Below are 439,313 nucleotides of genomic sequence, written 5' to 3'. Positions count from 1 at the left end.
TGCCCCCTTCTCCCCCCGTCGCTCCCTCCCACCCCACCCCCGGTGCGTGGGGTGGGGTTGTGTGGGGCGGCCCGCCGGCGAGACACCACACGGCACCAACGCCCATGGGGCGGACGGGTAGGACCGGCTGGTTCGGGGTGACCGTGGGATTGACCCGGCTCCGTGCCCGTGTGTATTTCTCCCGCCAGTTCGGGCGGCTAGCATCACATTCGTGCTCGGCAGCGCCTATTCCGTCCGCTGCGTAGGCGGCGTGCACAACCGCAATTACTTTTCCGGCTGCGGCCGCATTGGGATCCAAAAACCACCTGAGAGGCGCCATGTACGACGTGATTGTCATAGGTGCCCGTTGTGCGGGTTCGCCGGCGGCCATGCTATTCGCGCAGCAGGGTTATCGCGTCCTGCTCCTGGAGAAAGCGCGGTTCCCGCAGGACACGCTGTCCTCGCACTACATCCACCAGCAGGGAGTGGCGCTGCTCAACCGGTGGGGACTGCTCGACAAGCTCCGCGAGGCGGGCTGCCGGCCGATCGACCACCAGAGCTACGAGGCGTCCGGTGTCCGCATAGACGGCTTCTCCCTGCCGATCGACGGCCTGCGGACCACGTATGCGCCGAGGCGGTACGTGCTCGACCCGATCCTCGCGGACGGTGCCGTGGCGGCCGGCGTGGAGTTCCGGGAGTCCTGCGCGGTCAGCGATCTGGAGTTCGAGGGCGACCGGGTCGTCGGGGTGCGGTACACGACGCCCGGCGGCGCCGAGGCGACGGACCGGGCGCGCCTCGTCGTCGGCGCGGACGGCATGCGGTCGCTGGTGGCCCGCAAGGCCGGCGCGCAGAACGTCATCGAGCACCCGCGGATGACCTGCACCTACTACAGCTACTGGGCCGGGGTTCCCTCGCACTTCGAGCTGTACGAGCGGCCGGGGCGCTGGATCGGTGTCCTCCCCACCAACGACGACCTCACCCTGCTCATGGCCTACTTCCCGCAGGAGGACTACGCCGAGGTTCGCAAGGCGGTGGAACCTGCCTACCTCGATGCCTTCCGCACGACGGCGCCCGAGTTGTACGAGCGGATGTCGGCGGGCACGCGCGTGGAGCAGCTGTACGGCACGGGGCACCAGGAGAACTACTTCCGCAAGGCCTTCGGGCCCGGGTGGGTGCTGGTCGGTGACGCGGTGAACCACAAGGACTCCATCACCGCCCGCGGCATCACCGAAGCCTTCGTCCAGGCCCAGACGCTCACCGAGCACATCGGGGATCAGCTGCACGACGACGCCGCGCTCGAGGCGGCACTGAGGCGCTACGAGGACGACCTGAGCGACGAAGCCCTCAACCACTACCAGGGCGCGCTCAACGTGGCCGAGCTCAAGCCCGAGGGGCGGGTCGAGATGCTGCGGAAACTGGTCGGCCACCAGGAGCAGATCGACCGGTACTTCTCGACGCTGTCGGGGGCGTGCTCCATCGACGACTTCTACAACGACGAACTCTTGACCCTGCTCGATCAGAGCTGAGCGACGACCTGCTCACTGGTTCCGCCGATTTGGAGACACAATGATCCCGTTGTCGTTCGCGCAGCGTCGGCTGTGGTTCGTGGACCGGTTCGAAGGCCCTTCGCCGACCTACAACGGCGCTTTCGCCCTGCGGCTGACCGGTGAGCTGAACGTGGGTGCGCTCGAGTCGGCGTTCCACGACGTCATCGACAGGCACGAGGTCCTCCGCACGGTGATCGTCGAGGACGACGACGGCGTCCCGCACCAGCAGGTGCTGCCGTCCGGTCGGAACCCGTTCGGCCTGTCGCTCGTCGAGATCACGGAGGACAAGCGGGCGGCCGCGGTCGACGAGGTGGCCAAGGAGACCTTCGACCTGGCCGCCGACGTGCCGATCCGCGCCAGGCTGGTGCGGACCGGACCGCGGAAGCACACCCTGGTGCTCGTGGTGCACCACATCGCCCTGGACGGGGAATCCCTCGGGCCGCTGCTCCGCGATCTGACCGCGGCGTACGCGGCCCGCAGGGAGGGCAGGGCCCCGGTGTGGGTGCCGCTCCCGGTGCAGTACGCGGACTACACGCTGTGGCAGCAGGACATGCTCGGCGACGAGTCCGATCCGGACAGCCTGACGGCCAGGCAACTGGCTTACTGGCGCGAGGCCTTGGCCGACATGGCGCAGCCGCTGGCCCTGCCGACGGACCGCTCGCGCCCGAGGACGATGAGCTCCCGCGGCGATCTGGTCACGTTCTCGATCGACGCAGACCTGCTCGGGGCCGTGGAGAAGCTGGCCGCGGAACAGGACATCACGGTGTCGATGGTCATGCACTCGGCGCTGGCCGTGCTCCTGCACCACCTCGGGTGCGGTGATGACGTGCCCATCGGCGCACCGATCGCGGGCCGCACCGATGAGGAGTTGCGGGACCTCGTCGGGTTCTTCGTCAACACCTGGGTGCTGCGCGTCGACCTCTCCGGGAACCCGACCTTCCGCCGGCTGCTCCAGCGGGTGCGGGACCGGGCCCTCGCCGCGTACGACAACCAGGACATACCGTTCGAGCGGTTGGTGGAGCTGCTGAGCCCGGACCGGTCCACCGCCTACCACCCGTTCTTCCAGGTGATGCTCGCCTGGCAGGAGTCCCCGGGGGATCTGGAATTCGCCGGCCTCGATGTCGAGTCCGAGACGCTCGAGACCCGAACGGCCAAGTTCGACCTGTTCTTCAACATGATCCCGAACGGCTCGGGTGGGGCGGGAGTCCGTCTGGAGTACGCCACCGACCTGTTCGACAGGGACACGGCCGAGGGCATCGCGAACCGGTTCGTGCGCGTGCTGAGCCGGCTCGTGGCCGCCTCGGAGCGCAGCATCGGCGGCATCGACGTGCTCGACGCAGTCGAGCGGGACCGGTTGCTCACCCGGTTCAACGACACCGCCGCAGCGGCGTCCGAGCTGACGGTCCCGGAGCTGTTCGAAAGCCAGGTGGCCAGGACCCCGGACGCCCCGGCGATCGTGTGCGATGACCGGACGCTGACCTACCGGGAGCTCGACGACCGGGCGAACGGCGTCGCGTGGGAGCTGGTCCGGCGTGGTGCCGGGCCGGAAGACCTGGTGGTCCTGGCGTTGCCGCGCACGGAGGACCTGGTGGTCGGCCTGCTGGGGATCCTCAAGTCCGGTGCCGGGTACCTGCCGATGGACCCGCAGTATCTCGGCGGGCGGGCACAGGGTGTGCTGTCAGAAGCACGCCCGCGTTTCGCGGTCACCGACACCGAGACGTCGCAGGACCTGCCGCAGAACGACATGGCGAGCATCCTCCTCGACCGGCGCGCGGAATGGGACTCGCCCGAGGGGGCGCTGGACGACGCGGGCCGGATCTCGCCGCTGGGCCCGGACAACCTGGCGTACGTGATGTACACCTCCGGCTCCACGGGCAAGCCGAAGGGTGCGGCGATCACCCACCGCAACGTCGTCAACGGCGTGCAGGAGCTGGTGCGCGTCCTCGACGCGCCGCCCGGGTGGCGGATGCTGGCCGGCACCTCGGTGAACTTCGACGTCTCGGTCTTCGAGCTGCTGTCCACCCTGTCCACCGGCGGCACGGCCGAGGTGGTGCCGAACGCGCTTGCGCTCGGCGAGCGGGACAGCTGGGACGGCCACGTGATCAGCGCGGTTCCCTCGGTGCTCGGGGAACTGGTGGGTCACCTGGAGAGGGCGACCGACGTGCGTACGGTCGTGTTCGCGGGCGACGTGCTCCCGGCCGGACTGGTGCGGCAGGTGCGCGAGGCCCTGCCCGGGGTGCAGGTCGTGAACTCCTACGGGCAGAGCGAGAGCTTCTACGCCACCACGTTCTCCCTCGCGCCGTCCGAGGAGTGGGCGGAGAGCGACGTCGCGCCGATCGGTACCCCGCTGGGGAACATGCGTGCCTACGTGCTCGGTCCGGGACTCGCCCCGGTGCCGCAGGGCGTGATCGGTGAGTTGTACGTGGTGGGGACCTGCCTGGGCCGCGGCTACCACGGCCGCCCGGGCATGACCGCCGAGCGGTTCGTGGCGAACCCGTTCGGCCCCGCGGGCGAGCGGATGTACCGCACGGGCGACCTGGCCCGCTGGAACGCGCATGGCCAACTGGAGTGCGTCGGCAGGGCCGACGGCCAGGTGAAGGTGCGCGGCTTCCGCATCGAGACGGCCGAGGTCGAAGCGGCGATCACGCTGCACCCCGGGATCAGCCAGGCGGTGGTGATCAGCCGGGAGGTGCCCTCGGGCGGGCGGCGGCTCGTCGCGTACGTGGTGCACACCGGCGAGGGCGCCGTCGGCGACGATGGCGCCGGTGGTATCGGCGATGTCGATGTGCTGGCCGGTGCTTCGTCCGCCGAGCTGCGCAAGTTCGTCGCGGCACGGCTGCCCGACTACATGGTGCCGTCGGCCTTCGTGGTCCTCGGCCGGATGCCGCTCGGGCCGACCGGCAAGCTGGACCGCTCGGCGCTGCCCGAACCGGAGTTCGTGGGCGAGGCCTACCGGGAGCCGCGCACCGAGGCCGAGAAGATCATCACCGCGGCGTACGCGGACGTGCTCGGGGTGGATCGGGTCGGTGTCGACGACGACTTCTTCGCGGTGGGCGGGGACAGCCTGCGGTCGATCCAGGTGGTGGCGCGAGCCCGGGCCCGGGGTCTGGAGCTCACCACGCGGGAGATCTTCGAGGGCCGCACGGCGGCCCGGCTGGCCGAGGTGGCCTCCGCCCGCCGGGACCGGGTGCCCGCGCTCGCGGAGGACGAGGGCGGCGGCGTCGGCCCGATGCCGTTGCAGCCGGTGGCACGGCATGTGTTCGAGCACGGCGGTGGGACGAACCGGTTCGCCATGGCGATGGCTCTGGAGCTGCCCGCGGGCATCGACGCGAGCGGGCTGGCCGCGACGCTGGACGCCGTGCTCGACCGGCACGACCTCCTGCGCGCGCAGCTGGTACGCGGCGACGAGCTCTCCCTCGTCGTGCGTCCGGCCGGCACCGTGCGGGCGGCCGACCTGATCCGCCGGGTTGCCTGCGACGGCCGGTGGGACGAGCCGTCCTCGCTGGAGGCGGCGAAGGCGGAGCTGGACGACTCGGTCGGGCGACTCGACCCGGAAGCCGGGACCATGGCGGACTTCGTCTGGTTCGCCGCGGAGTCCGGCGCGGGCAGGCTGCTCGTGGTGCTGCACCACCTGGTGGTGGACGGTGTCTCCTGGCGCATCCTCATGTCGGACTTCGCCGAGGCGTGGCAGCAGGTCCGGTCCGGCCGGACGCCCGAGCTGCCCGCGGTCGGGACGTCGGCCCGCCGCTGGGCGTCGGCGCTGCAGACCGCGGCGCTCACCCCTGAGCGGGAAGCGGAACTGCCGTACTGGCGGGACATGCTCGCCGCGCCGAACCCCCCGCTGGGCACGCGGGCGTTCGACCCGGCTGTGGATGTGATGTCCACGGTCGACACCGTGGTGGTGCAACTGCCCGCCGAGGTCACCGAGGCGGTGCTGACCAAGCTTCCCGCGGCGTTCAAGGGGACCGGGACCGACGTGCTGCTCGCCGCGCTCGCCCTGGCGGTGAACCGGTGGCACGGTGCGGACCGCTCGACCCTGGTCCGGATGGAGGGGCACGGCCGCGAGGAGGACGTCGTCCCCGGGGCCGATCTCTCCCGGACCGTCGGATGGTTCACCAGCATGCACCCGGCCCGGATCGACGTGCGCGGGGTGGACCTGGCCGACGTGCTGGCGGGCGGCCCCGCGGCCGGGAAGGCGATCAAGCTGGTCAAGGAGCAGCTGCGCGGGATCCCGGACAAGGGCGTGGGGTACGGGCTGCTGCGCTACCTGAACCCGGAGACCGCCACGCAGCTCGCCGAGCACCCGGTGCCGCAGATCGGGTTCAACTACCTCGGCCGGATCTCCGGCGCCGACGTGCCCGAGCACCTGCGCGCGGACGGGTGGGGACCGGCGTCCTGGTCCACCGAGCTGTTCCCGGCACCCGACCCGGACCTGCCCGCGCTGTCCGCGCTGGAGGTCAACTCGGTCGCCACGGACACCGCCGACGGCACCCGGTTGCAGGCCGCCTTCATGTTCCCCACCGGGGTGCTGTCCCGTGAGCGGATCTCCGAACTGGCCGAGCTCTGGGTCGAGGTGCTGCGCGGCATGGCCGCGCACGCCGCACGCCCGGAGACCGGCGGGCTCACGCCCTCGGATGCCCCGCTGGTCTCGGTGCGGCAGGACGAGATCGAGACCTGGGAGGAGCGCTACGGCCGGCTGGCCGAGGTATGGCCCCAGGCCCCGGGGCAGTCCGGCATCCAGTTCCAGGCGGCGTTCGCCGACGGATCCTTCGACGTCTACCACATGCAGTTCGTGCTGCATCTGTCCGGGCACGTGGACCCGGCGCGCATGCGGACGGCCGGGCAGGCGCTCCTCGACCGGTATCCGAACCTGCGCTCCGCGTTCCTCACCGGGGCCGACGGCGATTCGGTGCAGGTCGTGGCGGAGCACGTCGCCCTGCCCTGGCGGCACGTCGATCTGACCGGTCAGGGCGAAGCCGAGCAGGACGCGGCGCTCGACCAGGTTCTCGCCGAGGACCGGGCCGACCAACTCGATCCCGCCCGGCCGCCGTTGTTCCGCCTGGCCCTGCTCACCCGCGGGCCGCAGCAGGCGAAACTCATCATCACGGCGCACCACACCCTGTTCGACGGCTGGTCGTCGCCGTTGGTGATCACGGATCTGATCCGGCTGTACTCCGGGACCCACGAACTCGGCCCGGTCCGAAGCTACGGCGACTATCTGGCCTGGCTGTCCACGCAGGACCGGGAGGCGTCGGCCGCCCGGTGGAAGGCCGAGCTCGCCGGATTCGACCAGCCAACCCTCCTGGCCCCGAGGACCGGGCTCAAGGATGCTGCGTCCGCCCTCGGGCGGGTCGAGGTACCGCTGTCGATCGACAAGGGGCGTGAACTCGCCCGGCGCGCCGCGAAACTCGGTGTCACGCTGAACACGCTCCTGCAGGGCGCGTGGGGGATCCTGCTCGCGAAGCTGACCGGGCAGCAGGACGTCGTGTTCGGCGCCGCCGTCAACGGTCGCCCGGCGGACGTGCCCGGTTCCGACGAGATGGTCGGTCTGTTCATCAACACCCTGCCGACCAGGGTGTTCTGCCGACCTGACCACAGCGTGGCCGACGTCATCACCGAGCTCCAGGGCCGGCAGACCGCTCTGCTCGACCACCACTACTACGGGCTGGCCGACATCCAGCGCGGCGTCGGGCTGCCCGCCCTGTTCGACACGATCGTCGTGTTCGAGAACTACCCGGTCGACCGCGAGGGCATCGTCGACGCGAACGTCGCGGCGGGGCTCACGATCGACGCCATCCGGCCCTTCGCGGGCTCGCACTACCCGCTCACCCTCAACGCCTCCGACCCCTACCTGCGGCTTTCCCTCGACTTCCACGACAACCTCTACGACCGCGACGCGGCCGAGGTGCTCGCCGCCCGGCTCGTCCGGGTGCTGGACCAGGTGCTCGAGGACCCGACGACGCCCTTCGGCGCCATGGAGGTGCTGTCGGCGGGGGAGCGGGACTGGCTGGTACGGCGGGTCAACGACACCGCGCAGCCGGTGGCGGCGGACACCTTGCCGGGTGCGTTCGAGGCTCAGGTGGAGCGTGATCCCGATCGTGTGGCCCTGATCGGGGAGCAGGTCAGCCTGACGTACGGGGAGTTCAACCGGCGCGCCAACCGGTTGGCGCATTGGCTGGTCGAGCAGGGCGCGGGTCCCGAGCGACTGGTCGCGGTGCGGATCCCCCGGTCCGTGGATCTGATGGTGGCGCTCTACGCGGTGGTCAAGGCGGGTGCGGCCTATCTGCCGGTGGATACCGACCTGCCCGAGGACCGGGTGCGACAGGTGCTGGAGAGTGCGGAGCCACTGCTGGTGCTCGGCGAGGCGCTTCCGGATGTGTCCGGGTACCCGGAGGAGAACCCGCAGCGCGTGCTGTCGCCGGAGAACGCCGCGTACGTCATCTACACCTCCGGCTCCACCGGGAGGCCCAAGGGGGTGCAGGTCTCGCACCGGTCGATCATGAACCGGCTGGTGTGGGGTCTGGCGCACTTCGAGGTGGGTGCCGCGGACCGGGTGCTGCTGAGTACGTCGGCGAGTTTCGACGTGTCGGTGCCGGAGCTGTTCGCCCCCTTGCAGGTGGGTGCGGCTGTGGCGATCGCGCGTCCGGACGGGCGCCGGGATCCGGCGTATCTGGCGGAGTTGATCCGGCGGGAGCGGGTGACCGGCGCGGATTTCGTGCCGTCGCTGCTGGAGGTGTTCGTCGCCGAGCCCGCGGCGAAGGAGTGCACGAGTCTGCGGTGGATCGAGGTCGCGGGAGAGGCGTTCCCGGCCGCGCTGGCCAACAAGGTTGTCGAGCTGCTCCCGGGCTGCGGGGTCCACAACCTCTACGGGCCCACCGAGGCGGCGGTGGAGGTCACCGCGTGGCAGCACGTGCCGGGTGCGGACCGGGTGCCGATCGGCGCGCCGGTGTGGAACACCCAGGTGTACGTGCTGGACGCCGCGCTGCGTCCCGTCGTGCCCGGGGTGGCCGGTGAGCTGTACCTGGCCGGCACCGGGCTCGCCAGGGGCTACCTCGGGCAGCTGGACCTGACCGCGAACCGCTTCGTCGCCTGCCCCTACGGTGCACCGGGAACCCGGATGTACCGCACCGGGGACCTGGTGCGGTGGAACCAGGACGGTCAGGTCGAGTACATCGGCCGGACCGACTTCCAGGTCAAGATCCGCGGCTTCCGCATCGAGCTGGGCGAGGTGGAGTCGGCGCTGATCGCGCACCCGGATGTCGAGGCCGCGGTGGCCGTGGTGCGCGAGGACCGTGCCGGCGACCAGCGGCTGATCGCCTACGTGGTGCCGGGCGGCCGGGCGGACCCGGCCGGGCTGGACGTCGGGGCGGTCACGGAGCTGCTCCAAGGGCACCTGCCGGAGTACATGGTCCCCTCGGCGATCGTGCCGCTCGCCGAGTTCCCCATGACCACGAGCGGGAAGCTCGACCGCAAGGCTCTCCCCGCGCCCGGCCACACCGAAGCCGCGGCCGGACGAGGACCGCGCAACCACAACGAGGAAGTGCTCTGCCGGCTGTTCGCCGAGCTGCTCGGCGTGGAGGAGGTCGGCATCGACGTCGACTTCTTCGCACACGGTGGGCATTCGCTGCTGGCCACCCGGCTGATCGGCCGCGTACGCGGCGAGCTCAACGTCGACGTGAAGGTCACGTCAGTGTTCCGCAATCCGACCGTCGCCCAGCTCGCGGAGCAGATCGAGAAGCTGGCCACGTCGAAACGCCCCCAGCTGCGACAGATGACCGTACAGGAGACGCGCCGATGATCCCGTTGTCCTTCGCCCAGCTGCGGATGTGGTTCCTCCACCGCCTGGAAGGCCCGTCCGCGACCTACAACGTCCCGTTCGTGCTGCGCCTGGAAGGTCAGCTGGACACAGCCGTCCTGGCTGCGGCGGTGACGGACGTCGCAGACCGGCACGAGAGCCTGCGCACCCTGGTCGTCGAGAACGCGGACGGCACGCCGGAGCAGCGGATCCTGCCTCCGGAGGAGGCGGCCCACCCCTTCCGGGTGATCGACGTGGCCGCGGACGCGGTGGACGCCGCGCTCAACGAGGCCGTGTGCGTGGCGTTCCACCTGGACACGGAGCTTCCCCTGCGGACGACCGTGTTCCGGATCGCTCCGCAGGAGCACGTCCTGGTGTTCGTGTTCCACCACATAGCCGCGGACGGGGCGTCGATGGCGCCGTTCCTGCGGGATCTGATGACGGCGTACGCGGCTCGCCACCAGGGCAGGGCGCCGGAGTGGACGCCGCTTGCGGTGCAGTACAAGGACTACACGCTGTGGCAGCGACAGCTACTGGGTGACGAAGCCGACCCGGAGAGCGTCGCTACGGCGCAACTCGCCTACTGGCAGCAAGAGTTGGCAGCGGTGCCGCAGCCGCTGCAACTGCCGCTGGACAGGCCGCGGCCGACGGCGGCCAGCTACCGTGGCGGCGACGTCCCGTTCGAGCTGTCACCTGAGCTGCTGTCCGGGTTGCAGAAGCTGGCCATGGACCGCGGTGCCACGGCACCGATGGTGGCTCAGGCCGTGCTGGCGGTGCTGCTGAACAAGCTGGGCGCAGGGGAGGACGTGGCGATCGGCTGCCCGATGGAGGGGCGCGCCGATGAGCAACTCGACGATCTGATCGGGTTCTTCGTCAACACCTGGGTGCTGCGCGCCGATCTGTCGGGGAACCCCTCGTTCGGCGATCTGCTGGAGCAGGTGCGGGACCGGGCCCTCGCCGCGTACGACAACCAGGACATACCGTTCGAGCGGCTGGTGGAGCTGCTCAACCCCGACCGCTCCACCGCGTACCAGCCGTTGTTCCAGACGGCGCTGGGCTGGCAGTTCGTGTGGCCGGAGATCGAGATGCCGGGTCTGCGGGTCACCTCCGTCCCGGCAGGCACCGGCACCGCGAAGTTCGACCTGTTCTTCAACATCGTCCCGAACGCGTCCGGGGGCGCGTACGGGCTGCTGGAGTACGCGACGGACCTGTTCGACCACACCACGGCCGTCCACATCGTCGACCGGTTCGTGCGCATCCTGGAGCAGGTGCTCGAGGACCCGACGGTGCCGGTCGGTGCCATCGAGGTGCTGTCGGCGAAGGAGCGGGACCGGTTGGTGCGGGGTGTCAACGACACGGCGGTGGCGGTGCCGGAGCGGACTGTCGACGCGCTCTTTGCCGACCGGGCCGCTGCGACGCCGGATGCGGTGGCGGTGGTGTGCCGGGATGCGGCGTTGACGTACCGGGAGGTGGAGGAGCGCGCGAATCGGCTGGCGCGCGTGTTGATCGAGCGGGGCGTGGGGCCGGAGTCGCTGGTCGCGGTGGCGGTGTCCCGATCGGTGGAGTGGGTTGCGGCGATCCTGGCGGTGTTGAAGGCGGGTGGGGCCTACCTGCCGGTGGATCCGGCCTATCCGGCGGAGCGTGTGGCGTTCATGGTGGCGGATTCCGGGGCGCTGCTGGTGATCGGCGACGCGGTCTCGGCGGGGCAACTGCCGGAGCTGTCCGCGCCCGTGATGCGCCTGGACCATCCGGACGTGGCCGCGGCGCTGGACGGTGCCGGCCCGGGCCCCGTGACCGACGCCGACCGGCGAGGCCCGGTGGCGGTGGCGAACACGGCGTACGTGATCTACACCTCGGGTTCGACCGGGACGCCGAAGGGGGTGGCGGTCACTCACGCGGGGGTGGCCAGCATGGTTGCCTCACAGGTGGAGCGGCTGGAGGTGACGCCGGCCAGCCGGGTACTGCAGTTCGCCTCGCCGAGCTTCGACGCCTCGGTGTGGGAGTCGTGCATGGCGCTGTTGACCGGGGCGAGGCTGGTGCTGGCCGGCACGGATGAGCTGGCCGCGGGCAAGCCGCTGGTCGAGACGATCGCCGCGCACGGGGTGACGCATGCGACGTTGCCGCCGGCGGTGCTGGCGGCTCTGCCGGCAGGGTCGTTGCCGAGTGTGGAGTCGCTGGTGGTCGCCGGTGAGGCGACCTCACCGGAGTTGGTGGCCCAGTGGTCGGCCGGGCGGCGGATGATCAACGCCTACGGCCCGACGGAGACCACGGTGTGCGCCACCATGAGCACGCCGCTGGCGGGTGACGGCCGTACTCCGATCGGGCGGCCGATCGCCAACGCCCAGGTGTACGTGCTGGACGCGGCGCTGCGTCCGGTCGCGCCCGGGGTCGCCGGTGAGCTGTACCTGGCCGGTGCCGGGCTGGCACGGGGCTACCTCGGGCGGACCGACCTGACCGCGAACCGGTTCGTCGCCTGCCCCTACGGTGCTCCGGGAACCCGGATGTACCGCACCGGGGATCTGGCGCGGTGGAACCAGGACGGCCAACTCGAGTACCTCGGGCGAACCGACTTCCAGATCAAGATCCGGGGATTCCGGATCGAGCTGGGTGAGATCGAGCACGCGCTGGCGAGGCATCCCGGTGTGGCGCGGGCGGCGGTCGTGGTGCGTGAGAATCAGCAGGGCGACAAGCAACTTGTGGGGTACGTGGTGCCCGAGCAGGATGCCGCGGTGGCCGATGCCGGCGCTCAGGTGGATGACTGGCGCCACCTCTATGACGGCAGTTACGCCGATCCCGGCGACGAGGGGCTGGGCGAGGACTTCCGGGGCTGGAACTCCAGTTACACCGGTGAGCCGATCCCGCGTGAGCAGATGCTGGAGTGGCAGGACGCGGCGGTGGCACAGGTGTTGCGGTTCGCCCCGCGGCGGGTGCTGGAAATCGGTGTGGGTTCCGGTCTGCTGCTGGCGAAGATCGTCGGCGAAGTCGAGGAGTACTGGGGCACCGACATCTCGGCCACGGTGGTGGACCGGGTCCGGGCGCAGGCCGAACAGGCCGGATACGGCGACCGGGTCCGGTTGAGCGCCCAAGCGGCCGACAACGTGTCCGGACTGCCTCGTGGCCGGTTCGACACCGTAGTGCTCAACTCGGTGGTGCAGTACTTCCCGAACGCCGAATACCTGGCCCAGGTGCTGCGCCAGGTGATGGAACTCCTCGTGCCGGGCGGCCGCGTCATCGTCGGTGACGTCCGCAACGCCACGACACGCAGCCTCATGCAGACCGCGGTGCAGCGTGCGGCACACCCGCACGCCTCGCACGAAGAGCTGCGGTCGCTGGTCAAGAGGGAGCTGCTGGCCGAGCGGGAACTGGTCGTCGCCCCGGAGTGGTTCACCGAGTGGGCAGGAGACGCTTCCGTCCCGGTCGACATCCGGTTGAAGCCCGGGCAGGCGCACAACGAACTGACCCGGCATCGCTACGAGGTCGTTCTGCACAAGCAGCCGGCCGACGTACTCGACCTGGCCGGCGTGCCGTCGGTGCCGTGGGGTGGGCAGCTGGACGACCTGGCCGGCCTGGGCCGCTGTGCGGACCGGGAGGGCGGCCCGGTGCGGGTGACCAGGATACCCAATGCGCGTCTGGCCGAGGAGGCCGCCGAGACTGTCGCGGCAGGTCTCCTCGACCCGGCGTCCCTGCCCGGCAGACCGGTCGATCCGCAGGAACTGCTGCGGTGGGCACGTGAGCACGGTCGGGACGCGGTTGTCACCTGGTCGGGCGAGGACGCGCGCCGCTTCGACGTGGTGGTGCTGCCCGAGCAGCCGACCGGGCGGCGGAACGTCTCGGGCTCGTTCGCTCCCAGCGGTGCCGGCGGGAGGGTCCGGGCGAACACCCCCGCGCTGGCCAGGTCGATCGGTGCGTTGCTCGGTGAGCTGCCCGAGTACCTGCGTGGGCGTCTGCCCGACTACATGGTCCCTCCTGCGCTCGTGCCGCTCTCGGAGCTGCCGCTGACTGCGAACGGGAAACTGAACCACCGGGCGCTGCCTTCGCCGGACTACGCGCAGGTATCGACCGGTCGGGCACCGCGCAATCAGCACGAGGAGACCTTCAGCGCGCTGTTCGCCGAAGTGCTCGGCGTGGAGAGAGTCGGCATCGACAACGACTTCTTCGCCAGCGGCGGGGACAGCATCCGCTCCATCCAGGTCGTCGCGCGGGCCAGGACGCGTGGCATAGAGGTCAGCACGCGGGAGATCTTCGAGCACCGCACGGTCGCTCGGCTCGCGGAACTGGTCGAAGGACGCGAGGAGGAACGCCTCACCCTGGCGGAGCTGCCGGGTGGCGGCGTGGGACGGGCTCCGCTGCTGCCGACGGCGGATCACGTGCTCGGGCTCGGCGGTGGCATCGGCCGGTTGTCGATGTCCGGGATGCTGACCCTGCCCGGGGGCATCGACCGGGCGGGGCTGGTGGCGACCTTGCAGGCCGTGCTGGACCGGCACGATGTGCTGCGTTCCCGGCTCGACCGGGCGCAGCCGGGCCTGTGGATCGAGCCGCCCGGCAGCACGGACGCCGGCGCGCTGCTGCGGGAAGTCCCCTACGGCGACGCCGATGTGAACGCCGAGCTGGATGCGGCCGTGGAGCGGCTGGACCCGGACGCGGGTGTCATGGCGCAGTTCGTGTGGCTCACCTCCGACACGGGCGCCGGCCGGTTGCTGATCGTGCTGCACCACCTGGTCGTCGACGGGGTGTCGTGGCGGATCCTGGTTCCGGACCTGGTCTCGGCCTGGCAGCGGGTCCGCGACGGCCGCCCCCCGGAACAGGCTGAGGCAGGTACCTCGTTGCGGCGGTGGGCGCACGCCCTGGCCGAGGAGGCGGCCAAGCCGGAGCGGATGGCGGAACTGCCCGTGTGGCAGCAGATCCTGCGCGAGGACGAGCCGGTACTCGGAGCACGGGAGCTGGACCCGGCGCGGGATGTCGCCGCCACCGTGGACACGGTGCGCATCCACGTGCCGGCAGACGTCACCGCGACCGTGCTGAACACGGTGCCCGCCATCTTCCGGGGCGGTGTCGACGACGGGCTGCTGGCCGCTCTGGCGCTGGCGCTGGCCCGCTGGCGTCGGACGCGGGGCGTGCCCGCCTCCTCGGCGCTGGTCCGGCTGGAAGGGCACGGCCGGGAAGAGCAGGTGGTGCCCGGCGCGGATCTGTCGCGCACGATCGGGTGGTTCACCGCGATGTATCCGGTGCGGCTGGACCTGGCCGACGTCGACGTGGCGGACGCGTTCGCCGGTGGTCCGGCCGCCGGTCGGGCGATCAAGGCAGTCAAGGAGCAGTTGCGGGCGGTTCCGGGCAGCGGTATCGGCTTCGGCCTGCTGCGCCATCTCAACCCGGAGACCGCCGCCGCGCTGGCCGCGGACCGGGAACCGCAGATCGGGTTCAACTACCTCGGCCGGACTTCCACTGCGGACATCCCTGAGGAACTGCGTGGCCTGGGCTGGGCACCGGACACCACACACCAGGACCTGATCGCCGCACCCGACGCGGACATGCCGGTGCTGTCGGCGCTGGAGATCAACGCGGTGGCCAACAGGACCCCCGAGGGTGATGAGCTGCTGACCGCCTACTTCGGCTTCCCGACCGGTGTGCTCTCCCACGAGGAGGTGACCGAGCTGGCCGGGCTGTGGGTCCAGGCGCTGACCGCCCTGGCCCGGCACGCCGCGACGTCCGAGGCCGGCGGAATGACCCCGACGGACGCGCCTCTGGTCGACGTGAGCCAGAAGGAGATCGACACCTGGGAGGCCCGGTTCGGCCACCTGGCCGAGGTGTGGCCGGCGACCCCGGCGCAGTCCGGGATCCTCTTCCATTCGATGCTGGCCGGATCCTCGTTCGACCCCTACCACGTGCAGCTGGCGTTCCACCTCTCGGGTGAGGTCGACCCGGAGCGGATGCGCCGGGCCGGGCAGGCGCTGCTGGAGCGCCACGCAAGCCTGCGTGCGGCGTTCGTCGACCGGACCGACGGCGATCTCGTGCAGGTGGTGCCGTCCAAGGGGGTGACCCTGCCCTGGCAGCATCTCGACCTGACGGCAGTCGGCGAGGCGGAGCGGACCGAGACGTTCGAGCGGTTCCTCACCCAGGACCAGGCCGCCCACTTCGACGTGGACACCCCACCGCTGATCCGGCTGGCACTCGTCGCGCTCGAGCCCGGTCGGTCCGAACTCGTGATGTCCGTCCATCACGCGGTGTCCGACGGCTGGTCCACGCCCTTGCTGATGCAGGATCTGCTGCTGCTCTACGCATCCGACGGCGACGGGGCCGGTCTGCCCAGCACGCGGAGCTACGGTGAGTTCCTCACCTGGTACGCACGGCAGGACCAGGACGAGGCGGCACGGGCGTGGGCAGCCGAGCTCGACGGGGTGGAGGAGCCGACCCTCCTCGCGCCGGGATCCGCGGGCGACGACGGCCTCGACCAGATCGAGGTCACCCTCCCGCTCGACGTGTCCAGCGAACTCAACCGGAGCGCATCCGAGTTGGGCGTCACCATCAACACCCTGGTCCAGGGCGCCTGGGCGCTGCTGCTCGGCCAGCTCACCGGTCGCCAGGACCTGGTGTTCGGCGCCACCGTCTCCGGGCGCCCTGCCGAGGTGACGGGCGTCGAGTCGATGGTCGGGATGTTCATCAACACCCTGCCCGTACGCGTCGCGTACGCGCCCGGCGACACCCTCGCCGAGGTCGTCACCCGGCTCCAGAACCGGCAGGCCGGCCTTCTGGAGCACCACCACTCCAGCCTCACGCAGATCCAGCAGTCCGTCGGCCTGCAGACCCTCTTCGACACACTGGTCGTCTTCGAGTCCTACCCGGTCGACCGGGAGGGCATCAGCGCCGCCACCGAGGCCGCGGACGGAATCGCCTTCACCGGCCTGCGCCCCTCCAACGGCACCCACTACCCGCTGGCCCTGATGGCGGCGGCCGAGCCGAACCTCCAGTTCCTCCTCCAGTACACGCAGGGTGTCTTCGACCGGGACACCGTGGAGGCGTACGCGGCCCGATTCGTGCGCATCCTGGAACAGCTGGCGGCCACCCCCGATCTGAAGATCGCGCAGCTCGATGTCCTGGAGCCGGCCGAACGCGACCGACTCCTCGTCGAGCTCAACGACACGGCCGTCCCGACTCCGGACGTCACGATCCCCGGGCTCGTCGAGGCACAGGCGGCGCGCACCCCGGACGAGGTCGCCGTGATCGCCGAGGGCGAGTCGCTCACGTACCGCGAGGTGAACGCCCGGGCCGACCGCCTGGCGCGCGAACTGGCCGACCGCGGCGTGGGCCCGGAGTCGGTGGTCGCGGTGTCGCTGCCGCGGTCGGCGGACCTGGTGGTCGCACTGCTCGCGGTCCTGAAGGCGGGCGGCGCGTATCTGCCGGTCGACCCCAGGTACCCCAGCCACCGCCTCGAGGCCATCTTCGAGGAGGCGCGGCCGCACCTCGTCCTGACGGACTCCGCGACGGTCGCGGTGCTGCCGGAGCACGACGCCCCGGATGTCCTCCTCGACGCACTCGATCTGTCCGGAGACGCCGCGGTCCTTGAACGTCCGCTCCACGCACAGCAGTTGGCATACGTGATGTACACCTCTGGCTCCACGGGCAAGCCCAAGGGCGTCGCCATCACCCACGCGAACGTGGTCAACGGCGTGCTGCGGCTCGCCCCCCGCGTGGGCATGGAGCCGGGCAAGCGGCTCCTTGCGGGCACGTCGGTCAACTTCGACGTCTCGGCGTTCGAGATCTTCACGACCCTCGCCACCGGCGGCGTCGTCGAAGTCGTCCAGGATGTCCTGGTCCTGGGCGACCGGAAGGGCTGGAGCGGCAGCGTCATCTCCACCGTGCCGTCCGCCTTCGCCGAACTCGTCGACGAGATCTCCGACCGCACCGGTGTGGAGACGGTCGTCTTCGCCGGCGAGGCCCTGCCCTCGTCGCTCGTCGAGAAGACGCGGAACGCCTTCCCGGGTGTACGGGTCGTCAACGCCTACGGGCAGAGCGAGTCGTTCTATGCCACCACCTTCACCGTCGGCGGCGATACGCAGGGCTGGACGGGCAGCGCGCCCATCGGCACCCCGCTCGGCAACATGCGGACCTACGTCCTCGGTCCAGGCCTGACTCCGGTGCCGCCGGGCGCGATCGGCGAGCTGTACGTCGGCGGGAACGTGGGCCGCGGCTACCACGGCCGCGCCGCACCGACCGCCGAGCGCTTCGTCGCCGACCCGTTCGGCCCGTCCGGCGCGCGTATGTACCGCACCGGTGACCTGGCCCGCGTCAACGGCGACGGCCAGCTGGAGTACGTGGGCCGCGGGGACACACAGGTCAAGGTGCGCGGCTTCCGCATCGAGCCCGCCGAGGTCGAGGCCGCGCTCACCGCGCACCCCGGCGTCGCGCAGGCCGCCGTCATCGCCCGCGACGGGCGCGGCGGCAGCACCGGCAAGCAACTGGTCGCGTACGTCGTGGCCGCCGTCGCCGACGACAGCACGACGACCGACGACCCCTCCGGGCCGGAGACGACGGAGCTGCACGCATTCGTCTCGGAGCGGCTGCCGGACTTCATGGTGCCGTCCGCCTTCGTGGTCCTCGACCGGCTGCCACTCGCCCCGAACGGCAAGCTGGACAGGGCCGCGCTGCCCGAGCCGGAGTACACCGGCGCCGCCTACCGGGCTCCCCGCACCGCCCGCGAGGAGACCCTGGCCGCGCTGTTCGCCGAGGTGCTCGGCGTGGACCGGGTCGGCATCGACGACGGCTTCTTCGATCTCGGCGGGCACTCCCTGCTCGCCACCCGGCTGATCAGCCGCGCCCGCGCCGAGATGGGGAGAGAGATACCCATCCGCAAGATCTTCGACCTGCCGACAGTGGCCGCGCTCGCCGCGTGGGCGGAGGAGTCGGCTGCTCCCCGTCGCCCCGGCCTGCGCAAGATGTTCGTAGAGGAGTAAAAGCAATGATTCCGCTGTCATTCGCACAACGCCGCATGTGGATTCTGCACCGGATGGAGGGCGGGTCGGAGAACTGGAACATGCCGGCGGCTTTCCGGCTGACCGGATCCCTGGACCAGGCCGCCCTCGCCGCGGCGATCCGCGACGTGGTCGACCGGCACGAGATCCTGCGCACCGTCTACGTGACGAACGACGACGGTGAGCTCCACCAGCGGATCCTTCCGGCAGCGGAGGCCTCGCCGGAGGTGCCGGTGGTGGAGGTGGCGCCCGAGGACGTGTCCCGCACGGTCGAGGAGGCCATCGCGTACCGGTTCGACCTGGCGGCCGAACTTCCGCTGCAGGTACGCCTGTTGCGCTGCTCACCCCGGGAACACGTCCTGGTCCTGGTCATCCACCACATTGCCGCGGACGGCAGCTCCGGTGCGCCGCTGGTACGGGACCTGGCCGCGGCCTACACCGCCCGCCGGGAGGGCCGGGCGCCGGCATGGGAGCCGCTGCCCGTGCAGTACAAGGACTACACGATGTGGCAGCGCGAGGTGCTCGGCGACCTTGCGGACCCGGACAGTCTGGCCGCGACGCAGGTCGCGTACTGGCGCAAGGAACTGGCCGGGGTGCCGCAGCCTCTGAACCTGCCGCTGGACCGCCCGCGGCCCGTGGAGGCGAGCGGGCGCGGCGCCTCGGTCGGCTTCGTCGTGGAGCAGGAGGTGGCGGCCGGTCTGCAGAAGCTGGCCGACGAGCGCGGGTCGACCATGTCGATGGTCCTGCACGCCGCGCTGGCGGTGCTGCTGCGCAAGCTCGGCGGCGGGGAGGACGTGACGATCGGCAGCTCGATCGCCGGGCGGACCGACGAAGCGCTGGCGGATCTGATCGGGTTCTTCGTCAACACCCAGGTGCTGCGGGTGGACCTCTGCGGTGACCCGTCGTTCACCGATCTGCTCGCACAGGTGCGGAACAAGGCGCTGGCGGCCTACGAGCATCAGGACGTCCCGTTCGACACGCTGGTCGAGGCGATCAACCCCGAACGCTCCGCGGCCTACCAGCCGCTGTTCCAGGTGATGCTCGGCCTGCAGAACTACGAGAGGCCGGACCTCGAACTCGCCGGGCTCACCTTGGAGGTCGAGCAGGCAACGCCGTCGACCTCCAAGGTCGACCTGTTCTTCAACATGGCCGTGGACGACTCGGGGGCGCTGCGGGGCGACATCCTGTACGCGACCGACCTGTTCGACCGGGAGACGGTCGAAGCCATCGGCGCTCGGTTCGTGCGTGTTCTGGAGCAGTCGGTCGCCGATCCGGACGGGTGCGTCGGGGATGTCGACGTGCTGAGTGCGGGGGAGCGGCAGCGGCTGTTGGTGGAGGTGAACGACACCGTCGAGCCGACCCTGGAGCGGGGGCTGGTCGCGGCGGTGCGCAGCCAGGTACTGGCGACACCGGAGGCACTCGCCGTCATCGGCGAGGAGGAGTCGCTCACCTATCGGGAGTTGGACGCGCGGTCGAGCAGGCTGGCGCACTGGCTGGCCGACCGCGGTGTGCGGGCGGAGTCGCGGGTCGCCGTGTGCCTGCCCCGGACGGTGAATCTGGTGGTGGCGCTGCTGGCGGTACTGAAGGCCGGTGGAGCCTACGTTCCGATTGATCCGGACCACCCTCGTTCCCGGATCGACTACATCCTTGAGCATGCGGATCCGGTGCTGGTGCTCGACGCCGATGCACTGGCCGGCGCGGATTGGTCGGGGTATCCGGATGCGGCGCCGGAGGTGGTCGTCCGGCCGGAGAACGCCCAGTACGTGATCTACACATCGGGGTCGACGGGGAAGCCCAAGGGGGTGACGATCCCACGCGGCGCGGTGGCGAATTATCTGGCCACGACGCAGCGGCGGTTCCCGTTGTCGTCCGCGGACCGGATGCTGTTCAGCACGACAGTGGCGTTCGACATGGCGAACACCGAGTTGTACCTCCCGTTCATTGCCGGCGCGAGCATGGTGGTGGCGGGGAAGGACACCGTCACCGATCCGTCGGCCGTCGTGGCGTTGATGCGCCGCCACGAGGTCACTGCGGTGCAGGCCACGCCCGCGTTCTGGCAGATGCTGCTGATGCACGAGCCGAACGCCGCGGAGGGTCTGCGGATCATCGTCGGCGCGGAAGCCGTGCCGGTACGGCTGGCCGAGACATTGGCGGCTCAGGCCGCCGAGGTGTTCAACATGTACGGCCCGACCGAGACGACGACGTGGTGCACCGAGGCGCGCGTGAAGGCGGGGGAGGGTGCGCCGATCGGGTTGCCGGTCGGGAACACCCAGGTGTACGTGCTCGACTCGCGGTTGTGCCCGGTTCCGAGCGGGGTGCAGGGCGAGCTGTACATCGCCGGTGCCGGGATGGCCCGCGGGTACCAGGGGCGGCCGGAGCTGACCGCGGAGCGGTTCGTGGCGTGCCCGTTCGGCCCTGCCGGAGCGAGGATGTACCGCACCGGGGACCTGGTGCGCTGGGACAGGAACGGTCAACTGGAGTACATCGAGCGAACCGATTTCCAGGTCAAGATCCGGGGATTCCGGATCGAGCTGGGGGAGATCGAGCATGTGCTGACCGGACATCCTGGCGTGGCGCAGGCGGCGGCCGTGGTGCGTGAGAACCAGGACGGCGACAAGCGCATCGTGGGCTATGTGATGCCCGAGCCCGGTGCCGCGGACGCTGATGAGGGTGTTCAGGCGCTGCTCGCCGAGCTGCCCGAGTACCTGCGTGGGCGCCTCCCGGACTACATGGTGCCCTCGGCGGTGATTCCGCTGTCGGAGATCCCGTTGACCCCGAACGGGAAGCTCGACCGCGGTGCACTGCCGTCCGAGGACACGAACACCGCGGTCAGCCGGGAGCCGCGCAACTCCCACGAAGAGAGGGTGTGTGCGCTCTTCGGCGAGTTGCTCGGCCTCGAGAGGGTCGGTATCGACGACGACTTCTTCGCGCTCGGCGGGCACTCGCTCCTGGCCACCCGGCTCAGCGCCCGCATCAGCAGCGAGTTCGACATCGACATGCCCCTCAGGACGATCATCAAGTACCCCACGGTGGCCGAGCTGGCCTCGCTGGTGCTCATCGGCGGCCTTCCCATGGACAACCCCGACCCGTTCGCGGTCGTACTGCCGTTGAACAGCGATCCCGGTACGGGCAAACCGCCGGTGTGGTTCTTCCACGGCGGGGGCGGGCTGGGCTGGGCGTACTTCAGCTTCGTGCTGGATGTGCAGGACCGGCCGGCCTACGCCCTGCAGACCCGCGGCTCCGACGGCGTGGACACGCTGGCGGGGTCGGTGGAGGAGATGGTCGAGGACTACGTCACCGAGATGCTGAAGATCCAGCCGGAAGGGCCCTTCCACCTGATCGGCTGGTCCTACGGCGGCACTGTCGTGCAGGCCGTCGCGGAGGCGCTCGACCGGCGTGGGCACGAGATCGCTTTCGTGGCCATCCTGGACTCCCAGCCGGGGGGGCACGGGTTCACGGAGATTCATGCCGGCAAGACGCTGTCGGACTACCGGGCGGAACTCGAGGAATTCTTCGGCCAGTACATAGGCACCGAAAACCGGCAACACTTCCTGGACACCATGTCGAAGGTTCTGGCCAACAACACGAACCTCATGATGGATTTCGAATCGCCGGTCTACCGCGGCGATGTGCTGTTCTTCAGCGCGACGCTTCAGGACGATTCGTACGCGCAACTGTGGCGGCCGTACGTTCTCGGTTCCATCGAGGTGCACGACGTGCACGCCACGCACCACGAAATGAACATGCCCGGACCCGTGGCCGAAGTCATGGAGGTCATCAACCGCAAGCTGGCGGAATAAACGGACAACGAATTCCCGGAACCGGTTCACATGAACCATCGAATGGATGATTGGGGTTGGTACGGGTGAAGGAACCCAGCATGTCCGCAGAACACGGAGACCGGACCACGCTGCTGTGCGTGCCGTTCGCGGGAGCAGGCGCTTCGTTCTTCCACCCGTGGCGGGCGCTGTCCGCCGACCGGTGGCGCGTGGTTGCGGTCGAGCTGCCCGGCAAGGAGCGGCGGATCCTGGAGACGCCGTACCGGAATGTTGTCGAGGCGGCCAAGAACGAGGTCGACGACATCGTCGCGGCCCTCGGCGAAGGGGCACGGACCGTGCTGTTCGGGCACAGCCTGGGCGCTGTGCTCGCGTACGAACTGGCGCACCTGCTGAGCACGCGCGGTGTGCACGTCGAGCGGCTGGTCGTCAGTGGTTCGCCGGGGCCGTGGACACAGCGGGAGAGGAGGGCGACGGGTCTCCCGGACGACGAGTTCCTCGCCCGGGTCGAGGAGTTCGCGGGGTTCAGGCACGAGGCTCTCGATCACCCGGAGATGCGTGAGCTGATTCTCCCCGTACTGCAGGCCGACTGCGAGATGCACGAGAACTACGTCCCGAGCACCGACGAACCGGTGTCGGTGCCGATCTGCTCGCTGCGGGGCAGCTCCGACGGCCTGGTCACCGCGGAAGAGGCTCAGCAGTGGCGGGACGCGACCACGAGTGAATTCAGCTATGCGGAGTTCCCGGGCGATCACATGTACCTGGTCGATCTCGGCCGGGAGGTGCTCGACGTGATAGCGGCGGAGTCCGCCCGCGGTCGCTAGGTCTTTCAGATCACCGGATCGCTGGTCCGGGTGTGTCGTGGACTGATGCGCAGTGGCGCGGACCGAGCCGTTGGCTTCAGAGGATGCGCAGCGATGTAATCAGCGCATCCGTGTGGGTCGTGCATTCGTCTCCCGCAGGCGGGACGCATGCACACGCAAAATCCGCACGCACAGTGACGTGAGGCGAAGCGTGAAAAACCCACTCCGTCACGGGCCGTCGCGAAAGATCGCGGTCACCGGAATTTCAGGAAACCCGTCAAGCCCGGAAGCCATTGCTTCTGCGTCGGCCGACGCACAGCCCTCACCGCGAAGACGCCTCGAAGTCGCAGAGAAACGGAGACGCATGATGTCGATCGGCCCCAACGCCGTGGCCGTCGCCGACCAGCCACCGCTCCTGAGCTATGAAGGGGTGCGCGAGGCCCGGCACCGTATCGCCGGCCGTGTGGTGCAGACGCCCGTCGTACGCAGCGAGGAACTGGAGCGTGTGGCCGGCGTCCGGCTGTGGCTGAAGGCGGAGAACCTCCAGCGCGGAGGCTCTTTCAAGATACGCGGCGCGCTCCTCGCCATGGATCGGCTGACGGGGTCCGGCAGCCTTGGTGTGGTCGCGCAGTCCACCGGCAACCACGGCATAGCCGTGGCCCTGGCCGCCGCCCAGTACCGGCTTCCGGCCGTGCTCGTGCTGCCCACCGACGCCGCTCCGACCAAGGTGCGGCGTATCCGTGAAACCGGCGCCGAGGTGCTCCAGGCCGGAACCACACTGGCCGAGCGGATCGCAGTGGTCGAGGAGCTCAGGTACACCCGCGGCTACGACGAGATCGACCCCTACCAGAACCCGGACGTGGTGGTCGGCCAGGGAACCGCCACCGCGGACCTGCTTCACCAGGTGGAGGCGGCCGACGGCCGCCTGGATGCGGTGGTGGTGCCGGTCGGGGGCGGCAGCGCGGTGGCCGGCGCCTGCCTGGCCACCGCGGGCCAAGGCGTCGACGTCTACGGTGCCGAGCCCAGCGCGGTACCGGCCCTGACCGCGGCGCTGCGCGCCGGGGGGCCTGTCACCGTGGACGCGAAGCCCACGATGGCCGACGGGCTGCGCCCCGACCGTATCGGCCAACTGCCCTACGACCTGGTCCACGACGCGGTCGCCGAGGTCTTCACGATCGATGAGAGCGCCATCGCCGAGGCGATGCACCAGGTCCTCGTTCACGCCCGACTGCTGGTCGAGCCTGCCGCCGCCACCGCTCTGGCCGGCGCCCTGCGTCTCGCCGCCGACGGCCGCGCCCGGGACATCGGCGTACTGATCTCGGGCGGCAACGTCGAGACGAGCCTCGTGGCGTCCCTTCTGAATCACCAGGTTTCCTGAATCCGCCGCCGACCGGGACCAGCGATCGAAAGCCCGGAACCGAAGCCGGCTTCAGAACATCTCTGCTCGAACCGATCCCGCACCGCGGGCCGAAATCGGTACACACACAGAAGGGTTGAGCATGACTGGGTCGGCGGAATTCGACGGGGAGTGGATACACCGCTTCCATCCCATCGACAGCAGTGAATTCCGGATCGTCTGCTTTCCGCACGCCGGGGGTTCGGCGAGCTACTACTATGCGCTGTCGGAAGCTCTCTCACCGGAACTGGACCTGCTCGCCATCCAGTATCCGGGACGGCAGGACCGGCGTGCCGAGGGTTGCGTCGACAACCTGGCCGAACTCGCCGACCTCACCTACGCGGCACTGCGTCGCTCCGAGGACGGTCGGCCCACTGTCTTCTTCGGCCACAGCATGGGCTCAGTCCTCGCCTTCGAGGTGGCCCGCCGCTACCAGGACGACACGGGCACCCCGCCCGCCTGGCTGTTCGCCTCCGGCTACCCCGCGCCCTCCCGACTGCGCGGCGGAACGGTTCACCGCCGTGACGACGCCGGCATCATCGACGAACTGCGCTCCGTCGACGGCACCGACCCGGTCTGGCTGGAGAACAAACATCTGAGGAACTCCATCCTCTACGCCGTCCGTGGCGACTACACGGCCATCGAGACCCACCCCCGGGTCACCGATGTCCGGCTCGACTGCCCCATCACCATGCTGACCGGCACCGACGACCCGCACACCACTGTCGCCGAGGCCGAAGCCTGGCAGGAGCACACCACCGGCGAGTTCTCCCTGCACGTCTTCGAGGGCGGCCACTTCTACCTCGACCAGCACAGCCAGGAGATCACCGAGATCATCTCCGGCACCGTCCGAGGCGTCTGCGCCGCCGTCCGGGGGACAGTCCGCTAGGTCCTGTTGCTTCGGCAACGTCAGGGTGGGCCAACTTGACGGCCTGTGGCGGCTGTTGGGAAGCCGGTGGCCGGCGGTGTCGGCCCAGCGCGCCCGGTGGACTGTGGCGCGGACGGCGTCGGTCATGACCGCGGGCCGCGCGAACTGTCCAGGGCCGAAACCCTGCCCCGGGGCAGGGTTCGGGGCTGCGTCGCAGAAGCTTGGCGAACCACCGAGACCGGTTGGCGCCACCGGACGGGAAGTCACGGGGAACCGCGGAGCCCGGCGGGCGCGGAACCGGCGACTTCGCCAGAGCTGCGAAGCCGCAGGTCACCCTAGCGATCGCCCCACCTCGTTCTTCATGCTCCAGCCGAACAGCCTGATCTTTCTGGTTCGGGCCGGCCGGGGAAGCCCCAACGTTCCTACGGGGGGAACCCCCAGCACTGCTCTGAGGACAGCGCAGGGGCACCTCGGGGGGAAAGCCGGATGGTCCGATCCCCTCTCCGTTGGTGGGATGGTCACCGACCACCGGATCCGGGGCAAATGCAGCTGCGGGCCACTGCCTGAGCGGTCCCTGGGCGCGCAGGCAACCTGAACAGAAGAGGGATCATCATGCATGTGTTAACAAGGGGTCGGCGGGGCCTGCTCGTGCTGACCGGCCCAGCCACAGCCCTCCTCGCCGTATCGACCGGACTGACGGCGGCGGCGAACCCGCAGCAGGCCGATCCGCTCCAACAGCAGGTGGACGCGATCCACGACACCGGGGTTGTCGGTGTGCAGGCCGAGGTGACGTCACCGGACACACGTGACAGCGCGCGCGCCGGGACGGCCGCATTGAACACCAGGAGGCCGATGCCTCGGAACGGCAGGTTCCGGATCGGCAGCGCCACCAAGACCTTCACCGCCACGGTCGTGCTGCAGCTCGTCGGCAAGGGGCGAATGTCGCTGGAGGACACCGTCGAGCAGTGGCTGCCGGGAGTGGTCCAGGGTCACGGCAACGACGGCAGGGAGATCACCGTGCGGCAGCTGCTGCAGCACACCAGCGGCATCCATGATGTCGGGCCGGAGATACTCGCCTTGAAAAGCGCGGACGGCTATCGAGCCGAGCGGTTCCGCACCTACACATCCGAGGAATTGGTGGGGCTGGCGATGCAGCACTCTCCCCACTTCACCCCGGGGCATGGCTGGTCGTACTCCAACACCAATTACATTCTCGCCGCGATGATCATCAACAAGGTCACCGGACGGAGTTGGGCGCGGGAGGTGAAGGACCGGATCATCCGCCCGCTGGACCTGAGGGACACCAGTACGCCCGGCGTCCTTCCGTCCATCTCGGGCCCTCACGCTCAGGGCTACGCCGCGTTCGGCACAGACACCGGCATCGACGTCACGGAGCTCAATTCGAGTATGGCCGTCGGCTCCGGCTCGATCATCAGTACTGCGCACGACCTGAACCGGTTCTACGCCGCGCTGCTCGGCGGCCGTCTGTTGGCTCCGGCTCAGCTCGACGAGATGACGACCACGGAGCCCGCGCCCGAGCTGGGCGTGAGGTACGGACTCGGTCTGGCCGAGATCCCGTTGTCCTGCGGTGGCAGCTACTTCGGTCACCGGGGTGAACTGCTCGGCTATATCGCCTGGGGCGGCGCCACCCGAGAGGGGGCCCGGACCGCAGCGGTGTACGTCACCAGTGAGGGCGGCCAGGACACCCAGCAGGCCATGACCACACTCGTGGACCAGGAACTGTGCCGGCCCCGTTCCTGAGCAGCGTTTCGCATCTCCGGCACTGCACTGCACGACGGCCAGGCCCTGCTCCCGCTGATGCGCGGCATCCCGCCGACCCGCTCCCGCTACGGGCCAAGGCGCCGCCGCCCGGCCGAGCACCTGCTCGCCTTCCTCGGCATCGCGGGCACCCTCGTCCGCTACCACCGCTGCACCGACGGAGACGACGTCCTAGAGGGCGTTCGGCGTGGACAGCCGGCCCTCCCGCGCGGTGAAGGCCGCCAGATCCTGGAGAATGGCCTGGGCCACCTCGCGCTCCCGGGTCTGAAGGTAGAAGTGGCCGCCGTCGAAGAGCCTGAGCGTCCATCGCCCCGTCGTGTAGCCGGCCCACTTCCCGAGGTTGTCGCGCGACACGCCCGTGTCCGTCGTCCCGCAGTAACTGCTGATGGGACACCTGACTTTGTGGCCCGCGCGGTCCCGGTAGGTCTCGACGGCTCTGAAGTCGGCACGCACGGAGGGGAGAACGGTGGCCAGGAGGTCCTTGTCGGCCAGCAGTGCGGGTGGTGTGCCCGCGAGTTCGGCCAGGTGTCCGGTGAGGCCCGCGTCGTCCATGGTGTGGACACCCCTGTCGGACGGGACGGACGGGGCGGCCCGACCCGAGACGAGCAGCCCCAGGAGGGCGAGGTCCCCGTATCGTTCGAGCCGCAGCGCCACCTCGTAGGCGAGGAGGGACCCCATGCTGTGACCGAAGAGGGCCAACGGCCGGTTTCGCCAGGGCAACAGGGCTCGCGCGGCCTGATCCGCCATCTGCCGGAGATCGCCCAGGGCCGGCTCGGCCAGCCGGTCGTGCCTGCCCGGGTACTGGACGATCAGTACCTCGGCCGCGGCGGACAGCTCCGCGGAGAGGGGAAGGTGGGCCGACGCAGAGCCCCCGGCGTGGGGGAAGCAGACCAGAACGGGGCCGTCGGTCCGGGGTTCGTGGAACTGCCGGATCCAGGCGCTGTGCACGGTGTTGTGACGGCGGGTGACTGCCATCGTTGCTCCCTCGAGTTTCCATGCAGCCGCCCGCCGACGGAGCAGCCCGCAGACCGCGCTGCCCTCACGTCGCTCCGTGCCTCATTCCCGGAGTTCGAGCGTGCAGCACTTGACGCTGCCCCCGGCCTTCAGCAGCTCGGTCAGATCGGCGCCGACGGGGTCGTAGCCGGCCTCGCGCAACTGCACCGCGAGGCCGGCGGCCCCCCGGGGCAGGACGACGTTGCGGCCGTCCGACAGTGCGTTGAGGCCGAACACGGCAGCGTCGGCCTCCTCGGCGAGGATAGCGTCCGGGAACCGCTCGGACAGCACTGCCCGGCTCTGTGGGGAGAACGCCCCCGGGTAGTACATGACCTCGTTGTCCCCGAGTACCGCCAGCGCCGTATCGAGGTGGTAGAACCGCGGATCGACGAGGGTCAGGCTGATCACGGGGCGCCCGAAGAACTCGCGGACCTCGTCGTGGGCCCGCGGGTCGGAGCGGAAGCCGGTGCCGGCCAGGATCTCCCCACCCGTGCAGAGGAAGTCGCCCTCGCCCTCGTTGACGTGCTCAGCCTGCTGGACCGTGGACCAGCCGCCTCGGCCGAACCACTCCAGGTAGGAGGCGGACTCGTCCCTGCGCTGGGGGTGCCGGAAGCGCGCGACGAGCACCTTGCCGTCCAGGACGATGGCGCCGTTCGCGGCGAAGACCATGTCGGGAAGTCCCGGTACGGGCTCGATCAGCCGTACATCGTGGCCCAGACCGACGAAGGTGTCGAACAGCCTTTTCCACTGGGCCAGTCCGGTCTGTGGCGAGGTGGGGCGGTCCGGGTCCATCCACGGATTGATCGAGTATGTGACGTCGAAATACATGGGGTTGCACATCAGATAACTTCGGGGCGATGCCTTCCGCTGTCCCTGCGCCGTCCGTTCCGACTGTATGTGCGGCACGTTGACTCCCTTCTGCTGGTGAAACCTCGAGAATTCCGGAACCGATTCCGGAACATTTACGGGGTGAGGACGAAATGACGTAGCGACACCGGAGTCGATGCCCGTGCGGTTCACGACAATCCGCGGAGGCCGTCCGGTGACGCGAAAAGGCTCCGGGGGGCGTCTGGCATCTCGACGCCCGGCGTGAACCCGGTGCTGTTTCGGCGAAACAACGGCGGGATTTCACGGCAGGGCGGGGGATGGACGAGGCCCTCAAACGAAGTCAAGTACTGACGGCGAAAGCCAGTTCCGGCCGGTTGCCCTTCGGGGCGTGGGAGTTCGCCGGACACCAGCTCCCGGGCCCCGGTGAATCCCTTGTCCTGATGGCTGGGGGACCGGTCGGCCTACGGGAAGGACCATTACCGCGACGGGTACGAACGGGGAGCCCGCGCCGCCGGACTGCAGTACCGGACGCTGCGGAACTACGCGTGGGTGTCCCGCCGGTTCGAGCCCGGGCCGCAGGTATTCCCTGAGTTTCCGGCATCGGGCCGAGCTCGCGTGCCTTCCCGTCGAGTAGCAGGAGCACTGACTCGACCGGGCCGAGCAACGCGGCTGGAGCACCGAGCAGTTACGCAAGGAGATGCACCCGGCGCGGAGTCGGGCGAGGTGCCACCGTGCCGTCCGCGTGGCGCTCGCTCCACGGCGAGGGCTTCGCCGGCCGGGCGTCCGGGGTGCAGGCCCCGAATGGCCCGGCGCGGGCGGCGTGTCAGGCCGGCGCTCCGGGCAGTCGGCCCATCAGCTCGGCGACGGCTTGCTGCCGGCCGCACCCCTGTTCGCCGAACGACCGGCGGACCCGTTCGCGAACCTCCGCCGGCTGCTCCTGGCTGAGTTTGAACATGCCCTCGGCCCCGGTGACCGTGACCCTGAACGCGCCGACGCCGGGAACGATTTTACGGAAGTAGTCGACCGACTCGGTCTGGTCCCAGCCGGCCCCGAAGTGCTCTTCGAAGAGGCGGGCCGTCGCGCGCACGACGTCGAGCGTCTCCTCCAGCGAGTCGATCGTCTGCACCACGCCCCGCACGTGCACCGAGGTGAAGTTCCAGGTGGGAGCGGCCGGTGTCACGGCGTACACCGACGGCGAGACGTAGGCGTGCGGTCCGGTGAAGGACAGGAGGATCACATCGCCCGAGCGCAGCGCTTTCCACTGGGGGTTGGCCCGGTTCATGTGCCCGAGCAGGGTGGTGCCGGTCAGGCCGCCGTGCAGCTCCGCGGCTTCGGGATCCGGAATCACGGGAAGGTGCGTGGCGAACGGCCCGGCCTCGGAGCTGCCGTTGATCACTGCCAGTGCCAGCGGATTGTCGCGGACGAGGTCGGCCATCCACGAACCGTCCGGTTCGCGGTATTGGCTAGGAACATACACCTGAAATCACACCCTCGGTGAGAGATAATCCTGGTGGGGTCCAAGAGTGTCGCAGGCTAGCCGCGCATTGCGGGGAATAGCCAGAGAGCGCAGACATTCGCATTACTGTCCTGCCGGCGGGACAACCGGTGCCCGGCAGGGTGTCCGCACCGGAATCTCTTGCACTGGGTTTCCCCGGCCCTTTACCTTGGCGTCGCGATGGCCTCCGGATGCACTGTCGAAATCGGCAGCCGCCTTCCGGCAGCGCACTATGCTGCCGCCGTCGACGACCACGCAGGTGTCCCTCCCGTACGTGGAGTGGACGGCCTCCCATCCCGGTTCAGGTCGGGACAGCCCATAGAGGCCGATGACAACGCGGCGTGAGCCGACGGCCGGACGACACGCACGGAGCGCCTGCGGGTGGCGTCAGCATGCAGACTCGCTGGTCCGCTCTCAACCCCGCCCGGCCGGCGAGCGCCGGACACCACCGGCACCGTGTGAGCAGAAGAGAGTCACGAGACACTCGTCCGGCCATTCAGAGGATTTGTCTCGCCGGCGGGACAGCGCAAAGGGCCCGGTGGCCGTGATGGTCCGGCGACGGGGCCGGCAATGGCGTGGGCGGGCAATCCCGTTCGGCGGAGAAAGGAAAGGCTGGCAATGGAATCGTGGCCGCGGGTCCACCAGCGAGGTGGACAGGATGAGGCGTCAGAACCACAAGCCGCGCCTTCGAGTGCGCCGGTGTCCCTCGTGCAGGAAGTAGCGGCGCTGTGGGGGGAACACCTCGACGGTCGCGAAGTGGGGCCGGATGACGGCTTCTTCGCGCTCGGCGGCAATTCGCTGATCGGGATCAAGATCATCGACCGGGTGTCCCAGGACTTCGGCGTCGAGCTGTCCGTGCGCGCCTTCTACCTGGCGCAGACCCCGGCCCGGGTCGCCGAGCTGATCGAGCAGGGGAGGGCACGGCCGTGAGGCTGACGCCGGGTACCGGGAGCGACGTCGACCTCGACCGTGTCGACCTGTTCGACCTGGATCTCTACACCTCGGGCGATCCGCACGCGATCTGGGACGTGATGCGGGCGAAGGCGCCCCTGCACCACCAGGTCCTGCCGGACGGCCGGGAGTTCTGGTCGGTGACCCGCTTCGACGACGTCTGCCGCGTGCTCGGCGACCACCGGGAGTTCACCTCGGAGCGCGGCACGGTGGTCACCCACCTCGGGGAGGACGACGTCGCGGCGGGCAAGCTGATGACGTCCACCGACCCACCGCGGCACACCCAGGTCCGCAGGGCGATCGGCTCCAGGCTCACCGCGCGGGCGGTGGCGTCCTGGGAGGACCGGATCCGGCAGGCGATCGTGCGTTTCCTCGAACCGGCGCTGGACGGTGGCACCTTTGACCTGGCCGAGCAGGCGCTGCGCCTGCCGGCGATCGTCACGGGCCCGCTGCTGGGGATCCCGGAGCGGGACTGGGACGAGCTCGTGCAGCTGACCGCGATGGTGACGGCCCCCTCGGACCCGCACTTCCAGCTCGGCAGCGAAGCCGCGACGCTGGCCATCTCCCACCACGAGCTCGTCACCTACGTCACCGAGTGGGTCAAACGCCGGCGGTCGGCCGGAGGTGAGGACGGGAGTCTGCTCGATCACCTCATGAGCGTCCGCGCGGGAGACGCGCCGCTGACCGACGAGGAGATCGCCCTCGACGGCTACAGCATTCTTCTGGGCGCCAACGTGACGACGCCGCACACCGTCTCGGGCACGGTGCTCGCGCTCATCGAGCGGCCCGAGCAGTTCGAGAAGGCGCAGGCCGACCCGCTGCTGGTGGCGAACCTGGTCGAGGAAGGGCTGCGCTGGACATCGGCCGCTTGTAACTTCATGCGGTACACGGTGAGCGACACCGAGATCGGCGGGGGCACGATCCCGGCCGGTGGGGCGGTCGTCGCGTGGATCGGGTCGGCCAACCGGGACGAGTCCCAGTTCACCGATCCGCACGAGTTCGACATCACGCGGAGCGGCGCGAAGCGCCAGGTCGCGTTCGGGTTCGGGTCGCACTTCTGCATCGGGGCACCGCTGGCCCGGCTGACCCTGCGCATCTTCTTCGAAGAACTGCTCCAGCGGTTCGGATCGATCGACCTCGACGGCGAACCGCAGCACCTGCGGTCGTACTTCATCGCCGGGATGACCCACCTCCCCATCGTCGCCAAGAATCGAATGACGCCATGACATCCGGCTCCACCACCGCCAGGTCGCCGTGGTTCGTCCGGCCGCAGTCCACCGAACATCCCGCCCGGATCTTCTGCTTCCCCTTCTCCGGGTCCGGGGCTTCGGCCTTCAGCGCCTGGCCGGCCGCGATCGACGACGTCGAGGTCTGCCCGGTGCAGTTCCCCGGCCGCGAGAACCGGTTGGCCCATCCCCACTACGGCACCTACGAGGACCTCGCGGCCGGCCTGGTCGCACCACTGGTGCCGCTACTCGACCGGCCGTTCGCGTTCTTCGGGCACTGTGCGGGTGCGCTGCCCGCGTTCGAGACCGTGGTCCGGCTCGCCGAACAGGGTCTGCCCCAGCCGGAATGCTTCTTCGTGTCGGGCCAGCCGGCACCGCACGACGCCGCGCGCGACCGGATGCTCAGCATGACCGAGTCCGAAATGCGCGGGGAGTTGGAGTCGTTCATCCGCGGCCGGGGGATCGAGCCGCGGCCGGACATGATCGAAATGGGCATGGCCGTGCTGCTCCGTGATCTCGCCGCCGCGCGTGAGTACCGGCGGGTGGAGCCGGTCGCGGTGCCATGCCCCATCGTCGTACTGCATTGGCGGGACGACCCCGAGGTGAGCCTCGACCAGCTCGAGGGGTGGCGTCAGTACTCGGATTCGGTCGACATCCGGGTTGTCGACGGCGGTCACTACGACTTCATGCACGCGCCGGACGAGCTGCGGAAGTTGTTGACCTCTTGGCGGTGAAAGCAGTGCAGCCCGTAAGCGCCGTACACCGAGGGAACCGGAAGGGATTCGTATGAGTCGCGCAGCCACCGGTATTGCCGTCGTCGGGATGTCGTGCCGCTTCCCCGGTGTGCACAACCTGGGGGAGTTCTGGGGCTTGCTGCTCGAGGGGAGGTCGACCGTCGGAACGTTTCCCGAGCAGCGGGACATCGACCCGAAGTACCCGTCCCACCCGGACGCCGCCACCGTGAACTCGGGTTCGTTCTTCGACTCCATCGACGGGTTCGACGCGGAGTTCTTCGGTACGGGGCCGGCGGAGGCGGCAGCCATGGACCCGGTGCAGCGGCTGGGGTTGGAGCTCGCCTGGGAGGCCGTCGAAGACGCCCGCGTTCCGGCCTCCGCGCTCGCGGGCCGCGAGATCGATGTCGTGGTCGGCGCCGCGCCTTCCGGGTACGAGCAGCTGCGCAAGCTGTCCGGCAGCGATCAGGATGACCACTACGCGGCGCTCGGCTCGAGCGCCGCGTTGATCGCGAACCGGATTTCGAGCCTGTTCGACGTCCGCGGCATGAGTCTCTGCGCGGACTCCGGCCAGTCCTCCTCCCTCGTGTCGTTGGCACTGGCGTGCGAACGGATACGGAGCGGCGCGGTCGACATGGCGCTCGCGGGTGGCGTGAACCTGATCGCCGATCCGGAAGAGGGACTCGGCCTGGCGAATCTCGGGGCCCTGTCACCCGACGGCCTCTGCTTCACCTTCGACGAACGGGCCAGCGGTTTCGTCCGGGGAGAGGGCGGGGCTTTCGTCCTGCTGAAGCGGCTCGACCTCGCCGTCGCCGACGGTGATCACATCTACGCGGTGGTCCGTGGCTGGAGTGTCGGCAGCGGTGGTGCGTCCTCCCGGATGCCGGATCCCAGCCCCGGTGCGCAGGCGGCAGCCGTGCTGTCCGCCCTCGAACGTTCAGGTGTTCCGTTCGACGCTGTCGACTACGTCGAGGCGCACGGCACCGGCACCCGAGTCGGCGATCCGGCTGAGATATCAGGTCTGCGCGAGGTGTTCCGGGAGACCGGCCGGAGCCGCCCGCTGGTGATCGGCTCGGTGAAGACGAACGTCGGGCACCTGGAGCCGGCCGCGGGAATCGTCGGCTTCATGAAGGCGGCGCTGTGCGTGGACCGCGCTCACCTGGTTCCGAACCTGAACTTCCGGTCTCCGAACCCCGCCATTTCGGACTTCCAGGAGGACTTCGAAGTCCTCCGAGCCGCGCGGCCCTGGCCGGGCGCGCCCGGCCGGCCGCGGCGGGCAGGGGTGTCGGCGTTCGGTCTGGGCGGCACCAACGCGCATGTGATCCTCGAACAGGCACCCGAGGAGCGGACGGAACCCCGTACCGAGGGTGAGGACTCGGCCTCCGCGGGCGTCTCCGGGGTGGTGCCGTGGGTGCTGTCGGCGCGGACAGAGCCGGCACTGCGGGAGCAGGCAGCGCGGTTGCGGGATCTCGTGGCCGCGGACGCGTCGCTGTCGGCGACCGGCGTGGGGCATTCGCTGGTGTCGACGCGGTCGTCGTTCGAGCACCGGGCCGTGGTGCTGAGCGGTGGCCGTGAGGAGGCGCTGGCCGGTCTCGACCTGGTGGCGGCGGGCGGTGATGCGGCGCGCGCGGTTCGCGGGGTGGCCGCGGGGCCGGTGGGCCCGGTCGTCTTCGTATTCCCCGGCCAGGGGTCGCAGTGGCTGGGCATGGGGAGGCAGCTGTACGCGGAGTCGGAGGTCTTCGCGCGCGCGATCGATGAGTGCGCGCGAGCTCTGGCGCCGTGGCTGGACTGGTCACTGGTGGACCTGGTGACCGGTGCGGAGTCTGCGCCGTCGCTGGAGCGCGGGGATGCTGTGGTTCAGCCGGCGTTGTTCGCGATGATGGTGTCCTTGGCGCAGGTGTGGCAGTCGCTGGGAGTGGTCCCCGACGCGGTGGTGGGGCACTCGCAGGGAGAGATTGCCGCGGCGTGCGCGTCGGGTGCGCTCTCCCTCGAGGACGCGGCGCGGGTGGTCGCCCTGCGCAGCCGGGCATTGACCGATCTGGCCGGCGCGGGCGGGCTGAATGCGGTGGCCGCGCCCCCCGCATGGGTCGAGGACCGGTTGGGGCCGTGGTCCGGGCGCCTCTCCGTGGCCGCGGTCAACGGGCCGGCTTCCGTGGTGATCTCCGGGGATCTCGAGGCATTGGACCAGTTCGCCGCGATGGCGGCCGGTGACGGTGTCCGGGTGCGCCGGGTCAGAATCGAGTACGCGTCGCACTCCCACCAGGTCGAACGCATCCGTGATCGTGTGCTCGAGGCCGCCGCGGGTGTTTCGCCGAGGGAATCGGCCGTGGAGTTCCACTCCACGGTCACCGGGGGGTTGCTCGACACGCGCCTGCTCGACAGCTCGTACTGGTACGACAACCTGCGCTCGACGGTGCGTTTCGGTGAGGTCGTCGAACACCTGATGCGTGAGCGCGGTGGTGTGTTCGTGGAAGTCAGTCCGCATCCGGTGCTCGCCGTGGCCATGGAGGAGACTGCCGATGCGCTGACGGCCTCGCCGGTCGTGGTCGGCACCCTGCACAAGGACGACGGGAGCGCGAGCAAGGTCCTGGCGTCGCTGGCCGAACTGCACGTGCGTGGTGTGCCGGTGAACTGGGAAGCGGTGTTCGCCGCGGACCGGCCGCGCCGGATCGGCCTGCCGACCTACGCGTTCCAGCGGCAGCGGTACTGGCTGACAGCGCCCGAGGACACCGGCACCACGAACACGGGCTCCTGCGAGCACGCGAGCGGACCGGGCACCAGCACCCGGGCGGCGGACCTGGGTTCGGAACTGTCGGTCCGCGATCTCGTGTGCGCCGAGACGGCAGCGGTGCTGAGCGCGAAGGCCGCGCATCTGACGGGCGCCGATCTCGCGGCACGGTCTTCCGAGACCTTCAAGGATCTGGGTTTCGACTCCTCGATGGCCGTGCGGCTCCGCAACCGGCTCACCAAGGCCGCCGGTGTCCGGCTTCCGGCCACCGTCGCGTTCACCTACCCCACCCCGCACACGCTCGGTCGCCACATCTTCTCCCTCCTCGAGCCGGAGGTGCCCGATGCCCCGGAAACGGTGGCGAAAACGAGTTCGGAAAGCCGCAGCGATGACGAATTGTACGAATTGATCGACCGCGGATACGTGTAGCACCACCTGTTCGTCTAACCAATCGTTGGGGAGTTCCTGGTGGAGGATGTCGACAAGCTCCGGTCCTACTTGCGACGTGCCGTCGACGATGCTCAGGCGCTGCGCGAGCGGGTGCGTGAGCTGGAGGAGTCCGCTCGCGAGCCCATCGCAGTCGTGGGTGTGGGATGTCGCTTCCCGGGTGGGGTGACGTCCCCCGAAGGGCTGTGGGACGTGGTGTCCGGCGGTGTGGACGCGATGGGCGACTTCCCGCGGGACCGCGGGTGGGACGTGGAGGCGCTGTACGACCCGGATCCCGAGGCGCACGGGAGGACGTACACGCGCTCGGGCGGATTCCTGCCCGATCTCGCGGAGTTCGACGCGGCGTTCTTCGGGATCAGCCCGCGCGAGGCGCTGGCGATGGATCCGCAGCAGCGGTTGATGCTGGAGACGTCGTGGGAGGCGCTGGAACGGGCGGGTATCGACCCGGCCGGATTGCGGGGTTCGGCGACCGCGGTGTTCACCGGGATCTACGGGGTCGACTACGGCCCGCGGCTGGGCGGCGGGGCAGCCGGCGAGGTGGAGGGATTCGCCATCGCGGGGACGTACACCAGTGTGGCCTCGGGCCGGGTGGCCTACGTGCTGGGCCTGGAGGGACCGGCGGTGTCGACCGACACCGCGTGTTCGTCGTCGCTGGTCGCCGTCCACCAGGCCGTGCACTCCCTGCGCTCCGGGGAGTGCACGTTGGCGCTGGCCGGTGGGGTGGCGGCGATGCCGACGCCGGGGATGTTCGTGGAGGTCGCCCGGCAGCGGGGTCTGTCGGCCGACGGGCGGTGCAAGTCGTTCTCGGAGGCGGCCGACGGAACCGGCTGGGGCGAGGGCGCGGGCGTGCTGGTGCTGGAGCGGTTGTCGGACGCGCGGCGCAACGGACGTCGGATCCGGGCGGTGATCCGGGGCTCGGCGATCAACCAGGACGGGGCGTCCAACGGGTTGACCGCGCCGAACGAACTGGCGCAGCGGCGGGTCATCCGAGCAGCCCTGGCCGATGCCGGGCTGTCGCTCGGCGAGGTGGACGCGGTGGAGGCGCACGGGACCGGCACGAAGCTGGGTGACCCCATCGAGGCGGAGGCGCTGCTGGCCACCTACGGGCAGGACCGGGACCCCGGCAGCCCGCTGTGGCTGGGCTCGCTGAAGTCGAACATCGGCCACACGCAGGCGGCCGCGGGCGTCGGCGGGATCATCAAGATGATCATGGCGATGCGCCACGGTGTGCTGCCCAGGACGCTGCACGTGGACCGCCCGACCCCGCACGTCGACTGGTCGGCCGGGGCGGTGGAACTGCTGACCGAGGCCCGGGAGTGGCCCAGCACACCCGGGCGCCCCCGGCGCGCGGGCGTGTCGTCCTTCGGGGTCAGCGGCACGAACGCGCACCTCATTCTCGAGGAGGCACCCGAGGCGGAGGAGGCCGTGGCTCGTCCGGCCGTGGACTCCTCCACCGGTCCGGTGTCCACCGGTGTCCCCGGGGCGGTGCCGTGGGTGCTGTCGGGGCGGTCGGCCGAGGCGCTGCGGGAGCAGGCACTGCGGCTGCGGGACAGGGTGGCCGCGGACCCGGACCTGCCGGTCACGGGCGTGGGGTATGCGCTGGTGGCGACGCGATCGCTGTTCGAGCACCGACAGGTGGTGATCGGTGCGGACCGTGACGAGCTGCTCGCCGGCCTGGCCGCCGTGGCCGGGGGGGCCAGGAATCCCACCGGTGTGGTTTCCGGCGTCGCGAAGCCCGTGGGCAGGACGGTGTTCGTGTTCCCCGGCCAGGGGTGGCAGTGGGTGGGGATGGGGCGGGAGCTGTGGGAGTCGAGCCCGGTCTTCGCCGAGCAGATGCGCGCGTGCGCGGAGGCGCTGGAGCCGTGGGTGTCCTGGTCGTTGATCGACACCGTGTGCGGGGGGCCGGAGGCGGCGGACCTGGATCGGATCGACGTCGTCCAGCCCGTGCTGTTCGCGGTGATGGTGTCGCTGGCGCGGGTGTGGCGTTCGCTGGGGGTGACACCGGACGCGGTGATCGGCCACTCCCAGGGCGAGATCGCCGCGGCCTGCGCGGCGGGCGCCCTGACACTCCCGGACGCGGCCAAGATCGTGGCCCTGCGGTCCCGGCTGCTGGCCACGTCCACCCAGGACGGCGGCATGGCCGGGATCGTGGCGGCCGAGGACCGGGTGCGCGAGTTGCTGGGGCCGTGGGAGTCCCGGGTCGCGATCGCCGCGGTCAACGGACCGTACTCGACGACCGTCTCGGGTGAGGCCTCGGCGGTCAGGGAGCTGGTCGCGCACTGCGCATCCCAGGGCGTTCGCGCGCGCTGGATCCCGGCGAGCGTTCCCGGGCACTCGCCGCTGATGGACCAGTTCGAGGACCGGCTCCGGGACGAGCTGGGCCCGATCACACCCGTGTCCTCGCCGGTGGCGTTCTACTCGACGGTGACAGGTGGGCTGATCGACACCACGGAGCTGGACGCGGCCTACTGGTTCCGCAACATGCGGGAACCGGTCCAGTTCGAAGCGACCATGAGGCGCCTCCTCGAACAGGGGCACGGCGCGTTCATCGAGGTCAGCCCCCACCCGCTGCTCACGATCAACATCCAGGAGATGCTCGACGCCACCCCCGGGGCCGACGGCGTGGTGGTGGGTTCGCTGCGCCGCGGCGACGGCGGGCTCGCCCGGTTGTACCGGTCGGTGGCCGAGGCCTTCGTGGCGGGCGTCGCGGTGTCGTGGGAGGCGGTGTTCCCGGGCGGGGACGGCCGGTGGGTCGAGTTGCCCACGTACGCCTTCCAGCGCCGGCGCTACTGGCTGCACACGCCCAACGAGACCACCTCCGGGAGCACGTCGGACCACCCGCTGCTCGATGCCGTGATCGATCTGCCCGATGACGGGGAGCGCGGCGGAGTGGTGGGCAGCGGGCGCCTGTCGCTGGAGCGCCACCCGTGGCTCGCCGACCACGTCGTCCACGGCGCCGTCGTGGTGCCGGGAGCCGTGCTGGTGGAGCTGGCGGTGTGGGCCGCACGCAAGGTGGGGTGCGACGTCGTCGACGAACTCACGCTGGATACACCGCTGGTGCTGTCCCGGACAGCCGGTCGCGAGATCCGCGTCGTGGTCGACGGCAAGCGGGTGATCAGCGTGCACTCACGGGGTGAGGGCGAACCCGAGTGGACGCGGAACGCCGTCGGGGCCGTCGGGTCCGACACCCGGGGAACCCGTACGGAGGAGGACCTTGTCGCGTGGCCTCCCGCGGGCGCGGTCGGCGTGCCCTTCGAGGACGAGTACGTCAGGTTGTCCGCCCTCGGGTTCGCCCACGGGCCCCTGTTCCGCGGGCTGAAGGAGGTGTGGCGCCGCGACGACACCCTGTTCGCGGAGGTGGAGCTGCCCGCGCTCGACGGTCCGGATCCGGGCCGGTTCCGGATCCACCCGGCGCTGCTCCACGCCGCGCTGCTCCCGATCGGCCTGGGGCCGATCGCCGACGACTCCCGGTCCGAGGGGCGGCTGCCGTACCGCTGGACGGGGATCCGCGTGAACTCCGCCGAGCCGACCGTGCTGCGCGTCCGTCTCGCTCCCGCGGGGGAGAACGCGCTGTCCGTGGCCGTCGCGGACCGGAACGGAGCACCTGTCGGCGGCGTCGAGACGCTGACCCTGCGGCCCGTGGACGTCGGGAAACTGACCGAGCTGAGCTTCGACCACCGGGACTCGCTGTTCCAGGTGGACTGGGTCCCTCTCCCGGTCCCGCCCGGGGCGGGACCGGGCCGGTACGCGGTGCTGGGAGCGCCCGACGCGGTCACCACATCCCTGGGACAGGGCGGAGCGGTCTTCGCCGACCTCGGCACACTCGCCGCCTCCGGCCAGGCGATTCCCCCTGTCGTCATCGCCGCCGTCGATCGGGCGGACGCGGGCGTCGGCGACACCCCCGCCGTCGTCGAGCGGAACCTCCACCGTGTGCTGCGGTGGACGCAGGGCTGGCTTTCCGACGAACGGTTCTCCGACTCGCGCCTGGTCCTCGTGACGCGGGAGGCGATCCGCGACGACCGGACTCCCCGCACCGATCCCGCGGCAGCCGCGATCTGGGGATTCGTGCGCACCGCGCAGACCGAGAACCCGGGCCGGTTCATGCTCGTGGACACGGACGACCATCCCGGTTCGTGGGCGGGCATCCCGGCGGCCGCCGCAACCGGAGATCCCCAGCTCAAGATCCGGGCCGGCATCGTGACCACCCCACAACTGGCCCACGTCCCCGGCGCGTCCGCCGGTCGCGGCTCCCTCGGCGAGGTGGAGGACGGTCCCGGTCTCGGGTCCGGGACGGTGCTGATCACGGGGGGTACCAGCGGCCTGGGGGCGATGCTGGCCCGGCACCTCGTGGAACGGCACGGGGTGCGCCGGCTGGTGCTGACCAGCAGGCGAGGGCCGGCGGCTCCGGCGGCTGCAGGGCTGCGGGAGGAGCTGACCGCGGCAGGGGCGCAGGCCGAGATCGTGGCGTGCGATGTCACGAACCGTCGGTCCGTCGCCGAGCTGGTCGCCGCGGTGGGGGACGAGCACCCGCTGACGGCGGTGATCCACTGCGCGGCCACCCTGGACGACGGGGTCGTCGAGGCGCTGACCGAGGACCGTGTGGACGCGGTGCTTGCGCCGAAGGCGCACGGCGCCTGGCACCTGCACGAGCTGACCAGACACCTGGACCTGTCCGCGTTCGTGCTGTTCTCCTCGATCGCGAGTGTGCTCGGGACGGCGGGGCAGGCCAACTACGCGGCGGCCAACGCATTCCTCAACGGGCTGGCGGAGGCCCGCCGCGCCGAGGGGCTGGCTGCCAGCGCGCTGTGCTGGGGCTACTGGGCGGAACGCAGTGAGCTGGGCGCCGACCTCGGTGAGGCGGACATCGTGCGCCTGCAACGGCAGGGCGTGCAGCCGATGGCGTCGCACGAGGGGCTCGCGCTCTTCGACGCGGCGATCTCGCGGGACGAGCCGGTCCTGGTGCCGGCACGTCTGAACCTCTCGGCGCTGGGCGCGCGGCAGGCCGGCCGAGCGGGTTCGCCGCTCCTGCGCGGTCTGATCGGGACGCCTGCCGGCTCCGGCGGACCGGGGAGCCGGGAGGTCACCGACGTCGGAATCGCGCAGCAGGTCAGATCGCTGCCGCGGGCCGACGCGGAGGCGTTGCTGCTCGATGCCGTTCGGTCGCAGACCGCGATCGTCCTCGGCCACCCCGACACCGGGCGGGTCGGTCCCGCTGTGGCGTTCAAGGACCTCGGGATCGACTCGCTCATGGCGCTGGAGCTGCGGAACAAGCTGGCGGCGGTGACGGGGCTGAAGCTGCCCGCCACGCTCGCGTTCGACTACCCGAACCCGAGCACCCTCGCGGAGTTCCTGAACGCGGGCATCACTCCCGACTCCGGTCGTGACCCGGAACCTCCGGCCGACCGCCTGACCAAGGAGATCGAGGGACTGGGCGCCCGGCTGGAGGACGCGTTCCTCGAACTCGCGGACGAGGACAAGGCCACCATTTCCACGCTGCTCGGCGAGCTGCAGGGCCGGGTGCGTTCGATGGTGGGCGATGGATCACCGGTTGGCATCGTCGACCAGATCAGTTCGGCGTCAGCGGGAGAGCTTCTCTCGCTGCTGGACAAAGAGCTCGGCTAGGAGACACCGATGACGGACGACAACAACGCCGATGTTCTTGACTACCTCAAGCGGACATCGATCGAGCTGATCGAAACACGTAAGCGTTTGAACAAGCTGACGGACGCTGCTGCCGAGCCCATCGCGGTCGTGGGCGTCGCCTGCCGTTTCCCGGGCGGGGTGGCGTCCCCGGAGGAGCTGTGGGAGCTGGTGCGGGCGGGCGGGGACGCGGTGTCGGACTTCCCGGACGATCGCCACTGGGACCTGGAGGGTCTGTACGACCCGGATCCGGACCGGCCCAATTCCTGCTACTCGCGCTCCGGCGGGTTCCTGCACGACGCGGGTGACTTCGACGCCGAGTTCTTCGGGATCAACCCGCGCGAGGCGCTGGCCGCCGACCCGCAGCACCGGTTGCTGCTCGAGACCTCGTGGGAGTCCTTGGAACGAGCCGGTATCGACCCGCAGACCCTGCACGGCAGCGACACCGGTGTCTTCGCCGGTCTGGCGTACTTCGGGTACGGGAACCACTCCTTCACCCCCGAGACCATCTCGGGCTACGGGCAGACCGGTTCCCTGTTGAGTGTGGCGTCCGGGCGCGTGGCGTACGCGCTGGGCCTGGAGGGCCCGGCGGTGTCGACCGACACCGCGTGCTCGTCGTCGCTGGTGGCGGTGCACCAGGCGGTGCAGTCGCTGCGACAGGGCGAGTGCACGCTGGCCCTGGCCGGGGGCGTCACCGTCATGGGGACGACGCAGGTGTTCCGGGAGATGTCGCGGAACCGGGGCCTGGCGGTGGACGGCCGGTGCAAGGCATTCGCCGACGCGGCGGACGGCACCGGCTTCTCCGAGGGCGTCGGGCTCCTGGTCCTTGAGCGGTTGTCGGACGCGCGGCGCAACGGGCGTCGGATCCGGGCGGTGATCCGGGGCTCGGCGATCAACCAGGACGGGGCGTCCAACGGGTTGACCGCGCCGAACGGGCCGGCGCAGCAGCGGGTGATCCGGGCGGCGTTGGCGAACGCTCGGGTGCAGGCGAGCGACGTGGACGTGATGGAGGCCCATGGGACCGGTACGACACTGGGCGATCCGATCGAGGCGCAGGCGGTCCTGGCCACCTACGGGCAGGACCGGGACTCCGGCAGCCCGCTGTGGCTCGGGTCGTTGAAGTCGAACATCGGCCACGCGCAGGCGGCCGCGGGCGTCGGCGGGATCATCAAGATGATCATGGCGATGCGCCACGGGGTGATGCCCAGGACGTTGCACGTGGACCGGCCGACGACGCATGTGGACTGGTCGGCCGGGGCGGTGGAGCTGCTGACCGAGGCCAGGGAGTGGCCGAGCGCCCCGGGGCGGCCACGCCGGGCGGGCGTGTCCGCCTTCGGGGCCAGCGGCACCAACGCGCACCTGATCCTGGAGGAGGCGCCCGAGGACGAGCCGGTGCCCGACACTGCCGATCAAGTGGCGGGCAGCGCAGTCGGGCTGGTGCCCTGGGTCGTGTCGGCGCGGTCGGAGGGCGCGCTGCGGGCACAGGCGGAGAAGCTGCGCGACTTCGCCGCCGCCGATGCGGACCTGGATGTCGTCGACGTCGGGTGGTCGTTGGTGTCCGGCCGGACGCGGTTCGGGCATCGTGCGGTGGTGCTGGGCCGTGATCGGGACGAGTTGCTGAGCGGTCTGGCGTCGGTGAGTGACGGCGCGGAGTCGGCCGGGGTGGTGCGCGGTGTCGCCGGGGACCTCGGTGGAACGGTCTTCATGTTCCCGGGGCAGGGATCGCAGTGGGTCGGTGTGGCGCGGCAGTTGTACGACGCCTTCCCCGTCTTCGCGCAGAGCCTCGACGAGGTCTGCGCACGCTTCGACACACATCTGCCCTACGCGTTGAAGCCCCTGCTCCTCTCCGACGCGCCCGAGGAAGCCCGGGCCCGGCGAACCGACGTCGCGCAGCCGGCGTTGTTCGCCCTGCAGGTCAGCCTGTACCGGCTCCTGGTGCATCACTGCGGACAGCCGAACCATCTGATCGGTCACTCGGTCGGCGAGATCGCCGCCGCCCACGTGTCCGGCGCCATCGACCTGGACGACGCGACCAGGCTCGTGGCCGCCCGCGGGCGGGTCATGCAGACGGTCACCGAGCGGGGCGCCATGCTGTCGGTGCGCGCCTCGGAGGACGAGGTGACCGCTCGGCTCGGCCTGTACGACCGCGTCGGTATCGCCGCCGTCAACGGCCCGGAATCGGTGGTGGTCTCGGGCAACCGCGACGAGGTCGTCGAACTCCGGGAACGGCTCGTCGCCGACGGCACGTCGGCGAAGCTGCTCGAAGTCGACCACGCGTTCCACTCCCCGCTCATGGACCCGATCCTGGACGAGTTCGCGGGATCGATCGGCGAGCTCACCGCGGGCCGCATGTCGATCCCGGTCGTCTCCTCCAGGCTGGGCCGCGAGGCCACGCTCGAGGAGTTGACGTCCGTCGCGCACTGGGTGGACCACGTCCGCGATCCCGTCCGCTTCTTCACCGCGGTGGAGTGCGCCCGTGCGGCCGGTGCGAACGTCTTCCTCGAAGTGGGGCCGGGGTCGACCCTCGCGAGCATCACCAAAGAGGCGTTCGCCGCCGTGGGCGTGGACGACGCGGTGGTCCTGTCGTCGTCGCGGCGGAACCGCGGGGCGGTGGAGACGCTGGTCGGCTCGTTGGCCCAGCTCCACGTACGGGGTGGGGCCGTGGACTGGGGTGCCCTGTTCGGGGCGCGCCGGTCTGTGGACCTTCCGACCTACGCGTTCCAGCGACAGCGGTACTGGCTGGACTTCCTGGCCGGGACGGGTACGGCGGACGTGGCCTCGGCCGGTCTTTCGGCTCCGGAGCACCCGCTGCTGGGCGCCGTGGTCGACCACCCCGGCACCGACGAGGTGGTGTTCACCGACCTGTGGTCGCTGCGGACCCACGGCTGGCTCGCCGATCACGCCGTGTTCGGCGAGGTGGTCGTACCGGCGACGGCCTACCTGGACCTGGCGCTGTCGGTGGGCGACTTCGTCGGGTGTGCCGCGATCGAGGAACTCTCCTTGGAAGTTCCCCTGATCCTTCCCGGCTCGGGCGACGTGCAGGTACGGGTCGTCGTCGGTGCGGCGGACGAGAGGGGACACCGCTCCCTGGACGTGTACGCGCGTCCCGGCGAAGACGGCCGGACGATGGGCGGCTGGACCCGCCACGCGACGGGGAGCCTGTCACCGGACGCACCGCGGGCGACCGCGGGGCGCAATGACGCGCCATCACTTGCTGTGTGGCCACCGGTCGGGGCGAGGCGGCTCGACATCGGCGGTCTCTACGACTCCTTCGCGGACGCGGGTTTCGACTACGGTCCGGCATTTCGCGGGCTGCGAGAAGTGTGGCAGCGGGGTGATGACCTCTTCGCGACGGCCACGCTGCCGACGACCGCCGACGGTTCGGACGACGGCGGGTTCGCCCTGCATCCGGCACTGATCGACTCCGTACTGCACGCGGTGGTGGCCGGCGGTGTCCTCGAGGTGACGGGCGACCAGGGGTGGATGCCCTTCTCGTGGTCCGGGGTGGAACAGGTCGCTGAGTGCGGCTCGACCGTGAAGATCCGGGTCTTCCCGGCCGGCGACGGCGTCGTGTCGGTTGCGGTCGCCGACGAGCACGGCCGCGAGATCGCTCGCATCGGGGCGTTGACGTTCCGGCCGGCGAGTGCCGAGCAGGTGCGCGCGGTCGGCGGCGGGCACGAGCGCTCGCTGTTCGAACTGGAATGGCGACCTGTCCAGCAGAGCAAGCGGGAAAACCACCCTGGGCACTGGGGCGTTCTCGGTGCGAAGAACGGCCTGGCCTCTCGACTCTCCGACGTGGGTGACGAGAGTGCCGTGTTCCACGAGTCCATGGGCGATGTCCTCCTGGGGGAGGCACCCCAGTACATCGTCCTGTGCCTGGACGACTTCGTCGCCACCGACTCCGATCTGTTCGCCGTGGTCGGCGGCGCGGACACGCTCGTGCTGGACCGGGTCCAGCAATTCCTCGCCGAGGAGCGGCTCGCCGGATCCACGCTGGTGGTTCTCACCCGCCTGGCCTTCGACACCGGTCGAGGGGAGAGCGTCGAAAGCCTCCCCGGCGCTTCCGTGTGGGGCTTGATCCGGTCGGCGCAGACAGAGCACCCCGGCAGGTTCCGGCTGGTGGACGTCGACGACGAGGAAACATCCTGGGCGCGCCTCCCGGACGCGCTCGCCCTCGGTGAGGATCAACTGGCCCTGCGCGACGGTGCGTACCTCGTTCCCCGCATGACGCCGACCTCACCCGCGAACAACCGGATCGAGCCCCCGGCGGTCGGCGCTCACCGGCTGGGCATCCCGAGCAAGGGGACGCTGGAGAACCTGACATGGGTTCCCTGCCCCGAGGTGGAAGAGCCCCTCACGAGCGGGCAGGTTCGCCTCTCCGTCCACGCCGCGGGGCTCAACTTCCGAGACGTCACGATCGCCCTGGGGCTGGTGGACAGGACAGCCATCGATGCGGGGATCGGCAGTGAGGGCGCCGGAACCGTGCTGGAGGTGGCGGACGACGTGACACGTCTTTCGCCGGGCGACCGGGTGATGGGCATCTTCTCCGGCGCCTTCGGACGCGTGGCCGTGGCGGATCACCGCATGCTCATGCCCATCCCCGACGGGTGGAGCTACGCCGAGGCGGCGTCCGTGCCGGGCGCTTACCTCACCGCCTACTACGCCCTTTTCCACGTGAAGAAGCTCGAGAAGGGGCAACGGATTCTCATCCACGCCGCGGCAGGCGGTGTCGGGATGGCCGCCGTTCAACTGGCGAAGCACGTCGGTGCAGAGATATACGGCACCGCGAGCCCGGCCAAGTGGCCCACCCTGCGAGGCCTGGGACTGGATGACGAGCACCTGGCATCGTCGCGGGATCTGGAGTTCGCGGAAAGGTTCCTGGATTCCTCGGGCGGTCGCGGTGTGGATGTCGTTCTGAACTCCCTCGCGCACAAGTTCGTCGACGCCTCGCTGACGCTGCTCCCCGACGGCGGGGGCTTCATCGAGATGGGGAAGACGGATATCCGCGATCCCCAGCAGGTGGCAGCCGATCACCCCGGAGTCGACTACCAGGCCTTCGACCTCTACGAGGCAGGCCCGGACCTGATCAACGAGATGTTCCGCGCTGTCATGGAACTGTTCGCCGACGGACGGGTGCGCCCGAACCCGATCTCCGTCCGGAACATCCGCGACGCGCGCACAGCATTCCGTGAGATGAGCCAGGGCCGTCACATCGGGAAGCTGGTCTTCGAGATGGGCGACGGCTTCGGCGGTGGGACCGTGCTGGTCACCGGCGGGACCGGGGGAGTGGGTGCGCTGGTGGCGCGGCACCTGGTCATCGAACACGGTGTGCGGAGCCTGGTGCTGGCGAGCCGTCGGGGCATGGCGGCCGACGGGGCTCCCGAGCTGGTCTCGGACCTGGAAGGGGCAGGGGCGCTCGTCAGGGTCGTGGAATGCGATGTCGCGGACCGCGATGCCGTGGCGGAGGTGCTCGCGGACATGCCCCCCGCGTACCCGCTGACGGCGGTCATGCACGCGGCGGGTGTGCTGGCGGACGGCACTGTCGAGTCGCTGACCGCAACGAGCCTCGACCGCGTGTTGCGCGCCAAGGCCGGCGGTGCGGTCAACCTGCACGAGCTGACCAGGGAACACACCCTGACGGCGTTCATCCTGTTCTCCGCCCTTGCGGGCACGCTCGGCACCGGAGGGCAGGCCAACTATGCAGCGGCGAACGGGTTCCTGGACGGTCTGGCGGCGCAGCGCAGGGCGTCCGGTCTGGTCGGCACCTCGCTGTGCTGGGGCTGGTGGGAGCAGAGCAGCGGCATGACCGAGGACCTGGACGAGGCCGACCTCTCGCGGGTCCGGCGGCTGGGCGTCGCCGCGATGCCGACACCGGAGGCGCTGGCCCTGTTCGACTCGGCCTGCGCGATCAACAAGCCCGTGCTCATCCCGGCTCGGCTGGACGTCTCCGCACTGCGGAACAAGGCCGGTGACGAGCTGCCGCTCCTCCTGCGCGGCCTCGTCGACGGCGGTCGTCCACTCCGCACCAGGGCGAGCACGACCAGGGACGGCGGTCCCCCCGGCCTGCCCGCCAGGCTGGCCACCCTGTCGGAGGGCGAGGGCGAGACAGCCGTCCTTGACTGGGTCCGCGACCAGGTCGCCATCGTGCTCGGACACCCGTCCAGCGCGGCCGTCGACGCCGACCAGGCGTTCACCAAGATCGGATTCGACTCGCTGACCTCGGTCGAACTGTGCAACCGCCTGGCTTCCTCGACCGGACTGCGCCTGGCATCCACCCTGGTCTTCAGCTACCCGACACCCCGCGAGCTGGGACAACACCTGTCCGGCCTGCTGCGTCCGGCAGCGCGGACAAGCTCGGCCGAGGACGCGGAGATCCGAGAAGTGCTGCGGAATGTCTCGATCGACAGCCTGCGGAGCGCGGGCGTCCTGGAGCTGGTTCTGGCGTGCGCCAACCCGCCCCGGTCGGACGCCGACGTGCAGGTGACGGACGCGGACACCGGTTCGGACGAACTGGCGGACATGGACCTGGAAGCACTGGTCGACCTGGTTCTGGATGAGAAGGGTAAGTGACATGGACAACTCCGCGGATCGCACAGCGGACGGCGCGGACCGGGTCCAGCGGGCGCTCCGCACGCTGTTGGAGGAACGTGACCGCCTCCGGCAGGAGAACGACGCCCTGAAAGCCGGCCGCGTCGAGCCGATCGCCGTGGTGGCGATGTCGTGCCGCTACCCAGGAGGTGTGGCGTCGCCCGAGGAACTGTGGGACATGGTCCGCGGCGGCGTGGACGCCGTGGACGAGTTCCCGGCGGACCGCGGGTGGCGGGATGTGTACGACCCGGATCCCGACAAGGTCGGCAGCTCGTACGTGCGTCACGGAGGATTCCTGACGGACGTCGCCGACTTCGACGCGGACTTCTTCGGCATCAGCCCGCGTGAGGCGTTGGCGATCGATCCGCAGCAGCGCCTGTTGCTGCAGACGTCGTGGGAGGCCTTCGAGCGGGCAGGCATCGTTCCCGCCGGTGTGCGCGGGACCGACGTCGGCGTCTTCACCGGGGTGAGCTCGACCGAGTACGGCTGGCGCTTCCTGGAGGGGAGCAACAACGAGCTGGAGGGCTACCTGATGCACGGGAGCGCGCTGAGCGTCGCGTCCGGCCGGGTGGCGTACGAGCTGGGGCTGACCGGGCCGACGGTGTCAGTGGACACGGCGTGTTCGTCGTCGCTGGTGGCCCTGCACCTGGCGGTGCAGTCGCTGCGTGCGGGGGAGTGCTCGCTCGCACTGGCAAGCGGGGCGTTGGTGATGTCGACGCCCGCGATCTTCGTGGAGTTCTCCCGGCAGGGCGGTCTGTCGGCCGATGGCCGGTGCAAGTCCTTCGCGGACGGTGCCGATGGGACCGGCTGGGCCGAGGGGGTGGGTGTGCTGCTCCTTGAGCGGTTGTCCGACGCCCGCCGCAACGGCCACCCGGTGCTCGCTGTCGTCCGCGGTACCGCGGTGAACCAGGACGGGGCCAGCAACGGGTTGACCGCTCCCAACGGCCGCGCCCAGGAGAAGGTGATCCGGCAGGCACTGGCGAACGCGGGGGTCGCGGCCTCCGAGGTGGACGCGGTCGAGGCCCACGGCACCGGCACCGTGCTGGGGGACCCCATCGAGGCAGGCGCACTGCTGGCGACCTACGGGCAGGAACGGGCCGAGGGCAGGCCGCTCTGGCTGGGGTCCATGAAGTCGAACATCGGCCACGCCCAGGCCGCCGCCGGGGTCGCCGGGGTCATCAAGATGGTGATGGCCATGCGCAACGGCTTCCTGCCGAAGACCTTGCACGTGGACACGCCCTCCCAGCACGTGGACTGGTCGTCCGGTACGGTCGAACTGCTGGTGGAGGGACGGGAGTGGACCCGGGCGGACGGTCCGCGGCGGGCCGGGGTGTCGTCGTTCGGAGTCAGCGGCACCAACACGCATGTGATCCTGGAAGAGGAACCGCCGCTGGAGCGGACGGACGAGCGCGGTCCGGGCTCCGGCGTTGTCGGCGGGCTCGTGCCGTGGGTGGTGTCGGGCAGGAGCGCGGCGGCCGTGGAGCGGCAGGCGGGCAAGCTGCGCGACTTCGCCGCTGCCGATCCGGGTGTGGATGTCGCAGACGTCGGTTGGTCGTTGGTGTCGAGCCGTTCGCGGTTCGAGCACCGTGCGGTGGTGCTGGGGCGCGGTCGGGACGAGTTGCTGAGCGGTCTGGAGTCACTGAGGGACGGCGCGGAGTCCGCCGAGGTGGTGCGCGGTGTCGCCGGGAACCTCGGTGGTGTTGTCTTCATGTTTCCCGGGCAGGGGTCGCAGTGGGCCGGTATGGGCCGGCAGTTCTACGACACCTTCCCCGTCTTCGCACAGAGCCTCGACGCGTGCGCGGCCGCCCTGTCCGAGTGGGTCGACTGGTCGCTGCTCGATGTGGTGCGCGGCGTGGAGGGGGCGCCGGCACTGGACCGGGTGGATGTGGTTCAGCCGGCGCTGTTCTCCGTGATGGTGTCCACTGCCGCCCTGTGGCGGTCCTGGGGTGTGGAACCGGCCGCGGTGGTGGGACACAGCCAGGGCGAGATAGCCGCCGCCTACGTATGCGGTGCGTTGTCGTTGAGGGACGCCACCAAGATCGTGGCGCTCCGCAGCAAGGCCCTGGTGGATCTGATCGGTCACGGCGGGATGGCATCGGTCGCGGAGTCCGCGGATGTCGTGGCGGAACGTCTCGCTCCGTGGAACGACCGGGTGAGCGTCGCCGTTGTCAACGGACCCCGCTCCGTGGTGGTGTCCGGGGAACCGGACGCACTCGACGAGTTCGTCGAGAAAATGAAGGCCGAAGGTGTCCAGGCCCGGAGAATATCGGTTGACTACGCCTCCCATTCACACCAGGTGACCCGGGTCCGTGGCCAGGTGATCGAACCGTTGACCGACGTGAGCCCGAAAACGTCGACTCTGCCCTTCTACTCGACCCTGTACGGCGAAGTCATCGATACCGCAGAGCTGAACGGCGAGTACTGGTACAAGAATCTGCGCGAGAAGGTTCGCTTCGAATCGTCCGTCCGGCGGTTGGTCGACGACGGATTCCGGGTCTTCATCGAGATGAGCCCGCACCCCGTTCTGACTGTCCCGGTGCAGGAGATGGTCGAGGAAGTGGACGACGCGGTGGTCCTGTCGTCGTCCCGCCGGGATCGCAGGGAAGTGGAGGCCGTGGTCGGCTCGCTGGCCCAACTGCACGTCCGGGGCGGGTCCGTGGACTGGGACGCCCTGTTCGGGACGCGTCGGCGGTTGGACCTTCCGACGTACGCGTTCCAGCGGCAGCGGTACTGGCTGAATTCCTCGCACACAGCGGTGGCGGCGGAGGCGCCCTCGACAGAGCTGCCCGCAGACGAAAATCACGTCGTCCCCCTGTCGGAGAGGATCGCCACCCTCCCCGCCGGTGACGCGGAGGCAGTCGTGCTGGACCACGTCCTCGAGAAGGTCGCCGTCGTGCTCGGACATGCCTCCGGTGAGAGCATCGACCCCGACCAGGAGTTCAAGGACATCGGATTCGACTCGCTGCTGTCGGTGGAGCTGAGCAAGCGCCTGGCAGCGTCGACCGGACTCAAGCTGAGGGCGAATCTGGTGCTGCGGCACCCGTCGGCGAGACTGATCGCCGGGCACATCATGTCCTCGATGCCCCCACGCGATCCGCAGTGATCTCACCCCTTCCTCGGTGCCTTTCCCACCCGTGGGGTCGTCCCGCCGGCGGGACACCGCAAGCTCGACCGCGGCCTGTCCCGCCCGGCACCTCGGTGTCTTGATCGGCTGATTCACTTCCGTGAGGGTGGAGGTGATCTGTGAATTCCTCCTGTTCCCGGGCCTGTTTGTTGAGGGGTTGATCCGTGTGGGTTCCTTCGGTGCGTCGTCTGCGCACAAAGGGTTGTGGCTGGCGCAGAAAATGTCTCCCGATGCGCTGAACCACGCGCTGACCATGTGGGATGTGGACGGTGAGCTGGATGCGGCGGTCATGGAATCCGCGTTCCTGCATGTGATGGGCGAGGCGGAAGTGCTGCGCGTCAACTTCGTCGACGACGGCAGCGGACTGCGGCTCGTGCCCCGGGAACTGGGGGACTGGCGGCCGTTCTTCCTGGATCTCGGCGCCGAGGCCGATCCCGAGCAGGCGGCGCGCGAAGCGCTGGCCGACATGGTGCGGCAGCCGTTCGACCTGGAGCGGGATCTGCTGTTCCGGCTGGGTGTGGTCAGACTCGGGGCGGCCCGCTCTCTCGTGGTGCTCGCCTACCACCACCTCATATCGGACGGGTACGGCGCGGGTGGCCTGCTGTCCCGACGCCTCGCCGAGGTGTACACGGCGCTGGTGCGGGGGGCTGAGGTAGCGGAGTTGACGCACCCGTGGGATGCCGAGTCGTTCGCGAACGAGGGGACGGAATACCTCGCCTCCCAGAAGTTCACCGACGACACGGAGTTCTGGCGCGACTACCTGAAGGATGCGCCCGCACCCGCACAGGCTCCGCGCGTCGTCCTGTCCGACTCGATGCGGTCCGCGCTCCTGGAACCGATGAGCAGTGCCGACCGCTGGTCGGAGGTGGCCGACGCCATCGGCATGGTGAGCCGGACGCTGACCGTTCCGCGTGCCGAGGCGGACGCGTGGACCGAGGCCGCGAAGTCCATGGGTGTGTGGATGTCGTCGCTGGTGACCGCGGCCGCGGCGGTGTTCTTCCGGCACCGCTGCGATCGTCCGGAGTTCCTCCTCTCGCTGGCCGTGGGCAATCGGGTCGGGGTGGCGAGCAGGACGCCCGGTCTGGCGGTGAACGTGGTGCCGGTGCGCGTGGGGGTTCCGCTCAGTGCGACCTTCACCGAGATCGCCGACGCGGTGGTCGACGAGACGTACGAGATCTTCGGTCACACCGACTGCCACTACTCGGACATCCAGCGCGCGAGCGGAACCGTCCTGAGCGGTCGCGGCAGTTTCGGTGCCGTCATGAACGTCGTCGAGTTCGTGGAGCAACTCCACTTCGCCGACCACCCGGCGCGCTACTTCCCCGCGACGACCGGGGTCTTCGACGAACTGTCGATCGGCGTCTGCACCGACGGGAGCGCCGACAGCGACTTGTTCGTCCGGCTCGACGCCCCGGCGGGCCTGTACTCCCGCGCGGAGCTGCGCTTCATCGGCGCGGAGCTGATCGAGTACATCCGTGCCGTGGTAGCCGCCCATGAGCAGCCGGTCGGTGCGCTGGACGTGGTGAGCGGTGTCGAGCGGGACCGGGTGCTGACGGCGCCGAACGACACACGGGTGCCGGTGCCGGAGTTGACGGTTCCGGAGTTGTTCGCCCGCCAGGTGGAGCGGGCTCCCGACGCCGTCGCGGTGGTGTCCGGGGACTCGGCGGTCTCGTACCGGGAGCTGGATGAGCGGTCGAGCCGCCTGGCCGAGGCGTTGCGACGTCGGCAGGTCGGACCCGAGACGGTCGTGGCGGTGGCGCTGCCTCGATCGGTGGATCTGGTCGTCGCCCTGCTGGGAGTGGTGAAGGCGGGCGGAGCCTACCTGCCGATCGACCCGGCCTTCCCGGTGGAGCGGATCAGGCCGGTGGTCAGCGATTCCTCGGTGCGCGCACTGCTCACCGACGCGGTGACAGCCGGAGCGCTCTCCGCCGCTCTGGACGTGCCGGCGATTCTGTTCGACGACCTCCGGTCGGACGCCGACGACGACAGCGACGGGGTGCGGGAGGTTCCGTTCCCGTCGCATCAGGACAACCTGCTGGCCGTGATGTACGGCTCTGGATCGACCGGTGCGGCTACGGGCGTCGCTGTGACACACCGGAACATGGAGCGGTTCGTCATGGACCGCCACTGGCGGGAAGGCGGCCACAGCACCGTTCTGTGGCACGCGCCGCACACCTCCGATGCGCTCGCCCTCGAAGTCTGGGTGCCTCTGCTGAACGGCGGCCGGGTGGTCGTGGCTCCTCCGGGGGAGCTGGACGTCGATGCGCTGCCCGAGCTGCGAGCAGCGAACCAGATCTCCACGGTGTGGCTGCCCGCGGGCCTGTTCTCGGCGATCGCGGCAGAACGTCCCGAGTGCGTTGCCGGGTTGCGCGAGGTGTGGACCGGTGGAGACCGCGTGTCCGAGGCCGCGGTCCGACGGGTGCGGGAGGCCTGCCCCGAGCTGACGATCGTCAACGGTCACGGTCCGACGGAAGCGACCGTGTTCGCCGCGTCCCACCGCCTGGCTGCGGACGAACCGGTGCACCACGCAGGCGTGTTCGGCCGCCCGATGGACAACACCGCCCTCTATGCGCTGGGGCCCGGGTTGGCGCCGGTCCCCGTCGGTGTGACCGGAGAGCTGTATGTGGCCGGGCCCGGCGTGACGCGTGGCTATCCCGGGCGACCCGGGCAGACCGCGGAGCGGTTCGTGCCGTGTCCGTTCGGTCCGGCCGGCGCTCTCATGTACCGGACCGGTGACCGGGTGCGGTGGGGTGCCGGTGGCCGGCTCGAGTACGTGGGCCGGGCCGACGCCCAGGCGCACGTACGTGGTGTCCGGGTCGAGTCGGCCGAGGTCGAAGAGGTGCTGTCCGAGCACCCCGGGCTGGCACAGTCCGTGGTGGTGGCCGGTAAGGACGACTCCGGGCAGCAGCGGCTGGTGGCCTATGTGGTCCCGGTGGGCAGTCGGGTCGCCGACGGCGCAGGCACCCTTGACCTCCGGGCCGGCCTGTCGGGTGAGGAGCTGGGCCGGTTCGCCGCGGGGCGGCTGCCGGAGTTCATGGTGCCGTCGGCGTTCGTGGTGCTGGAACGTCTGCCGGTGACGGCCAACGGGAGGGTGGACCGGGCGTCGCTGCCGGAGCCCGAGTTCGGTGACGGGACGTACCGGGCACCGCGCAACCGCACCGAGCGGGTTCTGGCCGAGGCGTTCGCCGACGTGCTCGGGCTGGACCGGGTGGGCATCGACGAGGACTTCTTCGACATCGGTGGCAACTCGCTGCGGGCGATCAGGCTGGTCGGCCTGATCAGGGCGGAGCTGAACCAAGAGGTGTCCATCCGCACGTTGTTCGCGGCGCGCACCATCACCGGTTTGTCGGACATGTGGAAGGACCTCGCCCAGTCGAGCAGGCCGGCCCTGCGCAAGAGGACGAAGGACGGCGAAGTCCTCTGAGCGTCGTCCGTCGCTCAGCCGCGGTGTCTGCGGGGTAGGACTGCCCGGATGGCGTCGAGGCCTTCGCCGCAGAGCTGTTCGCCGAAGTGGGTTCGGGGGATCGGGAGTTCCTGGGCGCCCATGGTCCAGGTTTCGCGGATTCGGGTTGCTGGGGAGACGAGGACCGCGTCGATGGTGGGGGGTGTCGGGCGAGCCGGCGGCCTGCGGCGGAGGCTCACGGCGGTCTCGCCCGGCCGGGGGCGATGGTGGTCGGGGACGCCGTCCAGCCAGGCTGCCAGGTGGCGTACTCGGGGTCGTCATCCCGCCGGGTTAGGGGTGGGGGCGGATGCTGCTCTGGGCAACCGCAAGAACTCCCGCCGGGCGGCCGCGGAGGGACTGGGCCGCGGGCGTGGAATGCAGCACCGAGAACTCCCGGCGCAGGCCGTCGAGCACCGCCGATCGGGCCTGGTCGGCCTGCGGCGACGCCAGTGGGCGGTACTTCAGCACCATCGCGCCCACCGGCGGACGTGCTGGGCCACCACGTCGCTGCTCGTACACGACACCTCGCCCAGGCCCGGGCGCCCGGTCCGCCACCGCTACGGCCGGCCACTCCGGGGCACCTGAACCGGGCACCGGCTCCGTCGTGCCGTTCGGCAGGAGGTACACCGAGCGTCCTCCCCGGCGTCGGCTGCCGAGGCGCTCGGGGTGGGGCCAGGAGAAGAAGGGCTCCGGAGATCGTCATTCCATTCCGCGGTCGTCCCGGGATTCTGAATGACGGGCAGGCAGGGGCGAACGGGCCGTCAGCCGACGATCCGTTGTTCACCGGCAGAGCCAGGGGAATCCGGCCCGTCAGGTCGGCCATTCCACATTCCGTCTGCCTCGTGACAATGAGGGGAAACGGAACGTCGGGTCTCCATCCCCTTCGGTGTCTCCGTTCGGCTGTGGCAGCGCGGCAAGCACAAGCCGGCAGGTGGCACGGGGGAGACCTTACGTGTGTATTCGTGTCCCGCCGGCGGGACGCGAATGAACGGCCCCACGGATGCGCCGACAGATCCTTGCGCGTCGGCCGAGTCCGGCGGTCTTGAATGGTTCATCGTGCCGGTCTACGTTGGCGGCGCGGCCGATGGAAATTCAAGCCCGCCCGGACGTGGGTACTTCCTGGAGCGGAAGATTGCCGGTCGAAGATGCGAATAGCGCATCGCACAGCCATGCCAGCGGGAGAATCTTCTATGAGTGATCGTGAACACGAGATCTACGATGTGGTCGGCATTGGGTTCGGTCCGTCAAACCTGTCGCTCGCCATCGCCCTGGAAGAGTACCGGGCGAATGGTCTGGAGAATGAGGTCAGCGCACTCTTCTTGGAGCGCCAGTCCTCCTTCGGCTGGCACCGCAACATGCTGTTGCCGTCGGCGACCATGCAGATATCCTTTGTCAAGGACCTGGTCACCTTCCGCAATCCGACGTCGAGTTTCAGCTTCATCTCGTTCCTGCACGCGTCGGGGCGGCTCCCGCAGTTCGTCAACAACCAGGACTTCTTCCCCACGCGCCAGGAGTTCCACCAGTACCTCGAGTGGGCGCAGGCACGGGTGGCCGATCGCGTCGAGTACGGCTCGGAAGTGACGTCGATCCGGCTGCCGCAGGGCGCCCTTCCGGAGCAGTCGGACCGTCTGCGGCTGGAGGTGGCGGATGCCACGGGCCGGGTCAGCCGCGTGGTCGAGGCACGGAACGTGGTGATCTCGACGGGCCTGGTCCCGAGCATGCCCGAGGGTACCGAGAGTGACGAACGGGTATGGCACAGCTCCGAGTTCCTGGAGAAGTACCGCCGGATGAACCCCGGGGAACTGCGTCGGGTGGCGGTGGTCGGTGCGGGCCAGAGCGCCGCCGAGATCACCAGGTTTCTGTACGACGAGCTTCCGCACGCCCAGGTGGTGTCGGTCATCCCGTCCTACGGCTACTCCGTCGCGGACGACACCCCCTTCGCCAATCAGATCTTCGACCCCGGGGCCGTCGACCACTACTACTTCGGCACCGAGCAGACGCGGGAGGCGTTCTGGCGGTACCACCGCAACACGAACTACTCGGTCGTCGACGACGAGGTGATCCGGGATCTGTACCGCCGGGCGTACGACGACGACGTACGAGGTGTCAGACGCCTTGAGTTCCTCAATCTGACGAGGGTCACCGGTGTGAAGCGCGCCGGCGCCGAGACCCGCGTCTCACTGCAGGTGGGGCCGGACGGCGAGGTGCGCGAACTCGACTTCGACGCACTCGTCTGCGCGACCGGGTACAACACGATGAAGCCCACGAAACTGCTCGGCGATCTCGACCGTCACTGCCTGCGCGACGAGGCGGGCAACTACCAGGTGGAACGGGACTACGGCGTCGTCACAGCCCCTGAAATGCGGTGCGGCATCTACCTTCAGGGTGGAACCGAGCACACCCACGGCCTGACCTCCTCGCTGCTGTCGAACATCGCTGTACGAAGCGGCGAGATCGCCGACTCGATCGTCGCCCGGCGTACGGGGCATAACACCGAGCGCGCAATCCCCGCGGAGGTCGGAGGCGCCATCCGCTGAACGCCCGCAGGACAAAAGGCGGGACCGGTGCTGTGCCCGTGACATCCGGTCCCGCCCGCGTTTGCTCCCTGTCCGCACCCCCCGCCGACGGCCAGGGTCCCGGAGCCGGTTGACGGCCGTCAGGCGTCGCGATTCCGACTTCCTGGACGTGCACGGACTTTCCCGGGACGTTCGAGGTCCGGAGCCCGTCGAGTATCGTCGTGCACTGCACGGACAATTCCTTCGGGTCCGACTCCGCCTCGTCGGGACCGTCCGAGCGGAGATCTCCGGTGTGAAGAAGTAGCGATCGACCGGAGATTTGGAGCAAGGCTCGGCCGGGCGGGCCCATATTCCGGGCATCGGAGGGCGCGGCGCCGGACAATTCCATGATCGCGAAGAATATCCGGTAGGCCGGGATACGCCTAGGTATTTTCACCGATCGCACTGATCGCTCCATGTGTCCGGCGTGCGGAAAGGGGATTCTGGGATGAGAAGTCCGACGGAGGAGCAGTGGGTACGCCGCTTCCGTGATGACGACAGATGTGGGACGAAACTGGTCTGCTTCCCCCATGCCGGCGGCTGGGCGAACGCATACCGCACCTGGCCTCAGGGACTGCCTTCGGATATCGGCGTGCTCGCCGTCCAGTACCCGGGCCGGGACGACCGGCTCGGCGATCCGTTCCCGTCCGGGCTGGAAGCCCTCGCGGATGACATAGCCGACGCGCTGGGCGAGCTGACGCGGCATCGGCTGGTGCTGTTCGGTCACAGCATGGGGGCTTCGGTGGCGCATGAGGTGGCGCTGCGCTTCCAGGAACGCGGGTGTCCGCCGGCCGCCTTGTGCGTGTCCGGCAGACGTCCGCCGCACGCGCTGAACGGCCAGCGGCAACTCTTCGGCACGGACGAGGAGATCGTCGCGGATGTCCTGCGCTTCGACCGGAGCCGTGCCCCGGTCTTTGCGGACCCTGACCTGCGGGAGGTCCTGCTCCCTGCGATCCGCGCGGACTACCGGTCGGTGGACGACTATCGCGGTGGCCGCCGGCCTCCGCTCGACTGCCCCGTGTACGGCTACACCGGTAACGACGATTCCGAGGTGACCCCGGAGCAGATGCGCGGTTGGGCGGACATGACGCACGACGCCTTCCGGCTCCGGGTGCTGCCCGGTGGGCATTTCTACCTCAGAGCCGAGGAGGCCGCGCTACTGGCGGACATGAGGGATGTGCTGGGCCGCATCAAGTACCGTTCGGAGGCTGCTTCATGAGGCGTGCGACAGACCAGATCCTCTCTTGTCGGGCCGCTCCCGGTACAGCCTGAGCTCGTGAGTGCGCAGGGTCCGCTTCACCGATTGCGACGGGCAGCGCTGTCTCGGCCTCACCTCCCAATTCGTCTTCACCACCCTTGGCCCCGGCGACCGAAGGTGACGGCCGCCGTCGTCGAACAGGCGCAGCGGCTGTAACCGTGACGCCCCGGTTCTGGAACCGCACGCGGTCGGAGGCGGCACGGCTTGTCGCCGAACGGGCGGCCCGGACACCTGAACCGGGTCCCCTTCACGGACGGACGCGGCCGCCGTTCGTGAGCGCCCGGCCAACTGCCGACGTGCGCCGCCGCGGTGGCGACGCCGGCGGTGATGGCGCAGGAGGGCATCGTCGTGGCACGGTCCATGGCCCTTCATCGCGGTGAACCACATTTTGCGTGGGTCCGCCGCGCACGATCACCGGAGGGCGAGGCGAAGGCGGTGCTGTCCCACCTGGACGATGTCCTCGAAGAGGCCGCCACGTGGTGAGTTCCCGACCTGCTCAACGGCGCGCGGACCGGGTGCGCTGATGCCCGTCCGCGCGTACGCAGCACGGACGGGTGTTCTCGGGCAGTCCCTCGGGGTACGTGGCGAACCTCTGTTCTCGAGCGGTCTGCCGGCGACGACACCCTGGCCACTGCCCCCGGGCGCGTTGCGATCGCCCTTCTCGGCTACGTCGGGGCACTGGCTCAGTACAATCCGCTCGTGGACAGACTCGGGCGGGAGTTCGCGGCGCTCGCTCGGATCGACAGTGAGGATGTCGGTGCGCCGGTAGCGCGACTGGAGCCGGCGATCCGACTCACGTTGTCCGACGCGCCGGTAGCCGCTGCGGACGAAATCAACCGAGACCTCGCCCCAGGCTCCGTCGACGTTCGTTTCCGTGGACGCGAACCGCACGTCGTCGTGATGCCACCGTCGCACGTCGAACGCCGAGGAAGGTGCCGCAGCACGCATCAACGTGCGCATGTCCGAGCACCGACCGAAGGTGGCCATCGAGCAAGCCGCAGGCCGCGAAGGGGCGTTCGTCGGCCGCGAGGTGGGGACAGGCGGCCTCCGCCGTGGTGCAGCAGGACCGCGCTCCCTGCACCGCCGATCGGCGCGGCAAACGACGCCGGCACCGCTGCACCGCCTGGGTGCGCTGAACCGACCCGACCGCTCTCTCACGTGTCCCGACGCGCAGGGACGCCCATCAGAAGGGACAGCCATGCCTGTTTTTGATACCCCTAAACCGATCTCTGTGACGATCGAGATCAGTGTCGGCGACGTGCGGGTCACCGCCGAGGACCGGACCGACACCGTCGTCGAGGTACGGCCGACCGACGAGACCGACGCCTCGGACGTGAAGGCCGCCCAGCAGGCGAGCGTCGCATACGCCGACGGCGTACTGGTGATCAAGACCCCGAAGCCCCAGGCAATGGACTTCTCCCGGAAGACCCGCTCGGTGGATGTGTCGGTCGTACTACCCATCGGCTCGCACGTGCGCGGCGAAGCATCAGTGGGAGACCTGCGCTGCTCCGGCCGCCTCGGAGAGTGCACGTACAAGACATCCATCGGGCACGTCCAACTCGACCACATCGGTCCGTTGCGTCTGAAAACGTCGGGCGGTCATGTCACCGTGGGCCGAGTCGACGGCGACGCCGAGGTCAGCACCGGTACGGGGCGGATCCGTATCGGAGAAATCGACGGCGCGGCCGTGGTCAAGAACTCCAACGGCAACACCGAGATCAGCAAGGTAAACGGCGAGGTCCGCGTCCGCAGCGCCAACGGCGACATCTCCGTCGACCACGCATGGGGTCTCAAGACCGACGCCAAGACCTCCAACGGCAGCATCCGTGTCGGGGAAGTGACCCGCGGCACGGTCGTGCTCAAGACCGCGACCGGTGACCTGGAGATCGGCATCGGTGTGGGCCGCCCGGCGAGGCTGGACCTGACCACTGGATATGGACGGGTGCACAACATGCTGGAGCGTGTCGCCGAGTCGCCCGAGGAATCGATGTCGTCGGAGGAGTCCATCGATGTGAAGGCGCGGACCTCCTACGGAGACATCACGATCCACCGCAGCTGATGAACAGCTCCCTTTGGCGGGGGCGACGGGCACGACCGCACGCTCAGGACGAAGCGGCCCTTGGGCGGGGTGTTCCCGGCGGTTGACCGGCAGGAGTTGGTGGGTGCGGAGCTCGCTACGACGCTGCCCGCGTCCGGCCACGCCTCCGCGGTGCGGTTGCCGGCCGGACGGCTTCGGGTGCAGCGCGAGTTCCGGCCGGCGATGTCCGCGGGTCCGGGCCCGGCGGGCGGCCGAGGATGCCCCAGGGCGGCGTACGCCGACGTGGTGTCGGAGTACGCCGCCCTGGGGCGGGACGAGCTGCGGGAGGCGGCCCGCGCCCTCATGGCGGTTACGTCGGGTCGTTGTTGAACTTCGAGGTCGACCAGAAGTAGCCGAGTACCGCGAGACCCAGGCACCAGGCGACCGCGAGCCAGCCGTTGTGGCCGATCTCGCTGCCGAGGAGCAGCCCGCGCAGCGTCTCGATGGCCGGGGTGAACGGCTGGTACTCGGCGATCGGCTGGAACCAGCCCGGCATCGTGTCGACCGGGATGAAGGCGCTGGACAGGAGCGGCAGCAGGATCAACGGCATCGCGTTGTTGCTGGCGGCCTCGGCGTTGGGGCTGCTGAGACCCATGCCGACCGCGATCCAGGTGAGTGCCATGGCGAAGAGCACGAGCAGCCCGAACGCCGCCAGCCATTCCAGGACGTTGGCGTCCGTGGACCTGAAGCCGATGGCCACGCCGACGGCGCCCACGAGGACGACGCTCATGATCGACTGCAGCACGCTGCCGACGACGTGCCCGACGAGCACCGAACCGCGGTGGATCGCCATGGTGCGGAAGCGGGCGATGATGCCCTCGGTCATGTCGTTGGAGACCGACACGGCGGTCCCGATGACGGTGCTGCCGATGGTCATCAGCAGGAGGCCCGGGACGATATACGCGATGTAGTCGGAGCGGTCGGCGCCGCCGATGCCCGCGCTCATCACGTCGCCGAAGATGTAGACGAAGAGCAGCAGCAGCATGATCGGCGTGAGCAGCAGGTTCAGGGTGAGGGACGGATAGCGCCGCGCGTGCAGGAGGTTGCGGCGCAGCATCGTGTTCGAGTCGCGGACGGCGAGGGAGAGGGCACTCATCGGACGTTCTCCTTGGACTGGTTGGGGACGGTGGTTCCGCCGGTCAGGGCGAAGAAGACGTCGTCGAGGTCGGGGGTGTGCACGGTGAGCTCGTCGGCCTCGATGTCGGCCGAGTCCAGCCAGTCGAGGATGGAGCGCAGCTCGCGCTGGCTGCCGCCACTGGGGATCTGCAGCGACAGTGCCTCGTCGTCCCTGGTCGCCTCGCGCAGCGCGGTGGCGGCGGACTGGTAGGCGGCCGGGTCGGAGAACCGCAGCCGCACGTGCCCGCCCGGGACGAGTCGCTTCAGCTCGTCGGCGCTGCCCTCGGCGGCGATCTTTCCGTCGCTCAGCACCGCGATGCGGTCGGCGAGTTCGTCGGCCTCCTCCAGGTACTGGGTGGTGAGGAAGACGGTGACGCCGTCGGAGACGAGCTCGCGGATGATGGCCCACATGTTGTGGCGGCTGCGCGGGTCGAGGCCGGTGGTGGGCTCGTCGAGGAAGATGATCCGCGGGTTGCCGACCAGGGTCATGGCGAGATCGAGGCGGCGCTTCATGCCGCCGGAGTAGGTGGAGGCGGGCTTCTTCGCGGCTTCCACCAGGTCGAAGCGCGCCAGCAGTTCGGCGGTGGTGCGGAGGCCCTCGCTCCGGGAGAGGTGGTGCAGGTCCGCCATGAGGAGCATGTTCTCCTCGCCGGTGATCAGGCCGTCGACGGCGGAGAACTGCCCGGTGACGCCGATCGCGGCACGGACCGCCTGCGGGTCGGCGGCCAGGTCGTGGCCGCCGACGCGGATCTCGCCGGAGCCGGCGCCGGCGGAGATGAGCGTGGAGAGGATCTTGACGACGGTGGTCTTGCCGGCGCCGTTCGGCCCGAGCAGCGCGAAGACGGTGCCTGCCGGGATGCGCAGGTCGATCCCGTCGAGGACGAGCTTGTCGCCGTAGGACTTGCGCAGACCGACGGCGGAGACGGCGACGGACGGCTCCTGGCCGTTACCGCTCCTGGATGTGGGCATGACAGACGAAGGCATGGGGCCCTCCCGATCGTTGGCTGGAGTGGGGTGAAAGGTGGACTCTCAGGCGCGAGCGCGGTGCACTTCGATGTTGCCCCAGCGGGTCCGGGCGCGGACCTCGACGGTGTCCTCGGACTTCTCCGGGCTCTCGGACTCGGCCAGCGAGTTGCGCACCTGCCCGGCGCGGGAGCTGACGTCGAGCCAGGCGGCGGTGCCCTCGCGGATGCCGACGTCGATGGCACCGTAGTTGGTTTCCAACTGGACAGTGCCGCGGGCGACTTCGGCGACGCGCAGGGTGCCGTGGGCGGTGGTGGCGGCGACCGAGCTCTCGGCGCGCTCGATGATGATGTCGCCGTTGGCGCCGCTGACCCGCAGGTCGCCGGTCGCGGTGCCGACGGTCGTGGTGCCGTGCGAGTTCTTGAGGACGGCGGGGCCGTCGACCGTGCCGACGCGCACGCTGCCGGAGCTGGTGGTGATGTCGGCCGTGCCCTCGATCCGGTCGACGGTGATCGAGCCATGGGACGCGGTCAGGTGCAGCGGGCCGGTTGTGTCGAGGCGGACGTCGCCCGACGAGGTCTTCACACGGACCTCGCCGAGGCGACCTTCGCCGCGCACCTCGGCCCACCCGCCGGTCACCTCCACCTGGGAGCCCGCGGGCAGTTCGACGTCGATGTCGACGGCGCCGGAACGCCCGAAGAGGTTGGGCTTGGGCGTCCTGATGTGCAGCTTGCCGTCCGAGTAGGTGACTTCGGTCTGCTCGGCGGCCCGCACGTCCTGGTCCTTCCCCGGATCGCGGGGAGCTACGTCCACGACGGTGTCGGCGCGGTCGGCCGCGGCGAACTGGACGGATCCCGCGTCCACGTGGGCGTTGACGGAGATCGGCTGGGGAGTGTCGAAAGAAGGCATGGCTGTCCCGTCCTCTTGGGTGTTCGTAGCGTCCCCGCCGGAGGGACGTGGTGTGGGTGACGTCGTATCCGAGGGCCTGGTTAACGCACCCAGCCCGTGAAGCTCTGGCCGGTGGTCCTGGTCTTCTCGGGGGTACGGGGGGTGATGGGGCCGCCTATGTCGACCGCGGCCGAAACGACGCGTACGAGCCATGCGTTGACCGACAGGCCCTCGCTGCCCGCCGCTTCCTCGGCGCGGGTCTTGAGGTGGGCGGGCAGGCGCAGATTGACGCGGGCGGTGCCGCCCTCGTCCGTATGGGCGGGGACCGGGGCCGGTGCGGGCGCCGGTGCGTCGAGGGGGTCGGTCCGGTCCTCGTGCTGCGGAAGCACCACCACGAAGTCGGGGTCGAGGCCGCGCAGCCGTACGTCGACCGAGCCGGGGGCGAGTTCACGGGTGATCTCGTCCATGGCGGCGGACAGCACATTGAGCAGGGTCAGGCGGGTGGCCGACTCCAGCGGCGCGGTCAGCCGCTCGGCGAGATCGCGGGCTTCGTCACCCCCGGTTTCGGCGGCCACCGCCAGTTCCCTGCGGAGTGTGTTGACGTACGGCGTGAGGTCCATGACGCAATAGTGGCACCATCATGGCGCCATTGGCAAGCCCAAAGGCGCAGCGCGTGGCGCGGGGTGGGGTCTGGGGTGATGGATGGGTCCGTCGTTGCAGGTCAGGGCCAGGTGAAGGGGGTCTGGGTTACGGTGCCAAGTTGCTGCGGGGTGGTGTCGAGCGGCGTCATGCGGGGCCGGACAGGGTGTCTTCCCACTGTTCGGGATCACCTGCTTGGCGTTCATGGCTGTACCGATGCGCCAAGGCCGTGCGGGCAGGGCCCGGCGCCATCGCAGTGCCTGCGCAGAGCCCGCGTGGTACTGCGACGTCGATCCGCATCGGGTACTCCCGTACGTCGACTGTCCGCCAGGAGCCGACGAGCCGGCTCGAGGCCCTCCGGAAGCGGACTGCCACAAGATCTACCGGGAGCAGATCAGCACCCGGATCAAGGAGGGCCCGAACCGGGCTGCGCTCGTGCTCGCCCGCCGGTTCGAGGAAGCCGCGCCCGACACCCCGGTCACCTTCACCGTCCACGAGCTCAAGCGCCTGACCCGCAAAGCCGCCGAGCTGCTCTCCGTCGGCCTCCAGCTCGAACTCCTCATCGGCCTGCTGAACGGCATCCACGGCCCCAACGGCACGGGCCATGCTCTTCGCCGTGCCGGCCGCTGCCGGGCAGGTCGAAGGCAACGACATCCGGGAGGAGACCCTGGGGGCCAGGTCGCCGCCGCGAAGAGGGGCAGCCACGGCGGCCGCCCCAAGGTCATCGACGACGACTCGCTCACCCTGGCGCCGAAGAACAAGGGTGTCCCCGTCCCCGAGATCGCGAAGAGGCTCACCATCAGGAAGGGCATGAACGCGCGAAGAAATCACAGCGCAGTAGGCGCCCCTTACCGGCTCCGGTCGCGGGGGCGAGCGGCTTGGTGACTTCGTCGATGGCGTTTGCGGAGGGTCTGGAGTAGCGGCGGACGTTCTCCGGCTACTTGTGCCTCGGCCTCGCCGTCGGCCGGGCCGTTTTCCCTCTCACCGGGCTCGGTGGCGGTGCCCGGTCGCGACGGCTACCGCACCCAGCCGTTGAACTGCTGCTTGCCACGAGGGGCTCGCCTGCTGGTGGTCAACGCTGCTGCGGCGGCTCGGAACATCCACACGTTGACCGAGATGCCCTGCCTGGACGCCGCCTCCTCGATCTGTTCCTTCATCGCCTGCGGAGGCCGGAAGTTGATCCGAGCCGTGGCGCCGCTCGTGGCGCCACTGAGTGGTCCGGGCGACCAGTCGCTCGCCGCGTCACCGGTCTCATCCATGGCGTCATCGGCGGGGCCTTCGCCGCCCGAGGGCGGAGTCACCACAAAACTGGGATCCATCCCCCGCAGGCGCAGGTCCACCGAGCCAGGTGCCAGGTCCCGGGTGATCTCGTCGGCTGCGGCCGACAGAACCTTGAGCAACGTGAGCCGGACAGCCGACTCCAGCGGAGCAACGAGTCGTTCGGCAACCGCGCGGGTCTCGGCATCTCCTGCCGCAGAGGCTGTCACCAACTCGTCGCGCAGCGCCTCGACGTACTCCCGTAGTTCCATGGAACCATCATGGCACGCTGCTTGCGCCGCGCGGCGCCTGCTCGGTACACCCTTCACGCGCGACCCCTTTGTCCAGGTGAAACGCGTGATGCTTCGATCGGTCGGCTGTAGCTTTTCGCACGTCATCGGACCGCTGGACGCTGGATGCAGGTGGTATCGAGGATGGCGTCGCCATAGGGTCCCTATGTGGCGTCATGATGGCGCCAGGTCGTATGCACATGCAGAGTGCAGCCGGTGAATACCACCGCAGCGCACAGATCAACCGTCGTCACTCGATGCAGGAGCGGGGAGGGGCCGACCGCATTCGGCCACGGTCCTCGACCTGTTCTCCCGCCGTCCCCCGGCGCAGGCGCGGTGCCCGGCTGCGAGCGGATTCATTTCGCGCCGGAACGCTTCACCACGATGTCGCCGATCACGGTCCGAGCCTGGACGCACACGACCTCGTCGGCCTGCTCGTACGCCTCCAGGAGCGAGAGGGAGGTGTAGACGGTGCCCGTGGCGGAGTCGAGGGACAGGCGGGCACTGCTGGTCTCGGCCACACCGACCCGGATGCTGCCGAAGGTGGTGGCGGCGACCACGGATCCTCGCACCACTTCCCCGACGTCGATGTCGCCCTGGGTCGTCCGAGCCTCTACGTCGGTGTGCGCCTGACTGATCCTGATGGCCCCCTTCTCGGCGTGCACGCGGGCGACACCGCGCACCTCTCCCACGGTGGCATCGCTCTCGCCCTTCGCGCTGATCGTGGTTCTGCCCTCGATCAGCCCCAGGCGGATGTCGCAACGGTCCGCCGTGACCTCGACGGTGCCGACCGCATGGTCGACCGTGATGTCACCGAGGGCGGCGGCCAGTTGCAGGCTGCCGGTACGGTGGAGCCTGATGTGCCCCAGGCCCGTGCTGAGCCGGCACTCGCCCAGCTCTCCCACTCCGAGGAAGTCTGCTGCCACACCCCGGCCGTGCAGGCTCGATCCGGTCGGCACAGCTATCACCACGTCGACCGCGCCGCCGCTCCCGCCCGGCTCCGGGACGTTCACGAGCAGCCGGCCGTCGGCGTAGTCGATGTGCAGCTGTTCGGCGGTCCGCACGTCGTCCTGGTCGTCGCTGTCGCGCGGATGCGCCTCGACCATCGTCTCGGCGCGGTCACTCGCGACGATCCGGACCTGACCGAACACCAGGCTGAGCACTACCCGGACAGGTGAGGGCGTGTCGAACGTCGGCATGGCGGGCCGCCTTCGGGATGTCTGCGGCCGCCGGTCTGGTCCAGACGGCAGCCCGAACGACGCAGGTCCACGCTTCGTCGTGGGGGCTCGTCTCCGGCCCCGGGACGCGAGCCGCCGGGGCACGGGCCCCTGGCGCCGCGGAACGCAGCGGATCCTGGCCCGCCCTCACCACGTCGGACACCTCGCTCCTGGCCGTGCGCGCGTCGCGTCGGATCACGCGCCCTGTGCCTGTCTGCCACTTGTCGCCCACCGTGCGAGCTCCTTCCGGCACTGGCCGGGAGAGAACCGGTGGGGGCACCCCGCTGTCGGGGTGCAATTCTCCGCTGACGCCATGTGGTGCCACATTAGCGCCATAACGGGATGTCTGCGCAGGAGGGTCCTGGAAGTCCACCTGGCAGCGAGCGGAATCGGTCACGGACGCTCGGGCTTCGCCCTCGGGGTCGAGGCGGACGTGCCCATCCGCGATGACCGGTCGGTTCGTGCACTTCCGTGGGTGGGGGAGGTCCGGTCACGAGCCCCCACCGGGGCGGCCCGAGGAGCGTCGCCCCCGGTGAGGACCGACAGGGGGCGGTCCAGCGGCGGGCCGGACGCGTACCGATGGGTAACGGCGGCCCGGCAGTCGTTCGCCCGCGGAATGCGTGCGCGGCCCGGTTCACGGAAAGCGGACAGGCCCCTGGGGCGTCATCGAGCGATGAGATGACGCCAAAGTCAGGTCGGCTGGCGTTCCGTCGTCCCCGAGTGCCGGCGACGGATGTCGCGGCTCCGGCCCGTCCCGGGGCTCGCTGCACCGGCCGGCGTCGACTCGGGGCAACGTACGGAACCGACGTCGAAGAAGCGGTGCCGGACACGTGCCTGGTCGGTCCCGAGGACATCCGCGACCGGCGCGCGCACAGTATCGCTTCCCGCGGGGCACGGGTGGTCCTTCAGCCGCCCCCGTCGGGAACCTTTCCGGGACGCACGGACCTCTGTCCTTCGACTCTCCGAGGGTTGTCGACATCGAGGTACTCGAGCAGGACGGAGCTGCTGGACCTGAACCCGTCCGCGGTCCGGGCGGACTGCCGGGCCGACAGGACCCGTCGATACACGCCCGCCCGCCGCTGGGCTGCCGCCTATCGGTCCTCATGGGGGAGGGGGAGGGTGACATGACGGTTCCGGTGGCGCCATTCCTGCACGACACGGCTCCAAGAGGGCGTCACCGAGGGCCCGGTGCCTCGACCGCCCTCGCGATTGGTGGGGAGCACCGATGCCTTCCAGCCAACGTAAAGCTGTGGCCGACCCATCGATCCGCCTGCTACGTCGAGGCATGGTCACAGGTCACAGCCATGGTATCGAGAAGGAGTCGGACGCTCGATGTCTCAGTGTCGCCTATCGCGCGCCAGGATGGCGCGGGTCGGCGGTAGACATGGCGCCACATGATGTCATCATGGCGCTATGAATGCTCTTCCGATCGTCCGGCTCGCAGACCGGTGGGGTGTCCCGGAGCAACCCTTCTGGCATCTCGAGAACCGGCCCGCCGGGCCGGCCGCGTACGAGGAGGAACGCGGAGAGGCGGCACCGGGGGGTGCGGAACATCCACGGATACCCCCGAACCCCCGGCCTCCTTCCCGCTCCGGGAGAGTCCCGCACCGACCCCGACCGGCGCTTCACGGCGGACTCCGTCGCCCCTTCGCCGCAGGTGTCCGGAGAGCGGATCCTGTCGCTCGGCACCCGGGCCGTGCACCGAGCAAGGGGTGCTGCGACCCAGGCAGCGGCCGCCTCGGGGCCCGCCACCCACCGACCGCACCGTGCACCCGCCGGACGCCTGGCCCGGGAAGGAATCGCGTGACAGCAAGTCTCTGTGGCATGGGGTCCTCCCCGCTTCGGCCGCGGCGCTGCTGCTCCTCGCGTACGCCGCGGAGGTCCGGCCCGCCGCGCTGCCCGGCGTTCTTCTGACGGTCCTCGTGTGCACCGCGCCGGTGCTCGCCGGCCGCGCCCGCGCCGACGTTTCCCGACCCCCTCGGCCGCTGCACCGCGGCCCCTCGCGCGGCCCGGACCGGTCCGCCCTGACCCGGGCCGACGCTGTCCGTCGCGCCCCGGTCCTTTCGACACACCTCGTCTTCGGCACGCAGCAACAGGAGTTGGATCACCTTGGCTACCTTGCTCTACAAAATCGGCCGCTTCGCCTTCCGGCGACGAGGTCTCACCGTCCTGCTGTGGTTCCTGGTCTTCGGCGGGGTGGGTGCTGCCGCCTCGTCCGCGCCGCCCCCGCCCGCCGACACCTTCTCCATGCCGGGCACGGAATCCCAGAAGGCCTTCGACCTGCTGAAGGAGAAGTTCCCGGCCGCGAGCGCCGACGGCGCCTCGGCCCGGGTCGTGGTCCGCGCACCGGGATCCGAGAAGATCTCGGATCCCAAGGCCAAGAAGGACGTGGCCGCGCTCGTAGCCGGCCTCTCGAAGGCCCCGCAGGTCGTCAGGGTCTCCGACCCTTTCACCGCGGGCGCCGTCAGCGAGGACGGCACCACGGCCTACACGATCGTCACCTACAAGGTCGCCGCCATGGAGGTGTCCGACAAGGCGCACGACGCCCTGCTCGAGGCAGTCGAGGATGCCCGCGCGGACGGACTCAGGGTCGAGATGGGGGGTGACGCGGTCCCCCTGGAGCAGGCGCTGGACGGCACCGCCGAGATCATCGGCGTCGGAGTCTCCGCCCTGATCCTCCTGGTGACCTTCGGTTCGCTGGTGGCGGCAGGCATGCCGCTGCTCACCGCCGTCATCGGCGTCGGTATCGGCATCTCCGCGATCGGCGCCCTCGGCAGCACGCTCGGCCTGTCCTCGACCACGACCACCCTGGCCATGATGATCGGCCTGGCCGTGGGGATCGACTACGCCCTGTTCATCGTCTCCCGCTACCGCGCCGAGATGGCCGAGGGCCGGGAGCGGGACGAGGCCGCCGGCCGGGCCGTCGGCACCGCGGGGTCCGCCGTGGTCTTCGCCGGTCTCACCGTCATCGTCGCCCTCGCCGGTCTTGCCGTCGTCAACGTCCCGATGCTGACCAAGATGGGCCTGACCGCGGCGGGCACCGTCGCGATCGCGGTCCTGGTCGCCGTAACCCTCGTGCCGGCGCTGCTCGGCTTCGCCCCGTTCAAGGTGCTGCCCCGGAGGGACCGCCGGCGAATCGCAGGCAAGTCGCTGTCCAAGCGCCAGCGCCGCAGGGCCGAGAAGAGGTTCGCCCGGCAGCGGCCGAACCTGGGTGCCCGGTGGGCGGGCTTCGTCCTGCGCCGTCCTGTCGTCGTGTTGCTGCTCGGCGTGGTCAGCCTCGGCGCCGTCGCCGTGCCCGCAACCCGGCTGGAGCTCGGCCTGCCCGGCGAGGGCACCATGGCCGCCGAGACCACCCAGCGCAAGGCGTACGACATGCTGTCGGAGTCCTTCGGCCCCGGCTTCAACGGCCCCCTGCTGGTCACCATCGAGGCCGATGACGCCAAGTCCGTGGGAACGGTCGTCGCTGCCAAGCTCTCCGACGAGCCCGGCGTCGCCCAGGTGGGCTCGCCGACCGCCAACGAGGCGGGCGACACCGCGATCCTCAACGTCGTACCGGACACGGGACCGACGGAGGGCAAGACGGAACAACTGGTCAAGAATCTGCGCGGCGACCTCGCCGGCGTCGGGCGCGCCGATGACGCCGAGGTCCTGGTGAGTGGGCAGACGGCCATGTTCATCGACTTCTCCAAGACCCTCAACGACGCGCTGCTGCCCTACCTCGCCCTCGTGGTCGGTCTCGCCTTCCTGCTGCTGATCCTCGTGTTCCGGTCGCTCCTCGTGCCGCTGAAAGCCGCTCTCGGTTTCCTGCTGTCGGTCTCCGCGGCGCTCGGCGCCGTGGTGGCGATCTTCCAGTGGGGGTGGTTCGCCGACCTCATGGGGGTCGACCAGCCGGGCCCGATCATGAGCACGTTGCCGATCTTCATGATCGGTGTGGTCTTCGGCCTCGCCATGGACTACGAGGTGTTCCTGGTGACCCGGATGCGCGAGGCCTACGTCCACGGGGAGTCGGCCCACCAGGCGGTCGTCACCGGCTTCCGGCACGGCGGCCGCGTGGTCACTGCGGCCGCGCTCATCATGGCGAGTGTCTTCTCCGGATTCATCATGGAGGACAACGACTTCGTACGGATGATCGGCCTCGGCCTGGCCCTCGCGGTCCTCTTCGACGCGCTCGTCGTCCGCATGGCCATCATCCCGGCGCTCTTCGCCATCCTCGGCGACCGCGCGTGGTGGCTGCCGAAGTGGCTCGACCGAGTGCTGCCCAACATGGATGTCGAAGGCGAAAAGCTGTCGCGCCGACTCGCGGCCCCACGCGGCCGGCGCACCGCGCACACACCCGAGTACAGTCGCCGCTGACGCGCGCCGTGGGGGCCGGTCCGATCGCGGAACCGCCCCCACGGGAAGTCGCGCGCCGCGTCGCCAAGGGCTGTCCCGTAATCCCTGGCGGGCGCACGACGACAGCTAGGGCACCTCGCCGCGTTGTCGGAACGCCCGAATACATCCAGTATGCGGAGAGGACTCCGCCTTGCGATGCACCGCATCTGACACCGTGCACTGATCCACCAGGGATTACGGGACAGCCCTCAGGGCATCCGCTGTGCCGTGATGCGGAACGGCTCAGCGGTGAGTCCGTGCAGGCGGCGGTAGGTGTAGGCGGCCGAGACGAGGGCCATGTGGTGGTACCAGCCGGGGAACGAGCGCCCCTCGAAGTCCAGCAGTCCGAAGTCCTGCTCCATGGAACCGATCGCGTCCATCGTCCCGGTGTGCATCGCGGCGATCGAGCCGACCTCCGCGAGGGTGTGGTGGGCGAGGCTGGTGAGCCACAGTGGGCCCGGTTTGCGGGCGGGGCCCACTTCGGTGAAGAGCCGGTAGGGAGGTCCGGGGGAGCGGCCGTGGGAGCTGCCCGGCAGACGAACGAGCGACGTCTGGAGGTGTGTGATGCGCTGCTGCCCGTGGGGCAGGAGGACGCCGGCTGTCTCCAGGCTCTGCGCGGAGACCAGGGTTCTTGTGCTCACCGGTGCCGGGGAACTTTCGCCGGCGGGCAGCACCGCCAGGTGCGGCGGCACCGCGACGACGAAGTCGCGGCGGCGCTTGGCGAGTCCCTGCACCAGGTACCCCACGTCGGGTTCGTCGCTCATGTCGACGAGGACGACGGAGGACGTGCAGTCCGTGCGGGCCGACAGCCGGTCCACGAGTCGGAGCGTGCGCGCCCACAGAGGCCGGTACCGCTCGGAGTCCGGTATCCGTGCGTCCCTGCGCCGTTCGGGGTTCTGGGTCCAGGTCGTCGACAGGTGCAGGCACCAGTCGACGGGAACCTGAGCGGTGTCCACGCACAGGAAGGAGCCAAGTCCCAGCTGGCAGTTGAGGGTACGACCCGAGGACAGGTCGAAGTAGCGGTGGACACCTACCGACCGGTCACCGCGCTTGGGCAGGACCGCCCGGGCGATGGACCACACGGGCGCGGGCCGATGGTCGGACACCCAGTGGGTGAGTTCCTCCATGACCTCGTCGAAGTCCCACGGGCTGAGGCTGACGAACTGGCGCAGCGACTGAACGACGGACGGATCGCGGGAGATCGCGGTGGCGAGTCGGCGCAGCGACTTCTTGCCCGACGTGTCGAGCAGCCCTTTCAGATAGGCGTGTGCCCACCTGCGTTGATCGGTCCGGCGTAAGCTCTTGAAAATCGTTTGGCTGAAATGAGCCAGAGGTAATTCCGAACTGAAGGCGCACGTCGTGTCTCGTGAAGACCACGAAGTGTCCGCTTGGGCCGCATTCATGCCGCAATAACTCCCCCGGCGTTACTGAGCGTTGTGGGGCGAGAGTCTAGGCGGCGCTCCAGTGTGGCGCCACTGTCTGAGGTCGGCTGACTTGATTGGGCGCCTTGAGTGGCACATGGTCTCGGGGGCGCTCGGCAGCAGGATGACGGCTGAATTCCGCTCTTGCCTTCATGGGTTGGGCCGCTCGTCCATTTCGTCGGCGGCGGGGTGTGGACTTCGCGGTGGTGGAGCCATGACCTGCAAGGATGCGGAGTACGTGCGCCCTGTCGGGGTGGTGGCGGGGAGGGGTAGGAGTGGCGTTCGGGGCGGGTGGTGACGTGTAGCGGCGGCTGATCCAGGGTGTCCGACGCCCCATAGGTATATTCAAATCACGCCAGGTAGTGGACTAGACCACTGCGTCAGAGAAGCGTTCGAACTCCGCAAAGTAGTGCTCGATGGCGCCAAGATCCTTGAACTCACATCGATGTCGGGATCTACTCGGGAGCGCGGCAGTTGGTCATCCCGACCTCAACGGGAAGTGCACAATTCCCGGGTTATTCAGGTCGGCAGTACTTGTCTGTGGGCGGTGGCCACTGCTTTTCTGCATGCGTGTGCTTTCTGGCATGCGTGTGCTCTTTGGCATGTCTGCAAAAACGGGGTGAACGCTTTCCTTGTTCGATGGGGAGCCACCGCGAACCCGCTCGGTCGATACGCGGCGTTTACACGGAGGCGTGATGACGAATCAGGTCGAGGACTGCAAAGACTCCAAGTCGCTCATGTTCGGCAGGACCGCAGAGTCCGTTTCCAGGACTCGAAGATCCGCCGGCGGTGCGGAGTCGCGGCGCGATCAAGTACTCACCACGAAGGTGGGACTGCACATACCCACAGGACTCGCCTTCGAGGAGTGGGAACGTGCGGGGCATCAGCTCTCCGGGCTGCTCAACTCGTCGTCCTGGTGGCTCGGGGACTGGCTCGTCTACGGCAAGGACCACTATGCCGACCGCTATGAGCGCGGCATCTGCGCGGCCGGGCTCCAGTACCAGACGCTGCGCAATTACGCCTGGGTCTCCCGGCGCTTCGAACTGGATCGGCGGCGGCCCGCGCTCAGCTTCCAGCACCATGCCGAGCTGGCGTCGCTCAGTGTCGATGAGCAGGAGACCTGGCTCGATCGTGCCGAACGGATGAAGTGGAGCACCAAGCAACTGCGCAACGCCATCCGGGCCCAGCGCGAGGACGCTCCGAAGCAGACGGACGCCGTGGCGGCGACGAGCCGGCTCGCCGTGCCCGACAACCGGCTCCAGTGGTGGCATATGGCGGCGGCCCAAGCCGGGACCGAGTTGGGGGAGTGGGTGATGGCCACGCTCGACGCCGCCGCCGATCAGTTATTGAAGGAGACCGACCGGCAACTGCCCCTCGCATGACCGGCGGGGGTGACCGTCCGGGACGGTGAAAGTCACAGGGTCCGCACGCGCCAAGGGGTGCGGACCCGGGGTCACGTGAAAACCTTTACGGCAGACGGCTCATGCGATCAGCCGCTTGTGCGTGCCGGGTGCATTCGCGCCCGGCGAACGACTGCACCACCCGCTCGCGAATCTCGGGGCCCTGTCGGCTGAGCTCGAGCATTCCCTCGCGCCGGCCCTGTGTCCGGCTGAGCTCAAACATTCCCTCAGCCCTGGTCACCCGGATACAAAAGGCGCCCACGCCGGGCCACCTTGCGAAAATGGTCGACGGATTCGCTCATGTCTCAACTGCCGTCCATTTCTTACTCGAAGACCTGCACCGTTGCCTGCACGACGCCCGGTGTTTCCTGCGTCGACTCGATCTTCTCCACGACTCCGTGCACGGGGGTGAAGTTCCACGTCTCGGGGCGGCAGGTGTAACGCCCCGGACGGTGGGCGAGACGTGCGCATGCGGACCGGTGAACGTCCGTCAGCGGGAGTCCCGTTGTCGGCCCATCAGCGCCGGCGGATTCACGCGGCGCATCAGATCGACCATCCGTGAAACGTCCGGTTCTCGGTCGCGGCTGGGGACGAACATACAGCATTCATCCGTGCAGTATGAAGCGAACATGACATTGCCGTGTCGAGGCTGTGAGGCGTGCCAATGATGCGGCGAAAAGTTGACGGTGCCGCTGTACTGTCCTGTCGGCAGGACAACGGGGACCTCCATCGCGAACCGGTTCGTCGCCCCCGGCCCAATGAAGGGAAGATCGGGAGCGGAAAGAGGAATGCCGATCGCATCGATTCCAGGCCGTGATGAGTTTCCGTGCGTCAGCGGGTATGTGGAATGACTCCGGTCAACCCTCGGAGGAACTCCTGGACATCGGGCAGGCGGTCGACTTGTCGGACGCAGCGATATGCGAGCCGCCGATACCGGTGGCGGTAGCGAGTTGTCCGAGGCCACCCTCGGGTTCGGTAGCCGGTACACCCGATATCCGCGGACCGGCGCTTGCGGAGCGGTACCCGTCGTCCACGTCGTGGAGAACCCCAGCATCCGGTCTTCGCCATACGCCGCTTCGGCCCGTACCGCCGTGGGTCGTTGTCGGTTCCGGCCTGCCCAACAGCGCCGCGATCCGACTTCTACGCATGCCCGCGGAGCTGTTGTACCTGCTCTCGTACCGAACAACCGCCGGACACTGCACCACTTGCTGTGGTCCCCCGGCGAACTCGGTCGCGCCCGGGCTCGGGCGATGTGGAGATCAGCGGTGACCTCTTCCAGGCACTCGACCCCCTCGCGGGGCTGCTCCGGGAGCGGGAGGAGGAAGACGACCGCTCGGCGACCGTGCGAGCAGCGACCCGGCTGCGCACCCCTGGGACCGTGCGCGCCCTCCGCGACGGAGTGGCTTCGACCGGCCTCGACCTGGGCTGCAGGAAGCGTGCCCTGTGCCCAGGGCCTGTCAGGCGTGGTCCGCCGTTACCAGGACGACCTTGCCCACTACGGTGCCGGATTCGGCGAGCCGTACCGCCTCGCCGACCTGGGCGAGGGGGATGCGGGCGGCCACCTGGGGTGTGAGCGCCCCGTCGGCGAGGAGTGCGAAGACCTGCGTCAGGTCCGCGCGGAGTTTCAGGCGGAAGGTGTCGAGCCTGTGCTTGCCGGCCCAGATGTTGTAGAAGTGGGCACTCTTGCCGTTGGGCAGCGCGTTCCAGAGCATCAGGCGGGCGAGCAGTTTGAGGACGGGGGCCTTGGAGGAGCCGATGGCGTCGCGGGTCGAGGCGGTGCCGTAGGAGACGAGGGTGCCCTTGGGGGCGAGCAGGCGGAAGGAGTTCACGATGCCTTCGCCTCCCACGTGGTCGAACACCGCGTCATACCCCTGCGGAGCCAGAGCGCGCAGCTGCTCGTTCAGACCGGCGGCCCGGTAGTCGACCGGGGTCGCCCCGAGCCCGCGGACTGCGTCGTGGTGCTTGGCCGAGGCGGTGCCGACGACCTGGGCGCCGGCGATGCGGGCGAGTTGTACGAGGGTGGAGCCGACGCCCCCGTTCGCGCCGAGCACAAGGACGGTGTTTCCCGTTCGGACTTTGGCCAGGCGGTGGAGCATCTGCCAGGCGGTGATGCCGTTGACCACGAAGGTCTCGGCGTCGGCGGAGTCGACCGACTCGGGTACCTCGATCAGGTCACCGGCGTCGATGGTGACGTGGCTGGCCCAGGCGCCGGTCTTGGTGAGGACCGCGAAGCGCCGCCCGAGCAGGTCGCCGGACACGCCCGCACCCACCTCGACGGCTCGCCCGATCAGGTCGTAGCCCGGCACGAAAGGGAAGGGCGGCTGGTCGTAGTACTTGCCGCGCCGCATCTGCTGTTCGGCGAAGGAGACTCCGGCCGCCTCCATGGCCAGCACCACCTGCCCGGGGCCGACCGGGAGGGCAGGCCGAGTGCGCAACTGGATGCCGTCGGGCTCCACGACGCCCGGCAGTACGGCTTCGGTGACGGTGTGCGCCGCGAGCGGGAAGGCCTTCACGCTCCTGGTCGCCTTACGGGTGACGCAGCCTACGAGGTTCTTCATGGGATTCTCCGTCAACGCTGATGAGTGGTGGTGCAAGCGGGGTTGCGTGGGGTGCCGGGCCGGGTCAGAGGGTGAGGTCGGGGATCCAGGAGCCGTGGATCATCGCGGGTACGCGGCGGGGGAGGTGAATCGTGGCGACCGGGGGCACGGTGAGGTCGGAGGCGTCCAGGACGAGCATCGTGGAGGCGTCGGCGTTGAGGTCGCTGACGACGGTGAGGAGGTAGCCGGAATCCTCGGCGGTCGTTCCTTCCGCCTGCACGAAGACGGCTTCGCTGGGCAGTTGCCCGGTGGCGAAGGGCAGCAGCTGACGGCTGCCGGTGGTGCGGTCGTACTTGACCAGCGTGTGGTTGCCGATGCCGAGGTCGTCGGGGAAGGACAGGGCGTACTGGTAGCGGTGCTCACGGCCGGTGAAGTCGTCGTTGATGGTGGGGAATTCCACCGTCAGGTCGTCGGTCTGCTCCTCCTTGACCACACCGGCCGCCAGGTCGAGGGTCCAGCGGCGGCTGCGGGATCCGGAGTTCGGTTCGGCGCCGCGGTCCGGGGCGCCGACCCACCAGTTCCAGGAGCGCTGCCAGCCCTCGCGGCCCACGGTGGGGCCTTCGACGACGATCCGCCCGAAGGCGTCCTCGTAAGCGTTGGCGAAGTGCATGCCGTACCCCTGGCCGATCTCGAACCAGCGGATCTGCGCCGCACCGCCCATCCCGCGTGGCATGACGCCGATCCGTGAGGCCTGCGCGTCGCTCCAGCTGTAGGGGATGCCCGAGTGCTCGGCGGGATCGAAAGTGACCGAGCCCTCCAGGAAGATCACGTAGTGCTCGGTGATCGCGAAGTCGTGCTTCAGCGCGGCGCTCGCACCGGGAACCTCCTGGCTGTCCAGCACCTGCCCATCCGGGGAGGCCACGTGGTGAATCAGGAACGGCGGGAACGGAGAAGAGGCGAAGAAGTGCAGTTCGCCGTTGGACGGGTCCGCCTTGGGGTGGGCGGTCATGGCGGAGGTGAGCTTGCCGCCGAAGTCGTAGGCGCCCACCGTCTCCAGGTCGGCCGTCAGCTCGAAGGGCAGCGCCGCCTCCGACAGCGCCAGCAACCGCCCGGCGTGCTCGATGACGTGCGTGCCGGCCGTACTTACCGTCAGATCGGGTCCCCGGTCCGTCATGTACGGGGCGCCGTCCAGGGCGGGGGTGTGGACCCATCGGTTGCGGTACCACTCGGCGCTGCCCTCGTTCAGCCGGATTCCGTGCACCATGCCGCTGCCCTTGAACCAGTGGCTCGGCGTGATGCCGGGCTTCGGGTTGTGGCTGTTGCGGATCAGGCGGCCGTTCAGCTCGGGGGGCAGGTTGCCCTCCACGATCAGTTCGGTGGCGGTGATCTCGTCGGCGACGGGGGCGTAGTGACCGGTCAGGTAGGGCTTGCTGGCCATGATGAACCTCAATCTCGGAAAGGGAGTCGGATAGTGTGGTTGAACACTCACTACGAGGTCAAAGAACGGGCGGCCGCTGGGTCTGCAGACTCGCGGCCGCCTGGCGAGGTGTGCGTCAGTAGTGCATGATTCCGGCCGTCAAGGTCCGGGTCCACGGTGCGGAGATCGCCTCGGCGTCGATGGAGACCAGCAGGTGGCAGAGCATGCCAACGGCGAAGAACTGCTGTACCTGCTCCTCGCTGCCTCCCGACGCGCTCCGGACGTACTCGACCGTGCGGGCGTACCCGGCCCGCACCGCTTCCCTGACCGCAGGCTCGGAAACCGCGGCCGCCTGGGCGTGCAGCTGAACCAGCATGAGGTCGTTGTCACTGATCAGACGGGCGTAGGCGTCACCCATCGAGGCGAGCACGGCCTCGGGCGAGCTGCTCTCGGCCTTCGCGGCTCCGCCTTCAAGGGCGGCGCGAACTCGGACGAAGCAGTACTCGACGACTGCGGTGAACAGGGCTTCCTTGTTCGGGAAAAGGCGGTAGACGTAGGCCTGGGAGATGCCGGCGGCCTTGGCCACCTCCGTGGTGGTGGTCCCGAAGTACCCCCGGGCCGCGAAGGCTCCGATGGCGGTGCGCAGCACCGTTTCCCGGCGCTCTTCGGCTGTGGACAGCTGGCGTCGTTCCATCTTCATGTGAGTACTCAACCACTCACTGATTGGTGGTGTCAAGCGCGCCCAGGCAGGGGGCTTGGCGGTCCCGCCGGCGGGAGCACCCGCTGCGACAGTCGGGTCGGAGCCGGACTCTTGTGCAGGGGTGCAGGGGTGCAGGGGCGCAGGGGTGCAGAGGCCGCCGGCATCGCGTGGACCGCGGCGGCTTGGGCGTGGCAGTGACGGTCGCGAAGGGGCAGGCTCCACTGCTCCGGGTCGGATGTCTGGAGGTCGGGCCGGGCTCTCCAGGTGTCGGCGGAGATGTTGCTCAGTTCTGCGGACGGGCCTCCACGGTTTCCTGTGCCGCCCCTCCTCGCTGCGGACGGTCACGGCGCCGCTTCGAAGATCCCGAGGTGGAGACCGGTGGCCGGCTCGCTGGGCAGAACGCCGCGGCTTCCGCCGTTGTCGCGACCGGCTTCCTCCGGGGCGACCCCGTCCTGATGGCCCACCTCGCACGCAATCTCGACGCCAACGCCCTGCGCACGCAGAGGCGGCACCGTGTCCGCCGCTGGTGGCAGTCTCACGGTCGCCACCACCGGACACCGGCCCGGAGATTCTGCAGAGCCGTATTGCCGCCTTTTCGAGCCCTTCCGCCGTGCCGCGCCCCGCCGCCATTTACCGGGGGAGGGTGCGGGCCTGGGGCTGTCCGATCTCACCTCCATCGCCAGGGCCCACGGTGCGGTCATCACCGCCACCACCAATCCCGGCGGCGGGCTCGTCGCCGCGGGGGCTTCCGGGGCCAGGGTTGATCGGGCGGCCGCGTCCGGCTCTGCGCAGTCCCTGGCAACTCCCCGCCCCGGGGCGCCGCAACGAGAGCAACGCGAGCCGGACGTAGCTGCAGCAGTCGAAGGGCGGTTGACGTTGCACGCATATGAGTGGTTGACTACTCACAGATGGAAAGGCGGCCGCAGGGTCACCTCGCCCTCTGAAGCTCATTCGCTTCCCTTGTCGAATTCGGCTCAACAGCCGTCGATATCGCATGCGGGCTCGTGAATGAGTGAGTAACCACACTATAGCCGTTACGTGTCGGCATAATCTCTCAATCCTTTGGGGAAACCATCATGCTTTCCTTCGCCACCACCGTCCTCGCCGCACTGCCCCTGGCCTTCGGGGGCGGAGGACTCGCCCCGGTCGGCATCGACGAGAAGGCTCCGGTGATCACCCGGGACGACATCGTCATCCACGCGCCGCTGGACCGCGTGTGGCGCATCCAGACCGACGTCGAGGACTGGCCCGCCTGGCAGCCGGGCGTCAGCTCCGCGCTCAAGCAGACCCCGGGACCGCTGCGTCCGGGCTCCTCGTGGGTGTGGTCCACCGAGGGCCTGGAGAACATCACCTCGACGGTCAAGCAGGTCCAGCCCAAGCGCCGCATCGTATGGGGCGGGCCGGCCCAGGGCATCACCGCCGTCCACGTGTGGACCTTCACCCAGGTCAAGGACGGCGTCCACGTCCACACCGAGGAATCCTGGACCGGCGACCCCGTCACCGCCAACACCGCCTACCTCCAGGAGGCACTGGACGCATCCCTGGACCACTGGCTGCACAACCTCAAGCAGCAGGCCGAGAAGGGACATCTCAAGCCCCGGAGCGACAAGCGCCGCTGACCGGCAGGCGGGCCCGGGCCCCTTGCTCCAGCTCCAGCCGCCCGAAGCGGTGTGCCGGCGTTCGTCATGTCACCGGATGCCGCCGGTGATTTCCGCGGCGCTCTCGAAGTGGCGGGCAGGTGCTGGATGGCATTCCGGCCCGCGCCCGCCGATGCGACAGCCCCTGCCCCTGGTGAAGCGGCCCGGTGCTGCAGCGAGCCCCTTCGAGCAGCAATGGGCGGCTGAGGACCCGTTGTCCGAGCGCCGACCGGGATGAGCGTCTGTCAGACAGGCGCCCACGACGCACGCAGTGGGACTGCACCTTCCTGGCGTTGACGGTGCCTGCCGGAGTCAATCCCAACCCCTCGCCCCCAGGCCGTTGTGGCGGTCCCCGTTCCGCCGTGCTGCCCTCATGACCGCTCGCAGGCCGACACCCGCCGCCGTCCAGCCCGCCGCCGTCCGGCCCCCCGCCCTGGACGGTGGCGGGCCCTGGACGGTGCCCCGCCCTGACCAGCAACCGACCAGCAGCCCGAAAGGCATCATGTCCATCCCGACGCCCGCACTCCGCCCTCACCGCCCAGGGCCCGTCCTCTCCCTGCTGGCCGGTGCGCAGTTCCTCGTCGTACTCAACACCTCGATCGTGAACGTCGCCCTGCCCGCAATCGGCCAGGACCTCGATCTGACACCGACCGGCCTGGCCTGGATCGTCAACGCCTACCTCATCGCCTTCGGGGCCCTGCTGCCGGTCGGCGGCCGCCTCGCCGACCTTCTCGGCCACCGCACCGCCTTCCTGACCGGCCTTCTCGTCTTCGCCGGCGGCTCCCTCGCCGCGAGCATTCCCTCGGGCGCCGGGCTGCTCATCGCAGCCCGCACGGTCCAGGGAATCGGCGCAGCCTTGCTGTCACCGGCCGGTCTGGCGATCCTGCTGGCCCATTGGCCTCCGGGGCCCGGCCGCGCCAAGGGCCTGGGTGTCTGGGGAGCAGCATCTGCGGCGGGCGGAGCCGCAGGAGTCCTGCTCAGCGGAGTGCTGACCAGCGCCCTGGGGTGGTGGGCCATCTTTGCCATCAGCGTCCTCGTCGCCCTCCCCGGCCTCGCGGCCGCCCTTCTCCTTCTGGCCCGACGCAGGCAGGAGCGCACTGCCCGACTGGATGTGCCCGGCGCGCTCACCGTGACGGCCGGCCTCACCCTCCTCGTCTATGGCTTGGGGGCCCGAGGTGCGACCCCGTTGCCCGACTTCGTTGTCCCGGCCACCGGAGTGCTGCTGCTCCTGGCGCTGATGCCGATCGAGCGACGCGCGAAGGACCCCCTCCTGCCCCCGGTTCTTCTGCACAACCGCTCGGTTGTGACCGGCAACCTGCTCATGCTGCTGCTCGGAGCGGTGTGGGTCGCCACGTTCTTCTTCCTCCCGCTCTACCAGCAAAAGGTCCTCGGCTACTCGCCCCTCGAAGCCGGCCTCACGCAACTGCCGCTCGCCACAGCCCTCATGTCGGCCTCCTGGGGCGCGGGGTGGCTGCGGGGCACGCTCCTGCCCGGTCTGCTCGTGCTTGCCGCCGGTCTGCTCTGGCTCGCCCGGCTACCGGTCGACGGAGCCTTTCTCACCGACCTGCTCGGTCCCTCCGTGCTGATCGGCGCCGGCCTCGGCCTCGCCTTCGTACCCCTGACCGCATGGGGCATCGCACAGGTGGAGCCCCGGCACGCAGGCATCGCGGGCGGACTGATCAACACCTCCCGGCAGGTCGGCGGCGCCCTCGGGCTCGCGATGCTCACCACCCTCGCGGACCCTTCTGCCGGCCGCGCCGCACCCACTGTCCCGGCGTACGGCTACCGCCGTGCCCTCCTGGCAGCGGCCCTCATCGCCCTACTCGCCGCCGCCGGAGCCGGAATCCACCTGCTGCGCGCCCGCAGCCGTGCAGCGGCAGCGAAACCGGCGCACCCCGTCTCCCCTTCACCCGCCCCGTAGGAAGACTCGCTCCTGGCATGGCTGAACGCGCTGAAGTCCACCGCGGGAAGCCTGAACTGAACCCTGGACGACCATGCCGCGGGACCCGGGAAGGCGCCTCCACCCCCTCATAACTCCCATGCGCCGCCTGCAGGTTCGCCGCAGGGACCCTGCCTCCCGACCGGCCGGGGCCCTGACCACCAGACGCGGGCAGGGCCCCGCTCCCTGCTCCGGGACACCACCTCTCTCGTGCACACCTGACCCAGAAAGGCCTGACGGCCATGACCACCACCGCACCCGCCCCTGCTCCTGCACCACTCCTCACACTCCCGGACCGCCTGGGCGTCGTCGGACTCCTGACACTGGCACTCTGCGAACCCCTCGCTCACCTGGTGCTGGGAGGTCAGCCGAACCCCGGCATGGCCACGCTCGCCGTCCTCCCCCTCACGGCAGCCCTCCTCGTGCGGCGCCGCCTGCGCTGGGCGCCCATCGCTTCCTTCCTCGCGGTCGTCGCGATCGTCGCCACCCGGACGGCCGGGCTCTCCTTCGATCTGACGAGACCGGGGAACCCGCTGTTCTTCGCCGTCGCACTGCTCGAACTCGCCGCAGCGGGCGCGGTGATCGGGCCGATCGCAGCCGCACTGCTCAAGCGCCACACCCCTGTCGTCGCCGGCGGTCTCGCCCTTGCCGCGGCCCTCGCACTGAGTGCGGGTGTCGTCCTGATCTCCCCCCAGAGCGAGGACAACGGTTCGCTCACCCAGGAGCAGATCGCTGCACTGCCGACCGTCGACATGGTCAATTACCGCTTCGAACCCTCCATCCTTCGGGTGGCCCCCGGCCGGCCGGTCGCTTTCACCTTCACCAACGACACCGACGACGCCCACGCCTTCGCCGTCGACAAGCTGGGCATCCACACAGAGGTGCCCAGCGGCCGCACCCGCACCGTCGTGGTCGAGGCGCCCCCCGGCCGGTACGACGTGCACTGCTCGGTCGGCAGTCACCAGGCCGACGGCATGAAGGGACAACTGGTCATCACCGGCGGGGAAACGGCCGTCGTCCGGGATGCCGCGAATGCCGATTCCGCCGGTTTCTCCGACGCCCACAGTCACGATGACTGAGCACCTGTCACGGCGCTCGCTGATCGTCGGAGGAGTCGTCGCCACCGCCGGCGCGCTCATCCCCCTTGTCCGCACCCTCACCCCCGCAGATGCGCTCGCCGACGGACCATCGCTTCCCGAGCTTGCCGAACTCGACCTGCGTACACCCGCAGGCAAACCCGGAACCAGGACCGGCACCCTCACCGCGGGTACGGCAGACGCGGGCCGGCTGGCCTACAACCGCACCGAACCCGGGCCTCTGCTCCGCCTCCGCGAAGGCGATCGGGTCCGGCTGGCTTTCCGTAACTCCCTCGATGCTCCCACCAGCCTGCACGTGCACGGCATCCCCATGACACCCGCCACCGACGCCCCTTTGACTCACCTCATGCCCGGCGATTCCGACGTCCGCGAGTTCACCCTTCCCCCAGGGTCGGCCGGCACGTACTGGTACCACCCACATGCTCACGGCGACGTCGAGCGACAGCTCCTGGCCGGCCTCGCAGGACCCGTCGTCGTCACCGGCCCGGTCGACGACCAGCCCGCACTGCGGGACGCCGACGACCGCCTGCTGACGGCTTCGGCTCGGACCTGCGGGGTGGAGACGGAGCTGTTCGGCGATGCCTTCGGTGCGCATGACGGTCTGGTCGTGCGGGCGGCCGGGCCCCCGACGACAGGACACGGCCCTGAGGTCACGGCCGGCTGAGTCCCTGGACGGGCAGCTCGCTACTCGGCAGGCTCGGCAGTCAGCGCGGTGGCGACATGTCGGAAGCCGAGTCGGGCATAGATCCGGGCGACGTCATCGTCGCCTGCCGACAAGAAGACGGTTTCCACGCCACGCGACCGGGCGTCGGCCACCAGCGCCGCAGTGACCGCGAGACCAAGACCGCGACGGCGTGCGGTGGGCAGCGTCCCGACACCGACGATCTCGCTGACCGCTCCGACCGGCTGATGCTGGCCCGCGCACAGAGCCGTCCCGCCTTCCACCGCTGCGGCAAGCGACGTCAGGCCCGCCACGATCCGCGTCACCGTGCTTTTCACCGACCCGTCGTCTGCTCGGGCGCGCACGGCTTCCGCAAGTTCGGTGACTCCGGCCGAGCCGACACCGGTGCCGGGCTCCGCGAAGGCAAGATGCGGCACAGCCAGTGCGCTCGCCAGCGCCGGATCGTCCGGATCCATGATCCGCACCGACGATCCGCCGGACAGCTCATCCGTAGCGGGCACCGGCGCCCCCGGGTCGAGGACCATCAAGGGGTGCTCGTGCACCACAAGTCCCGAGCCCTCGATCGCGGCCCGGAGCGTGGGCGTGGTCTCGGCTATCCACTCGAAACTTTCCGGGATCCCGAGTTCCCGCTGCCGGGAGCGGACCCGGGTCACATCTGCGGCACTCACCGCACCTGACCATCCCCGAGCTGGACGTGCGTAGAACGGCCACCCCTGGCCTTCCCGCACGAACAGAGTCAGCGGCCCGAAGTCCTCGGCCCGGGCACCATGGCGCGGCACAGCGTCGTAGTACCGCTCAAGTCGGTCCAGTAGTACGCGTTCAGGGCGATCATCAAGATCCACAGAAGTCACGCTGGGCATCCAAGCATCAGGTCGCCGACCGATGCCACCCCATTTACGCCTCGGTTGGCACCCTCCGCTGGCACCCTCCGCGCCGACGATCAAGCGCAGACAGCACTATCGCGAACTGAGCCGTCAGCCGATCAGTTGGCGGGCGGGGGCGGCCGGTGAGGTCGTCGAACACCACGTGGGCGGCCTCGGCCGGGATCGCGGGCTCCATCGCTGCGGCGTGTTGCCGGCGAGTCCGGCCCCCGGAGTGCGCGGCGCTGCAATGCCAACAGTTTTCCGCTCCGCGGCCATGGGCAGGGGATGAGTGAGTGCCTACGAAAGGACCGACATGAGTGCCGGAGAGAAGGCCAAGGCCAAGACCGAGCAGATTGTCGGGAAGGCCGTGAGGAAGGCGGCCCACGCGGTGGGCAACGAGACCACCGCAGCCAAGGGAGCCGCACTGGAGGCCCGGGGCAAGGCCCGGGACACCAAGGAGAGGTCGAAGGACAGCTTCAGGCGCTGACCACGCCCCGTCGCGGGCGGAGCCGGTGCGAAGCCCGTGCAGGTTGGTGTGTCCGGCGGTGTGCAGCCCGGGCCGGCGCCGCAACAGCTCGCCCTCCCAGCACACGCATCGCGTCGCACCGGTCCCGCTCCGCCGCGCACGCGTGCGCTCGGTACCCCCGGCTGCGGAGCGTGTCGGGCTGGTCGTCGTCGTAGTCGGACGGGGACTTCGCGGTGTCCGCGGTGTCGAGGTCGGCGTAACGGTGCTGCTCGGAGCGGGTGTCCCGGCGGAGCGACGTCATCGCGTACCCCATCACTGGTCAAGGTTGACTGTCTCTCTGGCCAGAGCACGAAAATCTATGACGACCAGAGTAGACATTGGGTGCTGGTGTGGTTATGGTTTCTCTCGTAGCCGAGATCGGCAAGGCCCGGCAGAGATGAACTGGCGGGCAGCGGTACACGCAGTTGCAGTGCGCAGGACGGTGCGGTGGTGGAGTTCTGAAGCCAGGGTTGTCGTAGGACGGCGACGGGGCTGACGACCGGACCGGGTGGCCCGTAGTGATCAGGGGCCGCCATGAGCAATACCGCAGTGCCGTAAGTGCAGTTCGCAGTTCCAGCAGTGCATTGTCAGTGGTTCCTCGGTAAAGGCGTCGGCTGCGGGCGCGCGTGCCGGGAGGTTCGGCAGTGGGGTTCCAAGCCAGAGCAGAGGCAGGACGGGCGACGGGGCTGGCTGCCGAAGAGTGGCGCTGTCGCAGGCCGCTGGGTAGTTCGCATCACCAGCAGTACGCAGTTCCGGCTTGGCAAGTAATTGGTTCAGAGGGAAGAACGGAGGGGTTCAGCGCCATCAGGATCGCCCGGGCGGAAGTCTTGGACCCGGGTACCGCAGGACATCGATAGTGAGGTGGTCTCCGGTCAAGCAACCGCGATCCCCGTACCCCCGACAGCATCTTGGTCGGGTCTGCGGAAACAGAGGGCCGGTGCAGTATCAGGGCCGGCAGATGGTGTAGCAGTTCCTTCGGGGCCCCGGTGCCAATGGCACCGGGGCCCCTCCACGCGTTCCACAGAGAGGTGCAATGACAGCAAACGACTCGTTCGGCCGTCTCGAAGACGACGACTACCCCGCCTACACGATGGGCCGGGCCGCCGACATGCTCGGCACCACCCAGGGCTTCCTCCGCGCCATCGGCGAAGCCCGCCTGATCACACCGCTCCGTTCCGCCGGCGGCCACCGCCGCTACTCCCGCTACCAGCTGCGCATCGCCGCCCGCGCCCGGGAACTCGTCGACCAGGGCACCCCCGTCGAGGCCGCCTGCCGCATCGTCATCCTCGAAGACCAGCTCGAAGAAGCCCAGCGCATCAACGCCGAATACCGCCGGACCGCCGGACCGTCCGGTCCGCCCGTGTCCTGAGACGGTGCACCCGGGTTCCGGTGGGTGCCGCACAGGTCGGTTGCGACGCGCGGGCCGTGTTCGGCGACGGGGTATGCGGTCGGGCGGAGTCCGGTCCGCTGCCATGGTTCGGACGTTCATGTTCGTTCACGTCTTCGGCACGCGCGTTCTGATGTGCTGTGCCCCAGGAATCAGGGGCTTCGGCTTCATGGAGCAGGGCGGTCGCGGCGCTGACGTGTTCGTGGACGGCGCCCGCTCTTCCTGAAGACGTTGCGCTCCAAGTGGATTAATAGCTATGGCCGCGAGGTGAAGGTTTAACGCGTCGTGCCGGGAGTGTTTTTATCGCAGCGAGCAGAATGGAATTCCGTAACCCACGCCGGTCACTATGACATGCTACTGTCGATCGTAGTTGCAGTCTTGGTTCCCGAACTTCAAGCGCCTCCGACGGTGTTTTCAGCCGCTGGAAGCGTTTTTGTATTTCCGGTCATTTCCGGGAGGGGCATCATCGCGGCGACCCCGGTATCCGTGCATTGCGGGTTCCCGTGTACTGCCCCGAAGGAGATATGACATGGCATCTGGCACCGTGAAGTGGTTCAACGCGGCAAAGGGTTTCGGCTTCATCGAACAGGACGGCGGCGGGGCCGACGTGTTCGCCCACTTCTCGAACATCGCCGCCCAGGGCTTCCGTGAATTGCTCGAAGGTCAGAAGGTCACCTTCGACATCGCGCCCGGCCAGAAGGGCCCGACGGCCGAGAACATCGTTCCTGCCTGACAACGAAGCGCACTTTGCAGCGGGGGCCCGCACCTCCCGCTGCGAGTATTTCCCGTAGTGGACTCACACGGTGGGAATATCATCGTGCGCAGGCAGCTGTCCAGGGATAGGGGCCTCTGTCAAAGTTGCACTCGCATTAAGTCCTGGATTTCACGTCCGATGGCGCCATTCTTTTTTATCGCCTGTACCCGTACCGAATCGACTGCAGGTCGTATTTGCTTTCGGATTTTATACGGCTCGTTCTTGCGATCCCTGGGAGGGAATTCCGTGATACGTGCCCTGTCAAGGAAGGTTCTGAATGAGCCCCGCACCGACGAACGACCACTCTTCCCGCAGCCGGGCCGGCGGCCCCGCTTTCGGCTCCGGCGCCGGTTCGGGCCGGGGCAGCCGCTTCGGATCGCCCGCCCCGAGTGATGGGAAACTGGCGGGCATGGATATCCGTCGCAGGAACAACATCACCGTCACCGGCCGTGCGGACGGGCCGGTGCTCCTCCTGGCGCACGGCTTCGGCTGCGACCAGAACATGTGGCGTCTGATAGTCCCCATGCTGGCCGAGGACTTCCGGTTGGTGCTCTTCGACTACGTGGGTTCCGGCCGCTCGGACCCTTCGGCCTGGAGCGAGCAGCGCTACAGCTCGTTGGAGGGCTACGCCTCGGATGTGCTGGATGTCTGCGAGGAGCTGGACCTGCGGGATGTGATCTTCGTGGGGCATTCGGTCAGTGCCATGGTCGGGGTGCTCGCAGCGGCCGAGGCACCCCAGCGGTTCTCCCGGCTGGTGATGGTGGCTCCGTCACCCTGCTACATCGACGAGGACGGGTACCGGGGCGGGTTCAGCGCGGACGATATCGGTGAGTTGTTGGAGTCACTGGAGTCGAACTACCTGGGCTGGTCGGCGGCGATGGCCCCGGTGATCATGGGTAACGCGGACCGGCCGGAACTCGGTCAGGAGCTGACTACCTCGTTCTGCGCGACCGACCCGGACATGGCCCGGGTTTTCGCCCGCACGACGTTCTTGTCGGACAGTCGCGAAGATCTCAAGACGGTCGCGGTGCCGACGCTGGTGCTGGAATGCAAGCAGGACGTGATCGCTCCCCGCGAGGTCGGTGCCTACGTCAACAGCGCGATTTTGGGCAGTCGCCTGGTCACGCTGGAGGCGACGGGGCACTGTCCGCAACTCAGCGCACCGCAGGCCACCGCGGAGGCGATCACCGGCTTCGTCGAAGCGGCCCGATGATGTGCCGTACCGATCAAAGTCCGGACGGGGAGCACGATGTGGACGCCACGGGCGTGGCCTTCACCGCTCTGCTGGAGGACAGCGCAGAGGAGCTTTACGAGCAGGCTCCGTGCGGCTACCTGTCGACACTGATGGACGGCACCATCGCGAAGATCAACACCACCTTGCTGGAGTGGCTGGGTCTTTCGCGGCGGCAGGTGGTAGGCCGGATGCGGTTCGCCGATCTGCTCACCGTGGGCGGCAAGCTCTACCACGAGACGCACTTCGCCCCGCTGTTGCAGATGAACGGCGAGGTCAGCGGCATCGCTCTGGACATCAAAGCCACTGACGGGCAGCGGATGCCGGTGCTCGTCACATCGAGGGTGAAGACCAGCGACGACGGTGAACCGATGCTCGTCCGCACCACAGTCTTCGACGCCCGCGACCGCCGTGCCTACGAGACCGAGCTGCTGCGCGGACGCCAGGCGGCCGAAGAAGCGCGCCGCCAGGCTGAGGCCGATCGCGAACGGCTCCAGGAAGCTCTCGCCGTCCTCCAGCAGAGCCTGCTGCCCGCCGAACTGCCCACGGTTCCGGGCCTGGAAGCCGGCTCCTACTACCACACCGCCTCTCCGGATCTTCTCGGCGGAGACTTCTATGACCTGTTCCCCCTCGGTGCGGGCCGGTGGGCGTTCTTCCTCGGCGACGTGTGCGGCAAAGGCCCCCAGGCCGCCGCGGTCACCTCGCTGACCCGCTACACGCTGCGGGCGGCCGCCCTGCACGACCCGGACCCCGTCCATGTGCTGACTACCCTGAACACCGTGCTGCACGAGCGGTACACCAGCGGCGAAACCCGCTACTGCACCGCCATATTCGGTGTCCTGCGCCCGAGCAGCGACCACGTCAGCGTGCACCTGGCCTCCGGCGGCCACCCCTCCGCACTGATCCAACGCGCCGACGGCACCGCGCACTACCTGCCCACCCCGGGGGGCATGCTCATCGGCGTCCTGCCCCAGGCACAGTTCACACCCGCCCGCACCCAGCTGTTTCCCGGCGACACCCTGCTGCTCTATACGGACGGCCTGACCGAAGCCCGCACCGGGCCCAAGCGCGAGCTCTTCGGCGATGATGCCCTGCGCGCCTTCACCGCCCAGCAGCCCGCCACGGGGCCCCAGGCGCTGATCACCGCCCTGACCGGTCTGCTCGCCGGCTTCGGCGACGGACTCGACGACGACACCGCGCTGCTCGCCCTCGGCGCGCCCGCCCCGCTTCCCGCCCCCGCGAGTGAACACCTGGCATGAGCCCGCTGACGATCACTGCGCGAGGCGCAGCCACCGGTCCCGTACTGGAGATCACCGGTGACCTCGACCATGCGTCGGCACCCGCACTTCGTCAGGCCGTGGACCGTCTCACCCTGGTTACCGGGCACCTGCTGGTCCTGGACCTGGGCGGCCTGGAATTCTGCGACTCCAGCGGCATCACCGCTCTGCTGGCGGCACGCAATGTGGCTACGGAACAGAGCGCCGACATGGCCCTGGCCGCAGTCCCCGCCAACACCGCCCGGATCCTGCGCGTCATCGGCCTGGACCGAGTCTTCACCCTCCATCCCGACACATCAACAGCCACCAACCCCAGCTCCACAGCGTCCAGGACGGCCGCCCCCGTCCGTGTATCTGCGGGAGAAAGTCGGCCAGGTCAGGTCCGCGCCGACCAGGACCTCGCCACCGATCGGTAATGGCCGACCCGGATCCGTTCGGGCCACGGCCCCAGGATCTGGCGGCGCCCGCCGGTGATCCGGTCCTGCGGGGCAAATCCGTCGACCACGGCGCGTTGACGACGGAGTACCACCGGAGTGCCGCGCCCAGCTCGACGACTGGACTGTGCGCATTGTGGCGCGGGGTCAGCTGCTGTCCGGTGCGGCTCTCCTGCACGCGTGGCCTCCCCGTCGGGAGCGCGCCGCCCCGCGCCGGCCCGGTCAAGCGCGACACGTTGCGGCCGGGGCGGAATCGCCCGCGTGTCCGCTCACCGGGGCCCACAGGCAGCGGGATCACCGCTCCGCCCGGCTGCGAGCCTCCGCCGGTCGGCGCGCGATGTGCCGCTGCCCGGCGGTACGGCAACAGTCTCCGTCGCTCGGCTGACGGCCGAAGGCGGGTGCCGGTGGGCTGGGCCCGTATGCCAGGGCCGGCGCCACGTGTGCCCGGCCGGCCACAGTCGGTTAACGCCCCCCAGAAGGTGTACAGCAAGCCGAGGGCAGTGCTCGGCTCCGGTGGCCACGGGGGGCTTCGGCTGCGGCGCCGCTGAGGCCGGTCGCCGTTGCGCCGGACGGGTGTCGGCCGGGCTGCCGTGTCCGTGGCCCCTTGGGCAGCTGCCCCTCGACCGCGTCGAGCAGGGACGACAGGGGTGCCGGATAGTGGACGCAGGGGGATTTCCGAGACTGCGGAGCTGCAATGGACCGCTACCCTCCCATCGCCGAACACGGCCTGGTGGGCGACCTGCAAACCGCCGCGCTCGTCTCGTCGCAGGGCGTCGTCGACTGGTTCGCCGCTCCCCGGTTCGATTCACCCAGCATCTTCGCCGCCTTGCTCGACCACGACGGCGGCGGATACATGCGATTGGCCCCCGAGCACCCCGATGGGACCTGCAAGCAGCTCTATTACCCCGACACCGCCATCCTGGTGACCCGCTTCATGTCGCCGGACGGGGTGGGCGAGGTGGTCGACTTCATGCCTCCGGACCGGACCCGCACCGCCACCGACCGGCACACCCTGATCCGCGTGGTCCGTACCGTGCGCGGGACTGTCGATTTCACCCTCGAGTGCAGGCCGCGCTTCGATTACGGCCGGGCCGAGCATGAACTCGAGCTCGGCGAGAACGGCGCTGTGTTCCGGGCCCCGGGGATCGACGGTCACCTGCAGTCCACGTTCCCACTGGAGCGGGACGGCCAGGACGTGCGCGGAAAAGTGACGCTGAGTGCCGGCGAGTCCGGCGGCGCCGTGTTCAGCGTCTGCGCGTCCGGCGGTGAGGCGCCCACACCCCCCACGGTCGACCGGCTCACCGAACAGATCGGGGAAGTCGGCACGTTCTGGCAGCAGTGGCTGCGCCAGTCCCGCTACCGGGGACGCTGGCCGGAGCTGGTGCACCGCTCGGCCATCACCCTCAAGCTCCTCACCTACGCCCCCACGGGCGCCCTGATCGCGGCGGCCACCATGGGCCTGCCCGAGCAGGTCGGCGGAGAGCGCAACTGGGACTACCGTTTCACCTGGGTACGCGACGGCTCGCTGTCCGTGCGCGCCATGCTGGACCTGGGCTTCGTCGAGGAGGCCACCGCCTTCGTCCACTGGCTGGTGGACAGACTGCGTGAGCGCGAGGGCAAGGAGGGGGAGCCGCTCCAGACGATGTACCGGGTCGACGGCGATCCCGACCTGCCGGAGGAGACGCTCGATCACTTCGAGGGCTATCGCGGCTCCTTCCCCGTCCGCGTCGGCAACGGCGCCGCAGACCAACTCCAGCTGGACATCTACGGCGAGGCGCTCTACGCGCTGTCCCAGGGGCGCGAGATCGCCCAGCAGGCCAGCTTCGAGGGGTGGCAGACGCTCGCCCGGACGCTGGACTGGCTCGCCGACGCCTGGGACCGGCCGGACGAGGGCATCTGGGAGACCCGCGGTGGCCGCAAGGACTTCACCTACAGTCGCGTGATGGCGTGGGTCGCCTTCGACCACGGGCTGCGTCTGGCCGAGTACTTCCGCAGGCCCGCCGACCTGGATCGGTGGCGCAACGCGAGGGACGCCGTATTCGAGCAGGTCATGGAGCGCGGCTGGAGCGAGAGGGAGAAAGCGTTCATCCAGCACTACGACGGTGACGTCCTGGACGCCTCGCTGCTGCTCATGCCCAGGGTCGAGTTCATCGCTCCCCGAGCCGCGGCCTGGCTCTCGACGCTTGACGCGATGGACCGCAAACTCGTCTCCGACAGCCTTGTCTACCGCTACGACCCGGAGGCATCGCCGGACGGTCTGCGCGGCTCGGAGGGCACGTTCAGTCTGTGCACTTTTCTCTACGTCGATGCGCTGGCCCGGGCGGGGCGGCTGTCCCAGGCCAGGTACGCCTTCGAGAAGATGCATACCTACGCCAACCACGTCGGGCTGTTCGCCGAGGAGGTCGGTCCGAGTGGGGAGCAACTGGGCAACTTTCCCCAGGCGTTCACCCACCTGTCACTGATCACGGCGGCCATCACCCTCGACGAGGCGCTCGACGCGGAGCGGGGGCGCTGAGCCATGGTCACGGATGCAGGTCCGGCAGACCCGGCACGGCTGACCGCGGCCGAGTTCGACGTGCTGTACCGGCGCCTGGTATCGCGCGCCGACCGGTCCAGGGGCGACCGGGGTGCCCTGGACGAACTCACTCCTGCCCGGGTGCTGGCCGCCACCCGCGAGGTGCGGGCCGGACGGACGATCACGCTCGCCGCACCGGTGGAGACATCGCCCGGTCCGGACAATCCGGAGCCCGCGAGGCACTGGATGAGCGGGCAGCCGGAGGAAGACGTTTCGGGCGGTCTCCACTTCGCCCTGGACAGCTTCGTCATGAACGTGCACGGCGACGCCGACAGCCACATCGACGCCCTGTGCCACGTGATCTACGACGGTACGCTGCACGGCGGCGTGGCCGCGAGCAGCGTCACATCGGGCGGCGCGAAGGCGCTCTCCGTCGAGGCGGCTCGCGACGGGATCGTCGGACGCGGCGTGCTGCTGGACATCCCGCGGCTGCGCGGCGTGCCGTGGCTCGAACCGGGTGATCACGTGACCGCCGACGACCTCATAGCGGCCGAGGCCGCCCACCGCGTCCACGTCTCGGAGGGTGACCTCCTGTTCGTCCGGGTCGGCCACCGCCGGCGCCGCGCCGAACTGGGCGCATGGCAGGCCGCGAACGCGCGCGCGGGGCTCCATCCGTCCGCGCTGGAATTCCTGGCGGAGCGGCGCGTCGCGGTACTCGGCGGCGACGGGAACAACGACACCGCTCCGAGTTCCACCGAGGGCGTCGACTTCCCCGTGCATGTGCTGGCGGTCCACGCCATGGGCCTTCATCTGCTGGACTATCTGCAGTTCGAGGACCTGGTCCCGGTCTGCGAGGCGGAGGGGCGCTGGTCCTTCCTCTGCGTGATCGCCCCACTGAGGCTGCCGGACGCCACCGGCTCACCGGTCAACCCGATCGCCATCCTCTGAGGTCTCAGGTCTCGGATCCACGTCAGGACGTACGGGACAGCACCATGTTCTCCACCGGTTGCCGCCCGGATCGCGCAGCGGGCGGGCGCGGATCAGCCGCAGCGAACCGGACGGCGCTCGGATCGGCGGGAACTGCGACCGGAGGAGCCCGGACCGGCCGTCGACGCGGAAGCCGACCCGCGGGTCCTCATCGACGAGGCGGCGACGCCGTGCGGGCGATTCGGTGATTGCGCACCTGTTCGGCTCCCGTCGTGTCGCCCCTCCCGAGGCCGACCGATAGCTTCGATTACGGCACTGAATATCCCGATAAGGCGGATGCGTGTCCGGCACGGTGCAGCCAAAGCCCCTCCGGGCACTACGGCCAGGGCACCAAAGACTCCTAGAACGGGATCTCCGCATGGCCGACGATCACCACTACGACGTCATCATCATCGGTACGGGAGCGGGCGGCGGCACACTCGCCCACCGGCTGGCCCCCACCGGCAAGCGGATCCTGATCCTGGAGCGCGGCGACTACCTGCCCCGGGAGCGGGACAACTGGGACTCCACCGCCGTCTTCGTCAAGGGCAAGTACCGCGCTCCCGAGTTCTGGTACGACAAGCACGGCGACGAGTTCCCCCCGGAGGTCAACTACTACGTCGGGGGCAACACCAAGTTCTACGGTGCCGCGCTCTTCCGGCTCCGGCCCGAGGACTTCGGCGAGCTGCGCCACCACGACGGCATCTCACCGGCCTGGCCGATCCGCTACGAGGACCTGGAGCCGTTCTACACGCAGGCCGAGCAGCTGTACCTGGTGCACGGGCGGCATGGTGAGGACCCCACGGAGGGCCCGGCCAGCGGTCCGTATCCTCACCCGCCGGTGCAGCACGAGCCGCGCATCCAGCAGCTCAGCGACGACCTGGAGAAGAAGGGGCTCCACCCCTTTCACCTGCCCATCGGCGTGAATCTGACCCAGGACGACAACGGCTCGGCCACCCATTCCAGCGTCTGTATCCGCTGTGACCGGGTGGACGGCTTCCCCTGCCTGATGGGCGCCAAGTCCGACGCGCAGGTGATCTGTGTCGATCCGGCGCTGAAGCACGACGACGTCACGATGGTGACGGGTGCCCATGTGCGGCGTCTGGAGACCGACCCCACCGGGCGCACCGTCACCAGGGTGGTGGCCGAGTTCGAGGACGGATCCACCGGGGGATTCGGCGCCGACATCGTGGTGGTCGCCTGCGGTGCGGTCAACTCCGCCGCTCTGCTGCTGCGTTCGGCGAACGACAAGCACCCTGGCGGCCTTGCCAACAGTTCGGATGTGGTGGGACGCCACTACATGCGTCACAACAACCTGGCCCTGATGGCGGTTTCGAAAGAACCGAACCCCACCAGGTTCCAGAAGACATTGGCACTGCACGACTGGTATCTGGGCTCGGACGACTGGGACTTCCCGCTCGGCGGCATCCAGATGCTCGGAAAGTCGGACGCCGACCAGATCCACGGCGAGGCGCCGCGGTGGGCAGGCGCGGTATCACCGGACATGCCGTTCGAGATGCTCGCGCACCATGCCGTCGACTTCTGGCTGTGCGGGGAGGACCTTCCGCTGCCCGAGAGCCGGGTCACCCTCGATGAGAACGGCGGCATCCACCTGGCTCTCGACGAGAAGAACAACATCGCGGGACTGAAGCGCCTCCAGCACAAGCTGCAGGGGATGCTGGGCCACCTGGGCATGCACGAGCACCATCTGCTGTCGCACAGCATCTATCTGCACAAGGGCATGCCGATCGGGGCGACCGCGCACCAGGCCGGCACCGTCCGGTTCGGGGACGACCCGAAGAGCTCCGCACTGGACGTCAACTGCAAGGCCCACGACCTGGACAACCTCTACGTCGTGGACACGAGCTTCTTCCCCAGCATCGGCGCGGTCAACCCGTCCCTGACGGCCATCGCCAACGCCCTGCGGGTCGGCGACCACATCGCCGCCCGGCTGCGCTGACGGGGTATCGCAGGCAGTGACGGATCGAGTGCAGCGCCACCACAGATTGTCCCCGGGTGTCGGTTCGTTGCGGTTTCGGTGCGGCGTCAGCCGTCTCCATGTCCTGGATATCCCCGTCCGTCCTTACCTCCGGCGTAATCGACGCTCCGTCACCACCCCGGCAGGCTGTCACCATGACGCTCACCTCCACCGCGGACGCCACCCGCGCCACCGTTCAGAAATTCCTCGCCCTCCGCCTCGCCGGGGACGCCGAGGGACTCACCGCGCTCTTCGCCGACGACGTCGACTGGATGCTCGCCGAGAACCCCGCAGTCCCCTGGATCCGACCCCGCTCCACCGCCGCAGAATGTGCCGCCCAGTCCCAGGAGTTGATGGAGCACACCGTGTCCGAGGACGCCCGCGCGTCCGTCGATACCTTTCTCGTCGACGGCGCCGATGCCGTACTGATGGGGCACCTCTCGGGGACCGTCCGCGCGACGGGCAAGTCCTTCGCGGGGCCCTTCGCGCTGCGGCTCACCGTCGAGGGCGGCCGGATCACCCGGCACCACCTGTACGAGAACAGCCTCTCGATCGCGGAGGCGTGCGCTCCCTGACGACGCCTCGTCGGCAGCGCCCTCAGGGAGCGCACGGTGTCAGCGCCATCGCCATCGCCATCGCTCCGCAGCAGTACACGGACAAGACGTTGTCCGATGTTGTCCATGCCATCCCGCTGGTGACGCTGGAGAGCCACCTCGGCTCGGGCACTCCCGTCGTCACCTCGGACTCCGCCGCAGGAGCCCGTATGGCCGTCGAGCACCTCCTGGCCCATGGACACTCCACCGTCTGGCACATCGCGGGGCCGGACGGCTGGCTCGCCGCCGAGCAGCGCGTACTCGGCTGGCGCCAGGCCCTGGAGGCAGCGGGCGCGTCCGTACCCGGCCCTCTCACCGGTGACTGGAGCGCGAGTTCCGGCTACGCCCTCGGCCGGCAGCCGGCCTCCCGGCCGGAGGTCACCGCTGTGTTCGCCTCCAACGACCACATGGCGCTGGGAGTACTGCGAGCCCTGCACGAGGCGGGACGCCGGGTGCCCGAAGACGTCAGCGTCATCGGCTACGACGACATCCCCGAAGCCCCGTACCTCGAACCTCCCTTGACCACTGTCCACAATGACTTCGCAGAGACCGGCAGACGCGCGCTCCACCTGTTGTTGCGGCAGCTCCAGGGGGATGTGGAGAGCGATGTCCGTTCTCTCGTCCCGGTCGAGCTGATCGTGCGGGCCAGCGCGGGACCTGCGCCCCAGCGAGCAGACACCTGAGGTTCTCCCGGCGACGCCGATCGCCGGCGCGGACGTCCGGCATCGACTGTCCGGTCGCCGGCACTGCCGAAAGGCGGCCCGGCACGCCCTGGAGTTCAATGAAGGTCGGGAGCCGGCACGGGCGTGCGCGCGCGACAGGCCCGTCGGCGGCCCGGCAGGCAGGGGGCGTGACGGGCCGACCACAGGAGTGATCATCGAGTGAGCGGAAGCGACCGGCCCCCCGGTGCCGTCCCCGAGCCACCGGAGGACACCGCTGTGCTCGTGCTCGACGTTTCGGGCGAGGTGCTGGGCTGCACTGCCGATGCGGCGGGTCTGATCGGGATGCCCGCGGAGGAACTGAGGGGCACGAACATCGCCGGACTGTTCACCGACCTGCCCGACTGGCAGGAGCTTCGGGAACGGGTGCCGGAGAACTCACTCACCTCCGTGCGTGCCGCCCTGCTGTGCCGGTCGGCGCAGCCACTGGCGGTGCGGCTCGACCTGCTGCCCGTGGAGGCCTCGGCCGAGCCGCGCTTTCTGCTGCGGCTCATGCCGGTGACCGTCGCGGACCGGCGCGACGAGGACGACGCGCTGCTGCGGGCCATGTTCGCCCAGAGCGGGGTGGGGATCGTCATCCACGATGCCGATCTGCGGCTGACCAGAGTCAACCGCCTCTCGGTCGAGCCCGGCCCGTCACCCTTCGAGGGCCGGATGACAAGCCTCCTGGGACGGCGTCTGAGCGCCCTGCTCGTCACCGAAGACAGCGCCCTCATCGAGGACCGGCTCCGCCGGGTCATCGAGACCGGCGAACCGCTGATCGACTTCGTGGGTCGCGCCAGGCTCGCCCGGAGCCCCGAGCGTGAGCGGACCGTCTGCCTCTCCGCCCTGCCCCTTCGCGGCAGGGACGGAACGATGCACGGCGTCGCCGTCACGTTCACCGACGTGACTGAGCGGGAGAGCTCGCGGCGTCGCTCCGCCCTGGTCGCAGCCGCCGCCACCCGGCTCGGCCGCTCGCTCGACGTCCGGCGCAACGCGGAGACGCTGATGGACCTGTTGGTCCCCGAATTCGCCGATCTGGCCGCGGTGGACCTGACGGAGACGGTGCTGGTGGGAGAGGAGCCCGGAGATTTCGCGACCGGGGCGCCCCTGCTCCGGGTCGCCGTGGCCGCTCGGGAGGGCCGCTGGCCTCCCGAGCTGTATCCCCTCGACTCGGTCATCCGGGTCCAGGACACCGAGAGCGCATTGCTGCGCACGGGTGCGGCGCGCTTCTCCCGCGACATCTCCGAGCTCAGGGCCCGGATCGGGGACGACGAGCAACGCAGACGGCTCCTGCTGCCTCCGGGCGCTGCTTCGTTCATGGTGGTGCCCGTGTGCGCCAGGGGCCGGGTGCTGGGCGCGGTTGCCCTGTGGCGGACGGCCGACCGTGCCCCCTTCGACGAGCAGGACGTCTCGCCGGCCGAGGACATCGGTTCCCGCGCGGGCCTGGCCGTCGACAACGCCCGCCGCTACACCCGGGAGCGCCGCACGGCCGAGGCACTGCAGCGCAGCCTGCTGCCGCAGCCGGTGCTGTCCCTGACCGGCGCGGAGACCGCCGGGTTCTATGTGCCCGGCCGGACGGCCGCCGGCACCGGCGGGAGCTGGTTCGACGTCATCACCCTGTCTTCCACCCAGGTGGCTTTCGTCGTCGGCACCGTGCCCGGCCATGGGCTGAACGCCGCCGCCGCGATGGGGCAGCTGCAGACCGCCGTACGCACACTCGCCGACCTGGACCCCACCCCCGACCAACTGCTGAACCATCTCGACGACCTGGTCGTGCGGCTCGCGGAGCACCAGGAGCCCGGCGCGACGAACGGCACCGTACGGGGTGCCACCTGCCTCTACGCGGTGTACGACCCGGTGAGCGGCCGCTGCTCGATGGCGAGCGCCGGGCACCCGCCGCCGCTGCTGGCCCGTGTGGACGGCAGCGCCGCCGATACCGTCAAGTTCGACGCCGGTCCGGCCCTTGGGTCCGGCGGTGCTCCTTTCGAGCCCGTGGAGCTGGAGGCGGCGCCGGGCGACGTGTTCGTGTTCGCGGCGGGATCGCTGGCCGAGGGGAACGCACAGGAGCTGGTCGCCTGGAGCCTCTCGCGTCTGGCGGGTCCGAGCGCGCAGGGATCCGTACCGGTGCAGGACGTGGGGCAGAGCATCCTCGCCCCCTTCCTCGCACAGCCGCCGGACGACGACGCGGCTCTGCTGGTGGCCCGGGTGCGGTCCTCACCGGTGGGGTCGGTGGCCGCATGGGAGTATCCGGCCGACGTCCAGCGGGTGGCCGATGCCCGGAGAGAGGCCGCGGCGCAGCTGATCCTGTGGGGACTGGACGAGCTGGTGTTCACCACCGAACTGATCGTCAGTGAACTCGTCACCAACGCCATGCGGTACGCGGGCGGTCCGGTGCTGCTGCGTCTGATCAGAAACCAGTGGCTGATCTGCGAGGTGTCCGATCCCAGCCATACACAGCCCCATCTGCGCAGGGCCCGCCTGACCGACGAGGGTGGCCGCGGGCTGTTCCTCGTCGCGCAGCTCACGCACCGCTGGGGCGGCCGCTACACCGACTCCGGCAAGACGATCTGGACCGAACAGCTCATCGAGGGCCCGCCGCCGGCCTGACAGGGACCTCGCGTTTTTGGAGCGACGGGCTCGCGTGTCCCGGGCAGGGGGCCCGGGGCCGCCGGAGTTCATGGTGCCGTCATACGCACCCCTTGCCGCCTCCTCGAACATTCGTTCATGATCTGCGGCATGCCAGCAGACATCCGTGCGGACGGCGAACCGGGTCCGCGCCTGCCACGCCGGGTGCGTATCGGATACGGGCTCGGCTCGCTGTGCACCGGCACCTTCGCCACTGTTCCGGGCCTGATCCTGCTCTACTACCTCACCAACGTCCTCGCCGTACCCGCGGCCGTCGCGGGGGCGGCGGTCTTCCTGCCGAAGGCCTGGGACGTCCTGATCAACCCGCTGGTCGGAGCGGTGTCCGACCGCAGCGGGCTGCGCGGCGGTCCACGCCGTCCGTTCCTGCTCATCGGCGCCTGCACCCTCCCACCGCTCTTCGCGCTGATCTTCGCCGCGCCCCCACTGCGGGGAGCGGCCGCGGCCGGATACGTGGCGGTGCTGTTCCTGCTGGCGGCCACCGCGTACGCCGTCTTCCAGGTGCCGTACGTGACGATGCCCGCCGAGATGACCGAGGACCCGGCCGAACGCGGCCGGGTCCTGGGCTGGCGGGTGGGCTTCCTCGGCGTGGCGATCCTGCTGTCCGGCGCGCTCGCCCCGGCGATCGCCCACGCCGACGGTGACAGTCCCGCGAGCTACCGGACGATGGGGATCGCCGTCGCCGTCCTCCTCGCCCTGGGCATGTTCGGCGCCTGGGTCGCCACCCGGTGGGCCCCGGAGGTGACCCGGAGCGAGGCCGAGCCCTCGCTCCGGGCACAGTTGGCCGCCGCCCGCTCCCACCGGCCGTTCCTGTTCCTGGCCGGCATGTGGACCCTGCAGGCCCTCGCCATCGGCGTGATGCTCGCGGGAGTCCAGTACTTCGCCACGTACACCCTCGGCTCGCCCACCGCGGTCACCCCGTTGTTCGCCTGTCTGATCGGACCGCTCGTCCTCGTCATGCCGCTGTGGAACCGGCTGGCCCGCCTGCGCGGAGTGAAGGAGGCCCAGTGGTGCGCGTCCCTGCTCTTCCTCGCCGGTGCCGTGCTCCTCGCCTTCACCCCGGCAGCCGGACCGGCCCTCGGCTACGGGGCGGTCGTGGTCATCGGTGTCGCCTACGCAGGGCTCCAGTTGCTCCCGCTGACCATGCTCGCCGACACCCTCGCCGCCGATGTCGCCCGTACCGGCAAGCGGCGGGCCGCGACCTTCACCGGGCTGTGGACGGCCGCCGAGACCCTGGCCTTCGCACTGGGAGCAGGGGTGTTCGCGCTGGTCCTGACGGTGACGGGGTTCCGCTCCTCCGACGCCGACCACCGGGTGGCCCAGCCCGAGGCCGCCCTGACCGGCATCACCGCGGGCATGAGCGTGCTGCCCGCCGTACTCGCCGGGGCGAGTCTGTGGCTGCTGCACCGCTACCGGGAGGACCGGACCGAATCCGCACCGCCGCAGTCCGTACCTCCGCAGTCCCTACCTCAGCAGGAAGAGACCGACCGTGTCGACTGAACCCACCCGTGCCCTTCCCGCCGGCCGTTCCGCGGCCGAGGTGCTCGCCGAGCTGCGTGTCCTGCGGGAAGCCGACGCACCCACCCGGGGCGGGCGCACCTTCGCCTACGTCTACGACGCGGGCCTGGACGGCCTCGACGAGCTGGCTGCCGCCGCGTACACGGCGTACGCGACCGTCAACGGGCTCGACCCGACCGTCTTCCCGAGCGTGGCACGGCTGGAGAACGACCTGGTGGGGGCCGTCGCGACGCTGCTGGGCGCACCGGGCGCCCAGGGCACGTTCACCAGCGGCGGGACGGAGAGCATCATGCTCGCCGTCAAAACGGCCCGGGACCACGCGCGTTCGGTACGAGGAATCGCGGCGCCGCAACTGGTCCTCCCGTCCACCGCCCATGCCGCCTTCCACAAGGCCGCCCACTACCTGGGCCTGGAAACGGTCGTCGTTCCCGTCGACCCGGTCACCTTCCGCGCCGACGCCGCCGCCGTGGCCGCGGCACTCACCGACCGCACCGCGCTCGTGGTCGCCTCGACACCCTCGTACGCGCACGGAGTGATCGACCCGGTGGCCGAGATCGCCGACGCCGCCGCCCGGCGCGGAGTGCTCTGCCACGTCGACGCCTGCATCGGCGGCTGGCTCCTTCCCTACCTGCGGCGCGCCGGACGCGAGGTACAGCCGTTCGATCTGTCGGTTCCCGGGGTCACCTCGCTCTCCGTCGACCTGCACAAGTACGCCTACGCCGACAAGGGCGCCTCCGTCGTCCTCTACCGGGACGCCGAACTGCGCCGGTACCAGTACTTCGCCCATGCGGGCTGGCCCGGTTACCCGGTCGTCAACCCGACGGTCCAGGGCACGAAGTCCGGTGGTCTGCTGGCCCAGGCGTGGGCGGTCCTCCAGCATGTCGGTGAGGACGGCTACACCGCGCTGGCCGGCCGGGTCGCCGAGGCTTCCGACCGGCTGCTGGCGGGCCTGCGCGAGACCGGCGGTGTACGGGTGCTGGGGGAACCGGCCGCCGGACTCGTCGCGTTCACCGTCCACGGCGGGCCGACGGGCGGTGAACCCGACCTGAGCCTGCTGCTCCACCTCGCCGACGAGATGCGCGACCGCGGCTGGTACCTGCAGCCCCAGCTCTCCTTCGACGGCCTGCCGCCCAATCTCCACCTCACCCTGACGCCGGCCACCGTCGGGCAGGTGGACGCGCTGCTCGATGACCTCGTGGCCGCACTCCGGGCGGCCCGGGCGCTGCCTCCGGTGACCGTGGACCCGGGGCTCGCCGAGCTCGCCGCGGGACTCGACCCGGCGGCGCTCGGGCCGGACGAGATCGCGGCCGTCCTGGCCTTCGCGGGGCTCGGCGGCGGCTCGGAGCTCCCGGACAGGATGGCCCCCGTTCTGGTGCTGCTCGACGCGCTTCCGGAGCCGCTCAAGGAACGGCTCCTCACGGAGTTCATCGGCTCGGTGTTCCATGTCCTGTGAGGAGCGGTACCCCTGTCCGGTCCGATGCGCGGCGCCCAGGCCGACTGCCTGGACGCGCGCCGCCGCTGATCAGCCGCAGCCGGGATCCGAACCCGGTGCCGGGGCGGGGCTCAGGGGCTGAGCGACCGCCAGATTCTCTCCGGCAGGATGCGCGCGGCCTGATCGAGGTCGGTGTCGTCGACGCCGGACAGCCAGCGGCGTGCGGTCGCGACGACAGGTCCCATGACCAGCGCCTCGACCAGGGGCACCGGCAGAGGGGCGAGTTCACCCGCTTCGACGTGCTGCCGCACCCAGGCGGCCAGTGGTGACAGCCTGGCCTCCTGGGCGTCACGGAGCTGTCTGGCCTGTGCCATCCCGAGCCGGTCGGCGTAGGAGGAGTGCAGGAGCCGGGCGGCGTCCGGGTGCTCCTGGATGAAGTCCAGATAGGCCCGCACGAGGGCGCGGACGCCGGTCCGGGCCGTGCGGGAACGCTCCACGGCTGCGGCCAGCTCGGTCAGGAGACGGCCGAGCCAGCGCAACAGCAGAGCATTCATGAGGCCGTCGACACTGCCGAAGTGGTGGTAGAGACTGCCGAGACTGACACCGCTCGCCTTGGTGAGGGCGCTGACGGTGATGCCGTGCTCGCCGGACTCGGCGTACACCTGGAGGGCGGCGTCCAGGAGACGGTCGGCAGTTTCCTCGCCGCGTTGTTGCTTGGGACTCATGGTGACCACCAGCGTAAACCCCCCGCGGTCACGTCCACGCCGATCAGAATTGGAATAGTTTTCTAGAAAGATCTTCCAATTCGGAGGATCGATGGTCCACACTGGTCCCCGTGCTCGGGCCTGTGTCGGCCCGTGCGGACCGGGGGAGCGCACGGACCGGCACGGGCCCGGCCGGTGAACGGGGAGAGCGTGGACGGGGAAGACGGGTTCGACCTCGCGGGCAGCGGTGCGGAGCCGCTGCGCGCACAGGACCCACGGCGGATCGGACCGATCCCTCTGGTGGGCCGGATCGGGGCCGGCGGCATGGGGCGGGTGTACCTCGGCGTCACGGGTGGCCGGTATGCCGCCGTCAAGCAGATGCTGGCGTCCGTCGTCGCCGAGGACGAAGGGTTCGTACGCCGCTTCGGGCAGGAGATGGACAACCTCGCACGGTTACCGGCCGAGGCGACCGCGCCTCTGCTCGCGAGCGACCGCACCGCCGAGCCGCCGTGGTTCGCCACCGCGTACGTGCCCGGGATCACCCTGGCCGAGGCCGTCGAACCTCAGGGCGGTCCTTCCCCGAGCTCTCCGCCGAGTTCGAGCGGGGGAGGGGCCATCCCGGCAGACGCGCTGTGGCTGTTGCTGCGGGAGGTGGCCGAGGGGCTGAAGCCGGTGCACGCGCTGGACATGGTGCACCGGGATCTGAAGCCGTCGAACGTCATGCTGACGCTCGACGGGGTCACCCTCATCGACTTCGGAATCGCCCGCGCCGCCGAGCAGAGCCAACTGACCCGGACCGGCCTGATCGTCGGCACACCCGCGTACATGTCGCCCGAACAGGCCACGGGCGCGAGGCGGCTGACTCCTGCCTCCGACGTGTTCGCACTGGGCCTGCTGGTGGGCTACGCGGCGAGCGGCCGCTGGCCGTTCGGGGACGGGGCCGAGGGCAGCCCGCTCTACCGCATCGTGCACGACGAGCCCGATCTGGCGCCGGTGCGCGAGCGCGACGCCCGGCTCGCCGAGGTCGTGGCGTCCTGCCTGGACAAGGACCCGGAGGGCCGCCCGACCGTCGCCGAGCTGGCCGAACTCGCCACGCAGCAGGGCTCGTCGGCCCCTGGCGGCTGGCCTGCGGCCGTCATGGACCAGCTGGTCCAACGCGCCGCCTTCGCCGCGAGGGTACCGAAGGGCATCGAGTCGTACGGTCCTGTCGCACCCGGGACCGTGCCGGCCCCGTCCGAGGGCGCGGGGGACACGTCGGGCACGGCAGGCGCGGGCGACTCGGAGGACGCACCTCACGCCGCACCCGACGCCCGGCCCCCGCGGCGTGAGCGCCGTCGTACCCGCATCCTGCTGGCCGTCGTGCCCGTCGTCGTGACCACCGTGGGGACGACACTCGCCATCCAGAACCTGCCGTACGCCACCGGCCCGGACCACGCGGCAGGCTCGACACCGTCCGTCTCGGTCACCGCGCCGGCCGACCCCACGCAGTCGTCCGGCGCGAGCGCCTCGGCCATGCCGACGTCTGTGAAGCCGAAGAAGCCGGAGGGGAAGGGCACGTCGTCGCCGGACGCCGGTGCGGGCAGCGGGGGTTCGGGAGGCGGGGCGCAGGACACGGCCGGAGGGGGCGACGGGCCCGGTGGTTCAGGTAGTTCCGGTAACTCCGGCAGTTCCAGCCCGGGCGGCGGTGGGTCGTCCGGCTCGGGTACGTCCGTTTCGAGCACGGGCGGTGGAGCCCCGGTGACGCCGCCCTCGTCGGGCGCCTTCCGATTGAAGAACGCCGACAACGGCTCGTGTCTGATCCAGGTGTACGGAGCCGCGGATGACGGCAACTGCACGGACCCGAGCGCCTCGTGGACCACCGTGAGCGCGGAGAACAACAGTTTCAAGGTCGTCAACGAACAGTCCCGCGCATGTCTCGTCGCCAACATGCTCGGTCAGGCCGTGTTCGTGGGTGACTGCACCCAGGGCGCCGCGCGCCTCTGGCGCTGGGGCTCGGGCGGCACCTTGAAGAGTGTCCCCAACGGCGGCTGCCTCGACCTGGCCTACGGCGGTGGTGTGGCGACGACGACGTGCGCGTCCGGGAAGGCGTCCCAGAACTGGCGGAAGTCGTAGCCCCCGCACTCCGTCGGCCGCAGCAGAACCGTCTCGTAGGCCGGCCGACGCTGAGGGGCAACTCGACGTAGGACACGAGCGCCCCGGAACCGGACTCAGCCGGCACGGGGCGCACGCCTGCGATGTCAGGCCGGGGCGGTGTACGAGACGAAACCTGTCCACTCGGTGGGGGCATCGGACAGGAAGGACTACAGCTTGCGTCCCACTGCCACGTAGCCCGCGCTGACGATGTCATCCTGGCCGGGGATCGGCTCACCGAGCTCGGGATGCCACGCTTCGGCAGCCACGATGCCGGGCTCGACGATCTCGAGTCCGTCGAAGAACGCGGCGAACTGGGCGCGGTTGCGCGGTGCCAGCGTGAGGGTGTTGGCCTTGTACATCTCGTCGACCTTGCGTGCCGCCTCCGGGTGGAAGTCGGCGGTGAGGTGTGAGATCACCACATAGCTGCCCGGCGCCAGCACGTCGGTCAGCCGGCTCACCAGCTCGTAGGCGCCGCCCTCATCACTCACGAAATGAAGCAGTGAGATCAACGAAAGCGCGACCGGCCGGCTGAGGTCCAGTGTCCTGCCGGAGTGTTCGAGGATGGAATCGACGTCCCGTGCGTCGGCCTGCACGTAGTCGATGGTGCCCTCCGGCGTGCCGCTCAGCAGGGCTTCGGCGTGCGCCAGCACGATCGGGTCGTTGTCGCAGTAGACGACTCGCGTGGCGGGTGCGGCCTGCTGGGCCACCTGGTGAAGGTTGGGCTCGGTGGGTATCCCCGTACCGATGTCGAGGAACTGCCGGATGCCCTGGTCCGACAGCCAGCGGGTGGCACGGTGCATGAAGGCCCGGTTCACCTTCGCCATCACCGGCACGCTGGGTTCGACGGCAAGCATCTGCCGGCCCATCGCCTCGTCCACCGGGTAGTTGTCCTTGCCGCCGAGGAACCAGTCGTACATCCGCGCGGGATGTGGCTTGCTGGTGTCGATGTGCAGTGCGGTGCCGTTGTTCTCCGGTCGGGACATTGCGAACTCCAGGGGGCGTGAAGCTTTGGATAATCAGTTCGCCCCAAGAATAGGGAACTTGAGCGCCGGGGAGCGCCGTCGCAGGCCGGCAGGCCCATCGGCCGTACTCCCGGCGGCCTCCCGCCGCAGAGGGCCGGCGATCACCGCGTCGGCTTCGTGCGGGAAGGCTGCAACACGTTCTTCATGCCCTGTGCATGGTCCGGGGGACGGACCTCACGCGATGATCGGCAGCACCTCGGGGGGAGGTCTCCGCCCGTCCCGCAGAGCTCTCGGAGGAGCTTCACCGATGTCCGGCCGCCGTCGCTTCATCGCCGGTTCCCCTGCCACCCTGGCACCGGCGGCCGCACCGTCGCCGGTTCCGGGTCAGCCGCGCTCGCCGCGGCTCCGGCTCCGGTGCGGCAGCCGACGGGTGCGGCGGGCTGCCGCAGGCAGAGTGACGCCGGTGCGACGCGGGCCTCGGCGTGGGGCGACGACCGGCTGCTGTTCACCTCGACAACCGCACGACGACCAGCAGGATGGAATGGAGCCACCACCATGCCCTCGACCACCGGGCGTTCCGGCGTACGGCGTCTCGCAGCACCCGCAGCTCTGCTCGCCGCAGCGCTCCTGATGTCCGGCACACCGGCCACGGCCGGCACCGCGGTCCCGGCTGCCGTCGCCACGTCGGTACCACCGGCCCATCCGTACGCGGGTCCGCCCGGAACCGCCACCATGCACGGTGACACCGGCTCCTCCGACACCACCCCCCTCGCCGGCCCCGGCGCCGGAAGCCTCTCCGGCAAGCTGAACGGGCTGCTGTCCGCCTGCCCCACCGTCCTCATCGGGTCCGACGACTACCCCGTAGCGCTGTGCACGCCGATTCTGGGCCAGGTGCCCACCGTCCATCTCCTCGATCCGCACACCGGCGCCTCCCTCACCTCGCTCAAACTGACCAAGGGCTCGCTGCTCGGCGGCGTCTACGCCTACATCGACCACGAGGACCGGCTCGTCGTCGTCGACGGCAGTCGCTCCCTGCTGCGGATCGGACACCGTCGGGACGCGGCCGGCTTCTGGCGTCTGGCCGTCGACAGCAGCCTCCCGCTCGGCTCGGCCGTGCCGGGGAACGATGCCGTCACCGGGCTTTCGCCGGACTGGCAGGGGCGTGTCTGGTTCGCCACGGGTGGCGGTGTGGTCGGCACCGCGGACGACAGGACCGGGACGGTGAGGTCCGTGGCGCTCCCCGCCGGCGAGCGGATCGCCAACAGCATCTCGACCGCACCGCAGGGCACCGCCGTGACCACCACCCACGCCACCTACCTGCTCACGGCGTCCACCGACGGCACTCCGCAGATCTCCTGGCGGCAGGCGTACGACCGGGGCCAGGCCCGTAAGCCCGGCCTGCTGAGCTGGGGCAGCGGTTCCACGCCCACCTTCTTCGGACCCACCGACGGTACGGACTACCTGACGATGGTCGACAACGCCGACACGTCGGTCCGGCTGAAGGTCTACCGCACGTCGAGCGGCGAAACCGTCTGCTCGGTCCCGGTGCTGCTCGCATCGAGCGGCCCCGGCAGCGAGAACTCCCCTGTCGGCGCGGACCGCAGCGTCTTCGTCGCCGGCACCTACGGCTATCCCTACCCCGCCGTGCCCGAGGGCGCGGGCGACAGCGTGCCCGCATCGGCACCCTTCGCAGGCGGACTGAGCAGGGTGGACGTCCGGGCCGACGGCAGCGGCTGCGACCTGGTCTGGGACAACGAGCTGCGCTCCGCCGCCGTACCGAAACTCTCCACCGCGGACGGGAAACTGCATACAGTGCTGCGGGACCCGGTCATTCCCGGAACCAAGGGGACCAGCCTGCTCGACCCCTACCGCTATGCGCAGATCGACCCGGCCACGGGAGAGGTCCTGCGCAGCAGACTGATCGGTGTCGGCGCCCTGTACGACACCCTGCAGATGGCCGGCACCGTCGCGCCGGACGGCGCCTACCTGCAGGGCACGGTCACCGGCATCCTGCGGATCACCGCAGGCTGAGGGAACGCTGAAGCGTCAGGGCCCGGTCCCGCCGGACCGGGCCCTGCGCGATCGGGTCGCCGCGTCAGCGGCTCAGGGTGAACGCCTGGGCCGGGGTTCCGGTGCACGCCTGCTGAGACAACGCGGCACCGTTGGCGGCGGAAGAGCCGTTCACGGTCAGGCACTTGCCGCTGTGGCGCGCGATGAAGCGGTACCGGCCGCCGTCCGGGCCGACGGGTTCGGGCCGCCACTGCTGGTTGGTGCCCCCTTCGTAGGACCAGAGGTGGACCTTGGTGCCGTCAGCGGTGGCCCCGGTGCCGCCGTCGACATCCCAGACCTTGGCGTTGTGCTGGTTGACGACCTGGTGGTTTCCGTCGCCGGTCGGCCGGAACTGCCAGCTCTGGTTGGCGCCGGTGCCGCAAGCCCACTGCTGGAGCCCGGTGCCGTTGGCGAAGCCCCAGTCGGCGGCGTCGAGGCATGCGCCGCTGGTGCTCCTGACCTGGTACCAGGCGCTCGGGTCGATGGAGCCGACGGGCGGTTCGGTTGTCCCGCCGTTGCCGTTCCACACGAAGGTGGCGACGGCGCCGGCCGGGAGGGTGTAGGCGAGGGACTTGCCGTTGTCCGTCACGGAGAAGCGCTGGGCGCCGGCCGCGGTGTTGACGACGTAGGCGGCGCGGGTGCCGTCGGGGTTCTGGAAGGCGACGTTCTGGACGCCTCCGGCGCCCTGGCTGGTGGAGCCGATGCGGGTGGCGCCGGGCTTGATGAACTTGGTGACATGGCCGAGGACGTAGTACTCGGCGTTGCGGCTGACGGTGCCGTTCGCGATGTCGACGACGCCGTTGCACCGGTTGGTGCAGTGTCCCTGGTGGGGGCCGCCGTTCTGGTCGAGGGCGAGGTTCCAGTTGACGACCGTCTCGCCGCCGTTGCGCATGTTCTGCACGACGAGGTTCTCCGCGTGCCACTGGAGGGTGTCGCGGAAGGTCGTGCCCGGGTCGGCGCTCTCGGTCCCGGAGCACTCGGTGAAGAAGACACGCTTGCCCGCGTCGACCACCTGCTGCTGTGCCGCGGGCGCGCCGCCGTAGCAGTGGAAGGCCGCGCCGATCACACGGCCGATGCCCTGGGTGGCGTTGAAGACCTCGACCGGGTAGTTCGGGTGGTCCCAGTTGTGGTCATAGGCCAGGAGGTTGGTGGGCAGGCCGGCCGAGGTGAGGGTGCGGTCGAGCACCTTGAAGAAGTCGGCCTGCTGCGACGACGTCATGCTCATGGACGGGTAACTCGTGGCGAACTCGGGCTCGTTCTGCACGGTCAGGTCCGTCAGGGTGATGCCCTCCTGGCCGTACGCCCTGATCGAGTCGACCAGGTAGTCGGCGTACGCCTGGTAGTGCTCGGTCCTGAGGCTGCCGCCGTTGAGGGAGTTGCCGGTCTTCATCCACGCGGGCGGGGACCAGGGCGAGCCCATGAAGCGGATGGAGGAGTTGATCGCGGTGGCCTGCTTGAGGACCGGGATGATCTCGCTCCTGTCCCGGTCGATGGAGAAGGCGCCGGGGGTGTCCTCGTAGGTGTAGAAGTCGCCGGTGGCGTTGAAGTCGGTGCTGCCGAGCGGCTGGCGCAGGTAGTTGAGCCCGATGCCGTCACCGTTGGCGGAGAACAGTGACGTCATCAGCTCGGCGCGCTTGGCCTGCGGAAGGCTCTGGATGAGGCGGGCGGATGCTCCGGTGACGGAGGCGCCCGCGCCGGTGAACTTCTGGCCCTTGCTGTCGCCGTCGATCCGTATGTCGACGGACTGGGGTGGGTCGGTGAAGGGGACACTGCCCTGGGCGGCCAGCTTCTTGCTGCCGTCGGCCGTGGTGACCCACACCTGGGCGGTCGGGTCGGCGGCCTGCGCTGTGCCGGTGCCGGTGAGGCCGAGTCCTGCTGCGGCCAGAACGAGGGCGGCGCCTGCGGCACGTGCCCGCGGGCGGAGGGGGCTGCGAGGTGGCATGGTGCGGCTCTCCTTCGGTCGGTACCTGACGGGGTGGTGCGGCCGGCCGTCGCACCCCGGCGCCGGTCGCGGGGGTGAGCGGACCGGTCCCGCCGGAGCGGCTCCCGGTCGGCAGGTGCGAGGGTGCGCGTAAGGAGGCCATGAGCGTCCTTCCCGCCATGACGTCGGCCTTTCGTGGGGGTGACGGCGACATAGAAGCACACTCACTAAGTGGTTAGTAAGTACTCTGTCGGGGCTTTCCTCAAGGCGTGAAGATCGCTGCGAGGCCGGCGGCCGGGCTTAGGCTGTGCCGGTGAGCAACCAGCCAGTGGGCGGACCGGCGCGTCCGGCGAAGCCCCGTATTCCGCGCAGTCCGGAAGCCCGGCAGCGGCAGCGGGACATCCTGCACATCGCGACGGACACCTTCGCCGCGCGTGGCTACAACAACGCCTCACTCGCAGAGATCGCGGACCGGGCCGGCCTGACCCAGGCAGGCGTGCTGCACTACTTCCGTTCCAAGGCGCTCCTGCTCACCAGCGTCCTCGAACTGCGCGACCAGACGGACATCGAGCAGCTCGGGGCCGACCGGCCCCACGGCCTGGAGTTCCTGCACCATCTGGTCGACACCGCGCTGCGCAATGCCGAACGGGAAGGGATCGTCCGGCTCTACGCCGTACTGTCGGCCGAATCCGTCACCGACGACCACCCGGCGCAGGCCTACTTCCGCGACCGCTACAGCGGACTGCGCGTGTTCGTCGCCGACGCCCTGCGCGAGGCGTGCGACCTTCCCGAACGCGACGCGGCAAAGGCCGAGAACGCGGCGAACGCCATCATCGCTGTCATGGACGGCCTCCAGGTGCAGTGGCTTCTCGCACCCGACGCCGTGAACATGACGGCCTCGACCGAGCTCGTGGTCACCTCACTGCTGACGGCTCTCGCGCCAGGCAGGTTCGGCCCCGCCGCCGGAAGCGCGTAGCCCTGTCCCTGCGTGAACGGGCTGGGCGCTCCCGCATCGCCGCGTCGGCTGCTGGAGTGCCCAACGGGCCACTGGGCAACGCACGGCAGTGCACGCTGATCGCTGATGGCCGGCAACGTTGCCGACAGTATGGGCCGGTGGTATTGCGCCACCGGCCCGCTGAGCCTCCTGCGTGCGGGAAAGCAGCCGAGCTGCGCGGTGGCCGCGAAGCGCCGCATCCAGGAGCCGTCGTCACGTGTGTGCCGAGACGTGAGTTCACCACGTCGCGTGGTGGAGCAGGCTGGTGAGGGCGCAGCAGAAGACGGTTCACGGCCGGCGACGGGGGAGAAACCGGCCATGAACCGTCAGGGGGAGACATCAGCCGCTGCTGCGCGTTCCGACCTCGTCGATGGCCGGGCTCGGCGCCTCGACCACGGGCCGGGGCGCGGGAGCTCCCGGCTTCCTCAGGGTGAAGGCGAGGAGGCCGCCGATGATCGAGGCCGCGCCGCCTGCCCACATCGCGGTGCGCAGTCCGCCGGCGACGTCCGCGACCGCCGGGGCGTCCCCGGAAAGGCCGGCGGTCGCCAGGGCGACAAGCAGCGCAAGGCCCGCGGCGCCGCCGATCTGCTGAGACGTGGAGGCGAGTGCGGAGGCGATTCCCGCTTCCTGCGGGGCGACCCCGGAAGCGGCGCAGACGAACATGGCCGGGAAGGTGACGCCGCCGCCGACTCCCCAGATGATCAGGCCGGGGGCGAGGGCCCAGAAGGACGCGCCCGTGGACATGGAGATGGCCAGTACGACCATTCCGACGCCGTTGACGAACATGCCGGCGAAGAGCGTGGCCCGCGGGCCCCACGTGCCGAGCAGCGCGCCGGCCAGCTTCAGCGAGGCGACCATCGAGATGATCGTCAGCGGTACGAAGGCGAGCCCGGCTTCCAGTGCGTCGTACCTAAGCACGCCCTGCAGGTAGTTGGTGAAAATGTAGTACGAGCCGCCGAGGGCGCTCTGGAAGACCAGAATGATCAGAATCGCCGTTACCAGGCTGCGATTGCTGAACAGACCCATGGGGACCAGCGGGCTCCTGGTCCGGTTCTCGACCAGGATGAGGACCGCGAGGATCACGACACCGGCGACGATCGAGCCCGCGCCGCGCACGGAGTCCCAGCCGGCCTCCGGTCCGCTGACCAGGCCGAGCACGAGCAGTGAGGATCCGGCGGTCGCGAGGATGGCGCCGAAGACGTCGAAGCCGCCCCGGTCGCCGGTCGCGCGTTCGTCGGCTGCGAGGGTGCCTGTTGCTACGGCGGCTGCGACGAGTGCCAGCGGGACGAGGACGAACAGCACCCATTCCCAGCCCCATGCCTCGGTGAGTACACCGCCGAGCAGCGCGCCGGCAGCCAGACCACCGCTGCCACAGGCGCCCCAGACGGCGAGAGCCTTGGTGCGCTCGGGGCCTTCGGCGAAGCGGGTGTTGATCAGGGTGAGGGTGGCGGGCGTGAGCAGCGCTGCGCCGAAGCCCTGGATCGCACGAGCGGTGACCAGGAGTTCAGGGCTCTTGGCGAAGCCTCCGAGGAGGCAGGAGAGGCCGAAGATCACGAGGCCGAGGACGAACATACGGCGGGCGCCGAGGCGGTCGACCACCCGGCCGCCGAAGAGCAGGAATCCACCGAAGGCCACGGCGTAGGCGCTGACCACCCACTGCAGGGACTGGGGGGTGAAGCCGAGTGCACCGCCGATCTCCGGAAGCGCAACGAACACGATGTTGTAGTCGACGGCGACGATGAACTGGGCTAACGCCAGCAGGGCGAGCAGGGACCCGGTCCGTCGCTGGGTCCGGGTGACGGTATCAACCACGACTTGGCTTCCTTGATCACTTGGGTGACTGGGCACGAGCGGGTGGGCAGCCCGGGGGTTTCGGAGGACCTGGGCAGGACCCCGATGATCCGAGCTCGATGAAGCTCTCCGAACGCCTCCATGTTGCTACACGGCGTTCAATGTCTGCACGGCGTACTGTGACTCAACGCTGTTAGGCTGTCAAACATGGGAGAAGAGACGCAGAGCCGGAGAGCCCGTCTGAGGACGGAGACCACGTCCGAGATCAAGACGATTGCCCTCAAGCACATGGCGGTCGGCGGCCCGGCCTCCATCTCGCTGCGGGCCATCGCCCGTGAGATGGGCATGACGGCAGGTGCCATCTACAGCTACTTCACCAGCCGCGACGACCTCATCACCGCGCTCACGGCCGATGTCTACGAATCGCTGGCGAACGTGCTCGAGGCGGCGCACGAGGGGGTGCCGTCGGGCAGTGCCACCGAAAAGGTGCTCGCCCACGCGCATGCCTACCGGACGTGGGCCATCGCCCACCCCGAGGAGTTCCGCCTCGTCTACGGGGATCCGGTGCCCGGCTACACGCCCCCCGAGGCCGGCGCCGCGCAGGAGGCGGAGCACCGGCTGTGCGCGGTGCTCCTCGGTCTGGTCGCGGCCGCATGGCCCCGGGCGGCCGCGACCCGGGCAGGCTGCGACTACGAGTGGTCCGACTTCCGGCCCGGCCTGGTCGCCATGGCCCGGGAGTCCTTCCCGGACCTGCCGCCCGCGGCTGTAGCGCTCTGCCTGCGCGTGTGGAGCCGGATGCACGGGCTCCTCGCGCTGGAGGTCTACGGACACCTGCGCCACCAGGTCGTGGATCCCGCGAAGTTGTACGAGACCGACATGCGCGACCTGATCCGCACGCTGGGGCTCGCGTCGCCGGAGGAAAATCCGGTGACCGCCTGACGGCGGGGCGGTGCCCTCGGGCGCCGACCGGCTCCTCGGATCAGGTCGACCGACTTCTTCCGCTCCTGGCTTGTGTACACCGGGATGCCCTCGGGCCCGGTGGCCGCGACGGGGGAGACGTGCGGGTCGAGACCGGAGCCGGAGGAGGTGACGGCGTCCGCCGGGTACGTCCGCGCGGCCCGGCCGGTAGCCGTGTTGTCGCCGGCAACAGCCTTGTCGGAGTCCTTCACCCACCGGCTGAGCTCCTCGTTGTCCCCGGCCCGGTTGGTGGCGCCGGAGAGGATCAGCGAGCACCGCGTATGGACGCTGTTGGAGCCCAGGCCGCCCGAGGGGCATGGCTGGAACCTCTTCAGGTCCGGCCGGACGGCCTCGGCGGCTTTGTCCGGATCACCTCCTGCAGGTTGTAGGTCTGCCCGATCGGCTCCGAACCCACCACCTTGCCCCCGGAGGTGACCTCGGAACCGTCGGCCTTGCGGTGCCCTGGCGCCGTCCGGTCTCCTGTGGTTGATTCGGCCCATCGGCGGCGAGGGGGCAGGTGTGGTCGCGCAGTATTTCGGGGACTACGTGGTGGAGCGGGAGCTCGGCAGCGGCGGAATGGGGTCGGTCTATCTCGGCCGCTCCCCGTCCGGACGGGCCGTCGCCATCAAGGTCATCAGGGCCGAGTACGCCGAGGCCCCGCAGTTCCGTGCCCGGTTCCACAAGGAAATCGAAGCGGCCCGCCGGGTCGGCGGGTTCCACACCGCGGCCGTGGTCGACGCCGACCCCGACGCGCCCCGGCCGTGGATGGCGAGCGCCTACATCAAGGGGCCGACACTCGCGGAGGAAGTGGCCGGGCGAGGCCCGCTGGACGAGGCCCGGCTGCGCTCGCTGGGTGCCGCGCTGGCCGAGGCCCTCAAGGCGATCCATGCCTGCGACCTGGTGCACCGGGACCTGAAGCCCGGCAACATCGTGCTGGCCGAGGACGGCCCGCGCGTACTGGACTTCGGGATCGCCCAAGCACTGCAGGACACCCGCCTGACCGATCCCGGCATGGTGATCGGCACCTACGGGTTCATGGCACCGGAGCAGGCCACGGGCGGCCGGATCGGCCCGCGGTGCGATGTGTTCGCGCTGGGGGCCGTACTGGTCGCGGCGGCGGGCGGAGACGCCTTCGGCCCGGGACAGCCGGCCCAGTTGCTGTACCGGGTCGTGCACGCGGACCCCCGTCTCCGAAGTGCCTCCGGCCCTGCGGCCACTGGTCCTCGCCTGCCTGCGCAAGGACCCTGAACTACGGTCTACGCCGACGCAGTTGATGCACGAGATCGTTGCGCACGGTGCCGAAGGCGATCGTGGTGCCCCCGTCACGCCGGCCCCGTTCCACGAGCGGACGACCGCTGCCGCCGATCCCGTACCGGCGCCACCCGCACACCCCGTCAACGCCCCCGCACCCGCGCGCCCGCCCACCCGCCCGGCACCCGACTCCCGCGGACGCGCCCGAGGCGGGCAGGCTCAGCAGCCGGTTCCCGTCGCCATGTACCGGCGCACCCGCGCCGGGCGGGTCACCCTGGTGCTCTGGAACCTTCTGGCGACTCTCCTGCTGGTGCTGGCCGTTGTCGTCAGCGCCCAGTGGCTGCACACCGAGGTCCTCACCGTTCTGAGCCTGATCGCGGCTGTCCTGCAGGTGCTGCGCACCCTGGGCACGACGGGCGACCGCAACGGCTTCGATCTCGACAACGACGGCATCACCATGGCCTACACGGGCCGCCAGTTCACCCTGCTCTGGGCGGACATCAAGGGCATCGAGGTCGACGGAGCGGGCGGACGCACCTGGATCACCGTCAGACAGCATCCCCATGCACTCCCGATCCGCGCGTGGCTGCTGCCACGCTGGATCCGGCGGGAGCCGGACAACGGGTTCCGCTTCCGGACCGACTGGACGCGCCCGGTCAGCGACACGGCCGAGCTGAACAGCGCCCTTCGCGCGCACTCGGCCCGTCGCGCCATCCCCTTCTCAGGGACCCGTCCCGGCGGCTAGGGGAGGGCACCGCCGGGTACCTACCGGATCCGTACCGCCCGCCACGTCCAGCCGGAGGAGCGTGAGCGCCGACGCGTGCCCCGCTTGCGGTCGAAGGTCCGGGGCGGCATGGTTCCTGGGTGTGGCCACTCTGCTGATCGTGCATCACACACCCTCGCCGAACTGTCAGGCGCTGTTCGAAGCCGTCGTCTCCGGTGCGACAACGGAGGAGATCGAAGGGGTCAGGGTCGAACGGCGCGCGGCGCTCTCCGCCACCGCGTCCGACGTGCTCTCCGCCGATGGTTACCTGCTCGGCACCCCGGCGAACCTCGGCTACATGTCCGGTGCGCTCAAGCACTTCTTCGACCAGGTCTACTACCCGTGCCTGGATTCGACGCGCGGCCGGCCCTTCGGCTACTACGTGCACGGCGGCAGTGACGTCACCGGCGCCCTGCGGGGCATGGAGTCGATCACGACCGGTCTGGGCTGGCGCCGTGCGGCCGACGCCGTGACGGTGACGGGCGAGCCGGGCAAGGCCGACATCGAGGCGTGCTGGGAACTGGGAGCGACCGTTGCCGCCGGCCTGATGGGCTGAGGTGGGCGACGTCCCTCTCAGACGGTGCCGAGTTCGGATATGAGGTCCGGGTCACGCATGCCGGGCAGGACATACCCTTCCCCCTCGTCCCACGGGACGTCGAGGTCGTCCATGTGCACGTGCCACTCGGAGTGCCCGAGAGCACGGCGCAGCTCGGTCAAGGAGTCGAGCACATGGGCGATCACCGGCAACAACCGGCCCGGATCGCGCGGCATCTTGGTGGAGCCGACGAGAAGGTACTCCGGCTCGTCGTTGCGGTCCGCGTACACGAACAGGCTCTCCTCGTCGTCGTACGGGAAGGAGCCCAGGTGCGCGGCGACGATGCGCTCGACGGCGGCCGTCTCGGATCCGGTCAATGGATCTGCGCGGCGCGCGTCGTAGTACAGGCTGACGCTCATGGCGCGAGAATAGGACAGGGGTCCGACAACGCCGTGCGGCTGTCCCGCCCACGCGGTCAGCTCCGTGGTCCGAGCACGAGCGCGTAGTCCCGCTGCGGCGCCGAACGCAACCGGCAGTGCGGGCAACCCATTCGGCCTTCGCCGAGCCGGCCCGTGATCCGGTGGGGACCGATGTGAGGGGGGTCCCCCGTGCGCAATGACTCGAATCGTCCGTCCATCCACGCTTCGGCCCCCGGCAGGTGCGGTCCGCTGCACCGGACCTGGGGCTGTGTCAGTACCGACCGGTTCCCGCACAGGATGGGACATCAGCACCGGGCAGTCACGGATCACAGCCGCACGACGGTCACCTCGGTGGCCTTGATGCCCGTCCACACCGCCACTCCCTCGGCGAGCCCGAGCTCGGCCGCTGCCTGTGGGGTGATCTCCGCGACGAGGTCGGGTGCGTGCTGCGAAGTGATCAGGAGCCGCAGTCGGCTGCCGCCGGACGTGATTTCCCGGATGGTGCCCTGCCAGACGTTACGGGGGCTGCCGCTCGGCCTGTCGCGGTGTACGGATACGGCCTCGGGGCCGATGACCGCGAGTGCGGGTGTGCCTGCGGGCAGAGGGTCCGCAGTGACGAGGTGGCCCCCGTCGGAGAGCTGGAGGCCCTCGGCGGTGGCCGTGCCGGGCCAGGCGTTGCGGCCGAGCATCCGGGCGACCCAGGGGGAGCGGGGATGCCGGGTGACCTCGTGGGGCGGTGCGTCCTGCAGGGCGCGGCCCTCGTCGAGTACGAGGACCCGGTCGGCCAACGAGACGGCCTCGACGGGATCGTGCGTGACGATCAGGCAGACACCGCCGAAGGTGGCGAGGTGGGTGCGCAGGGTGTGCCGTACCTGCGCACGGGTGGTCTGGTCCAGCGCGGCGAGGGGTTCGTCCAGGAGCAGGAGCCGGGGGCGGGCTGCCAGCGCCCGGGCCAGGGCGATGCGCTGGGCCTGCCCGCCGGAGACCTGTGACGGTTTGCGGGCGGCGAGGTGGCCCACGCCGAGACGATCGAGCCACTGCTGGGCGCTGCGCCTGGCCTCGGTCCGAGGCATGCCGGCCGAGCGCAGGCCGTACGCCGTGTTGGCCAGCGCCGACAGGTGGGGGAAGAGGGCGCCGTCCTGGGGGACCCAGGCGACGCCGCGCTTGTGCGGGGGCAGGCTGCCCGCGTCGGTGTCCCCGAGGCGCAGTTCCGCGTGGGCGCGTGGGGTGAGGCCGAGCAGGGCGCGCAGCAGGGTTGTCTTGCCCGCACCGTTGGGTCCGACGACGGCGATGGTGGTGCCCGGCGCCGCTTCGAGGGTGAGCTCGTTGAAACCGGTGACCTCGGCCCGCAGCGGCCACCTCTCCTCGGGGGCGGGCCAAGCGGCTTCTGTCCGGGGCGGCTGCGCGTCGGCAGGTGCCGTGTCCGCATCCCGCTCCGGTCGGGGCGGGGCTGTCGCGGCGCGAGGGGCGCCGGTCCAGCGGCCGCGCAGCGCGACGAGGACCGCCATGGCGATGGCGAGCAGGAGCAGCGATACGGAAGTGGCCGCCTCGGGGGAGTCCTGGAGAAGCAGATACACCTGGAGGGGCAGGGTCTGGGTGGTGCCCGGGAGGTTGCCGGCGAAGGTGATGGTCGCGCCGAACTCGCCCAGGGCCCGCGCCCAGGTCAGAGCGGCGCCCGCGGCAAGCCCCGGGGCGACCATGGGCAGGGTGACGGTGAAGAAGACCCGCACGGGCGAGGCGCCCAGAGACGCGGCTGTCTCCTCGTAGCGCGGGTGCAGGCCGCCCAGTGCCCCCTCCAGGCTGATGATCAGGAACGGCATCGCGACGAACGTCGCGGCGAGGACCGCGCCGGAGGTGTGGAAGGGCAGCGTGATGCCGAAGGTGTCCTCCAGCCAGGGGCCGAGGAGACCACGTCGGCCGAACGCGAGAAGCAGGGCGACACCGCCGACGGTCGGCGGCAGCACCATGGGCAGGAGCACGAGGGAACGGACGAAGGCCTTGCCGGGGAAGTCGACGCGGGCCAGCAGCCAGGCCAGCGGCACGCCCAGCAGGAGGGAGAGCCCGAGTGCCCAGGCGGAGACGAGCAGCGACAGCCGCAGCGCCTGTGTGGTGCCGGGGCTGGTCAGATGGGAGCCCAGTTCGCTCCAGGACGTGCGTACGAGGATGCCGGCCAGCGGCAGCATCAGGAACACGACGGCGAGCAGCGCGGGAACTGCCAGGGCGAGGGGTGTACGGGCGCCCGGTGGACGGCTGCTGAGCTGCTTCATCGCGTTCCCTGGGCTTGACGTGCCGGCCGGCTACGGCCGCTGGAAGCCCGCGTCCTGGAAGATCTTCTGTGCCTCGGGAGTGGACAGCCAGGAGACGAACGCGGCTGCGGCCTTGCTGTTCTTCGAAGTCTTCAGCGCCGCGGCCGGGTAGGAGGCGATCGCGTTCTGCGTGTCGGGAATCTCGATCGCGTCGACCTTGTCGGTGGCCGAGGCGGCATCCGTCCGGTAGACGAGGCCGGCGTCGGCCTCGCCGAGCCCGACCTTGCTCAGGACGGCGCGGACGTTGGGCTCCTGGGAGACCGGCTTCACGTCGATCTTCTGTGCCGCCAGGATCTGCCTGCTGTAGCGGCCGACGGGGACTTCGGGTGCGGCGAGGACGACCTTGAGCCGGGTGTCGGCGAGGTCCCCGAGGTTCTCGATCCCCTCGGGGTTGCCCTCGCCGGTGGCGATGACGAGGCGGTTCCTGGCAACCACCGTCGCGGTACCCGTGTCCGCCTTCAGGCCGTCCATCGTCCTGGTGTCGGCGGTGACCAGGGCATCGGCGGGCGCGCCCTGCTCGACCTGGGCGGCGAGCTCCTGCGAGCCGGCGAAGGAGAACGTCACCTCGGTCCCGGGGTGCTCCTTCTCGTACGCGGCACCGGCGGTTTTGAAGACGTCGGTGAGCGAGGAGGCGGCGAGCACGGTCAGTTCGGTCTTCGCGGCACCGGAGTCGTTCTGCTCCTCGTCGCTGCCGCATGCGGCCGTCGCGGCGAGCAGTGCCGCGGTCAGGACCGCGGCACTGGCACGGCGTCCTGTGAAGGGGAGGGACATGAGGGTGGGACTCCTTCGGAGGTGGCGGCGGCCTGCCCGGCTGCCGGCCGCCGGTCAGGTGCGGTCGATGTGTACGCTGGTCGATTTCACCCGGGCAGTGGCCTGCATGCCGACCTCAAGTCCCAGCTCCTCCACGGCTTCTCGGGTGAGGAGCGAGACGAGCCGGTGCGGGCCGGCCTGGATGTCGACCTGAGCCGCGACGTCGCCGAGCTTGACCGCGGTGACGATGCCGGGGAAGGCGTTCCGGGCCGAGGTGTAGGGGACCTCTTCCTCGGTGGTTCCGGCCTGGGCGACCTCGATCGAGAACGCGGCCAGATCGCGGCCGTCGATGAGGCGTCGGCCGCCTTCGTCGCGATGGGTGGCGACCCTGCCGGCATCCGCCCAGCGGCGCGCGGTGTCCGGGCTGACGCCGAGCAGACGCGCCGCCTGTCCGATGGTGTAGGACTGCATGTGCCACACCCTAGGTTCGCTGAGCTCGTATTTACAACCTTTTGGGTGAAGCTACATGGCAGATGCGTTCCTCCTTGGAGGAATGGTGTTCCCGTCGGGACGTGTGGGGTGCGGCTGTCAGCAGGACCAGGGCAGCGCCCGGTCCGGTGCTCAGTGCGGCCGCCAGGTGAGCTTGCCGCCGCCCACCCATCGCACCGTGGCGGGGTCATCGAGGTCATGGACCGTGATCCCGGCCGCGACGGCGAGGAAGAGCACGTCCGTCATGGCCGTCGCCCTGCCGACGATTTCCCCGTTGATCTCCACGATGCGGAAGGGCGGATCTCCTGGCTGAACGGCCAGGACCGTGATCGGCGGGTTCGAGGGGTGAGGGTTCGGGCTTTCGGTCATGCACAGATCTGTTCCACGCGGACGCCCGTGATATGCCCCTGAACAGAACTAATGAGCTGTATGCCCGATTTAGTCGTTTTTAGGGATTGATCCCGTCATTCATAAGGGCCATTTCGTGCGGCCTGTGAACTTTCGGCACAGAACAAATCGCCCTTATCGGACTCCGTGACCAGGGTCACCTCCCGCGCCGGCGACGTCGTGAGGCGTCGGCCGGTTCCCTTCTGCGCCAAGAAAATTGGCTGCGCGGTGTGGGGTCGATTACACGAATTTCCGTGAATCGATCTTGTAAATGAATTGTGATCACCAATTCGGGGCTTGTTCCTTTCGGTATTTCTCGCTTACGGTCACCCTCAATCCGGATGGAACGCCGAATCCTGCCGCCGTCCGGGAACCCGACCACTCACGTACGGCAGGAGCGGGGGACCCAGGTAAGCGCCGATCCGGTATCCGGATCGGCTCGGGGTGAAGTCGCATTCACGTGCGGCCGGGCATCTCCAGCCCGAACCCGACAGCTCACTTCGCAGGCGGCGGAGAGGAATTCACCATGCCCGAAAAGGGTAAGCACCGTCGTTCCAGGACCAGTTCGCTGACCCGCGGCATCATCGCCGTGAGCACGGGCGGAGTCGCCCTGGCCCTCCCCGTGATCGGTGCGACCGGAGCCTTCGCGGCACCGGCACAGTCGGTCGCCGTCGAAAAGGCGTCGACGTCGACTGCCGCGTCCGGAAAGGGAATTGCCGCGCAGAAGTCCGCGCCTGTCACCTATTCCGTGATCTTGGGCGATTCTCTTTCCAAGATCGCACGCGGACATTCCGTGAGCGGTGGCTGGCAGGAGCTGTACAAGGACAATCGCGCGGCTGTCGGTGACAACCCCGACCTGATTCGCCCCGGTCTGAAGCTGACCATTGGCGCCAAGGCCGGGAACAAGGCGGCGGACAAGGCCGCAACGGCGAGCAAGGCCGATTCCAAGGCCTCCGGCGCCTCGGACCGTGCCGAGAAGAGCGCCGACCGCGCGGACCGTTCGGAGCGCACGAGCACGCCGGTCGCCGCGAAGGGCGCACCCGCCGCCGCTCCTGCGGCCCAGCCGGCCACGTACACGAACGACCTCGACGGCTGGATCAAGGAGTCGCTGGCGGTCATGGCCGAGCACGGCATCCCCGGCAGCTACGACGGCATCCACCGCAACGTCATGCGTGAGTCCTCGGGCAACCCGATGGCCATCAACAACTGGGACTCGAACGCCGTCGCAGGTATCCCGTCCAAGGGTCTTCTGCAGGTCATCGACCCGACCTTCCAGGCCTACCACGTGGCCGGTACGTCGACGGACAGCTACGACCCGGTCGCCAACATCACGGCCGCGTGCAACTACGCCGCCGACCGGTACGGCTCGATCGACAACGTCTTCGGGGCCTACTGACGCACGGCTGTGTGACAGCGGAGCAACGTCGACGGGTGGTGCGGGTTCGGACGAACCCGCACCACCCGTCGTCCGTTTCCGGCCTCCTGCGCCGGTCCTGCGACTTCAGGTGGTGCAGCACCGCGAGGACCCGACGGCTGTACTCCGTGGTGCTCGGCAGCTCCAGCTTGTCGAACACGGAGCCGCTGCTTCTCGACCGAACTCAGCGACAGGTGCAGCTGCTGCGCGATGGCCGCGTTGGTGCGGCCCTGTGCCAGCTCCAGCTCCTGCAGGACCGTGCGCTCCCGGGGCGTCAGCCCGGCCGGCGGATCGCTGTGGGTACTGCGGAGCACCAACTGCCGTACGACTTCGGGGTCGAGCTCGTCCGGGACCACCCAGGATGTCCACGAGATCGGCCGCCCAGCCGGCAACACCGTCCGCGGGTTCCCGGGGAAGGGCAAGCAGTACGTGATCCATGAGCGGTCTCCCGGCCGACGGCATGAGACGCGCGGGGTCCGCCACGCCTCTCCGGAAACGCCAGGGAGCGCAGCGCTGCGCCGGTACGAGGGTTGCCGTCGTGCTCGGTGCGATTCACCGCACAGGGCGCCCTGCGGGTTCCCGCAGGGTGGAGACGGAGTGCCGGGCCGTCGGGCCGGGGACCGGGCGGACCGCCGCAGCGCCGTTCGACGGGCACGCGGGGAAGACCTATGAGCTGACGGGCCCGCGCCCCGTACGCCCCGGGAACGCGCCGAGGTGCTCGGCGAGTCGGTCCGCTTTCATCGAGCAGACCCGTGACGAGGCACAACCGCAGATGCTGTTGTTCATGCCGGAGTCCGTGGTCGCCACCACGTCGGCCGTCCTCGGTGAGCCCACCCCTGCCGAGCAGCGGATCGGCCCGACATCGAGCAGGTCCTCGGCCTCGCGCCCCGTGGCTTCGCCGACCGGGTACGAGCGCGATGTCGCCGCCTTCCGGCAGTGCGCCTCGGCGCCGGGTGAACCGCGGTGACTGGTCTCGTACAGCTTCGTCGTCCATACTGCCCGCCGTGGAGCAGCGCATAGATTCGAACACCAAGCCCGAGTTCGCCGCGGGAACAGACCCGGCGTACATCCCCGGCCTGACGGCCCCTGCCCCCGCGCGGACGGAGGGGGAAGCGGAGAAGGCGCCGGAGGAGTCCGACGTGCTCGAGGAGAGCGCCGCCGAGGACGATTCCGCGGCTGTCGCCGATGAGGCGGCGGCGCCGCAGGACACGCAGCCGAAGCCTGACGACGCGGAGGTACGGGAGGAGTCCGACGAGGCGCCGGAAGAGACGGAGGCGTCGGAAGAGGCGGATGGCCCGGTCTTCGAGGTCAGCGACCGGCGCGGATCCATCAGGGTGGCCCGCGAGGGTGTCCGGTTCCGGCTGGACGACCAGGAGGCGGAGTTCGACTGGGCGGAGATCGGTGCGGTCGAGGTCAAGACCGCCCGCTTCGGGCGCCGGTTCACCGTCACGGTCCATCTGTCGAGCCGCAGGTGGTTCAACGCCGAGGTCGAGGCCGCTGCCAGGAGCAGTCTCAAGGAGTGGACGGCGGAACTCGACGCTGCCCTGGACACCTACTTCGAAGAGGCCTGACCGCGGCCTTCGGGCCGTGCACCGGGCGGATCACTCGCCCGGCGCGCGGTCCGTTGTCGTGCGGAACGGGCTTCGGCGGCCCCGCCGAGGACTACTGACGGGGTCAGGCGGCGGGGTAGGCCGGGGCCGGGGCCGAGGCCGCCGGCCGCCGCACGGGCGATCGCCAGGCGCTGGACCCGGACCAGCTCGGCCGGCTGCGAACTCTGCGGCAGGACGCCGCCATTCCGGCCGGCCGGCTGTCCCGGTCCCTACAGGGACACGACCGGGCTGCGCGTCCGCTGCTGCTCGCTTGCGTCCGGGCCGGCTAGGGAGGACCGGGCCCAGGTGCAAGAAATCTTTGCGTGCTTGTTCAATTCTGCTGACTACATGGGGAATTCATGCATGAACAAGCATGGTGATGGTGGATCAAGAGGCCGTCGACCAACTGTTTTCGGCCATGCTCAGCGGGTAGTCGGCTCAATCGGGTTCTGTTGCAACCTGGTGGGTATCTGCCGTGAGGCGCGAAGCCGAAGGGGGGTATTCCTTGGAAAGAGCGGAAAGTCCTCCGTGTGTCAGGGGCCGGGTGACCCCGGACGGTCACCGCAGTGCGATGTACCGCAGGACGGAGGGGCGGTTTTGCGTCATTGAACCCTCGAGTTGGCCGAGTTCGAACGCGCGGCCGGATCGCTGTCGGCATAATCGCCCCATGTCGATCACGGGTGGGGACGTCGTTGGCCTCGGCGCGGGCTTGTACGCCTGGCTGCCGCCGAAGCGGGGCTGGGGGCTGGCCAACTGCGGTCTGCTCGTGTCTCCGCGCGGGGCGCTCTGGATCGACACCCCGTACGACCCGGTGCTGGCCGGACAGTTCCTGGCGGAGAGCGAGAAGCGGCTGCCCGACGGGGTGACCATCGACCGTGTGATCGTCACGCACGCCAATGGCGACCACTTCTGGGGCGCCGGTGTGCTTCCGGACGCGGAGATCATCGCGACGCGCGAGGCGCGGGAGCACATCCACTACGAGCCCACCCCGAAGCAGCAGCACGCACTCGTGGCAGGCAGCGATCCGGCCACGCCCCTCGGCGCGTACCTCGGCCGCCACTTCGGTGAGTTCGACTGGTCGGCCACCGAACCCGTGCAGCCGACGACGTACTTCACCGGGGAGCTCGAACTGACTCTGGGGGAGTACGCCGTCCAGGTGTCGGCCCTGCCGCCCGCCCACACCACCGGCGACCTGATCGTCCATCTGCCCGCGCAGAGAACCGTGTTCAGCGGTGACGTCATCTTCTCCTCCACCCCGGAGCAGCCGGGCGATCACCCGGTCCACTGGGCCGGTCCCCTGAGCAATGTGATCGCTGCCTGCGAGCAGGTGCTGGCCACCGGAGCCGAGGTGATCGTGCCCGGCCACGGGCCGGTGCTCGATCGGGCCGGCGTGCGGGAGCACATCGGCTATCTCTCCTACGTACGCGAGCGCGCCCACGCCTTCCACACGGCGGGAGTGCCCGCAACCGAGGCCGCACGCCGCGTGATCGGCGAAGGCCGCTACCCCGTACTGGGCCTGCCCGAGCGGCTGGTGGTGACCATCGGGAGTGAGTACCGGCACCTGGACGGCTCCGAACTGCCCGGCGTCCTGCAGGTGATGTCCGATGTGGCGGCGCTCGCTCACGAGATCGCGCGGGGAACATCCGGCGGCGAGCCGGAGTGACCGTGTGCCGGAGCGACAGCCAGGAGTCCCGCCGCCCCGCGGCGCGCGCCCTTTGCCCGACAAGAGAGACACGGTGACGCTGTGGTGGCATGGATCGTGGCGCTGGTAGCCGTCATCACGGCGGTAACGGCCGGCGTACGGGCTCATCAGGCGGGCCGCGACGCCTACGGGGCTTTTGCGCGCGCCGAACTGGCCGACCGTCAGGCAAGGGCGGCCGAGGCCCGCACACTGGCCCTCACCGAGGAGATTCGCCAGCTGGCCGAGAAACGGATACCCGCCGCGGCGACCGCCCTCTCCCACTCGACCGCAGCGGTCCCCGGACTGCGGGAGGCGGCCGGGATCGAGGGCGACGCCGCGCGTCTGCTGACCGAGGCCGTACAGGCCGCGCGTACCGCGGTCATGGAGGAGCGAGGGCGCGTCGACGCGGCCGCCCGGTCGGCCATGAGGGGCACGTCCGCCAAGATCCAGTCGCTGCTCAACCAGTCGCAGCACCTGCTGCAGGAGCTCCAGCACGAGTACGACGATCCGCGGATCCTGCAGCTCGACTTCCGTAACGAACTGGCGCTGCGCCGCACCCAGGCCACCGCCGTGCTCTGCGACGCCTGGCCGGGGCTCGCCCGGCAGAACTCCTCGCTCGTCGAGGTCGTTCTCGGCGCCCAGTCCCGGGTCCCGGGCTACGAGCGGATCAAGGTCGCCAACCATCTGCGCCAGGAGCGGCTCGCGCTGGTCGCCCGGGCCGCCGAACCCCTCGCGATCGCACTCGCGGAACTGCTGGCCAACGCGACGGCGTACTCGCACCCGGACACCGAGGTGCCTGTGACGGTCCAGCAGACGGCGGGGCGGGGCGCCCTGGTCCTCGTCGACGACGCCGGAATCGGCATGGACGACGACGCGCTGAAACGGGCCCGCGCACTGCTGGCAGGGCCCTCGGAGGTGCTGCTGACCGAGCTGGGGGATCCGCCGCAGACCGGATTCGCCGTGGTGGGACGGCTCGTAGCGCGGTACGGCTTCAGCTGCCACATCGAGTCGTCGCCGTACGGGGGCATGCGCACGATGCTGCGCATTCCTGCCCATCTGCTGACCGTGATCGACGACGACCGCACCCTGTCCGTGCTCGCGCCGAAGCCGGTGCACGCGCGGGCGGTCGCGGCCGGTGCGGGTGCCGGTGACACGGCCGGCAGCACGGACCGCAGCCCGGCAAGCGACGAGGCCGGCACCGAGGACGATTCCGCCACCCCCGCGGCCTTTCCGGACGAGCGCCCCTCCGAGCTGCCCAGTCGGCGCCGTAGGAACCGCCGGACGTCTTCCCCGGACCCTGCCACGGCCGCACCGGACGCGGCGGACGAGCCCGTGCTCCGTACGCCCGAACAGGCAGGAGCATCCTGGACCGCGCTCCAGCAGGGCACCGTCAGCGGCAGGAAAGCGCCGGCAGCCGCAGAACCCACCGGAGCCGCAGAACCTTCCGCAGCCCCGGCACGCTCAGCATCCTCATCGGACGACCAAGGAGACGACGAGACGTGAGCACCACTCCCACCACCGGTGATCTCGCCTGGGTGCTGACCCCGCTGCTGGAACTGCCCGGCGTCCAGCACGCCGTGGTCGCCACCGGCGACGGGCTCGTCGAGGGCGCTTCGCCCGGCCTGGACCGTGCGTCCGCCGAGCGCGTCGCCGCGATGACGGCCACCATGCACGCGGCCGCCCGTGCCTTCACCACCGCCTTCACCGAGGCGGAGTCCCCACGGCTGGCGCAGACGGTCGTGGAGTCCGAACTGGGCTTCGCCATCGTCGTACCCGCGGGCAGGAACACCACCCTCGCCCTGTTCGCGGCCCCCGACGCACACCTGGGCAACATCGCTTACCAGATGCAGGTCCAGGTAACCGCGCTGACCCGGGCGATGCACGCCCCCACCCGCCTGCCGGACGCTGCCACCCGGCCATGACCCCCGGCCCAGGACGCCGCCTGATTCCCGCGTATCTGGTCACCGGTGGCCGCTCCACGCCCACCGGTCCCGCTCTCGACCGGCTCGCCGTGCTCGTCCGTACGGATGCGGCTCTGCCGCCGGGCACCGGTTCCGAGCAGCGCAGACTGTGCGAACTCCTGGAGCCGGGAGCTCTCACCGTCATCGAGTGCGCCGCACATCTGGACCTTCCGGCCAGCGCCACGGTCTTCCTGGCCACGGACCTGGTGGCCACCGGACATCTGCACGCTCGACCACCGATCCCCAGCGCCGGTGAGATCGACCGTTCGCTCGTCGAGAGGCTGCTCGTTGGACTCCGTTCCCTCCACTGACCGGGGCGGCATCGGCTACCTGCCGAGTGCTGCCGAGACCCTGATGAAACTTGTCGTCACGGGTCCCTTCGGCGTGGGCAAGACAACCCTGATCCGTACCCTGTCGGAGATTCCGACCCTGCACACGGAAGAGGCGATGACGCAGTCCAGCACCGGGCTGGACGACACCGCCGGGCTTCCGGACAAGACCACGACCACGGTCGCCATCGACTTCGGACGGCTGACCGTCCAGGACGATCTGGTGCTCTACATGTTCGGCACCCCGGGCCAGGAGCGCTTCTTCCCTCTCTGGGAGGACATCGCGCGCGGCGCCCTCGGTGCCCTCGTGATGGTGGACACCCGCCGTCTCAAGGACTCCTTCGCCGTCATGGACATGGTGGAGGAGCAGGGGCTGCCGTACGCCGTGGCCGTGAACTGTTTCCCCGACGCCCCCGTCCACACCGACGAGGTCCTGCGCCAGCATCTCGACCTCGCACCGGGCACCCCGCTCGTACAGTGCGACGCCCGCGAACGACGCGGCAGCATCAACGCCCTGATCGCCCTCGCCGAACATGCGCTGACCTGCCTGCCCCAGTCCCAGGACCCGTCATGACCGCGTACACACCGGGCACAGTGCCCGCAGCCCGCACCTCTCCCTACGAGCCGCTCGAGCTGTACGGACCGGGCTTCGCCGCCGATCCGCACGGCCACTACCGTGAACTGCGCGCCCAGGGGCCGCTGGCCCGGGTCCGTATCGCTCCCGGAATCGACGCCCTGCTGGTCACGGACTACCAGGCCGCCGTCGACCTGCTGCGCGACACCGACACGTTCACCAAGGACCCGCGCGCCTGGCAGGCAGGTGTGCCGGCCGACTCGCCGGTCCTGCCCGTGCTCGGCTACCGGCCCACCGCGCTCTTCTCCGACGGCTCCGTCCATGCCCGGTACCGCGACGCGATCAACGACACCCTCGCCCTGATCGAGCCGCATCTGCTGAGGACGGAGGTGGCCCGGGTCGCCCAACAGCTCATCGGCGCCTTCTCGGCCACCGGCAGCGGTGATCTCATCGCCCAGTACGCCAGACCTCTCCCCCTGCACATCTTCACCGCCTCTTTCGGGGTGCCGCCGAAGGACAGCGAGAGGATCGTCCACGGCATCGCCGCAATGATGAACTCCGCCGAGGGTGCGGCAGCGGCGTACGCCGACCTCGTCGGCGTCGTGACCGGCCTCGTGGCCGACCGGCGTGCGCGGCCGGGGCACGACCTCACGTCGTATCTGCTCGCGCATCCGGCAGCCCTGGACGACAACGAAGCAGTGCGACAGATCACACTGATCATGAGCGCCGGCCACGATCCGACGACCAATCTGATCGGCAACGCACTGCTCCACATGCTCGGCGACACCGGGCACACCGGATCCCTGCGCGGCGGTGCGACGACCGCCCAGGAAGCGATCAACGAAGTGCTGTGGCGGGACCCGCCGATGGCCAACCTGGGGGCCCACTACCCGCGGCACGACACCGAGTTCCACGGTGTTCCGCTCCGCGCGGGGCAACTGGTCATGGTCTCCTTCGCAGCCGCCAACACGCAGTCACTGCCTGCTCTTTCGGATGTCGCTGTGCGTTCTGGAACGGGTGCCCATCTCGCCTGGTCGACGGGGCCGCACCGGTGCCCGGCGAAGCAGCCCGCGCTACTGATGGCGATGACCGCGATCGAGCAGCTCACCAGCCAGCTCTGCGACCTCGAACTGGCTGTCGATGCCACCGAGCTGATCTGGCGACCGGGTCCCTTCCACCGTGCGCCGGCTCATCTCCCGGTCCGTTTCACCCCTCTCGACACCCTCCCCGAGGCGGACACCCGTACGGCGCAGGACGGTGTCGATCACGCCGCGACCCGTGTCGGTGGTACGCCGAACGGGTGAGGGGCGAGAGAATTGCCCGATGAACAGCGAGCGCAGCCGGCGCACAGCCAACCGGCTTACGGACGGGGTGGTTCTGTGAGCAGGTACGACAGGTACGACAGATACGACGCCACCGACGAACAGTGGGAAGGGCTCGCCCAGGTCGTACCGCTGAGGGGGCGTAACGAATGGCCCTCCCGGGTCGACCACCGTTCGGTCCCGGACCAGCGGGACTCGGTCGAGCAGCGTCGGCTGGTCGTACTGAGGGTCCAGGTGTTCGCGGACGCGCGCGAGGTGGCCGAGTACCTGGTGGCGCAGATTCCGGTGCTCCTCGATCTGACCGGCGCCGAGACCGACGTGGCCAAGCGGATTCTGGACTTCAGCAGCGGCGTGGTCTTCGGACTGGGCAGCGGGATGCACCGCGTCGACCGCAACGTCTTTCTGCTCGCGCCCGTCGGCATGGAGGTCGAGGGCGTCACCGCGGCGGGCGTCCCTCAAACGTAGGAAGGTCGTGCGGGCGGAACGGTTCGCCGGTCGGCGGCGTGCGTACGGTCCGTTCATGACTGTGATCTCCACGGGGGCCACCACCCCGACGCGGACCGGTGTGCCGGCCCGTCCCGCCCGCCCCTTCGTCAGCGAACTGAGGCTTGCCGCCTTCGCCTCGTACCGCCGTGCAGTGATTCCCCTCGGCCCGGTCACCCTGCTGACCGGGGCGAGCGGCAGCGGGAAGACGACTGCCCTGCGCGCGTACGAGGCACTGGCGCGGCTCGCTTCCGGCGACCCGCTGGAGGAGGTCTTCCCGGACCCAGGGGCCTGGGTGCCCGAACGGGCCGGGGCGGATGCGCAGGGACGGCGGGGATTCAGGCTCGGGTGCACCGTGGAGGGCCCGGCCGGTCCGGTGAGACTGGACCTCGCCGTCCAGGCCGAGCCCACCCTCCGCATGGTCGGCGAGCGGCTCATGGACGGCGGCGAGACGCTGCTGACCACGGCTCTGCGGGATCCGGGGCGCTCCACCGTCCAGGCGGCCTGGCACACCGCGGGCGTGGTCCCCGTGACGCGGGCCCCGTTCCCCGACGACCGGCTCGGTACGGCGCTGCTGCCGCTGCGGGTCGCGGGAACCACGGACGGGCAGTTACGGGTACTGGCCGCCGCCGAGCAGGTGGTGGTGGCACTGCGGTCGGCCTTCGCCTGCGACCCGCAGCCGCATCGGATGCGTGCGGCGGTGCCGGTCGGGGAAGGGCGGCTGAGGTCCTGCTGCGACAACCTCGCCGAGGTGCTCCACCGCACACACACCCAGTGCGCTCAACGGCATGCCCGGCTGGTCGCCACCGCGGACACCGGGTGTGCGGGACCGGTGACGGGACTGACCGTCGAACGTCTCGCGGGCGGAGCCGTGCAGGCGAGGGCGGAGCGCGGAGCCGGGTACAGCACGCCCGTGGGCCGTCTCGGCGACGGTGAGCTCAGGTATCTGGCATTCGCCCTCGTGCTGCTGACCGGTCCTCATGTGCTGGTGGTGGATCCGGCGGCGGAGGTGCCGTCGGCCATGCAGGCGCTCACGGTCCTGGCCGACGGGCTCGACCGGAGCCTGGATGCGCGGCAGACGCGTGAGCTGCTGGCGCTGGCGGCCTCGATCTGCGCGGACGGGCACATCCGGCTGCTGGGCACCGTCACGGAAGCAACCGCGGCACCGGCCCGTGGGACGGTGGGTGTGACAGTGGTAGACCTGGCACCGTGACGGAACTCGATGTAGCTGAACTGCAGCGCCGACTGGTCGACTTCGCGGCGGCACGGGCCTGGCAGCAGTACCACACCCCGAAGAACCTGGCGGTCGCGCTGAGCGTCGAGGCCTCCGAACTCGTCGAGATCTTCCAGTGGCTCACACCGGAGCAGTCGGCGCGGGTGATGGAGGATCCCGGTACGGCGCACCGGGTCGCGGACGAGGTCGCGGACGTTCTGGCCTATCTGCTGCAGTTCTGCGAAGTGCTCGGTGTCGACCCGCTGGCGGCGTTGGCGGCCAAGATCGACCGGAACGAGCTGCGCTTCCCGGCGCCGAAACCCACTGAACTCCACGATCGTCACTCTTCGGAGTGATCGACTTGTTCACAGTCGACTTCCTGTCCACAGATTTCCGATTTCCTCTAGCTTTCCGGTGCCGTTCACTTCACTGTGGGTAATGAAAGAGGTGAGCGGGTTTTCGCAACGACGGGGGAATCACATGGAAGCGGAGCGGCTTATCGAGGCCGGACGGCGAGCTCTGGCGGCGAGCCGGGGGACACCGGCCATCATGGCGGAGGCCTGGCAGGCGCAGGCTCTCGCCCGGACGGTGGGCGGACAGCTGGTGCGCTGCGGACCGGCGGAGTTACGGACCGAGGCGCGCGGGCTCAGCGAGATCGGCGGACGGGGCGCCGCGGTGCTCGACCACCCGATGGTCCCGGCCGGGGCTGCACGGGCGGCGCAGCTCTCCGAAGTGGCCGATGTGTCAGCGACCTTGAGCGCACTCGGGCTGTTGCTCGGCGATGTGGGCATCGCGTTGGTCGGCGTTGCCTGCGACACGGAGGAGGACGGGCTCTATTGGCAGTGCATCGAGGCGATAGATGCCGTCGACGAGTCGATCGACCATGTGTACGGAATGCTCAGACGGCTCGCCGAACAGGAGCAGGAGCGGGAACAGGCGCAGGGCCGGGAGCGTGACGGTCCGTACGGAGTGATCCGCGGGCCGGCCGGCTTCGTGGCCGGCCAGTCGTGAGCCGGACCCGAAGGTGCAGGATGGAGGTATGGATCTTCGAATCTTCACCGAGCCCCAGCAAGGGGCCGACTACGACACCCTGCTCACTGTCGCCAAGGCCGCCGAGGACCTCGGCTTCGACGCCTTCTACCGCTCGGACCACTATCTGCGCATGGGTTCCGGGGACGGGCTGCCCGGACCGACCGACGCCTGGATCACCCTGGCAGGTCTGGCCCGCGAAACGAAGCGGATCCGGCTCGGCACGCTGATGACGGCAGGCACCTTCCGGCTGCCCGGAGTGCTGGCCATCCAGGTGGCGCAGGTCGACCAGATGTCCGGCGGCCGGGTCGAGCTGGGCCTGGGCGCGGGCTGGTTCGAGGCGGAGCACAAGGCGTACGGCATTCCGTACCCGAAGGAGAAGTTCGGCCGGCTGGAGGAGCAGCTGGCGATCGTCACCGGTCTGTGGGGGACCGAGGTCGGCAAGACCTTCAACTACGACGGCACGTACTACCAGCTCACCGACTCACCTGCGCTTCCCAAGCCGGCCCAGGCGAAGGTGCCGGTCCTGATCGGCGGGCACGGTGCGGTCCGCACCCCGAGGCTGGCCGCACAGTACGCGGACGAGTTCAACATCCCCTTCGCGTCGATCGAGGACAGTGAGAAGCAGTTCGGCCGCGTCAGGGCGGCGGCCACGGCGGCCGGCCGTGCCCCGGACGACCTGGTGTACTCCAACGCCCTGGTGGTCTGCGCCGGGAAGAACGACGCGGAGGTGGCGCGACGGGCGTCCGCGATCGGCAGGGACGTCGAGGACCTCAAGGCGAACGGCCTGGCGGGCTCGCCCGACCAGGTGGTCGACAAGATCGGCCAGTACGCCGCGATCGGAGCATCCCGCATCTATCTGCAGATCCTTGACCTGCACGACCTGGAACATCTGGAACTGATCTCGTCGCAGGTCCAGGCCCAGCTGAGCTGAGAGGAAGGAGTAGCTGTGCAATCCGCCCGGACTTCCCACGAGCCGCCCGGCCGTACGCTCGGCGACGCGCTCGCCGACAGCACTGTTCTGCTGGACGGAGGTCTCTCCAACCAGCTGGCGGCGCAGGGGTGCGATCTGTCCGACACGCTGTGGTCGGCCCGGCTCCTGGCCGATGCACCCCAGCAGATCGAGGCCGCCCACGCGGCCTATGTGCGGGCGGGTGCACAGGTGCTCATCACCGCCAGCTATCAGGCGACGTTCGAAGGGTTCGGGCGTCGCGGGATCGGGCGGGACCGGGCCGCGGAGCTGATGGCCGGCAGCGTGGAGCTGGCACGCCGGGCCGGGGCCGGGACCCGGCGGGAGGTCTGGGTCGCCGCCTCGGTCGGACCGTACGGGGCGATGCTCGCGGACGGCAGCGAGTACCGGGGCCGCTACGGGCTGAGCGTCCGCGAGCTGGAGCGCTTCCACCGCCCCAGGGTGGAGACACTGGCTGCGGCGGGCCCAGATGTGCTGGCTCTGGAGACGGTACCGGACATCGACGAGGCCGAGGCGATGCTGCGGGCGGTTCATGAGTGCCCCGTTCCCGTCTGGCTCTCCTACAGCGTGGCGGGTGACCGGACCAGGGCGGGTCAGCCGCTCGAGGAGGCGTTCGGGCTCGCCGCGGGCAACGACCGGGTGGTGGCCGTCGGGGTCAACTGCTGCGATCCGGCAGACGCGGACCGTGCGGTGGAGGTGGCGGCGGCCGTGACCGGGAAGCCTGTCGTCGTCTACCCGAACAGCGGCGAGGAGTGGGATGCCGCAGGCCGGAGGTGGACCGGGGAAGGCACCTTCGACCCGGGGCGGGTGCGGGACTGGCAGCGGGCCGGCGCCCGGCTGATCGGGGGCTGCTGCCGGGTCGGCCCGTCCGAGATCGCCGAGCTGGCCGCTCTGCAAGGACTGATCAGACCCTGAAAATGCCTGGTAGGGGATGGGGTGCAGGGCCATACTCGGACGGGTGTTCCTGACTATCAGCACGACCGGCACCCCTGAGCGTCCCGCCACCGATCTCGGCTTTCTGCTGCACAAGCATCCCGAGAAGGCGCAGACGTTCTCCACCTCGCACGGCACCGCGCATGTCTTCTACCCCGAGGCATCCTTGGAGCGCTGCACGGCCGCGCTCCTGCTGGAGGTGGATCCGGTGGCGCTGGTGCGGCGCGGCAAGGGCAAGGGCCGGGGTGGCGCCCCCGACGCGGCGCTCGCGCAGTACGTCAACGACCGGCCGTACGCGGCGTCGTCCCTGCTCTCGGTAGCCATGACGACGGTGTTCAAGTCCGCGCTGAACGGGGTGTGCCGCGCCATGCCCGAGCGGGTCCAGGAGTCCCTGCCGCTGCGCATCGAAGTGCCCGCGCTGCCGGCACGGGGCGGCGTCGAACTGGTGCACAAGCTCTTCGGGCCGCTCGGCTGGAGGAGCGTGGAGGCCGTGGCCGTACCGCTGGACGAGAAGTTCCCGGAGTGGGGCGACTCGCGCTACGTCCGGCTCGTGCTGGAGGGGGAGTTGCGGCTCGCGGACGCGCTGCGCCAGCTCTATGTGCTGTTGCCGGTGCTCGACGACGCCAAGCACTACTGGGTCGCGCCCGACGAGGTGGACAAGCTGTTGCGGGCGGGCGAGGGCTGGCTGGCCGAGCACCCCGAGCAGCGGCTGATCACCAGCCGCTATCTCTCCCGCCGCTGGGGCCTGACCCGGCAGGCGATGGAACGGCTCGAACTGGTACGGCTCGCCGAGTCGGACGACCTGGAGGTGGAGAGCGTCGACAACGCCGTGGACGAGACCACCGACACCGAGGAGAAGCCGGTGCCGCTCGCCGAGCAGCGCCGTGCGGCGATCCTGGAGGCACTGCGCGCCGCCGGGGCGAGCCGAGTGCTTGACCTGGGCTGTGGACAGGGCCAGTTGGTGCAGGCGCTGCTCAAGGACGTGCGTTTCACGGAGATCGTCGGGGTCGATGTGTCGATGCGTGCCCTGACGATCGCCTCACGCAGGCTGAAGCTGGACCGGATGGGGGAGCGGCAGGCCGGGCGGGTCACGCTCCGGCAGGGCGCACTCACGTACACCGACAAGCAGCTGAAGGGGTATGACGCGGCGGTGCTCAGCGAGGTGATCGAGCACCTCGACCTGCCGCGGCTGCCGGCGCTGGAGTACGCGGTGTTCGGTTCGGCGCGGCCGCAGACCGTGCTCGTGACCACGCCGAACGTCGAGTACAACGTTCGCTGGGAGACGCTCCCGGCCGGACATGTGCGCCACGGCGACCACCGTTTCGAATGGACCAGGGAGGAATTCCGGGACTGGGCGCGGCAGGTGGCCGAGCGCCACGGCTACGGCGTCGCGTTCGTACCTGTGGGGCCGGACGACCCCGAAGTGGGGCCGCCCACACAGATGGCCGTGTTCACGATGTCCGTGGCGAACGAATCGGCCGACGAGAAGACGGACGAGATGACGAAGGAGGCGAAGGCCGCATGACCAGTACCTCTCGCACGCTGCCGGTGACCGACCTCTCTCTCGTCGTGCTCATCGGCGCCAGCGGATCGGGCAAGTCCACCTTCGCCCGCAAGCACTTCAAGCCCACCGAGATCGTCTCCTCGGACTTCTGCCGTGGCCTCGTCGCCGACGACGAGAACGACCAGAGCGCGAGCCGTGACGCCTTCGACGTCCTGCACTACATCGCGGGCAAGCGCCTCGCCGCCGGGCGGCTCACCGTCGTCGACGCCACCAACGTGCAGTCCGAGAGCCGCAAGCAGCTCGTGCAGCTGGCCAGGGAGTACGACGTGCTGCCCATCGCCATCGTGCTCGACCTGCCGGAGGAGGTCTGCCTCGCGCGCAACGCGACCCGCCCCGACCGCGCGGACATGCCCCGCCATGTCGTCCAGCGCCACCGACGCGAGCTGCGCCGCTCGCTGCGCGGGCTGGAGCGCGAGGGCTTCCGCAAGGTGCATGTCCTGCGTACCGAGGAGGAGGCCGAGAGCGCCGAGGTCGTCCTGGAGCGCCGCTACAACGACCTCCGTCACCTCACGGGTCCCTTCGACATCATCGGCGACATCCACGGTTGCAGCTCCGAGCTGGAGTCCCTGCTCGGCAAGCTCGGATACACCGACGGCGCGCACCCCGACGGGCGCACTGCGGTGTTCGTCGGCGACCTCGTCGACCGCGGTCCTGACAGCCCCGGCGTGCTGCGCCGCGTCATGTCCATGGTGTCGGCGGGCAACGCCCTGTGCGTCCCGGGCAACCACGAGAACAAGCTCGGCCGCTACCTCAAGGGAAGGCAGGTCCAGGTCAGATACGGCCTCGCCGAGACCATCGAGCAGCTGGAGCGGGAGGACGCCGAGGACCCGGAATTCCGGGAGCGGGTCAAGGAATTCATCGACGGGCTGGTCAGCCACTACGTCCTGGACGGCGGCAAGCTGGTCGTCTGCCACGCGGGCCTGCCCGAGAAGTACCACGGGCGCACCTCGGGGCGGGTCCGTTCGCATGCGTTGTACGGGGACACGACCGGCGAGACCGACGAGTTCGGCCTGCCCGTGCGCTACCCGTGGGCAGAGGACTACCGCGGCCGTGCGGCCGTGGTCTACGGCCACACCCCGGTGCCCACCACCTCCTGGGTCAACAACACCCTGTGCCTGGACACCGGAGCGGTCTTCGGCGGGAAGATGACCGCGCTGCGCTGGCCGGAGCGCGAGATCGTCGACGTACCGGCCGAGCAGGTCTGGTACGAGCCGGTGAAGCCGCTGACCACCGAGGCGCCCGGAGGCAGGGAGGGGCGCCCGCTCGACCTCGCCGATGTGCAGGGCCGCCGCATCGTGGAGACCCGGCACATAGGCCGTATCGCGGTGCGCGAGGAGAACGCGGCGGCGGCCCTCGAGGTGATGAGCCGGTTCGCCGTCGACCCGAGACTGCTGGCCTACCTCCCGCCGACGATGGCCCCGACCGCGACCTCCCACAAGGAGGGCTTCCTCGAGCATCCGGCCGAGGCCTTCGCGCAGTACCGGGCGGACGGCGTCACCAAGGTCGTCTGCGAGGAGAAGCACATGGGCTCGCGTGCGGTTGCCCTGGTCTGCCGCGACGCGGACACGGCCCGTGAGCGCTTCGGCGTCGGGGGCACCTCCCACGCCTTCGGCTCCGGGGGAGGCCCCACCGGGGCGCTGCACACCCGCACCGGCCGGCCGTTCCTGGACGACGTGGCGCTCACCGAGGTGATCCTCGGCAGGCTGCGCACGGCCGTCACCGCCGCCGGGCTCTGGGAGGAGTGGCACACGGACTGGGTTCTGCTGGACGCCGAGCTGATGCCCTGGTCCCTCAAGGCGGCCGGGCTGCTGCGCTCGCAGTATGCGGCGGTGGGCGCCGCATCGGGTGCGGTCCTTCCCGTGGCGGGCGACGCCCTGGCCGCGGCGGCTGCCCGCGGTGTGGACGTCGGGGCTCTTGCCGGACGCCAGCAGGAGCGGGCCGCGGACGCCGCGGCCTTCACCGAGGCCTACCGCCGCTACTGCTGGAGCACCGAGGGGCTCGACGGTGTCCGCCTCGCACCGTTCCAGATCCTTGCCGTGCAGGGCCGCTCGCTGGCCTCCGTACCGCACGACGAGCAGCTGGCGTGGCTGGACCGGCTGGTCGAGCACGACCCGACCGGGCTGCTCCAGGTCACCCGGCGCCTCGTCGTCGACACCGGCGACGAGGACTCCGTGCGCTCCGGCACCGACTGGTGGCTGGAGATGACGGGGCGCGGCGGCGAAGGCATGGTCGTCAAGCCGCTCGGCGCGCTCGTACGGGACGGGAAGGAGCGGCTCGTCCAGCCGGGCATCAAGGTCCGTGGCCGGGAGTACCTGCGGATCATCTACGGCCCCGAGTACACGCGTCCGGAGAATCTGGACCGGCTGCGTTCGCGGTTCCTCGGCCACAAGCGGTCGCTGGCCCTGCGGGAGTACGCCCTCGGCCTGGAGGCACTGGACCGGCTGGCCGACGGAGAGCCCCTGTGGAGGATCCACGAGGCGGTCTTCGCGGTACTGGCCCTGGAGTCCGAGCCGGTCGACCCCCGGCTGTAGCTCCCGGGCACGACCGGGAAACGGTTGGCGATTCGCAGGGTGAACGGTGCTCCGCGCGGTGAGGATGGAGGCATGGGATTCCATGTCGATTCCGAGGCCGGGCGGCTGCGCCGCGTCATCCTGCACCGCCCCGATCTGGAGCTGAAGCGGCTCACCCCCAGCAACAAGGACGCGCTCCTGTTCGACGACGTGCTGTGGGTGCGCCGCGCCAGGGAGGAGCACGACGGCTTCGCCGATGTGCTGCGCGACCGTGGCGTGGAGGTCCACTTCTTCGGTGATCTGCTCCGTGAGTCCCTCGACATCCCGGTGGCGCGGCGGCTCGTGCTCGACCGGGTTTTCGAGGAGAAGGAGTACGGGCCCCTCGCCACCGAGCATCTGCGCGCCGCATTCGAGGAGCTGTCCGCCGCCGAGCTGACCGAGGCGCTGGTCGGCGGGATGACCAAGCGGGAGTTCCTGGAGCGGCACGCCGAGCCGACGTCCGTCCGCTTCCATGTCATGGACCTGGACGACTTCCTCCTCAACCCCCTGCCCAACCACCTCTTCACCCGCGACACCTCGGCATGGATCTACGACGGGGTGTCCATCAACGCGATGCGCTGGCCGGCCAGGCAGCGCGAGACCGTGCACTTCGAGGCCATCTACCGGCACCATCCGCTGTTCACCGGCCCGGAGGCAGGCGTCTTCCACCACTGGTCCGAGGGACAGCACGACTACCCGTCCACCATCGAGGGCGGCGACGTCCTCGTGATCGGCCGGGGCGCCGTCCTGATCGGGATGAGCGAGCGCACCACTCCGCAGGCCGTGGAGATGCTCGCCAGGGGTCTCTTCGACGCCGGGTCGGCCCGGACGATCGTGGCGCTCGACATGCCCAAGCGTCGCGCGTTCATGCACCTCGACACGGTGATGACGATGATCGACGGGGACACGTTCACTCAGTACGCCGGGCTGGGGATGCTCCGTTCCTACACGATCGAGCCGGGCAGCGGCCCCCGTGAGCTGAAGGTCACCGACCATCCGCCCGAGCACATGCACCGGGCCATCGCCGCCGCGCTGGGCCTGGACACGATCCGGGTGCTGACCGCCACCCAGGACGTCCATGCGGCCCAGCGTGAGCAGTGGGACGACGGCTGCAATGTGCTGGCCGTGGAACCCGGGGTCGTCGTCGCGTACGAGCGCAATGCCACCACCAACACCCATCTGCGCAAGGAGGGCATCGAGGTCATCGAGATCCGCGGCAGTGAGCTGGGGCGCGGCAGGGGCGGTCCGCGCTGCATGAGCTGTCCGGTGGTGCGCGACCCGGTGTGAGCCGCCCGGAGGCGCGCGCGACCCCTGTGAGACCCCACCGCTCTGTATATCAATGCGGAGTCTCGTATAGACTTCCAGGGTTCTGTACACGTGCCCTCAGCCCGACCCGGGAGCAGTCACCATGGCCATAGACCTCGCAGGCCGCCACTTCATCAAGGAGCTGGATTTCACGGCCGAGGAGTTCCGCGGCCTGATCGCCCTGGCTGCCGAGCTCAAGGCCGCCAAGAAGGCGGGCGAGGAGGTGCAGCGGCTGCGTGGGAAGAACATTGCGCTGATCTTCGAGAAGACCTCGACCCGCACCCGTTGCGCCTTCGAGGTGGCCGCCGCCGACCAGGGCGCCTCTACGACGTACCTCGATCCCTCCGGCTCCCAGATGGGCCACAAGGAGTCGGTCAAGGACACTGCTCGAGTGCTCGGCCGGATGTTCGACGGCATCGAGTTCCGCGGCGACAGTCAGGAGTCGGTCGAGGAGCTGGCGGCGCATGGCGGTGTCCCTGTCTTCAACGGGCTCACCGACGACTGGCACCCCACCCAGATGCTCGCCGACATCCTCACGATGACCGAGCACAGCGAGAAGCCGCTGGAGCAGCTGTGCTTCGCCTACCTCGGTGACGCCCGCTTCAACATGGGCAACTCCTACCTGATCACCGGCGCCCTGCTCGGTATGGACGTCCGGATCGTCGCGCCCGAGGCCTACTGGCCCGCCCGGGAGATCGTGGAGCAGGCCAACAAGCTCGCGGAGTCCAGCGGTGCGCGCATCACCCTCACCGAGGACGTCGCCGAAGGTGTCCGTGGCGCCGACTTCGTCGCCACCGATGTCTGGGTCTCCATGGGTGAGCCCAAGGAGGTCTGGGACGAGCGGATCGCAGCGCTCGCGCCGTACTCCGTGACCATGGACGTCCTGCGGGCCAGCGGCAACGACGGCGTCAAGTTCCTGCACTGTCTCCCGGCCTACCACGACCTCGGTACGAAGGTGGCCAGGGAGATCCACGAGCGCCACGGCCTCACCGCGCTGGAGGTCACCGAGGAGGTCTTCGAGTCCGGGCACTCCGTCGTCTTCGACGAGGCCGAGAACCGGATGCACACGATCAAGGCCGTCCTCGTGGCCACCCTGGCCGGCCAGGGGTGGAACGCATGAGCATGCACCCGATTGGGTGAACATGCGTGGTAGCGCCTACGATGGTGCTACTTGGTGGGGTTCGGGCTCGCACGCTCGAACCCCATTTCTGTGGGCTTGGACCGAGCTCTCCCCACAGGCTCTCCGGTCCTCCCCGCAGGCTCCCGGGTCCTTCCCGCAGGCTCCCGGCCCCCCCTCGCAGGCGCCCCACGCTTCACGCTCCACGAGAGAAGAGAACGTCCCCCCATGAGTGCCGTCCCCTCCCCCCGGACACCCCTGAGCCCGCCACGATCGAGCCGGGCGCGTATCAAGAGCCCCGACCTGCTGGTCGCCGAGTCCGGTGCCGACCTGGAGGGGCACGGCCTCCGGCGCACCATGGGGCTGTTCCAGCTCGTGTGCTTCGGGGTCGGTGCGATCGTCGGCACAGGGATCTTCGTCGGCCTGTCCGACAGCGTCGCCGAAGCGGGCCCCGCGGTGGTGGTCTCCTTCGTCCTTGCCGCGATCACCTGCATCTTCACCGCCTTCTCCTTCGCCGAGCTCGGTGGCGCCATCCCGGTCTCCGGCAGCTCGTACTCGTTCGCCTACGCCGCGCTGGGGGAGCGCACCGCGTTCCTCGTGGGCTGGTGCCTGCTGCTGGAGTACGGCGTCTCGGTCTCGGCGGTCGCGGTCGGCTGGAGCCAGTACGTCAACGAGCTGCTGAACAGCATCTTCGGCTGGGAACTGCCGGCCGCCCTCTCCTCGGGGCCCGCGGACGGGGGAGTGGTCAACCTGCCGGCGGTCGTCGTGATCATGATGGCCGCCACCCTGCTGGTGCGCGGCATCAGGGAGAGCGCGGGGGCCACGGCCGCGATGGCGGTTCTCAAGCTCGGCATCCTGGTCGCGTTCTGCGTGATCGCCTTCACCGCGTTCGAGGACGGAAACCTCTCCCCGTTCGCTCCCGAAGGCGTGGCCGGGGTCACCGCCGGTGCGTCGCTGGCGTTCTTCTCGTACATCGGCTTCGACGCCATCACCACCGCGGGCGAGGAGGTCAAGAACCCCCGGCGGAACATCCCGATCGCGATCATGATCTGCATCGGCCTCGTCACGCTGCTCTACTGCGCGGTCGCCCTCGGGGCCATCGGCGCCCTGGGTGCGGACGCCGTGTCCGACAAGCCGGCCGCGCTCTCGCTGGTCGTCGACCAGGTCACAGGCTCCACGGTCGGCGGCGGGATCATCGCCTTCGGAGCGGTCGTCGCGATCGCGTCGGTCGTGCTCGCGGTGATGTACGGGCAGACCCGGATCCTGCTGTCGATGTCCCGTGACGGGCTGATCCCCCGGGTCTTCGAGCGCGTCTCGCCCCGGACGCACACGCCGGTGGCCAACACCTGGATCGTGGCGGCTCTCTTCGCGGTTCCGGCGGCCTTCTCGTCGCTCGACGTCGTGGTGAACCTGACGACGATCGGCACCCTGGCCGTCATGGCGGTGGTGAACGTCGCGGTGATTGCGCTGCGTCGGCGCAATCCGGAGCTGAAGCGCTCCTTCCGGGTGCCGCTCTACCCGCTCAGTCCGGTCCTGGGCGTCGCTTTCTGCCTGTATCTGATGTACGGGACGGGCTGGTCGACCTGGGTGCAGTTCGTGGTCTTCCTGGCGGTCGGCGCCCTCGTGTACGCGGGCTACGGCCGCAGCCGGTCGAGGCTGGTCAGGCCCGAGGGGCCGGCGGCGGTACCGACGGAAGGGTGAACCAGACCGCCTTGCCGTGCTCGGTGGCGCGGTGACCGCAGGCGGAGCTGAGGGTGCGGATCAGGAGCAGTCCGCGGCCGTGCTCCTGCCAGGGGTCCGGCTCGCTGCCGGGCGGGGGGCGCGACAGGTCGCCGGGCGGCCCGGGGTCGCGGTCGTGGACCTCCACCTGGCAGCCGGTCGCCATGAGCTCCACGACCAGCTCGATGGGCCCCGCGCCGTCGGTGTGCTCCACGGCGTTGGCGACCAGTTCCGCCGTGAGGAGCTCGGCGGTGTCGCTGTCCGCCGGTGCGTCGATGTCCGCCAGCGCCGTACGGATGAGGGCACGGGCGATCGGCACGGCAGCAGTGGAGTGCGGCAGTGCGACGCGCCAGGAGGCGGGCACGGGGGCGGGGGCGTCGGGCGGCAAGGCGGGTTTCCGTTCGGGAGCGGGACATCCTGCACCGGACTTCCCTGCCGGAAGGCTTTACCGGAGGGCTGTACCGGGACGTCTGTACGGAGAGGTTCTGCACCGAAAGTTCGGTACCAGGACTTCCTGGGTTCAACCTTACGAAGTGCACCGCCTCAGACATAGGGGCGGTCGACCGGCACAAAAGGGACCTTCGCCACATCGGTCCGACGGATCGCTTATCGCGTACTCATGACGGAAGTCATGTATGAGTGATAACTTCGAAGCGGATCACAGCAGCCCGACGGCTGAAGGGGACCCCCTCCATGAGCCCGTTCACCGGTTCCGTCCCGCATACGGAGCGATGGCAGCACCTGCGGCTGACGAGGCAGGACGGGGTGGCGACCGTCACCCTGGCCCGGCCGGAGAAGCTCAACGCACTCACCTTCGGCGCCTATGCCGACCTGCGCGACCTCCTTGCCGAGCTCTCTCGCGAACGCTCCGTGCGCGCGCTCGTGCTCGCAGGCGAGGGACGCGGATTCTGCTCCGGCGGCGATGTCGACGAGATCATCGGTGCCACGCTCGCCATGGACACCGCGCAGCTCCTCGACTTCAACCGGATGACCGGGCAGGTCGTACGGGCCCTGCGGGAGTGCCCCTTCCCCGTCATCGCCGCCGTGCACGGGGTCGCCGCCGGGGCCGGGGCGGTTCTCGCCCTCGCCGCCGACTTCCGCGTCGCCGATCCCTCCGCCCGCTTCGCTTTCCTTTTCACCAAGGTGGGTCTCTCCGGCGGCGACATGGGGGCCGCCTACCTCCTTCCGCGCGTCGTCGGCCTCGGCCACGCCACCCGGCTCCTGATGCTCGGTGAACCCGTCCGCGCACCCGAGGCCGAGCGCATCGGAATGATCAGTGAGATGGCCGAGGAGGGCAGGGCCGACGAACGGGCCGCGGAGCTCGCCCGCCGGCTCGCGGACGGCCCCGCACTCGCCCTCGCCCAGACCAAAGCACTGCTCACCGCCGAGCTCGACATGCCGCTCGCCGCCTCCGTCGAACTGGACGCCGCCACCCAGGCCCTCCTCATGAACGGCGACGACTACGCCGAGTTCCATGCCGCCTTCACGGAGAAGCGGCCGCCGAAGTGGCAGGGCCGGTAGCGCGATGCCCTCCTCCGCTCCGGGTGTTCCGGGCACTCATGGCACGTCGGGCACGGGACGGATCGCGGTCATCGGCGGCGGACCCGGCGGGCTCTACGCCGCGGTCCTCCTCAAGCGGCTCGACCCCCGGCGCGAAATCACCGTCTGGGAGCGCAACGCACCCGACGACACATTCGGCTTCGGTGTGGTCCTCTCCGACGAGACGCTCGGCGGCATCGAGCACGCCGACCCCGTCGTGTACCGGGCGCTGCGGGACGAGTTCGTCCGCTGGGACACCATCGACATCGTCCACCGGGGCGCCACCCAGACCTCGGGCGGCCACGGTTTCGCCGCGCTGGGCCGCCGCCGGCTCCTGCAGATCCTGCATGCGCGCTGCGCGTCCCTGGGCGTACGCCTCCGCTTCGGGACCGAGGCCCCGCCCGCCGCCGAGCTCGCTGCCCGCCACGACCTCGTCATCGCCGCCGACGGCGTGCACAGCGCCACCCGCGAGGCCCACGCCGGCCACTTCGGCCCGCGGATCTCCACCCACCGCAACCGGTACATCTGGCTCGCCGCCGACTTCGCGTTCGACGCCTTCCGCTTCGAGATCGCCGAGACCGAGTACGGCGTGATGCAGCTGCATGCCTACCCCTTCTCCCGTCCGACGCCCGACCACCACCCCTCGACGAGGCCCTTGGGGCCGCCGAACGATTCCGGCGCCTCCACCGTCATCGTCGAGATGCGCGAAGAGGTCTGGCGGGCCGCCGGCCTCGACACCTGCGACGCCGCCGAGTCGACCGAACGCTGCGCCAAGGTCTTCGCCGAAGCCCTCGGCGGCCGGCCGCTGCGCTCCAACAACTCCTCCTGGCTCACCTTCGCCACCGTCACCAACACCCGCTGGGCCCACGGAAACACGGTCCTCATCGGCGACGCCGCGCACACCGCGCACTTCTCCATCGGCTCCGGCACCAAACTCGCCGTCGAGGACGCCCTCGCGCTGGCCGCCTGCATCGAGGAACAGCCCGACCTGCCCACTGCCCTCGCCGCGTACGAGGCCGAGCGCCGCCCGGTCGTCCTGTCCACCCAGCGCGCTGCGGCGGCCAGCCTGCGCTGGTTCGAGGAACTCCCGCTGTACGTGGACCAGCCGCCCCGGCGGTTCGCCTTCAACCTCCTCACCCGCAGCCGTCGCGTGACCCACGGCAACCTGCGGCTGCGCGACTCCGACTTCACCGGAGCCGTCGAGGAGGAGTTCGGCTGCCCGTCCGGCACCCCGCCGATGTTCACCCCGCTACGGCTGCGCGGCCTCGAACTCCGTAACCGCGTCGTCGTCTCACCCATGGACATGTACGTCGCCGTGGACGGCTTGCCCGGAGACTTCCACCTCGTCCACCTGGGCGCCCGCGCACTCGGCGGCGCCGGGCTCACCATGACCGAGATGGTGTGCGTGAGTCCCGAAGGCCGCATCACCCCCGGCTGCACCGGCCTGTGGACCGATGAACAGGCCGCTGCCTGGAGCAGGATCACCCGTTTCGTCCACGACGCCGCCCCCGGCGCCGCGATAGGCGTCCAGCTCGGGCACTCCGGCCGCAAGGGCTCCACGAAACTGATGTGGGACGGCATCGACCAGCCGCTGGACGAGGGAGGCTGGCCGGTGAGCGCCGCCTCCCCGATCCCGTACGCACCGGGAGTCGGCCAGATCCCGCGCGCCCTGGACCGGGCCGGGCTCGACACGGTCCGTACCCAGTTCACCGACGCGGCCCGGCGGGCCGTCCGCTGCGGATTCGACCTCCTCGAACTGCACTGCGCGCACGGCTATCTGCTCTCCGGCTTCCTCTCCCCCCTCACCAACCGGCGCACCGACGCCTACGGGGGGCCGCTGGAGAACCGCCTCCGCTTCCCCCTGGAGGTCTTCGACGCGGTCCGCGAAGTGTGGCCCGAGGACCGGCCCATGACCGTCCGGATCTCCGCCACCGACTGGGCGGAGGGCGGCACGAGCGCCGAGGACGCCCTCGGGATCGCCCGCGCCTTCGCGGCTCACGGCGCGGACGCCATCGACGTCTCCACCGGCCAGGTCGTCCCCGGTGAACGCCCCGAGTACGGCCGCTCCTACCAGACCCCGTACGCCGACAGGATCCGCAACTCCTTGGACGTCCCCGTCATCGCGGTCGGCGCCATCTCCTCCTGGGACGACGTCAATTCGCTGCTCCTCGCCGGCCGCGCCGACCTCTGTGCCCTGGCCCGCCCGCATCTGTACGACCCGCACTGGACCCTGCACGCGGCGGCCGAGCAGGGGTACGGCGGACCGGGCGCGCCCTGGCCCCTTCCGTACCGTGCGGGCAGCCGCACCCCGCCGACGGGCCGCACCGACGCACCCCGGCCCCGGCTCACCCTGGGCTGAGCGTCAGGCATTCGTGGCAGCGGCAGGGCAGGGGATGAGGTCCGCCGCCCCACGAGGTGGTGCGGTACTCGGCCGCGAGCCGTTCGAGCAGGGCGGCCAGCTCCGCGGCGTCCTCCCGGCTCTTCCAGCAGCCGCCCGCGCCGGCCTCGTCGCAGAGCCGCAGCACGGTCGGGCTGTGGACCGGTACGGCGCGGAAGGTGTGCAGGTTGCGCGTCGCCATGTCGATGGTGATGTACGTGCCCGTGTGGCGCCCGCGTCCGATCGTGGTCAGCTGCTCGTGGCCCATCCCCGGGTAGGTCGCGATCACATGCACCTTCGAGCCGCCCCGGTAGGACTTGGTGCCCGGCCGCAGCTCCTGCCCACCGTCCCCGTACCGCCGCCATCGCACCACATTCGCGGCGACCAGCCAGGCCTGCTCCGGCGGCGCCGGTGGGTCCCCGTCCGTCGTACCGACGTCATCAGTGAAGGTCCAGGTCATGCCTCATCCTGCCGGGTCAGCAGCCTTTGGGGCACCCGGATTTCATCCGGTCGCGGGTTCTGCCCCCACGAACTGCGATCCGGCGTCCCGCAGTTGTGTGTGCAGGCGCCCGAACACCTCGGCCGAGCGGCCGCCGGGCCAGTCCTTGGGCAGCAGTTCCTCGGGCAGTCCGGGATCCGCGTACGGCAGCCGCCGCCAGGAATCCAGGGCGAGGAGATAGTCCCTGTAGGCATCCTCCGGATCCGGCGCGCTCCCGCCGGACCGTGCCTCCCAGCCCTGCAGCACGGGTTCCTGCTGCTCCAGGAAGTCCAGATGGAGCCGGGCGACGGCGTCCAGGTCCCACCAGCGCGCCACCGACTCCTTCGTCGCGGCGAAACCGAGGTGTTCGCCGCGGAACAGCTCCACGTAAGGGGCGAGTTCCAGCCGCTCCAGGGTGTGCCGCGTCTCCTCGTACAGTCCGGCGGGCGCGATCCACACCCCCGGGGCGGCAGAGCCGAAGCCGAGGTGGCCGAGGCGGGAGCGCAGCAGGTGCCGCTTGTGGCGTTCGGCCTCCGGTACGGAGAAGACGGCGAGCACCCAGCCCTCCTGGAGCCCGGGCGCCGGATGCCGGTAGATCCGCCGGTCGCCGTCGTCCAGCAGCTGACGGGCATCGGGCGACAGGGCGTACCCGGCCGCCCCGTCCGCCGTACGGGCGGGGACGAGCAGCTCGCGGCGCTTGAGCCGGGAGACGGAGGAGCGTACGGACGGGGCGTCGACGCCGACGGCGTGCAGCAGCCGGATCAGCTCGGACACCGCCAGCGGGGCGTTGCCGGGAGAGCGACCGTAGGCGCCGTAGAGGGTGACGATCAGGGAACGGGGAGTGTGCTCGGCCACGAGATCACTCTAGAGCGATGTGGCCGTGCGGGTCCGGGGAGGTGCGCAGAAGGAAGCGCTGGAGTTTGCCGGTCGCGGTACGCGGGAGGGAGGGCAGGAACTCGATGACCCGGGGGCATTTGTGCGGCGCCAGCTCCGACTTCATGTAGGCCCGCAGGGAGTCGGCGGACTGCTCGGCACCCTCGCGGAGCACCACGTAGGCCGCCACGATCTGACCGCGCAGTTCGTCCGCACGGCCCACCACGGCGGCCTCCACGACGTCGGGGTGGCGCAGGAGGGCTTCCTCGACCTCGGGGCCCGCGATGTTGTAGCCGGAGGAGATGATCATGTCGTCGGCGCGGGCGACGTAGCGGAAGTAGCCGTCCGGCTCGCGGACGTAGGTGTCGCCGGTGATGTTCCAGCCGTGGCGTACGTACTGGCTCTGGCGCTCGTCGGCGAGGTAGCGGCAGCCGACCGGTCCGCGCACCGCCAGCAGGCCGGGTTCGCCGTCGGGCAGTTCCTCGCCGTCGCCGTCGACCACCCGTGCCTGCCAGCCCGGCACGGGTGTGCCCGTGGTGCCGGGGCGGATCGCGTCGTCGGCCGCGGAGATGAAGATGTGCAGCAGCTCGGTGGCCCCGATGCCGTTGATGATGCGCAGACCCGTCCGTTCGTGCCAGGACCGCCAGGTGGCTGCGGGCAGGTTCTCCCCGGCCGAGACGCAGCGCCGCAGTGCGGAGAGGTCGTGGCCGTCGAGCTCGTCGAGCATCACGCGGTAGGCGGTCGGTGCGGTGAACAGGACCGAGACCCGGTGGGCGGCCAGCGCGGGCAGGAGCTGTTTGGGGCCGGCCTGCTCCAGCAGCAGGGACGAGGCCCCCGCCCGGAGCGGAAAGATCACCAGACCACCGAGCCCGAAGGTGAATCCGAGCGGGGGGCTGCCCGTGAACACGTCGTCCGGGCCGGGCCGCAGGATGTGGTGGGCGAAGGTGTCGGCGATGGCCAGCACATCGCGGTGAACGTGCATACAGCCCTTGGGCCGTCCGGTGGTCCCCGAGGTGAACGCGATGAGCGCGACGTCGTCGGCGGCGGTGTCCACCGCCGGGTAGGGCCCCGGCCGGGCCGCCGCGAGCTCCGTCAGGTCGTCGGGGGACTCTCCGCCGTACGCCGTGATCCGCAGCCCCGGCACCTGCGCCTTCACCAGATCGTCGACCGACCTGATGTCGCACAGGGCGTGACCGACCCTGGCGAGCGAGCAGACCGTGGCGAGCTCCTTGGGCCGTTGCTGGGCCAGTACGGTCACGGCGACCGCGCCCGCCTTCATCACGGCGAGCCAGCAGGCGGCGAGCCACGGGGTGGTCGGGCCGCGCAGCAGCACCCGGTTGCCGGGGACGACGCCCAAGTCGTCGGTCAGTACATGGGCGATCCGGTCCACCCGGTCCCGCAGCTCGCCGTAGCTCCAGACGCCGCCCCCGGGGCTGCGGAAGGCGGGACGGTCGTCCCCGAAGCGCTCCGCGGTCCGGTCGAGCAGCTCGTACCCGCAGTTCAGCCGGTCCGGATAGTGCAGCTCGGGAAGGTCGAAGACCAGCTCGGGCCACTGTCCGGCGGGCGGGAGATGGTCGCGCGCGAACGTATCGGCGTGCGCGCTCGCGGTACCTGACGGCTTCATGAAGCATCGCCCCCTTGTCGCCCTTGGAGCGTATCGTTTGAGTGACGGCAGTCAACAGTCCGCGATAGGTCCGCGATGAGTCGTGACAAGAGAGGCGCCGGTATGACGGCATTCTCCCTCGATCCCGGTCAAACCGCCTGGTGCGACGAGCTGTACACCCTCGCGGGGGAACAGCTGCGCCCGCTGGCGGTGAAGGGCGCCCCCGGCCGCGTCAACCGCCCGCTGGTCGCTGCACTCGGCGAGCTGGGGCTCCTCGGCCGGATGCTCGGATCCGGCGCGCTGGACCTCTGCCTGCTGCGCGAATCCCTGGCCCGCGGCTGTACCGAGGCGGAGACCGCGCTCGCCCTGCAGGGCCTCGGCACATGTCCCATCGCCCAGGCGGGCACCCGGGCCCAGCGTGAGCGCTGGCTCCCGGAGGTGAGTGCGGGCCGCGCCGTCGCCGCCTTCGCACTCAGCGAGCCGGGCGCCGGGTCCGACGCGGCCGCTCTCGCCCTCGATGCCCGGCGTACCCCGGACGGCTGGCGGCTGACCGGGGAGAAGTGCTGGATCTCCAACGCCCCGGAGGCCGACTTCTACACCGTCTTCGCCCGGACGACCGAGGGCGCCGGCGCCCGCGGCGTCACCGCGTTCCTCCTCCCCGCCGACCGCCCCGGCCTCACCGGAACGGCCCTGGACATGCTCTCCCCGCACCCCATCGGCACCCTGGACTTCGACGGCGTACCCGTCACCGCCGACGATGTGCTCGGGGAACCCGACCGGGGCTTCCGGGTCGCCATGAACACCCTGAACCTCTTCAGGCCGAGCGTCGGCGCGTTCGCCGTCGGCATGGCGCGCGCCGCGTTGGACGCCACCCTGGAGCACACGGCGCACCGCACCGCGTTCGGCGGCCCGCTCAAGGAACTCCAGGCGGTCTCACACCAGGTCGCCGACATGGCCACCCGCACCGAGGCCGCCCGGCTCCTGGTGTACGCGGCCGCCGCGGCGTACGACGCGGGTGAGCCCGGAGTTCCCGGGCGGGCCGCCATGGCGAAGCTGTACGCCACCGAGACCGCGCAGTTCGTCGTCGACGCGGCCGTCCAGTTGCACGGCGCACGCGCCCTGCGCCGCGGCCATCTGCTCGAGCATCTCTACCGGGAGGTCCGCGCGCCCCGCATCTACGAGGGTGCCACCGAGGTGCAGCGCACCATCATCGCCAAGGAGCTGTACGCGACACAGGAGACGCCCGCATGAACCCGATCACCCGGATCAACCCCACCGAGCTCGCCCCGGCCACCGGTTTCTCGCATGCCGTCGCGGTCACCGGCGGCCGGCTCGTCTTCCTGGCCGGCCAGACCGCCCTGGACGGCGACGGAAAGGTCGTCGGATCCACCCTGCCCGAGCAGTTCGAGACGGCGCTCAGTAATCTGCTCACCGCTCTGCGCGCGGCGGGCGGCTCCCCGGCCGCCCTGGCCCGGGTCACCGTGTACGCCACCGATGTCGCCGACTACCGCTCCCACGCCCCCGAACTGGGCAGGATCTGGCGCAGGCTGGCAGGGCGCGAGTACCCGGCCATGGCTGTCATCGGAGCGGCCAGGCTCTGGGACGAACAGGCACTGGTCGAGCTGGACGGCATCGCGGTGCTGGACTGAGACGGCACCGGGAAACGGAGCTGGGACAGCCGGACGGACCGGCTGCCCCAGCTGCGTCGTGCGGTGGCTCAGTACGGCTTGACCAGTACGTGTGCGGCGCCCGGGATGCCGACCTTGAGGAGCTCGTCCTCCTCGGGGGTCGTCGCGCTGCCCGTCTCCTGCTTCAGAATCGCGCGCGACAGGTTCTGCACGAACATGGCGCGCGGGCGGCGGCGGGCCTCCCAGGCCGCGAGCGCCGCGGACACGTCGTCCTCGACGTCCAGCGACTCGGCCAGCACCAGTGCGTCCTCCACCGCCATGGCCGCACCCTGCGCGAGATGCGGGGTGCTCGCATGCGCGGCGTCACCGGCGATGACGACCCGGCCGACGTGCCAGGGCTCCTCCACCGTGACCTGCGAGATCCGCGAATACACGACGGCGTCCGGGTCCGTGACATGTGTGAGCGCCTCGGCGACCGGCCCGGAGAACGCGGCCAGCCGCTCCGCGAGCTGCTCGTGGGCACGCGCGGGATCCGGCCGGAAGTCAGCGGCCTCGGCGAACACCGCGCCCAGATACATGAGTTCGTCCGTGATCGGAGTGAGCAGAGCCTTCGCGGCCTCGTTGCCCGTGCTCATCACGACGCCCTGGACCTCGGGCTGACGCGGCACGGTGACCCGCCAGTTGGCGAAGCCGGTGTACTCGGGCGCGAAGCGGTCGCCGTACAGCCGGGTCCGCAGCGGCGAGCCGATGCCGTCGAAGCCGACGACGAGGTCCCAGCGGCCCGTCGAGCCGTCGGACAGGGTCACCTCGACGCCGGAACCGTCGTCGGCCAGCTCGCCGATCGTCGTACCGAAGCGGATCGCGACCCCGGCAGCCGCGGCTGCATCGCCGAGCACCCTGGCCAGAGCGGGGCGCGGGATGCCGTTGTTGGACGGGGAGTCGCCCATCCGGGGCTGCGGGATCTTGGCGAGCGTGGCGCCGGCCGGGTCGCAGATGGTCAGCACCTCCCACTCGAAGCCGGCCGCGATGCAGGCGTCGAGCACGCCAATCTCACGCATGACGTGAAGGGCGTTGGACGGCTGGATGATGCCGACGCCCAGTGCGTCCAGTTCGTCGCGGAGCTCGGCGACCTCGACCGTGTGACCGCGCCGGGCGAGCGCGACCGCGAGCGTCAGCCCGCCGATGCCGCCGCCATGTATCAGTACACGCAGGGGTGTTGCCATCTCAGGGTCTCTCCAGAGCGAGAAGAATGAAGACAGAGGGGAAAGGGGGAGGGATCAGCCGACCGCTGAGGGCAGGCTCATCAGGTGGTCGACCAGCGCGAGCAGCACATCGCGGCCGAACGGCCGTTCACGGACGTCGCCGATCAGCAGCGGGACATGCGGATCCAGGTCGAGGGCGGCCCGGATCTCCCCCGTGGTGCGGGTGTTGTGCCCGTGGAAGCAGTTGATCGCGACCACGAACGGGATGTCCCGGCTCTCGAAGAAGTCGATCGAGGCGAAACTGGTCTCGAGCCGGCGGGTGTCGGCGATCACGACTCCGCCGAGCGCACCGTTGACCAGGTCGTTCCACATGAACCAGAAACGTTCCTGACCGGGTGTGCCGAACAGATAGACCACGAGCTCCTGGCTGACCGTGATGCGGCCGAAGTCCAGGGCCACCGTGGTGGTGTCCTTCTGGCCGACACCGGCCAGGTCGTCCACGCCGACGCTCGCCTTGGTGAGGTACTCCTCCGTGCGCAGCGGTGCGACCTCACTGACGGCACCCACCAGAGTGGTCTTGCCTACGCCGAAACCACCGGCTATGAGGATCTTGACGGCGGAAGGCGCCGTCTGACTGGTTGTCATCTTGGGTCAGAGTCTCCGGAGTCCGTCACGTACGGCGGCCAGCAGGCCCATGTCTGCCCCGCCGGACGCCCGCGCCACCATCAGCGGGGCGCGGGCGAGCAGCAGGCCCTGGGTGACCAGGTCGGCCAGCAGGATCTTGGTGACCGAGACCGGCAGATCGAGGTCCGCGGAGACCTCGGCGACCGCGGCCGGCCGGCGGCAGCGGTCAAGGATCATGCGGTGTTCGGGCTGGAGCCTGCCCGGTCGCAGGGGCGCACCGTGCTCGTCCACCGGTTCGTCGGCGGTTCTGAGCACCGTGATGAGGCTGAAGTCGTCCCGCTCGGGAGCGGTTCGGCCCCGGGTGATGGTGTACGGGCGCACCATCGTGCCCGCTCCGTCCTCCTCGGACTCCTCCTCGTCCCAGTTGGGGGTCACGCCCGCTGCCCGTCCCCGGTACCGAAGGCGTCGAAGTCGCCGCGCACCGGCGCGGTGAGCTTCTGGCCGACCTGCTGGACGAGGTTGTGCATCGCCAGTGACATCACCTCGGCGTCGACCTCCTGGGAGGCGACGACGGCGAGGTGGGTCCCCTGGCCCGCGGTGATGATGAAGAGCCAGAGGTCCGCGAGTTCGACGATCACCTGATGCACGGTGCCGCCGTCGAACAGCTGGCCGACGCCCCGGGCGAGGCTCTGCTGGCCGGTGCAGATGGCGGCGAGCCGCTCGGCGTCGGCTCGGTCGATGCTGCGTGAATGGCTCACCACCAGCCCGTCGTCGGACAGCAGCACGGCGTTCCGTGTCTCGGCCACCGAGTCCACCAAACCGTCGAGCAGCCAGTCCAGATCCTGGAGGGTGGCCGTTGTGCGTGTCATGACCGGTCTTCTCTCGTGGGGAGGATGGATGCGGGAGGGCCGGGCTGCCTCGGCGGCTCTTCGGCCGCGCGTGCTGCGCGTGACCTCCGCTGGAAGGCCCCGATGGCGGCCCCGGCCCTACGGGGGACCGGTCGCAGCAACGGGTTCTCGTCCCAGCGCGGGGGCTTGGGTGCGGCGGTCCGGGCACCGGGGCCGACGCGGAGCTCGTCCACCAGGCTGGCCTGGCGGACCCGGCGCGGGAGCGGGGGTTCCCCGCTCGCCCCGGTGAGCGCCGGCCGCTCGGCCGGACCGGCGGTGGCGTCCTGCTGCTGCGGCTGGACGGGGTGCTCCGGTGCGCCGGGCGCCAGGGGTGCGGCGGGCAGCGCAGGGTAGGGCTGCGGGTACGGCGCCAGCTCGGGTGTCGAGTACGCGTCCTCGGCGACCGGGTAGGTGGGGCTGGAGTGACCGGGCACGGGGTACTGGCCCGCGGCGGTCATGTACGGCTGCTCCTGAGCGGCGTACGGGGCGTCGACGCGGGTGTACGGGCCGTCGGCCGTGGTGCAGGGCCGGTCGGCCTCGGCGTACGGGTCGGCCGCCGCGTTCGGCTGGTCGGCCGCGGTGTACGGCCGGCCGGGGTCGCTGTATGCGGTGTCGCCGGTGGTGTACGGCTGGTCCGCGCCGGCGTAGAGGGTGTCGCCGGTGTCGTACGGGGTGCCGGTCCCGGCGTACGGGCTCCCGGCGGGTGCGTCGTAGGGCTGCTCGGACGGCGGGAAGGGCTGTCCGGCCGCCGGGTACGGGTCCTCGGAGCCCACGTACGGCTGTTCCTGCGGCGGGTACGGGCCTTCCGGCCGGTCGCCCGCTCCGTACGGTTCCGGCTGCTCGGCCTCTTCCTGCCGGGCCGTGCGGCCGGTCCGGCCCGCTCGGTCGGCCAGCGCCGTGACCCCGGCCATCGCCTGCCCCTGTACCCGGGTCGGCAGTGCTCCCGGAACCGCCGCGGCGACCGGGGAGGGGGCTGCGTCGGGCGCGGCAGCCGATGGCACACCCACCGGGCGCGAGCCCGGCTCGGGGACCGTCAGCTCGTCGGGCACCAGGACGACCACGCGGGTACCACCGAAGGCGGACGGCCGGAACTCGACCCTCAGCCCGTGCTGGTCGGCGAGGCGCGCGATCACATAGAGACCCAGCCGGATGTCGTCGGCGTGCGCCAGCACGTCCATCCGGGGTGGACGGCTCATCAGCTCGTTCGCCTCGGCCAGCTGCTCCTCGTCCATGCCCAGTCCGCGGTCCTCGACCTCGATGGCCAGACCGCGGCTCACCGCTGCCGCGCGGACCTCGACCGGACTCGGCGGCCGGGAGAAGCTCAGCGCGTTCTCGATCAGCTCCGCCAGCACATGGGAGACCGGGCCGACGGCCCGCTCGGCCAGCCACGGGGTGCCGTCGATGTCCAGCACCACACGGCGGTAGTCCTGTACCTCGCCCTGCGCGGATCGCATGACGTCCAGCAGCGGTACGGGCTTGCGCCAGCGCCGGTGCGGCGAACCGCCGGCGAGGATCACCAGATTCTCCTCGTACCGGCGCAGACGAGCGGTGAGGTGGTCCAGGTCGAAGAGGCCGTTGAGCACCTCGGGGTCCTCGTGCTTGCGCTCCAGCTCGTCCAGCTTCTTCAGCTGCTGGCCGATCAGCTGCTGCGTACGGCGGGCGATGCGCTGCAGCAGCCGCTCGAAGCCGCGGTGCTGGTCGGCCTGTCTGACTGCGGCCTGCAGGGCGCTGGTGCGGGCCTGGTTGAGTGCGCTGCCGAGCCGGGTCAGTTCGTCGCCGCCCTCGGCCTGCGTCTCGATCGCGCGGGCCTCGGCCTCGACATCGATCTTCTCGCCCTGGCCCAGCCGTTCGACGACATCGGGCAGCGCCCGCTCCAGTTCCTCGGCCCGCTCCTGGAGGCCGCCGATGCGCCGACGGAGGTTACGGGTGAGGCGCCAGGTGGTCAGGATGACCGCGACCACGGCGAGCAGGCCGATCACCGTGGTGAGCACCATCTTGAGCAGCAGGGACAGGACGCTGTCCTTGCCGTTCTCGACGACCACCGCGGTGCGTTGCTCCATCAGATCCCTCAGCTGCGGCGTGAGGTCGTCCATCGCCTGGCGCCAGGTCTTCTGCTCGGCCTTCATCGCGACGAATCCGGTCCTGTCCGGCGATGCCGGGCGCAGGACCGACTCCTCGACCTCCGTCTTGGCCGCCCAGGCGGATCCGCCGGTGATCTCCTGCCACTGTGCCCGTTCGTCCTCGGGCAGGTAGGGGAGCACCTTGTTGCCGGCCTGGAAGGACTGGGCGGAGACGGCCTCCCGGACCAGCTGGACGTCTTCGCCGCTCAGCTTGCCGGTGGGCCAGCCACGGGCCAGGATCGCGTCCGAACGGGAGATCATCTCCTTGGTCCAGAAGAGGTCCACGAGCGTCTGGGACAGCGTGGTCACCTTGCCGTTGTCCACGTGGCTGAGCGCCGAGAACAGTTTGAGGTCAACGGCGATCAGGTCGGTGTAGTACGCGTAGACGATCTTCTGCTGCTCGTCGTCGCCCTCATCGACCAGGGAGCGCTGGGCGGGCAGCTGGGTGATCGCCTCGCGGGCCCTGCCGACCGCGTCCCGCACCTCGGCCGGGGCGTCGTCGGCGTTCACGTCCGAAAGGGACTGGAAGGTCTTGATCGCGTCGTCCGTGAGCTTGCGCTGCTGCTTCAGCGCTGTGGCGGAGGCACCGGGGCGGGCCAGCGCCTCTGCGCTGAGCCGACGCTCCTCCTGCAGGTTGTAGTACACGATGTTGGACGGTTGGCCCGCTTGCTCGGCCAGCAGTCCCTGGGCTGCCTGGCGTTGAAAGTCGAGCAGTGTCTGGCCACTGGTGACTGCCCAGAGGGCTGCCAGTGCGACACCGGGGACGATGGCCAGTACAAGTAGGGCTGTCCGCAACGACATTGGGGTCGAGTCGGTCCGCCGTGACGCGCGCGTGCGCAGGGGATGCTCCTTGACGGTGATGCCAGCCGGTGACTGGTCAATTGCGTTGAGAACATGGACACATGGATATTAGCCACATTGCAAAAATGAAGAGAAAGTGGGCTCACATGTGCAACACGGCGCGCCCACATGATCCTCACTTGTGTCCGCCGAAGCGGCGGGATGTCGGCATTGCTCGAGTAGCGGCGCACATGCTCCGGGGTGACCCTTGAGGGGTGCGTATACATTCCGATGCCCGCGACGGAAGGTCAGCGGTGACCAGCGAACCGCCTCCGTATCCTGCGGCCAGGTCGTACGACGGTGAAGGCATCACCGTGAGCTACGACGCTCACCGCTGTCTGCACGCCGCCGAATGTGTGCGTGGGCTGCCCGATGTCTTCCAGGTCGGGCGCAAGCCGTGGATCATGCCCGAAGGCACCCCGGCCGACGAGGTGGCGGATGTCATCCACCGCTGCCCCAGCGGAGCCCTGCAGTACCACCGCACCGACGGGCTGCCGGACGAGGTCCCCGACGTGCCGACGCATGTCTCCCTGCACAGCGACGGGGTGCTCCATGTGCGAGGAGACCTGGAAGTGGCCACCCCGGAGGGCCCCCGGCAGGAGACCCGGGTGATGCTGTGCGGCTGCGGGCGGACCGGGAACACGCCGTTCTGCGACCACAGCGGAGTGTGCGCCGACCACGTCTGAGTGCGGCCGGGGCCGTGCGGCGCGCCGGACGGGTGAATGCGGTCGGGGGATATATCTGTATTCGGTGCCCTTTGCTCCGGACCCTTCCTCGTGATCGCGCTCATCGTCTGCCACTTCGTCCTGGCTGCCTGCGCGGGCCCGCTGGTGCGCAGGCTCGGCAGGCGTGCGTTCGTGGTGCTCGCACTGCCCCCCGCCGCCGCGACGGTCTGGGCGGCCACCGAGTGGGACACCGTGGCCGCCGGACAGACGGTCGACCGGTCCTGGGAGTGGATCCCGGCCTACGGCGTCTTTGTCGACCTGCGCCTGGACGCACTGGCCGAGCTGATGGTGCTGCTCGCTGCCGGAGTCGGCATGCTCGTCCTGCTGTACTGCGCCTCGTACTTCACCGACGACACCCCGCAACTGGGAGCCTGCGCGGGGAACCTGCTGGCCTTCGCCGGTGCCATGCTCGCCCTCGTCCTCGCCGACGACCTGATCACCCTCTACGTGTTCTGGGAACTGACCACGGTCTTCTCCTATCTGCTGATCGGCCACGGCAGCGAGCACAAACAGAACCGCCGCTCGGCACTCCAGGCACTCACCGTCACCACCCTGGGCGGCCTCGCCATGCTGGTCGGCTTCCTGATCCTCGGTCAGGCGGCGGGCACGTACCGGATCTCCGCGATCGTCGCCGATCCACCGGAGACGACCCTCGCCGTATCGGTGGCCGTCGTCCTGGTCCTGTGCGGGGCGCTGTCGAAGTCCGCGATCTGGCCGTTCAGCCTGTGGCTGCCGAACGCCATGGCCGCCCCCACTCCCGTCAGCGCCTATCTGCACGCGGCGGCCATGGTCAAGGCCGGTGTCTACCTGGTGGCGCGGCTCGCCCCCGCCTTCGCCGACGTCCCCGTCTGGCGGCCCGTCGTTCTCGTGCTCGGCGCCGCGACCATGCTGCTCGGCGGCTGGCGTGCACTGCGCCTCAACGACCTGAAACTCGTCCTCGCCTACGGCACCGTCAGCCAGCTCGGTTTCCTCACCGTCCTCGCCGGTGCCGGCAACTGGGACGCCGCACTCGCCACCGCCGTGATGATCCTGGGCCACGCCCTGTTCAAGGCCGCGCTGTTCCTCGTCATCGGCATCGTCGACCGTGCGACGGGCACCCGTGATCTGCGCAGACTCTCCGGGGTCGGCCGCTCGCTGCCGTACGTCTGCACGGTCGCCGTGCTCGCCGCCGCCTCCATGGCCGCCCTGCCGCCGCTCCTCGGCTTCGCTGCCAAGGAGGCCGCCTTCTACGCGTTGTTGCACGGAGATGCCTCGGACCGCTGGGTGCTGGCCGCCACCGTCGTCGGTTCGGTGCTGACCGTCGCGTACACCCTCCGCTTCGTGTGGGGCGCGTTCTGCCGCAAGCCCGGCGTCGCGGACACCCCCGCGCGCCGCGTCGGCGCCGCCTTCCTGGCCCCGCCCGCGCTGCTCGCCGTGGCCGGCCTGGTCCTCGGCCCCGGCGTGGGGTGGACGGACCGGCTGTTCGGTGCGTACGCCGACGCCTTCCCGGCCCCCGCCCACCCCTACCACCTCGCGCTCTGGCACGGCTTCGGAACGGTCATGCTCCTGTCCGCCCTCACCTGGGCGGGCGGCGCCGTGCTCTTCGCGGGGCGCACCGCTGTCACCCGGATCTCCCGGCGGATCGCCTGGCCGACCGCCGACAGCGTCTTCGGCCATCTGCTGCTCGGCCTGGAACGTCTCGCCCTGCAGATCACCGGCTTCGTCCAGCGCGGCTCCCTCTCCGTCTACCTGGCCACCACACTGCTCGTCATGCTGGCCGGCCAGCTCGCGGTCCTGTTCACCGACCGTCCCTGGGAGGGGGCGGTCGCCCCGCGGCTGTGGGACGCGCCGCTGCAGGGCGCGCTGGCCGTGCTGACCTGCGCGGCCGCCCTCTTCTGTCTGACCGTCAGCCGCCGTATGAAGGCCGTGGTGCTGGCGGGACTGACCGGATACGGAGCCGCCCTGCTCTTCGTCGTCCAGGGCGCCCCCGATCTGGCGCTCACCCAGTTCTGCGTCGAAACCGTGTCGATGATCGTGTTCGTGCTGGTGCTGCGCCGGATGCCCGTGCACTTCCAGGAGTCGGTCAGCACCTGGCGGCGGGCCGTGCGCATTCCCGTGGCGCTCGGCGCCGCAGCGACCCTCGGCGTGGTCGTCTGGGTGTCCGGCGCCGCGCGCGTCGCCGAGCCGGCGGGCGCCGCGATGGTCGAGGAGGTCGCTCACCACGGCCTCAAGGACGTCGTGGCCACCATCCTGGTCGATCTGCGGGCCTGGGACACGATGGGGGAGTCCGCCGTGCTGGCAGCGGCCGCGATCGGGGTGACCAGCCTCATCTATCTGCACCGCCGCAGCGAAGCACCCCTGACCAGAGGGGAACTGAGGGGCAGGACGGCCTGGTCGCTGAACGCGCCGCCACGGTTGACGGGGCTGCCCCAGGGGGACGACACCGCACCCGAACGCAGCTGGCTGGCCGCCGGTTCGACGCTTGCGCCCGAGCACCGCTCCGTCGTCTTCGAGGTGGTGGCGAGGCTGCTCTTCCACCCGATCCTGGTGCTCTCGCTGTACCTGCTGTTCTGCGCGGAGAGCCTGCCGGGCGGCGGATTCGTCGGCGGCCTCGTCGCGGGACTCGGCTTCATCACCCGCTACTTGGCCGGAGGAAGGTTCGAACTCGCCGAGGCCGCCCCCCTGCAGCCCGGCCTCTTCACCGGCCTCGGCCTGTTCCTCTCCACCGGAGTCGGCCTGTTCGGCCTCGCGGAGGGCACGGTGCTGCACGCCTGGACGTACCACGGACATCTGCCCGTGTTCGGCGACTTCCACCTGGGCACGCCCGTCATCTTCGACTTCGGGGTCTATCTCCTGGTCCTGGGCGTGGTCCTGGACATCGTCCGGGCGCTGGGCGCGAAGGTCGACCGGCAGATCGAACGGGCGGCGGGCGCACTCACCCCCGTACCGGGCACCGGGACGGAGGGCCGGGGCGTATGACGGTCAGCGTCTCGCTCCTCGCCACCGCCGTGGTGCTCTGCGCGGTCGGCGGCATCCTCATGCTCACCCGGCCCCTCACCCGCATTCTGCTCGGCGCGGTGATCGCGGGCAACGGCATCAACCTCCTGGTCCTCTCCGCGACCGGCTCGGCGGGCGCGGCACCGCTGCTCTACGGCGTGCCGCTGCGACAGGTCACCGACCCGCTGCCCCAGGCCATCGCACTCACCGCCATCGTCATCACTCTCGCCACGACGGCGTTCCTGCTGGCCATGGCCTACCGCAGCCATCAGCTGACCGGCACGGACGAGGTCCACGACGACCTGGAGGACCGGCGCATCGTGCTGCGTGCCGAAGTGCTGGGGGAGTGGGCCGAGCTGCGCGAGGAGTACCGGGCGGAGGCCGGCCGTACGCCGGAGGAACGTGCCCGATACCGCGAGGAGCGCCACCGCCTGCGCGCCCGGCTGCGTGCCGACCGCGCGCTGCAGGCCCGGGGCCGGGACGCCACCGGCGATCTGTGGCACGACGTGCTGGGAGCCGATCCGGAGGACTACGTGAGCACCGACCCCGAATCCGCCCACCCCGAATCGGGCGGTCCGGATCCGACCGGTCCGGATCCGACCGGTCCCGGTCCGACCGGTCCCGAATCGGGCGGTCGCGGTCCCGAATCGGCCGGCCCCGACCGAGGAGCCGCCGGATGAACGCGCTCGTCCCGCTGCCCGTGCTGCTGCCGCTCTGCGCCACCGGACTGAGCCTCGCCTTCGGTACCCGGCTCGCCCACTTCCAGCGCTTCATCAGCGTCGCCGTGCTGACCGCCGTCCTCTGCCTCTCCGTCGCCCTCATGATCGTGGCCGACCGCGAGGGGCCCCTCTCCGTGCACCTCGGCGACTTCGCTCCGCCGCTCGGCGTCACCCTGGTCGCCGACCGGCTGTCCGGACTGATGCTGACCGTCTCCTCGGCCATCACCCTGACCGTCCTGGTCTACTCGCTCGGCCAGGGCATGGCCGACCGGGACAAGGAGACTCCGGTCGCCGTCTTCCACCCGGCCTACCTCATCCTCGTGGCCGGGGTGTCCTGCACCTTCCTGGCGGGTGACCTCGTCAATCTCTACGTCGGCTTCGAGATCATGCTGGTCGCCAGCTTCGTGCTGCTCACCCTCGGCGGCACCGGGCCGCGGATCAGGGCGGGCTCCACGTACGTGATCATCTCACTGTTCTCCTCGATGCTGTTCCTGACCGCCATCGCCATGGCGTACGCGGCGGCCGGCACCGCCAACTTCGCCCAGCTGGCGATCCGGCTGCCCGAACTCCCGCTCGGCGTACAGACCCTGCTCCAGGCGATGCTGCTCACCGTCTTCGCCATCAAGGCCGCGGTGTTCCCCCTCGCCGCCTGGCTCCCCGACTCCTACCCGACAGCGCCCGCGCCCGTCACCGCCGTCTTCGCGGGCCTGCTGACCAAGGTCGGGATCTACTGCATGCTGCGTACGGAGACACTGCTCTTCCCAGGAAACCGGCTCGGCGATCTCCTGATGGCCGCAGCGCTCGCCTCGATGGCCGTGGGCATCCTCGGGGCGGTCGCCCAGACCGACCTGAAGCGTCTGATCTCCTTCACCCTCATCAGCCACATCGGCTACATGGTCTTCGGGATCGGCCTTGCCACCCGCGACGCGTACGGCGGGGCGATCTTCTACGTCGCCCACCACATCACCGTCCAGACCACGCTCTTCCTCGTCGCGGGGCTCATCGAACGCCGGGGCGGCACCAACGAGCTCACCCGGCTCGGCGGACTGGCCAGAGCGGCGCCGGTGCTCGCGGTCCTCTTCTTCGTACCGGCCATGAACCTCGCCGGAATTCCCCCGCTGTCCGGCTTCATCGGCAAGCTCGGACTGATGCGCGCCGGTGTCGCCGAGGGCAGCGTCTGGGCCTGGATCCTGGTCGTCGGATCGACGGTGACCAGTCTGCTCACCCTGTATGTGATGGCCAAGGTCTGGAACCTGGCCTTCTGGCGCACCGAACCACCGGGTCAGACCGCCTACGGCACCGTCCTGGAGTCCGCCGACGAAACCGACGACGACGACGTCGACCCGGGCCCCGACCGGATCTTCGGCACCGGCGACGAACCGGTCGGGGGCACTCCACTGCCGGCGGGGCAGGCCGTTGCCGCCAGTCTGCACGGACGGGCCGTCATCACGACGACCCGGCCGCCCGCAGCGATGACCGCCGCCACCGCGGGGGCAGTCGCACTCGGCCTCGCCTTCACCGTGCTGGCCGGTCCGCTCACGGCCTTCACCGACCGCGCGGCCGACGAACTCGTCGAACGGTCCCCCTACGTCGAGGAGGTGCTCGGCCGGTGAAACGCCTGATCACCCTGTCCTACCAGGACCCCGAACTGCCCCCCTTCAGCTGCGAGTTCGCCGGCCGCCGCCGACGCATCCTCGACCTGCCGCTGATCGCCTGGCTCACCCTCATCTGGGTGATGCTGTGGTCCACCCTGACCTGGGCCAATGTCGTCACCGGAGCGGTCGTCGCGGTGGTCGTCTGCCTGGCGTTCCCGCTGTCGAGGGTCGACCTGGGCCTGCGCCTGCACCCCTGGGGCATCCTCCTGCTCGCCGGATATCTGCTCTACGACATGTACACCTCGGGCGTGAAGGTCACCCGGCAGATCTTCGCCGGCCGTCCGCACCGGCCCGCCGTCATCGGCGTACCGCTGCGCTGCCGCAGCGATCTGATGCTCGCCGCGACCGCCGTCGCCGTCTCCAACGTTCCGGGCGGCTCGATCGTCGAGGTGCGCAGGGCCACCGCCACGGTGTTCCTGCATGTGCTCGACGCGGACAGGCCGGCGGCGCTGGACGCGGCCCGGCGCTCCGTCTGGCGGCTGGAGGAGCTGACGGTACGGGCCTTCGGCACCCGCGACGAGATCGCCAGGGTGGCGCAGCCGCCTCCCACGACCACGCAGTCCGGCGACGGGAAGGACGGGTCATGAGCGGTATCGAGACCGCCGACCGTGTTCTGCTGACCGCCGCCCTGGTGGTCCTCGTCGTCGCGGGGGCGCTGCTGCTCGTCCGGATCCGGCGCGGCCCCTCCATGCTGGACCGGGCGATCGCCCTCGACGTCTGCGCCGCCCTGATCATCGCGGGCCTCGGCGCCAAGTCTGCGCTCGCCCGGGACCCGTTCTACTTCCCGATCATGCTGGTGCTCGCGTTCCTCGGCTTCACCGGATCCGTGGGCATCGCCCGCTTCATCGCCGTGCGCGACCGGCCGCCGTCGCACCGGACCCCCACAGTCAAGGAGGAGCAGGAGTGAACGTCTGGCTGCAGATCACCGACACGGCCGGTGCGGTCCTGCTGTTCATCGGCGCGGTGATCTGCCTGCTCGGTGTGATCGGCATGCTGAAGCTGCCCGACGTGCTGTCGCGCAGCCACGCCGCGACCAAGCCGCAGACCCTCGGCCTGCTGCTGGTGCTGGCCGGTGTCGCACTGCGGCTGCGCAGCGGGATGGACCTGGCGACGCTCGCCCTCATCGCCTTCTTCCAGTTGATGACCGGCCCGGTGGCATCACATCTGGTGGCCCGTTCCGCGTACCGGACCGGTCAGATCGAGCACGGTGAGCTGCTCTTCGACGAACTGGACGAGCAGCTCACCGAGCGGGAGCCGGGCCCCGAACGGGGAACCGGGAGGAGCTGACCGCGTCTCACGCCCCCGGCAGCCGGTCCAGGAACCCGCTGACCGAGCTGATCCTGCCGTCCTCCGCCAGTGTGATCACATCGAATCCGGCGGCGGGCGCCGAGCCGTCGGCCCGGGAGACCAGGTCCCAGGTGAAGCGGACCAGGCCATGGTGTGCGTCCGGCGTCCCGGTGGGTACGAAGTCGAAGCCGGGGAACTGTGCCTGCGCACCGCTGATCGCCGCGGTCAGCCCGTCGTGGCCGCGTACATCGGCCATCGGGTCGGTGTACGTGGCGTCCTCGGTGAAGGCGGCGGACACCGCCTTCTCGAGCTCCTCGGTGCTGCCGGCGTTCCAGGCGGCGAAGTAGCGCTGGACGGCGTCGTCGTGAACGGTCACGGTGTGTCCCTTCCCAGGGTGCTGAGGCTGCCGTTCCGCGGTCCGGAGCGGCAGGAACAGCTTGTCCCGGGGCGGCCGGAGCGTCGATTACCTGCCGGGTCATGCCGCTGGTACGAATGCCGGGCGCCCGGGGTCCCTGCGTGCCATGATGCAGCGGGGAACAGGCCGGACGCTGGGGGGCGTATGGAAAGCACGGGTACGGTGCTGCGCGAATTGCGCGGCGCACAGAAGTCGTCCAAGGGTGTCTCGCTCTACTCGCGATACGTGAACCGGCCTGCCGGGCGCCTGCTGGCGGCGGGCGCGTACCGAACGGGACTGACGCCCAATCAGGTCACCTTGATCAGCGCGGCGTTCACGTTCACCGCCCTTGCGGCGGTGGCGCTCGCCGAGCCGTCGTGGTGGCTCGGGATCGCCGTGTACGCGGGCCTGGCCGTCGGCTTCGCCTTCGACTCGGCCGACGGGCAGCTTGCCCGGCTGACCGGCCGGGGCGGCCCGGACGGGGAGTGGCTCGACCATGTCGTGGACTGCGCGAAAATGATCCTCGTCCACACCGCCGTACTGATCTCCTTCTACCGCTTCGCCGAACTGCCCGCCGACGTCTGGCTCCTGCTGCCGCTCGGCTTCCTGTTCGTCGCCGTGCTCACCTTCTGCGCCGGGCTCCTGCGGGAGCAGCTGGGCAAGGCGGCCACCCGCACCGCACCGGCGGCCACAGGCGCCACGGCTCCGGTGTCCCGGGTGCGGGCCGTGGCGCTGCTCCCCGCGGACTACGGGGTGTTCTGCCTGGTCTTCCTGCTGCTCGGCGCACCCGCGGTCTTCCGGGCCGGTTACGCCGTACTCGCAGCCGTGCACGCGCTGTTCCTGGTGGCGTTCCTGGCCAAGTGGTTCAGGGAGCTGAAAGCGCTCCGGGCCGGCTGACGAGGACGTCGAGGGCGCGGCGCAACTGGGTGCTGGACGTGTGCACGGTGTACGGGAAGTAGACGACCTCCACCCCGACTTCGGCGAAGTCGCGCTCCAGGCGCTTCCCCTTCTCCGTGCCGCGCCAGTCGTCGCCCTTGAAGATGACGTCGAACCGGACCTGCTGCCAGGTCTCGACCTTGTCGGGGACGGTCTCCACGAACGCCGCGTCCACGTAGCGCACGCTGCGGACGATCTCCAGCCGCTCGGTCAGCGGGATCACCGGCTTGTGGCCCTTGGCGAGTGCGGCCATCTCGTCCGAGACGACCCCGGCGACCAAGTAGTCGCACTGACTGCGGGCATGCCGCAGGATGTTGAGGTGGCCGACGTGGAACAGGTCGTACACCCCCGGCGCATAGCCGACTCTGTGCTGCACCATCCGTTCTCTCCCCCCACGGTGGAACTGGTTCAACGACCTTACTGTGAAGAACACTTGTGCATCGCGTGAACGGATAAGCTCAAGGGAGGCTGTTCCGGGGGGAAGGCGATCGTCCGAATGTCCGCTGATGAGAACTACAGACCGTTCGAGAACCGCCGGCTTCTGGTGGTCTCCACCAACTACGCACCGGAGCTGACAGGCATCGGTCCGTACGCCACCCAGCTCGCCGAACACTGGGCGGCGTCCGGCGCCCTTACCCATGTCCTGACCGGTATGCCGCACTACCCCGCGTGGCGCGTCGACGAGCAGTACCGCGGCAGGTGGCGCGGGCAGGAGAACCGGGAGGGCGTGACCGTCCACCGGCGGCGGCACTACATACCGCCCCGGCAGAGCGCCCTGCGAAGAGCGTGGTTCGAGGCATCCGTGCTCATCCACGGGACCCTGGCGCCACCACCGGGACGCCCCGACGCGGTGATCTCCCAGATGCCGAGCCTCGCAGGCGGCGTCATGGGGGCGCGTATCGCACGCCGCCACGGAGTCCCCCACATACCCGTCGTCCAGGACCTCATGGGCGCTGCCGCGGCACAGAGCGGCATTCGGGGCGGCGGTAGGGCCGCCGCCGTCGCCGCGGCGGCCGAGCGCTACGCCCTGCGGGACGCGGCCGTCGTCGGTGTCATCCACGAGAGCTTCGTCCCCGGGGTCCTGGCCCTCGGCGTCGACCCCGCACGCATCCGGGTGGTGCCCAACTGGACCCATGTGGAACGCCCTTCGGCGGACCGGACCGTCACCAGAGCCCGGCTCGGCTGGCGCGAGGGGACCCAGGTGCTGCTGCACTCCGGGAACATGGGCCTCAAGCAGGGCCTCGACGTCCTGATCGACCTGGCCCGGCTGGCCCCCGACATCCGCGTCGTGCTCATGGGTGACGGGAACCAGCGCGAGGCACTGCGCGAACGCGCCGGCGGCCTGGCGAACATCGACTTCCTGCCGCCGGCCGGAGCGGACGACTTCACCGATGTGCTCGCCGCCGCCGACGTCCTCGCGGTCACCCAGCGCGCGTCCGTGCTCGACATGAGCGTGCCGTCCAAACTCACCTCGTACTTCGTCTCGGGGCGGCCCGTCGTCGCCTCCGTGGCCGACGAGGGCGGCACCGCCGACGAGGTGCGCCGCTCGGGCGCCGGGGTTCTCGTGGCACCCGAGGACCCGGGCGCGCTCCTCGACGCCGTACGGAAACTCGGCGGTGACCCGGAAGCCGCGGACGCGCTCGGCGCGCACGGTCCGGACTACGTCGCACAGCACCTGAGCAGGGAAGCGGGCCTCGCACGCTTCGACGCGCTGCTCACCGAGGTCCTCGGGGACGCACGAGCCGGAGACGCGCGAGCCGGGGACACACAAGGAGGAGCACGCCGATGACACATTCGATCCGGCCCGTGGACGACCACGACGAACCGGCGCTGCTGCGCGACCAGTTCCGCCAGCTCCTGCGCTACCGGGCCCTGCTCGCCGCGGGTGTCGTGGTGGGCCTGTTCGGGGGCGGGTTCCTCGCCCTGAGCGGCGACTACACCTACACCGCCAGCGGCGAGGTCCAGGTGCGCTCCGCGACCGCCGACCCCTTCGCCACCGGCGCTTCCGCCGACAAGGGCATCAACATCGGCTCGGAGCGGCAGACCGCGGTCAGCGACACCGTGGGGGAGCTGGCCGCCGGCACCCTGCTCAAGAAGGGGGACGACGTCTCGGCCAGGAAGCTGCTCACCGGCCTCCAGGTCACCAACCCGCCCAACACGCTCACCCTCCGCTTCTCCTACACCGGGGCCACACCCGAGCAGGCCCGCTCCCGCGCCGAAGCCCTGGCCAATGCCTACCTGTCGCACCGCAAGGCGCGCACCCAGGAGAGCATCGACAACATGGCGAACGGCTACCGCGCCCAGCTCCAACCACTGGAGGAGAAGCGCGACCTCCTGGAGGAGCGGACCGGGGTCGACGCCGACGACGTCAGCAGCGCCCGCGCCAACATCATCGTCTCCATCTCCGAGCTGAGCCGGAAGATCTCCGAACTCAAGGCGCTCGACACCACCCCCGGCTACCTCAACAAGAAGCCCGTAGCCCCCACCGAGCCGGCCGGAGCGGGTCTGCCGCTGCTCCTGGGGCTCGGCGCTGTCGTCGGTCTCGCCCTCGGGCTGCTGCTTTCCTGGGTGCGGCTCGTCTTCGACCCCGCCGTACGCTCCCCGCGCGAGCTCGTGCGCTCCCTCGGGGCCCCGCTGCTCGGCACCCTGCCCAGGGAGCGCGCCGCCGCGGGCACCCTGCTCGCGATCGGGCGCAGCGGTTCGCGGCTGGCCGAGGAGTACCGTGCGGTCGCCTTCCGGCTCGCCTACGACCCGTCCTTCGCGGAGCGGCGCCGGCTCCTGGTCACCGCGCCGCGCGGGGACAACGCTGCGGCGGCCGCCGCAGCGGTCAACCTGGCCGCCGCCTTCGCCGAGATGGGCCGTGATGTCCTGCTCGTCGAGGCCGATCTGCGTACCCCGTCGCTGGCCGGGGACCTGGGACCGGCGGCCCACGAGGTGCGGCCGCCGAGCTGGGCCGCCGACGAGCAGGACCGCAGCTGGCCCGCGGGCGGCAGGTCCAACGTGGACGTCCCCGGCTCCGGCGCCTTCGCCCTGGTGGCCGGGGCGACCGCGGACAACGTGCCGCGCGCCCTGACCTCCGCGTCCGTCGGGCGCATCGTCGCCGAGGCGGACCGCCCCGGCGCCGTCGTCATCGTCCTGGCCCCGCCGGTGCTCTCCTACGCCGACGCCGTCGCTCTCGTGGACCGGGTCGAGGGCGTCATGATCGTCTGCGACCCGCGTGAGGTGCACCGCAGCGACCTGGAGCGCATCCGCGAGATCATCGGGGCCTCCGGCGGCCAGGTGCTCGGAGCCCTGCTCCACCCCGGCCGCGGCCGGCTGCGCCGCGCGGAACGCCGGCCGAAGTCGGCCCGGCGCCACAGCGGCGGGGGACCCCAGGGCCCGGCCGTCGACGAGGACGCTCCGGAGGTCACCGGGGACCCCGCCGAGACGATGGGCCTGCGCTCCTTCACCCTGCCGGGGGCGCGCCGGTGAGAGCCCGTACCGCGATCCTCTGCTCGGTCGCGGACCAGGGCGTGGCCGCGCTCACCAACATCCTGGTGCTCGTGGCCGCCGCCCGGCTCTCCACCGTGGCCGACTTCGCCCGCTTCTCCGCCGTCTACCTCGTCTTCACGGTGCTGCTGGGCGTCTTTGGGGCTTACAGCGGACAGCCCCTGGTCCTGCGGCGCGGCGACGGCGAGGAGACCCGGGGGGCCTGCCGCTCGGCCGTCGCGTTCACCGTGGCCGCCTCGGCCGCGCTCGGGACGCCGCTGGCCGCCGTCTGTCTGCTCGTCCCGGGGGACACCGCACGCGCCCTGACGATGCTCGGCCTCGTCCTGCCGGTCGTGCTCGGCCAGGACGCCCTGCGGTACGCCTTCTCCGCCCTTCAGCAGCCCCATCTCGCCCTGAGCGCGGACGTGGTGAGGCTGGCGTGCGTGCTGGGCGCCCTGTCCGCCCAGGAGTACGGGGCGAGCCCCGCCCGGCTGATCGTGGTCTGGGGGACGTCCGCCCTGCCGGCCCTCCTGTTGTCCGCCGTGCTGCTGCACAGCAGGACCGCCGGGGCCGTGACGCGGTTGCGTCCGATGCTCGGGCGCGGCCACCTCGGGAAGCGCTTCGTCGTCGAGTTCGGTGTCGGCAACGCGACCGGCCAGCTCTCCGTCCTCGGTCTCGGTGCCGTCGGCAACCCGCTGCTGGTCGGCGCGCTGCGCGGGGCGACGACCCTGTTCGGGCCGCTGAACGTGCTGTTCACCTCCGCCACCTCCTTCGGTCCCCCGCTGCTCGGCCGCGTCGGCGACGAGAGACGCCGGGTGCGGGCCACCGCGGGACTCGCGGCCGTCCTCGCCGCCACCGCCGCCCTCTGGGCCACCGCCCTTGCCCTGCTCCCCGAGGAGGCGGGGCGTGAGCTGCTCGGCGACACCTGGCCGACGGCCGCCGCCCTCCTCCCGGCGACCGGCAGCCAGTACGCGGCGATGGCCGTGGGCACCTGCGGACTGCTCGCCCTGCGCATGCTCGACCCGCGTACGACGCTAAGCATCCAGGTGGTCTTCTCGCTCACCGCCGTGGCGTTCATGGCGGGGGGCTACGCCCTCGGAGGCGTCCCGGGGGCCGCCTGGGGGCTGTGCCTCGGCTCGCTCTGCAAGGCCGCCGCCACCTGGACCAGGGTGGCCCGGATCCGACGCGGGAAGTCGGCGCCCGACGAGGCCGTCACCGCCGACGCGCTGCCCTCTGCTCCTTGAACGTGCTGATCAGCAACAGACACAGCGCGGCGATGGCCAGCTTCCCCGCCGCCTGCAGGAGCGGGCCGCGCAGCAGGATGAAGGTGTATCCGGCGATCAGCGGCGCGGCGATGGCCAGCACACTCCCGGGGCCGGGCCCCGCCCGGGTGACGGCCAGCGCGTACCGGCGGTCGGTGCGCGCCACCGCGTAACCGATCAGTGCGAGCCCGCCGATCACCCCGGAGGCGCCGAAGTCGACCCAGAACTCGGTCCACAGCGGGGCCGAGAGGTTGGTCATCCGCAGCCCCATCCACTGCCCGACCCGGACCCCGGTGTCCTCCGGCTTCCCGCTCCACACCGCGCGCGGCACGAAGAACAGGGCGGAGCCCGTCAGCTGGCGGCCGTAGGTGTGGCCCCGTGTGTCGACCCACGAGATGCTGTTGGCGAACATCACCATCTGGTCGTAGTCCTTGGTCACCAGCGGCTCGAAGACCGAGGCCGACTGCGCGGGCCGCTGTCCTTCGTCGTCGTACCGGAACTTGTCGGCGTACGGGAACACCACCAGTGCCCCCACCACCCCCGTCGCCAGCACGATGCGGTAGATCGCCGCACTGCTCGGGAACGCGGTGAACACGAAGGCCATCAGCACCGTCAGGAACCAGTAACGGGCGTTGGAGACAGGGTTGTTCACCACAAGGTTCAGCGCTACCAGCGCCACCCACACCAGCACCGTCGACGGGGAGCGCCGGGCCCGGTAGGAGGTTGCCAGACGGCGGGTGTAGAAGAGCAGCGCCAGCAGCGCCGGCACCTGGCCGAAGCCCTTGACGAACGCCGAGCCGACATTGGACCCTTCCGAGACCACCCCGCTCGCCGCGACGGTCTCGTTGATCTCCTGCCGGCTGGAGAAGAAGACCGAGGGCCCGCCCAGCTTCACCACGTAGAACGCGCTCGCCGCGAACGCCAGCAGCACCAGCAGTCGCAACCGCAGCGGATGCGCCACGGCCGGTCCTGCGCCCGGGCTCCGCGTGGAGGGCGTACGGCGCCGCAGCGGGCGCCGCGAGGCCAGCAGCGCCCCCAGGTCGAAGGCGGCACACCCCACCAGGACCATCGCGATGGCCGTGACCAGGTCCTGGCTCGGTCCCACCATCGGCGTCGGTGTCTGCCCGATCACCACCTGGGCGAACGGCGCCACGCCCATCGCGATGTACACGAACATCCAGAAGACGCCCTGGAGCAGCCGCCGCCGGGTGGAGAGGATCATCGTCGCCAGCCGGGCCCCCGCATAGCAGGTCAGCACCAACTGGAGCCAGTACGCGGTGTCCCGGACACCGCTGCCGGGCTGGGCGGCGATCACCGCGGGCAGGAAGCACACCAGGCCGAGGATGAGCGGCACGGACAGGGCCCGCGACAGCATCGACCAGGCGATCGGCTGCTCGGGCGGCTCCGGGACGCCGCCCCGGCCCCGTGCCCACTCCGGACGCGCGACCCCGCGGGCGACCTGCTCCTGCGCCGATGTGTGCACCGACGTCATGCGCCCCCCCGGGATCAGTGAACCGCTGAACACTCTAACGAATCAGCCCACGTGAGGAGACACGATGACTACTCTGTGAAGTATTGGCCGCAGTTGAGGGGAACTCTGGTGAAAATCCTGCACGTTGTCACGCTCCACACTCCGGACCATGCCTTCGGCGGGCCGACCCGGGTGGCGTTCAACCTCTCCAAGGTCCAGCGGGCGAACGGCGACGACGCACGCGTCATGGCCCTCGGCGACGGCTTCCCCGACGGTGAACTGCCCAGCCACGTGGAAGGAGTTCCCGTCCACCTCTTCCAAGCACGCCACCTGCTCCCGATGTTCGAGGTCAGTGGCATCACCTCCGCCGCGCTGCTGCGCACCGCACGCCGCATGATGCGCGGCGCCGACCTCGTCCACGTCCATCTGATGCGGGACCTGGTGACCCTGCCGGCGGCGCTCCTCGCACTCGCGACCCGCACACCCCTGGTCGTCCAGACCCACGGCATGATCGACCCCACCGAGAAGAAGGTCGCCCAGCTCACCGACGTCCTCGGGGTCCGCAAGGTGCTGCGCGAGGCCGACGCCGTCCTGCACCTCACCGAGATGGAGCGGGTCGACGTGAACGCCGTCGCAGCTCCGGTTCAGCTCACCCGTACCGTACGGCTGGTCAACGGTGTCCGCCCGCAGGAGCGCAAGCCCGCCCGCGACCCCGGCCGCCCGCCGACCGTGCTGTACCTCGCCCGCATCCAGGAGCGCAAGCGGCCCGAGGACTTCATCGCCGCGATGCCGCACGTCCTCGCCCACCACCCGGACGCCCGCTTCGTGCTGGCCGGCCCGGACACCGGCGCGCTGGCCGGCACCCTCGCCCTCGCCCGGAAGCTGGGTGTCACGGACTCCCTCGACCATGTGGGCCCGCTGGAGCACGACGCGGTCCTCACCGCCGGGCGCGAGGCCGATGTGTATGTGCTGCCGGCGATCGAGGAGCCGTTCCCGGTCTCGGTCCTGGAGGCGATGTCGGTCGGCACCCCGGTCGTCATCACCCGCACCTGCGGGCAGGGCCCCGATGTGTCGGGGGCCGGTGCGGGCCGGGTCATCGACAGCCGGGTCGGAGAGGACGCGGCCAACGCCCGTAAGGTCGCCGACGCGATCCTGGAGCTGCTGGAGCCGGAGGCCGCCGAGCAGGCGGGCAAGGCCGCCTGGCAGCTGGTCAACGACCAGTTCACCATCGAGGCCGTCACCGCCACCCTCCGGCGGACCTACGAGGACGTGGTCCGCCGGAGGCGAGGGTGAGGGCTCGGCCCGTCAACGTACAGGCGCCTCGCGGGACTTGAGCGCGATCTGCCAGCGGTAGAAACTCATGGCCAGGGCGAAGTCCAGCCCGGCCCGCCCGTCCAGGAACCCCCGCCGGTAGACGTACATGTAGGCGAAGGAGACCAGCGGCTTGAACGGCGCCTTGTGGAAGAGCTGCCCCTGACGGGACTTCACCTTCCTTACCTGTTCCTTGACATCGGGGTGGTGCTCCAGCCACGCCTCCCAGTCCGAGTAGCGGTTGTGCCGCTCGAACCAGGCGGTGACGGGGTCGAGGTCCTGGTGCTCGATGGGGTTGCTCAGCGCCTCAGCCGTCGCGGCGACCGGCTGGTAGTGCCCCTCGACCTCCCCGATGCCGGGCGCCGCGAGATCGCCGACCTCCGGGTAGTGGCACCGGGTCCGGTCGGTCAGCGACCGCTTGCGGATCGTGTACCCGTGCCGCAGCCGCTTCCCCGAGAACCAGTACCCCAGCGGTATGTCGTACGCCGCGGGCTTCGGGGCGTCGGGATCGGCGAATATCTGCCGCAGCTCCGCCAGCAGACCGGGGCTGAGCCGCTCGTCGCCGTCCAGCACCAGGATCCAGTCCAGATCGGTGCGGACGTGTTCCAGGCACCACTGCTTCTTGCGCGGATGGCCCCCGTCCCAGGTGTACGCGACCACCTCGGCCCCGCACTCCTCGGCGATCTTCGCCGTGTCGTCCGTGCTGTGGGAGTCCACGACGACGACCGCCTCGAAGTGGCCGAGCACCGACTTCACCGCCTCGGCGATGTTCAGGCCCTCGTTCTTCGTGGGGATCGCCACGGCGATGGGCAGCTTGCTCAACTCTTGTCTCCTTCGGGCAGCCAGGCGTAGCAGCCTGTGGAGGTGAACGTGCGGGCAGCCGCCGGGACGGTGATCTCCACCCGTCCGCCGGTGTCCGAGGAACCGGAGCCCAGCACCTTGCCGTTCGCCCCGGTCAGCTGCCAGCTGCAGTCCTTGGTGGGGGATGCGGCCCGGTAGCGGCCGGGCCGGAGCTTCGCGCCCTGGTGCGTGCCGTCGGCGTAGCCGAGCGCGGCCTCGTCCACCAGGTCCTGGTGCTGCGGGCACAGATGGGCGACGGCAGGCTTCGCGTCGGCGACCTCGCCGGTGACGATCGCGCCGACGGCGATGTCCCGGTCGGCCTTGACCAGGTAGCGGAGCCTGTCGCAGGTCTCCTGACCGGTCTGGAGCACCGCGGCGGGGTCCATCCCCTTGGGGACACGGTCGGTCAGGTACTCCTTCTGCTTCTTGGTGAACGAGCCGGTGGCCGGAGTGATCCCGTCGGCGGGCACCTTCGGCGGTTCGCTCGTCCGTGCGGCCCCCGGCCCGGCCGGGGAGGCGGACGGCCCGGCCACGGAGGGTGCGGGCGGGGCCGCCGCGGGCGGCTTGGTGCCCGCGGCGGCCCCCTTGCTCCCGTCGGCGGACGAGCCGCAGGCGGCCAGCGCCGCCGTCGCGATGACGACGACGGCGCCGGCCAGGAACGGATACCTCATCAACCCGTCCTCAGGGCGTAGTGGGCGCTGACCTGCGAAGCGGCCAGCGCGGTCGGGTACACGGCGGTCTCGTCGATCTGCCCGGCGAAGAAGTTGCTGGTCGGGCGGTTGGGCCAGTTGTTCAGGTTGTCCCCGCCGACCCGCCAGTAGCCGGGGTAGTTCTCGTTGGTGGTGTAGAGGAAGTTGGACGCGCGCAGCTGCCCGTCGACGTACAGGGCCATCCCGCCGGGGCCCTGGGTGGCGACGACGTGGTGCCAGGCGCCGTTGTTGTAGGAGCCGGGCGTCGTGATGGTGCGGGTGCTGCCGTTGTGGATGCCGAAGACCAGCCGCCCGTCATTGGTCATGTACACGTGCTTGTCGTAGCGGGAGCTGTTCTGCATCGTCAGATTGCCGAACCCGATGATCTTGCCGCCCCGGACCGTGGTGGTCTTGATCCAGGTCTCCACGGAGAACCGGGTGGGCTGCGGATGGAGCTTGTTGCTGTACGCGTACTCGTCGGAACCGTTGAACCCGATCGCGGTCGAGGCACCGGCGACGGCGGCCGGGGTCTGACGGTAGGCGGGTGCGTTGCGCAGGAAGCCGCTGTTCAGCCCGCCCGTGGTGTCGGCGGCGAAGGTGGACGTGCCCTCGTCGTAGCGCCAGTAGAGCGAGGCGCCGTCGGCCAGCACACGCGCCGGATAGCTCTCCGCCGTCGCCGCCACGGTCGCGGACTGCGCCGGGGACTTGGCGCTCGTGTTGGTGCCGTCGCTCGCTGTGATGCGGTAGGAGTGGGTCTCACCCACCGCCACGTCGGTGTCGGTCCACTTCAGCTGGGGCCGGTCCCAGAAGAGCGAGTACCCGGTCGTCGTGTGTACGGGTGTGCTCGCCCCGTCCTTGTAGATCCGGTAGGTGAGCTCACCGTCGTCCGTGTCGAAGCTGGTCTGCCAGGTGACGTCGATCTGTCCCGGAGCGAGCGTGGAGAGGCTGACGTTGGGCACCCACGGCGCCCCGGTGTCCGGGCCGTCGGCGAACCGGGTCAGCCCCTGCTGCGCGGAGCCGTTGACGGTGGTGAACTCCCCGCCCACCCACAGGTAGTGGCGGCCGCCCTTGTCGGTCTGGGCCATCACCCGCGGCCCGACGGGCTCGCCGATGCCGTCGTTGGTGTCCGGGAACCAGGGCAGCAGCTCCGGATCGTCGACGGACTGGGCGAGCAGATGCCTGCGCGGCTGGTCGGGGAACCCGCCCATGCTGGCGCAGTCATGGGCGTGGCTTCCGCTGTACAGCACGCCCGAGTGCACCAGGACTGCCTGGGTGGCTCCCAGGCAGGTGTCCCGCCACCGCTGCTGGAAGTCGTCCAGGTCGATGGCGATACGGCCGTCGAGAACACCGCCCCCGGTGCCCTCGTTGGCGGTGTACAGGCCGGTCGCGTCCGTCGTGAGGTCCTGCACCGTGGAGGTGTTGGGGATGAAGCCGGGGTAACTCTTGGTGAGTGCCCCCGTGGTGGCGTCCACGACGGCCAGTGCGTGCGACGTGGTGCCGTTGACGGTGAAGAAGTCACCTCCGAGCACCACGTGCTGTCCGTCGGGAGTCACCTGGACGGCGCGGGCGACCTCGTCGGCGTCGGCCGCCCACGGCAGCAGGTCGGCGTCCGTGGTGACGGCGGCGAAACTGTTCCTGGTCTGCCCGCCCACACTGGTGAAGTCACCGCCCAGGTAGACGGTGTCCGCGGTGACGTCCAGGGCCCGTACGGTCGCCGAGACGGCGATTTTGAAGTCCTGGCGCGGAGTGCAGGTCGCGGTGTCGATGGCGGCGACATTGCTGACGCCCTCCCCGTTCACCGCCCCGAACTGGCCGCCCGCGTACAGGGTCTGCCCGTCCGGCGACAGCGCCAGCGCGCGAACGGTGGCCGTGCCCGACGAGAGCGTGAACGACAGGCTGCACCCCGTCGGTGCGCCGGTCGCCGCGTCGAAGGCGGCGAAGTTGACCGCGGGCTGCTCGGAGGTGCCGGCCGCGGCGTCGGGCGGCCGGATGGTGGAGAAGGTGCCGCCGGCGTACACGACGCCGTCGGTCGCGGCCATCGACCAGACGATGCCGTTGGTCTGCCAGGTGGTGAGGTCGTCCGCGGTGAGAGACACCGGAGGTGTCAGTGCCGCCGTCGGGGATGCCCCGGCCGCCGCGGCGGTCAGGGCGCCGGCGAACAGGCAGAGAGCGGTGGAGACGGCCCGCACACGGCCGCGTCCCCCGGGTCTGTGCCCCGTGCTTGCGTTCATCATTCAGCTCCGAAGGTGAGAACGAGCTGCGGCCGGTAGGCCGCGGTTCCTGCCTCGCTCGACCAGACGCGGAGACTGTCCGTCCCGCTGCTGGTGAGGGCGAGTGAGTAGACGGAGCCCAGGGCCCCGCCCAGTGCGGACGCGTTCAGCTCCACCGTGTCGTCGGTGGAGACCGAGGTCGCGCCGGTGATGGTCCCCAGCACGGTCGCGGCGAGCGCCGGCCGGGTGTTGTAGGTGACCGTCGACTCGGTCCACGTGCCGGTGACCGGCACGACGCTGTGGCTGTCCAGGGATCCCGCCGTCGAGTCCGACGACGTGCGGAAGGCGAGGCGGGCGCTCTTGAGCACCTGGCCGGACGGGGTCGGCGGAACGGTGAACCGCAGATAGCTCAGATAGGCCGTGGTGCCCCGGGAGGCGAGCTGGCTGTCGTTGTAGTTCGTGTTCGCCGACACGCTGTTGACGTACGCGTCCTCGTCCGGTGTGACGCTCAGCGTGGTGTCGCCGGGGCCGGGCGGGGTGTCCGCAAGCGCGTGGTGCGCGGCGACCTGGGCGGCGGTGAGCGCCGTCGGATAGACCGCGGTCTCGTCGACCTGTCCGGCGAAGTAGGTGCTCGTGGGCCGGTTCGGCCAGGCGTTGTTCATGGCGTCCCCGCCCACCCGCCAGTACCCGTTGTACGAGCGGTTGCCGGTGTCCGCGTTCGTGCCGACGGCAGCCCCGTCCACGTACAGGACCATGCCGGACGGCCCCTGGGTCGCGACGGCGTGGTGCCAGGAGCCGTCGTTGTACGTGTCCGCCGTGGTGATGGTGGGCCGGGTGCTGCTGTTGCCGGACTGGACGCCGAACGCGAGGCGCCCGTTGTCCGTCAGGTACAGCAGCTTGTCGGAGATGCTGCTGGTGTGGCCCTGCGCGGTACCGATGTTGCTGCCGTAGCCGATGATCCGTCCGCCTGTCGTCGAGGTCGTCCGGAACCACGTCTCGATCGAGTACGGCGTGGGCGAGGCGTACCGGTGCAGGCGGTCGCTGTAGACGTACTCGTCGACGCCGTTGAGGGAGAGCGCCGCCGAGCCGGCCACCGCGGACGGCGTGGAGCGGTACGCGGGGGCGTTCGTGTACACCCCCGAGTTGTCGTCCGCAGAGGCGTCCGCCGCGAAGGCACCGCCCGCCTCGTCGTAGCGCCAGTACAGGCCGGCGCCGTCGGCGAGCACCTTCTCCTGGTACGGGGAGGCGGAGGCGGCGGCCGTCACCGAGGCGGCGGCGGACAGCCCGCTGGTGTTGGTCCCGTCGCTCGCCGTGATCCGGTACGAGTACGTCCGGCCCGCCACCACGTTCGTGTCGGTGAAGGTCAGCTGCGGCCGGCTGTAGAAGAGCGAGGAGCCGGTCGCGGTGTGTACGGGAGTGGCGCCGCCGTCGCGGTAGACCCGGTAGGTCAGCAGACTGTCGTCCAGGTCCAGGCTCGAGCGCCAGCGGACCTTCACCTCGCCGGCCCGCGGTGCGGACACGCTCACGGCCGGAGCGGCGGGCGCACCCGTGTCGGGGGTGTTGGCGAACCGCGTCAGCGCCTGCTGTGACACCCCGTTGACCGTGGTGAACTCGCCGCCCACCCAGAGGAAGTCGCGGCCGCCGCGCGAGGCGACGGTCAGGGCCCGGGGCCCGACCGGCTCCCCGATGCCGTCGTTGGTGTCCGGGAGCCAGCCCAGCAGCGCCGGGTCGTCGACGGACTGGGCGGTGAGGTGTTTGCGGACCTGGTTGGGGAAGCCGCCCATGGACGAGCAGTCATGGACGTGGCTGCCCGCGTACAGGACACCCTGGTAGACCCGCAGCGCCTGGGTCGCACCCTGGCAGGTGTCCCGCCAGCGCTGGTCGAAGTCGTCGAGGCCCATGGCGAGCCTGCCGTCGAACGACGAACCCCCGGCCCCCTCGCCCGCGACGTACCAGCCGTCGGAGGCGGCGTCCGTGACGATGTCCTTGATCACCGCGGACGACGGGATGAAGTTGCCGGTGTAGGCGCGGGTCAGCGCACCCGACGATGCGCTCGTCACCGCGAGCGCGTGCGACGCGGCGCCGCCGACGGTGAAGAATTCGCCGCCGATGAGCACACTCGCCCCGTCGGGGGTCACCTTCAGCGTCCGGCCGGGCTCGTCCGCGTCGGGGTTCCACGCGGTCAGGGCGCCCGTGGAGGTGACCGCGCCGAAGAAGCGCCGCGTCTGGCCGTTGACCGTCTGGAAGTCACCGCCCGCGTAGACGGTGCCGTTCGCGGCGACGTCCAGGGCCCGCACGGTCGCGCCGAAGTCGGGCGAGAAGCCCGGACGGAGCTGACAGGTCGCGGTGTTGATCGCGACCAGGCCGTTCGCGGCCGTCCCGTTGACGGCGCTGAAGTAACCACCCGCGTACAGCGTGGACCTGTCCGCGGAGACCGCGAGGGCCCGGACCGTGGCCGTGCCGCTGCTGCGGGTGAAGGAGAGCGAACAGCCGGTGGGCGCACCCGTGGCCGCGTCGAACGCGGCGAAGTTCACGGCGGGCATCGTGTTGCTGCCCGCGGGGGAGCCGGCCGGGCGGACCCCGGAGAAGGTGCCACCCGCGTAGACCACGCCGTTCGCCTCGGCGAGCGACCAGACGATGCCGTTGGTCTGGTAGGTGGAGAGGTGGTCGGCCGTGAAGCCGACGGGCGGGGTCAGCGCGGCTGCCGGGGGAGCGGTGACCGCGGTGAGGGCGCCCGCACCGAGGGCGAGAACCGCCGCGAACACGGCGCCCCGGGTGCGTCTGAGGCGTCCTGGCCGTCTCATCGGTCCACCCGCACGGCCGCTCCCGTGAGCTGGTCGCTCAGCAGCCGGATGTCCGCGTCCACCATGATCCTGGCCAGCTCCTGAGACGTCACCTCGGGCTTCCAGCCGAGCAGCTCCTCGGCCTTGGACGCGTCACCGATCAGTGCGTCGACCTCACTGGGACGCTCGTACTTCGGGTCGTAGCGCACGTACTCGGCCCAGTCGAGGCCCGCGTGCTCGAAGGCGTACTCGAGGAACTGCCGGACGCTGGCCCCCACGCCGGTGGCCACCACGTAGTCGTCCGGGGTGTCGCACTGCAGCATCCGCCACATCGCCTCCACGTACTCGGGGGCGTACCCCCAGTCCCGGACGGCGTCGAGATTGCCCAGATGCAGCCGGTCCTGCAGCCCGGCCTTGATGCGGGCCACCCCGCGGGTGATCTTGCGGGTCACGAAGGTCTCGCCGCGGCGTGGGGACTCGTGGTTGAACAGGATCCCGTTGACGGCGAACATGTCGTACGCCTCGCGGTAGTTGACCGTCGCCCAGTACCCGTACACCTTGGCCACGCTGTACGGGCTGCGCGGGTGGAAGGGCGTTCTCTCGTTCTGCGGGGGCGGGCTGGCGCCGAACATCTCCGACGACGACGCCTGGTAGATCCGGGTGTCGATCCCGCTGGCGCGGACCGCCTCCAGAAGCCGGATGGTGCCGAGACCCGTGACGTCCCCGGTGTACAGGGGCGCGTCGAAGGAGACCCGGACATGCGACTGCGCACCCAGGTTGTAGACCTCGTCGGGACGGATGTCACGCAGCAGGTTCACCAGGGCGACGCCGTCGGAGAGATCGGCGTGGTGGAGCACGAATGAACGATTCGCTTCCTCGGGCCCCTGGTAGATGTGGTCTATTCGCTCCGTGTTGAAGCTCGAGGACCGGCGTATCAGGCCGTGGACCGTGTACCCCTTCTCGAGCAACAGCTCCGCCAGGTACGAACCGTCCTGCCCTGTCACACCGGTGATGAGTGCGGACTTTGCCATGACTCCCCCCTTCTGTGGTCGCCCGATGGGCGGTTGGTTCACCGAAATATCTGCATCTGAGCGCATTGCGGTAAAAGCTCACCCGGACGCGGCGCTGCTGGCACAATCCGAGCCATGACGACCGATATCCCCGGCCCTCCCCAGGAATCCGTCCGCCCCCTCCTACGCCCAGGCGCCCGCATATTCGTCGCGGGCCACCGCGGCCTCGTCGGCTCGGCGCTGGTGCGCCGCCTCGCCGCCGACGGCCACGAGGTGATCACCCGTGACCGCGGCGACCTCGATCTGCGTGACGCGGCACCGACCGAGGCGTTCCTGCGCGACGCCCGTCCGGACGTCGTCGTACTGGCCGCCGCCAAAGTGGGCGGGATCATGGCCAACAGCACCTGGCCGGTGCAGTTCCTGGAGGACAACCTGCGCATCCAGCTCAGCGTGATCGCCGGGGCGCACGCCGCCGGGACGAAGCGGCTGCTCTTCCTCGGCTCGTCCTGCATCTATCCCAAACACGCCCCGCAGCCGATCCGTGAGGACTCCCTGCTCACCGGCCCGCTGGAGCCGACCAACGAGGCCTACGCGCTGGCCAAGATCGCCGGAATCGTGCAGATCCAGTCCTACCGCCGGCAGTACGGCGCCTCGTTCATCAGCGCCATGCCCACCAACCTCTACGGACCCGGCGACAACTTCGCCCTGGAGACCTCGCACGTCCTGCCCGCCCTGATCCGCCGGTTCCACGAGGCGAAGAGGGACGGTGCGCCCGAGGTCACCCTGTGGGGATCCGGCACCCCCCGCCGTGAATTCCTGCACGTCGACGATCTCGCCGCGGCCTGTGTGCGGCTGCTGGAGTCCTACGACGGGGACGAGCCGGTCAACATCGGCTGCGGCGAGGACCTGACCATCAGGGAACTCGCCGAGACCGTACGGGAGGTGACGGAGTACCAGGGCAGCATCGGCTGGGACACCTCGAAGCCGGACGGTACCCCTCGCAAGCTCCTCGATGTGTCCCGCCTCTCCTCCCTCGGCTTCAAGCCGCAGATCCCCCTGCGTGACGGCATCGCCCGCACCTACGCATGGTGGCTCGGGCAGGGCTGACCGCCCCGCCGGGCGTCCATGGGCTCCTCGCATGCGTTCCCCCATCGTTCTCAGTACGCCCCGCGGCCGTCGGTGACGGCGCGGACCGTACGGGCGAGGAGCCCCATGTCCGTGACCACCGACCAGTTGTCGACGTACCAGAGGTCCAGCGACACGCTCTCCTGCCACGAGAGGTCCGAGCGTCCGCTGACCTGCCACAGGCCGGTCAGCCCGGGCTTGACCGCGAGCCGGCGCCGCTCGCGCTCGTCGTAGCGCGACACCTCCTCGGGCAGCGGCGGCCGCGGACCTACCAGGGACATGTCACCCCTCAGCACATTGAGGAGCTGGGGGAGTTCGTCGATGGAGGTCCGGCGCAGCGCCTGGCCGATCCGGGTCACCCGTGGATCGCGGCGCATCTTGAACATCGGACCTTCGCTCTCGTTCGCCCCGGCGAGCTGCGCCTTACGGGTCTCCGCATCCGCCACCATCGTGCGGAACTTCCACATGGTGAAAGGTCTGTTGTGCCGTCCATGGCGGATCTGGCGGTGGAAGACCGGGCCGGGTGACGAGAACCGGACCGCCAGCGCGACCACGAAGAGCAGCGGGGCCAGCACCAGCAGCCCGAGCGCGGCGCCGCTCCGGTCCAGCACGGTCTTGAGCCACGGCTGCGGACCGTGCCGCAGCGGCGGCGCGATGTGCAGCAGGGTCAGTCCGGCGGCGTCGGAGGGCCGCACGCGGCTCGCCGAGACGCCCGACAGCTCCGAGAGCACGCAGAGTGCGAGCCCGCTGTCGTGCAGGCCCCACGACAGCGGGCGAAGCCTCTCGTCGCCGAACTGCGGCCCGGGCACCACGAGTACGAGGTCCGCATCATGGGCGAAGGCGCCGCCGAGCACCGTGGACACGTCGTCGTCGGCCGGCTCGGGAGCGAGCCGGCCCGGTACCGGTGTGTCGCAGTTCAGCTGCGCCGGTCCCACCGGCACGGCGGCCGCCACCGTGTACAGGTGATCCGTACGGGAGTTGAGCAGGGTCACCGCCCGGTCCACCTCTTCGGCCCCGCCGACCACCAGCACCCGGCGTGACGCCTGCCGGTGCCACGTGGAGCCGGGCCTGCCCCGCAGTCCTGTGACGAGCACGGTGGTGGTGAGACCGGGCACGAGCGCCAGGACTGCGGTCGCCGGGTCGAGTGATCCGCCCGCCGCCGCACACAGCACGGCGAGCAGTCCGACGAGCACCAGCCAGTCGCCGACGGCGCCGGACGCCCCACCGGAGTCCGCCGGCACCCGGCCTGCGTACCGGCCGCGCGCCAGGCGCACCCCGGTCCATACGAACGTGGTCAGGGCGCCGATGATCAGTGGTCGCGGCTGATCGGCGGCGCTCAGCACGAGCCAGGCGGGAACGCCGAGCCCCAGTGCGTCGGTCAGGACCAGGAACGGCAGATGCCGGCCCGTCTTCTTCTTCGTCCGCGGTCGGTCCGCGTCGTCGCGCTGTGCGGTTGGAGCTCTCCACAACTGTTCGAGAGCCGCTGTCCGATTCCGGGACGCCGCGGTACGCGGCCGTTGTGCGCCCGCCAGTCCTACCGGCCCGGATATGTCTGTTTCAGGTATTTCGACATGCCCCATGAACCCCCCAGCCACAGTTGCATCCCCACAAACGGGGCGCATCCGCCGATCCCATGGACTGACGGATGCGCCCTCGCTCGGTGCACGATATCCACACACGTGCCATTTCGCTGGAGTTCTCGTGAAGTTCAGACACCGGTGGAGCGTCTGGCTCCGCGGCATTCCGGGGCGGATCTCGGGGTCTGTGCGCAGTTGTTCGGGTCTGATCGCTTTGGGTAAGCGCTTACGCCCTGCTGTGGATCAGGTCGTGTACTCGGAGTTCAGCCGGACATAACCTTCCGTCAGATCGCAGCCGTAAACGGTGAATTCACTGGTGCCGATGCCCAGACCGACACCGATCACGACCTCCTCGCCCCGCATGTGCTCGGCGACCGCGGCCCGGAGTTCGCTGTCACCGGGACCTCCGGTGCGCTGCGGGTAGACGTCGGTCCCGCCGAAGCGGACGGTGACGTTCTCCGGGAGGATGTCGGTGTCGTCCGTGCACTTCCCGATCGCCATCGTCACCCGCCCCCAGTTGGGGTCGCTGCCGTGCACGGCTGTCTTGACCAAGGGGGAGTTGACCACGCTCTTGCCCACCCGCTTGGCCTGGGCGATGTCCCGCGCCCCGCTGACCCGCACCTCGATGAGCTTGCTCGCGCCCTCGCCGTCACTGGCGATGTTCTTCACAAGTGCGAGCGCCACCTCGTACAGCGCCTCCTCGAACTCCGCCGGATCGACCTCGCCGGCCAGTCCGTTGGCGAAGAGCACCGCGGTGTCACTGGTGGACGTGTCCGTGTCGATGGACACCGCGTTGAACGTACGGTCCATGACGCTCCGGAAGATCCGGTCCTGCTCCGACTGCTCCAGCCGGGCGTCCGTGGCGAAGAACGTCAGCAGGGTGGCCATGTCCGGCTCCAGCATCCCGACACCCTTGGCGATGCCCACCAGTGTCGCCGAACCGCACCGCACCCGGAACTCCTTGGGCCGGGTGTCCGTGGTCATGATGGCCCGGGCCGCCCGGTCGAACCCGCCGTCGGGGAACGGCCAGGAGAGCGTCTTGATGTGAGCGCGGATCTGCTCCATCGGATACAGCAGGCCGATCACCCCGGTGGAGGCGATCAGCAGTTCGTCCGCCGGGAGCCCTGTAGCCGCGGCCACCGAGTCGCGCACCTCGCGGGCGTTCCGGTCACCCTCGGAGCCGGTGGCGACGTTCGCGTTGCGTGCCAGTACGACGACACCGCGCGCCCGGCCGTCGGCGGCGGCGGCCCGGCTGAGCACCACGCTGGGCCCCGAGAACCGGGACTTGGTGAACACTGCGCTGATCCGAGCCGGGACGGTCGAGGCCAGCACGGTGAAGTCGTCCCGCCCGTCGTCCGACAGCCCCACCGGGGCGGTGTGCACCGCGAAGCCCTCGGGGTCCCGGGACGTCTTTTCAGCCATAGTCGCCTTCTCTCTTATGCGCTCTCTCGTATACCTATCCATTTACCATACGAGAGCGGTCCGCTGCGGACCTGGCGCCCAGGTCACTGGCGGGAGGCCGCGCGCAGGTGGGTCACGCCGCGGGTGGACAGACCGTCTGCCGAGCCGGGCAGCAGCCAGGTGGAGCCGCGGCCCTTGTCGTCCCCCGGTGCAGAGACCGCCAGGTCGGCTCGGCCGTCGCCGTTCATGTCCATGAGGCGTACGGCAGCCCCGAATTGTTGTCCTCGTCCGGAACGGCGTGGACATCGCGCGGGTCGAGCTGGTGGGTGCCCCTGCCGGTCAGGCCGTCCGGCCCGCCCCGGACGAGGAATACCTGCTCCGCGCTTTTCCCGGGGTGCGCCCATGACCGGGGCGCACCGGCCACGACGTCCTCGTAGCCGTCACCGTTGACGTCCCCGGCGGCGAGCAATTCCCGGATGGTGCAGTCCTGCGAGCCGGAGCCGCCACCGAGGTTCGTCCCGGGCACACGGGCGGCGCTCGACAGCCCGTGCCCGGAACCCCACAGGACAACGGACTCGTCGACGCTCCGGAGGCAACGCCGCGCCCCGAGCCGGGCTGGACGGACGTGGCCCGTTCCGCGACGCCCGGCACACCGGCGCTCAACTACGGCCCGGGCGGCCCGACACCCGCGCGCACGCCGGGGAGTACGTGTCTGCCGCCCAACTCCAGGACCGTGAAGCGCGTCCGACCGCCTGGCTCGACCAGGACCAGGAACTCTCGTGTGGATCACGCCGGGCTGAACTCAGGTCCGCTGTGATCGGTCCGGCAGCGGCTTCTGAGTGAACGTCCGCAGTGGCCTGGCGCGCCCCGGCGCCTGCACGTGACCCGAGGGTGACAATTCCGGCCGTGTGCGCCGTTCCGGCGTGAAGCACGTACGCAGAGAGGGTTCCTGTGTCCACCGAGGAGAACAAGAGGCTGGTTCGCCGCTTCTACCAGGAGATCGACGAGGGCAACCTGGATGCCATGGACGAACTCGTGGCCGAGGACTACAAGGACCACTCGCCGCCACCGTTTCCGGGGCTGGCCTCCGGTCGCGAGGGGCTCAAGCAGGCGTTCCGCCTGTTCTGGGACGCCACACCCGGAACCCACGAGATCGAGGACCAGATCGCGGAGGACGACAAGGTCGTGACTCGGCTGACGGCTCGTGGAGTGCACGAGAGGGACCTCCCGGGCATCCCTGCCACCGGTAAGTCGCTCACGATGACGGGGACGGTCATCCATCGCATCGAGAACGGCAAGCTCGCCGAAAAGTGGTCGGACAAGGACCTCCTCGGCTTCCTTCAGCAACTGGGTGTCATCCCGATGCCGGGCGAGGCATCGGGATAGCCGAGGCTGCACTGCGATCCGAGCGGGCCCGGCAGGGCGGATCGTCAGCCCCGCTGGACTGCGGCGAGGCCCTTCTGCAGGTCCTCGGTGTTCATCACCGGCTGGATCTCGATCTTCGCGCCGAGTCCCTCGAAGAGCGGCTCCGCGATGGTGGGCAGCTGTGAGCTGTCCTGCATGTCGAAGACAAACGTGCAGCTTCGCCCGCCCTCGCTGGGGCCGAAGTAGGCCGCCTCCGGCTTGAGCTGTTCGGCCATCGACTGCATGATCTTCTGCAGGGTGCCGTTCCTGACCGCTTCGTTCGAGATCTGTGTGTCCAAGTGCGCTCGCAGCATGACCCTCATGGCACTGCTCCCTCCGTCGACGGGGACCGGCGCGGTTCCGTCCGCGCTCGTCGACACCCGGTGACGTTCGGCTCAGCATTTCTTCGAGTGGGCGGGGCGGCAACATCTCGTCCTCCATCCGTGCCGCTGTGAACCGCCCGGGTTCGGCAAAGGTCTCAGATCGTGCTGGTGACGGCTCCGGTCCAGCCCTGGCTCCTGGCCGTCTGTCCCCTCGAGTCGGCCGAGTTCGACCGCTGCACCGTGTCGGGATACCGCACACGGTGCAGCGGATCGGGACCCAGCAGCCGCTCCGTCTCGAGTTCAGCCCGGTCCGCGGCGATCGAGTGCAGCACGAACCTGGTTGAGCCCCTCCGCTCTCCAGTGGTCCCGGTCAGGCATGTGGTCGTCCCGGCGCCAGCGCCAGGCCGAGAACATCGCCCAGTTCAGGGCGCGGCACCGGTGAATCAGGTCGTGGTCAGCCCCCGCGTAGTGCTTTCCCACTTCTTCGGGCGCATGACCGAGGTCGAACTCGATCGGCCCACGGCAGGACGTGGCGAGGTCTACGAAAAGCGGCCCTCTCCTCGTGTTCAGGAGGTTGCCCGGATGCGGCTCGCCGTGCAACAACTGGTCGCCCGCTCTGTCGATGCTGATCGCGGCGCTCAGTCCACCGAGTGTGCTGCTGAGGAGTTCCCGGTCGGAACCGGGTAGTTCGGGGGACCGCTCCCGGTCGTTCACCTCTCTCAGTGCCACAGCGACTCGATCGGTGAAATGCGGTGCGTCCAGATCGATCTGGCGCAGGGCGGCATGGTGCCGCAGGAGCACGTCTGCGTAGTCGGCCGGCGCGATCTCCGGTCCCACAGGTTCGTAGTAGGTCCAGAGCGAGACGGCGAAGGCGTCACGGAGGTAGATCCGGTGCTCGACCCGAGGGTCGAGCTCGGCCACCGGAGCATCGACGTCGGTGAGACGGCGAGCAACCTCTACTTCGAACGCGGAATCAGCCAGATGCCCCGAAGGCGCGACCCGAGCCAGAACATCGCAAGGGACCAGGCGCAGCGCGACGCGGTCGGAGTTGTGGATGACGATCGCATCGTCGACCTGAAGGCCCAGCTCCGAAGCGGTCGTCCGCCCTGCCTCAACTGCGCGGCGGAGTTCTGATGGCTCCATACCGTTCTCCCTCATGGTTGAGTACACATGGTTGAGTACACATACACGTCTGGGGATATCAGCGAGGCCCCGATGTCTTCGTGAGCATCATTCGGCGCCCGGACCCGGACCCGGACCCGGCGACAAGCATCGCGAACACGTGCCCGGACACGTAACAGAGCCCTACCGGTCGAGGCGGTCGAGGAAGAGGGCGGCCGCGAGCAGCGGTTCGCTGCCGCCCGCCCGCAGCTGGTGCCGTCGCAGGTCCCCTTCCAGTACGGCGAGGGCCTCGCGTCCCGCATCGGTGCCGGTGCCGCCGGCTTCGAGGACGGCACGGGCACCTGCCTGCACCAGCCGCAGCCCCGCGGGTCCCGCCGTGTACAGCGGGCCCGTGTCCTGGAGCGTGCTCATGATGCCGATCAGCGCGTCGAGGCGTGCGTCGTTTCCCTTGGTGCGCAGGGTACTCAACGCCCGTCTGGCATGCGGGAATCCGGCCCTTGCCTCCCCCTTGGCGCCCGCTGCCCCGTATTTTGCGGCGACGCTGGAGCCGACCGTCGGGCGGCGCGGGGCGCCCCGGTCGGGCAGCGCAGCAAGGGTCTTGGCGGTTCCCGGGATGTCGTGCGGCTCCAGGGCGGCTGCCGCGACCAGCAGCCCGAGCGTCCATACGGCACCGCGGTGCACGGCGGTGCCGCAGGCCGCGAGCCGCGCGGACCGTTCGGTGGCACGACCGATCGCCCCCAGCTCCATGCGTAGTTCGCGACTGGGCGTGCCGCTGCGGCGGGCTGAGGCGGCCATCGCGGCGAGGCCGGGGTGGAGCGCCTTGGCCGCCCAACGGGCCGTGGCCAGGTCCATGCGGCCGGGACCGGTGCCGGGTCCCCGGCCGTCCCTCAGGCCCGGCTTCGGGGTGATCTCCACCGCCTCGACCAGGGCGCTGACGGCCGCCCCGGCAAGGTCGTTACGAGGCATTGCTCGGAGCGCCGCTCGGAGCGCCGGTCGGCGGAGGACCGCTCGGCGGTTCACCGCCGCCGCCGTTTCCGCCGCCGGCCCCGGTGTTCTCCGCGTCAGGGTCGATGCCGACCGTGAGCGTGCCGACGTATCCCTTGGTGGGGTCACCGGTGATCGTCATCAGTCCGTCCTTGGCACCGCCCCCGCCGTAGACCATGTCGTCGTCGAGCCTGGTGGGTGTACCGGTGTGCTGTGAGTACGGGGAGAGCCGGTGGACCACGTCACCGTAGGCGTCTTCGAAGAACAGCTGACCGGTGTAGTTGACCTTGCCGCCCTCGTAGGTGCCGTCCTCCTTCCGGCCACCTGTGTGCACCTTGAGGTGGATGTGGGTGACACGCGGGGTGTACCAGCCGGGATAGACGGTGGTGAACTCCACGACCCCGTCGTCGCCCGCGATCTGGTAACCGCGCAGATACGTCTTGTCGTCCGCGCCGCTGGTGTCCTCGCTCTCGGCGGGAGCTTCGCCTCCCGGGCTGGCTGTGGTGTAGCCGGAGTAGTAGCCCCAGGCGTCGCAATGCCAGATCTCCACCGCGGCTCCGGAGACCGGATCGCAGGACTCGGTGGTGTCCTGCACGGTCAGCCTGACCGTGAGCTTCACGCCCTTCTTGCCGTCGGTGATGTCCTTCCGCACCAGGGCGTTGTCCAGGTAGTACGGACCCTCGGTGACGCTGGACATGAGGACGCACTGCCCGGACCCGGACGAGGTGCTCCCCGTGTCGGAGGTCGATCCGTCCGAGCTGCCGCAGCCCGCGAGGGCCAGCCCTGCCGCACCGGCCGCCGCACCTCCGATGACCAGGACTTTTCGCCTGTCGATCCTGTTGTCGCGCATACCGCGCACACTAGGTGCGCCGGCACGGAATGGGCTGTCCGCCAGCTGTGACAGGGCTGTGCCCACTCAAGGTGGCCCTGCCCACGGGGCTGCGCCCGCCCGGCCGGGCGGAAACGGGCGGGCCCACGGAGCGGGCAGCATGTCGCGGACACAGACTCGGTTTGACCTGTGCCGGTGCAGTAGCTGAAGGCAGGAATCGCCTGGACGATGCCTTAGGCCCCCATCGGAGAGTTCGTTCTCTTGTCGACCGGGTGCCATGGACCTACGGACGCTCGCGCCGGCGTCGTCCGGCCGCCCCACTGCGACCTGGTCCCATCGTGGCGGAAGCAGGGCCGCGGAGGGGCGGCGCCCGTCAGGCAGGCCGCAGCTCGAACCAGTCGAAGGCCGCGCTGCCGCGGGTGGCATACATGCCGATGACGCGGCCGGTGAAGCCGCCTGCGACCTCGGTGGTGAGGTAGCGGCCGTCGAGTTCGGCCAGGACCTCGAAGGCGCCGTCGGCCGTCTCGTACCCGAGGCGGAGGGTGTCGGGGCCGCCTACGCGCAGTCCGGGCGGGGCAGGGGCCTCCGGATTTGTGTCGCGGACGGTGACCGTGGGCGGCAGGACGTCCTTGGTGGTGACGTCGATCCGCAGGGTCACGGGGCCGGGCGGCAGGCTCTGTTCGGCGACGGTGTGGCGCAGCGGGCCGATCCTGGCGACGGCGCGGACCGTGCCGTCGCCCGTCTCCACCTGGTAGTGGTGAGCCTCGTCCAGACGTACCGCGAGCCCGGCACAACCGCCGTCGTCGACGGCGACCAGCGTGCGCGCGCTGCAGTCCGGATCGCGCTGGCGCCGCCCCACGAAGAGCGCGCCGGGCTTGTCGAGGCTGTCCGCGCGGGCGTGCAGGACCAGGTGGTCCGGCCGCTCGTCGAGGCGGACGGCCGCCGGGTCGTGCCGTCGGAGCGTCACCCAGCAGGGTGCGAGGGTGCTGGAGTCGAAGTCGTCCCGGTCCGGCTCGTGCGGCCAGGGATGCGGCGACAGCTCCGGAGCAGGCGCGCGCAGCTCCAGCGGACCCGGCAGCGGCCACTCGTCCTCCCAGCGCACCGGCACCAGAAACGTCTCCCGGCCCAGACCGTGGTACATCGGCGTGTCACCGCGGGGCCGGGTGCCCAGCAGCACCATCCACCACGTGCCGTCGTGCGCCTGCACCAGATCGCCGTGGCCGGTGTTCTGCACCGGGTGGCCGGTACTGCGGTGGGACAGCACGGGGTTGGCAGGGTGCGGTTCGAACGGCCCTGCCGGCGTGCGGGCCCGGGCCACCGACAATGCGTGCCCGCGTTCCGTGCCGCCCTCCGACAGCAGCAGGTACCACCAGTCGCCGATCCGGTACAGGTGCGGCCCCTCGGGATACTGCAGCCCGCTTCCCGACCACATCGCCACCGGCTCGCTCAGCAGCTCGCCCGTCATCGGGTCGATGCGCACCCCGCGGATACCTTCCGAGGAGAACACGCACCAGCAGTTGCCCTCCTCGTCCCAGGCCAGGTCGGGGTCGATGCCCGGTATACCGACCGGCACCGGGTCCGACCACGGTCCCGCGGGGTCCTGTGCGGTCACCAGGACGTTGCCCGCGCCGGCGACCACGGTCGTGATCATCCAGAACCGCCCGCCGTGGTACCGGAGCGTGGGCGCGTAGACCCCTGTCGAGGACGGGGCGGTGTCGGGCAGGTCCAACTGCGAGGGCCGGTCCAGCGCGTGCCCGATCAGCCTCCAGTGCACCAAGTCGCGGCTGTGCCACAGCGGCACCCCGGGTACGTACTCGAAGCTGGACGTCGCCACGTAGTAGTCGTCACCGGCCCGGCAGATGCTCGGGTCCGGGCTGAAGCCGGGTATCACGGGATTGTCGAAGAACGTCATGTCAGTCCTGAGGAGTGTGGTCGGGCAGGGAAGTTCCCTGTGGGGTCATGAAGTCCGGCTGCGCGCCAGTCAGGGGACGCACGAATGCCAACGGCTGCGCACGGCGGGTGGTGTTTCCCACCAGTTGATCGCGGACGCGGCGAGCGCATCATCGTCGTCACCCCGCAGAGCGTGCTGGAGCAGTTCCAGCACGAGCTGCGGATCCGGTTCTGCATCCCCCTCGTACGCCTGGACTCCCTCGGCATCCAGCGGATCCAGCGCGAGATCCCGGCGGGGCGGAACCCGTTCACGCACTACAGGCGCGTCATCATCTCCGTCGACATCCTCAAGAACATCGGTCAGTTCCGCCACCACCTGGAGTGTGGAGTGCGTCCCTCTCGCCCTTCCGGCTGCTCACGCCCAGGATTTGTACGATCGCTTTCAAGCGCTGCGGCTTGCCCGGCCGCCGTGAGAGGTTGTGATTCGGGGTGGCTAATGGGCCGGCTCAGGAAATTTTCGTTGAGTCGGGCAGGGCACGGGGCACGACGGGCTTGTTCTGGCAGTCGAGCGTGTTGGTCATGACGCGGGCTGAGTGGAGGAGGAGCGTGAGGTGGTCTCGAACGTTCACGCCGGCGGTGAGTGTGTCGGTCAGTTCGCCCGCAAGCGGAACTTCGCGCTCCTGCCCTGACGGGGTGCCCGGGATTTTACACTGCACGTAGACCTGGTATCTGGCTTCCCTGTATTCATCGGCCCCGTAAACGAGTTTCACGTCCGAGTTGACCTGCGTCAGATGAGGCTTCAAAACGATTCCTGTCTCGATTTCTTTGTCGAAAGCAGTATCGAAAGGGAAGGGGGAAGGTTTGTAGGTGAGGCCGATCCGCATCCCCGTGGAGATGTCGGTTCGGATCATGCACATATTCGACTCGGCGTACGGTGTCGGCTTACTCGCGGGAGTCCATTTTCTGACTTGATCATGGTGGCTGGTTCGGGCGTCGGCCAAAGAGGCCGGGCTCTTGAAACGCAGCTCTTCGGATCCTTCGACCCCACGGTCTATCTGTTTCAGTCCGGACGCGCCGAACATTGCCTGGCATGCTCTGCGCTGCGCGGCCGCCGCATCCGTATCTGTTTCACCCGTCGTTTCCGAGCATGCGCTCACTCCGAGAGCCAAGGAGCACATCAGGAGGAGGCGGGCAGGTGCAAGTGTCCTCATACGTCACCAGCCCCGGGCGTCGTCGGTGTCGGTGAGCTTTCCGCCCCTGTTGTACGCGTCATCGGCTTTGTCCCTCAGCTCGCGGACCTCGCCGCTCTCCATACCGTGTGCCTCCACGTAGTTGAGGAGGGGCCCCATCGCGTTCTGCCGCCCCTCAGCCTTGGCCTTGTCGATGCCCTGGGCCGCTTCGTCATGGTTCTCGAACTCGTGGTCCTTGAGCCATTGCATGGTTTCGTTACCGAATTGCGTGGTTGCGCCGCCGCCGATGGTCTCGATGGCCAGAGGAACAGCAACCACGGCTACCGCTCCAGCAGGAACTATCGCCGCCGTTGTGACACCCACCGCAGCGCCGATCGTGGCCTCGGCGGCGAAGTCACGCCAAGCGCCCTGTTGTTCCAGTTTCAGGTTACGTGCGGTCTTTTCGTCCCCGAATTCCTTGCCTATGGCCTCGATGCGCGCTTCGTCCAGCATGCCGTGCATCTTGGCACTGTGCAGGCCGGCCGCGACGGCGGAGTCGGTGTCGTTGCCCTGGGCCGTCATGAGGCTCGCCCCATAGACCTGTTGGGCCACGGAGAGAGTCGCGTGCGAATCCTCGTCGGCTCCCAGGGCCCGCATGAACTGCATGCTGCTCGTCTCACCGAAATCGCGCAGGCGATGGGCGTCCTTCCCGAACAACCCGTCCCGGTCAACAAGATCGCCACTACCGCCCGTGTTGTCCATGGTGTAGTTCAAGCTGTCGATGTGCCCTGCCGCCATGGTGGCCAGACTTTCGCGGATTCCGTCCTGCTTCTCGATCGTGTCGGCGGTCTTGTAGTGGTCGACCACCTTCTCCATGAGTTCGGTCCGCTCGTCGCGAGCCGCGTTCTGTGCCTCGGAGCCCAGCTCAGGGATCGATGGAGGCGAGGCGTCGTACGGGCGCCCGAGGGTCGCCGACTCCAGGGCGTGCCCGAGGTTCGTGTAGCCGGTCGTCTTGCCGTCGCCGTCGAGCGGCCAGGTACGGGCGTCTTTACTGTCCTTGTCGACCAGGTAATCCCAGTTGCTCACGGTGTCCAGATCATCCTTGGCGCCTTGGCCGGACGAGCCGTTGAAGAAGTCGAGGGAAGCTTCGGGGTTGTGTCCCAGCGCCTCCATGAAGCCGGCGATCGGGTCGTTGTCCGGCTTGTTGGTGTTCGGAGGGTAATCGAGCTGAGCCGCGTGGCCCGGGTTGTCCCAGAGCCAGTCCGGGCCCGCTCGCTTGTTGCTGCGTTCGAACTCGATCAGACTCTCGCCGTAGTCGCCGAGGAAGGCTCCGTCCCACTTCCCCTTGGTCATCAGACTGCTCATGACCTGGTATCCGTACGGGGCACTCATGATCCCCGGATGCTTGATCCGGTCATCACCTGCGGCGATGATCCCGTCCTTCCACTGCTGCATCGCGGGCGAGTCGACGTGTGACGCGGTGGCCAGCGTCAGGCCGAGGTTGTCCTGCACCTGGGAAAGGATCTTCGCGCGGTCGCCGGTCGGGGTGTCACCGTGGCCTGGATCGGCAAGGCTGCGCCAGAACTGGAGCGTTCCCTCCGGCCCCAGTTTCGTCGCGAAACGTTCGGCGAAAGCCGGGTTGTCCCGTTGGTACGCGGCGACCTCGTTGAAGTGCTTCAGCTGCGCGTCGGTCATACCGTCGGCCTTTGCCGCGAGTTTCAGCATCGCGTCCGCGTCCTCGATGCCCTGCTTGCGATCCGCGTCCTCCAGCCCCTTGTAGCCGGAATCGCTGAAGTTGTACTTCCCCGCCGCGTGCTTACGCAGGGCACGTGCGGCGATCCTGTCGACCTCGTCCGCCGCCGACAGGATGCGGCCCACCTCGGCGGCAGCCGCGTCAACCTCGTCCTGGGTCGCAGGCTCGATCTTTGCCGTGCCGGCCGCCGCGCCGGACGGCACGGAGCTGACCGCCCCACCATTCTCATTGATGTGCACGTTGCGCTTCGCCCACCGGTCGATGGTGGTCTGAAGGTCTTCCTTGTGCTTTTTGAGATCGGCGTGGGAGTCCTGCAGAACCTTGTGCACGCTGCGGGCCTCGGTCACCACATCGGTGAACTCCGCCGCGGTCTTGGTGACGAACTGCCGTGTGACACTGGCGTTCTGTCCTTCCCAATCGGCATTCTCCGCCTGCACTCTGAGTTCCGAGGCGTTCACGTCACCGGTTCCCGCGGAGCCTTCGCCCGTGGCCAGGGACTGGAGCTTGGAGACCATCTGCCCCCAGTCGGCTACCGCCGACTGCAACTTCCCGAGGCGCAGATTGAGCAGTTCCGAGACCTTTGGCATGCTGCTTCCCCGTCTACTTCCAGTAGTCCTGTATGCGCGACTCGGTCATGGGCGCGTCCTTTGCATCCCGCATTGCGGTCGCGATCTGCACTTCGTCCTTGGCATGCTGCGCTCGCGAGTAGTCAAGATGGTTGGAGATGTGAGCGCAGGCTTCCTTGAGCGTCCCGACCTTGGTGTTCCATGCGTCGTGGAGCTCGGTGAGCGCGGAGCCCATGTCCAGGCCGTCGTTGAAGAGCTCGATGGAAGCGTCGAAGGTGTTCTGGCGCGCATGATCCGCGTCTACGCGCAGCCCCTCCCGCAACGTGTAGGCCAGATTGCCGAGCTTTCCCAGCTGGTCGTCGTGGACAACCAGATCTTTCTGGCCGCCCCCACCCCCGCCCCCGGAGGCGGCTGCCTGGTTCAGTTGCATGTGTGCCGCGCGGCTCGCCGCAACCTCGGCCTTCGCCAGTTCCCACTCGTCCCATGCCATGCGTCAGCAAACTCCCCCGTGCGCGATCAGAAAGTCCGTGCGCATGCCAACGTATCAAGGAGCCCTTCAGGGCTGGGGGCGCTGGGCGGCCGTTGGTGGGCGGTACGCACTGATGGCGCTCCTGCTGAAACGGGTCCACAATCAAGATCACACTGAGCCGGCAGGAGAGCGGGGCTTTGGCTCTCGTCAACCGCCCTTGCACCCTCAGCTCAGTCCCTGCAAGGCGTACCGAGTTCGAGCGACCGGCTCAGCACACCTCTGCGCCGCCGTCGACGCGTTCGCTCCGGGCCCGGTACGCCTGCCCACCGTACGGCCCGCTGATCTGGAGACCCGCGCAGGGCCGGGCCACCGTGGCTCTCATGACAACCCCCGCCGGCCCCACGGCGTCCAGCGACCGAGCACTGCGTGAAGCGCGCACGTCGTTCTCCCAGCGGTTCAGCTCCACCCCGCGCGGAGCGCGGCTCGCCCGTGGCCGCCCTGGTCGTCGCCGAGCCGGCGGCCAACGCCGTCACGCTCGGCACTCGGCGTCCTGGAGGGCACGGAGTACGACGATCTCGACGGCAACACCGACGAACTGGCCGGCTACCGCTCCGTGCTGCACGGCCTGCGCCCCACCCTGCGCTCCGCGCGGAGCTGGGAGGAGGAGCTGGACCTGGTGGCCGACCAGGTGCTCGCCTGGCACGACGTCCCCCGCGAATCGGTGGCGATCTGCGTCCCCACGAACGACATGGTCACCCAGGTCGCCTACCGGCTGAAGCAACGGGGTATCGAGCCGACCGAGATCACCCCGGAAGGCCCGAAGAAGCCCGAGGGAGCACACATCGGTACCATGCACCGCCTCAAGGGCCTGAGGTACCAGCGCGCATGATCATCGCGGGCGTCTCCGAGTGCCTGGTTCCCTGGGTATCGGTGGACCAGTGGGAGCGCACCGACCGCTCTCGCCGCAAGCGTGAACTGCAGCGCGCACGCTCGCTGCTCTTCGTCGCGGTGACCCGCGCGCGGGACGCTCTGGCGATCTCGTGGAACGGAGAACCGAGCCGCTTTCTGAAGCCCCTGCAATCGGCAGCCACCGACCGGAACCAGTGACCGCACGCTCACGACAGGCGCGTGATTGCCCGTCAAGCTCCGTTGTCAGTGCCTACCCCTAGATTGGAAACATCACTTGGGGAGCCTCGGAGAAGGAGCAAAGACATGTCCGCCAACAAGATCCAGCACAAGGTTAATCACGTCGCGCTGGTAGTGGACTGTTCGGGTTCCATGCATCAGCATCAGGGTCAGCTCATCCGCGTCGTGGACGAGTTCGTGGCGGGCCTGAAAGCCGAGTCGGACAACCTCGGCCATGAGACCCGGATAAGCCTCTATTCCTTCGACCACAGGGTGGAGAACCTGGTCTGGGACATGGACGTGAAGCATCTGCCGTCCATGCGGGGCCTGTACAAGGTCAACAATGGTGCTACGGCCCTCATCGAGGCCTCCCTGAAGTCCCTGGACGACCTGGGCCACATCTGGGAGGAGTACGGAGAGCACAGCTTCCTGCAGATCGTGGTGACGGACGGCGAGGAGAACGCCTCCGGAGGCGACAGGCGGCACGACGGCGACATGACCATCCTCGGCCCCTGGCTCGACAGGATCGCGGCGAAGATGGGCAGGCTTCCGGGCCACTGGACTTCGGCGATCCTCGTTCCGAACTCCCTGGCGAAGCGAACCGCTCAGAACTACGGTTTCCCGGCCGGAAACATAGCTATCTGGGACGCGGATTCCCAAGAGGGCGTCGAGGAGGCGATCGGCACCGTGCGCGCTGCTGCCACCAGCTTCCTCCGGGGTCGCGAGCAGGGCGTGCGCGGCACGAAAAACCTGTTCGCCGTCGGCCAGGACATATCGGTCGACGAGGTGCGGGCGAACCTCGAGCCGGTCTCGGTCGACAAGTATCGACTCCTGAAGGTCGACAGGGAGGTCGAGATCCGCCCCTTCGTCGACTCGCATCCGGGCGTGACGTACGAACGCGGATCGTGTTACTACCAGTTGGGCACCCGGGTTCAGGTTCAGCCCGACAAGGAAGTCATCGTGGTCGAGAAGGACACCGACCGCGCATATACGGGCGACGCGGCGCGCAGCCTTCTGTTCGGCACGGGTATACACGGGACCGTCTCCGTGAAGGCGGGGAACAATCCCCAGTTGGAGGTATACGTGCAGAGTCGTTCGGTGAACAGGAAGCTCAAGCCGAATACACGTCTGCTCATCATGCTCTGAAGGGGTGAGCCGCTGGGGTGTTCTCCTCCACCGAGTCCGTGAAGCCGTGCCCCTTCCCGGCCTCCCGGCAGGCCGGCACCGCCGGCGCCCTGGACTTCACCGAACGGTCGCTCTGGCCGCATAGGTTCGCCGGGTTGGGCGATCAAGGCCATGATGACGAGCGGTCAGCCTCCCGATCAAATCCTTTGCCCGCTGTGAACATCGGCGCATTCGCATCGCCGGCACGGCAGTAGAGTGAAAAGGTGACCTCTCTGCCGGAAGGCCCGCTGCCACTGATCAGCGAAGACGACCGCGACATGGCCGTGCAGCGCCTGCAGGAGGCGTACGCGGAAGGGCACATTCCGCACGAAGATCTGGACGAACGCCTCCATAAGGCGCTCACTGCCAGGACGCACAGCGAGCTCGTGCCGGCTCTGGCCTCGCTCCCGGAGGAGAAGGCGGGCACCACGTCCACGATTGCCGCCGCGAGTGGACGGATCAAACGGCGTGGCGCATGGCGGGTACCTCGAATTCTCAAGGTCGAGTCCGCATTCGGACGCGTGCACCTGGACCTGTCCCGGGCGGTCATCGAGCATCCGGTGGTCGACATCGAGTTGCAACTCGGCACCGGCAGGGCCAAGATCACGCTACCTCGCGACGCCATCGTCGACATCGAGGATCTGCGCACAGGATGGAAGGACTCGTTCTACAAGCCCCGGCGCAGCTCCCGCCCCGGCGGGCCGAGGATCCGGATCTTCGGAACCATGGGATTCGGACGTTTGAAGATCCGCCACGCGCGGCGTTGAGGTTCCACCCGGCACCAGGACCATCTGTCCGGCACTTCCGCGTGGGTTCGTCGTATTGAGTTCAGGTCGCGGCTGCGAGCAGGCATCTGCCCGGCGCAGATAGGGGTGCCGGATCCGGGTCTGCGAGATGTGGTGCGCTCGGCCACCGCCTCCAGCGATCGGCTCGGACCTCACCGCACCTACAACCGTCAAGATCACCGACCCGGCGAGCCTGTGCGGGCGCAGCACCAGCGGTAGCGTCCGTCCGAGGCGACCCACCCCGCCGATTGCATCGGTGAGGCAGCGTACGGGCACCTCGGGTCAACGCGAACTGCTGAGGAGCAGTGGCAGCGTGGGGCGTCGCCGCGGTCGGTGGCAGTTGCAGCCCGGGAACGGTTCCGGGGCGTATGCGTACCTACGGCTCCGTGCCCGTCGGGGGTGGCGTTACGGACGGTTCGATGATCGACCGGAGGTATATCCGAGTCGTGCCTGGATTGAACTCGTGAGCGAAGAGATCGACGCAGCGCTGAAGGTACTTCCCCTCAGGGGTGGTGAGTTCATCAGGACAGACACCGCCCCTTGTCAGTCCCTGGACGAGAGTCTCCGGCTCCACCAGCCCCAGGTGAGCAAAGCGGGCAGCGGGGCGGTAATCCTTCTTCTCAGGACTCGAGTTCGGAATCAATTGAGTGCCGTCCGGCACGAGTCGGTTCGTGTACGTCTCTGCTTCCCGGCTCGGCAGGACAAAGGACAGGAGCCCCGTGTCGTAGCGCTGCCCTACCTTGTAGCCCGCACGCCGGTCGGATGCGGCCTCCGGGATGCGGATTCCCATGTGGCCGCTCATCCAGACCGGAGTCGCTCCGTCCTCCCAGCAGCAGTTCATCTCCTGCTCCGACAATTCCGACTCCGCGCGGTCGGCCACCCACCACAGCACGCCGACTACCGCGCCGCCGCCGACGCAGAACACCAGAGCGACGATGCCGAGTGCGACCGACAATCGAAGGGGAGGCTTGGGCTGTCTACCTGCAACGTCGTTACCGGGACTGTTCATGGATGCGCTCCTCTCTCCCGTCCCGCTGTTCACGACCGGGATCCGTGCGATCCGACCTGCTTGGAAAGGGCCGACCGGAGTCGCAATCGGACGGGCCGGGCCCGTGTGGTGGTTGGTGTGCCCTGCCCGAGTCCCTCGACGGCGATGGTCGGAGCCCGTCCATACAGTTCTCCGTATGACTTCCGAGATCATGAAGAAACTTGATCCCTACGGTCGGTCCGTCCCTTCCCAACCGCGCCGAGAACACTCCCGCACATTCACGAGGTGAGGAGCTGGGCAGCGTGTGGTGGGGAGGAGGGCATGAGGCGTGCGCCGGCGAGTCATTGTAGACAGGCGGTTGTCCCTGGGTGTGGAACCACGATCCCGCCCGCCGCGTCGGAGGATGCGGTCCTGTTGGCCGGCTGGGACGCTTCCGAAGCCGATGGTTGCCCGGCATGCACATTCAATGGGTGATTCGACGGGGCGATCGTGCCGCACGGGATCTCAGCCGGGTGAAGGTGAGCGCGGACGCCATCTGATCAGACGCCCGAAGAAGCCCGAGGGAGTACACATCGGCACCGGCACCATGAACCCCTTCAAGGGGCTGGAATACCGGCACCGTTCGGGAAGGAGCCACGGCCCTGTAGAACCCGGAAACGGCCGTCCGGGCTACTTCACGGTGACGAGCATGCCGGGCCTTCCGAGCTGAACCCAGCGGTGACCATCCGGGATCGTCGGTGACGCAGCCCCGCGTTCCTGCCCGTGCGCCGCTCGTCGACCGGGCGCTCCTCGATAGGGTTCCGTCCGGGTCCTGACCGCAGGGGATGGGAACAACGAGCGTTGTTTCAGGCGGAGTTGCAACCGATCATGCCAGGCGCGACAGTACCCGGAACGGCGACCGGAAACCGAGTGAGTGGAGTGCCAGTCATGCGTGGAGGCAGCATCGCCGTGGTCGGCGGCAGCATAGCGGGGTGTGCCGCGGCCCTGGCCGCGTCGCGCGGCGGAGCCGAGAAGATCACTGTCTTCGAGCGCGCCGACGCCCAACTCCGCGACAGGGGAGTGGGAATCGCCCTTCACAGCGACCGGTACGACGAGCTGAGGGACGCCGGGTACGTGGCCCCCGAGATGCCCTGGGCGCCACTGACCCGGCGCGTGTGGACAGAGCGCGACGGCGAGGTGGACCACGGCCGGGCCATCGGCGAGCAGCTGTTCCCCTTCCGCGCCTACAACTGGGGCTCCCTGTGGAGCGAACTGCGCCGCCGGGTCCCCGATGAGGTCTTCTACCGGCCCGGCACGGTGGTCACCGGCGTGGAGCCGGACGCCGACGGCGTGACGCTGCGGCTCGCGGACGGATACCAGGAGCACTTCGACGTCGTGATCGGGGCAGACGGGTACCGCTCCGTCGTCCGCGAGGCCATGTTTCCCGGCGCAGACGCGACGTACGCCGGTTACATCGGCTGGCGCGGTACGTCGTCGGACGTCGCGGACCTCCCCTCGGACGGCCAGGACGCGCACAACATCGTCTTCCCCGGCGGTCACTGCATGATCTACCGCATCCCGGACGGCGTCGGCGGGCACCTGCTCAACTGGGTGCTCTACACGCCGCCCCCGCAGAGCGACGGCCTCCACCCCGACCTGCGGACCCCGACCTCCCTGCCGCCGGGCCGGCTCAACTCGGAACTCACCGCGCACCTGCGCGCCCTGGTCACCGACAACTTCCCGCCGTACTGGGCGGCCAGGGTGCTCCGTACCCCCGCCGAGTCCACCTTCATCCAGCCCATCTACGACCTCGAGGTGCCGCACTACACCTCGGGTCGGATGGTGCTCGTCGGCGACGCCGCCAGCGTCGCCCGGCCGCACATCGGCGGCGGGAGCGTGAAGGCGCTCCAGGATGCCACCGCCCTGGAGGCCGCCTGGGTGGCCGGGGACAGCTGGAAGGAGATCCTCGAGAGGTACGACGCCCAACGCAGCGGAGTCGGAGCAGGCATGGTCGCGCTCGCCCGCAGGATGGGCAGCGCACAGGTCGAGAACACGCCCGACTGGTCCGCCATGGGCCAGCCGGAGTTCGACGTGTGGTGGCAGGACCAGAACAAGGGCTCCGACCGGCGCAGCGGCTTCGGCGGCCACAGCATCAAGGCCGGGTAGGCCCGGAACGCGACGAGGGCGGTGACCGTGTGCCGGTCACCGCCCTCGCGTCCGTACCGCTCCCGTCTCAGGCTGCCGTCGGCGAGAGTTCGAGTGCGGCGTGCAGCGCGGTGGCATCGGCGCGGGCTTCCGCGCCGTCCAGTCGCAGCGTCAGCCGCCCCGAGGTGAGGACCGTGAGCGTACGGGCGCACTCGGCTGCCTGGGCCGGGCTGGGGGACACCAGCAGTACGGCGATGCCCTCGTCCGCCAGCGTGGTGACCAGCTCGTGGACCTGCTGGACGAGCACGGGCGCGAGGCCCTCGGTCGGCTCGTCGAGCAGCAGCACGCTCGGCGAGCCGAGCAGCGCGCGGGCCAGTGCCAGCATCTGCTGTTCGCCTCCGGACAGAGCCGAACCCCGGTTGCCCCGGCGCTCGCCCAGCCGGGGCAGCAGGTCCAGGACGCGCGCGGGGGTCCACACGCTGGGGCGCGTGGTGTCGCCGCGGCGCGGCGGACGGTAGGACAGCCGCAGGTGTTCGGCGACGGTGAGCCCGGCGAACACGCGGCGGCCCTGCGGTACGAGGCCGATCCCGGCGCGGGCGATCCGGTGTGCGGGCTGCCCCGTCACGTCCCTGCCGTCGAGGCGTACGGTGCCGGCGCCGGGACGTATCAGTCCGGCGACGGTGTGGACGAGGGTGGTCTTGCCGGCGCCGTTGTGGCCGACGACGGCGTGGACCGTGCCGGCGGGCACCGACAGGTCGAGGTCGTGGAGGACGGTGCCACCGTGGTAGCCCGCGGTCAGGCCGGTGAGTTCGAGCATCGGGGGCCCGGTCATCCTCTCGCTTCGGTGGTGGACGGATCGGTGGTGGACTGATCGGTGGTGGACGGGGCGGCGGTGGACGCGACGATGTTCGAGGTGCCGGCGTTCGGGACGTCGCCGGTGGTCCTGTCCGCCGTCGAGCCGGTGCTGTGGTAAGCGTCGCGGACCTCGGGGTGCGCGAGCGCCTCCTGGGTCGGGCCGGTGACGAGGACATGCCCGGCCGCCAACACGGTGACTGTCGTCGCGAGTTGTGCGACGACCTCGACATGGTGCTCGACCAGGATGATCGCGACGCTCTCCGGCAACCCGCCGAGGATGCCGAGCAGCCGGCCGATGTCGCCGTCGGTCAGCCCGGCGGCCGGCTCGTCCAGGAGCAGCAGGCGCGGGTTGCCCGCCAGTGCGGCTGCCAGGTCGAGCATGCGGCGCTGTCCGTGGGAGAGCGTGGAGGCCGGCCGATGGGCGAGGTCCGCGAGGCCGACGGCCTCCAGATGACCGCACGCGGACTCGGTGTGCTGCCGGTAGCGGGACGGGCTGCGCCAAGCGCCGCGGCGCTTCGGGTGGTGCGGCCAGCCGGCCAGTACGACGTTGTCCAGCACCGTCAACTCGGATATGACCGAAGGCTGTTGGAAACTGCGGGCGATACCCATACGGCTGCGTCTGGCGGTGGCCGTACGGGTGATGTCCGTGCCGCCCAGGGCGATCGTGCCGTGGTCGGGCCGGTCGGTACCCGCGATGAGGTTGAGCAGGGTGGTCTTGCCGGCGCCGTTGGGGCCGATGACGGCGTGCCGGGCGCCTGCGGGGAGCCGCAGACTGACGTCGTCGACGGCGGTGAGACTGCCGTACCTGCGGGTGAGACGGCTGAGGTCCAGTACCGGAGGTGCCGATGCGGCGGTCGGTGCGGGCGTCATGGGGAGACCTTCCCGGCGTGGGTCGGGGTGGGTGCGGTCGGGAGCTGACGTTCGGGCCGTGGCCCGTCGGGCGCCGGCCCGCTCCGGCCGGACCCGCGCAGGCCGGCCAGACCGCGAGGCAGCAGGTACACGGCGGCGACGAACAGCGCGCCGAGCAGCAGTGGCCCGTGACCGGGCCATGAACCGGCGACCCAGTCCCGGGTGATGACGATGAGCCCGGCCCCCATCAGGGCGCCGATCACGGACGTCGTACCGCCGATGACGGCCGCCAGCAGCGCGAACGCGGCGATCTCGAAGCCGACGTCGGCGGGGGAGAGGTACTGCTGGACGGTGACCATGAGCGAGCCGCCGACGCCGGCCAGCGCGCCGGCGCAGATGTGCGCCACCAGCAGATAGCGCCCCACAGAGTGCCCCGAGGCGCGCATCCGCGCCTCGGCGCCCCGGGTGCCGGTCAGCAGCTTCCCGGCCGGGGAGCGCAGCACGAGCAGGGTGACGGCGACGGCGATGACGGCGACGACGAGCGCGTAGGTGTAGAGCTCGCTCTCCTCGAGCATCCCCTCCCCGCCCCACAGTGCCTGCGTGGCCGGGAAGCCGACGAGGCCGTCGGCACCGCCGGTGACCGACTTGAACTGGTTGATGACCGCCCCGGTCAGCTCACCGATGGCGAGCGTGATCATCAGCACGGTGGTGCCACGGGCCCGGATCACGGCAGGCCCCGTCACTACGGAGAAGACAGCGGCTGCGAACGCGGAGAGGACGATCTGGACCGGGCCCATGGTCCACCCGGCGTCCGCGAGATTCGCGGTGGCGTACGCACCGACGGCGAACGGTGCGGTCTGCCCGAGGGTGGGCAGTCCGGCGTAGCCGGTGAGGATGGTGACACCGACCGCGAGCAGCCCCAGAGCCAGGGCGGAACCGGCCAGCGAGATGCTGTACGGGCCGAGCATCCCCGGCAGCGCGATCAGTACCACGAGCAGCACGAGCAACGGGGCGGCCTGCCGCCACGCGGCCCCGCGCGGAAGCCACCCGCGACCCGAGAGGGAATCCTTGCCCTGGCCCTTGCCCTCGCCGGGCGAGACCATCGCACCGACCGAACCGCCGAGCTCCGCCGCGGACTTCGCGTCGTCCGCCTCACCCGCCGGTCCGGCGTCCGCTACCGGTCCGGGTGCCGTAGCGGTCCGGCCCGCCCCCGCCGCCCCGCGCGGCCGCCGCTGCAGTTGCGCGGCGAGGCGGCGGCGGAGCCGGGCCACCGGGTCCGGGGAGGGGTCCTCCGGGCCCGGCGCGGTCGCCGGTTCCGCGAAGCGGGAGCGGAGCACCAGCACCGCAGCCATCGCGGCGAAGAGCAGGTACGGCGTCAGGTCCGGCACCACCGAGATGCCCAGCGTCTGCACCTCGCCCACGGCGACCGCCGCGAGGAACGTCGCCCACAGCGAGCGCAGCCCGCCGAGCACGACCACCACGAGGGACAGCATCAGCACGTTCTCGGACGTACCGGGCCCGGGACCGATGATCGGTGCCCCGAGCACGCCCGCCGCACCGGCCAGCGCACCCGCCGCCGCAAGCACGCCGGTGTGCACCGCCCGGGGGCTGTGGCCGGTGGTCGCGAGCATCTGCGGATCGTCGGTGGCGGCCCGGACCGCCGCACCCATGCGGGTCCGGGTCAGCACCCACGTGCCGAATGCCGCGAGCAGCACGGCCATCACGATGAAGCCGAGCCGGTACGCGGGGTACCGGTGGCCCAGCAGCATCACCGAGGTGTCGAGCGCCTCGGGGACACGTACCGGAAGCTCGTCCGCCCCGAAGAACTGGATGAGCAGATCACCGCCGACCAGGGCGAGCCCGAACGTCAGCAGTGCTTGCGCGAGATGCCCACGCCGGGCGAGCGGAGCCGTCGCGGCGGACAGCCCCGCCCCGGCGGCGCACGCCGCCGCGGTTCCGGCGGCCAGCCCGAGGGCGAGGCCGCCCCAGGTCCCGTCACTCAGCTCGGCCCCCGTGTAGGCACCGATCGCGTACAGCGTGCCGTGCGACAGATTCAGCACGCCCGCGGTGCCGAAGGCGAGACTCAGACCGGCGGCGACCACGAACAGCAGCAGCCCGTAGGCCACCCCGTCCACCGTCGGTATGAGGTGGGCATCAAGGATTTCCATGTCAGCCGCCGAGCGTCGCCAGGTCCTGGACCATGACGTTGGCCAGCTGAGCACCGTCCGGCCGTACCTGGCGCAGGTACCAGGTCTGCACCGGAGAGTGCGCCTTGTCGCCGAACTCCCAGGCGCCGCGCGGGCTGTCGATCTGGCCCAGGCCGGCAATGGCCTTGTTGATGGTCTTCGGCGTCACGTCACCGCCCTTCACCGCATCGGCGATCGCCTTGTCCAGCACGGCCGCCGCGTCGTACGACGCCATCGCGTACGTGGTGGGCTGCGTGTCGTGCTCGGCCGTCCAGTCGGCGGCGAACTTACGGTTGGCCTCGTTGTCGAGGTCGGCCGCGTAGTTCAGGACCGAGTAGATGTCCTTCGCCGCGGGGCCCTGCGCCTGGAGCACACTGCCCTCGGTGACGAAGGCCGTGTACAGCGGCAGATCGGCGATGTCGGACTGGGCGTACTGCTTGGCGAAGTCGATCGCGGCCTTGCCGGCGTAGAAGCAGTACACCGCCTTGGCGTCCGTCTTGGCGATCTTGGCGAAGTACGGCATGAAGTTGGTGGTCTTCGGGAACGGCGTCCAGGTGGTCTTGCCGCCGGGGTTGGCGAGCTTCCCCTTGACCCGCTTGAACTCATCGGTGAAACCGCGCAGTTCGTCGTAGCCGCCCTGGTAGTCGGGGCCGATCGCGTAGACCGGTCCGTCGACCTTCTCCTTGACGTACGGGGCGATGGCCTTCCCCGGCTCGTCGGACAGGAAGCTCGTCGTCCACACGTACTCGAGGTTCTTGACGGGCGGCCGGCCGTTCGACCCCAGGAAGGGGATCTTGGCCTGGTTGACCAGGGGCAGCACCGCGTTGACCGAGCCGCCGCTGACGAGGCCCGTCAGCACGTCGACCTTGTCCTTCTTGACCAGTTTGGTGGCCGCGGGAACGGCGGTCGGCGGACCGTCGCCCTCGTCCGCCACGATGAGCTCGACCTTGCGTCCGCCCAGCTTGTTGCCGTGGGTGTTCAGGTACAGCTCGAAGCCGGCCCGCAGCTCGGTGCCGACCGGCTCGTAGGTGCCGGACAGGGAGGCCACCAGGCCGACCTTCACCGTGTCGTCGTCGGAGCCGCTCTCGCTGCTGCATCCGGTGACGGCTGCCAGACCGAGGGCGAGGACGGCAGCGCCGACCGGCCGGAGTCCGCGGCGGGGGGGAATGGATATGTCGAAGAACATGAGGGCTCTCATCGGGAGTATCGGGCAGGACGGGCGGCACTGCTGTGAGCGGGCTCGGCTTGCGGGGTAGCGCCGGTCGTAAGGGTCGTGCGGGTGGTGCGGGTTTGCGGTCGTACGGGAACGGCAGGCCCGGTGATCAGCGCGACGGCGGGATGCTCGCGTCGCGGACCTGGGGAGACAGCGAGTCACCGACCTGGTTGATCAGTTCGGACATCATGTAACTGACCTCACCGATGTCCGCGTCCCTGGTGGTGGTCACCAGCAGCGAGGCGCCGCTGGAGACGGCCATCGAGAACATGTAGCCGCCCTCCATCGCGGTGAGGCTGTGCTCGACGGGGTCGGTGTTCGTCAACTGGGCAGCCGCGGACAGCAGATTGACGACGCCGGAGGCGATGGCGGCCAGCCGCTCGGCATCGTCACGCTCCACACCGGTGTAAGCCAGCGCGAGTCCGTCCACGGACACGGCTATCGCCTGGGTGACTTCCGGGATGCGTCCGGCGAAACCGCTCAGGATCCAGCTCAGGTCGGTGGGAGAGGTCATTTCTTGGTCCGTTCGGTGTCGTCGTCGGTGGCGGAGCGCCCACGGTGGTTCGTGCTCCTGTTGATCCCCTGGGCGTAGGCCGCCAGGACGTCGGAGACGTGCCGGGAGTCCCGGCGGCGGGGCGACGGCCTCGGCGCGGCGGCGCCGGAACGCTGCTCGGTGCCGTCCCGTCTGCCCAAGGTGGGCCACTGCTGGGGCGTGTTGCGCTGCCGCAGGGGCAGCCCCGAGGAGCTGACTCCGGCGATGCGCGAAACCGGCTCGTCGTGGACGGGATGCGGGGCGGGCGTGGTCGCGCGCTCCCGCTCACGCGGATCGGCGCCGGATCCGCCACCGTGGGATCCGTGGTCTCCGGGCGGCGTGGCGTTGCCGCCACCCTGGTTCGCGCCCGGTGTCCCGCCGGGCCGGCCCGGCGCGTAGTCGCCGCCGACGGGAGCGCTGTGCGTGCCGGCGCCGGCACCCGCACCGACGGGGGCGCCGCTGCGGTCGCGCCACCCGCCCACTCCGGTCGGCCGCCTGCGACCGGGCTGTCCCGTCGGTGTGATCGGACGCGGCGCCTCGTAGCGCACACCGTTGCCACGGCTGTCGTTGCCACGCTCCTCGCCGAGCATGCCCTGGGGCGGCGGTGCGGCCTCTTCCGGGGCCACGGCGAGCACCTTTGCGGGCAGGGTGACCTCGGCGATGGTGCCGGGGCCGGACGAGTCGCGCAGTTCGACAACGATGCCGTGGCGTGCGGCGAGCCGTGCCACCACGCGCAGACCCATGGACCGTACGTCTCCGATGCCGGCCTGCGGTTCGAGCAGCGCGGCGTTGTGGACGGCGCGGCGTTCCGCGGGGATGCCCACTCCCTCGTCGACGATCTGCACGACGGCCCGGTCCCACAGCCGCCATACGGCGACTCCGACCTGCTTGTCGGGAGGCGAGAACCGGGTCGCGTTGTCGAGGAGTTCCGCCAGGATGTGCGCCACGTCGTGCACGGCGCGGGCGGTGACGCCGATACCCGATTCGACGACACCGAGAGACACGCGGTCGAAGCGCTCGATCTGCTGCGCCGCGGCGACGATGACGGTGGAGCAGCCGACGTCGGCCGTGCGCACCCGGGCGTGCCCGTAACCACCCAGCACCAGAAGGTTGTTGGTGTTGCGCTCCATGCGGACGGCGAGGTGGTCGAGGGCGAACAGGGTCTGCATTCGTACGGGGTCGGCCTCGTCACGCTGCACCGTGTCCAGTTCGGACACCATGACAGCAGTCAACTGCGCGCCCCTGCGGGCGACACCGACCAGTGTCTCGGCGAACTGCTCGTGAATGTGCGCCTGTTGAGCTGCGAGACGGACGGCCTCGTGGTGGACGGCGTTGAACGCCTCACCGACCTCGCCGATCTCGTCCTCGCCCGTGGTCCGGACCGGGTTGCCTGTCCGCCGGGCCACCTGTTCGGGCGTCGCGCCGCTCAGCGCACCGGGCTGGGACAGTTCACTCATCACGGCGGGTAGCCCGGTGTGGGCGACCTCGTGCGCGGCGTTGCGCAGATCGCGCAGCCGCCGGATCATGACGCGACCCAGGCGGATGGCGACGACGACGGCTCCGACCAGGGTCAGCACCACCAGGGCGACCTCGGCCCCGGCTATCCACATGAGCGTGGTCCGTGCGTCGGAGACCATCACGAAGACGGACTCGTCGATCCTTTTTTCCACCGAACGCAGAAGCGTCTGACGGTCGTCGGAAGCCTTCTGCCACTCCTTCGGGGTGACAGCGATGTCCTTGCTCGTTCCCGTACGCCCGATCTCGTCCTCGAGTCGTCGGGCCTCCAGCGCCTTCGCGCCGGAGAGGGTGCGCTCCAGCCAGGTCCGCCATTGGCCGGGACCGAGGTCGAACAGGACGCCGATCGACTCCGTGTAGCCCAGTCGGCCGGCGTCGAACATCCGCTGCGAGGCGGTCGTGAAGCCGCCCGCGGCCTGCGCCCTCATCACCGTGACCTGCTGCTGGGCCGTGTACTCGGCTGCCTCGGACAGGGCGGCGGCGGCGCGGATCCGGTCCGCGATGTCGGCGTCGACTCCGTCTGCCTGCGCGATGCCGACGCGGTAGCTGTTGAGGTCGGCGATCACGATGCGGTAGCCGAAGGCGAGCGCGGAGATGGTGCTGCTGCCCGAGCGCACCTGGGCTCGTAGGGCGGGCATCTCGTCGATGAAGCGCTCGATACGGTCCAGGGCGCCCTGTGCACTGCTGGGCACCTCGGACAGGTGCTCGATCCGGCCGCGGAATCCGGCGATGCTCGCATCGGTCGAGTCGGAACGTAATCGGAACGCGTCCGCATCTCCCTGTTTGGAGACCAGCGCGGTGGCTGCCGCCCGCTCGCGCTGTAACTGGTGGGTCAACTCTCCTGCGCTGGTCGCGGCATCGACCATCGCGGTCAGCCGGTTGGCCTGGAGCGCCTGGTTGGTGGCAGGTGCGAGGGCGAGAACCGAGAAGGTGACGGCCACGGTGAGAGGCGCGGTGACGAGGAGGACGAGGCGACGATTGATTTTCACTGCGCGGCTCCATCGTCGGAACCGGTGCTGAGTATCGGTGACACGCAGATACCTGTTAACGGGTTGTGGGGGGTTGGCGGGGGCGTCGGCACATCGTCCGCACCCTTGTCGATGGGGCGGACGGGGCAGACGGGGCAAGTGGGGCCCCAGTGGCGCGCCATGATCCTATGCCGTAGTACGCAGCTACGGACGGGTACATCATCGAAAGTTGTGCGCACCCAACAGTGCAGGAGAAGCCCAACTCGGTCACAACTGCCCAAATAACAAGCCCTCTTGGGCCCGGGTGGAGTGTCCGACGTGGTCCGGTGAACCGCGCCCGGCCGGCGGTCCGGCACACCATGCGCTCTGTTGCGGGGGCGACCGGAGCCGGTAGGGGCATCCGGTCGCAGCCGGTTCGAGACCTCTGCATCCGTTCAGAGCCTGGCATGTTCCACGCCGCAGGAGGGGGGCGTGACGTGGTGGCACTGCCCGTCAGGAATGTGCCGATCCGCCGCCACCCCGCCGCGACAAGCAGCGCGCTGACGTGCCGCCTGCGGTCGGGCTCCGCAGCTACCATCCGGTCCAGAGCAGATGGTTGACCACCAGGGCCACGACTGCCTGTGCGGCCAGCCAGCTACGTCGGCGCGGTGCGGGCAGGAGAGCGGTGGCGGGGAGCAGCCAGAGGAGGAAGGGCTGCCAGATCCGTTCCGTCTCCGCCTTGCTCATCCCGGACAGGTCGGCTGCCAGCAACGCGAGGAACGCCGCCGACACGAACAGGATCAGGCTCTGCGGCGAACCCGGCTTCCCGGTTCGCAGGGTGCGTACGGCTCCGGGGGCACCCGCCGCGGTCCGGCGCAGGCCCGCGAGCGTCGCCGGTCCGACGGCGATGGCGGTGCAGGCGAGGTTGGCCCAGACCCAGTAGGAGTACGGCCGGAAGCCCCCCGCCCCCTGGTAGTAGCGCTCGACGAGCAGGTGGTAGGCATCCCACCAGTTGAAGCCCGCGAGTGTGAAGGCGACCGGCACCACCAGAGCCCCCAGTGCGCAAGGGGCGAGCGGCCGGGCGGTGCGGGTGAGGGCGAGGACGGCGAGGAGCAGGACGGCGATCAGCGTCAGACCGTAACTGAGGTAGCAGACCAGGCCGTACAGCAGACCTGCACCCAGCGCGGCGGCTTCGGGGCCATGGACCGTGCGGGTCGCGGCCAGGGCCAGCAGGGTGATGGACCAGGCGGCCACGGCGGTGAAGTAGCCGTCGGCCGAGGTGCCGGCCCAGACAGCGACCGGTGCGAGGACGATGAACGGTGCGGCGCGGCGGGCGGTGTGCTCGTCCGCCAGGGCACGGATGCAGATCAGGGCGGCCACCGCCGCGGAGGTACCGGTCACGATGCACCAGACCCCGGCCCAGGCGCCGCCGCCGAGCCCGATGCGGTCCAGCAGGACGAAGGTGAGGGTGGCGCCCGGCGGGTGCCCGGCGACATGGGCGGGCCAGTTGCCCGGCGGTCCGACCAGGATGTGGTCGTTGAAGCTGTGCAGAGCGGCGCCGATGTCGTCGAAGCGGCCGATGACTCCCAGGTACTCGTGCTTGGTGGTGAGACGACCGGCGATGCCGCGGCCCCACCCGTCGATCAGCGCGAGTGAGAAGACCCAGGCGAGCGACGCGGCGTAGCAGCTGAGGAGCAGTGTTCGCCAGCGCAGCCGGTCGGCGAGGACGGGGCCGTAGGCGACGACGGCTGCGGCGACGGCGGGTGCGGCCGCTGTGCCGGGGCCGGCGTGCGGGTACCAGGTCGCCAGCAGCGGTGGCCAGCGGACGTAGAGGGTGTGGTCGGCGTTCTCGACGGCCCGGCCGACGAGCGCCGCGGCGGTGACCAGTACGACGCCCGCGCCGGCGGCCGCCAGGTCGCGGCGGTGCCCGGAGCGCTGTGCAGCCATCGGCTCGGTGATGTGGTCGGTGCGGTCCTCGGTTTTCACGCAGGCACCGTACGCACGGCGGGGCGGCGGTGGCGGCTGCCGGCCGGGCGCGTCACCGAACCGTCAGATGACGGACCGCTTCGACGGGCTCGTGCGCAGGACGGCCCGGGGGCCGGGCCCGTACGTTCCGAGGGGTGACGTCATCGATTCGTCAGGAGTCGCACCCGCCCCGCCCCGGTGCCCCGGGCATAGCGTCGGGACATGGGCGACCGCCGTCGGAACAGTCCGACACCTCCCGCTTCCCTTTCCCGGCTCTCCTCCGGCCCTGCCGCGGCGATCCTCGAACGGCTCCCCTCCGCGCCCGGGTTCTGGCGCAGTCCCGTGCGGGGGGTCCGGTTCACCGCGGTGCTCGGCCTCGTCCTGCTCGTCGGGATCACGCTGCTCTTCGTGACGGGCCTGTTGTCGTACGCCGCCTACAATCCCGGTCTGAACCCGGTCAACGACACGACGCCGGACAAGGGGCTGCTGGGTTTCTACCTCTTCGCCTGGCCGACCGGTCCGCATTGGCTGTACCGGCTGACGCAGGGGCTCCACGTCACCGGGGGGATCGTGCTCGTCCCGGTCCTGCTGGCGAAGCTCTGGTCGGTGGTTCCCAGACTCTTCGCGCTGCCGCCGGCCCGCTCCCTCGGGCACGCACTGGAGCGGATCTCCCTGCTGCTGCTGGTGGGCGGGGCGCTGTTCGAGTTCCTCACCGGGCTGCTCAACATCCAGCTGGAGTATCTGTTTCCGGGTTCCTTCTACCCGCTGCACTTCTACGGGGCGTGGGTGTTCTTCGCCGCGTTCCTCGCCCATGCGGTGCTGCGGGTGCCGCAGGCCGTTCGGGTACTGCGGTCGGGCGGACTGAGCGGGACGGTTCAGGGAGACCGGCTGGAGTCTCCCGCTCCCGCCGCGCCGACGCTGTCCCGGCGCGGCGCGCTGGCCATGGTGGGCGCAGGCTCACTGGTCCTGCTGGTCACGTCGGCCGGGCGGAGCTTCGACGGACCGTTGAGGCGTCTCGCGGTGCTCACCCCGCGCGGCGCCGCCGAGCCGGGCTCCGGACCCAACGGCTTCCAGATCAACAAGACGGCCGCCGCGGTCGGTGTGACCACGACCGATACGGGGGAGGGCTGGTGGCTTACCGTCAGCGGGCCGGCCGGGGACCTCCGGTTCACCCGGGAGCAGCTGCTGGCCATGGACCAGCACAGCGCGGCACTTCCGATCGCGTGTGTGGAGGGCTGGTCCACCTCGGACCAGTGGTGGCGCGGCGTACGACTGCGGGATCTGGCGGCGCTCGCCGGATACCCGGACCAGCCACCGGGGGTGCTGGTGGAATCGGTTCAGCGCAGCGGGCCGTTCCGCCGGGCGGCGCTCCGCGACAACCAGGTGCGCGACCCGCGTTCGCTGCTGGCGATGCAGGTCAACGGCGAGACCTTGTCACCCGATCACGGATACCCGGCGCGGATCATCGTCCCGGCCGCTCCCGGGGTACTCAACACCAAATGGGTGGCCCGGCTGACCTTTGGAGAACTGTGAACGGAGTGGACCCCCGCAGCCTCCTGAAGCGTTGGTACGGGGAGGGCCCCCTGCACCTCGTCCTGATGGCCGCTTCCTTCGCCCTGGCCGGATATGCGGGTGTGCGGCTGCTGGCGGGGGACACGCTCGGCGTCATCGTGTGGTTCGTCGGCGCGGCCCTCGTGCACGACCTGGTGCTGGTTCCGCTCTACGCGTCGGCGGACCTGCTGCTGCGCCGGTCTCTGCGCCCGCGTTCCGGCTCGGTGAACTACGTCCGGGTGCCGGCTTTCCTCTCCGGACTGCTGCTGCTCGTGTGGTTCCCGCTGATCACCCGGCCGGAGCGCTACGAGCCGGCAAGCGGGTTGTCCCCCGATGTGTTCCTGGGGAACTGGCTGCTGGTCACGGCCGCACTGTTCTTGGTGTCGGGGCTCCGGCTGGTGGTCAGGACGGTCCGGCTGCGTCGCAGGGAGACGAAGGCGCGGCCGTCCGCGTCCCACTGATCGACGGAATGCAGCCCGTGGGGGCGGGCGTATCTCAGAAGCGCAGGTGTGCCGAGCCGGGCCCACGGGAATGAGGCGGCCGGTCCGGAGCCGGAGGGGCGTCCGTCGTCCAGATGCACCCGGACCCGTTCGTCGATGTCCTGCGGCGTGGTCTCGGCGATGAGGAGTCCGCCGGGGGCGAGCAGGTCCGCCGTGCGGCACAGGAGGTGACGCGGATCGCCCCCGATGCCGATATTGCCGTCGACGAGCAGAACGGTGCCCCAACGCCCCTCGCCCGGCAGCGTTTCGAAGACGGACCGGTGCAGGGCAGAACCTCCGAGCCGCACGGTGCGGTCGACCGCGGCCTCGCTGACGTCGATGCCGAGTGCCCGGTGGCCGCGGGCCGCCAGTGCGGCGACCAGCCGCCCGGGCCCGCACCCGATGTCCAGGACGGGGCCCTCGCAGCGGCGCAGCGCCGACAGATCCGCGGCGTCCGCGCCGGCGCACCAGCGTTCGACGTCCAGGGGCAGCAGCCAGCCGTCCGTACGGCGAAGGAAGAGTGGCCCGTGTCCGTTGCGCAGGGCGTTGGCGTACGGGTCGGTGCTCCATGAGGTGACGTCCGGGTGCGGCGGGCTCATCACACCGCGGTCCGGACCTGTGCGGCTCATCGGAATGCCGCCCCGGTCAGCCGCGCGAGCTCGGCTGCGAACCGCCCGTGCGGTGCGAGGACGGCGACGGCCACGGCGTCGGCCGCCGTATCCACGTCCCGCAGCCGGGGAAGATCGCGAACGGTCAGTCCGGCATCGACCAGCCGGTGCCGCTGCACGGCACCGGTCTCGGGCACGGACATCGGTACACCGCGCAGGAGTTCGGGGTCGGGTTCGGCCAGGCCCAGCGCCCAGAACCCGCCGTCCTCGGCAGGGCCGAACCAGGCGTCGCAGCCGTCCCAGGCGCCGGGGGAGAGCACGGGAGCCAGATCGGCCGCAGTGACCTGGGGGGTGTCCATGCCGATCAGGAGCGTCGGCCCCGTGCAGGCGCCGAACGCGGAGGCGAGCCGTTCGTCGAGACCTCCTGCGCTCTGTGCCACCACCTCGATGCCGGGCGGCAGCCATGGTCCGGGCGCCCCGTCCAGGACGACCGCGCGCCGCACGGCGGGCAGCGCGCTGATGCAGCGCAGGGTGTCGCCGAGCGCAGCCTCGGCGAGTCGCGCGGCCTCGCCGGGGGAGAAGGGCGGAGTGAGCCGGGTCTTGACCCGGCCGGGCAGAGGCTCCTTGGCGATGACCAGCAGGGTCGTCGCCCCGGCCGGGGCCGGGCGGGTAGCGCCGGGCTCAGGTGAGCTCATCGAGAGGCCCCGGCCCGGACCGGTGGCTCACCCAGCACGGCGCGCATGTCGCGCACCGCGTGCCAGGTGCCCAGCCATGTTCCGGTGACCTTCGACTTTCCCGTCCGCGCAAGGTACGGGACATCCGTCTCGGTGACCCGCAATCCCGCGTCGGCCGCGCGCACCACCATCTGCAGCGGGTACCCGCTGCGCCGGTCGGTGAGATCGAGCGCCAGCAGATCGGCCCGGCGCGCGGCCCGCATCGGCCCGAGGTCGTGCAGCCGCAGCCCCGTGCGACGCCGCAACATGCGGGCCAGTACCGCATTGCCCACCCGCGCGTGCAGCGGCCAGGCGCCGCGCTCCTCGGGACGGCGGCGGCCGAGCAGCAGGTCGCTCTCACCGTCGGCGACCCGGCGGACGAAGCCGGTCAGCAGCCCGGGATCCAGCGAGCCGTCGCAGTCGCAGAAGCAGACGAACTCCGCCTCGGAGGCGAGAAGCCCGGCCTGACAGGCCGCGCCGAAGCCGCGCCGCGGTTCATGCACCACGGTCGCGCCGAGCGACCGGGCCAGATCCGCCGAGCCGTCGGTGGAGCCGTTGTCCACGACAATCGCCCGCCAGCCACGAGGGACGGAGGCCAGCACCCCGGGCAGTGCGGCGGCCTCGTCCAGACAGGGCAGGACGATGTCGGCGCGGGGGCCGGAAGTATCGGAAGGAAGGATCACCCGGATCACCCTACGGAGCGAAAACCGGCAATTCGGGTTCCGGATTCTTACGAAATATGGACGTCGTCAGGCGGCGGCACAGGGGCGCCCCCGGTTCACCGCTGCGGGTGCCAAGGTGATGACATGCAGACGACTCCGGACACACCGCCGCCCGTCCTCGCAGGCGGAGTGCCTCCGGCCCGCCGCCCCGGGCAGCCGGCCCGTCCGCAACCCGGACGCGGCCACCCGGGAGCGGGAGTTCCCCGGTCCGGGGAGGCTCCGGCGGAGGAGAAGCCGTTGCCGGCACCCGGTACGAGCCCCGGCGCCCCCGCCCGCGGCCACGTACTCGTCGTGGACGACGACCCCACCGTCGCGGAGGTGGTCACCGGATACCTGACCGGTGCCGGATACGACGTGGCTCGAGCGGCGAACGGCCCGGCCGCGCTCGAGCAATGCGCCGTCCGTCGCCCGGACCTGGCCGTCCTGGATCTGATGCTGCCCGGGATGGACGGATTCGAGGTCTGCCGCCGCATGCGGGCACACGGACCGGTGCCGGTCATCATGCTGACCGCGCGCGGCGACGAGGACGACCGCATCCTCGGTCTGGAGACGGGTGCGGACGACTATGTGACCAAGCCCTTCAGCCCCCGCGAACTCGTCCTGCGCGTCGACGCCGTGCTGCGCCGCGCCATGGCGGCGGCAACACCCGTCGGCCGCTCGGCACTGCTCGAGGGCGCGGGTCTCGTCCTCGACCCCGCGGCCAGACACGCGACACGGGAGGGCCGTGCACTGGCCCTCACCCTGCGGGAGTTCGACCTGCTCGCGTTTCTCCTGCGCCACCCGGGCCGGGTGTTCACCCGGGAGGAGCTGATGCGCGAGGTCTGGGGCTGGGACTTCGGGGACCTGTCGACAGTGACCGTCCACGTCCGCCGTCTGCGCGGGAAGATCGAGGCCGATCCGGCCCGCCCGGAGCTGATCCGTACGGTCTGGGGCGTCGGCTACCGCCTGGACCTTCCCCCCGGCCCGGCCGCTGACACCACCGCCCCCATCGTTTCCGGCTCCGGAACGCCGTCATGACCGACATCCTCCTCATCGCGCTCTTCGCCTTCCTGGGCGCCGCCGCGGCCGGACTGATCGGCGCACTCGTACTGCGGCTGTCCCGGCATCGTTCGCTCGTCGTCTCGCTGAGCGTCGTGGCCGCCGTGGCCGTCACCGCGATGCTCGCCGGGACACTGGCCGTCGCCTGGGCGATGTTCCTGTCCCCGCACGACCTGACGGTGGTCACGACGGTCGTCGCCATGGCAGCCGTCGTCTCCCTCGTCACCGCGATGCTGCTCGGCCGCTGGGTGGCAGCGAGGAGCCGCGATCTGACCCTGGCCGCCCGCTCCTTCGGCGACGGCGGCACCTTCGCGGCCCCCGAGGCTCCGGCCACCGCCGAACTCGCCGCCCTCACCCGCGAACTGGCCTCCACCAGCGCCAAGCTCGACAGTTCACGCGAGCGGGAGCGCGCCCTGGAGACCTCGCGGCGTGAGCTCGTCGCCTGGATCTCGCACGACCTGCGCACCCCGCTCGCCGGTCTGCGCGCCATGTCCGAGGCTCTGGAGGACGGAATGGCCGTCGATTCGCGGCGCTATCTGCGGCAGATACGCACCGAGGTGGAGCGGATGAACGACATGGTCGGCGACCTCTTCGAGCTCTCGCGCATCCACGCCGGCTCGCTCACCCTTAGCCCCACCCGGATCTCCGTCTACGACCTGGTGGGCGACGCGCTCGCCGGTGCGGACCCGCTGGCCCGCGAGCACGGCGTGCGGCTGGTCGGCGACCGGATCGAGGCGGTACCCGTCGAGGTCGACGGCAAGGAGATGAGCCGGGTCCTGGGCAACCTCCTGATCAACGCGATCCGCCGTACCCCCGCCGACGGCACCGTCGCCGTGGCCGCGCACCGCGCGGGCGGCGGGGTGGTCCTCTCGGTGACCGACGGCTGCGGCGGCATCCCGGAGGAGGACCTGCCCCGGGTCTTCGACACCGGCTGGCGCGGCACCCATGCCCGTACGCCGCCGGCCGGCGCGGGACTCGGACTCGCTATCGTGCGAGGGATCGTCGAGGCACACTCCGGCCGGGCGGAGGTCCGCAACGTCACCGGCGGCTGCTGCTTCGAGGTGACCCTGCCGCCGGCGTGAGCCTCAGGAGACCGGACCCGCGGCCGCCTAGGAGACCGGACCCGCGGCCGCCTCCCGCAGCGGCGCCGCCGCGAATTGCGCCATTCCCTCGGCGAAACCCACTTCCGGCTTCCAGCCCAGTTCGTCCCGCAGCCGTCGCGAGTCCGCTGTGACATGGCGTACGTCTCCGAGCCGGTACTCACCGGTGATCAACGGCGCCGGGCCCCCGTGGGCCGAGGCGAGGGCTGCGGCCATCTGGCCGATGGTGTGCGGCTGTCCGCTGCCGGTGTTGTACGCGGCGAAGCTGCCGGGCCCGCGCTGCGCGACCGCCTCCAGCGCCACCGCGTTCGCGGCGGCCACGTCCCGCACATGGATGAAGTCCCTCCGCTGGCCGCCGTCCTCGAAGACGCGGGGCGACTCCTCCCGGGCCAGGGCCGAACGGAAGAAGGAGGCGACACCGGCGTACGGGGTGTCGCGCGGCATCCCCGGTCCGTACACGTTGTGATAGCGCAGCGACATCGCATGTCCGCCCGTCGCGCGCGCCCAGGCCGCGGCGAGGTGTTCCTGGGCGAGCTTGGTCGCCGCGTACACATTGCGTGGGTCGGCGGGAGCGTCTTCCGTGACCAGCCCGGACTCCAACGCGGCACCGCAGTCCGGACAGTGCGGTTCGAACCGGCCCGCTGTCAGGTCGGCCTCCGCCCGTGGCCCCGGCCGGACCCCGCCATGACGGGGACAGGAGTAGCGGCCCTCCCCGTAGACCACCATCGATCCGGCGAGCACCAGATTCCGGACCCCCGCCGCGGCCATCGCAGCCAGCAGCACGGCTGTTCCCAGGTCGTTGCATCCCACATACTCCGGGGCGTCGGCGAAGTCCTTCCCCAGGCCGACCATCGCCGCCTGGTGGCACACCGCGTCGATGCCCAGCAGCGCACGGTCCACAGCCGCGCGGTCCCGTACGTCCGCCACGATCAGCCCGCCGTCAAGGCCGTCGCCGCCGGGCGGGGCCGCGTGGCCGCCGTGCACGGAGGGGAGCAGAGCGTCGAACACCACCGCCTCGTGCCCGGCCGACACGAGGGTTCGCACGATCTCCGAACCGATGAACCCGGCGCCGCCGGTGACCAGTACACGCATGAGCCCACGTTAAGCCGCCCGGAGCCGAGTCGTCCGCCTCCGAGCCGGCACGTCACGAGACCGTAAGGGGCTGACCCGCGATTGATCGGGGTGTGCCGGCCCGAGGCTCGGCCGATGGGTGACTCCGAAGGTCGTCGTGCGGCCTTGCACGGCCCCGTCCGCCCCGCTCGACAAGGGCCTGTGGCACTCGTCGGACGCCACCGTCATGCGGGCACGCGCTGCTCGTGGAGGAGCTCGCGCGGCATCCAGGACGGCTGCCGGGCCATGCCGTGTACCAGCCGCACGATCGGCAGGCGGGGGAACGGCTGAGGGATCTGCTGGACGTGCCCGGGATGATCGGTGTGAAGCTGCATCCCGACGTGCACGAGGCCGAGTTGGATTCGCCCGCGTACGCTCCGGCCTTCGAGATCGCCGCCGAGCGCCGCGTGGCGGTGCTGTCCCACAGCCGGTACGGATCGCCTGGTCCGACCCGGCGGGCTTCGCGGCGGTCGTGCCGCGTCACCCCGACTGCCGATCCTGACGGGGCACGCGGGCCTGTGGCCCGAGGGAGCCAGGCACCCCGTTCAGTGCGGTGACGGTTTCGGGTCCAGGGCGTTGCCGACCGTGCAGCCGCCCTCTCCGGGCATCCGCTGGATCCGGGGCGGCACCCACACCTCGGTGGCGCCGGGGCCCACGCGGGCAAGAAGACAGTCCCGCGGGTCGAAGCCGTTGCCCTTTACCGACAGGAGAACGCCGACCCGGCCGCCGTCCGCCTTCACCTCGGTACGGATCGCCGGATGCAGATCCAGGGCGGCGAGCCTACGGCGCACCTCGGCCTCGTCCACCCGGCCGCCCTCCGGCACCCGGGGAAGTGTCGCGCGGAGCTCCTCGTACGGCAGCCGGGGCGGTTCGGGTGGCGGGGCGAAGGCGAGCGGCGGGCCATCGGGACAGTCCACGTCACGGGGATCCTCACGCCACTCCGACTTGGGCGACACCCGCACCGCGAAACAGCGCCGCACGGCGACCTCCTCAGGGTCGAGCCATCCGTTTAACGCCGAGCCGGACGTGCGGACGACCACGTCGATGCCGTCCCCGTCGTGGGTCGAGGTACCCGTCATCCGCAGTACCTCCACCCCGTCGATGCCGGAGGCGGAGCGCCCGACCTCCTCCGCCGTGCGCGGACGCTGGCTGTAGAGCCGCTCGCCCGCCTTCCTGGCGACCTCCCGTGCGGCGTCCGTCGCCTCGTCCTCGGAGGACTGCACCACCCCGCAGCCGGCGGTGAACAGCAACAGCGGGGCGAGCAGCAGCAGTCGGCGCATGTGTCCACCCTTCCGGCCGCCGCGCGCGGCGGACAACCGCTCGCGTACTCAGACCGGCGTAGGTGATCGTACTCAGCCGGTGCGGCGATCAGACGTGGGCGCACCCCGTGAGGTTCCGCGACGGATCAGCCCGGCGTCACCGCACCCTCTATTGCTCACCCGTCCCTTCTCGCCATGGAACTCCGATCCCCAGCAAGGAAGACCCGCACCGCGCCAGAGCAGCACAGTGTCTACGTGCAGGCAATCACAGGCAGGGTGCCGAACGCCTGAGCGGCCAGGATCCGGCGAATCGTCCTCACTCCCCGTTCGTGCGCAGTTCCCAGGGCTGCAGCCCGAGGACTTGCGCAAGGTGCCCCTGCATCTCGACGGCGGACGGCAGTGGGCGCCACCATGTGGTCACCTCGGCGATCTTGCCGTCCGCGTCGAGCGGGCGTAGTCCATCCCGTTGACCACGGTGTCTTCGATCTGCAGCCGGAAGGGTGCGGCGTGGTGGGTCTCGCCGCTGAGGATCTCCTTGTAGGTGAGGTCCGCCAGTCTGTGGCCAGTCTGTTCGGCTTCCACTACAGACTCGCGACCGATGAGCGACTCATCGCCGAGCGGCTGTTCAGCACCACGTTCTCGGCGAACAAGCAGGCGAGGACGTCCTTGGTTGTCCGGCTCTTGGGTGGTCACAACCGACCGGTGCGCGCGATCATCTGGCCGGCGAAGTCAAGCATCTGGTCAAGGCCGCGGAACAGTGCGAAGGCGTCCACGAACGCCTCGTCCGCACCGGACTCGGCGATGCGCTTGAGCTTGTCGGCCAGCGAATCAACGGACGTGCCCGGTTCGAGGTTGATACGTATGGCCTTCTTCAGCGCGTCGGGATCGCGGCCCACCTCCTGCGCCGCCTGGCGCGCGAGCGACCACAATTGGTCGGCGACCTCGTCCGGCAGAAAATCGACCCCGAGCCAGCCGGTGGCGCTGCGGCCGACCCGGCGCATCGCGGCCTCGCTGGCGCCGCCGATCCAGATGGGCGGCCCGCCCGCTTGCACCGGGCGCAGGTCGGCGTGGACCGGCGGCATCGAGAAGAACTCGCTGTCCCAGGACACCGGGTTGGCCGTCCACCACCTGTGCAGGAACGCCAGCAGGTCATCGAGCATCCGCCCGCGCCGGCGCCAGTCCGCGCTGCGGGAGATGTCGTGCTCGTCCTTCACCCACCCGAGTCCCACGCCGACCTCGAGACGGCCGTCGCTGAGCACGTCGAGCGTGGTCAGCATCCGGGCCAGGTGCGGCGGCTCGTAGTAGAAGGTGCTGAGCGTGCTGGCATTCAGCCGCACCCGGCTGGTCGCCGTCGCGGCGACGGTCCACAGCAGCACCGGGTCGAGGTAACGCTTCATCTGCGGCGGGTACGGCTGCTCCTTGCCCGGATAGATGCTGTGCATATCGACCGGCTGGACCAGGCGATCGCCAACCCACAGCGTGTCGTAGCCAAGATCCTCGATCCCGCGGCAGAAAGCGCTCAGGCCAGCTGCGCTGCTGATAGCGGGCCCAATTATGGGAAGTGCGAAACCAAGCTTCATTGACGATTCCTTTCGGTGATCCGTCAACCGTTTGCTCAGACGGGAAGTTCGGTGATGCTGAGGGCGAAGTCCAAGTTCCCCACCCCGCGGTTGGCGAGGCCCACCGTGATTACGCCCGCTCCTTCCAGCCAGTGCGCCATTTTCAGGCCGCCGACGTCCAGCGGGCGCAGCCCGAGGCTCTCGATGAACGCTTCCACGCTTGCCTTGGCCTGCGCATTGTCGCCAGCGATGAAGACGTCGGGCCGACCCTTCTCCAGGACATGGCGGAAGATGGTGTTGAACGCCTTCACCACGCTGGCGCCGGCCGGGGCCGCCTTGGCGACTTCCTGCGCGATCGAGGTCTCCTCGCGGTGGGCCAGCCCGTCGAACGTGGAGTTGAAGGGATTGCTGATGTCGACGATGACCTTGCCCGCGAGAGCCTCTCCGTACTGGGCGACGACCGGCACGACACCGTCGTACAGCAGGGCCATGATGACGATGTCCCCGGCCGGGGCGGTGCCCCATTCTCCCGTCGTGGCGCCGCCGCCGAGAGCCTTGGCCAGGTCAGCGGCCTTGGACTGATCGCGGCCCACGACCTCGACGGTGTTGCCGCCCGCTATCGCCCGCGCTCCGATGGTGCGGGCCATGTTTCCGGTGCCGATGATGCTGATGTTGCTCATGAGGTGTCCTGCCCTGGTTGTGGTTGTTCGGTTTGGATGGCGGTGGTGCCGCCGTCGGCGACGAGTTCCATGCCGTTGACGTAGCTGGAGTCGTCGGAGGCGAGGAAGAGGGCGGCGGTGGCGATTTCGTCGGGGCGGCCCATCTGGCCGCGGGGGATGAGGGACTCGAACTGGCGCTTGGTGGCCTCGTCGAAGAGTTCTTCCTGCTTGGCGTTGGCGACCTGGCCGGGGGTCAGGACGTTGACGCGGATGCGGCGGTTCTTGAGCTCGTTGAGCCAGACGCGGGCCCATGCCTGCTGGACGGCCTTGCTGCCGGAGTGGACGCTCCAGCCGGGGAAGGCGCCGAGGGAGGCGTTGGAGCCGGTCATGAGGATGGAGCCGCCGTCGTTGAGGAGCGGGAGGGCCTTCTGGACGGTGAACAGGGTGCCGCGGGCGTTGAGGTAGAACGCGGCGTCGAAGTGGGCCTCGGTGATTTCGCCGAGCGGGGCGGGCTTGCCCCCGCCTGCGCTGGCCCACTGCACGTCGAGGCTTCCCTTCTCCCGCTCGACGGTGTCGTACAGGCGGTCCAGGTCGGCAGCGTCGCCCTGGACGCCGGTGATGAAGACGTGCGCTCCCTCGTCGACGAACAGCTTCGTGCGACCGGCGCCATGCCGGTGGTGGCGCCGGTGATGACCGCTACGTTGCCGTCAAGCTTTCCTGTAGTCGCTCCCTTGGGTCGGTGGTGCCGTGTGTACCTGGGGCGATGGTGTTATGTATACCGCCCTGTGTGCTTACGATACGGGGCGGACGGCTGGGACGCAAACTATGTACACCGGTCGTTACCAAGCTGGGGTACCATGGACTCATGACGGAGTTGGGGAAAGGCCCCACGGGCCGCCGCCGCGGCCGGGGCGCCCGCGAGCGCATCCTCGGAGCGTCCCGGCACCTGTTCCGTGAGCAGGGCATCAACCGCACCGGCATGGACCAGCTTTGCGCGGCGGCCGAGGTGTCCAAGCGCACGGCCTACCAGCACTTCACCGGCAAGGACGAACTCGTCGCCGAGTACCTGCGCCGGTTCGACCCCTCCGTTCTGTCCGGCGTGTTCGACCGCACCGACCTCACGCCCCGCGAACGGCTCCTCGCCGCCTTCGACGTCCCCACCACCACCCCGCTGTGCCCCTACATCGCCGCCGCCGTCGAACTCCACGACCCCCAGCACCCCGCATCCCAGTACGCACGCGACTACAAGAAAGCCGTCGCCGCGCGGCTCGCCGACACCGCCCGCGAAGCCGGCGCCGCCGACCCTGAACAGCTCGGCGAGCAGCTCGCGCTGCTCATCGACGGCGCCGCGGCCCGCACCCGGGTCCTCAACGCCGACGCCTTCCCCACCGCCGCCGCCATCGCCGCTGTCCTCATCGACAACGCCATCACCGCCACAGCCGGCGATGACCGGCGACGGGAGGAAATGTCAAGTTGACTTGGCACTCCGCGGCCGGGCTGGACGCGCTGCCGGTCGCGCGGCTGCACCCGCTGGTACGCGGCACCAGCCGCCCGGCAAGTGGCCCGGGCCTACTGGCTTTTACGGAACTGGCCGCCCGCCTGCTGAAGGCCGCAGCAGAAGCCGCCGGGGAGACCGGCGACCCCGAGGACCCGCCGACGTGGTCGGCCTGGAATGCCTGGAACCGGTCCATCGCCTGCCGCTGCACCTCGGCCGGCGCGGGCAGCAGGCCTCGGCGGTAGAGCACCTCGGCGCTGGGCGTGATGATCGTCCCGCCCTTGACCATCGGGTCCACTTCGGTGAGGCGCTCCAGGGAGGTCACCCGCGCGCCTCCGAGCCGGAGCTCGCAGGCCGGCATCAGTCCGACCGGGCCGCCTCCGGCCACCACTACCTCATAGTCCATAACGCCGACTAGGACCGAGGCCACAAGGCGCCGCGGTGTCAAGGGACCGGCCCCGCGAGGAGATTGGGGCCAGCACAGTTGGCGCTGAGGACGATCAAGGAACGAGGCTCGTCGGCTGCTGTCGCCGGGAGCGAGCAGGCTCGTGTCGTCCGCACCGGCGCCCGTGGCATGAGCGGAATGAAGACCCAGTCGATGACCCGCGAGCAGGCCCCGCGCGCACATCACGGAAGACGGAATCACGGCTTGCCCGTACTGTCAGCCCGACAGAGAGCTCGGAGTGCTTCGAGTCGCGGACTGCAAGAACCTGGAGACATGAGCGACGCCCCGATCATCGTGCATCGGGCGGCCGGAAAGGGTGGCCGTCGGGTGACGATCCGCGCTCGGATCGCGGGGCTCGCCCGCAGTGACGAGGACGTGGTCGAGTTCCTGCGCCGCGCCGGCCTGCCGGACGCCGGTGACGTTCTGGACGATCCACGATGGGTGGAATGGCAGGGTGGCCACCCGCACGACTACGGCGCGACGTAGTGCAGCACCCGTGCTGGCGTGCACGCCTTCCAAGTCTGTTGATGTTGGACAGGCGGGTGTCCCGGCTCGTTCACCTGCGTTCGCCTCCGGTCGACTGCTGACCGGGTGATGGCTCTCGGCCGCTCTTGAAACGACCCCGGACGGGGCTGCTGAGGTTCGGCGTTGACCAGCACCGTTCGTGCCGGTCGGTGTCAGGCGCTGATGTCAGGAATCGGACTGCCCTTGACGTGCGTCCGTATGGTGGCACCGGCATCGACCACCTCGGAATCGGCCGCGGGGGCGTCTTCTGTCTCCACACAAAGAACTTTGCCGGCGCGTGCATCTGGGTGGGAGACGGAGCCGTGAAGGTGAACGGTGGTCCAGGCCGGACGTATCTGCGCAACAGCAGACACGAGGCTCGCCGGGCGTCCGGAGTTCTGTCCGCGGCCTGTCGTTTCGCTGTGGAGCTGAGACCAGTGCTGATCCTCGTGTCACCCGGCGCGATCACGATGGCGTTGTCATCTGCTGACGTGCAAGTGATCAAAGAGCGGGAAGTCGCTTCGTTCGAGCAGAGTGGCCGGGTTCTCCGTTCGTCAGAGATCGAATCCGTGCATGCAGTGGTGCGGGACCGGCGAACTTGGCTCGGCGTCTGATCATTCGTACAGATCTGTTCCGGGCCGTCGATACGGTGGTGTCATGAAGCTCGCTTCTGCGGATGCTCGCTCTCGGTTCGTTGCGTCGCCTGTCGCGCGCCTGGCGACTGCCGATGCCACCGGCCTACCGCATGCAGTTCCGGTGACCTTCGTGGTAAGTGGTGACGTTCTGTACTTTGCAATCGATCACAAACCCAAGACCACGTGGAACCTGCGCCGCCTACGGAACATTCGCGAGAACCCCAGGGTGTCCGTGCTCGTAGATCACTACGCTGCGGACTGGTCGACCCTCTGGTGGGTCAGAGCCGATGGGTGTGCGGAGATCTGGGAGGACGAGCAGGACCGTCTTCGGCCTCTTGAGCTTCTACAGGGCAAGTACGAGCAGTACCGTGAACGGCCCCCCGAAGGACCCGTCGTGGCCATTCATATCGAGCAGTGGAGCGGGTGGGCGTTCGCTGAGTAGGTCCGTCACCAAGGGCTGTCACCAGGCCGGACGCGGTCGCCGGGGACAAGACGTACTCGTCCTGCGGCAACCGCGCCCACCTGCGCAGGCGCGGCATCAAGGCCGTCATCCCGGAGAAACGGGACCAGGCCGCCAACCGGAAGACGAAGGGCCGCAAAGGGGGGGCGCCCTGTCGACCACGACGCCGAGTCTTACAAGGAGAGGAACACCGTCGAGCGCCTGATCCACAGCTCAAGGCATAGCGGGGCATCGCGACCCGCTACGACAAGACACCGGAAAGCTACCTCGCCGGGCTTCGGCTGCGTGCCTCGATGATCTGGATCAAAGACCTCACCCGAACCAGAGCCGGGAGCCGCGCAGATCATCGAGGGGCGTAGTCGGCCGGGATCTCAGTTGCGGGCTCTGGGCGGCAGCTGCATTCCCGGATGTCGGGGATTCGGTGGCCCGCTGCCGCCCGGGGAGTGGGATTGTGTGCCGCGTGCGCGGTGTCGGCCCGCGGGGTCAGACGAGGGCGGCGACCAGCAGGGCGAAGGCGGCGATGATGACGGCGACGCGGACGTAGTGGAGGCGGTCCCAGCGGTTCATCTGCTGCTTCCAGTCGGCGGGCCGGTTGTCAGGGGTCCACGTCTTGCCCCGGTTGTTGATCGGGACGAGCAGCAGGATCGACATGATCACGCTGAGGATCAGCAGCGCGCCTGCGGTGACGACGAGGCCGGTGCCGTGGTGGTGCCATCCGGCGATGGCCCAGACCGCGACGAGGATGAGCGAGGTGATGTACCAGACCGGCATCACGGCGCCGAGCATCCGGCCCCCGTGGGCGCGGCCGAGTTGGCCGTTGTCGCCGGGGAGTGCGTCGAGGATCGGGTTGATGACGAAGGCGACGGAGAACTCCACCCCCACCATCACGCCGACGCAAACGGTGGTGAACACCTCGAGTGCGTTGAGCATGGTGACCCCTCCTGGTATCTAGTGTTGCTAGCTGATGAGGCAACGCTAGTACTGCTGCCGCTCACTTGTCTAGCGGTGCTAGGATCGAACCATGTCGGTACAGGAACGCAAGCAGCGTGAACGGGTGGAGCGCGAGCGCCTCATCGTGGCGACAGCCCGCGAACTCGCCGAGCAGCAGGGCTGGGACGCGGTCACCACCCGCCGGCTCGCCGAGCGCATCGAATACAGCCAGCCCGTCCTCTACAGCCACTTCCGCGGCAAGCGCGAGATCATCGGCGCCGTCGCCCTCGAAGGCGCTGCCGAGATGGCCGCGGCGCTGCGGGCCGCGACCTCCGCCGCGGACGGACCTCGCACCCGGGTCACCGCCCTCGCCCGCACCTACCTCGAATTCGCCGCACGCAACCCGGCGGTCTACGACGCCATGTTCGAGCTCGACGGCGGCCTGGCCTTCGCGAACGAGGACACCCCACAACCTCTGAAGGACGCGTTCGCCGCCCTGCTGGAAAGCCTCGGCGAGGTCGCCGGGGACGGCGTCCACCCGGGACTGTTCACCGAGGTGTTCTGGGCGGCCCTGCACGGGCTGGCCACCCTGACCCGAACGGGACGACTGCCGCCGGAGGACACCGAGCCGAGGGTGGAGCTGCTGGTGGACCGGCTCGCCATGCTCTGACACACCATCCCGGCGGGCACGCAGCCGGGGCCCTCGGGCCCCGCCGCTGGCTGCCTGCGGCATCGCTTCCGGTCACTCGCGCGGCGCAGCCGCAGATCGCCGGGTCCCGTACCCCAGACGGGCACCCGCCCCGCAAGCTGCGATGCTCACTGATCACGACCCGATACGCGCCCGAGTTGCTCTGCCCGGGAACGTTCACCGGGTCGGGGAGTGGGCGCTCGTGACGGTGCGGACCCATCCAGGTGGAGAACGTGGTCTGTTCCGGCCGGTGCTGCGCTACTCGCCGGTGACACCGTCGGCGAGTTCGCGGACCACGTCGAGCTGGCCGACGTGGCGGGTGTACTCCTGCAGCATGTGGAACAGGATCCAGATCAGGGCCGGGTGGTGGTCAGGAGGGTTGAAGCCGCCACCGCTGCGTGCGGGTTGCTGCAGTTCGGCGCCCGCCACGATCCTGCGGGATCGTGCGCACTCGTCCAGGAAGAGGGCTCGGATCTCTTCTGTCGATTCCTCGGCTCCGACCTGCCATTTTCCTGTGTCAGGGTCTTCATCGCCCCAGATGGGATCCACTTGTTCGGCGGCGAACCCCCAGCGGAACCATCGCCGTTCCGCGAACGCGAGGTGCTTGAGCAGGGCGAGCGGGGCCCAGCCGGACGGGAGCCTGCTGCTGCGCAGGTCCTCCTCGGACATGCCGTCGAGCTTGCGCAGCAGCGCGGCACGGTAGTAGTCGAGGTAGGCGAGCACCAGCGCGCGGGGGTCGGTCAAGTTGTCCGGCGGCTCTACCGCGGGCTCAGGAGCAGCAGTCATGCGCCGGACGGTAGCGGCGGGTGGCCTCTGCGGACCACCCGATATCGCCGGGACAGCAGGCCTCCTACGGCGCCGCGATCTTCACAGGTTGTCTCAGGCCGCCTCGGCGAGGGGGCGTCCTCCCCAGCGGATGCCCTTCTGGCTGCGGATGCGGGCGCGCTTGCGGCGTCGGGCGGCCAGCATGTCGGGGTGGCAGCGCCGGGCCTCGCGGCCGATGCGGATCAACCGGCCGTCGACACGTCGCAGGTAGGCGGCGGCGCGACGTGAGTGGCTGTTCGCAAGGCGCTCGCGTTGCTGACGGCCTCCTTGTCAGCGAGCAGGGGCGAGGCGTGTTCGTGCGACCGCGCCCCAACGTCCAGATGCTCACGACGGGAGCGAACTTCCGCGAGCGAAGGCAGACCGGTGTCAGCAACTTCAACGCCGAGGCGGAGGCGCAAGGTGCTGCACGCGCTACAGCACTTCTACGCTTCCGTTGTGTTGGAGGCCGGGGAGAACGTCAAGGCCCTGCGGAGCAACTCGGCCACAACGATCCGGGCCTCACCTTGCGGACCTGCACCCACCTCGTGCCGAACAGTCAGGCGGGCCGTCGACAGTGTCTTCCGTGAGACACCGACGACGGCCCACAGACGGCCCAGGAGGAAGGAAAGGCTTCCTGACCTGCGGCTGAATCAAATGTTCCGGAACTCCTCTACGACGTCTCTGACCTGCGCAAACGAACCCGTCGAAAGATCATCTTGCACGGTCGTTGCACAAGCCGAACAGTGCAGGAGTCACGCGGCCCTCGTGTAGGCGCTCCGGACCGCGACGCGGATCTTGGAACCGGCTCCCACGATCCGGTGCACGTACTTACGCAGAGTAAACGCAGGATCGGCGTGTCCGAGCCGATCCGCGAGTGTGTACACGTCTACCCCGCCGTTGATCATCATCTACGCGTACAGGTGTCGGAGGGCGTGCATCATCATGTCGCGGGACTTCTCCCAGCGCCGTCCCTTCGCGTTGGGGTCTAGGGGCTTGATGAGGCCGGGCGCCGCCAGAGCAGGCTTCCAGCGGTAGGAGTTGAACCAGTTCGACTGAATGGCGGCGCAACGACCATGACGCCGGCGTCCTCGAGAATCTCGGTGCCTTCGGCGCCGGAAGCGGAGGTTTGGGCTCCCTCCAGGTGGTGACGCCGCGGCAGAGACCATTGTCCCGGATGAGCGGGCGCAGGGGCGAAGGCGGGATGTCGCTTGGCGCAGGGTTCCAGGGAGCTGTAGACCGTGGCGGTGGTGAGCCAGGCATCTTCGGCGGGGAGCTTACGTCGCCCCTGAGGGAACGGAGTCAGTCCTTGTCGGCTGCAGCAACAAGAGTGGCCACTCGGAGCGCATGATCGGACGCCCCCTCCTGCGCAACGGAAAACAGGACGGGCTCACCCAGGTCTTCACGGAACGGGAACCCTGCAAGAAAAATCCTGAATGTGCACGCTGGTTGGACTTTCATTTCGAGAACCTTGAAAAGGTCACCCACGTGGCCGACTACTACAAGCCGGACGGTAAAACCACGAATGTGGAACACACTGCCTACGTCAAGTATTTGACTGGGCTTCATGGTAAGTAGTGGTGGGGTAGGATGGCGGGCGTGAACTTTTCTGTGACGCCGGTGCAGCTAATTCGGGCCTACGGGTTGGAGAACGTCGCGTACTTCCCGCAGGGGGCGGCCGAGGAATGCGATGCGCGTTCGGCCGGCCTCCTGAGTGCGGTGGGGCTTCCTCATTCAGAAGTATTTGTTTCCCGGGCAGACGTTGCAGACCCCTATCCGGCAGACCTTGACGCGATCACTCTGGGCAGCCGATTCGACCACTACGGCATGGACTGCCCGGCGGAGAGTCGGTCCTGGTGGATGCTCGGCTATCTGTTCACCTCCTTGGTGGCCATGGACCCGAATTCAGCGAAGGTTTATGCGTTCCCGGAAGGGTCCACCGGATATGTTGAACTGCATCGAGACGTGGAGTCCCTGGTGTATGCGCTCCTCGAATTCCGCAAACTTGAAGTAGACCATGACAACGACGTTGACCCCGAGGAGCTGTCAGCGCGCTTCAAGCAGGTGGTAGGTGCCTTCGACCCCACTCCATTCGCGGACGAGGAATCGCAATGGAACCTGTCGCTGGAGGAACTGGAACACGGCATGTGGTGAGACCGAATCGCAGGTTGAGCCACCGGCCGAGGTTGACCTCGATTATTCAGCGGGGCCGTTGGCCGCCTGAGGCGGTGCTCTCGCCCTTGAGGTCTTCGCGTGTCGGTGCGGCTGCGTCGGGCTCCACCGGCCCAGACACTGCCGGGTCTCCTCCTTCCTGGTCCTCACCGGGATGCGTTTGCCTTCACGGCCACCACACTGCGGAACTGGGGCGTTGCTCAGGTGGTCGTTGTGTCGATGAGGGCTAGCACGTCCGTGGTGGGCCGGACGTCGCCGAAGGAGCGGTACACCGTGCGCAGGGTGGCGTTGTGTTCCTGGTCGCGGCCGGTGGAGTTGGCGTCGGCGACCATGACGACCCGGTAGCCGAGTGTCCAGGCGTCGCGGGTGCGTTGTGTTCCTGGTCGCGGCCGGTGGAGTTGGCGTCGGCGACCATGACGACCCGGTAGCCGAGTGTCCAGGCGTCGCGGGCCGAGCTCTCGCAGCACACGTTCGTGACCGTGCCGGTGATCAGAACGGTGTTGATCCCGCGCTCCTGGAGTAGCCCGGGGAGCGGGCTGCGGCCGGGGAAGAAGGCGCTGGGCGCGGTCTTTTCCGCCAGTAGGTCGTCGGCACCGGTGGTGAATTCGTGCCACAGCCGGTCCTGGAGAGGCCCGGTGCCGCCGGAGTTGCGGAACATCTCGGCTGCCTCGGGGCCGTGGAATTCGTCGCCGATCGGGGTCCGTTCGGGGCGTGCGGGCAGGACCCAGGCGACCGTTCCGCCGGCGAGGCGCAGGCGGTCGGCGAGCCGTTGGATGTTCGGGACGATGCCGCGGGTGTAAGGGTTGGCATCGACGAAGAACGGCACCATGTCGATCACCACGAGTGCGGTGCGGACCGGGTCGAGACTTGTGTACGCGAAACGTCGGCCCCGGCGTTCCTCATGACGTCGGTAGACCTCGTCCTCGATGTGCCAGGCATGGGTGAGGGCCTCGGTGTCCGGCATGGCGGTGCTCCTGTCAGGTATGGCCGGGGTGGAGTCTGATGTCACCGGTGAGTTCGGTGACGGGCTGGAGGGCGGCCGTGGGGATGTCTAGTTGCCGGCGAGCCTGGTGGACGGCGGCGAGATGGTCGGCAGCAGGCGGCCCCCGGTCAAAGAGATGCACGGCCTGTTCGGGGTCGCCAGGATGCGGGTGTAGGTGTGGCCTGTGGCCGGGTCGGGCCGTGCGGGATCGATGCCGGTGAGTCTCGCGGCGTGGCGCAGGTATGCGCGCCGTCCTGGGGGGTCGGTGACGTGTCCGAGGAGCAAGGTGCTTCCGAGTCGGGCTGCTGCCTCCTCTTCGGCAGGAGGGCGCTTCCGGTCTCGGGGTCGAGGAGGATGAGGACGCGCTTCCCCGACCCGCTCCAGCGGCACCCAGACCCCCGACGTCCAGATCAGTTACCAACGGGCCACCGCCACCCCCTCAAAGACCAGCCCCGCTGTTGTCACCACCAAGACGATCAAGGATGACGGCAATTACGCCTCCTCGGTCACCATCTACGACGGCCTGCTCCGCCCGGTCCAGACCCAGAACGAGGCCCACGGCCCCGGCCGCATCATCACCGACACCTCCTACGACGACCACGGCCGGACCAGCATCGTCACCAGCGGCTACCTCGCCGCAGACCAGCCGACCGCAACGCTGTCCTGGTGAGCAAGTTCAAGCCATTGGCAATGGTGGCGGCCGATAACCCTGGCGCCTTCTTGGGTACGGATGAAGCGCACGCTGAAGGCGAGCTCGACGCGAATGACCTTGAGAAGGTAGAGCAAGTTCTTGCTGAATCGGGGTACATCACGATTCCGGAAGAACTTCTTACAAGAAGCTATGGCGGGCCCACTCTCCTGCGTTTCCACGGTTCTGGGGAGCCGAGTTGGTGGGACCGGTTCTTCGGTTCTGATGAGTCTCAAGTATCGGGTTCCGTAGAGCTCGTAACACGATCTTGCTGAAACAGCCTGGTTGGCCGTGACCGGTGTGATGATTCGGCCGTTCGTGAGGGTGTGAGCACCCGACCGTGGATCGTGGACGACGGCTTGTGGACACTGATCGAGCCGCTGCTGCCTCCGTGGCCGGAGCGGTCGCCGGGGCCGAGGCCAGTATCCGACCGGCTCTGTCTTCAGGGGATCCTGTTCGTCCTCTAAAACGACATAGCCTGGCAACTCCTGCCGTTGGAGCTGGGGTTCGGCTCTGGGCAGACCTGCTGGCGGCGGTTGGACCGGTGGCAGAAGGCAGGTGTCTTCGACCGGCTGCACAGGATCCTGCTCGCCGAACTGAACGCGGCCGGCGAGCTCGACTGGTCACGGGCGTGCGTGGATGGTTCCCACATCCGCGCCAAAAAGGGGGACCCGACACCGGCCCGTCGCCGGTCGACCGGCGGAAGACGGGCAGCAAACATCACCTGATCTGCGACGGACGTGGCACCCCGCTGAAGGGCCAACGTCAACCAGACCCTCGCCCTGGTCGACGGCATCCCACCCGTCGCGGGCCGTCCCGGCAGGCCCCGTCGCAGGCCCGACGCCCTGCTCGGTGACAAGGGCTACGACTCCAACCCCAACCGCGACGAGCTTCGCCGCCGCAGGATCCTGCCCGTCATCTCCCGCAAGGGATCACCCAACATCAAGGGCCTGGGCAAGCTCCGCTACGTCGTCGAGCAAACCTTCGCCCTGCTCCACCACTTCAACGCCTCGCCGTCCGATGGGAACGCCGCACCGAACTCCACGACGCTTTCGTCTCCCTCGCCTGCAGCCTCATCTGCTTCAGACGCTTCAAGAAGGCCCGATCATGATCGTGTTACGAGCTCGTACGACACTGATCGTGGGGGCGGGGCCAAGGGCCTCACCCGTCTCACCATCGACACCTACGGGGACCGCGGCAACGCCAGAGACCGGCGGCCATTGACCCGGTCAAGGCCGGTGTCGGCATCGACGACACCGCCACCGGACTGACACACATCGGCGCGCGGGAGTACGACCAGGCCGACGGCCGCTTCATCAGCGCAGATCCGCTGCTGGCGCGGCGCCCGTCTACGGCAAGAGGACCCGCGCCCACGTGGTGCGGGTCCTCTTCTGCGTGGCTTGGTGGTCAGCCGGAGGACTCTGATGCGCGGCCGGACCCCAGGCTGCGTCGCGAGGCTGGAGACGTCGGGCAGACGGCGGTTCACTTCGTCGACCAGACGTGGTCGGCGTGACGCGATCGGCATCGGACGTTGCGAGGCCGCTTCGGCGATAACCCTCCGTGAAGACTGACGGATATTCAGGCCTCTACTGACGTATCGTCAGTTATTCAAGATCATCTTGCATGTGCGTTGCACAAGGTGCTGAAAAGCAACAGTGATCAGTGGAGGGCGTTGAAGGCAGGTATCGGCAGGTCAGCTGGCATGTTGAGGTGCCGTGCCCCTTGCCCCCAAGGGGCGCGACACCGTGCCGGTCAGATGTCGCGGAAGATCTCGATCTGAGCCCCGACCGAGTTGAGCCGTTCCGCCAGCTCCTCGTACCCCCGGTTGATCACGTACACATTGCGCAGTACGGACGTTCCCTCTGCCGCCATCATCGCCAGCAGCACCACCACCGCGGGCCGCAGTGCCGGCGGGCACATCATTTCTGCGGCGCGCCAGCGGGTCGGGCCCTCGACCAGGACCCGGTGCGGGTCCAGGAGTTGCAGTCGGCCGCCGAGCCGGTTGAGGTCCGTGAGGTAGATCGCGCGGTTGTCGTAGACCCAGTCGTGGATCAGGGTCTTGCCGTGCGCGGCGGCGGCGATCGCCGCGAAGAACGGCACGTTGTCGATGTTCAGTCCGGGGAAGGGCATGGGGTGGATCTTGTCGATGGGCGCCTCCAGCTTGGAGGGCCGGACCGTCAGGTCCACCAGCCGGGTGCGGCCGTTGTCGGCGGCGTACTCCGTCGTGCGGTCGCAGTCGACGCCCATCTCCTCCAGGACCGCGAGCTCGATCTCCAGGAACTCGATCGGGACCCGGCGGATCGTCAGCTCGGACTCCGTCACCACGGCGGCGGCCAGCAGGCTCATCGCCTCGACCGGGTCCTCGGAGGGGGAGTAGTCGACGTCCACGTCGATCTCCGGCACACCGTGCACGGTGAGGGTAGTCGTACCGACCCCGTCGACCTTCACGCCGAGCGCCTCCAGGAAGAAGCACAGGTCCTGGACCATGTAGTTGGAGGAGGCGTTACGGATGACGGTCGTGCCCTCGTGCCGGGCGGCGGCCAGGAGCGCGTTCTCGGTCACGGTGTCGCCGCGCTCGGTCAGCACGATGGGGCGGTCGGGCCTGACCTTGTGGTCGACCTGCGCGTGGTAGAGGCCGTCGGTTGCCGCGATGTCCAGGCCGAAGCGGCGCAGCGCGATCATGTGCGGCTCGATCGTCCGCGTACCGAGGTCGCAGCCGCCCGCGTACGGCAGCGTGAACCGGTCGGTGCGGTGCAGCAGCGGGCCGAGGAACATGATGATCGAACGGGTCCGGCGTGCGGCGTCCGCGTCGATGGCTTCCAGGTCGAGCTGAGCGGGCGGGAGGATCTCCAGGTCGACGCCGTCGTTGATCCAGCGGGTGCGCACACCGATGGAGTTGAGTACCTCCAGGAGTCGGAAGACCTCCTCGATGCGCGCCACCCGGCGCAGTACCGTGCGGCCCCTGTTGAGCAGCGAGGCGCAGAGCAGTGCGACGCAGGCGTTCTTGCTCGTCTTGACGTCGATGGAACCGGAGAGCCGGCGTCCGCCGACCACCCGCAGGTGCATGGGCCCGGCGTACCCGAGCGACACGATCTCGCTGTCGAGGGCTTCGCCGATGCGGGCGATCATCTCAAGGCTGATGTTCTGGTTGCCGCGCTCGATGCGGTTGACGGCACTCTGGCTGGTGGCGAGTGCCTCGGCAAGCTGCGTCTGTGTCCAGCCACGGTGCTGGCGGGCGTCACGGATGAGCTTGCCGATACGTGCGAGGTAGTCGTCTTCCATGGCTGCACGCTATCTCACATATGAGATGAAGATTGTGCGGGGGTGTGGGGTTGGAGTGGACGTCGGGTGCCGGACGGGTGCCCGAACGGTGCCGGACGGGTGCGCCGAAAGCCGCCGGACGGGTGCGCCGAATGTCCTCGGACGGGTGTGCGAAAGAACGCCGGACCGCAGGCGGACGCCCGTCTTCACGGTCGTTCGCGCCATACGGTCCGGCGCGCGGGGCTCGGCCGAACGGGTGAGCGGTCAGCCGTGGCGGCGACGCGTGGTCTTCCGCCAGCCGAAGGGGCCCGGCAGGTCCATCGACGTGGTGCGCCGGCCGGTGCTGCTGGTGGTGCGCTTCGGGCCGTGTCGGCCGCCGGTCGTGACGGACCACGATCGACGGTTGATGTTCAGCCGGACGCCCGGAAGGATCCGGAAGCTCTTGCGGAATGTGAGCGGCATCTGCGCCTCCTCTGTCAGGAGTACGGGTATCCCGAAGTCGCCCATCCATGCGCGGGATCGTGGGCGCGTCCGGTCGGGAGCGCCTCGCCGTGCCGCGGCGGCCTCGTGGTGGGGCCGAGGGTCAGCGCGGCCCCAGGGTGAACATGGCGACCAGGAACAGGGTCAGCAGTGCCCAGCCGAGCACGCCGATCTTCCGGCGCTGCGGGTTGCGTCCCTGGTGCCGTGTACTGGTCTCGTGCGGAGTGTCTCCCATGGCGGATCAGCCTACGGTCCGGCGTCCGGGCGGAGCCAGGTCCTGTCCCACCGCTCACGGGGCGCGGACGTAGCGACCCCCTTGTGGGCGAGCAGCCGTCCGGCTGTCGGTGCCGATGGCTTCCGGGCCTGTGACCGAGTACGTCAACCGGCCATCGAGCCGTTCGGTCGGCCGCGTCCGTGACCTTCTGGCGGACCGCTCCGTCCCTGTACTTCATCGGCAACAGACCTATGAGGCAAGCGTGTTGAGGACGATCCCTGGCGCAGACTCTGCTTGCGATCGACGAGAGCAGCCGCACACGGTCGGCCACGGGGAACATCATTCGTACTCCTGCCGGCAAGTACCGCGAGAGCCCCAGGGGCTGGAAGTCCTACGCCGTCGGGGTTGCGGTGGTCGCCGCGCTTCTCGCGTCCACTGCGTGCGAGCCGGACGCGGTCGACGTTTCGGACGAGGCCAAGCCCTCGGACCGGCCGAGCGCGACGAGCTGGGCGGATCCGGGTGGGACAGCCTCGCCGAAGCCGGGCGGCACTTCGGGCGACACCGGCGGGAACGGCGGCAGCGGCACCATCGCCACCTGTGCCGAAGACGGCCTCGCGGTCTCCGCCGTGAAGGAGCCCGCGGACAGCAAGGAGGCCAGCTCCTCATCACCGTCCAGAAGGCCGGCGGCGAGAAGTGCAACCTCTACCACCACCCCCACGTGAAGCTCGGCGCCGACGCCCAGACCATGGTCCCCGTGATCGAGGACAGCGATCCGGACCCGGGGGCGCCCGTCACCATCGCTCCGGGCGAGGAGGCCCACGCCGCTCTGCTCGTCAGCGGTCTGCTCCCTGGGGCCGTGTGAGCGCTGCTCCTGGCCGGTTGAGCGTTGTCGATCGAGGGGTCGCTGCGACTCTTCCAGGCAGGTGACACATGGGTGCGATGGTTGGTGCCCGGGGTGCTGTCGGTGGTTCGGCTCCGGCAGTTGAGGGCTCACCCGCCTCCGTCAGGTCTGCGAGCACGGGGCGGAGGCGGGTAGCGAGTGGCTGCTCCGCAGATTCCGGGCGTGTCTCACCGCTACACGCCTGGCGCCCGGTACTGGACTCGCTCGGCCCTGCGCAGGGCATCGATCGTGTCATCGACGGTCAGGAGAACGGTCGTCTCGAACGAGTCGAGCGCGCCGCCTCCACTGATCGCCAGGGCGACTGCGGCCATGGACACGTTGTCCGGAGCTTCCCACAGGTTGTAGCCGTCGTGCGCGCCAAAGGCGTACCAGAAGCCATGGAGCTTCCCGCCGACGGACTCGATGTATGCCTGAGCGGCCTTTGCGCGGTCCTCGGGGTGGCCGATCAGTCTCGCCCAGGTTTCCGGTGTGTAGCTGAATCTCGAGAGATAGAGCGGCATGGTGTCTCTCTTTCGTTCATCAGGGGATGCCCCCGCTGAGCGGAGAAAGCGCCGGAGCGGCCCGCGCGTCCCCCGAACAGCCGGGGACGATGACCGGCGTGGCCCACGGTCGAGGGGCGAGTGGGCAGCCAGGCGGCACGCAGGGGGCTCAGGGCTTTGGGTAGGAGCTGCGATGGGCGGGAGATCGGGGCCCGTGGCTCGCACCATGGTTCACGTACGCAGTCGCCCCGGATCATCGCTGAGCTGGCTGCCCTCCTCCACGGGGACATCACCGGAACCCGGTGGCCTCGGTAGGTGCCGACCTGCCGCGTGCACCCGCCCTCTTCGAGTAATGGGTCCTCGGCGCGATCGGCCTCCACCGAAGGCTGACGGCGGCGCTCATGGAAAGCTGTTGGCATGGATATGTTCACGGCCCGGCTGGACAGCGCTTGGGCGTGGTGGTCTGCCGCCATCGAGGAATCGCAGGAGGGGCACTGGGTCCGTGATGGCCTGGAACGGCTGGTGATGGCGGACATCGAGGCTGCCACCAACGCCCTGCATGGCGGCCGACCGGCGCCGTTCACCGAGGACTCGTGGCACGTGCGTATCGGGCGGATCGCCAACTGGGCCGGTGTGCTCCGGCTGGCCGCCCGGGCAGGCGGGTGGGAACTCCAACCCGTCGTCGGGCACAGCCCGACACACCCTGCGGGCATGGCCGAGCTGCTGTCCGGCATTTATGCGGTCGGCGAGCAGGGAGAGATCTGGATGAAGCAGCTCCTGAAGGGTGAGCTGCCACCAGCGGACGAGATCGCGAAGGCCGAGGGCTTCCTCACGGGGCCAGGATCCATCGAGGACCTTGAACTGTTCTTCTACGACTGAGAAGTCGCCTCTCCTTCGTCAGCGCCGCATCCGGACAAGGCGGCGAGGTGCAGTGCGCCTTGGTAGGCGAGGGCGAGCTTGTCTGTTCGCATGCCCCGGGCCGCGCCACTGCTTGAGCCGTTCGATGCATCGCTCGACAGAGTTGTGCTGCCTATGGGCGTGGGCATCGAAACAGGGCGGGCGACCTCCCGCGCGGCCTCGCCGCAAGCGGTGTTCGACCTGGTCGGCGGGCTGCGGAGGTACGGCACGGATGCCGCGTCGGCGGAGATGTCTGCGGATCGCGCGAGAGGAGTACGCGCGATCCGCGAGGGCGGCCCGCCGGTCGGGTTCCCGGCCGCCCATGCCCTTGCGCGGAACTCGCAGCCTTGCGATGACCGCCTCGACGGCCGGTGCGTCACCGGCCTGATCTGCAGTGACATGAAGGGCCAAGGGCCGTGCACGGCTGTCGCCGGCCAGGTGAACCGTCGTGCTCAGGCCACCGCGGGAGCGTCCGAGCGCATGGTCGGCGGGCTCGCCCCTGCCGGGCGGCCCCTGCTCAGTGCTCCGGAAGCGTGCCGGTGAGCCCGGCACATGGTGGAGTCCACCGAGACGGTCCGGCCCACCTCGTCGGCGGCGTCCCCGGTCCGGCACCCTCGACCGGTGCGCGACGGGCCCTTGTTCCCGGTCACGTCCAGTTCGGCAGGTCCGTGCCCCACTGGGTCGGCGCACGGTTCCAGTTCGCCGGGGCGCCGTCGTAGTGCACCGGGGGAAGGGGATGGCGCAGCAGACCGTAGGGCGATGCGGTCTCGGTGAGCCAGGACCCGGGGTCGTAGCTGTCGGCTTCGCCGTGTGCGGGGGCGGGGCGGATGTCGTGCAGCAGCCAGGAGGCCGTGCCTGCCAGGGAGAGGCGAAGATGACGGCCGCCCCCTGTGGCGTGGCGATCGCTCAGGGCACGCAGGACGGCGGCGGAGAGCAGGTAACCGGTTGCGTGGTCCAGGGCCTGCGCGGGCAGTACACCGGGGCGGCCGTCGGCCGTGGCCTCGATCGCGGCGATCCCGGTACCGGCTTGGACGAGGCTGTCGAAGCCGCGGCGCTCGGCCCAGGGGCCGGACCAGCCCCAGGCGCACAGTTGGGCGACGACCAGGCCGGGATGCCTGGCCAGGAGCGCGTCGGGGGCCAGCCCGTGCCGGTCCAGGGCGCCGGGGCGGTAGCCGGTGACCACGACGTCCGCCTGGCTGAGAAGTTCCTCGAAGGCGTGCCGGTCGCCGGGGCCGGCGAGGTCCAGGAGCGTGGAGCGTTTGCCCATGCCGGTGTCGGCGTGGGCATCAGCGTCCTCGGGGAGCCGGGGGGTGTCCACGCGCAGTACGTCGGCGCCCAGCAGGGCCAGTGTGCGGGTGGCGACGGGGCCGGCGATGACGCGGGTCAGGTCCAGGACCCGCACTCCTTGCGCCGGCACGGATGCGGGCGCCGGCAGTCGGGGGCTGCTCCTTCCCACGCGCCGCGTCTCGACCAGGGCGGGACCGGCCGCAGCGGGCGCGGAAGCCACAGCCACGGCCAGTCCGCCTGCGGCGTAGACGGTCTCCTGGATCTCGCGGGCCGGACGTGATGCCAGCTCCTTCGAGAGCACGCCCACCAGTGCCTGGTCCTGTCCCGTATCCGCGATGCCCAGTGCACCGAGCAGCCGGGCGCGGTGGTGCGGGTAGTTGGCGTGGGTGCGCACCCATCCGTCGGCCGCCTGCCAGAACCCGGACAGCGGGGCGAAGGATGTCGGGGTCCGGCCGTCGATCCGCAAGTGGCGTTCACTGACGAACGCGGTGGCCACGGCCGCCTCGCTCACCCGCACCGCGGGCACCGGCGCGCGGTTGCGCAGCGCCAGTAGTTCCGCCGCCGCCAGCGAAGACACTGCCACGGCGGCCCGTGCCAGTTCCCTCACCGGCAGACGGGACGGCAGGACAGCGCCCGCCCCCTCGAATGACACGCTCTGAACGAGTGCGTGCCGACCCCCCAGGGCCGCCCAGGCGTGTGCGGTGGCCGCATCCTCCGTGTACGTCATCCGCTCATTGTGCGACACCGTCAGGAGTGCCCCGCCGAGGGGGGCCTCGGCCCGCTGACCTGCGCAATCAGTCGTCGGATTCGTCGAACCCTGACAGATCTCATGGAACTCCGACGGCTGATCGCCGGGTCGGGCCGATGAGTTTGAGGAGGTGGCGGGGTCGGCATGAATGGGAAGCGGCCGCGGACAAGGGAGAGCCGGGATGGGCAGGGCAGTCATGGATGCGGTCCCGCCGGACGGTTTCATCGCCGAAGAGCTGAGTGCCGGCCCCTGTCGCGACTGCGGGAAGACAAGGACGGAGCGTCGCTTCCGATGAACCGGCAAAAGTTCGCCGACATAGGTGAAGGTTCGACGGGACGGGACAAGGACGCCCGGGCATGACCGCGCGGCGGCGATGTACTAGAGTTATCTCGACATCGAGATATCTGCCGAGGCGCACCGCAGTCGCCGCCGGTAAGGGTTACCTAACTAATCCTTACCTTAGCGGATGGTGGGGGCCGTAGGCGGCGCCGGCCGCACATGAGGCGCGGCGCGGTTGAACGCGCACATTGAAGAAGGAGACTGTCGTGTCGGCGAACAGCTTCGACGCCCGCAGCACGCTGCGCGTGGGCGACGAGTCGTACGAGATCTTCAAGCTGGACAAGGTCGAGGGCTCCGCGCGCCTCCCTTACAGCCTGAAGGTGCTGCTGGAGAACCTGCTCCGCACCGAGGACGGCGCGAACATCACCGCCGACCACATCCGGGCGCTCGGCGGATGGGACTCGCAGGCCCAGCCCAGCCAGGAGATCCAGTTCACGCCGGCCCGCGTGATCATGCAGGACTTCACCGGAGTTCCGTGTGTCGTGGACCTCGCGACCATGCGTGAGGCCGTGAAGGAGCTCGGCGGCGACCCTGCGAAGATCAACCCGCTGGCCCCGGCCGAGCTGGTCATCGACCACTCCGTCATCGCCGACAAGTTCGGCACCAACGACGCGTTCGCACAGAACGTCGAGCTGGAGTACGGCCGCAACAAGGAGCGCTACCAGTTCCTGCGCTGGGGCCAGACCGCCTTCGACGAGTTCAAGGTCGTCCCCCCGGGCACCGGCATCGTCCACCAGGTCAACATCGAGCACCTGGCCCGCACGGTCATGGTCCGCGGTGGCCAGGCGTACCCCGACACCCTCGTCGGAACCGACTCGCACACCACCATGGTCAACGGCCTCGGTGTGCTGGGCTGGGGCGTCGGCGGCATCGAGGCAGAGGCTGCGATGCTCGGCCAGCCGGTCTCCATGCTCATCCCGCGCGTCGTCGGCTTCAAGCTGACCGGCGAGCTCCCGGCCGGCACCACCGCCACCGACCTCGTGCTGACCATCACCGAGATGCTCCGCAAGCACGGCGTCGTCGGCAAGTTCGTCGAGTTCTACGGTGAGGGCGTCGCCGCCACCTCCCTCGCGAACCGCGCCACCATCGGCAACATGTCGCCGGAGTTCGGCTCCACCGCCGCGATCTTCCCGATCGACGACGAGACACTGAAGTACCTGCGCCTGACCGGCCGCGACGCGCAGCAGGTCGCGCTCGTCGAGGCGTACGCCAAGGAGCAGGGCCTCTGGCTGGACCCGGCTGCCGAGCCGGACTTCTCCGAGAAGCTGGAGCTCGACCTCTCCACGGTCGTCCCCTCCATCGCCGGCCCGAAGCGCCCGCAGGACCGCATCATCCTCGCGAACGCCAAGGCGCAGTTCGCCCAGGACGTACGCAACTACGTCGCGGACGACGAGGAGGCGGGCAAGGAGTCCTTCCCGGCCTCCGACTCCCCGGCCACCACCAACGGCGTCCCGTCGAACCCGGTCACGGTCACGGCCCCCGACGGCACGACGTACGAGCTCGACCACGGCGCCGTCACCGTCGCCGCGATCACCTCCTGCACCAACACCTCGAACCCGTACGTCATGGTCGCCGCGGCGCTCGTGGCGAAGAAGGCGGTCGAGAAGGGCCTGACCCGCAAGCCGTGGGTCAAGACCACCCTCGCCCCGGGCTCCAAGGTCGTCACCGACTACTTCGACAAGGCGGGCCTGACCCCGTACCTCGACAAGGTCGGCTTCAACCTCGTCGGCTACGGCTGCACCACCTGCATCGGCAACTCCGGCCCGCTGCCGGAAGAGGTCTCCAAGGCGGTCAACGAGCACGACCTGGCCGTCACCTCGGTGCTCTCCGGCAACCGTAACTTCGAGGGCCGGATCAACCCCGACGTCAAGATGAACTACCTGGCGTCCCCGCCGCTGGTCGTCGCGTACGCCCTCGCCGGTTCGATGAAGGTCGACATCACCAAGGACGCGCTCGGCGTCGACCAGGACGGCAAGCCCGTCTACCTCCAGGACATCTGGCCCTCCGAGGCCGAGGTGAACGACGTCGTCGCCAACTCCATCGGCGAGGACATGTTCAACAAGTCCTACCAGGACGTCTTCGCGGGCGACGCCCAGTGGCAGGCGCTGTCGATTCCCACCGGCAACACCTTCGAGTGGGACTCCGAGTCCACCTACGTGCGCAAGCCCCCGTACTTCGAGGGCATGACGATGGAGACGACCCCGGTCGAGGACATCACCGGCGCCCGTGTCCTGGCCAAGCTCGGCGACTCGGTCACCACCGACCACATCTCCCCGGCCGGTGCGATCAAGGCCGACACCCCGGCCGGCAAGTACCTCACGGAGCACGGCATCGAGCGCCGCGACTTCAACTCCTACGGCTCGCGCCGTGGTAACCACGAGGTCATGATCCGCGGCACGTTCGCCAACATCCGCCTGCGCAACCAGATCGCGCCGGGCACCGAGGGCGGCTTCACCCGCGACTTCACGCAGGCTGCTGCTGCTGGCGATGCCCCCGTGTCGTTCATCTACGACGCCTCGCAGAACTACCAGGCCGCGGGCACCCCGCTCGCGATCCTGGCGGGCAAGGAGTACGGCTCCGGCTCGTCCCGCGACTGGGCCGCCAAGGGCACCGCGCTCCTCGGCGTCAAGGCCGTCATCGCCGAGTCCTACGAGCGCATCCACCGCTCGAACCTCATCGGCATGGGCGTCCTCCCGCTCCAGTTCCCGGAGGGCCACACCGCGGAGTCCCTCGGCCTGACCGGCGAGGAGAGCTTCTCCTTCACCGGTGTGACCGAGCTGAACAACGGCACCACGCCGCGCACGGTCAAGGTCACCACCGACACCGGTGTGGAGTTCGACGGCGTCGTCCGCATCGACACCCCCGGCGAGGCGGACTACTACCGCAACGGCGGCATCCTGCAGTACGTGCTCCGCAGCCTGATCCGCAAGTAAGGGCTCCGGAAACCGGTGAGGGCCGCACCCCCGGGGTGCGGCCCTTCGCCGTTAGGCTCACGAACCTGATGAAGAACAACCTGACCTCGCCGGCGGCCAAGGCCGGACACGAGTCCGTGCGGCGCCACAACCTCAGTCTCGTGCTCCGGACCGTACGCACGGAGGGCGAGGTCACCCGGGCCCGGGTGGCGAGCCTCGTCGGGCTCACCAGGGCCGCTGTCTCCTCGCTCGTCGAGGAACTGCTCGCACTGGACTGCCTGAGCGAGTCCGGGAAGACCTCCAGCGGGGCAGCCGGGCGCCCCGGCACCGTACTGAAGCTGTCCCGGACCGGTCCGGCGGGCCTCGGCGTGGAGATCAACATCGACTACGTGTCGGTGTGCGCCGTCGACCTCACCGGCACCGACCGGGTCCGCGTCACCGAGCACACCGATCACCGGGGCGTCCCGGCCGCCGACGTGCTCGCGCACGCGGCCCGGCTCACCAACCGGGTCATCGGCTCCACCCGCGAGCAGGAACTGCGCGTCGTCGGCGTCGAGCTGGCCCTGCCCGGCCTCGTCTCCGGCGGCGTGGTCCGCCAGGCTCCGAACCTGGGCTGGAACAGGGTCGCGGCCGAGGGCATCTTCGGGCAGGCACTCAGCACGCTGCGCCCCGCCGGGCGGGCCCTGGCGGTCGGCTCCGACAACGAGGCCAACCTCGCGGCCCTGGCCGAGCTCTGGTTCGGCGGGCTCGGCGGCGTACGCACCTTCCTCTATCTCACCGGTGAGATCGGCGTCGGCGGCGCGCTCGTGCTGAACGGCGAGATGCTGCGCGGCGCCCACGGGTTCGCGGGCGAGATCGGGCACGTGGTCGTCGATCCGCAGGGCCCGCTCTGCCGCTGCGGCGCGCGGGGCTGTCTGGAGCAGTACGCGGGCCGGGCGGCTCTGCTGGAGGCGGCCGGGATCGACCCGGACACGGGGATCCGGGGGATCGGTGAACTGGAGCAGCGGGCCGCGGCCGGGGAGGCACGGGCTGTGGAGGCGCTGCGGACAGCGGGGGACCGGATGGGTGTGGTGCTGGCCGGCGCGGTCAACCTCTTCGACCCGGAGGCGGTCGTCCTCGGCGGGATCTACCGGAACCTGATGCCATGGCTGGAGGAGTCCGCGGACGCCCAGCTCACCGCGCGGGTGGTGTCGGGGCGGTGGCACGAGGAAGGCAGCCGGCTGCGGGCCTCGTCGGTCTCCGGTGACGCGGCGCGGGGCGCGGCGGCCCGGGTGGTGCACGACGTGCTGGCGAACCCGGCGGCGTACGCGGTGCGATGACCGCGCACGCCCCCGGGGCCGATGATCAGGCCTTGTGCGCCGCGATCAGCTGCTGATACCAGCGGTAGCTGTCCTTCGGGGTGCGCTCCAGGGTGTCGTAGTCGACCCGGATGATCCCGAACCGCTTCGCAAAGCCGAGCGCCCACTCGAAGTTGTCCAGCAACGACCAGACGTAGTAGCCCTGTACGTCGACACCGGCGTCCATGGCCGCCCGCAGCGCGGTCAGGTGGTCGTGCAGGTACTCCACCCGGTCCGCGTCGTGGACGGAACCGTCCGCCTCGACGCTGTCGAACTCCGCCGAGCCGTTCTCCGTGATGTGCACCGGCGGCAGCGCGTCACCGTACGTCTGCTTCAGCACGGTCAGCAGATCGGTGAAGGACTCAGGGACGACCGGCCAGTTCATCGCCGTCCTGCGGACGTCCGGATAGCTTCCCTCCGCGTACCGGTTGTCCGTGGCCACGCGCAGCGCCGGGTCCGCCTCGCGGTGCGGGGCCGCGGCGATCACGATCGGCCGGTAGTAGTTGATGCCCAGGAAGTCCATCGGCTGCGCGATCAGCTCCAGGTCGCCCTCGCGGCGGAAGTCCTGACCGGTGATCAGTTCGCCCCAGGTCTCCTCCTCGGTGGCCGGGTAACGGCCCGCGAGGAGCGGTTCGGTCCACACCAGGTTGTGCTGGGTGTCCGCCCGGACGACTGCCGCGAGGTCGGCGTTCGACTCGGTGGACGGGACGTTGCGGTCCAGGTTGAGCGTGATGCCCGCCTCGCGGACCCCCGCCGCACGCAGCGCGGTCATCGCGTGGCCGTGGCCGACCAGCAGGTGGTGGGCGGCGGCGAGCGCCCCGCGCCCCTCCTGCGCGCCCGGCGCGTGCCGGCCCACCGAGTAGCCGAGGAAGGCGCTGCACCACGGCTCGTTGAGGGTGATCCAGCGCGGCACCCGGTCGCCCAGGTGCTCGGCCATGATCGCGGTGTACTCGCCGAACCGCTCGGCCGTCTCCCGTACCCGCCAGCCGCCCCGGTCCTCCAGGGCCTGGGGGAGGTCCCAGTGGTAGAGGGTGGCGGCCGGCTCGATGCCCGCCTCCAGGAGCGAGTCCACGAGCCGGGAGTAGAAGTCCAGCCCCTTGGGGTTCACCGTGCCGCTGCCCTCGGCCTGGATGCGGGACCAGGCGATCGAGAAGCGGTAGGAATCGACGCCCAGCTCGCGCAGCAGCGTGACGTCCTGCGGGTAGCGGTGGTAGTGGTCGCAGGCCACATCGCCCGTGTCGCCGCCGTCCGTCCGGCCCGGGGTATGGCTGTAGGTGTCCCAGATGGACGGGCCGCGGCCGTCCTCCCGTACGGCGCCTTCGATCTGGTACGAGGCCGTGGCCGCACCGAAGACGAAACCGGGCGGGAAGACCGGGAAGTCACTCATGGAAACCCTTACTTGACCGAGCCGCCGGTGATTCCGGCGGCGATGTACTTCTGGGACAGGACGAGGAGGACCGCCGCCGGCACCGCGGAGAGCACGGACGAGGCCATGACCGAGCCCCAGTCGCCGACATGGGCCCCGATGTACTGGTAGATACCGAGCGTGATCGGCTTGACGTCGTCCGTCGTGTTCAGCGTCAGCGCGAACATGAAGTCGCTCCACGCGTACAGGAACGAGAACAGCCCGGCAGTGATCAGGGAGTTGCGGCTCATGGGCAGGACGACCCGGACGAACGTACGGATGCGGCCCGCGCCGTCGACCTCGGCGGCCTCGATGACCTCGCGGGGGATGGACACCATGAACGAGCGCATCAGAACGATCGCGAACGGGATGCCCAGCGAGGCGTCCGCCAGCATCAGCCCGAAGTAGGAGTTGACCAGGCCGAGGTCCACGTACGCGCTGTACAGGGCGTTGGCGATGACGATGCCCGGCACCATCTGCGTGATGAGCGTGCCGAAGACGATCGTCCTGCTGCCGCGCAGCTCGAACCGGGAGAGCCCGTACGCGGCGGGCGCCGAGATCGCCAGACAGATGGCCACGGCGCCGAGCGCGACGGCCAGCGAGGTGAGCAGGTTGGCGCCCTGGTCGGTGAGGGCCGAGGCGAAGCCGGAGAGGTCCACGCCTGTCGGGACCGGGGCGACGTCGACAAGACCGGCGTCCGGCTGCAGCGCGGTGTTGATCATCCAGTACAGCGGGAACAGCATGACGCCGAGGACGACGACGCCGAACAGGGTCGCACCCCAGCGGCGCTTCGGCCGACGGGCGGCGGGAGCCGGGGAGGCGGGGTTCCGGTTGAGGGGCGCCATGCCGTTCACTTCCCCTCGTTGCGGTTGGCCCGCAGATAGAACAGCGCGAAGAGGGCGGAGATCAGGATCAGGATGTTGCCGACCACGGCACCGGCACCGAAGTCCATCCGGACGAAGGAGTTCTGGTACGTGAGCGTGCCGAGCGTCTGGGTGGAGTCGGCGGGGCCGCCGTCGGTGAGGGCGAGGACCAGGTCGAGGATCTTGACCGTCGACATGAAGCCGAGTACCAGCACCACGGTGATGACGGGCCTGAGCGTCGGCAGCGTGACCGAGCGGAACGTACGCCAGGCGGAAGCACCGTCGAGCGAGGCGGCCTCGTGCAGCTCCTTGGGGACCTCCTGGAGGCCGCCGTAGAGGATCACCATGTTGAACGGGATACCGATCCAGATGTTCACCAGGATCACCGAGATCAGCGCCATGCCGGTGCTGGTCAGCCAGGGGGTGTCACCGCTGAAGCCGAGGGTGCCCAGGAACGAGTTGAGGACACCGGTGTCCTGGTCGAAGATGCGCCGCCAGACGATGCCGGAGACGACCATGGGGACCAGCCACGGCAGCAGGATCAGCGAGCGCAGGATCCCGTTGAGCGGGAAGCGGCGGCTGAAGAAGACCGCGAGGCCCAGACCGATGCAGAACTGGCCGACGAGCGATCCGACGGTGAAGAGGATCGTCTGCCACAGAGCCTTGCCGAACAGCCCGTCGTTGAAGACGTTGCTCCAGTTGTCCGTGCCGTTGAACGGCGCTTCGCCGGTGAAGAACGTGGACGGCGAGTAGTCCTGGAAGCTCATCACGATGTTGCGGACGAGCGGGTAGCCGAAGAACAGCGCCATGAACATCACGGCGGGGGCGATGAACCCCCACTGGGCGAGCTGCCTGCGGCGCACCGCGCGCCGCGGGCTCACGGACTCCTCGGCGGCAGCGACAGCGGCAGGTGCAGCGGCACCGGCGGCGCCTGCGGCCGTCGGACCGGCCGGCTGCTCGGCGGCGGAGGCCCTGGTGGATGACATGGTGCGTAACCTCAGCTCCCGCTCGTGACGCGCTGCTGGGCGCGCCTCAGCGCGGCTTCGCTGGACTCGCCGGTGAGGGCGGACTGGAAGGCGCTCTGCAGGGCGAGCGACACGGACGACCACTGCGCACCGACCTCGGCGGTACGCGAACGGGCCGTCGCGACCTGTCCGGCCAGGGCCGCCAGCTCCGGGGCCTTCGTGCGCCAGACATCGGCGGCCTTGGTGTTCGCCGGGACCATCCAGCTGTTCAGGGCGTAGGTGATCTGCTCCTGCTCGCCCGCCATGCAGTCGATGATCCTGGCGGCTGTCTTCTCCCGCTTGCTGTCACCGGTGTTGGGCACTGTCAGCACACCGCCGCCCAGAGGACCGACCGAATCGTCGCCCGCCTCGGGGACCGGGATCTCGGCGATGCCCCAGTTGAGCCCCTTTTTGGAGTTCAGGGCCTCGACCTGCCACGGGCCGTTGATCATCATGGCGGCGTTGCCGGCCATGAACTGGTCGTTGACGTCGGCCTGGGTCCAGTTGACCGTGGACTTGGAGAGCGAGCCGTCCTTCAGCAGGTTCTTCCAGTAGTCGAGCGCACCGGCGACCTCGGGGCTGTCGAGCTTCGTCTCGTCACCGCCGTTGGACCACATGAACGGGGTGAACTGGAAGACGCCGTCCTCCGCGCCGCCCGCGCTCAGCGCGAGGCCGTAGCGCTTGCCCTGTGTCAGCTTCCTGGCCGTCGACTGCATCTCGGCCCACGTGGTGGGCACGTTCAGTCCGGCCTGGTCGAGGATGTCCTTGTTGTAGAACAGCGCCAGGGTGTTCACGGTGCGTGCGGCCCCGTAGTACTTCCCGTCGAACGAACCGAAGTCGACGATCCCTTCGGGGACGGCCGTCGTGGTCAGTCCGAGATCCTTCAGCGGGATCAGCCCGCCGGCCTCGGCGAAGGTCGGCATCTCGGAGGCATCCAGCTGGAGGACGTCCGGCAGCGACTTCGAGGAGGCCATGCGCAGTGCCTTCGTCATCAGCTGGGCGGCCGGCACGCTCTGCTGCTCGATCGTGACCCCGAGCTGCTTGCTGCAGCGCGCGAGGGTGTCGCCGTCCCAGCGGTGGTACGACTCGTCGGTCGAGGAGTTCATGACGGTGTAGACGTCGTCGTCCCGCTGCTGACCGCACCCGGACAGAACAGCGCCGGCGAGGATCGCGGAGACGACGGTGAGGGGAACGAGGATCCGCCTGGTGCGGCGTAGGTCCGTTCCGTCCCGAAAAGGTTCTGTCACGGTGGTGCCCTTGCGGTGAGGGGGTGGCCGAACCATGGGAACGCTCCCACGCCGTGATCGTCAAGACCGTGCGCGGAATTCGGCGAGGCCGCACGCGAAAGGGCGGGTGTCCGGCGGCGGGCCGCCGGACACCCGGTGCGTCAGCGGACGCCGAGCAGGTGCTCCATCGCGAGCTGGTCCAGGGCCTCGAAGGCCATCGACCGCTCGGCGGCGGCGTCGACGTCGAAGTCCTCGAACGCGGAGCGGTCCGCGAGAAGGCTCTTGAGTCCGTCGGCGGCGGTGGGCTGTGCCAGCTCGTCCAGGCGGGAGGCGGTCAGGGCCTCCTGCACGGCCGGGTCGGCGCGGAAGGCCGCGGCACGCTCCTTGAGGATCAGGTAGTTGCGCATGCAGTTCTTCGCGGACTCCCAGACGCCGTCGATGCCGTCGGTGCGCACCGGCTTGAAGTCGAAGTGGAGCGGGCCCGCGTAGTCGGAGTTCTCCAGCAGGTCGACGAGCCAGAACGCCTGGCGGAGGTCGCCGGCGCCGAAGCGGAGGTCCTGGTCGTACTTGATGCCGGACTGGCCGTTGAGGTCGATGTGGAAGAGCTTGCCCGCCCACAGTGCCTGGGCGATGCCGTGCGGGAAGTTCAGGCCGGCCATCTGCTCGTGGCCGGTCTCCGGGTTGACGCCGACCAGCTCGGGGCGCTCCAGGCGCTCGATGAAGGCCAGGGCGTGTCCGATGGTCGGGAGCAGGATGTCGCCGCGGGGCTCGTTCGGCTTCGGCTCGATCGCGAAGCGGAGGTTGTAGCCCTGCTCGGTGACGTAGTCGCCCAGGAGGTCGAAGGCCTCCTTCATGCGGTCCAGTGCCACCCGCACGTCCTTGGCCGCGCCGGACTCGGCACCCTCGCGGCCACCCCAGGCGACGTATGTCTCGGCGCCCAGCTCGACGGCGAGGTCGATGTTGCGGATCACCTTGCGCAGCGCGTAACGGCGCACGTCGCGGTCGTTGGAGGTGAAGCCGCCGTCCTTGAACACGGGGTGTGTGAAGAGGTTGGTGGTGGCCATCGGGACCTTGAGCCCGGTGCGCTCCAGTGCCTCCTTGAAGCGCGCGATGTGGGCGGCGCGCTCGCTGTCGGAGGAGCCGAACGGGATGAGGTCGTCGTCGTGGAACGTCACACCGTGGGCGCCGAGCTCGGCCAGGCGCTCGACCGACTCGACCGGGTCGAGCGCGGGGCGGGTGGCGTCACCGAACGGGTCGTTGCCCCGCCAGCCGACAGTCCAGAGACCGAAGGTGAACCTGTCCGCGGCGGTGGGGGTGAAACGTTCCGACATTGATCAGCCTCTTGTCGACGAAGGCGCGGGCGGCGGATCTGCCGACCGACAATTTGTTTGCTTGCAGTACTAATACTCCATCCTATCGTTGGTTTCCAGACCGTTTCCGTGACGTGTCGGTCACGTGGTGCCAGCATGCCGGATCTGCAGCCTTCGTCGTGCTCCCGCTTTTCGGGCATTCCGGGTGCTCCTGTGGCGCGTGAGCCCTCCTGCCGTCATTTGTTTTGCGTACGATCAAAATAGGAAGGACCCGATACGGCGCGCTCGCCGCAGCCCTGACGTCCCGCACTTTTTCGCCCGCCGGAACCGGCGGCTCCACCCTCACGGCGGCCGTCCCCGGCCTCACGGGCGCACCTGCGGCGACGTACGAAGTGGTCCGCAAGGGCGGCGAGGTCCGGGTCGCGACGAACACGGACCAGCCGTACACGGTCACGGTCGTAGGCTGACCCTTTGAGCCGGCCCCGGCGCGGGGCCGGCTCCTCGTGGCGAAGGTGGAGTGCATGGGCGAGCTGATCCTGATCCGGCACGGCGAGACCGAGTGGTCCCGGTCCGGACAGCACACGAGCCGTACCGACCTGCCGCTCACGGACCTCGGTGAACGCCAGGCCCGCGCGCTGGTCCCCGTCCTGGCCGGCCGGCACATCGGCCTCACCCTCGTCAGCCCGCTGATCCGCGCCCGGCGTACCGCCGAACTGGCGGGCCTGCGCACGCCCCGGGTCACGCCTGATCTGCACGAGTGGGACTACGGGGCGTACGAGGGCGTGACCACGGTCGAGATCCATCGCACCCGCCCCGGCTGGAACCTCTGGACCGACGGCGTCGCACCGGACCCCGAAGGGCACCCGGGGGAGACTCCGGCAGAGGTGGGCGCCCGCGCGGACCGGGTCCTGGCCGAGGTCCGGGCAGCGGCCTCACGCCTCCACGACGACGACATCGCACTGGTGGCGCACTCGCACTTCCTGCGGGTCCTGACGGCCCGCTACCTGCAGCTGACCCCGGCGAGCGGCGCCCTGTTCCAGCTCGCGACGGGCGCGGTCTCCCGCCTCGGCACGGAGCACGGTCTGCCGGTCATCGCCGCGCTGAACGTCGCACTGCCGGAGAGCCTGTACGGGGCGGCGCGCGCCTGAAGCAGGCCCTGTGCTCATGCAGCCACCCCAGGTGGTGCGCTGCCGCCTCCGGACGCGCTCCGCCAGGTCCCCGCCCCGCAAGCGGCCGAGGTAGACGTCGCCAGGCGTGCGGACGGTTCACGCAGATCCTTCACCGCCTCGATATCGGACCCACCGCCGGACGGGCCGCGACAGCCTGCCGGCTGAAACGACCCATCAGCCGTGAGCCCTCAGCCGTAGATCGGGAAGGATGCCTGGAACGCCAGGCGCTCGTCGGTCCCGTCGCCGATGCGGGCGAGAACCCCGTCGAGCGCGATGCACTCCTCCCATGCCGCCCGGCCAGTTGGATCTTGTCGGCGAGGCTCACCAAGAGGTCCTCCAAACCGACGTGCGACTTCGCCCACGACGCATGAGTTGCGGCACAGCGGGCCAGCTTCGGGCTGACGCCGTGGCCAAGCAGAAGAGTCTGCCCCACCTCCTCATGCGCCGACCCCGGCCCGGAGAGCTCAGAGACGTGCACCGTCTTTCCCACGTCGTGCGTCGCCGCCCCGAAGAGCACTGCCTCACGGTCGAAGACCACTGCGGGGTAACTCTGCTCTACCCAGTCGACCAGCTGGTGTGCGACATCATGGACAGCCCGCAGGTGAGCCGCCGGCCGCGGTGGACTTCCCAGTTCCGACAGAAGCTCTGCGACGCGATCCGGCAGAGGGAGCAGAGGCGAGTCGACAGTGCCGCCCATAGCCCTCGACAAGAGAATGCTGGTCATTACCGCGTCAGGGTACTGACCGCAGCCTCCCTCGGCGAGACCGGCGAGGGCGAGGACCATCGGCGACGCACTGCCGTACGAGCAGGACCGCCGCGTCGAACTGGGGCTGTTTCCCGATCGGGACGCGGCCCACGCCTCGGAAGACGAGGAAGACGAACGGGAGTGGGCGGCATTCGATATGGCTCCGACTCTCGCCCAGGCCATCGGCCTCAGCCCCTTGACCGCCGGCTCCGGCGTCCCGGTGCGCGGAACAGCGCTACGGTCCTCACCGCGTACGGAACTGCCAACGGGGTAACGCCAGATGTCTGCCGCTTCTGACGAACCATGTCGTAGCGGCGGACGAGGAAGCCCGTCGGCGGGCTGTCGATCTCGCAGAGCTACTCGTCACTTCGCGGCACCCTCGGGAGTACTGGGCCGTGTAGCCTGCGTGCCCGGCACCGGGGCCGCCCCATCCAGCCCCGGTCCAGTGATGGCCGGTCCCCCTCGGCCACCCTTTCCGCCACCTGCAACGGAGCCGGCTTGTCCATCGACATCACCGCCCTGACCGACCCTCAGCAGACCTCCTCCGCCCGCCGCCTCGCCTGGCTCGCCGCCGACCCTGACGGCCACCCTGTCGGGTCCGCCTTCCTGCGCCTGTTCACCAAGGACGGTCAGCGGCACCTTGCCGAACTGGACGTCCAGGTCCACCCGGCCGAACGGCGCCGACGGGCAGGCACCCTCCTGCTCGACGCGGCGGTCGCCGCCGCCCGCCATGACGGCCGACGAGTCGTCATATCCCAGGCCGAAGCCGGCACTCCCGGCGCGGGCTTCCTCGCCGGCAGCGGTTTCCGTGCGGTACTGGCCCTGACTTATGCCCGGCTGCCGCTGGCCGACGCGGATCTTCCCGCGCTCACCCTCAGCGCCGAAAACCCGCACCCCGGTTACCAGTTGACGGCATGGGAGGGGACGGTGCCCGACGAACTCGCCGACACCTACGTGGCATCGCGCCATGCCATGGACGACATGCCGATGGGCGCCGTCGACTACGGCACGGTCACCTGGGACCTCGACCGGTTGCGCGCGGCGGCCTCGGCGATTGCCCAACGCGGAGACATCTTGCACACCGTGGCGGCCATCGGTCAGGTGGACGGCTCCATCGCGGGCTTCACCGAACTCGTGGTCCCCGGCAGCGGCACGGGCGACGCTCAGCACTACGGCACGGCGGTGCTACCCGAGCACCGGGGCCACGGGCTCGCCCGCCGGATGAAGGCCGCCTCGATCCTCCAGGCCCGCGAACGCCACCCTCACCTCGGCGGCCTGCTGACCGACACCGCCGACAACAACCCGTACATGCGCCGTGTCAACGACCAACTCGGCTACCTGCCGACGCACACGGCCCACGAGTACCAGCTCGACCTGTAGTCGCACCGGAATTCCGGTCTGTGCCACGGCGGGGGCTTCGGACCGCCCCGCCGGATGTGGACCTCGGCACCCTAGTGCTCCGACCGCATGGGTTCACCGGATTGAGGCGGGCCAGTCGGCAGGCAGCGTGTAGCGCCAGCCCGGCCGCCAGGCGGGCGGTGCTTGGAGCAGTTCGTCCAGCGGTGTTCCGGCGAGCAGATGCTCCAGTGCCCATCGGTTGGCCGAGTGCGCGATCACGAGGATTCTGCTGCCGTCCCATCCGGTGGCGATGTCGTGGAGGAAGGCGCGGGTGGCCGTGGCGACCTGGCGGTAGCTCTGGCCTCCGGGAAACGGTTCGGCGATGTGCTGGGCTCGTTGGGCGGCGATGAGGGAGAGCGGGTGTCCGTTGAGCTCGCCGTAGTTGCACTCACGCAGTCGGATGTCCTGGCGAATCGGGGGCCGGCCGTCGGGGAACGCGATCCGGGCTGTCTGGACGGCTCGGTGAAGGTCGGAGGCGAACACTGCTGCGAAGCCGTCGCCAGGTCGGCGCTCCCCCAGCTCCTGGGCCTGGCGGCGGCCCAGGTCCGAGAGTCGGCCCGGGAGCCAGCCGGTGGCGATGCCGGCCTCGTTGTCGGTGGTGGTGGCGTGTGTCTCGTAGACGATCTCTACTGCCATCAGGGCTCCTGAATGTCCTTGACAGGCCAGGCTGCACGGGCGAGTGGGCGGCCTCCCCACCATGCCACCGCCGACCCGGTGAACCTAGGCGGCCAGAGCACTAGCTGCTCCGCCCCCGGCCCACCTGGACGACGGCGGCTGGATGAGCTGTGCTGCGACTGCAGTCGTACCTCTGCTGTCCGCCAGGCCGCGCAGAACCGGTTCTGCCCGGCGCCTCTACGCAGGGATGAGGACGGTCAGCCATTCCGCTTCTCGTGGCCGGTACCCGTAGCGATCCCTCAGCCCCGACACGATCGCCGGGACGTGGCCGGCTCCGTAGACGACGGCCACCCGGATCGGCTCGTCGCCGCGTTCCGCGTGGATCTCGCCGAGCGCGTCGAGCAACCGCCGGTCGCGCCGATCGGTCAGCGCGTGCTCCAGAGGATTGTCGGCCATCATCTCCGCCCGCAGCGTCGACGGCAGATCCTCGACCACCAGGTCTTCATCGAGGAAGGCGCGCGGACCGCGCAGCGCGAACACCAGGCCCATCACGGGAGCCATGACCATGAACAGCACGTACATCCCCCGCGGCAGCGCCTTCAGGTCCTCGATGGCCTCCGCCGCGGTCACATCCGGGTGGATGACCTGTACGGTCCCGGGAAGCAGCAGCTCCTCGCGCTGCTCCTGCAAGCCGTTGCGCCGCCGGCGTGGGGCGAACCGGTAAGCGAGCGTGAGGGCACTCACTCCGGCCGATCTCCCTCGGATTCCTTCCATGACTATGAGGTCGCATTCCCTGAGCCGGAGGCGGACCTGGGAGTAGAACGTCGGTGAAGCCACGTGCAGCATCGGGAAGATCATGAATTCGAGTGGCGTCCCCGCCCGCCTCATGGTGATCACAGCAGATCGGACGGCGTACCCGGTCACCTCGATGATCTGCATGATTCCCCCGCGACCTTGCCCGGTTTTTTCCACCCGTACCAGGACACGAGCCCGCCCAGGTCCGTGGTTCCCTCCCGGCGCAAGCTGCCGCCGGGCTGCACAGGCATGCCTGCGCCGACAGAGGGCGCGGGGTCGTTGAGTCCCGGTTGTACTCGCGTGTCCTTGGAGGTGCCACCCTCGGCGACCTGGTGCGCTGGACCAGGGCCCGCGAGTTCTGGCAGGCGCACGCGCAGGAGGGCGGACAGCCTCCGACCAGGAAGTGGAACTTCGCGCGGGTGCGCACCTAGACCCGGGCCGGGATGTGACGCCAGCATCGAGGGGTGGACAACTCCAACGAGCCGCACCTCTCGCACAAGACCCACCTTCCCTATCCCTACGACCAGGACCTTTCCCACGTCCTGCGATACCTCAGCCGGATCACGGCCACCGGCCGGAAGAAGCTTGCGAACAGTCTGAGCACCGCCGGCTACCTGGCTGCGGGCATGAGGCTGATCCAGCAGCACTTGGGGCCCGACGCGGTACGGGGCGCTGCCACCGCCGGGAACAGGCACTCCCTCGAACGCCCTCTGCTGGGATTCCTCTCCCAGCGGGCGGTCGCGGCGGCGGTTGCCGAAAACCCGTCCCCGTTCCCTCGTCGGGGCGGTGTGCCGAGGCTGCGGACCACATGGCGGTCGCAGGCGGACTTCGTCGCCGACCTCATCAACTTCGCTGTGTGGCCGACGAACTACCACCCCGGCTACCTGGAGCAGCGGGTGGTCACCACCAGGAGACTCGTGACAGGCGAGGACTTCGTGCGGGCCGTCCACGACACGGCCTACCAGCACACCTCGGAGAGCGCCCGCGTGCCGTCCGTTCGGCTCAGCCTCGCCCTGATGGTGCTCTCCGACGGCGACGACGCGGTCCAGCGGGCCCTCGCCGAGACGTACCGGGGATACCTCTCCTCCTGGAAACAGGTGTACGCCGAGGTCCTGAAGGCACGGGGCCTGCGGCTACGGGCGGGGCTCGGCCTCGACGACCTCGCGAATGCCCTGTCCGCCGCCACGGACGGCGTGATCCTGCGCTCCATCGGCGACCCGCGCGCCGAGGTCGTCGACCAGGAACGGGAGCGCTCCCTCATGGGCACGGTCGCTCTCGCAGTGATCCACGGGTTCCTCGAGCCGGCCGAGGCCTCGGACGGCCTCACCCTGGAGCAGGCCGTCAACGCGAGGCTGGGCCGTTCCCTGCCCTCCGGGGCGACGAAGAGTGACTCACAGTCAGAGAGGAACCCGTGACCTCCATCGACCGCACCCCGGCGGAACCCGGAACCGGTGCCCGTGCTCCCGGACGGCTCGCGGCCGTCACCGGCCTGTTGTCCGTCATCGCCGCAGTCATCCTGGCGCTCACCGGCCACGCCGAAGCCGCTGCGGCCGCCGGAGTCGCCGGTGGTGCTGTCGCCGGAGGCATCCACGTGACGGTGAACATCCACCGGCGGCCTCCCGGTCAGGAGTGACGGGCAGGGCCCGTCAGAGGGTGCCGTTCCTGAGGGCGCCGACGAACGAGGCCCAGCGCGCGGTGGCGAAGACGAGGGCCGGGCCGTCGGGGGTCTTGCTGTCGCGGACGGGGACATGGCCGGGGAAGCCGTCGGCCACTTCGACGCACTCGCCGCCGTCGCCATTGCTGTAGGACGACTTGCGCCAGGCAGCTGTGCTCAGGTCTGGTGTGGTGCTCATGGCGTCACGAACTCCTTCGCCGCCGAGACGATCCGGTCCAGGGACGCCTCCGGCGACAGCGCGGCAGCCCTGGCCAGATCGTATGCGGAGTGGAACTGCTCCACCAGCAGTGGCTCTTCGACGAGTTGGCCGTTGTAGGAGCTCTCCGTGTATACGACAGCGGGAGCGTCGGTGAACTGCATCAGTGTCATCGACGCGTGCAGGAAGGGATGTGCCCCGGCGGAGAACGGGAGCACCTGCGTGACGACACGAGGGCGGGAGGCAGTCTGCTCGGCGAGGTGGGTGAGTTGCTCAGCCATCACCGCGTTCCCACCCACTGGCACAAGCAGAGCAGCTTCGTGAATCACCACCCAGAGTACCGGCGCAGTGGGCGAGTCGAGGAGACAAGCACGCTCCATCCGCGTTCGGACATGTCCCTCGATGACTTCCGTTTCGGCGAACGGGTGAGCGGACCGGGTGAGCGCCCGTGCGTAGGCCTCGGTCTGCAGAAGGCCCAGGACAACCATCGACGTGTAACTTCCGATGGACGAGGCCTGCAACTGGAGTTCCGCCGCGTCCGCGAAGTACCCCGCCACCTTCGACGTCCGCGCCAGCAGGCACAGCCGCTGCAGGTGCTCGCCGCTCCCCAGCAACTCGTCCAGTGCGCGCGACAGTTCCAACTGGGGCCGTCGTTCCGCTGCTTCGAACAGGCCGATGTACGTACCGGAACAGAACACCCGCTCGCCCAACTGGTTCTGCGACAGCCCCGCCGCCTCCCGCAGACGGCGCAACTCCGCGCCGTAGAAGGTGCGTGGGTTTGCGTACGGGTCGAGCTCCTTGGGTTGCGGCATGTCACGGAACGTAGTGGCTACCCCGCCCCCGTATGCGTGGATCCGCTGCCGGTCGCCCGGACGGGTAGTCAGAAGCCATGCTGCGCCCGGCGTTTACACGGTTTCGGTGGAGCGCTAGCCTCCCGCAGTATGTACGAGTGGGAGCGCTCCCAATGTCGCATCGCCCCCCACCCACGGGCCCCCCGCAGCGAAGGGACGTACCTCGTGATTCACCTGATCAGACACCGATTACTCGAAGGCACCAGGCGAAGAGCAGTGTTCCTCACCCTGCTCGCACTCCTCACGACCATCCCCGCCCTCGGGCTCGTCGTGGGCGCCGGGGAGAAGGCCGAGGCGCACGGCACGCCCATGAAGCCCGCCAGCCGCACCTTCCTGTGCTGGCAGGACGCGCTGTCCGACACCGGCGAGATCAAGCCCGTCAACCCTGCGTGCAAAGCCGCCGCGCAGCAGAGCGGGACCACGCCCTTCTACAACTGGTTCTCCGTGCTGCGCTCCGACGGCGCGGGCCGTACCCGGGGCTTCGTGCCCGACGGGCAGCTGTGCAGTGGTGGCAACACCAACTTCACCGGCTTCAACCAGGCGCGCGACGACTGGCCGCTGACCCACCTCACCGAGGGCTCGACCATCGACTTCTCGTACAACGCCTGGGCCGCGCACCCGGGTTGGTTCTACGTCTACATCACCAAGGACGGCTTCGACCCGAAGCAGACGCTCACCTGGGACGACTTGGAGGAGGCGCCCTTCCTCTCCGTCGACCACCCGCCGCTGAACGGCACTCCGGGGACCGTCGAGGCCGACTACAAGTGGAGCGGTGCCCTGCCCGACGGCAAGGACGGCCGCCACATCATCTACATGGTGTGGCAGCGCTCCGACAGCCAGGAGACCTTCTACTCCTGCTCCGACGTGGTCTTCGACGGCGGGAACGGCGAGGTGACCGGAGTCAAGGAAGGCTCCACCACGCCGACCGAACCCCCGCCCGGAGCCTGCAGCGCCACCCGTAGCACCACCGGCAGTTGGAGCGGCGGCTACCAGTCCCAGGTGACCGTCACCAACTCCGGCACGGTGCCCATGCTCGGCTGGATGGTGGACTGGACGCAGCCCGCCGGGCAGAGCGTGGCCAGTCTCTGGAGCGGTGCGATGGCGACGCAGGGGCAGGAGGTGATGGTCCACAACGCGGAGTGGAACGGTTCGCTGGACCCCGGTGAATCGACGACCTTCGGGTACGTCAGCGCGGGCGGAGCCCCGGATCCGGCCCTGGAGCTCGGCTGCGTCGTGGGATGAACGAAGCGGCCGGTACCTCGGGGCGAGGTACCGGCCGTTGCCCGCAGGCGGACTATGCCGCCGCCTTCCTGAGAGAGGTGAGGTGGGCGAAGACGACGACATTGGCCGAGTAGCCGCCCGTCTTCTTGTCGAAGCGCCCGCCGCACGTCAGCAGCCTGAGCTCGGGGCGCTTCGTCGTCCCGTACACCTTGTCGTCGGGGAACTCGTTCTTCGTGTACGTCTTCACGTCGTCGACGGTGAACACCGCGGTCCGCCGGTCCGCGCGGACGACTTTGACGGGGTCGCCGCGGCGCAGTGCGTTCAGGTTGAGAAAGATCGCGGGGCCCGTCTTCGTGTCCCGGTGGCCGACGATCAGAGCCGTTCCCGCCTCTCCGGGTGACGGGCCGTCCTGGTACCACCCGGCGACCTTGGGTCTGCTCAGCGGTGGGGCGCCCAGCCGGCCCTTCCTGTCGAGGCCCAGACCCACCAGCGGGGCCTCGATGAAGATGGCGGGGATGGCGAGCTTCACCGCCCGGGAGGGCGACAGCGGCGGGTGTGACGCCGGCACGGTCACCGCCGGTTTCTGCGGTGCTCTTCGGAACGCCGGCCCGCCGCCCGCGGCATCGGTGCCGCGGGCGGCGGTGACCGACTGCGGGTCGTCGGACGAGTCTCCGCTCGCCCAGACGACGCCGGTCACCAGCGAGGCGGTCACACAGAGCGTCATGGTGAGACGCGCGGCGCGAGTCGGCCCTCGTCGTCGCCGGTAGGGGGCGTTATGCCTCGCCACGGGTTCGGCGGCGTGCCTGCCGGCGGACGAGGACCAGACCGGCGAGCCCGGCCGCACCGGCCGCCAGTGCCGTGGTCGTCCCGAGGTTCGAGTCGTTCTCCGAGCCGACGGTCTCCATGGTCGGGACGCCGCCGCCGCCCGCGGGCACCGCGCCGGACGGCTTGCTGTACTCCTTGCTGCTGCTCGATTCGCCGCTGGCCGACGCGCTGCCGCCCGACTCGCTGCTGCTCGATTCGCCTCTGCCCGACTCGCCTCTGCCCGACTCGCCGTTGCCCGACTCGCCGTTGCCCGACCAGGAGGAGCCCTCTTCCTCCTCCTTGTTCTTGTGCTTCCACTCGTTCTTGCTGCCGTAGTGGCCCTCCTTCTTGGAGCAGTCGACCTTGAAGGTCTTGCTCTTCGGGCCCGGGGCGTTCCAGGTGAGCACGTAGATGCCCTCCGGCAGCTGGAACCCGGGTGCCTCGCCGATGCCCTGTGCCAGCGCGACGGTTCCGGTCAGCGTGAGCCCCGGGGGGATCACGGAGGGCTGAGTGGTGATCGTCCAGACGACGGCGGGAAGTTCACCGAAGTTGGACGCGACGACCTTGAACGCGCAGACCTCGAGGCCGTCAGGGGATGTGGTGGGGGAAGGACTGTGTGACGGCCGCTCGACCGGCTGGACGTCCAGCTCGCCGCCGATGGCGTGCGCCGCAGGTGCGCCGGCGAGGGTGAGACCTGCGGCGGCGACGGCGGCGGCGACCGCGGTGCCTGTACGGGCACCGCGCGAGCGGAGGGAAGCGGAGGTGGGCATGCGGGCTCCTTCAAGCCGAGATGATTATCGTACTGATCACCTGATCGCCCAAGAGATGTCATGAATCATCGGGAATGCCACGCGAAACACCGTAAAGAATTGAAAAGCACCCTGACTGGCCGACAGGGCGAGAGCCCCGGTCATCGCACACAAGCGGACGGGCCACCCGCACACGCGGGTGGCCCGTCCTCGTACCGCACCCGGCCGGGGCCGGGATCCGCTCAGCCCAGCAGCTCGATCTCCGCCAGCGTCGCCGCCGCCGTGCTCACCAGCCGGTACTTCGCGTACGAGCCCGGCGCGGCCACCGAGAACACCCGGGTCTGCTTGTCCCAGACGAACGTCTGGCCGGACCGCTTGTCGAGGTCCTTCCAGGTGGTGCCGTCCGAGGAGCCCTGGAGCACCCAGCCCGTCGGCGCCTTCGCCGCCGCGGAGGACGTCAGCGTGTACTGCAGCGCCTTCGTGGCCGAGGTGACCGGCAGGTCGGCCGACTCGACCGCGGCCGAGGTGGCCGAGGAGTTGTCGTACAGGGCGCCGTCGCCCTTGAGCACGTCGCCCTTCGGGGCGGGAACCTTGTCGTCCTGGGTGATGGAGACCGGTGCCGCGTTCTTGCCCGTGCCCCACGCCGAGGGCTTGGAGCCCATGTCGAACTCCAGCACGCCGCCCTTGGCCAGCAGGTCGTGCGGCAGCGAAGTGGACGTCCACTTCTTGCCGTTGACCTTCAGGCCCTGGACGTAGATGTTCTTCGCGCTGTTCTTCGGAGCCTTGACCACCAGGTCGCGGCCGTTCTCCAGGTGCACGGTCGTCTTCGTGAAGAGCGGCGAGCCGATCGCGTACTCGCCACTCCCCATGACCAGCGGGTAGAACCCGAGCGAGGAGAAGAGGAACCAGGCCGACTGCTCGCCGTTGTCCTCGTCGCCGTGGTAGCCCTGACCGATCTCGCTGCCCGTGTACAGGCGGCCGAGGACCTCGCGGACCTTCTCCTGGGTCTTCCAGGGCTGCGAGGCCGCGTCGTACATGTACGTGGCATGGTGCGCGACCTGGTTGCTGTGACCGTACTGGCCCATCCGCACGTCACGAGCCTCGGTCATCTCGTGGATGACGCCGCCGTACGAACCGACGAACTCGGGTCCGGCGGTCTCGGGGGTCGAGAAGTAGGAGTCGAGCTTCTTGGCGAGACCGTCACGGCCGCCGTACAGGTTGGCCAGGCCGCGGCTGTCCTGCGGGGCGGTGAAGGCGTAGCCCCAGCCGTTGGTCTCCGTGTAGTCGTAGCCCCAGACCCGCGGGTCGAACTGGTCCGAGGGCAGGCGCCAGTCGCCGTTGGCCTTCCTGCCCTGGAAGAAGCCGGCCTTGTCGTCGAAGAGCTTGACGTAGTTCTGCGCGCGGTTGAGGAAGTACTCCGACTCCTCCTTGTAGCGCTCGTTCTTCGTCTTCTTGTAGAGGGCCTGGCCCATCTGCGCGATGCCGTAGTCGTTGAGGTAGCCCTCCAGCGACCAGGAGAGGCCCTCGTGCGTCGTCGTGTCGGCGTAACCGGTGAAGACCGAGGTCTCCATACCCTTGCGGCCGACACCGGAGGACGGCGGGGTCACCGTGGCGTTCTTGACGGCAGCGTCGTAGGCGGCTTCCGCGTCGAAGTCCACGCCCTTGATGTATGCGTCGGCGAAGGCCACGTCCGAGCTCGTGCCGGTCATGAGGTCGGAGTACCCGGGGGAGGACCAGCGGGAGATCCAGCCGCCGTCCTTGTACTGCTGGACGAAGCCGTCGACCATCTTGCCGGCCTGCTTCGGGGTGAGGAAGGAGTACGCCGGCCAGGTCGTCCGGTAGGTGTCCCAGAAGCCGTTGTTGACGTACACCTCGCCCTTGACGATCTTCGCGCCGGTGTGCGTCGGGGTGTCCGTGCCGGTCTGCGGCGAGAACGGGCTCGCGTAGGTGCTCTTCCCGTCGACCTGCTCGAAGCCGGAGTTCGGGTAGAGGTACAGCCGGTACAGGCTCGAGTAGAGCGTGGTCAGCTGGTCGGCGTTGGCGCCCTCGACCTCGACCTTGCCGAGGATCTTGTCCCAGGCCTTCTGCGCGTCCTTCTCGACGCGGTCGAAGGAGGTGGACGCGGGAAGCTCCATGGCGAGGTTCTTCTTCGCCTGGTCGACGCTGATCAGCGAGGTGGCCAGGCGCAGGTTGACCGTGCGGTCCTTGCCCGCGTCGAAGCGGAAGAACCCGGTCACATCGTCACCGCCGCCGCCCTTCAGCTTGCCGCTGTCGGTGACCGGCGCGTCGAAGTCGCCGTACACGAAGAGCCGGGTGGCACCGGTGGAGCCGCCGCTCCTCACATCCGAGAAACCGGTGAAGATACCGGTCTTCGCGTCGAGGGTGAGGCCGCCGTCGTTGGAGACGTTGTCGAAGACCATGCTGGCGTCGTCGGACGGGTAGGTGAAGCGCATCCGCGCCGCATGGTCCGTGGGCGTCATCTCGGCCTTGAGACCGTTCTCGAACGTCACCCCGTAGTAATGGGGCTTCGCCGTCTCGTTCTCGTGGCGGAAGGGCAGTCCGCGCGCCGTGCGGGAGGCGTCCGGGGTGCCGGACGCCGCCGACGGCATCATCTGGAAGGTCTGGCGGTCGCCCATCCAGGGGCTCGGCTCATGGCTGGCGCTGAAGGCCTGCAGCGTCGGCAGGTTGTCCGCGTTGTTGCCGCGCGCGTAGTCGTACAGCCAGCTCGTGGTGCCGGCGTTGGTGACCGGCGTCCAGAAGTTGAAGCCATGCGGGACCGCGGTCGCGGGGAAGTTGTTGCCGCGCGAGAAGCCGCCGCTCGAGTTGGTGCCGCGCACCGTCGACGCGTAGTCCGAGAGGTGCGCCTTGCGCTTCTCCGGGGCCTTCGGGGCGATCTTGATGTCGTCGAGCCAGCCCTGGAACTTCGAGGCGCCCTTCGGGGAGTCGTACGCGACCAGGATCCGGTCGACGGTCTTGCCGGCCGCGACCGTGCCGATGCGTGAGGCGACCTTGTTCCACTGGTTCACGTACAGCCGCTTGGCGTCGGCCTGGCCCTGCGGGGTCAGCAGCCCGCCGTGGCTGTCGGTGGCCTTCAGCTCGCTCAGATAGCTGCCGTCGGTGAAGGCGAGGTCCACCGCGACATGGGTGGCCGGGTAGTTGAGATCCGTCTGGCCCATCTGGGGGTAGACCAGGTACGAGAGCTCGGTGTCCTTGGTGACGGCCGTGTCGACGTCGAAGACCTTGTTGTACGAGTAGGCGCGGCCGTCCGGCTTGTGCGTGCCGGCGTAGCGCAGGGCCTTCTTACCGGTGAATCCCGCACCCGACTTGGCGGTGGGGGAGCCGGAGGGGCCGCGGTCGGTCTGGCTGCGCATGTCGCCGGGCACCGGGGCAGAGGTGTCGCCGTTCGAGAACTGAACGTCGGCGAGCTGGATCGCGTCCGAGGCGCCGTTGTTCTTCGTGATCTCCAGCCGGAAGTGCTGGTAGGCCGTATCCGTCGTGAAATCGTACGACTTGGTCTGGAAACGCTCGGAGAAGGTCTGGCCGGTCCGGGTGTCCAGGTCCGTCCATGTCTTGCCGTCGGCGGAACCCTTCAGCGTCCAGTCCTTGGGGTCACGCTCGTCGTGGTCATTGGCCGAAGTGAGCGCATATGTCACTACCTTGACGGGTTCGACGAGGTCGAACTCGACCCAGCCCGAAGGTGCGAAGGCCAGCCACTTGGTGCCGGACTCGACGTCGGCCAGGTTCTCCTTCCCCTCGCCGCCCCCGGCGTTCTCGCTGCTGGCCCGCACGTCCGTGACCTGATCGGTGACATTGCCCGGTATTCCGGCGGAGAATCCGCCATCGATACCTGATGCCCTTTTCTTTCCGTCAGATCCTTCTTCGACGGTATTACGCCAGTCCGGCTGCTTTTCGTCGTCCTCGAAGGAGGAGCTGAACGAACGGTCCCCGGAAGGCTTTTGGGACGGTCCGGCCGGTTGTGCGAAGGCCGCGGTGGGGGCCGCCGCGACGAGGACGAGAGAAGCCGCGATGACCGCGGCCGAGTGGCTGTGTCTCTTGCGAGGGCCTTGCTGAAGACCGCGTAGGGGCTGCATACGGAGCCGTTCCTCCCGGGGGGCGTGCTTGGACAACGTTGTCATGACGGGACTCGGGTACCAGTAGGGAGCCAAGTGGTCGGATGTGTCAAGGGTGTTGCGAGGGGTTGGCCTGCCGAATCGACCGTAATCCGGAAATGTTGGTTCCGGTACGAGGGCTCGGGGTGCCGAAGTATCCGCGAGGTCTCAACTCGGGAAAGACTGCCGCTCAAACCTGCTTTCGATCTTGCTCACTTGGCGGGAAGTGGACTATACCTGTCGGCGTCTGCACAGCCGTTTCACACGGTCCGCGGGCACGGGGGAGGGATACGGCTGTGGGGTGCGAGAGCGTTCCGCTGTACGGTCTTCCGAAAACGCCCCCACTGCATCAGGAAATCCGGCAATCTGCACGACCCAAGCGCAACTGAACGCGGTGGCGGGGCCCTTCGCCTGAGGCGATATCGACGGGTGACCGGTACACCGCCTGAGTCCTGGAGAAGGCGAGGACTTGAGCATGGGATCCACCTCCGCCCACAAGAATGAGGGCCTTGGCCGTCGCGATGTGATCAAGCGTTCTGCCGCACTCGGCCTGATCGCTGTTCCCACGATGAGCTTCCTGTCGGCCTGTGCGAGTGGCGACAGCGGCGGCGACGACAAGGTCGAAAAGGGCACGAAGAGCGCGAAGAATCCGCTCGGTGTCAATGAGACCGCCGCCCTCGAAGTCGTCATCTTCAACGGTGGCTTCGGCGAGCAGTACGCCATCGACGCGGAGAAGAAGTACAACGCGGCCTTCCCCAAGGCCCCGAAGGTCAAGCACTCCGCGACCCAGAAGATCCAGTCGCAGCTCCAGCCGCGCTTCAACGGCGGCACCCCCCCGGACCTGATCGACAACTCCGGTGCCGAGCAGATGGACATGGGTGTCCTGGTCGGCAAGAAGCAGCTGCTCGACCTGACGCCCCTGATGGACGCGCCGTCGTACGACGACCCGGCCAAGAAGGTCCGCGACACGCTGCGCCCCGGTGTTCTGGAGATGGGCCAGTTCGACGGCGACCCCGTCTGGATCATGTACTACGCGTACACGGTCTACGGCGTCTGGTACTCCCAGACCAACCTCGAGAAGCTCGACGCGACGTACCCGGAGAACTGGGACGACATGCTCGCGCTGTGCGCGAAGGCGAAGAAGAAGGGCATCGCCGGCTGGACGTACCCCGGCAAGTACCCGTACTACCTGCCGTTCTCCCTCTACCCCTTCATCGGCAAGATCGGCGGCCGCGAGGTCCTCGACAAGATCGACAATTTGGAGCCGAACGCCTGGAAGGACCCGGCCGTCAAGGCCGCCTTCGAGGCGTACTACGAGCTCTTCCAGAAGGGCTACATCCTCAAGGGCACGCCCGGTCTGACCCACATCCAGTCGCAGACCGAGTGGACCAAGGGCAAGGCGCTCTTCATCCCGAACGGTTCGTGGGTGGAGAACGAGGCCGCACCGACCACGCCCAAGGACTTCAAGATGATGGTCGGGGCGCCGTCCAGCCTCGACGCGTCCGACAAGCTGCCCTACGGCACCATCTGGGCCTCCGGCGGCGAGCCGTTCATCGTCCCGTCCAAGGCGAAGAACCCCGAGGGCGCCATGGAGCAGCTGCGCATCATGCTCTCCGAGGAGTCCTCCAGGAACTTCACCACGCAGGTCAAGTCCCTCAGCGCCTTCAACGGCGGCACCGACGGTCTGACCCTGTCCACTGCCATGCAGTCCGGCGTCGACGTGCTGAAGAAGGCCGGCGACAACGTGGTGAACCCGCGGCTGCAGGACTGGTACGTGAAGCTGCAGAAGGAGCAGATCGGTATCGCCGGCATCGGCGAGATGATGGCGGGCCGCGCCACCCCGGCGGAGACCATCAAGAAGATCCAGGCCTTCGCGGACGCGGCGGCCAAGGACCAGGCCATCAAGCACTACCAGCACCAGTGAGCAACCGTCACCAGCGGCGGCACCCGCTCAGAGATCGGGGTCGGTAAACGATGCAGCACGGCAAGTACCGGTTCATCGTGGGGTTCCTGACAGCCCCACTGGCGTTGTACGCCATCTTCGTCATCTGGCCCTTCGCCCAGTCCATCTACTACTCGTTCACGGACTGGACCGGACTGAGCCCGGACTTCCGGATGGTCGGCCTCGACAACTACAGTCGGATGCTCGACGACGACATCTTCTGGAAGTCGCTGCAGCACAGTGTGCTGCTCGTGCTGCTGCTGCCGCTGGTGACGCTGGGCCTCGCGCTCTTTTTCGCCTTCATGCTCAATGTCGGTGGTCGTCGGCGCAAAGGCGCCGCGATCGCCGGCGTGCGAGGTTCCTCGTTCTACAAGATCGCCTATTTCTTCCCCCAGGTCCTGTCGATCGTGATCGTGGCCCTGCTCTTCCAGTTCGCGTTCAACCCGACATCCGGAATGCTGAATTCGACGCTGAAGGCGGTCGGCCTGAACAGCCTTCAGCCGGATTGGCTCGGCGACCCGGATCTCGCGCTGTACTGCGTGATGGTGGTGCTGATCTGGTCGACGGTCGGATTCTTCGTCGTCCTCTTCTCCGCCGGAATGGCATCCATCCCGAAGGACTTCTACGAGGCCGCGCTGCTCGACGGCGCCAGCCGCATCACGACGTTCTTCAGGATCACGCTGCCGCTGCTCTGGGACACGGTGCAGTCCGGCTGGGTCTACATGGGCATCCTGGCGCTCGGCGTGGAGGCGTTCACCGCGGTACAGGTCATGACGGTGGGCCCGGGCGGTCCCGACTACTCCACCACCGTTCTGCCGCTGTACGTCTACCAGACGGCCTTCCGTGACGCCCAGGCCGGATACGCGACCACGATCGGCGTCGGGCTGCTCATCGTCACCATGATCTTCGCGGGCATCGTGATGCGGCTGGGCCGGCGCGAGCGGCTGGAATTCTGATGCCGCGCGCCACGGGGTACGACGCCCGGGTCACCGGCACCACACAGATCAGTTCGGTCCCGGTGGCCGGCTCGACAGTTGTACGAGGTGAGCACACGTGAAGGTCACTGAGACTCCTCCCGCCGTTCCGGCTCAGCGCTCGCCGGTGGCGAAGACGGATGTGCCGGACGGGCCGGTGAAGAGCAGCGAGGGCAGGGTCCTCAACGTCTTCTCGCACGGCGTGCTGATCATCTGGGCCGTGCTCGTCGTCATGCCGCTGCTCTGGGCGGTGATGGCGTCCTTCAAGACGGACGACTCGATTCTGTCGACGCCGTGGGCACTGCCCGACAAGCTCCACTTCGAGAACTGGTCGCGGGCCTGGACCCAGGCTCATATGAGCGACTACTTCTTGAACACCATCCTGGTGGTGGGCGGTTCGCTGATCGGTACCCTGCTGCTCGGTTCGATGGCGGCGTACGTGCTGGCGCGGTTCGACTTCCCCGGGAACCGCTTCATCTACTTCCTCTTCATCGGCGGGATGAGCTTCCCGATCATCCTGGCGCTGGTCCCGCTGTTCTTCGTCATGAACAACATGGGCCTGCTGAACTCGGTGCACGGGCTGATCCTCGTCTACATCGCGTACTCGCTGCCGTTCACGGTCTTCTTCCTCACCTCGTTCTTCCGGACGCTGCCGACGTCGATCGCGGAAGCGGCCATGCTCGACGGGGCCTCGCACACCCGGACGTTCTTCCAGGTGATGCTGCCGATGGCGAAGCCCGGCCTGATCAGCGTCGGTATCTTCAACTTCCTCGGCCAGTGGAACCAGTACATGCTGCCGACCGTGCTCAACACGGACCCGGACGGCAAGGTGCTCTCGCAGGGCCTGGTCGAACTGGCCACCAGCCAGGGGTACAAGGGGGACTGGTCGGGGCTCTTCGCCGGCCTCGTGATGGCGATGCTGCCCGTGCTCGCCGCCTACATCGTCTTCCAGCGTCAGGTCGTCGCGGGTCTGACCGCGGGAGCGCTGAAGTAGGAGCCGTACACAACAACTGTCACCACGAGCGAACAGGCTTCGCACGGACGAACCGCCCACTGGCCCTCCGCCGGCGGGCGGTTCGTCCGTTTCTGTCCGTGTTTGTAGCGATCGATATGTGGAGGCACCATGCTCATCGGAGGCTCCCACTGCTCAAGGTCTTGACGGGGGGCACCCCAAAACGCTCAGCTTAGGGTTCACATGTTAGAGAAACCGGCAGGAGTGAAAGAGTCGATGGAGACTCCGGGGTCGCAGACATCTCTGCATCGGGCCAACCTTGAGCGGGTCGTGCGTGCCGTCCGGATGGCCGGTTCGCTCACCCAGGCGGAGATCGCCAGGAGTACCGGCCTCTCCGCGGCCACGGTCTCCAATATCGTTCGCGAGCTGAAAGAGGGCGGCACGGTCGAGGTGACCCCCACCTCGGCGGGCGGACGCCGTGCCCGAAGCGTCTCCCTCAGTGGGGACGCGGGCATTGTCATCGGGGTAGATTTCGGACATACGCACCTTCGTGTGGCCATCGGTAACCTCGCCCACCAGGTGCTGGCCGAGGAATCCGAGCCGCTGGACGTGGACGCCTCGTCGGCGGAGGGCTTCGGCCGGGCGGAACAGCTGGTCAACCGCCTGATCGAGACCACCGGGATAAGCCCCGGGAAGGTGATCGGCGTGGGCCTGGGTGTACCGGGACCGATCGATGTCGAGTCCGGCACGCTGGGCTCCACCTCGATCCTGCCGGGCTGGACAGGTATCAATCCCAGTCAGGAGCTCTCCGGCCGCCTCGGCGTGCCCGTGTACGTCGACAACGATGCCAACCTCGGGGCGCTGGGAGAACTCGTCTGGGGCAGCGGCAGGGGGGTCAAGGACCTTGCCTACATCAAGGTCGCGAGCGGTGTCGGCGCCGGTCTGGTGATCGACGGGAACATCTACCGCGGGCCCGGCGGCACGGCCGGCGAGATCGGGCACATCACGCTCGACGAATCGGGCCCCGTATGCCGTTGCGGCAACCGCGGCTGCCTGGAGACCTTCACCGCCGCCCGGTACGTCCTGCCCCTGCTGCAGCCCAGCCACGGGCCCGAGCTCACCATGGAGCGGGTGGTCCAGCTGGCCCGTGAGGGCGATCCGGGGTGCCGCAGGGTGATCGGGGACGTCGGGCGGCACATCGGCAGCGGTGTGGCCAACCTCTGTAACCTGCTCAACCCCAGCCGGGTGGTGCTCGGTGGATCTCTCGCCGAGGCGGGGGAGTTGGTGCTCGGACCCATCCGTGACTCGGTCTCCCGGTACGCGATCCCCAGTGCGGCACGACAGCTCTCGGTGCTGCCCGGAGCGCTCGGCGGCCGGGCCGAAGTGCTGGGAGCGCTGGCCCTCGTACTCAGCGAGATGGGCGATTCAACCCTTTTGGAGAGCACACTCCCTGCCGCGACTCCTGCCTTCACTTAGATAACGAATGGCACCGTTGTCATCTCGTTAAGGATTTACTCCTTGACGCTGGCGTCGCGGCCGAGTTGACTCCAAGCCACCTCGGCCGCAACGTCGCGGCCTCGTCAGGGAGGTTCGAAATGAACACGCGTATGCGTCGTGCCGCCGTTGCCGTTGCCGCCACCACGATGGCCGTCTCGCTTGCTGCTTGCGGGAGTGCCAAGGAGTCGGGCGACAAGACCACGGACACCGGCTCCGGCAAGAAGGGCGACGATCTCAAGATCGGTCTGCTCCTTCCCGAGAGCGAGACGGCTCGTTACGAGAAGTTCGACAAGCCGATCATCGAGAAGAAGGTCAGCGAGCTGACCGGTGGCAAGGGCGAGGTTGTCTACGCCAACGCCAAGCAGGACGCCACGCTGCAGGCGCAGCAGGTCGACACCATGATCACGAACAAGGTCGACGCGCTCATCGTCGACGCCGTCGACGCCAAGGCCATCGAGAACAGCGTCAAGAAGGCCAAGGACGCGGGCATCCCGATCGTCGCCTTCGACCGCCTCGCCGAGGGCCCGATCGACGCCTACACCTCCTTCGACAACGAAGAGGTCGGCCACGTGCAGGGCAAGGCCCTGCTGGAGGCCCTGGGCGGCACCGCGAAGCCGACCATCGTGATGATGAACGGTGCCATCACCGACCCGAACGCAGCGCTCTTCAAGAAGGGTGCGAAGGCCGAGCTCGACGGCAAGGTCACGTACGGCAAGGAGTACGACACCAAGGAGTGGAAGCCGACCAACGCCAACGCCAACATGGAGGCGGCGATCACGGCTCTCGGCAAGGACAAGATCGCCGGCGTCTACTCCGCGAACGACGGCATGGCGGGCGGCATCATCACCGCCCTCAAGGCCGCCGGTCTCTCCAAGCTCCCGCCGGTCACCGGTCAGGACGCCGAACTCGCCGGTGTGCAGCGCATCGTCACCGGTGAGCAGTTCATGAGCGTCTACAAGCCGTACCCGCAGGAGGGCGTCGTCGCCGCGGAGATGGCCGTCGCGCTGGCCAAGGGCGAGAAGCTCGACTCGATCGCCACGTCGAAGATCGACAGCGCCAGCACGAAGGGCATTCCCACCGTCCTCGTCCCGGTCGTCTCGCTCACCAAGGCGAACATCAAGGACACCGTCCTCAAGGACGGCATCTACACGATCGACGAGATCTGCACGGCCAAGTACAAGGCCGCCTGCGACGCCGCCGGTCTGAAGTAGGCCCCACCGCGAGACCGCCCGCAGGGCGGTTCCGCGCGGTCTGCCCCGAAGCCTGTCCGGCGCCCTGCCCACCAACTGTCCCGCTACCGGGCGGGGCGCCGGACGGAACGCTTCTTCTGTTCTTGCTTCTGCTCGACCACCGCGCCTTCCCCCAGGCGCGGCATCCCCGCCGGTCAGGCGGCGAAGGAGATGGTTCACGTGTCCGCTACGCCCGTGTTGGCGTTGCGAGGGGTCTCCAAGCGATTCGGTGCCGTCCAGGCGCTCACCGATGTAGAGCTTGAGGTCCACTCCGGCGAGGTGGTCGCCCTGGTGGGCGACAACGGCGCCGGTAAATCAACGCTGGTCAAGACGATCGCCGGAGTCCACCCCATCGATGACGGAGTCATCGAGTGGGAAGGCCGGCCGGTCAAGATCGACAAGCCGAACGACGCACAGACGCTGGGCATCGCGACCGTCTACCAGGACCTCGCGCTCTGCGACAACATCGATGTCGTCGGCAACCTCTACCTCGGCCGGGAGATCCGTAAGTTCGGAGTTCTCAACGAGGTCGAGATGGAGCGCCGCTCCCGCGAGCTCCTCAGCACGCTGTCGATCCGTATCCCCAGCGTCCGCATCCCGATCGCCTCGCTCTCCGGCGGTCAGCGCCAGACCGTCGCCATCGCCCGTTCGATGCTCGGCGAGCCCAAGCTCGTCATCCTCGACGAGCCCACCGCCGCCCTCGGCGTCGAGCAGACCGCGCAGGTCCTCGACCTCGTCGAGCGGCTGCGCGAGCGTGGCCACGCGGTCATCCTCATCAGCCACAACATGGCCGATGTGAAGGCCGTCGCCGACAAGGTCGCCGTGCTCCGGCTCGGCCGGAACAACGGGGTCTTCGATGTGAAGACCACCTCGCAGGAAGAGATCATCTCCGCCATCACGGGCGCCACGGAAAACGCCGTGACCCGTCGTGCGGCGCGCAACGCGGAGGTCCAGAAGTGAAGACCGACAAGACGTCCACCGTGGTCAACCCGGAGGCCGCCAAGGGCGCGGACACCGCGGTCGACCCCCGGCTGCTCGTACGCGAGCAGGGCTTCGGCGGATACCTCACCGAGTTCAAGCGCAAGATGCGCGGTGGAGACCTCGGCTCCATCCCCGTGGTCCTCGGCCTGATCATCATCTGCGTGATCTTCCAGAGCCTGAACTCCGAGTTCCTCTCCGCGAAGAACATCAGCGACATCGCCGTGACGATGGTGGCCACCGGCATGATGGCCGTCGGCATCATCTTCGTGCTGCTGCTCGGTGAGATCGACCTCTCGGTCGGCTCGGTCAGCGGTGTCTCCGGCGCTGTCGTCGCCGTACTCAGTGTGACCAACGGAATGAACGAGTGGCTGGCCGTCCTGGTCGCCATCGTCAGCGGTGCGGTCATCGGAGCCGTCCACGGCTTCTTCTTCGCGAGGATCGGCGCACCCGCGTTCGCCGTCACTCTCGCCGGCCTGCTGTTCTGGCTGGGCTTCATGCTCCAGCTCCTCGGTGACACGGGCACGATCAACCTGGACGGCGACGGTGTCGTCGGCAAGCTGACCACGTACTACTTCACGGACGTCGCAGCCGCCTACGGTCTTGCCGCTCTCGCCGTGATCGGGTTCTTCCTGTCCGCGTTCCTGGACAGCCGCCGCCGCGATGCCGCCGGCATACCGGCCCGGCCGCTCACCGACATCGTGGTGCGCACCGCGGTGCTCGCGGTGTTCGCCTTCGCCGCGGCCTTCATGTTCAACCAGTACCGGGGCCTGCCGCTGGCGCTGGTCCTCTTCCTGATCGTCCTGGTGGGTTCGGACTTCGTCCTGCGCCGCACCTCCTACGGCCGGAAGATATTCGCACTCGGCGGCAGCGTCGAGGCGTCCCGCCGCGCGGGCATCAACGTCACGGCGATCCGTATCTCGGTCTTCTCGATCGCCGGTACCTTCGCGGCGATCGGCGGCCTGTTCTGGGCCTCCAAGATCGCGGCGGCGAACCAGGGCTCCGGCACCGGTGACCTGCTGATGAACGTCATCGCCGCAGCCGTCATCGGCGGCACCAGCCTCTTCGGTGGCCGCGGCCGCACGTGGAACGCGCTGCTCGGTGTCATGGTGATCGTCTCGATCCAGTACGGCCTGTCGCTGGAAGGCATCGCCACGCCGGTCCAGTACATGATCACCGGTGGTGTGCTTCTCGCCACGGTCGTCATCGACTCCGTCACCCGCAAGACCCAGAAGACCGCGGGCCGCGCCTGACCGCGGTTCCGCACACGTGCCCGGCATCCTTCGAGGTGCCGGGCACGTGCGCGTACTTCTGTCCTGCCACGGCACGGCGCGGAACGCGCCCGTGGCAGGAAGCGGAACGCACCCGCGGCGTCACGCGGAATGCGCCGCCCGATGACGGATGCCGCCGACGGAACATTAGACTCATCGGATCGGCACGCTCGACCAGCTCAAACGCAAGGAGGCACGGGTGGACCTGCTGACCCGCATCGGGGGACCGCGCGACCTGGACCGGCTCAGCCTCGAGCAGCTGGACCGGCTCGCCGAGGAGATCCGAACCTTCCTCGTCGACGCAGTGTCCAAGACAGGCGGCCACCTCGGCCCGAACCTGGGCGTGGTCGAGCTGACCATCGCTCTGCACCGGGTGTTCGAGTCCCCGCAGGACAAGATCCTCTTCGACACCGGCCACCAGAGCTATGTGCACAAGCTGCTCACCGGCCGGCAGGACTTCTCGAAGCTCAAGAGCAAGGGCGGTCTCTCCGGATACCCGTCCCGCGCCGAGTCCGAGCACGACGTCATCGAGAACTCGCACGCCTCGACCGTCCTCGGCTGGGCCGACGGCCTCGCCAAGGCCAACGAGGTGCTGAAGAAGAACGACCACGTCGTCGCGGTCATCGGTGACGGCGCGCTCACCGGCGGTATGGCCTGGGAGGCGCTGAACAACATCGCCGCCGCCAAGGACCGCCCCCTCGTCATCGTCGTCAACGACAACGAGCGCTCCTACGCCCCGACCATCGGCGGTCTCGCGAACCACCTCGCCACCCTGCGTACGACCGACGGGTACGAGCGGTTCCTGGCCCGCGGCAAGGATCTCCTGGAGCGCACGCCGGTCGTCGGCAAGCCGCTGTACGAGACCCTGCACGGCGCCAAGAAGGGCCTCAAGGACTTCATCGCCCCGCAGGGCATGTTCGAGGACCTCGGCCTGAAGTACGTCGGCCCGATCGACGGCCACGACATCGAGGCCCTGGAATCCGCGCTGACGCGTGCCAAGCGCTTCGGCGGCCCGGTCATCGTCCACTGCCTCACCGAGAAGGGCCGCGGCTACACCCCCGCCCTCCAGGACGAGGCCGACCGATTCCACGCCGTCGGCAAGATCCACCCCGACACCGGCCTGCCCATCGCCACCTCCGGCCTCGACTGGACCTCGGTCTTCGGCGAGGAAATGGTCAAGCTCGGCCATGAGCGCGAGGACATCGTCGCGATCACGGCGGCGATGCTCCAGCCCGTCGGCCTCGGCAAGTTCGAGGAGGCCTTCCCGGACCGGATCTACGACGTCGGAATCGCCGAGCAGCACGGCGCGGTCTCCGCGGCCGGCCTCGCCACCGGCGGACTCCACCCCGTCTTCGCGGTCTACGCGACCTTCCTCAACCGCGCCTTCGACCAGGTCCTGATGGACGTCGCCCTGCACAAGTGCGGTGTGACGTTCGTCCTGGACCGGGCCGGAGTCACCGGTACGGACGGCGCCTCGCACAACGGCATGTGGGACATGTCGATCCTGCAGTGCGTGCCGACCCTGCGGATCGCCGCCCCGCGCGACGCCGACCAGGTCCGCGCCCAGCTGCGCGAGGCCGTCGACGTCGACGACGCACCGACCGTGGTCCGCTTCTCCAAGGGTGCGGTCGGCCCGGCGGTCCATGCCGTCGGCACGGTCGGCGGCATGGACGTGCTGCGGCGGGCGGACACGGACGCGCCCGATGTCCTGCTGGTCTCCGTAGGCGCGCTCGCCCCGATGTGCCTGGAGATCGCCGGGCTGCTGGACGCCCAGGGCATCTCCACGACCGTGATCGACCCGCGCTGGGTCAAGCCGGTCGACGAGGCACTCGCCCCGCTCGCGGCACAGCACCGCGTCGTGGTCACCGTCGAGGACAACAGCAGGGCCGGCGGCGTCGGTTCCGCCATCGCCCAGACGCTGCGGGACGCCGGGGTGGACCTGCCCCTGCGCGACTTCGGTATCCCGCCGGTCTTCCTCGACCATGCCTCCCGCAAGGAGGTCATGGCCGAGATCGGCCTGACCGCACCGGACATCGCCCGTCAGGTCACCGGACTGGTCGCCAAGCTGGACGGCCGGTACGAGAGCCGCGCCGTGGAGCCCGTGCGCGACTGACCCGCGCCGGCCGGTTCTGCGACTGCGCCCCCTCGTTCCGCAAGGAATCGAGGGGGCGCAGTCATGTGATTGCCGGGAAATCAAGGGGGCACAGTGGCGTGGCCACCGTCACCGGCGGGTGTGCAAGCGTGTGCCCCAGTACTCCGTTCGGCCGAGAGAACTTCCCTCTCCCGTGCCCCATCGGGTGAATCGCCCCCTCCCGCCTCCCCTCAGCCGCGCGCCGTCTCGATCATGACCGTGATTCGGGTAACGCGAGGACGCGGCGACGGACGAACACGGAGGCAGACCGGTGAACACACTGTTTCGGACGAAGACGGTCGAACAGTCGATCAGGGACACGGAGGAACCGGAGCACGCGCTCAAGAAATCCCTCTCCGCGCTGGACCTCACGGTCTTCGGAGTGGGTGTCATCATCGGCACCGGAATCTTCGTCCTCACGGGCAAGGTTGCCAAGGAGACGGCGGGCCCCGCGACCGCTCTCGCGTTCGTGGCCGCCGGTGTCGTCTGCGCCCTGGCCGCACTCTGCTACGCCGAATTCGCCTCCACCGTTCCCGTGGCGGGATCCGCGTACACCTTCGCGTACGCCTCCCTCGGCGAACTCGTCGCCTGGATCATCGGCTGGGACCTGGTGCTCGAATTCGCCCTGGGCACGGCGGTGGTGGCGGTCGGCTGGTCCGGCTACGTCCGCTCGCTCATGGACAACGTCAACTGGACGATGCCCGAGGCGCTCTCCGGTCCGGACGTGGCGGAGGGATTCGGCTTCGACATCCTGGCCTTCGTCCTGGTCCTGATCCTGACCGTCATCCTCGTGCTCGGGATGAAGCTCTCGGCCCGGGTGACGACGGTCGTGGTCGCCATCAAGCTGGCCGTGGTCGGCATCGTGATCGTCGCGGGCCTGTTCTTCATCAAGTCGGCCAACTACTCGCCGTTCATCCCCGAGGCCCGGCCCCAGCCCTCCGGTTCGGGCCTGGACGCCCCGCTGATCCAGCTGATCTTCGGCTACGAACCGACGAACTTCGGAGTCATGGGTATCTTCACCGCTGCCTCCGTCGTCTTCTTCGCCTTCATCGGCTTCGACGTCGTGGCCACCGCGGCCGAGGAGACCAAGATCCCCCAGCGGGACATGCCGCGCGGCATCCTGGCCTCGCTCCTCATCTGCACCCTGCTCTACGTCGCCGTGTCGATCGTGGTCACCGGCATGCAGCACTACTCCGAACTCTCCGTCAGCGCCCCGCTCGCGGACGCCTTCAAAGCCGTCGGCCACCCCTTCTACGCGGGAGTCATCAGCTTCGGCGCAGCAATCGGCCTGACCACGGTCTGCATGATCCTGCTCCTCGGCCAGACCCGGGTGTTCTTCGCGATGAGCCGCGACGGGCTGCTCCCGCGCTTCTTCTCCGTGACGCACCCGCGATTCGGCACCCCGTACCGCCCGACCATCCTGCTCGGCGTGATCATCGCGATCGTGGCGGGCTTCACGAGCATCAACGAGCTGGCGACCCTGGTGAACATCGGCACGCTCTTCGCGTTCGTGGTCGTCGCCCTCGGCGTCATCGTCCTGCGCCGCACCCGCCCCGATCTGCACCGCGCCTTCCGGACCCCGTGGGTGCCGGTGCTCCCGATCGTCTCGGTGGCGGCCTCGGTCTGGCTGATGCTGAATCTGCCGGCGGAGACGTGGCTGCGGTTCGGGATCTGGATGGTGCTCGGCGTGGTCATCTACTTCGCGTACGGACGCAGCCACAGCAGGGTGTCGAACCCGCCCAGGGTGTAACGGCGTCAGCCCGCTGCTACGGCGGCAGCGGCCGTAGCGTACGGGGACCTGTACACGGGTCCCCGTACGCTGCAACCGCTGCCGCCCCGGGCCTCCCCGAAGATGTCGCGGGATCAGCCGCCGGTCGCGGGGGACTTCTTGGCGGACTCCGGAATCGTGGCGTCCTCACGGATCGCCTTCCAGAGGGTGCCGGCCTCCGGCTCCGCGGCCACCACCCGGTTCGGGTCCTGCTTGTCGTAGGCCACCGGCAGCATGATGGTCTCCATGGAACCGGGGTCGACCCCGTTCATCGACCGGGCGAAGTCGCTGAGCGAGGTCAGGGAGGCGAGCTCCTTGTCCGTGGTGAGCGACTTGGTGGCCGAGTTGGCGATCTTGTACGCGGTCGTCGGACTGCCGAGCAGGTCCTGCGACTTGATCTCGGTCAGCAGCGCGAGCAGGAACTGCTGCTGAAGCCCGATCCGTCCGAGGTCGCTGCCGTCGCCGATGCCGTGCCGGGTGCGGACGTAGGCGAGGGACTCGGTGCCGTTGAGCTTGTGCGAACCGGCGGTCAGATCGAGCCCGGACGCCTTGTCCCGGATCGGCTCCTCGACCTCGACGGTGACGCCGCCTATCGCGTCCACCAGATCCTTGAACCCGGCGAAGTTGATCTCCAGGTAGTGGTCGATCCGGACCCCGGACATCTTCTCCACGGTCTTGACCACACAGGCCGGACCGACCTGGGAGTACACGGAGTTGAACATCACGCGCTCGGCGGAGGGCATCTTCGACCCGTCGGCCTTGCTGCACGTCGGCCGGGTCACCAGGGTGTCGCGCGGAATGGACACGGCGACGGCCTCGGTCCGCCCCTCGGGTATGTGCACCACCATCGCGGTGTCGGACCGGGCGCCGCTGACGCTGCCGCCCCCGCCCAGTTCCTTGTTCTCCGCCCCGGCCCGCGAGTCGGAGCCGAGGACGAGCAGGTTCTGACCGGCGGTGGGGAGCTTCTCGGGACGGTCCTTCTCGTCGAGCGCCTTGTTGATGTCGACGCCCTTGATGTTGCCGTCGAGGCTGCTGTACATCCAGTACGCGGTGCCGCCGCCCGCGAGCAGGAGGACGAGCAGCACTCCGAGCGTGATCTTGAGGCCGCGGCGCCGCTTGCGCGGCTTGGGTGCGCGTCTGGACCGGGTTTCGTCAGATGTCCGCGATCCGGTGCCAGTGGTCTGATCTGTCATGGGCTCGTCTGGTTCTTCCGTCGGGACGCGCTCGGCGCGTGCGAGAGGAGAGGAAAGGGAGGGCGGGCCGTTCCGGTCCGTGTATGCCGAAGTCGTCCCTGTGCCGCGCTTCGTCCAGGCGCCGTTCGCGCCTCGAAGTCGCATTCTGTGATAGGAAGCACTCTGAAATCGACCCCTGTCGAGTATTATTGTGACACCAGTTGACGCTGTGAAAGCAAAACCGGTCACTCGACAGAGAAACCACGGGACTCCGCCCATCGCCGTTCGGCACCGGAGGAAGTACTCGGTGAAGAACGGGCGGGGAACAATGGCTTTGCGTTCAGGACGCAGGCGTGCCGGTCATCCTGCCGGGGGGGTCTCTTCCGGACCTGTCGGGCAGTCCGCCGCCGCACCGCGAGCCGCCGCGCCGCGCACGACCGGATGGCTCGTGCCGGACGGCGAAGGCCGTCTCACCGCGTACGCCGCCGGCAGGACCGGCGGCATCGTGCGCTGGACCGAGGCCGCGGCGCAGTCCGGCGGCTGGGCACGCCCCGAACTCCTGCTCGCCGACGCCGGGATACTCCCGTACCTCTCCGTCGCGCGGAGTCCCCAGGGCTACGTCGACCTCTTCGCGATGCGACGCAAGGGCAAGGGCCCTCAGGCGCCCGTCGAGATCGTCTTCGCGTCCCAGTACCAGGCGGGCCGTCCGATGACCGGATGGCACTCGCTCGGCAACCCGCACGCCGACGCCGCGCAGGCGGCGGCCGTCGGCGCTCCGGTGGCGGTCGTCGACGGGAGCGACGTGGTCCACGTCTTCGTCCGCAGCGCGACCGGCGGGGTGTTCACCCGTCGGCGCGGCCGCGAAGGCACCTGGGGCAAGTGGACGGCTCTGCCGTGCAAGCGGGTGCGGGACGGCATCTCCGCCGTCGTGACCCCGTCCGGCCGCGTCGAAGTCTTCATACCCGCCGACAAGGGCGTGTACGTATGGCGCCAGGAGAAGCCGGGCGGCTCTCTGGACCGCGCGCCCAACCTGGTCTTCATCGCCCGCCCGGAGACCGCGTCGGGCACCGAGTCCTACGAGGACAGGATCACCCACTTCTGGCGTGACGACGCCACCGGCGAGGTCGTCGCCTACCGGTTGCCCGTACCCGGCGGTGAGGACGTCGCCCCCGCTCCGCTGGCCGGCCGGTCGGGTCGTGGGCCCCTCGCCCTGTCCCGTTGCCTCGTGGACGGCTACGACTGCACCGTGCTGGCCCAGACCGAGGAGACGGGCACCCTCGGAGTGACCGCCTATCCGACCGAGATGGAATCCGCAGGTGCCTGGTGGGCCGACACCCGCGAACCCTGTGACGGCGTGCCCGCACTCGCCCGTGACCGGGCCGGCCGGCTGGTCGTGGCGGTGATCGGCCCGGACGGCGGGATGAGCGCGACCAGGCAGCGGACGGATCAGCAGGGGATGGCGCTGGAAGCCTGGCTCCGGTTCTGAGACCGCACCCACGCGCCACGCGGAGTAGTCGGGGCGGTCCGGGCCGGCCGACGGCTGGGTCATGGCCATGTGTCCCCCTACTCCGCCTTCTCGGAGACGCGGACCGAGAGTTCGGTGCCCGCGGTGTAGTACGGCTTGACCAGGACGTCAGGACCGTCGTCGGCCGGCACCACCGCGTTGGGGTAGGCGAAGACACCCTTCACGTCCACCACGTCGGTGAGGAAGCGGCCCAGCCGCGCGACCACCGGGTCGTACCGCCGGCCCACCCACAGGTCCCACAGCTCGTGCCGGCCGATGAGCTGTTCGGCCAGGTCCGACGCGGGAAGCGCGAAGGAGAAGTCGGCGGCGCCCGAGGAGCTGCCGGAGAGCCAGAAGCTGTGCCCCTCGCCCTCGCCCCCGCGCCGGCGCATCAGCAGCAACGGCTCCGCGTCACCGAAGTCGCAGCCGTACAGGACGCCCCGCAGATGGATGACTCCCTCACTGACCCAGACCTCGGTGGCCTCGGCGTGACGTTCCCGCGTCCATGTGCGCAGCACCAGGTGGCCGCTCTCGGACACGTAGGGGAGCTGGACCACGGTGCAGTCGGGGCCGGTCGCCACCGGACCGAAGCCGCGCAGGTCGAGGATCCCCGGCTGGACCTTCGCGGGTTTGCCCTCACCGCTGTCCAGATGGACGTCCCAGCGGCCCTCGGTGAGTACCTCGGGCCCCGGCGGGACGACCGCCGTGTAGAGGTGCGGTCCCAGGCCGTCGGCGGGCAGCAGAGGGAGCCGGACAGGCCGCTCGCCGCGCGCCGCCTTGCGTCTGCGCAGCACCAGGTGCAGATCCTCGCGGCCTTCTCGTACCCCCGCCAGGCGCAGGCCGATCAGACCGTCGGGCTCCACCGCGCACCCCACCGAGACCTCGGCGGCGGGACGGGACTCCCGGCGGGCCTGCCGGGACATCCTGATCACCTTCTCGAACCGTCTCGCCGCCGCCTCCGGACCGTAGCGGCGGGAGTCCTGGATCGCCTGACGGCCCATCTCCGCGCGGGTGGCCTCGTCCTCGACCAGACGCAGCAGCGCGGCGCCGAACGCGTCGACGTCGTCGACGGGCGTGAGCAGGCCGTTGACCTCGTGGCGGACGATCTCCGGGGGCCCGCCTGGGCAGTCGGTGGAGACGACGGGGAGGCCGCACCGCATGGCCTCCGCCAGCGCGAGCCCGAAGGACTCGCGGTCCGACGTGCCGGCGGCTATGGCGGAAGCCGCCCACTGCGCTTCCAGCCGGGGTTCCTCCATCATCAGGAAGACGTGGTTGTACAGGTCGAGATCGGCGACGAGCGCACGGAGCGAGCCGTACTCGGGGCCGGTGCCGAAGATCCGCAGCTGCCAGTCGGGATGATGCGCGGACACCTGCGCGAAGGCCTGGATCAACAGGTCGAATCGCTTCTCGGGGACGAGCCGTCCGGCCGCCATCACGATCCGGGACCGTCCGTCGGCCGGACGCACCCTCGGGTCGGGTACGCAGTCGGGGTGGGCGTACACCGCGACACCGCCCGGCAGACCCGCTTCCGTGATGGCCGTGGCCTCGGCGCCGCTCGGTACGATCACGGCGTCCAGCCGACCCAGCCCCGCCCACGCGCGGCTCTGCTCCTGGGCGGACAGCACGGTGCTCAGCAGATGCAGCTGGCCCAGCCGCAGCGCCCTCGGACGGCCCCAGCGCGAAACGTAGGCCGCCAGCTCGAGGCTGGTGCCCACCACCACCTGGGCCTGGGTCTCGCCGAGGTACTCCTCCACCTTCTCGTCGGTCAGCTGGCTGTAGCGCCAGGACATCTCCTGCGTGCGCGGGATGACCCTGGACGGGGTGAGCCTGCGGATGTCCTGCTTGTCGGGGCGACGGCCCTCGCGGAGGTCCAGCAGGGAGATGTTCCGTACGCCGTGTGCGTGCGCGATGGCCGGACGGTCGAGCCAGCGGAACACCGAGACGACCCGGACCTCGTGCGTGTCGGCCAGGGCGCCCGCGAGGTTGAGGACGGCACGGGTCGCTCCGTCCGCCGCGAACGCGTTCTGAACCAGAAAATCGATCTTCACCGCGGTGCCGGCTTCTCGTAAGGGCTGGGAAGAGGGAAGTACGCCTCGAAGAACGGATGGATCAGGGCCTCCTGATCAGCCACGTCGTCCTCGGTGCTGAAGGAGTCGTTCACACAGAAGACGGCCGCGTCCCGCCGCTTGAGCAGCCGGTCGAGCTTCTTGGAGAGCTGGACCATCGAAAGGTGCAGATAGGCGTACGGGATGGTGTCGGGCACCCCGCGCTCCGTGAAGTACGCGTAGTACGGATACATGCAGGTGCCGACATCGATGTCGGTCCTGCTGCGGAATCGGGCGGCAGCGGTCGCCCGGAACACCTCCGCGAATTCCCGTTCCATCTCCTCCAGCACACTGCGCCGCAGCGGCACGGGCGTGTGCTTCATCGCGTCGATGATGGTGCGGCCGAACCGCCCCTCCAGCAGCGCGCGGACGTTCTTGCGGGCCACCTCGTGCGGAAGGTCGTCCGGGCGTATCGGGCCCATCGGGATGCGGACCGTGTCCGGGTAGTACTTGGACGCCCCGTTCGGCAGGAAGAACTCGTGCGGAGTGATCGGCCTGCCCACGAACACGTCGTCGTTGAAGTGGATGAAGTGCTCGGAGAGTCCGGGAACGCGGTGCAACTGTGCGCTGATGGCATGCGAGTTGAAGACGGGGAGACGGTCCGTCTCCCGGAAGATCTCCCGGTGCGACACCACGGTGATGCCCTCGGCGGCCTCATCGAGCCAGTGCGGCACCTGGTCGTCGGTGACCAGGAAGATGTGGCGGACCCACGGGGCGTACATGTGCAGGGAACGCATCGAGTAGAGGAGTTCGTCGCGGTTGATGTAGCGCCCGGCGCTCGCGGACTCCTCGTGGAAGACGTCGCCCGAAGCCTCGGCCCTGCGTCGCTGCCAGGCCGGGTCGTCGCTGTCCACCCAGGTGTAGACGACGTCGATGGGAAAGGTGATCTCGTCCGGCCCGGTGCAGACGAATTCCCGGCGGGTCGGCAGACCGGTCGCCTCCGGTTTGCGGCTCCAACGCCGCTGCTTGGGCACGGGTTCCGTCCGAAGCGGCGGTGCCAGCCGGGAGAAGCGGTGCGGAGAGACGAGCGTCATCTCGCCCTCCACAGGGAGGAAGCTCGCGCCCCGGTTGATCCGGGGCGGCAGCAGGCGCCCCTCCTCCTCACGCCAGAACTCGATGTCGCAGCCGTACTCGGTGCCGTACACCAGCTCACCCGACGGGTCGGCCTGGAACCAGATGGCGCGCAGTACGTCCACGGTCTCCAGGCCCTGCCAGGAGGACTCCCGGGCGCCCGGGTGCAGCAGCTCGCTGGTGCGCTGGACGGGGACCCGGCGCTGGATGTACCCGGGGCTCCGGCCGAACAGCGACCGCAGGGTCTGGGCGACCCTGCCGCGGTGGGTGTCCCGTACGCCGACCGCCGACGACGTGTCCTCGGTTCCGGGCACCACGAAGTGCTCCACGCCGGCCTGGGTCAGCGCGGTGGACACCAGCTGAAGGTGCTGGGCGCGCACCGCGAGAGGGGTGAGGCCCGGCTGGACGTGAGCCAGTCGGCGGTGCATGCCGACGGGAATCTCGTGCATGCCGGCGGGCAGGGCCCGACTCGGCCGTTCAGCCGTTGCGTTGATCGGATGGATCACCGAATACTCCAGAACATCAGTGCGCCGTCGAGACGCCGGAAGAACTCCGCAGACCCGGGTGGCCCCTTCCGGGCCACCCGGGTGATCCGGTCAGACGGAAGCCACCGGCCGACCGGGCCCCACGGGGACCCCGGTCTGCTTCGCGGCGGCTTCGAGAACGGCTTCGGCCACGGCCACGGTGCCGGTGGCCTGTTCGAGCGTGACGATGTCGGCCTCCTTGCCGAGCACGGCGTCCCGGAAGGTCTCGTGCTCGACCAGCAGCGGTTCGCGCTTGACGATCGCGTACCGCGTGACGTCGCCCTCGGACACACCGCGGAACTGGCGCAGACCCTCCCACTCGGTGGGCTGCGAGCCGTTGGCGTAGAACCACAGGTCCGCGGTGAGGGTGTCGGCCACGAAGCAGCCGTGCTCACCGGTCACGATGGTGACCCGCTCCTTCAGCGGGGACAGCCAGTTGACCAGATGGCTGGTGACGGCTCCGGAGGCCAGGTGCCCCACGAACGCCACGAGGTCCTCATGGACCCGGCCGCTGCGCGAGACCGTCGCCGAGGCGACCGACTCGTAGTGGCTGTTGGTGAGCCACGCGGTCAGGTCGATGTCGTGGGTGGCCAGGTCGTAGACCACCCCGACGTCCGCGATCCGGGCCGGGAAGGGACCCTGACGTCGCGTCACCACCTGGTAGACCTCGCCCAGTTCACCCAGGTCGAGGCGGGCGCGCAGCTCGCGGAGGGCGGGGTTGTACCGTTCGATGTGCCCGACACCGGCCACCAGACCGGCTTCGGCGAAGGCGCGGGTGATGATCCCGGCCGACTTCACCGACGGAGCGATCGGCTTCTCGATCAGAGCGTGCACCCCGTGGGCCGCCAGCTCCAGCGCGACCTCTTCGTGCAGGGCGGTGGGGCAGGCGACGACGGCGTAGTCGATGCCCTCGGCCAGCAGCTGCTCGACACTGCGGAACACCGCTACGGAACCGGGCGCGCCGTCCTCGGCAGCGACCGGGTCGGCGACGCCCACCAACTCGACGCCTTCGAGACCGTGCAGCACCCGGGCGTGGTTGCGGCCCATCGACCCGAGACCGATCAGCCCCGCCCGCAGAGACTTCTCCCGGCTCATGCGCGCCCCTCCACGACCTCGTTGACGGTGGCCGTCAGGCGGTCGAGCTCCTGGGGGGTGAGCATCGGGTGCACGGGTATGGAGAGCGCCTGGGCCGCTGCCAGCTCCGTCTCGGCCAGGTCCCCGCCGACGTAGCCGAGGGCCTTCTCGTCGCTCTGGAACGGCTTGAGGCGGTGCACCGGGGTGGGGTAGTAGACGGCGTTGCCGATGCCCCGCTCCTGCAGCTCCCGGGAGACCGTGTCCCGGTCCTTGCCGGACGCGGAGTCCACCCGGATCGTGTACTGGTGGTAGACGTGGAGGGCGCCTTCGGCGACGGGCGGCGTGACGACGCCGCTCAGGCCCGCGTCGAGCACGGCGGCGTTGGCGCGGCGGCGGTCCGTCCAGGCGTCGAGGCTGCGCAGCTGGACGCGGCCGATCGCTGCCGACACATCGGTCATCCGGACGTTGAAGCCCACGATCTCGTTGGCGTAGCGCTGCTCCATGCCCTGGTTGCGCAGCAGCCGCAGCGTGCGTGCGAGAGCGGCGTCGCCTGTGGTGATCATGCCGCCCTCGAGGCTGTGCATGTTCTTGGTCGGGTAGAAGCTGAAGCAGGCAGCAGCACCGAAGGCACCCACCGGTGTGCCGTCCAGGGCGGCGGCATGGGCCTGGGCGGCATCCTCGACGACGGCGAGTCCGTGCCGCTCGGCCACCGCGGTGAGCTCCGCCATCGCGGCCGGGTGGCCGTACAGGTGCACCGGCATGATCGCCGCGGTGCGCGGAGTGACGGCGGCCTCGGTGGCGCGCGGGGAGAGACAGAAGCTGTCGCGCTCGATGTCGGCGAACACCGGGGTCGCACCCACGAGCCGGACCGCGTTGGCGGTGGCGGCGAAGGTGAAGGACGGGACGATAACCTCGTCGCCGGGGCCGATCCCGAGTGCCATCAGCGAGAGGTGCAGGGCGCTGGTGCCCGAGTTGACGGCGACGCAGTGCCGGCCGTCGACGAACTTCGAGAACTCCTCCTCGAAGCCGGCGACCTCCGGTCCCTGAACGACCATGCCGCTGCGCAGCACACGTACCGCGGCCTCGATCTCGTCCTCTCCGATCACCGGGGCTGCGGCACGTATCACCTGGGGGTCACTAGTCATTGGTTCCACTTCACAGAGTTCGGGATGTCGAAAGCAGGCTCCGGCCGGGTGACGTCCACCAGGTGGGAGGAGCGCTGCGGGTTGTCCGGCCCGGGCCGTTCGTAGGGACTGGGCACGGGGAAGTAGGTCTCCAGGAACGTCCTGAGCATCGCGGTGCGGGCTTCCGCCGTATCCGGGTCGTCCACCGTGTCGTTGATGCAGAACGTGTGGTAATCGCGCTGGGCGAGAAGCCTGTTGAGATGCCTGCCGGTGTTGGGGGCGGCCAGGTCCAGGTACGTGTAGCGGATCCTGCCCGGGACCGAACGGCTCGTCTGCTGCCCGTAGTAGTGGTGCAACGACGAGGTGATCGACAGGTCGGTCGGGCTGCGGAAGTGCGAGTGCTGCGTCTGCCGGTGCTCTGCGGGGTAGCGCTCCTCGATCTCCTGGAGGATGTCGCGGCGCAGCGAGTGCGGTACGTGCTTCATCTTCCTGGTCAGCACCCGGTCGAACGTCCCCGCGATGACGACGCGGTTGTTCTTCGCGGCGATCTCCGAGGGCGGGTCCTCGGCGGAGGGCGGGGTCATCGGGACGAGTGCGTTGGAGGGGAAGTACTTCGAGAGCCCGTTGGCGTGGAAGAACTCCTCGGGAGTCACGCTGCGGCCGAGGAAGACGTCGTCGTTGAAGTACAGGAAGTGGTCGGAGAGCCCCGGGATGTGGTGCAGCTGGCTCTCGATGGCGTGGGAGTTGAACGTGGGCAGGGCCGAGTCGTCGGTGAAGATCTCGCTGTGGGGGACCACCTTGAGCCGCGGGTGGGCGGTGTGGAGCCATGCCGGCACCTGCCCGTCCGTGACCAGGTAGATGGTGCGCAGCCAGGGTGCGAACTGGTGCAGGGAGCGCAGCGAGTAGCGCAGCTCGTCGCGGCTGGTGAAGCGGGCGGCGCTCACCGCCTGTTCGTGGTAGTCGGTCCGGCCGAGCGCGGTGGCCCGGCGGCGGATCCACTCGGGATCCGCGCCGTCGACCCATGTGTAGACCGCGTCGACGGGGAAATTGACCTCGTCGGGAAGGGACAGGGTGAATTCGGACCGTGTCCCGACCTGCGGCGGTGCGTCCACCAGGCCGCTGACGGGACCGGTGAAATGACTGACCGGCACGCGGACCGGGTTCTCGGCGGCGACCACGGCGGTCGCGGTGAGGTTGGGTACGGGGGCGATGAGCAGCCCGTTGTCCTCGTTCCAGTACTCGATGACGCACGCGTGATTGGGCCCGAGCGTCCACCGCCCCATGGGATCGGTGAGGAGCCACCAGATCCGCAGAATCGATTCGTCCGAGGTCTGGGGCCAGGAGGCGCGCTGATCGGCGTGCAGCGGCTTGCCGCCGGCCGCGCCGCCCGCCAGGAGCGCACCCGCCGAGAGCGCGCTCACCCGCAGCGCCCTTTCGGCGCGCTGCCGCTCGCCCGCCGGGATCGCCACGGCGGTCATGGTGACGGAATTGCCGCGCACGCAGAAATAGGGAATGCCGTGACGCTCCAGCACGTCGGTCACGCGCAGGAGGTTGGTGGCACGGGCGATGGACGGTGTCAGACCTTCCGTCACCTCGGCGGCGCGTACCCCTCGCGCATACCAGACCAGCTTCACGCCCGGCCGGCGGGCGTCGCGGCGCAGCCGCTTGCTCAGCCGAATGCTCACCTGCTTGCGCAGGGCGCGCCACGTGGTGCCGAGCCCGGACAGGCCGTGCTGGAGGATCAGCCGGTTGCGGGCCGGCAGGAGCCGTACCAGAAATTGCCTCAGGGAGTGCGGCAGCATGCGCCGATAAAGGCGCAGCAAGGTAGAGGCTTCCGGGTTGCCCATGTGCTCGTCTACTCCGTGTTCCCCCGCTCGGCCTCACGGCGAGCAACCATCACGCGTCATGGCAACAGTTCGTCGGTCTCGGCAGGCGGAGCGCGGAGGTGGGGATCCGCCGGAAGGTCAGCCAAGTGAAGCAAACGTGTCGCAGGGGTGAAGAATATCAAGATTCTAAGGTTGAGTCCGCAATTAAATGGTTCCGATTCGGCTACATCCGCGACGTTTTCGTGCATGCGAAAGCGGGCCGTACGGTGACCCGTACGACCCGCTGCCCGCTGCTCATGCGGATTCGGTGCAGATGTGTGCGGCGCTGCCTCAGGCCGGAACGCTCGCCACGCCCTGCGCCAGGAACTTCTTGCCCGTGACCCGCTCGGAGACGCCCTCGCGGTCCAGGTACGGCGTGATGCCGCCCAGGTGGAAGGGCCAGCCCGCGCCGGTGATCAGGCAGAGGTCGATGTCCTGGGCCTCGGCGACGACGCCCTCGTCCAGCATCAGACCGATCTCCTGCGCCACCGCGTCCAGGACGCGGTCGCGGACCTGCTCCTCGGACAGGACGGTGTCGCCCTGCTTGAGGAGGGCGGCGACCTCCGGGTCCAGCTCCGGCTTGCCGGAGTCGTAGACGTAGAAGCCGCGCTTGCCGGCCTTGACCACCGCGGCCAGGTTCTCGGAGACGGTGAAGCGCTCCGGGAAGGCGCGGTTCAGGGTCTCGGAGACGTGCAGACCGATCGCCGGGCCGACCAGCTCCAGGAGCACCAGCGGGGACATCGGCAGGCCGAGGGGCTCGATGGCCTTCTCCGCGGTCTCCACCGAGGTGCCCTCGTCGATGACGTTCTGGATCTCGCCCATGAAGCGGGTGAGGATGCGGTTGACGACGAACGCCGGGGCGTCCTTCACCAGGACCGCGGTCTTCTTCAGCTTGCGGGCGACGCCGAAGGCCGTGGCCAGCGAGGCGTCGTCGGTCTGCTCGCCGCGGACGATCTCCAGGAGCGGGAGGATCGCGACCGGGTTGAAGAAGTGGAAGCCGACGACCCGCTCGGGGTTCTTCAGCTTCGACGCCATCTCGGTGACCGAGAGGGACGAGGTGTTGGTGGCGAGGATCGCGTGCGCCGGGGCGACCGCCTCGACCTCCGCGAACACCTGCTGCTTGACGCCGATCTCCTCGAAGACCGCCTCGATGATGAAGTCGGCGTCGGAGAAGCCCTCGGCCTTGTCCAGCACACCGGAGACCAGGCCCTTGTAGCGGTTGGCCTTGTCCTGGTTGATGCGGCGCTTGCCGAGCAGCTTGTCGATCTCGGCGTGGACGTAGCCCACACCCTTGTCGACGCGTGCCTGGTCGATGTCCGTCAGGACGACCGGGACCTCGAGGCGGCGCAGGAAGAGAAGGGCGAGCTGGCTGGCCATCAGGCCCGCGCCCACCACGCCGACCTTCGTGACCGGACGGGCCAGGGCCTTGTCCGGGGCACCGGCCGGGCGCTTGGCGCGCTTCTGGACCAGGTTGAAGGAGTAGATCCCGGAGCGCAGCTCGCCGCCCATGATCAGGTCCGCGAGGGCCTTGTCCTCGGCGTCGAAGCCGGCGCTCAGGTCGCCGTCCTTGGCCGCGGCGATGATCTCCAGCGCGCGGTACGCGGCCGGGGCCGCACCGTGCACCTTGGAGTCGGCGATGGCCCTGCCGCGGGCGACGGCCTGGTCCCAGGCCTCCCCGCGGTCGATCTCCGGGCGCTCCACCGCGAGCGAGCCGTTCAGCACGGACGCGGTCCAGATCAGCGACTGCTCCAGGAAGTCCGCGCCCTCGAAGAGTGCGTCGGCGATCCCGAGCTCGAAGACCTGCTTGCCCTTGAGCTGACGGTTCTGGTTCAGCGAGTTCTCGATGATCACCGTGACCGCGCGGTCGGCGCCGATCAGGTTGGGAAGCAGCGCGCAGCCGCCCCAGCCGGGGACCAGGCCGAGGAAGACCTCGGGCAGCGAGAACGCGGGCAGCGCCTTGGAGACGGTGCGGTACGAGCAGTGCAGACCGACCTCGACACCGCCGCCCATGGCCGCGCCGTTGTAGTACGCGAACGTCGGGACCGCGAGGCCGGACAGCCGGCGGAAGACGTCGTGGCCGCCCTTGCCGATGGCCAGCGCGTCCTTGTGCTCCTTGAGCAGCTCGACACCCTTGAGGTCGGCGCCGACCGCGAAGATGAACGGCTTGCCGGTGATGCCGATACCGGTGATGGTGCCCTCGGCAGCCTCCTTCTCGACCTGGTCGATGGCGGCGTTCAGGTTCGCCAGCGACTGCGGTCCGAAGGTGGTCGGCTTGGTGTGGTCCAGGCCGTTGTCCAGCGTGATGAGGGCGAAGCTGCCCGCACCGGCCGGAAGGTCGAGGTGGCGTACGTGCGCCTGCGTGACGACTTCACCGGGGAACAGCTCTGCTGCACCCTTCAGAAGCTCAGTGGTGGAGCTCACTTGTTGCCTCCGTCGAAGTTCGGGTTCTCCCAGACGACCGTCGCGCCCATGCCGAAGCCGACGCACATGGTCGTCAGGCCGTAGCGGACCTCCGGCTGCTCCTCGAACTGGCGGGCCAGCTGAGTCATCAGCCGGACGCCGGAGGAGGCCAGCGGGTGGCCGTAGGCGATCGCGCCGCCGTACTGGTTGACGCGCGCGTCGTCGTCGGCGATGCCGTAGTGCTCGAGGAAGGCGAGCACCTGCACGGCGAAGGCCTCGTTGATCTCGAAGAGGCCGATGTCGGAGATGGAGAGGCCCGCCTTGGACAGGGCCTTCTCGGTCGCCGGGATCGGGCCGTAGCCCATGACCTCCGGCTCGACGCCCGCGAAGGCGTACGACACGAGGCGCATCTTGACCGGGAGGCCCAGCTCACGGGCGACGTCCTCGGCCGCGAGCAGCGAGGCGGTGGCGCCGTCGTTGAGACCTGCGGCGTTACCGGCCGTCACGCGGCCGTGGGCGCGGAACGGGGTCTTCAGACCGGCCAGGGACTCCATCGTGGTGCCCGGACGCATCGGCTCGTCGGCGGTGACCAGGCCCCAGCCCGTCTCCCCGGCCTCAGCGTTGGTGCGGCGCACGGAAACCGGCACCAGGTCCTGCTGGATCTTGCCGTTGGCGTACGCCTTGGCGGCCTTCTCCTGCGAGCGGACCGCGTACTCGTCGGCGCGCTGCTTGGTGATCGTGGGGTACCTGTCGTGCAGGTTCTCCGCGGTCATGCCCATGAACAGGGCGGACTCGTCGACCAGCTTCTCCGATACGAAGCGTGGGTTGGGGTCCACGCCCTCGCCCATCGGGTGGCGGCCCATGTGCTCGACGCCACCGGCGACGACGACGTCGTACGCGCCGAACGCGATGGAGCCCGCCGTCGCGGTGACGGCGGTCAGGGCGCCCGCACACATGCGGTCGATCGAGTAACCGGGAACCGACTGCGGCAGACCGGCCAGGATTCCGGCGGTGCGGCCGAGGGTGAGGCCCTGGTCGCCGATCTGGGTGGTCGCGGCGATGGCGACCTCGTCGATCTTGGCGGGGTCCAGGTCCGGGTTGCGGCGCAGCAGCTCCCGGATGGCCTTCACGACGAGATCGTCGGCGCGGGTCTCGTGGTAGATGCCCTTCGGGCCCGCTTTGCCGAACGGGGTGCGGACGCCGTCGACGAAGACGACGTCCCGGATGGTACGAGGCACGGTGGCTCTCCTCCAGGGTGCGGGATGGCACTGCTGCGGGGCACGCCAGGAGCGCGCCGCCTCCCTCATGCTACTTGCGGGTAACCAGACTGCCCACCCCTCACGGCCGGAGCGGCGAAGGTCACATGCCGGAAGTGACCGGCCCACGGGCGGCAGCGGCTGCGAGGGGAACTGCACGGCCGCGATCCGGGCCCGGGAACGTGGCGCGATTTCGCTCCTCGCGACAGGGGATCCGACCGCCTCTGCGACTGTACGGCCGCCGAGGCCACCGAGCAGAACACCCCCGGCCCGTAGGCCAGGGGTGTTCAGGAGTGCAAGGGGTGAGGGGTCAGGCGCTCGCGCTCAGGGCCCGCAGCAGCAGCGGACCGACCTGCTCGATCTGCCAGTGCCTCGCGCCGTGCCCGGCGAGGGCGCTCTCGACCGCGTCCGGGGTCAGGCTCCGGGGCGGCTCCCAGCAGACCCGGCGCACGGTGTCCGGGGTGATCAGGTTCTCCTGGGGCATGTGCAGCCGCTCGGCGAGCTCCGACACCGCGGTGCGGGCCGCGGAAAGCCGGGCTGCGGCGGCCGGGTCCTTGTCCGCCCAGGAGCGGGGCGGCGGCGGTCCCGCCGGCTGCTGGCCGGGCTGCGGGAGCTCCGAGTCGGGCAGTACCCTGGCCCGGTCGACGGCCGCCTGCCACTGCTCCAGCTGACGGCGGCCCATGCGGTGGCCGAAGCCGGGCAGCGCGGTGAGGGCCTGCACATCGACCGGCAGGGCGAGGGCCGCCTCGATGATCGCGGCGTCGCCGAGCACCTTGCCGGGGGAGATGTCACGGCGCTGGGCGACCTGGTCGCGGGCCGTCCACAGCTCCCGTACGACCGCGATCTGACGGCGGCGGCGCACCTTGTGCATGCCGGAGGTCCGGCGCCAGGGGTCCTTGCGCGGGGGTGCGGGCGGCGCCGAGGCGATCGCGTCGAACTCCTCCCGCGCCCACTCCAGCTTGCCCTGCCGGTCGAGCTCCTCCTCCAGGGCATCGCGCAGGTCGACCAGCAGCTCGACATCGAGTGCGGCGTAGCGCAGCCACGGGTCGGGCAGCGGCCGGGTGGACCAGTCGACCGCGGAGTGGCCCTTCTCCAGCGCGTAACCGAGCACGTTCTCGACTATGGCGCCGAGGCCGACCCGCGGGAATCCCGCCAGCCGTCCGGCGAGCTCGGTATCGAAGAGCGAGGTGGGGATCATGCCTATGTCGCGCAGACAGGGCAGGTCCTGGGTGGCGGCGTGCAGGATCCACTCGGTGTCGGTGAGGATCTCGCCCAGGCCCGACAGGTCCGGGCAGCCGACCGGGTCGATCAGCGCGCTTCCCGCGCCCTCGCGGCGCAGCTGCACGAGGTAGGCGCGCTGCCCGTAGCGATAGCCGGACGCACGCTCGGCGTCGACGGCGACGGGGCCGGTGCCCGCGGCGAAGGCCGCGATGACCTCGGCCAGCGCATCGTCGGTCGCCACCACCGGGGGAATGCCCTCGCGCGGTTCGAGCAAGGGGATCGGCGCCGGGGCGACGTCGTCCGGGGGGGCGCCCCCGGTGGTTCGCAGTGAGGTGTCTGCTGCGGTCTCTTGGGCGTCGGTCACATGCCAAGGGTATCTGTGTATGTACAGCGCCCGTCGACGGAACCTTCCGTCGACGGGCGCTGATGCACGTAAACCGGCCTGGTGCGCACCTGCGCGCGCACCGCGGGCCGGGGTCAGTGGATGATGCCCGTCCGCAGGGCCACGGCGACCATTCCTGCCCGGTCTCCGGTGCCGAGTTTGCGGGCGATGCGGGCGAGGTGGCTCTTGACGGTGAGGGCGGAGAGCCCCATGGAGACGCCGATGGCCTTGTTGGACTGGCCTTCGGCGACCAGGCGGAGTACCTCCACCTCACGGCCGGACAGTTCGCGGTAGCCGCCCGGGTGGCTCGGGGAACCGGGGGGCCGACGGTGCATTCGGGCGGCATTGGCGCCGATCGGGGCGACGCCGGGGCGGGTGGGGTGACCGATGTTGGTGCGGGTGCCGGTGACGACGTAGCCCTTCACGCCGCCCGCCAGGGCGTTGCGAACGGCGCCGATGTCATCGGCGGCGGAGAGGGCGAGACCGTTCGGCCAGCCGGCGGCTCGGGTCTCGGACAGCAGGGTCAGCCCGGAACCGTCGGGCAGGTGGACGTCGGCAACGCAGATGTCGCGGGGGTTGCTGACGCGGGGGCGGGCCTCCGCGATGGACGACGCCTCGATGACGTCACGTACTCCGAGTGCCCACAGATGGCGGGTGACGGTGGAACGGACGCGCGGGTCGGCCACGACGACCATGGCCGTCGGCTTGTTCGGGCGGTAGGCGACCAGGCTTGCGGGCTGCTCGAGGAGAACGGACACCAGGCCTCCTGGGGAGTGGCGGGACGGGGCCGGCTCGGGGATGAAGCCGGGGCGAACCGTGCTTGAAGGGTCATTGACCTCTTCGGCAGCAGACCCGTCCTCCTTTAGGGGAAGATCACGATTTGATGAGTAACAATTCGGGCAAATAGGACGCGCGATCGATTGTACGAAAAGAGAGCCGGCCGCTGAGCGACCGGCTCTCCGTGAGGTGACGCAGTGCTACGAAACCTGGGGACCCCGCCGCTGAGGCAGGCTCACCACCGCCGCGTCGGATGTGCCCGACGGTGGCAGGCCGGCGATCTGGCAGAGCAGGTCCCCCCATGCGACCAGGTGTGCAGCCACATCCGGTACCCCGCCGCGCCCCTCGCGCGGCGTCCATGAGGCCCGGATCTCGATCTGGGTCGCCGGACGGCGCTCGGACAGCGCGCCGAAGTAGTGCGATCCGGCGCGTGTCACCGTGCCGCCTGCCTCGCCGTACGACAGGCCGCGCGCCTCCAGCGCGCCCGTCAGCCAGGACCAGCACACCTCGGGCAGCAGCGGATCGGCTGCCATCTCCGGTTCCAGTTCGGCCCGTACGAGCGTCACCAGACGGAATGTGCCCTGCCAGGCATCGTGCCCGGACGGATCGTGCAGCAGTACGAGGCGGCCGTCGGCCAGATCGTCCTCTCCGTCGACGACCGCGGCCTCCAGGGCGTACGCATGCGGGGCGAGCCGCTGGGGCGGTCGTGTCGGCTCGACCTCCAGTTCGGGGCGGAGGCGCACGGAGCGGAGCGCGTCGACAGCCGACCGGAACGCGGGCGGGACGGAATCACTCTCCGCACTCTTCGCGGTGTCAGCGCCATCGGAATGATCGGAGAATTGTCCCTGAGCCGGAGCCATGCGGGGAAGAGTAGGCGGAACCGGAGCCTCGCGCAGGGAGGGACACCCGGCCGGGGCAGCTCCGTACCGCTTCATGCGAAGATTCTGGTGTGAGTGCCAACGAAGGCCCCTCGGGCCTGCAGACGACATCCGCCACCCATGAGTCGGCGTTCCTCAAGGCGTGCAGGCGCGAGCCCGTACCGCACACGCCGGTCTGGTTCATGCGCCAGGCGGGGCGTTCGCTGCCCGAGTACCTGAAGGTCCGTGAGGGCATCGCGATGCTCGACTCCTGCATGATGCCGGAGCTGGTCACGGAGATCACGCTGCAGCCCGTGCGCCGTCACAAGGTCGACGCCGCGATCTACTTCAGCGACATCGTCGTACCGCTCAAGGCCATCGGCATCGACCTCGACATCAAGCCCGGCATCGGCCCGGTGATCGCCGAGCCCGTCCGCACCCGCGCCGATCTCGCCCGGTTGCGCGACCTCACCCCCGAGGACGTCTCGTACGTCACCGAGGCCATCGGCATGCTCACGGCCGAGCTGGGTCCCACGCCGTTGATCGGATTCGCCGGTGCGCCGTTCACTCTCGCGAGCTACCTCGTGGAGGGTGGCCCGTCGCGGAACCACGAGCGCACCAAGGCCATGATGTACGGCGACCCGGAGCTCTGGGCCGACCTGCTCGACCGGCTCGCGGAAATCACGGGTGCGTTCCTGAAGGTCCAGATCGAGGCGGGCGCCTCGGCGGTCCAGCTCTTCGACTCCTGGGTCGGCGCGCTGGCCCCCGCCGACTACCGCCGTTCCGTGATGCCGGCCTCCGCGAAGGTGTTCGACGCCGTCGCCGGGTACGGCGTCCCCCGCATCCACTTCGGTGTCGGCACCGGCGAGCTGCTCGGCCTGATGGGCGAGGCGGGCGCGGACGTCGTGGGCGTCGACTGGCGGGTGCCGATGGACGAGGGCGCGCGGCGGGTCGGCCCCGGCAAGGCACTTCAGGGCAACCTCGACCCGGCGGTGCTGTTCGCGCCGACGGCGACGGTGGAGGCGAAGACCCGTGAGGTGCTCGACGCCGCCGCCGGTCTCGAGGGCCATGTCTTCAACCTCGGCCACGGGGTCATGCCGACGACCGACCCTGACGCGCTGACGCGGGTCGTGGAGTACGTGCACGAGCAGACGGCGCGCTGAGGCCTCCCGGTCCGGTCACGCCCCGTCCGACAGGCCCGCCCGCACCGCCGTCACCGCTTTGCGGGCCGCCACCAGAACCGGGTCCCAGACCGGTGAGAACGGCGGGGCGTAGCCGAGGTCGAGCGCTGTCATGGCTTCCACCGTCATGCCGGCCGTCAGCGCCACCGCCGCGACGTCCACACGCTTGGCCGCCCCGTCGCGGCCCACGATCTGCACACCCAGGAGCCGGCCGGTGCGGTACTCCGCCAGCATCTTCACCGTCATCGGCTGCGCTCCCGGGTAGTAACCCGCCCGTCCGGTCGACTCGATGGTCGCCGTGACATAGCGCAGTCCGACCGCGCGCGCGTCCTTCTCCCGCAGCCCGGTCCGGGCGATCTCCAGGTCGCAGACCTTGCTCACCGCCGTCCCGACGACTCCGGGGAACGTGCCGTAGCCGCCGCCCACGTTGGAGCCGATGATCTGACCGTGCTTGTTGGCATGGGTGCCCAGGGCGATGTGCCGGGTGCGGTGGGCCACCAGATCGAGCACCTCGACGCAGTCGCCGCCCGCCCAGATGTTGTCGTGGCCCACGACCCGCATGGACAGATCCGTCAACAGCCCCCCGTGCGGGCCGAGCGGCAGGCCGACGGAGCGGGCAAGGGTGGTCTCCGGCTCGACGCCGATGCCGAGCACCACCACGTCGGCGGGGTAGGTGTCGTCGTCCGTGGCGACCGCCGTGACACGGCCGTCCGGGCCGGTGAGGATCCGGGTGACCGCGGCTCCGTTGACGGTCGTGATGCCCAGGCCGTCCATCGCGTCGTGGACGAGGCGTCCCATGTCCGGGTCGAGCGTGGCCATGGGCTGTGCGCCGCGGTTGAGCACCGTCACCTCAAAACCGCGCTTCAGCATCGCCTCGGCCATCTCGACGCCGATGTACCCCGCGCCGACCACGACCGCCCGGCGCCCCGGCGCCCGGTCCAGCGAGTCCAGGAGCGCCTGTCCGTCGTCCAGGGTCTGCACCCCGTGCACTCCGGGAGCGTCCATGCCCGGGAGCTCGGGGCGGACCGGGCGGGCCCCGGTCGCGATCACCAGCTTGTCGAAGCCCGTCCAGTACGTCTCGCCGCTCTCGCGGTCCATGGCCCGCACCCGCCGGCCGGTGACGTCGATCTCCGTCACCTCGGTGCGGATGCGCAGATCGATCGAGCGGGCCCGGTGCTCCTCGGGCGTACGGGCGATGAGGTCATCGCGCTTGCCGACGTCGCCGCCGACCCAGTACGGGATGCCGCAGGCGGAGTACGAGGTGAAGTGGCCGCGCTCGAAGGCGACGATGCTCAGTTCGTCCGGCCCCTTGAGCCTGCGGGCCTGCGACGCGGCGGACATGCCCGCCGCGTCGCCCCCGATGACCACAAGTCGCTCCGCTGCCATGCCGGGTCCCTTCGCCGCAGTGTCAGGGAGCCCACGCTACGGCGCTCAAGGGGCCGGTGGGACCTCCCCTCCGGCAGCGGCCGCGGGTGACGCCGGCGGGGCCTGTGCGGGGGCCTGGGCGGGCGTACGGCGGCGCGGCAGGCGACCGCGCAGAAGCCGCCACAGGAGCCACAGTACGGCCGCAGCGGCCAGGAACGGCGCGGTGGCGCCGATCGCCACCGCGATCCACCGCAGCATCGTCACGAAGGCGTCCCACCCGCCGCCCAGCGCGTCCAGGAAGCCGGTGTCCTCCTCCTCGGGATCCTTGTCGCGCCCGTACGGCTCGCTGAGTTCGAGCGTGATGGTCGCCAGTGAGGTGCGGTCCTTCAGGGAGGCCTGCTGAGCGAGCAGCGACTCCAGGGCGGCCTGGCGGTTGCTCAGTTCACCCTCCAGGGTCACCACATCGGTGAGTCTGGTGGCCTTGTCCATCAGGGCGCGGACCCGGGTGACACTCGCCCGCTGGGTGGCGATCCGGCTCTCGACGTCGACGACCTGTCCGGTGACGTCCTTCGCGTTCGAGGTACGGGACAACAGCTTCCCGGACCCCGCGAGTTTGCGCAGGACCGCGTCGTACTGGTCCTGCGGGACACGCAGCACGAGATGTGACACGTCGTGCGTGTCGTCGAGCCGTTCCGTGGTCTCGTCCGCGACGAGTCCGCCGGCGCTCTCCGCGGCGCTGCGGGCGGCGGCGACCGCCTTCGGCACGCTCTTCACCTCGACGTCGAGCGTGGCCGTGCGGATGACGTGCACGGCGACCGCGCTGCCCGGCTTCGGCGCCGAGGAAGAGCCGTCCGCGGACTTCTCTCCCGCCGCGTCCGCCTGCCCGGCCCCCTCCGCGCCCGGTGCCGCAGCCTTCTGGTCGGCTGCGGCGCCCTTGCTCTGCGCCTCGATGTCACTGTCGCCGGCACCGCATGCACCGGTGCCGAGCAGCACCACGAGCAGTCCGGCGGCCAGAGCGGCGCGCGAGCGTCGCCGGACGGGGTGGGTGGGTGGATGACTGTCGGTGTGGCGGTCGATATGCATAACGCGTCCCCCCAGGGCCGTTGTTGATGGTGCCGGTTCGACGTACGAGGGCCATGTGGGGGTTGCCCTTCCGCGGTTTCGAAGCGGTCACGGTCGGGACTCGGTACGGGTTTGAGAGAGTGGTCCCATGCAGCGTTCTCTTCAGCGCGACCACACGCGTACGGGTCATGTCGTCGTCATCGGTGGCGGCATCGCCGGACTGGCTGCCGCGCACCGGCTGCTCTCCACCGGTCTGCGGGTCACCGTCCTGGAGGCGACGGAGCGGCTCGGCGGCAAACTGATGACCGGCGAGGTCGCGGGCACCCGGGTCGACCTCGGTGCCGAGTCGATGCTCGCGCGGCGCCCCGAAGCGGTCGAGCTCGCCACCGCCGTCGGCCTCGGCGACCGGCTCCAGCCGCCCGCCACCGCCACCGCGTCGGTCTGGACGCGTGACGCCCTGCGGCCCATGCCCAAGGGGCACGTGATGGGGGTGCCCGGCGACCCGGCGGCCCTCGGCGGCGTGATCTCGCCCGAGGGACTGGCCAGGATCGCCCAGGAGCGCGACCTCACCCCGACCGCCGTCGGCGACGACGTCGCGGTCGGTGCCTACGTCGCCGACCGGCTCGGCCGCGAGGTCGTCGACCGGCTCGTGGAGCCGCTGCTCGGCGGGGTGTACGCGGGCGACGCCTACCGGATCTCGATGCGCGCCGCCGTACCGCAGTTGTTCGAGGTGGTGAAGGAGGGCGGCTCGCTCCTCGACGGCGTGCTCCGCATTCAGGAGCGGGCCGCCGCACGGCAGCAGACCGGACCGGTCTTCCAGGGCATCGACGGCGGCATCGGTACCCTGCCGGACGCCGTGGCCGATGCCGTACGGGCCGGAGGTGCGGAGATCCTCACCGCCACCCCCGTACTCGGGCTGACGCGGAGCGCACAGGGCTGGGACATACGCACGGACACCCGGGTGATCGCCGCCGACGGCATCGTGCTGGCCACCCCCGCCTGGTCCGCCTCCACGCTGCTCGCCGCCGAGTGCCCGGCCGCCTCCGTCGACCTGGCCGCCGTCGAGTACGCGTCCATGGCGCTGGTCACCATGGCCTTCCGGCGCTCCGACATCGCCGGGACCGAAGCCCTGCGGGGGCGCTCAGGCTTCCTCGTACCGCCCGTCGACGGGCGCACGATCAAGGCATCGACCTTCTCCAGCAACAAGTGGCAGTGGGTCGCCGATGCCGCCCCCGGTCTCTTCGTGCTGCGTACCTCCGTCGGCCGCTACGGCGAGGAGGACCACCTGCACCGCGAGGACTCCGAGCTCGTCGACGTGTCGCGGAGCGACCTCGCTGCCGCGACCGGGCTCACGGCGCGGCCCGTCGACACCGAGGTCACCCGGTGGATCGGCGGCCTGCCGCAGTACCCCGTCGGGCATCTGAGCAGGGTCGCCCGGATCCGCGACGAGGTCGCCAAGCTGCCGGGGCTGCGGGTGTGCGGCGCGGTGTACGACGGGGTCGGGATCCCCGCCTGCATCGCGAGCGCCCGGCGGGCGGCGGACGAGATCGTCCAGGACCTGACGGGGGAGACCGCCGGGGAGATCACGGGGGAGATCATCGACACGCCGCCCCCGGTTCAGGGCACTCGGAGCGAGGCGGGACAATAGCCGTATGAGTGCGCCAGAGAAGCTTCCGAACGCCGGTAAGAAGGCCAAGGACCTCAACGAGGTCATCCGCTACACCCTGTGGTCCGTCTTCAAGCTGCGAGATGTGCTCCCCGCCGACCGCGCCGGTTACGCCGACGAGGTCCAGGAGCTGTTCGACCAGCTCGAAGCCAAGGACATCACGGTCCGCGGTACGTACGACGTGTCCGGTCTGCGCGCCGACGCCGATCTGATGATCTGGTGGCACGCCGAGACCGCCGACGAGCTTCAGGGGGCGTACAACCTCTTCCGGCGCACCAAGCTGGGACGGGCCCTGGAGCCGGTCTGGTCGAACATGGCGCTGCACCGCCCTGCCGAGTTCAACAAGTCGCACGTGCCGGCGTTCCTCGCCGACGAGACGCCGCGCAACTACGTCAGCGTGTACCCCTTCGTGCGCAGCTACGACTGGTACCTGCTGCCGGACGAGGACCGCCGCCGCATGCTCTCGGACCACGGCAAGATGGCCCGCGGCTACCCCGATGTGCGAGCCAACACCGTCGCCTCGTTCTCGCTCGGCGACTACGAGTGGGTCCTCGCCTTCGAGGCCGACGAGCTGTACCGCATCGTCGACCTCATGCGTCACCTCCGGGCCTCCGAGGCGCGGTTGCACGTTCGCGAAGAGGTTCCGTTCTATACCGGACGCAGGAAGTCCGTCGCAGACCTGGTGGCCGGTCTCGCATAGCCAGCGTTTCCGATCACCCGACCCGGAAGATCAGTTGGCGGGCAACGGCGTGCAAGACGCCGCCCGCCGTTCCAGCGACACCGGGTCCGGTCCCGGGGTCACATCGGCCTCGGACCGGCGAACTGCGGTGGTCTGCGGGGGAGTCAGCCATACCTCCCCGCAGGCTGCCGCTCCTTGCCGTGTGCGGCCGATGTGTCCCGGGCCGAACAGACACCGCATGGGCGCACGGACTGCTGACAGAAGTCCGCAGCCGTGCCGGGCGGTGACCCGGGCGCTCAATGGCCCGAATACGCCGTGCGACCGCTGCGCAGGGCCGCCCGCAGCCCCGGGTCCTCCACGGCCCCCACACCCCGTACGGCCACCGCCGCCAGCAGATCGCGGTCGGCTCCGTGCTCCGGGGCCGGCAGTGAGTCCAGCCATCGCTGCCCGGAGGGCGAGGCCCACGGGCTGTACGGGTGGTTCTCGACGCGGGCTATGGCCAGGCAGCCCAGCGTGAGGGCGAGCGGCAGCCCGAACCAGGCCACCACGGGACCCGCGTACCCGGGGTCCTGACCGGGCACCAGCGCGGCGGCAGCGGCCAGCACCACCACCAGCACGGCCGCACCCCGCACGGACCGCACAGCCGATGCCAGGGTCGTCCGGGTCCCGTGCGGTACGGCAAGGCCCGCCGCGACGAGGCGGTCGGCGAGGGCGCGTACGGCGTCGGTAGCCGCGGCAGCGGCCCGTATCGGGGCTATCCGGGACTGCCCCTCCGGACCGATCGCTCGGATGACCGTGCGCTCGACCTCGTCCCGGCCCTCCGGATCGACGACCGTCGCCCAGCCCGTGTGGGCGAGCAGCAGCCGGCGCCGCAGATGCATGGAGACCAGCGCCAGATCGGCGACCCGGTGCGGGCCGCCGGCCAGGAAGGCCGTCTCGTACAGGTTGAGTTCGTGAAGGGCGGGTTCGCGCGCGGCCTCGGCCGGCCGCTGGGCCGCACCTGCGGTGACGAGGCAGAGCCGGATGCAGGAGATGGCCGCCGCGCCCCACGCGACCAGGAGAAACAAGACCCAGAGCATGGCGGAGTTCTATGCGAGGCGGGCAGGCGAGCGCCATGGGCTGTTCACGATATGGACGAACTATGGTCACGGGCAGTCAGCGGTGGCCGAAATCGTGCGTTCAGGAGCTACTGCTGCTGCAGCTCGATCCGCTGCTGCCGCCGCAGCTGGATCCGCTGCTCGATCCGCCGCAGCCTGACCCGCTGCTCGATCCGCCGCCGCAGCTCGATCCGGAACTGCAGGAGGATCCTGACCCGTGGCCGCCACCGCCGCTGGAACTTCCGCACCCCCCGCCGCCGGGGCTCGCCCCGGCACACCACATCACCGGCACGAGCGCGGCGCTCGTGGCACCGGAGTCCGCCGAGGGCGAGGCCGGCAGGGAGGACGACGAGGAGCGCCCGGCGGGCCGGTGGCGCGCGGCTGCCAGCAACTGCGCCCGGAGCGCGGGGTCGGGGAGTGCGCCCAGCCCCCGCGTGGCCACCAGATGGGCCGGTTCGCCCACATAGGGGTGGGCGGCCGTGTAGCCGTCGGTGGCCCGGCGCCCCGCCCGGGTGATCCGGGCCTTGGCCGAGGCGGCCGTGAGGCCGCCGACCAGCGTCCCGGCCAGGAGTGCCGGCAGCACCTTCACGATGAACGGGAACGGCACGTCCGCGTAGCCCTCGAGCAGGGCGTACTGAACGAAGGTCAGCAGCAGGCTGACGGGGCCGGCCACCACGCACACCGTCACCTGGGTGAGCGCCCACCGGCGGCGCGTCCGGTTCTCCTCCGGCTCGACCAGCAGCCCCCGCGCCGCGAGTCCGTCGCCGATCTCCTGCACCGCCGGATGCCGCATCACGGCCTGCCGCAACGTGTGCAGGGCTCCGCTCGGGGCGGCGGCCAGCTCCTGGAGCACGGCACGCTCCACCGCGTCGCGGGCCTCCGCGCGCTGTACGGCGACGATGCCTGGGCCGCCGATGGCCAGGCGCCCGTCCGTATGCAGGGCGGTGAGGGCGGTGTCCACGACCCTGGCCGGGCCGCCGTTGAGGAAAGCGGCCTCGGAGAGATCGTGCAGTGACGCGTGGGGGTCGCCGCCGAGACGGCCGGCCTTGCGGGTCGAGACGATCAGGAGCGTCGAGGTGACCGCCACCGCGAGGGTCAGCAGCAGGGCAAGAGCGTTCATCGGGGTCACCTTCCCAGGAGTGCGGTACGGGCTGCCCGGACCAGACGGGTGCTGCGGCGCGGCGGACGGGCGGCCGTGCGGTCCTGCCACCAGTGGGTCAGCCTGAGACGCGCTGCGTCGTCGGCGGGGCGGCCCGCGACGAGCAGCTGCTCGGCGAAGGCCAGGGCGTCACGACGGTAACCGGCGGACATGGGCCGGGTCCTGGCGTACGCGAGGAACGCGCTCCGGTAGCCGTCGCCGAGGATCTCCGGGAGCTCCGGTGCCACCTTGGCGACGACCCCGGCCCGCTTGGCAGCCAGGGCGCGGCTCTGCACCCCGAGCCGCCGGTGGTCGAAGCCCTCCGGCGCGGGCGTACCCGCGACCAGTGACGAGAGCAGTGCGGTCTGGGCGACGGCGGTGCGGTCGCGGGCACCGGCGGCCCGTCCGGCCGGCTCCTGGGACCGGGCCGTCGGCTGTCGCACGGGTGCCGGAACGCCGGCCGCTTCGGCCAGCGTGGCGCGGATCGCGGCCAGTTCGCCCGCCAGTTCCGCAGCCGGCGGGAAGTCGTCGTCGCGCTCCAGCAGCACGCCCGGCGGATCGACCCGGGAGCGGAGCTCGGCCAGCACGTCCAGGACGGACTGCGTCACGGGATGGGCGTGGGTGTCGTGCCAGACCCCGTCCTTCTCGATGCCGCCCGCCACATGGACGTACGCGATGGCCTCGACCGGCAGTTCGTCGAGTGCCGTCGCCGGGTCCTCGCCCCGGTTGACGTGATTGGTGTGCAGATTGGCGACGTCGATCAGCAGCCGCACGCCGGTGCGCTCGACCAGTTCCGCGAGGAACTGCCCCTCGGTCAGCTCCTCGTCCGGCCAGGAGATCAGCGCGGCGATGTTCTCCAGAGCCAGGGGCACGGGCAGCGAGTCCTGGGCGATCCGCACGTTCTCGCACAGCACCTCCAGTGCGTCCCAGGTCCGCGGCACGGGCAGCAGGTGCCCCGCTTCCAGCCCCGGTGACGCGGTGAGCGGCCCCCCGGCCCGTACGAACGCGATGTGCTCCGTCACCAGCGGCGTGCCCAGCAGCGTGGCCCGCGCCGCCAGGTCGGCGAGGCGGCCCGCGTCGGGGCGGTCGGCACCCCCGAGGCCCAGCGAGACACCGTGCGGGACGACGGTGACGCCGCGCTCCCTGAGGCGGGCGAGAGACGCGGGGAGGTGGTCGGTGCAGATGTTCTCCGCAACCGCCTCGACCCAGTCGATCCCGGGCAGCGCTTCGATGGCGTCCTCGATCTCAGGCCGCCAGCCGATTCCTGTTCCCAGCTTCATCCGTCCCCCTCCTCGGTCCTTCGCTTCGTGCAGGGGTCATGGCCCCGCCACACGGCGGTGAATCCGAAAAGGGGGACGTTCAGAGCTTGATTTGAGGTTCCCGGAGCTACGGCTGCGGCAGCGGCTCCATCGTGGGCGGCACCGGGCGCGAGGTGAACGACTGGTCCCCGGTCGGCGTCACCGGCACCGGGACCTGCGGGACGTTGCCCGACACGGGCGGGCCCGAGGGGCTGGCCGTCGACGCGCCCGCCGCCTCGCGGGCCAGACCGTCGAAGTCGACGAACCCGGTGCGCTCCAGCATGGTGATGTGGTCCAGGACGGTCTGGTTCGCGTCCGAGGCCAACTGTCTGATCAGCGAGTTGCGCGTGGTGTGCCGGACCTGGGCTATCAGCGCGAAGACCTTGCCGTGCGCGTTGCGCAGCAGATTGGCGAACTTGCGCTCGTACTCCTGGCCGCTCGCCGCAGTCAGCTCGCGCAGCCAGCCCTGCTGGATCTCCGACGGCTGGTTCGGCAGCTCCACACCGAGCTTGGCGGCCACGTCCCGCGCCCGCCGGTCCAGATCCGTGTGCCCGACCACCAGGTGGTCGCCCGCCTCCTTCATGGCCTCACTCGGTGCGCGTTCGATGGCCTGCTGCCCTGCCGGAAGTTCCCACAGCCCGGCGAGGCGCACCTTGACCAGGAAGTCCCGGTCGGTCGCGGAGAGGGGGCCCCACTGGGTGGCGACGCTGGACGCGTTCAGATTGGCTTCGCCGGTCCCCGAGCGGTCGGCGTACGACCAGACGGGATAGGCGAGCGCGCCGAGTGTGGCGACAAGTGCCGCGATGATGAGGGCCGTTCCGTTGATGCGTCGCAACAAGAGTGTCTCCCGGGCCGATACGTGGCAGCTCTGAACCAACCGCCAAGTGACTCGTCATTCAACCTACTCGTCGGTAATGGCGGTGCGGCAGTACCCGGAGGTACGTATTTCGGCGCAGGGATGTTCAGCAGGAGGGCGGGCGATCTTCAGCGGCGCAGTGCCGGATGGTCCGCGACCACCGTGCAGGACCCCGGCGCGATCTCGGTGAACCCGGCATCGCGCACCACCGGCAGTCCGCTCACGGTGAGTTCGCGCCAGCGGTCCGGGGCAGGGGTCGCCACGGAAAGAGGGAAACCAGCCTCCCGCCACGCCTTGCGCTCGGTGTCCGACAGCTCCCACCAGGCGAGCTGCGCGCCGTGCCCGGCCTGGGCCATCGTCTTGCCCGCCGACATGCCGAGCTCCGGATTCAGCCAGAGCACCGGGCCGGCACCGTCGGGCGCGGCCGGCGGCTCCGGATCGTCGAGGTCCGTGCCCGACACCTGGAGCTTGGCCAGCTCTTTCGGCCAGCCGTCCAGCGGCACCGGCGGGAACACCCGCACCTCGGCCTGCTCGCCCGTGACCGTGATCCCGGGCAGCGCGGACGCCTTGCGCCACTCCGCACCGCGTGCGCGCCGCACCACCTTGCGGATCCGGGCGTCCTGCCAGTCCCGCATGAGCTGCGCCCACTCGCCCTCACCGAGCGAGCGTTCGTCGGAGAGCATCGTGAGCACCGCACGGGCGGCGGTCCGCAGCGCGTCGGTGCGTGCCGGGGGGTCCGTCTTCTCGATGTGCACCACCAGCGGCAGCACGAACTGAGGTGCCTCGTCGCGGACCGTCGGCTCGGTGCGGAAGGGGCTGTCCGCAGGATCTGCGGGAAGGGGCTCGGGGAGGTCGTCGCTGCTCACGGAGTCCAGTCTGCCAGGCCCCCGCATACCGGCTCTTGGCGGAACGCAGGGCTCCGGGTGAGGATGCCGGGCATGAAGAGCGACCTCTTTTCCAGCGAGCACATGGCCCAGCAGGCCACCGCCCCCGGCATGTCCCTCCAGAACGCCAAGTCCATCAAGTACGCCGTCAACGGTGAGATGCACGCACGTCAGGGATCGATGATCGCCTTCCGTGGCAGTCTCCAGTTCGAACGCAAGAGCCAGGGCATCGGCGGCATGCTCAAGCGCGCGGTCACCGGCGAGGGGCTGGCGCTCATGGCGGTCCGCGGTCAGGGCGAGGCGTGGTTCGCCCACGAGGCGGCCAACTGCTTCATCGTGGAGATGGAGCAGGGGGACGTCCTGACCATCAACGGCCGCAACGTCCTCTGTTTCGACGCGAGCCTCTCGTACGAGATCAAGACCGTGAAGGGTGCCGGAATGACCGGCGGCGGCCTCTTCAACAGCGTCTTCAGCGGCTACGGCAAGCTCGGCCTGATATGTGACGGCCAGCCCATCGTGATACCCGTCACAGCCCAGCAGCCGGTGTACGTCGACACGGACGCGGTCGTCGGCTGGAGCGCCCAGCTCTCCACCTCGCTGCACCGCTCGCAGAGCTTCGGCTCGATGGTGCGCGGCGGTTCGGGCGAGGCCGTCCAGCTGATGCTTCAGGGTGAGGGGTTCGTGATCGTACGGCCCAGCGAGCTCAAGCAGGAGAAGGCGTCGGCCAACTGAACCTGAGCGGGGTGGGCCGCCGGTACGGCTTCCGCGGACCCTGGGTGCTGCGCGGGGTCGATCTGGTGCTGCCCGCGCGGAGTCTGCTCCGCATCGAGGGGGCCAACGGAACGGGCAAATCGACCTTGTTGCGGATGTTCGCCGGCATCGACGCGCCGTCCGAGGGACGGATCACGGGCAGGCCCCGTACCGCGTACGTTCCCGAGCGCTTCCCGGCCGCCCTGCCGTTCACCGCGGCCGGATACCTCGTCCACCTCGGCCGCATCCACGGACTGCGGACCGCCGAGGCGAAGGCGCGGGCCCAGGAGTGGCTGACGCGCTTCGGGGCGGCGGGGCACGCCCGTACACCGCTCGCGGAGCTCTCCAAGGGCACCAGCCAGAAGGTCGCTGTCGCCCAGGCGCTCCTGGCCGAACCGGACCTGCTCGTCCTGGACGAGGCGTGGACCGGCCTGGACACCGAGGCCCGCGACGAACTGGACCGGGCCGTCGCCGCGCGGGTCCTGGCCGGGGCCACCGTCGTCTTCGTCGACCACGATCCGCGCCGGATGGCATCGAGTGTCGACGCCGCGTACCGGCTGGAGGGACACACCCGCGCCCCGGCAGAGCTTCCGGCACTTCCGCTCGAACACCCCGGCCCCCGTGTCCGGATCGACGCGACGGGTCCGGCGGGTGGTGCCCTCCCGCCGGGGCTCCAGGGCGCGCTCGCCGTGGAACAGGCCGGCGGTGAGGACACGGGACGGGTCAGCCTCACCGTCGCTGCGGCGCACTCGGACGCGGCGCTGAGCGTCCTTCTCACGGCCCGCCCGCCCTGGCACATCACCGGGGTCGCGCCGGTCCCGCTCACGGACCGGGCTGTCGCACGGGACCGGTCCTCGGTGCCGGCCGCGCACCTGGATTCGGCCGTGGACCCGGACCTGGTCCCATCCGTCGCGTCGTCGCGGGAGCCCGCGCCCGGTCGCGTAGCGGCCATCCCGGGTCCTCGCCCCGCACACCGGGGAGCCACGACCGCTCTGATGCGCTATCAGGCCGCGCTGCTGGTGCGCTCGCAGCGCTGGCTCGCGCCCGTCCTCCTCTACGCGGCCTTCCTCGGCGTCGGTGTGCGGGCCGGACAGCCCCTGCTGGACTCGCTCGGTTACGCGGCCGCCGCACTGCTTCCCGTCGCCGCGTGGTTCGTCCGGCTCTGCGTCACCCAGGAGCCGCCCGCCGCCCGGACGGTCGCGGCCGCTGCCGCCGGGCAGTCGCGGGTCCACTGTGCCGCGCTGCTCACCGCCCTCGGATCCGCACTCGCCCTGGGCGTCGTGGCCGTCGCGGTGGTGCTGCTCATCAGCAAGCCGGTCAGCACCGACAACACTGTCGACATACCGATTCTGCCCGCCGCATGCGCCGGACTGTTCGCCGCCGTCTGCTGCGCCCTGCTGGGAGCGTCGGTCGGAGCGCTCTGTTCCCGGCCGCTGCTGCGCCGCCGCGGCTGGTCGCTGGCGGCCACCGTGCTCGGCGCGCTGCTCGCCCTGGTGACCAGCGGCTCACCCGCGAGGTATGCCGTGACGAGCCTGGTCTCCGGTTCGTCGGCCGGGACGGTCCTGGTCCCCGTCCTGCCGCTGGCAGGGGCCGCTGTCATCGCCGGAGCGGTGGCCGCCGTAACCTCTCGGCTCACTTCTCTGCGCGGGTGAGTACGCTCGCCTGCATGGACGATGCGTACTGCGAGACGCCCGCGCCGGCCTCCGTACCCGTCGACACGGGCCCGCCGTACGCCGAGTGCGTGCTGTGCCGGAAGCCGACCGAGTACCCGGAGGCGACGAAGGGCAGCACCCTCTGCCCGGTCTGCGCATGGCAGGAGGCGGGGCGCACCGCCTGCTCGGGCTGACGTGGGCTCTCGGAGGCCGGCGGGTGACCGCCGCGGTCACCCGACAGCCTCTGTGCCCCGCATCAGCTCGGAGACCTTGACGAAGCGGTACCCCCGCGCGCGCAGTTCGGGGACCACGCGCCGTACGGCCTCGTCGGTGACGGGCGCCGCGCTGCGCGTGCAGTGCATGACGACCAGCGAGCCCGGCTTCACGCCCGCCAGTACCTGCTCGGCCACCGCATCCGCGTCCGTGGCGAACGCGTCGCCGCTGACGACGTCCCACTGGACCGCAGTCACTCCGGTGGATGCCAGGGCCTTCAGCGACGCGTCGTCGTAGCAGCCTCCGGGAAAGCGGAAGTACGGCACGACATTGCGTGCCCCCGTATCCCGGATCGCGGTGAAGGCCCGCTCCACCTCGCCGCGCATGGCGTCCTTCGCGACGGTCGGCAGTCCGTAGCAGGGGGAGGAGAAGGCGTAGTGGCTGTACGAGTGGTTGGCGACCTCGAACAGGGGGTCGGTGCCGATCGAGCGGGCCTGGGCCGGGTACTCCTGGGCCCACCGGCCGGTCATGAAGACCGTCGACGGCACCTTCAGCCGGCGGAGCAGCGTGATCAGACCCGGGTTGTCGAAGTGTTCGCCCGCTGCGGCGCGCGGACCCTGATCCGCCGTCATGTCCGCGTCGAAGGTGAGCGCCACGACCTTGTCGGCCTTGTCGCCGGAGCCGCCCGAGCGGCGTTCGAAGACGGGAGTCAGCCCGGCCGGCCCCGGAGTCATCGTGGGCGGCGTCGTCTGTGTGTCCTGCTCTGCGCCCTGAGCCCGTGCCGTGTGGCTCGGGCTCGGGCTCGGAGCGGCCGGGGGCGCGAGGGTCCGGGTGCGGGCGCCCTCCGGGTTCCCGCAGCCGGTGAGCACCGCGCCCAGAATCGCCAGCGTGGTCATCGTACGAACAGATTTGATCACTGGAGGACGCTAGCTGATGGGCGGTCAGCTTCCCCGCGCGGCACTCCGCCCGGCGTTCCGGCCCCGGCCGCGGCGAACCGGGGCCGGGGCAGCAGACGCCGCCCCGGCCCCGGTCCCGCTACCGGCCGCTCAGCGCCAGGGACCCGTCACCGCGAACGTCGTCCCCGGCGTATAGCAGTTCACGAACATCGTCCCGCCGTCCGGAGAGAACGTGACCCCGGCGAATTCGCCCCACTCCGGCTCCTCGGCCGTCCCGATGTTCTGCCGCCCCCGCGCCATCGGATAGACCTCGCCCCGCCGCGTCACCCCGAGGACGTGCTGCGCGCCCCCGCCGTCCTCGCACACCATCAGCCCGCCGTCGGCGGCGAGGCAGATGTTGTCCGGGGACTCGCCGGGCAGCTGGATGTCCGAGTCCGGGCCGAAGACGACCACCAGCGTGAGCCGGCGCCGCTTCGGTTCGTACCGCCAGACCTGGCCGAAGTGGTCGGCCGCCGACCCCTGCGAGCTGTGCGCGAAGCTGGAGACGAAGTAGACGGACGAGCCGCCCCAGTAACAGCCCTCCAGCTTCTGGGCGTGCGTGATGCCCTTCGGCCCGAAGTCCTGCAGCCGGATCGGAGTCCCGACGGCCTGTGGATCGGGGACGGGTACCCACTCGATCCGGTCGAAGCTCGCTCCGGTCTCCTGGACGACGGACAGATCGGGTACCCCGGGCACCCGCATGGCTTCGAGTGCGCCCCCGGCCCGCAGTGAGCCCGTACCGCCGAGCGGCTTCTCCGGGAGGAAGCGATAGAAGAGCCCGAACGGCTTCTCGAACGCGTCCTCGGTCTCGTACACGATCCCGTTCTTCGGATCGACGGCGATCGCCTCGTGCTGGAAGCGGCCCATCGCGGTCAGCGGTACGGCGCCGGTGCGGCGCGGATCGGCGCCGTCCACCTCGAAGATGAATCCGTGGTCCTTCGTATAGCCGTTGGTGCCGGCCTTGTCCTCGGTCTCCTCGCAGGTCAGCCACGTGTTCCACGGAGTGGGGCCGCCCGCGCAGTTGACCGCCGTACCGGCAATGGCAACCCGCTCGCCGAGGACGTGTCCCCGGCTGTCGAGCTCCAGGGCCGTACAGCCGCCCTTGCCCATCGGGTCGTAGGTGAGGCCCTCGACGGTCGGCACACCGATTCTTCCGGTGGGCCGGTTCTCGTGGTTGCGCACGAGGTGGACCCGGCCGCGGCGGCCTGCGAAGGCGGCCATGCCGTCGTGATTGCTCGGGACCTGGCCCTCGCCGGAGCGGAGGGGGTCGCCCTCCCGGGAGAGGACCCGGTAGCGGAAACCTTTCGGCAGGTCGAGCAGTCCGTCGGGGTCCGGCACAAGGGGCCCGTAGTCGCCGTGGCCGCGGGCGGCGGCAGTGCCGGCGAAGAGTTCGGTGAAGGCCCCGGCGAAGGCGATCGAGGCGGCGGTCGCGCCGGTGCCTGCCAGGACCTGTCGTCGTGTTGCGCGTCGTTGTGCTTCTGATGACATGAGGCAACTCCCTGTTGGCGGACAGGTGAAGTGACCCGCATGTGTGTACCACGCGTACTGTCGCGCGGGAACCATGCGGGCCACTGTGCCTCAATGTGACCCAGGGGTGGATAGGGCCCCGGGGGCAGGTGGGATCAGGCCAGCGAAGCGCTGAGCGTGATCGTCGTGCCCGTCAGCGCCTGGCTGACCGGGCAGTTCGCCTTGGCGTCCTCGGCTGCTTTCACGAAACCTGCCTCGTCCAGACCCGGAACCTCGCCCTCCACGGTGAGGTGGATACCGGTGATGCCGGTACCGGGCTGGAAAGTGACCTCCGCCTGGGTGTTCAGCTTGGTCGGCGGGGTGCCCGCCGTGGCCAGGCCGTTGGACAGGGCCATCGAGAAGCAGCTGGAGTGCGCGGCGGCGATGAGCTCCTCCGGACTGGTCTTGCCGTTCGCCTTCTCCGCGCGGGACGGCCAGGAGACCGGGTACTCCCCGATCCCGGAGGAGTCGAGGGTGACAACGCCCTTGCCCTCGAGCAGGTTGCCTTCCCAGACCGTGTGCGCCTGACGCGTGGTAGCCATGCTGGATCCCTTCAAACGGTGTGCGCGGTGATACGGGACGTACGGGGTCCGTGACGCTCCTCGTACGTGGTACGCCCCCGAACCTACTGCGCCACCAGTCCCTTTGCGTCGCGCGCCAGCGCTGTCAGCCGGGAGATCGCCCGGAAGTACTTCTTCCGGTACCCGCCGTTCAGCATCTCGTCGCTGAACAGCCGGTCGAACGGACGACCGGAGGCGAGCACCGGGACCTCGCGGTCGTAGAGCCGGTCCGCGAGGACCACCAGACGCAGCGCGGTCGACTGGTCGGGCACCGGCTGCACATCGGTGAGGCAGACCGCCGTGATGCCGTCGGTCAGTGCGCCGTAGCGGCTCGGATGGACCCGGGCGAGATGGTCGAGCAGGGCGGGGAAGTCGTCCAGGGCGGCGCCCGGAGTGGCGTAGGCGGCCTGGGTGACCTGCTCGTCGGAGTACGGCGGCGGGGCCTCGGGCAGCCCGCGGTGACGGTAGTCCTCGCCGTCGATCCGCAGCGGCCGGAAGTGGGAGGACAGCCCCTGGATCTCGCGGAGGAAGTCGGCGGAGGCGAAACGGCCCTCGCCGAGCTTGCCGGGCAGGGTGTTCGAGGTGGCGGCCAGCGCGACACCCGCCTCGACGAGCCTGCTGAGCAGGGACGACACCAGAACCGTGTCGCCCGGGTCGTCCAGTTCGAATTCGTCGATGCACAGGAGCCGGTGGCCGCTCAGGGTCTGCACGGTCTGCTGGAAACCCAGCGCACCGACCAGATTCGTCAGTTCGACGAATGTGCCGAAGGCCTTGAGCGAGGGGGCGGCGGGAGTGGCGTGCCAGAGGGAGGCCAGCAGATGGGTCTTGCCGACGCCGTAGCCGCCGTCGAGATAGACACCCCGCGGTCCGGTGGGCGGGGCGGGTTTCTTGCTGAACCACTTGCGCCTGCCCACGCCGGTGGCATGCGCGCCGCCGAGCCCGCCGGCGAACTCGCCGAGAACCTTGACGGCCTCGGTCTGGCTCGGCTGACCGGGGTCGGGTACGTACGTATCGAAGCGCACCGCGTCGAAGCGCGGCGGGGGCACCATCTCCGCGACCAGACGGTCGGCGGGGACGCGTGGCTCGAGGGCGCACAGGGACTGCGGGGCCGTTTCGGCTATGGGGCTCTGCCCCGGCACGGCGGTGGAGGACGACACAACTCTCCACCTTAAGGGCCGTGCCAGACTGCAGGGCATGCGACGCCTGCTCCCTGTGACGGACCTGACAATCGCGGACCCGGCAAAGGCGGCCGGGAGGACATCCGCAGCCAGCGATCGCGAGTGGACACTCGACGAGCTGGCCGATGCCTATGCGTACCCCGGGAACGGCCGTCCGTGGCTTCGCGCCAACATGGTCTCCACCCTGGACGGAGCCGCCCAGCACGAGGGCCGCTCCCAGGGCATCTCCAGCGCGACGGACATGCGGATCTTCGGCACGCTGCGCGGGCTGGCCGATGTGATCGTCGTCGGCGCGGAAACAGTGCGGCTGGAGGGCTACCGGCCCGCCCGGGCCCGCGACGCCTTCGCCGCCCGGCGTGCGGCGGCCGGGCAGGGCCCCGCCCCCGCGATCGCCGTCGTGAGCGGGAGCCTGGACCTGGACTTCTCGCTCCCGCTCTTCGTCTCGCCCCTGGTCCCCACCCTGGTGATCACCGGGGCAGCGGCACCGTCCGACCGGATCCATGCGGCCCGGGACGCGGGCGCCGATGTACTGATCGCCGGGGACGGCGCCGCCGTCGAGCCGGCGTGGGCGGTGGCGGAGCTGGCCGCGCGCGGCCTCACCCGGCAGCTCACGGAGGGCGGACCGCGGCTGCTCGGCCAGTTCGTGGCGGCCGGGGTGCTGGACGAGCTCTGTCTGACCGTGTCCCCGATGCTCACCGCGGGCGATGCGCAGCGGATCGCGGGGGGCCCCGGGGTGGCCGTGCCGGAACGTTTCTCCCTCACATCCCTGCTGGAAGAGGCAGGATTCCTCTTCACCCGGTACGGGAAGATCTGACACTTAGCGGAATATGCCGTTCCGGTTAGCTCCAGGTGGGCACACTTATTCCTGCAGACCCCGTGCAATTGCGGGGAAGGATGGTTTCAGCAGCAGCGGTCGGCCACGGCCGATGAGATGAAACGGAAGGGCGCCTGCCGTGTTCACAAGCGTTTTGATGATCGAGAAGCCCCTCACTCCCGAGGACGTGGAGTTCGTCACCACCCTCCACGGCGAGGAGCAGATCTCGTTCGTCGTACTGATGCAGCCACGCGGTGACCAGGCCGACGTCCTGCTCCGGGCGATCGACGACGTGGCGCTCGGCGAACTGAGAGAAGCGGTCCGCGAGGGCGAGGAGCCGGAAGGCAGGGCGGCGCAGGAGCCCGCGGCGGTGGCGCTGGAGTACTCGCTCCAGGAGCTGCGCAAGGCAGGGTCGGAGGCCGTCGGACAGGTGATCGAGGACCATCCTCTGGACAAGCTGAAGACCGTGGTCGAGGACTCCGGGGCCGACGAGGTCATCGTGCTGACCGCACCGCACTACGTGGAGGAGTTCTTCCACCGCGACTGGGCGTCCCGGGCCCGTCACAAGGTCGGCGTACCGGTGCTCAAGCTCTTCGCGCACAGCGAATAGGCTGGGCGGACCACATCCACGTCGCACCCTCGGGAGACACACGCATGGCACCCGGTATTCCTGCCGCCCTGGAACGGCCGCACTTCATCGGCATCGGCGGCGCCGGAATGTCGGGCATCGCGAAGATCCTCGCCCAGCGAGGAGCGAAGGTGGCAGGCAGCGACTCCAGGGAGTCCGCCACCGCCGAGGCCCTGCGGGCGCTGGGGGTCACCGTCCACATCGGGCACGCCGCCGGTCACCTGGCGGACGACGCGTCCTGCGTGGTCGTCTCCAGCGCCATCCGCGCGGACAACCCCGAGCTGGTCCGCGCCGCCGAGCTGTCCGTCCCCGTCGTGCACCGCTCCGACGCGCTCGCCGCCCTGATGGAGGGCCTGCGCGCCATCGCGGTCGCCGGTACGCACGGCAAGACCACCACCACGTCGATGCTCGCCGTCGCCCTGTCCGAGCTGGCCCTCGACCCCTCGTACGCCATCGGCGGCGACCTGGAGGGTCCGGGCACGAACGCCGCGCACGGCGGCGGCGACATCTTCGTCGCCGAGGCGGACGAGAGCGACCGCAGTTTCCAGAAGTACGACCCCCAGGTCGCGATCGTCCTCAACGTCGAGCTGGACCACCACGCGAACTACGCGTCGATGGAGGAGATCTACGACTCCTTCGAGACGTTCGTCGGCAAGATCGTCCCCGGTGGCACCCTGGTCGTCTCCGCCGACCAGCAGGGCGCGGTGGAGCTGGTCCAGCGGGTCCGCGACATCTCCTTGCTCAACGTCGTCACCTACGGCGCGTCCGCGACCGCCGACGTGCGGGTCCACAAGGTCACCCCGCGTGGGCTGACCAGCGAGGTCACCGTCGTCCTGGGGGGCAAGTACCTCACCTTCACGGTGTCCGTGCCCGGCAGCCACTACGCCCACAACGCGGTCGCGGCCCTCGCCGCCGGTGTCGCCCTCGGTATCCCGGCGCACAACCTGGCCTCCGCCATCGGCAAGTACACCGGCGTCAAGCGCCGCCTCCAGCTCAAGGGTGAGGCCGCCGGGGTCCAGGTCATCGACTCCTACGCGCACCACCCCACCGAGATGACCGCCGACCTGGAAGCCATGCGCGGCGCGGCCTCCGAGGCCCGTCTCCTGGTCGTCTTCCAGCCCCACCTCTTCTCCCGTACCCAGGAGCTCGGCACCGAGATGGGCCAGGCCCTCGCCCTCGCCGACGCCTCGGTGGTCCTGGACATCTACCCGGCCCGCGAGGACCCGATCCCGGGCATCACCAGCACCCTGATCGTCGACGCCGCGAAGACGGCCGGTGCCGACGTCACGGCCGTCCACGACAAGGCGACGGTCCCCGCCGTCATCGCGGGAATGGCGAAGCCGGGCGATCTGGTTCTCACCATGGGAGCGGGCGACGTCACCGACCTCGGCCCGCAGATCCTGGACCACCTGTCGAGCTGAGGGAGCCACCGTGTCGTACGACGTCGAGAAGCCGGACGAGCAATGGCGGGCGGAGCTGAGCCCCGCCGAGTACGCGGTGCTGCGCAAGGCAGGCACCGAGCCCGCGTTCGTGGGTGAGTACACCGACACCAGGACCGCAGGTGTCTACTCCTGCCGCGCCTGCGGTGCGGAGCTGTTCCGCTCCGACACCAAATTCGAGTCGCACTGCGGCTGGCCGTCCTTCTACGACCCGAAGGACACCGACGCGGTCGAGCTGATCCAGGACACCAGCATGGGCATGGCCCGTACCGAGGTGCGCTGCGCCCGTTGCGGCTCGCACCTGGGCCACGTCTTCGAGGGCGAGGGCTATGCCACGCCCACGGACCAGCGTTACTGCATCAACTCGATCTCGCTGACCCTGGCGCCGGACGAGGCCTGAGCACGCGGACGGGGCGGCGCCGTGGTCAGTCCTCCTCGGACCCCGCAGGCGCCGCAGCCGGTCCTCCTCGGACCCCGCAGGCGCCTCGGTCAGTTCTCCTCGGACTCCGCTTGCCCCTCGGGGCGCAGCAGCGGATGCGCGACGCCGGGGAACACCCGGGCGCGCACGACTTCCTCAGCGGCTCCGCCCTGGATCACCGTCTCCGCGACGCCCCACGGCCGGCCGGCCAGCCGCACGGTCAGGGTGTACGAGGACGAGCAGCCGGTGCACTCGTAGCGGTCGGCCCAGATCTCCACGTCCGTGACGCTGCCCGGATACCGCTTCACATGCCGGTGCCGGGCATGACAGTGATCGCACGTCTCGCCCGGCTCGCAGGTACCGCCGCACGGACAGGGCACATCCAGCGACTCTGCGGGCTGCCAGCGCTGGATGAGCCTGGCCTCGCTGGTCGCACCCATGTCCTTCATCGCCTTCAGATTGCGCGCGGCGACGTTGTACGACTCGCCGGTCGCGGCCATCCGGTCCCGGATGACGTCCTTGCGCCCGCGGTTCGTCGTCATGTGTTCCTCCTGGGTGTACGCAGCCCGCCAGGAGGCCCACGAAATCGTCCTCCCTACGGTACCTGTCGCTCCGCTCCCGCTGTCCCGCCCCCAGCCCGCAGTCTGCCGGGACCCCGTGCACGCAGAGCGCGACAGTGTGTCCGGTTATCGAACCGAACAGCCATTCTTTGGCGTCGGGTGCACGGCGGCGCGCCGTCTTCGAGTCAATTCGGCTTGTTTCTCCTGCGGGCTCCGACTTTTGTGTGAAGTGATAGTGAACTGAATCTTCATATGCTGATAGGGGAATCCTCTGACCACGTGAAATCATTTATGGCCGATCCGGACGGGCCGCATCGCCGGATGACTGAATCACTCCCTTGACCGGTTCTCGGCGGGCGATACACACTCGCATGAGGCACTCATGCATCAGGAGCCACGAGCGCACACGGATGCGGATGGCCCTGCGAGACCGATATCGCACGGGGTGAACGACGGGGGATACGCGCGGGGGGGATTGTGTGTGCGGATTCGGCGCATGCACGCAATTCCTTCACGTCTCCTCTCCTCTCATCTCTTGGTGCGCGAAGGGAATGGAGGGGGAATGCCGACGCACATGGGCTATCCCGGTGTTTACATCGAAGAACTTCCCAGCAGCATCCGTACGATCGCCTCGGTCACCACCTCGGTGACCGCGTTCGTGGGGCACACACGCCGGGGTCCGCTCAACCAACCGGTACGGGTCACCAGCTTCGCCGACTTCGAGCGCCGCTTCGGCGGACTCACCTCGCAGAGCGCCCTCAGCTATGCCGTGCACCAGTTCTTCGGCAACGGCGGCACCCTCGCGGTGATCGTCCGTGTGGCCAAGGCCGGCACCGGCGAGGAGGCCTGCGTCACGCTCCACTCCACCGAGGGCCACAGCGAGTGCCCGGCGTTGGAGGTACACGCCAGGGAGCCCGGGGTCTGGGGCTCGGGCCTGCGGGTGGCCGTCGACCACGACACCCCGGATCCGGACAGGACGTTCAATCTCCAGATCATCGACGCGCGTGGCGGAGCCCGGGAGTCCTTCACCGGCCTGTCGATGAGCGCCGGCCACGGCCGCTTCGTCGAGACAGTGGTCAACGCGGGTTCCAGCCTCGTCCGGGTGAAGGCTCTCGATGAGGACCGGCCCGACCCGTCCGGCACGGTCTCCAAGCCCTTCGCGGCGGAACTGTCCGACCTGAAGGTCGAGTTGAAAGTCAAGATCGGCGATGTGGAGCGTGAGTTCACGCTCTTCGAGCCCGACCGGGACGGGGAGCCGCCGAGCAACGTCATCGAGCTGGCCCTTCTGCTGGAGCGCAAGCTGCGCGCGCTGCCCGACGCCCCGGGTAAGCACGCCTTCGCCGGGGCCGAGGTCGCCGCCTTCGGCAGGCGGCTCCAGGTCGTCGCCGGGTCCGTCGACCCGGACGACGTCGTCCGCTTCATCGGGGAGTGCGCCAATGACCTGGGACTCGAGGCCTCGGTCAACCCGCCCGTGTTCCCGCTGGAGGGCGGCAAGGACGGCGATCCGCCCGGGCCCCGCGACCTCATCGGGAGCGAGGCGCGCAAGACCGGCGTCCAGGCCCTGCGCGACGTGGACGACGTCAACCTGCTCGTCCTGCCGGAGCTCTCGGCGTACGAGTCCACCGAGGACATGGTCACCGTCCTGTCCGCGGCCGAGCAGCTCTGCCAGGAGCGGCGGATCTTCCTGCTCGTCGACTCTCCCTCGGCGTGGGGCAACGTCGACGCCGCGCGGGCCGGGATCGGCGCCTTCGAACCCGTACGCAGCAGTCATGCGGCGCTGTACTTCCCGCATCTGCAGCTGACGGACCCGCTGACCGGACGGCTGCGTTCCTTCCCGCCGTCGGGCGCCATCGCCGGTGTGATCGCCCGTACGGACGGCGAGCGCGGTGTGTGGAAGGCGCCGGCCGGGACCGAGGCGCGCCTCGCCGGGGTCCGGTCGCTGACGGTCAAGCTGACCGACCGGGAGAACGGGCTGCTCAATCCGCTGGGTGTGAACTGCCTGCGTACCTTCCCCGTGGTGGGGCCGCTGGTCTGGGGCGCCCGCACACTCGAGGGCGCGGACGCGCTCGACAGCGAGTGGAAGTACGTACCGGTGCGCCGGCTCGCGCTGCATGTCGAGGAGAGCCTCTTCCGCGGTCTGCAGTGGGTCGTCTTCGAACCCAACGACGAGCAGCTCTGGCAGCAGATCCGGCTCAAGGCATCGGCCTACCTCAACGACCTCTTCCGGCAGGGCGCTTTCAAGGGCGGCACACCGCGCGAGGCGTACTTCGTGAAGTGCGACAAGGACACCACCACGGACGCCGACATCGCGCGTGGAGTCGTCAACGTCGTGATCGGTATCGCGCCGGTCAAGCCTGCGGAGTTCGTGATCGTCAAGATCCAGCAGTTCGCCGGACAGTTCGACCTCTCGTAACCAAGGAAAAGGAACACGAAGGAAACCGATGGCTGAGTTCCAGATCAACGCCCATCGCTTCGACCCCTACAAGAATTTCAAGTTCCTGGTCCTCTGGGACGGTCGAACGGTCGCGGGCATCAGCAAGATCAGTCCCCTGAAGCGCACCACCGAGGTGGTCAAGCACCGCCACGGCGGTGACCCGAGTTCACCGCGCAAGTCGCCGGGCCGCTCCGAGTTCGAGGGCGTCACGCTCGAACGTGGTGTCACCCACGATCCCGAGTTCGACCGCTGGGCCAACAAGGTCTGGCAGGTCGGCGCCGGGCTCGGCTCGGAGGTCTCGCTCCGTGACTTCCGCAAGGACATCATCATCCAGGTACTCAACGAGGCCGGGCAGGTAGCCGTCTCGCACAAGCTCTACCGGGCCTGGGTCAGCGAATACCAGGTCATGGGCGAGCTCGATGCGAACGCCAACGCCGTCGCCATCCAGAGTGTGAAGCTGGAGTGCGAGGGCTGGGAGCGGGACTACGAGATTCCGGAACCGGTCGAGCCGTCCTTCACCCACCCGGCCTGAACGTCCTCGTGACCCCTGGGACAGCCCCCGTGGGGCCCGCCGAGCTGCTGGCCGCCTGGGAGACCGGGCTTGCTCTGGACGCGGCGCAGAGGTCGCTGCTGCTGCACCGGGCGGCCCGCCCGGGGGCCGGTGCCGACGAGCTGCTGTCGGTGCCGGTCGGCGAGCGGGAAGCCGATCTGTTCGCGCTGCGCCGGTCGCTGTTCGGCGAGCGGCTGCAGGTGCGGGTCGAGTGCGGTGCCTGCGGCGAGGCCATGGAGTTCGACCTCGACGCCGGTGCTCTGGGCGCACGTCCGGCGGTCGGGGACAGGCTGCTGCGGGTGGCGGAGGACGGCTGGGTGGTGGAGTTCCGGCTGCCCACCGTCGCCGGCCTCGCGGCGGCCGGCGGGGCTTCCTCTCCCGCCGAGGCCCGTCGGCTGCTCGTGACGGGCTGCACCGTGCGGGCTCTGCGGGACGGGGAGCCCGTCGCCGCGGAGCAGCTGGCCGCTCTGCTGCCCGAACGGGTGGAGCGGCTCATCGCCGAGAAGGCCGCCGAGGCGGACCCGACGGCCGAGGTGACGCTGAACGTGGCGTGCCCCGAATGCGGTGAGGCCACCCGGGCCGAGCTGGACATCACCTTCTACCTGTGGACCGAACTGGACACCTGGGCAAGGGACCTGCTCCTCGATGTCCATCTGCTCGCCACCGCCTACGGGTGGAGCGAGCCGGAAATTCTGGCGCTGAGCCCCATTCGGCGTCGCTACTACCTGGAGCTGTGCACCGATGCCTGACTACTTCGACCGGCTGCTCGCCCGGTACACGCCGGTGGCCGCGGCCACCGGCGACACCGGCGCGCGCGTGCGGGTGCGGCCACGGCTGTCCGGCCCGTTCGAGCGGGCCGAGGCACTGCGGCACGGGCCGCCCGAGCCGGACGAACCGGCCGCGCTGGTCCCCTCCGCTCCCCGGGTCACCCCGGACCCGCACCTCCCGGTCCGGGGTGACCGGGAGGTGCGCACGGAGCGGCACACCGTGGTGCGCACCGAGCAGGCACCGCAGCCCGGCGAGCCGGAGCAGCCGGTCCGGCCGGCAGCAGCGGTCCCGGCACCGCTGCTGCGGCCCCCGGCGACTCCTTCGCCGAAGACCCGGCCCCATGGGGCGGAAGGCGCACGTGCGGCACGCCGGGTGCGGTCGTCCGCTCCGGACGACCCGACGTCGGCGCCCGCCACGGCAGTTGCCCCGGCACAGGTGGCCGCCGCACCGGCACCCGCGGCAGGGCTCCCCGTGCCGCGCGCTTTCGACTCCGCCGCTGCGCGCGGTGCGGCGCTCGCCTCGGTGGGACGGCGCGCGCCGCGCCCGGCCGAGCGCGTCGTACATGTGCAGATCGGCCGGCTGGAGGTCAGTGCGACGCCGCCCGGCGCGAACGGTTCACCGGCCGGGCGCCCCGCACAGACGGCCGGCCGGCCGGCCCCCGTACTGACGCTGGACGACTACCTGTCGCGCGGCGGGAAGAGGGACTGACGACATGAGCAACGCACTCGCCGTCGCCACGGTCACCCAGGCGCTCGCCCTGCTGATCGAGAGCAACCTGGGGCCCGAGATGGACATCGCGGTCAAGGTGGAGACCCGTAAGCCACCGTCGGAGCCGCCGAGCGAGCCGACCATCACGGTGTTCCTCTATCAGGTGGCCCCGAACGCGGCGATGCGCAACAACGACCTGCCGACGCGCGCCGCCGACGGCACGCTGCGCAACCGGGCGGCCGCGCCGCTGGACCTGCACTACGTGATCAGCGCGTACGGGGAGGAGACGGAGCTGGTCGGGCAGCGGCTGCTGGGCTGCGTGATACGGACGCTGCACGAGATTCCGGTGCTGCCGAGGGAACTGATCGAACTGGCGGCTGAGCGACCGCATCTGGCGGGCAGTGACCTGGCGGACTCGCTGCAGAAGGTGCGCTTCACGCCGACGGTCATGGACGTCGACGAGACGTCCAAGCTCTGGGGAATGCTGCACCAGACCCCGTACACCCTGTCGGTGGCCTACCAGGCATCGCTGGTCGTGATCGAGGGCCGCGAGAAGCCGGTCCCGGCGAAGCCGGTGGAGCAACGCACGGTACGGGTGGTCCCGTTCGGGGCGCCGGGGGCACCGGTGCCGCCGGGGGCGGATGGGGCCTCTGCGGCTCCCGTGACTCCCGTCGCTCCTGCGGAGGAGACGGGAGAGGACTCGTCCCGTCCGCCCACGACCAGGAAGGCTGCGGCGACGAAGACTGCGGTGGCGAAGGCCCCCGCAAAAGCCGTCGCCAAGGGTCCCGCCAAAGCCCCCGCCAAGTCCACCGGGGCCGCCGCCCGGCGAACGGCTCCGCCTCGTCCGCGCAGGACGGCCGAGAGCGATACGCCGACGCCGGACGACAAGGGCTGAGCCGAAGTGCGGAACACGGGGGGTGAGGACATGGGCACGTACGAAGGCGCCGGTCACAGCGGGAGCCGCGACGCAGCAGCGCAGGGACGGGCGCTTCTGGCGGCCGTCCACGCCGTGCTCGCCCGCGTCGACGCCCACGCCGGGCGCGCGACACGCGGCTCGGGCCCGGCCGCGGCAGCCGGTACGGCAGGAGGCACACAGCCCGCACAGGGCGGCGCCCCCGCTTCTCCGTCCGAAAGCACACCCGCCGCCGACTCCCCAACCGGCACCGGCGCCCTCCTGGCCGCGCCCCCCGGCCCTGCCGCCCTCGACGCCCTCGTCGCCTGCTTCGGCCTCAGCCCGTTCGAGCGCGAGATCGTCCTGCTCGCCGCAGCGGCCGAGCTGGAGCCCACCACGGCCGCCCGCTGCGCCGCGGCCTGCGGGGATCCGGAGCGTACGTACCCCACCTTCTCGCTCGCCCTGGCCGCGCTCGGCGATCCGCACTGGAGCGCCCTCACCCCCGTCGCCGCGTTGCGGCGCTGGCGCATCGTCGAGCTCGACGACGAGACCCGGCTGACGACGTCCAGGCTCCGGCTCGACGAGCGGATCCTGCACTTCCTGGTCGGCTCGCCCTACCTGGACGCACGGCTGCACGGGCTGCTGCGCCGGACCACCGTGCCGGACTCGCTGCCCACCTCCTACGACCTGGCGGCGAGCCGGGTCGCGGCCGGCTGGGCGGGGGCGGGGCGCGGCGCGCCGCTCCGGGTCGAGCTGGTCGGCGGCGATCTCCGTACCCGCGCGGACATCGCCGCGGTGGCGGCCCACCGCTCGGGGCTCGGCCTCTACGAGATGTCGGCCGCCGACCTTCCGACCGCCCCGGCCTCACGCGACCTGCTCGCCCGTCTGTGGCAACGCGAGGCGATCCTGCTGCCGGCGGCGCTGCTGGTGGAGGTCGGTGACATGGACCGCGAACAGGCCACCGCCACTGATGCGTTCGTCGAGAGTGCGGCCGTGCCGCTGGTCGTGTCGAGTCCCGATCCGCGGCAGACGGCCCGCCCCCGCGGTGAGCGCGTCACCGTTCCGCCGCTGGATGCGGACGAGCAACTCGAGGTGTGGACCGATGCGTTCGCCGAGGTGCCGGACGTGTCGGAGAGCGATCTGCGCGACCTCGTCGCCCAGTTCTCGCTGCCGCCGCATCTGGTCCGCTCGGCCGGCGCGGCCGTGGTCCGGGACCTGCCCGGCGAGGACGAGCTGGACGCGACAGGACTGGCCTGGCAGGCGGGTCTCACCGAGGCCCGGATGGGCATGGACGAGCTGGGCCGCCGCATCGAGCCGCAGGCGGCCTGGGGCGATCTGGTGCTGGCGGAGCGGCAGTTGCGGGTCCTGCGCGAGATCACCGCGCATGTGCGGCAACGGCCGACCGTGTACCAGGAGTGGGGTTTCGCCGGGACGCTGCGCCGGGGGCTGGGTGTCACCGCGCTCTTCGCGGGCGGCTCCGGCACCGGCAAGACGCTGGCCGCCGAGGTGATGGCGAAGGAGCTGGGCCTGGATCTGTTCGTCATCGATCTCTCCCAGGTGGTCAGCAAGTACATCGGTGAGACCGAGAAGAACCTGCGCAAGGTCTTCGACGCGGCCGAGCAGGGCGGGGCACTGCTGTTGTTCGACGAGGCCGACGCTCTCTTCGGCAAGCGCAGTGAGGTCAAGGACAGCCACGACCGGTACGCCAACCTCGAAGTCAGCTATCTGCTGATGCGGATGGAGGCGTACCGGGGGCTCGCGATCCTCACGACGAACATGAAACAGGCGCTGGACACGGCGTTCATGCGCCGTATCCGCTTCGTCGTCGACTTCCCCTTCCCCGGCGAGAGCGAGCGGGCCGAGATCTGGCGCCGGGTGCTGCCCGCACGTGCCCCGATGAAGGGCGTCGATCCGGAGCTGCTGGCCCGGCTGACCGTGGCGGGCGGGTCCATCCGCAACATCGCGCTGTCGGGTGCGTTCCTCGCGGCGGAGGAGGGCGACCGGCTCCAGATGCGCCACATGCTGGAGGCCGCCCGTACCGAGTACCTGAAGCTCGACCGTTCCCTGACACCGTCGGAGGTGCACGGATGGGTCTGAACGAGCAGCAGCGCACGGTACGGGTGGACATCGGCGAGCTGGTGCTCGACGGGTTCGGCCGGGTGGACCCGGAGCGCGTATCGGAGGCGTTCCGAGCGGAGTTGGGGCGGCTCGTACGGGAACGGGGCGTCCCGCTGGCGGCGGACGGCGGGCAGGCGCTGGACGCCCTGGCAGGGCTGCCTCCGCTGCCCGCGACGGTATCGGCGCGGCGCCTGGGCCAGGAGCTTGCGCGCGCGGTGCACACGGGCCTGTCCGGCGGGGGTGAGGTGACACGATGAGCACGTCCCGCTCGCAGGAGACGCGGTCGGACCAGTCCGACAGGCGGCGCAAGCGCAAGGAACGCGCCGCGTCCCGGGCGCCCGAACCGAAGAACATCGTCAGCGGTGCGGGCCAGCCGCTCGACCTGAGTGTGCGGCGCGAGCTGGAGGAGCAGCTGGGGCACGACTTCGGCCGGGTGCGGTTGCACACCGACCCGGACGCGGGCGCGCTCACCGAGATGCTCGGCGCGGACGCGGTCGCGGTCGGACAGGACATCTTCTTCCGCGAGGGGACCTACCGTCCCGGCACGCCGGACGGTCAGCGGCTGCTTGCCCACGAGTTGCTGCACACGGTGCAGAACCCGCACGGTCTCGGCGCGCTGCGGGCCGGGCGCGACCTGGGCGCGGTGAGCATGCCGCAGCAGGCGATGGAGCGCGAGGCGGAGTCGGCGGCGCAGGATCTCGTACGTTCCGAAGAGCCCGCGCAGGAGATCGCTCCGGGCCGGTCCACACCCGGCTGGCTGCGGTACGCGACAGTGGAGGCGGACCGGCTGCGTGCCGAGCACATGGACCCGGAGACCGTCGTCGACCGCCTGGTCAACGGTGTGCTGCGCTCGTTGCGCGGCGATCCGGCGGACGCCTCGGGGAGGGTACGGGTCCAGCTGGCGCGGATGCCCGTGGAGCTCCAGGACACGGTCCTCGACGTGCTGGAGACGCGGCTGCCCACCCCGGCCCACGACCGGCTCATCGACCTGATCGACGAAGTGGACCAGGCGCCGCTGCCGTTGGAGGCGTCGGTCTCGCTCACCCCGCACGTGGTCCCCGACGCGATCGAGGAGATCACCTGGCAGCAGGAGTCCGACGAGGAGGCGTGGCGCGCCCGGCTCGACGGCGCGGAGGAGCTGGAGAACGAGCGGATGCGGCAGGCGCAGCGGCGCAAGGCCGAGGATCCGGGGGCGGACAGCGGCGCGTCCGAAGGGGCGCAGGAGCCCGAGGCAGGTGCGGGCGGTGCCGCGCCGTCGGGTGCTCCGCCGCAGGCGGAGCAGGGCAAGCCGGAGTCGGCCGGGGCGCAACCGCTCCAGGTGGAAGGGAAGTCCACCGGCGCCGAGCAGGGCCCCGGCGGGGCCGGGGACAAGGGCGCGGCGGGCGACGGGAAGGGCGAGGGGCAGCAGGCCGAGCCGCAGCAGGCACGGACCCCGGCGCAGTCGCAACCGGCCGCGGGGAAGCGCAAGGAGGCGTCGGCCCGGCCGGCCGGAGCCGAGCGGCCGACGCCAGTGGACAAGAGCGCGGCGGAGCGCGACGACACCCGTCGCTCCGTCCGGCAGGACGCGCCTCCCGAGTCCGACCAGGACCCGGACGACGAGCCGTTGGGCGTCGACGAGGGCGGCGAGGCCGAGGCGCTCGCCGAGCTGGAGGCACTCGTCGCAGAGGCGGAGCAGGACGCGGCCGAGCCCGCGCCGGCGCCCCGGCAGGACGCGTCGGGTCTAGGTGACCTCGAAAAAACCACGGTGAACGCGTCCGCTCCGGGCCCGGAACGGGGCGCGGTCGGCTCGCCGCCCGCCACGCCCGTGCCCGCCGCGGACACGGAGGTGTTGGCGGCGGCGCTCGAGGCGGAGAGCGAGGATCTCGACGCTGAGGGGGACTCCGCGTCGGAGGGCCCCCTCGACCAGGAGGCGGGTCCCGAGCCGGACAGCGACGCGGAGAGCCGCCCCGGGGCGGCGCGTGATGCCTCGTCGGGCGAGGCGGATCCCGAAGCGGAGGCCGAGGACCGCGATCTGGCGTCCGAGACACGTCGGGCGAACGAACGCTCCGGGGAGGAGCAGGGCGGCGGCGAGGGTACGTCCCCCGGTGACGGTGCCGTCCCGGGCAAGCTGGCCAAGGCCGCCGAGGATGCACGGGGGCAGGCGACCCCCTCGCCGGGCGGAGGGAGTTCGGGCGGCACGGGCGCACCCGCGAAGCCCGCGGTCGCCGCTCCGTCGGCGACGGCTGCCGCCCCGGCTTTGGCCCCCGCTGCCGCTCCCGGGGCGGGCGGCGACACCGGCGTCGTACCACCGGCGGCGGAGGTCGCTTCTGCCGTTCCCCGGACGGAGGCGCCGCCGAAGCACGAGCCCGTACGGTCCGACGACAGCAGGCCCGTCACTGCCAAGGCGGCACCCCGGGCGAGGGGCGGCGGGAGCTCAGGCGGTGGCGGCGGTGGCAGGGCCGCCGCGAAGCCGAAGAAGGCGGCACCGGCGCCGAACGTCGCGGGTGCCACCCCTGAGGCCGGGCTCGCGTCCGCGTCGGGCCTCCAGCCCCATCTGGCGTTGACCACGCTGAAGGGCGTCAACGCCGCGGTCGGCCGCTCGGTCTCCGGGGAGCGAGGGAGTCTGAAGGGTGCGCCGCCCACGATGGAGCGCCCCGTCGGTTCGCCCACGACCGTACGGGGCGGTCCGAAACCGTCGGCTCCGGGCACGTACACCTCGCAGAGCGTCGGGAGGACGGAGGCGGCGCAGGGCACCACTCCGGAGATCAAGGGTGAGAAGGCGCCGAGCGGCGAACTCCCCGGTGCGGACACGGAGGAACCGGGCTGGTGGGACATCGGCAAGGCGCTGCTGATGGGGCTCGGCAAGAAGCTCCTCTCCAAGCTCCTGCCCCTCGACAAGCTCACCGGTTCGATCGACAAGGTGCCGAGCACGGACAAGGGGTTGCAGGGCGCCAAGGTCGGAGACGCGCCCGAACTGCCACTCAAGGACGACTCCGACCCGGAGCGGACCGACAAGCAGGCGAAGCAGCTCGACGACAGGAGCGCCGAGCTGCACACCTCGGGGCGGGAGGACGCGGCCCGCCCGATGGGCGAGGACCAGATCTACCCGGATGTACCGAGGGAGACCCTGACCGCGCGCATCGGCGGCGGCAAGCGGCAGCGCGGCGGGGAGGGCGGCCCGGCAGGCACCCCCGGAGCGGGCCTGCCGCAGGAGGCCGTGTCGGCGGTCGCAGAGCACGAACAGGGCCCGCAGATCAAGCAGGCCTTCGGGCAGGCGCGGCAGAAGATGACGGGTGCGCGCCAGGAGAAGGAGACCAAGGCCACACAGGACCGCCGCCAGTACCAGCGGGACGTCAGGCAGGAGGTCGACACCAACACCAAGGAACAGACGAACGCGCGCAACCAGGGCCGCACCGACATAGCCGGCTCCCGCACCGGTTGGCGCAAGGAGCAGGACGAGAAGCTCACCGAGGTGGACGGAAAGAAGGGGAAGCAGCTCACCAAGGCCCGCAAGGACATCAAGGAGAAGCAGGACAAGACCGACCAGGACGTCGATCAGCGGACCAAGGACGACCAGAAGAAGATCGACGACGGGCGGACCGGGGCCGAGAAGGAAGCCACGCAGAAGCGCGACGACGGGAAGAAGGACTCCCGGAACTGGTTCGAGAAGGGCCTCGACTGGATCAAGGACCAGTTCACCAAGTTGAAGAAGGCCATCAAGGACGTCTTCGAGAAGGCCCGCAACCTGGTCAAGGGAGTCATCGAGGACTTCAAGAAGCAGGTCTTCGCCTTCATCGACGAGGCCCGCAAGTGGGTCATCCAGCAGATCAACGACTTCGCCGACGCCCTCATCCGCCTCGGTGACGAACTGCTGAAGGACTATCCCGCGCTGCGGGACAAGTGGCGCAAGTCCATCAACGGTCTGCGTGACGCGGCGGTCAAGAAGGTCAACCAGGCTGCGGACAAGCTCAAGGCGATCGCGGGCAAGCTGATCGACGCGTTCGGCGACATGCTTCTGGCCGGCCTGGACCTCATGGAGAAGGGAATGCTGGCCGCGGTCGAAGTTGCGGAGACCGTGACGGTCAAGGCGATGGAGCTCGGCGCGGCGATCCTCAAGGGCCTGGGGGAGTGGGCGGCGATCGCGACGGACATTCTCAGCGACCCGGGCGGCTGGATCGGCAAGGCGAAGGACGCGGCGGTCACCGGAGCCAAGGAGCACCTCTTCACGGAGATCAAGGCCGCGGTGAAGGAGTGGTTCAACCAGAAGGTGCAGCAGCTCATCGGCATCCCGATGGAGATGTTCAACCGGCTGGTCAAGGGCGGCACGTCCAAGGAAGAGATGGCCAAGATGGCCTGGGACGAGGCGCTCCCCCAACTCCCCCTGATCATCGGCGAGCTGATCGTCACGAAGGTGGTCGCCAAGCTGATCCCCGGTGCGGGCTGGGTCATGGCGATCATCGACGCGCTGAAGACGGCGTACGACGCGCTGGGCTCGATCCTGCGCGCGTTCGGGATGTTCATGACCTTCCTCAAAGCGGTCAAGAGCGGAAGCGGCGCCCTGCCGTTCGCGAAGGCGGTGGCCTCGGGTGTGGTCGCGCTCCTGGAGCTGATCTACCAGTGGCTGGTGAGCGGCGTGGGCAAGTACCTGGGCAAGGTGGCGAAGGTACTGCGCGGCAAGGCGGCGAAGCTAGGCAAGAAGGGGCCGGACTCCGACAAGGGGCCCGACAAGGGCACCGCCCCGAAGAAGGACGCACCCCACCAGGACGTTCCGGCCCCGAAGGCAACCCAGCCACCGAAGCAGAACCGTCCGGACCCCGTGCCCACCCCCGGACGTAAGCCCGAGACGAAGCCCACGACGCCCAAGGACAAGCGGGACGACGACGACCGCCGCAGGGACGGCCGCCACGCGAACGCGGCTGTCCGTGGCCTGCACCCGAAGCCGGGCAGGGGCCGCCCCGACCCGGGGCGCCCGGGAGACCGGGGCCCGGACGCCAAGCGCCCAGGCACGAAGAAGCCCGACGACAAACGCCCGGACCTGCGCAAGCCCCCCAAGGACGGCAAGCGCCCCGGCAAGGACGCCCCCGGCCAGAAGCGCAAGCCCACGCCCGACCGGAGGCCAAGGAAGCGGAGCGCACCGAGCCGCGTCGGCAACGCGGTGAGGAACGCCCTGGCGAAGGTACGCAACGCCCTGCGGCGTCTCGGGGCCAAGGCCAGGAACCTGCGCAACAGGCTGAAGAGCTTCGCGCGCCGCTTGAAGGACTTGTGGCGTAGGAGCAAGGACCGGCTGAGGCAGGGGCGTGACCGTCGACGGGACAGGCAACGGGGGCAGAACCAAAATCGCGATCACACCCGCGAACCCAACATGCCGCAGGCGCCATTCGAAGATCAACACGAGGAAATGCACACCCTCATGTATCGCGGACGCGGCAGAGGTGCCGATCTCGTGGTGCGCAGCAACCCTGTAGAGATAAAGAAATATCTCAATGGCTGGAACGAGCAGATCGATGACATGGAGGAATCCAGAGAAAAGGAGGGCCAGAGGGCGGCTCACCGGAACGCCGAAAAGGCCTTCGCCGTCGTAAGGGGAGCGCAGCAACACCTACCACCAGCACGTCCGGCCGGGCGCAGGCCACCTTCCCCGGCGTCGGCAACAGATGCGCAGCGAAACGCGTACGAGATGCTCGGGATCCAGCTTCGTCGACTTGCCCGCACGCTTGAAATGCGTCGAGTGGGGGATGAACCACCGCTACTGCCGACACTCATTCCGAAGTTTGTGGACGGAGTGCGCGGCTCCGGCTTCAAGGCGACCGGAATCAACAAAGATATCCCACACGGAGAGGAGGCTAATATCCTCGATTCGACAGTAGATGGCATTCCGATAGGGTGGGGGCCGCGCACGAGAAACAGAAAACCGCGATGGGGGCGCACACATCTCTTGACCGCGCAGCTCTCCGGAACGGCCAGGGGATCCAATCTCGTCCCCACCACGACGACGCTCAACACCCGATTCCTCAATGAGGTTGAGAAGCATGCCAAGGGGGCCGTGAAGGGTGTACCTCAGAAGGAGAAGATGATTTGGTACCAAGTCAATGTCGCATTCCACTCCAACGACAGCAGCGATCCCGACTACGGATTCCCTGAATCCCTAGGAATGGAATGGGGCGGCTATGAGGTGAAGAATGAGAGGTGGCGAGAGAAGCCATCCTCGAATTCATACCACAGAAACGGTCTACTTCTCCCCGAAGTGAACAGCACTGACGGCAACTTCAGTATCAATGATCGGAGCGCCTCATCGATCAGTAAGGCGTTGGGAGTATCCGTCGCATTCGCGGATGTCGTACATCAACTCTCCCCGTACAGCAGTATGAGGACCTTTATCATGCGCATGAAGAACCACATGCTCTCGCTCTCCCCCCAGGCAGTGGCAGAGTTCAACAGAAATCTGCAGATCGTCGAATCGCAGAGCAACAGGATTCGCTTCACCTGAGAAAGGAAGACATCCCGTGCCTCGATTCACGGAGTACGAACAAAGGCATCTCGACTCTCTCGATCAGCTCGAAAATTCCCCTGGCGTGCAGGTGTTTCATTCGAACAGCGGACCTTTCGAGGAATCGGTGGGCGATGCACCCGCGACGTTCGCGAAAATTTTCACGTGGGAAGGCGTGCACCTCGACCCAGAACTCCAGCGATGTTTTCTGAGATTCGATAAGATCGAAGTTCACTGGGCCATACAGAACCCCGATTTTCACATGTTCGGGCGGTTCTCCCTGCACCATCTCGCCGCCGCGATTCTCACCACCGGAGCGGAGGTGGAGGATGAATACCTCACGGAGGAGGAGCTTCGAATCGCCTCCGAGCTGAGAATTTTCGACAATCCTGATTCCAGTGACGATGGTGAATTTGCGGCACTGCGCATTCCCTTCGGTGTGACGTCGCCCGAGGTGTGGTACCACAACCCGTCCTTCGGACTTTTTGAGATGGATCTGGACTACTGCGGTTACCTCGATGCACTCCTGGTGACGAAAGGGGTGTACGGCTGGCAGTTCCTCTTCGCCGACGTCAATCTTCGGGAGCCGCTTTTCACTGGAGTCGTACAAAGTCTCAAAAGAGCATTCAAAGTATTCCCGAGGGTTTTCCCGGATCATGATTACGGCCCCCTTGAAAAAAGAATGACGGAGCGCTTCAGGTAACACCGGCATGTGGCGACCGAATCAGATCTCGCTCACCTCAGGGAGGCCCACCCGTGACTCGCTACGCAGACATCCCCAAGCCCATCCGCTCCGGCATAGTCGTCGTCGACCCCGAACGCGGAACCCCTCAGCGCATCATCGTTCTCCAGTTCAACCCGGACACGCTGGAACGCAGCCTCGCACCCCAATCGGCCGGCGGTAGTGGGGACTCCGGCGGAGGGGGCAGCGGGTCCGGGGACCGAAACGAGGCCCTACGGCTCAAGGGCCCCGCCCAGGAGACCTGGAAGTTCACCGCCGAGATCGATGCCACCGATCAGTTCGAGGTGGCCGCCCCCGACGGGATCCACCCCGAGCTGGCCACCCTCGAAATGCTCGTGCACCCGACCACGGCCCAGCTGCGCGAGGCCAGTCGCCTCTCCAAGAAGGGGACCATCGAGATCAGCCCGATCGAGATGCCGCTCACCCTCTTCACCTGGGGCAGCAAGCGCGTCATGCCCGTGCGGCTCACCGAACTGTCCATCAACGAGTCCGCGTTCGACGTGAACCTGAATCCGATCCGGGCGAGCCTCAGCATCGGCATGAAGGTGCTCAGCGTCAGTGATCTGCCCGCCGGGCACCGCGGGGCCGATCTGTACATGGCGCATCTCGCACAGAAGGAGCAGCTCGCCAGGGCCGCGCGCAGTGGTGGGCTCGCCTCGCTCGGGCTGGCCGGGGGCAACACCGTCATGGGGAGGGGCTGAAGGACATGGCCGAGATCGAACCGTACGAGAACGCGCTGGACGCCGTACCCGGCGCCCACCCCTACCCCCGCTCCAGCCGCTACCACGACGCCGAGATCGGCGTGCACCGGATGGCCGACGGGACCGAAGTGCGGTACGCCAAGCGCCGGTTACTGCCACCGCTGGACGCAACAGCACAGGAGAGCGCCCCGCACACCGTCAGCAACGGCGACCGGCCGGACCTGCTGGCGCAGCGGTACTTCGGGGACCCCGGGCAGTGGTGGCAGATCGCCGACGCCAATCCGGTGCTCGACCCGCAGGAGCTGACCGACGAGGCGGGCCGCACCATCGCCGTCCCGCATGCCGGGGGCTTCCCCGGGCCGGGGGCGCGTTATGTCTGACCAGCCCGTGGGGGCCGGCCCCATCCACATCACCCTGCAGACGGGGCCGCGGCTGACCCGGCCCGTGCCGCCCGAGGTCGTGGAGGCGCTGCTGTCCGCCCAGATCACCGCGACCGCGGGCGAACGCAGCGGGTTCCAGATCGCGTTCGACCTCACCAAGCAGGGTGCACTGTCACGGCGGCTGTTACCCGAGGGGTTCTTCGACCCGAAGACCCGGGTGATTCTCTCCGTGAGTGTCAAGGGAACGCCCCAGGTGCTGCTCGACGGGCTCATCGTGCGGCAGGAGGTCGGTGCGAGCAATCAGCCGGGGCACTCCACCCTCACGGTGACCGGTGAGGATCTCACCCTCCTCATGGACCTGGAGGAGCGCACCGACCGGTACCCGAACCTCCGGCCCTCCGGACGTGTCGCCCGCATCCTCGCCAAGTACGCCGACTACGGCATCGAGCCCCGCGTATTCCAGGAACAGATCGAACAGCCGCCACGTGAGCAGCTGAGGGTCGACTACCAGTCCGGCACCGACCTGAGTTACGTGAACGAGCTGGCCCGGGCCAACGGGTACACCTTCTTTCTCGAACCGGGCCCCCGCCCCGGTCACTCCACCGCCGTCTGGGGGCCGGAGGCCAGGCTCGGGCAGCGGCAGCACGCGCTCAACGTGAACATGGACGTCAACTCGACCGTGGACCAGCTGACGTTCGCGTACGACGGGACCGCCCGCGAGGAGCCGCAGGCCCGGGTGCAGGACCCCGCCACCCGCGACAGCCGGCTGCTGCCGCAGCCCGACATCGGGCCGCTGCGCCCGCCGTTGGGCCGCCGTGCCACGCCCGCGCTCAAGCGCCGCACGCTGTCCGGCACGGCGAAGAAGGAGTCGGCGCAGGCGCAGGCGGAGCTGCTGGCGCGGGCCGCTCTGTCCGCCGATGCCATCTCGGGGTCCGGGTCCCTGGACGTGAACCGGCACGGGTACATCCTGCGGCCGCGCGAGCTGGTCGGGGTCCGTGGCGCGGGGGTGACCTACGACGGCGACTACTTCGTCAAGTCCGTCACCCACAACATCAGGCCCGGCTCGTACCAGCAGAACTTCACGCTCTCGCGCGAGGGCCTCATCGCCCGCAGCGGCACCGTACGACCGTAACGGCCGCGACAGCGGAAGCGGAAAAGGACCAGGAGAACTTCGCATGGCTGCAGGACCGAACAACCGCCTTCTCGGCAAGTTCCGGGGGCGGGTGGTGGGCAATGACGACCCGCTGAAGATCGGGCGGGTCACGGTCAAGGTGCCGGACGTCCTGGGTGACGAGACGTCCACCTGGGCCATGCCCTGCCTGCCGTTCACGGGCCCGCAGTCGGGGCAGTACGTGGTCCCGGCCGAGGGGGCCGGGGTGTGGGTGGAGTTCGAGCAGGGCGATGTCAGTTTTCCTATCTGGACGGGCTGTTGGTACGGCGACGTGTCCGAGCTGCCGCCCGACGCACTCACCGGCGGTCCTGCCCACCAGAACGTGGTGATCCAGACCTCCGACCGGCACAAGTTCGTCATGGGCGACGTGCCGGACGGCGGCAACGGCATCCGCCTCCAGGCCGCGACCGGGGCGTACATCCAGGTCGACGAGAAGGGCGTGACCATCGCCAACGGCCTGGGCGCCTCGATCGTGCTGGCCGGCGGGGAGGTCGACATCAACGACGGCCGGTTGATCGTGGCCAAGAAGCAGTAACAGACAACGGGGAGAGAACTCTTGTCCACCAGCTCAGGGACCATCGTCAGCGCCGCCGCGACACTCCACTGCCCGCACGGCGGCCGGGCCTCCGCCACCTCCACGCACACGGCCGTGCGCCTTGACGGGCTGCCCGTGCACACCGCCTCCGACACCTTCGTGGTGACCGGGTGCCCGCACACCGTCGACGGGGTGCCGCATCCGTGCACCACCGTCCGGTGGAGCCCGCAGCCCGGCGGCGTGCTCATCGACGGTGCGCCCGTCCTGCTGCACACGAGTGCGGCGCGCTGCTTCAGCGCGGCACTCGTGCAGCAGGGGCAACCGGTCGTCGACGCGGCCCAGCAGGGGGCGACATGCCGGTGAGGACCGTACGCAGCGACCTCGCGTTCCCGTTCCGCAGCGACCGGCGCGGGCGGACCGCTCACGCGCAGCACGACGAGCATGTGCGGGATCTGGTCGAGCAGTTGCTGTTCACCAGCCCCGGCGAACGGCTGATGCGGCCCGACTTCGGCTGCGGGCTGCTGGACCTGGTGTTCACGCCGAACAGCCCCGAACTGGCTTCGGCCCTCGAGCTGTCGGTGCAGGCCTCGCTGCAGCGCTGGCTGGGCGAGCTGATCGATGTGGAGTCCCTGGACGTGGTGAGCGAGGAGAACGTGGTCCGGGTGTATCTGTGCTACGTGGTGCGCTCCACCGGGAGTCGGCGCGACGAGGTGTTCGAAGGGAGTGGGCCCGCATGAGCAGCATGGGCAAGGAGTCGGTCTGCCGGACGGACGGCAGGCGGGGCAAGGTGCGCGCGGCGCGGCTCGACGGCGTGGACGCGGTGGAGGCCGGGGACGACGGGCTGACTCTGACGGTCACCTTCCTCGGCAAGGCGCCGCACGGCCTGTGCCCGGAGAACATCCGGATCGACGGCGGACGCCGGATCACGGGTATCGAGGCGGTCGAGGTGACCGTGGAGCGGGAGGAGGACCCGGAGCTGGACGACCGGCTGCTCGTGACGGTCGACCGCACCGGGGACACCTCGCGCTACCTGCTGTCGGTGGTGGACACCGATCCGTACGGGCGCCCGGGTACGGAGCCCTTCCCCGGCTTCGACCAGCGCTACTTCCGGGCGGAGTTCGAGTTCCGGCCGGACTGCCCCACGCCCTTCGACTGCGCCGACGATCCGGCTGCCCATGACCCCGGCCCCCGGACCGAGGCGCCCGTCATCGACTACACGGCGCGTGACTACGACTCCGTACGCCGCCTCGTCCTGGACCGCCTCGCGCTGACCACGCCCGGCTGGGTCGAGCGCAACCCCGCCGACCTCGGCATCACTCTCGTGGAGCTGCTGGCACACACCGCCGACCGGATCAGCTACCACCAGGACGCGGTGGCCACCGAGGCGTATCTGGACACCGCCCGCAGGCGGGTGTCGGTACGCCGGCACGTGCGGCTGATCGACTATCCGATGCACGACGGATGCAATGCGCGGGCCCTGGTCACCGTCGAGGTGACGAAGCGGCTGACGCTGCTGCCGGGTACGTTCCGCTTCGCCTCGGTCGACGTCCGCACACTGGGGCCGCGCGACCGGCCCGAGATCGGCACCGTCGTCGAGGACCGCGATCTGGCCGTGCTGGCCGAGCGCGGCTCGGTGGAGGTGTTCGAGCCGGTGGTGGCCGCCGAGCCGGCCGAGCTGCGTCCCGCGCACAACACCATCCGCTTCTGGACCTGGGGCGACGAGGTGTGCGCCCTGCCGAAGGGTGCGGTGTCGGCGACGCTTCGGGACGAATGGACGGACAAGAAATGCACGGTGCGGGTGCTGGATCTGGCGCCCGGCGATCTGCTGCTGTTCGAGGAGGTACGCGGGGCGCGTTCGGGTACGCCGGGCGACGCGGACCCCGCGCACCGGCAGGCCGTACGGCTCACCTCGGTCACCCCGGGCCTGGACAAGCTGACCGACCAGCCGGTGCTGGAGATCACCTGGGCCCGCCAGGACGCGCTCGCCTTCCCCGTGTGCCTGTCGACGCGCGGTGCTCCGGACTGTGAACCGGTGGCGGACGTGAGCGTCGCGCGGGGGAACGTGGTGCTCGTCGATCACGGCAGGTCGCTGACGTTCGGCGGGGCTCTGCCGGAGACGGTGGCCGTGCCCCCGGAGCCCGCGGTGCTCGGGTCCTGCGAGCCGTCCGGCTTCGGGTGCGGGGACTTCGATGCGGGCAACGCGACGGCCAGGCTCCTCGGCGAACGACTGGAACAGACGCGGAGCGGACGGCTGCTCACCGCCGAGCAGGTCAGGGAGCTGTCCGAGAGGGTCGGCGACGATCAGGTGACGCGCGCCGGACTCGGGCTGGAGCTCGCGGGCCGGCGCCGCGAGAAGGTCGTTCCGGGTACGGCGTACGAGCAGGCCGAGGCGCTGGCGACGCTGCTCGCGCAGGTTGTCTACCCGGGCATCCGGCCCCGGTTCCGGCCGGTCCTCCAGCGCTCGCCCGTTGTCCAGGCGGCCCCGTTCCCGCTACCGGAACACGTCTCGGCCGGGCAGGCCGACCGCCTGGCCGCCGTGCCCGGGCGGGTGCGGGAGCGGCTGGTGGAGCTGTGGCGCAGCGCCCGTGACCGCGACGGGCTGGCGGAGGCGGAGATCGACGAGCTGACCGTGGTCTTCGGTCTGCGGGCGCTGGAGCACCTGGAGCTGCACCGCCACCCGGTACGGGCGCTGCGCGAGCTGCTGCACCGCAGCGAGCGGCTGCTGGCGCCGAAGCTGCGCAGGCTCGACGTGCTGACGGCCCGGGCCCGGGCGGGTGCGGTGCTCGACGCGGGCATCGCCTGGGAGATCGCGCACAGTTGGGGCCCCGGCTACGCGGCCGGGCTGCATCCCGACGAGCCGGTGCTGCGCGGGCCGGCAGCCGCCCTGGTCCAGGATCCGCGGGCCGCGCTGCCCGCGGTGACGGGCGTGGACGGCGACGAGGTGTGGACCGCACGGCGGGATCTGCTCGCAAGCGGACACCGGGACCGGCACGTCGTCGGTGAGCTGGAGGACGACGGGCGGATCGCGTTGCGGTTCGGCGACGGGCGGCACGCTGCCCGGCCGAGGCCCGGCGCCCGGCTGGAACTGCACTACCGGCTCGGCGGCGGCACGGCGGGCAACGTCGGTGCGGAGGCCGTCAACCATCTGGTGCTGCGCCGCGACCCGGACGCCGAGGACACCGGGGAGGCGCCGCCGGTCGCCGGGGTACGCAACCCGCTGCCCGCCGTCGGGGGCGCGGAACCCGAACCACTCGATCAGGTGCGGCAGTTGGCGCCGCTCGACCTGAAGCGCACCACGCAGCGTGCGGTGACCGCCGAGGACTACGCGGCACTGGCCTCCGGACTGCCGGGCGTGCAGCGGGCGGCGGCGGAGATCCGCTGGACGGGCAGTGTGCAGGAGGCCCATGTAGCCGTCGACGCGCTGGGGGCCGGGGAACCGGAGCCCGAGCTGCTCGACTCGGTCGCGTACGCGCTGGAGAGCTACCGGCGGATCGGACACGACCTGGTGGTCGGCCCGGCGAACGGCGTAGCGCTGGACATCGCGCTGTCGGTGTGTGCGGCACCCGGCCATCAGCACGGGCAGATCCTGGCCGAGCTGTACCGGCTGCTGGGCAGCGGGCGGCTGCACGACGGACGGCTCGGCTTCTTCCATCCCGATGCCCTGGTGTTCGGCGAACCGGTGCGGCTCAGCCGGCTGGTCGCCGCCGCGGCCGCGGTGCAGGGGGTGGAGCGCGTGACGGTGACCCGGCTGCGCCGGCTCTTCGACGACGCGGGCGTGGACGACGGGGACGACACAGCTCTGGAGGCAGGCGTGCTGCGGATCGGCCCGCTGGAGATCGCACGCTGCGACAACGACCCGGACCGCCCCGACAACGGGCGGCTGACCATCGAACTCGCCGGAGGTACCCGATGAGCGGCGCGGGCAACTGCGGCTGCGGCTGTGGTGGACACGACGAGACCCGGGCCCCCGGGGCCCTGTACAACCCGCCGGGGCGCACGGCTCTCGACTACCGGGTCGGGGACCACGGCTCGTTCCTGGCGGCCATGGTGGACCGGCTCGCCTCCCCGGCCCATCCGGCGCTGCGGGGGCTGACGGTCCGTACTCCGGACGATCCGGCGATCGGGCTTCTGGACTCCTGGGCCGTCGTCGGTGACCTGCTCACCTTCCACTCCGAGCGGATCGTGGACGAGGCGTATCTGCGCACCGCGAACGAGTACCGTTCGCTGGCGCTTCTCGGCCGCCTCGTGGGGCACCGGCCGAGGCCGGGTATCGCGGCCTACACGCATCTCGCCTACACCCTGGACAGGGACCCGCGCGGCGTGGATGTGGAGGTGGTCATTCCACGCGGGGCACGCAGCAACAGTGTTCCGTTCACCTCCGAGGAGGAGTCGCAGGTCTTCGAGACGGACACCGGCCTCGTGGCCCGCGCGGCGTGGAACGAGCCGGCGGTGCGCAAGCGCAGGCCCTCGCTGCTGACCGAGCAGGATCTGACCCGGCGCTCCGAGATCCAGGTGTCGGGCACCACGACCGGTCTGCGGACCGGGGACCGGCTGCTGTTCGTCTTCAAGGGGCAGGGCAGCGGCGGTATTCCGGGGCAGCGACTGCTCCGTACCGTCGCCCGGCTCCGCGTCGACCGTGAGGACGAGGTGACGGGGATCGGGCTCCAGCAGTCCGCCCCGCCGACCCTGGGCGAGTTGCTGGCCCTGCTGCGCGAGTGGATCACCGAGGACGAGCGGGCGGTCGAGGACGGCGAACCCACGCCCGACAACCCCAATCCGCGGCCGGTCAGCAGGTTCATCGCCGACTTCGACGCCCAGGTGCTCGCCCCGCTGCGGGCCGATCTGGACACAGTCACCTCGCCCGCCCGTCTCGCGGCAAGGCTGGCGGAGCCGCACGAACGGCTGGCCGAGGCGCAGGCCGTCGCCCGTGGGCACGCCGACGTCATCGCCTGGTTCGAGCAGTTGGAGGCAGTCGTCGGCGAAGTAATCGCACAGGCAGCCGACTTGGAGCCGTCCCGGCCGCCCGCCGAGGCGCTGCGGGCTGCCGCGCCGGCCGGTTCCGCGGCGCTGCAGGCGCTCGGCGCGGTGCTTCCCGCACTGCGCAGCGAGGTCGTACGCCCCGGTTCCCGCAACGGGTCCGGGTCCCTCGCGGCGGACGCCGGTGCGGACCGGCTGTCGGCTCCGGGCGCCGATCTGGGGGCGCGGCTGCTGGCGGCGCTCGACCCGCGGGTGGCCGACGGGATGTATCCGGCATGGCGGCAGTCCGCCCCCACCGCGACGCCGCTCCTGCACGAGGTGCAGGCGATGCGGGTGACGGCGGCGCCGTTCGGCGCGATGGCCCCGCTGCAACCGGTGCAGGACGACCGGGGACGGGTGATCAGGCAGGCCGACTGGCCGCTGACCGGCTCGGCGCTGACGACGATGCGGGTGGTGTTCGACACGGCGGGCAAGGTCCCGGTGCGTGCCGAGTTCCAGCACACCGAGACGGGTTCGTCCGTCCAGCACTCGGAGAATCTGCCGTCGGAGGCCACGTTCGATCTCGGGCCGGGCAGGGTCGCGGTCATGACCCGGACGGCTCAGGACCACGATCTGAGCTGGCTGAACAGGCGGCCCGCCGACTCGCAGGAGCCCGGTGTCACCGCCCAGTTGCTCGATGGTCTGCCCGGGCGGACGCTGTTCGTGTCCCGGCCGGCGGACGACGGCCGGGTCCATGTCGCCGTGCACAACGGTGAGCCGCAGAGCTGGCGTCTGGCGCCCGGTGATCACCAGCAGATCCGTCACGAGGGCTACGAGCTGACTGTGCGGTACACGGTCGGCAGCGAACCGGCGAACGTGGTGATCGGCATCGCCACGGTGCCGGAGCCCGCGAACCGGCAGGTGATCGCTCTCGATTCGGTGCACGACTCGATCACGGCAGGCAGCTGGGTCGCGATCGAGCGCCCCCGCAAGGGCGCCGAGGGACCGGACGGCATTCCGGGCGACGCGGCGCTCAGGTTCGTCACCACCAGGGTCACCTCCCTGCGCACCGCCGTGTACACCGACTTCGGCATCACCGGCCGCGGTACGGAGCTGACTCTGGCCGACCCCTGGCTGGACGAGCACGATGTGCTGCTCTCCACGATCCGTGACGCGACCGTGCACGCGGGCGGGCAGGCGCTGCACCTCGCCGACGAACCGCTCGGCGAGGACGTGCACGGCAACGAGCTGGAACTCGCCGAGCTGTACGACGGGTTGCAGCCGGGACGGCAGCTGATCGTGTCCGGGGAACGCACGGACGTCCCCGCCGCACAGGCCACCGAGCTGGTGACGATCGCGGGTGTCGAGCAGGAGCTCGATCCGCTGCTGCCCGGTGACCACGTGCACACGAAGCTGACCCTGACGACGGACCTGGTCCACCGCTACCGGCGGGCCACCGTACGCGTACGGGGCAACGTCGTGGCGGCCACCCACGGCGAGAGCAGGGAGGAGCCGATCGGCAACGGGGACGCGGACCTGACCAACCAGACGTTCGCGCTCTGGCAGGCACCGCTGACCTGGCTGCCCGCCGACAACCCACTGGGCGCGACCCCGGCCCTCGAGGTACGGGTGGACGGGCTGCTGTGGCACGGGGTGGACAGCCTCGCCGGGCGCGGCCCGCGCGAGCGGGTCTACGTCTGCGGCGAGGCGGGCGGCCGCACAACGGTGACCTTCGGCGACGGGGTGCACGGCGCCCGGCTGCCCACCGGCCACGAGAACGTACGGGCCCGCTACCGCTTCGGCACCGGCCGGGCCGCCAACGTCCGGGCCGAACGCATCACCCAGGCGGTCACCCGTCCGCTGGGCGTCACCGGGGTCACCAATCCGCAGCCGGCGACGGGCGGCGCGGACGCGGACGGCCCCGGCCAGACCCGGTCCGCGATTCCGCTCGCCGTGTCCGCTCTCGACCGGCTCGTCTCTCTCGCGGACTACGAGGACTTCGCCCGCTCCCGGGCCGGGATCGGCCGGGCGGTGGCCCGCGAGATCTTCGACGGCAGGCGGCGGATGCTGCATGTGACGGTCGCCGGCGTCCAGGACCTCCCCGTCGCCGAGGACTCCGATGTGCTCACCGCACTGCGCTCCTCGCTCGCCCGCTACGGCGACTCCCGGCTGCCCGTACGGGTGCAGGTGCGCGAACTGATGCTGCTGCTCCTCGCGGCCAAGGTGAAGGTGGCCCGCGACCACAGCTGGCAGATCGTCGAACCAAGGGTGCGCCACGCCCTGCTGACCCGCTTCGGCAGCTCCCGGCGCGAGCTCGGCAGCCCTGCACATCTGTCGGACGTGCTGGCGACGGCCCACTCCGTGCCCGGCGTCGACCATGTGGATGTGGACGTCTTCGGCGGAGTGCCGGCCTCCCTCACCCCCGACGGTCTGCCCGGTCTCGCGGACGCGCTCGCCGAGCCGCGGGCGACGGTCCCGGCGCGGCTCGCCGCGTACGACGAGGACGTGCACCGGGTGACCGATGCGCAGGGCGAGACACTCACCTCGATCGCCGCCCGGTATGGCATCGCGCTCGGCGAACTGCTGCGCCTCAACCCGGACATCACCGACACCAGGCCGCTGGACAAGGGCCGTGCGGTGTTCGTCTTCCGCGGGATCCGGCCCGCCCAGCTCGCCCTGCTGTCACCGGATGTCCCGGACACGTTGATTCTCACGGAGGTCACCGCATGAACACCCAGGAAGGGAGCGTCGCATGAGCAGGGAACCGGACGGGCTCGCGGAGCTGCTCCCGCAATGGCACCGGCTGCGGGACGCGGAGGGCGGGGAGCCGCTGCGGGCACTGCTCGCGGTGATCGCCGAGCAGGTCGACCGGGTACGCGACGGAGTCGACCAGAGCTACGAGGACCTGTTCGTGGAGACGGCCGCGCCCTGGGTGCTGCCGTACCTCGGAGACCTCGTGGGCTACCGGCCGCTGCCCGGGTACGAGCGGGTCCGGTCGGCGGGGCTCGGCGACGCGGACGGCAAGGACGCCCGCTCCCGGCTCGCCGAGGCGCTCGCACCGCGCCGCGATGTCGCGGCCACGATCGCCAACCGCCGCCGCAAGGGCACCCTCGCGCTGCTGGAGGAGCTGGCCCAGGAGGTCGCCGGATGGCCGTCCAGGGCAGTGGAGTTCTCCCGGCTGGTCTCCCACCACCAGCCGGTCAGGCTGTACGGGACGGGGGCGGCGGCCACCGACGTACGCAGACTGGGGCGCGGCAGGCTGGTCGACGTACGCGAGGGTGCGCAACTCGACCTGGCAGGCGGACCGTTCGACACGGCGGCCCGGTCCGTGGACGTACGCAGGGCCGGTTCGCTGCGGCGCCGGGGCGGATATTCACCCGCCGGGGTCGGGCTGTTCGTGTGGCGGCTGAAGCCGTACCGGGTGAGCCGGGCACCGGCGTACTGCATCGACCGCGCACGCAGCCTGTACACGTTCTCGATCCTGGGCAACGACAGCGGGCTGGTGACGCGCCCCGTGCCGGAACCGTCGGCCACGCACATCGCGACCGTCGACAACGTGCCCGCGTCCATCAGCAGGCGACAGCTCGCGGACCGGCTCGCCGACTACTACGGGCCGGGCAAGAGCTTCACGGTCTGGCGTGACGGTCAGGACGAGCCGGTGCCGATGTCGGACATCGTCGTGGCGGACCTGTCGGGCTGGCGCTACCGCCCCAAGCTCGGTCAGGTGGCCGTCGACCCGGTGCTGGGCCGGATCGCCTTCGGGTCCCGTTCGGCGCCCCGGCAGGGGGTCTGGGTCACCTACCACTACGCCTTCGGCGACGACACCGGCGGCGGCGAGTACGCGCGCGAGCGGGTCACCTCACCCGCCGCCCGGATCTACCGGGTGGGCCCCGGCCGGGCGCACCAGCGGATCATGGACGCGTACGAGCAGTGGCGCACCGACCGGCGGGCGGGGCACTGCGGTGCCGAGGGCATCATCGAGATCACGCACAGTGGCGCGTACCAGGAGCAGCTCGACTTCGATCTGGGCCGAGGCGACCGGCTGGAGCTGCGTGCGGCCGAGGGCTGCCGCCCGGTCATCCGGCTGCTCGACTGGTACAGCAACCGCCCCGACGCGCTCAACATCAGGGCGCAGGAAGGCGGACAGGGGGCCGGGCCGGCGGATCACGAGGGCGATGCTCCCCGGATCGTGCTGGACGGTCTGCTGATCACCGGGCGCGGGCTCCATGTCAGCGGACCCGTCGGCTCGGTCGCACTGCGGCACTGCACCCTGGTGCCCGGCTGGTCGCTGGAGGCGGACTGCGATCCGCACTCGCCCGAGGAGCCCAGCCTGGTCCTGGACCGGACCACCGCCTGCGTGTCCATCGAGCGCAGCATCCTCGGCACCATCGAGGTGATCGGCGAGGAGGTGAGCCACGACCCACTGCCCATCCATATCCGCGACAGCATCCTGGACGCCACCGGACACGACCGGCCGGCGCTCTCCGCCCCGGACTGCCGTCACGCGCACGCCGTGCTGCACGCGCACCGCACCACCGTCATCGGCGAGGTCCACACCCACGCTGTGCAGATCGCCGAGAACAGCATCTTCACCGGGCAGCTGCGGGTGGCCCGGCGCGGCATCGGCTGCCTGCGGTTCTCGTACGTGCCGCCCGGCTCCCGTACTCCGCGCCGCCACCGCTGCCAACCGGACCTCGTGGGCTCCGGCCGTGCGGAACAGGTACGTCCCCTGCTGAGCAGTGAGCAGTACGGCACCCCCGCGTACGGGCGGCTCGCCGACGGCGGACCGTGGCAGATCCGGCGGGGCGCCGACGACGGCTCCGAGATGGGGGTCTTCCACCACCTGTACGAACCGCAGCGCGAGGACAGCCTGCAAGCCCGGCTCGCCGAGTACACCCCTGCCGGTACGGACGCCGGGATCTTCCCCGTCACCTGACACGGCCGCCCGACCCGATTCTCTTTCGACCGACGGACTTCTGACGGACTTCCAAGGGGGACCCCTTCCCATGCACGCAGATCTCTCCCGCGACACCTTCCGGCCGGACCGGCACTACGCGGCGGTCCTCACCCAGCAGGGCCGGGTCCAGCTGGACGCGGACGCCAACGAACAGGCCGCGATCCAGCTGCACCGCGCCCGGACCACCGCAGCCGACCTGATCGGGCAGCACGGCGGCCCGCGCGGCGCGACCGGATTCGAGGTGGGGTTCCTGGGCGGCAGCCGGGAACTGGACGACCTCTCCGTCGGCGCCGGCCGCTACTACGTCGACGGGATCCTGCTGGACGCGAACCGCCCCGAGCCCGGCGTCCCCGTCGAGGAGGACCTTGCCCACGACGCGCAGACCCCGACGACCTGGACCTACTGGGACCAGCCGGACGGCCACCGGGACCCGGAACGTCCCGGCGACCGGCTGCCCACCCAGTTCCCGTACCTCGCCTACCTCAAGGTGTGGGAGCGCGCGGTGACCGCGGCCGAGGACCCGCTGCTGCGCGAGGTGGCGCTCGGGTCGGCGATGCCCGACACGGCGGCCCGGCTCAAGACCGTCTGGCAGGTGCTGCCGCTGCCCGGCGCGCAGCTCGAACTGGAGGACGGGGCGACCAAGGACCGGATCCGCCCGGCGTTCGCGCGGTGGGCGGCGGCGCAGGCGCCCACCGCGCGCATGGCGGCGCGCAGCGAGCGCCCCGAGCACGCGGACGAGGACCCCTGCCTGGTGGAGCCGGACTCCCGGTACCGGGGCCCGGAGAACCAGCTGTACCGCGTGGAGATCCACGAGGGCGGCGAGGCGAAGGACGCGACCTTCAAGTGGTCGCGGGAGAACGGTTCCGTGACGTTTCCGGTCGACGAACTCGACGGAACCTGGGTGGAGTTGGCGTCGCTCGGTAGCGACGACAAGCTCGGACTCAGCGTCGGCGACCAGGTGGAGTTCGTGGACACCGCCTACACGAGCCGGGGGGAGCCGCTGCCGCTGCTGCGGATCGAGGAGGTCGACCTGCCGGGGCGGCGGGTGCGGCTCTCGGGCGAGCTGGATCCTTCGGTCGGACGCCGCCCCGAACTCCACCCGTTCCTGCGGCGCTGGGACCACCGGTCCGGCTCCCGGCACTCCGGCAGCGGCCGTACGAAGCAGGCTGCCGCGAAGCTTCGGGGCGGCGCGGTCCGGATCGAGGAAGGCGGCTGGCTGCCGCTGGAGGACGGTGTGCTCGTGTACTTCGAGCCGGGCAGGACGTATCGCGCCGGTGACTTCTGGACCGTTCCTGCCCGCACCGCGACGGGCAGTGTCGAGTGGCCGGCGGACGCGGCCCGCCGGCCACTGCTGCAGTCCCCGAAGGGGACCGAGGTCCACTACGCACCCCTGGCCTGGGTGCTGTCGGAGGGGTCCGTCGCGGATCTGCGTATGACGTTCGCCCCGCTGGCGGCCGTCATTCCCGCGGCCAGCGAGGCGGAGCTGGCCGCCGAGGCCGAAGCCGAGGCGGAGGCCGTGGCCGCGGAGGCCAAGGCGGCGAAGACTGCCGGGGCCGCCGGTTCGGGCAGGCGCACCGCGGGGCAGGACGACGAGGGACAGCCCGAGAACTGACGCATCACCTGGGTAAAGGAGCACCACGATGGCAACGCCTCTGTCCGCCGACAGACTGCTCAAGGCCCTCCGGGACGAAGGTCTGCACGTCGTCGAGCACCGGAGCTGGCGCACGCACAACCGCAACCACAAGGGCTCGTGGGGGCCCGTCCACGGGGTGATGATCCATCACACCGTGACCTCGGGCACCCAGAGCTCCGTCGACCTCTGCTACGACGGCCATTCGAGCCTGCCGGGTCCGCTGTGCCACGGGGTGATCGCCAAGGACGGCTCGGTCCACCTGGTCGGCCACGGCCGCGCCAACCACGCCGGACTGGGCGACGACGACGTCCTGCGCGCGGTGATCAACGAAACGGCGCTGCCCGCCGACAACGAGGCCAACACGGATGGCAACCGCTCCTTCTACGGCTTCGAGTGCGTCAATCTCGGCGACGGCAAGGACCCGTGGCCGGGCGCACAACTGGAGGCCATCGAGAAGGCGGCGGCCGCGATCTGCCGGGCGCACAGCTGGAACTACCGCTCGGTGATCGGCCATAAGGAGTGGCAGCCGGGGAAGATCGACCCGCGCGGGTTCACGATGGACTCGATGCGCAGCCGGATCAAGGCACGCCTCGGCGGTCAGCCGGACGGCCCGTCGAAGCCGCCCGCGCCGAAGCCCCCGGCGACGTACGAGCCGTTCCCCGGAGCCGCGTACTTCCGGGCCGGCCGGCGCAGCGCCGTCATCACTGCGATGGGAAAGAGACTGGTGGCCGAGGGCTGCGGAAAGTACGAGGTCGGCCCGGGCCCGGCCTGGTCGGAGGCGGACCGCAAGTCGTACGCCGCATGGCAGCGCAAGCTGGGCTTCTCGGGGAGCGGCGCGGACGGCGTCCCGGGCAAGTCGAGCTGGGACAAGCTCAAGGTGCCCAACGTCTGAGCCGCCGGGTCCGGTACCACCGGTACCGGACGGCCGACGCCGGCCCGGGTCAGCCCCGGCGCACCCGCCCCACGATCCGTTTGCCCAGGCGCCCGATCGAGCGGGACGGCCGGTTCCAGGTGCGGAAGGCGTCGAGCGTGCGGCTGTTGCCTTCGCGCTCGACGGCCTGCTCCACCGCTGTGACGCCCTCGGGGGACAGGGAGCGCACCGCCGGGCGCAGCACCTCGTCGAGCAGGGCGGTGCGGGTCCTGGTCCAGGAGTCGCCCGCGTGCGGGTGGGCGGTCCATACGGTGAAACAGCCCGCCACGTAGACGGGTTCGGCCCGCAGCCGGGTCAGGACCTCGTCGCGGCGGGCGACCCTGCCGTAGGCCGCGATCAGGTCCTCGTCCCCGCTGTGCACGAACGCGTACAGCTCCGCCTCCGGCCGGTCCGGGGCGAGCAACCGCCGGGCCAGGGCGCCATAGGCGTGCTCCAGCACCAGGGGCTCCACCGGTTCGGCGAGGGCGCGCAACGCCCGGGCCCGCTCCGCCCAGCCGGGCTCGGCCGCCCCGGAGCGGACATCGCGGACGAAGTCCAGCAGCAGCAGCGAGGCGCGCACCCGGGCACCGATCTCCTGCGGGAAGCTGCGCAGCAGGTCGTGGGCGAGTTCCGGGGCGTCCTCGTCGTCGAAGGACGCGGCGAGTGCGGCGGAGACGAGATGCGCCCAGGTGCCGGCCGTCCGGTGCGCGTCCGACGTGGTCTCGCCCAGCAGCGAACGCGCCTCGCCCGCCGTAGGGGTGTCCTCGCCCCACACCAGGCCCACGGCGGTCCGCAGCACCAGCGGCTCGGCGAACGGGGACATGCCCGCGGCCCGCAGCACCGTGTGCAGCACCATCACCCGGTCCGCGCCGCGGGCCTTGGCACCGGGAGCCTCGGCGCACATCCGCAGATGCGGCAGCGCCTGCGTTCCGGTGAACGGCAGGGCGACCCGGATCAGCAGCCGCTCCGTCCCCGCGGGGTCGTCCGGCGCCAGCCGGTCCAGCTCGCCCAGCAGCGCCGTACGGACGTCGAACTGCTCGTCCAGCAGGTCGAGCAGCGCGGGACATGCGCCGGTCTCCGGGTCATCCAGCAGCGCACGGGCCAGCCGGCGTACGACACCGGGCAGCAGCTCCGCACAGTCCACGCCGAGCAGCCGCACGATCCGCAGCACCTGCACGGTCCGCGCGACACCCCGGGGAACTCCGGCGGCGAGCTCGGCCAGCAGGTCGTCGCCGAGCTCCGCGACCAGCGCGGCAACGGCACGCTCCCCGGCCGGCTCGGCGAATGCCGAACGCGCGGGTGGCTCGAGGGCGACATCGGCGCCCCGTACCGCCTCCGTCACCAGCAGTGCGGCCAGGGGTGCCGTGACAGCAGCGGGGGAGCGGCCGTCGAGCGCCGTCAGCAGCCTTAGTGCGGAGGCGCATTCGGCGGCCGTTCGGTCGTCGGCGGGCGCGGTCAGCGCGTCGGTCAGCTGCCGGGTCTGCTTCTCGTCCAGCGCGTAGGGCCGCCCGGCGGCCCAATCTGCCGCTGCGGCACGCTCGTTGGATCCGAGCGCGATGCCGGCGCCCAGTGCTGTCACGGCGAGCGGCCCGGCGGCGAAGGGCTCGCCCGGCAGTTCTGCCGCGTCCCGGAAGAGCTCGGGTGCCCGGCTGCGCCAGATACGTGCAGCGGTCCCGGCCCAGGCGTCGTCGACCGGCACCGCGGGGCGCGGACCGGTCCCGGCGTGCACACGGAAGCGGGGGTCGCCCGCGTCGGGGGCGTCCTGCGGCAGCACGCCGATGACCTGGTGCGACGCGCGGTCCGGATGCCGGGTGTAGGTGGTGAAGGTCAGCCGTTCGGCATGCTCCCGGGGCAGCACGGCGGCGGCCAGCGCGACCCACCGGGCCACGTCCGCGCTGTGGCGCTCCACGAGGACGACCGGCGGCGCGGAGGGATCCTCGCTCACCCGGCGCAGGTCGGCGAGGACGGCCGCGAGCCAGGGGCTCCGGGACACGGCGAAGTCGCCCAGCCCCTCGCGGGAGAGGCCTCCCGAGACGGAGGTGGAGGTGGAGCGCGCGGTGAGCGGATCGGGCAGCGTACGGTCCGGCGTCGCGGCCAGCCAGCCAGCGGCCCCCCACGCGGTGACCGGGAGCGCACCGCCCGGCAGCGGTGTACCGGCCGGCAGGTGAACGCCGTGTGCGTGGAACACTCCGGCGCCGACAGCCACGGAACGGCCGAGCAGATGGCTGCCGTCGGACAGTGCGCTGAAACTGAACGCGACCGGCAGCGCACGCAGTTCGGCATCCGTGAGGCGCCCGGAGGCCCCGGAGATGTGGGGGGTGCTGGGGGTGCCCGGGTGGCCCGGCGTCCCTGCCGGAGGCTCGTACCCGAGGAGCTGCCCGGCCTCCGCGCGGACCGGTCCGGGTATCGCGGGATCGACGGCGGTGAACCGGCCGCCGGGCTCCCCGACCCCGGCCGCGGCGGAGGTGTAGTGCAGCTGCGCGAGGCTCATGTGCGTCGGTCCTTTTTCAGTGCCACGTCCGTCCGGGCCCACCGCGGTCACAACTCCGCGAAGGAGCGGTCCGTAGTCGCGTGGGCGACGCTATCAAGGCCCGGCCCATCAGCTCTCGTTGTCTGGCAGGAGAGCAGCGCGCGGGCGCTGCGCGGAGCGGAGGAACCGCTGTCCGGAGTATCCGGAACGCCGTCGACATGGCCGGATCCCGTATCCCGCACCACCCGTCCCGGACGATGGCGGCGGTTTAGGTTGGACGCATGACCGATGTACTGCTTTCCGCAGGAGTGGTGGAGTACGAGGACACGGGTGGCGACGGACCCGTGGTGGTTCTGCTGCACGGTGTCGCGATGAACGGCTCGCTCTGGCGGCACGTCGTCGGCGAGCTGCGCGGCGACTTCCGGTGCATCGTGCCCACGCTGCCCCTGGGATCCCACCGCAGGCCCATGCGCCCGGACGCCGATCTGACGGTCCCGGGGGTCGCCCGGCTGGTGGCGGAGTTCCTGGACGCCCTGGACCTGAGTGACGTCACGCTGGTGATGAACGACTGGGGCGGTGCGCAGGCCCTCGTGGCGGACGGGCGGGACCAGCGGATCGGCAAGCTGGTGATCACGTCCTGCGAGGCCTTCGACAACTTCCCGCCAGGCCTGCCCGGCCGCAATCTGTATGCCTCGGCGAAGATGCCGGGCGGCATCGAGCTCGCCTTCGCACTGCTCAAACTGAAGCCGATGCGCCGGCTGCCCGTGACGTGGGGGTGGATGAGCAAGCGGCCCATCCCGCACGAGGTGCTGGACGGGTGGTTCCAGCCCCTGTGGACCTCCACCGAGATCCGCCGGGACCTCCGGGCGTACGTTCTCGGGGTACCGCCCAAGGACGAACTCCTGCGATGGGCGGAAGGGCTGCGCGCGTTCGACCGTCCCGCGCTCGTCGTCTGGGCGACGGAGGACAAGGTCATGCCGCTCGAGCACGGACGCAGACTCGCCGAGCTGCTGCCGCAGGGTGAGCTCGTGGAGATCGCCGACAGCTACACCCTGATTCCGGAGGACCAGCCGCAGCAGCTGAGCGCGGCGATCAGGGCGTTCCTGCTGAGGACCGCCGGGGACTGAGCCCGCAGACCCGTCGGTACCCGGCCCCGCCCGTCGCGGGACGGTCCGCGCGGGACCTGCCGTGTCACACCCTTCGTACGTCCACGCCCACCGCTCGCAGCGCCTCGACCTCGTCATCGGGCGCCGCCGCGTCGGTCACGACCGTGTGCAGTGCGGAGGCGGGGGTGACCAGGGCCAGGGCGGTGCGGGAGAGCTTGGGGGCGTCGGCCACGGCGATGACCCGTCGGGCCGACGCGATTGCCGCGCGCTTGACCGCCGTGTCCTCAAGGTCGTAGGCGGTCAGCCCGTCGGCAGCGGTCAGGCCGCAGCAGCCGAGGACCGCGGTGTCGAAGCGGAGCGAGGCCAGGGACGCCTCGGTCAGCGGGCCGGTCAGCGCGAGCTCGCCGGGGCGCGGCCGGCCTCCGGGCAGCAGCAACGTCAACCGGTCCGCTCCGGTAAGGGCGTTGGCGGCGTGCAGGGACAGCGGCATGACGGTCAGCCGGCGGTGCGCGAGGGCGTGGGCCACCTCCAGGCACGTGGTGCCGCTGTCGATGACGACCGACTCGCCGTCCGCGATCAGAGAGGCGACCTCCGCCGCGATGCGCCGCTTCGTCTCCAGGCCTTCCTGTGCCCGTAGGGCGAACGGAGGCTCCTCGCCCCGCAGCACCAGGCTTCTGGCCCCGCCCCGGTAACGCTCCAGGACGCCCTGGCCGGCGAGGGTCTCCAGATCGCGGCGGATGGTCATCTCCGAGGCGCCCGTAAGCTCGGCCAGCTCCGCCACGGTCTTCCGGCCCGCCCCGAGTACCGCGTGCGTGATCTGCTTCAGTCGGTCTGCGCTCGCCATGAACAAAGTGAACACCAACGATGTGCGTAAAACAAACTTACAAACAGAAAATCTGTTTGTTAGGTTGGCGCGCATGGAAAGACTTCTGCGGGTCGGCCGACTGGCCACCTTCGTGTACTTCACCCTCTGCGGCTTCATCCTGGGGATGTGGATCGTCCACATCCCCACCATCGAGCACCGGGTGGGTATCAGCCATGCCGTCCTCGGCTGGCTCCTCCTGCTGCTCGGCGGTGGAGCGTTCGCGGGGATGCAGCTGATCGGTCCGCTCAGTGACCGCTTCGGCGCCCGCAAGGTCGTCCCGGTCAGCGCCGTGCTGTCCTGCGCCGCTCTCGTCCTGCCGGGCCTGGCCACCGACGCCTGGACCCTCGGTGCCTCACTCTTCGTGCTGGGCTGCGTCACGGGATGCCTGGATGTGGCCATGAACGCCCATGCGGTGCAGGTCGAGCGGGGTTACGGACGGCCCGTGATGTCCGCCTTCCACGCCATGTTCTCCATCGGCGGGGTCTTTGCGGCACTGGTCGGCGCCTTCACCCTCGGCCGGGACTGGAGTCCGGCCACCACGCTCGCCGCGATGGGTCTGCTCAGCCTCGTCATCACCCTGGCTGCGATGCCGGCGCTGCTGCCCCCGGACGCAGCCCCGGCAAAGGCGGATGACGCCCCGAAGTCCGACAGGCGCCCCGTGCCGCGCCGGATCTGGATCATGGCGGCACTCGCGCTCATGCTCATGCTCTCCGAAGGGGTGGCCGGCGACTGGAGTGCCCTGCACCTGAAGGACGTCCTGGACGCCTCCCCGTCGACCGCGGCCTTCGCGTACGGGGCCTTCGCCACCGCCATGACCATCGGCCGCCTGCTCGCCGACCGGGTCTCCGCACGCTTCGGACCGGTTGCCATCCTCCGCTACGGCTCCGGCCTGGCCGCCGCAGGACTTGTCCTGGCCGCGCTCTCGCCCACGATTCCCCTGGCCCTGATCGGCTGGACGCTCTTCGGTATCGGCCTGTCCGGCACCATCCCGCAACTCTTCAGCGCCGCCGGCCACATCGACCCGGCCGCCGCCGGCACCAACGTCTCGCGCGTGGCGGGCCTCGGCTACATCGGCATCCTGGCGGGCCCCGCGGTGATCGGGCCGATGACCCACTTCATGCCGCTGAACCTCACCTTTTTCCTGCCGGTGGCCTTCTGCGTCATCGCCTGCTTCACGGCCCCGATCCTCATGACCGAGTCCGCGAAAACTGCCGAGGGCATGAGCAAGGAGCCCGCCCCTCAGGACGCCTGAGGATTCCTGCCGCCCGTGCCTGCGTAAATCGTGATCAAGGGATCGTTGACGGCGTCAGTGAGTCCGGGGACGAGCCCGGAAAGGACCTCCGCGCCGCCGAACCGGCGGCGGCGGTCGAGCTCCTGCAAGGCTCCCGCAACGCGCCGCTGCGCCTGCTCCTCGCCCATCGGGCCGCGGCTTACGTACTGACCGTCGCACTCTGCTTCGGCGTCAACTACGCCTTGGGTTCGAGCGGAACCCTGCGGTTCAGTCTGTGGGGCCGGCTGTTCTGGATCCCCGTGCCGGCCGCGGACGCCAAGCTCCGTCGGGCCAGGACACTGGGACGGGAACGCGTCATCGCCCGCATCCGGGAGCGTCATGAGCGGCTGGACGCCGCCGCCAGACGGGGTGGGAGGTGCGGAGGTGGGGCCGGTTCGTACACCCCCTGACCGCGGGGCCGCACGCGACCGGCCCCGCTCGTACGAGGACAGCGGCCCGGGCCGGGTGCGGGGGCACCTTTTCACGCGCCGCCGCACCCGGCCGGACCGACCGGGCGTCAGTCCTCCGCGGCGACCGGTCCGGTGCTGCGGCGCAGGCCGAACCCGGCCAGCAGCGCGCCCACGGCGCACAGGACCGCGGTGACCGTCACGGCGGTGTGCATACCGTTCATGAACGCGTTGCCACTGCCCTCGATCACGGCTGCCTTCAGCTGCGCCGGCATGTCGGCCGTAACGGGCGAAACACCCATGGACACCGCGTCCTTGGCCTCTTCGAAGCCCGTTGCCGCCTCGGCCGGGACACCGGCGGAGGTCAGCTCGCCGGTCAGGGTGGACCCCACCTTCCCACTGATCAGGGAGACCAGCACGGACGTGCCGAACGCACCGCCGATCTGCAGCGAGGTGGCCTGCAGTCCGCCCGCCACACCGCCGTCCTTCCTCGGCGCGTTGCCGACGATGGCGTCGGAGGAAGCGGACATCACGATGCCGACGCCCAGGCCGATGGCGAGGAACGGCGGCCACAGAGCAGCGTACGAGGAACCTGCGTCCCAGGTCAGCATCCACAGGGAGGCCGCGGCCTGGAGGGCCATGCCGACCGGCATGGTGAGCCGCGGGCCGAAGCGCTGGGTCAGGGCGGCGCCGAGCGGTGCCGCCACCACGGTGGCCAGGCTGAACGGCAGGGTGCGGACACCGGACTCGACCGGGGTGAAGCCGCGTACGTTCTGCAGGTACAGCATCACGAAGAAGATGACACCGAGCATCACGAAGAAGTTGATCGCGGTGACGAGCGTGCCGATGGTCAGCGAACGGTTGCGGAAGAGGCGCATCGGCAGCAGCGGGTGCTCGCGGCGGGTCTCGTACCGGCAGAAGACGGCCAGCAGGGCCAGGCCCGCGGCGATCGACCCCAGCGTTCCGCCGGAGGTCCAGCCCCAGGTCTCCCCCTTGACCACGCCGAAGATCAGGGCGACCAGGCCGACGGCGAGCAGGATCACGCCGGGTACGTCGAAGCGGTGGTTCCCCGTGGAGTCCTTGCTCTCAGGAAGGACGAACAGGCTGAAGGCCAGCGCGACGACGCCGATGGGGGCGTTGATGTAGAAGACCGACTCCCAGGTGACGTGTTCGATGAGCAGACCGCCGACGATCGGGCCGAGCGCGGTGGAGCAGGACGCCACCATGGCCCACAGGCCCACGGCCGTACCGAACTTCTGGGGCGGGAAGACCGCGCGCAGGAGGCCGAGGGTGTTGGGGATCAGCAGGGCGGCGAAGAGGCCCTGAACCGCACGGAAGGTGATGACGCCCTCGATCGAACCGGAGAGGGCGATCGCGACCGAGGCCAGCGTGAAGCCGAGGGTGCCCACGAGGTAGACCGTGTGCCGCCCGAAGCGGTCACCGAGCTTGCCGCCCAGGATCAGCAGGGCGGCCATGGCGATCAGGTAGGCGTTGGTGACCCACTGCAGGTCGGCGGTGGACGCGCTGAGGTCCCGGCCTATCTCGGGGTTGGCGATCGCGACGACGGAGCTGTCGAGGTTGACCATGAAGAGGCCGATGGCGACCGCGATCAGCGTCAGCCAGGGGTTGGCGCGCCGGCCCTTCGGGACGTCCGGTGGAGCCTCTGCGGGCAGGGGAGACGTGTCCACGGTGGTGGAGGACATGGAAATGCCTTGTCTGTGTACGTAGTTCGGGGTGTGAAGGAGACGCGTCACGTGGGCGCCCGGCCGCCGTGACGAAACCGGCAGCGGTCAGGTCCGGGTCCTCGCGAGGACCCGGACCTTCGGCCGGACCAGGAGTGGGTGTCAGCCGGCGGAGGTGCGCAGACGCAGGTTCAGTGACGTCAGCGCGCCCAGAGCCGCACCGAGCGCATCGAGCTCGCCCTCGGTGAGGGTGTGCAGAGCGTGCGCCACATGACCTTCCTTGAGCAGCCGTGCCTCGGCGAGCCGCTCCCGGGCCGTGGCCGTCGGGTACAGATGGGCGACCCGCTTGTCGGCCGCGTCCCGCTTGCGCTCCAGGAGTCCCAGCTCGGTGAGCTGGGAGACGAGGGCACTGACGTTGTTCGGCTTCATCAGCAGCGCCTCGGCCGTCTCGCGGACGGTGATGCCCTCACGGTCCTCGACGAGAAAGAGCAGCACGAGCTGACCCTCCGGGAGCCGGGGATGAGGGAACTCGCGGCCGACATGCCGCTCAAGGCTCCGTTGCAGCGCGGGCAGGACCGACACGAGCGCGGAGGCTACGCGGTCGACGTCCTGGGAGGGCGCGCTGGAGTCGGGCATGTCCGCAGCTTAGGTACTCCAGAATACCTATGTCAACGTACATAAATATTCTGCAGTACCCGGTCGGCATCCATGACGCAGAACCTGCGGTCGTTGCCGCGTCGGGCGCCGACCGGGGCGGGTGATGCGGGGCTCTGCGCCGTGGTGGTATATCTGCAGTTGAGAGCCCCGGCGCACGGTGAAGGCGGTCGAGAGAAGGACCATGGACAAGCCCACGCACTTGATCGAGTTCGAGACCATGCTGCTCGGGCGGCACCTCCAGCTGAGCGCGCCCCGGCTGAGGCGGGACAGTCAGTACCTGGATCGCAGTGCGTACACCCTGCTCAGCCGCATCCGGATGGAGGGCCCGATGTCCATCGGGCAGCTCAGCGAAGCCTTCGGACTGGATGCCTCCACCCTCAACCGGCAGACCGCCGCCATGCTGCGGGCCGGCCTCGTCGAGCGCATCCCCGACCCCGACGGGGGCATCGCGCGCAAGTTCCGTATCACCGACGGGGGCGAGCGCAGCCTCGACGCGGAACGGGCCGAGAACATCCGCGGCCTGGAGAAGGTCATGGCCGGGTGGGATCCGGAAGAGGTCGCCGTGTTCGCCGCCTATCTCAAGCGGCTCAACATCGACATCGAGAACCTCGACGGACGCCCCTGGCCCCGCCCCTGACTGGGCCCGATCCAAGTGGAGTGACCGGCCTGTCTGTCACATCGTGTCCCGCTGTCCCGAAGGTGCAGCAGTTGGCCGGTTCCCCCTGTGAGGCGTACCGCCGCTCCTATGATCGAAGCGCATCCGGGAGATGGGGGTCAGGGACTCGTGGCGGACCTCGGGACAGTACGCAGATACAGCATTCCGGTTCTGGTGCCCCTCCTGCTCGCGGCTCCGTGCTCCGCAGGCGGCGGCAGCACGGACGCGAAGAGAACGGGTGGTACCGCACTGGGCGGCCCGCACGCGTACGTCCGGCAGCAGGCGCAGAGCCCGCCGTTCACCGTGGCCGCGCCAGGCGAGGGAGCCCGAGGGCGTACCCACGACGAGATCTCCGACCCGGTGCTCCAGGGGCTGACCACCGCGCTGGTACGGATCGGGTCCGCCGTCGAGAAGCAGAGCTGAGGACATCCGATGGACCAGCTTCGGCCCACAGACCCCGCACGCATCGGTGCGCACCGGCTGCTCGGACGCCTCGGCGCAGGTGGCATGGGGGTGGTCTACCTCGGCCGTACGGACGCGGGAGCGACCGCCGCCATCAAGGTGATTCTCCCGGAGTACGCCGGGGACGACGAGTTCCGGGCCCGGTTCCGCCGCGAGGTCGAGGCCGCCCGCAAGGTGCACAGCCCATGGGCCGTTGCGGTCATCGGTGCCGAGACCGAGGGTGAACGCCCCTGGCTGGCCACCGTGTTCGTACCGGGCCCCTCACTCGCGGAGGCGGTCACCCGCTGCGGCCCGCTGCCCACCCGGAGCGTGCGGGTGCTCGGGCGGCTGCTCTCCCGTGCCCTGGCCGCCGTACATACGGCCGGACTTGTCCACCGCGACGTCAAACCCGGCAACGTCCTGCTCACCGTCGACGGGCCGCAGCTCATCGACTTCGGCATCGCCCGCGCCGGCGACGCCCCCGCGAGCACCGCCACCGACCTCGTCGTCGGCACCCCCGGCTTCCTGTCACCGGAGCAGGCCTCCGCGGACGGTACGGCGCCGGGGCCCGCGAGTGACGTGTTCTCCCTCGGCTGCCTCCTGGCATACGCCGCGACCGGCCGGCCGCCCTTCGGCAGCGGAGCCGTGGACGCCCTGCTGTACCGCGCCGTGCACGACGAACCCGACCTCAGCGGGATCGGCGACACCGAACTGTGCGCCCTGGTCGCCGACTGCCTGGCCAAGAACCCCGCCGACCGGCCGACAGCGCAGCAGCTCGACGAGCGCATCGTCGAGGACGCCCCGCACGGGTCGATCGAATGGCTGCCCGAGGCCGTCGTACGGCTGGTAGCGGACCGGTCCGCCGCGATGCTCGCCCTGCCCGACATCGAGCCCACACTCGCAGAGGAGCCGGTACCCGCACCACCGGGCAGACGCCGGTTCCTCCGGCTGGCAGCCGGAGGCGCGGTCGTCGTGGCCGCCGGCGGTGCCTTCGCCGTCCGGGAGGCGCTGCGCGAGTGACCGGCCGGCGGCGCGGCTGAGCCCGGCCCCGACCGGGGCGAGCCCGGTCGGACCGCGGTGCGTAGACGCTCAGGGCGGCGTCGGCCTTCCTCGAGGCGGCCCCGTCCCACGCCGTTCCGGCCTCGCAGCTCGGACCCTGCGCCCCGGTGTGAAACATCGGTGTGAAGCGGAGCTGCGGCGGCGCTTAAGAAATCCTCGATGGACCTGGGGCCCCGGTGTACGGCACTGTCTTGGTGACGGCAGTGGGCGGCGCATCGCGGTGTTCGTGGGACGGACGCACGCGTTTCGCCCTGTCCCGTCCGCCGTACCCCATGCACCCCGGGCCGCAGGCCGCCTTCGGCATGCCCCCGGCCCGGGGTATTCACCAGGTACCAGGTACAGGGAGCCGCAGCCGTGAAGGCACTCGTGAAGCAGAAGGCCGAGCCGGGACTCTGGCTGATGGACGTACCGGAGCCGGAGATCGGCCCCGGGGATGTCCTGATCAAGGTCCTGCGCACCGGAATCTGCGGCACCGACCTGCACATCCGGAACTACGACGGCTGGGCGCAGCAGGCCGTGCGCACCCCGCTCGTCCTGGGCCACGAGTTCGTCGGCGAGGTGGCGGAGCTCGGCTCCGACGTCGTCGACATCACGATCGGTGACCTGGTCAGCGGCGAGGGCCACCTGGTCTGCGGAAAGTGCCGCAACTGTCTCGCCGGACGGCGCCACCTGTGCCGATCCACCCTCGGGCTCGGCGTCGGCCGGGACGGGGCGTTCGCCGAGTACCTGTCGCTGCCCGCCTCCAACGTGTGGGTGCACCGGGACAAGGTCGACCTCGACATCGCCGCGATCTTCGACCCGTTCGGCAACGCCGTGCACACCGCGCTGTCGTTCCCGCTGGTCGGCGAGGACGTGCTGATCACCGGCGCGGGCCCCATCGGCATCATGGCCGCCGCCGTCGCCCGCCACGCGGGTGCCCGCAGCGTCGTCATCACCGACGTCAGCGAGGCCCGCCTCGAACTGGCCAGGAAGGTCGGCGTCAGCCTCGCCCTCAATGTCGGCAAGGAGACCATCGCCGACGGCCAGCGCCACCTCGGACTGCGCGAGGGCTTCGACATCGGTCTGGAGATGTCCGGCCGCCCCGAAGCGATGCAGGACATGATCGCGAACATGACGCACGGCGGCCGCATCGCCATGCTCGGTCTGCCCGCCACCGATTTCCCCGTCGACTGGTCCCGCATCGTCACCTCGATGCTCACCATCAAGGGCATCTACGGCCGTGAGATGTACGAGACGTGGTACGCCATGTCCGTGCTGCTGGAGGGCGGACTCGACCTCGCCCCGGTGATCACCGGACGGTACGGCTACCGCGACTTCGAAGCCGCCTTCGACGACGCCGCGAGCGGTCTCGGCGGCAAGGTCCTGCTCGACTGGGCAGCCTGACCCGACCCGTACCTCGTTACCCCGGCCCGTACCCACCTGGGAGACACCCTTCATGTTCGACTCCGTACGCGACGACATGCGCCTCACCCTCGACGAGATCAGGGACGCCGGACTCCAGAAGCCCGAGCGCGTGATCGGCACCCCGCAGTCCGCCACCGTCGGCGTCACCTCCGGCGGGCGCCCCGGCGCGGTCCTCAACTTCTGCGCCAACAACTACCTGGGCCTCGCCGACCACCCCGAGGTCGTCGCCGCCGCCCACGAGGCACTGGACCGCTGGGGCTACGGGCTCGCGTCGGTCCGCTTCATCTGCGGCACCCAGGAGGTCCACAAGGAGCTGGAGCAGCGCCTTTCGGCCTTCCTCGGCCAGGAGGACACGATCCTCTACTCCTCCTGCTTCGACGCCAACGGCGGTGTCTTCGAGACCCTCCTCGGCCCCGAGGACGCGGTGATCTCCGACGCCCTCAACCACGCCTCCATCATCGACGGCATCCGCCTCTCCAAGGCCAAGCGCTACCGCTACGCCAACCGGGACATGGCCGACCTGGAGCAGCAGCTCAAGGAGGCCTCAGGGGCCCGCCGGCGCCTCGTCGTCACCGACGGTGTGTTCTCCATGGACGGGTACGTCGCCCCGCTCAAGGAGATCTGCGACCTGGCCGACCGCTACGACGCCATGGTCATGGTCGACGACTCCCACGCCGTCGGTTTCGTCGGCCCCGGCGGCCGCGGCACCCCCGAACTGCACGGCGTCATGGACCGCGTCGACATCATCACCGGCACGCTCGGCAAGGCACTGGGCGGCGCGTCCGGCGGCTACGTCGCGGCGCGCGCCGAGATCGTCGCCCTGCTGCGCCAGCGCTCGCGCCCGTACCTCTTCTCCAACTCGCTCGCCCCTGTCATCGCCGCCGCCTCCCTCAAGGTCATCGACCTGCTGGAGTCCGCCGGCGACCTGCGCGAGCGACTCAACGCCAACACCGCGCTCTTCCGGTCCCGGATGACCGAGGAGGGCTTCGACATCCTGCCCGGCGACCACGCCATCGCCCCCGTGATGATCGGGGACGCGGCGAAGGCAGGCCGGATGGCGGAGCTGCTCCTGGAGCGCGGTGTGTACGTGATCGGGTTCTCGTACCCGGTCGTCCCGCAGGGAGCCGCGCGCATCCGCGTCCAGCTCTCCGCCGCCCACTCCACCGACGACGTCAACCGCGTGGTGGACGCGTTCACCGACGCGCGGGCCGCGCTGGGGGAGTAGTCGCCCGTCTCCCCCGACCTGGGACAATGACCGCATGATCGATGCACGGCGGCTGCGCATTCTGCGTGCGGTGGCAGACCACCGCACGGTGACCGCGGCAGCCGCCGCGCTCTACCTCACGCCCTCCGCGGTCTCCCAGCAGCTCGCCGCCCTGGAGCAGGAGACCGGCCACCGGCTGGTCGAACGCGGTGCGCGGGGTGCCAGGCTCACCGCCGCCGGTGAGATCCTGCTGACCCACGCCAACGCGGTCCTCGCCCAGCTCGAGCGGGCCGAGGCGGAACTCGCCGCCTACAGCACAGGCGTGGCGGGTACGGTCACGGTCGCCGCGTTCGCCACGGGCATCGGCCTCGTCCTGGCCCCCGCCATCGCCGAGCTGACCCGCACCGCCCCCGGCATCCGGGTCCGCGTGCAGGACGCCGAGGGTGACGCGAGCGTGCCGATGGTGCTGGACCGGCAGGTCGACGTGGCGGTCGCCGTCGAGTACCGGGGCGCGCCCGGTGACGACGACCGGCGTCTCACCCGGGTGCCGCTCTACTCCGAGCCCTTCGACGCGGTGCTTCCGGTCGGCCACCGCCTCGCCGGGCAGGAGCACGTCGCCGTCGCCGACCTCGCCAAGGACCCGTGGATCGGCCCGTACCCCGGCAACCCCTGCCATGACGTGGTGGTCCTGGCCTGCGAGTACGCCGGGTTCGAGCCCCAGCTGGAGCACTCGTCGGACGACTTCCACGCGGTGGTCGCCCTGGCCGGGGCGGGCGCCGGGGTGGCACTGGTGCCCCGCTCGGCGCTGCGCGGCATGGACCTGGGCGGTGTCGTCGTACGGCCCGTGGAGGGCAGCGCCCCGACACGACGGGTCTTCGCCGCCGTGCGGCAGGGGGCCGAGGGACATCCGCTGATCAGGCCGGTCCTGGACGCGCTGGGGTCGGCGGCGGGGCTGGCGTAGCCGGCGGCCGTGCACGGACCGTGGCAGCTCGCGCATCCCCGGCCCGGCTCAGGCGGGCTGCAGCAGGTCCCACCGGTTGCCGTACAGGTCCTCGAAGACCGCGACCGAGCCGTATACCTCGTGGCGCGGTTCCTCCAGGAAGCGGACCCCGGCGGCCCGCATCCGCTCGTGGTCGCCGGCGAAGTCCTCGGTGTGCAGGAAGAGGCCGACCCGGCCGCCCGCCTGCGCCCCGACGGCTGCCAGCTGGGCGTCGCCCTTCGCGCGCGCCAGCAGCAGCCCCGTGCCCTGGGTGCCGCGCGGACGCACGACGACCCAGCGCGAGCCGTCGCCCCGGTCCGTGTCCTCCACGAGCTCGAATCCGAGAGCGTCCGTGTAGAAGGAGAGAGCCTCGTCGTAGTCGCGGACGACCAGGGTGACCAGGGCGATGTGGGACATGGGGGGCCTCGGGTTCCTCGAGTGGACGGACATTCACGTCTGGACGGCAATGCGCGCCGGTTATACGTAACACTAACGCCGTCCCGCTGCGTCCGGGGACAATGCCCGGCATGGTCACGAGCGACTTCACCGAGCTGACGGTCCGCGCCCGCCGCCTCGCCGCCTCCGGCCGGCGCCACATCCTCGGCATCGCGGGACCGCCCGGAGCCGGGAAGTCCACCCTGGCCGCCCGGCTCGTCGAGGCGCTCGAAGGACACGCCGTCCTCGTCCCGATGGACGGTTTCCATCTGGCCGGTGCCGAGCTGGAGCGCCTCGGCCGTGCCGACCGCAAGGGAGCCCCCGACACCTTCGACGCCGCCGGATACGCGGCCCTGCTCCGGCGGCTGCGCCTCCCCGAAGGGCCGGGCCCGGTGTACGCACCGGCGTTCGACCGGAGTCTGGAGGAGCCGATCGCCGGGGCGGTGGCCGTCCCCCAGGACATCCCGCTGGTGGTGACCGAGGGCAACTACCTTCTCCTGGCCGAAGGGCCCTGGGCGCCGGTGCGCGGGCTGCTCGACGAGGTGTGGTTCGTCGACGTCGAGCCCGGGCTGCGGACGCGCAGGCTCGTCGACCGGCACGTGCGGTTCGGCAAGCCGCGCCCGTACGCGGAGCGCTGGGTCGCCCGGTCCGACGAACCCAACGCCCGGCTGGTGGAGCGGTGCCGGGACCGCGCCGACCTGGTCGTGCGGCTGCCGGACACGCCCTGACACCTCCGGGCTCCTCGCCCGGAGGAGCCCGGCCGGCCGGATGTCACCAGCCGGTGCCGAACCGCGTCATCGGCTCGATCAGTTCGCGCTCCTCGTACGCGAGATGGGACAGCAGCGCGTCCGCGAGCAGGTCGACGGCGGCCTGCAGGCCGTCCCCGCCCGTACCGTCCCCGATGAAGGCGACGAGCGCGCGGTCGAGCCTGTCGATGACTCCCCGCACGGCGTGATGCTCATCGGTCAGCCGGTCGAGCACCGGTGCCAGGAGCGGCTCGGACCGGCGCAGGTGCGGGAAGAGGTCCTGGTCCTCCCGTGTGTGGTGCAGGGTGGTCACCTGGCAGTAGGAGGCGCAGTACGCGCCGAGCGCCCAGCTGTTCCGGCGCACGCTCAGCTTCTGGATCCCGGACCTGGCCCCACCGGGATCCGCACCGGTCTCCAGCACCTGCCGTACTGCGTGGCGGAGTTGGTCCAGGTCCGAGCGGAGCTGGTCGTGGGCGGCGACGAGATTGCGGGCCGGCTCCTGGGCGCTGCGTGCATACCGTCGATCCGGGTCGACGGCGGGCCCGGTGGGGCGGGTCGACTCGTCCCACAGCCGTTCGGCCGACCGGCGCACGCGGTCGTCGGGCGTCGCACGGACGGACAGGTGTTCCGGCAGCGATCCTCCGCGCCCGTGCGGCAGGTCGCTGCCTGCCTCCTCCGCAGGGGGGCACGGACGGTCGCCGGACGCCGTGTCACCGCTCCGGCGTGCCGCGGACACCAGTTCCCGGGTGGCGGGCGCCACCTCGGCGGCGAACAGTTCGAGCAGGCGCGGCTGTCGGACGGGCAGCAGGAAGGCGCTCGTCCCGTGCTCCAGTGCCAGTGCGGCGAGCTGCTCGGGCCAGGCCCCGGGCGGCCCCTCCGGGAAGCCGCCGGGTCCCGGCGAGAGGTTGTAGAGGCGGCGCACCGCTTCCGGGGGCCTGCCCGCACGGACGGCCGCCTCGTCGATGATCCGGTGTCCTGCCGCGAGTTGCCCCGGCGGCACGTGCGGCACGCTGGGCAGCCAGCCGTCCGCGACGGACCCGGTCAGGTCCAGCATCCGGGGGCCGATCGCGCCGATCCAGATTCCGACGGGGTGTGCGGGAGCGGGGCCGGAGGGCGCGCCGTCGAGCCTGTAGTGCTCGCCGTCGACATGGACGCGACCGCCCTGAGTCCACAGCGCCCGGATGACCTCGACGGCCTCGCGGGTCGCCCGCACCGCCTCGCCCGGGGTGCGTCGCGGCCCGCCGTCGGCGGCGATGGAGTCCCAGTAGGCCCCCGCTCCGATCCCCAGCTCCACCCGGCCGCCGCTGAGCCGGTCCAGGCCGGCCGCGGCGCGGGCCAGTACGGCGGGCGGCCGCAGCGGCAGACTGGCGACGTTGGGGAAGACCCGTACCCGGGAGGTGGACGCGGCGATGAAGGAGAGCACCGTCCAGGCGTCGAGCAGACCGGGCCGGTACGGATGGTCCGGGACGCTCACCAGATCCAGACCGGCCCGGTCGGCGGCCTGTGCCGAGGCCACCGCGTCCTCGGCCTGTCCGGCTGACGGCATCAGCACGGTGCCGAAGAGGAGGGTGTGTCCGTAGTCGGGCATGTGGGCCAACTCCTAGGCGGTGGAGGGGTCTTCGTCGGGGGCGGTCATGGGTGGGGTGGCCGTGCGCCACAGTGCTCCGGGGCCGGCGAGCGCCGCGAGGGCGGCCACGGCCAGGGCGACCGCCGACATCACGAAGGCGGTGGTGTAGCCGGACTCGGCGGGCAGCCGGGTGCCCGGGACCGTCCGGGCCGCCACGAGAGAGGCCGCGATCTGCGCGCCGAGCGAACCGCCGACGGTGCGCATGACGGTGTTGATGCCGGTCGCCTCTCCGGTCCGGTTCCGGTCGACCGCGCTGACGACCAGGTTGGCCAGGGCCGCGAAGGCGAACCCGACACCGGTGCCGAGCACCGCGGAGCCGGCGTACATCGCCCACTCGCTGTCGTGGGCCGTGGCGTAGACGACGAAGCCGGCCACCCCGATCAGGCAGGCGAGCACCAGCGGCAGCTTCCAGCCCGCGGCGGCCCCGATCCGTCCGGCGAGCGGGCCGGCGATCAGCATGGCCACGGCCATCGGGACCATGAACAGTCCGGACTCGGTGACGGAGGCCCCGAAGCCGTACCCGGCCTCGGTGGGGGTCTGGGCGAGCAGCGGCACGAGGGTGAACGCGCCGTACATGCCGAAACCGATGACGAGCGCCGTGATGTGGCTGGACAGGACAGCGGGACGGCGCAGCAGCTCGATGTCGATCAGGGGCTCGCGGACCTTCTTCTCGACGTACGTGAAGACCACGAGGAGCACGACGGCCGCCGCGAAGAGGGCGATGATGCCGCCCGACGTCCAACCCCAGGACCTGCCCTGGCTGATGGCGATCAGCAGGGCCACGATGCCGGCGCTCAGCAGCACCACGCCGCCCCAGTCGATGCGGCCCGGGGAGCGGACCGGGGGCTCCTGGACGAACGCGGCCACGGCCGCGATGCCCGCCAGGATCACGATCAGACCGGTCCAGAAGATCCAGTGCCAGTTCAGGGCATCCACCAGGGGGCCGGGGATGACGAGCCCGACGCCGAAGCCGATGCCGAAGGTCGACGAGATCAGGCCGATCGCCAGAGGCACGCGCTCACGCGGGAACTGGTCGCGCACGATCCCGAAAGCCAGGGGGAAGGCGGCCGAGCCGACGCCCTGGACGGCGCGGGCCGCGATCAGCAGCCCGAGCGAGTCGGACAGGGCGGCCAGCAGAGTGCCGGCGGCGAAGACGGTGAGGCTCGCGAGGAGCACCCGCCGCTTGCCGAACATGTCGCCCACCCGGCCGAGTAGCGCGGTGGCCACCGAAGCGGTGAGCAGGAAGGAGCTGAGAACCCAGGAGACGGTGGTCGCGGAGGTGTTGAACTCGCGCTGGAGGCCGGGGAGCGCCGGGACGACCATCGTCTGCATCAGCGAGAAGGACAGCACGGCGAGGAGGAGGGCCGCGAAAGGTGCCGCGGTGCGGCGTCGCGGGTCCGCCGCCGGCGGCTGGGCAGGGGGGCGGGCAGAGCGTCGAATTAATAGCACCACGGAATCATTACATGACGTCATCCTTACGTCCAGTCACTGACCGGATAGCATGCGTGGATGAGCGAATCCCCCGAGTGCGGGCCCGACAGCGCAGTCCCTCCCGAGGCCACGGAGCGGGGCCCCCGCCCGCCGGGCCTGCTGGCACTGCCCTCGTACCTCGCCAGCCATGTGGGGCGCATCGGTCACGACGCACTGGTCGCGTCCGTGGGCGAGTACGACCTGCGGCTGCCCCACTTCGCCACGCTAACCGCCCTCGCGGACTTCGGGCCGCTGCCGCAGCACGTACTGGCGGAACGGCTGGGATTCCAGCGCAGCCACCTGGGGGGCTACCTCGACCTCGTCGAGGAGCGCGGCTTCGTGTACCGGGCCCGGGACAAGGCGGACCGGCGGCGGCAGGTGGTCGGTCTGACGGAGGAAGGGGCCGCGCTCCAGCGCCGGTTGCTCAGGGTGGCCGAGGAGTCCCAGGAGGCGTTCCTGGCGTGTCTCTCACCCGCCGAACGCGAGACGCTGACCGCGCTGCTCCGGCGCATGCTGGACGCCGACGACCGGGTGGGCGGCCCGACGGCAGGCGCCCGGACGAAGTAGACCGCCCGCTCGTACGGCCCCGCGCCGCGTTCCGAATGCGTTCGCATCCACCGGCACGTACGGGCAGGATGCTGTGTGCCGCGTCGCCCCGCCAGGAGGTTTGTCATGTCCATCCCCGACCAGCCCGTACCCTTCACCGCCGACGACTACCGGGCCCGGATGACCCGAGCGGCGGAGTCCGCCGACGCCGCAGGCCTCGCGGGCGTCCTCGTGGCGCCGGGCCCCGACCTGGTCCACCTCACCGGATACCGGCCGACCGCCGCCACCGAACGCCTCACCCTGCTCGTCATCAGGGCGGGCCACGACCCCGTCCTCGTCGTCCCGGCCCTGGAGGCCGCGGACGCCGAGCGTGCCGTCGGCGCCCCCGTCCTCACCCTGCGGGACTGGACCGACGCCGCGGACCCGTACGCCCTGACCGCCGAACTGCTCGACGGCAAGGGCCGGTTCGGGGTCAGTGACAACGCCTGGGCGCTGCATCTGCTCGCGCTGCAACAGCTCCTTCCCGCCACCTCGTACGCCTCCCTCACCGCCGCCCTGCCGATGCTGCGTGCGGTCAAGGACGCGGCCGAGCTGGAGCGTCTCGCGGCTGCGGGGGCCGCAGCCGACGCCACGTACGAACAGATCCTGAAGGTCCGCTTCTCCGGCCGGAAGGAGACCGACGTCGCCGCGGATCTGTCCGCTCTCCTCGTGGAGTACGGCCATGCGCAGGTCGATTTCACCGTGGTCGGCTCCGGTCCGAACGGCGCCAACCCGCACCACGAGGCCGGAGACCGCACCATCGAGCAGGGTGACATGGTCGTCCTCGACTTCGGCGGCCTCAAGCACGGCTACGGCTCCGACACCTCCCGTACGGTGCACGTCGGCCCACCCACCGCGGAGGAGCAGCGGGTGCATGACGTCGTTCGGGAGGCGCAGGAGGCGGGCTTCGGCGCGGTGCGGCCCGGGGTCGCCTGCCAGGAGGTCGACCGGGCGGCGCGTGCCGTCATCACCGAATTCGGCTACGGCGAGCGCTTCATCCACCGCACCGGCCACGGCATCGGCGTCACCACCCATGAGCCGCCCTACATGATCGAGGGCGAGGAGCAGCCGCTGGTACCCGGCATGTGCTTCTCGGTGGAGCCCGGTATCTATCTGCCGGGCCGCTTCGGAGTCCGGATCGAGGACATCGTCACCGTCACCGAGAACGGCGGCCGGCGGCTGAACACCACTCCGCGCGAGCTGGCGATCGTCGACTGATCAGTCCCGCAACTCACGGTCACGGAAGCGGTGCAGCACGTCGTACGGGTAGGGCAGCGGACGCGCACTGGCCTCGTCCAGTCGCTCCGTCTGATCTGGCGTCAGTTCCCAGTCCGCGGCGCCCAGGTTGTCGGTCAGCTGCTCGACCGTGCGTGCCCCGACGATCGGTGCGCTCACGCCCGGGCGGCCGAGGAATCGCTGCTTCATCGGGTCCCCTTCGCTTCTTCCCGTCGCTCGGTGCTGACGCTACGAGTTGAAGTGCACCCGAATGCAAGGGACGTGTTCAGTCGTCCGCCAGTACCACGCACGATTCCGGCGGCAGATGCAGCAGCCCGTCGCCAGCCGGCGCTTCGACCGGCTGCCAGGCGGCCAGTACCCTGCCCCCGCCGGTGCGGTGACGGCCGCCGCCCAGCGCGATGGTGGCCGGCTTCGCGGAGAGATTGACCGCGATCCGCAGATCGCCCCTGCGGAACGCCAGCCAGCGCGCCTCCTCGTCGAACGCCGTCCTGACGGAGGCCAGATCGGGGTCGGAGAGGTCGGGCATGGCCCGGCGCAGCGCGATCAGTTCGCGGTACCAGGCCTGGAGGCGGGCGTGCGGCTCACGCTCGGGTTCGCTCCAGTCGAGGCAGGAACGGGCCCGGGTGCGCGGGTCCTGCGGGTCCGGGATGTCCTCCTCCGCCCAGCCGTGCGCGGCGAACTCACGCCGCCTGCCCTCGCGTACGGCTTGGGCGAGCGCCGGGTCGGTGTGGTCGGTGAAGAACTGCCATGGAGTGCGGGCACCCCACTCCTCGCCCATGAAGAGCATCGGGGTGAAGGGGCCGGTGAGCACAAGGGCCGCAGCGCAGGCCTGGAGCCCGGGGGAGAGGGTGGCGGCGAGCCGGTCGCCGAGGGCCCGGTTGCCGATCTGGTCGTGGGTCTGGGCGTAGCCGACGAAGCGGTGGGCGGGGGCGCGGGTGACGTCGACGGGACGGCCGTGCGTACGGCCCCGGAAGCTCGAGTACGTACCGTTGTGGAAGAACGCGCTGGTCACAGTCTTGGCGAGGGCGGCCAGCGGGGCGGTGGCGAAGTCGGCGTAGTAGCCCTGGGACTCCCCGGTGAACGCGGTGTGCAGGCAGTGATGGAAGTCGTCGTTCCACTGGGCGTGCAGCCCGAGACCGCCCTCCTCGCGCGGTGTGGTCGTGCGCGGATCGCAGAGGTCGGACTCCGCGATCAGGGAGAGCGGACGGCCGAGCTCGGCGGCCAGGGCGTCTACGGCCCCGGACAGCTCCTCCAGGAAGGTGAGCGCCCGGCCGTCGGCCAGCGCGTGGACGGCGTCCAGCCGCAGCCCGTCCAGCCGGTAGTCCCGCAGCCAGGCGAGCGCGCTGCCCAGCAGATACGAGCGGACCTCGTCCGAGCCCGGAGCGTCGAGGTTGACGGCCGAGCCCCAGGGCGTGTGGTGGGTATCGGTGAAGTACGGGCCGAAGGCCGGGAGATGGTTGCCCGACGGGCCGAGGTGGTTATGGACCACGTCCAGGACGACCGCGAGACCCAGCCCGTGCGCCGTGTCGACAAAGCGCTTCAGACCGGCCGGGCCGCCGTACGGTTCGTGCACAGCCCACAGCGACACCCCCTCGTACCCCCATCCGTGGGTGCCGGGGAAGGGGCAGACGGGCATCAGTGACACATGGGTGATGCCGAGCGCCACGAGATGTCCCAGCCTCCCGGCCGCGGCGTCGAAGGTGCCCGCGTCCGTGAACGTACCGACATGCAGCTCGTACAGGACGGCGCCCGGCAGCCCCCGTCCCGCCCAGCCGCTGCGCCAGGCGTACGCCTCGTGGTCGACGACCGCGCTCTCGCCGTCGGGCCCGTCCGGCTGGCGGCGCGAACGCGGATCGGGGAGCACGGGGCCGTCGTCGAGCACGAAGCCGTAGCGGTCACCGTCGGCCGCCCCGGCCTCGGCCGTCCACCAGCCTTCCCGCAGCGGATCGCGCTCCATCGGCTGCCGCCCGCCGGTCGTCCGCAGCACGGCCGACTCGGCCTCAGGAGCCCACACCTCGAACTGCATTCACCACTCCTCGTCCATGAACCGGATGCCCCGCAACGGGCCCCATGATCGGCGGAAGTCACACTCGGTGCCCCGGGAGAGTGGAGCGAGCCCACCACTGGCGATCAGGGTCTGGTCCTGATCATTGCCCTACCGGGTTCTGCTCATACGTCGAGAGGCCGAGGGCTTCGGCCAAGCGGCGTCACACGCCGCTCACGATCGCGACTGTCAGGCGCCGGTGATGTCCCGGGAGACCGTCATGAGCTGCCCGGTCGTCGCCTTGTCCAGGTCGATGGGCATGCGGCGGTCGAAGTCCCCGGGCTTGTCCCAGTACGTCGCGGCGGGCCAGTCCTGGCGCAGGCAGGCTTCCACGACGTTGTGCGCCGACGTCTCCAAGGAGTCGAAGAACACCGGGCCCGCCGCCTTGGCCATCGTGCGGACGTACCAGGGCGTCATGCGCAGGATGTCGGTCCTGGCGGCGCCTGCGTTGACCACCCCGGCGAGCAGAGAGGGCTCGGTGTCGGCCAGGTGGGCGGCGTAGTGGTGGTTGGCCACCTGGACCGGCAGCCGCATGCGCGTGAAGTCGAAGGGCTCGAGGCGGGGGAACACCGAGAGGTCCACCGGGGTGGACAGCGGCACCTTCGCCGTCATCATCACAACCCGGGGGCGCTCGGCGCGCCGCAGGGCGGGCAGCATCAGTTGCGTGAGGTGGTAGCGGCTGAGGTAGTTGACGGTGAAGAACGGGTGGAGGCCGTCGGTTGTGCGGATGTCCTTGGAGGTGAACACGCCGGTCGAGTGCAGGACCGCGTCAAAGCGGTCGTGCACGGCCAGCACCTGCTGGGCAGCGTCGCGCACCCCGGCGTGGGTGGACAGGTCGACGGCGTGGAACGAGGCGCGGTCACGCGCGTCGGCGAGGGATGCGAGCGCCTTCTCCCCCTTGCGTGCGTCACGGCCGAGCAGGGTGACCCGGTGGCCGCGGGCGAGGAATTCGCGCGCGGCCTGCAGACCGATGCCGCTGTTGCCGCCGCTGATGAGAATGGACTGCATGGGGATCTTCCGTCCGTGGGCAGGCTCAGCGGTCGATGACGTGCTCGGCCCGGTCGCGCCGGGTGTGCAGGTCCCAGTAGTCCTGGGCGATCGCGTCCGGGGAGCGGTGCGGGACGCCGTCGGGGGCCGTCTCGCCGATCAGTACGTTGATGGCGACGTTCGCGGTATGAACGCCCTTCTCACCGAGGGTCTGGTGGAGGTTGAGGGCCCAGTTCCGCAGTCCGGCCTGGGCGATGTTGACGGTGGCCAGCTGCGGGTAGGGGTTGATCGCGCCGCCGCCGGTGGTGAACAGCAGCGTGCCTGCGCCGGCCTCCAGCATGGCGGGCAGGACGGTCCGGGTGGCAGTGACGGCCCCGTAGACGAAGCCGTCGATCTGCGGACGCAGCGCCTCGACCGTGACCTCCTGCGGGGAGGCGAACACCAGGCCTGCGTGCGGCGAGAACTCCAGGACGTCGATCCGGCCGAAGCGCGCGGCGGCCGCCTCGAGCGCGGCGATGAGCCGGGGGTGGTCGGCCGTGTCGGCCGCGAAGCCGGCCGCCGTGATTCCGGCGTCGGCCAGCTGCTTCGCCAGGCCGTCGAGGTTGTCCTGGCTGCGGGATATCAGGGCGACGTCGAAACCGTGGCCGCCGAAGACCTTGGCGATCGACAGGCCCAGGCCGGGGCCTGCGCCGACGATGGCAATGGTGGGCATGGGGAATCTCCTTCGTGCGAGAGGTGGGTGCCCGGCACGCGGCCGGGGTGAGGTGGGGCGGGCGCCGGGATCAGCCCTTTGGGGAAGGAGGGGATCCGTCTGCGGGTTCCCAGTCGGGGCAGGGCGCCTCGAGCGCCCGCAGCAGCCGCTGGGAGACGCCTCCCAGCTGGCGCTGCTGCGCCTTGGTGAGCGGATCGAACACAAGGCGGCGCACCTCGTCGACATGGCTCGGGGCGGCCGCGGCGACCTTCTCGAAACCGGCGTCGGTGAGAGTGGCCAGGGTGTAGCGGCCGTCGGCCGGATCCGGATGCCGCCGCACCCAGCCGCGCTTCTCCTGACGGCCGACCACGTTGGACAGCCGGGAGAGAGTGCTGCCGGTGAACTGGGCCACATCGCTCATCCGCAGCGTGCGTTCCGGCGCCATGGACAGCGCGGACAGCACCAGGTAATCGAAGTGGCTGATGCCCGCATCCCGCTGCATCCGCGTCTCCAGGGCTGCCGGCAGCAGGGTCAGCACGTAGGCGAACGCGTACCACTGCTGCTGCTCGTCGGCATCGAGCCAGCGCGGCTCCTGAGGCTCCGGGGATTCTTCCATGACCCCACCGTAGCTTCAAGCATGAAGTCAGGCAAGCTGCCGATCACTTTTAGCATGAAGTGAAAAGGTGCTGGCTTCACTCCACGCTTGAAGTGCGAACGACATGCGGTGTCTGCGGGGGCAGAGGATGTCGAAGGCGGGCTCGAGCAGCCCCGGCTGTTCCGGCAGACCGAAGCCGCTCAGCGCAGTACGGCCGCCAGCAGGTCGCCGCCCAGCGCCGTCAGATCGGGCAGATTGAGGGTGTAACGGACGTAGCGACCGTGCCGCCGGGCCGTGATCAGGCCCGCGCGGCGCAGGACAGCGAGGTGGCGGGAAACCTCCGGGGGCGAAAGTTCCCAGGCGTGGCCCAGCTCACCGGTGGTGTGCGGGCCGCGGGCCAGGGTGCGCAGCAGTCGCAGCCGTACCGGATGTGCGAGTGCCTCCAGCCGTAGCGTGACCGTTTCCAGCGATACCGGCTCCGACGGGCTCGGCCCGGCCACGGGGTACTGCACCACCGGCTGCCACCCGGGCGCGTGGACCGCCACCAGGTGCGGGCGGCCGAAGACACTGGGGATGAAGGTGACACCGGTGCCGTGGGCGGAGGTCGCCTTGTCCTGCAGCTTGTCCACGATGATGCAGTCGCCGTCCGGTGCCAGGGTGACTGCGCCGGAGACCGATGCCAGTGCCGCCCCGATGCCCTGGCGCCTCAGCAGATCGTTCTTCAGGCGCAGGTCGGTGGCGAGCTGCACGGCGACGCCCGCCCAAGCGGCACCGAAGAAGGCCTCGTCGCACTGTTCGAGGGTGTGGCGCACCCGCGCCCGCACAGCGGCCGGATCTGCGAGCAGCCGTTCCGCGAAGGCCTCTTGCCGCGCGCCGCGGGCCTGGGCCAGGTCCAGGGCGCGCTCGCGCGCAGTCGCGTCGGTGAGCGGCGACGGCGCGGCGAAGTGGACCCGGTTGCTGCCGCACGTGGTCACGAGCGCGGCGGTCACATACGTTTCGTCGTCGATCCGGTCCACGTCGTCCAACTCCTCGGCGAGGGTCGGCCGGGGCCGGGCGGGAAGCAGGAAGTCGGCTTGTGAGGAACGCCAGAGGAACTCCGCCTCCCGCAACCGCTCGGCCGGCTCCGGCCGCAGCCCGGCCCAGACGTCCCCGGCCCAGTCGGCGAGCTGCGGATGATGCCCGGGTTCGGCCAGCACGTGCAGCATCGCGGTCAGTTCGGCCAGCGGGGAGGCGGCGAACCGCAGTCGCTCGGACGGCAGGCCGCTGATGTCGATCCTCAACGTCACCCCCTCATCATCACCGACCGATAACCGGCGACGGCGTCGGTTGACGGAGTCCGTCAACCGACGTAGCCGGCCCGGCGGCCGAACGCACCGTTGACGCCATGGCAACCACCACCAAGATGCAGCCCCGCGCCCTCGTCCGCGCCTCCGGAGGCCCTCGCTATGCCGTCGCCCTGGCCGTGGACGCGCTCGGCACCGGTCTTCTGCGGCCCTTTCTGCTGCTCTACGGGGTGACGGTGCTGAGGTTGTCCGCCCCGGACACCGGCATCGCCATGACGGTCGGCGTCGTCGTGGGTCTGGTGTGCATGCCCGCGGTGGGCCGATGGCTGGACCGGGGCGCACGCAGCACGGTCGTGGCAGCGTCGATGCTGGTGCGGGTGCTGGGCGTGGTGCTGCTGCTGGCCACCCCGGCGGGGCACGTCTGGCTGTTCGCGACGGCGGCGCTCCTCCTCGGCATCGGCAACCAGGCGTTCCCGGCCGCCCACGCAGCTCTCGTGGCCACGGTCGCCCACGGCCGGGAACGCGACACCGCTCTCGCGGCAGGCCGCGCCCTGCGCAACGCCGGCATGGGTGCGGGCGCGCTCCTTGCCACCGCAAGCCTGGCGGGTGGCGCCACCGCATTGCAGGCGCTGGCAGCCGTCACGGGGCTCGCCTGTCTCGCTGCGGCGGCCTTGGCGTGGTCGGTCCACGTACACGCGTATCCGGCCGCTACCCCGGCCAAGGTCGGTGACGACGGGCCCGTACCCCGGATGCGCGCGCTGCTGGCTGCCAACGTCATCTACGCCTTCTGCCTCAACGTCCCCGAAATCGCGCTTCCTCTGGTCCTGGTGACGCAGCTGCACGCATCCCCGGTGTGGTCGGCAGCAATCTTCGTGGCCAACACGGTGCTGGTGGTCACCCTGCAGGTTCCGGTCACTGTCCTGATGTCCCGTTTCTCCCGGCGGGCCGTGCTGGCTCTCGCCGGCGTGGTACTCACCGCGTCCTACCTCGGCTTCCTCGCGGCCACCTCATCGGGACACGGCTGGGGCGCCCCGGCCGTCGCCACGGTGTCCGTGGTCTGCACCATCGGCGAGATCATCTATGCCGGCAGCGCCACCGCGCTCGTCACCGTCCTCGCCCCGGCCCATGTCCTGGGTCGCACCCTCGCCCGCTTCGAGCTCTCCACGGGCTTCGGCCTCGCCGCCTCCCCGGCCGTCATCACCGCTCTCGCACCCCACGGCTCGGTCGCCCTCTGGGGCAGCCTCGCCGCTGGGACGCTCCTCTCCGCCGGCGCCGTTGCCACCGAGAAGGATCAAGGAACGCGGCTCGGCGGTTGCTGCCCGCCGGGCGCGAGCAGGCCTGTGAGCCCGGCAATCGCCTCTGACGGCGGTTCGAAGTAGCGGCGGATGTTTCCGATCAGCCGGCTGCCGTCAACGCCGCGCGGGCGGCGGTGAGGATCTCCTCGGAGAGCGGGGAGCCCTTGGTGGCCCGGGCCAGGACGAGTGCGCCGAGCATGGTGCACAGCCGGGTGATGCCGTCCCGGTCGTCGGTGGCGAGCCACTCGGCGAAGTCGCCCACTCCCTCGGTGTAGACGCGGTGGGCCTCGCGGTCTCCGGGTTCGCGCGCCATGTCGGTGGCGAGCGCGGCGACGGGGCACCCGTCTGCCGCGCTGTCGCGGTGCTCGACGGAGAGATAGGTGTCGATCAGTGCCTGCTGAGCGGTGTCGCGCTGTCCGGCGTGCTGCTCGAGTCCGTCTTCGTGGAGCCGGGTGAGCTCGTCGAAGGCGTGCACGGTGGCTTCGTCGATGAGCGCCTCTTTGGAGGCGAACTGCTTGTAGAAACCGCCGTGCGTCAGGCCGGACGCCTTCATGAGATCGGCGACGCTGACGTGGGTGCCCTGCTCCCGGAACAGCCGGGAGGCGGTTTCCACGACCCGCCTGCGGTTCTCCTCCGCCTGCGCCTGCGATACGCGGCCCATGAGCCACCTCCCGATTGGATGTCGATTGGCATCTATTCTAGACCGGTGTTTAGATTGTGGTCATAATCTAATTCGCGGGGCGCTCGTCGCCCGCAACGCTGGGAGCAGACATGGAACTGAAGGACGCGATCGCGGTAGTCACCGGCGCCAACCGTGGGCTCGGGCGGCATCTGGCCGCCCAGCTCGTGGAGCGCGGAGCGAAGGTGTACGCGGCGGCCCGCCGTCCCGAGACGGTGGACCTGCCGGGCGTCATCCCGCTGCGGTTGGACGTGACGGACGAGGAGTCGATCCGGGCCGCGGCCCGCACCGCATCCGACGCGACGCTGCTGGTGAACAACGCCGGCATCTCCACCGCCACGCCGCTGATCGCGGGCGGCCTGGACGCCGTGCGCCTGGAGATGGAGACGAACTTCTTCGGTCCGCTCGTAGTGACACGGGCTTTCACCCCCGTCATCGAGGGCAACGGCGGTGGCGCCGTGCTCAACGTCCTGTCCGTCCTGTCCTGGCTGCACCCCGCCGGCCTCGGGTCCTACGCCGCGGCCAAAGCCGCAGCATGGGCGCTGACCGACGCGGCCCGGGAGGAACTGGCCCCCCGCGGCATCACCGTCTCGGCGCTGCACGTCGGATACATGGACACCGACATGGCCGTGAGCGTTCCCGCCGATCAGAAGGCCGACCCCGCCGACGTCGCCGCACAGGCCCTGTACGGCGTCGAGACGGGGCTGGCCGAGATCCTCGCCGACGAGACCACCCGGTACGTCAGGCAGAGTCTGGCCGCTTCGCCGAATGCGGCGTGAGGCGCGCACCGCCGCCTTCCCCTGTCGATTCCTGAGTAAGGACACCTGATGCGTTACACCACCTTCGGATTCCGGACCGGACTGCGTGTGTCCGAGTACGCGCTCGGCACGGCGAACTTGGCACCGGCTGGGGTGCCGGCGCCGAGCCGGACGAGGCGCGCCGCGTCTTCGACCGATTCGCCGAAGCGGGCGGCACCTTCATCGATACCGCGGACGCCTACCAGTTCGGCGAGTCGGAGGAGCTGACGGGGAAGTTCGTCTCCGCCGACCGGGACCACTTCGTCCTGGCCACCAAGTTCGCCCTCGGGGCGGCGCCGCAGCCGAGCGTCTCCAGGACGGGCAACAGCCGCAAGAACATGGTCGCGTCGGTGGAGGCCAGCCTGAAGCGCCTGGGCACCGACTACATCGACCTGCTCTGGGTGCACTTTCCCGACGGACTCACCCCCATGGAAGAGATCCTGCGCGGGCTCGACGACCTGGTGAGGTCAGGCAAGATCCACCACGCCGCCCTGTCCAACTTCCCCGCCTGGCGTGTCTCCCGCGCAGTGACGCTCGCGGACCTCAAGAACTGGGCGCCCGTGGTGGGCATTCAGAACGAGTACAGCCTCGTCGAGCGGACCGCCGACCGCGAGCTGCTGCCGATGGCCGAGAGCCTCGGACTCGGCGCCGCGCTGTGGTCCCCGCTCGGCGGCGGACTGCTCACCGGAAAGTACCGGCGCAGCGCCGAGGGGCGCCTCAGCGACCTGGGGGCGGTCATCCACACGGAGAGCACCGGCCGGAAGACCGCCGTCGTCGATGCCGTCCTGGCCGTCGCCGAGGAGATCGGCGCGCCCCCTGCCCAGGTGTCGGTGGCCTGGGTGCGGGAGCGTGCCGCCCGGTCCGCGACCTCGCTCGTCCCGATCATCGGGCCGCGCACCCTCAGCCAGCTCGACCACTACCTGGGCGCTCTCGACGTCCGGTTGACCCCCGAGCAGTTCGCCCGCCTGTCGGAAGTCGGCGCGGTGCCTCTCGGAGTTCCTCACGAGGTGATCGCCGGGTCCCTGGGTGCCGTCCAGGGAGGCGACTCCAGCCGGGTCATCGCCCCGGCCGCCCCGGTGGGCTGACGTCCGAAAGCGGTGCGGCCGGTTCCCGGTAGCGGCGCCGCTCCTGAGGCCCGCGGCAGATGACGCGTCGGTCATGTCGCCCGTTGCGTCGGCGAGGGGCTCCAGGAGACCGAAGCACACACCACAAAGTGGCTCGTACCGGGAGAAGCCCAGGATGAGCAGAGATCCCGTCCCTTCGCGGACGAGAAACGGAGACGACGATGAAGGCCTTCATGATCGAGCGGTACGGCGACAAGGCCGGCGTGCGCGCCGGCGAGATGCCCGACCCGCAGGTGGGTGCCGACGACCTCCTGGTCCGGATCCACGCGGCGAGCATCAACCCGCTCGACCTCAAGATCCGTGACGGGGCCTTCAAGGCGTTCCTTCCGTACCGTCTCCCGCTCGTCCTGGGCAACGACTTCGCCGGGGTCGTGGTCCAGGTGGGATCGGCCGTCACGCGGTTCGCGGTGGGCGACGAGGTCTACGCGCGGCCCGACAAGGACCGCATCGGCACGTTCGCCGAACTCATCGCCGTCCACCAGGACGACGTGGCGGTCAAACCGGCCACGCTCACCATGGAGGAGGCTGCGTCCCTTCCCCTGGTCGCCCTGACCTCGTGGCAGGCGCTGGTCGAGCGGGCACAGGTGCAGCCAGGCCAGAAGATCCTCATCCACGGGGGCTCCGGCGGCGTCGGCACCATCGCCGTCCAGCTGGCCAAGCAGCTGGGCGCGCACGTGGCCACCACCGCGAGCACGGCCAAGGCCGACCTGGTGAAGGAGCTCGGGGCGGACATCGTCGTCGACTACAGGAAGCAGGATTTCGAGACGGTCCTGCACGGCTACGACGTCGTCCTGGACACCCTCGGCGGCGAGACGCTCGAGAAGTCCCTGCACGTACTCAAGCCCGGCGGAAAGGTCATCAGCGTCGCAGGCCCTCCCGACGCCGCCTTCGCCCGCGAGCTGGGCCTGAACGTGATCCTCCGACTGGTGATGAGCGCGCTGAGCTTCCGGACCCGGCGCCGCGCCGAGCGCCGCAACGTGACGTACTCGTTCCTGTTCATGAAGGCCGGCGGCGACCAGCTGCGCGAACTCACGTCGCTCATCGACGCCGGGAAGATCCGTCCCGTCGTCGACCGTGTCTTCCCGTTCGAGGAGACCCGGGAGGCCATGGAGTACGTCGAGAAGGGCCGTGCGAAGGCCGGCAAGGTCGTCGTCGCGATGAGGTGAGGACAGGCCCTCGCCGGACGGCCGGTGAAGACCGCCCGAGTCGGCGAGGAGACCCCGCACCCCCAAGGTCCGGCACCACCACTCTGCCCTTTCACCTGCTCCGTGGGCACGTCCCGCCGGCGAGACAGGCAACGCTCACCTCATCGGCGCAGGTGTGCTCCACATCGGCCTCACAGACTTCCCGCGTCCGCTCACCTCGTTCCGCAGAACAGGTCCGCGAGGCCCGGGCGGCGCGTTCAGCCGGTTCTCCCTCGGCGAGCCGGGGGAGAACTCCGGGCGGTGACCGGGCAATTCGCCCGGGATGCCGCTGCCGGGCGCCTGCCCGCACCAGGTGGTGCGGGCAGGCGTTCTGGTGTCGCGATCGGGGAGGGGACGTTTCGTGGCCTGCGTTTCAGCGCGAGCGGGAAGGCGAGTCGTCGCAGTACTCGGCGTCCAGGATGGGGAGGAGGGTCTCTGCTCCCCAGTTGCTGTTGTAGTTGAACGCGAGCTGGTGGCGGCCGTCCTCGGTGGTGGCGGCCAGGGTGAGCCAGCCCACCGCGCCTCCGTCGTGGTACCACAGGGTGGTGCCGCAGCCCATCGTGAACCGTTCGATGCCGAGCCCGTAGGACGAGCCCGGGAAATCGGGGTTGTCGACGGTCGTCTTCATCGCCTTCAGCTGCCGCGGTGGCAGCAGTTTGCCGCGCATCAAAGCCCTGTAGAACCGGTTCAGATCGGCTGCGCTGGAGATGATGTCGCTGTTGCCCCAGCCCTGTGATCCGTTCATCTCGGTGACGTCGTCGATCCGGTCCGGGGCCGACCGGAACAGCTTGGAGTAGCCGCGGCTGCTCGGCCGGGGCAGCTGGACGCTGTCGCCGGGATTGGACGTCGCCTTGAGCCCCAGGGGCTCGATGATGCGGTCGCGCACCTCGTCCTCGTACGGCCTGCCACCGATCTTCTCGATGATCAGCGCGGCCAGGACGTCGTTGGTGCTGGAGAACGCGTGCCTGGCACCGGGCTTGAACAGCGGCTCGTGGGAGAGGGCCACGTTCACGCGCATCTCGGGCGTCAGGGTGTCGTACCGGTGCTGGAGGTAGGCGTCGCCCTCCATGTACGTCCCGCCGTACTCCGTGTCGGCGAGGTAGTCGAACAGGCCACTGGTGTGGTTGAGAAGCTGCCGTACGGTGACCTCGCGGCCGTCGTTGCCGTTGCCCCTCACCAAGCCGGGCAGATGGTGCTCCACGGCGTCGTCGAGACCGAGTCTCTTTTCTGCCTCCATCTGGAGCAGGACGGTTGCCACGAATGTATTGGTGATGCTGCCGACGCGGAACCGGTCGTTCTTGCCGCGCGGCGCACCCGTCTTCAGGTCGCCCACGCCCGATGCCGACTTCCAGACTCCGTCGGCATCCCGTGCGTGGGCGGTGATGCCCGGGACGCCGGCCGTCACGGCCGCGTCCATCGCGCTCCGCGTCGCCTGGTGGCCGACCGCCGCGGGCGCCGTGTCCCGCGACGCCTGGGCGGGACCCGTGAAGGCGGTGGCGGCCATCGCGACCGCCGCCAGACCGACCACGCCGGACCTTGAGCTCTTCCGTATCGTCATTCCGCGCTCCTGGGAGTCGTCTGTGGTCGGCTGTATGCCGTACGCGTGCCTGCGTCGGCGGCAACGTACGTCCCCCGTGTTGCGTGCGGGGCGCTTGTGCAGCAAGACCGCGGACGACGACGGAGTGGTTGACAGTCCGGAGTGCGCCGAGGGTCGCGCCCCAAGGGCCGGTTCCCGCCGAGGTCGCACGGAAGACGCTCATCACCCGCCCCCGGAGGTGCGGTGACGACGGCTGGGCGCAGTGTGCTCGAACCGCAGCGAGGCCTCGCCCGGAACCTGTTGGTCGTCTTCGGGCGCGACCGGCGCTGTTCGGCGGCCGGCGGCGTCCGTATCGGCTATGAGTGGAGCGAGGGGACAGAGGTTTCCGCACGCCCTCGACCGCCGGCCGGCGGCCATGAGTGGGGTGGCAGTAGCCGCGACACCCCGGACAGTGATACACAAGATCCCCCTTACGGCTGCTGGAGGCCGAGATGACCGTGCCGACGTTCCCACCCGGTTTCCTCTGGGGAGCCTCTGCCTCCGCTTTCCAGACCGAAGGGGCGTTCGACACCGACGGCAAGGGGCCCTCGGGCTGGGACGCCTTCGCGGCTCAGCCCGGCCGGATCAAGGACGGCACCGACACCACCCGTGGCACCGGCTTCCACGAGCACTACCGCGAGGACGTCGCCCTGCTCGCCGGACTCGGCGCGGACGCCTTCCGCTTCTCCATCAGCTGGCCCCGTGTCGTGCCGGGCGGCAGCGGCGCGCTCAATCCCGCCGGACTGGACTTCTACGACCGGCTCGTCGACGAACTCTGCGCCCACGGCATCACCCCCGCCCCGACCCTCTACCACTGGGACACCCCGCTCCCGCTGGACGAGGCCGGTGGCTGGCTCAACCGGGACACCGCCTACCGCTTCGCCGAGTACGCGGGCATCGTCGCGGAGCGCCTCGCCGACCGCGTACCCATGTGGATCACCATCAACGAGCCGGCGGAGGTGACGATGCTCGGTTACGCACTGGGTGAGCACGCACCCGGCCGCACCCTCCTCTTCGACGCGCTGCCCGCCGCCCACCACCAACTGCTGGCCCACGGACTGGCCGTACGGGCGCTGCGCGCCGCGGGCGCCGACAACATCGGCATCGCCCTCTCGCACACGCCCGTGTGGACCGCGGGGGAGTCGGAGGAGGACCGCATGGGTGCGGAGCTCTACGACACCCTCACCAACTGGCTGTTCGCCGACCCGGTCCTCACCGGCCGCTACCCCGACGAGGGCTTCGCCGCCCTGATGCCGGGCCCGGTCGAGGACGACCTCAAGGTGATCTCGACGCCACTCGACTGGTACGGGGTGAACTACTACAACCCCACCCTCGTCGGTGCCCCGAAGCCAGAGGCCCTGGACTCCTTCTCCGGCTACACAATGCCCTCCGAACTCCCCTTCGGAATCAGGGAGATCGAGGGATACGACACGACCGACTTCGGCTGGCCCGTCGTCCCCGAAGGGCTCGCGGAGACGCTCGGTCAGCTGCAGAGCCGCTTCGGCGACCGGCTGCCGCCCGTCTACATCACGGAGAACGGCTGCGCGGTCGACGAGCCCGTCGCCGACGCCCGGCGCATCGCCTTCCTGGAAGGACACCTGGGGGCGCTGCGTACGGCCATCGATGCGGGCGTCGACGTGCGCGGCTACTTCACCTGGTCACTGACCGACAACGTGGAGTGGACCGAGGGCGCCAGCAAGCGGTTCGGTCTGGTCCACATCGACTACGAGACGTTGCGGCGCACCCCCAAGCAGTCGTACGCCTGGTACCGCGACGTGATCAGCGCCCAGCGCGCCGCCGGGACGGGCTGACGCCCCGGCAGCCACGGGGGAGCTCACACCCGGGCCGGCCACCGCATCGTGCAGGAGCGCATCCACCTGGGCGCAGGGCGACCCAGGTCCACTCGGGGCGGTATTCACCGCCGTCGTGAACAGTGAAGCGGTGGCCGAACGCGGCGCGGCCGACGAGGCAGGGATCCTGCGGTGAATCGAAAAGGTGTGCGTCGCTCCGGGTGAGCGCGCGCATGACCGGATCCGTCACGGACGTTGGCCGGGACTCCGGACGAGAAGCGTGGCGCTCCCGGTCGGACCGAGTCCGACACCGCCGTGCGGTCGGAAGGGGAGCGCGGGAAAGAAGCTGTACGCATCCGTCTCGCCTCCTTCCGCGTCCGGGGCCCGGGTTCCGCGCCGACCGTACGGCCACGGCCACGGCCGTCCACCGGCTTTGCGGTCAGTCCCACACCATGTCGAAGGCGCGCTCGAAGTTGACGTAGCCCAGGCGCTCGAACGACTTCGCCATCGGGACGTTCCCGAGGTCGGTCCGTGCCCTGATGCGCTCCACGTCCTGCGCGGCGAGCACCCGGGTGCCCTCGGCCAGGATGTCGTCGATGTATCCGTGCCCGCGGTGCGCCGGCAGCACCCCGATGTACGCGATCATGGGGTGGTAGTTGTTGCGGGCGGGAATGACGAAGCCGACCGGCTCGCCGCCCGGCAGCTCCGCGATACGCCACCACGCGCGGGGCGTCCCGAGACCCGCGAACTCGTCGTCGTAGTGCTTCTCCGCAGCATCGCGGGCACTCAGTCCGGACGCCAGGTCCGCCTGGCCGTGCGCGTCCAGAGTGCCTGCCATCACCGGGGTCATCAGGGCGAGGAGGTCCTTGCGTCCGGTGACCGGGCGGAACACCAGCCGGCCTGTGTCCTCGGGCACGGGCGTGCCCGCCCGCCACTCCAGACGCAGCCGCTCGACCAGCATCCGGGCGCCGCTCGCCTCCATGACCCGTATCCGGGCCTCGACGACGTCGCGCGCCGCCAGGTCCTCGCGCCAGTCCGGCGGGATGTACCGGCCGTACTCGGGTCGGTCGGCCCCGGCGGGTACGACCGCGGCGGTCGCCGTCTCCAGCAGCTCCAGCCCGATCGCACCGCGCTCCGGCTCCGGCAGGGTGTCGTCCAGGTCGAAGAAGTCCAGGAGCAGGGGGGTGCCCCCGTCCTGGCCCGTCCACCAGGCGATCCGGGCCACGAGGCGGTCGCCGCGCAGGGCCACCCACATCCACTCGGGGCAGCGGCGGCCCGTGGCGAGGTCGTCGGCGAGCTCGTGGTCGAGGACGTACGGAAGACGGCAGAAAAGACCGAGCTCGTCCGCTCCGGTGAGCGGACGGATGGTCAGTTCCGGTGGTGCAGGGGTCACGAAGGCTCCTGAGGCGCGGTCGACGCCGCCCATGGACGGCAGCGGGCGACACTAACAACATCTGTGCGGTCGGTGTGCGGGGATTATCCGGCTGCCCCGCAGGTCAGAAGGGCCGGAACCGGGCTCCTTCTGGACACCCCGGGCCTCTCGGCCCGACAATCAGTACTGTGACGTCTTCCTTCGAGCCCTACACGTACCCCGCGCGGCTGTCCGACGCCCAGCGCGACCGTGTCCTCGGTGTGCTCAGAGACGGCGCGGCGCAGGGGAAGCTGTCCCACGACACGTTCCTGCGACGCATGGAACTGGCCCTGACAGCCCGGCGCTCCGAGGAGCTGGCGGCGCTCACCTCCGACCTGGAGACCCGCGGGCGCTGGTCCCGCAGGCTCTTCCGCGCGGTGGGCGGTGTCTCCGCCTTTCCCGCGGGGGTGCGCAGGGCCTGGCAGTCCGAGCGGCTGCCCAAACTGCTGCTGCCCGTGCCGGGACCGCACCCGCTGCGCATCGGCCGCGACCCGGGCAACGGACTGCGGCTCAGCCACGAAACGGTGTCGCGGCTGCACGCCGAACTGACCGCGCACGGCAGCCGGTGGATCCTGCGCGATCTCGGCTCGACGAACGGCACCTGCGTCAACGGCCAGCGGGTCATCGGCTCGGCCGCGGTACGCGACGGCGACCAGGTGAGCTTCGGCCGGATGACCTTCCGGCTCTCCGCACCCCTGCCCGGACCCCCGGCCTGAGGGGCGGCGCGGTCACCTCCAGGGGGCGAGCCGGCTCACCCGTGGTCCGTGGACTCTCCCCGTACAGCCTTCACGAGCAGCGCCACCGGCCGATCGGCGAACAGTTCGCCCACCGCGACCACGGTGCCCGTGAACTCCCGGCCCGGGGACAGGAGGTCGTGCCACGGGCCCTCGTCGGGCAGCGTCAGCGCCGTATCGCTCCAGCCGCCCTCCTCCGCGAGTCTCAGCGAAAGCCTGGTCACCGCCGTGACGGCCTCGCCCGACCGGCAGAACGCCAGGCAGTGGGCGGCTGCCGGCCCGCGCGCCGCCAGTGGGGCGTACGTGCCCGACTCGCCGAAGAGTCCGGGCCGTTCCCGTCGTAGCCGCAACGCCGCCACGGTCAGATCGGCCTTCTCGTCGGGCTCATCGGCGGGAGGCCGGCTGAACGGCCGGCGGTTGTCCGGGTCGACCAGAGCGATGTACTCGCGCTCCGTGCCCTGGTACAGATCGGGCACGCCCGGCATCGTCAGATGCACCAGCGCGGCGCCCAGCACATTGGCCCGCACCAAGGGGGCGAGCGTGTCGGCGAACCGCGTCATCATCTCCCGTGCCTGGCCCGTGTCGGCGCCCGGGCCCGCCGCGACGAAGTCGCTCACCGCACGCTCGTACGCCGGATCCGGCTCGGTCCAGCTGGTGAACAGGCCCGCCTCCCGTACGGACTTCAGCAGCGCAGGCTCCAGCCGGCCCGCCATCTCCCCGGCCGGCAGGCCCGCGCAGCCGTACGCCGACTGCCAGGCCTGCCAGGCCAGCTGAGGATCCGGCGCGGACACGGTCGTCGCCCGGGCCAGCTGCGCCACCAGCGAGGCCCATCGTTCGGGGCACTCCGAGAGAACCGCGATCCGGGCCCGTACGTCCCCGCTGCGCTTGGTGTCGTGCGTGGTCAGCACCGTGCCGGTGGCCGGCCAGTCGCGGGACAGCCGGGCGCAGAAGGCGTGGAACTCCTGCGGGCTCACCGCCGGACGGCCGGGATCGCCGCCCACCTCGGTCGCCGAGATCAGCGGAACGTAGCGGTAGAAGGCGGTGTCCTCCACCGACTTGGCGTGCAGCGCGGACGCCGTCTGTGCGAACCGGGCACAGAAGTCCGTGTGCTCCGGCCCGTCACCGAGCCGGCCCAGCGCCAGATCCCGCACCACGTCGACGGCCGCCGCCTCCTGCGGTACGGAGAACACCGCCTTGGCGTCCTGTACCGCCTCGGCCGGCAGCGCCGACTCCGCGACCTCCGTGAGCGGGCCGCCCGCCGTGACGTACGGACGGTAGACGGGGACCCGGACGAGCAGCTCGCGCACCGCCGTCTGCAGGGCCCACGGGGCATGGTCCACGAGTGCGGGGTCCCCGGCGCACGCCTGCACAGCGAGGCGGGTCAGCCACTCCGTCTCCGCGGCCAGCTCATGGGTGACCACGCGGTACGCCGCCCGGCGGACGGTGGCGGTCCAGTAGCCGCCCCGGTCACCGGGCGGACCCGCGAAGTCCCGGTAGCGGCCGAGCAGGTCCGCCGCGCCCATCGGGTCGGTGAACAGACCGTCGATCCGGTGCAGCGCGTCGTAACCGGTCGTCCCCGCGACCGCCCAGCCGGCGGGCAGGGGTTCGGAGCCGGTGAGGATCTTCTCGACCACCGTCCACCGCCCGCCGGTGGCCTCGCCGAGCCGCTCCAGGTACGCGGCGGGGTCGGCGAGCCCGTCCGGATGGTCGATGCGCAGACCGTCGACGACGCCCTCACCGACCAGCTCGAGGACCTTGCCGTGGGTGGCGGTGAAGACCTCGGGGTGTTCGACACGGACGCCGATCAGCTCGGAGATGGTGAAGAACCGGCGGTAGTTGAGCTCCGTACGAGCCAGCCGCCACCAGCCGAGCCGGTAGTGCTGGGCGGCAAGGAGCTCCGGCAGGGGCAGGTCCGCCGTGCCCTCGCGCAGCGGGAACTCCTGGTCGCCGTAGCGGAGCACCGGTGAGCCGTCGTCCCGGACGCCGACCTCGAGGAGGCCGGCCTCCTCGCCGATCCGCCCCGCGAGAACGGGCAGCAGTACCTTGCCGCCGCCCGCAGCCCAGTCGATGTCGAACCAGTGGGCGTACGGGGACAGCGGTCCCTCGCGCAGTACCTCCCACAGCTGCCGGTTGTGCCTGGGCGCGGCGGCCATGTGATTGGGCACGATGTCGACGATCAGCCCGAGGCCGTGTGCGCGTGCTGTGGCGGCCAGCTGCCGCAGCCCCTCCTCGCCGCCGAGCTCGGCCCGCACCCGGCCGTGGTCGACGACGTCGTAGCCGTGTCCGGATCCGGGCACGGCCTCCAGGACGGGGGACAGGTGCAGATGGGAGACGCCGAGCGCGGCGATATACGGCACGGCTTGTCCGGCGGCGGCGAACGGGAAGTCCGGTTGGAGCTGGAGCCGGTACGTGGCGGTGGGCGTCATGGACACGTACGTACCCACCCTGACGGCTTCTGTGTCACTCGACCACGTACCAGGGCTCCACCGGCGGTGCCCGATTCACCCCGGGCGCACCTTTGGCCTACGCCGGGCGCTTGAGTACCGTCAGGCTGCGCCCGACGAGCGTCACCCGGTCACCCGCGGACACCTTGGGACCCGCACCCGGCGCCACTCCGTCCGGGATCGCCGTGTCCACGACGACCTGCCACTGCCTCCCGTGGTTCATCGGTACGGCGAATTCCAGGGTGTCGGCGCCCGCGTTGAACATCAGCAGGAACGAGTCGTCGGAGATCCGCTCGCCGCGCGGCCCCGGCTCCGAGATCGCATGACCGTTCAGGAAGACCGTCATGGCCTTGGCGTGTGCGGCCTGCCAGTCCCGCTGGGTCATCTCCTCACCCCTGGGTGTGAACCAGGCGATGTCGGAGAGCTCGTCGTGCGTGCCCTCCACCGGGCGGCCGTGGAAGAAGCGCCTGCGCCGGAAGACCGGGTGGTCACGGCGCAGCCAGACCATGGCCCGGGTGAACTCCAGCAGACTGGTGTCCGTGCCGTCCGCGCCGTCCCCGTCTCCGTCCTGCGTGACGTCGGGATCGGGCCAGTGGACCCACGAGAGCTCGTTGTCCTGGCAGTACGCGTTGTTGTTGCCCCGCTGCGTACGGGCGAACTCGTCGCCGTGGCTCAGCATCGGGACGCCCTGGGAGAGCATCAGCGTGGCGATGAAGTTGCGCATCTGACGGCTGCGCAGCTCCTGGATCTCCTTGTCCTCGGTCTCGCCCTCCGCACCGCAGTTCCACGAGCGGTTGTGGCTCTCGCCGTCCCGATTGCCCTCGCCGTTCGCGTCGTTGCGCTTGTCGTTGTACGAGACCAGGTCGTGCAGCGTGAACCCGTCGTGGCAGGTGGTGAAGTTGATCGAGGCCAGGGGGCGTCTGCCGTCGTCCTGGTACAGGTCCGAGGAACCGGTGAGCCGCCCCGCGAACTCCGCGAGCGTCCGGGGCTCGCCACGCCACAGATCCCGCACCGTGTCGCGGTACTTGCCGTTCCACTCGGTCCACAGCGGCGGGAAGTTGCCCACCTGGTAGCCACCCTCGCCCACGTCCCACGGCTCGGCGATCAGCTTCACCTGGCTGACCACCGGATCCTGCTGCACCAGGTCGAAGAACGACGAGAGCCGGTCCACCTCGTGGAACTGCCGCGCCAGTGTCGCGGCGAGATCGAAGCGGAAGCCGTCCACATGCATCTCGGTCACCCAGTACCGCAGGGAGTCCATGATCAGCTGCAGTACGTGCGGCGACCGCATCAGCAGGGAGTTCCCGGTGCCCGTGGTGTCCATGTAGTACCGCTGGTCCTCCGCCAGCCGGTAGTACGAGGCGTTGTCCAGACCCCGGAACGAGAGCGTCGGCCCCAGGTGGTTGCCTTCGGCGGTGTGGTTGTAGACGACGTCGAGAATCACCTCGATGCCGGCCTGGTGAAGCGCCCGCACGGCCTGTTTGAACTCGAGTACCTGCTCTCCGCGGTCGCCCCAGGAGGCGTACGCGTTGTGCGGGGCGAAGAACCCGATGGTGTTGTAGCCCCAGTAGTTGGCGAGACCCGCGTCGGCGAGACGGTGGTCCTGGACGAACTGGTGCACCGGCATCAGCTCGATCGCCGTGACACCGAGCTCCGTGAGGTGGGCGATGATCTCCGGGTGGGCGAGCCCGGCGTAGGTGCCGCGCAGCTCCTCGGGCAGGCCCGGGTGCAGCATCGTCAGGCCCTTCACATGGGCCTCGTAGATCACCGTGCGGTGGTAGTCGGTGCGGGGGCGGCGGTCGTCGCCCCAGTCGAAGTACGGGTTCACGACGACGGAGCTCATGGTGTGCGGCGCGGAGTCCAGGTCGTTGCGCGCGTCGGGCCGGCCGAACGGATAGCCGTACACCGCCTCGCCCCACGTGATCTGCCCGGAGATCGCACGCGCGTACGGATCGAGGAGCAGTTTCGCGGAATTGCAGCGCTGCCCGTGCTGCGGCTCGTACGGGCCGTGCACCCGGAAGCCGTACCGCTGGCCCGGCATCACCCCGGGCAGATAGGCGTGACGGACGAAGGCATCGGTCTCGCGGAGCTCCACCGCCGTTTCTGAACCGTCGTCATGCAGCAGGCACAACTCGATTCGGTCGGCGGCCTCCGAGAAGACCGCGAAGTTGGTCCCGGCGCCGTCGTACGTGGCACCGAGGGGGTACGCCTGTCCCGGCCAGACCTGCATAGATAGGACTCTTCCACTTCTGATCCGGGTGCTGCGGGCTTCTTGACCCGAATACTCCCCGAAAGAAGTGCGCCTACCTAGTACGTCGACCGGTGCGGCCGGGTTCGGTCGGCTCGCCGCCCGCCGGGCCGGTCAACTTCGGACACTTCGGTGTCGCCCGTACAGGGACCGTGGGTAACAGGCAGGCCCTCCCGTCCGGTATGTGGCATGCGCGGGGGTGCCTAACCACTATGAATCAGCTCACTCCACCCCATCCTGCCGCAAGGAACAAGCCTGCGTCATAGGGGAGTTGAGTGAGGAGCCTGCGCATCCGGCTGCACCGGCTCCTGCTCCCGGAGTACCCTTCCTTGATCGTTGGTGGGGGAGTGGAAGGCGGTACGCGGGTGAGCTCGGGCGGGTTCGAGCTGCCCCCAGGTGACGCAGGTCACGAGGGGGAATCGACCGATGCCCCGCCGGGGGCGGTGTCCCTGGCGCAGCCCATGGAGATCGGTGCGGAACTGGACTGGGGAGCGGACGCCTGGAACGAGGTGCGCACGCGAGCGCAGCGCGCCGGGCGGGCGTACATCTGGCTGAATCTGGTGGAACAGCGGCTGCGTGCCGTGGTCGCCGCCGTGATCCGGCCGATCTACGAGCCGGTGCACGGCGAGGACTGGGTGGTGGCCGCCGCAGGACCCGCCGGACAGGAGTGGGTACAGCGCGCCGTGGCGGTCCGGGAGGTCTCGCGCCGCAAGGGCTATCTGCTCGACCCGGCCGACGACAACGTCCTCAGCTTCCTCACGCTGCCGCAGCTGCGCGAACTGATGGTCCAGCACTGGCCGTGCTTCGAGCCGTACTTCGACGACCGTCGCGAGGTGGAGCTCGCGCTGGACGAGCTGGAGGTGGCGCGCAACGTCGTCTCCCGCAACCGGGCGCTGAACGAGGCGGTCCTGGCCCAGGCCGAGCGGGCCTCCGCGCGGCTCCTGGAGATCCTCGGCAGCGGTGCCGCGGTCCCGTCCGCCGACCGGCTGCCCGTCGATGCCGTCGAGGAGCTGGTCGGCGACCGGTACGCCGACGTGGTCTCCGTCCACCCGGACCGGGTGCGGCTCCAGCGCCAGCTGCCCGCCGAGGACCTGTTCGGCGGCTCGCGCCGGCTGGATGCCATCGGCATAGGGCTCAACCTGCTCGTGCAGAACTTCTCGGGGCGCCGGCTGGTCCGCCTCGCCGAGTCGGGCTGCCGGGTCCGGCTGCTGTTCATCAACCCGGCGAGCAGCGCGGTCAAGCGCAGGGAGCGGGAGCTGGGCCTCAAGAAGGGCGAGCTGAGCCGCTCGGTGGAGATGAACATCCTCCACATGCGCCGGGTCCGCTCCAAGCTCCGCGACCCCGGCGCCTTCCAGATCCATGTCTTCGACGAGACGCCGCGCTTCACGGCCTACCTGGTGGACGGCGACGGGCCGGATGCGGTGGGGGTCGTCCAGCCGTATCTCCGGCGCGCACGCGGCATGGAGGCGCCGGTGCTGGTGCTGCGGGGCGGCGGGCGCGCGGTCGTCCGGGCCGGGCAGGACAGCGAGCACGGCCTCTTCGAGACGTACCGCGAGGAGTTCGAGTCGGTGTGGACGGACTCCAGGCCCGTCTCCTGACGCTCCACCTGCGTTGTCAGTGGTGCGTGCGAAGGTGGTCATCACTTGGGGGAACGCACCACAGAAGGAGATACGGGATGAGCTGGATCAGCGCGCCGCTGATGGCGTTCGACCTGGAGACCACGGGGACGGATGTCGAGACCGACCGCATCGTGACGGCGGCGGTCGTCCGGCTGGAGTCGGACGGATCCGTGTCGCAGGAGCGGACCTGGCTGGTGAATCCCGGTGTGGCCATACCGGAGCAGGCATCGGCGATCCACGGCATCTCGACGGAACGCGCCCGCGAGCACGGGGTGCCGGCCGCCTCCGCGATCGAGGAGATCACCCGGGCTGTCGCCGACGGGCTGCGTTCAGGGACGCCGCTGGTCGTGATGAACGCGCGCTACGACCTGTCCCTGCTCGACCGTGAGTGCCTGCGGTACGCGGTCGAGTCGGTCAGCGAGCGACTGGGCGACGCACCTTCGCCCGTCATCGATCCGTTGGTGATCGACAAGCATGTCGACAAGTACCGGAAGGGGAAGCGGGCCCTCCACGCGCTGTGTGCCCACTACGGTGTGTCGCTCGACGACGCGCACGACGCGAGGGCGGACGCCGTGGCCGCTGCCCGCGTGGTGCGACGTATGGGGGAGAAGCACCAGCCCGTCGGAGTGATGCCGTTGGAGGACCTGCATGGTCTTCAGGTGCTCGCGGCAGCCGAGCAGTCGCTCTCCCTGCAGGCCTATCTGCGGCGCACCGCGGATCCGGCGGCAGTCGTCGAACCGGCCTGGCCGCTCATCCCCCGGATGCGATGACGGGGCCGGTCGGCGCTCTCCGGGGGAGAGTCTGTTCGCCGGAGAAGGCGATCCGAGGCCGTGGAAGCCCGGCTGTCAGTTCGCGGCCGGGGAAGCCGTGTCGTCGGCCTTGATGTCGAAGTTGATCTGTTCTCCGTCGACCGAGGTGACCTTGACCGACACGCCCAGCGTGCTGCCGTCGGCCGCTGTGAGCGTGCAGCGGGTGGTGGTGCCGACCTTCCCGACGAGGTCCTCGGGGCAGGTGATGTCCGGCTTCGGCCGGCCCGTTGTACTGGCGAGCTTTTCGGAGACTGTCGTGGCCAGCTTGTCCGAAGACAGCTTCGGCTCGGAGTTTCCGACGCTGACCGACCCCGAGCAGCCTGCGAGCAGCACACCGGCTGCTGCGGCCGAGAGGCTCCACGTCACTGCGGTCGAGCGGGCTCCGGTCATGGGGGCTCCATTCCGAATGATCAAAGCAGTCGCCGGAAGCATGCGGGCACCGTGTTCCGCGCATGCCGCCGGAGGGCGGTCGGCCCACCTCCGGCAGCAGGCGGGAACACGCCCGGCCCTCCCGGTCCGGGCAGGGGCCCGGTCGGGCGTCCCCGCGGAAGGCCGCGGGGCCGGGCGGCGAGTCGTGGTCGCGCAGACCTCACAACTTGCCGAAGATCACTCCGCGCCAGGTCCAGCCCGATTCGAGGGCGGCGTTCCGCAGGGGGTCGGTCAGCTGTGCGCTGTCGAAGCTGAATGTCTCCGTCGCTTCGAGGCGGCCGTTCTCCCCCCGTTGGAGCGTCCACCGGCGGGAGACGGTCCTGCCCGCGCCGCGCGCGTACTCCGCCGAAGTCTGGAGCCGCGGGGGATTCCCGACGCGGGTGACCTCCCACTGTTCCTCGACGGTACGCACCTCAGGGACCTCCTCGACCAGGCGCATCCGGATCCGGAGGGCGTGCGTCAGCTGGGACCCGATGAAGAAGGTCTGCCAGGCGGGCTCGGCGATCCGCCACTCCGCCACCAGATCGGCGTCATGCGCTGCACCGTCGCTGATGATGTAGGGGACATCCGGCCGGTTGAGACCGAGCAGGGCTGTCCGCAACTCCTCGGCCGATCGTGGCGCGACCCCGTCCTCGGGGCGCTTGGTTCCGGTCAGCATGTCGAAGAATCCCATGAGATCAACCTATGAGGGGTCGGGTTGGCGGTGCAAGAAAGGGCCGTTCCGGCGGGACGTCCTACGAAGCCGCGCCGGTGTCCTGGCGGACCGTGCGCACGAGGTCCCGGAAGCCCTCCAGGGCGGCGAGGTGCTGGGACGCGGTCACCGTCAGGATCAGACGGCTCACCGCCCGCCTGCTCGGATCGGTGACGTCCGGCATGGACAGGTAGACCTGCGACTGCACGAGGTTGCGCGCTTCTTGTCGCTCGCCGAGCTCGCGAGCGTCTGCTCGCCGCCTTCACCGGTTCCCATGGGCAACCCCCTTTGCATTCGCACCTGTTCGGCCTCGCGGCCCAGAGGAATAGTACGGAATGATCATCGGGCACCGGACCAGCACCCCCGGACCTCGGCGCCGCACCCTCGCGGGTCAAGGGCGGACGCCTGTCCAGAGCTTCTGCGCGAGGGGCAACGCCGTTCAGAAGGGGTACCAGCGGACCTCGGGATCGTCCTCGCGCAGTGATGCCACCCTGCGGCGGAATTCCGCCAGCGCCTTGGGGTTGGCCGGGGCGTGCTGGGAGACCCAGGCACAGCTGGCCGTCTCGCGGGCTCCGCGCAGGACCGCGCAGCCTTCCCAGGTGCGGACGTCCCAGCCGTAGGCCGCGGTGAACGCGTCGTACGACGCTGCGGGCAGGCCGTACCGGTCGCGGGAGAGTGCGAGGACCACCAGATCGTGCTCGCGCAGATCGGCGGAGAAGGTCTCCAGGTCGACCAGCACCGGCCCGTCCGGGCCGACATGGACATTGCGGGGGAGCGCATCGCCGTGGATGGGGCCCGGCGGCAGGTGCGGGGCAAGGGCCGCCGCGGCCTTCGCGAAGCCGTCGCGCCGGCCGCGCAGATAGTCGGCGTCGGCCGGCTCGATCGCATCGCCCGCGAGCTGCAGCCAGCGCTCGACGCCGCCGAGCAACTCGCGGCGCGGCAGGGTGAAGCCGTCCGGGTCGGGCAGGGCGTGCACCTGGGTGAGCAGGGGGGCCAGATCCTGCGGCTCGGTCGGGCGTACGGCCTCGGGGAGCCGGTGCCACAGGGTCACCGGGTGGCCCACGGCCAGGCGCGCGCCGGGTTCAGCGGCCCGGACGGCAGGCACCTCCGACGCGGCGAGCCACTGGGCGACGGCCACCTCGCGCTCGGCGCGTTCCCGTAGTTCCGGGTGCAGCGTGGCATCCCGGCCGACCTTGGCCACCAGGTCGCCGACGGCGAACACCGCGTTCTCGCCCAGCGCGAGCAGCTCCGCGCCGCCGGGCAGCCCGGCAGCGGTCAGTACCTCGCGCGCACGCATTTCGTCCATGGCCCGATTTTCGCATCCGTGCAGGCCACCTTGACGAACGGACAGCCCGTCAGCACGATGACGGAGGCCGCCCGATCGGCCATACGGGGATGAAGCCGATCCAATGAGGTAAAGGGGTCGAATTCATGACATTGGCGACCGCAATGGCGCGGTCCGGGCACAAGGGTCCACGGAACGGACAGGGTAGACGGGGTAAACGGGACGGGGCTGCCTGGTTCCTGGTACTGCCGGCGCTGATACCGATCCTGATCCTCAGTGTCGGACCCCTGCTGTACGGCATGGCGCTGGCCTTCACCGACGCCCAGTCCGGCCGTACCCGATCCACCCAGTGGATCGGCGGGCTCAACTTCCAGGACCTGCTGCACGACACCCTGTTCTGGGACTCCTTCCGGATCGGTCTGCTGTGGGCGGTCGGCGTCACTGTCCCGCAGTTCGTGCTCGCACTCGGCCTCGCCCTGCTGCTCCATGCGAATCTGCGGATGCGCTGGCTGGCCAGAGCGCTGGCGATCATCCCCTGGGCGATGCCGGAGGTGGTCGTCGGCATGATGTGGCGCCTCGTCTACAACCCCGATGCGGGCATCCTCAACGAGACCATCCGCGACCTCGGCCTCGGCGACGGCAGGGACTGGCTCACCGGACTCGCGACCGCCCTGCCCGCGGTGATCGTCGTGGGCATCTGGGCCGGCATGCCACAGACCACCGTCGCGCTGCTGGCCGGACTGCAGAACACCCCGCACGAACTCCACGAGGCGGCGGCGCTCGACGGTGCGGGAGCCTGGCGCCGCTTCCGTACCGTCACCTGGCCCGTGCTCAAGCCGGTCGCGCTCGCGATCACCGCGCTCAACTTCATCTGGAACTTCAACTCCTTCGCGCTGGTCTATGTCCTGACCAGCGGAGGCCCGGGCGGACGTACCCGGCTGCCCATGCTCTTCGCCTACGAAGAGGCTTTCCGTTACGGGCAGTTCGGCTATGCCGCAGCGATGGGCTGCGTGATGGTCGCGGTGATCTCCGTGTTCCTCGCGTTCTATCTCGTCGGCCGGCTCAGGGGAGTGGATGACGCATGAGTCTGCGAACCAGCCGAACCGCACGGGCAGGGCAGTACGCCGCCCTCCTGTGCTACCTCGTGTTCCTGGCGTTCCCGTTCCTGTGGCTGATCTCGACCGCATTCAAACCGGCCCGCGAGCTGGGGTCTCTGCACCCCACGTGGATTCCCGACGACCCGACACTGGACAACTTCCGGCAGGCCTTCGACGAGCAGCCGCTGATCGGGGCCGCTGCCAACTCGCTCACCACCGCGCTCTGCGCGGCGGTCATCGCGGTCGTCATTGCCACACCCATGGCGTATGTGATGGCGCGCCACCGGGGCAGGCTGTCCAGCGCCGCCACCGGATGGGTGGTGGTCAGTCAGGCGTTCCCGTTCGTCCTGGTGATCATTCCGCTCTTCCTGGTACTCAAGAACCTGCATCTGATCAACTCGCTGGGGGGGCTGATCATGGTGTACGTGGTGTGGTCGCTGCCGTTCGCGCTGTGGATGCTGGCCGGGTACGTGCGTGCCGTGCCGCCCGAGCTGGAGGAGGCCGCAGCCGTCGACGGGGCGGGAAAGGTGCGGATACTCGTCTCGGTCACCGCCCCGCTGCTGGCACCCGGGATCGTCGCCACCGCACTCTTCGCGTTCATCACCGCATGGAACGAGTTCTTCTTCGCGCTCGTCCTGCTCAAGACACCGGAGAAGCAGACCTTGCCGGTCGTACTCACCCATTTCCTCGGCGCGGAGGGCGCGGCCGACCTCGGGCCGCTCGCCGCCGCCGCGTTTCTCGCCACCCTTCCCTCCCTCGTCCTCTTCGCGGTCATCCAGAAGCGGATCACGGGCGGACTGACGGCCGGGGCGGTGAAGCACTGATGCGCGCGCCCACCGTGACGAGGGCGGCGGCTGCCGTGGCGACCGCGCTGGTCCTCCTGCTCAGCGGCTGTTCCGGCGACGGCGGCCGCGGTACCGACGCCGACGGCGCGATCCGGCTGAGCTTCCAGTCCCTGGCCTGGCAGAAGGAGTCCGTCGACGCCAACAAGCAGCTGGTCAAGGAATGGAACGCCGCCCACCCCGACATTCAGGTGGACTACGTCCAGGGCAGCTGGGACAACGTCCACGACCAGTTGCTCACCTCCTTCGAGGGCGGTGAGGCGCCCGACATCATCCATGACGCCTCCGACGACCTCGCGGACTTCGCCTACGGCGGCTACCTCGCAGATCTGCGCCACCTCCTGCCGGAGCGCCTGGCCGAGGACATCCCGCAGCAGTCCTGGCGGACCACCACCTTCGGCGACGGTGTCTACGGGGTGCCGTTCCTCCAGGAGCCCCGGGTCCTGATCGCCAACACCGGGATCCTCGAGTCGTCGGGTGTACGGATTCCTACTCCGGAGAAGCCGTGGAGCTGGCCGGAATTCCGGCAGATCACCAAGAAGTTGACAAAGAAGGGCAGGTACGGAGTCGCCTGGCCGCTCAAGGAGCCGGTCTCCGTCACCCTCAACCTGGGCCTCTCCGCCGGTGGGCAGCTCTTCCGCCGTGACGCGGACGGCAAGGTGACCATCCGCTTCGACGACGGCGACCGGGTCATGCCCGGCACGGTCCAGGACCAGATCACCATCGACCGCAGCGCCGCCCGCACCGCGCTCGGCATGAGCGGCTCGGACACCCTCCCCGGCTTCTTCGGCGGCAAGTACGCCATGGTGCCGCTCGGATTCTCCTACCGTCAGCAGGTCGTCGAGCAGGCACCGGAGGGCTTCGAGTGGACGGTCCTGCCCGCCCCGGCCGGCAGCGCCGGGCTCGCCCAGGGCGTGAGCCCGCAGACGCTCTCGGTCGCGGAGGACAGCCCCCACAAGAAGGAAGCCGTGCAGTTCATCGACTTCCTGCTGCGCCCGCAGAACATGGTGCGCCTCGCCCGGGGCGACTGGATGCTGCCGACCGGCACGAAGGCCCTGGCCGACCCCGCGCTGCACACCGCCGAGAACGGCTGGGCGACCGGCGCGGCACTCGCCCGCGCGCTGCGCCCGGCCCCCGCGCAGTCGGTGCGCGGGTACCCCGAATGGAAGGACAAGGTCGCCACGCCCGCTCTCCAGGAGTACTACAGCGGGGCAATTGACACCGAGGAGCTGAAGAAGCGCCTGGTCGAGGACGGGAATCGGGTGCTGGCCCGGTACCAGCGCTGAGCCGGAACCTGAAATGAGCTGGACGAGACGTATCGTCTCGTTTACGCTGGCGGCATGACCCACACCCCGCGAGCCCATATCGCCATGTTCTCGATCGCCGCCCACGGGCACGTGAACCCGAGCCTCGAAGTGATCCGGGAGCTCGTCGCCCGTGGGTACCGCGTCAGTTACGCCATCCCGGCCTCCTTCGCGGAGAAGGCCGCCGCCACCGGCGCCGAGCCGGTGATCTACACCTCCACGCTGCCCACCGACGAGAACCCGGAGGACTGGGGGACGGAAGTCATCGACAATGTCGAGCCGTTCCTGGAAGACGCCGTCCAGGCTCTCCCTCAGCTCGCCGAGGCCTTCGACGGCGACGAACCGGACCTGGTCCTGCACGACATCACCAGCTATCCGGCGCGGGTCCTCGCCCACCGCTGGGGCGTCCCCGCCGTCTCCCTCTGGCCCAACCTGGTCCCGTGGGACGGGTACGAGAAGGAGATCGGCGAGCCGATGACCGCCGGGCTCAAGGAGACCGAGCGGGGCCGGGCGTACTACGCGCGTTTCGAGGCCTGGCTCGCGGAGAACGGCCTGGGGGACGTGTCCTCGGACGACTTCGTCGCCCGGCCGCGCCGCGCCGTCGTCCTGATCCCCGAGGCGCTCCAGCCCAACGCCGCCCGGGTGGACCACAGTGTGTACACCTTCGTCGGTGCCTGCCAGGGCGAGCGGGCCGACCAGGGCGAGTGGAAGCGCCCCGCCGGCGCAGGGAAGGTGCTGCTGGTATCGCTCGGTTCGTCGTTCACCGACGAGCCGGACTTCTACCGCGAGTGCGTCAAGGCCTTCGGTGACCTGCCGGGCTGGTACGTCGTGCTCCAGATCGGTGCGCATGTCGCCCCGTCCGCACTCGGGGACGTACCGGCGAACGTCGAAGTGCACTCCTGGGTGCCGCAGTTGTCCGTGCTCAAGCAGGCGGACGCCTTCATCACCCATGCGGGCGCCGGCGGCAGCCAGGAGGGGCTCGCCACGGGCACCCCGATGGTCGCCGTCCCGCAGGCCGTCGACCAGTACGCAAACGCGGACATGCTCCAGGCACTCGGTGTGGCCAGGCACCTTCCCAAGGAGGAGGCGGACGCGGCGTCCCTGCGCGCCGCCGTGCTCGCCCTGGTGGACGATCCGGAGGTGGCGGCGAAGCTGGCCCGGGTGCGGGAACGGATGGCGGGAGAGGGCGGCACGAAGCAGGCAGCCGACCTCATCGAGGCCGAACTGCCCGCCTGATTCCGGAGCCGGCCGGGCCGTGACGCGCCGGGTTCCCGAAGCGGTCAGACCGTGACGCGCTCCGGCTCTTCGTCACCGCGCACCGCGGGCGCGGCGGCCGGAGCGGCATCGGTGAAGGCCGACTCGTCATGGGTCAGGTCCGGCAGCCACCGCAGCCACCTGGGCATGTACCAGTTGCGCTCGTCGAGCAGCGCCATGACCGCCGGGAGCAGCACCCCGCGGATGATCGTGGCATCGATCAGGACGGCGGCGGCGAGGCCGACACCCATCTGCTTCATGGACTGCATCGACAGGGTGCCGAAGATGGCGAAGACCGCGACCATGATGACCGCCGCGCTCGTCACCACGCCTGCCGTCGACACCACTCCGTGGGCGATGGCGTCCCGGGTCGTGCGGCCCTGCATCCGGGCCTCGCGGATCCGGGACACCACGAACACGTGGTAGTCCATCGAGAGCCCGAAGAGGATCACGAAGAGGAACAGCGGCAGCCAGGAAATGATCGCGCCGACCCCCTGGGCGCCGACGAGTGAGGCGCCCCAGCCGTGCTGGAAGACCGCGGTGAGGATGCCGTAGGCCGCGCCCACCGAGAGCAGGTTGAGCAGGATCGACGTCACCGCGATCGTCAGCGAGCGGAAGCAGAGCAGCATCAGCACGAAGGCGAAGACGATGACGAAGGCGAAGACGGGGACGACCGAGCCGACGATCTGGTCGTTGAAGTCCTTCGAGCCGGCGACCTGTCCGGTGATCGGTGCCTCGACCCCTTCGGCCTTGAGCAGTGTGTCCGGGCGTACATGGTCGCGCAGCAGGTCCAGGCTCTTCTCCGCCTTGCCCTGATCGGAACCCCCGACCAGCGGAACGGAGATGATCGCGATGTTCTCCGCGTCGTGCGTCACCATGTCGACGGGGCCCTTGGACGCACCCGACGCGACGGCCTGACGGCGGAATTCGGCCAGTGCCTGACGCACCGGGGCCGCGCTGATGTCCTCGGCCTTCACCACGACGCGCGCCGGGTCGGCGCCGCCGGGGAACGCCTCGTTGAGCCGGTCGTACGTCTGGACGATCGGCAGGGAGTCGCCGAACTCCTGGTCCAGGGTGAGGTTCTGGGTGTTCATGCCCAGGGCGGGCAGGGCGATGGCGGCCAGTGCGCCGGCCGCGAGCACCGCCGAGGTCCAGGGCCTGCGGAGTACGGAGCCGAGCACGGCCCGCCACACCCGGCTCTCACCCCTGCTGCTCCCGGAGCTCTTGCGGCGGGAGCGCTTGATCCGGTCGATGAACGGCAGCCGGCCCTTGTCGACACGCTCACCCAGCAGGGAGAGCAGCGCGGGCAGCACCGTCACCGAGCCGACCATGGCCACCGCGACGACCATCAGCGAGGCCAGGCCCATCGCCTCGAACTCCGCGATCCCGGTGAACAGCATGCCCGCCATCGCCACGCACACGGTCACTCCGGAGACGATCACGGCACGCCCACTTGTCGCCGCGGCGATCATCAGGGCAGTCCGGGGGTCGCGTCCTGCGGCCCGCTCCTCGCGTTCACGCCGCAGATAGAACAGGCAGTAGTCGACGCCGACCGCGAGGCCGACCAGCAGCATCACCGAGTCGGCGGTCTCGCTCATCGGCAGGACATGGCTGACCAGGGCCATCAGCCCCATGGTCGCGACAATCGCCGTCATGGCCAGGGCTACCGGCAGCAGTGCGGCGACCAGCGCACCGAAGGCGATCAGCAGGATCCCCAGGGCGACCGGCACGGCGGAGAGTTCGGCCCGTTCGAAGTCCTCGCCGAACGCGTCGTCGAAGGTCTTGTTCATGCTGGCGTCGCCGATCTCCTCGATCAGCAGCCCGTCATGCTCCCCCTGGACCTTCTCCACAGCGGAGAGGACCGGCTCGACGCGCTCCGTCGCTGTCTCCCCGTCTCCGCCGATCTCGAACTGGACGAGCGCGGTCCGCCCGTCGGCGGAGATGGACTTCGAGTCGTACGGCGAGGTCACCCCGGTGACCTCGCCGGTGGCCTCGACCGCTTCGATCACCGAGTCGACGGCGGCGCGGACCTCCGGTGCCGTCGCCTTCACCGAGGCGTCCTCGGCCTGGATCAGTACCGTTTCGCCGGCCGGGTTCTCGATCCCCGCGCTCTCGGTGATCTGGACAGCCCGGCTCACCTCGCCGGACATCGCGTCACTGTCCTTGACGTCGACCCTGCCCGCCGCCGTGCCGAGTCCCATCGCCAGGACGACGAAGAGCACCCAGATACCCACGGCCGCCCACCGGTGCCGCGCACTCCAGCCACCCGCCCGGGCGGCGATGCCGTGTACCCGTGGCGTCCCCGTACGCGCCGAATCCGCTTTTCTCATGACCGGGAGTGCCCCCTCGTGAGCGACGCCGGCGGGGTGCCACCGTCTCCGCTTCGAAGCTATGGGCGGAATATGGGCCTCTCCTCCTGCTTGCTGGTGAACCGGTGCGAGGCACTTGTCCTCCCTGCGGGGTGGGTGGATCCCCGACGAGGAGGATGCAAGCCCCCTACACGTAAAGCCGGTTGGGCCTGGCTGTCCGACTTGATCGGGAGTGGCGCGGATTTTTTATGTCGAAAATCTGGTGACTACGTGACGGCTGCATGAAGGTCTTGATCTGGGCGCGTCAATCGAGCAGGGTTTCGAGGCAGCCCCCGGAGATTTTCCGGCCGAGGGCCAATCCCCCCACAAAGAATGACGAGGAGAGCCCTCTTCATGGCAATTCACAAGCGCGCACGCCGGATCAAGCTCACCGCCGCGATAACCGCCGTGGCAGCCGCAGCCGGTGTCACCCTGATGAACACCTCGTTCGCCGGAGCCGCGCCGGCTCCCGTTCTGGGCACGGTCTACGGGGCCGACGCGGCGACCGCCGTCTCCGGCAGCTACATCGTGATGCTGGACCACAAGGCCGACAAGGCGGAGCTTGCCAAGGAGTACGGCGGCGAGCTCAAGCGGGACTACACCTCGGCCATCAACGGCTTCTCCGCCAGCGGTCTTTCGGAGACGGAGGCCAAGCGGCTCGCTGCGGACCCGGCCGTCGCCAAGGTCGTCCAGAACAAGAAGTTCCACATCAATGCCACCCAGGACAACCCGCCGTCCTGGGGTCTGGACCGGATCGACCAGACCGGTACCGCGGGTGACGGTGCGTACACCTACCCGGACGCCGCGGGCGAGGGCGTCACGGCGTATGTCATCGACACCGGTGTCCGTGTCACGCACACCGACTTCGAGGGCCGCGCCACCTCGGGCTTCGACGCGGTGGACAACGACGACGACGCGAACGACGGCAACGGGCACGGCACCCACGTGGCCGGCACGATCGCGGGCGCGTCCCACGGTGTCGCCAAGAAGGCGAAAATCGTGGCCGTGCGTGTCCTGGACGACGCGGGCTCCGGCACCACCGAGCAGGTCGTCGCGGGCATCGACTGGGTCACCGAGAACCACCAGGGCCCGTCCGTCGCCAACATGAGCCTCGGCGGCGGAGCGGACCCCGCCCTCGACGCCGCGGTCCAGAAGGCGATCGCCTCCGGTGTCACCTTCGCGGTGGCGGCCGGCAACGAGTCGAGCGACGCGGGCGAGGGCTCCCCGTCCCGCGTCCCCGAGGCCATCACCGTCGCCTCGTCCACCGAGGCCGACGAGCAGTCGTCGTTCTCCAACTACGGTTCCGTCGTGGACATCTACGCACCCGGCTCGGACATCACGTCGACCTGGAACGACAGCGACGACGGTACGAATACCATCTCCGGTACGTCGATGGCGACCCCGCACGTCGTCGGGGCAGCCGCCGTCTACCTCGGCGGGCACCCGGACGCCACCCCGGAGGCGGTGGCCAAGGCGCTCACCGACGGGGCCACCCCGGACGCGATCTCCAATGCGACCGAGGGCACGGCGAACAAGCTCCTGAAGATCGTCGAGTAACAGCTACGGAGGCTGCCGCGCCCTCCCCCACGGGGCGCGGCAGCCGTCACCGGCAGGAAGATCGTCCTAAGGTGGGGGTATGAGCACGATGTACGCGGCGCTGCTGCGCGGGATCAACGTCAGCGGGCACCGGAGGGTTCCGATGGCGGAACTCCGCACGCTGCTCACGGAACTGGGGCACGGCGACGTCGCCACCTATCTGCAGAGCGGGAACGCGGTGTTCAGCACTGCGTCGGGTGACGAGAACACCCTGGCCGCGGCGCTGGAGAAGGCCATCGAGGCGCGGTTCGGATTCCCGGTCGACACTCTGGTGCGCCCTGCCTCCTACCTGGCCGCCGTGGCCGACGACTGCCCGTTCCCGGCCGCCGAGCTCGAGGGCAAGCAGCTGCACGTCACCTACTTCGACAAGCAGGTCGACCCCGCCCGCTTCGCCCCGCTCGACGCGGCCGCGTTCCGCCCCGAGGAGTTCAGGCTCGGCGAGCGCGAGCTCTATCTGTACGCCCCCGACGGACTCGGCCGCTCCAAGCTGGCCGTCGCCCTCGCGCGGCCCGCCCTCACCAAGGGCCTCATCGGCACTACTCGTAACTGGAACACGGTGGTCAAACTCGTGGAGATGACGCGTGACTGAGCCCTCGCCCGCCGTGGCCGCAGCCATCGAGGGTGAGCTCCGCCTCCTCGATCCGACGGTACGGGCCTCCGCGGATCTGCTGGCGACCCTGCTCCACCCCGGATTCCGGGAGATCGGTACCAGCGGCCGGCTGTGGGACCGTGACACGATCATCGCCGCGCTCACCGCCGTCGACGCGCCCCCGCCCAGTCCCCTGACCGCTTCACGGATGCGGGGGGAGCAGCTCGCCGCGGATCTGGTGCAGCTGACCTTCGACACGGAGTCCAAGGGGCTGCGATCGCACCGCAGTTCGCTGTGGAGGCTGACCGGGATCGGCTGGCTGCTCTATTTTCACCAGGCCACCCCGTTCATCGACGACCCGTTCGCCGAGGTCTGAGCGCGCAGCGCCATCCCGGGGCAGCAGCACATGCGCTGCGTGGCTGCAGCAGCACACGCCGGGGGCGACCCGCAAGAGTGCCGCCCCGGCCTGATGTGTGCCCCGCAACCGGCCGGTTCTCGCCGGAAGGGCTGATTCCGGCCACCTGGATCGCCTGGGCAATTCGGCGGTAAGCCGTCCGAACGGGCGAGGCCGTACCGAGCCCGGTCCGGGACCCGGAGTCCTGCGTAGCCCCCGGTTCACAGACGGTTGGGACGTGTGTGATCGTGACGCCCGGCGATGTGAACCGGGGTCCGGCCCGCGGTTCACGGTTTGCTGCAATTTACTTCCGGCGTCCGTTCGGTCAGCGGACGTAGGTGTTCGGAGGTCACCTGGTCGCGTATCGGGGTTCACTGACCGTTCTCCGGTGCCGGTCCGGAAGGTGACCTTGCCACAGGGCCAAGTGGAGTCAAGGATTCAGGACGTGCGATTGGCAGGTCCACGACCAGAACCCACTGGCCCGGACGGTCGCACCTTGTCGGTCCGCCCACCCAGCGGCCCGTGTATCCCCCCATCAATGGAGGATGTTGTGACCTTCAAGCGCTTCGCCCCCCTTGGCGTCATCTCCAGACACGCACGGCTCATCGCCGTGACATCCGGTCTGGTCACAGCCGTCGCGCTTGCAGCGCCGACCGCGATGGCCCAGGCGGCACCGGACACCACCGTGACGAAGGCCGAGCTCGCCGACGCCAGTTCCGCCGTGCGCGGCGCCGACGTCGCCGGTACGGCCTGGTACACCGACGCGAGCACCGGCAAGGTCGTCGTGACGGTCGACAGCACGGTGACCGCCACCGAGATCGCCACGATCAAGGAGACCGTCGCCGACTCCGGCGCCCGGATCGCCGTGAAGCACACCGAAGGCACCTTCAACAAGCTCATCGCGGGCGGTCAGGCCATCTACACCGGGGGCGGCCGCTGCTCCCTCGGCTTCAACGTCCGCAGCGGCAGTACGTACTACGCACTGACCGCCGGTCACTGCACCAACATAGGAAGCACCTGGTACACCAACTCCGGGCAGACCACGGTCCTCGGCTCGACCGCGGGCTCCAGCTTCCCCGGCAACGACTACGGGATCATCCGGCACTCCAGCTCCGCCAACGCTGACGGCCGGGTCTACCTCTACAACGGCAGCTACCAGGACATCACCTCCGCCGGCACCCCCACGGTCGGCCAGGCGGTGAAGCGGAGCGGTTCCACCACCGGCGTGCACAGCGGCACGGTCAGCGGCCTCAACGCGACCGTGAACTACGGCGGCGGAGACGTCGTCTCCGGCCTGATCCAGACCAACGTCTGCGCCGAGCCCGGCGACAGCGGCGGCTCCCTCTTCGCCGGCACCAAGGCGCTGGGCCTCACCTCGGGCGGCAGCGGCAACTGCTCCTCGGGCGGCACCACGTTCTTCCAGCCCGTCACCGAGGCGCTGAGCGCCTACGGCGTCAGCGTCTTCTAGGACGCACGTACGCACCACCGACCCGGCTCACCCCGACGGGCCGCGCCTTCCGGCGCGGCCCGTTGCCGTACCCGCCTTCCGGCAGCCGGCCGGGACGGCGCCGCAGGGCACGTTGGCCCAGTCTGCCGAGGGCCGATTGGCCCAGACGGGCGGGCCACTGGCTCCTTAGGCTCGTTCCATGAGTGCACACAGGAACCCCGCACCCGACAAAACGGCCGTCGACTTCTACTTCGATCCCGCCTGCCCGTTCGCCTGGATCGCCTCCCGCTGGATGCTGGAGGTCGAGCGGCAGCGCGACATCGAGCTCCGCTTCCACGTCATGAGCCTCTACCTGCACAACGCCGGAAACGAACTCCCCGACCGGTACCGGGAGCTGGTCGACCAGTCGCTCGGACCGGTCCGGGTCGCGGTCGCGGCGGCAGCGGACCATGGAGACGCCGTTCTGCGCGACCTCTACACCGCGCTCGGCACCCGTATCCACCAGCAGAAGAACGAGGACTTCGACGCGGTGACCGCCGAGTCCCTGGCCGAGCTGGGACTGCCCGCCGCCCTCGCCTCCGCCGCGCACTCCCCGGCACGCGACGAGGCCGTGCGCCGCAGCCACGACCGTGGCAAGGACCCGGCTGCGGACTCCTACGTCGGAACGCCCACGATCCACGTCGACGGCGCGGTGTGGTTCGGGCCGGTCCTCAACTCCGTCCCGCGCGGCGAGGAGGCGGCACAGCTCTTCGACAGCTTCCGCGTCCTGGCGGGCCACCCGGACTTCTTCGAGCTCAAGCGCACGCGCACGGGCAGCCTCGACTGCGGCTGAGCCGGACCCGCTATGCGCTGAGCGACGTCATGCGGGCCGACGGGACGCACGCCTCGTTGTACCGGTTCAGCAGCAGCCGTGCGAGGACCGGGGACGGCCCGAGGACACCGGAGAGCACGTCGGCCTCGGCCGCGCCCGCGGCGATACGGTCCGGGAGCCGGCCGGGGGCGATGACGTACGGGGCCACCGCCACCCGCCGTACACCGTCGGCCCGCAGGGCTCGCACGACGTCGGCGGTGCGGGGAAGGGATGCGGAGGCGAACGCAGGCCGCACGGCGCACCAACCGGTGTGCCGCAGCTCCCGCGCGATTTCAGCGATCACTGCGATCGCCTCCGGGTCTGTGGAGCCCGCCGAGGCCAGGACGAGCCCGGTCGAGCGCTTGTCGGCGGGGGAGACGCCGGCCTCGTACAGCCGCTGCTCCAGCGCCGCGTTCAGCAGCGGGGACGGGCCGAGGACCTCGGCCTGACTGATACGCAGCTGCGGCAGCCGGGCCCGGGCCCCGTGCAGCACCGACGGGATGTCGGACTTGGCGTGGAAGGCCCGCGTCAGCAGCAGGGGAAGGGCGACGACCTCGCCCGCCCCCTCCGCGGCCAGGCGTTCCAGCACCCTGGGCACGGACGGGGCGTTGAACTCCAGGAAGCCCGTCTCCACGCGCAGCCCAGGCCGCAGCGACCGCACCCGCGCGGTGAGCGCGTGCACGGTCGCCGCGTGCCGCGGGTCGCGGCTGCCGTGGGCGATGACGAGAAGGACCGGGGCAGACATGGAGACTCAGCTCTTGACGAGGAGACCGCGGCTGCGCAGCACCCGCCGCTCCAGCGGACTGAAGATCAGCAGGTCGATCGCGATGCCGACGAACAGGATGAGGAGGATCGCCAGGAAGATCCCCGGCATGTCGAAGTTGTTGCGGCCGTTCTCCAGCAACTGGCCGAGTCCCAGACCGAGATCGGGCGAGGACGCGATGATCTCGGCGGCCATCAGCGAACGCCAGGAGAACGCCCAGCCCTGCTTGAGACCCGCCAGGTAGCCCGGCAGAGCGGCCGGCAGGACGATGTGCCAGGTCCCGCGCAGCCCGGTCGCACCGATCGTGCGGCCCGCCCGCAGGAACAGCGGCGGTACCTGGTCGACGCCGGAGACCAGTCCGTTGGCGACGGACGGGACGGCGCCGAGCAGGATGACCGCGTACATCGTCTTGTCGTCGAGCCCCAGCCAGATGATGGCCGGTGCCACCCACGCCACGGACGGCAGGGACTGCAGCCCGGACAGGATCGGTCCGATGGCGGCACGGACGAGCTTCACCCTCGCCACCAGCAGACCCAGCGGCGTACCGATCGCCACGGCCATCAGGAAGCCGAGCAGACCGCGCGACACACTCGTCCAGACGACCTCCAGCAGCGTCCCCTGCGCCCACATGTCGGTCAGGCTGTTCCAGACCGCGGACGGCGGCGGCAGCTTGTAGTCGTCGGTGACCTTCGCCCAGACCAGCAACTGCCAGACGAGGACCACCAGAACCACCGCGACGACCGGTGGCAGGACCTTGTTCAGCAGGACCTCGCGGGCCGGGGTCCGCCGTACCTGCACGGCGTCCAGGGCGTCCAGCCCGGCCTCAAGTCCCGCCAGGTCGTCGGACTTGGTGTCAGTGCTGGCCATGACGGCGGATCTCCCCACGCAGTTGTTCGGTGATCTCGACGGACAGCTCCGCCACGGCGGTGTCCTCGATACGGCGCGGCTGCTCGATGTCGACCGTCCACTCACGGGCGATCCGGCCGGGCCGCGACGACAGCAGGATGACGCGCTGCGCGAGCCGTACCGCCTCGCGCACGTTGTGGGTGACGAAGAGGACCGAGGCGTTCGTCTCGCGCCAGATCCGGGTCAGTTCGTCGTGCAGCACATCGCGGGTGATGGCGTCGAGCGCCGCGAACGGCTCGTCCATCAGCAGCAGTTGGCTGTCCTGGGCGAGCGCGCGGGCCATCGCCACCCGCTGGCGCATGCCGCCCGAGAGTTCGTGCACCCGCTTCCCGTACGCCCCGCCGAGCCGTACGAGTTCGAGCAGCCGCTCCGCCTCCGTGCGGCGGTCCGCCTTCGCGACCCCGCGCAGCCGCAGGGCCAGTTCGATGTTCTTGCCCGCGGTCAGCCACGGGAAGAGGGCGTGCTCCTGGAACATCAGGGCCGGCCGCCCGCCGGGGGTCTCGATGGACCCCGCAGTCGGGCGGTCGAGTCCCGCAACCAGGTTGAGCAGTGTCGACTTGCCGCACCCGGAGGCTCCCAGGAGGGTGACGAACTCACCGGGAGCGACATCGAGCGTGATGTCGTCCAGGACGAGCTGCTGCCCTGTGGGTCCGGCGAAGGACTTGGAGACGTGCGTGATACGAGCGGCGTGCTCGACCGCTGCGCGGTCCTCGGCCTTGGTGAGGGTGGTGGTCGCCATGGTCGTCACCTCCTGGGAGTCCGGGAATCCGGGTACGGGTCGGGTTACTTGACGCCGAGACCGGCGTCGGCGACCTCGGGCTGGCCCGCGGCCTTGAGGATCTTGTTCAGCGGCTTCAGGTCGTAGATGCCGTTGAGGTCGGGCTTCTCCAGGAGACCGGCCTTGACCGCGTGGTCGGCCTGTGCCTGGAGCGTGGCCGCCAGCGGGTCGTTGGTGATCTCGATGGACTCCCACGCCGGGTCGAGAACCTCGGCCGGCAGCGCCTTGCCGCTCAGCTCCTTGAGCGCGGCGTTGGCCGACGCCTTCGCCTCGTCCGGGTTGGCGTTGATCCACTTGTTGGTGTTCACAGTGCCGCGCAGCACCGCCTCGACGACGTCCGGGTGCTCGGAGAGGAACTTCTGGGACACGATGATGTTCGTGATCACGAACTTGTCGTCGGGCCACAGCGTCGACTCGTCGAGCAGGACCTTCCCGCCCTCGGCGACCAGCTTGGACGCGGTCGGCTCCGGGACCCAGGCGCCGTCCAGGGCACCCGACTTGTAGGCGTCCGGCGTCACCTTGTTGTCCGAGCGGACCACGGAGACGTCGCCCTTGCCGCTCTGGGCGTCGACCTTCCAGCCCTTCTCGGAGATCCAGTTGAGGAACGCCACGTCCTGGGTGTTGCCCAGCTGCGGGGTGGCGATCTTCTTGCCCTTGAGGTCGTCCAGCGTCTTGATCTTCTTCGGGTTGACGACCAGCTTCACGCCGCCGGACGCCGAACCGCCGAGGATCCGCAGGTTCTTGCCCTGGGACTTGGCGAAGCCGTTGATCGAGGGGGAGGGGCCGATGAAGCCGATGTCGATCGAACCCGCGTTGAGCGCCTCTATCTCGGAGGGCCCGGCGTTGAACGTCGAGGGCTTGACCGTGGTTGCGCCCAGCTCCTTGGCGATGAGGCCTTCCTGGATACCGACCAGGGCGGTGGCGTGCGTGAGGTTCGGGAAGTAGCCGATCTTCACGGTGTCCGCGGAGAGCTTCTTTCCGTCGGCGGAGACGTTCGACTTCTTGGCGTCGTCGTCCTTCGCCTCGGAACCGTAGCCGCAGGCGGTGAGCGCCACGGCGAGCAGCGGCAGTGCGGCGGCAGCGGCGATGCTGCGGCGAACGGTGGTACGGGGGGCAGACACGGGAGGCTTTCCTCTCGTTGGCCCGGTACTCACGTCCCTCTGAAGTCGGGGGACGCGGCCGGGAGGTCGGCAGGTCTTCGTCTCAACTGGTGGTGCGGGTGGTACGAGCGGGCGCGCAGGCAGTGCGCGTACGTCATCACGCACATCGCCCGACCCCGCCCTGGCCGCTGCCGAGGGCGCCGCTGCCTACCCGGCCGCCCTCCTTCGCGAAGGTCGAGAAGAAGTCGATACTCATCAGAAGTCCCACCCCGCATCGTCGGCGGCCGTGCTGCCGGTGTCCCCGTCCGTGACGGCGGCGAACGAGGCCCCCGCCATGCCGGCCGTCAGTGTCGTCCCGTCCGCGGGGTCGATCAGCAGGAACGAACCCGTGCGCCGCGAGGCCGCGTAGGCGTCGAGCGCGAGCGGCTCGGCGGTCCGGACCACGACCCGGCCGATGTCGTTGGCGACGAGCTGTCCGGGCGCCGGGTGCTGGGAGAGGTCGTCCAGCGTGAGCCGCGAGGGGATGTCCTTGACGATCGCCTTCACGGTGCGGGTGGTGTGCTTGAGCAGCACCCGCTGACCCACGGTGAGCGGCTGGTCGGCCACGTGGCAGACGGTCGCCTCGACGTCCTGTGTGGTGCGGGGCGCATCCGCGCTCGGTGCGATCAGGTCGCCGCGCGAGATGTCCAGGTCGTCGGTGAGCCGCAGTGTCACGGACTGCGGCGCCCAGGCGATGTCGACGCTTTCGCCCAGCGCGTCGATCCCGGCGATCGTCGACGTACGGCCCGAGGGCAGGACGGTGACGGCCTCGCCGACCCGCAGCACACCGGAGGCGATCTGCCCGGCGTAGCCCCGGTAGTCGGGGTTCTCGGAGGTCTGCGGGCGGATCACGTACTGGATGGGGAAGCGGGCCGGGCACGCGGTGAGATCGTGGCTGACCGGCACGGTCTCCAGGTGTTCCAGGACGGTCGGGCCGCCGTACCAGTCCATGTGGGCGGACGGTTCCACGACGTTGTCGCCGGCCAGTGCGGAGATCGGGATCGCGGTGATCTCGGGGACGCCGAGAGAAGCCGCGTACGCGGTGAACTCCTCCGCTATGGCGGCGAACACGGGCTCCGCGTAGTCGACCAGGTCCATCTTGTTCACGGCGAGCACGACGTGCGGGACACGGAGCAGCGCCGCGACGGCGGCGTGCCGGCGGGTCTGCTCGACAACGCCGTTGCGGGCGTCGACCAGGACGACGGCCAGCTCGGCCGTGGAGGCGCCCGTGACCATGTTGCGGGTGTACTGCACATGACCCGGTGTGTCGGCGAGGATGAACCGGCGCCGGGTGGTGGCGAAGTAGCGGTACGCGACATCGATGGTGATGCCCTGCTCGCGCTCGGCCCGCAGCCCGTCGGTCAGCAGGGCCAGGTCCGGCGCCTCCTGGCCGCGGTTGGTGGAGGCGAGCGCGACGGCCTCCAGCTGGTCGGTGAGGACCGACTTGGAGTCGTGCAGGAGCCGTCCCACGAGGGTGGACTTGCCGTCGTCGACGGACCCCGCGGTGGCGAACCGCAGCAGGGTGGTGGCCGACAACTGCTCAGTAGTGGTGGTCATTTAGAAGTACCCCTCGCGCTTGCGGTCTTCCATCGCGGCCTCTGACATCTTGTCGTCGGCACGGGTCGCGCCCCGCTCGGTGAGCCGGGAGGCGGCGATCTCGGTGATCACGGCATCCAGTGTGGTGGCGTCGGAGTCGACGGCACCGGTGCAGGACATGTCGCCGACCGTGCGGTACCGGACCTGACGGGTCTCGACCGTCTCGTGGTCCTTGGGGCCGCCCCAGTCGCCCGCGGTCAGCCACATGCCGGAGCGGTTGAAGACCTCGCGGTCGTGGGCGAAGTAGATCTCCGGGAGCTCGATCCCCTCGCGCTCGATGTACTGCCAGACGTCGAGCTCGGTCCAGTTGGAGATCGGGAACACCCGGACGTGCTCACCGGCGGCGTGCCGGCCGTTGTACAGCTGCCACAGCTCGGGGCGCTGGCGGCGCGGGTCCCACTGGGAGAACTCGTCGCGCAGCGAGAAGACCCTCTCCTTGGCCCTGGCCTTCTCCTCGTCGCGCCGGCCGCCGCCGAACACGGCGTCGAAGCGGTGCTGCTGGATCGCCTCGGTCAGCGGGACGGTCTGCAGGGGGTTGCGGGTGCCGTCGGGGCGCTCGCGGAGCTTGCCCGCGTCGATGTACTCCTGGACGGAGGCGACATGCAGGCGCAGCCCGTGCTTCTCGACCGTGCGGTCACGGTATTCGAGGACCTCGGGGAAGTTGTGCCCGGTGTCGACGTGCAGCAGCGTGAAAGGGACCGGGGCCGGGGCGAATGCCTTGAGGGCCAGGTGCAGCATGAGGATCGAGTCCTTGCCGCCGGAGAAAAGGATCACCGGCCGCTCGAACTCACCCGCCACCTCGCGGAAGATGTGCACCGCCTCGGACTCCAGGGAGTCGAGGTGGCTGAGCGCGTACGGGTTGACGGTGCCTTCCGGCACGGTGGCGACGGTGCTCACGCCAGGCCCCTCTCGGTGAGCAGCGCACGAAGCGCCGCTGCGGACTCCTGCACGGTCTGCTGGTGCGATTCGATCCGCAGATCCGGCGACTCGGGTGCCTCGTAGGGGTCGTCGACCCCGGTCAGGCCACTGATCTCGCCCGCCGCCTGCTTGGCGTACAGCCCCTTGACATCGCGTACGGAGCAGACCTCGACCGGTGTCGCGACGTGCACCTCCAGATAGGCGGTGCCCTCGGCGCCGTGGCGCTTGCGTACCGCGTCGCGGCTGTCGGCGTACGGGGCGATGACCGGCACGAGCACCTTCACGCCGTTGGCCGCCAGCAGTCCGGCGACGAAGCCGATCCGCTGGACGTTGGTGTGCCGGTCCTCGCGGGAGAAGCCGAGGCCCGCGGAGAGGAACTCCCGGATCTCGTCGCCGTCCAGGACCTCGACCCGGTGGCCGTCACTGCGCAGCCGGCCCGCCAGCTCGTACGCGATGGTGGTCTTGCCCGCGCTCGGCAGACCGGTGAGCCAGACGGTGGCTCCCGTCTCCGTCACGCTCATCGAAATCTCCTGATCAGTCGTCATCAGCCGTGCAGCCCGCATTCGGTCTTTCCGCGCCCGGCCCAGCGGCCGGCCCGTGCGTCCTCGCCCTCCAGCACCCGCCGGGTGCAGGGCGCGCAGCCGACGGAGGCGTAACCGTCCGTCAGCAGCGGGTTGGTCAGTACGCCGTGTTCGGCGACGTACGCGTCCACGTCGTCCTGGGTCCAGCGGGCGATCGGCGAGACCTTGACCTTGCGGCGCTTCTCGTCCCAGCCGACGACCGGGGTGTTCGCCCGGGTGGGGGACTCGTCACGGCGCAGGCCGGTCGCCCAGGCCCCGTACGCGGTCAGGCCCTCCTCCAGCGGCTTGACCTTGCGCAGCGCGCAGCACAGGTCGGGGTTGCGGTCGTGCAGCCTCGGTCCGTGCTCGGCGTCCTGTTCGGCCACCGACCGGCGCGGGGTCAGCGTGATGACGTTGACGTCCATCACGGCGTCGACCGCGTCCCGGGTCCCGATCGTCTCCTCGAAGTGGTAGCCGGTGTCGAGGAACACCACGTCCACGCCGGGCGCGACGCGGGAGGCGAGGTGTGCGACGACCGCGTCCTCCATGGAGGACGTGACGCAGAACTTCTTGCCGAAGGTGTCGGTGGCCCACTTCAGGATGTCGAGCGCGGAGGCGTCCTCCAGCTCGCGCCCCGCACGGGTCGCCAGCTCCTCCAGAGCCTCGTCGGTGAGTTCGCCGGCTTGCAGCGTGTCCGTCATGTCCCGTCCCCTTCCACGTCGTTGCGCTGGAGTCCCTGGGCCAGCAGGCCCAGGAACTTCAGCTGGAACGCGCGATTGCAGGAAGCACATTCCCAGGCGCCGTGCCCTGTCTCGTGCGGGCGCAGATCCTCGTCGCCGCAGTACGGGCAGTAGAACGGCGCTGCTCGTTCGCTCATGACAGCGACTCCGCACTGGCCCGCGCGGCCCAGGTCGCGAAGCGCTCGTCGTCCTCGCGCTCCTCCTGGAACCTGCCGAGGACCCGCTCGACGTAGTCGGGCAGTTCGGCCGAAGTGACCTTCAGTCCGCGGACCTTGCGGCCGAAGCCGGCCTCCAGGCCGAGCGCGCCGCCGAGGTGCACCTGGTAGCCCTCGACCTGGTTGCCGTCGGCATCCAGCATGAGCTGGCCCTTGAGGCCGATGTCCGCGGTCTGGATGCGGGCGCAGGCGTTGGGGCAGCCGTTGATGTTGATGGTGAGCGGTTCCTCGAAGTCCGGCAGGCGGCGCTCCAGTTCGTCGATGAGCGCGGCGCCGCGCGCCTTCGTCTCGACGATGGCCAGCTTGCAGAACTCGATGCCGGTGCAGGCCATCGTGCCGCGCCGGAAGGTGGAGGGCTTCACCTGGAAGTCCAGCGCCTCCAGCCCGGCGGAGAGGGACTCGACCTGGTCCTGCTCCACGTCCAGGATGATCATCTTCTGCTCGACCGTGGTACGCACCCGGCCCGAGCCGTGCGCCTCCGCCAGCTCCGCGATCTTGGCCAGGGTGGAGCCGTCCACCCGGCCGACGCGCGGGGCGAAGCCCACGTAGAAGCGGCCGTCCTGCTGCTGGTGGACACCGATGTGGTCGCGCCAGCGGGAAGAGGGTTCGGCGGGGGCGGGGCCGTCCAGCAGCGGGCGCTTCAGGTACTCGTCCTGAAGCACCTGGCGGAACTTCGCCGGACCCCAGTCGGCCATCAGGAACTTCAGGCGGGCGCGCGTACGGAGACGGCGGTAGCCGTAGTCGCGGAAGATGCCGACGACACCGGCCCAGACATCGGGAACCTCGTCCAACGGCACCCAGGTGCCCAGGCGTTCGGCCAGCCGCGGGTTGGTGGACAGGCCACCGCCGACCCAGACGTCGAAGCCCGGACCGTGCTCGGGGTGGTCGACACCGACGAAGGCGATGTCGTTGATCTCGTGCACCACGTCCTGGACGGGCGAGCCGGAGATCGCGGTCTTGAACTTGCGCGGCAGGTTGGAGAACTCCGGGCTGCCGATGTACCGGTCGTGGATCTCGTCCACCGCGGGCGTGCCGTCGATGATCTCGTCCGCGGCGATGCCCGCCACGGGCGAGCCGATGATCACGCGGGGGCAGTCACCGCAGGCCTCGGTGGTGGAGAGCCCGACGGCCTCCAGCTTCTCCCAGATCGCCGGGACGTCCTCGATGCGGATCCAGTGCATCTGGACGTTCTGCCGGTCGGTGATGTCGGCCGTCCCGCGCGCGTACTGCTCGGAGATCTCACCGATCACCCGCAACTGTGCGGTCGTCAGCCTTCCGCCGTCGATGCGCACCCGCAGCATGAAGTACGAGTCCTCGAGCTCCTCGGGCTCCAGCACCGCGGTCTTGCCGCCGTCGATGCCGGCCCGGCGCTGGGTATAGAGGCCCCACCAGCGCATACGGCCGCGCAGGTCGTTCGGGTCGATCGAGTCGAAGCCGCGCTTGGAGTAGATCGTCTCAATGCGCGTCCGCACGTTGAGACTGTCGTCGTCCTTCTTGAACTGCTCGTTCCCGTTGAGCGGGGTGTAGTGACCCATGGCCCACTGACCTTCACCACGGTGACGTCCGGCCTTGCGGCGGGGCGTGGCGGTAGCAGGCTGTTCGGGGGTGGCGGCCATGGCAAATACGTCCTTCGGGACTGCAGGAGGGCGGCTCTGAACTGCACACTCGCGTGAAGCGCGGCGGTGCGCAGGATGAAGCGTGATCAAGGAAGCGCGGCGGTGCTGGAGACTCTCAGCGGGCCGGACAGATGGCGCTGGACATGCGGCCGAGGTCGACGTGCCGCCGACTCACCAAGGCAATTCCAGTTCCAGACATGAAGGAAGCGTGTCACGCGGATCTCGGGGCAGTCCACCACGATCCACTATGTGGACGAGATGGTCCCGAAATGTGAGACGCTGTGGTATCCGTCACTTCCGGGACGTCGACAAAGCGACTTGATCAGGACTCGGAGCCGTCGTACGCGCCGGGCCAGGGGCCGGGGTTCGCGGCGTCGGGCTCCCGCTCGGTCCGGGTGTCGAAGAGCCGGAATCCGCGGCGCAGGTAGTTGTCCATGGCGTGCGGGCCGTCGTTGGAACAGGTGTGCACCCACACCCGCTCGGTCGCCATCCGGCCGGGGTGGCGCTCGGCCAGGTCCCAGGCGCGCGCGACCCCGTACGACAGGAGATGGCCGCCGATCCGGCGTCCCCGGAAGGCCGGGATCAGCCCGAAGTACCCGATCTCGACCACTCCGCCCTCCTGCGAGTCGAGCTCGATGAAACCGGCGGGGGTCCCGTTCTCGTACGCCACCCAGGTCTCGGCGCCCGGCCGGTCCAGGACCTCCTGCCACTGCGCGTACGTCAGCCCCAGCCGGTCGGTCCACCGGACGTCGCCGCCCACCGCCGTGTAGAGGAACCGGCTGAACTCCGGCAGTGCCGTCTGCGACCGTACGATCCGCACGTCACCCGCGGGGACGGCGGCGGGAAGCAGATCGGCGGACGAGGTCTGCTCCAGCGACCAGATCGTCACCTCGGAGGTGGGAGCGGCGGCGGGAAGGATGGAGTTGCTCATGGCCGCCAGAAAACCACGCCGCCCGTGCCGCGCCAAACCCGGTCCCCGCGCAACCCGCGCCGCGCCGAACCCGGTCCCCGCGCAATCGAGCAACCCGCGCAACGCCGGACCGGCCGTCCCGCTGTCCGCCCGGTCTCAGGCCGCACCCGCGGACATGCGCGCCCTGATCACCACCGGAGCCGTCGAACGGGGCAGCAGGTCGGCCGGCAGGTCCGGGTGGATCACCTCCACCTGCACCCCCTCACCGAAGCGGTACGGGCGATGGGCGAGCACCTCCGCCAGATGACGCCGTATCCGCGAGATCTCGGCCCGGACCGTCACCGTCCGGGTCGGGTCGCCGAAGATGTCCTGGGCCAGCTCCGCCGCGGTGCGCCCCTCCCGGTGCAGGGCCAGCGCGTACAGCAGCTCCGCGTGGCGGGGGGAGAGCTGCTGGGTCCAGGTGCCCACCGGACCCGCCACATGCACGGCGAGCCCGCGCTCCCGGCTCAGGTCGAGCACCACACGGCGCGGCGGTCCGTCCGCCCGGCCGTCCGCCGCCCGCACCAGCCAGCCGCCCGGCAGTGGCTCCACGAGGCACATCCCGAGCGAGGCCAGCCACACCCGGCCCGGCTGCAACGACTTCGGCAGCGGCAGCCGGTCCACCGGCGGCATCCCGCTGACGGCGGCCAGCCAGCCGTGGGTGTCCACCACCAGCGCACGGCCGCCCAGTCGGCACAGGATGGGGGCCGCCACCGACCGCAGCCGCTCGATCGCCACCAGGTGCCGTGTCCGCAGTTCGCTCTCCGCGAGCGAGGCCACCGTGCCGACCAGTGCCAGCGTCGTCGGATGGAAGGTGGACGCGGGGCCGCTGATGTCGACGATGCCCATCAGCCGTCCGTCCCGTGGATCGCGCACCGGGGCCGCCGCACAGGTCCAGTTGTGCAGGGCACGGATGAAGTGCTCGGCCGAGTGGACCTGCACGGGAGTGCGGGTGGCGAGCGCCGTGCCGATCGCGTTGGTCCCGGTCGTCGACTCGGACCAGGCGGCACCCTCCTCCAGGCAGATGTCCTTGGCCAGACGCATCACGGCCGAGTGGCCCTGGCGCCACAGCACCCGGCCCTCCGGGTCCGTGACGACCAGGATCTGCTGGGCCGCGTCGGCGATCGCGGCCAGCCCGTCCCGCAGCAGCGGCATGACGTCGCCGAGTGCCGTGCTCCGGCGCCGGTGCTCGATCTCGTCCGCCTCCAGCAGCTCGCTCTCCGGCGACTGCTCGGGATTGATGCCGCTGCGCAGCACCCGGTCCCAGGAGGCGTCGATCTCCGCGCGCGGGACCGGCACCCCACGCTCGCCCGCCAGGCGGGCTTCCCTGGCAAGGTGCACCAGGCGGGTGGCGGTCACCACCGCGTGCGGGTCCGAAGCCGGCTGCGGTGCCGCGACAGGGCTTGTCTCCATGACGGGTTCCCCCCAAAACAATGCGTGGACCCGATCCGGACGGGAAAGTACCGGGCCCAGGAGGTCCATCCTGCCGTGCCGGTGTGTCAGCCACCGCACACTCCACACAATGGTTGCAACCGTTCCTAGCCAGGACGCGTAAGTGAGTCCTGGACCCACTTGTGTGTTCTGGGCGCATCCCGAGCGGTGTTGGATGCGCTGGGTTGCCGCTTTCGCGTCCCGTTCGGCGGCACGCCTCCAGGGGCGTGGTCCGTTGCGGGTGGGCGGGTTCCCTCACGCCCTGGTACACCTGGTCCGGCCTGGGCGGTCCGATGCCCGACACGATCACCAGAAGGGCCCGGCACGACGAACGACGCCGCCAACGCCCGGACACCACCCACCACCACACCCCTATCGCCGGACGGCTACCACCCAGCACAACGAGCAGGCACTCAGGTCACCCATTCGGCCTCCAAACGCCCGTTCCGATCTGTGCCGGCCCACCACCGGACTCACTCCCGGCTCTACAGCTCGCATCTGCACACCAAACCGACAGCAGCTTGCAACCCTTTGCAACCCTGGTGACAGGCCGCAGACCGTACGAGAGTGGTAGAACACCGGACGGGGGTCCTCGGCCCCACCGTTCGGTGGTCCACAAAGGTGGAGGGTGGTGCCGTGTCGGCGCAGCACCACCCTCCATCGTTGTCCGTGCGCCGGGGAACTACCGGTCCTGGGCCCGGGCCCGCTCCACGACCGAGGCCAGATCCAGGCTGTGCGGCAGCGTCCCGAACGCAGAGCCCCAGTCCCCGCCGAGCCGCGAGGCGCAGAACGCGTCAGCGACCTCCGGCGGAGCCCAGCGCAGCAGCAGTGAGCCCTGGAGCACGAGCGCCATCCGCTCCACCAGTCGCCTGGCCCGCGCCTCCACGGAATCCAGATCCGCCAGCTCGGTCAGCAGGTCCTTGATCGCCGCATCGAGCCGGTGATCGGCGCCGCGTGCCTTTCCGACCTCCTGGAGGAACGCGTTGAGCGCCTGGGGCTCGCGCTGGAGCGCGCGCAGCACATCGAGCGCCTGTACGTTGCCCGAGCCCTCCCAGATCGAGTTGAGCGGCGCCTCGCGCAGCAGCCGGGGCATCCCGGACTCCTCCACGTACCCGTTCCCGCCGAGGCACTCCAGAGCCTCACCGACCACCGCGCTGCACCGCTTCGTCACCCAGTACTTGGCGGTCGGCACGGCGATCCGCAGGAACGCCCGCTCCTCCTCCGTGTCCGCGTCGTACGCGGCGGCCAGCCGCAGCGCCAGCGTCGTCGCAGCCTCCGACTCCAGGGCCAGATCGGCCAGGACGTTGCGCATCAGCGGCTTCTCGATCAGCAGCCCGCCGAACGCGCTGCGGTATGCGGTGTGATGGATCGCCTGCGCCACCGCCTGCCGCATCAGCGCCGACGAACCGACCACGCAGTCCAGCCGGGTCGCCGCCACCATCTCGATGATGGTGCGCACCCCGCGCCCCTCCTCGCCGACCCGGCGGGCCCAGGTCCCGTCGAACTCGACCTCGCTGGAGGCGTTGGACCTGTTGCCCAGCTTGTCCTTGAGCCGCTGGATCGCGAACACGTTGCGGGCGCCGTCCGGCAGGACGCGCGGCACGAGGAAGCAGCTCAGCCCGCCCGGCGCCTGGGCCAGCACGAGGAACCCGTCGGACATGGGCGCCGAGCAGAACCACTTGTGGCCGGTGAGCAGATATTCCCCGTCGGCGGCGAGCGGCTCGGCGCGCGTGGTGTTGGAGCGCACATCCGTGCCGCCCTGCTTCTCCGTCATGCCCATCCCGAAGAGCACGCCGGCCTTCTGCGACGCCGGTCGCAGTCCCTCCTCGTACACGTGCGAGGTCAGCAGGGGCTCCCACTCGGCGGCCAGCGCCGGGTCGGTCCGCAGTGCGGGGACGGCGGCGTGCGTCATCGACAGCGGGCAGCCGTGGCCGGCCTCGGCCTGCGTCCACACCAGGAACCCGGCAGCCCGTCGGACATGCCCGGCCGGCCGGCCCCAGGCGTCGGTCAGACCGCCGGACACCGCATGCCCCAGCAGCCGGTGCCAGGCCGGATGGAACTCCACTTCGTCGACGCGGTGTCCGTACCGGTCGTGTGTGTGCAGTGTGGGCGGATTCTCGTTCGCCTGCGCACCCCACTGCTGCGCCTGGGCGGAGCCCGCGGACAGACCGAGGGCTCCGAGTTCCGTCTGCGCCTCGGGGAGGATCTCGGGCGCGATGTGACGCTCGACCGCTTCGGTGAGAGCGCGGTCGGTGGCGAAGACGTCATAGCCGACCAGCGGCGGAACCTGGTTGGTCACTGTGTGGGTGGTTGCTGCCATGCCGATACGGTAAGGAGGTGCAGGCAGCAAAAGAAACACCCGAGCGGCCACCGGGTCGGCTCCACCGGGCTCGAGTCCTCTACCGCAACGTATCCAAGCGGCAGATGGCGTGGCAGTTGCTCAAGGACACGGTCAACTCGTGCATGGAATACCGCATCCTCGGTCTCGCGGCCGAGGCGGCGTTCTTCACCCTGCTGTCACTGCCGCCGCTGCTGCTCGGGCTGATCGGCCTGCTCGGCTACGTCGACGACTGGACGGCCACCACCACGGTCGCCTCCATCGAGCGCAACATCCTCGGTGCGGTGCAGACCGTGCTGTCCGAGCGGGGCGTGAAGGACATCGCCAGGCCGCTCATGGACGACGTGACGACCGGTGCCCGCCCCGACGTCATCTCGCTCGGCTTCGCGATTGCCCTCTGGTCGGGTTCCCGTGCGGTGAACGTCTTCATCGACACCATCACCGTGATGTACGGGCTCGACGGGCACCGGGGCATCGTCAAGACCCGCCTGCTCGCCTTCCTGCTGTACGTGGTCGCGCTGCTGCTGGGAGCGGTGGTGCTGCCGTTGCTGGTGGTCGGCCCCGACCGGGTGGTGGATTTCGTCCCGTGGGGCACCGAGGTACTCGCCGTCCTGTACTGGCCGTTGGTCATCGTGCTGTCGATCGCGTTCCTGACGACGCTCTACCACGTCTCCGTCCCTGTCCGTTCGCCGTGGATAGAGGACGTTCCCGGCGCGCTGGTGGCGCTGGCGATGTGGGTGGTGGGCTGCTTCCTGCTGCGGATCTATCTCACGAACACGGTCGAAGGGCCCACGATCTACGGTTCGTTGGCCGCACCCATTGCTGTCCTGCTCTGGATAGGTATCTCCGCATTCGCCGTACTGGTCGGCGCTGCGGTGAACGCCGCGATCGACCGGGTGTGGCCGTCGATGGCCACCGCCGCGGCCCGCGCGGCCAATGAGCGGGTACGGGCGGCCCAGGCCGCGGAGCTCCTGGCCCGCGCCCAGTCGGCGAACTGGGACGCCTACGCGGACGACGAGGACGAGGATGTGTCCATGCCGTCCGAGTTCCCGGAGCGCTGGTCCCGCTTCCTGCCGCCGGACGACGTGAAGTCCCGGCTGCATGCGAACCGGGACAAGGACGCCAGGGAGCAGTAACGCGTAGCGAGGTGCCCGTGGGTGCGGACGGACGGTACGAGGAGTGGCCGTCGCGCTTCGGCGGTGCGACGGCCTGGACCTGGAGCGGGCCGCGCGACCCGGCGCGGGCGGTCCTGCCCGACGGCTGCATGGACCTGCTCTGGACCGGCGGCCGGCTGCTGGTGGCGGGCCCCGACACGCAGCCGTTCACGGTCCTGGAGGCCGACCGCGGACCGTGTACGGGCATCCGCTTCGCGCCCGGCACGGCGCCCGCACTTCTCGGCGTACCCGCGCACGAACTGCGTGACCGGCGGGTGCCACTCGAAGCGCTGTGGCCGGTTGCGGAGGTCCGCAGGCTGGCCGAGAGGATCGACGGGGCCACAGACCCGGCCGTCGCGCTGGAGGGCGTCGCTCTGTACCGGGCGGCCGACGCGAGCCCGCCGGATCCGCTCGTGGTGTCCGTCGCGGAACAGCTCGGGAAGGGGAGTTCCGTCGTCGACACCGCCCGGTCGGTCGGCCTGGGGGCCCGCCAGCTGCACCGCCGCTCCCTTGCCGCCCTCGGATACGGACCGAAGACCCTCGCCAGGGTCCTGCGCCTGCAGCGCGCCCTGGCCCTCGTACGGGCCGGAACGTCGTTCGCCGAAGCTGCCTGCACCGTCGGGTGACACCGACCAGGCCCACCTGGCCCGCGAGGTGCGGGACCTGGCCGGTACGACACTCGGCGGCTATCTGGCCGCGCTGGGCAGTCAGGCGCCGGCGAAGAGCGACACCGCGCAGCCGTCCGGATCGAGCACGACGGCGTAGCGCTGCCCCCACACGGCGTCCCAGGGCTCCAGGTGGCCCTGATATCCGGCACCGGTCAGATCGGCGTACACCGCGTCGACCTCCGCGGGGTTCTCACACAGGAAGGCGAGCCCGAGCCGCTCGCCGCCCTTCGCCCCGGTCCAGTCCGGATCGAAGGTACGGACGACGTCCTCGGTGTCCCACAGCAGACGCTGCCCGCCGGGCAGGGCCACTTCGACATGGGGTGCGGATTCGGCACCGGCGGGGATGTCGAGCCCGAGCCGGCGGTAGAAGGCGAGCGATGCGGCCAGGTCCGCGGTCGTGATGCCGATCGCGTCGAGTCGTGGAGTCATGGACCGAAGATATGCGGGTCACCGCTCGCAGGTCTTGTACGAAACGGTCACCACCGTCACCCGGCCGTGCAGGCGGCGGGCGAGGTGCCCGGGTCCGTCAGCGGCAGGCCGAGCTGGGCGCGTTCGGTGAGCCAGCGGGTCGGCCGGTGGCGGGGATCGCCTGTCGTCGTGTGCAGGGCCCGCTGCAGCTCCAGCAACCGTGCGGTACCGATCCGGTCGCCCCAGGCAAGCGGTCCCACGGGGTAGCCGAGCCCGGCCGTCACCGCCAGGTCGATGTCCGCCGGGGTGGCGAGTGAGCGCTCGGCGATCGACGCGGCGACGGACACCACCGAGGCGAGCAGCCGTTGCGCCACCGAACCTGCCGTGTCCCGCACCACCGACACGGCGTACGGCTCCTCGCCGTCCCCCGCGCGGGCCAGCACCGCGCGGGCGTCCCGCGCGGCGGCCGGGCCGGCCGCGGGCGTCACCGCGAGCACACGGCGGCGGCCGGCCGCGGGCAGCGGGTCCACGCCGAAGGTGCGCCCGGCGGGCAGGCCGAGCGAGGCAACCGCGGCGGCCACCGTGGTGCCCCAGACCGGGACCAGGACGATGGAATCGGCGGAGGGCCCGGGGCCACTCTCCACGTCGGCTCCCGCGGCGGCCAGCGCCGCACGCAGGACGCCGGCATCGGACTCCGCGCCGGTGCCGGAGGCTGCGCCCGCGCCGGACCCTGCGCCGGTGCCGGATGCCGTGCCGGTGTCCACCACGAACACCGGCCGGTCCGCATCGCCCGTCACCGGCGCCTCCGTGTCCGGGGCGGAGGCCTCGGAGCCGTACGCGAACCAGCCCTGCCCGGTCTTGCGGCCGTGCAGGCCCGCGGCCACCCGGTTCGGGGTCAGGTAGGAGGGGCGGAGCCGGTCCTCGTAACGGAAGCCCTGCCAGATCGAGTCGATCACGGCCGCTGTCACATCGAGCCCGGTGAGGTCCATCAGTTCGAACGGGCCCATCCGCAGCCCCAGCACGTCCCGGGCGATCCGGTCGATGCCCGCCGGGTCGGCGACCGACTCCTCCAGCAGCGCGAGCGCCTCGGTCACCAGGCCGCGTCCGGCGTGGTTGACCAGGAAGCCGGGGGTGTCGGCGACCGTGACGGCACGGTGGCCGCAGCTCTCGACCAGCGCGGTCAGGGCCGGCGGGATCTCGGGGCGGGTGGCGGCTCCCGGCACGATCTCGACGATCTTCATGAGCGGTACGGGGTTGAAGAAGTGCAGCCCCGCCAGCCGCGTCGGGTCCTTCAGCGACGCGGCGATCCGGGTCACCGACAGGGACGAGGTGTTGGTCGCGAAGACGGCGGAGCCGGGCAGGGCCTGCTCCAGCTTCCCGAAGACCTCCGCCTTGGTGTCCAGATCCTCCCGTACGGCCTCGATGACCAGGTCGACGTCAGGTCCCTGTGTCCAGGGGTCGTCCAGGGGGACCAGCCGCTCCAGGGCGGCGGCACAGTCCCCGGCGGACATCCGGCCCTTGTCCACGGCGCGTTCCAGCATGGACCGTACGAAGTCCACGGCCGCCGTCACCGCCTCCGTACGGACGTCGCACAGCTCGACGGTGTGTCCGGCGGCCGCCGCCCACTGGGCGATGCCGCGGCCCATGGCTCCGGCGCCGACGATCCTGATACGCATGGCAGATGGGTCCTCTCGGGAGGGGCTGGTGAGTCGTCTCAGCGAAGATAGACGCGGTCGGGATCGACGTCCTCCCGCAGGAGCCGCAACTCCGCAGCGGTCGGTGGTGGCACGGTCCCGACCGAGTCGGCCACCTTCAGGTCCCAGCCCGTCGCCGCCCGCACCTGCTCGACCGTGACGCCCGGATGCACCGAGATCAGCCGGAGCTCCTGGCCGATGCCCTCGCGGGCCAGGATGCCCAGCTCGGTGATGACCCGGGTGACGCCGACCCCCAGCGGCCGGATGCCCTCGGCGAGCGCGCGGTCGGGGCCCGGTGTGGTGCAGAAGTCCAGGGTCTCGGTGAAGGAGCGCGGGTTGTGGCGGCGCATCACCACGAAGACCTCACGGGAGTTGGCCATCACCTCGATGCCGCCGCCGGATCCGGGCAGCCGCACCGTGGGGCTCTCCCAGTCGCCGATCACGGAGGTGTTCAGATTGCCCCACCGGTCGATCTGCGCCGCGCCCAGGAAACCGACGTCGATGTGGCCGCCCTGCAGGACACAGCCGAACAGGGCCGGCATCGACAGCACCGCCTCCGCGCCCGAGATGAGCACGGCGTCGGCGATGGTCTCGGGCAGGTGCGAGGGGTGGGCCCCGCAGACCCCGGACTCGTACACGACCTCGATCTGCGGGGCCACCGTCAGATGGGCCAGCTCGGTGGCGAGCGTCGGCAGTCCGATTCCGGCGAACACCGTGCGGCGCGACGCCAGTTCGCGGGAGGCGACGACGGAGAGCAGCTCCGAGGACGTGACCGTGCCCGGTTCGGTGGTGGTGGTCATGGCCAGCTCCTTCTCGTGTTCCGCGCTCACAGCCGACGTCCGTAGTTCACCGGTTCGCTGAGCGCCTCGCCGACCGCGAGCCCGGCCCAGAACTCCTCGCCCAGCTTGGCGACGTACTCGGAGTGGTCGGCTGTGCCGTACACCCACTCCCGCAGCCACTCCTGCAGCCGCTCCGGATCCTTGCTGATGTGCGACCAGGCCCGGTAGAAGTCGTTGTCCCGGTCGTAGTAGCCCTGCGCGAACGAGGGGTGCGCGCCGCGCGGGCAGACGACGACGGCATCCACCGCGTGGGCGGGAACGAGCGTACGGTTCGGGTCCGATCGGACCACCTCGTCGTCGACGATCTCCTCCACGACGACGACCGCCTTGCCGGCCGCGTACACGGCCTCCGCCTGGATGCCCGTCAGACCCCACATCTGTGTGTTGCCCCGGCGGTCGGCCCGCTGGGCGTGGATGAACGTCACATCCGGGTTCACCGGCGGTACGACGTAGATCTGCTCGGCTTCGCCGTCCGGCCCCGGATAGGGCGAGGTGACCTTGCGCAGATCGCTGTTGACCGACGGCAGATCACTGCCCCCGTAGCTGCGCAGCGGATAGAACGGCAGCCGCTGGGCTCCGGCGAGATAGCGGCAGATCATGCCGTAGTGGCTGTACTCCTCGAAGGCGAGCGGCGCGGGGTCGCTGCTCTCGATCCGGCGCCGCAGCTCACCGAGCGAACCGGCGGAGGAGTTGCCGACGAAGGAGGAGACCAGCCGCGAGACGCAGCCCGCGGCGATCATCTGGTCCACCACGATGTCCGCGGTCATCCGCACGACCGTGAGGTCCCGGCGGCCCTGGCGGATGATCTCGTGCCCGGCCGCAGTGGGGATGAGGTGGGTGAAGCCTTCCAGGCAGACGGTGGCGCCGTCCTGGACGAAGGCGGCGACGGCCGCCTTCATCGACATGGTCTTGTCCGGCCCGTCGTCGGTCCTGTCCGTCCGGTCCACGGTGCTCCTCGGCGAGTGTGTGCAGGTGGCCCTACCGTGTCAGCGGCCATTGATTGCTGTCCAATACCAAATTAAGGTCGGATCAAGACCGCTGATTAATGAATGGGTGTTCCGTATGGAACTGCGTCATCTGACCGCCTTCACCGCCGTGGCCGAGGAGCTGCACTTCGGCCGGGCCGCCAAGCGGCTGCAGATGGCGCAGCCGCCGCTCAGCCAGCAGATCCGGCAGCTGGAGAAGGAGCTCGGCGTCCAGCTCTTCGAGCGCAACACCCGCTCGGTGCGGCTCACCAGTGCGGGGGAGTCCTTCCTCGAACCTGTACGGACCGTGCTCGAGGACCTCGACACGGCGGTACGGGCGGCCAGGGCCGCCGGGCGCGGCGAGTACGGCCGGGTCACGATCGGCTTCGCCGGTGCCTCCAGCCACGAGACGCTGCCGCAGCTGACCCGGGCCGTACGTGCGGCCCACCCCGCGCTGGAGCTGGTCATGAAGGGGCAGACGTACGCCAATGTCGCCCTGTCCCGGGTCGCCGACGGCTCGCTCGACCTGGGCTTCGTCCGGCTCCCGGTCACCCAGCCGGGGGTGGCCTACCGGGTGATCGACGAGGAGGAGCTGCTGTGTGCGCTGCCCTCCGACCACCGGCTGGCACACCTCGAGAGCATCCCGATCGGGATCCTCGCCGACGAGCCCTTCGTCTCCTTCCCGGCCAACGCCGGATCCACCGTGCGCGACGCGATGGTCGAGGCCTGCGAGGCCACCGGCTTCAATCCGCGTGTGGTGCAGGAGGCCCCCGACTCGTACACGATTCTGGCCCTGGTCGCCGCAGGCGTCGGTGTCACCCTCACCGTCTCCTCCTGCCGGCACATCCAGCAGAACGGGCTGGTGTACCGGCCCCTCGCCGGCCCTCCCATCCGGCGGCAGGCGGCGCTGGCCTGGCGTGCCGACAATCCGTCCGCGGCGCTCCGTGCGGTGCTGACGGTCGCCGAGGAGGCCCTGCCGACGCCGTAGGGCACGCCCCGGGGGCGTGGTCGCCGAGGAGGCCCTGCCGACGCCGTAGGGCACGCCCCGGGGGCGATTGAGACGCGCTGCGTCTTGAAGAGGGGGCAACTCGATATTGGACCGACTCAGTGGTCGGGTGCGAAGGTCGCCCCACACACCCGAACCGCCGAAAGGTGTCCCCCGTGCCCGACCAGACCGACGTCGTCATCTGCGAACCGCTGCGCACCCCCATCGGACGTTTCGGCGGAGCGTTCGCCCAGCAGACGCCGGCCGCGCTCGCCGCACGCGTCATCGCCGAGGTCGTGGCCCGTACGGGGATCGACCCGGCCCGGGTCGACGAGGTGATCCTCGGCCACGCCTACCCCACGTCCGACGCCCCGGCCATCGGCCGGGTCGCCGCCCTGGACGCCGGGCTCCCCGACTCCGTCACCGGCGCCCAGATCGACCGGCGCTGCGGTTCCGGCCTCCAGGCCGTCCTCGACGCGGCCATGCAGATCCGGGCCGGATTCAGCGACGTCGTGATCGCGGGCGGCGTCGACGTGATGAGCGCCGCCCCCTACTACACGCACGACGGGCGCTGGGGCATCAAGGGCCCCGGACTGCAGCTCCACGACTCGCTGGCCCGCGGCCGGGTCACCGCGGGAGGCGTCAACCACCCCGTACCCGGCGGCATGATCGAGACCGCGGAGAACCTGCGGCGCGCCTACTCCATCAGCCGCGCCGACCAGGACGCCCTGGCCCTGCGCTCGCAGGCCCGCGCCGCCCGCGCCGCCGCGGAGGGGCGCTACGACGCCGAGACCGTCCCCGTCACCGTACGCACGCGCAAGGGCGAGACGGTCGTGACCGCCGACGAGCACCCCCGGCCCGACACGACCGCCGAGCAGCTCGCAGCGCTGCGCCCCATCATGGGCAAGTCCGACCCGGAGGCGACCGTCACCGCGGGCAACGCCAGCGGCCAGAACGACGCGGCTGCCGCCTGTCTGGTCACCAGCGCCGCCACAGCCGAACGGCTCGGACTGACCCCCCTGGTCAGGCTCGTCTCCTTCGCCCGGGCCGGCGTCCCCGCCGCGACCATGGGCATCGGCCCCGTGCCGGCCACCCACGCGGCCCTCGGCCGCGCCGGGCTCACCCTCGCCGACCTCGACCTCATCGAGATCAACGAAGCCTTCGCCGCCCAGGTCCTGGCCTGCACCCGGGAGTTGGGCCTCGGCGAGAAGGACCACGAGCAGCGGATCAACGTCAACGGATCCGGAGTCTCGCTCGGCCACCCGGTGGGCGCCACCGGGGCCCGCATCCTCGCCACGCTCACCCGCGAGATGCACCGCAGCGAGGCCCGCTACGGCCTGGAGACCATGTGCATCGGCGGTGGCCAGGGCCTCGCCGCGGTCTTCGAGCGCATCACCGCCTGAGCGTCCCCCCCGTCCCCCGTCCCCCGTCGCCCGTCCCCGTCCTTCAGTACGTCTTCCCCCACCGCGTGACACCGGGCGTCTCGGGCGACGCCTCCGTCCGCCATGCCCCCATCCGCTTGATCAACGATGTTCACGGGAGCCACCTATGAGTGCGTCCACCGCAACCGCACGCGAGAAGACGAAAGCCGCCAACCGTGCAGGATTCGGAGCCTTCATCGGCTCCACCATCGAGTGGTTCGACTTCTACATCTACGGAACCGCGGCAGCGCTCGTCTTCGACAAGGTGTTCTTCCCCGAACTCGAAGGCCCCATAGGCACCCTGGTCGCCTTCGCGACCTTCTGGGTCGGCTTCCTCGCCCGACCCATCGGCGGCATCATCTTCGGCCACTACGGCGACCGCCTCGGCCGCAAGAAGACCCTCGTCATCACCCTGTTGATGATGGGCATCTCCACCACCGCGATCGGTCTGCTCCCCGGCTACGCCTCCATCGGCATCGCTGCCCCGATCCTGCTGGTCTGCATCCGCATGATCCAGGGCATCGGCCTCGGCGGTGAGTGGGGCGGCTCCGTCCTGATCGCGTCCGAGCACGCACCCAAGGGCAAGTCCGTGCTGTACGGGGCGTTCGCCCAGCAGGGCTCACCCGTCGGCAACACCCTCTCCACGGTGAGCTTCCTCGCCATCAGCCAGCTGCCCGACGCCGACTTCGTCTCCTGGGGCTGGCGGGTCCCCTTCCTCGCCTCCGCCGCACTCGTGATGGTCGGTCTGCTGGTCCGGCTGAAGGTCACCGAGTCCCCGGCCATGGCCAAGCTCATCGAGAAGAAGGAAGTCGTCAAGCTCCCGCTGACCGAGGTCCTGCGCAGCCACCCCATGCTGATCGTCCTCGGCATCGGCGCCTGCACGATCGGTCTGTCGGCGACCTACTTCAAGTCGACGTTCGCCCTGTCCTGGGCCACCACATCGCTCGACTTCGACCGCAGCTCGTTCCTGACGATCATCCTCGTCGCCAACATCACCCAGATCATCGTCCAGCCCTTCGGTGCCGTCATCGCCACCCGGATGAAGAGCTGGTCCCGAGCGGTCACCGTGATGCTGCTGCCCGAACTGATCCTGATGCCGGTGATGTTCGTCCTGATCAGCACCGAGAACTACGGCCTCGCGATGCTCGGAGTCGCCGTTGCCACCATCCCGCACTGCCTCTACTACGCGGCACTCGCCGGCATGCTCGCCAGCCGCTTCCCCGCCCATCTGCGCTACACCGGCATCTCGCTCTGCTACCAGCTGTGCGGCACCCTGCTCGGCGGAACGACCCCGATCATCGGCCAGTTCCTGCTCAACCGGACGGGCTCGATCACCGCGGTCATCGCGTACGCCACCTTCCAGGTGGCGCTGACCCTGGGCTGCATGCTGCTCCTGCTCAAGCGCCCCAACCACGACGAGCAGGCCGCCGAGCCGGCCGCCGCACCCCGCACCGTCCCCGTCACCGCCTGACCGCGCCCCGTACGAACAGAACGGAGTACCGCCCATGCCCCTGACCGTGCACGGCATCCCGGAGATCCTCGCCCTCGGCGGGCGCGACCTCGGGCGCTCCGCCTGGAAGGAGATCACCCAGGAGCTCATCGACACGTACGCGTACGTCTCCGGTGACCACCAGTGGATCCACACCGATGTCGAACGCGCCGCGGCCGGACCGTACGGGCGCACCATCGCCCACGGCTACATGGTCCTGAGCTGGGGCATCCCGATGTTCGGCGAGCTGCTCCAGGTGAGCGGCGTGGGACGCGCGCTCAACTACGGGGTCAACCGCGTCAGGTACCCGGCGCCCGTCCCCGTCGGCAGCCGCGTACGGCTGCACGCCTCCGTCACCGAGGTGAAGGAGGTCGCGCAGGGCGGCGTACAGATGACGCGGGCCTTCACCTTCGAACTCGAAGGGTCACAGAAGCCGGCCTGTGCCGCGGAGTCGCTGACGCACTTCTATCCGTGAGGACCGTCCCGTCAGGGATCCGGCGCTGGTGACCGTCGGCGCGGAGCACCTGAGGCGCTGTGCGGGCGCTGGATGCTGGATTCGCTCGGTCATTTCGTGCCGCTCCGTTGTGAGGGGGAGTGTCCGACGGTGTCGGGGGGTTCTCCGCGGCGGACCGAGCCGGGGGCGCGGGCGATGGGACGGCGGGGGCCGGTGGCGGAGGACAGTTGCCAGGGGACGCTGGTCACGGTCACCCCGGGGGTGAAGAGCAGGCGGCTCTTGAGCCAGAGGGCGGTCTGGTTGTGGAGGAAGTTCTCCCACCAGTGGCCGACGACGTACTCGGGGATGAAGACGGCGACGACGTCGTGAGGTCCGTCGCGGCGGATGGCGCGTACGTATTCCACCGCTGGTCTCGTGATCTCGCGGTAGGGGGACCGGAGCACTGTGAGCGGGACCTGGATATCGAACTCGTTCCACTGCCTGCGCAGGGTGGACACGGACTCCTGGTCGACCGCGACGGTGAGTGCTTCGAGGTGGTCGGGCCGGAAGGCTCTGGCGTAGGCGAGGGCTCGCAGGGTCGGCTTGTGGAGGGTGGAGACGAGCACGATGGCCAGGACCCGGGTGGGCGGGATGCTGTCCTGCCGCGGGTCGGTCACGGCGAGTTCGGCGGCAGTCCTGTCGTACTGCCGGCGGATGCCCCGCATCATCAGCCACAGCACGGCCGCGGTGACGACGGCCAGCCACGCCCCCTGGGTGAACTTGGTGGCCAGCACGATGACCAGGACCAGCCCGGTGACGACAGCGCCGGTGGAGTTGACCGCGCGGGCCACGTGGTGACGGCGGCGCTGCGCGGGGTCGGTCTCGCCGCGCAGCGCACGGTTCCAGTGCCGGACCATGCCGGTCTGGGAGAGGGTGAAGGAGGTGAAGACGCCGAGGATGTAGAGGTGGATCAGGCTGGAGACGTTGGCCCTGAAGCCGTACAGCAGGAGCCCGGCGACGACTGCCAGAGCGACGATGCCGTTGGAGAAGACGAGTCGGTCGCCGCGGTTGTGCAGCTGGCGCGGCAGGTAGCTGTCCTGGGCGAGGATCGAGGAGAGCAGCGGAAAACCGTTGAAGGCGGTGTTCGCCGCCAGGATCAGGATCAGTGCCGTGACTGCCTGGATGTAGAAGAAGCCGAAGCTGGTGGTCCCGCCGAAGACCGCTGCGGCGAGCTGCGCGATGACGGTCCGCTGCGTGTAGCCGGCGCAGTCGGGTAGTCCGGTCAGCCGGCAGGAGTCGGCTGCGATGTGCACCTCGGCCACGATCGCGAGCGTGGTCACGCCGGCGAACAGGATGACGGCGATGATGCCCATGGCGGCCAGTGTGTTTGCGGCGTTCCGCGCCTTGGGCTTGCGGAACGCCGGCACTCCGTTGGAGATCGCCTCCACACCCGTCAGCGCCGTACAGCCGCTGGAGAACGCGCGGAGCACCAACATGACCAGTGCGAGCCCGGCCAGGTCCAGGTCGCCCTTCTGGGGGGTGATGCCGTACCGGGAGGTCTCGGCGACCGGGGCATCGCCCAGGAGGTAGCGCAGCAGCCCGGTGCCGATCATGATCAGCACACCGCCGACGAACAGATAGGTCGGAGCGGCGAACAACCGGCCGGACTCGCGCAGACCCCGGAGGTTCAGCGCGGTGAGCAGGGCCACGAAACCCAGCGCCAACAGCACGCGGTAGTCGGCCAGGGAGGGCAGCGCCGAGATGATGTTGTCCACTCCCGAGGCCACGGACACCGCCACGGTCATGACGTAGTCGACCAGCAGCGAGGCCCCGACCACCAGACCGGCGGAGGGGCCGAGATTCGTCGAGACGACCGCGTACGACCCGCCGCCGCTCGGGTAGGCGCGGACGACCTGCCGGTAGGAGAGCACCACCACCGTCATCAGCGCGACGACCGCAGCCCCGATCCACGGGGTGAAGTGCAGGTAGGCCAAACCGCCGAGGGTGAGGACCAACAAAATCTCCTGCGTGGCGTAGGCCACGGAGGAGAGCGGGTCGGACGCGAAGATCGGCAGTGCGATCCGCTTGGGCAGCAGCGTCTCACCCAGTTCCTCACTCCGCCGGGCACGCCCGATGACCAGACGCTTGAGGACCTCGATCGCCGTCGGCACGGCGCGATCGTAAACCGGCTCCCCGTAGCAGCCCGGCTGGCGCGCAGCCTGCGCGGACGAACCCTCCGTCAGAGCCCCGTTCGCCACGACCACGCGCCCTTATCGCCCGACACCACCGAGGCTCCGGACCACGTCCGAGTCGGCGCCGCACGCAGGGCAGCGGTGAGCAGGGTGTGGCGAACCCCCGCTGAGCCGGGGGAGTGGACTTGAGGACGGCGCCGTGAGCGGGCGGGCACAGTCGGGGAGACACATGGGGCCCTCGCCGCACGATCACCCATGGAGCCTTTGATGAAGCGCCCCGCCACGACGGTCACCTGTGCCGCTGTCCTGATCGCCGCTGTCCTGACCGGCTGCTCCGACAGCACCAGCGACACCGCGAGGGAGGGATACGGCCCGGCCGCTGTCAGCGCCTCGCCTTCGAAGCCGGCCACCGTCGACACGAAGTCTGCGGACGAACTCGGCACCATCCTCGTGGACGAGAAGGGCCGCACCCTCTACCTCTTCCGCGCCGACAAGAAGAACAAGTCGACGTGCACGGGCGATTGCGCCGAGGCGTGGCCTCCGCTGCTCAGCAAGGGTGATGCCAAGGCAGGCAAGGGCGTGGACAAGAAGCTGCTCGACATCACCAAGCGTTCCGGTGGTGACGAGCAGGTCACGTACAACGGCCACCCCCTGTACTACTACGCCGGCGACAAGAAGCCCGGCGAGACGAACGGCCAGGACCTCGATCAGTTCGGTGCCGAGTGGTACGTCCTCGACGCCAAGGGCAAGCAGGTCGATAGCTGAGCCGGCGAAGCGGCATGAGTGCGCAGCACGGCGAAGAAGGCGGCAGGAACCTCGCGACCCGGGCCGTGCTCGCCGTGCTGGTGCCTGTCGCGGTCGGAGTGGGAATCTACCTTTACGGAACCCACCACACACCGGACTACGACAACGGGCTCTTCGGTGAGCACGGCGACGCCGCAGTCGACCTCAAGGCGCAGCTCAGCACCGCGCTTCTCGCCCTCGCCCTCATCCAACTCGGCCTCGCTCTGTGGATGTACGGCCGCGTGCCCGGCGCCCGCCCCGCGCCCCGACCGGTGCGACTGGGACACCGCGTGCTCGGATTCCTCACCTTCCTCTTCTCCCTGCCGATCGCCTACCACTGCCTTGTGACGTACGGGGTCGAGACGACGGATCCGCGAACCGCGATCCACTCCTTCGGCGGGTGCGCCCTGTACGGCGCGTTCGTAGCCAAGGTGATCGTCGTGCGCAGCAGGCGCCTGCCCGGCCGGCTTCTCCCGGTGATGGGCGCCCTGCTCGTGCTCGGAGTGGCCCTCCTCTGGTACACCGCCGCTCTGTGGGCCCTGAACGGAGACTCGGTGCCGGGCTTTTCCTCCGTCTGAGGTCGTCCCTCCGGGCCTCGCGCATGCGGTGCTGGCGCATGGAGGCCCGGGGGGCTCTGTCGCGGCCGCGTGCGACGGCCCGGCAAAGACCGCCCCACCCGTTCCAGCCCGCTACACTCTCCACGCTCAAGCCGCTGACCAGCAGTAATGGAGAAGTCCGGCTGGAGTGCTAGCCGACCCGGGCCTTCCGCTTCGTCTCCGCAGCATCGACCGGCGCGGCCAGATAGTCCCTGTCCGCATCGGGGTCCGTCAGCCGGTTCAGCCGCGCCGGTACGTCGAAGCCGACCAGCAGCACCACGATCACCGTGCCCGCGAACGTCAGCACCGCGAGCGCCTGCCCCAGATCCATTCCGGACGCGAGATGTGCGCCGAGGACGGGTGCGACGGCGCCACCGAGAGCGCCCACGTTGTACGTGAAGCCGAGCGCGGCGCCGCGGCTCGCGGTCGGGAAGTGGCCGCCGATGTAGCGCGGCAGCAGCCCGGAGATGCCGAAACTGGTCGCCTGCAGCAGGAACAGCAGGCAGCCGAGCAGCAGCAGGTTGTCCTTCACGGCGAAGACCGGGTAGACGAAGGCGAGCGAGGCCAGCAGTGTCAGCGCGTACGCCTTCCTCGCCCCGATCCAGTCGCCCAGAAAACCCGCAGCCCAGCAGCCGATCATGGTTCCGAAGCCCGCGAAGTACAGCACGTCGGTGACCTGGTCGGTGCTGTATCCCAGTTCGGTCTTCAGATAGGTGGGCAGCAGCGCCTGGATGGGCCAGGAGTACAGGAACGCGAAGAACAGCGTCACGATCATGGAGACGTACAGCAGCCAGCTCCGCTTTTCGCCCAGTTGCACCGCGAAGGCGGCGAGCGCCAGACCCGCCACCACCGACAGGACCGGTACGAGGCCGTCGCTGCCCGGGGTGAAGATCAGGAAGAGCGAGAGCGTGGCGGCCACGACGAGGACCGTATTGGCCACGGCCCGTCCCCGGGTCGCGAACAGCGGCCGGAACGGGTTGGGCTTTGCGCCCTTGTCCGCAACGGACTCCGTCCACTCCTCGGCCTCCGGAAGCGCGCGTCGCATGCACAGCGCGACCGCGATCGGTATCAGACCGAGGTAGAACAGGCTCGGTCCCGGCGATCCGCTCCCCACCGAGGCCGAGCTGATGGATCTCTTCGGTGCCGGCCGGGTTTCGGTGCGTGAGGCGCTCAAGTCGCTCCAGGCCGTCAACGTCGTCGAGATCCGGCGCGGCTTCGGCACCTTCGTCGGCTCACTGTCCCTGTCGCCGTTCGCCGAAGGGCTCGCCTTCCGCGCGGCAGTGCGGCACCGGCAGGGCGAGCCCGGCCTCCTCGAGCTGATGAAGGTCCGCGAGGCTTTGGAGGCCGGGCTGGTCGGTGCCGTCACCGCGGGTATCCCGGACGAGGACCTGGCCGTGCTGCGCGCACTCGTCGCGAGGATGGAGTCCGAGGCGCGCGGCGGCCGGGTGGCACGTGCCACCGACCGCGCCTTCCACCTCGCGCTCTACGCCTCGCTCGACAACCACCTGCTCAGCGAGGTGCTGGACGCGTTCTGGGAGGCCATGGACCGGGTGCGCGAGGACCTCGACGACGGGCACCAGGATCCCGGGACCACCTGCGCCCAGCACCACGAGATCGTCGAGGCGGTCGCCGCAGCGGACGGCGAACGCGCGGTGCGCGCCATGCGCACCCACTTCGACGGCATCCGCACCCGGCTGAGCGCGCCCTCTCCGCCCGGGGTGTGACGCGACGGCAAAGCCCCTGCTACTGGACGCCGCCGTACAGATAGCTCGTACTGCCGGCGAGGGTGGCGCGGCACCAGGCGTCCACCGCTTCCTGGTCCATCGCGGTCCAGTCGGGAGTGCGTTCCACCTGGGCGCCGCCCAGCCTGCGGCCGAGTTCCATCAGCCGCGCGCCCTCCGCGGTGCGCTCCCGCGCGTAGTGCCGCAGCGCCTCGGCCGGCGAGGCGGCTTTGCGCAGCGCCTCCTCCAGACAGAGGGCGTCCTGCAGTGCCTTGACCGCGCCGCTTGCCGTGTGCGGCCGGGTGACGCCTGCCGCGTCCCCGGCCAGCAGGAACGGCGGGTCCGCCGACCGGGGTGCGTGGAGGTCTGTCACCGGGTGGCAGACCATGGAGGTGTGCTCGCCGCGGGCGACGATGTCCGCCCACTCCGGAGGGAAGTGCTCATCGGCGATGTCCCGTACGTACGGGGTCAGTTCCTGCGGATCAACGCTGCCCGGCGTGGGCGGCGTCGCGTAGATGGCGTAGGCGAGCAGACGCTCCTCGGGTCCGGCTCCGCCGCCTCGCGGGATCAGATAGAAGATGCCGTGTCCGCCGGGATAGCCGAGGGTGATCCAGGCGCTCCGCAGAAGTTCCAGCTGCCGCCGGTGACCGTCGAGCGCGCTCAGCGGGAGCGTGCCGCGCCACACCATGTACCCGGCGGGCGACGGACTCAGCCCGGGGGCGAGGGCGTGCCGGGTGAGCGACCGGTGCCCGTCGGCGCCCACCACGATGTCGTACGACTCCTCCGCCCCGGCCGTACGGACGAGGGCGTGCCCCGAAGGGGTCCGTTCGACGGAGGTGACGGGAAGGCCCCGGTGATAGCGGGCCGCCCCGGTCCTCGCGCGCAACGACCGCCACAGCAAACCCCAGTTGCACGGGGTGACCGGACTCGGCTGGCGCGCGAACTCGCGGGCCGACCGCTGCCCCGGCTGCCGGGTCAGCCAGACGCGCACGGCCACCGGGGCCGTCGGCATCGCGGCGTCCAGATAGCCCGTGCCGACGAGCTGTTCGTGCAGGGCCGGCGGGATCACGATGCCGAGACCGCGGTCCTGGAGGTCGCCGGTGCTGCGCTCGTACACCGTGACGTCCGCACCGGCCCTGGAGCCGGCGATCGCCATGGCGCACCCGGCGATGCTGCCGCCGACCACGCCCATCCGTAAGCCTGTTGCTGCCACGCCGCTACCACCTGTCCTGGGACTCCGGGAGATGCCCTGCCGCCTCATCGTCGCAGCTGTGGGCGTGCGGGACGAGGAGAGACACCTCCCGACGAGCCCGGAGAGCAGGGCCTACGGAGTGACGGTCACCGTTCTGCTGCCGGAGGCCTGCTTGCCGTCCGCCCTGTACGTCGCGGTGAGCGTGGCACTGCCGGACGCGCCCGCGGCGACCGTGACGGGGACCTTGATGTTCGCGCCCTCGCCCGGACGGAGCGCGGGCATGGCGACCTGCTTCGCGGACCAGCCGGCGGGCACGGTCAGGTCGACGGTGCCCTGGGAGCGCCGCACATCCATCCGGTTGACGACCCGGACGGTCATCTCCGCGCCCGTGCCGGCCGTCAGGGACGCGGGCGGGGTGAGGGTGATGTCCGCGCAGGTGCCGCCGAGCCACTGCAGGTCGAACGACGCGTACGTGACGTTCGCGTAGTCGGCACGCTCGTACGGCAGCCCGACGCGCCCGCCGGGCAGCGGCGTCAGCGTCGAGTACGCCGCACTGCCCGGGTCGACGACCTTCCTGATGGGCCAGGTCCTGCCGTTGTCGCAGGACATCTTCACGGTGAGGTTGCGCCGCGACGCGGTGTCCTCGGTGTTGCTGAACAGCAGCCACGAGGACGTGGGGTCGGAGGTGGGGGCGTCCGGGGCGTAGCGGATGACCGAGGCGTTGTTCGCCGGGTCGGGCAGGGCGGTGTCCTGGGCGAACGGGGCGTAGCTGACGCCGCCGTCGGTGGAGTACGCGATCGTTGCGGTACGGCTTGGACCGGTTGTTGAGCAGGACGCGGCCGTCGCTGAGCTCGACGGTCTTGTTCTCGCCCCCGCTCGGGCCCACCGGATGACCTGTCCTCCAGGTCTCGCCGTGGGGTACGGGATCACCAGGACAGAAGACGTCAGATGTCTTGGTGGCAACCGGACCCTAGATACCGCTGCGGCAGATCGTCAAGAGGACCGGCCGGGGCGGATCCCCGTGGGCTACGGGAAGCCACCCCGGCCGGGTGGGGGAGCGGGAGGGGTGTTCAGGCCGTGGTGCCGTTGCGGGCCCGCGCTTCGGAAATCCGCCTTCTGACCGGCTCGTAATGCTCTCCCAGGGCCTTCAGGAAGGCGCTGGTGTCGCCGGCCCGTGCGGCGTCCGCGATGTTCTGGTGGGCGGCGATCGTCGCCGTCTCGTCGGCGTGGGTGAATCCGTCGAGATGCGGCGCCACGATCGTGTACACGTCCCAGAAGGCCATCGACAGCTGGCCGATGAGGTCGTTTCCCAGAGGGGCGACGAGCAGGGCGTGGAAGGCCCGGTCGGCTTCCACGAAGCCGTTCCCCTCGCGGGCGCCGGTCGCGCGCATCGTGGCCACCAGGCCGTCGAGCCGGTCGAGCTGCTCCGTGCTGAGCGACGAGATGATCCGGTCGGCCATGCCCCGCTCGAAGAGTTCGCGTACGTCGACGAGGTCGGCCATCACCTGGAAGTCGTCGTCGGGGGAGAGGAGACCCCGGAAGGTGAGGCTCTCGACCAGGGCGGACAGGCTCAGCCGGCCGACGTAGGTTCCGTGACCGTGGCGCACCTCGACGATGTCCAGGGCGGCAAGGATCTTGACCGCTTCGCGGACGCTGGAGCGGCTGGCTCCCAGTGCCTCGCACAGGGCGGGCTCCGTGGGCAGCGGGTCCCCGGGGCGCAGTCGCTCCTCGAGGATGTAGCGCTTGATGCCGTCGACCACTTCTTGCCGGAGCAGCGTCCGACCGGACCGGGTGCCGGACATATGTGAACTCCCCACCTCTTGACCCCTCTCGATTGTCAAGCTACGTTCCCACGCTATCAAGGCATCAGACATCTGACGTCTGATGCTTGATGGTCCGGAGTCATGTGTCATGACCGCGCAGCCCTCCGTTTTTGCCCATTCGCTCCCTCAATGTCCCTTGGAGGACCCGTGCCCGAGCTGAGTCCAGCCGGCGTCGAGCGCCGCACCTTCCTGCGTTACACCAGTGCCATAGGCGCGGCCGCCGCCGTTACGGCGGGCCTCTCCGCCTGCGGCGGGCCGTCCTCGACCGCGGACGGCGCGGCGGGCAAGGGCGATGGCCACGGCATCATCGAGGCCGGTCTGTCGTACACCCTGTCGACCGGCTTCGACCCGATGATCACATCGGGTGCGACTCCCTTCGCCGCCAACACGCACATCTTCGAAGGTCTCGTGGACCTCGAACCGGCCACACTCGTGGCCCGCCCCGCTCTCGCCACCGAGATGCCGAAGAAGATCAACGCCACCACCTACCGGGCCACGCTCCGCGAGGGTGCGACCTTCCACGACGGCTCGCCGGTCACCGCCGACGACGTCGTGTTCAGCTTCGAACGCATCCTGGACGAGAAGAACGCCTCGCTCATGGCGCAGTTCGTGCCCTTCATCGACACCGTCACCGCCGTCGACGCGAAGACCGTCGAGTTCAAGCTGAAGTACGCCTTCGCCCTGTTCCCGTCCCGCATCGCCGTCGCCCGGATCGTGCCGAAGAAGATCGTCGAGGCGGACGTCAAGGGCTTCGATGCCAGGCCCGTCGGCTCGGGGCCGTACAGGTTCATCGAGGCGACCCGCGAGGACAAGATCGTCTTCGAGAAGTACGACGCGTACAACGGTCCGCACCCGGCCAGGGCCAAGAAGATGATCTGGCGCCTGATCTCGGACCCGTCGGCCCGCGTCAGCGCCATGGAGTCCGGCCGCGTCCAGGCGATCGAGGACGTTCCGTACATCGATGTGAAGCGGCTCGCCGGCTCGGTGAAGACCGAGTCCGTGCAGTCCTTCGGCCTGCTCTTCCTGATGTTCAACACGGCGGACAAGCGGTTCGCCGACAAGCGGGTCCGCCAGGCGCTGCACTACGCGCTGGACACCGAGAAGATCATCTCCACCGCCATGGTCGGCAACGCGGCAGCCGCCACCGGCTACGTCCCCGAGACCCACCCCGACTACCGCAGGGCCGCCACCGTCTACACGCACGACGTGGCGAAGGCGAAGGAACTGCTCGCCGAAGCCGGCGTCAAGAACCTCTCCTTCACCGTCCTGACCACCGACACCGGCTGGGTCAAGGACATCGCCCCGCTGCTCAAGGAGAGCTGGGCAGCGGCCGGAGTCGAGGTCACCCTCGACATCGCGCAGTCCCCGCAAGGACTCCAGCGGGGACGACGGTTCCTTCCGCCGGCTGGCCATCGGTGCCCGCGAACTCCCGGGGTTCGCCGTCGCGGGACTTTCCCGTGCGTAGGACGTGAAAAGAGGGCCGCGAGGGAAGAACCGTTGAGTGCCGTCGGCCCA

Annotated in this window: 346 protein-coding genes, 21 pseudogenes and 1 riboswitch; of the genes and pseudogenes, 197 read left to right on the top strand and 170 right to left on the bottom strand. The window is 70.0% G+C overall.

The annotated features are described in order from the left end of the window. The first annotated feature begins 317 nt into the window (after window positions 1–317). From ACFWBQ_RS09020 to ACFWBQ_RS08985, 8 genes are all read left to right on the top strand, one after another. Window positions 318–1,505, top strand: a complete 1,188-nt coding sequence (locus tag ACFWBQ_RS09020) for an NAD(P)/FAD-dependent oxidoreductase (protein WP_385485686.1) — start codon at window positions 318–320, stop codon at window positions 1,503–1,505. 40 nt (window positions 1,506–1,545) lie between these two features. After that, complete coding sequence (locus ACFWBQ_RS09015; RefSeq protein WP_385485684.1) at window positions 1,546–9,324, top strand: amino acid adenylation domain-containing protein; 7,779 nt, start codon at window positions 1,546–1,548, stop codon at window positions 9,322–9,324. Next, window positions 9,321–18,269 (top strand): amino acid adenylation domain-containing protein, encoded by an 8,949-nt coding sequence (locus ACFWBQ_RS09010; RefSeq protein WP_385485682.1) that lies wholly within the window; start codon window positions 9,321–9,323, stop codon window positions 18,267–18,269. The genes ACFWBQ_RS09015 and ACFWBQ_RS09010 overlap by 4 nt, the downstream gene beginning before the upstream one ends. A 5-nt stretch (window positions 18,270–18,274) precedes the next feature. Continuing rightward, the gene (locus ACFWBQ_RS09005) at window positions 18,275–22,087 is read left to right on the top strand and encodes an amino acid adenylation domain-containing protein (protein ID WP_385485680.1); all 3,813 of its coding nucleotides are present in this window, start codon (window positions 18,275–18,277) and stop codon (window positions 22,085–22,087) included. A gap of 80 nt (window positions 22,088–22,167) precedes the next feature. After that, a complete protein-coding gene (locus tag ACFWBQ_RS09000) occupies window positions 22,168–22,887 on the top strand; it encodes a thioesterase II family protein (RefSeq protein ID WP_385485678.1) in 720 nt (239 codons plus the stop codon). Between the two features lie 346 nt (window positions 22,888–23,233). After that, on the top strand, window positions 23,234–24,244 hold the full coding sequence (locus ACFWBQ_RS08995; RefSeq protein ID WP_385485676.1) for a threonine/serine dehydratase: 1,011 nt from the start codon (window positions 23,234–23,236) through the stop codon (window positions 24,242–24,244). A 121-nt stretch (window positions 24,245–24,365) separates the two neighbouring features. After that, window positions 24,366–25,151, top strand: coding sequence for a thioesterase II family protein (locus tag ACFWBQ_RS08990; RefSeq protein WP_385485674.1), 786 nt, complete (start codon window positions 24,366–24,368; stop codon window positions 25,149–25,151). A gap of 591 nt (window positions 25,152–25,742) precedes the next feature. Further along, window positions 25,743–26,891 carry a serine hydrolase domain-containing protein gene (locus tag ACFWBQ_RS08985; protein ID WP_385485672.1) on the top strand — a complete coding sequence of 383 codons (1,149 nt, stop codon included), beginning with the start codon at window positions 25,743–25,745 and terminating at the stop codon, window positions 26,889–26,891. A gap of 189 nt (window positions 26,892–27,080) precedes the next feature. On the opposite strand, the gene ACFWBQ_RS08980 is transcribed toward ACFWBQ_RS08985, so the two are convergent. From ACFWBQ_RS08980 to ACFWBQ_RS08970, 3 genes are all read right to left on the bottom strand, one after another. Then, window positions 27,081–27,884 carry a thioesterase II family protein gene (locus ACFWBQ_RS08980; RefSeq protein WP_385485670.1) on the bottom strand — a complete coding sequence of 268 codons (804 nt, stop codon included), beginning with the start codon at window positions 27,882–27,884 and terminating at the stop codon, window positions 27,081–27,083. Window positions 27,885–27,965: 81 nt separating this feature from the next. Next, entirely contained in the window at window positions 27,966–28,742 is a 777-nt protein-coding gene (gene ddaH, locus ACFWBQ_RS08975) for a dimethylargininase (RefSeq protein ID WP_385485756.1), read from the bottom strand. Between the two features lie 811 nt (window positions 28,743–29,553). Then, window positions 29,554–30,207 (bottom strand): FMN-binding negative transcriptional regulator, encoded by a 654-nt coding sequence (locus ACFWBQ_RS08970; RefSeq protein WP_385485668.1) that lies wholly within the window; start codon window positions 30,205–30,207, stop codon window positions 29,554–29,556. Window positions 30,208–30,924: 717 nt separating this feature from the next. On the opposite strand from ACFWBQ_RS08970, the gene ACFWBQ_RS08965 reads away from it, so the two are divergent. From ACFWBQ_RS08965 to ACFWBQ_RS08930, 8 genes are all read left to right on the top strand, one after another. Continuing rightward, a complete protein-coding gene (locus ACFWBQ_RS08965; RefSeq protein ID WP_385485666.1) occupies window positions 30,925–31,155 on the top strand; it encodes a phosphopantetheine-binding protein in 231 nt (76 codons plus the stop codon). Continuing rightward, a complete protein-coding gene (locus ACFWBQ_RS08960) occupies window positions 31,152–32,402 on the top strand; it encodes a cytochrome P450 (protein WP_385485664.1) in 1,251 nt (416 codons plus the stop codon). The genes ACFWBQ_RS08965 and ACFWBQ_RS08960 overlap by 4 nt, the downstream gene beginning before the upstream one ends. Continuing rightward, window positions 32,399–33,136, top strand: coding sequence for a thioesterase II family protein (locus ACFWBQ_RS08955; protein WP_385485662.1), 738 nt, complete (start codon window positions 32,399–32,401; stop codon window positions 33,134–33,136). Before ACFWBQ_RS08960 ends, ACFWBQ_RS08955 begins: the two co-directional genes overlap by 4 nt. A gap of 52 nt (window positions 33,137–33,188) precedes the next feature. Then, window positions 33,189–36,290 (top strand): type I polyketide synthase, encoded by a 3,102-nt coding sequence (locus tag ACFWBQ_RS08950; protein ID WP_385485660.1) that lies wholly within the window; start codon window positions 33,189–33,191, stop codon window positions 36,288–36,290. 39 nt (window positions 36,291–36,329) lie between these two features. Continuing rightward, window positions 36,330–41,930, top strand: coding sequence for an SDR family NAD(P)-dependent oxidoreductase (locus ACFWBQ_RS08945; protein WP_385485658.1), 5,601 nt, complete (start codon window positions 36,330–36,332; stop codon window positions 41,928–41,930). Window positions 41,931–41,939: 9 nt separating this feature from the next. Next, complete coding sequence (locus ACFWBQ_RS08940) at window positions 41,940–48,518, top strand: type I polyketide synthase (protein ID WP_385485656.1); 6,579 nt, start codon at window positions 41,940–41,942, stop codon at window positions 48,516–48,518. A gap of 1 nt (window position 48,519) precedes the next feature. Next, the gene (locus ACFWBQ_RS08935) at window positions 48,520–51,639 is read left to right on the top strand and encodes a type I polyketide synthase (RefSeq protein ID WP_385485654.1); all 3,120 of its coding nucleotides are present in this window, start codon (window positions 48,520–48,522) and stop codon (window positions 51,637–51,639) included. A gap of 121 nt (window positions 51,640–51,760) precedes the next feature. After that, on the top strand, window positions 51,761–55,084 hold the full coding sequence (locus ACFWBQ_RS08930) for an amino acid adenylation domain-containing protein (RefSeq protein WP_385485652.1): 3,324 nt from the start codon (window positions 51,761–51,763) through the stop codon (window positions 55,082–55,084). A 309-nt stretch (window positions 55,085–55,393) separates the two neighbouring features. Here the strand turns inward: ACFWBQ_RS08930 and ACFWBQ_RS08925 are convergent, their stop codons facing one another. Then, window positions 55,394–55,621 (bottom strand): hypothetical protein, encoded by a 228-nt coding sequence (locus ACFWBQ_RS08925; protein ID WP_385485650.1) that lies wholly within the window; start codon window positions 55,619–55,621, stop codon window positions 55,394–55,396. A 671-nt stretch (window positions 55,622–56,292) separates the two neighbouring features. Here ACFWBQ_RS08925 and ACFWBQ_RS08920 point away from each other — a divergent pair. Together ACFWBQ_RS08920 and ACFWBQ_RS08915 are read left to right on the top strand one after the other, a co-directional pair. Further along, entirely contained in the window at window positions 56,293–57,639 is a 1,347-nt protein-coding gene (locus ACFWBQ_RS08920) for a lysine N(6)-hydroxylase/L-ornithine N(5)-oxygenase family protein (RefSeq protein ID WP_385485648.1), read from the top strand. 466 nt (window positions 57,640–58,105) lie between these two features. Then, the gene (locus ACFWBQ_RS08915; RefSeq protein WP_385485646.1) at window positions 58,106–58,876 is read left to right on the top strand and encodes a thioesterase II family protein; all 771 of its coding nucleotides are present in this window, start codon (window positions 58,106–58,108) and stop codon (window positions 58,874–58,876) included. A gap of 450 nt (window positions 58,877–59,326) precedes the next feature. On the opposite strand, the gene ACFWBQ_RS08910 is transcribed toward ACFWBQ_RS08915, so the two are convergent. After that, window positions 59,327–59,875 carry a hypothetical protein gene (locus ACFWBQ_RS08910; RefSeq protein WP_385485644.1) on the bottom strand — a complete coding sequence of 183 codons (549 nt, stop codon included), beginning with the start codon at window positions 59,873–59,875 and terminating at the stop codon, window positions 59,327–59,329. 271 nt (window positions 59,876–60,146) lie between these two features. Here ACFWBQ_RS08910 and ACFWBQ_RS08905 point away from each other — a divergent pair, with 271 nt between their 5' ends. Beyond that, window positions 60,147–60,974 carry a DUF4097 domain-containing protein gene (locus tag ACFWBQ_RS08905; protein ID WP_385485642.1) on the top strand — a complete coding sequence of 276 codons (828 nt, stop codon included), beginning with the start codon at window positions 60,147–60,149 and terminating at the stop codon, window positions 60,972–60,974. 328 nt (window positions 60,975–61,302) lie between these two features. On the opposite strand, the gene ACFWBQ_RS08900 is transcribed toward ACFWBQ_RS08905, so the two are convergent. The 4 genes from ACFWBQ_RS08900 to ACFWBQ_RS08885 form a co-directional block, all read right to left on the bottom strand. Further along, window positions 61,303–62,088 (bottom strand): ABC transporter permease, encoded by a 786-nt coding sequence (locus tag ACFWBQ_RS08900; RefSeq protein ID WP_385485640.1) that lies wholly within the window; start codon window positions 62,086–62,088, stop codon window positions 61,303–61,305. After that, window positions 62,085–63,077, bottom strand: a complete 993-nt coding sequence (locus ACFWBQ_RS08895) for an ATP-binding cassette domain-containing protein (protein ID WP_385485754.1) — start codon at window positions 63,075–63,077, stop codon at window positions 62,085–62,087. The genes ACFWBQ_RS08900 and ACFWBQ_RS08895 overlap by 4 nt, the downstream gene beginning before the upstream one ends. Before the next feature lie 60 nt (window positions 63,078–63,137). Continuing rightward, window positions 63,138–63,980: a DUF4097 domain-containing protein gene (locus tag ACFWBQ_RS08890; RefSeq protein WP_385485638.1), complete on the bottom strand. Its 843-nt coding sequence runs from the start codon at window positions 63,978–63,980 to the stop codon at window positions 63,138–63,140. Window positions 63,981–64,060: 80 nt separating this feature from the next. Further along, window positions 64,061–64,579 carry a hypothetical protein gene (locus ACFWBQ_RS08885; protein WP_385485636.1) on the bottom strand — a complete coding sequence of 173 codons (519 nt, stop codon included), beginning with the start codon at window positions 64,577–64,579 and terminating at the stop codon, window positions 64,061–64,063. A 223-nt stretch (window positions 64,580–64,802) separates the two neighbouring features. Here ACFWBQ_RS08885 and ACFWBQ_RS08880 point away from each other — a divergent pair, with 223 nt between their 5' ends. After that, window positions 64,803–65,483: a hypothetical protein gene (locus ACFWBQ_RS08880; RefSeq protein WP_385485634.1), complete on the top strand. Its 681-nt coding sequence runs from the start codon at window positions 64,803–64,805 to the stop codon at window positions 65,481–65,483. A gap of 131 nt (window positions 65,484–65,614) precedes the next feature. Here ACFWBQ_RS08880 and ACFWBQ_RS08875 read toward each other — a convergent pair whose 3' ends face one another. Together ACFWBQ_RS08875 and ACFWBQ_RS08870 are read right to left on the bottom strand one after the other, a co-directional pair. Further along, a complete protein-coding gene (locus tag ACFWBQ_RS08875; RefSeq protein ID WP_385485632.1) occupies window positions 65,615–66,127 on the bottom strand; it encodes a hypothetical protein in 513 nt (170 codons plus the stop codon). A 374-nt stretch (window positions 66,128–66,501) separates the two neighbouring features. Next, a complete protein-coding gene (locus ACFWBQ_RS08870) occupies window positions 66,502–67,344 on the bottom strand; it encodes a DUF4097 family beta strand repeat-containing protein (protein ID WP_385485630.1) in 843 nt (280 codons plus the stop codon). Between the two features lie 2,127 nt (window positions 67,345–69,471). On the opposite strand from ACFWBQ_RS08870, the gene ACFWBQ_RS08865 reads away from it, so the two are divergent. Further along, window positions 69,472–71,715 carry an MMPL family transporter gene (locus tag ACFWBQ_RS08865; protein WP_385485628.1) on the top strand — a complete coding sequence of 748 codons (2,244 nt, stop codon included), beginning with the start codon at window positions 69,472–69,474 and terminating at the stop codon, window positions 71,713–71,715. A 227-nt stretch (window positions 71,716–71,942) separates the two neighbouring features. Here the strand turns inward: ACFWBQ_RS08865 and ACFWBQ_RS08860 are convergent, their stop codons facing one another. Next, window positions 71,943–73,136: an IS701 family transposase gene (locus ACFWBQ_RS08860; protein ID WP_385485626.1), complete on the bottom strand. Its 1,194-nt coding sequence runs from the start codon at window positions 73,134–73,136 to the stop codon at window positions 71,943–71,945. Between the two features lie 713 nt (window positions 73,137–73,849). On the opposite strand from ACFWBQ_RS08860, the gene ACFWBQ_RS08855 reads away from it, so the two are divergent. Then, on the top strand, window positions 73,850–74,536 hold the full coding sequence (locus ACFWBQ_RS08855; RefSeq protein WP_385485624.1) for an LmbU family transcriptional regulator: 687 nt from the start codon (window positions 73,850–73,852) through the stop codon (window positions 74,534–74,536). 1,475 nt (window positions 74,537–76,011) lie between these two features. Here ACFWBQ_RS08855 and ACFWBQ_RS08850 read toward each other — a convergent pair. From ACFWBQ_RS08850 to ACFWBQ_RS08835, 4 genes are all read right to left on the bottom strand, one after another. Beyond that, window positions 76,012–77,112, bottom strand: coding sequence for a medium chain dehydrogenase/reductase family protein (locus tag ACFWBQ_RS08850; protein ID WP_385485622.1), 1,101 nt, complete (start codon window positions 77,110–77,112; stop codon window positions 76,012–76,014). A gap of 64 nt (window positions 77,113–77,176) precedes the next feature. After that, a complete protein-coding gene (locus ACFWBQ_RS08845; RefSeq protein WP_385485620.1) occupies window positions 77,177–78,529 on the bottom strand; it encodes a carotenoid oxygenase family protein in 1,353 nt (450 codons plus the stop codon). A 115-nt stretch (window positions 78,530–78,644) separates the two neighbouring features. Continuing rightward, window positions 78,645–79,208, bottom strand: a complete 564-nt coding sequence (locus tag ACFWBQ_RS08840) for a TetR/AcrR family transcriptional regulator (protein WP_385485618.1) — start codon at window positions 79,206–79,208, stop codon at window positions 78,645–78,647. A 341-nt stretch (window positions 79,209–79,549) separates the two neighbouring features. After that, window positions 79,550–79,747: a hypothetical protein gene (locus ACFWBQ_RS08835; RefSeq protein ID WP_385485616.1), complete on the bottom strand. Its 198-nt coding sequence runs from the start codon at window positions 79,745–79,747 to the stop codon at window positions 79,550–79,552. A gap of 537 nt (window positions 79,748–80,284) precedes the next feature. On the opposite strand from ACFWBQ_RS08835, the gene ACFWBQ_RS08830 reads away from it, so the two are divergent. From ACFWBQ_RS08830 to ACFWBQ_RS08815, 4 genes are all read left to right on the top strand, one after another. Beyond that, entirely contained in the window at window positions 80,285–80,827 is a 543-nt protein-coding gene (locus ACFWBQ_RS08830) for an SRPBCC family protein (protein ID WP_385485614.1), read from the top strand. 391 nt (window positions 80,828–81,218) lie between these two features. After that, on the top strand, window positions 81,219–82,766 hold the full coding sequence (locus tag ACFWBQ_RS08825) for an MFS transporter (protein ID WP_385485612.1): 1,548 nt from the start codon (window positions 81,219–81,221) through the stop codon (window positions 82,764–82,766). Between the two features lie 260 nt (window positions 82,767–83,026). After that, a complete protein-coding gene (locus ACFWBQ_RS08820; RefSeq protein ID WP_385485610.1) occupies window positions 83,027–83,863 on the top strand; it encodes a cupredoxin domain-containing protein in 837 nt (278 codons plus the stop codon). Then, the gene (locus ACFWBQ_RS08815; RefSeq protein ID WP_385485608.1) at window positions 83,856–84,545 is read left to right on the top strand and encodes a multicopper oxidase domain-containing protein; all 690 of its coding nucleotides are present in this window, start codon (window positions 83,856–83,858) and stop codon (window positions 84,543–84,545) included. The genes ACFWBQ_RS08820 and ACFWBQ_RS08815 overlap by 8 nt, the downstream gene beginning before the upstream one ends. A 20-nt stretch (window positions 84,546–84,565) precedes the next feature. On the opposite strand, the gene ACFWBQ_RS08810 is transcribed toward ACFWBQ_RS08815, so the two are convergent. Then, window positions 84,566–85,231 carry a GNAT family N-acetyltransferase gene (locus ACFWBQ_RS08810; RefSeq protein WP_385485606.1) on the bottom strand — a complete coding sequence of 222 codons (666 nt, stop codon included), beginning with the start codon at window positions 85,229–85,231 and terminating at the stop codon, window positions 84,566–84,568. Window positions 85,232–85,739: 508 nt separating this feature from the next. Between ACFWBQ_RS08810 and ACFWBQ_RS08805 the strand changes: the two genes are divergently transcribed. The 14 genes and pseudogenes from ACFWBQ_RS08805 to ACFWBQ_RS08740 all read left to right on the top strand — a co-directional run bounded on the left by ACFWBQ_RS08805 (window position 85,740) and on the right by ACFWBQ_RS08740 (window position 103,381). Beyond that, window positions 85,740–85,913, top strand: a complete 174-nt coding sequence (locus ACFWBQ_RS08805) for a hypothetical protein (protein ID WP_385485604.1) — start codon at window positions 85,740–85,742, stop codon at window positions 85,911–85,913. A 1,051-nt stretch (window positions 85,914–86,964) separates the two neighbouring features. Next, window positions 86,965–87,300 (top strand): MerR family transcriptional regulator, encoded by a 336-nt coding sequence (locus ACFWBQ_RS08800; RefSeq protein ID WP_385485602.1) that lies wholly within the window; start codon window positions 86,965–86,967, stop codon window positions 87,298–87,300. A gap of 547 nt (window positions 87,301–87,847) precedes the next feature. Continuing rightward, window positions 87,848–88,051 carry a cold-shock protein gene (locus tag ACFWBQ_RS08795; protein ID WP_076967088.1) on the top strand — a complete coding sequence of 68 codons (204 nt, stop codon included), beginning with the start codon at window positions 87,848–87,850 and terminating at the stop codon, window positions 88,049–88,051. Window positions 88,052–88,481: 430 nt separating this feature from the next. Then, the gene (locus ACFWBQ_RS08790) at window positions 88,482–89,285 is read left to right on the top strand and encodes an alpha/beta fold hydrolase (protein WP_385485599.1); all 804 of its coding nucleotides are present in this window, start codon (window positions 88,482–88,484) and stop codon (window positions 89,283–89,285) included. Beyond that, a complete protein-coding gene (locus ACFWBQ_RS08785) occupies window positions 89,282–90,562 on the top strand; it encodes a PP2C family protein-serine/threonine phosphatase (protein ID WP_385485597.1) in 1,281 nt (426 codons plus the stop codon). Before ACFWBQ_RS08790 ends, ACFWBQ_RS08785 begins: the two co-directional genes overlap by 4 nt. Continuing rightward, window positions 90,559–90,888: pseudogene (locus ACFWBQ_RS08780) on the top strand (STAS domain-containing protein); the annotation flags it as partial. The gene ACFWBQ_RS08785 and the pseudogene ACFWBQ_RS08780, both read left to right, overlap by 4 nt. 820 nt (window positions 90,889–91,708) lie before the next feature. After that, window positions 91,709–93,529 (top strand): glycoside hydrolase family 15 protein, encoded by a 1,821-nt coding sequence (locus tag ACFWBQ_RS08775; protein WP_385485595.1) that lies wholly within the window; start codon window positions 91,709–91,711, stop codon window positions 93,527–93,529. A 3-nt stretch (window positions 93,530–93,532) separates the two neighbouring features. Beyond that, complete coding sequence (locus ACFWBQ_RS08770; RefSeq protein ID WP_385485593.1) at window positions 93,533–94,477, top strand: cyclase family protein; 945 nt, start codon at window positions 93,533–93,535, stop codon at window positions 94,475–94,477. 397 nt (window positions 94,478–94,874) lie between these two features. Beyond that, window positions 94,875–96,455 carry a GMC oxidoreductase gene (locus ACFWBQ_RS08765; protein WP_385485591.1) on the top strand — a complete coding sequence of 527 codons (1,581 nt, stop codon included), beginning with the start codon at window positions 94,875–94,877 and terminating at the stop codon, window positions 96,453–96,455. Window positions 96,456–96,628: 173 nt separating this feature from the next. Continuing rightward, on the top strand, window positions 96,629–97,048 hold the full coding sequence (locus ACFWBQ_RS08760) for a nuclear transport factor 2 family protein (protein WP_385485589.1): 420 nt from the start codon (window positions 96,629–96,631) through the stop codon (window positions 97,046–97,048). Further along, window positions 97,036–97,749 carry a substrate-binding domain-containing protein gene (locus ACFWBQ_RS08755; RefSeq protein ID WP_385485587.1) on the top strand — a complete coding sequence of 238 codons (714 nt, stop codon included), beginning with the start codon at window positions 97,036–97,038 and terminating at the stop codon, window positions 97,747–97,749. The genes ACFWBQ_RS08760 and ACFWBQ_RS08755 overlap by 13 nt, the downstream gene beginning before the upstream one ends. A gap of 198 nt (window positions 97,750–97,947) precedes the next feature. Beyond that, window positions 97,948–100,374, top strand: coding sequence for a SpoIIE family protein phosphatase (locus ACFWBQ_RS08750; RefSeq protein WP_385485585.1), 2,427 nt, complete (start codon window positions 97,948–97,950; stop codon window positions 100,372–100,374). A 129-nt stretch (window positions 100,375–100,503) separates the two neighbouring features. Then, entirely contained in the window at window positions 100,504–101,910 is a 1,407-nt protein-coding gene (locus ACFWBQ_RS08745) for an MFS transporter (protein ID WP_385485583.1), read from the top strand. Further along, window positions 101,900–103,381: a pyridoxal phosphate-dependent decarboxylase family protein gene (locus tag ACFWBQ_RS08740; protein WP_385485581.1), complete on the top strand. Its 1,482-nt coding sequence runs from the start codon at window positions 101,900–101,902 to the stop codon at window positions 103,379–103,381. Before ACFWBQ_RS08745 ends, ACFWBQ_RS08740 begins: the two co-directional genes overlap by 11 nt. A 110-nt stretch (window positions 103,382–103,491) precedes the next feature. Here ACFWBQ_RS08740 and ACFWBQ_RS08735 read toward each other — a convergent pair whose 3' ends face one another. After that, the gene (locus ACFWBQ_RS08735; RefSeq protein WP_385485579.1) at window positions 103,492–104,085 is read right to left on the bottom strand and encodes a TetR/AcrR family transcriptional regulator; all 594 of its coding nucleotides are present in this window, start codon (window positions 104,083–104,085) and stop codon (window positions 103,492–103,494) included. Window positions 104,086–104,274: 189 nt separating this feature from the next. On the opposite strand from ACFWBQ_RS08735, the gene ACFWBQ_RS08730 reads away from it, so the two are divergent. Beyond that, window positions 104,275–106,176, top strand: coding sequence for a protein kinase (locus tag ACFWBQ_RS08730; RefSeq protein ID WP_385485577.1), 1,902 nt, complete (start codon window positions 104,275–104,277; stop codon window positions 106,174–106,176). Window positions 106,177–106,364: 188 nt separating this feature from the next. On the opposite strand, the gene ACFWBQ_RS08725 is transcribed toward ACFWBQ_RS08730, so the two are convergent. Then, window positions 106,365–107,180, bottom strand: a complete 816-nt coding sequence (locus tag ACFWBQ_RS08725; RefSeq protein WP_385485575.1) for an SAM-dependent methyltransferase — start codon at window positions 107,178–107,180, stop codon at window positions 106,365–106,367. Between the two features lie 534 nt (window positions 107,181–107,714). On the opposite strand from ACFWBQ_RS08725, the gene ACFWBQ_RS08720 reads away from it, so the two are divergent. Beyond that, window positions 107,715–109,190, top strand: a complete 1,476-nt coding sequence (locus ACFWBQ_RS08720) for a hypothetical protein (RefSeq protein ID WP_385485573.1) — start codon at window positions 107,715–107,717, stop codon at window positions 109,188–109,190. 64 nt (window positions 109,191–109,254) lie between these two features. Here the strand turns inward: ACFWBQ_RS08720 and ACFWBQ_RS08715 are convergent, their stop codons facing one another. Next, the gene (locus ACFWBQ_RS08715; protein WP_385485571.1) at window positions 109,255–111,150 is read right to left on the bottom strand and encodes an RICIN domain-containing protein; all 1,896 of its coding nucleotides are present in this window, start codon (window positions 111,148–111,150) and stop codon (window positions 109,255–109,257) included. A 340-nt stretch (window positions 111,151–111,490) separates the two neighbouring features. Here ACFWBQ_RS08715 and ACFWBQ_RS08710 point away from each other — a divergent pair, with 340 nt between their 5' ends. Beyond that, on the top strand, window positions 111,491–112,105 hold the full coding sequence (locus ACFWBQ_RS08710) for a TetR/AcrR family transcriptional regulator (protein WP_385485752.1): 615 nt from the start codon (window positions 111,491–111,493) through the stop codon (window positions 112,103–112,105). Window positions 112,106–112,462: 357 nt separating this feature from the next. Here the strand turns inward: ACFWBQ_RS08710 and ACFWBQ_RS08705 are convergent, their stop codons facing one another. Further along, on the bottom strand, window positions 112,463–113,935 hold the full coding sequence (locus ACFWBQ_RS08705; protein ID WP_385485569.1) for an MFS transporter: 1,473 nt from the start codon (window positions 113,933–113,935) through the stop codon (window positions 112,463–112,465). A gap of 186 nt (window positions 113,936–114,121) precedes the next feature. Between ACFWBQ_RS08705 and ACFWBQ_RS08700 the strand changes: the two genes are divergently transcribed. Beyond that, window positions 114,122–114,853: a TetR/AcrR family transcriptional regulator gene (locus tag ACFWBQ_RS08700; RefSeq protein ID WP_385485567.1), complete on the top strand. Its 732-nt coding sequence runs from the start codon at window positions 114,122–114,124 to the stop codon at window positions 114,851–114,853. Here the strand turns inward: ACFWBQ_RS08700 and ACFWBQ_RS08695 are convergent. Beyond that, window positions 114,736–115,371, bottom strand: a complete 636-nt coding sequence (locus ACFWBQ_RS08695) for a potassium-transporting ATPase subunit C (protein WP_385485565.1) — start codon at window positions 115,369–115,371, stop codon at window positions 114,736–114,738. The genes ACFWBQ_RS08700 and ACFWBQ_RS08695 overlap by 118 nt on opposite strands. Before the next feature lie 19 nt (window positions 115,372–115,390). Here ACFWBQ_RS08695 and ACFWBQ_RS08690 point away from each other — a divergent pair, with 19 nt between their 5' ends. The 3 genes from ACFWBQ_RS08690 to ACFWBQ_RS08680 all read left to right on the top strand — a co-directional run bounded on the left by ACFWBQ_RS08690 (window position 115,391) and on the right by ACFWBQ_RS08680 (window position 117,441). After that, window positions 115,391–116,119 carry a serine/threonine-protein kinase gene (locus ACFWBQ_RS08690; protein ID WP_385485563.1) on the top strand — a complete coding sequence of 243 codons (729 nt, stop codon included), beginning with the start codon at window positions 115,391–115,393 and terminating at the stop codon, window positions 116,117–116,119. A 25-nt stretch (window positions 116,120–116,144) separates the two neighbouring features. Then, window positions 116,145–116,867 carry a hypothetical protein gene (locus ACFWBQ_RS08685; protein ID WP_385485561.1) on the top strand — a complete coding sequence of 241 codons (723 nt, stop codon included), beginning with the start codon at window positions 116,145–116,147 and terminating at the stop codon, window positions 116,865–116,867. Window positions 116,868–116,988: 121 nt separating this feature from the next. Continuing rightward, complete coding sequence (locus ACFWBQ_RS08680; protein WP_385485559.1) at window positions 116,989–117,441, top strand: flavodoxin family protein; 453 nt, start codon at window positions 116,989–116,991, stop codon at window positions 117,439–117,441. A gap of 17 nt (window positions 117,442–117,458) precedes the next feature. On the opposite strand, the gene ACFWBQ_RS08675 is transcribed toward ACFWBQ_RS08680, so the two are convergent. The 5 genes from ACFWBQ_RS08675 to ACFWBQ_RS08655 all read right to left on the bottom strand — a co-directional run bounded on the left by ACFWBQ_RS08675 (window position 117,459) and on the right by ACFWBQ_RS08655 (window position 121,753). After that, window positions 117,459–117,839 (bottom strand): hypothetical protein, encoded by a 381-nt coding sequence (locus tag ACFWBQ_RS08675; RefSeq protein ID WP_385485557.1) that lies wholly within the window; start codon window positions 117,837–117,839, stop codon window positions 117,459–117,461. 326 nt (window positions 117,840–118,165) lie between these two features. Continuing rightward, window positions 118,166–120,106: an ABC transporter permease gene (locus ACFWBQ_RS08670; RefSeq protein ID WP_385485555.1), complete on the bottom strand. Its 1,941-nt coding sequence runs from the start codon at window positions 120,104–120,106 to the stop codon at window positions 118,166–118,168. Window positions 120,107–120,136: 30 nt separating this feature from the next. Further along, a complete protein-coding gene (gene modA / locus ACFWBQ_RS08665) occupies window positions 120,137–120,916 on the bottom strand; it encodes a molybdate ABC transporter substrate-binding protein (protein WP_385485553.1) in 780 nt (259 codons plus the stop codon). A gap of 54 nt (window positions 120,917–120,970) precedes the next feature. Beyond that, window positions 120,971–121,366 (bottom strand): molybdopterin-binding protein, encoded by a 396-nt coding sequence (locus ACFWBQ_RS08660; RefSeq protein WP_385485551.1) that lies wholly within the window; start codon window positions 121,364–121,366, stop codon window positions 120,971–120,973. A gap of 150 nt (window positions 121,367–121,516) precedes the next feature. After that, on the bottom strand, window positions 121,517–121,753 hold the full coding sequence (locus ACFWBQ_RS08655; RefSeq protein ID WP_385485549.1) for a hypothetical protein: 237 nt from the start codon (window positions 121,751–121,753) through the stop codon (window positions 121,517–121,519). Window positions 121,754–122,108: 355 nt separating this feature from the next. After that, window positions 122,109–122,293, top strand: a riboswitch (cyclic di-AMP (ydaO/yuaA leader). A gap of 4 nt (window positions 122,294–122,297) precedes the next feature. Between ACFWBQ_RS08655 and ACFWBQ_RS08650 the strand changes: the two genes are divergently transcribed. Then, window positions 122,298–123,167 (top strand): transglycosylase SLT domain-containing protein, encoded by an 870-nt coding sequence (locus ACFWBQ_RS08650; protein WP_385485546.1) that lies wholly within the window; start codon window positions 122,298–122,300, stop codon window positions 123,165–123,167. 100 nt (window positions 123,168–123,267) lie between these two features. Here the strand turns inward: ACFWBQ_RS08650 and ACFWBQ_RS08645 are convergent. Continuing rightward, a pseudogene (locus tag ACFWBQ_RS08645) lies at window positions 123,268–123,526 on the bottom strand (response regulator transcription factor); the annotation flags it as partial. A gap of 443 nt (window positions 123,527–123,969) precedes the next feature. Here ACFWBQ_RS08645 and ACFWBQ_RS08640 point away from each other — a divergent pair. Next, window positions 123,970–124,152 carry a hypothetical protein gene (locus ACFWBQ_RS08640; protein WP_385485544.1) on the top strand — a complete coding sequence of 61 codons (183 nt, stop codon included), beginning with the start codon at window positions 123,970–123,972 and terminating at the stop codon, window positions 124,150–124,152. Window positions 124,153–124,189: 37 nt separating this feature from the next. Further along, window positions 124,190–124,756 (top strand): hypothetical protein, encoded by a 567-nt coding sequence (locus ACFWBQ_RS08635; protein WP_385485542.1) that lies wholly within the window; start codon window positions 124,190–124,192, stop codon window positions 124,754–124,756. Window positions 124,757–124,833: 77 nt separating this feature from the next. Here the strand turns inward: ACFWBQ_RS08635 and ACFWBQ_RS08630 are convergent. Then, a pseudogene (locus ACFWBQ_RS08630) lies at window positions 124,834–124,947 on the bottom strand (sugar isomerase); the annotation flags it as partial. Between the two features lie 494 nt (window positions 124,948–125,441). Here ACFWBQ_RS08630 and ACFWBQ_RS08625 point away from each other — a divergent pair. From ACFWBQ_RS08625 to ACFWBQ_RS08545, 17 genes are all read left to right on the top strand, one after another. Then, window positions 125,442–126,437 (top strand): MBL fold metallo-hydrolase, encoded by a 996-nt coding sequence (locus ACFWBQ_RS08625; protein WP_385485540.1) that lies wholly within the window; start codon window positions 125,442–125,444, stop codon window positions 126,435–126,437. A gap of 81 nt (window positions 126,438–126,518) precedes the next feature. Next, window positions 126,519–127,958, top strand: coding sequence for an ATP-binding protein (locus tag ACFWBQ_RS08620; RefSeq protein WP_385485538.1), 1,440 nt, complete (start codon window positions 126,519–126,521; stop codon window positions 127,956–127,958). Continuing rightward, the gene (locus ACFWBQ_RS08615) at window positions 127,955–128,377 is read left to right on the top strand and encodes a roadblock/LC7 domain-containing protein (RefSeq protein ID WP_385485536.1); all 423 of its coding nucleotides are present in this window, start codon (window positions 127,955–127,957) and stop codon (window positions 128,375–128,377) included. Before ACFWBQ_RS08620 ends, ACFWBQ_RS08615 begins: the two co-directional genes overlap by 4 nt. Continuing rightward, complete coding sequence (locus ACFWBQ_RS08610; RefSeq protein ID WP_385485534.1) at window positions 128,374–128,727, top strand: DUF742 domain-containing protein; 354 nt, start codon at window positions 128,374–128,376, stop codon at window positions 128,725–128,727. Before ACFWBQ_RS08615 ends, ACFWBQ_RS08610 begins: the two co-directional genes overlap by 4 nt. Next, on the top strand, window positions 128,705–129,319 hold the full coding sequence (locus ACFWBQ_RS08605) for an ATP/GTP-binding protein (protein ID WP_385485532.1): 615 nt from the start codon (window positions 128,705–128,707) through the stop codon (window positions 129,317–129,319). The genes ACFWBQ_RS08610 and ACFWBQ_RS08605 overlap by 23 nt, the downstream gene beginning before the upstream one ends. After that, on the top strand, window positions 129,316–130,623 hold the full coding sequence (locus tag ACFWBQ_RS08600; protein ID WP_385485530.1) for a cytochrome P450: 1,308 nt from the start codon (window positions 129,316–129,318) through the stop codon (window positions 130,621–130,623). The genes ACFWBQ_RS08605 and ACFWBQ_RS08600 overlap by 4 nt, the downstream gene beginning before the upstream one ends. 75 nt (window positions 130,624–130,698) lie before the next feature. Then, entirely contained in the window at window positions 130,699–131,106 is a 408-nt protein-coding gene (locus tag ACFWBQ_RS08595) for a cell division protein SepF (RefSeq protein ID WP_385485528.1), read from the top strand. A gap of 55 nt (window positions 131,107–131,161) precedes the next feature. After that, window positions 131,162–132,337 (top strand): ATP-binding protein, encoded by a 1,176-nt coding sequence (locus ACFWBQ_RS08590; RefSeq protein ID WP_385485526.1) that lies wholly within the window; start codon window positions 131,162–131,164, stop codon window positions 132,335–132,337. Beyond that, window positions 132,334–132,693 carry a nucleotide pyrophosphohydrolase gene (locus tag ACFWBQ_RS08585; protein WP_385485524.1) on the top strand — a complete coding sequence of 120 codons (360 nt, stop codon included), beginning with the start codon at window positions 132,334–132,336 and terminating at the stop codon, window positions 132,691–132,693. Before ACFWBQ_RS08590 ends, ACFWBQ_RS08585 begins: the two co-directional genes overlap by 4 nt. A gap of 124 nt (window positions 132,694–132,817) precedes the next feature. Continuing rightward, the gene (locus ACFWBQ_RS08580; RefSeq protein WP_385485522.1) at window positions 132,818–133,348 is read left to right on the top strand and encodes a DUF6099 family protein; all 531 of its coding nucleotides are present in this window, start codon (window positions 132,818–132,820) and stop codon (window positions 133,346–133,348) included. A gap of 28 nt (window positions 133,349–133,376) precedes the next feature. Beyond that, a complete protein-coding gene (locus ACFWBQ_RS08575; protein ID WP_385485520.1) occupies window positions 133,377–134,300 on the top strand; it encodes an LLM class F420-dependent oxidoreductase in 924 nt (307 codons plus the stop codon). A 15-nt stretch (window positions 134,301–134,315) separates the two neighbouring features. After that, window positions 134,316–135,251: a homocysteine S-methyltransferase gene (mmuM, locus tag ACFWBQ_RS08570; protein ID WP_385485518.1), complete on the top strand. Its 936-nt coding sequence runs from the start codon at window positions 134,316–134,318 to the stop codon at window positions 135,249–135,251. A 43-nt stretch (window positions 135,252–135,294) separates the two neighbouring features. Then, window positions 135,295–136,794, top strand: coding sequence for a 3' terminal RNA ribose 2'-O-methyltransferase Hen1 (locus ACFWBQ_RS08565; protein ID WP_385485516.1), 1,500 nt, complete (start codon window positions 135,295–135,297; stop codon window positions 136,792–136,794). Beyond that, a complete protein-coding gene (locus ACFWBQ_RS08560; protein ID WP_385485513.1) occupies window positions 136,791–139,364 on the top strand; it encodes a polynucleotide kinase-phosphatase in 2,574 nt (857 codons plus the stop codon). Before ACFWBQ_RS08565 ends, ACFWBQ_RS08560 begins: the two co-directional genes overlap by 4 nt. A gap of 72 nt (window positions 139,365–139,436) precedes the next feature. Then, the gene (locus ACFWBQ_RS08555) at window positions 139,437–140,669 is read left to right on the top strand and encodes an arginine deiminase (RefSeq protein ID WP_385485511.1); all 1,233 of its coding nucleotides are present in this window, start codon (window positions 139,437–139,439) and stop codon (window positions 140,667–140,669) included. A gap of 121 nt (window positions 140,670–140,790) precedes the next feature. Further along, on the top strand, window positions 140,791–141,807 hold the full coding sequence (gene argF / locus ACFWBQ_RS08550) for an ornithine carbamoyltransferase (protein WP_385485509.1): 1,017 nt from the start codon (window positions 140,791–140,793) through the stop codon (window positions 141,805–141,807). Window positions 141,808–142,032: 225 nt separating this feature from the next. Further along, entirely contained in the window at window positions 142,033–143,505 is a 1,473-nt protein-coding gene (locus ACFWBQ_RS08545) for an amino acid permease (RefSeq protein ID WP_385485507.1), read from the top strand. Here ACFWBQ_RS08545 and ACFWBQ_RS08540 read toward each other — a convergent pair. Beyond that, window positions 143,465–143,911: an ATP-binding protein gene (locus ACFWBQ_RS08540; protein ID WP_385485505.1), complete on the bottom strand. Its 447-nt coding sequence runs from the start codon at window positions 143,909–143,911 to the stop codon at window positions 143,465–143,467. The genes ACFWBQ_RS08545 and ACFWBQ_RS08540 overlap by 41 nt on opposite strands. A gap of 305 nt (window positions 143,912–144,216) precedes the next feature. Between ACFWBQ_RS08540 and ACFWBQ_RS08535 the strand changes: the two genes are divergently transcribed. Both ACFWBQ_RS08535 and ACFWBQ_RS08530 read left to right on the top strand, forming a co-directional pair. After that, window positions 144,217–145,044: an enoyl-CoA hydratase family protein gene (locus tag ACFWBQ_RS08535; RefSeq protein ID WP_385485503.1), complete on the top strand. Its 828-nt coding sequence runs from the start codon at window positions 144,217–144,219 to the stop codon at window positions 145,042–145,044. A gap of 4 nt (window positions 145,045–145,048) precedes the next feature. Continuing rightward, entirely contained in the window at window positions 145,049–147,421 is a 2,373-nt protein-coding gene (locus ACFWBQ_RS08530) for a bifunctional salicylyl-CoA 5-hydroxylase/oxidoreductase (protein ID WP_385485501.1), read from the top strand. Here the strand turns inward: ACFWBQ_RS08530 and ACFWBQ_RS08525 are convergent. From ACFWBQ_RS08525 to ACFWBQ_RS08515, 3 genes are read right to left on the bottom strand one after another with little or no spacing between them, the layout of a single operon-like run. After that, window positions 147,408–147,899 carry a hypothetical protein gene (locus ACFWBQ_RS08525; RefSeq protein ID WP_385485499.1) on the bottom strand — a complete coding sequence of 164 codons (492 nt, stop codon included), beginning with the start codon at window positions 147,897–147,899 and terminating at the stop codon, window positions 147,408–147,410. The genes ACFWBQ_RS08530 and ACFWBQ_RS08525 overlap by 14 nt on opposite strands. Window positions 147,900–147,941: 42 nt before the next feature. Next, entirely contained in the window at window positions 147,942–148,772 is an 831-nt protein-coding gene (locus ACFWBQ_RS08520; protein WP_385485497.1) for a PaaX family transcriptional regulator C-terminal domain-containing protein, read from the bottom strand. A 4-nt stretch (window positions 148,773–148,776) separates the two neighbouring features. Beyond that, window positions 148,777–150,414 carry an AMP-binding protein gene (locus ACFWBQ_RS08515; RefSeq protein ID WP_385485495.1) on the bottom strand — a complete coding sequence of 546 codons (1,638 nt, stop codon included), beginning with the start codon at window positions 150,412–150,414 and terminating at the stop codon, window positions 148,777–148,779. A gap of 102 nt (window positions 150,415–150,516) precedes the next feature. Between ACFWBQ_RS08515 and ACFWBQ_RS08510 the strand changes: the two genes are divergently transcribed. Further along, a complete protein-coding gene (locus tag ACFWBQ_RS08510; protein ID WP_385485493.1) occupies window positions 150,517–151,644 on the top strand; it encodes an acyl-CoA dehydrogenase family protein in 1,128 nt (375 codons plus the stop codon). Further along, window positions 151,641–152,042 (top strand): RidA family protein, encoded by a 402-nt coding sequence (locus tag ACFWBQ_RS08505; protein ID WP_385485491.1) that lies wholly within the window; start codon window positions 151,641–151,643, stop codon window positions 152,040–152,042. Before ACFWBQ_RS08510 ends, ACFWBQ_RS08505 begins: the two co-directional genes overlap by 4 nt. Window positions 152,043–152,110: 68 nt before the next feature. On the opposite strand, the gene ACFWBQ_RS08500 is transcribed toward ACFWBQ_RS08505, so the two are convergent. From ACFWBQ_RS08500 to ACFWBQ_RS08480, 5 genes are read right to left on the bottom strand one after another with little or no spacing between them, the layout of a single operon-like run. Continuing rightward, window positions 152,111–153,244 carry an FAD-dependent monooxygenase gene (locus ACFWBQ_RS08500; protein ID WP_385485489.1) on the bottom strand — a complete coding sequence of 378 codons (1,134 nt, stop codon included), beginning with the start codon at window positions 153,242–153,244 and terminating at the stop codon, window positions 152,111–152,113. A gap of 54 nt (window positions 153,245–153,298) precedes the next feature. Further along, on the bottom strand, window positions 153,299–153,868 hold the full coding sequence (locus tag ACFWBQ_RS08495; RefSeq protein WP_385485487.1) for an ATP/GTP-binding protein: 570 nt from the start codon (window positions 153,866–153,868) through the stop codon (window positions 153,299–153,301). 6 nt (window positions 153,869–153,874) lie between these two features. Continuing rightward, the gene (locus ACFWBQ_RS08490) at window positions 153,875–154,282 is read right to left on the bottom strand and encodes a DUF742 domain-containing protein (protein ID WP_385485485.1); all 408 of its coding nucleotides are present in this window, start codon (window positions 154,280–154,282) and stop codon (window positions 153,875–153,877) included. Further along, a complete protein-coding gene (locus tag ACFWBQ_RS08485) occupies window positions 154,279–154,716 on the bottom strand; it encodes a roadblock/LC7 domain-containing protein (protein ID WP_385485483.1) in 438 nt (145 codons plus the stop codon). The genes ACFWBQ_RS08490 and ACFWBQ_RS08485 overlap by 4 nt, the downstream gene beginning before the upstream one ends. Next, entirely contained in the window at window positions 154,713–157,655 is a 2,943-nt protein-coding gene (locus ACFWBQ_RS08480; protein WP_385485481.1) for a nitrate- and nitrite sensing domain-containing protein, read from the bottom strand. The genes ACFWBQ_RS08485 and ACFWBQ_RS08480 overlap by 4 nt, the downstream gene beginning before the upstream one ends. Before the next feature lie 293 nt (window positions 157,656–157,948). On the opposite strand from ACFWBQ_RS08480, the gene ACFWBQ_RS08475 reads away from it, so the two are divergent. From ACFWBQ_RS08475 to mnhG, 7 genes are all read left to right on the top strand, one after another. Beyond that, complete coding sequence (locus tag ACFWBQ_RS08475; protein ID WP_385485479.1) at window positions 157,949–158,380, top strand: (4Fe-4S)-binding protein; 432 nt, start codon at window positions 157,949–157,951, stop codon at window positions 158,378–158,380. Window positions 158,381–158,470: 90 nt separating this feature from the next. Then, window positions 158,471–161,377 (top strand): Na+/H+ antiporter subunit A, encoded by a 2,907-nt coding sequence (locus tag ACFWBQ_RS08470; protein ID WP_385485477.1) that lies wholly within the window; start codon window positions 158,471–158,473, stop codon window positions 161,375–161,377. Continuing rightward, on the top strand, window positions 161,374–162,075 hold the full coding sequence (locus ACFWBQ_RS08465) for a Na(+)/H(+) antiporter subunit C (RefSeq protein WP_385485475.1): 702 nt from the start codon (window positions 161,374–161,376) through the stop codon (window positions 162,073–162,075). The genes ACFWBQ_RS08470 and ACFWBQ_RS08465 overlap by 4 nt, the downstream gene beginning before the upstream one ends. Next, a complete protein-coding gene (locus ACFWBQ_RS08460; protein ID WP_385485473.1) occupies window positions 162,072–163,727 on the top strand; it encodes a Na+/H+ antiporter subunit D in 1,656 nt (551 codons plus the stop codon). The genes ACFWBQ_RS08465 and ACFWBQ_RS08460 overlap by 4 nt, the downstream gene beginning before the upstream one ends. Then, window positions 163,724–164,356 carry a Na+/H+ antiporter subunit E gene (locus ACFWBQ_RS08455; protein WP_385485471.1) on the top strand — a complete coding sequence of 211 codons (633 nt, stop codon included), beginning with the start codon at window positions 163,724–163,726 and terminating at the stop codon, window positions 164,354–164,356. Before ACFWBQ_RS08460 ends, ACFWBQ_RS08455 begins: the two co-directional genes overlap by 4 nt. Beyond that, complete coding sequence (locus ACFWBQ_RS08450) at window positions 164,353–164,676, top strand: monovalent cation/H+ antiporter complex subunit F (protein WP_385485469.1); 324 nt, start codon at window positions 164,353–164,355, stop codon at window positions 164,674–164,676. Before ACFWBQ_RS08455 ends, ACFWBQ_RS08450 begins: the two co-directional genes overlap by 4 nt. Next, entirely contained in the window at window positions 164,673–165,056 is a 384-nt protein-coding gene (gene mnhG / locus ACFWBQ_RS08445) for a monovalent cation/H(+) antiporter subunit G (protein WP_385485467.1), read from the top strand. The genes ACFWBQ_RS08450 and mnhG overlap by 4 nt, the downstream gene beginning before the upstream one ends. A 7-nt stretch (window positions 165,057–165,063) precedes the next feature. Here the strand turns inward: mnhG and ACFWBQ_RS08440 are convergent, their stop codons facing one another. Next, a complete protein-coding gene (locus ACFWBQ_RS08440) occupies window positions 165,064–165,432 on the bottom strand; it encodes a nuclear transport factor 2 family protein (RefSeq protein ID WP_385485465.1) in 369 nt (122 codons plus the stop codon). A 183-nt stretch (window positions 165,433–165,615) separates the two neighbouring features. Between ACFWBQ_RS08440 and ACFWBQ_RS08435 the strand changes: the two genes are divergently transcribed. Next, window positions 165,616–166,347 (top strand): CDP-alcohol phosphatidyltransferase family protein, encoded by a 732-nt coding sequence (locus ACFWBQ_RS08435; RefSeq protein WP_385485463.1) that lies wholly within the window; start codon window positions 165,616–165,618, stop codon window positions 166,345–166,347. Here the strand turns inward: ACFWBQ_RS08435 and ACFWBQ_RS08430 are convergent. Next, on the bottom strand, window positions 166,316–166,765 hold the full coding sequence (locus tag ACFWBQ_RS08430) for an adenylyltransferase/cytidyltransferase family protein (RefSeq protein ID WP_329206491.1): 450 nt from the start codon (window positions 166,763–166,765) through the stop codon (window positions 166,316–166,318). The genes ACFWBQ_RS08435 and ACFWBQ_RS08430 overlap by 32 nt on opposite strands. 117 nt (window positions 166,766–166,882) lie before the next feature. Here ACFWBQ_RS08430 and ACFWBQ_RS08425 point away from each other — a divergent pair, with 117 nt between their 5' ends. Genes ACFWBQ_RS08425 through ACFWBQ_RS08415 form a run of 3 tightly spaced genes read left to right on the top strand, consistent with a single transcriptional unit; the run spans window position 166,883 to window position 171,098 of the window. Further along, window positions 166,883–168,175, top strand: a complete 1,293-nt coding sequence (locus ACFWBQ_RS08425; RefSeq protein ID WP_385485461.1) for a glycosyltransferase — start codon at window positions 166,883–166,885, stop codon at window positions 168,173–168,175. Beyond that, on the top strand, window positions 168,172–169,857 hold the full coding sequence (locus tag ACFWBQ_RS08420; protein WP_385485459.1) for a lipopolysaccharide biosynthesis protein: 1,686 nt from the start codon (window positions 168,172–168,174) through the stop codon (window positions 169,855–169,857). Before ACFWBQ_RS08425 ends, ACFWBQ_RS08420 begins: the two co-directional genes overlap by 4 nt. Next, window positions 169,854–171,098 carry a hypothetical protein gene (locus ACFWBQ_RS08415; RefSeq protein ID WP_385485457.1) on the top strand — a complete coding sequence of 415 codons (1,245 nt, stop codon included), beginning with the start codon at window positions 169,854–169,856 and terminating at the stop codon, window positions 171,096–171,098. Before ACFWBQ_RS08420 ends, ACFWBQ_RS08415 begins: the two co-directional genes overlap by 4 nt. Here ACFWBQ_RS08415 and ACFWBQ_RS08410 read toward each other — a convergent pair. Then, the gene (locus tag ACFWBQ_RS08410; protein WP_385485455.1) at window positions 171,067–172,608 is read right to left on the bottom strand and encodes a hypothetical protein; all 1,542 of its coding nucleotides are present in this window, start codon (window positions 172,606–172,608) and stop codon (window positions 171,067–171,069) included. The two genes, ACFWBQ_RS08415 and ACFWBQ_RS08410, sit on opposite strands and share 32 nt — an antisense overlap. A 108-nt stretch (window positions 172,609–172,716) precedes the next feature. Here ACFWBQ_RS08410 and ACFWBQ_RS08405 point away from each other — a divergent pair, with 108 nt between their 5' ends. Further along, the gene (locus tag ACFWBQ_RS08405) at window positions 172,717–173,880 is read left to right on the top strand and encodes a glycosyltransferase (RefSeq protein ID WP_385485453.1); all 1,164 of its coding nucleotides are present in this window, start codon (window positions 172,717–172,719) and stop codon (window positions 173,878–173,880) included. A 12-nt stretch (window positions 173,881–173,892) separates the two neighbouring features. On the opposite strand, the gene ACFWBQ_RS08400 is transcribed toward ACFWBQ_RS08405, so the two are convergent. From ACFWBQ_RS08400 to gmd, 5 genes are read right to left on the bottom strand one after another with little or no spacing between them, the layout of a single operon-like run. Continuing rightward, window positions 173,893–174,720 carry a glycosyltransferase family 2 protein gene (locus ACFWBQ_RS08400; RefSeq protein WP_385485451.1) on the bottom strand — a complete coding sequence of 276 codons (828 nt, stop codon included), beginning with the start codon at window positions 174,718–174,720 and terminating at the stop codon, window positions 173,893–173,895. Next, the gene (locus ACFWBQ_RS08395; RefSeq protein ID WP_385485449.1) at window positions 174,717–175,409 is read right to left on the bottom strand and encodes a hypothetical protein; all 693 of its coding nucleotides are present in this window, start codon (window positions 175,407–175,409) and stop codon (window positions 174,717–174,719) included. The genes ACFWBQ_RS08400 and ACFWBQ_RS08395 overlap by 4 nt, the downstream gene beginning before the upstream one ends. Further along, window positions 175,409–177,661 (bottom strand): LamG-like jellyroll fold domain-containing protein, encoded by a 2,253-nt coding sequence (locus ACFWBQ_RS08390; RefSeq protein WP_385485447.1) that lies wholly within the window; start codon window positions 177,659–177,661, stop codon window positions 175,409–175,411. Before ACFWBQ_RS08390 ends, ACFWBQ_RS08395 begins: the two co-directional genes overlap by 1 nt. Beyond that, on the bottom strand, window positions 177,658–180,441 hold the full coding sequence (locus tag ACFWBQ_RS08385) for a DNRLRE domain-containing protein (RefSeq protein ID WP_385485445.1): 2,784 nt from the start codon (window positions 180,439–180,441) through the stop codon (window positions 177,658–177,660). Before ACFWBQ_RS08385 ends, ACFWBQ_RS08390 begins: the two co-directional genes overlap by 4 nt. Further along, window positions 180,438–181,451 carry a GDP-mannose 4,6-dehydratase gene (gene gmd, locus ACFWBQ_RS08380; protein ID WP_385485443.1) on the bottom strand — a complete coding sequence of 338 codons (1,014 nt, stop codon included), beginning with the start codon at window positions 181,449–181,451 and terminating at the stop codon, window positions 180,438–180,440. The genes ACFWBQ_RS08385 and gmd overlap by 4 nt, the downstream gene beginning before the upstream one ends. Window positions 181,452–181,565: 114 nt before the next feature. On the opposite strand from gmd, the gene ACFWBQ_RS08375 reads away from it, so the two are divergent. Beyond that, window positions 181,566–182,537 carry a GDP-L-fucose synthase family protein gene (locus tag ACFWBQ_RS08375; protein ID WP_385485441.1) on the top strand — a complete coding sequence of 324 codons (972 nt, stop codon included), beginning with the start codon at window positions 181,566–181,568 and terminating at the stop codon, window positions 182,535–182,537. 50 nt (window positions 182,538–182,587) lie between these two features. Here the strand turns inward: ACFWBQ_RS08375 and ACFWBQ_RS08370 are convergent, their stop codons facing one another. The 4 genes from ACFWBQ_RS08370 to ACFWBQ_RS08355 form a co-directional block, all read right to left on the bottom strand. Next, window positions 182,588–184,135: a sugar transferase gene (locus ACFWBQ_RS08370; protein WP_385485439.1), complete on the bottom strand. Its 1,548-nt coding sequence runs from the start codon at window positions 184,133–184,135 to the stop codon at window positions 182,588–182,590. A gap of 240 nt (window positions 184,136–184,375) precedes the next feature. Then, window positions 184,376–185,554, bottom strand: a complete 1,179-nt coding sequence (gene argJ, locus ACFWBQ_RS08365; RefSeq protein WP_385485437.1) for a bifunctional glutamate N-acetyltransferase/amino-acid acetyltransferase ArgJ — start codon at window positions 185,552–185,554, stop codon at window positions 184,376–184,378. 83 nt (window positions 185,555–185,637) lie between these two features. Continuing rightward, window positions 185,638–185,787, bottom strand: coding sequence for an FG-GAP repeat protein (locus ACFWBQ_RS08360; RefSeq protein ID WP_385485435.1), 150 nt, complete (start codon window positions 185,785–185,787; stop codon window positions 185,638–185,640). Beyond that, window positions 185,778–186,059: an integrin alpha gene (locus ACFWBQ_RS08355; protein ID WP_385485433.1), complete on the bottom strand. Its 282-nt coding sequence runs from the start codon at window positions 186,057–186,059 to the stop codon at window positions 185,778–185,780. Before ACFWBQ_RS08355 ends, ACFWBQ_RS08360 begins: the two co-directional genes overlap by 10 nt. Before the next feature lie 425 nt (window positions 186,060–186,484). On the opposite strand from ACFWBQ_RS08355, the gene ACFWBQ_RS08350 reads away from it, so the two are divergent. Beyond that, window positions 186,485–186,919 (top strand): ester cyclase, encoded by a 435-nt coding sequence (locus ACFWBQ_RS08350; protein ID WP_385485431.1) that lies wholly within the window; start codon window positions 186,485–186,487, stop codon window positions 186,917–186,919. 44 nt (window positions 186,920–186,963) lie between these two features. On the opposite strand, the gene ACFWBQ_RS08345 is transcribed toward ACFWBQ_RS08350, so the two are convergent. From ACFWBQ_RS08345 to ACFWBQ_RS08325, 5 genes are all read right to left on the bottom strand, one after another. Further along, entirely contained in the window at window positions 186,964–187,260 is a 297-nt protein-coding gene (locus ACFWBQ_RS08345) for a DUF3303 family protein (protein WP_385485429.1), read from the bottom strand. Between the two features lie 300 nt (window positions 187,261–187,560). Beyond that, window positions 187,561–188,403, bottom strand: coding sequence for an aminoglycoside phosphotransferase family protein (locus ACFWBQ_RS08340; protein WP_385485427.1), 843 nt, complete (start codon window positions 188,401–188,403; stop codon window positions 187,561–187,563). Between the two features lie 162 nt (window positions 188,404–188,565). Beyond that, entirely contained in the window at window positions 188,566–189,348 is a 783-nt protein-coding gene (locus ACFWBQ_RS08335; protein ID WP_385485425.1) for a triphosphoribosyl-dephospho-CoA synthase, read from the bottom strand. Beyond that, window positions 189,338–190,216, bottom strand: coding sequence for an intradiol ring-cleavage dioxygenase (locus ACFWBQ_RS08330; protein WP_385485423.1), 879 nt, complete (start codon window positions 190,214–190,216; stop codon window positions 189,338–189,340). The genes ACFWBQ_RS08335 and ACFWBQ_RS08330 overlap by 11 nt, the downstream gene beginning before the upstream one ends. 352 nt (window positions 190,217–190,568) lie before the next feature. Then, window positions 190,569–192,107: a glycoside hydrolase family 43 protein gene (locus tag ACFWBQ_RS08325; protein WP_385485421.1), complete on the bottom strand. Its 1,539-nt coding sequence runs from the start codon at window positions 192,105–192,107 to the stop codon at window positions 190,569–190,571. A 123-nt stretch (window positions 192,108–192,230) separates the two neighbouring features. On the opposite strand from ACFWBQ_RS08325, the pseudogene ACFWBQ_RS08320 reads away from it, so the two are divergent. Beyond that, window positions 192,231–192,467: pseudogene (locus tag ACFWBQ_RS08320) on the top strand (hypothetical protein); the annotation flags it as partial. Window positions 192,468–192,591: 124 nt separating this feature from the next. Here the strand turns inward: ACFWBQ_RS08320 and ACFWBQ_RS08315 are convergent. From ACFWBQ_RS08315 to ACFWBQ_RS08305, 3 genes are all read right to left on the bottom strand, one after another. Then, complete coding sequence (locus ACFWBQ_RS08315; RefSeq protein WP_385485419.1) at window positions 192,592–193,242, bottom strand: hypothetical protein; 651 nt, start codon at window positions 193,240–193,242, stop codon at window positions 192,592–192,594. A gap of 57 nt (window positions 193,243–193,299) precedes the next feature. After that, window positions 193,300–195,465 (bottom strand): hypothetical protein, encoded by a 2,166-nt coding sequence (locus tag ACFWBQ_RS08310; protein ID WP_385485417.1) that lies wholly within the window; start codon window positions 195,463–195,465, stop codon window positions 193,300–193,302. A gap of 142 nt (window positions 195,466–195,607) precedes the next feature. After that, the gene (locus ACFWBQ_RS08305) at window positions 195,608–196,063 is read right to left on the bottom strand and encodes a hypothetical protein (RefSeq protein ID WP_385485415.1); all 456 of its coding nucleotides are present in this window, start codon (window positions 196,061–196,063) and stop codon (window positions 195,608–195,610) included. Between the two features lie 592 nt (window positions 196,064–196,655). On the opposite strand from ACFWBQ_RS08305, the gene ACFWBQ_RS08300 reads away from it, so the two are divergent. The 4 genes from ACFWBQ_RS08300 (at window position 196,656) to ACFWBQ_RS08285 (ending at window position 199,098) form a co-directional block, all read left to right on the top strand. Further along, window positions 196,656–196,931, top strand: a complete 276-nt coding sequence (locus tag ACFWBQ_RS08300) for a hypothetical protein (RefSeq protein ID WP_385485413.1) — start codon at window positions 196,656–196,658, stop codon at window positions 196,929–196,931. After that, window positions 196,928–197,149, top strand: a complete 222-nt coding sequence (locus tag ACFWBQ_RS08295; RefSeq protein ID WP_385485411.1) for a hypothetical protein — start codon at window positions 196,928–196,930, stop codon at window positions 197,147–197,149. The genes ACFWBQ_RS08300 and ACFWBQ_RS08295 overlap by 4 nt, the downstream gene beginning before the upstream one ends. A 105-nt stretch (window positions 197,150–197,254) precedes the next feature. Continuing rightward, a complete protein-coding gene (locus ACFWBQ_RS08290) occupies window positions 197,255–198,313 on the top strand; it encodes a VWA domain-containing protein (RefSeq protein ID WP_385485409.1) in 1,059 nt (352 codons plus the stop codon). A gap of 242 nt (window positions 198,314–198,555) precedes the next feature. Next, window positions 198,556–199,098, top strand: a complete 543-nt coding sequence (locus tag ACFWBQ_RS08285) for a DUF1707 domain-containing protein (RefSeq protein ID WP_385485407.1) — start codon at window positions 198,556–198,558, stop codon at window positions 199,096–199,098. A 394-nt stretch (window positions 199,099–199,492) separates the two neighbouring features. Here the strand turns inward: ACFWBQ_RS08285 and ACFWBQ_RS08280 are convergent, their stop codons facing one another. Then, window positions 199,493–200,158 (bottom strand): hypothetical protein, encoded by a 666-nt coding sequence (locus ACFWBQ_RS08280; protein ID WP_385485405.1) that lies wholly within the window; start codon window positions 200,156–200,158, stop codon window positions 199,493–199,495. An 873-nt stretch (window positions 200,159–201,031) separates the two neighbouring features. Here ACFWBQ_RS08280 and ACFWBQ_RS08275 point away from each other — a divergent pair. Continuing rightward, complete coding sequence (locus ACFWBQ_RS08275) at window positions 201,032–202,249, top strand: FAD-dependent monooxygenase (protein ID WP_385485403.1); 1,218 nt, start codon at window positions 201,032–201,034, stop codon at window positions 202,247–202,249. Between the two features lie 67 nt (window positions 202,250–202,316). Here the strand turns inward: ACFWBQ_RS08275 and ACFWBQ_RS08270 are convergent, their stop codons facing one another. From ACFWBQ_RS08270 to ACFWBQ_RS08240, 7 genes are all read right to left on the bottom strand, one after another. Further along, complete coding sequence (locus ACFWBQ_RS08270; protein ID WP_385485401.1) at window positions 202,317–203,045, bottom strand: ABC transporter ATP-binding protein; 729 nt, start codon at window positions 203,043–203,045, stop codon at window positions 202,317–202,319. A gap of 11 nt (window positions 203,046–203,056) precedes the next feature. After that, window positions 203,057–203,953 carry an ABC transporter ATP-binding protein gene (locus ACFWBQ_RS08265; RefSeq protein ID WP_385485399.1) on the bottom strand — a complete coding sequence of 299 codons (897 nt, stop codon included), beginning with the start codon at window positions 203,951–203,953 and terminating at the stop codon, window positions 203,057–203,059. Next, window positions 203,950–206,100 carry a branched-chain amino acid ABC transporter permease gene (locus ACFWBQ_RS08260; RefSeq protein ID WP_385485397.1) on the bottom strand — a complete coding sequence of 717 codons (2,151 nt, stop codon included), beginning with the start codon at window positions 206,098–206,100 and terminating at the stop codon, window positions 203,950–203,952. Before ACFWBQ_RS08260 ends, ACFWBQ_RS08265 begins: the two co-directional genes overlap by 4 nt. Before the next feature lies 1 nt (window position 206,101). Further along, window positions 206,102–207,304: an ABC transporter substrate-binding protein gene (locus tag ACFWBQ_RS08255; protein ID WP_385485395.1), complete on the bottom strand. Its 1,203-nt coding sequence runs from the start codon at window positions 207,302–207,304 to the stop codon at window positions 206,102–206,104. A gap of 136 nt (window positions 207,305–207,440) precedes the next feature. Continuing rightward, a complete protein-coding gene (locus tag ACFWBQ_RS08250; RefSeq protein ID WP_385485393.1) occupies window positions 207,441–207,845 on the bottom strand; it encodes a roadblock/LC7 domain-containing protein in 405 nt (134 codons plus the stop codon). Beyond that, window positions 207,842–210,367: a nitrate- and nitrite sensing domain-containing protein gene (locus ACFWBQ_RS08245; protein WP_385485391.1), complete on the bottom strand. Its 2,526-nt coding sequence runs from the start codon at window positions 210,365–210,367 to the stop codon at window positions 207,842–207,844. Before ACFWBQ_RS08245 ends, ACFWBQ_RS08250 begins: the two co-directional genes overlap by 4 nt. Window positions 210,368–210,916: 549 nt before the next feature. Beyond that, window positions 210,917–212,311, bottom strand: coding sequence for a hypothetical protein (locus tag ACFWBQ_RS08240; RefSeq protein WP_385485389.1), 1,395 nt, complete (start codon window positions 212,309–212,311; stop codon window positions 210,917–210,919). A 201-nt stretch (window positions 212,312–212,512) separates the two neighbouring features. Between ACFWBQ_RS08240 and ACFWBQ_RS08235 the strand changes: the two genes are divergently transcribed. Next, complete coding sequence (locus ACFWBQ_RS08235) at window positions 212,513–213,823, top strand: molybdopterin-dependent oxidoreductase (RefSeq protein WP_385485387.1); 1,311 nt, start codon at window positions 212,513–212,515, stop codon at window positions 213,821–213,823. A gap of 322 nt (window positions 213,824–214,145) precedes the next feature. Here the strand turns inward: ACFWBQ_RS08235 and ACFWBQ_RS08230 are convergent, their stop codons facing one another. The 3 genes from ACFWBQ_RS08230 to ACFWBQ_RS08220 are packed head-to-tail and all read right to left on the bottom strand — an operon-like array spanning window position 214,146 to window position 216,324. Continuing rightward, window positions 214,146–214,949, bottom strand: coding sequence for a class I SAM-dependent methyltransferase (locus tag ACFWBQ_RS08230; RefSeq protein WP_385485385.1), 804 nt, complete (start codon window positions 214,947–214,949; stop codon window positions 214,146–214,148). Beyond that, window positions 214,946–215,623: a DUF2064 domain-containing protein gene (locus ACFWBQ_RS08225; RefSeq protein WP_385485383.1), complete on the bottom strand. Its 678-nt coding sequence runs from the start codon at window positions 215,621–215,623 to the stop codon at window positions 214,946–214,948. The genes ACFWBQ_RS08230 and ACFWBQ_RS08225 overlap by 4 nt, the downstream gene beginning before the upstream one ends. Then, a complete protein-coding gene (locus ACFWBQ_RS08220; protein WP_385485381.1) occupies window positions 215,620–216,324 on the bottom strand; it encodes a glycosyltransferase family 2 protein in 705 nt (234 codons plus the stop codon). Before ACFWBQ_RS08220 ends, ACFWBQ_RS08225 begins: the two co-directional genes overlap by 4 nt. A gap of 123 nt (window positions 216,325–216,447) precedes the next feature. Here ACFWBQ_RS08220 and ACFWBQ_RS08215 point away from each other — a divergent pair, with 123 nt between their 5' ends. Further along, on the top strand, window positions 216,448–217,380 hold the full coding sequence (locus tag ACFWBQ_RS08215; protein WP_385485379.1) for a response regulator transcription factor: 933 nt from the start codon (window positions 216,448–216,450) through the stop codon (window positions 217,378–217,380). After that, window positions 217,377–218,483, top strand: coding sequence for a sensor histidine kinase (locus tag ACFWBQ_RS08210; protein WP_385485378.1), 1,107 nt, complete (start codon window positions 217,377–217,379; stop codon window positions 218,481–218,483). Before ACFWBQ_RS08215 ends, ACFWBQ_RS08210 begins: the two co-directional genes overlap by 4 nt. A gap of 27 nt (window positions 218,484–218,510) precedes the next feature. Here ACFWBQ_RS08210 and ACFWBQ_RS08205 read toward each other — a convergent pair whose 3' ends face one another. Beyond that, window positions 218,511–219,593 carry an NAD-dependent epimerase/dehydratase family protein gene (locus ACFWBQ_RS08205; protein ID WP_385485376.1) on the bottom strand — a complete coding sequence of 361 codons (1,083 nt, stop codon included), beginning with the start codon at window positions 219,591–219,593 and terminating at the stop codon, window positions 218,511–218,513. A gap of 224 nt (window positions 219,594–219,817) precedes the next feature. On the opposite strand from ACFWBQ_RS08205, the gene ACFWBQ_RS08200 reads away from it, so the two are divergent. Continuing rightward, window positions 219,818–220,168 (top strand): amidohydrolase family protein, encoded by a 351-nt coding sequence (locus ACFWBQ_RS08200; RefSeq protein ID WP_385485374.1) that lies wholly within the window; start codon window positions 219,818–219,820, stop codon window positions 220,166–220,168. Here ACFWBQ_RS08200 and ACFWBQ_RS08195 read toward each other — a convergent pair. From ACFWBQ_RS08195 to ACFWBQ_RS08175, 5 genes and pseudogenes are all read right to left on the bottom strand, one after another. Then, window positions 220,157–220,891: a translation initiation factor IF-2 gene (locus ACFWBQ_RS08195; protein WP_385485372.1), complete on the bottom strand. Its 735-nt coding sequence runs from the start codon at window positions 220,889–220,891 to the stop codon at window positions 220,157–220,159. The genes ACFWBQ_RS08200 and ACFWBQ_RS08195 overlap by 12 nt on opposite strands. Before the next feature lie 396 nt (window positions 220,892–221,287). After that, on the bottom strand, window positions 221,288–221,563 hold the full coding sequence (locus ACFWBQ_RS08190) for a hypothetical protein (protein ID WP_385485370.1): 276 nt from the start codon (window positions 221,561–221,563) through the stop codon (window positions 221,288–221,290). After that, the gene (locus ACFWBQ_RS08185; RefSeq protein ID WP_385485368.1) at window positions 221,560–222,450 is read right to left on the bottom strand and encodes a TIGR03619 family F420-dependent LLM class oxidoreductase; all 891 of its coding nucleotides are present in this window, start codon (window positions 222,448–222,450) and stop codon (window positions 221,560–221,562) included. The genes ACFWBQ_RS08190 and ACFWBQ_RS08185 overlap by 4 nt, the downstream gene beginning before the upstream one ends. Before the next feature lie 35 nt (window positions 222,451–222,485). After that, window positions 222,486–223,109 carry an NADPH-dependent F420 reductase gene (locus ACFWBQ_RS08180; RefSeq protein WP_385485367.1) on the bottom strand — a complete coding sequence of 208 codons (624 nt, stop codon included), beginning with the start codon at window positions 223,107–223,109 and terminating at the stop codon, window positions 222,486–222,488. Further along, a pseudogene (locus ACFWBQ_RS08175) lies at window positions 223,106–223,779 on the bottom strand (SDR family NAD(P)-dependent oxidoreductase). The gene ACFWBQ_RS08180 and the pseudogene ACFWBQ_RS08175 overlap by 4 nt, the downstream one beginning before the upstream one ends. A 174-nt stretch (window positions 223,780–223,953) precedes the next feature. Between ACFWBQ_RS08175 and ACFWBQ_RS08170 the strand changes: the two are divergent. After that, entirely contained in the window at window positions 223,954–224,565 is a 612-nt protein-coding gene (locus ACFWBQ_RS08170; protein ID WP_385485365.1) for a TetR/AcrR family transcriptional regulator, read from the top strand. Further along, window positions 224,562–224,828, top strand: a complete 267-nt coding sequence (locus tag ACFWBQ_RS08165) for a hypothetical protein (RefSeq protein ID WP_385485764.1) — start codon at window positions 224,562–224,564, stop codon at window positions 224,826–224,828. Before ACFWBQ_RS08170 ends, ACFWBQ_RS08165 begins: the two co-directional genes overlap by 4 nt. A 35-nt stretch (window positions 224,829–224,863) precedes the next feature. On the opposite strand, the pseudogene ACFWBQ_RS08160 reads toward ACFWBQ_RS08165, so the two are convergent. Next, a pseudogene (locus tag ACFWBQ_RS08160) lies at window positions 224,864–224,944 on the bottom strand (hypothetical protein); the annotation flags it as partial. Window positions 224,945–225,301: 357 nt separating this feature from the next. Here ACFWBQ_RS08160 and ACFWBQ_RS08155 point away from each other — a divergent pair. The 5 genes and pseudogenes from ACFWBQ_RS08155 to ACFWBQ_RS08135 form a co-directional block, all read left to right on the top strand. Further along, complete coding sequence (locus ACFWBQ_RS08155; RefSeq protein WP_385485363.1) at window positions 225,302–225,514, top strand: hypothetical protein; 213 nt, start codon at window positions 225,302–225,304, stop codon at window positions 225,512–225,514. 188 nt (window positions 225,515–225,702) lie between these two features. Continuing rightward, a pseudogene (locus ACFWBQ_RS08150) lies at window positions 225,703–225,969 on the top strand (nuclease-related domain-containing protein); the annotation flags it as partial. Further along, the gene (locus tag ACFWBQ_RS08145) at window positions 225,970–226,146 is read left to right on the top strand and encodes a hypothetical protein (protein ID WP_385485762.1); all 177 of its coding nucleotides are present in this window, start codon (window positions 225,970–225,972) and stop codon (window positions 226,144–226,146) included. Between the two features lie 43 nt (window positions 226,147–226,189). Further along, entirely contained in the window at window positions 226,190–226,609 is a 420-nt protein-coding gene (locus tag ACFWBQ_RS08140; protein ID WP_385485361.1) for a TIGR03668 family PPOX class F420-dependent oxidoreductase, read from the top strand. A 2-nt stretch (window positions 226,610–226,611) separates the two neighbouring features. After that, window positions 226,612–226,986, top strand: a pseudogene (locus ACFWBQ_RS08135) (transposase); the annotation flags it as partial. Between the two features lie 124 nt (window positions 226,987–227,110). On the opposite strand, the gene ACFWBQ_RS08130 reads toward ACFWBQ_RS08135, so the two are convergent. Next, window positions 227,111–227,557 carry an anthrone oxygenase family protein gene (locus ACFWBQ_RS08130; protein ID WP_385485359.1) on the bottom strand — a complete coding sequence of 149 codons (447 nt, stop codon included), beginning with the start codon at window positions 227,555–227,557 and terminating at the stop codon, window positions 227,111–227,113. Window positions 227,558–227,648: 91 nt separating this feature from the next. Here ACFWBQ_RS08130 and ACFWBQ_RS08125 point away from each other — a divergent pair, with 91 nt between their 5' ends. Beyond that, on the top strand, window positions 227,649–228,227 hold the full coding sequence (locus ACFWBQ_RS08125) for a TetR/AcrR family transcriptional regulator (RefSeq protein ID WP_385485357.1): 579 nt from the start codon (window positions 227,649–227,651) through the stop codon (window positions 228,225–228,227). A gap of 276 nt (window positions 228,228–228,503) precedes the next feature. Here the strand turns inward: ACFWBQ_RS08125 and ACFWBQ_RS08120 are convergent, their stop codons facing one another. After that, window positions 228,504–229,031 (bottom strand): DinB family protein, encoded by a 528-nt coding sequence (locus ACFWBQ_RS08120; protein ID WP_385485355.1) that lies wholly within the window; start codon window positions 229,029–229,031, stop codon window positions 228,504–228,506. A gap of 93 nt (window positions 229,032–229,124) precedes the next feature. Continuing rightward, window positions 229,125–229,223: pseudogene (locus ACFWBQ_RS08115) on the bottom strand (IS630 family transposase); the annotation flags it as partial. 1,113 nt (window positions 229,224–230,336) lie between these two features. Between ACFWBQ_RS08115 and ACFWBQ_RS08110 the strand changes: the two are divergent. Together ACFWBQ_RS08110 and ACFWBQ_RS08105 are read left to right on the top strand one after the other, a co-directional pair. Then, window positions 230,337–230,624: pseudogene (locus ACFWBQ_RS08110) on the top strand (nucleic acid/nucleotide deaminase domain-containing protein); the annotation flags it as partial. A 12-nt stretch (window positions 230,625–230,636) separates the two neighbouring features. Beyond that, window positions 230,637–231,200 (top strand): SUKH-4 family immunity protein, encoded by a 564-nt coding sequence (locus tag ACFWBQ_RS08105; RefSeq protein WP_385485353.1) that lies wholly within the window; start codon window positions 230,637–230,639, stop codon window positions 231,198–231,200. Window positions 231,201–231,444: 244 nt separating this feature from the next. Here ACFWBQ_RS08105 and ACFWBQ_RS08100 read toward each other — a convergent pair whose 3' ends face one another. Next, entirely contained in the window at window positions 231,445–232,182 is a 738-nt protein-coding gene (locus ACFWBQ_RS08100; protein ID WP_385485351.1) for an isochorismatase family protein, read from the bottom strand. Window positions 232,183–232,866: 684 nt separating this feature from the next. Here ACFWBQ_RS08100 and ACFWBQ_RS08095 point away from each other — a divergent pair. Continuing rightward, entirely contained in the window at window positions 232,867–233,163 is a 297-nt protein-coding gene (locus tag ACFWBQ_RS08095; protein ID WP_385485349.1) for a hypothetical protein, read from the top strand. 51 nt (window positions 233,164–233,214) lie between these two features. Then, window positions 233,215–233,999, top strand: a pseudogene (locus ACFWBQ_RS08090) (IS5 family transposase). Window positions 234,000–234,640: 641 nt separating this feature from the next. Here ACFWBQ_RS08090 and ACFWBQ_RS08085 read toward each other — a convergent pair. The 4 genes from ACFWBQ_RS08085 to ACFWBQ_RS08070 all read right to left on the bottom strand — a co-directional run bounded on the left by ACFWBQ_RS08085 (window position 234,641) and on the right by ACFWBQ_RS08070 (window position 237,555). Further along, the gene (locus ACFWBQ_RS08085; RefSeq protein ID WP_385485347.1) at window positions 234,641–236,170 is read right to left on the bottom strand and encodes a helix-turn-helix domain-containing protein; all 1,530 of its coding nucleotides are present in this window, start codon (window positions 236,168–236,170) and stop codon (window positions 234,641–234,643) included. Window positions 236,171–236,413: 243 nt separating this feature from the next. Then, complete coding sequence (locus ACFWBQ_RS08080) at window positions 236,414–236,611, bottom strand: DUF4236 domain-containing protein (RefSeq protein WP_385485345.1); 198 nt, start codon at window positions 236,609–236,611, stop codon at window positions 236,414–236,416. 121 nt (window positions 236,612–236,732) lie between these two features. Next, window positions 236,733–236,864, bottom strand: coding sequence for a hypothetical protein (locus ACFWBQ_RS08075; RefSeq protein ID WP_385485343.1), 132 nt, complete (start codon window positions 236,862–236,864; stop codon window positions 236,733–236,735). Window positions 236,865–237,234: 370 nt separating this feature from the next. Then, complete coding sequence (locus tag ACFWBQ_RS08070) at window positions 237,235–237,555, bottom strand: hypothetical protein (RefSeq protein WP_385485760.1); 321 nt, start codon at window positions 237,553–237,555, stop codon at window positions 237,235–237,237. On the opposite strand from ACFWBQ_RS08070, the gene ACFWBQ_RS08065 reads away from it, so the two are divergent. After that, on the top strand, window positions 237,439–237,705 hold the full coding sequence (locus ACFWBQ_RS08065) for a DUF4232 domain-containing protein (protein WP_385485750.1): 267 nt from the start codon (window positions 237,439–237,441) through the stop codon (window positions 237,703–237,705). The genes ACFWBQ_RS08070 and ACFWBQ_RS08065 overlap by 117 nt on opposite strands. A 212-nt stretch (window positions 237,706–237,917) precedes the next feature. Here the strand turns inward: ACFWBQ_RS08065 and ACFWBQ_RS08060 are convergent, their stop codons facing one another. Beyond that, window positions 237,918–238,244, bottom strand: coding sequence for a GYD domain-containing protein (locus tag ACFWBQ_RS08060; protein ID WP_385485341.1), 327 nt, complete (start codon window positions 238,242–238,244; stop codon window positions 237,918–237,920). A gap of 396 nt (window positions 238,245–238,640) precedes the next feature. Between ACFWBQ_RS08060 and ACFWBQ_RS08055 the strand changes: the two genes are divergently transcribed. Then, window positions 238,641–239,102 (top strand): hypothetical protein, encoded by a 462-nt coding sequence (locus tag ACFWBQ_RS08055; RefSeq protein ID WP_385485339.1) that lies wholly within the window; start codon window positions 238,641–238,643, stop codon window positions 239,100–239,102. On the opposite strand, the pseudogene ACFWBQ_RS08050 reads toward ACFWBQ_RS08055, so the two are convergent. Both ACFWBQ_RS08050 and ACFWBQ_RS08045 read right to left on the bottom strand, forming a co-directional pair. After that, a pseudogene (locus tag ACFWBQ_RS08050) lies at window positions 239,093–239,719 on the bottom strand (IS5 family transposase); the annotation flags it as partial. The gene ACFWBQ_RS08055 and the pseudogene ACFWBQ_RS08050 overlap by 10 nt on opposite strands. Window positions 239,720–239,766: 47 nt before the next feature. After that, window positions 239,767–240,984, bottom strand: a complete 1,218-nt coding sequence (locus ACFWBQ_RS08045; RefSeq protein WP_385485748.1) for a CoA transferase — start codon at window positions 240,982–240,984, stop codon at window positions 239,767–239,769. A 716-nt stretch (window positions 240,985–241,700) separates the two neighbouring features. Here ACFWBQ_RS08045 and acnA point away from each other — a divergent pair. Then, a complete protein-coding gene (gene acnA, locus ACFWBQ_RS08040; RefSeq protein WP_385485337.1) occupies window positions 241,701–244,427 on the top strand; it encodes an aconitate hydratase AcnA in 2,727 nt (908 codons plus the stop codon). Window positions 244,428–244,495: 68 nt separating this feature from the next. After that, window positions 244,496–245,725, top strand: a complete 1,230-nt coding sequence (locus ACFWBQ_RS08035; RefSeq protein WP_385485335.1) for an ROK family protein — start codon at window positions 244,496–244,498, stop codon at window positions 245,723–245,725. Between the two features lie 25 nt (window positions 245,726–245,750). On the opposite strand, the gene ACFWBQ_RS08030 is transcribed toward ACFWBQ_RS08035, so the two are convergent. From ACFWBQ_RS08030 to xylA, 5 genes are all read right to left on the bottom strand, one after another. Further along, a complete protein-coding gene (locus ACFWBQ_RS08030) occupies window positions 245,751–247,130 on the bottom strand; it encodes a GH1 family beta-glucosidase (protein ID WP_385485333.1) in 1,380 nt (459 codons plus the stop codon). An 8-nt stretch (window positions 247,131–247,138) separates the two neighbouring features. After that, complete coding sequence (locus ACFWBQ_RS08025; RefSeq protein ID WP_385485331.1) at window positions 247,139–247,993, bottom strand: carbohydrate ABC transporter permease; 855 nt, start codon at window positions 247,991–247,993, stop codon at window positions 247,139–247,141. 5 nt (window positions 247,994–247,998) lie between these two features. Further along, window positions 247,999–248,997, bottom strand: coding sequence for a carbohydrate ABC transporter permease (locus ACFWBQ_RS08020; RefSeq protein ID WP_385485329.1), 999 nt, complete (start codon window positions 248,995–248,997; stop codon window positions 247,999–248,001). Between the two features lie 11 nt (window positions 248,998–249,008). Next, window positions 249,009–250,262: an ABC transporter substrate-binding protein gene (locus tag ACFWBQ_RS08015; RefSeq protein WP_385485327.1), complete on the bottom strand. Its 1,254-nt coding sequence runs from the start codon at window positions 250,260–250,262 to the stop codon at window positions 249,009–249,011. Window positions 250,263–250,402: 140 nt separating this feature from the next. Next, window positions 250,403–251,572 (bottom strand): xylose isomerase, encoded by a 1,170-nt coding sequence (gene xylA, locus ACFWBQ_RS08010; protein WP_385485325.1) that lies wholly within the window; start codon window positions 251,570–251,572, stop codon window positions 250,403–250,405. Window positions 251,573–251,796: 224 nt separating this feature from the next. On the opposite strand from xylA, the gene ACFWBQ_RS08005 reads away from it, so the two are divergent. Both ACFWBQ_RS08005 and ACFWBQ_RS08000 read left to right on the top strand, forming a co-directional pair. Continuing rightward, entirely contained in the window at window positions 251,797–252,018 is a 222-nt protein-coding gene (locus ACFWBQ_RS08005; protein ID WP_385485323.1) for a hypothetical protein, read from the top strand. A gap of 54 nt (window positions 252,019–252,072) precedes the next feature. After that, complete coding sequence (locus ACFWBQ_RS08000; protein WP_385485321.1) at window positions 252,073–252,699, top strand: histidine phosphatase family protein; 627 nt, start codon at window positions 252,073–252,075, stop codon at window positions 252,697–252,699. A 209-nt stretch (window positions 252,700–252,908) separates the two neighbouring features. Here ACFWBQ_RS08000 and ACFWBQ_RS07995 read toward each other — a convergent pair. Next, a pseudogene (locus ACFWBQ_RS07995) lies at window positions 252,909–253,444 on the bottom strand (HD domain-containing protein). Window positions 253,445–253,963: 519 nt separating this feature from the next. Between ACFWBQ_RS07995 and ACFWBQ_RS07990 the strand changes: the two are divergent. Beyond that, a complete protein-coding gene (locus ACFWBQ_RS07990) occupies window positions 253,964–254,845 on the top strand; it encodes a GNAT family N-acetyltransferase (RefSeq protein ID WP_385485319.1) in 882 nt (293 codons plus the stop codon). A 93-nt stretch (window positions 254,846–254,938) separates the two neighbouring features. On the opposite strand, the gene ACFWBQ_RS07985 is transcribed toward ACFWBQ_RS07990, so the two are convergent. After that, window positions 254,939–255,499, bottom strand: coding sequence for a histidine phosphatase family protein (locus ACFWBQ_RS07985; RefSeq protein ID WP_385485317.1), 561 nt, complete (start codon window positions 255,497–255,499; stop codon window positions 254,939–254,941). Between the two features lie 216 nt (window positions 255,500–255,715). After that, entirely contained in the window at window positions 255,716–256,222 is a 507-nt protein-coding gene (locus ACFWBQ_RS07980; RefSeq protein ID WP_385485315.1) for a hypothetical protein, read from the bottom strand. A gap of 341 nt (window positions 256,223–256,563) precedes the next feature. Between ACFWBQ_RS07980 and ACFWBQ_RS07975 the strand changes: the two genes are divergently transcribed. The 3 genes from ACFWBQ_RS07975 to ACFWBQ_RS07965 are packed head-to-tail and all read left to right on the top strand — an operon-like array spanning window position 256,564 to window position 257,906. After that, window positions 256,564–256,704 (top strand): hypothetical protein, encoded by a 141-nt coding sequence (locus ACFWBQ_RS07975; RefSeq protein WP_385485313.1) that lies wholly within the window; start codon window positions 256,564–256,566, stop codon window positions 256,702–256,704. A gap of 33 nt (window positions 256,705–256,737) precedes the next feature. Then, window positions 256,738–257,688, top strand: a complete 951-nt coding sequence (locus ACFWBQ_RS07970) for a hypothetical protein (protein WP_385485311.1) — start codon at window positions 256,738–256,740, stop codon at window positions 257,686–257,688. After that, window positions 257,685–257,906, top strand: coding sequence for a hypothetical protein (locus ACFWBQ_RS07965; RefSeq protein ID WP_385485309.1), 222 nt, complete (start codon window positions 257,685–257,687; stop codon window positions 257,904–257,906). Before ACFWBQ_RS07970 ends, ACFWBQ_RS07965 begins: the two co-directional genes overlap by 4 nt. Before the next feature lie 13 nt (window positions 257,907–257,919). Here the strand turns inward: ACFWBQ_RS07965 and ACFWBQ_RS07960 are convergent, their stop codons facing one another. Together ACFWBQ_RS07960 and ACFWBQ_RS07955 are read right to left on the bottom strand one after the other, a co-directional pair. Beyond that, entirely contained in the window at window positions 257,920–258,126 is a 207-nt protein-coding gene (locus ACFWBQ_RS07960) for a DUF397 domain-containing protein (protein WP_385485307.1), read from the bottom strand. Continuing rightward, window positions 258,123–258,956 (bottom strand): Scr1 family TA system antitoxin-like transcriptional regulator, encoded by an 834-nt coding sequence (locus ACFWBQ_RS07955; RefSeq protein ID WP_385485305.1) that lies wholly within the window; start codon window positions 258,954–258,956, stop codon window positions 258,123–258,125. Before ACFWBQ_RS07955 ends, ACFWBQ_RS07960 begins: the two co-directional genes overlap by 4 nt. 204 nt (window positions 258,957–259,160) lie before the next feature. Here ACFWBQ_RS07955 and ACFWBQ_RS07950 point away from each other — a divergent pair, with 204 nt between their 5' ends. Continuing rightward, window positions 259,161–260,237: a lytic polysaccharide monooxygenase gene (locus ACFWBQ_RS07950; RefSeq protein ID WP_385485303.1), complete on the top strand. Its 1,077-nt coding sequence runs from the start codon at window positions 259,161–259,163 to the stop codon at window positions 260,235–260,237. A gap of 52 nt (window positions 260,238–260,289) precedes the next feature. Here ACFWBQ_RS07950 and ACFWBQ_RS07945 read toward each other — a convergent pair whose 3' ends face one another. The 3 genes from ACFWBQ_RS07945 to ACFWBQ_RS07935 all read right to left on the bottom strand — a co-directional run bounded on the left by ACFWBQ_RS07945 (window position 260,290) and on the right by ACFWBQ_RS07935 (window position 265,860). Further along, window positions 260,290–260,940: a class F sortase gene (locus tag ACFWBQ_RS07945; protein WP_385485301.1), complete on the bottom strand. Its 651-nt coding sequence runs from the start codon at window positions 260,938–260,940 to the stop codon at window positions 260,290–260,292. 49 nt (window positions 260,941–260,989) lie between these two features. Beyond that, the gene (locus tag ACFWBQ_RS07940; RefSeq protein ID WP_385485299.1) at window positions 260,990–261,790 is read right to left on the bottom strand and encodes a hypothetical protein; all 801 of its coding nucleotides are present in this window, start codon (window positions 261,788–261,790) and stop codon (window positions 260,990–260,992) included. 221 nt (window positions 261,791–262,011) lie between these two features. Next, window positions 262,012–265,860, bottom strand: coding sequence for a GH92 family glycosyl hydrolase (locus tag ACFWBQ_RS07935; RefSeq protein WP_385485746.1), 3,849 nt, complete (start codon window positions 265,858–265,860; stop codon window positions 262,012–262,014). Between the two features lie 493 nt (window positions 265,861–266,353). Here ACFWBQ_RS07935 and ngcE point away from each other — a divergent pair, with 493 nt between their 5' ends. The 9 genes from ngcE to ACFWBQ_RS07890 all read left to right on the top strand — a co-directional run bounded on the left by ngcE (window position 266,354) and on the right by ACFWBQ_RS07890 (window position 278,602). Then, a complete protein-coding gene (ngcE, locus tag ACFWBQ_RS07930) occupies window positions 266,354–267,802 on the top strand; it encodes an N-acetylglucosamine/diacetylchitobiose ABC transporter substrate-binding protein (RefSeq protein WP_385485297.1) in 1,449 nt (482 codons plus the stop codon). Between the two features lie 50 nt (window positions 267,803–267,852). Beyond that, window positions 267,853–268,776 (top strand): carbohydrate ABC transporter permease, encoded by a 924-nt coding sequence (locus ACFWBQ_RS07925; protein ID WP_385485295.1) that lies wholly within the window; start codon window positions 267,853–267,855, stop codon window positions 268,774–268,776. Between the two features lie 97 nt (window positions 268,777–268,873). Then, window positions 268,874–269,788 (top strand): carbohydrate ABC transporter permease, encoded by a 915-nt coding sequence (locus ACFWBQ_RS07920; RefSeq protein WP_385485293.1) that lies wholly within the window; start codon window positions 268,874–268,876, stop codon window positions 269,786–269,788. Window positions 269,789–270,022: 234 nt separating this feature from the next. Further along, window positions 270,023–271,222: an ROK family protein gene (locus ACFWBQ_RS07915; RefSeq protein ID WP_385485291.1), complete on the top strand. Its 1,200-nt coding sequence runs from the start codon at window positions 270,023–270,025 to the stop codon at window positions 271,220–271,222. A gap of 119 nt (window positions 271,223–271,341) precedes the next feature. Continuing rightward, window positions 271,342–272,454, top strand: coding sequence for a sugar ABC transporter substrate-binding protein (locus ACFWBQ_RS07910; protein WP_385485289.1), 1,113 nt, complete (start codon window positions 271,342–271,344; stop codon window positions 272,452–272,454). Window positions 272,455–272,643: 189 nt separating this feature from the next. After that, entirely contained in the window at window positions 272,644–273,432 is a 789-nt protein-coding gene (locus ACFWBQ_RS07905; protein ID WP_329206364.1) for an ATP-binding cassette domain-containing protein, read from the top strand. After that, a complete protein-coding gene (locus tag ACFWBQ_RS07900) occupies window positions 273,429–274,703 on the top strand; it encodes a sugar ABC transporter permease (protein ID WP_385485287.1) in 1,275 nt (424 codons plus the stop codon). The genes ACFWBQ_RS07905 and ACFWBQ_RS07900 overlap by 4 nt, the downstream gene beginning before the upstream one ends. A gap of 217 nt (window positions 274,704–274,920) precedes the next feature. Then, a complete protein-coding gene (gene dxs, locus ACFWBQ_RS07895; RefSeq protein ID WP_385485285.1) occupies window positions 274,921–276,834 on the top strand; it encodes a 1-deoxy-D-xylulose-5-phosphate synthase in 1,914 nt (637 codons plus the stop codon). A 289-nt stretch (window positions 276,835–277,123) separates the two neighbouring features. Further along, the gene (locus ACFWBQ_RS07890) at window positions 277,124–278,602 is read left to right on the top strand and encodes an amino acid permease (protein ID WP_385485283.1); all 1,479 of its coding nucleotides are present in this window, start codon (window positions 277,124–277,126) and stop codon (window positions 278,600–278,602) included. Window positions 278,603–278,715: 113 nt separating this feature from the next. Here ACFWBQ_RS07890 and ACFWBQ_RS07885 read toward each other — a convergent pair whose 3' ends face one another. Next, window positions 278,716–279,813: an LCP family protein gene (locus ACFWBQ_RS07885; protein WP_385485281.1), complete on the bottom strand. Its 1,098-nt coding sequence runs from the start codon at window positions 279,811–279,813 to the stop codon at window positions 278,716–278,718. A gap of 427 nt (window positions 279,814–280,240) precedes the next feature. On the opposite strand from ACFWBQ_RS07885, the gene ACFWBQ_RS07880 reads away from it, so the two are divergent. Then, window positions 280,241–281,278 carry a hypothetical protein gene (locus ACFWBQ_RS07880; RefSeq protein ID WP_385485279.1) on the top strand — a complete coding sequence of 346 codons (1,038 nt, stop codon included), beginning with the start codon at window positions 280,241–280,243 and terminating at the stop codon, window positions 281,276–281,278. A 77-nt stretch (window positions 281,279–281,355) separates the two neighbouring features. Here ACFWBQ_RS07880 and ACFWBQ_RS07875 read toward each other — a convergent pair whose 3' ends face one another. From ACFWBQ_RS07875 to ACFWBQ_RS07830, 10 genes are all read right to left on the bottom strand, one after another. Beyond that, window positions 281,356–283,344, bottom strand: a complete 1,989-nt coding sequence (locus tag ACFWBQ_RS07875) for a glycosyltransferase (protein ID WP_385485277.1) — start codon at window positions 283,342–283,344, stop codon at window positions 281,356–281,358. Next, window positions 283,341–284,921 carry a stealth family protein gene (locus ACFWBQ_RS07870; protein WP_385485275.1) on the bottom strand — a complete coding sequence of 527 codons (1,581 nt, stop codon included), beginning with the start codon at window positions 284,919–284,921 and terminating at the stop codon, window positions 283,341–283,343. Before ACFWBQ_RS07870 ends, ACFWBQ_RS07875 begins: the two co-directional genes overlap by 4 nt. A 147-nt stretch (window positions 284,922–285,068) precedes the next feature. Next, window positions 285,069–286,091: a Gfo/Idh/MocA family protein gene (locus ACFWBQ_RS07865; RefSeq protein WP_385485273.1), complete on the bottom strand. Its 1,023-nt coding sequence runs from the start codon at window positions 286,089–286,091 to the stop codon at window positions 285,069–285,071. Then, a complete protein-coding gene (locus ACFWBQ_RS07860; protein WP_385485271.1) occupies window positions 286,088–287,215 on the bottom strand; it encodes a DegT/DnrJ/EryC1/StrS family aminotransferase in 1,128 nt (375 codons plus the stop codon). Before ACFWBQ_RS07860 ends, ACFWBQ_RS07865 begins: the two co-directional genes overlap by 4 nt. Next, complete coding sequence (locus ACFWBQ_RS07855; protein WP_385485269.1) at window positions 287,212–288,996, bottom strand: stealth family protein; 1,785 nt, start codon at window positions 288,994–288,996, stop codon at window positions 287,212–287,214. The genes ACFWBQ_RS07860 and ACFWBQ_RS07855 overlap by 4 nt, the downstream gene beginning before the upstream one ends. A gap of 354 nt (window positions 288,997–289,350) precedes the next feature. Beyond that, a complete protein-coding gene (locus ACFWBQ_RS07850) occupies window positions 289,351–291,480 on the bottom strand; it encodes a 3-hydroxyacyl-CoA dehydrogenase NAD-binding domain-containing protein (RefSeq protein WP_385485267.1) in 2,130 nt (709 codons plus the stop codon). Then, window positions 291,477–292,697, bottom strand: coding sequence for an acetyl-CoA C-acyltransferase (locus ACFWBQ_RS07845; RefSeq protein ID WP_056791800.1), 1,221 nt, complete (start codon window positions 292,695–292,697; stop codon window positions 291,477–291,479). Before ACFWBQ_RS07845 ends, ACFWBQ_RS07850 begins: the two co-directional genes overlap by 4 nt. 328 nt (window positions 292,698–293,025) lie before the next feature. Further along, window positions 293,026–294,300, bottom strand: a complete 1,275-nt coding sequence (locus tag ACFWBQ_RS07840) for an HRDC domain-containing protein (protein ID WP_385485265.1) — start codon at window positions 294,298–294,300, stop codon at window positions 293,026–293,028. 113 nt (window positions 294,301–294,413) lie between these two features. Continuing rightward, window positions 294,414–295,076, bottom strand: a complete 663-nt coding sequence (locus tag ACFWBQ_RS07835; protein ID WP_351180313.1) for a response regulator transcription factor — start codon at window positions 295,074–295,076, stop codon at window positions 294,414–294,416. 219 nt (window positions 295,077–295,295) lie between these two features. After that, window positions 295,296–295,955 (bottom strand): DUF3000 domain-containing protein, encoded by a 660-nt coding sequence (locus ACFWBQ_RS07830; protein WP_385485263.1) that lies wholly within the window; start codon window positions 295,953–295,955, stop codon window positions 295,296–295,298. An 89-nt stretch (window positions 295,956–296,044) separates the two neighbouring features. Here ACFWBQ_RS07830 and hemE point away from each other — a divergent pair, with 89 nt between their 5' ends. Then, complete coding sequence (gene hemE, locus ACFWBQ_RS07825) at window positions 296,045–297,115, top strand: uroporphyrinogen decarboxylase (RefSeq protein ID WP_385485261.1); 1,071 nt, start codon at window positions 296,045–296,047, stop codon at window positions 297,113–297,115. Between the two features lie 15 nt (window positions 297,116–297,130). On the opposite strand, the gene ACFWBQ_RS07820 is transcribed toward hemE, so the two are convergent. After that, window positions 297,131–298,519: an FAD-dependent oxidoreductase gene (locus tag ACFWBQ_RS07820; protein ID WP_385485259.1), complete on the bottom strand. Its 1,389-nt coding sequence runs from the start codon at window positions 298,517–298,519 to the stop codon at window positions 297,131–297,133. A gap of 45 nt (window positions 298,520–298,564) precedes the next feature. Continuing rightward, window positions 298,565–299,581: a DUF4349 domain-containing protein gene (locus ACFWBQ_RS07815; RefSeq protein WP_385485257.1), complete on the bottom strand. Its 1,017-nt coding sequence runs from the start codon at window positions 299,579–299,581 to the stop codon at window positions 298,565–298,567. 127 nt (window positions 299,582–299,708) lie between these two features. On the opposite strand from ACFWBQ_RS07815, the gene hemG reads away from it, so the two are divergent. Together hemG and hemQ are read left to right on the top strand one after the other, a co-directional pair. After that, on the top strand, window positions 299,709–301,208 hold the full coding sequence (gene hemG / locus ACFWBQ_RS07810; RefSeq protein ID WP_385485255.1) for a protoporphyrinogen oxidase: 1,500 nt from the start codon (window positions 299,709–299,711) through the stop codon (window positions 301,206–301,208). A 4-nt stretch (window positions 301,209–301,212) separates the two neighbouring features. Further along, complete coding sequence (hemQ, locus tag ACFWBQ_RS07805; RefSeq protein WP_385485253.1) at window positions 301,213–301,926, top strand: hydrogen peroxide-dependent heme synthase; 714 nt, start codon at window positions 301,213–301,215, stop codon at window positions 301,924–301,926. Window positions 301,927–302,201: 275 nt separating this feature from the next. Here the strand turns inward: hemQ and ACFWBQ_RS07800 are convergent, their stop codons facing one another. From ACFWBQ_RS07800 to ACFWBQ_RS07780, 5 genes are all read right to left on the bottom strand, one after another. Continuing rightward, entirely contained in the window at window positions 302,202–302,984 is a 783-nt protein-coding gene (locus ACFWBQ_RS07800) for a TIGR04222 domain-containing membrane protein (RefSeq protein ID WP_385485251.1), read from the bottom strand. 100 nt (window positions 302,985–303,084) lie between these two features. Next, window positions 303,085–304,122: a TIGR04222 domain-containing membrane protein gene (locus ACFWBQ_RS07795; RefSeq protein WP_385485249.1), complete on the bottom strand. Its 1,038-nt coding sequence runs from the start codon at window positions 304,120–304,122 to the stop codon at window positions 303,085–303,087. A 5-nt stretch (window positions 304,123–304,127) separates the two neighbouring features. Beyond that, on the bottom strand, window positions 304,128–305,420 hold the full coding sequence (locus ACFWBQ_RS07790; RefSeq protein ID WP_385485247.1) for a DUF692 domain-containing protein: 1,293 nt from the start codon (window positions 305,418–305,420) through the stop codon (window positions 304,128–304,130). A gap of 106 nt (window positions 305,421–305,526) precedes the next feature. Continuing rightward, entirely contained in the window at window positions 305,527–306,273 is a 747-nt protein-coding gene (locus ACFWBQ_RS07785) for a DUF4142 domain-containing protein (protein WP_385485744.1), read from the bottom strand. A 149-nt stretch (window positions 306,274–306,422) separates the two neighbouring features. Further along, entirely contained in the window at window positions 306,423–307,160 is a 738-nt protein-coding gene (locus ACFWBQ_RS07780; protein WP_385485245.1) for an aminoacyl-tRNA hydrolase, read from the bottom strand. Between the two features lie 72 nt (window positions 307,161–307,232). Between ACFWBQ_RS07780 and ACFWBQ_RS07775 the strand changes: the two genes are divergently transcribed. From ACFWBQ_RS07775 to ACFWBQ_RS07760, 4 genes and pseudogenes are all read left to right on the top strand, one after another. Further along, a complete protein-coding gene (locus ACFWBQ_RS07775) occupies window positions 307,233–307,910 on the top strand; it encodes an AIM24 family protein (protein ID WP_385485243.1) in 678 nt (225 codons plus the stop codon). Between the two features lie 11 nt (window positions 307,911–307,921). Next, window positions 307,922–308,290, top strand: a pseudogene (locus ACFWBQ_RS07770) (ATP-binding cassette domain-containing protein); the annotation flags it as partial. Between the two features lie 633 nt (window positions 308,291–308,923). Next, a complete protein-coding gene (locus tag ACFWBQ_RS07765; protein WP_385485742.1) occupies window positions 308,924–309,580 on the top strand; it encodes an ABC transporter in 657 nt (218 codons plus the stop codon). Between the two features lie 14 nt (window positions 309,581–309,594). Beyond that, window positions 309,595–309,774 carry a hypothetical protein gene (locus tag ACFWBQ_RS07760; RefSeq protein ID WP_385485241.1) on the top strand — a complete coding sequence of 60 codons (180 nt, stop codon included), beginning with the start codon at window positions 309,595–309,597 and terminating at the stop codon, window positions 309,772–309,774. 36 nt (window positions 309,775–309,810) lie between these two features. Here ACFWBQ_RS07760 and ACFWBQ_RS07755 read toward each other — a convergent pair whose 3' ends face one another. The 4 genes from ACFWBQ_RS07755 to zapE form a co-directional block, all read right to left on the bottom strand. Further along, entirely contained in the window at window positions 309,811–310,689 is an 879-nt protein-coding gene (locus ACFWBQ_RS07755; RefSeq protein ID WP_385485740.1) for a polysaccharide deacetylase family protein, read from the bottom strand. A gap of 150 nt (window positions 310,690–310,839) precedes the next feature. Beyond that, window positions 310,840–312,216, bottom strand: a complete 1,377-nt coding sequence (locus ACFWBQ_RS07750) for an alkaline phosphatase PhoX (protein ID WP_385485239.1) — start codon at window positions 312,214–312,216, stop codon at window positions 310,840–310,842. A gap of 134 nt (window positions 312,217–312,350) precedes the next feature. Further along, entirely contained in the window at window positions 312,351–312,776 is a 426-nt protein-coding gene (locus tag ACFWBQ_RS07745; RefSeq protein WP_385485237.1) for an OsmC family protein, read from the bottom strand. A gap of 83 nt (window positions 312,777–312,859) precedes the next feature. Continuing rightward, window positions 312,860–313,951, bottom strand: a complete 1,092-nt coding sequence (gene zapE, locus ACFWBQ_RS07740; protein WP_385485235.1) for a cell division protein ZapE — start codon at window positions 313,949–313,951, stop codon at window positions 312,860–312,862. Window positions 313,952–313,988: 37 nt separating this feature from the next. Between zapE and ACFWBQ_RS07735 the strand changes: the two genes are divergently transcribed. From ACFWBQ_RS07735 to msrB, 4 genes are all read left to right on the top strand, one after another. Continuing rightward, the gene (locus ACFWBQ_RS07735; RefSeq protein WP_385485233.1) at window positions 313,989–314,786 is read left to right on the top strand and encodes a pyrimidine reductase family protein; all 798 of its coding nucleotides are present in this window, start codon (window positions 313,989–313,991) and stop codon (window positions 314,784–314,786) included. Window positions 314,787–314,943: 157 nt separating this feature from the next. Continuing rightward, a complete protein-coding gene (locus tag ACFWBQ_RS07730; protein ID WP_385485231.1) occupies window positions 314,944–315,396 on the top strand; it encodes an indole-3-glycerol phosphate synthase in 453 nt (150 codons plus the stop codon). 44 nt (window positions 315,397–315,440) lie between these two features. After that, entirely contained in the window at window positions 315,441–316,835 is a 1,395-nt protein-coding gene (gene murC / locus ACFWBQ_RS07725) for a UDP-N-acetylmuramate--L-alanine ligase (protein ID WP_385485229.1), read from the top strand. Window positions 316,836–316,845: 10 nt separating this feature from the next. Beyond that, window positions 316,846–317,253 carry a peptide-methionine (R)-S-oxide reductase MsrB gene (msrB, locus tag ACFWBQ_RS07720; RefSeq protein WP_385485227.1) on the top strand — a complete coding sequence of 136 codons (408 nt, stop codon included), beginning with the start codon at window positions 316,846–316,848 and terminating at the stop codon, window positions 317,251–317,253. An 89-nt stretch (window positions 317,254–317,342) separates the two neighbouring features. Here msrB and ACFWBQ_RS07715 read toward each other — a convergent pair whose 3' ends face one another. Beyond that, window positions 317,343–317,813: a hypothetical protein gene (locus ACFWBQ_RS07715; protein WP_385485225.1), complete on the bottom strand. Its 471-nt coding sequence runs from the start codon at window positions 317,811–317,813 to the stop codon at window positions 317,343–317,345. Window positions 317,814–318,393: 580 nt separating this feature from the next. Here ACFWBQ_RS07715 and ACFWBQ_RS07710 point away from each other — a divergent pair. From ACFWBQ_RS07710 to ACFWBQ_RS07615, 20 genes are all read left to right on the top strand, one after another. Next, window positions 318,394–320,244, top strand: coding sequence for a phage tail sheath family protein (locus ACFWBQ_RS07710; RefSeq protein WP_385485223.1), 1,851 nt, complete (start codon window positions 318,394–318,396; stop codon window positions 320,242–320,244). A gap of 28 nt (window positions 320,245–320,272) precedes the next feature. Continuing rightward, window positions 320,273–320,797 carry a phage tail protein gene (locus ACFWBQ_RS07705; RefSeq protein WP_329206313.1) on the top strand — a complete coding sequence of 175 codons (525 nt, stop codon included), beginning with the start codon at window positions 320,273–320,275 and terminating at the stop codon, window positions 320,795–320,797. Between the two features lie 8 nt (window positions 320,798–320,805). After that, window positions 320,806–321,564 carry a hypothetical protein gene (locus ACFWBQ_RS07700; protein WP_385485220.1) on the top strand — a complete coding sequence of 253 codons (759 nt, stop codon included), beginning with the start codon at window positions 320,806–320,808 and terminating at the stop codon, window positions 321,562–321,564. Then, a complete protein-coding gene (locus ACFWBQ_RS07695; RefSeq protein WP_385485218.1) occupies window positions 321,557–322,291 on the top strand; it encodes a hypothetical protein in 735 nt (244 codons plus the stop codon). The genes ACFWBQ_RS07700 and ACFWBQ_RS07695 overlap by 8 nt, the downstream gene beginning before the upstream one ends. A gap of 4 nt (window positions 322,292–322,295) precedes the next feature. Next, on the top strand, window positions 322,296–323,186 hold the full coding sequence (locus tag ACFWBQ_RS07690; RefSeq protein WP_385485216.1) for a DUF4255 domain-containing protein: 891 nt from the start codon (window positions 322,296–322,298) through the stop codon (window positions 323,184–323,186). 30 nt (window positions 323,187–323,216) lie between these two features. Beyond that, window positions 323,217–325,280: an ATP-binding protein gene (locus ACFWBQ_RS07685; RefSeq protein ID WP_385485214.1), complete on the top strand. Its 2,064-nt coding sequence runs from the start codon at window positions 323,217–323,219 to the stop codon at window positions 325,278–325,280. Continuing rightward, on the top strand, window positions 325,271–325,558 hold the full coding sequence (locus ACFWBQ_RS07680) for a hypothetical protein (RefSeq protein ID WP_385485212.1): 288 nt from the start codon (window positions 325,271–325,273) through the stop codon (window positions 325,556–325,558). The genes ACFWBQ_RS07685 and ACFWBQ_RS07680 overlap by 10 nt, the downstream gene beginning before the upstream one ends. Then, on the top strand, window positions 325,555–331,767 hold the full coding sequence (locus tag ACFWBQ_RS07675; RefSeq protein ID WP_385485210.1) for a DUF4157 domain-containing protein: 6,213 nt from the start codon (window positions 325,555–325,557) through the stop codon (window positions 331,765–331,767). The genes ACFWBQ_RS07680 and ACFWBQ_RS07675 overlap by 4 nt, the downstream gene beginning before the upstream one ends. A 16-nt stretch (window positions 331,768–331,783) precedes the next feature. Then, window positions 331,784–332,470 carry a hypothetical protein gene (locus tag ACFWBQ_RS07670; RefSeq protein WP_385485208.1) on the top strand — a complete coding sequence of 229 codons (687 nt, stop codon included), beginning with the start codon at window positions 331,784–331,786 and terminating at the stop codon, window positions 332,468–332,470. A 53-nt stretch (window positions 332,471–332,523) separates the two neighbouring features. Further along, entirely contained in the window at window positions 332,524–333,210 is a 687-nt protein-coding gene (locus tag ACFWBQ_RS07665; protein WP_329206299.1) for a hypothetical protein, read from the top strand. 5 nt (window positions 333,211–333,215) lie between these two features. Further along, entirely contained in the window at window positions 333,216–333,590 is a 375-nt protein-coding gene (locus ACFWBQ_RS07660) for a hypothetical protein (protein WP_385485206.1), read from the top strand. Then, window positions 333,583–334,722 (top strand): hypothetical protein, encoded by a 1,140-nt coding sequence (locus ACFWBQ_RS07655; RefSeq protein WP_385485204.1) that lies wholly within the window; start codon window positions 333,583–333,585, stop codon window positions 334,720–334,722. The genes ACFWBQ_RS07660 and ACFWBQ_RS07655 overlap by 8 nt, the downstream gene beginning before the upstream one ends. A gap of 43 nt (window positions 334,723–334,765) precedes the next feature. Further along, entirely contained in the window at window positions 334,766–335,296 is a 531-nt protein-coding gene (locus ACFWBQ_RS07650; protein ID WP_385485202.1) for a phage baseplate assembly protein V, read from the top strand. A 21-nt stretch (window positions 335,297–335,317) separates the two neighbouring features. Next, the gene (locus tag ACFWBQ_RS07645; protein ID WP_385485201.1) at window positions 335,318–335,659 is read left to right on the top strand and encodes a hypothetical protein; all 342 of its coding nucleotides are present in this window, start codon (window positions 335,318–335,320) and stop codon (window positions 335,657–335,659) included. Further along, a complete protein-coding gene (locus ACFWBQ_RS07640) occupies window positions 335,650–336,033 on the top strand; it encodes a GPW/gp25 family protein (RefSeq protein WP_385485200.1) in 384 nt (127 codons plus the stop codon). Before ACFWBQ_RS07645 ends, ACFWBQ_RS07640 begins: the two co-directional genes overlap by 10 nt. Continuing rightward, a complete protein-coding gene (locus ACFWBQ_RS07635) occupies window positions 336,030–339,209 on the top strand; it encodes a putative baseplate assembly protein (RefSeq protein WP_385485198.1) in 3,180 nt (1,059 codons plus the stop codon). The genes ACFWBQ_RS07640 and ACFWBQ_RS07635 overlap by 4 nt, the downstream gene beginning before the upstream one ends. Then, on the top strand, window positions 339,206–342,982 hold the full coding sequence (locus ACFWBQ_RS07630; RefSeq protein WP_385485196.1) for a putative baseplate assembly protein: 3,777 nt from the start codon (window positions 339,206–339,208) through the stop codon (window positions 342,980–342,982). The genes ACFWBQ_RS07635 and ACFWBQ_RS07630 overlap by 4 nt, the downstream gene beginning before the upstream one ends. Before the next feature lie 22 nt (window positions 342,983–343,004). Then, window positions 343,005–345,188, top strand: a complete 2,184-nt coding sequence (locus ACFWBQ_RS07625) for a hypothetical protein (RefSeq protein ID WP_385485194.1) — start codon at window positions 343,005–343,007, stop codon at window positions 345,186–345,188. Window positions 345,189–345,258: 70 nt separating this feature from the next. Beyond that, the gene (locus ACFWBQ_RS07620; protein ID WP_385485192.1) at window positions 345,259–346,821 is read left to right on the top strand and encodes a DUF6519 domain-containing protein; all 1,563 of its coding nucleotides are present in this window, start codon (window positions 345,259–345,261) and stop codon (window positions 346,819–346,821) included. 28 nt (window positions 346,822–346,849) lie between these two features. Then, window positions 346,850–347,734, top strand: coding sequence for a peptidoglycan-binding protein (locus tag ACFWBQ_RS07615; protein ID WP_385485190.1), 885 nt, complete (start codon window positions 346,850–346,852; stop codon window positions 347,732–347,734). A gap of 49 nt (window positions 347,735–347,783) precedes the next feature. Here the strand turns inward: ACFWBQ_RS07615 and ACFWBQ_RS07610 are convergent, their stop codons facing one another. Further along, window positions 347,784–350,243: a GTPase-associated protein 1-related protein gene (locus tag ACFWBQ_RS07610; RefSeq protein WP_385485188.1), complete on the bottom strand. Its 2,460-nt coding sequence runs from the start codon at window positions 350,241–350,243 to the stop codon at window positions 347,784–347,786. 260 nt (window positions 350,244–350,503) lie between these two features. Between ACFWBQ_RS07610 and ACFWBQ_RS07605 the strand changes: the two genes are divergently transcribed. Further along, window positions 350,504–351,349 carry an alpha/beta fold hydrolase gene (locus ACFWBQ_RS07605; protein ID WP_385485186.1) on the top strand — a complete coding sequence of 282 codons (846 nt, stop codon included), beginning with the start codon at window positions 350,504–350,506 and terminating at the stop codon, window positions 351,347–351,349. A gap of 64 nt (window positions 351,350–351,413) precedes the next feature. On the opposite strand, the gene ACFWBQ_RS07600 is transcribed toward ACFWBQ_RS07605, so the two are convergent. Continuing rightward, window positions 351,414–352,172 (bottom strand): DeoR/GlpR family DNA-binding transcription regulator, encoded by a 759-nt coding sequence (locus ACFWBQ_RS07600; RefSeq protein ID WP_385485184.1) that lies wholly within the window; start codon window positions 352,170–352,172, stop codon window positions 351,414–351,416. A 73-nt stretch (window positions 352,173–352,245) separates the two neighbouring features. Between ACFWBQ_RS07600 and ACFWBQ_RS07595 the strand changes: the two genes are divergently transcribed. After that, window positions 352,246–353,445, top strand: a complete 1,200-nt coding sequence (locus ACFWBQ_RS07595; RefSeq protein ID WP_385485182.1) for an MFS transporter — start codon at window positions 352,246–352,248, stop codon at window positions 353,443–353,445. A 535-nt stretch (window positions 353,446–353,980) separates the two neighbouring features. Here the strand turns inward: ACFWBQ_RS07595 and ACFWBQ_RS07590 are convergent. Beyond that, window positions 353,981–355,573 (bottom strand): DHA2 family efflux MFS transporter permease subunit, encoded by a 1,593-nt coding sequence (locus ACFWBQ_RS07590; protein WP_385485180.1) that lies wholly within the window; start codon window positions 355,571–355,573, stop codon window positions 353,981–353,983. 141 nt (window positions 355,574–355,714) lie between these two features. Next, window positions 355,715–356,188, bottom strand: coding sequence for a MarR family winged helix-turn-helix transcriptional regulator (locus tag ACFWBQ_RS07585; RefSeq protein ID WP_385485178.1), 474 nt, complete (start codon window positions 356,186–356,188; stop codon window positions 355,715–355,717). Between the two features lie 202 nt (window positions 356,189–356,390). Between ACFWBQ_RS07585 and ACFWBQ_RS07580 the strand changes: the two genes are divergently transcribed. The 6 genes and pseudogenes from ACFWBQ_RS07580 to ACFWBQ_RS07555 all read left to right on the top strand — a co-directional run bounded on the left by ACFWBQ_RS07580 (window position 356,391) and on the right by ACFWBQ_RS07555 (window position 361,933). Continuing rightward, the gene (locus ACFWBQ_RS07580) at window positions 356,391–356,846 is read left to right on the top strand and encodes a MarR family winged helix-turn-helix transcriptional regulator (RefSeq protein ID WP_385485176.1); all 456 of its coding nucleotides are present in this window, start codon (window positions 356,391–356,393) and stop codon (window positions 356,844–356,846) included. 192 nt (window positions 356,847–357,038) lie between these two features. Beyond that, window positions 357,039–357,287, top strand: a complete 249-nt coding sequence (locus ACFWBQ_RS07575) for a hypothetical protein (protein ID WP_385485174.1) — start codon at window positions 357,039–357,041, stop codon at window positions 357,285–357,287. Window positions 357,288–357,296: 9 nt separating this feature from the next. Further along, window positions 357,297–358,322 (top strand): annotated as a pseudogene (locus ACFWBQ_RS07570) (serine/threonine-protein kinase); the annotation flags it as partial. A 396-nt stretch (window positions 358,323–358,718) separates the two neighbouring features. Further along, window positions 358,719–359,747: an L-threonine 3-dehydrogenase gene (gene tdh, locus ACFWBQ_RS07565; protein WP_385485172.1), complete on the top strand. Its 1,029-nt coding sequence runs from the start codon at window positions 358,719–358,721 to the stop codon at window positions 359,745–359,747. A gap of 52 nt (window positions 359,748–359,799) precedes the next feature. Next, window positions 359,800–360,993, top strand: a complete 1,194-nt coding sequence (locus tag ACFWBQ_RS07560) for a glycine C-acetyltransferase (RefSeq protein ID WP_385485170.1) — start codon at window positions 359,800–359,802, stop codon at window positions 360,991–360,993. A gap of 34 nt (window positions 360,994–361,027) precedes the next feature. After that, a complete protein-coding gene (locus ACFWBQ_RS07555) occupies window positions 361,028–361,933 on the top strand; it encodes a LysR family transcriptional regulator (protein ID WP_383176528.1) in 906 nt (301 codons plus the stop codon). A 48-nt stretch (window positions 361,934–361,981) separates the two neighbouring features. On the opposite strand, the gene ACFWBQ_RS07550 is transcribed toward ACFWBQ_RS07555, so the two are convergent. Continuing rightward, window positions 361,982–362,368 (bottom strand): VOC family protein, encoded by a 387-nt coding sequence (locus tag ACFWBQ_RS07550; RefSeq protein WP_351171030.1) that lies wholly within the window; start codon window positions 362,366–362,368, stop codon window positions 361,982–361,984. 110 nt (window positions 362,369–362,478) lie between these two features. Here ACFWBQ_RS07550 and ACFWBQ_RS07545 point away from each other — a divergent pair, with 110 nt between their 5' ends. Further along, entirely contained in the window at window positions 362,479–363,114 is a 636-nt protein-coding gene (locus ACFWBQ_RS07545) for a nucleoside/nucleotide kinase family protein (RefSeq protein WP_385485167.1), read from the top strand. Window positions 363,115–363,157: 43 nt separating this feature from the next. Here ACFWBQ_RS07545 and ACFWBQ_RS07540 read toward each other — a convergent pair whose 3' ends face one another. Continuing rightward, window positions 363,158–364,720: an LLM class flavin-dependent oxidoreductase gene (locus tag ACFWBQ_RS07540; protein WP_385485165.1), complete on the bottom strand. Its 1,563-nt coding sequence runs from the start codon at window positions 364,718–364,720 to the stop codon at window positions 363,158–363,160. A 12-nt stretch (window positions 364,721–364,732) separates the two neighbouring features. Continuing rightward, entirely contained in the window at window positions 364,733–366,109 is a 1,377-nt protein-coding gene (locus tag ACFWBQ_RS07535) for an MFS transporter (RefSeq protein ID WP_385485163.1), read from the bottom strand. 159 nt (window positions 366,110–366,268) lie between these two features. On the opposite strand from ACFWBQ_RS07535, the gene ACFWBQ_RS07530 reads away from it, so the two are divergent. Further along, the gene (locus tag ACFWBQ_RS07530) at window positions 366,269–366,796 is read left to right on the top strand and encodes a MarR family winged helix-turn-helix transcriptional regulator (protein WP_385485161.1); all 528 of its coding nucleotides are present in this window, start codon (window positions 366,269–366,271) and stop codon (window positions 366,794–366,796) included. Window positions 366,797–366,901: 105 nt separating this feature from the next. Further along, window positions 366,902–368,032, top strand: a complete 1,131-nt coding sequence (locus ACFWBQ_RS07525) for an aminopeptidase P family protein (protein ID WP_385485159.1) — start codon at window positions 366,902–366,904, stop codon at window positions 368,030–368,032. On the opposite strand, the gene ACFWBQ_RS07520 is transcribed toward ACFWBQ_RS07525, so the two are convergent. From ACFWBQ_RS07520 to ACFWBQ_RS07495, 6 genes are all read right to left on the bottom strand, one after another. Continuing rightward, on the bottom strand, window positions 368,033–368,239 hold the full coding sequence (locus ACFWBQ_RS07520; RefSeq protein ID WP_385485157.1) for an aldo/keto reductase: 207 nt from the start codon (window positions 368,237–368,239) through the stop codon (window positions 368,033–368,035). 76 nt (window positions 368,240–368,315) lie between these two features. Continuing rightward, on the bottom strand, window positions 368,316–370,076 hold the full coding sequence (treZ, locus tag ACFWBQ_RS07515; protein WP_385485155.1) for a malto-oligosyltrehalose trehalohydrolase: 1,761 nt from the start codon (window positions 370,074–370,076) through the stop codon (window positions 368,316–368,318). 207 nt (window positions 370,077–370,283) lie between these two features. Next, window positions 370,284–371,102: an SDR family NAD(P)-dependent oxidoreductase gene (locus ACFWBQ_RS07510; protein WP_385485153.1), complete on the bottom strand. Its 819-nt coding sequence runs from the start codon at window positions 371,100–371,102 to the stop codon at window positions 370,284–370,286. A gap of 25 nt (window positions 371,103–371,127) precedes the next feature. After that, entirely contained in the window at window positions 371,128–371,793 is a 666-nt protein-coding gene (locus ACFWBQ_RS07505; RefSeq protein WP_385485151.1) for an SDR family NAD(P)-dependent oxidoreductase, read from the bottom strand. Window positions 371,794–371,863: 70 nt separating this feature from the next. Then, window positions 371,864–372,388, bottom strand: coding sequence for a MarR family winged helix-turn-helix transcriptional regulator (locus ACFWBQ_RS07500; protein ID WP_385485149.1), 525 nt, complete (start codon window positions 372,386–372,388; stop codon window positions 371,864–371,866). Window positions 372,389–372,567: 179 nt separating this feature from the next. Further along, window positions 372,568–373,653 (bottom strand): DUF5937 family protein, encoded by a 1,086-nt coding sequence (locus ACFWBQ_RS07495; RefSeq protein WP_385485147.1) that lies wholly within the window; start codon window positions 373,651–373,653, stop codon window positions 372,568–372,570. Window positions 373,654–373,751: 98 nt separating this feature from the next. Between ACFWBQ_RS07495 and ACFWBQ_RS07490 the strand changes: the two genes are divergently transcribed. Continuing rightward, window positions 373,752–375,029, top strand: coding sequence for an MFS transporter (locus ACFWBQ_RS07490; RefSeq protein WP_385485145.1), 1,278 nt, complete (start codon window positions 373,752–373,754; stop codon window positions 375,027–375,029). Window positions 375,030–375,045: 16 nt separating this feature from the next. Here ACFWBQ_RS07490 and ACFWBQ_RS07485 read toward each other — a convergent pair whose 3' ends face one another. Continuing rightward, window positions 375,046–375,606, bottom strand: coding sequence for a TetR/AcrR family transcriptional regulator (locus ACFWBQ_RS07485; RefSeq protein WP_385485143.1), 561 nt, complete (start codon window positions 375,604–375,606; stop codon window positions 375,046–375,048). Window positions 375,607–375,716: 110 nt separating this feature from the next. On the opposite strand from ACFWBQ_RS07485, the gene ACFWBQ_RS07480 reads away from it, so the two are divergent. The 3 genes and pseudogenes from ACFWBQ_RS07480 to ACFWBQ_RS07470 all read left to right on the top strand — a co-directional run bounded on the left by ACFWBQ_RS07480 (window position 375,717) and on the right by ACFWBQ_RS07470 (window position 378,711). Continuing rightward, window positions 375,717–376,403, top strand: a complete 687-nt coding sequence (locus ACFWBQ_RS07480) for an SDR family oxidoreductase (RefSeq protein WP_385485141.1) — start codon at window positions 375,717–375,719, stop codon at window positions 376,401–376,403. Window positions 376,404–376,451: 48 nt separating this feature from the next. Next, window positions 376,452–377,506: pseudogene (locus ACFWBQ_RS07475) on the top strand (aldo/keto reductase). A 200-nt stretch (window positions 377,507–377,706) separates the two neighbouring features. After that, complete coding sequence (locus ACFWBQ_RS07470; RefSeq protein ID WP_385485139.1) at window positions 377,707–378,711, top strand: NADP-dependent oxidoreductase; 1,005 nt, start codon at window positions 377,707–377,709, stop codon at window positions 378,709–378,711. A gap of 391 nt (window positions 378,712–379,102) precedes the next feature. Here the strand turns inward: ACFWBQ_RS07470 and ACFWBQ_RS07465 are convergent, their stop codons facing one another. Beyond that, the gene (locus ACFWBQ_RS07465) at window positions 379,103–380,287 is read right to left on the bottom strand and encodes a serine hydrolase domain-containing protein (RefSeq protein WP_385485137.1); all 1,185 of its coding nucleotides are present in this window, start codon (window positions 380,285–380,287) and stop codon (window positions 379,103–379,105) included. Window positions 380,288–380,757: 470 nt separating this feature from the next. Between ACFWBQ_RS07465 and ACFWBQ_RS07460 the strand changes: the two genes are divergently transcribed. Next, window positions 380,758–382,116 carry a GH1 family beta-glucosidase gene (locus ACFWBQ_RS07460; RefSeq protein WP_385485135.1) on the top strand — a complete coding sequence of 453 codons (1,359 nt, stop codon included), beginning with the start codon at window positions 380,758–380,760 and terminating at the stop codon, window positions 382,114–382,116. A gap of 64 nt (window positions 382,117–382,180) precedes the next feature. On the opposite strand, the pseudogene ACFWBQ_RS07455 reads toward ACFWBQ_RS07460, so the two are convergent. Beyond that, window positions 382,181–382,345: pseudogene (locus ACFWBQ_RS07455) on the bottom strand (GNAT family N-acetyltransferase); the annotation flags it as partial. Window positions 382,346–382,534: 189 nt separating this feature from the next. After that, on the bottom strand, window positions 382,535–383,488 hold the full coding sequence (locus ACFWBQ_RS07450; protein WP_385485133.1) for a GNAT family N-acetyltransferase: 954 nt from the start codon (window positions 383,486–383,488) through the stop codon (window positions 382,535–382,537). 167 nt (window positions 383,489–383,655) lie between these two features. On the opposite strand from ACFWBQ_RS07450, the gene ACFWBQ_RS07445 reads away from it, so the two are divergent. Then, window positions 383,656–384,222 carry a DUF1707 and FHA domain-containing protein gene (locus ACFWBQ_RS07445; protein WP_329206252.1) on the top strand — a complete coding sequence of 189 codons (567 nt, stop codon included), beginning with the start codon at window positions 383,656–383,658 and terminating at the stop codon, window positions 384,220–384,222. 35 nt (window positions 384,223–384,257) lie between these two features. Here ACFWBQ_RS07445 and treY read toward each other — a convergent pair whose 3' ends face one another. Together treY and glgX are read right to left on the bottom strand one after the other, a co-directional pair. Beyond that, the gene (treY, locus tag ACFWBQ_RS07440; protein ID WP_385485130.1) at window positions 384,258–386,666 is read right to left on the bottom strand and encodes a malto-oligosyltrehalose synthase; all 2,409 of its coding nucleotides are present in this window, start codon (window positions 386,664–386,666) and stop codon (window positions 384,258–384,260) included. A gap of 97 nt (window positions 386,667–386,763) precedes the next feature. Then, on the bottom strand, window positions 386,764–388,914 hold the full coding sequence (gene glgX / locus ACFWBQ_RS07435) for a glycogen debranching protein GlgX (protein WP_385485128.1): 2,151 nt from the start codon (window positions 388,912–388,914) through the stop codon (window positions 386,764–386,766). A gap of 383 nt (window positions 388,915–389,297) precedes the next feature. Between glgX and ACFWBQ_RS07430 the strand changes: the two genes are divergently transcribed. Continuing rightward, on the top strand, window positions 389,298–390,530 hold the full coding sequence (locus ACFWBQ_RS07430; protein WP_329206247.1) for an SAV2148 family HEPN domain-containing protein: 1,233 nt from the start codon (window positions 389,298–389,300) through the stop codon (window positions 390,528–390,530). 77 nt (window positions 390,531–390,607) lie between these two features. Continuing rightward, entirely contained in the window at window positions 390,608–391,321 is a 714-nt protein-coding gene (locus ACFWBQ_RS07425; RefSeq protein ID WP_385485125.1) for a 3'-5' exonuclease, read from the top strand. Window positions 391,322–391,396: 75 nt separating this feature from the next. On the opposite strand, the gene ACFWBQ_RS07420 is transcribed toward ACFWBQ_RS07425, so the two are convergent. From ACFWBQ_RS07420 to ACFWBQ_RS07405, 4 genes are all read right to left on the bottom strand, one after another. Further along, window positions 391,397–391,750: a DUF4333 domain-containing protein gene (locus ACFWBQ_RS07420; RefSeq protein ID WP_385485123.1), complete on the bottom strand. Its 354-nt coding sequence runs from the start codon at window positions 391,748–391,750 to the stop codon at window positions 391,397–391,399. Between the two features lie 199 nt (window positions 391,751–391,949). After that, the gene (locus tag ACFWBQ_RS07415) at window positions 391,950–392,462 is read right to left on the bottom strand and encodes a hypothetical protein (protein ID WP_385485121.1); all 513 of its coding nucleotides are present in this window, start codon (window positions 392,460–392,462) and stop codon (window positions 391,950–391,952) included. Between the two features lie 61 nt (window positions 392,463–392,523). Continuing rightward, the gene (locus ACFWBQ_RS07410) at window positions 392,524–392,688 is read right to left on the bottom strand and encodes a hypothetical protein (protein WP_385485119.1); all 165 of its coding nucleotides are present in this window, start codon (window positions 392,686–392,688) and stop codon (window positions 392,524–392,526) included. Window positions 392,689–392,919: 231 nt separating this feature from the next. Continuing rightward, window positions 392,920–393,786, bottom strand: coding sequence for a phosphotransferase (locus ACFWBQ_RS07405; protein ID WP_385485117.1), 867 nt, complete (start codon window positions 393,784–393,786; stop codon window positions 392,920–392,922). A 125-nt stretch (window positions 393,787–393,911) separates the two neighbouring features. Between ACFWBQ_RS07405 and ACFWBQ_RS07400 the strand changes: the two genes are divergently transcribed. The 4 genes from ACFWBQ_RS07400 to mgt are packed head-to-tail and all read left to right on the top strand — an operon-like array spanning window position 393,912 to window position 398,244. Next, window positions 393,912–394,850, top strand: coding sequence for a carbohydrate ABC transporter permease (locus ACFWBQ_RS07400; RefSeq protein WP_385485115.1), 939 nt, complete (start codon window positions 393,912–393,914; stop codon window positions 394,848–394,850). Further along, on the top strand, window positions 394,847–395,686 hold the full coding sequence (locus ACFWBQ_RS07395; protein ID WP_385485113.1) for a carbohydrate ABC transporter permease: 840 nt from the start codon (window positions 394,847–394,849) through the stop codon (window positions 395,684–395,686). The genes ACFWBQ_RS07400 and ACFWBQ_RS07395 overlap by 4 nt, the downstream gene beginning before the upstream one ends. After that, on the top strand, window positions 395,686–396,990 hold the full coding sequence (locus tag ACFWBQ_RS07390; RefSeq protein WP_385485111.1) for an ABC transporter substrate-binding protein: 1,305 nt from the start codon (window positions 395,686–395,688) through the stop codon (window positions 396,988–396,990). Before ACFWBQ_RS07395 ends, ACFWBQ_RS07390 begins: the two co-directional genes overlap by 1 nt. A gap of 54 nt (window positions 396,991–397,044) precedes the next feature. Further along, entirely contained in the window at window positions 397,045–398,244 is a 1,200-nt protein-coding gene (mgt, locus tag ACFWBQ_RS07385; protein WP_385485109.1) for a macrolide-inactivating glycosyltransferase, read from the top strand. A 44-nt stretch (window positions 398,245–398,288) separates the two neighbouring features. Here mgt and ACFWBQ_RS07380 read toward each other — a convergent pair whose 3' ends face one another. After that, complete coding sequence (locus ACFWBQ_RS07380) at window positions 398,289–400,592, bottom strand: MMPL family transporter (protein WP_385485107.1); 2,304 nt, start codon at window positions 400,590–400,592, stop codon at window positions 398,289–398,291. Between the two features lie 372 nt (window positions 400,593–400,964). Here ACFWBQ_RS07380 and ACFWBQ_RS07375 point away from each other — a divergent pair, with 372 nt between their 5' ends. The 5 genes from ACFWBQ_RS07375 to ACFWBQ_RS07355 all read left to right on the top strand — a co-directional run bounded on the left by ACFWBQ_RS07375 (window position 400,965) and on the right by ACFWBQ_RS07355 (window position 405,468). Then, complete coding sequence (locus tag ACFWBQ_RS07375) at window positions 400,965–402,167, top strand: S8 family peptidase (protein ID WP_385485105.1); 1,203 nt, start codon at window positions 400,965–400,967, stop codon at window positions 402,165–402,167. Between the two features lie 79 nt (window positions 402,168–402,246). Then, window positions 402,247–402,795, top strand: coding sequence for a DUF1697 domain-containing protein (locus ACFWBQ_RS07370; RefSeq protein ID WP_385485103.1), 549 nt, complete (start codon window positions 402,247–402,249; stop codon window positions 402,793–402,795). Beyond that, window positions 402,788–403,171 (top strand): DUF4440 domain-containing protein, encoded by a 384-nt coding sequence (locus tag ACFWBQ_RS07365; protein ID WP_385485101.1) that lies wholly within the window; start codon window positions 402,788–402,790, stop codon window positions 403,169–403,171. Before ACFWBQ_RS07370 ends, ACFWBQ_RS07365 begins: the two co-directional genes overlap by 8 nt. Window positions 403,172–403,739: 568 nt before the next feature. Next, window positions 403,740–404,657 carry a S1 family peptidase gene (locus ACFWBQ_RS07360; RefSeq protein WP_385485738.1) on the top strand — a complete coding sequence of 306 codons (918 nt, stop codon included), beginning with the start codon at window positions 403,740–403,742 and terminating at the stop codon, window positions 404,655–404,657. A 178-nt stretch (window positions 404,658–404,835) separates the two neighbouring features. Further along, a complete protein-coding gene (locus ACFWBQ_RS07355) occupies window positions 404,836–405,468 on the top strand; it encodes a DsbA family protein (RefSeq protein ID WP_385485099.1) in 633 nt (210 codons plus the stop codon). A 10-nt stretch (window positions 405,469–405,478) separates the two neighbouring features. Here ACFWBQ_RS07355 and ACFWBQ_RS07350 read toward each other — a convergent pair whose 3' ends face one another. The 14 genes from ACFWBQ_RS07350 to ACFWBQ_RS07285 form a co-directional block, all read right to left on the bottom strand. Next, window positions 405,479–406,231 carry a sirohydrochlorin chelatase gene (locus tag ACFWBQ_RS07350; RefSeq protein WP_385485097.1) on the bottom strand — a complete coding sequence of 251 codons (753 nt, stop codon included), beginning with the start codon at window positions 406,229–406,231 and terminating at the stop codon, window positions 405,479–405,481. A gap of 6 nt (window positions 406,232–406,237) precedes the next feature. Next, window positions 406,238–407,116: an ABC transporter permease gene (locus tag ACFWBQ_RS07345; RefSeq protein WP_385485095.1), complete on the bottom strand. Its 879-nt coding sequence runs from the start codon at window positions 407,114–407,116 to the stop codon at window positions 406,238–406,240. Continuing rightward, on the bottom strand, window positions 407,103–407,894 hold the full coding sequence (locus ACFWBQ_RS07340) for an ABC transporter ATP-binding protein (RefSeq protein ID WP_385485093.1): 792 nt from the start codon (window positions 407,892–407,894) through the stop codon (window positions 407,103–407,105). The genes ACFWBQ_RS07345 and ACFWBQ_RS07340 overlap by 14 nt, the downstream gene beginning before the upstream one ends. A 44-nt stretch (window positions 407,895–407,938) precedes the next feature. Beyond that, window positions 407,939–409,054 (bottom strand): aliphatic sulfonate ABC transporter substrate-binding protein, encoded by a 1,116-nt coding sequence (locus ACFWBQ_RS07335; protein ID WP_385485091.1) that lies wholly within the window; start codon window positions 409,052–409,054, stop codon window positions 407,939–407,941. 234 nt (window positions 409,055–409,288) lie between these two features. Next, window positions 409,289–410,629, bottom strand: a complete 1,341-nt coding sequence (locus ACFWBQ_RS07330; protein WP_385485089.1) for a sulfate adenylyltransferase subunit 1 — start codon at window positions 410,627–410,629, stop codon at window positions 409,289–409,291. Further along, a complete protein-coding gene (cysD, locus tag ACFWBQ_RS07325; protein ID WP_383176631.1) occupies window positions 410,630–411,565 on the bottom strand; it encodes a sulfate adenylyltransferase subunit CysD in 936 nt (311 codons plus the stop codon). Further along, on the bottom strand, window positions 411,562–412,131 hold the full coding sequence (gene cysC, locus ACFWBQ_RS07320; RefSeq protein ID WP_385485087.1) for an adenylyl-sulfate kinase: 570 nt from the start codon (window positions 412,129–412,131) through the stop codon (window positions 411,562–411,564). Before cysC ends, cysD begins: the two co-directional genes overlap by 4 nt. Beyond that, window positions 412,131–412,847, bottom strand: coding sequence for a phosphoadenylyl-sulfate reductase (locus ACFWBQ_RS07315; RefSeq protein ID WP_385485085.1), 717 nt, complete (start codon window positions 412,845–412,847; stop codon window positions 412,131–412,133). The genes cysC and ACFWBQ_RS07315 overlap by 1 nt, the downstream gene beginning before the upstream one ends. Beyond that, window positions 412,844–413,023 (bottom strand): hypothetical protein, encoded by a 180-nt coding sequence (locus tag ACFWBQ_RS07310; RefSeq protein ID WP_104784589.1) that lies wholly within the window; start codon window positions 413,021–413,023, stop codon window positions 412,844–412,846. Before ACFWBQ_RS07310 ends, ACFWBQ_RS07315 begins: the two co-directional genes overlap by 4 nt. Beyond that, window positions 413,020–414,717, bottom strand: a complete 1,698-nt coding sequence (locus ACFWBQ_RS07305; RefSeq protein WP_385485082.1) for a nitrite/sulfite reductase — start codon at window positions 414,715–414,717, stop codon at window positions 413,020–413,022. The genes ACFWBQ_RS07310 and ACFWBQ_RS07305 overlap by 4 nt, the downstream gene beginning before the upstream one ends. A 115-nt stretch (window positions 414,718–414,832) precedes the next feature. Then, window positions 414,833–414,916, bottom strand: coding sequence for a putative leader peptide (locus tag ACFWBQ_RS07300; RefSeq protein ID WP_310591794.1), 84 nt, complete (start codon window positions 414,914–414,916; stop codon window positions 414,833–414,835). 123 nt (window positions 414,917–415,039) lie between these two features. Then, the gene (locus ACFWBQ_RS07295) at window positions 415,040–415,648 is read right to left on the bottom strand and encodes a GNAT family N-acetyltransferase (RefSeq protein ID WP_385485080.1); all 609 of its coding nucleotides are present in this window, start codon (window positions 415,646–415,648) and stop codon (window positions 415,040–415,042) included. A gap of 135 nt (window positions 415,649–415,783) precedes the next feature. Further along, the gene (locus tag ACFWBQ_RS07290; protein WP_385485078.1) at window positions 415,784–417,079 is read right to left on the bottom strand and encodes a GAF domain-containing protein; all 1,296 of its coding nucleotides are present in this window, start codon (window positions 417,077–417,079) and stop codon (window positions 415,784–415,786) included. A 700-nt stretch (window positions 417,080–417,779) separates the two neighbouring features. Next, complete coding sequence (locus ACFWBQ_RS07285; protein WP_385485076.1) at window positions 417,780–419,417, bottom strand: acyl-CoA dehydrogenase family protein; 1,638 nt, start codon at window positions 419,415–419,417, stop codon at window positions 417,780–417,782. A gap of 17 nt (window positions 419,418–419,434) precedes the next feature. Between ACFWBQ_RS07285 and ACFWBQ_RS07280 the strand changes: the two genes are divergently transcribed. Beyond that, window positions 419,435–420,571, top strand: coding sequence for a YihY/virulence factor BrkB family protein (locus tag ACFWBQ_RS07280; RefSeq protein ID WP_385485074.1), 1,137 nt, complete (start codon window positions 419,435–419,437; stop codon window positions 420,569–420,571). A gap of 17 nt (window positions 420,572–420,588) precedes the next feature. Next, window positions 420,589–421,354 (top strand): annotated as a pseudogene (locus ACFWBQ_RS07275) (DUF6597 domain-containing transcriptional factor). On the opposite strand, the gene ACFWBQ_RS07270 reads toward ACFWBQ_RS07275, so the two are convergent. The 4 genes from ACFWBQ_RS07270 to ACFWBQ_RS07255 are packed head-to-tail and all read right to left on the bottom strand — an operon-like array spanning window position 421,297 to window position 425,103. Further along, window positions 421,297–421,686 carry a VOC family protein gene (locus ACFWBQ_RS07270; protein WP_385485072.1) on the bottom strand — a complete coding sequence of 130 codons (390 nt, stop codon included), beginning with the start codon at window positions 421,684–421,686 and terminating at the stop codon, window positions 421,297–421,299. The pseudogene ACFWBQ_RS07275 and the gene ACFWBQ_RS07270 overlap by 58 nt on opposite strands. A gap of 56 nt (window positions 421,687–421,742) precedes the next feature. Further along, on the bottom strand, window positions 421,743–423,341 hold the full coding sequence (locus ACFWBQ_RS07265) for a 3-hydroxyacyl-CoA dehydrogenase (RefSeq protein ID WP_385485070.1): 1,599 nt from the start codon (window positions 423,339–423,341) through the stop codon (window positions 421,743–421,745). A gap of 38 nt (window positions 423,342–423,379) precedes the next feature. Continuing rightward, a complete protein-coding gene (locus ACFWBQ_RS07260) occupies window positions 423,380–424,159 on the bottom strand; it encodes a CoA-transferase subunit beta (protein WP_385485068.1) in 780 nt (259 codons plus the stop codon). 26 nt (window positions 424,160–424,185) lie between these two features. Beyond that, entirely contained in the window at window positions 424,186–425,103 is a 918-nt protein-coding gene (locus ACFWBQ_RS07255) for a CoA transferase subunit A (RefSeq protein WP_385485735.1), read from the bottom strand. Window positions 425,104–425,260: 157 nt separating this feature from the next. On the opposite strand from ACFWBQ_RS07255, the gene ACFWBQ_RS07250 reads away from it, so the two are divergent. The 4 genes from ACFWBQ_RS07250 (at window position 425,261) to ACFWBQ_RS07235 (ending at window position 429,533) form a co-directional block, all read left to right on the top strand. Further along, complete coding sequence (locus ACFWBQ_RS07250) at window positions 425,261–426,151, top strand: LysR family transcriptional regulator (protein ID WP_385485066.1); 891 nt, start codon at window positions 425,261–425,263, stop codon at window positions 426,149–426,151. A gap of 173 nt (window positions 426,152–426,324) precedes the next feature. Beyond that, complete coding sequence (locus ACFWBQ_RS07245) at window positions 426,325–427,551, top strand: acetyl-CoA C-acetyltransferase (RefSeq protein WP_385485064.1); 1,227 nt, start codon at window positions 426,325–426,327, stop codon at window positions 427,549–427,551. A gap of 145 nt (window positions 427,552–427,696) precedes the next feature. Further along, window positions 427,697–429,040: an MFS transporter gene (locus tag ACFWBQ_RS07240; protein ID WP_385485062.1), complete on the top strand. Its 1,344-nt coding sequence runs from the start codon at window positions 427,697–427,699 to the stop codon at window positions 429,038–429,040. 34 nt (window positions 429,041–429,074) lie between these two features. Continuing rightward, entirely contained in the window at window positions 429,075–429,533 is a 459-nt protein-coding gene (locus ACFWBQ_RS07235) for a MaoC family dehydratase (protein ID WP_385485060.1), read from the top strand. Window positions 429,534–429,622: 89 nt separating this feature from the next. Here the strand turns inward: ACFWBQ_RS07235 and ACFWBQ_RS07230 are convergent, their stop codons facing one another. Then, window positions 429,623–431,662 carry an APC family permease gene (locus tag ACFWBQ_RS07230; protein WP_385485058.1) on the bottom strand — a complete coding sequence of 680 codons (2,040 nt, stop codon included), beginning with the start codon at window positions 431,660–431,662 and terminating at the stop codon, window positions 429,623–429,625. Window positions 431,663–431,950: 288 nt separating this feature from the next. Here ACFWBQ_RS07230 and ACFWBQ_RS07225 point away from each other — a divergent pair, with 288 nt between their 5' ends. Beyond that, window positions 431,951–432,448, top strand: a complete 498-nt coding sequence (locus tag ACFWBQ_RS07225; protein ID WP_385485056.1) for a hypothetical protein — start codon at window positions 431,951–431,953, stop codon at window positions 432,446–432,448. Window positions 432,449–432,462: 14 nt separating this feature from the next. Beyond that, window positions 432,463–433,044, top strand: coding sequence for a DUF6529 family protein (locus ACFWBQ_RS07220; protein ID WP_385485054.1), 582 nt, complete (start codon window positions 432,463–432,465; stop codon window positions 433,042–433,044). 169 nt (window positions 433,045–433,213) lie between these two features. Here the strand turns inward: ACFWBQ_RS07220 and ACFWBQ_RS07215 are convergent. Continuing rightward, window positions 433,214–434,149 (bottom strand): annotated as a pseudogene (locus tag ACFWBQ_RS07215) (MFS transporter); the annotation flags it as partial. Here ACFWBQ_RS07215 and ACFWBQ_RS07210 point away from each other — a divergent pair. Continuing rightward, window positions 434,148–434,786, top strand: a pseudogene (locus tag ACFWBQ_RS07210) (FadR/GntR family transcriptional regulator); the annotation flags it as partial. The pseudogenes ACFWBQ_RS07215 and ACFWBQ_RS07210 sit on opposite strands and share 2 nt — an antisense overlap. A 19-nt stretch (window positions 434,787–434,805) precedes the next feature. Here ACFWBQ_RS07210 and ACFWBQ_RS07205 read toward each other — a convergent pair. From ACFWBQ_RS07205 to ACFWBQ_RS07195, 3 genes and pseudogenes are all read right to left on the bottom strand, one after another. After that, entirely contained in the window at window positions 434,806–435,996 is a 1,191-nt protein-coding gene (locus ACFWBQ_RS07205) for an FAD-dependent monooxygenase (RefSeq protein ID WP_385485052.1), read from the bottom strand. Between the two features lie 111 nt (window positions 435,997–436,107). Beyond that, window positions 436,108–436,891: pseudogene (locus ACFWBQ_RS07200) on the bottom strand (exo-alpha-sialidase); the annotation flags it as partial. A 154-nt stretch (window positions 436,892–437,045) separates the two neighbouring features. Next, window positions 437,046–437,777, bottom strand: coding sequence for a FadR/GntR family transcriptional regulator (locus tag ACFWBQ_RS07195; RefSeq protein ID WP_385485050.1), 732 nt, complete (start codon window positions 437,775–437,777; stop codon window positions 437,046–437,048). A gap of 168 nt (window positions 437,778–437,945) precedes the next feature. Here ACFWBQ_RS07195 and ACFWBQ_RS07190 point away from each other — a divergent pair. Continuing rightward, window positions 437,946–439,313 (top strand): ABC transporter substrate-binding protein (locus ACFWBQ_RS07190; RefSeq protein WP_385485047.1); only part of this gene is annotated, 1,368 nt, incomplete at its 3' end.

The organism is Streptomyces sp. NPDC060035 (assembly GCF_042736635.1).
Classification (GTDB): domain Bacteria; phylum Actinomycetota; class Actinomycetes; order Streptomycetales; family Streptomycetaceae; genus Streptomyces.
The sequence above is the reverse complement of the archived record's forward strand: the minus strand, read 5'-3'. Positions and strand labels throughout refer to the sequence as shown.

Excerpts from the sequence above, each read along its gene's own strand:
- ACFWBQ_RS09020 (WP_385485686.1), top strand. The coding sequence starts at position 318 with ATGTACGACGTGATTGTCATAGGTGCCCGTTGTGCGGGTTCGCCGGCG.
- ACFWBQ_RS09015 (WP_385485684.1), top strand. The coding sequence starts at position 1,546 with ATGATCCCGTTGTCGTTCGCGCAGCGTCGGCTGTGGTTCGTGGACCGG.
- ACFWBQ_RS09010 (WP_385485682.1), top strand. The coding sequence starts at position 9,321 with ATGATCCCGTTGTCCTTCGCCCAGCTGCGGATGTGGTTCCTCCACCGC.
- ACFWBQ_RS09005 (WP_385485680.1), top strand. The coding sequence starts at position 18,275 with ATGATTCCGCTGTCATTCGCACAACGCCGCATGTGGATTCTGCACCGG.
- ACFWBQ_RS09000 (WP_385485678.1), top strand. The coding sequence starts at position 22,168 with ATGTCCGCAGAACACGGAGACCGGACCACGCTGCTGTGCGTGCCGTTC.
- ACFWBQ_RS08995 (WP_385485676.1), top strand. The coding sequence starts at position 23,234 with ATGTCGATCGGCCCCAACGCCGTGGCCGTCGCCGACCAGCCACCGCTC.
- ACFWBQ_RS08990 (WP_385485674.1), top strand. The coding sequence starts at position 24,366 with ATGACTGGGTCGGCGGAATTCGACGGGGAGTGGATACACCGCTTCCAT.
- ACFWBQ_RS08985 (WP_385485672.1), top strand. The coding sequence starts at position 25,743 with ATGCATGTGTTAACAAGGGGTCGGCGGGGCCTGCTCGTGCTGACCGGC.
- ACFWBQ_RS08980 (WP_385485670.1), bottom strand. The coding sequence starts at position 27,884 with ATGGCAGTCACCCGCCGTCACAACACCGTGCACAGCGCCTGGATCCGG.
- ddaH (WP_385485756.1), bottom strand. The coding sequence starts at position 28,742 with ATGTGCAACCCCATGTATTTCGACGTCACATACTCGATCAATCCGTGG.
- ACFWBQ_RS08955 (WP_385485662.1), top strand. The coding sequence starts at position 32,399 with ATGACATCCGGCTCCACCACCGCCAGGTCGCCGTGGTTCGTCCGGCCG.
- ACFWBQ_RS08950 (WP_385485660.1), top strand. The coding sequence starts at position 33,189 with ATGAGTCGCGCAGCCACCGGTATTGCCGTCGTCGGGATGTCGTGCCGC.
- ACFWBQ_RS08940 (WP_385485656.1), top strand. The coding sequence starts at position 41,940 with ATGACGGACGACAACAACGCCGATGTTCTTGACTACCTCAAGCGGACA.
- ACFWBQ_RS08935 (WP_385485654.1), top strand. The coding sequence starts at position 48,520 with ATGGACAACTCCGCGGATCGCACAGCGGACGGCGCGGACCGGGTCCAG.
- ACFWBQ_RS08920 (WP_385485648.1), top strand. The coding sequence starts at position 56,293 with ATGAGTGATCGTGAACACGAGATCTACGATGTGGTCGGCATTGGGTTC.
- ACFWBQ_RS08915 (WP_385485646.1), top strand. The coding sequence starts at position 58,106 with ATGAGAAGTCCGACGGAGGAGCAGTGGGTACGCCGCTTCCGTGATGAC.
- ACFWBQ_RS08910 (WP_385485644.1), bottom strand. The coding sequence starts at position 59,875 with ATGCGCACGTTGATGCGTGCTGCGGCACCTTCCTCGGCGTTCGACGTG.
- ACFWBQ_RS08900 (WP_385485640.1), bottom strand. The coding sequence starts at position 62,088 with ATGAGTGCCCTCTCCCTCGCCGTCCGCGACTCGAACACGATGCTGCGC.
- ACFWBQ_RS08895 (WP_385485754.1), bottom strand. The coding sequence starts at position 63,077 with ATGCCCACATCCAGGAGCGGTAACGGCCAGGAGCCGTCCGTCGCCGTC.
- ACFWBQ_RS08890 (WP_385485638.1), bottom strand. The coding sequence starts at position 63,980 with ATGCCTTCTTTCGACACTCCCCAGCCGATCTCCGTCAACGCCCACGTG.
- ACFWBQ_RS08885 (WP_385485636.1), bottom strand. The coding sequence starts at position 64,579 with ATGGACCTCACGCCGTACGTCAACACACTCCGCAGGGAACTGGCGGTG.
- ACFWBQ_RS08880 (WP_385485634.1), top strand. The coding sequence starts at position 64,803 with ATGGCTGTACCGATGCGCCAAGGCCGTGCGGGCAGGGCCCGGCGCCAT.
- ACFWBQ_RS08875 (WP_385485632.1), bottom strand. The coding sequence starts at position 66,127 with ATGGAACTACGGGAGTACGTCGAGGCGCTGCGCGACGAGTTGGTGACA.
- ACFWBQ_RS08870 (WP_385485630.1), bottom strand. The coding sequence starts at position 67,344 with ATGCCGACGTTCGACACGCCCTCACCTGTCCGGGTAGTGCTCAGCCTG.
- ACFWBQ_RS08860 (WP_385485626.1), bottom strand. The coding sequence starts at position 73,136 with ATGAATGCGGCCCAAGCGGACACTTCGTGGTCTTCACGAGACACGACG.
- ACFWBQ_RS08855 (WP_385485624.1), top strand. The coding sequence starts at position 73,850 with ATGACGAATCAGGTCGAGGACTGCAAAGACTCCAAGTCGCTCATGTTC.
- ACFWBQ_RS08850 (WP_385485622.1), bottom strand. The coding sequence starts at position 77,112 with ATGAAGAACCTCGTAGGCTGCGTCACCCGTAAGGCGACCAGGAGCGTG.
- ACFWBQ_RS08845 (WP_385485620.1), bottom strand. The coding sequence starts at position 78,529 with ATGGCCAGCAAGCCCTACCTGACCGGTCACTACGCCCCCGTCGCCGAC.
- ACFWBQ_RS08840 (WP_385485618.1), bottom strand. The coding sequence starts at position 79,208 with ATGAAGATGGAACGACGCCAGCTGTCCACAGCCGAAGAGCGCCGGGAA.
- ACFWBQ_RS08830 (WP_385485614.1), top strand. The coding sequence starts at position 80,285 with ATGCTTTCCTTCGCCACCACCGTCCTCGCCGCACTGCCCCTGGCCTTC.
- ACFWBQ_RS08825 (WP_385485612.1), top strand. The coding sequence starts at position 81,219 with ATGACCGCTCGCAGGCCGACACCCGCCGCCGTCCAGCCCGCCGCCGTC.
- ACFWBQ_RS08820 (WP_385485610.1), top strand. The coding sequence starts at position 83,027 with ATGACCACCACCGCACCCGCCCCTGCTCCTGCACCACTCCTCACACTC.
- ACFWBQ_RS08815 (WP_385485608.1), top strand. The coding sequence starts at position 83,856 with ATGACTGAGCACCTGTCACGGCGCTCGCTGATCGTCGGAGGAGTCGTC.
- ACFWBQ_RS08805 (WP_385485604.1), top strand. The coding sequence starts at position 85,740 with ATGAGTGCCGGAGAGAAGGCCAAGGCCAAGACCGAGCAGATTGTCGGG.
- ACFWBQ_RS08800 (WP_385485602.1), top strand. The coding sequence starts at position 86,965 with ATGACAGCAAACGACTCGTTCGGCCGTCTCGAAGACGACGACTACCCC.
- ACFWBQ_RS08795 (WP_076967088.1), top strand. The coding sequence starts at position 87,848 with ATGGCATCTGGCACCGTGAAGTGGTTCAACGCGGCAAAGGGTTTCGGC.
- ACFWBQ_RS08790 (WP_385485599.1), top strand. The coding sequence starts at position 88,482 with ATGGATATCCGTCGCAGGAACAACATCACCGTCACCGGCCGTGCGGAC.
- ACFWBQ_RS08785 (WP_385485597.1), top strand. The coding sequence starts at position 89,282 with ATGATGTGCCGTACCGATCAAAGTCCGGACGGGGAGCACGATGTGGAC.
- ACFWBQ_RS08775 (WP_385485595.1), top strand. The coding sequence starts at position 91,709 with ATGGACCGCTACCCTCCCATCGCCGAACACGGCCTGGTGGGCGACCTG.
- ACFWBQ_RS08770 (WP_385485593.1), top strand. The coding sequence starts at position 93,533 with ATGGTCACGGATGCAGGTCCGGCAGACCCGGCACGGCTGACCGCGGCC.
- ACFWBQ_RS08765 (WP_385485591.1), top strand. The coding sequence starts at position 94,875 with ATGGCCGACGATCACCACTACGACGTCATCATCATCGGTACGGGAGCG.
- ACFWBQ_RS08760 (WP_385485589.1), top strand. The coding sequence starts at position 96,629 with ATGACGCTCACCTCCACCGCGGACGCCACCCGCGCCACCGTTCAGAAA.
- ACFWBQ_RS08745 (WP_385485583.1), top strand. The coding sequence starts at position 100,504 with ATGCCAGCAGACATCCGTGCGGACGGCGAACCGGGTCCGCGCCTGCCA.
- ACFWBQ_RS08735 (WP_385485579.1), bottom strand. The coding sequence starts at position 104,085 with ATGAGTCCCAAGCAACAACGCGGCGAGGAAACTGCCGACCGTCTCCTG.
- ACFWBQ_RS08725 (WP_385485575.1), bottom strand. The coding sequence starts at position 107,180 with ATGTCCCGACCGGAGAACAACGGCACCGCACTGCACATCGACACCAGC.
- ACFWBQ_RS08720 (WP_385485573.1), top strand. The coding sequence starts at position 107,715 with ATGCCCTCGACCACCGGGCGTTCCGGCGTACGGCGTCTCGCAGCACCC.
- ACFWBQ_RS08715 (WP_385485571.1), bottom strand. The coding sequence starts at position 111,150 with ATGCCACCTCGCAGCCCCCTCCGCCCGCGGGCACGTGCCGCAGGCGCC.
- ACFWBQ_RS08700 (WP_385485567.1), top strand. The coding sequence starts at position 114,122 with ATGGGAGAAGAGACGCAGAGCCGGAGAGCCCGTCTGAGGACGGAGACC.
- ACFWBQ_RS08695 (WP_385485565.1), bottom strand. The coding sequence starts at position 115,371 with ATGGGCCGAATCAACCACAGGAGACCGGACGGCGCCAGGGCACCGCAA.
- ACFWBQ_RS08685 (WP_385485561.1), top strand. The coding sequence starts at position 116,145 with ATGCACGAGATCGTTGCGCACGGTGCCGAAGGCGATCGTGGTGCCCCC.
- ACFWBQ_RS08675 (WP_385485557.1), bottom strand. The coding sequence starts at position 117,839 with ATGAGCGTCAGCCTGTACTACGACGCGCGCCGCGCAGATCCATTGACC.
- ACFWBQ_RS08670 (WP_385485555.1), bottom strand. The coding sequence starts at position 120,106 with ATGAAGCAGCTCAGCAGCCGTCCACCGGGCGCCCGTACACCCCTCGCC.
- modA (WP_385485553.1), bottom strand. The coding sequence starts at position 120,916 with ATGTCCCTCCCCTTCACAGGACGCCGTGCCAGTGCCGCGGTCCTGACC.
- ACFWBQ_RS08660 (WP_385485551.1), bottom strand. The coding sequence starts at position 121,366 with ATGCAGTCCTACACCATCGGACAGGCGGCGCGTCTGCTCGGCGTCAGC.
- ACFWBQ_RS08655 (WP_385485549.1), bottom strand. The coding sequence starts at position 121,753 with ATGACCGAAAGCCCGAACCCTCACCCCTCGAACCCGCCGATCACGGTC.
- ACFWBQ_RS08650 (WP_385485546.1), top strand. The coding sequence starts at position 122,298 with ATGCCCGAAAAGGGTAAGCACCGTCGTTCCAGGACCAGTTCGCTGACC.
- ACFWBQ_RS08640 (WP_385485544.1), top strand. The coding sequence starts at position 123,970 with ATGCCGGAGTCCGTGGTCGCCACCACGTCGGCCGTCCTCGGTGAGCCC.
- ACFWBQ_RS08625 (WP_385485540.1), top strand. The coding sequence starts at position 125,442 with ATGTCGATCACGGGTGGGGACGTCGTTGGCCTCGGCGCGGGCTTGTAC.
- ACFWBQ_RS08610 (WP_385485534.1), top strand. The coding sequence starts at position 128,374 with ATGACCCCCGGCCCAGGACGCCGCCTGATTCCCGCGTATCTGGTCACC.
- ACFWBQ_RS08600 (WP_385485530.1), top strand. The coding sequence starts at position 129,316 with ATGACCGCGTACACACCGGGCACAGTGCCCGCAGCCCGCACCTCTCCC.
- ACFWBQ_RS08590 (WP_385485526.1), top strand. The coding sequence starts at position 131,162 with ATGACTGTGATCTCCACGGGGGCCACCACCCCGACGCGGACCGGTGTG.
- ACFWBQ_RS08580 (WP_385485522.1), top strand. The coding sequence starts at position 132,818 with ATGGAAGCGGAGCGGCTTATCGAGGCCGGACGGCGAGCTCTGGCGGCG.
- ACFWBQ_RS08575 (WP_385485520.1), top strand. The coding sequence starts at position 133,377 with ATGGATCTTCGAATCTTCACCGAGCCCCAGCAAGGGGCCGACTACGAC.
- ACFWBQ_RS08560 (WP_385485513.1), top strand. The coding sequence starts at position 136,791 with ATGACCAGTACCTCTCGCACGCTGCCGGTGACCGACCTCTCTCTCGTC.
- ACFWBQ_RS08555 (WP_385485511.1), top strand. The coding sequence starts at position 139,437 with ATGGGATTCCATGTCGATTCCGAGGCCGGGCGGCTGCGCCGCGTCATC.
- argF (WP_385485509.1), top strand. The coding sequence starts at position 140,791 with ATGGCCATAGACCTCGCAGGCCGCCACTTCATCAAGGAGCTGGATTTC.
- ACFWBQ_RS08545 (WP_385485507.1), top strand. The coding sequence starts at position 142,033 with ATGAGTGCCGTCCCCTCCCCCCGGACACCCCTGAGCCCGCCACGATCG.
- ACFWBQ_RS08535 (WP_385485503.1), top strand. The coding sequence starts at position 144,217 with ATGAGCCCGTTCACCGGTTCCGTCCCGCATACGGAGCGATGGCAGCAC.
- ACFWBQ_RS08530 (WP_385485501.1), top strand. The coding sequence starts at position 145,049 with ATGCCCTCCTCCGCTCCGGGTGTTCCGGGCACTCATGGCACGTCGGGC.
- ACFWBQ_RS08525 (WP_385485499.1), bottom strand. The coding sequence starts at position 147,899 with ATGACCTGGACCTTCACTGATGACGTCGGTACGACGGACGGGGACCCA.
- ACFWBQ_RS08515 (WP_385485495.1), bottom strand. The coding sequence starts at position 150,414 with ATGAAGCCGTCAGGTACCGCGAGCGCGCACGCCGATACGTTCGCGCGC.
- ACFWBQ_RS08510 (WP_385485493.1), top strand. The coding sequence starts at position 150,517 with ATGACGGCATTCTCCCTCGATCCCGGTCAAACCGCCTGGTGCGACGAG.
- ACFWBQ_RS08505 (WP_385485491.1), top strand. The coding sequence starts at position 151,641 with ATGAACCCGATCACCCGGATCAACCCCACCGAGCTCGCCCCGGCCACC.
- ACFWBQ_RS08500 (WP_385485489.1), bottom strand. The coding sequence starts at position 153,244 with ATGGCAACACCCCTGCGTGTACTGATACATGGCGGCGGCATCGGCGGG.
- ACFWBQ_RS08495 (WP_385485487.1), bottom strand. The coding sequence starts at position 153,868 with ATGACAACCAGTCAGACGGCGCCTTCCGCCGTCAAGATCCTCATAGCC.
- ACFWBQ_RS08485 (WP_385485483.1), bottom strand. The coding sequence starts at position 154,716 with ATGACACGCACAACGGCCACCCTCCAGGATCTGGACTGGCTGCTCGAC.
- ACFWBQ_RS08480 (WP_385485481.1), bottom strand. The coding sequence starts at position 157,655 with ATGTCGTTGCGGACAGCCCTACTTGTACTGGCCATCGTCCCCGGTGTC.
- ACFWBQ_RS08465 (WP_385485475.1), top strand. The coding sequence starts at position 161,374 with ATGACGGTCAGCGTCTCGCTCCTCGCCACCGCCGTGGTGCTCTGCGCG.
- ACFWBQ_RS08460 (WP_385485473.1), top strand. The coding sequence starts at position 162,072 with ATGAACGCGCTCGTCCCGCTGCCCGTGCTGCTGCCGCTCTGCGCCACC.
- ACFWBQ_RS08450 (WP_385485469.1), top strand. The coding sequence starts at position 164,353 with ATGAGCGGTATCGAGACCGCCGACCGTGTTCTGCTGACCGCCGCCCTG.
- ACFWBQ_RS08435 (WP_385485463.1), top strand. The coding sequence starts at position 165,616 with ATGGAAAGCACGGGTACGGTGCTGCGCGAATTGCGCGGCGCACAGAAG.
- ACFWBQ_RS08430 (WP_329206491.1), bottom strand. The coding sequence starts at position 166,765 with ATGGTGCAGCACAGAGTCGGCTATGCGCCGGGGGTGTACGACCTGTTC.
- ACFWBQ_RS08425 (WP_385485461.1), top strand. The coding sequence starts at position 166,883 with ATGTCCGCTGATGAGAACTACAGACCGTTCGAGAACCGCCGGCTTCTG.
- ACFWBQ_RS08420 (WP_385485459.1), top strand. The coding sequence starts at position 168,172 with ATGACACATTCGATCCGGCCCGTGGACGACCACGACGAACCGGCGCTG.
- ACFWBQ_RS08410 (WP_385485455.1), bottom strand. The coding sequence starts at position 172,608 with ATGACGTCGGTGCACACATCGGCGCAGGAGCAGGTCGCCCGCGGGGTC.
- ACFWBQ_RS08395 (WP_385485449.1), bottom strand. The coding sequence starts at position 175,409 with ATGAGGTATCCGTTCCTGGCCGGCGCCGTCGTCGTCATCGCGACGGCG.
- ACFWBQ_RS08390 (WP_385485447.1), bottom strand. The coding sequence starts at position 177,661 with ATGATGAACGCAAGCACGGGGCACAGACCCGGGGGACGCGGCCGTGTG.
- ACFWBQ_RS08385 (WP_385485445.1), bottom strand. The coding sequence starts at position 180,441 with ATGAGACGGCCAGGACGCCTCAGACGCACCCGGGGCGCCGTGTTCGCG.
- gmd (WP_385485443.1), bottom strand. The coding sequence starts at position 181,451 with ATGGCAAAGTCCGCACTCATCACCGGTGTGACAGGGCAGGACGGTTCG.
- ACFWBQ_RS08375 (WP_385485441.1), top strand. The coding sequence starts at position 181,566 with ATGACGACCGATATCCCCGGCCCTCCCCAGGAATCCGTCCGCCCCCTC.
- ACFWBQ_RS08370 (WP_385485439.1), bottom strand. The coding sequence starts at position 184,135 with ATGGGGCATGTCGAAATACCTGAAACAGACATATCCGGGCCGGTAGGA.
- argJ (WP_385485437.1), bottom strand. The coding sequence starts at position 185,554 with ATGGCTGAAAAGACGTCCCGGGACCCCGAGGGCTTCGCGGTGCACACC.
- ACFWBQ_RS08360 (WP_385485435.1), bottom strand. The coding sequence starts at position 185,787 with ATGGACATGAACGGCGACGGCCGAGCCGACCTGGCGGTCTCTGCACCG.
- ACFWBQ_RS08345 (WP_385485429.1), bottom strand. The coding sequence starts at position 187,260 with ATGAGGGTCATGCTGCGAGCGCACTTGGACACACAGATCTCGAACGAA.
- ACFWBQ_RS08340 (WP_385485427.1), bottom strand. The coding sequence starts at position 188,403 with ATGGAGCCATCAGAACTCCGCCGCGCAGTTGAGGCAGGGCGGACGACC.
- ACFWBQ_RS08335 (WP_385485425.1), bottom strand. The coding sequence starts at position 189,348 with ATGCCTCGTAACGACCTTGCCGGGGCGGCCGTCAGCGCCCTGGTCGAG.
- ACFWBQ_RS08330 (WP_385485423.1), bottom strand. The coding sequence starts at position 190,216 with ATGCGCGACAACAGGATCGACAGGCGAAAAGTCCTGGTCATCGGAGGT.
- ACFWBQ_RS08325 (WP_385485421.1), bottom strand. The coding sequence starts at position 192,107 with ATGACGTTCTTCGACAATCCCGTGATACCCGGCTTCAGCCCGGACCCG.
- ACFWBQ_RS08305 (WP_385485415.1), bottom strand. The coding sequence starts at position 196,063 with ATGGCATGGGACGAGTGGGAACTGGCGAAGGCCGAGGTTGCGGCGAGC.
- ACFWBQ_RS08295 (WP_385485411.1), top strand. The coding sequence starts at position 196,928 with ATGATCATCGCGGGCGTCTCCGAGTGCCTGGTTCCCTGGGTATCGGTG.
- ACFWBQ_RS08290 (WP_385485409.1), top strand. The coding sequence starts at position 197,255 with ATGTCCGCCAACAAGATCCAGCACAAGGTTAATCACGTCGCGCTGGTA.
- ACFWBQ_RS08275 (WP_385485403.1), top strand. The coding sequence starts at position 201,032 with ATGCGTGGAGGCAGCATCGCCGTGGTCGGCGGCAGCATAGCGGGGTGT.
- ACFWBQ_RS08270 (WP_385485401.1), bottom strand. The coding sequence starts at position 203,045 with ATGCTCGAACTCACCGGCCTGACCGCGGGCTACCACGGTGGCACCGTC.
- ACFWBQ_RS08265 (WP_385485399.1), bottom strand. The coding sequence starts at position 203,953 with ATGACGCCCGCACCGACCGCCGCATCGGCACCTCCGGTACTGGACCTC.
- ACFWBQ_RS08260 (WP_385485397.1), bottom strand. The coding sequence starts at position 206,100 with ATGGAAATCCTTGATGCCCACCTCATACCGACGGTGGACGGGGTGGCC.
- ACFWBQ_RS08255 (WP_385485395.1), bottom strand. The coding sequence starts at position 207,304 with ATGTTCTTCGACATATCCATTCCCCCCCGCCGCGGACTCCGGCCGGTC.
- ACFWBQ_RS08250 (WP_385485393.1), bottom strand. The coding sequence starts at position 207,845 with ATGACCTCTCCCACCGACCTGAGCTGGATCCTGAGCGGTTTCGCCGGA.
- ACFWBQ_RS08235 (WP_385485387.1), top strand. The coding sequence starts at position 212,513 with ATGGGCGACCGCCGTCGGAACAGTCCGACACCTCCCGCTTCCCTTTCC.
- ACFWBQ_RS08230 (WP_385485385.1), bottom strand. The coding sequence starts at position 214,949 with ATGAGCCGCACAGGTCCGGACCGCGGTGTGATGAGCCCGCCGCACCCG.
- ACFWBQ_RS08225 (WP_385485383.1), bottom strand. The coding sequence starts at position 215,623 with ATGAGCTCACCTGAGCCCGGCGCTACCCGCCCGGCCCCGGCCGGGGCG.
- ACFWBQ_RS08215 (WP_385485379.1), top strand. The coding sequence starts at position 216,448 with ATGCAGACGACTCCGGACACACCGCCGCCCGTCCTCGCAGGCGGAGTG.
- ACFWBQ_RS08210 (WP_385485378.1), top strand. The coding sequence starts at position 217,377 with ATGACCGACATCCTCCTCATCGCGCTCTTCGCCTTCCTGGGCGCCGCC.
- ACFWBQ_RS08205 (WP_385485376.1), bottom strand. The coding sequence starts at position 219,593 with ATGCGTGTACTGGTCACCGGCGGCGCCGGGTTCATCGGTTCGGAGATC.
- ACFWBQ_RS08195 (WP_385485372.1), bottom strand. The coding sequence starts at position 220,891 with ATGCGCCGACTGCTGCTGCTCGCCCCGCTGTTGCTGTTCACCGCCGGC.
- ACFWBQ_RS08185 (WP_385485368.1), bottom strand. The coding sequence starts at position 222,450 with ATGAAGCTTGGTTTCGCACTTCCCATAATTGGGCCCGCTATCAGCAGC.
- ACFWBQ_RS08180 (WP_385485367.1), bottom strand. The coding sequence starts at position 223,109 with ATGAGCAACATCAGCATCATCGGCACCGGAAACATGGCCCGCACCATC.
- ACFWBQ_RS08170 (WP_385485365.1), top strand. The coding sequence starts at position 223,954 with ATGACGGAGTTGGGGAAAGGCCCCACGGGCCGCCGCCGCGGCCGGGGC.
- ACFWBQ_RS08155 (WP_385485363.1), top strand. The coding sequence starts at position 225,302 with ATGAGCGACGCCCCGATCATCGTGCATCGGGCGGCCGGAAAGGGTGGC.
- ACFWBQ_RS08140 (WP_385485361.1), top strand. The coding sequence starts at position 226,190 with ATGAAGCTCGCTTCTGCGGATGCTCGCTCTCGGTTCGTTGCGTCGCCT.
- ACFWBQ_RS08130 (WP_385485359.1), bottom strand. The coding sequence starts at position 227,557 with ATGCTCAACGCACTCGAGGTGTTCACCACCGTTTGCGTCGGCGTGATG.
- ACFWBQ_RS08125 (WP_385485357.1), top strand. The coding sequence starts at position 227,649 with ATGTCGGTACAGGAACGCAAGCAGCGTGAACGGGTGGAGCGCGAGCGC.
- ACFWBQ_RS08120 (WP_385485355.1), bottom strand. The coding sequence starts at position 229,031 with ATGACTGCTGCTCCTGAGCCCGCGGTAGAGCCGCCGGACAACTTGACC.
- ACFWBQ_RS08105 (WP_385485353.1), top strand. The coding sequence starts at position 230,637 with ATGGCGGGCGTGAACTTTTCTGTGACGCCGGTGCAGCTAATTCGGGCC.
- ACFWBQ_RS08100 (WP_385485351.1), bottom strand. The coding sequence starts at position 232,182 with ATGCCGGACACCGAGGCCCTCACCCATGCCTGGCACATCGAGGACGAG.
- ACFWBQ_RS08085 (WP_385485347.1), bottom strand. The coding sequence starts at position 236,170 with ATGGAAGACGACTACCTCGCACGTATCGGCAAGCTCATCCGTGACGCC.
- ACFWBQ_RS08080 (WP_385485345.1), bottom strand. The coding sequence starts at position 236,611 with ATGCCGCTCACATTCCGCAAGAGCTTCCGGATCCTTCCGGGCGTCCGG.
- ACFWBQ_RS08075 (WP_385485343.1), bottom strand. The coding sequence starts at position 236,864 with ATGGGAGACACTCCGCACGAGACCAGTACACGGCACCAGGGACGCAAC.
- ACFWBQ_RS08060 (WP_385485341.1), bottom strand. The coding sequence starts at position 238,244 with ATGCCGCTCTATCTCTCGAGATTCAGCTACACACCGGAAACCTGGGCG.
- ACFWBQ_RS08055 (WP_385485339.1), top strand. The coding sequence starts at position 238,641 with ATGGATATGTTCACGGCCCGGCTGGACAGCGCTTGGGCGTGGTGGTCT.
- ACFWBQ_RS08035 (WP_385485335.1), top strand. The coding sequence starts at position 244,496 with ATGAAGAACAACCTGACCTCGCCGGCGGCCAAGGCCGGACACGAGTCC.
- ACFWBQ_RS08030 (WP_385485333.1), bottom strand. The coding sequence starts at position 247,130 with ATGAGTGACTTCCCGGTCTTCCCGCCCGGTTTCGTCTTCGGTGCGGCC.
- ACFWBQ_RS08025 (WP_385485331.1), bottom strand. The coding sequence starts at position 247,993 with ATGGCGCCCCTCAACCGGAACCCCGCCTCCCCGGCTCCCGCCGCCCGT.
- ACFWBQ_RS08020 (WP_385485329.1), bottom strand. The coding sequence starts at position 248,997 with ATGTCATCCACCAGGGCCTCCGCCGCCGAGCAGCCGGCCGGTCCGACG.
- xylA (WP_385485325.1), bottom strand. The coding sequence starts at position 251,572 with ATGTCGGAACGTTTCACCCCCACCGCCGCGGACAGGTTCACCTTCGGT.
- ACFWBQ_RS08000 (WP_385485321.1), top strand. The coding sequence starts at position 252,073 with ATGGGCGAGCTGATCCTGATCCGGCACGGCGAGACCGAGTGGTCCCGG.
- ACFWBQ_RS07985 (WP_385485317.1), bottom strand. The coding sequence starts at position 255,499 with ATGGCAGTAGAGATCGTCTACGAGACACACGCCACCACCACCGACAAC.
- ACFWBQ_RS07960 (WP_385485307.1), bottom strand. The coding sequence starts at position 258,126 with ATGAGCACCACACCAGACCTGAGCACAGCTGCCTGGCGCAAGTCGTCC.
- ACFWBQ_RS07955 (WP_385485305.1), bottom strand. The coding sequence starts at position 258,956 with ATGCCGCAACCCAAGGAGCTCGACCCGTACGCAAACCCACGCACCTTC.
- ACFWBQ_RS07945 (WP_385485301.1), bottom strand. The coding sequence starts at position 260,940 with ATGACGCTCTGTGTGACCGCCTCGCTGGTGACCGGCGTCGTCTGGGCG.
- ACFWBQ_RS07940 (WP_385485299.1), bottom strand. The coding sequence starts at position 261,790 with ATGCCCACCTCCGCTTCCCTCCGCTCGCGCGGTGCCCGTACAGGCACC.
- ACFWBQ_RS07935 (WP_385485746.1), bottom strand. The coding sequence starts at position 265,860 with ATGCAGCCCCTACGCGGTCTTCAGCAAGGCCCTCGCAAGAGACACAGC.
- ngcE (WP_385485297.1), top strand. The coding sequence starts at position 266,354 with ATGGGATCCACCTCCGCCCACAAGAATGAGGGCCTTGGCCGTCGCGAT.
- ACFWBQ_RS07925 (WP_385485295.1), top strand. The coding sequence starts at position 267,853 with ATGCAGCACGGCAAGTACCGGTTCATCGTGGGGTTCCTGACAGCCCCA.
- ACFWBQ_RS07915 (WP_385485291.1), top strand. The coding sequence starts at position 270,023 with ATGGAGACTCCGGGGTCGCAGACATCTCTGCATCGGGCCAACCTTGAG.
- ACFWBQ_RS07910 (WP_385485289.1), top strand. The coding sequence starts at position 271,342 with ATGAACACGCGTATGCGTCGTGCCGCCGTTGCCGTTGCCGCCACCACG.
- ACFWBQ_RS07905 (WP_329206364.1), top strand. The coding sequence starts at position 272,644 with ATGGTTCACGTGTCCGCTACGCCCGTGTTGGCGTTGCGAGGGGTCTCC.
- ACFWBQ_RS07885 (WP_385485281.1), bottom strand. The coding sequence starts at position 279,813 with ATGACAGATCAGACCACTGGCACCGGATCGCGGACATCTGACGAAACC.
- ACFWBQ_RS07870 (WP_385485275.1), bottom strand. The coding sequence starts at position 284,921 with ATGCACGAGATTCCCGTCGGCATGCACCGCCGACTGGCTCACGTCCAG.
- ACFWBQ_RS07865 (WP_385485273.1), bottom strand. The coding sequence starts at position 286,091 with ATGAGCCGGGAGAAGTCTCTGCGGGCGGGGCTGATCGGTCTCGGGTCG.
- ACFWBQ_RS07860 (WP_385485271.1), bottom strand. The coding sequence starts at position 287,215 with ATGACTAGTGACCCCCAGGTGATACGTGCCGCAGCCCCGGTGATCGGA.
- ACFWBQ_RS07855 (WP_385485269.1), bottom strand. The coding sequence starts at position 288,996 with ATGCTGCCGCACTCCCTGAGGCAATTTCTGGTACGGCTCCTGCCGGCC.
- ACFWBQ_RS07830 (WP_385485263.1), bottom strand. The coding sequence starts at position 295,955 with ATGGCTCCGGCTCAGGGACAATTCTCCGATCATTCCGATGGCGCTGAC.
- ACFWBQ_RS07820 (WP_385485259.1), bottom strand. The coding sequence starts at position 298,519 with ATGGCAGCGGAGCGACTTGTGGTCATCGGGGGCGACGCGGCGGGCATG.
- ACFWBQ_RS07815 (WP_385485257.1), bottom strand. The coding sequence starts at position 299,581 with ATGCATATCGACCGCCACACCGACAGTCATCCACCCACCCACCCCGTC.
- hemG (WP_385485255.1), top strand. The coding sequence starts at position 299,709 with ATGCAGCGTTCTCTTCAGCGCGACCACACGCGTACGGGTCATGTCGTC.
- hemQ (WP_385485253.1), top strand. The coding sequence starts at position 301,213 with ATGAGTGCGCCAGAGAAGCTTCCGAACGCCGGTAAGAAGGCCAAGGAC.
- ACFWBQ_RS07800 (WP_385485251.1), bottom strand. The coding sequence starts at position 302,984 with ATGCTCTGGGTCTTGTTTCTCCTGGTCGCGTGGGGCGCGGCGGCCATC.
- ACFWBQ_RS07795 (WP_385485249.1), bottom strand. The coding sequence starts at position 304,122 with ATGAACGCTCTTGCCCTGCTGCTGACCCTCGCGGTGGCGGTCACCTCG.
- ACFWBQ_RS07790 (WP_385485247.1), bottom strand. The coding sequence starts at position 305,420 with ATGAAGCTGGGAACAGGAATCGGCTGGCGGCCTGAGATCGAGGACGCC.
- ACFWBQ_RS07775 (WP_385485243.1), top strand. The coding sequence starts at position 307,233 with ATGAAGAGCGACCTCTTTTCCAGCGAGCACATGGCCCAGCAGGCCACC.
- ACFWBQ_RS07765 (WP_385485742.1), top strand. The coding sequence starts at position 308,924 with ATGCGCTATCAGGCCGCGCTGCTGGTGCGCTCGCAGCGCTGGCTCGCG.
- ACFWBQ_RS07760 (WP_385485241.1), top strand. The coding sequence starts at position 309,595 with ATGGACGATGCGTACTGCGAGACGCCCGCGCCGGCCTCCGTACCCGTC.
- ACFWBQ_RS07755 (WP_385485740.1), bottom strand. The coding sequence starts at position 310,689 with ATGACCACGCTGGCGATTCTGGGCGCGGTGCTCACCGGCTGCGGGAAC.
- ACFWBQ_RS07750 (WP_385485239.1), bottom strand. The coding sequence starts at position 312,216 with ATGTCATCAGAAGCACAACGACGCGCAACACGACGACAGGTCCTGGCA.
- ACFWBQ_RS07745 (WP_385485237.1), bottom strand. The coding sequence starts at position 312,776 with ATGGCTACCACGCGTCAGGCGCACACGGTCTGGGAAGGCAACCTGCTC.
- ACFWBQ_RS07735 (WP_385485233.1), top strand. The coding sequence starts at position 313,989 with ATGCGACGCCTGCTCCCTGTGACGGACCTGACAATCGCGGACCCGGCA.
- ACFWBQ_RS07730 (WP_385485231.1), top strand. The coding sequence starts at position 314,944 with ATGATCGAGAAGCCCCTCACTCCCGAGGACGTGGAGTTCGTCACCACC.
- murC (WP_385485229.1), top strand. The coding sequence starts at position 315,441 with ATGGCACCCGGTATTCCTGCCGCCCTGGAACGGCCGCACTTCATCGGC.
- ACFWBQ_RS07715 (WP_385485225.1), bottom strand. The coding sequence starts at position 317,813 with ATGACGACGAACCGCGGGCGCAAGGACGTCATCCGGGACCGGATGGCC.
- ACFWBQ_RS07710 (WP_385485223.1), top strand. The coding sequence starts at position 318,394 with ATGCCGACGCACATGGGCTATCCCGGTGTTTACATCGAAGAACTTCCC.
- ACFWBQ_RS07705 (WP_329206313.1), top strand. The coding sequence starts at position 320,273 with ATGGCTGAGTTCCAGATCAACGCCCATCGCTTCGACCCCTACAAGAAT.
- ACFWBQ_RS07695 (WP_385485218.1), top strand. The coding sequence starts at position 321,557 with ATGCCTGACTACTTCGACCGGCTGCTCGCCCGGTACACGCCGGTGGCC.
- ACFWBQ_RS07690 (WP_385485216.1), top strand. The coding sequence starts at position 322,296 with ATGAGCAACGCACTCGCCGTCGCCACGGTCACCCAGGCGCTCGCCCTG.
- ACFWBQ_RS07685 (WP_385485214.1), top strand. The coding sequence starts at position 323,217 with ATGGGCACGTACGAAGGCGCCGGTCACAGCGGGAGCCGCGACGCAGCA.
- ACFWBQ_RS07680 (WP_385485212.1), top strand. The coding sequence starts at position 325,271 with ATGGGTCTGAACGAGCAGCAGCGCACGGTACGGGTGGACATCGGCGAG.
- ACFWBQ_RS07675 (WP_385485210.1), top strand. The coding sequence starts at position 325,555 with ATGAGCACGTCCCGCTCGCAGGAGACGCGGTCGGACCAGTCCGACAGG.
- ACFWBQ_RS07660 (WP_385485206.1), top strand. The coding sequence starts at position 333,216 with ATGGCCGAGATCGAACCGTACGAGAACGCGCTGGACGCCGTACCCGGC.
- ACFWBQ_RS07655 (WP_385485204.1), top strand. The coding sequence starts at position 333,583 with ATGTCTGACCAGCCCGTGGGGGCCGGCCCCATCCACATCACCCTGCAG.
- ACFWBQ_RS07650 (WP_385485202.1), top strand. The coding sequence starts at position 334,766 with ATGGCTGCAGGACCGAACAACCGCCTTCTCGGCAAGTTCCGGGGGCGG.
- ACFWBQ_RS07640 (WP_385485200.1), top strand. The coding sequence starts at position 335,650 with ATGCCGGTGAGGACCGTACGCAGCGACCTCGCGTTCCCGTTCCGCAGC.
- ACFWBQ_RS07635 (WP_385485198.1), top strand. The coding sequence starts at position 336,030 with ATGAGCAGCATGGGCAAGGAGTCGGTCTGCCGGACGGACGGCAGGCGG.
- ACFWBQ_RS07630 (WP_385485196.1), top strand. The coding sequence starts at position 339,206 with ATGAGCGGCGCGGGCAACTGCGGCTGCGGCTGTGGTGGACACGACGAG.
- ACFWBQ_RS07625 (WP_385485194.1), top strand. The coding sequence starts at position 343,005 with ATGAGCAGGGAACCGGACGGGCTCGCGGAGCTGCTCCCGCAATGGCAC.
- ACFWBQ_RS07620 (WP_385485192.1), top strand. The coding sequence starts at position 345,259 with ATGCACGCAGATCTCTCCCGCGACACCTTCCGGCCGGACCGGCACTAC.
- ACFWBQ_RS07615 (WP_385485190.1), top strand. The coding sequence starts at position 346,850 with ATGGCAACGCCTCTGTCCGCCGACAGACTGCTCAAGGCCCTCCGGGAC.
- ACFWBQ_RS07610 (WP_385485188.1), bottom strand. The coding sequence starts at position 350,243 with ATGAGCCTCGCGCAGCTGCACTACACCTCCGCCGCGGCCGGGGTCGGG.
- ACFWBQ_RS07605 (WP_385485186.1), top strand. The coding sequence starts at position 350,504 with ATGACCGATGTACTGCTTTCCGCAGGAGTGGTGGAGTACGAGGACACG.
- ACFWBQ_RS07600 (WP_385485184.1), bottom strand. The coding sequence starts at position 352,172 with ATGGCGAGCGCAGACCGACTGAAGCAGATCACGCACGCGGTACTCGGG.
- ACFWBQ_RS07595 (WP_385485182.1), top strand. The coding sequence starts at position 352,246 with ATGGAAAGACTTCTGCGGGTCGGCCGACTGGCCACCTTCGTGTACTTC.
- ACFWBQ_RS07590 (WP_385485180.1), bottom strand. The coding sequence starts at position 355,573 with ATGTCCTCCACCACCGTGGACACGTCTCCCCTGCCCGCAGAGGCTCCA.
- ACFWBQ_RS07585 (WP_385485178.1), bottom strand. The coding sequence starts at position 356,188 with ATGCCCGACTCCAGCGCGCCCTCCCAGGACGTCGACCGCGTAGCCTCC.
- ACFWBQ_RS07580 (WP_385485176.1), top strand. The coding sequence starts at position 356,391 with ATGGACAAGCCCACGCACTTGATCGAGTTCGAGACCATGCTGCTCGGG.
- ACFWBQ_RS07560 (WP_385485170.1), top strand. The coding sequence starts at position 359,800 with ATGTTCGACTCCGTACGCGACGACATGCGCCTCACCCTCGACGAGATC.
- ACFWBQ_RS07555 (WP_383176528.1), top strand. The coding sequence starts at position 361,028 with ATGATCGATGCACGGCGGCTGCGCATTCTGCGTGCGGTGGCAGACCAC.
- ACFWBQ_RS07550 (WP_351171030.1), bottom strand. The coding sequence starts at position 362,368 with ATGTCCCACATCGCCCTGGTCACCCTGGTCGTCCGCGACTACGACGAG.
- ACFWBQ_RS07545 (WP_385485167.1), top strand. The coding sequence starts at position 362,479 with ATGGTCACGAGCGACTTCACCGAGCTGACGGTCCGCGCCCGCCGCCTC.
- ACFWBQ_RS07540 (WP_385485165.1), bottom strand. The coding sequence starts at position 364,720 with ATGCCCGACTACGGACACACCCTCCTCTTCGGCACCGTGCTGATGCCG.
- ACFWBQ_RS07530 (WP_385485161.1), top strand. The coding sequence starts at position 366,269 with ATGAGCGAATCCCCCGAGTGCGGGCCCGACAGCGCAGTCCCTCCCGAG.
- ACFWBQ_RS07525 (WP_385485159.1), top strand. The coding sequence starts at position 366,902 with ATGTCCATCCCCGACCAGCCCGTACCCTTCACCGCCGACGACTACCGG.
- ACFWBQ_RS07520 (WP_385485157.1), bottom strand. The coding sequence starts at position 368,239 with ATGAAGCAGCGATTCCTCGGCCGCCCGGGCGTGAGCGCACCGATCGTC.
- treZ (WP_385485155.1), bottom strand. The coding sequence starts at position 370,076 with ATGCAGTTCGAGGTGTGGGCTCCTGAGGCCGAGTCGGCCGTGCTGCGG.
- ACFWBQ_RS07510 (WP_385485153.1), bottom strand. The coding sequence starts at position 371,102 with ATGCAGTCCATTCTCATCAGCGGCGGCAACAGCGGCATCGGTCTGCAG.
- ACFWBQ_RS07505 (WP_385485151.1), bottom strand. The coding sequence starts at position 371,793 with ATGCCCACCATTGCCATCGTCGGCGCAGGCCCCGGCCTGGGCCTGTCG.
- ACFWBQ_RS07500 (WP_385485149.1), bottom strand. The coding sequence starts at position 372,388 with ATGGAAGAATCCCCGGAGCCTCAGGAGCCGCGCTGGCTCGATGCCGAC.
- ACFWBQ_RS07490 (WP_385485145.1), top strand. The coding sequence starts at position 373,752 with ATGGCAACCACCACCAAGATGCAGCCCCGCGCCCTCGTCCGCGCCTCC.
- ACFWBQ_RS07485 (WP_385485143.1), bottom strand. The coding sequence starts at position 375,606 with ATGGGCCGCGTATCGCAGGCGCAGGCGGAGGAGAACCGCAGGCGGGTC.
- ACFWBQ_RS07480 (WP_385485141.1), top strand. The coding sequence starts at position 375,717 with ATGGAACTGAAGGACGCGATCGCGGTAGTCACCGGCGCCAACCGTGGG.
- ACFWBQ_RS07470 (WP_385485139.1), top strand. The coding sequence starts at position 377,707 with ATGAAGGCCTTCATGATCGAGCGGTACGGCGACAAGGCCGGCGTGCGC.
- ACFWBQ_RS07465 (WP_385485137.1), bottom strand. The coding sequence starts at position 380,287 with ATGACGATACGGAAGAGCTCAAGGTCCGGCGTGGTCGGTCTGGCGGCG.
- ACFWBQ_RS07460 (WP_385485135.1), top strand. The coding sequence starts at position 380,758 with ATGACCGTGCCGACGTTCCCACCCGGTTTCCTCTGGGGAGCCTCTGCC.
- treY (WP_385485130.1), bottom strand. The coding sequence starts at position 386,666 with ATGACGCCCACCGCCACGTACCGGCTCCAGCTCCAACCGGACTTCCCG.
- glgX (WP_385485128.1), bottom strand. The coding sequence starts at position 388,914 with ATGCAGGTCTGGCCGGGACAGGCGTACCCCCTCGGTGCCACGTACGAC.
- ACFWBQ_RS07425 (WP_385485125.1), top strand. The coding sequence starts at position 390,608 with ATGAGCTGGATCAGCGCGCCGCTGATGGCGTTCGACCTGGAGACCACG.
- ACFWBQ_RS07420 (WP_385485123.1), bottom strand. The coding sequence starts at position 391,750 with ATGACCGGAGCCCGCTCGACCGCAGTGACGTGGAGCCTCTCGGCCGCA.
- ACFWBQ_RS07415 (WP_385485121.1), bottom strand. The coding sequence starts at position 392,462 with ATGGGATTCTTCGACATGCTGACCGGAACCAAGCGCCCCGAGGACGGG.
- ACFWBQ_RS07405 (WP_385485117.1), bottom strand. The coding sequence starts at position 393,786 with ATGGACGAAATGCGTGCGCGCGAGGTACTGACCGCTGCCGGGCTGCCC.
- ACFWBQ_RS07400 (WP_385485115.1), top strand. The coding sequence starts at position 393,912 with ATGACATTGGCGACCGCAATGGCGCGGTCCGGGCACAAGGGTCCACGG.
- ACFWBQ_RS07395 (WP_385485113.1), top strand. The coding sequence starts at position 394,847 with ATGAGTCTGCGAACCAGCCGAACCGCACGGGCAGGGCAGTACGCCGCC.
- ACFWBQ_RS07390 (WP_385485111.1), top strand. The coding sequence starts at position 395,686 with ATGCGCGCGCCCACCGTGACGAGGGCGGCGGCTGCCGTGGCGACCGCG.
- mgt (WP_385485109.1), top strand. The coding sequence starts at position 397,045 with ATGACCCACACCCCGCGAGCCCATATCGCCATGTTCTCGATCGCCGCC.
- ACFWBQ_RS07380 (WP_385485107.1), bottom strand. The coding sequence starts at position 400,592 with ATGAGAAAAGCGGATTCGGCGCGTACGGGGACGCCACGGGTACACGGC.
- ACFWBQ_RS07375 (WP_385485105.1), top strand. The coding sequence starts at position 400,965 with ATGGCAATTCACAAGCGCGCACGCCGGATCAAGCTCACCGCCGCGATA.
- ACFWBQ_RS07370 (WP_385485103.1), top strand. The coding sequence starts at position 402,247 with ATGAGCACGATGTACGCGGCGCTGCTGCGCGGGATCAACGTCAGCGGG.
- ACFWBQ_RS07355 (WP_385485099.1), top strand. The coding sequence starts at position 404,836 with ATGAGTGCACACAGGAACCCCGCACCCGACAAAACGGCCGTCGACTTC.
- ACFWBQ_RS07350 (WP_385485097.1), bottom strand. The coding sequence starts at position 406,231 with ATGTCTGCCCCGGTCCTTCTCGTCATCGCCCACGGCAGCCGCGACCCG.
- ACFWBQ_RS07345 (WP_385485095.1), bottom strand. The coding sequence starts at position 407,116 with ATGGCCAGCACTGACACCAAGTCCGACGACCTGGCGGGACTTGAGGCC.
- ACFWBQ_RS07340 (WP_385485093.1), bottom strand. The coding sequence starts at position 407,894 with ATGGCGACCACCACCCTCACCAAGGCCGAGGACCGCGCAGCGGTCGAG.
- ACFWBQ_RS07330 (WP_385485089.1), bottom strand. The coding sequence starts at position 410,629 with ATGACCACCACTACTGAGCAGTTGTCGGCCACCACCCTGCTGCGGTTC.
- cysC (WP_385485087.1), bottom strand. The coding sequence starts at position 412,131 with ATGACGACTGATCAGGAGATTTCGATGAGCGTGACGGAGACGGGAGCC.
- ACFWBQ_RS07315 (WP_385485085.1), bottom strand. The coding sequence starts at position 412,847 with ATGACGGACACGCTGCAAGCCGGCGAACTCACCGACGAGGCTCTGGAG.
- ACFWBQ_RS07310 (WP_104784589.1), bottom strand. The coding sequence starts at position 413,023 with ATGAGCGAACGAGCAGCGCCGTTCTACTGCCCGTACTGCGGCGACGAG.
- ACFWBQ_RS07305 (WP_385485082.1), bottom strand. The coding sequence starts at position 414,717 with ATGGCCGCCACCCCCGAACAGCCTGCTACCGCCACGCCCCGCCGCAAG.
- ACFWBQ_RS07300 (WP_310591794.1), bottom strand. The coding sequence starts at position 414,916 with ATGTCTGGAACTGGAATTGCCTTGGTGAGTCGGCGGCACGTCGACCTC.
- ACFWBQ_RS07295 (WP_385485080.1), bottom strand. The coding sequence starts at position 415,648 with ATGAGCAACTCCATCCTTCCCGCCGCCGCTCCCACCTCCGAGGTGACG.
- ACFWBQ_RS07290 (WP_385485078.1), bottom strand. The coding sequence starts at position 417,079 with ATGGAGACAAGCCCTGTCGCGGCACCGCAGCCGGCTTCGGACCCGCAC.
- ACFWBQ_RS07285 (WP_385485076.1), bottom strand. The coding sequence starts at position 419,417 with ATGGCAGCAACCACCCACACAGTGACCAACCAGGTTCCGCCGCTGGTC.
- ACFWBQ_RS07270 (WP_385485072.1), bottom strand. The coding sequence starts at position 421,686 with ATGACTCCACGACTCGACGCGATCGGCATCACGACCGCGGACCTGGCC.
- ACFWBQ_RS07265 (WP_385485070.1), bottom strand. The coding sequence starts at position 423,341 with ATGCGTATCAGGATCGTCGGCGCCGGAGCCATGGGCCGCGGCATCGCC.
- ACFWBQ_RS07260 (WP_385485068.1), bottom strand. The coding sequence starts at position 424,159 with ATGACCACCACCACCGAACCGGGCACGGTCACGTCCTCGGAGCTGCTC.
- ACFWBQ_RS07255 (WP_385485735.1), bottom strand. The coding sequence starts at position 425,103 with ATGTCGATGAAGGCGGCCGTCGCCGCCTTCGTCCAGGACGGCGCCACC.
- ACFWBQ_RS07250 (WP_385485066.1), top strand. The coding sequence starts at position 425,261 with ATGGAACTGCGTCATCTGACCGCCTTCACCGCCGTGGCCGAGGAGCTG.
- ACFWBQ_RS07240 (WP_385485062.1), top strand. The coding sequence starts at position 427,697 with ATGAGTGCGTCCACCGCAACCGCACGCGAGAAGACGAAAGCCGCCAAC.
- ACFWBQ_RS07235 (WP_385485060.1), top strand. The coding sequence starts at position 429,075 with ATGCCCCTGACCGTGCACGGCATCCCGGAGATCCTCGCCCTCGGCGGG.
- ACFWBQ_RS07225 (WP_385485056.1), top strand. The coding sequence starts at position 431,951 with ATGAAGCGCCCCGCCACGACGGTCACCTGTGCCGCTGTCCTGATCGCC.
- ACFWBQ_RS07220 (WP_385485054.1), top strand. The coding sequence starts at position 432,463 with ATGAGTGCGCAGCACGGCGAAGAAGGCGGCAGGAACCTCGCGACCCGG.
- ACFWBQ_RS07195 (WP_385485050.1), bottom strand. The coding sequence starts at position 437,777 with ATGTCCGGCACCCGGTCCGGTCGGACGCTGCTCCGGCAAGAAGTGGTC.